This is a genomic window from Synechococcus sp. YX-04-1, from assembly GCF_030546365.1.
Classification (GTDB): domain Bacteria; phylum Cyanobacteriota; class Cyanobacteriia; order PCC-6307; family Cyanobiaceae; genus Parasynechococcus.
In genome coordinates this window covers 53,555-441,843 of sequence record NZ_JAUONZ010000002.1, presented here as the reverse complement: position 1 = coordinate 441,843, position 388,289 = coordinate 53,555, and the positions used below count along the sequence as shown (strand labels likewise).

At 59.6% G+C, this 388,289-nt stretch carries 486 protein-coding genes, 5 tRNA genes, 1 other RNA gene and 1 pseudogene (1 of these 493 cut by a window edge); 226 read left to right on the top strand and 267 right to left on the bottom strand.

Translation table 11 applies throughout. From position 1 onward, the window contains the following. Positions 1 to 81: 81 nt before the first annotated feature. Together Q3Y53_RS06020 and Q3Y53_RS06015 are read right to left on the bottom strand one after the other, a co-directional pair. Positions 82 to 249, bottom strand: a complete 168-nt coding sequence (locus Q3Y53_RS06020; RefSeq protein WP_226425528.1) for a hypothetical protein — start codon at positions 247 to 249, stop codon at positions 82 to 84. 242 nt (positions 250 to 491) lie between these two features. Further along, complete coding sequence (locus Q3Y53_RS06015; RefSeq protein ID WP_226425526.1) at positions 492 to 704, bottom strand: hypothetical protein; 213 nt, start codon at positions 702 to 704, stop codon at positions 492 to 494. A gap of 279 nt (positions 705 to 983) precedes the next feature. Here Q3Y53_RS06015 and Q3Y53_RS06010 point away from each other — a divergent pair, with 279 nt between their 5' ends. The 4 genes from Q3Y53_RS06010 (at position 984) to Q3Y53_RS05995 (ending at position 2,358) form a co-directional block, all read left to right on the top strand. Further along, on the top strand, positions 984 to 1,298 hold the full coding sequence (locus Q3Y53_RS06010) for a hypothetical protein (protein WP_303534048.1): 315 nt from the start codon (positions 984 to 986) through the stop codon (positions 1,296 to 1,298). 11 nt (positions 1,299 to 1,309) lie between these two features. Beyond that, positions 1,310 to 1,534 carry a hypothetical protein gene (locus tag Q3Y53_RS06005; RefSeq protein ID WP_226425525.1) on the top strand — a complete coding sequence of 75 codons (225 nt, stop codon included), beginning with the start codon at positions 1,310 to 1,312 and terminating at the stop codon, positions 1,532 to 1,534. A gap of 67 nt (positions 1,535 to 1,601) precedes the next feature. Beyond that, positions 1,602 to 2,225, top strand: a complete 624-nt coding sequence (gene lexA / locus Q3Y53_RS06000) for a transcriptional repressor LexA (protein ID WP_303533994.1) — start codon at positions 1,602 to 1,604, stop codon at positions 2,223 to 2,225. A gap of 60 nt (positions 2,226 to 2,285) precedes the next feature. Then, a tRNA-Ala gene (locus Q3Y53_RS05995) sits at positions 2,286 to 2,358 on the top strand. Between the two features lie 100 nt (positions 2,359 to 2,458). Here the strand turns inward: Q3Y53_RS05995 and Q3Y53_RS05990 are convergent. The 5 genes from Q3Y53_RS05990 to gloB form a co-directional block, all read right to left on the bottom strand. Then, entirely contained in the window at positions 2,459 to 2,701 is a 243-nt protein-coding gene (locus Q3Y53_RS05990) for a hypothetical protein (RefSeq protein WP_303533993.1), read from the bottom strand. A 167-nt stretch (positions 2,702 to 2,868) separates the two neighbouring features. Continuing rightward, positions 2,869 to 3,051 carry a hypothetical protein gene (locus Q3Y53_RS05985; RefSeq protein ID WP_226425521.1) on the bottom strand — a complete coding sequence of 61 codons (183 nt, stop codon included), beginning with the start codon at positions 3,049 to 3,051 and terminating at the stop codon, positions 2,869 to 2,871. A gap of 274 nt (positions 3,052 to 3,325) precedes the next feature. Then, positions 3,326 to 3,553 (bottom strand): DUF3136 domain-containing protein, encoded by a 228-nt coding sequence (locus Q3Y53_RS05980; RefSeq protein ID WP_226402716.1) that lies wholly within the window; start codon positions 3,551 to 3,553, stop codon positions 3,326 to 3,328. Positions 3,554 to 3,598: 45 nt separating this feature from the next. Beyond that, the gene (locus tag Q3Y53_RS05975) at positions 3,599 to 3,991 is read right to left on the bottom strand and encodes a RidA family protein (RefSeq protein ID WP_303534046.1); all 393 of its coding nucleotides are present in this window, start codon (positions 3,989 to 3,991) and stop codon (positions 3,599 to 3,601) included. Positions 3,992 to 4,055: 64 nt separating this feature from the next. Next, positions 4,056 to 4,805 carry a hydroxyacylglutathione hydrolase gene (gloB, locus tag Q3Y53_RS05970; RefSeq protein WP_303533989.1) on the bottom strand — a complete coding sequence of 250 codons (750 nt, stop codon included), beginning with the start codon at positions 4,803 to 4,805 and terminating at the stop codon, positions 4,056 to 4,058. A 40-nt stretch (positions 4,806 to 4,845) separates the two neighbouring features. Between gloB and hisG the strand changes: the two genes are divergently transcribed. Genes hisG through Q3Y53_RS05955 form a run of 3 tightly spaced genes read left to right on the top strand, consistent with a single transcriptional unit; the run spans position 4,846 to position 7,762 of the window. Then, entirely contained in the window at positions 4,846 to 5,496 is a 651-nt protein-coding gene (hisG, locus tag Q3Y53_RS05965) for an ATP phosphoribosyltransferase (protein WP_226425519.1), read from the top strand. After that, on the top strand, positions 5,496 to 7,262 hold the full coding sequence (locus Q3Y53_RS05960; protein WP_303533987.1) for an ABC transporter ATP-binding protein: 1,767 nt from the start codon (positions 5,496 to 5,498) through the stop codon (positions 7,260 to 7,262). Before hisG ends, Q3Y53_RS05960 begins: the two co-directional genes overlap by 1 nt. Further along, positions 7,259 to 7,762, top strand: coding sequence for a GNAT family N-acetyltransferase (locus Q3Y53_RS05955; RefSeq protein WP_226425517.1), 504 nt, complete (start codon positions 7,259 to 7,261; stop codon positions 7,760 to 7,762). The genes Q3Y53_RS05960 and Q3Y53_RS05955 overlap by 4 nt, the downstream gene beginning before the upstream one ends. A 9-nt stretch (positions 7,763 to 7,771) precedes the next feature. Here the strand turns inward: Q3Y53_RS05955 and Q3Y53_RS05950 are convergent, their stop codons facing one another. The 3 genes from Q3Y53_RS05950 to Q3Y53_RS05940 are packed head-to-tail and all read right to left on the bottom strand — an operon-like array spanning position 7,772 to position 10,219. After that, positions 7,772 to 8,461: a TIGR04283 family arsenosugar biosynthesis glycosyltransferase gene (locus Q3Y53_RS05950; protein WP_303533983.1), complete on the bottom strand. Its 690-nt coding sequence runs from the start codon at positions 8,459 to 8,461 to the stop codon at positions 7,772 to 7,774. Continuing rightward, positions 8,449 to 9,090: a TIGR04282 family arsenosugar biosynthesis glycosyltransferase gene (locus Q3Y53_RS05945; protein ID WP_303533982.1), complete on the bottom strand. Its 642-nt coding sequence runs from the start codon at positions 9,088 to 9,090 to the stop codon at positions 8,449 to 8,451. Before Q3Y53_RS05945 ends, Q3Y53_RS05950 begins: the two co-directional genes overlap by 13 nt. Position 9,091: 1 nt before the next feature. Next, positions 9,092 to 10,219 carry a trypsin-like peptidase domain-containing protein gene (locus Q3Y53_RS05940; protein ID WP_226425514.1) on the bottom strand — a complete coding sequence of 376 codons (1,128 nt, stop codon included), beginning with the start codon at positions 10,217 to 10,219 and terminating at the stop codon, positions 9,092 to 9,094. 83 nt (positions 10,220 to 10,302) lie between these two features. Between Q3Y53_RS05940 and dnaA the strand changes: the two genes are divergently transcribed. Then, positions 10,303 to 11,697, top strand: a complete 1,395-nt coding sequence (dnaA, locus tag Q3Y53_RS05935) for a chromosomal replication initiator protein DnaA (protein WP_303533973.1) — start codon at positions 10,303 to 10,305, stop codon at positions 11,695 to 11,697. On the opposite strand, the gene Q3Y53_RS05930 is transcribed toward dnaA, so the two are convergent. From Q3Y53_RS05930 to Q3Y53_RS05920, 3 genes are read right to left on the bottom strand one after another with little or no spacing between them, the layout of a single operon-like run. Further along, complete coding sequence (locus Q3Y53_RS05930; RefSeq protein ID WP_303533970.1) at positions 11,698 to 12,366, bottom strand: ParB-like protein; 669 nt, start codon at positions 12,364 to 12,366, stop codon at positions 11,698 to 11,700. Positions 12,367 to 12,389: 23 nt separating this feature from the next. Next, positions 12,390 to 13,622 carry a glutathione S-transferase family protein gene (locus Q3Y53_RS05925; protein ID WP_303533967.1) on the bottom strand — a complete coding sequence of 411 codons (1,233 nt, stop codon included), beginning with the start codon at positions 13,620 to 13,622 and terminating at the stop codon, positions 12,390 to 12,392. Further along, a complete protein-coding gene (locus tag Q3Y53_RS05920) occupies positions 13,597 to 13,842 on the bottom strand; it encodes a hypothetical protein (RefSeq protein WP_041434546.1) in 246 nt (81 codons plus the stop codon). Before Q3Y53_RS05920 ends, Q3Y53_RS05925 begins: the two co-directional genes overlap by 26 nt. Positions 13,843 to 13,957: 115 nt before the next feature. Here Q3Y53_RS05920 and gorA point away from each other — a divergent pair, with 115 nt between their 5' ends. After that, on the top strand, positions 13,958 to 15,316 hold the full coding sequence (gene gorA / locus Q3Y53_RS05915) for a glutathione-disulfide reductase (RefSeq protein ID WP_303533959.1): 1,359 nt from the start codon (positions 13,958 to 13,960) through the stop codon (positions 15,314 to 15,316). A gap of 16 nt (positions 15,317 to 15,332) precedes the next feature. On the opposite strand, the gene Q3Y53_RS05910 is transcribed toward gorA, so the two are convergent. The 7 genes from Q3Y53_RS05910 to Q3Y53_RS05880 form a co-directional block, all read right to left on the bottom strand. Continuing rightward, positions 15,333 to 16,838, bottom strand: a complete 1,506-nt coding sequence (locus Q3Y53_RS05910) for a GMC oxidoreductase (RefSeq protein WP_303533957.1) — start codon at positions 16,836 to 16,838, stop codon at positions 15,333 to 15,335. A gap of 4 nt (positions 16,839 to 16,842) precedes the next feature. Then, complete coding sequence (locus Q3Y53_RS05905; protein ID WP_303533954.1) at positions 16,843 to 17,439, bottom strand: heme-copper oxidase subunit III; 597 nt, start codon at positions 17,437 to 17,439, stop codon at positions 16,843 to 16,845. 4 nt (positions 17,440 to 17,443) lie between these two features. Further along, positions 17,444 to 19,132, bottom strand: a complete 1,689-nt coding sequence (locus Q3Y53_RS05900) for a cbb3-type cytochrome c oxidase subunit I (RefSeq protein WP_303533951.1) — start codon at positions 19,130 to 19,132, stop codon at positions 17,444 to 17,446. 3 nt (positions 19,133 to 19,135) lie between these two features. Beyond that, a complete protein-coding gene (locus Q3Y53_RS05895) occupies positions 19,136 to 20,071 on the bottom strand; it encodes a cytochrome c oxidase subunit II (protein ID WP_303533949.1) in 936 nt (311 codons plus the stop codon). Beyond that, positions 20,068 to 20,688, bottom strand: a complete 621-nt coding sequence (locus tag Q3Y53_RS05890; protein WP_303533947.1) for a DUF2231 domain-containing protein — start codon at positions 20,686 to 20,688, stop codon at positions 20,068 to 20,070. Before Q3Y53_RS05890 ends, Q3Y53_RS05895 begins: the two co-directional genes overlap by 4 nt. Then, entirely contained in the window at positions 20,685 to 21,185 is a 501-nt protein-coding gene (locus Q3Y53_RS05885) for a DUF2231 domain-containing protein (protein ID WP_303533945.1), read from the bottom strand. The genes Q3Y53_RS05890 and Q3Y53_RS05885 overlap by 4 nt, the downstream gene beginning before the upstream one ends. 110 nt (positions 21,186 to 21,295) lie before the next feature. Continuing rightward, positions 21,296 to 22,381, bottom strand: coding sequence for a calcium/sodium antiporter (locus Q3Y53_RS05880; RefSeq protein ID WP_303533942.1), 1,086 nt, complete (start codon positions 22,379 to 22,381; stop codon positions 21,296 to 21,298). Positions 22,382 to 22,461: 80 nt separating this feature from the next. Here Q3Y53_RS05880 and Q3Y53_RS05875 point away from each other — a divergent pair, with 80 nt between their 5' ends. The 3 genes from Q3Y53_RS05875 to Q3Y53_RS05865 are packed head-to-tail and all read left to right on the top strand — an operon-like array spanning position 22,462 to position 25,427. Continuing rightward, positions 22,462 to 24,111: a SulP family inorganic anion transporter gene (locus Q3Y53_RS05875; protein ID WP_226425497.1), complete on the top strand. Its 1,650-nt coding sequence runs from the start codon at positions 22,462 to 22,464 to the stop codon at positions 24,109 to 24,111. Further along, the gene (pyrC, locus tag Q3Y53_RS05870) at positions 24,104 to 25,150 is read left to right on the top strand and encodes a dihydroorotase (RefSeq protein ID WP_303533938.1); all 1,047 of its coding nucleotides are present in this window, start codon (positions 24,104 to 24,106) and stop codon (positions 25,148 to 25,150) included. Before Q3Y53_RS05875 ends, pyrC begins: the two co-directional genes overlap by 8 nt. Then, entirely contained in the window at positions 25,125 to 25,427 is a 303-nt protein-coding gene (locus Q3Y53_RS05865; RefSeq protein WP_025362365.1) for a thioredoxin family protein, read from the top strand. Before pyrC ends, Q3Y53_RS05865 begins: the two co-directional genes overlap by 26 nt. A gap of 7 nt (positions 25,428 to 25,434) precedes the next feature. Here Q3Y53_RS05865 and Q3Y53_RS05860 read toward each other — a convergent pair. After that, positions 25,435 to 25,523: transfer RNA gene (locus Q3Y53_RS05860), tRNA-Leu, on the bottom strand. Positions 25,524 to 25,562: 39 nt separating this feature from the next. Here Q3Y53_RS05860 and Q3Y53_RS05855 point away from each other — a divergent pair. Genes Q3Y53_RS05855 through trpA form a run of 3 tightly spaced genes read left to right on the top strand, consistent with a single transcriptional unit; the run spans position 25,563 to position 27,022 of the window. Continuing rightward, positions 25,563 to 25,814, top strand: coding sequence for an NAD(P)H-quinone oxidoreductase subunit L (locus tag Q3Y53_RS05855; protein ID WP_303533932.1), 252 nt, complete (start codon positions 25,563 to 25,565; stop codon positions 25,812 to 25,814). 1 nt (position 25,815) lies between these two features. Continuing rightward, positions 25,816 to 26,172, top strand: a complete 357-nt coding sequence (locus Q3Y53_RS05850; RefSeq protein WP_303533931.1) for a DUF3007 family protein — start codon at positions 25,816 to 25,818, stop codon at positions 26,170 to 26,172. Positions 26,173 to 26,206: 34 nt separating this feature from the next. After that, positions 26,207 to 27,022: a tryptophan synthase subunit alpha gene (gene trpA, locus Q3Y53_RS05845; RefSeq protein WP_226425691.1), complete on the top strand. Its 816-nt coding sequence runs from the start codon at positions 26,207 to 26,209 to the stop codon at positions 27,020 to 27,022. A gap of 72 nt (positions 27,023 to 27,094) precedes the next feature. On the opposite strand, the gene Q3Y53_RS05840 is transcribed toward trpA, so the two are convergent. Then, positions 27,095 to 27,466 carry an AbrB family transcriptional regulator gene (locus Q3Y53_RS05840; RefSeq protein WP_226425491.1) on the bottom strand — a complete coding sequence of 124 codons (372 nt, stop codon included), beginning with the start codon at positions 27,464 to 27,466 and terminating at the stop codon, positions 27,095 to 27,097. A gap of 98 nt (positions 27,467 to 27,564) precedes the next feature. Between Q3Y53_RS05840 and Q3Y53_RS05835 the strand changes: the two genes are divergently transcribed. Then, complete coding sequence (locus Q3Y53_RS05835) at positions 27,565 to 27,834, top strand: YciI family protein (RefSeq protein WP_226425489.1); 270 nt, start codon at positions 27,565 to 27,567, stop codon at positions 27,832 to 27,834. Here the strand turns inward: Q3Y53_RS05835 and Q3Y53_RS05830 are convergent. After that, positions 27,810 to 28,166: a c-type cytochrome gene (locus Q3Y53_RS05830; protein ID WP_226425487.1), complete on the bottom strand. Its 357-nt coding sequence runs from the start codon at positions 28,164 to 28,166 to the stop codon at positions 27,810 to 27,812. The genes Q3Y53_RS05835 and Q3Y53_RS05830 overlap by 25 nt on opposite strands. A 19-nt stretch (positions 28,167 to 28,185) precedes the next feature. Beyond that, positions 28,186 to 28,419, bottom strand: coding sequence for a DUF3136 domain-containing protein (locus Q3Y53_RS05825; protein WP_226425485.1), 234 nt, complete (start codon positions 28,417 to 28,419; stop codon positions 28,186 to 28,188). A 90-nt stretch (positions 28,420 to 28,509) separates the two neighbouring features. Here Q3Y53_RS05825 and Q3Y53_RS05820 point away from each other — a divergent pair, with 90 nt between their 5' ends. Beyond that, entirely contained in the window at positions 28,510 to 29,040 is a 531-nt protein-coding gene (locus Q3Y53_RS05820; protein ID WP_303533924.1) for a Nif11 domain/cupin domain-containing protein, read from the top strand. Positions 29,041 to 29,515: 475 nt separating this feature from the next. Here the strand turns inward: Q3Y53_RS05820 and Q3Y53_RS05815 are convergent, their stop codons facing one another. From Q3Y53_RS05815 to Q3Y53_RS05795, 5 genes are all read right to left on the bottom strand, one after another. Continuing rightward, positions 29,516 to 30,010: a phosphate-starvation-inducible PsiE family protein gene (locus Q3Y53_RS05815; RefSeq protein WP_226425483.1), complete on the bottom strand. Its 495-nt coding sequence runs from the start codon at positions 30,008 to 30,010 to the stop codon at positions 29,516 to 29,518. Positions 30,011 to 30,015: 5 nt separating this feature from the next. Next, a complete protein-coding gene (locus tag Q3Y53_RS05810) occupies positions 30,016 to 30,258 on the bottom strand; it encodes a hypothetical protein (RefSeq protein ID WP_226425482.1) in 243 nt (80 codons plus the stop codon). A 40-nt stretch (positions 30,259 to 30,298) separates the two neighbouring features. Further along, entirely contained in the window at positions 30,299 to 30,619 is a 321-nt protein-coding gene (locus Q3Y53_RS05805; RefSeq protein ID WP_226425481.1) for a hypothetical protein, read from the bottom strand. A gap of 24 nt (positions 30,620 to 30,643) precedes the next feature. After that, positions 30,644 to 31,009: a YkvA family protein gene (locus Q3Y53_RS05800; protein WP_226425480.1), complete on the bottom strand. Its 366-nt coding sequence runs from the start codon at positions 31,007 to 31,009 to the stop codon at positions 30,644 to 30,646. Between the two features lie 67 nt (positions 31,010 to 31,076). Beyond that, positions 31,077 to 32,003 carry a sigma-70 family RNA polymerase sigma factor gene (locus tag Q3Y53_RS05795; RefSeq protein ID WP_303533919.1) on the bottom strand — a complete coding sequence of 309 codons (927 nt, stop codon included), beginning with the start codon at positions 32,001 to 32,003 and terminating at the stop codon, positions 31,077 to 31,079. 180 nt (positions 32,004 to 32,183) lie between these two features. Here Q3Y53_RS05795 and Q3Y53_RS05790 point away from each other — a divergent pair, with 180 nt between their 5' ends. From Q3Y53_RS05790 to Q3Y53_RS05780, 3 genes are read left to right on the top strand one after another with little or no spacing between them, the layout of a single operon-like run. Beyond that, positions 32,184 to 32,675, top strand: a complete 492-nt coding sequence (locus Q3Y53_RS05790; protein ID WP_226425478.1) for a DUF2214 family protein — start codon at positions 32,184 to 32,186, stop codon at positions 32,673 to 32,675. Then, positions 32,675 to 33,340 carry a peptidase gene (locus Q3Y53_RS05785; protein WP_226425477.1) on the top strand — a complete coding sequence of 222 codons (666 nt, stop codon included), beginning with the start codon at positions 32,675 to 32,677 and terminating at the stop codon, positions 33,338 to 33,340. The genes Q3Y53_RS05790 and Q3Y53_RS05785 overlap by 1 nt, the downstream gene beginning before the upstream one ends. Positions 33,341 to 33,386: 46 nt before the next feature. Beyond that, positions 33,387 to 34,043 carry a L,D-transpeptidase gene (locus Q3Y53_RS05780; protein ID WP_303533913.1) on the top strand — a complete coding sequence of 219 codons (657 nt, stop codon included), beginning with the start codon at positions 33,387 to 33,389 and terminating at the stop codon, positions 34,041 to 34,043. Here Q3Y53_RS05780 and hisIE read toward each other — a convergent pair. After that, entirely contained in the window at positions 34,040 to 34,708 is a 669-nt protein-coding gene (hisIE, locus tag Q3Y53_RS05775; protein WP_303533910.1) for a bifunctional phosphoribosyl-AMP cyclohydrolase/phosphoribosyl-ATP diphosphatase HisIE, read from the bottom strand. The two genes, Q3Y53_RS05780 and hisIE, sit on opposite strands and share 4 nt — an antisense overlap. A 67-nt stretch (positions 34,709 to 34,775) precedes the next feature. Between hisIE and Q3Y53_RS05770 the strand changes: the two genes are divergently transcribed. After that, positions 34,776 to 35,252, top strand: coding sequence for a 6-carboxytetrahydropterin synthase (locus Q3Y53_RS05770; protein ID WP_226425471.1), 477 nt, complete (start codon positions 34,776 to 34,778; stop codon positions 35,250 to 35,252). On the opposite strand, the gene clpB is transcribed toward Q3Y53_RS05770, so the two are convergent. Beyond that, positions 35,238 to 37,826, bottom strand: coding sequence for an ATP-dependent chaperone ClpB (clpB, locus tag Q3Y53_RS05765; RefSeq protein ID WP_226425469.1), 2,589 nt, complete (start codon positions 37,824 to 37,826; stop codon positions 35,238 to 35,240). The two genes, Q3Y53_RS05770 and clpB, sit on opposite strands and share 15 nt — an antisense overlap. A gap of 143 nt (positions 37,827 to 37,969) precedes the next feature. Between clpB and Q3Y53_RS05760 the strand changes: the two genes are divergently transcribed. After that, complete coding sequence (locus Q3Y53_RS05760) at positions 37,970 to 38,167, top strand: hypothetical protein (RefSeq protein ID WP_226425467.1); 198 nt, start codon at positions 37,970 to 37,972, stop codon at positions 38,165 to 38,167. 12 nt (positions 38,168 to 38,179) lie between these two features. Here the strand turns inward: Q3Y53_RS05760 and Q3Y53_RS05755 are convergent, their stop codons facing one another. From Q3Y53_RS05755 to Q3Y53_RS05695, 13 genes are all read right to left on the bottom strand, one after another. Beyond that, positions 38,180 to 38,458: a hypothetical protein gene (locus Q3Y53_RS05755; protein WP_226425465.1), complete on the bottom strand. Its 279-nt coding sequence runs from the start codon at positions 38,456 to 38,458 to the stop codon at positions 38,180 to 38,182. Between the two features lie 19 nt (positions 38,459 to 38,477). After that, positions 38,478 to 38,873, bottom strand: a complete 396-nt coding sequence (locus tag Q3Y53_RS05750; RefSeq protein ID WP_226425463.1) for a hypothetical protein — start codon at positions 38,871 to 38,873, stop codon at positions 38,478 to 38,480. Then, complete coding sequence (locus Q3Y53_RS05745; RefSeq protein WP_303533901.1) at positions 38,873 to 39,130, bottom strand: Nif11-like leader peptide family natural product precursor; 258 nt, start codon at positions 39,128 to 39,130, stop codon at positions 38,873 to 38,875. The genes Q3Y53_RS05750 and Q3Y53_RS05745 overlap by 1 nt, the downstream gene beginning before the upstream one ends. Beyond that, positions 39,127 to 39,495 carry a c-type cytochrome gene (locus tag Q3Y53_RS05740; RefSeq protein ID WP_226425460.1) on the bottom strand — a complete coding sequence of 123 codons (369 nt, stop codon included), beginning with the start codon at positions 39,493 to 39,495 and terminating at the stop codon, positions 39,127 to 39,129. Before Q3Y53_RS05740 ends, Q3Y53_RS05745 begins: the two co-directional genes overlap by 4 nt. Before the next feature lie 131 nt (positions 39,496 to 39,626). Then, complete coding sequence (gene petE, locus Q3Y53_RS05735) at positions 39,627 to 39,986, bottom strand: plastocyanin (protein WP_226425458.1); 360 nt, start codon at positions 39,984 to 39,986, stop codon at positions 39,627 to 39,629. 7 nt (positions 39,987 to 39,993) lie between these two features. Further along, on the bottom strand, positions 39,994 to 41,013 hold the full coding sequence (locus Q3Y53_RS05730) for an NAD(P)-dependent oxidoreductase (protein WP_303533895.1): 1,020 nt from the start codon (positions 41,011 to 41,013) through the stop codon (positions 39,994 to 39,996). Continuing rightward, positions 41,010 to 42,068 (bottom strand): uroporphyrinogen decarboxylase, encoded by a 1,059-nt coding sequence (gene hemE / locus Q3Y53_RS05725; protein ID WP_226425454.1) that lies wholly within the window; start codon positions 42,066 to 42,068, stop codon positions 41,010 to 41,012. The genes Q3Y53_RS05730 and hemE overlap by 4 nt, the downstream gene beginning before the upstream one ends. Positions 42,069 to 42,149: 81 nt before the next feature. Beyond that, positions 42,150 to 44,447, bottom strand: coding sequence for a 1,4-alpha-glucan branching protein GlgB (gene glgB / locus Q3Y53_RS05720; protein WP_303533891.1), 2,298 nt, complete (start codon positions 44,445 to 44,447; stop codon positions 42,150 to 42,152). A 60-nt stretch (positions 44,448 to 44,507) separates the two neighbouring features. Further along, a complete protein-coding gene (locus Q3Y53_RS05715) occupies positions 44,508 to 45,218 on the bottom strand; it encodes a DUF3887 domain-containing protein (protein ID WP_303533888.1) in 711 nt (236 codons plus the stop codon). 11 nt (positions 45,219 to 45,229) lie between these two features. After that, entirely contained in the window at positions 45,230 to 46,834 is a 1,605-nt protein-coding gene (locus Q3Y53_RS05710; RefSeq protein ID WP_303533886.1) for a CocE/NonD family hydrolase, read from the bottom strand. After that, positions 46,824 to 47,105 (bottom strand): hypothetical protein, encoded by a 282-nt coding sequence (locus Q3Y53_RS05705; protein WP_303533884.1) that lies wholly within the window; start codon positions 47,103 to 47,105, stop codon positions 46,824 to 46,826. Before Q3Y53_RS05705 ends, Q3Y53_RS05710 begins: the two co-directional genes overlap by 11 nt. A gap of 46 nt (positions 47,106 to 47,151) precedes the next feature. Then, entirely contained in the window at positions 47,152 to 47,553 is a 402-nt protein-coding gene (locus tag Q3Y53_RS05700; RefSeq protein WP_226425444.1) for a DUF4332 domain-containing protein, read from the bottom strand. After that, positions 47,553 to 47,990: a Ycf51 family protein gene (locus Q3Y53_RS05695; RefSeq protein ID WP_226425442.1), complete on the bottom strand. Its 438-nt coding sequence runs from the start codon at positions 47,988 to 47,990 to the stop codon at positions 47,553 to 47,555. The genes Q3Y53_RS05700 and Q3Y53_RS05695 overlap by 1 nt, the downstream gene beginning before the upstream one ends. Positions 47,991 to 48,056: 66 nt before the next feature. Here Q3Y53_RS05695 and Q3Y53_RS05690 point away from each other — a divergent pair, with 66 nt between their 5' ends. Genes Q3Y53_RS05690 through Q3Y53_RS05670 form a run of 5 tightly spaced genes read left to right on the top strand, consistent with a single transcriptional unit; the run spans position 48,057 to position 55,688 of the window. Continuing rightward, positions 48,057 to 52,505 carry a translocation/assembly module TamB domain-containing protein gene (locus Q3Y53_RS05690; RefSeq protein ID WP_303533877.1) on the top strand — a complete coding sequence of 1,483 codons (4,449 nt, stop codon included), beginning with the start codon at positions 48,057 to 48,059 and terminating at the stop codon, positions 52,503 to 52,505. A gap of 3 nt (positions 52,506 to 52,508) precedes the next feature. Next, entirely contained in the window at positions 52,509 to 53,417 is a 909-nt protein-coding gene (locus tag Q3Y53_RS05685) for an ROK family protein (protein ID WP_303533874.1), read from the top strand. Between the two features lie 8 nt (positions 53,418 to 53,425). Continuing rightward, positions 53,426 to 54,733 (top strand): glutamate-5-semialdehyde dehydrogenase, encoded by a 1,308-nt coding sequence (locus tag Q3Y53_RS05680; RefSeq protein WP_303533871.1) that lies wholly within the window; start codon positions 53,426 to 53,428, stop codon positions 54,731 to 54,733. Next, positions 54,733 to 55,104, top strand: a complete 372-nt coding sequence (locus Q3Y53_RS05675) for a dihydroneopterin aldolase (RefSeq protein ID WP_303533868.1) — start codon at positions 54,733 to 54,735, stop codon at positions 55,102 to 55,104. Before Q3Y53_RS05680 ends, Q3Y53_RS05675 begins: the two co-directional genes overlap by 1 nt. Further along, complete coding sequence (locus Q3Y53_RS05670) at positions 55,101 to 55,688, top strand: triacylglycerol lipase (RefSeq protein WP_303533866.1); 588 nt, start codon at positions 55,101 to 55,103, stop codon at positions 55,686 to 55,688. Before Q3Y53_RS05675 ends, Q3Y53_RS05670 begins: the two co-directional genes overlap by 4 nt. 2 nt (positions 55,689 to 55,690) lie before the next feature. Here the strand turns inward: Q3Y53_RS05670 and Q3Y53_RS05665 are convergent, their stop codons facing one another. From Q3Y53_RS05665 to thrS, 6 genes are read right to left on the bottom strand one after another with little or no spacing between them, the layout of a single operon-like run. Next, complete coding sequence (locus Q3Y53_RS05665; protein WP_303533865.1) at positions 55,691 to 57,793, bottom strand: M3 family metallopeptidase; 2,103 nt, start codon at positions 57,791 to 57,793, stop codon at positions 55,691 to 55,693. Position 57,794: 1 nt separating this feature from the next. Beyond that, positions 57,795 to 59,330, bottom strand: coding sequence for an NAD(P)H-quinone oxidoreductase subunit 4 (locus Q3Y53_RS05660; RefSeq protein ID WP_303533861.1), 1,536 nt, complete (start codon positions 59,328 to 59,330; stop codon positions 57,795 to 57,797). Positions 59,331 to 59,387: 57 nt separating this feature from the next. Next, the gene (gene thrB / locus Q3Y53_RS05655; protein ID WP_226425426.1) at positions 59,388 to 60,335 is read right to left on the bottom strand and encodes a homoserine kinase; all 948 of its coding nucleotides are present in this window, start codon (positions 60,333 to 60,335) and stop codon (positions 59,388 to 59,390) included. A 14-nt stretch (positions 60,336 to 60,349) separates the two neighbouring features. Further along, positions 60,350 to 61,384, bottom strand: coding sequence for a glucokinase (glk, locus tag Q3Y53_RS05650; RefSeq protein WP_303533858.1), 1,035 nt, complete (start codon positions 61,382 to 61,384; stop codon positions 60,350 to 60,352). A gap of 35 nt (positions 61,385 to 61,419) precedes the next feature. Further along, positions 61,420 to 61,815 (bottom strand): DUF1824 family protein, encoded by a 396-nt coding sequence (locus Q3Y53_RS05645; protein ID WP_303533855.1) that lies wholly within the window; start codon positions 61,813 to 61,815, stop codon positions 61,420 to 61,422. Next, the gene (gene thrS / locus Q3Y53_RS05640; RefSeq protein ID WP_226425420.1) at positions 61,812 to 63,647 is read right to left on the bottom strand and encodes a threonine--tRNA ligase; all 1,836 of its coding nucleotides are present in this window, start codon (positions 63,645 to 63,647) and stop codon (positions 61,812 to 61,814) included. The genes Q3Y53_RS05645 and thrS overlap by 4 nt, the downstream gene beginning before the upstream one ends. A gap of 3 nt (positions 63,648 to 63,650) precedes the next feature. Between thrS and Q3Y53_RS05635 the strand changes: the two genes are divergently transcribed. Further along, positions 63,651 to 64,007 carry a DUF2605 family protein gene (locus tag Q3Y53_RS05635; RefSeq protein ID WP_226425418.1) on the top strand — a complete coding sequence of 119 codons (357 nt, stop codon included), beginning with the start codon at positions 63,651 to 63,653 and terminating at the stop codon, positions 64,005 to 64,007. Here Q3Y53_RS05635 and Q3Y53_RS05630 read toward each other — a convergent pair. The 5 genes from Q3Y53_RS05630 to Q3Y53_RS05610 all read right to left on the bottom strand — a co-directional run bounded on the left by Q3Y53_RS05630 (position 63,992) and on the right by Q3Y53_RS05610 (position 67,899). Beyond that, positions 63,992 to 64,585: a muramidase gene (locus tag Q3Y53_RS05630; RefSeq protein WP_368506435.1), complete on the bottom strand. Its 594-nt coding sequence runs from the start codon at positions 64,583 to 64,585 to the stop codon at positions 63,992 to 63,994. The genes Q3Y53_RS05635 and Q3Y53_RS05630 overlap by 16 nt on opposite strands. 315 nt (positions 64,586 to 64,900) lie before the next feature. After that, positions 64,901 to 65,914 carry a tryptophan--tRNA ligase gene (gene trpS, locus Q3Y53_RS05625; RefSeq protein WP_303533853.1) on the bottom strand — a complete coding sequence of 338 codons (1,014 nt, stop codon included), beginning with the start codon at positions 65,912 to 65,914 and terminating at the stop codon, positions 64,901 to 64,903. Between the two features lie 3 nt (positions 65,915 to 65,917). Beyond that, positions 65,918 to 66,460: a hypothetical protein gene (locus tag Q3Y53_RS05620; protein ID WP_303533851.1), complete on the bottom strand. Its 543-nt coding sequence runs from the start codon at positions 66,458 to 66,460 to the stop codon at positions 65,918 to 65,920. A gap of 16 nt (positions 66,461 to 66,476) precedes the next feature. Then, the gene (locus tag Q3Y53_RS05615) at positions 66,477 to 67,004 is read right to left on the bottom strand and encodes a hypothetical protein (RefSeq protein WP_303533848.1); all 528 of its coding nucleotides are present in this window, start codon (positions 67,002 to 67,004) and stop codon (positions 66,477 to 66,479) included. After that, a complete protein-coding gene (locus tag Q3Y53_RS05610; RefSeq protein ID WP_303534041.1) occupies positions 66,997 to 67,899 on the bottom strand; it encodes a cation diffusion facilitator family transporter in 903 nt (300 codons plus the stop codon). Before Q3Y53_RS05610 ends, Q3Y53_RS05615 begins: the two co-directional genes overlap by 8 nt. Positions 67,900 to 68,068: 169 nt before the next feature. On the opposite strand from Q3Y53_RS05610, the gene Q3Y53_RS05605 reads away from it, so the two are divergent. From Q3Y53_RS05605 to Q3Y53_RS05590, 4 genes are all read left to right on the top strand, one after another. Further along, positions 68,069 to 69,352, top strand: a complete 1,284-nt coding sequence (locus tag Q3Y53_RS05605) for a YcjF family protein (protein ID WP_303533845.1) — start codon at positions 68,069 to 68,071, stop codon at positions 69,350 to 69,352. Between the two features lie 141 nt (positions 69,353 to 69,493). Beyond that, positions 69,494 to 70,570 (top strand): photosystem II q(b) protein, encoded by a 1,077-nt coding sequence (psbA, locus tag Q3Y53_RS05600; protein ID WP_226425408.1) that lies wholly within the window; start codon positions 69,494 to 69,496, stop codon positions 70,568 to 70,570. Positions 70,571 to 70,746: 176 nt separating this feature from the next. Beyond that, complete coding sequence (locus Q3Y53_RS05595) at positions 70,747 to 70,890, top strand: hypothetical protein (RefSeq protein ID WP_226425397.1); 144 nt, start codon at positions 70,747 to 70,749, stop codon at positions 70,888 to 70,890. 130 nt (positions 70,891 to 71,020) lie between these two features. Continuing rightward, positions 71,021 to 71,218 (top strand): hypothetical protein, encoded by a 198-nt coding sequence (locus tag Q3Y53_RS05590; RefSeq protein ID WP_006851951.1) that lies wholly within the window; start codon positions 71,021 to 71,023, stop codon positions 71,216 to 71,218. 412 nt (positions 71,219 to 71,630) lie between these two features. On the opposite strand, the gene Q3Y53_RS05585 is transcribed toward Q3Y53_RS05590, so the two are convergent. The 8 genes from Q3Y53_RS05585 to Q3Y53_RS05550 all read right to left on the bottom strand — a co-directional run bounded on the left by Q3Y53_RS05585 (position 71,631) and on the right by Q3Y53_RS05550 (position 75,212). Further along, positions 71,631 to 72,125, bottom strand: coding sequence for a hemagglutinin (locus tag Q3Y53_RS05585; protein ID WP_226425688.1), 495 nt, complete (start codon positions 72,123 to 72,125; stop codon positions 71,631 to 71,633). A gap of 61 nt (positions 72,126 to 72,186) precedes the next feature. After that, positions 72,187 to 72,588: an OsmC family protein gene (locus Q3Y53_RS05580; protein WP_303533827.1), complete on the bottom strand. Its 402-nt coding sequence runs from the start codon at positions 72,586 to 72,588 to the stop codon at positions 72,187 to 72,189. Between the two features lie 17 nt (positions 72,589 to 72,605). Continuing rightward, positions 72,606 to 72,788, bottom strand: coding sequence for a hypothetical protein (locus Q3Y53_RS05575; RefSeq protein WP_226400277.1), 183 nt, complete (start codon positions 72,786 to 72,788; stop codon positions 72,606 to 72,608). A 67-nt stretch (positions 72,789 to 72,855) separates the two neighbouring features. After that, complete coding sequence (locus Q3Y53_RS05570) at positions 72,856 to 73,365, bottom strand: ATP-binding protein (protein ID WP_303533821.1); 510 nt, start codon at positions 73,363 to 73,365, stop codon at positions 72,856 to 72,858. A gap of 22 nt (positions 73,366 to 73,387) precedes the next feature. Continuing rightward, positions 73,388 to 73,834 (bottom strand): nuclear transport factor 2 family protein, encoded by a 447-nt coding sequence (locus Q3Y53_RS05565; protein ID WP_226425391.1) that lies wholly within the window; start codon positions 73,832 to 73,834, stop codon positions 73,388 to 73,390. Continuing rightward, entirely contained in the window at positions 73,834 to 74,733 is a 900-nt protein-coding gene (locus Q3Y53_RS05560; protein WP_303533814.1) for a DUF481 domain-containing protein, read from the bottom strand. The genes Q3Y53_RS05565 and Q3Y53_RS05560 overlap by 1 nt, the downstream gene beginning before the upstream one ends. A gap of 4 nt (positions 74,734 to 74,737) precedes the next feature. Further along, positions 74,738 to 74,863, bottom strand: a complete 126-nt coding sequence (locus tag Q3Y53_RS05555; RefSeq protein ID WP_255445744.1) for a hypothetical protein — start codon at positions 74,861 to 74,863, stop codon at positions 74,738 to 74,740. Between the two features lie 79 nt (positions 74,864 to 74,942). Continuing rightward, on the bottom strand, positions 74,943 to 75,212 hold the full coding sequence (locus Q3Y53_RS05550; RefSeq protein WP_115024260.1) for a hypothetical protein: 270 nt from the start codon (positions 75,210 to 75,212) through the stop codon (positions 74,943 to 74,945). Between the two features lie 97 nt (positions 75,213 to 75,309). Between Q3Y53_RS05550 and Q3Y53_RS05545 the strand changes: the two genes are divergently transcribed. Further along, a complete protein-coding gene (locus Q3Y53_RS05545; protein WP_303533807.1) occupies positions 75,310 to 75,540 on the top strand; it encodes a hypothetical protein in 231 nt (76 codons plus the stop codon). Here the strand turns inward: Q3Y53_RS05545 and Q3Y53_RS05540 are convergent. Beyond that, a complete protein-coding gene (locus tag Q3Y53_RS05540) occupies positions 75,517 to 76,266 on the bottom strand; it encodes a sulfite exporter TauE/SafE family protein (protein WP_303533804.1) in 750 nt (249 codons plus the stop codon). The genes Q3Y53_RS05545 and Q3Y53_RS05540 overlap by 24 nt on opposite strands. 17 nt (positions 76,267 to 76,283) lie before the next feature. After that, on the bottom strand, positions 76,284 to 76,781 hold the full coding sequence (locus Q3Y53_RS05535) for a hypothetical protein (RefSeq protein WP_303533801.1): 498 nt from the start codon (positions 76,779 to 76,781) through the stop codon (positions 76,284 to 76,286). Between the two features lie 77 nt (positions 76,782 to 76,858). Here Q3Y53_RS05535 and Q3Y53_RS05530 point away from each other — a divergent pair, with 77 nt between their 5' ends. Then, positions 76,859 to 77,029, top strand: a complete 171-nt coding sequence (locus tag Q3Y53_RS05530) for a hypothetical protein (protein WP_226425387.1) — start codon at positions 76,859 to 76,861, stop codon at positions 77,027 to 77,029. A gap of 148 nt (positions 77,030 to 77,177) precedes the next feature. Here the strand turns inward: Q3Y53_RS05530 and Q3Y53_RS05525 are convergent, their stop codons facing one another. Further along, on the bottom strand, positions 77,178 to 77,336 hold the full coding sequence (locus Q3Y53_RS05525) for a hypothetical protein (RefSeq protein WP_226400222.1): 159 nt from the start codon (positions 77,334 to 77,336) through the stop codon (positions 77,178 to 77,180). 188 nt (positions 77,337 to 77,524) lie between these two features. Between Q3Y53_RS05525 and Q3Y53_RS05520 the strand changes: the two genes are divergently transcribed. From Q3Y53_RS05520 to Q3Y53_RS05510, 3 genes are all read left to right on the top strand, one after another. Continuing rightward, on the top strand, positions 77,525 to 77,743 hold the full coding sequence (locus Q3Y53_RS05520; protein WP_226412441.1) for a CP12 domain-containing protein: 219 nt from the start codon (positions 77,525 to 77,527) through the stop codon (positions 77,741 to 77,743). Between the two features lie 79 nt (positions 77,744 to 77,822). Beyond that, the gene (locus Q3Y53_RS05515) at positions 77,823 to 78,338 is read left to right on the top strand and encodes a DoxX family protein (RefSeq protein ID WP_303533792.1); all 516 of its coding nucleotides are present in this window, start codon (positions 77,823 to 77,825) and stop codon (positions 78,336 to 78,338) included. Between the two features lie 108 nt (positions 78,339 to 78,446). Beyond that, a complete protein-coding gene (locus Q3Y53_RS05510) occupies positions 78,447 to 78,602 on the top strand; it encodes a hypothetical protein (RefSeq protein ID WP_226425383.1) in 156 nt (51 codons plus the stop codon). 212 nt (positions 78,603 to 78,814) lie between these two features. Here the strand turns inward: Q3Y53_RS05510 and Q3Y53_RS05505 are convergent, their stop codons facing one another. The 4 genes from Q3Y53_RS05505 to rpsU form a co-directional block, all read right to left on the bottom strand. Beyond that, a complete protein-coding gene (locus Q3Y53_RS05505) occupies positions 78,815 to 78,979 on the bottom strand; it encodes a hypothetical protein (RefSeq protein ID WP_303533790.1) in 165 nt (54 codons plus the stop codon). Between the two features lie 104 nt (positions 78,980 to 79,083). Next, the gene (locus Q3Y53_RS05500; RefSeq protein WP_303533788.1) at positions 79,084 to 79,767 is read right to left on the bottom strand and encodes a hypothetical protein; all 684 of its coding nucleotides are present in this window, start codon (positions 79,765 to 79,767) and stop codon (positions 79,084 to 79,086) included. A 3-nt stretch (positions 79,768 to 79,770) separates the two neighbouring features. After that, positions 79,771 to 80,010, bottom strand: coding sequence for a hypothetical protein (locus Q3Y53_RS05495; protein ID WP_226425380.1), 240 nt, complete (start codon positions 80,008 to 80,010; stop codon positions 79,771 to 79,773). A gap of 109 nt (positions 80,011 to 80,119) precedes the next feature. Continuing rightward, positions 80,120 to 80,296, bottom strand: a complete 177-nt coding sequence (gene rpsU, locus Q3Y53_RS05490; protein ID WP_009790002.1) for a 30S ribosomal protein S21 — start codon at positions 80,294 to 80,296, stop codon at positions 80,120 to 80,122. A 170-nt stretch (positions 80,297 to 80,466) separates the two neighbouring features. Between rpsU and Q3Y53_RS05485 the strand changes: the two genes are divergently transcribed. Then, positions 80,467 to 80,622, top strand: a complete 156-nt coding sequence (locus Q3Y53_RS05485) for a hypothetical protein (RefSeq protein ID WP_303533752.1) — start codon at positions 80,467 to 80,469, stop codon at positions 80,620 to 80,622. 12 nt (positions 80,623 to 80,634) lie between these two features. On the opposite strand, the gene Q3Y53_RS05480 is transcribed toward Q3Y53_RS05485, so the two are convergent. From Q3Y53_RS05480 to Q3Y53_RS05470, 3 genes are all read right to left on the bottom strand, one after another. Then, positions 80,635 to 80,952, bottom strand: coding sequence for a hypothetical protein (locus tag Q3Y53_RS05480; protein ID WP_303533751.1), 318 nt, complete (start codon positions 80,950 to 80,952; stop codon positions 80,635 to 80,637). A gap of 313 nt (positions 80,953 to 81,265) precedes the next feature. Continuing rightward, complete coding sequence (locus tag Q3Y53_RS05475; protein WP_303533748.1) at positions 81,266 to 81,763, bottom strand: early protein (E6); 498 nt, start codon at positions 81,761 to 81,763, stop codon at positions 81,266 to 81,268. A 3-nt stretch (positions 81,764 to 81,766) separates the two neighbouring features. Further along, positions 81,767 to 83,143 (bottom strand): DUF2130 domain-containing protein, encoded by a 1,377-nt coding sequence (locus Q3Y53_RS05470; protein WP_226425376.1) that lies wholly within the window; start codon positions 83,141 to 83,143, stop codon positions 81,767 to 81,769. Between the two features lie 87 nt (positions 83,144 to 83,230). Here Q3Y53_RS05470 and Q3Y53_RS05465 point away from each other — a divergent pair, with 87 nt between their 5' ends. Then, a complete protein-coding gene (locus tag Q3Y53_RS05465; RefSeq protein ID WP_226425375.1) occupies positions 83,231 to 83,371 on the top strand; it encodes a hypothetical protein in 141 nt (46 codons plus the stop codon). A gap of 7 nt (positions 83,372 to 83,378) precedes the next feature. Here Q3Y53_RS05465 and Q3Y53_RS05460 read toward each other — a convergent pair whose 3' ends face one another. The 4 genes from Q3Y53_RS05460 to Q3Y53_RS05445 form a co-directional block, all read right to left on the bottom strand. After that, on the bottom strand, positions 83,379 to 83,744 hold the full coding sequence (locus Q3Y53_RS05460) for a DUF1499 domain-containing protein (protein ID WP_255613780.1): 366 nt from the start codon (positions 83,742 to 83,744) through the stop codon (positions 83,379 to 83,381). A gap of 32 nt (positions 83,745 to 83,776) precedes the next feature. Next, positions 83,777 to 83,902, bottom strand: coding sequence for a hypothetical protein (locus Q3Y53_RS05455; RefSeq protein ID WP_255613767.1), 126 nt, complete (start codon positions 83,900 to 83,902; stop codon positions 83,777 to 83,779). A 255-nt stretch (positions 83,903 to 84,157) separates the two neighbouring features. Continuing rightward, complete coding sequence (locus tag Q3Y53_RS05450) at positions 84,158 to 84,316, bottom strand: hypothetical protein (protein ID WP_226425373.1); 159 nt, start codon at positions 84,314 to 84,316, stop codon at positions 84,158 to 84,160. A gap of 35 nt (positions 84,317 to 84,351) precedes the next feature. Further along, on the bottom strand, positions 84,352 to 84,525 hold the full coding sequence (locus Q3Y53_RS05445) for a hypothetical protein (RefSeq protein ID WP_226425372.1): 174 nt from the start codon (positions 84,523 to 84,525) through the stop codon (positions 84,352 to 84,354). Between the two features lie 227 nt (positions 84,526 to 84,752). Here Q3Y53_RS05445 and Q3Y53_RS05440 point away from each other — a divergent pair, with 227 nt between their 5' ends. Continuing rightward, complete coding sequence (locus Q3Y53_RS05440; RefSeq protein ID WP_303533738.1) at positions 84,753 to 84,914, top strand: hypothetical protein; 162 nt, start codon at positions 84,753 to 84,755, stop codon at positions 84,912 to 84,914. Between the two features lie 105 nt (positions 84,915 to 85,019). Here Q3Y53_RS05440 and Q3Y53_RS05435 read toward each other — a convergent pair whose 3' ends face one another. The 3 genes from Q3Y53_RS05435 to Q3Y53_RS05425 are packed head-to-tail and all read right to left on the bottom strand — an operon-like array spanning position 85,020 to position 87,029. Further along, complete coding sequence (locus Q3Y53_RS05435; RefSeq protein ID WP_255613766.1) at positions 85,020 to 85,142, bottom strand: hypothetical protein; 123 nt, start codon at positions 85,140 to 85,142, stop codon at positions 85,020 to 85,022. A 56-nt stretch (positions 85,143 to 85,198) separates the two neighbouring features. Further along, complete coding sequence (locus Q3Y53_RS05430) at positions 85,199 to 86,674, bottom strand: glycosyl hydrolase family 57 (RefSeq protein WP_303533736.1); 1,476 nt, start codon at positions 86,672 to 86,674, stop codon at positions 85,199 to 85,201. Between the two features lie 13 nt (positions 86,675 to 86,687). Further along, entirely contained in the window at positions 86,688 to 87,029 is a 342-nt protein-coding gene (locus Q3Y53_RS05425; RefSeq protein ID WP_303533734.1) for a hypothetical protein, read from the bottom strand. A 158-nt stretch (positions 87,030 to 87,187) separates the two neighbouring features. Here Q3Y53_RS05425 and Q3Y53_RS05420 point away from each other — a divergent pair, with 158 nt between their 5' ends. Together Q3Y53_RS05420 and Q3Y53_RS05415 are read left to right on the top strand one after the other, a co-directional pair. Next, positions 87,188 to 87,526, top strand: a complete 339-nt coding sequence (locus Q3Y53_RS05420) for a phenylpyruvate tautomerase MIF-related protein (protein ID WP_303533732.1) — start codon at positions 87,188 to 87,190, stop codon at positions 87,524 to 87,526. Positions 87,527 to 87,608: 82 nt separating this feature from the next. Then, positions 87,609 to 87,773 carry a hypothetical protein gene (locus Q3Y53_RS05415; protein ID WP_226425367.1) on the top strand — a complete coding sequence of 55 codons (165 nt, stop codon included), beginning with the start codon at positions 87,609 to 87,611 and terminating at the stop codon, positions 87,771 to 87,773. Positions 87,774 to 87,908: 135 nt separating this feature from the next. Here Q3Y53_RS05415 and Q3Y53_RS05410 read toward each other — a convergent pair whose 3' ends face one another. Both Q3Y53_RS05410 and Q3Y53_RS05405 read right to left on the bottom strand, forming a co-directional pair. Beyond that, positions 87,909 to 88,073 carry a hypothetical protein gene (locus Q3Y53_RS05410; protein WP_226425366.1) on the bottom strand — a complete coding sequence of 55 codons (165 nt, stop codon included), beginning with the start codon at positions 88,071 to 88,073 and terminating at the stop codon, positions 87,909 to 87,911. 305 nt (positions 88,074 to 88,378) lie between these two features. Further along, on the bottom strand, positions 88,379 to 88,534 hold the full coding sequence (locus Q3Y53_RS05405; RefSeq protein ID WP_226425365.1) for a hypothetical protein: 156 nt from the start codon (positions 88,532 to 88,534) through the stop codon (positions 88,379 to 88,381). A 128-nt stretch (positions 88,535 to 88,662) separates the two neighbouring features. On the opposite strand from Q3Y53_RS05405, the gene Q3Y53_RS05400 reads away from it, so the two are divergent. The 5 genes from Q3Y53_RS05400 (at position 88,663) to Q3Y53_RS05380 (ending at position 91,200) form a co-directional block, all read left to right on the top strand. After that, positions 88,663 to 88,962: a hypothetical protein gene (locus Q3Y53_RS05400; RefSeq protein ID WP_303533728.1), complete on the top strand. Its 300-nt coding sequence runs from the start codon at positions 88,663 to 88,665 to the stop codon at positions 88,960 to 88,962. 184 nt (positions 88,963 to 89,146) lie between these two features. After that, the gene (locus Q3Y53_RS05395; protein WP_303533726.1) at positions 89,147 to 89,356 is read left to right on the top strand and encodes a hypothetical protein; all 210 of its coding nucleotides are present in this window, start codon (positions 89,147 to 89,149) and stop codon (positions 89,354 to 89,356) included. Between the two features lie 108 nt (positions 89,357 to 89,464). Next, complete coding sequence (locus Q3Y53_RS05390) at positions 89,465 to 89,677, top strand: hypothetical protein (protein ID WP_226425363.1); 213 nt, start codon at positions 89,465 to 89,467, stop codon at positions 89,675 to 89,677. A 56-nt stretch (positions 89,678 to 89,733) separates the two neighbouring features. Further along, positions 89,734 to 90,399 (top strand): SDR family oxidoreductase, encoded by a 666-nt coding sequence (locus Q3Y53_RS05385; RefSeq protein ID WP_303533724.1) that lies wholly within the window; start codon positions 89,734 to 89,736, stop codon positions 90,397 to 90,399. Between the two features lie 15 nt (positions 90,400 to 90,414). Beyond that, positions 90,415 to 91,200 carry a J domain-containing protein gene (locus tag Q3Y53_RS05380; protein ID WP_303533722.1) on the top strand — a complete coding sequence of 262 codons (786 nt, stop codon included), beginning with the start codon at positions 90,415 to 90,417 and terminating at the stop codon, positions 91,198 to 91,200. 251 nt (positions 91,201 to 91,451) lie between these two features. Here the strand turns inward: Q3Y53_RS05380 and Q3Y53_RS13115 are convergent, their stop codons facing one another. Next, positions 91,452 to 91,556 (bottom strand): DUF4278 domain-containing protein, encoded by a 105-nt coding sequence (locus Q3Y53_RS13115; protein ID WP_226425360.1) that lies wholly within the window; start codon positions 91,554 to 91,556, stop codon positions 91,452 to 91,454. Between the two features lie 491 nt (positions 91,557 to 92,047). Here Q3Y53_RS13115 and Q3Y53_RS05375 point away from each other — a divergent pair, with 491 nt between their 5' ends. The 5 genes from Q3Y53_RS05375 (at position 92,048) to Q3Y53_RS05355 (ending at position 95,297) form a co-directional block, all read left to right on the top strand. Further along, positions 92,048 to 92,239, top strand: a complete 192-nt coding sequence (locus Q3Y53_RS05375) for a hypothetical protein (protein WP_226400170.1) — start codon at positions 92,048 to 92,050, stop codon at positions 92,237 to 92,239. A gap of 9 nt (positions 92,240 to 92,248) precedes the next feature. Then, positions 92,249 to 92,896, top strand: a complete 648-nt coding sequence (locus Q3Y53_RS05370; RefSeq protein WP_226425359.1) for a ParA family protein — start codon at positions 92,249 to 92,251, stop codon at positions 92,894 to 92,896. A 357-nt stretch (positions 92,897 to 93,253) separates the two neighbouring features. Then, complete coding sequence (locus Q3Y53_RS05365) at positions 93,254 to 93,406, top strand: hypothetical protein (protein WP_303533719.1); 153 nt, start codon at positions 93,254 to 93,256, stop codon at positions 93,404 to 93,406. Further along, positions 93,399 to 93,608, top strand: a complete 210-nt coding sequence (locus Q3Y53_RS05360; RefSeq protein ID WP_226425357.1) for a hypothetical protein — start codon at positions 93,399 to 93,401, stop codon at positions 93,606 to 93,608. Before Q3Y53_RS05365 ends, Q3Y53_RS05360 begins: the two co-directional genes overlap by 8 nt. 54 nt (positions 93,609 to 93,662) lie before the next feature. Continuing rightward, positions 93,663 to 95,297 carry an FAD-dependent oxidoreductase gene (locus Q3Y53_RS05355; protein ID WP_303533714.1) on the top strand — a complete coding sequence of 545 codons (1,635 nt, stop codon included), beginning with the start codon at positions 93,663 to 93,665 and terminating at the stop codon, positions 95,295 to 95,297. Positions 95,298 to 95,299: 2 nt separating this feature from the next. Here the strand turns inward: Q3Y53_RS05355 and Q3Y53_RS05350 are convergent, their stop codons facing one another. After that, positions 95,300 to 95,482: a hypothetical protein gene (locus Q3Y53_RS05350; RefSeq protein WP_303533711.1), complete on the bottom strand. Its 183-nt coding sequence runs from the start codon at positions 95,480 to 95,482 to the stop codon at positions 95,300 to 95,302. Between the two features lie 862 nt (positions 95,483 to 96,344). On the opposite strand from Q3Y53_RS05350, the gene Q3Y53_RS05345 reads away from it, so the two are divergent. Continuing rightward, positions 96,345 to 96,518 carry a hypothetical protein gene (locus tag Q3Y53_RS05345; RefSeq protein ID WP_303533708.1) on the top strand — a complete coding sequence of 58 codons (174 nt, stop codon included), beginning with the start codon at positions 96,345 to 96,347 and terminating at the stop codon, positions 96,516 to 96,518. Between the two features lie 234 nt (positions 96,519 to 96,752). Here the strand turns inward: Q3Y53_RS05345 and Q3Y53_RS05340 are convergent, their stop codons facing one another. The 3 genes from Q3Y53_RS05340 to Q3Y53_RS05330 are packed head-to-tail and all read right to left on the bottom strand — an operon-like array spanning position 96,753 to position 100,506. After that, positions 96,753 to 98,291, bottom strand: coding sequence for a metallophosphoesterase (locus tag Q3Y53_RS05340; protein ID WP_303533705.1), 1,539 nt, complete (start codon positions 98,289 to 98,291; stop codon positions 96,753 to 96,755). Beyond that, on the bottom strand, positions 98,288 to 99,595 hold the full coding sequence (locus tag Q3Y53_RS05335) for a YegS/Rv2252/BmrU family lipid kinase (protein ID WP_226425351.1): 1,308 nt from the start codon (positions 99,593 to 99,595) through the stop codon (positions 98,288 to 98,290). The genes Q3Y53_RS05340 and Q3Y53_RS05335 overlap by 4 nt, the downstream gene beginning before the upstream one ends. A gap of 59 nt (positions 99,596 to 99,654) precedes the next feature. Then, the gene (locus Q3Y53_RS05330; RefSeq protein WP_226425350.1) at positions 99,655 to 100,506 is read right to left on the bottom strand and encodes a phosphatase PAP2 family protein; all 852 of its coding nucleotides are present in this window, start codon (positions 100,504 to 100,506) and stop codon (positions 99,655 to 99,657) included. A gap of 294 nt (positions 100,507 to 100,800) precedes the next feature. On the opposite strand from Q3Y53_RS05330, the pseudogene Q3Y53_RS13110 reads away from it, so the two are divergent. Then, positions 100,801 to 101,193 (top strand): annotated as a pseudogene (locus tag Q3Y53_RS13110) (ATP-dependent zinc protease); the annotation flags it as partial. A gap of 57 nt (positions 101,194 to 101,250) precedes the next feature. After that, positions 101,251 to 102,201: a 30S ribosomal protein S6--L-glutamate ligase gene (gene rimK, locus Q3Y53_RS05325; RefSeq protein WP_226425684.1), complete on the top strand. Its 951-nt coding sequence runs from the start codon at positions 101,251 to 101,253 to the stop codon at positions 102,199 to 102,201. A 196-nt stretch (positions 102,202 to 102,397) separates the two neighbouring features. On the opposite strand, the gene Q3Y53_RS05320 is transcribed toward rimK, so the two are convergent. Genes Q3Y53_RS05320 through phnC form a run of 6 tightly spaced genes read right to left on the bottom strand, consistent with a single transcriptional unit; the run spans position 102,398 to position 107,332 of the window. Next, on the bottom strand, positions 102,398 to 103,000 hold the full coding sequence (locus Q3Y53_RS05320) for an HD domain-containing protein (protein WP_303533691.1): 603 nt from the start codon (positions 102,998 to 103,000) through the stop codon (positions 102,398 to 102,400). After that, positions 102,997 to 103,767: a phytanoyl-CoA dioxygenase family protein gene (locus tag Q3Y53_RS05315; RefSeq protein WP_303533688.1), complete on the bottom strand. Its 771-nt coding sequence runs from the start codon at positions 103,765 to 103,767 to the stop codon at positions 102,997 to 102,999. Before Q3Y53_RS05315 ends, Q3Y53_RS05320 begins: the two co-directional genes overlap by 4 nt. Continuing rightward, entirely contained in the window at positions 103,764 to 104,753 is a 990-nt protein-coding gene (locus Q3Y53_RS05310; RefSeq protein ID WP_303533685.1) for a phosphonate dehydrogenase, read from the bottom strand. Before Q3Y53_RS05310 ends, Q3Y53_RS05315 begins: the two co-directional genes overlap by 4 nt. An 8-nt stretch (positions 104,754 to 104,761) precedes the next feature. After that, positions 104,762 to 105,571 carry a phosphonate ABC transporter, permease protein PhnE gene (gene phnE / locus Q3Y53_RS05305; RefSeq protein ID WP_226425346.1) on the bottom strand — a complete coding sequence of 270 codons (810 nt, stop codon included), beginning with the start codon at positions 105,569 to 105,571 and terminating at the stop codon, positions 104,762 to 104,764. Positions 105,572 to 105,626: 55 nt separating this feature from the next. Further along, the gene (gene phnD / locus Q3Y53_RS05300; RefSeq protein ID WP_303533679.1) at positions 105,627 to 106,523 is read right to left on the bottom strand and encodes a phosphate/phosphite/phosphonate ABC transporter substrate-binding protein; all 897 of its coding nucleotides are present in this window, start codon (positions 106,521 to 106,523) and stop codon (positions 105,627 to 105,629) included. Positions 106,524 to 106,567: 44 nt separating this feature from the next. After that, positions 106,568 to 107,332, bottom strand: coding sequence for a phosphonate ABC transporter ATP-binding protein (phnC, locus tag Q3Y53_RS05295; RefSeq protein WP_226425344.1), 765 nt, complete (start codon positions 107,330 to 107,332; stop codon positions 106,568 to 106,570). Positions 107,333 to 108,337: 1,005 nt separating this feature from the next. Here phnC and Q3Y53_RS05290 point away from each other — a divergent pair. Further along, positions 108,338 to 108,634, top strand: coding sequence for a hypothetical protein (locus Q3Y53_RS05290; protein WP_303533676.1), 297 nt, complete (start codon positions 108,338 to 108,340; stop codon positions 108,632 to 108,634). A gap of 144 nt (positions 108,635 to 108,778) precedes the next feature. On the opposite strand, the gene Q3Y53_RS05285 is transcribed toward Q3Y53_RS05290, so the two are convergent. The 6 genes from Q3Y53_RS05285 to Q3Y53_RS05260 all read right to left on the bottom strand — a co-directional run bounded on the left by Q3Y53_RS05285 (position 108,779) and on the right by Q3Y53_RS05260 (position 111,687). Continuing rightward, the gene (locus Q3Y53_RS05285) at positions 108,779 to 109,099 is read right to left on the bottom strand and encodes a hypothetical protein (protein WP_226425342.1); all 321 of its coding nucleotides are present in this window, start codon (positions 109,097 to 109,099) and stop codon (positions 108,779 to 108,781) included. 49 nt (positions 109,100 to 109,148) lie between these two features. Then, entirely contained in the window at positions 109,149 to 109,892 is a 744-nt protein-coding gene (locus tag Q3Y53_RS05280; protein ID WP_303533671.1) for a fatty acid desaturase, read from the bottom strand. Next, positions 109,882 to 110,838 carry an orange carotenoid-binding protein gene (locus Q3Y53_RS05275; RefSeq protein WP_226425340.1) on the bottom strand — a complete coding sequence of 319 codons (957 nt, stop codon included), beginning with the start codon at positions 110,836 to 110,838 and terminating at the stop codon, positions 109,882 to 109,884. Before Q3Y53_RS05275 ends, Q3Y53_RS05280 begins: the two co-directional genes overlap by 11 nt. A 191-nt stretch (positions 110,839 to 111,029) precedes the next feature. Next, positions 111,030 to 111,185 (bottom strand): hypothetical protein, encoded by a 156-nt coding sequence (locus Q3Y53_RS05270; RefSeq protein WP_226425339.1) that lies wholly within the window; start codon positions 111,183 to 111,185, stop codon positions 111,030 to 111,032. A gap of 103 nt (positions 111,186 to 111,288) precedes the next feature. Continuing rightward, positions 111,289 to 111,480, bottom strand: coding sequence for a hypothetical protein (locus tag Q3Y53_RS05265; protein ID WP_226425338.1), 192 nt, complete (start codon positions 111,478 to 111,480; stop codon positions 111,289 to 111,291). A 27-nt stretch (positions 111,481 to 111,507) separates the two neighbouring features. After that, a complete protein-coding gene (locus tag Q3Y53_RS05260; protein ID WP_226425337.1) occupies positions 111,508 to 111,687 on the bottom strand; it encodes a hypothetical protein in 180 nt (59 codons plus the stop codon). A gap of 197 nt (positions 111,688 to 111,884) precedes the next feature. Here Q3Y53_RS05260 and Q3Y53_RS05255 point away from each other — a divergent pair, with 197 nt between their 5' ends. Continuing rightward, entirely contained in the window at positions 111,885 to 112,055 is a 171-nt protein-coding gene (locus Q3Y53_RS05255; RefSeq protein WP_226425336.1) for a hypothetical protein, read from the top strand. A 297-nt stretch (positions 112,056 to 112,352) separates the two neighbouring features. Here the strand turns inward: Q3Y53_RS05255 and Q3Y53_RS05250 are convergent, their stop codons facing one another. Further along, positions 112,353 to 112,580 (bottom strand): hypothetical protein, encoded by a 228-nt coding sequence (locus Q3Y53_RS05250; RefSeq protein ID WP_303533665.1) that lies wholly within the window; start codon positions 112,578 to 112,580, stop codon positions 112,353 to 112,355. Between the two features lie 198 nt (positions 112,581 to 112,778). Here Q3Y53_RS05250 and Q3Y53_RS05245 point away from each other — a divergent pair, with 198 nt between their 5' ends. From Q3Y53_RS05245 to Q3Y53_RS05210, 8 genes are all read left to right on the top strand, one after another. Further along, positions 112,779 to 112,964 carry a hypothetical protein gene (locus Q3Y53_RS05245; RefSeq protein ID WP_226425335.1) on the top strand — a complete coding sequence of 62 codons (186 nt, stop codon included), beginning with the start codon at positions 112,779 to 112,781 and terminating at the stop codon, positions 112,962 to 112,964. 25 nt (positions 112,965 to 112,989) lie between these two features. Continuing rightward, positions 112,990 to 113,700 (top strand): response regulator transcription factor, encoded by a 711-nt coding sequence (locus Q3Y53_RS05240; protein WP_226425334.1) that lies wholly within the window; start codon positions 112,990 to 112,992, stop codon positions 113,698 to 113,700. 106 nt (positions 113,701 to 113,806) lie between these two features. Continuing rightward, positions 113,807 to 114,040, top strand: a complete 234-nt coding sequence (locus Q3Y53_RS05235; RefSeq protein ID WP_303533659.1) for a hypothetical protein — start codon at positions 113,807 to 113,809, stop codon at positions 114,038 to 114,040. A gap of 174 nt (positions 114,041 to 114,214) precedes the next feature. Continuing rightward, positions 114,215 to 115,084, top strand: coding sequence for a phycobilisome rod-core linker polypeptide (locus Q3Y53_RS05230; protein WP_226425332.1), 870 nt, complete (start codon positions 114,215 to 114,217; stop codon positions 115,082 to 115,084). A 133-nt stretch (positions 115,085 to 115,217) separates the two neighbouring features. Beyond that, entirely contained in the window at positions 115,218 to 115,457 is a 240-nt protein-coding gene (locus Q3Y53_RS05225; RefSeq protein WP_303533654.1) for a hypothetical protein, read from the top strand. Positions 115,458 to 115,494: 37 nt separating this feature from the next. Next, positions 115,495 to 116,103 (top strand): hypothetical protein, encoded by a 609-nt coding sequence (locus Q3Y53_RS05220; RefSeq protein WP_303533651.1) that lies wholly within the window; start codon positions 115,495 to 115,497, stop codon positions 116,101 to 116,103. Between the two features lie 12 nt (positions 116,104 to 116,115). Continuing rightward, positions 116,116 to 116,340, top strand: a complete 225-nt coding sequence (locus tag Q3Y53_RS05215) for a hypothetical protein (RefSeq protein ID WP_226425329.1) — start codon at positions 116,116 to 116,118, stop codon at positions 116,338 to 116,340. A gap of 65 nt (positions 116,341 to 116,405) precedes the next feature. After that, complete coding sequence (locus tag Q3Y53_RS05210; protein WP_226425328.1) at positions 116,406 to 116,660, top strand: hypothetical protein; 255 nt, start codon at positions 116,406 to 116,408, stop codon at positions 116,658 to 116,660. Here the strand turns inward: Q3Y53_RS05210 and Q3Y53_RS05205 are convergent. Beyond that, positions 116,642 to 117,880, bottom strand: coding sequence for a cytochrome P450 (locus tag Q3Y53_RS05205; RefSeq protein WP_303533646.1), 1,239 nt, complete (start codon positions 117,878 to 117,880; stop codon positions 116,642 to 116,644). The genes Q3Y53_RS05210 and Q3Y53_RS05205 overlap by 19 nt on opposite strands. A gap of 82 nt (positions 117,881 to 117,962) precedes the next feature. Here Q3Y53_RS05205 and Q3Y53_RS05200 point away from each other — a divergent pair, with 82 nt between their 5' ends. Then, complete coding sequence (locus tag Q3Y53_RS05200; protein WP_303533644.1) at positions 117,963 to 118,220, top strand: hypothetical protein; 258 nt, start codon at positions 117,963 to 117,965, stop codon at positions 118,218 to 118,220. Positions 118,221 to 118,238: 18 nt separating this feature from the next. Here the strand turns inward: Q3Y53_RS05200 and Q3Y53_RS05195 are convergent, their stop codons facing one another. After that, complete coding sequence (locus Q3Y53_RS05195) at positions 118,239 to 118,694, bottom strand: lipocalin-like domain-containing protein (RefSeq protein WP_226425325.1); 456 nt, start codon at positions 118,692 to 118,694, stop codon at positions 118,239 to 118,241. Between the two features lie 410 nt (positions 118,695 to 119,104). Between Q3Y53_RS05195 and Q3Y53_RS05190 the strand changes: the two genes are divergently transcribed. From Q3Y53_RS05190 to Q3Y53_RS05170, 5 genes are all read left to right on the top strand, one after another. After that, entirely contained in the window at positions 119,105 to 119,470 is a 366-nt protein-coding gene (locus Q3Y53_RS05190) for an AbrB family transcriptional regulator (RefSeq protein ID WP_226425682.1), read from the top strand. A 31-nt stretch (positions 119,471 to 119,501) separates the two neighbouring features. Continuing rightward, positions 119,502 to 119,735 (top strand): hypothetical protein, encoded by a 234-nt coding sequence (locus Q3Y53_RS05185; protein ID WP_303533643.1) that lies wholly within the window; start codon positions 119,502 to 119,504, stop codon positions 119,733 to 119,735. A gap of 78 nt (positions 119,736 to 119,813) precedes the next feature. After that, a complete protein-coding gene (locus tag Q3Y53_RS05180) occupies positions 119,814 to 119,984 on the top strand; it encodes a hypothetical protein (RefSeq protein ID WP_303533641.1) in 171 nt (56 codons plus the stop codon). An 81-nt stretch (positions 119,985 to 120,065) separates the two neighbouring features. After that, the gene (locus Q3Y53_RS05175) at positions 120,066 to 120,248 is read left to right on the top strand and encodes a hypothetical protein (RefSeq protein WP_226425322.1); all 183 of its coding nucleotides are present in this window, start codon (positions 120,066 to 120,068) and stop codon (positions 120,246 to 120,248) included. A 22-nt stretch (positions 120,249 to 120,270) separates the two neighbouring features. Next, the gene (locus Q3Y53_RS05170) at positions 120,271 to 120,444 is read left to right on the top strand and encodes a hypothetical protein (protein ID WP_226425321.1); all 174 of its coding nucleotides are present in this window, start codon (positions 120,271 to 120,273) and stop codon (positions 120,442 to 120,444) included. Here Q3Y53_RS05170 and Q3Y53_RS05165 read toward each other — a convergent pair. Together Q3Y53_RS05165 and Q3Y53_RS05160 are read right to left on the bottom strand one after the other, a co-directional pair. Beyond that, positions 120,441 to 120,869 (bottom strand): tellurite resistance TerB family protein, encoded by a 429-nt coding sequence (locus tag Q3Y53_RS05165; protein WP_226425320.1) that lies wholly within the window; start codon positions 120,867 to 120,869, stop codon positions 120,441 to 120,443. The two genes, Q3Y53_RS05170 and Q3Y53_RS05165, sit on opposite strands and share 4 nt — an antisense overlap. Positions 120,870 to 120,979: 110 nt before the next feature. After that, positions 120,980 to 121,141 carry a hypothetical protein gene (locus tag Q3Y53_RS05160; protein WP_226425319.1) on the bottom strand — a complete coding sequence of 54 codons (162 nt, stop codon included), beginning with the start codon at positions 121,139 to 121,141 and terminating at the stop codon, positions 120,980 to 120,982. 106 nt (positions 121,142 to 121,247) lie between these two features. Between Q3Y53_RS05160 and Q3Y53_RS05155 the strand changes: the two genes are divergently transcribed. From Q3Y53_RS05155 to Q3Y53_RS05145, 3 genes are all read left to right on the top strand, one after another. After that, positions 121,248 to 121,400, top strand: coding sequence for a hypothetical protein (locus tag Q3Y53_RS05155; RefSeq protein WP_226399519.1), 153 nt, complete (start codon positions 121,248 to 121,250; stop codon positions 121,398 to 121,400). A gap of 83 nt (positions 121,401 to 121,483) precedes the next feature. Beyond that, positions 121,484 to 121,645, top strand: a complete 162-nt coding sequence (locus Q3Y53_RS05150; protein ID WP_303533637.1) for a hypothetical protein — start codon at positions 121,484 to 121,486, stop codon at positions 121,643 to 121,645. Between the two features lie 3 nt (positions 121,646 to 121,648). Continuing rightward, positions 121,649 to 121,825, top strand: coding sequence for a hypothetical protein (locus tag Q3Y53_RS05145; RefSeq protein ID WP_226425318.1), 177 nt, complete (start codon positions 121,649 to 121,651; stop codon positions 121,823 to 121,825). 8 nt (positions 121,826 to 121,833) lie between these two features. Here the strand turns inward: Q3Y53_RS05145 and Q3Y53_RS05140 are convergent, their stop codons facing one another. After that, positions 121,834 to 121,980, bottom strand: a complete 147-nt coding sequence (locus Q3Y53_RS05140; protein WP_186570036.1) for a hypothetical protein — start codon at positions 121,978 to 121,980, stop codon at positions 121,834 to 121,836. A 108-nt stretch (positions 121,981 to 122,088) separates the two neighbouring features. Between Q3Y53_RS05140 and Q3Y53_RS05135 the strand changes: the two genes are divergently transcribed. From Q3Y53_RS05135 to Q3Y53_RS05125, 3 genes are all read left to right on the top strand, one after another. Beyond that, on the top strand, positions 122,089 to 123,762 hold the full coding sequence (locus Q3Y53_RS05135) for a protein adenylyltransferase SelO family protein (protein ID WP_303533625.1): 1,674 nt from the start codon (positions 122,089 to 122,091) through the stop codon (positions 123,760 to 123,762). Further along, positions 123,759 to 124,295, top strand: a complete 537-nt coding sequence (locus Q3Y53_RS05130) for a DUF924 family protein (RefSeq protein WP_226423761.1) — start codon at positions 123,759 to 123,761, stop codon at positions 124,293 to 124,295. Before Q3Y53_RS05135 ends, Q3Y53_RS05130 begins: the two co-directional genes overlap by 4 nt. Before the next feature lie 156 nt (positions 124,296 to 124,451). Further along, positions 124,452 to 125,300: a hypothetical protein gene (locus tag Q3Y53_RS05125; RefSeq protein ID WP_226423762.1), complete on the top strand. Its 849-nt coding sequence runs from the start codon at positions 124,452 to 124,454 to the stop codon at positions 125,298 to 125,300. Between the two features lie 31 nt (positions 125,301 to 125,331). Here Q3Y53_RS05125 and Q3Y53_RS05120 read toward each other — a convergent pair whose 3' ends face one another. Then, entirely contained in the window at positions 125,332 to 125,502 is a 171-nt protein-coding gene (locus tag Q3Y53_RS05120) for a hypothetical protein (protein WP_226411684.1), read from the bottom strand. A 138-nt stretch (positions 125,503 to 125,640) separates the two neighbouring features. On the opposite strand from Q3Y53_RS05120, the gene Q3Y53_RS05115 reads away from it, so the two are divergent. Continuing rightward, positions 125,641 to 125,958: a DUF3303 domain-containing protein gene (locus Q3Y53_RS05115; protein ID WP_226424415.1), complete on the top strand. Its 318-nt coding sequence runs from the start codon at positions 125,641 to 125,643 to the stop codon at positions 125,956 to 125,958. Between the two features lie 31 nt (positions 125,959 to 125,989). Continuing rightward, a complete protein-coding gene (locus Q3Y53_RS05110; RefSeq protein ID WP_226423763.1) occupies positions 125,990 to 127,183 on the top strand; it encodes a glycosyltransferase family 2 protein in 1,194 nt (397 codons plus the stop codon). Here Q3Y53_RS05110 and Q3Y53_RS05105 read toward each other — a convergent pair. After that, positions 127,180 to 127,353: a hypothetical protein gene (locus Q3Y53_RS05105; protein WP_226423764.1), complete on the bottom strand. Its 174-nt coding sequence runs from the start codon at positions 127,351 to 127,353 to the stop codon at positions 127,180 to 127,182. The genes Q3Y53_RS05110 and Q3Y53_RS05105 overlap by 4 nt on opposite strands. Before the next feature lie 192 nt (positions 127,354 to 127,545). Here Q3Y53_RS05105 and Q3Y53_RS05100 point away from each other — a divergent pair, with 192 nt between their 5' ends. Then, positions 127,546 to 127,791 carry an RNA-binding protein gene (locus Q3Y53_RS05100; protein ID WP_186540459.1) on the top strand — a complete coding sequence of 82 codons (246 nt, stop codon included), beginning with the start codon at positions 127,546 to 127,548 and terminating at the stop codon, positions 127,789 to 127,791. Between the two features lie 67 nt (positions 127,792 to 127,858). Here Q3Y53_RS05100 and Q3Y53_RS05095 read toward each other — a convergent pair whose 3' ends face one another. Beyond that, positions 127,859 to 128,110: a hypothetical protein gene (locus tag Q3Y53_RS05095; protein WP_226423765.1), complete on the bottom strand. Its 252-nt coding sequence runs from the start codon at positions 128,108 to 128,110 to the stop codon at positions 127,859 to 127,861. A gap of 249 nt (positions 128,111 to 128,359) precedes the next feature. Here Q3Y53_RS05095 and Q3Y53_RS05090 point away from each other — a divergent pair, with 249 nt between their 5' ends. Next, on the top strand, positions 128,360 to 128,527 hold the full coding sequence (locus Q3Y53_RS05090; protein ID WP_303533610.1) for a hypothetical protein: 168 nt from the start codon (positions 128,360 to 128,362) through the stop codon (positions 128,525 to 128,527). A 1-nt stretch (position 128,528) separates the two neighbouring features. Here Q3Y53_RS05090 and sodC read toward each other — a convergent pair whose 3' ends face one another. Continuing rightward, on the bottom strand, positions 128,529 to 129,065 hold the full coding sequence (gene sodC / locus Q3Y53_RS05085; RefSeq protein ID WP_303533607.1) for a superoxide dismutase [Cu-Zn] SodC: 537 nt from the start codon (positions 129,063 to 129,065) through the stop codon (positions 128,529 to 128,531). Positions 129,066 to 129,150: 85 nt separating this feature from the next. Between sodC and Q3Y53_RS05080 the strand changes: the two genes are divergently transcribed. Continuing rightward, on the top strand, positions 129,151 to 129,387 hold the full coding sequence (locus tag Q3Y53_RS05080; protein ID WP_186495351.1) for a hypothetical protein: 237 nt from the start codon (positions 129,151 to 129,153) through the stop codon (positions 129,385 to 129,387). Positions 129,388 to 129,836: 449 nt separating this feature from the next. Next, positions 129,837 to 130,190: a hypothetical protein gene (locus Q3Y53_RS05075; RefSeq protein ID WP_226423767.1), complete on the top strand. Its 354-nt coding sequence runs from the start codon at positions 129,837 to 129,839 to the stop codon at positions 130,188 to 130,190. A gap of 15 nt (positions 130,191 to 130,205) precedes the next feature. On the opposite strand, the gene Q3Y53_RS05070 is transcribed toward Q3Y53_RS05075, so the two are convergent. Further along, positions 130,206 to 130,610: a YccF domain-containing protein gene (locus tag Q3Y53_RS05070; RefSeq protein WP_226423768.1), complete on the bottom strand. Its 405-nt coding sequence runs from the start codon at positions 130,608 to 130,610 to the stop codon at positions 130,206 to 130,208. 65 nt (positions 130,611 to 130,675) lie between these two features. Between Q3Y53_RS05070 and Q3Y53_RS05065 the strand changes: the two genes are divergently transcribed. Further along, on the top strand, positions 130,676 to 131,536 hold the full coding sequence (locus Q3Y53_RS05065) for an SDR family oxidoreductase (RefSeq protein WP_303533593.1): 861 nt from the start codon (positions 130,676 to 130,678) through the stop codon (positions 131,534 to 131,536). Between the two features lie 317 nt (positions 131,537 to 131,853). Continuing rightward, positions 131,854 to 132,147, top strand: coding sequence for a hypothetical protein (locus Q3Y53_RS05060; protein ID WP_226423771.1), 294 nt, complete (start codon positions 131,854 to 131,856; stop codon positions 132,145 to 132,147). Here Q3Y53_RS05060 and Q3Y53_RS05055 read toward each other — a convergent pair. Together Q3Y53_RS05055 and Q3Y53_RS05050 are read right to left on the bottom strand one after the other, a co-directional pair. Then, positions 132,132 to 132,353, bottom strand: a complete 222-nt coding sequence (locus tag Q3Y53_RS05055; RefSeq protein ID WP_226411700.1) for a hypothetical protein — start codon at positions 132,351 to 132,353, stop codon at positions 132,132 to 132,134. The two genes, Q3Y53_RS05060 and Q3Y53_RS05055, sit on opposite strands and share 16 nt — an antisense overlap. Positions 132,354 to 132,501: 148 nt before the next feature. Continuing rightward, positions 132,502 to 132,888: a DUF393 domain-containing protein gene (locus Q3Y53_RS05050; protein ID WP_226423772.1), complete on the bottom strand. Its 387-nt coding sequence runs from the start codon at positions 132,886 to 132,888 to the stop codon at positions 132,502 to 132,504. Between Q3Y53_RS05050 and Q3Y53_RS05045 the strand changes: the two genes are divergently transcribed. After that, positions 132,888 to 133,256, top strand: coding sequence for a hypothetical protein (locus Q3Y53_RS05045; RefSeq protein WP_226423773.1), 369 nt, complete (start codon positions 132,888 to 132,890; stop codon positions 133,254 to 133,256). The genes Q3Y53_RS05050 and Q3Y53_RS05045 overlap by 1 nt on opposite strands. A 12-nt stretch (positions 133,257 to 133,268) precedes the next feature. Here Q3Y53_RS05045 and Q3Y53_RS05040 read toward each other — a convergent pair whose 3' ends face one another. Both Q3Y53_RS05040 and Q3Y53_RS05035 read right to left on the bottom strand, forming a co-directional pair. Next, entirely contained in the window at positions 133,269 to 133,529 is a 261-nt protein-coding gene (locus Q3Y53_RS05040) for a hypothetical protein (protein WP_303533584.1), read from the bottom strand. Between the two features lie 215 nt (positions 133,530 to 133,744). Further along, entirely contained in the window at positions 133,745 to 133,996 is a 252-nt protein-coding gene (locus Q3Y53_RS05035) for a hypothetical protein (RefSeq protein ID WP_226423774.1), read from the bottom strand. 97 nt (positions 133,997 to 134,093) lie between these two features. On the opposite strand from Q3Y53_RS05035, the gene Q3Y53_RS05030 reads away from it, so the two are divergent. Together Q3Y53_RS05030 and Q3Y53_RS05025 are read left to right on the top strand one after the other, a co-directional pair. Further along, positions 134,094 to 134,285, top strand: coding sequence for a hypothetical protein (locus Q3Y53_RS05030; RefSeq protein ID WP_303533580.1), 192 nt, complete (start codon positions 134,094 to 134,096; stop codon positions 134,283 to 134,285). Positions 134,286 to 134,371: 86 nt separating this feature from the next. Then, positions 134,372 to 134,497 carry a hypothetical protein gene (locus Q3Y53_RS05025; RefSeq protein WP_255613428.1) on the top strand — a complete coding sequence of 42 codons (126 nt, stop codon included), beginning with the start codon at positions 134,372 to 134,374 and terminating at the stop codon, positions 134,495 to 134,497. A gap of 15 nt (positions 134,498 to 134,512) precedes the next feature. On the opposite strand, the gene Q3Y53_RS05020 is transcribed toward Q3Y53_RS05025, so the two are convergent. Together Q3Y53_RS05020 and Q3Y53_RS05015 are read right to left on the bottom strand one after the other, a co-directional pair. Then, positions 134,513 to 135,898 carry a serine hydrolase gene (locus tag Q3Y53_RS05020; RefSeq protein ID WP_226423775.1) on the bottom strand — a complete coding sequence of 462 codons (1,386 nt, stop codon included), beginning with the start codon at positions 135,896 to 135,898 and terminating at the stop codon, positions 134,513 to 134,515. 62 nt (positions 135,899 to 135,960) lie between these two features. Then, entirely contained in the window at positions 135,961 to 136,203 is a 243-nt protein-coding gene (locus Q3Y53_RS05015) for a DUF4278 domain-containing protein (protein ID WP_226423776.1), read from the bottom strand. 160 nt (positions 136,204 to 136,363) lie between these two features. Here Q3Y53_RS05015 and Q3Y53_RS05010 point away from each other — a divergent pair, with 160 nt between their 5' ends. Continuing rightward, the gene (locus tag Q3Y53_RS05010) at positions 136,364 to 136,963 is read left to right on the top strand and encodes a nucleoside kinase (protein ID WP_303533568.1); all 600 of its coding nucleotides are present in this window, start codon (positions 136,364 to 136,366) and stop codon (positions 136,961 to 136,963) included. A 127-nt stretch (positions 136,964 to 137,090) separates the two neighbouring features. On the opposite strand, the gene Q3Y53_RS05005 is transcribed toward Q3Y53_RS05010, so the two are convergent. Both Q3Y53_RS05005 and Q3Y53_RS05000 read right to left on the bottom strand, forming a co-directional pair. Next, positions 137,091 to 137,354 (bottom strand): hypothetical protein, encoded by a 264-nt coding sequence (locus tag Q3Y53_RS05005; protein ID WP_226423778.1) that lies wholly within the window; start codon positions 137,352 to 137,354, stop codon positions 137,091 to 137,093. A 180-nt stretch (positions 137,355 to 137,534) separates the two neighbouring features. Continuing rightward, positions 137,535 to 137,783 carry a DUF1651 domain-containing protein gene (locus Q3Y53_RS05000; RefSeq protein WP_226423779.1) on the bottom strand — a complete coding sequence of 83 codons (249 nt, stop codon included), beginning with the start codon at positions 137,781 to 137,783 and terminating at the stop codon, positions 137,535 to 137,537. Positions 137,784 to 138,189: 406 nt separating this feature from the next. On the opposite strand from Q3Y53_RS05000, the gene Q3Y53_RS04995 reads away from it, so the two are divergent. Next, the gene (locus tag Q3Y53_RS04995; protein ID WP_226423780.1) at positions 138,190 to 138,474 is read left to right on the top strand and encodes a 2Fe-2S iron-sulfur cluster-binding protein; all 285 of its coding nucleotides are present in this window, start codon (positions 138,190 to 138,192) and stop codon (positions 138,472 to 138,474) included. Here the strand turns inward: Q3Y53_RS04995 and nth are convergent, their stop codons facing one another. Next, complete coding sequence (gene nth, locus Q3Y53_RS04990; RefSeq protein WP_226423781.1) at positions 138,475 to 139,128, bottom strand: endonuclease III; 654 nt, start codon at positions 139,126 to 139,128, stop codon at positions 138,475 to 138,477. Between the two features lie 98 nt (positions 139,129 to 139,226). Here nth and Q3Y53_RS04985 point away from each other — a divergent pair, with 98 nt between their 5' ends. After that, positions 139,227 to 140,195, top strand: coding sequence for a metal ABC transporter substrate-binding protein (locus Q3Y53_RS04985; RefSeq protein ID WP_226423782.1), 969 nt, complete (start codon positions 139,227 to 139,229; stop codon positions 140,193 to 140,195). Continuing rightward, entirely contained in the window at positions 140,195 to 140,950 is a 756-nt protein-coding gene (locus Q3Y53_RS04980) for a metal ABC transporter ATP-binding protein (protein ID WP_226423783.1), read from the top strand. The genes Q3Y53_RS04985 and Q3Y53_RS04980 overlap by 1 nt, the downstream gene beginning before the upstream one ends. Here Q3Y53_RS04980 and Q3Y53_RS04975 read toward each other — a convergent pair whose 3' ends face one another. After that, complete coding sequence (locus tag Q3Y53_RS04975) at positions 140,951 to 142,315, bottom strand: 1-acyl-sn-glycerol-3-phosphate acyltransferase (RefSeq protein ID WP_226423784.1); 1,365 nt, start codon at positions 142,313 to 142,315, stop codon at positions 140,951 to 140,953. It abuts the gene before it with no gap. Positions 142,316 to 142,347: 32 nt separating this feature from the next. Here Q3Y53_RS04975 and Q3Y53_RS04970 point away from each other — a divergent pair, with 32 nt between their 5' ends. Continuing rightward, entirely contained in the window at positions 142,348 to 143,172 is an 825-nt protein-coding gene (locus Q3Y53_RS04970; protein ID WP_303533559.1) for a metal ABC transporter permease, read from the top strand. Positions 143,173 to 143,180: 8 nt separating this feature from the next. On the opposite strand, the gene Q3Y53_RS04965 is transcribed toward Q3Y53_RS04970, so the two are convergent. From Q3Y53_RS04965 to Q3Y53_RS04945, 5 genes are read right to left on the bottom strand one after another with little or no spacing between them, the layout of a single operon-like run. After that, complete coding sequence (locus Q3Y53_RS04965) at positions 143,181 to 143,336, bottom strand: hypothetical protein (protein WP_226423786.1); 156 nt, start codon at positions 143,334 to 143,336, stop codon at positions 143,181 to 143,183. A gap of 13 nt (positions 143,337 to 143,349) precedes the next feature. Further along, positions 143,350 to 143,550, bottom strand: coding sequence for a hypothetical protein (locus Q3Y53_RS04960; protein ID WP_011364449.1), 201 nt, complete (start codon positions 143,548 to 143,550; stop codon positions 143,350 to 143,352). 55 nt (positions 143,551 to 143,605) lie between these two features. Beyond that, the gene (locus Q3Y53_RS04955) at positions 143,606 to 144,394 is read right to left on the bottom strand and encodes an ABC transporter ATP-binding protein (RefSeq protein ID WP_303533551.1); all 789 of its coding nucleotides are present in this window, start codon (positions 144,392 to 144,394) and stop codon (positions 143,606 to 143,608) included. Next, on the bottom strand, positions 144,384 to 144,815 hold the full coding sequence (locus Q3Y53_RS04950) for an NUDIX hydrolase (RefSeq protein ID WP_226423788.1): 432 nt from the start codon (positions 144,813 to 144,815) through the stop codon (positions 144,384 to 144,386). The genes Q3Y53_RS04955 and Q3Y53_RS04950 overlap by 11 nt, the downstream gene beginning before the upstream one ends. Continuing rightward, positions 144,812 to 145,309 (bottom strand): hypothetical protein, encoded by a 498-nt coding sequence (locus Q3Y53_RS04945; RefSeq protein WP_303533547.1) that lies wholly within the window; start codon positions 145,307 to 145,309, stop codon positions 144,812 to 144,814. The genes Q3Y53_RS04950 and Q3Y53_RS04945 overlap by 4 nt, the downstream gene beginning before the upstream one ends. Positions 145,310 to 145,347: 38 nt before the next feature. On the opposite strand from Q3Y53_RS04945, the gene Q3Y53_RS04940 reads away from it, so the two are divergent. Next, on the top strand, positions 145,348 to 145,539 hold the full coding sequence (locus Q3Y53_RS04940) for a hypothetical protein (RefSeq protein ID WP_226399602.1): 192 nt from the start codon (positions 145,348 to 145,350) through the stop codon (positions 145,537 to 145,539). Here Q3Y53_RS04940 and Q3Y53_RS04935 read toward each other — a convergent pair. Continuing rightward, the gene (locus Q3Y53_RS04935) at positions 145,523 to 145,708 is read right to left on the bottom strand and encodes a hypothetical protein (RefSeq protein ID WP_226423790.1); all 186 of its coding nucleotides are present in this window, start codon (positions 145,706 to 145,708) and stop codon (positions 145,523 to 145,525) included. The genes Q3Y53_RS04940 and Q3Y53_RS04935 overlap by 17 nt on opposite strands. A 65-nt stretch (positions 145,709 to 145,773) precedes the next feature. Here Q3Y53_RS04935 and Q3Y53_RS04930 point away from each other — a divergent pair, with 65 nt between their 5' ends. From Q3Y53_RS04930 to Q3Y53_RS04905, 6 genes are all read left to right on the top strand, one after another. Then, complete coding sequence (locus Q3Y53_RS04930) at positions 145,774 to 146,268, top strand: hypothetical protein (protein WP_303533541.1); 495 nt, start codon at positions 145,774 to 145,776, stop codon at positions 146,266 to 146,268. Continuing rightward, positions 146,265 to 146,486 (top strand): chlorophyll a/b-binding protein, encoded by a 222-nt coding sequence (locus Q3Y53_RS04925; RefSeq protein ID WP_226423792.1) that lies wholly within the window; start codon positions 146,265 to 146,267, stop codon positions 146,484 to 146,486. Before Q3Y53_RS04930 ends, Q3Y53_RS04925 begins: the two co-directional genes overlap by 4 nt. Positions 146,487 to 146,489: 3 nt before the next feature. Next, positions 146,490 to 147,146, top strand: coding sequence for a methyltransferase domain-containing protein (locus Q3Y53_RS04920; protein ID WP_303533537.1), 657 nt, complete (start codon positions 146,490 to 146,492; stop codon positions 147,144 to 147,146). 78 nt (positions 147,147 to 147,224) lie between these two features. Then, positions 147,225 to 147,407, top strand: coding sequence for a hypothetical protein (locus Q3Y53_RS04915; RefSeq protein ID WP_226423794.1), 183 nt, complete (start codon positions 147,225 to 147,227; stop codon positions 147,405 to 147,407). After that, a complete protein-coding gene (locus tag Q3Y53_RS04910; protein WP_226423795.1) occupies positions 147,389 to 148,111 on the top strand; it encodes a triacylglycerol lipase in 723 nt (240 codons plus the stop codon). The genes Q3Y53_RS04915 and Q3Y53_RS04910 overlap by 19 nt, the downstream gene beginning before the upstream one ends. 18 nt (positions 148,112 to 148,129) lie before the next feature. Then, positions 148,130 to 148,474 (top strand): molecular chaperone DnaJ, encoded by a 345-nt coding sequence (locus Q3Y53_RS04905; protein WP_226423796.1) that lies wholly within the window; start codon positions 148,130 to 148,132, stop codon positions 148,472 to 148,474. A gap of 16 nt (positions 148,475 to 148,490) precedes the next feature. On the opposite strand, the gene Q3Y53_RS04900 is transcribed toward Q3Y53_RS04905, so the two are convergent. Continuing rightward, positions 148,491 to 148,613: a hypothetical protein gene (locus tag Q3Y53_RS04900; protein WP_006849913.1), complete on the bottom strand. Its 123-nt coding sequence runs from the start codon at positions 148,611 to 148,613 to the stop codon at positions 148,491 to 148,493. Between the two features lie 605 nt (positions 148,614 to 149,218). On the opposite strand from Q3Y53_RS04900, the gene Q3Y53_RS04895 reads away from it, so the two are divergent. Then, a complete protein-coding gene (locus Q3Y53_RS04895) occupies positions 149,219 to 149,368 on the top strand; it encodes a hypothetical protein (RefSeq protein WP_226423797.1) in 150 nt (49 codons plus the stop codon). 1 nt (position 149,369) lies between these two features. Here the strand turns inward: Q3Y53_RS04895 and Q3Y53_RS04890 are convergent, their stop codons facing one another. The 7 genes from Q3Y53_RS04890 to Q3Y53_RS04860 all read right to left on the bottom strand — a co-directional run bounded on the left by Q3Y53_RS04890 (position 149,370) and on the right by Q3Y53_RS04860 (position 156,108). Next, positions 149,370 to 149,624 (bottom strand): hypothetical protein, encoded by a 255-nt coding sequence (locus Q3Y53_RS04890; RefSeq protein WP_226423798.1) that lies wholly within the window; start codon positions 149,622 to 149,624, stop codon positions 149,370 to 149,372. Between the two features lie 18 nt (positions 149,625 to 149,642). Beyond that, complete coding sequence (locus Q3Y53_RS04885) at positions 149,643 to 149,963, bottom strand: hypothetical protein (protein ID WP_226423799.1); 321 nt, start codon at positions 149,961 to 149,963, stop codon at positions 149,643 to 149,645. 247 nt (positions 149,964 to 150,210) lie between these two features. Continuing rightward, the gene (locus Q3Y53_RS04880; protein WP_303533524.1) at positions 150,211 to 150,756 is read right to left on the bottom strand and encodes a DUF1543 domain-containing protein; all 546 of its coding nucleotides are present in this window, start codon (positions 150,754 to 150,756) and stop codon (positions 150,211 to 150,213) included. Next, entirely contained in the window at positions 150,753 to 151,151 is a 399-nt protein-coding gene (locus Q3Y53_RS04875) for a hypothetical protein (protein WP_303533521.1), read from the bottom strand. Before Q3Y53_RS04875 ends, Q3Y53_RS04880 begins: the two co-directional genes overlap by 4 nt. A gap of 24 nt (positions 151,152 to 151,175) precedes the next feature. Continuing rightward, entirely contained in the window at positions 151,176 to 151,376 is a 201-nt protein-coding gene (locus tag Q3Y53_RS04870; protein WP_303533518.1) for a hypothetical protein, read from the bottom strand. Positions 151,377 to 151,951: 575 nt separating this feature from the next. Further along, the gene (locus Q3Y53_RS04865) at positions 151,952 to 154,453 is read right to left on the bottom strand and encodes a ligase-associated DNA damage response DEXH box helicase (protein WP_303533515.1); all 2,502 of its coding nucleotides are present in this window, start codon (positions 154,451 to 154,453) and stop codon (positions 151,952 to 151,954) included. Further along, on the bottom strand, positions 154,453 to 156,108 hold the full coding sequence (locus Q3Y53_RS04860) for an ATP-dependent DNA ligase (RefSeq protein WP_303533512.1): 1,656 nt from the start codon (positions 156,106 to 156,108) through the stop codon (positions 154,453 to 154,455). The genes Q3Y53_RS04865 and Q3Y53_RS04860 overlap by 1 nt, the downstream gene beginning before the upstream one ends. A 119-nt stretch (positions 156,109 to 156,227) precedes the next feature. Between Q3Y53_RS04860 and Q3Y53_RS04855 the strand changes: the two genes are divergently transcribed. Continuing rightward, the gene (locus Q3Y53_RS04855) at positions 156,228 to 156,488 is read left to right on the top strand and encodes a hypothetical protein (protein WP_303533509.1); all 261 of its coding nucleotides are present in this window, start codon (positions 156,228 to 156,230) and stop codon (positions 156,486 to 156,488) included. Here the strand turns inward: Q3Y53_RS04855 and Q3Y53_RS04850 are convergent. After that, positions 156,485 to 157,471, bottom strand: coding sequence for a ligase-associated DNA damage response exonuclease (locus tag Q3Y53_RS04850; RefSeq protein ID WP_303533506.1), 987 nt, complete (start codon positions 157,469 to 157,471; stop codon positions 156,485 to 156,487). The genes Q3Y53_RS04855 and Q3Y53_RS04850 overlap by 4 nt on opposite strands. Before the next feature lie 67 nt (positions 157,472 to 157,538). Here Q3Y53_RS04850 and Q3Y53_RS04845 point away from each other — a divergent pair, with 67 nt between their 5' ends. Further along, on the top strand, positions 157,539 to 157,772 hold the full coding sequence (locus tag Q3Y53_RS04845; RefSeq protein WP_226423807.1) for a hypothetical protein: 234 nt from the start codon (positions 157,539 to 157,541) through the stop codon (positions 157,770 to 157,772). On the opposite strand, the gene Q3Y53_RS04840 is transcribed toward Q3Y53_RS04845, so the two are convergent. After that, positions 157,773 to 158,204, bottom strand: a complete 432-nt coding sequence (locus Q3Y53_RS04840; RefSeq protein ID WP_226423808.1) for a thioredoxin family protein — start codon at positions 158,202 to 158,204, stop codon at positions 157,773 to 157,775. A gap of 67 nt (positions 158,205 to 158,271) precedes the next feature. Next, positions 158,272 to 159,204: a quinolinate synthase NadA gene (gene nadA, locus Q3Y53_RS04835; RefSeq protein ID WP_303533502.1), complete on the bottom strand. Its 933-nt coding sequence runs from the start codon at positions 159,202 to 159,204 to the stop codon at positions 158,272 to 158,274. A 53-nt stretch (positions 159,205 to 159,257) separates the two neighbouring features. Here nadA and Q3Y53_RS04830 point away from each other — a divergent pair, with 53 nt between their 5' ends. From Q3Y53_RS04830 to Q3Y53_RS04820, 3 genes are all read left to right on the top strand, one after another. Then, positions 159,258 to 160,106 (top strand): TIGR04168 family protein, encoded by an 849-nt coding sequence (locus tag Q3Y53_RS04830; RefSeq protein WP_303534032.1) that lies wholly within the window; start codon positions 159,258 to 159,260, stop codon positions 160,104 to 160,106. Next, a complete protein-coding gene (locus tag Q3Y53_RS04825; RefSeq protein WP_303533500.1) occupies positions 160,100 to 161,185 on the top strand; it encodes a hypothetical protein in 1,086 nt (361 codons plus the stop codon). The genes Q3Y53_RS04830 and Q3Y53_RS04825 overlap by 7 nt, the downstream gene beginning before the upstream one ends. A gap of 203 nt (positions 161,186 to 161,388) precedes the next feature. Next, a complete protein-coding gene (locus Q3Y53_RS04820; RefSeq protein WP_303533497.1) occupies positions 161,389 to 162,108 on the top strand; it encodes a glycoside hydrolase family 104 protein in 720 nt (239 codons plus the stop codon). A gap of 25 nt (positions 162,109 to 162,133) precedes the next feature. Here Q3Y53_RS04820 and Q3Y53_RS04815 read toward each other — a convergent pair whose 3' ends face one another. Next, positions 162,134 to 162,943 (bottom strand): TPM domain-containing protein, encoded by an 810-nt coding sequence (locus Q3Y53_RS04815; protein WP_226423812.1) that lies wholly within the window; start codon positions 162,941 to 162,943, stop codon positions 162,134 to 162,136. A 64-nt stretch (positions 162,944 to 163,007) separates the two neighbouring features. Between Q3Y53_RS04815 and Q3Y53_RS04810 the strand changes: the two genes are divergently transcribed. Then, complete coding sequence (locus Q3Y53_RS04810; RefSeq protein WP_303533494.1) at positions 163,008 to 164,174, top strand: class I SAM-dependent methyltransferase; 1,167 nt, start codon at positions 163,008 to 163,010, stop codon at positions 164,172 to 164,174. Here Q3Y53_RS04810 and aroB read toward each other — a convergent pair. After that, positions 164,128 to 165,243, bottom strand: coding sequence for a 3-dehydroquinate synthase (aroB, locus tag Q3Y53_RS04805; protein ID WP_303533490.1), 1,116 nt, complete (start codon positions 165,241 to 165,243; stop codon positions 164,128 to 164,130). The two genes, Q3Y53_RS04810 and aroB, sit on opposite strands and share 47 nt — an antisense overlap. Positions 165,244 to 165,304: 61 nt before the next feature. Here aroB and Q3Y53_RS04800 point away from each other — a divergent pair, with 61 nt between their 5' ends. The 3 genes from Q3Y53_RS04800 to ssrS all read left to right on the top strand — a co-directional run bounded on the left by Q3Y53_RS04800 (position 165,305) and on the right by ssrS (position 167,580). After that, positions 165,305 to 166,177, top strand: a complete 873-nt coding sequence (locus Q3Y53_RS04800; RefSeq protein WP_303533487.1) for a carbohydrate ABC transporter permease — start codon at positions 165,305 to 165,307, stop codon at positions 166,175 to 166,177. 52 nt (positions 166,178 to 166,229) lie between these two features. Next, positions 166,230 to 167,390, top strand: coding sequence for a 5-(carboxyamino)imidazole ribonucleotide synthase (locus Q3Y53_RS04795; RefSeq protein WP_303533484.1), 1,161 nt, complete (start codon positions 166,230 to 166,232; stop codon positions 167,388 to 167,390). Between the two features lie 7 nt (positions 167,391 to 167,397). Beyond that, a non-coding RNA gene (gene ssrS / locus Q3Y53_RS04790) (6S RNA) lies at positions 167,398 to 167,580 on the top strand. Between the two features lie 329 nt (positions 167,581 to 167,909). On the opposite strand, the gene Q3Y53_RS04785 is transcribed toward ssrS, so the two are convergent. After that, the gene (locus Q3Y53_RS04785; RefSeq protein WP_303533481.1) at positions 167,910 to 168,122 is read right to left on the bottom strand and encodes a hypothetical protein; all 213 of its coding nucleotides are present in this window, start codon (positions 168,120 to 168,122) and stop codon (positions 167,910 to 167,912) included. Positions 168,123 to 168,250: 128 nt separating this feature from the next. Between Q3Y53_RS04785 and Q3Y53_RS04780 the strand changes: the two genes are divergently transcribed. Continuing rightward, positions 168,251 to 168,403 carry a hypothetical protein gene (locus Q3Y53_RS04780; protein WP_226423820.1) on the top strand — a complete coding sequence of 51 codons (153 nt, stop codon included), beginning with the start codon at positions 168,251 to 168,253 and terminating at the stop codon, positions 168,401 to 168,403. A gap of 77 nt (positions 168,404 to 168,480) precedes the next feature. Here Q3Y53_RS04780 and Q3Y53_RS04775 read toward each other — a convergent pair whose 3' ends face one another. Both Q3Y53_RS04775 and Q3Y53_RS04770 read right to left on the bottom strand, forming a co-directional pair. Continuing rightward, entirely contained in the window at positions 168,481 to 168,732 is a 252-nt protein-coding gene (locus Q3Y53_RS04775; protein WP_303533477.1) for a hypothetical protein, read from the bottom strand. A gap of 5 nt (positions 168,733 to 168,737) precedes the next feature. Then, a complete protein-coding gene (locus tag Q3Y53_RS04770; RefSeq protein ID WP_303534029.1) occupies positions 168,738 to 169,013 on the bottom strand; it encodes a DUF2103 domain-containing protein in 276 nt (91 codons plus the stop codon). A gap of 74 nt (positions 169,014 to 169,087) precedes the next feature. Between Q3Y53_RS04770 and Q3Y53_RS04765 the strand changes: the two genes are divergently transcribed. After that, entirely contained in the window at positions 169,088 to 169,315 is a 228-nt protein-coding gene (locus Q3Y53_RS04765; RefSeq protein WP_226423822.1) for a hypothetical protein, read from the top strand. A 1-nt stretch (position 169,316) separates the two neighbouring features. Here Q3Y53_RS04765 and clpS read toward each other — a convergent pair whose 3' ends face one another. Beyond that, the gene (gene clpS / locus Q3Y53_RS04760; RefSeq protein ID WP_226423823.1) at positions 169,317 to 169,613 is read right to left on the bottom strand and encodes an ATP-dependent Clp protease adapter ClpS; all 297 of its coding nucleotides are present in this window, start codon (positions 169,611 to 169,613) and stop codon (positions 169,317 to 169,319) included. 72 nt (positions 169,614 to 169,685) lie between these two features. Here clpS and petN point away from each other — a divergent pair, with 72 nt between their 5' ends. Beyond that, on the top strand, positions 169,686 to 169,787 hold the full coding sequence (gene petN / locus Q3Y53_RS04755; RefSeq protein WP_011364412.1) for a cytochrome b6-f complex subunit PetN: 102 nt from the start codon (positions 169,686 to 169,688) through the stop codon (positions 169,785 to 169,787). Positions 169,788 to 170,013: 226 nt separating this feature from the next. Further along, positions 170,014 to 171,255 carry a hypothetical protein gene (locus Q3Y53_RS04750; protein WP_303533471.1) on the top strand — a complete coding sequence of 414 codons (1,242 nt, stop codon included), beginning with the start codon at positions 170,014 to 170,016 and terminating at the stop codon, positions 171,253 to 171,255. Here Q3Y53_RS04750 and psb29 read toward each other — a convergent pair. After that, positions 171,237 to 171,884 carry a photosystem II biogenesis protein Psp29 gene (gene psb29, locus Q3Y53_RS04745; protein WP_226423825.1) on the bottom strand — a complete coding sequence of 216 codons (648 nt, stop codon included), beginning with the start codon at positions 171,882 to 171,884 and terminating at the stop codon, positions 171,237 to 171,239. The two genes, Q3Y53_RS04750 and psb29, sit on opposite strands and share 19 nt — an antisense overlap. An 81-nt stretch (positions 171,885 to 171,965) precedes the next feature. Between psb29 and clpP the strand changes: the two genes are divergently transcribed. Both clpP and Q3Y53_RS04735 read left to right on the top strand, forming a co-directional pair. Then, entirely contained in the window at positions 171,966 to 172,559 is a 594-nt protein-coding gene (clpP, locus tag Q3Y53_RS04740; protein ID WP_226399680.1) for an ATP-dependent Clp endopeptidase proteolytic subunit ClpP, read from the top strand. After that, positions 172,556 to 172,711, top strand: a complete 156-nt coding sequence (locus Q3Y53_RS04735) for a DUF2256 domain-containing protein (RefSeq protein ID WP_226423826.1) — start codon at positions 172,556 to 172,558, stop codon at positions 172,709 to 172,711. The genes clpP and Q3Y53_RS04735 overlap by 4 nt, the downstream gene beginning before the upstream one ends. Positions 172,712 to 172,763: 52 nt before the next feature. On the opposite strand, the gene ftsH (Q3Y53_RS04730) is transcribed toward Q3Y53_RS04735, so the two are convergent. From ftsH (Q3Y53_RS04730) to pyk, 3 genes are read right to left on the bottom strand one after another with little or no spacing between them, the layout of a single operon-like run. Beyond that, entirely contained in the window at positions 172,764 to 174,683 is a 1,920-nt protein-coding gene (gene ftsH / locus Q3Y53_RS04730; RefSeq protein ID WP_226423827.1) for an ATP-dependent zinc metalloprotease FtsH, read from the bottom strand. 58 nt (positions 174,684 to 174,741) lie between these two features. After that, positions 174,742 to 175,971, bottom strand: a complete 1,230-nt coding sequence (locus tag Q3Y53_RS04725; RefSeq protein ID WP_226423828.1) for an ABC transporter permease — start codon at positions 175,969 to 175,971, stop codon at positions 174,742 to 174,744. Between the two features lie 13 nt (positions 175,972 to 175,984). Further along, positions 175,985 to 177,436, bottom strand: a complete 1,452-nt coding sequence (gene pyk, locus Q3Y53_RS04720; protein WP_226423829.1) for a pyruvate kinase — start codon at positions 177,434 to 177,436, stop codon at positions 175,985 to 175,987. A gap of 56 nt (positions 177,437 to 177,492) precedes the next feature. Here pyk and Q3Y53_RS04715 point away from each other — a divergent pair, with 56 nt between their 5' ends. After that, positions 177,493 to 177,822 carry a nucleoside triphosphate pyrophosphohydrolase family protein gene (locus Q3Y53_RS04715; RefSeq protein ID WP_226423830.1) on the top strand — a complete coding sequence of 110 codons (330 nt, stop codon included), beginning with the start codon at positions 177,493 to 177,495 and terminating at the stop codon, positions 177,820 to 177,822. Positions 177,823 to 177,829: 7 nt separating this feature from the next. Beyond that, a complete protein-coding gene (locus Q3Y53_RS04710) occupies positions 177,830 to 178,303 on the top strand; it encodes a hypothetical protein (RefSeq protein ID WP_226423831.1) in 474 nt (157 codons plus the stop codon). Here Q3Y53_RS04710 and Q3Y53_RS04705 read toward each other — a convergent pair whose 3' ends face one another. From Q3Y53_RS04705 to ilvA, 3 genes are read right to left on the bottom strand one after another with little or no spacing between them, the layout of a single operon-like run. Continuing rightward, a complete protein-coding gene (locus Q3Y53_RS04705) occupies positions 178,304 to 178,600 on the bottom strand; it encodes a YggT family protein (protein WP_115022017.1) in 297 nt (98 codons plus the stop codon). A gap of 24 nt (positions 178,601 to 178,624) precedes the next feature. Continuing rightward, a complete protein-coding gene (gene scpB, locus Q3Y53_RS04700) occupies positions 178,625 to 179,122 on the bottom strand; it encodes an SMC-Scp complex subunit ScpB (RefSeq protein WP_226423832.1) in 498 nt (165 codons plus the stop codon). A 39-nt stretch (positions 179,123 to 179,161) separates the two neighbouring features. Further along, positions 179,162 to 180,691, bottom strand: a complete 1,530-nt coding sequence (ilvA, locus tag Q3Y53_RS04695; RefSeq protein ID WP_303533447.1) for a threonine ammonia-lyase, biosynthetic — start codon at positions 180,689 to 180,691, stop codon at positions 179,162 to 179,164. An 80-nt stretch (positions 180,692 to 180,771) separates the two neighbouring features. On the opposite strand from ilvA, the gene dxs reads away from it, so the two are divergent. Then, positions 180,772 to 182,703 (top strand): 1-deoxy-D-xylulose-5-phosphate synthase, encoded by a 1,932-nt coding sequence (gene dxs / locus Q3Y53_RS04690; protein WP_226423834.1) that lies wholly within the window; start codon positions 180,772 to 180,774, stop codon positions 182,701 to 182,703. A gap of 13 nt (positions 182,704 to 182,716) precedes the next feature. Continuing rightward, on the top strand, positions 182,717 to 183,904 hold the full coding sequence (locus tag Q3Y53_RS04685; protein ID WP_303533444.1) for an NAD(P)/FAD-dependent oxidoreductase: 1,188 nt from the start codon (positions 182,717 to 182,719) through the stop codon (positions 183,902 to 183,904). Positions 183,905 to 183,955: 51 nt separating this feature from the next. On the opposite strand, the gene psaK is transcribed toward Q3Y53_RS04685, so the two are convergent. The 3 genes from psaK to Q3Y53_RS04670 form a co-directional block, all read right to left on the bottom strand. Then, positions 183,956 to 184,213, bottom strand: a complete 258-nt coding sequence (gene psaK, locus Q3Y53_RS04680; RefSeq protein ID WP_226411830.1) for a photosystem I reaction center subunit PsaK — start codon at positions 184,211 to 184,213, stop codon at positions 183,956 to 183,958. A 68-nt stretch (positions 184,214 to 184,281) separates the two neighbouring features. Then, positions 184,282 to 184,569, bottom strand: coding sequence for a DUF3593 domain-containing protein (locus Q3Y53_RS04675; protein WP_226423836.1), 288 nt, complete (start codon positions 184,567 to 184,569; stop codon positions 184,282 to 184,284). After that, on the bottom strand, positions 184,566 to 184,859 hold the full coding sequence (locus Q3Y53_RS04670) for a DUF2499 domain-containing protein (RefSeq protein ID WP_303533436.1): 294 nt from the start codon (positions 184,857 to 184,859) through the stop codon (positions 184,566 to 184,568). Before Q3Y53_RS04670 ends, Q3Y53_RS04675 begins: the two co-directional genes overlap by 4 nt. 54 nt (positions 184,860 to 184,913) lie before the next feature. On the opposite strand from Q3Y53_RS04670, the gene csaB reads away from it, so the two are divergent. Further along, on the top strand, positions 184,914 to 185,981 hold the full coding sequence (gene csaB / locus Q3Y53_RS04665; RefSeq protein WP_303533433.1) for a polysaccharide pyruvyl transferase CsaB: 1,068 nt from the start codon (positions 184,914 to 184,916) through the stop codon (positions 185,979 to 185,981). On the opposite strand, the gene Q3Y53_RS04660 is transcribed toward csaB, so the two are convergent. The 12 genes from Q3Y53_RS04660 to Q3Y53_RS04605 form a co-directional block, all read right to left on the bottom strand. Then, positions 185,953 to 186,930, bottom strand: coding sequence for an ABC transporter ATP-binding protein (locus Q3Y53_RS04660; protein ID WP_303533431.1), 978 nt, complete (start codon positions 186,928 to 186,930; stop codon positions 185,953 to 185,955). The two genes, csaB and Q3Y53_RS04660, sit on opposite strands and share 29 nt — an antisense overlap. Then, positions 186,927 to 187,742, bottom strand: a complete 816-nt coding sequence (locus tag Q3Y53_RS04655; RefSeq protein WP_303533430.1) for a carbohydrate ABC transporter permease — start codon at positions 187,740 to 187,742, stop codon at positions 186,927 to 186,929. Before Q3Y53_RS04655 ends, Q3Y53_RS04660 begins: the two co-directional genes overlap by 4 nt. Positions 187,743 to 187,768: 26 nt before the next feature. After that, positions 187,769 to 188,635: a carbohydrate ABC transporter permease gene (locus tag Q3Y53_RS04650; RefSeq protein WP_303533429.1), complete on the bottom strand. Its 867-nt coding sequence runs from the start codon at positions 188,633 to 188,635 to the stop codon at positions 187,769 to 187,771. Further along, positions 188,632 to 189,897: an ABC transporter substrate-binding protein gene (locus tag Q3Y53_RS04645; protein WP_303533427.1), complete on the bottom strand. Its 1,266-nt coding sequence runs from the start codon at positions 189,895 to 189,897 to the stop codon at positions 188,632 to 188,634. Before Q3Y53_RS04645 ends, Q3Y53_RS04650 begins: the two co-directional genes overlap by 4 nt. Next, positions 189,894 to 191,384, bottom strand: coding sequence for a glucosylglycerol-phosphate synthase (gene ggpS, locus Q3Y53_RS04640; RefSeq protein ID WP_226423842.1), 1,491 nt, complete (start codon positions 191,382 to 191,384; stop codon positions 189,894 to 189,896). The genes Q3Y53_RS04645 and ggpS overlap by 4 nt, the downstream gene beginning before the upstream one ends. Before the next feature lie 52 nt (positions 191,385 to 191,436). Continuing rightward, positions 191,437 to 191,997 (bottom strand): peroxiredoxin, encoded by a 561-nt coding sequence (locus tag Q3Y53_RS04635; protein WP_303533421.1) that lies wholly within the window; start codon positions 191,995 to 191,997, stop codon positions 191,437 to 191,439. 12 nt (positions 191,998 to 192,009) lie between these two features. Beyond that, the gene (gene rpmB, locus Q3Y53_RS04630; RefSeq protein ID WP_226423844.1) at positions 192,010 to 192,246 is read right to left on the bottom strand and encodes a 50S ribosomal protein L28; all 237 of its coding nucleotides are present in this window, start codon (positions 192,244 to 192,246) and stop codon (positions 192,010 to 192,012) included. A gap of 79 nt (positions 192,247 to 192,325) precedes the next feature. Continuing rightward, complete coding sequence (gene htpG, locus Q3Y53_RS04625) at positions 192,326 to 194,230, bottom strand: molecular chaperone HtpG (protein WP_303533417.1); 1,905 nt, start codon at positions 194,228 to 194,230, stop codon at positions 192,326 to 192,328. 88 nt (positions 194,231 to 194,318) lie between these two features. After that, positions 194,319 to 194,543 (bottom strand): ferredoxin family protein, encoded by a 225-nt coding sequence (locus Q3Y53_RS04620; RefSeq protein WP_226423846.1) that lies wholly within the window; start codon positions 194,541 to 194,543, stop codon positions 194,319 to 194,321. Positions 194,544 to 194,568: 25 nt separating this feature from the next. Next, a complete protein-coding gene (locus Q3Y53_RS04615; protein WP_226423847.1) occupies positions 194,569 to 195,747 on the bottom strand; it encodes an ATP phosphoribosyltransferase regulatory subunit in 1,179 nt (392 codons plus the stop codon). 22 nt (positions 195,748 to 195,769) lie between these two features. Next, the gene (locus Q3Y53_RS04610; protein ID WP_303534027.1) at positions 195,770 to 196,657 is read right to left on the bottom strand and encodes an inositol monophosphatase family protein; all 888 of its coding nucleotides are present in this window, start codon (positions 196,655 to 196,657) and stop codon (positions 195,770 to 195,772) included. Positions 196,658 to 196,659: 2 nt separating this feature from the next. After that, complete coding sequence (locus Q3Y53_RS04605) at positions 196,660 to 197,028, bottom strand: 2Fe-2S iron-sulfur cluster-binding protein (protein WP_226423848.1); 369 nt, start codon at positions 197,026 to 197,028, stop codon at positions 196,660 to 196,662. Positions 197,029 to 197,081: 53 nt separating this feature from the next. Between Q3Y53_RS04605 and Q3Y53_RS04600 the strand changes: the two genes are divergently transcribed. Continuing rightward, positions 197,082 to 197,168: transfer RNA gene (locus tag Q3Y53_RS04600), tRNA-Ser, on the top strand. Between the two features lie 88 nt (positions 197,169 to 197,256). Here the strand turns inward: Q3Y53_RS04600 and pstB are convergent. The 3 genes from pstB to pstC are packed head-to-tail and all read right to left on the bottom strand — an operon-like array spanning position 197,257 to position 199,965. Next, a complete protein-coding gene (pstB, locus tag Q3Y53_RS04595) occupies positions 197,257 to 198,078 on the bottom strand; it encodes a phosphate ABC transporter ATP-binding protein PstB (RefSeq protein ID WP_226423849.1) in 822 nt (273 codons plus the stop codon). Positions 198,079 to 198,098: 20 nt separating this feature from the next. Continuing rightward, positions 198,099 to 199,016, bottom strand: a complete 918-nt coding sequence (pstA, locus tag Q3Y53_RS04590; protein WP_226423850.1) for a phosphate ABC transporter permease PstA — start codon at positions 199,014 to 199,016, stop codon at positions 198,099 to 198,101. A gap of 1 nt (position 199,017) precedes the next feature. Continuing rightward, the gene (gene pstC / locus Q3Y53_RS04585; RefSeq protein WP_303533410.1) at positions 199,018 to 199,965 is read right to left on the bottom strand and encodes a phosphate ABC transporter permease subunit PstC; all 948 of its coding nucleotides are present in this window, start codon (positions 199,963 to 199,965) and stop codon (positions 199,018 to 199,020) included. Positions 199,966 to 200,089: 124 nt separating this feature from the next. Here pstC and dnaK point away from each other — a divergent pair, with 124 nt between their 5' ends. The 4 genes from dnaK to murQ are packed head-to-tail and all read left to right on the top strand — an operon-like array spanning position 200,090 to position 204,403. Further along, on the top strand, positions 200,090 to 202,081 hold the full coding sequence (gene dnaK / locus Q3Y53_RS04580; protein WP_303533408.1) for a molecular chaperone DnaK: 1,992 nt from the start codon (positions 200,090 to 200,092) through the stop codon (positions 202,079 to 202,081). Continuing rightward, a complete protein-coding gene (locus tag Q3Y53_RS04575; RefSeq protein ID WP_226423853.1) occupies positions 202,065 to 202,961 on the top strand; it encodes a DnaJ domain-containing protein in 897 nt (298 codons plus the stop codon). Before dnaK ends, Q3Y53_RS04575 begins: the two co-directional genes overlap by 17 nt. 44 nt (positions 202,962 to 203,005) lie before the next feature. Beyond that, positions 203,006 to 203,449: a DUF3110 domain-containing protein gene (locus Q3Y53_RS04570; RefSeq protein ID WP_303533406.1), complete on the top strand. Its 444-nt coding sequence runs from the start codon at positions 203,006 to 203,008 to the stop codon at positions 203,447 to 203,449. 3 nt (positions 203,450 to 203,452) lie between these two features. Continuing rightward, positions 203,453 to 204,403, top strand: coding sequence for an N-acetylmuramic acid 6-phosphate etherase (gene murQ, locus Q3Y53_RS04565; protein ID WP_303533404.1), 951 nt, complete (start codon positions 203,453 to 203,455; stop codon positions 204,401 to 204,403). Here murQ and mtnP read toward each other — a convergent pair. Then, positions 204,385 to 205,293 (bottom strand): S-methyl-5'-thioadenosine phosphorylase, encoded by a 909-nt coding sequence (gene mtnP, locus Q3Y53_RS04560; RefSeq protein ID WP_226423856.1) that lies wholly within the window; start codon positions 205,291 to 205,293, stop codon positions 204,385 to 204,387. The two genes, murQ and mtnP, sit on opposite strands and share 19 nt — an antisense overlap. A 40-nt stretch (positions 205,294 to 205,333) precedes the next feature. On the opposite strand from mtnP, the gene Q3Y53_RS04555 reads away from it, so the two are divergent. Next, positions 205,334 to 205,777: a peptidylprolyl isomerase gene (locus tag Q3Y53_RS04555; RefSeq protein ID WP_226423857.1), complete on the top strand. Its 444-nt coding sequence runs from the start codon at positions 205,334 to 205,336 to the stop codon at positions 205,775 to 205,777. On the opposite strand, the gene ribBA is transcribed toward Q3Y53_RS04555, so the two are convergent. Beyond that, positions 205,778 to 207,373 carry a bifunctional 3,4-dihydroxy-2-butanone-4-phosphate synthase/GTP cyclohydrolase II gene (gene ribBA / locus Q3Y53_RS04550; protein ID WP_226424421.1) on the bottom strand — a complete coding sequence of 532 codons (1,596 nt, stop codon included), beginning with the start codon at positions 207,371 to 207,373 and terminating at the stop codon, positions 205,778 to 205,780. It lies immediately after the preceding gene. A 137-nt stretch (positions 207,374 to 207,510) separates the two neighbouring features. On the opposite strand from ribBA, the gene argC reads away from it, so the two are divergent. Further along, the gene (gene argC, locus Q3Y53_RS04545) at positions 207,511 to 208,584 is read left to right on the top strand and encodes an N-acetyl-gamma-glutamyl-phosphate reductase (protein ID WP_303534022.1); all 1,074 of its coding nucleotides are present in this window, start codon (positions 207,511 to 207,513) and stop codon (positions 208,582 to 208,584) included. On the opposite strand, the gene purN is transcribed toward argC, so the two are convergent. Then, a complete protein-coding gene (gene purN / locus Q3Y53_RS04540) occupies positions 208,575 to 209,135 on the bottom strand; it encodes a phosphoribosylglycinamide formyltransferase (RefSeq protein WP_303533399.1) in 561 nt (186 codons plus the stop codon). The genes argC and purN overlap by 10 nt on opposite strands. A 72-nt stretch (positions 209,136 to 209,207) precedes the next feature. Between purN and Q3Y53_RS04535 the strand changes: the two genes are divergently transcribed. From Q3Y53_RS04535 to Q3Y53_RS04520, 4 genes are read left to right on the top strand one after another with little or no spacing between them, the layout of a single operon-like run. Next, positions 209,208 to 209,558, top strand: coding sequence for a DUF1257 domain-containing protein (locus Q3Y53_RS04535; RefSeq protein WP_226423859.1), 351 nt, complete (start codon positions 209,208 to 209,210; stop codon positions 209,556 to 209,558). A gap of 1 nt (position 209,559) precedes the next feature. Then, positions 209,560 to 211,257 (top strand): M61 family metallopeptidase, encoded by a 1,698-nt coding sequence (locus Q3Y53_RS04530; protein ID WP_303533396.1) that lies wholly within the window; start codon positions 209,560 to 209,562, stop codon positions 211,255 to 211,257. Continuing rightward, positions 211,239 to 212,126: an N-acetylmuramoyl-L-alanine amidase gene (locus tag Q3Y53_RS04525; RefSeq protein WP_303533393.1), complete on the top strand. Its 888-nt coding sequence runs from the start codon at positions 211,239 to 211,241 to the stop codon at positions 212,124 to 212,126. The genes Q3Y53_RS04530 and Q3Y53_RS04525 overlap by 19 nt, the downstream gene beginning before the upstream one ends. Positions 212,127 to 212,163: 37 nt before the next feature. Then, complete coding sequence (locus tag Q3Y53_RS04520; protein WP_226423862.1) at positions 212,164 to 212,403, top strand: TIGR03643 family protein; 240 nt, start codon at positions 212,164 to 212,166, stop codon at positions 212,401 to 212,403. A 17-nt stretch (positions 212,404 to 212,420) separates the two neighbouring features. On the opposite strand, the gene Q3Y53_RS04515 is transcribed toward Q3Y53_RS04520, so the two are convergent. Both Q3Y53_RS04515 and Q3Y53_RS04510 read right to left on the bottom strand, forming a co-directional pair. After that, positions 212,421 to 212,720: a hypothetical protein gene (locus tag Q3Y53_RS04515; protein WP_303533390.1), complete on the bottom strand. Its 300-nt coding sequence runs from the start codon at positions 212,718 to 212,720 to the stop codon at positions 212,421 to 212,423. Positions 212,721 to 212,876: 156 nt separating this feature from the next. Next, the gene (locus Q3Y53_RS04510) at positions 212,877 to 213,647 is read right to left on the bottom strand and encodes a helicase DnaB (RefSeq protein ID WP_303533387.1); all 771 of its coding nucleotides are present in this window, start codon (positions 213,645 to 213,647) and stop codon (positions 212,877 to 212,879) included. 115 nt (positions 213,648 to 213,762) lie between these two features. Between Q3Y53_RS04510 and Q3Y53_RS04505 the strand changes: the two genes are divergently transcribed. Beyond that, positions 213,763 to 215,361 (top strand): glucose-6-phosphate isomerase, encoded by a 1,599-nt coding sequence (locus Q3Y53_RS04505; RefSeq protein ID WP_303533383.1) that lies wholly within the window; start codon positions 213,763 to 213,765, stop codon positions 215,359 to 215,361. A gap of 12 nt (positions 215,362 to 215,373) precedes the next feature. Here the strand turns inward: Q3Y53_RS04505 and leuS are convergent, their stop codons facing one another. Beyond that, the gene (gene leuS, locus Q3Y53_RS04500; RefSeq protein ID WP_303533380.1) at positions 215,374 to 217,983 is read right to left on the bottom strand and encodes a leucine--tRNA ligase; all 2,610 of its coding nucleotides are present in this window, start codon (positions 217,981 to 217,983) and stop codon (positions 215,374 to 215,376) included. Between the two features lie 46 nt (positions 217,984 to 218,029). Then, the gene (locus tag Q3Y53_RS04495; protein WP_303533377.1) at positions 218,030 to 218,251 is read right to left on the bottom strand and encodes a hypothetical protein; all 222 of its coding nucleotides are present in this window, start codon (positions 218,249 to 218,251) and stop codon (positions 218,030 to 218,032) included. 27 nt (positions 218,252 to 218,278) lie between these two features. Here Q3Y53_RS04495 and dapF point away from each other — a divergent pair, with 27 nt between their 5' ends. From dapF to dacB, 5 genes are all read left to right on the top strand, one after another. Then, complete coding sequence (gene dapF / locus Q3Y53_RS04490; protein ID WP_303533373.1) at positions 218,279 to 219,385, top strand: diaminopimelate epimerase; 1,107 nt, start codon at positions 218,279 to 218,281, stop codon at positions 219,383 to 219,385. After that, positions 219,372 to 220,544, top strand: a complete 1,173-nt coding sequence (locus tag Q3Y53_RS04485; RefSeq protein ID WP_303533370.1) for a cysteine desulfurase family protein — start codon at positions 219,372 to 219,374, stop codon at positions 220,542 to 220,544. The genes dapF and Q3Y53_RS04485 overlap by 14 nt, the downstream gene beginning before the upstream one ends. A gap of 12 nt (positions 220,545 to 220,556) precedes the next feature. Next, positions 220,557 to 221,273 carry a DUF1995 family protein gene (locus Q3Y53_RS04480; protein WP_303533367.1) on the top strand — a complete coding sequence of 239 codons (717 nt, stop codon included), beginning with the start codon at positions 220,557 to 220,559 and terminating at the stop codon, positions 221,271 to 221,273. Positions 221,274 to 221,338: 65 nt separating this feature from the next. After that, the gene (locus Q3Y53_RS04475) at positions 221,339 to 221,842 is read left to right on the top strand and encodes a DUF4330 domain-containing protein (protein ID WP_303533364.1); all 504 of its coding nucleotides are present in this window, start codon (positions 221,339 to 221,341) and stop codon (positions 221,840 to 221,842) included. Next, complete coding sequence (gene dacB, locus Q3Y53_RS04470; protein ID WP_303533361.1) at positions 221,839 to 223,146, top strand: D-alanyl-D-alanine carboxypeptidase/D-alanyl-D-alanine-endopeptidase; 1,308 nt, start codon at positions 221,839 to 221,841, stop codon at positions 223,144 to 223,146. The genes Q3Y53_RS04475 and dacB overlap by 4 nt, the downstream gene beginning before the upstream one ends. Here dacB and Q3Y53_RS04465 read toward each other — a convergent pair. Both Q3Y53_RS04465 and coaD read right to left on the bottom strand, forming a co-directional pair. After that, positions 223,091 to 224,110 carry a hypothetical protein gene (locus Q3Y53_RS04465; RefSeq protein WP_303533358.1) on the bottom strand — a complete coding sequence of 340 codons (1,020 nt, stop codon included), beginning with the start codon at positions 224,108 to 224,110 and terminating at the stop codon, positions 223,091 to 223,093. The genes dacB and Q3Y53_RS04465 overlap by 56 nt on opposite strands. A 1-nt stretch (position 224,111) precedes the next feature. After that, entirely contained in the window at positions 224,112 to 224,603 is a 492-nt protein-coding gene (gene coaD / locus Q3Y53_RS04460; protein WP_226423873.1) for a pantetheine-phosphate adenylyltransferase, read from the bottom strand. Between the two features lie 69 nt (positions 224,604 to 224,672). Between coaD and Q3Y53_RS04455 the strand changes: the two genes are divergently transcribed. From Q3Y53_RS04455 to Q3Y53_RS04425, 7 genes are read left to right on the top strand one after another with little or no spacing between them, the layout of a single operon-like run. Next, entirely contained in the window at positions 224,673 to 225,155 is a 483-nt protein-coding gene (locus Q3Y53_RS04455; protein WP_115009275.1) for a flavin reductase family protein, read from the top strand. Positions 225,156 to 225,164: 9 nt separating this feature from the next. Next, the gene (gene uvrC / locus Q3Y53_RS04450; RefSeq protein WP_226423874.1) at positions 225,165 to 227,150 is read left to right on the top strand and encodes an excinuclease ABC subunit UvrC; all 1,986 of its coding nucleotides are present in this window, start codon (positions 225,165 to 225,167) and stop codon (positions 227,148 to 227,150) included. Beyond that, the gene (locus tag Q3Y53_RS04445) at positions 227,147 to 227,434 is read left to right on the top strand and encodes a hypothetical protein (protein ID WP_186497814.1); all 288 of its coding nucleotides are present in this window, start codon (positions 227,147 to 227,149) and stop codon (positions 227,432 to 227,434) included. The genes uvrC and Q3Y53_RS04445 overlap by 4 nt, the downstream gene beginning before the upstream one ends. 2 nt (positions 227,435 to 227,436) lie before the next feature. Beyond that, on the top strand, positions 227,437 to 228,933 hold the full coding sequence (locus Q3Y53_RS04440) for a cryptochrome/photolyase family protein (RefSeq protein ID WP_303533347.1): 1,497 nt from the start codon (positions 227,437 to 227,439) through the stop codon (positions 228,931 to 228,933). Positions 228,934 to 228,968: 35 nt separating this feature from the next. Further along, complete coding sequence (gene hemJ / locus Q3Y53_RS04435) at positions 228,969 to 229,541, top strand: protoporphyrinogen oxidase HemJ (RefSeq protein ID WP_226423876.1); 573 nt, start codon at positions 228,969 to 228,971, stop codon at positions 229,539 to 229,541. Between the two features lie 13 nt (positions 229,542 to 229,554). Continuing rightward, the gene (locus tag Q3Y53_RS04430) at positions 229,555 to 230,202 is read left to right on the top strand and encodes a PHP domain-containing protein (protein ID WP_303533343.1); all 648 of its coding nucleotides are present in this window, start codon (positions 229,555 to 229,557) and stop codon (positions 230,200 to 230,202) included. A 27-nt stretch (positions 230,203 to 230,229) separates the two neighbouring features. Continuing rightward, complete coding sequence (locus Q3Y53_RS04425) at positions 230,230 to 230,784, top strand: hypothetical protein (RefSeq protein WP_226423878.1); 555 nt, start codon at positions 230,230 to 230,232, stop codon at positions 230,782 to 230,784. Here Q3Y53_RS04425 and cobN read toward each other — a convergent pair. Beyond that, complete coding sequence (cobN, locus tag Q3Y53_RS04420) at positions 230,774 to 234,502, bottom strand: cobaltochelatase subunit CobN (protein WP_303533339.1); 3,729 nt, start codon at positions 234,500 to 234,502, stop codon at positions 230,774 to 230,776. The genes Q3Y53_RS04425 and cobN overlap by 11 nt on opposite strands. A 66-nt stretch (positions 234,503 to 234,568) precedes the next feature. Here cobN and Q3Y53_RS04415 point away from each other — a divergent pair, with 66 nt between their 5' ends. The 3 genes from Q3Y53_RS04415 to Q3Y53_RS04405 all read left to right on the top strand — a co-directional run bounded on the left by Q3Y53_RS04415 (position 234,569) and on the right by Q3Y53_RS04405 (position 239,493). Then, complete coding sequence (locus Q3Y53_RS04415) at positions 234,569 to 235,483, top strand: branched-chain amino acid transaminase (protein WP_226423880.1); 915 nt, start codon at positions 234,569 to 234,571, stop codon at positions 235,481 to 235,483. Between the two features lie 63 nt (positions 235,484 to 235,546). After that, positions 235,547 to 239,173: a methionine synthase gene (gene metH, locus Q3Y53_RS04410; RefSeq protein ID WP_303533335.1), complete on the top strand. Its 3,627-nt coding sequence runs from the start codon at positions 235,547 to 235,549 to the stop codon at positions 239,171 to 239,173. A gap of 47 nt (positions 239,174 to 239,220) precedes the next feature. After that, positions 239,221 to 239,493, top strand: a complete 273-nt coding sequence (locus Q3Y53_RS04405) for a DUF4090 family protein (protein WP_303533332.1) — start codon at positions 239,221 to 239,223, stop codon at positions 239,491 to 239,493. A gap of 34 nt (positions 239,494 to 239,527) precedes the next feature. Here the strand turns inward: Q3Y53_RS04405 and Q3Y53_RS04400 are convergent, their stop codons facing one another. Beyond that, positions 239,528 to 239,758, bottom strand: a complete 231-nt coding sequence (locus Q3Y53_RS04400; RefSeq protein WP_226423883.1) for a hypothetical protein — start codon at positions 239,756 to 239,758, stop codon at positions 239,528 to 239,530. Between the two features lie 111 nt (positions 239,759 to 239,869). Here Q3Y53_RS04400 and Q3Y53_RS04395 point away from each other — a divergent pair, with 111 nt between their 5' ends. Then, positions 239,870 to 240,265, top strand: a complete 396-nt coding sequence (locus Q3Y53_RS04395; RefSeq protein WP_303533328.1) for a DUF2237 family protein — start codon at positions 239,870 to 239,872, stop codon at positions 240,263 to 240,265. Here Q3Y53_RS04395 and Q3Y53_RS04390 read toward each other — a convergent pair. Further along, the gene (locus Q3Y53_RS04390; protein ID WP_226423885.1) at positions 240,247 to 240,975 is read right to left on the bottom strand and encodes an SDR family NAD(P)-dependent oxidoreductase; all 729 of its coding nucleotides are present in this window, start codon (positions 240,973 to 240,975) and stop codon (positions 240,247 to 240,249) included. The genes Q3Y53_RS04395 and Q3Y53_RS04390 overlap by 19 nt on opposite strands. 76 nt (positions 240,976 to 241,051) lie before the next feature. Between Q3Y53_RS04390 and Q3Y53_RS04385 the strand changes: the two genes are divergently transcribed. From Q3Y53_RS04385 to Q3Y53_RS04375, 3 genes are all read left to right on the top strand, one after another. Continuing rightward, positions 241,052 to 241,930, top strand: coding sequence for a SpoIID/LytB domain-containing protein (locus Q3Y53_RS04385; RefSeq protein ID WP_303533323.1), 879 nt, complete (start codon positions 241,052 to 241,054; stop codon positions 241,928 to 241,930). Continuing rightward, a complete protein-coding gene (locus Q3Y53_RS04380) occupies positions 241,920 to 242,765 on the top strand; it encodes a DUF4922 domain-containing protein (RefSeq protein ID WP_303533319.1) in 846 nt (281 codons plus the stop codon). Before Q3Y53_RS04385 ends, Q3Y53_RS04380 begins: the two co-directional genes overlap by 11 nt. A 111-nt stretch (positions 242,766 to 242,876) precedes the next feature. Next, positions 242,877 to 243,512 (top strand): sigma-70 family RNA polymerase sigma factor, encoded by a 636-nt coding sequence (locus tag Q3Y53_RS04375; protein ID WP_303533317.1) that lies wholly within the window; start codon positions 242,877 to 242,879, stop codon positions 243,510 to 243,512. Here Q3Y53_RS04375 and Q3Y53_RS04370 read toward each other — a convergent pair. Beyond that, positions 243,497 to 243,682 carry a hypothetical protein gene (locus Q3Y53_RS04370; protein WP_226423889.1) on the bottom strand — a complete coding sequence of 62 codons (186 nt, stop codon included), beginning with the start codon at positions 243,680 to 243,682 and terminating at the stop codon, positions 243,497 to 243,499. The genes Q3Y53_RS04375 and Q3Y53_RS04370 overlap by 16 nt on opposite strands. Before the next feature lie 18 nt (positions 243,683 to 243,700). Between Q3Y53_RS04370 and Q3Y53_RS04365 the strand changes: the two genes are divergently transcribed. The 3 genes from Q3Y53_RS04365 (at position 243,701) to Q3Y53_RS04355 (ending at position 246,390) form a co-directional block, all read left to right on the top strand. Continuing rightward, entirely contained in the window at positions 243,701 to 243,841 is a 141-nt protein-coding gene (locus Q3Y53_RS04365) for a hypothetical protein (protein WP_303533313.1), read from the top strand. Beyond that, positions 243,838 to 245,364 (top strand): DUF3370 family protein, encoded by a 1,527-nt coding sequence (locus tag Q3Y53_RS04360; RefSeq protein WP_226423890.1) that lies wholly within the window; start codon positions 243,838 to 243,840, stop codon positions 245,362 to 245,364. Before Q3Y53_RS04365 ends, Q3Y53_RS04360 begins: the two co-directional genes overlap by 4 nt. A gap of 78 nt (positions 245,365 to 245,442) precedes the next feature. Further along, entirely contained in the window at positions 245,443 to 246,390 is a 948-nt protein-coding gene (locus Q3Y53_RS04355) for a molecular chaperone DnaJ (RefSeq protein WP_303533308.1), read from the top strand. 62 nt (positions 246,391 to 246,452) lie between these two features. Here Q3Y53_RS04355 and Q3Y53_RS04350 read toward each other — a convergent pair whose 3' ends face one another. Both Q3Y53_RS04350 and Q3Y53_RS04345 read right to left on the bottom strand, forming a co-directional pair. After that, the gene (locus Q3Y53_RS04350) at positions 246,453 to 246,986 is read right to left on the bottom strand and encodes a YqhA family protein (protein WP_303533307.1); all 534 of its coding nucleotides are present in this window, start codon (positions 246,984 to 246,986) and stop codon (positions 246,453 to 246,455) included. A gap of 547 nt (positions 246,987 to 247,533) precedes the next feature. Then, a complete protein-coding gene (locus Q3Y53_RS04345) occupies positions 247,534 to 248,028 on the bottom strand; it encodes an allophycocyanin subunit alpha-B (protein WP_226423893.1) in 495 nt (164 codons plus the stop codon). Positions 248,029 to 248,128: 100 nt separating this feature from the next. On the opposite strand from Q3Y53_RS04345, the gene rlmD reads away from it, so the two are divergent. Further along, positions 248,129 to 249,526 carry a 23S rRNA (uracil(1939)-C(5))-methyltransferase RlmD gene (gene rlmD, locus Q3Y53_RS04340; protein WP_303533304.1) on the top strand — a complete coding sequence of 466 codons (1,398 nt, stop codon included), beginning with the start codon at positions 248,129 to 248,131 and terminating at the stop codon, positions 249,524 to 249,526. Here rlmD and pheT read toward each other — a convergent pair. Beyond that, positions 249,516 to 251,939, bottom strand: a complete 2,424-nt coding sequence (pheT, locus tag Q3Y53_RS04335; RefSeq protein ID WP_303533301.1) for a phenylalanine--tRNA ligase subunit beta — start codon at positions 251,937 to 251,939, stop codon at positions 249,516 to 249,518. The two genes, rlmD and pheT, sit on opposite strands and share 11 nt — an antisense overlap. Before the next feature lie 126 nt (positions 251,940 to 252,065). Here pheT and rpmG point away from each other — a divergent pair, with 126 nt between their 5' ends. The 3 genes from rpmG to Q3Y53_RS04320 are packed head-to-tail and all read left to right on the top strand — an operon-like array spanning position 252,066 to position 254,561. After that, positions 252,066 to 252,260, top strand: coding sequence for a 50S ribosomal protein L33 (gene rpmG / locus Q3Y53_RS04330; protein WP_186572289.1), 195 nt, complete (start codon positions 252,066 to 252,068; stop codon positions 252,258 to 252,260). Positions 252,261 to 252,298: 38 nt separating this feature from the next. Next, complete coding sequence (rpsR, locus tag Q3Y53_RS04325) at positions 252,299 to 252,520, top strand: 30S ribosomal protein S18 (RefSeq protein ID WP_006041316.1); 222 nt, start codon at positions 252,299 to 252,301, stop codon at positions 252,518 to 252,520. Positions 252,521 to 252,530: 10 nt separating this feature from the next. Then, complete coding sequence (locus Q3Y53_RS04320) at positions 252,531 to 254,561, top strand: ribonuclease catalytic domain-containing protein (protein ID WP_303533225.1); 2,031 nt, start codon at positions 252,531 to 252,533, stop codon at positions 254,559 to 254,561. On the opposite strand, the gene Q3Y53_RS04315 is transcribed toward Q3Y53_RS04320, so the two are convergent. Further along, a complete protein-coding gene (locus Q3Y53_RS04315; protein ID WP_303533223.1) occupies positions 254,549 to 256,336 on the bottom strand; it encodes an FAD-dependent oxidoreductase in 1,788 nt (595 codons plus the stop codon). The two genes, Q3Y53_RS04320 and Q3Y53_RS04315, sit on opposite strands and share 13 nt — an antisense overlap. 86 nt (positions 256,337 to 256,422) lie before the next feature. On the opposite strand from Q3Y53_RS04315, the gene metG reads away from it, so the two are divergent. Together metG and lptC are read left to right on the top strand one after the other, a co-directional pair. Continuing rightward, on the top strand, positions 256,423 to 257,967 hold the full coding sequence (gene metG / locus Q3Y53_RS04310) for a methionine--tRNA ligase (protein WP_303533221.1): 1,545 nt from the start codon (positions 256,423 to 256,425) through the stop codon (positions 257,965 to 257,967). Further along, positions 257,954 to 259,120, top strand: coding sequence for an LPS export ABC transporter periplasmic protein LptC (gene lptC / locus Q3Y53_RS04305; RefSeq protein WP_303533218.1), 1,167 nt, complete (start codon positions 257,954 to 257,956; stop codon positions 259,118 to 259,120). The genes metG and lptC overlap by 14 nt, the downstream gene beginning before the upstream one ends. On the opposite strand, the gene Q3Y53_RS04300 is transcribed toward lptC, so the two are convergent. Beyond that, positions 259,065 to 259,715, bottom strand: coding sequence for a cofactor assembly of complex C subunit B (locus Q3Y53_RS04300; protein WP_303533216.1), 651 nt, complete (start codon positions 259,713 to 259,715; stop codon positions 259,065 to 259,067). The genes lptC and Q3Y53_RS04300 overlap by 56 nt on opposite strands. A gap of 62 nt (positions 259,716 to 259,777) precedes the next feature. Between Q3Y53_RS04300 and Q3Y53_RS04295 the strand changes: the two genes are divergently transcribed. The 6 genes from Q3Y53_RS04295 to Q3Y53_RS04270 all read left to right on the top strand — a co-directional run bounded on the left by Q3Y53_RS04295 (position 259,778) and on the right by Q3Y53_RS04270 (position 264,233). Further along, entirely contained in the window at positions 259,778 to 260,185 is a 408-nt protein-coding gene (locus Q3Y53_RS04295; RefSeq protein ID WP_303533215.1) for a tellurite resistance TerB family protein, read from the top strand. 33 nt (positions 260,186 to 260,218) lie between these two features. After that, a complete protein-coding gene (locus Q3Y53_RS04290) occupies positions 260,219 to 260,890 on the top strand; it encodes a photosystem II repair protein Psb32 (RefSeq protein WP_303533213.1) in 672 nt (223 codons plus the stop codon). A 13-nt stretch (positions 260,891 to 260,903) separates the two neighbouring features. After that, positions 260,904 to 262,052: a proton extrusion protein PcxA gene (gene pxcA / locus Q3Y53_RS04285; RefSeq protein ID WP_303533210.1), complete on the top strand. Its 1,149-nt coding sequence runs from the start codon at positions 260,904 to 260,906 to the stop codon at positions 262,050 to 262,052. Further along, on the top strand, positions 262,039 to 262,623 hold the full coding sequence (gene cobU, locus Q3Y53_RS04280; RefSeq protein WP_303533208.1) for a bifunctional adenosylcobinamide kinase/adenosylcobinamide-phosphate guanylyltransferase: 585 nt from the start codon (positions 262,039 to 262,041) through the stop codon (positions 262,621 to 262,623). The genes pxcA and cobU overlap by 14 nt, the downstream gene beginning before the upstream one ends. Next, positions 262,620 to 263,111, top strand: a complete 492-nt coding sequence (locus Q3Y53_RS04275) for a tRNA (cytidine(34)-2'-O)-methyltransferase (protein ID WP_303533207.1) — start codon at positions 262,620 to 262,622, stop codon at positions 263,109 to 263,111. Before cobU ends, Q3Y53_RS04275 begins: the two co-directional genes overlap by 4 nt. A gap of 72 nt (positions 263,112 to 263,183) precedes the next feature. Next, positions 263,184 to 264,233, top strand: coding sequence for a M23 family metallopeptidase (locus Q3Y53_RS04270; RefSeq protein ID WP_303533205.1), 1,050 nt, complete (start codon positions 263,184 to 263,186; stop codon positions 264,231 to 264,233). A gap of 62 nt (positions 264,234 to 264,295) precedes the next feature. On the opposite strand, the gene Q3Y53_RS04265 is transcribed toward Q3Y53_RS04270, so the two are convergent. Next, positions 264,296 to 264,369: transfer RNA gene (locus tag Q3Y53_RS04265), tRNA-Met, on the bottom strand. A 47-nt stretch (positions 264,370 to 264,416) separates the two neighbouring features. Beyond that, positions 264,417 to 264,725, bottom strand: a complete 309-nt coding sequence (locus tag Q3Y53_RS04260; RefSeq protein ID WP_303533202.1) for a hypothetical protein — start codon at positions 264,723 to 264,725, stop codon at positions 264,417 to 264,419. A 121-nt stretch (positions 264,726 to 264,846) separates the two neighbouring features. Between Q3Y53_RS04260 and Q3Y53_RS04255 the strand changes: the two genes are divergently transcribed. Beyond that, positions 264,847 to 265,449 carry a peroxiredoxin gene (locus tag Q3Y53_RS04255; protein ID WP_226399823.1) on the top strand — a complete coding sequence of 201 codons (603 nt, stop codon included), beginning with the start codon at positions 264,847 to 264,849 and terminating at the stop codon, positions 265,447 to 265,449. Positions 265,450 to 265,453: 4 nt separating this feature from the next. On the opposite strand, the gene Q3Y53_RS04250 is transcribed toward Q3Y53_RS04255, so the two are convergent. Both Q3Y53_RS04250 and ftsH (Q3Y53_RS04245) read right to left on the bottom strand, forming a co-directional pair. Then, positions 265,454 to 268,237: a UPF0182 family protein gene (locus Q3Y53_RS04250; protein WP_303533198.1), complete on the bottom strand. Its 2,784-nt coding sequence runs from the start codon at positions 268,235 to 268,237 to the stop codon at positions 265,454 to 265,456. Next, positions 268,234 to 270,033, bottom strand: a complete 1,800-nt coding sequence (gene ftsH / locus Q3Y53_RS04245) for an ATP-dependent zinc metalloprotease FtsH (protein WP_303533196.1) — start codon at positions 270,031 to 270,033, stop codon at positions 268,234 to 268,236. Before ftsH (Q3Y53_RS04245) ends, Q3Y53_RS04250 begins: the two co-directional genes overlap by 4 nt. A gap of 87 nt (positions 270,034 to 270,120) precedes the next feature. Between ftsH (Q3Y53_RS04245) and rpmF the strand changes: the two genes are divergently transcribed. Then, positions 270,121 to 270,297 (top strand): 50S ribosomal protein L32, encoded by a 177-nt coding sequence (gene rpmF / locus Q3Y53_RS04240; protein WP_226412070.1) that lies wholly within the window; start codon positions 270,121 to 270,123, stop codon positions 270,295 to 270,297. On the opposite strand, the gene Q3Y53_RS04235 is transcribed toward rpmF, so the two are convergent. Genes Q3Y53_RS04235 through Q3Y53_RS04225 form a run of 3 tightly spaced genes read right to left on the bottom strand, consistent with a single transcriptional unit; the run spans position 270,261 to position 272,315 of the window. Then, positions 270,261 to 271,238 carry a phosphoribulokinase gene (locus tag Q3Y53_RS04235; protein WP_303533192.1) on the bottom strand — a complete coding sequence of 326 codons (978 nt, stop codon included), beginning with the start codon at positions 271,236 to 271,238 and terminating at the stop codon, positions 270,261 to 270,263. The genes rpmF and Q3Y53_RS04235 overlap by 37 nt on opposite strands. Continuing rightward, complete coding sequence (locus tag Q3Y53_RS04230) at positions 271,228 to 271,539, bottom strand: DUF565 domain-containing protein (protein WP_226423910.1); 312 nt, start codon at positions 271,537 to 271,539, stop codon at positions 271,228 to 271,230. Before Q3Y53_RS04230 ends, Q3Y53_RS04235 begins: the two co-directional genes overlap by 11 nt. Next, a complete protein-coding gene (locus Q3Y53_RS04225) occupies positions 271,536 to 272,315 on the bottom strand; it encodes an HAD-IA family hydrolase (protein WP_303533188.1) in 780 nt (259 codons plus the stop codon). The genes Q3Y53_RS04230 and Q3Y53_RS04225 overlap by 4 nt, the downstream gene beginning before the upstream one ends. 74 nt (positions 272,316 to 272,389) lie before the next feature. Here Q3Y53_RS04225 and recJ point away from each other — a divergent pair, with 74 nt between their 5' ends. Then, positions 272,390 to 274,246, top strand: coding sequence for a single-stranded-DNA-specific exonuclease RecJ (gene recJ / locus Q3Y53_RS04220; RefSeq protein ID WP_303533186.1), 1,857 nt, complete (start codon positions 272,390 to 272,392; stop codon positions 274,244 to 274,246). A gap of 10 nt (positions 274,247 to 274,256) precedes the next feature. On the opposite strand, the gene Q3Y53_RS04215 is transcribed toward recJ, so the two are convergent. Beyond that, complete coding sequence (locus Q3Y53_RS04215) at positions 274,257 to 274,364, bottom strand: photosystem II reaction center protein Ycf12/Psb30 (protein ID WP_025362280.1); 108 nt, start codon at positions 274,362 to 274,364, stop codon at positions 274,257 to 274,259. Positions 274,365 to 274,472: 108 nt separating this feature from the next. On the opposite strand from Q3Y53_RS04215, the gene Q3Y53_RS04210 reads away from it, so the two are divergent. The 11 genes from Q3Y53_RS04210 (at position 274,473) to fmt (ending at position 284,443) form a co-directional block, all read left to right on the top strand. Continuing rightward, positions 274,473 to 274,847, top strand: coding sequence for a YkgJ family cysteine cluster protein (locus Q3Y53_RS04210; RefSeq protein ID WP_226423913.1), 375 nt, complete (start codon positions 274,473 to 274,475; stop codon positions 274,845 to 274,847). Then, the gene (locus tag Q3Y53_RS04205; protein WP_226423914.1) at positions 274,840 to 275,169 is read left to right on the top strand and encodes a TMEM165/GDT1 family protein; all 330 of its coding nucleotides are present in this window, start codon (positions 274,840 to 274,842) and stop codon (positions 275,167 to 275,169) included. The genes Q3Y53_RS04210 and Q3Y53_RS04205 overlap by 8 nt, the downstream gene beginning before the upstream one ends. A gap of 2 nt (positions 275,170 to 275,171) precedes the next feature. Beyond that, complete coding sequence (locus tag Q3Y53_RS04200) at positions 275,172 to 275,489, top strand: TMEM165/GDT1 family protein (protein ID WP_226399856.1); 318 nt, start codon at positions 275,172 to 275,174, stop codon at positions 275,487 to 275,489. A 100-nt stretch (positions 275,490 to 275,589) separates the two neighbouring features. Then, positions 275,590 to 277,911, top strand: coding sequence for an RNB domain-containing ribonuclease (locus tag Q3Y53_RS04195; RefSeq protein WP_303533179.1), 2,322 nt, complete (start codon positions 275,590 to 275,592; stop codon positions 277,909 to 277,911). Between the two features lie 3 nt (positions 277,912 to 277,914). Continuing rightward, positions 277,915 to 278,523 (top strand): flavin prenyltransferase UbiX, encoded by a 609-nt coding sequence (locus tag Q3Y53_RS04190; protein WP_226423916.1) that lies wholly within the window; start codon positions 277,915 to 277,917, stop codon positions 278,521 to 278,523. Beyond that, complete coding sequence (locus Q3Y53_RS04185; protein ID WP_303533176.1) at positions 278,520 to 278,993, top strand: hypothetical protein; 474 nt, start codon at positions 278,520 to 278,522, stop codon at positions 278,991 to 278,993. Before Q3Y53_RS04190 ends, Q3Y53_RS04185 begins: the two co-directional genes overlap by 4 nt. A 45-nt stretch (positions 278,994 to 279,038) precedes the next feature. Further along, positions 279,039 to 279,476 carry a DUF2996 domain-containing protein gene (locus Q3Y53_RS04180; RefSeq protein WP_303533174.1) on the top strand — a complete coding sequence of 146 codons (438 nt, stop codon included), beginning with the start codon at positions 279,039 to 279,041 and terminating at the stop codon, positions 279,474 to 279,476. A gap of 66 nt (positions 279,477 to 279,542) precedes the next feature. After that, positions 279,543 to 280,613: a magnesium-protoporphyrin IX monomethyl ester (oxidative) cyclase gene (acsF, locus tag Q3Y53_RS04175; RefSeq protein WP_226423919.1), complete on the top strand. Its 1,071-nt coding sequence runs from the start codon at positions 279,543 to 279,545 to the stop codon at positions 280,611 to 280,613. 67 nt (positions 280,614 to 280,680) lie between these two features. Beyond that, positions 280,681 to 282,054, top strand: coding sequence for a TldD/PmbA family protein (locus Q3Y53_RS04170; RefSeq protein ID WP_226423920.1), 1,374 nt, complete (start codon positions 280,681 to 280,683; stop codon positions 282,052 to 282,054). Then, positions 282,054 to 283,424, top strand: coding sequence for a TldD/PmbA family protein (locus tag Q3Y53_RS04165; RefSeq protein WP_303533169.1), 1,371 nt, complete (start codon positions 282,054 to 282,056; stop codon positions 283,422 to 283,424). The genes Q3Y53_RS04170 and Q3Y53_RS04165 overlap by 1 nt, the downstream gene beginning before the upstream one ends. 2 nt (positions 283,425 to 283,426) lie before the next feature. After that, positions 283,427 to 284,443, top strand: a complete 1,017-nt coding sequence (gene fmt / locus Q3Y53_RS04160) for a methionyl-tRNA formyltransferase (protein WP_226423922.1) — start codon at positions 283,427 to 283,429, stop codon at positions 284,441 to 284,443. Position 284,444: 1 nt separating this feature from the next. Here fmt and Q3Y53_RS04155 read toward each other — a convergent pair whose 3' ends face one another. Genes Q3Y53_RS04155 through Q3Y53_RS04145 form a run of 3 tightly spaced genes read right to left on the bottom strand, consistent with a single transcriptional unit; the run spans position 284,445 to position 286,163 of the window. Then, the gene (locus Q3Y53_RS04155; protein WP_303533165.1) at positions 284,445 to 285,095 is read right to left on the bottom strand and encodes a hypothetical protein; all 651 of its coding nucleotides are present in this window, start codon (positions 285,093 to 285,095) and stop codon (positions 284,445 to 284,447) included. Continuing rightward, positions 285,092 to 285,436 (bottom strand): DUF6464 family protein, encoded by a 345-nt coding sequence (locus tag Q3Y53_RS04150; protein WP_226423924.1) that lies wholly within the window; start codon positions 285,434 to 285,436, stop codon positions 285,092 to 285,094. The genes Q3Y53_RS04155 and Q3Y53_RS04150 overlap by 4 nt, the downstream gene beginning before the upstream one ends. Then, a complete protein-coding gene (locus Q3Y53_RS04145) occupies positions 285,426 to 286,163 on the bottom strand; it encodes a DUF475 domain-containing protein (RefSeq protein ID WP_303533161.1) in 738 nt (245 codons plus the stop codon). Before Q3Y53_RS04145 ends, Q3Y53_RS04150 begins: the two co-directional genes overlap by 11 nt. Positions 286,164 to 286,201: 38 nt before the next feature. Here Q3Y53_RS04145 and Q3Y53_RS04140 point away from each other — a divergent pair, with 38 nt between their 5' ends. Together Q3Y53_RS04140 and Q3Y53_RS04135 are read left to right on the top strand one after the other, a co-directional pair. Continuing rightward, entirely contained in the window at positions 286,202 to 286,954 is a 753-nt protein-coding gene (locus tag Q3Y53_RS04140) for a hypothetical protein (RefSeq protein ID WP_226423926.1), read from the top strand. A gap of 293 nt (positions 286,955 to 287,247) precedes the next feature. Continuing rightward, positions 287,248 to 287,457 carry a hypothetical protein gene (locus Q3Y53_RS04135; protein ID WP_226423927.1) on the top strand — a complete coding sequence of 70 codons (210 nt, stop codon included), beginning with the start codon at positions 287,248 to 287,250 and terminating at the stop codon, positions 287,455 to 287,457. A 225-nt stretch (positions 287,458 to 287,682) separates the two neighbouring features. On the opposite strand, the gene Q3Y53_RS04130 is transcribed toward Q3Y53_RS04135, so the two are convergent. The 5 genes from Q3Y53_RS04130 to Q3Y53_RS04110 all read right to left on the bottom strand — a co-directional run bounded on the left by Q3Y53_RS04130 (position 287,683) and on the right by Q3Y53_RS04110 (position 290,535). Then, positions 287,683 to 287,823: a hypothetical protein gene (locus Q3Y53_RS04130; RefSeq protein ID WP_303533157.1), complete on the bottom strand. Its 141-nt coding sequence runs from the start codon at positions 287,821 to 287,823 to the stop codon at positions 287,683 to 287,685. 765 nt (positions 287,824 to 288,588) lie between these two features. After that, a complete protein-coding gene (locus Q3Y53_RS04125) occupies positions 288,589 to 288,792 on the bottom strand; it encodes a hypothetical protein (protein ID WP_226423929.1) in 204 nt (67 codons plus the stop codon). A 179-nt stretch (positions 288,793 to 288,971) separates the two neighbouring features. Beyond that, a complete protein-coding gene (locus Q3Y53_RS04120; RefSeq protein ID WP_226423930.1) occupies positions 288,972 to 289,220 on the bottom strand; it encodes a DUF3104 domain-containing protein in 249 nt (82 codons plus the stop codon). A 580-nt stretch (positions 289,221 to 289,800) separates the two neighbouring features. Continuing rightward, positions 289,801 to 289,995 carry a hypothetical protein gene (locus tag Q3Y53_RS04115; protein WP_303533153.1) on the bottom strand — a complete coding sequence of 65 codons (195 nt, stop codon included), beginning with the start codon at positions 289,993 to 289,995 and terminating at the stop codon, positions 289,801 to 289,803. Between the two features lie 117 nt (positions 289,996 to 290,112). Then, a complete protein-coding gene (locus Q3Y53_RS04110; RefSeq protein ID WP_303533151.1) occupies positions 290,113 to 290,535 on the bottom strand; it encodes a hypothetical protein in 423 nt (140 codons plus the stop codon). A gap of 107 nt (positions 290,536 to 290,642) precedes the next feature. On the opposite strand from Q3Y53_RS04110, the gene Q3Y53_RS04105 reads away from it, so the two are divergent. After that, a complete protein-coding gene (locus Q3Y53_RS04105; protein ID WP_303533149.1) occupies positions 290,643 to 291,095 on the top strand; it encodes a hypothetical protein in 453 nt (150 codons plus the stop codon). A gap of 30 nt (positions 291,096 to 291,125) precedes the next feature. Here Q3Y53_RS04105 and Q3Y53_RS04100 read toward each other — a convergent pair whose 3' ends face one another. Continuing rightward, positions 291,126 to 291,296, bottom strand: a complete 171-nt coding sequence (locus tag Q3Y53_RS04100; protein WP_303533147.1) for a hypothetical protein — start codon at positions 291,294 to 291,296, stop codon at positions 291,126 to 291,128. Positions 291,297 to 291,300: 4 nt separating this feature from the next. Further along, on the bottom strand, positions 291,301 to 291,537 hold the full coding sequence (locus tag Q3Y53_RS04095) for a hypothetical protein (RefSeq protein ID WP_303533144.1): 237 nt from the start codon (positions 291,535 to 291,537) through the stop codon (positions 291,301 to 291,303). Between the two features lie 64 nt (positions 291,538 to 291,601). On the opposite strand from Q3Y53_RS04095, the gene mfd reads away from it, so the two are divergent. Next, on the top strand, positions 291,602 to 295,180 hold the full coding sequence (gene mfd, locus Q3Y53_RS04090) for a transcription-repair coupling factor (RefSeq protein ID WP_303533142.1): 3,579 nt from the start codon (positions 291,602 to 291,604) through the stop codon (positions 295,178 to 295,180). 79 nt (positions 295,181 to 295,259) lie between these two features. Continuing rightward, positions 295,260 to 295,427 carry a hypothetical protein gene (locus Q3Y53_RS04085; protein WP_188022244.1) on the top strand — a complete coding sequence of 56 codons (168 nt, stop codon included), beginning with the start codon at positions 295,260 to 295,262 and terminating at the stop codon, positions 295,425 to 295,427. 1 nt (position 295,428) lies between these two features. On the opposite strand, the gene Q3Y53_RS04080 is transcribed toward Q3Y53_RS04085, so the two are convergent. Genes Q3Y53_RS04080 through Q3Y53_RS04065 form a run of 4 tightly spaced genes read right to left on the bottom strand, consistent with a single transcriptional unit; the run spans position 295,429 to position 298,991 of the window. Further along, the gene (locus Q3Y53_RS04080; RefSeq protein WP_303533135.1) at positions 295,429 to 296,778 is read right to left on the bottom strand and encodes a S41 family peptidase; all 1,350 of its coding nucleotides are present in this window, start codon (positions 296,776 to 296,778) and stop codon (positions 295,429 to 295,431) included. Between the two features lie 34 nt (positions 296,779 to 296,812). Beyond that, on the bottom strand, positions 296,813 to 298,009 hold the full coding sequence (gene ispG / locus Q3Y53_RS04075) for a (E)-4-hydroxy-3-methylbut-2-enyl-diphosphate synthase (protein WP_226423938.1): 1,197 nt from the start codon (positions 298,007 to 298,009) through the stop codon (positions 296,813 to 296,815). A gap of 20 nt (positions 298,010 to 298,029) precedes the next feature. After that, entirely contained in the window at positions 298,030 to 298,593 is a 564-nt protein-coding gene (locus Q3Y53_RS04070; RefSeq protein ID WP_303533132.1) for a uracil-DNA glycosylase, read from the bottom strand. After that, complete coding sequence (locus Q3Y53_RS04065; RefSeq protein WP_303533131.1) at positions 298,590 to 298,991, bottom strand: VOC family protein; 402 nt, start codon at positions 298,989 to 298,991, stop codon at positions 298,590 to 298,592. The genes Q3Y53_RS04070 and Q3Y53_RS04065 overlap by 4 nt, the downstream gene beginning before the upstream one ends. An 86-nt stretch (positions 298,992 to 299,077) precedes the next feature. On the opposite strand from Q3Y53_RS04065, the gene Q3Y53_RS04060 reads away from it, so the two are divergent. The 6 genes from Q3Y53_RS04060 to Q3Y53_RS04035 are packed head-to-tail and all read left to right on the top strand — an operon-like array spanning position 299,078 to position 304,324. Further along, on the top strand, positions 299,078 to 300,256 hold the full coding sequence (locus Q3Y53_RS04060; RefSeq protein WP_303533128.1) for a pyridoxal phosphate-dependent aminotransferase: 1,179 nt from the start codon (positions 299,078 to 299,080) through the stop codon (positions 300,254 to 300,256). 27 nt (positions 300,257 to 300,283) lie between these two features. Then, on the top strand, positions 300,284 to 301,207 hold the full coding sequence (locus tag Q3Y53_RS04055; protein ID WP_303533125.1) for a putative selenate ABC transporter substrate-binding protein: 924 nt from the start codon (positions 300,284 to 300,286) through the stop codon (positions 301,205 to 301,207). After that, positions 301,204 to 301,908: an ATP-binding cassette domain-containing protein gene (locus Q3Y53_RS04050; RefSeq protein ID WP_303533122.1), complete on the top strand. Its 705-nt coding sequence runs from the start codon at positions 301,204 to 301,206 to the stop codon at positions 301,906 to 301,908. Before Q3Y53_RS04055 ends, Q3Y53_RS04050 begins: the two co-directional genes overlap by 4 nt. Continuing rightward, positions 301,887 to 303,419 carry an ABC transporter permease gene (locus Q3Y53_RS04045; RefSeq protein WP_303533120.1) on the top strand — a complete coding sequence of 511 codons (1,533 nt, stop codon included), beginning with the start codon at positions 301,887 to 301,889 and terminating at the stop codon, positions 303,417 to 303,419. The genes Q3Y53_RS04050 and Q3Y53_RS04045 overlap by 22 nt, the downstream gene beginning before the upstream one ends. Continuing rightward, positions 303,416 to 304,102 (top strand): GDSL-type esterase/lipase family protein, encoded by a 687-nt coding sequence (locus Q3Y53_RS04040; protein WP_303533117.1) that lies wholly within the window; start codon positions 303,416 to 303,418, stop codon positions 304,100 to 304,102. The genes Q3Y53_RS04045 and Q3Y53_RS04040 overlap by 4 nt, the downstream gene beginning before the upstream one ends. 54 nt (positions 304,103 to 304,156) lie before the next feature. Continuing rightward, complete coding sequence (locus tag Q3Y53_RS04035) at positions 304,157 to 304,324, top strand: hypothetical protein (protein WP_226423946.1); 168 nt, start codon at positions 304,157 to 304,159, stop codon at positions 304,322 to 304,324. Between the two features lie 3 nt (positions 304,325 to 304,327). Here Q3Y53_RS04035 and Q3Y53_RS04030 read toward each other — a convergent pair whose 3' ends face one another. After that, a complete protein-coding gene (locus Q3Y53_RS04030) occupies positions 304,328 to 304,492 on the bottom strand; it encodes a PCP reductase family protein (RefSeq protein WP_226424425.1) in 165 nt (54 codons plus the stop codon). Between the two features lie 113 nt (positions 304,493 to 304,605). Here Q3Y53_RS04030 and Q3Y53_RS04025 point away from each other — a divergent pair, with 113 nt between their 5' ends. Continuing rightward, the gene (locus tag Q3Y53_RS04025) at positions 304,606 to 305,331 is read left to right on the top strand and encodes a sigma-70 family RNA polymerase sigma factor (RefSeq protein WP_303533113.1); all 726 of its coding nucleotides are present in this window, start codon (positions 304,606 to 304,608) and stop codon (positions 305,329 to 305,331) included. On the opposite strand, the gene Q3Y53_RS04020 is transcribed toward Q3Y53_RS04025, so the two are convergent. After that, complete coding sequence (locus tag Q3Y53_RS04020; protein WP_303533111.1) at positions 305,332 to 306,051, bottom strand: TIGR00297 family protein; 720 nt, start codon at positions 306,049 to 306,051, stop codon at positions 305,332 to 305,334. It lies immediately after the preceding gene. Between the two features lie 86 nt (positions 306,052 to 306,137). On the opposite strand from Q3Y53_RS04020, the gene Q3Y53_RS04015 reads away from it, so the two are divergent. After that, a complete protein-coding gene (locus tag Q3Y53_RS04015; protein WP_303533108.1) occupies positions 306,138 to 306,569 on the top strand; it encodes a hypothetical protein in 432 nt (143 codons plus the stop codon). Between the two features lie 1,210 nt (positions 306,570 to 307,779). On the opposite strand, the gene Q3Y53_RS04010 is transcribed toward Q3Y53_RS04015, so the two are convergent. Together Q3Y53_RS04010 and Q3Y53_RS04005 are read right to left on the bottom strand one after the other, a co-directional pair. Further along, complete coding sequence (locus Q3Y53_RS04010) at positions 307,780 to 308,511, bottom strand: 16S rRNA (uracil(1498)-N(3))-methyltransferase (protein WP_303533107.1); 732 nt, start codon at positions 308,509 to 308,511, stop codon at positions 307,780 to 307,782. After that, a complete protein-coding gene (locus Q3Y53_RS04005) occupies positions 308,504 to 308,953 on the bottom strand; it encodes a DUF3531 family protein (protein ID WP_226423951.1) in 450 nt (149 codons plus the stop codon). The genes Q3Y53_RS04010 and Q3Y53_RS04005 overlap by 8 nt, the downstream gene beginning before the upstream one ends. A gap of 41 nt (positions 308,954 to 308,994) precedes the next feature. Here Q3Y53_RS04005 and Q3Y53_RS04000 point away from each other — a divergent pair, with 41 nt between their 5' ends. After that, positions 308,995 to 309,633 (top strand): ABC transporter ATP-binding protein, encoded by a 639-nt coding sequence (locus tag Q3Y53_RS04000; RefSeq protein ID WP_226423952.1) that lies wholly within the window; start codon positions 308,995 to 308,997, stop codon positions 309,631 to 309,633. A 14-nt stretch (positions 309,634 to 309,647) separates the two neighbouring features. Next, entirely contained in the window at positions 309,648 to 310,565 is a 918-nt protein-coding gene (gene hslO, locus Q3Y53_RS03995; protein ID WP_226423953.1) for an Hsp33 family molecular chaperone HslO, read from the top strand. A gap of 7 nt (positions 310,566 to 310,572) precedes the next feature. Here the strand turns inward: hslO and Q3Y53_RS03990 are convergent, their stop codons facing one another. From Q3Y53_RS03990 to Q3Y53_RS03975, 4 genes are all read right to left on the bottom strand, one after another. After that, the gene (locus Q3Y53_RS03990) at positions 310,573 to 311,268 is read right to left on the bottom strand and encodes a CPP1-like family protein (protein ID WP_226423954.1); all 696 of its coding nucleotides are present in this window, start codon (positions 311,266 to 311,268) and stop codon (positions 310,573 to 310,575) included. Between the two features lie 41 nt (positions 311,269 to 311,309). Continuing rightward, entirely contained in the window at positions 311,310 to 311,531 is a 222-nt protein-coding gene (locus Q3Y53_RS03985) for a hypothetical protein (RefSeq protein ID WP_226423955.1), read from the bottom strand. Positions 311,532 to 311,600: 69 nt separating this feature from the next. Beyond that, positions 311,601 to 313,247: a peptide chain release factor 3 gene (locus tag Q3Y53_RS03980; RefSeq protein ID WP_226423956.1), complete on the bottom strand. Its 1,647-nt coding sequence runs from the start codon at positions 313,245 to 313,247 to the stop codon at positions 311,601 to 311,603. A gap of 6 nt (positions 313,248 to 313,253) precedes the next feature. Beyond that, positions 313,254 to 313,931 carry a trans-aconitate 2-methyltransferase gene (locus Q3Y53_RS03975; protein ID WP_368506434.1) on the bottom strand — a complete coding sequence of 226 codons (678 nt, stop codon included), beginning with the start codon at positions 313,929 to 313,931 and terminating at the stop codon, positions 313,254 to 313,256. Positions 313,932 to 314,052: 121 nt separating this feature from the next. Between Q3Y53_RS03975 and nrdJ the strand changes: the two genes are divergently transcribed. Both nrdJ and Q3Y53_RS03965 read left to right on the top strand, forming a co-directional pair. Continuing rightward, on the top strand, positions 314,053 to 316,383 hold the full coding sequence (gene nrdJ, locus Q3Y53_RS03970; protein WP_303533095.1) for a ribonucleoside-triphosphate reductase, adenosylcobalamin-dependent: 2,331 nt from the start codon (positions 314,053 to 314,055) through the stop codon (positions 316,381 to 316,383). Between the two features lie 58 nt (positions 316,384 to 316,441). Beyond that, positions 316,442 to 316,528, top strand: a tRNA-Ser gene (locus Q3Y53_RS03965). 430 nt (positions 316,529 to 316,958) lie between these two features. On the opposite strand, the gene Q3Y53_RS03960 is transcribed toward Q3Y53_RS03965, so the two are convergent. After that, positions 316,959 to 317,354 (bottom strand): hypothetical protein, encoded by a 396-nt coding sequence (locus Q3Y53_RS03960; RefSeq protein WP_226423959.1) that lies wholly within the window; start codon positions 317,352 to 317,354, stop codon positions 316,959 to 316,961. Between the two features lie 367 nt (positions 317,355 to 317,721). Between Q3Y53_RS03960 and Q3Y53_RS03955 the strand changes: the two genes are divergently transcribed. Next, positions 317,722 to 317,958: a hypothetical protein gene (locus Q3Y53_RS03955; RefSeq protein ID WP_303533092.1), complete on the top strand. Its 237-nt coding sequence runs from the start codon at positions 317,722 to 317,724 to the stop codon at positions 317,956 to 317,958. 2 nt (positions 317,959 to 317,960) lie between these two features. Then, positions 317,961 to 318,377 carry a hypothetical protein gene (locus tag Q3Y53_RS03950; RefSeq protein ID WP_368506433.1) on the top strand — a complete coding sequence of 139 codons (417 nt, stop codon included), beginning with the start codon at positions 317,961 to 317,963 and terminating at the stop codon, positions 318,375 to 318,377. On the opposite strand, the gene Q3Y53_RS03945 is transcribed toward Q3Y53_RS03950, so the two are convergent. The 4 genes from Q3Y53_RS03945 to Q3Y53_RS03930 form a co-directional block, all read right to left on the bottom strand. After that, positions 318,361 to 318,828, bottom strand: a complete 468-nt coding sequence (locus Q3Y53_RS03945) for a diadenosine tetraphosphate hydrolase (protein ID WP_303533088.1) — start codon at positions 318,826 to 318,828, stop codon at positions 318,361 to 318,363. The genes Q3Y53_RS03950 and Q3Y53_RS03945 overlap by 17 nt on opposite strands. Then, positions 318,825 to 319,112 carry a hypothetical protein gene (locus tag Q3Y53_RS03940; protein ID WP_303534018.1) on the bottom strand — a complete coding sequence of 96 codons (288 nt, stop codon included), beginning with the start codon at positions 319,110 to 319,112 and terminating at the stop codon, positions 318,825 to 318,827. Before Q3Y53_RS03940 ends, Q3Y53_RS03945 begins: the two co-directional genes overlap by 4 nt. Before the next feature lie 69 nt (positions 319,113 to 319,181). Further along, a complete protein-coding gene (locus Q3Y53_RS03935) occupies positions 319,182 to 319,877 on the bottom strand; it encodes an SDR family NAD(P)-dependent oxidoreductase (protein WP_303533086.1) in 696 nt (231 codons plus the stop codon). Further along, positions 319,877 to 320,419: a TIGR00730 family Rossman fold protein gene (locus Q3Y53_RS03930; RefSeq protein ID WP_303533084.1), complete on the bottom strand. Its 543-nt coding sequence runs from the start codon at positions 320,417 to 320,419 to the stop codon at positions 319,877 to 319,879. The genes Q3Y53_RS03935 and Q3Y53_RS03930 overlap by 1 nt, the downstream gene beginning before the upstream one ends. A gap of 35 nt (positions 320,420 to 320,454) precedes the next feature. Here Q3Y53_RS03930 and Q3Y53_RS03925 point away from each other — a divergent pair, with 35 nt between their 5' ends. Both Q3Y53_RS03925 and Q3Y53_RS03920 read left to right on the top strand, forming a co-directional pair. Next, positions 320,455 to 321,318, top strand: coding sequence for an SdiA-regulated domain-containing protein (locus tag Q3Y53_RS03925; RefSeq protein WP_303533082.1), 864 nt, complete (start codon positions 320,455 to 320,457; stop codon positions 321,316 to 321,318). After that, positions 321,305 to 322,258 (top strand): SDR family NAD(P)-dependent oxidoreductase, encoded by a 954-nt coding sequence (locus Q3Y53_RS03920; RefSeq protein WP_303533080.1) that lies wholly within the window; start codon positions 321,305 to 321,307, stop codon positions 322,256 to 322,258. Before Q3Y53_RS03925 ends, Q3Y53_RS03920 begins: the two co-directional genes overlap by 14 nt. A 33-nt stretch (positions 322,259 to 322,291) precedes the next feature. Here the strand turns inward: Q3Y53_RS03920 and Q3Y53_RS03915 are convergent, their stop codons facing one another. Beyond that, a complete protein-coding gene (locus Q3Y53_RS03915) occupies positions 322,292 to 323,173 on the bottom strand; it encodes a DUF389 domain-containing protein (RefSeq protein ID WP_303533079.1) in 882 nt (293 codons plus the stop codon). Positions 323,174 to 323,189: 16 nt separating this feature from the next. Here Q3Y53_RS03915 and Q3Y53_RS03910 point away from each other — a divergent pair, with 16 nt between their 5' ends. Together Q3Y53_RS03910 and Q3Y53_RS03905 are read left to right on the top strand one after the other, a co-directional pair. After that, entirely contained in the window at positions 323,190 to 323,312 is a 123-nt protein-coding gene (locus Q3Y53_RS03910) for a hypothetical protein (RefSeq protein WP_303533065.1), read from the top strand. Positions 323,313 to 323,475: 163 nt separating this feature from the next. Further along, complete coding sequence (locus Q3Y53_RS03905; RefSeq protein ID WP_303533064.1) at positions 323,476 to 324,342, top strand: EamA family transporter; 867 nt, start codon at positions 323,476 to 323,478, stop codon at positions 324,340 to 324,342. Here the strand turns inward: Q3Y53_RS03905 and cobW are convergent. Both cobW and Q3Y53_RS03895 read right to left on the bottom strand, forming a co-directional pair. Beyond that, on the bottom strand, positions 324,279 to 325,409 hold the full coding sequence (cobW, locus tag Q3Y53_RS03900; RefSeq protein WP_303533062.1) for a cobalamin biosynthesis protein CobW: 1,131 nt from the start codon (positions 325,407 to 325,409) through the stop codon (positions 324,279 to 324,281). The two genes, Q3Y53_RS03905 and cobW, sit on opposite strands and share 64 nt — an antisense overlap. A 5-nt stretch (positions 325,410 to 325,414) precedes the next feature. Then, positions 325,415 to 325,924, bottom strand: a complete 510-nt coding sequence (locus Q3Y53_RS03895; protein WP_303533059.1) for a pentapeptide repeat-containing protein — start codon at positions 325,922 to 325,924, stop codon at positions 325,415 to 325,417. Between the two features lie 55 nt (positions 325,925 to 325,979). Here Q3Y53_RS03895 and Q3Y53_RS03890 point away from each other — a divergent pair, with 55 nt between their 5' ends. From Q3Y53_RS03890 to ilvD, 3 genes are read left to right on the top strand one after another with little or no spacing between them, the layout of a single operon-like run. Further along, the gene (locus Q3Y53_RS03890; RefSeq protein ID WP_303533056.1) at positions 325,980 to 326,585 is read left to right on the top strand and encodes a uracil phosphoribosyltransferase; all 606 of its coding nucleotides are present in this window, start codon (positions 325,980 to 325,982) and stop codon (positions 326,583 to 326,585) included. Between the two features lie 36 nt (positions 326,586 to 326,621). After that, a complete protein-coding gene (locus Q3Y53_RS03885; RefSeq protein ID WP_226423972.1) occupies positions 326,622 to 326,900 on the top strand; it encodes a hypothetical protein in 279 nt (92 codons plus the stop codon). A gap of 44 nt (positions 326,901 to 326,944) precedes the next feature. Next, positions 326,945 to 328,618: a dihydroxy-acid dehydratase gene (gene ilvD / locus Q3Y53_RS03880; protein WP_303533051.1), complete on the top strand. Its 1,674-nt coding sequence runs from the start codon at positions 326,945 to 326,947 to the stop codon at positions 328,616 to 328,618. 11 nt (positions 328,619 to 328,629) lie between these two features. On the opposite strand, the gene Q3Y53_RS03875 is transcribed toward ilvD, so the two are convergent. From Q3Y53_RS03875 to glpX, 7 genes are all read right to left on the bottom strand, one after another. Continuing rightward, positions 328,630 to 328,998 (bottom strand): hypothetical protein, encoded by a 369-nt coding sequence (locus Q3Y53_RS03875; RefSeq protein ID WP_226412185.1) that lies wholly within the window; start codon positions 328,996 to 328,998, stop codon positions 328,630 to 328,632. A 4-nt stretch (positions 328,999 to 329,002) separates the two neighbouring features. Further along, positions 329,003 to 329,563 (bottom strand): CIA30 family protein, encoded by a 561-nt coding sequence (locus Q3Y53_RS03870; protein ID WP_303533047.1) that lies wholly within the window; start codon positions 329,561 to 329,563, stop codon positions 329,003 to 329,005. Beyond that, positions 329,544 to 330,257 carry a 6-phosphogluconolactonase gene (gene pgl, locus Q3Y53_RS03865; protein WP_226423975.1) on the bottom strand — a complete coding sequence of 238 codons (714 nt, stop codon included), beginning with the start codon at positions 330,255 to 330,257 and terminating at the stop codon, positions 329,544 to 329,546. Before pgl ends, Q3Y53_RS03870 begins: the two co-directional genes overlap by 20 nt. Positions 330,258 to 330,268: 11 nt before the next feature. Then, a complete protein-coding gene (gndA, locus tag Q3Y53_RS03860) occupies positions 330,269 to 331,687 on the bottom strand; it encodes an NADP-dependent phosphogluconate dehydrogenase (RefSeq protein ID WP_226423976.1) in 1,419 nt (472 codons plus the stop codon). A gap of 136 nt (positions 331,688 to 331,823) precedes the next feature. Then, complete coding sequence (locus Q3Y53_RS03855; RefSeq protein WP_226423977.1) at positions 331,824 to 333,119, bottom strand: glucose-1-phosphate adenylyltransferase; 1,296 nt, start codon at positions 333,117 to 333,119, stop codon at positions 331,824 to 331,826. Positions 333,120 to 333,240: 121 nt separating this feature from the next. Next, complete coding sequence (locus Q3Y53_RS03850; RefSeq protein ID WP_303533043.1) at positions 333,241 to 334,539, bottom strand: glutamyl-tRNA reductase; 1,299 nt, start codon at positions 334,537 to 334,539, stop codon at positions 333,241 to 333,243. A gap of 31 nt (positions 334,540 to 334,570) precedes the next feature. Next, positions 334,571 to 335,575 carry a class II fructose-bisphosphatase gene (gene glpX, locus Q3Y53_RS03845; protein WP_226423979.1) on the bottom strand — a complete coding sequence of 335 codons (1,005 nt, stop codon included), beginning with the start codon at positions 335,573 to 335,575 and terminating at the stop codon, positions 334,571 to 334,573. Between the two features lie 150 nt (positions 335,576 to 335,725). Here glpX and rpe point away from each other — a divergent pair, with 150 nt between their 5' ends. Beyond that, positions 335,726 to 336,409, top strand: coding sequence for a ribulose-phosphate 3-epimerase (rpe, locus tag Q3Y53_RS03840; protein WP_226423980.1), 684 nt, complete (start codon positions 335,726 to 335,728; stop codon positions 336,407 to 336,409). A gap of 1,281 nt (positions 336,410 to 337,690) precedes the next feature. After that, complete coding sequence (locus Q3Y53_RS03835; RefSeq protein WP_226423981.1) at positions 337,691 to 338,254, top strand: glycine zipper 2TM domain-containing protein; 564 nt, start codon at positions 337,691 to 337,693, stop codon at positions 338,252 to 338,254. 30 nt (positions 338,255 to 338,284) lie between these two features. Here Q3Y53_RS03835 and ccsB read toward each other — a convergent pair whose 3' ends face one another. The 8 genes from ccsB to Q3Y53_RS03795 are packed head-to-tail and all read right to left on the bottom strand — an operon-like array spanning position 338,285 to position 347,113. Further along, entirely contained in the window at positions 338,285 to 339,199 is a 915-nt protein-coding gene (gene ccsB, locus Q3Y53_RS03830) for a c-type cytochrome biogenesis protein CcsB (RefSeq protein WP_226423982.1), read from the bottom strand. A gap of 38 nt (positions 339,200 to 339,237) precedes the next feature. Beyond that, positions 339,238 to 340,398: an LptF/LptG family permease gene (locus Q3Y53_RS03825; protein ID WP_303534015.1), complete on the bottom strand. Its 1,161-nt coding sequence runs from the start codon at positions 340,396 to 340,398 to the stop codon at positions 339,238 to 339,240. Beyond that, positions 340,398 to 341,126, bottom strand: a complete 729-nt coding sequence (gene lptB, locus Q3Y53_RS03820; protein WP_226423983.1) for an LPS export ABC transporter ATP-binding protein — start codon at positions 341,124 to 341,126, stop codon at positions 340,398 to 340,400. The genes Q3Y53_RS03825 and lptB overlap by 1 nt, the downstream gene beginning before the upstream one ends. Further along, positions 341,123 to 341,560, bottom strand: a complete 438-nt coding sequence (locus Q3Y53_RS03815) for an LptA/OstA family protein (RefSeq protein ID WP_303533034.1) — start codon at positions 341,558 to 341,560, stop codon at positions 341,123 to 341,125. Before Q3Y53_RS03815 ends, lptB begins: the two co-directional genes overlap by 4 nt. A gap of 50 nt (positions 341,561 to 341,610) precedes the next feature. Beyond that, on the bottom strand, positions 341,611 to 341,967 hold the full coding sequence (locus tag Q3Y53_RS03810; RefSeq protein ID WP_226423985.1) for a DUF309 domain-containing protein: 357 nt from the start codon (positions 341,965 to 341,967) through the stop codon (positions 341,611 to 341,613). Beyond that, a complete protein-coding gene (typA, locus tag Q3Y53_RS03805; protein WP_226423986.1) occupies positions 341,967 to 343,775 on the bottom strand; it encodes a translational GTPase TypA in 1,809 nt (602 codons plus the stop codon). Before typA ends, Q3Y53_RS03810 begins: the two co-directional genes overlap by 1 nt. 57 nt (positions 343,776 to 343,832) lie before the next feature. Continuing rightward, on the bottom strand, positions 343,833 to 346,364 hold the full coding sequence (locus Q3Y53_RS03800; RefSeq protein WP_303533030.1) for a U32 family peptidase: 2,532 nt from the start codon (positions 346,362 to 346,364) through the stop codon (positions 343,833 to 343,835). After that, a complete protein-coding gene (locus tag Q3Y53_RS03795; protein ID WP_303533027.1) occupies positions 346,361 to 347,113 on the bottom strand; it encodes a M15 family metallopeptidase in 753 nt (250 codons plus the stop codon). Before Q3Y53_RS03795 ends, Q3Y53_RS03800 begins: the two co-directional genes overlap by 4 nt. Positions 347,114 to 347,221: 108 nt before the next feature. Between Q3Y53_RS03795 and chlP the strand changes: the two genes are divergently transcribed. Further along, complete coding sequence (gene chlP, locus Q3Y53_RS03790; protein ID WP_303533024.1) at positions 347,222 to 348,604, top strand: geranylgeranyl reductase; 1,383 nt, start codon at positions 347,222 to 347,224, stop codon at positions 348,602 to 348,604. A 35-nt stretch (positions 348,605 to 348,639) separates the two neighbouring features. On the opposite strand, the gene Q3Y53_RS03785 is transcribed toward chlP, so the two are convergent. Further along, complete coding sequence (locus Q3Y53_RS03785; RefSeq protein ID WP_303533021.1) at positions 348,640 to 348,864, bottom strand: hypothetical protein; 225 nt, start codon at positions 348,862 to 348,864, stop codon at positions 348,640 to 348,642. Between the two features lie 50 nt (positions 348,865 to 348,914). Next, complete coding sequence (gene glyS / locus Q3Y53_RS03780; RefSeq protein ID WP_303533019.1) at positions 348,915 to 351,080, bottom strand: glycine--tRNA ligase subunit beta; 2,166 nt, start codon at positions 351,078 to 351,080, stop codon at positions 348,915 to 348,917. Between the two features lie 73 nt (positions 351,081 to 351,153). Here glyS and Q3Y53_RS03775 point away from each other — a divergent pair, with 73 nt between their 5' ends. Continuing rightward, positions 351,154 to 352,911, top strand: coding sequence for an NADPH-dependent assimilatory sulfite reductase hemoprotein subunit (locus Q3Y53_RS03775; protein ID WP_303533017.1), 1,758 nt, complete (start codon positions 351,154 to 351,156; stop codon positions 352,909 to 352,911). Here Q3Y53_RS03775 and Q3Y53_RS03770 read toward each other — a convergent pair. From Q3Y53_RS03770 to Q3Y53_RS03720, 11 genes are all read right to left on the bottom strand, one after another. Then, positions 352,875 to 353,576 carry a M15 family metallopeptidase gene (locus tag Q3Y53_RS03770; RefSeq protein WP_226423993.1) on the bottom strand — a complete coding sequence of 234 codons (702 nt, stop codon included), beginning with the start codon at positions 353,574 to 353,576 and terminating at the stop codon, positions 352,875 to 352,877. The genes Q3Y53_RS03775 and Q3Y53_RS03770 overlap by 37 nt on opposite strands. A 20-nt stretch (positions 353,577 to 353,596) precedes the next feature. Beyond that, positions 353,597 to 356,035, bottom strand: a complete 2,439-nt coding sequence (gene recG / locus Q3Y53_RS03765; protein ID WP_303534014.1) for an ATP-dependent DNA helicase RecG — start codon at positions 356,033 to 356,035, stop codon at positions 353,597 to 353,599. Between the two features lie 32 nt (positions 356,036 to 356,067). Continuing rightward, positions 356,068 to 357,189, bottom strand: a complete 1,122-nt coding sequence (locus Q3Y53_RS03760) for a hypothetical protein (protein ID WP_303533014.1) — start codon at positions 357,187 to 357,189, stop codon at positions 356,068 to 356,070. A gap of 5 nt (positions 357,190 to 357,194) precedes the next feature. Next, positions 357,195 to 357,857, bottom strand: coding sequence for a translation elongation factor Ts (gene tsf / locus Q3Y53_RS03755; RefSeq protein WP_303533011.1), 663 nt, complete (start codon positions 357,855 to 357,857; stop codon positions 357,195 to 357,197). Between the two features lie 84 nt (positions 357,858 to 357,941). After that, a complete protein-coding gene (gene rpsB / locus Q3Y53_RS03750) occupies positions 357,942 to 358,658 on the bottom strand; it encodes a 30S ribosomal protein S2 (protein ID WP_006850376.1) in 717 nt (238 codons plus the stop codon). A gap of 130 nt (positions 358,659 to 358,788) precedes the next feature. Beyond that, positions 358,789 to 359,721 (bottom strand): glycosyltransferase family 2 protein, encoded by a 933-nt coding sequence (locus tag Q3Y53_RS03745; RefSeq protein ID WP_303533003.1) that lies wholly within the window; start codon positions 359,719 to 359,721, stop codon positions 358,789 to 358,791. Positions 359,722 to 359,810: 89 nt separating this feature from the next. Then, entirely contained in the window at positions 359,811 to 359,966 is a 156-nt protein-coding gene (locus Q3Y53_RS03740; protein WP_006850288.1) for a hypothetical protein, read from the bottom strand. A 36-nt stretch (positions 359,967 to 360,002) separates the two neighbouring features. Beyond that, positions 360,003 to 360,680 carry a DevA family ABC transporter ATP-binding protein gene (locus Q3Y53_RS03735; protein WP_226423996.1) on the bottom strand — a complete coding sequence of 226 codons (678 nt, stop codon included), beginning with the start codon at positions 360,678 to 360,680 and terminating at the stop codon, positions 360,003 to 360,005. Beyond that, complete coding sequence (gene devC / locus Q3Y53_RS03730; RefSeq protein ID WP_303532960.1) at positions 360,680 to 361,849, bottom strand: ABC transporter permease DevC; 1,170 nt, start codon at positions 361,847 to 361,849, stop codon at positions 360,680 to 360,682. The genes Q3Y53_RS03735 and devC overlap by 1 nt, the downstream gene beginning before the upstream one ends. Beyond that, complete coding sequence (locus Q3Y53_RS03725; RefSeq protein ID WP_303532958.1) at positions 361,846 to 362,742, bottom strand: HlyD family efflux transporter periplasmic adaptor subunit; 897 nt, start codon at positions 362,740 to 362,742, stop codon at positions 361,846 to 361,848. Before Q3Y53_RS03725 ends, devC begins: the two co-directional genes overlap by 4 nt. Beyond that, the gene (locus tag Q3Y53_RS03720) at positions 362,742 to 363,485 is read right to left on the bottom strand and encodes a phycocyanobilin:ferredoxin oxidoreductase (protein WP_303532956.1); all 744 of its coding nucleotides are present in this window, start codon (positions 363,483 to 363,485) and stop codon (positions 362,742 to 362,744) included. The genes Q3Y53_RS03725 and Q3Y53_RS03720 overlap by 1 nt, the downstream gene beginning before the upstream one ends. An 18-nt stretch (positions 363,486 to 363,503) precedes the next feature. Between Q3Y53_RS03720 and Q3Y53_RS03715 the strand changes: the two genes are divergently transcribed. Together Q3Y53_RS03715 and Q3Y53_RS03710 are read left to right on the top strand one after the other, a co-directional pair. Further along, positions 363,504 to 364,787: a pitrilysin family protein gene (locus Q3Y53_RS03715; protein WP_303532953.1), complete on the top strand. Its 1,284-nt coding sequence runs from the start codon at positions 363,504 to 363,506 to the stop codon at positions 364,785 to 364,787. Then, positions 364,784 to 366,040, top strand: a complete 1,257-nt coding sequence (locus tag Q3Y53_RS03710; RefSeq protein ID WP_226424001.1) for a pitrilysin family protein — start codon at positions 364,784 to 364,786, stop codon at positions 366,038 to 366,040. The genes Q3Y53_RS03715 and Q3Y53_RS03710 overlap by 4 nt, the downstream gene beginning before the upstream one ends. Here the strand turns inward: Q3Y53_RS03710 and Q3Y53_RS03705 are convergent. Further along, the gene (locus Q3Y53_RS03705; RefSeq protein WP_226424002.1) at positions 366,037 to 366,264 is read right to left on the bottom strand and encodes an NAD(P)H dehydrogenase assembly family protein; all 228 of its coding nucleotides are present in this window, start codon (positions 366,262 to 366,264) and stop codon (positions 366,037 to 366,039) included. The two genes, Q3Y53_RS03710 and Q3Y53_RS03705, sit on opposite strands and share 4 nt — an antisense overlap. 56 nt (positions 366,265 to 366,320) lie before the next feature. On the opposite strand from Q3Y53_RS03705, the gene Q3Y53_RS03700 reads away from it, so the two are divergent. The 3 genes from Q3Y53_RS03700 to Q3Y53_RS03690 are packed head-to-tail and all read left to right on the top strand — an operon-like array spanning position 366,321 to position 368,987. Next, positions 366,321 to 366,890, top strand: coding sequence for a biotin transporter BioY (locus tag Q3Y53_RS03700; protein ID WP_303532948.1), 570 nt, complete (start codon positions 366,321 to 366,323; stop codon positions 366,888 to 366,890). Beyond that, positions 366,887 to 367,363 (top strand): signal peptidase II, encoded by a 477-nt coding sequence (gene lspA / locus Q3Y53_RS03695; protein ID WP_303532945.1) that lies wholly within the window; start codon positions 366,887 to 366,889, stop codon positions 367,361 to 367,363. The genes Q3Y53_RS03700 and lspA overlap by 4 nt, the downstream gene beginning before the upstream one ends. Before the next feature lie 34 nt (positions 367,364 to 367,397). After that, positions 367,398 to 368,987: a YcjF family protein gene (locus tag Q3Y53_RS03690; RefSeq protein WP_303532942.1), complete on the top strand. Its 1,590-nt coding sequence runs from the start codon at positions 367,398 to 367,400 to the stop codon at positions 368,985 to 368,987. A 121-nt stretch (positions 368,988 to 369,108) separates the two neighbouring features. Here Q3Y53_RS03690 and Q3Y53_RS03685 read toward each other — a convergent pair whose 3' ends face one another. Further along, positions 369,109 to 370,518 (bottom strand): aminotransferase class V-fold PLP-dependent enzyme, encoded by a 1,410-nt coding sequence (locus tag Q3Y53_RS03685; protein WP_226424006.1) that lies wholly within the window; start codon positions 370,516 to 370,518, stop codon positions 369,109 to 369,111. A gap of 100 nt (positions 370,519 to 370,618) precedes the next feature. On the opposite strand from Q3Y53_RS03685, the gene Q3Y53_RS03680 reads away from it, so the two are divergent. Continuing rightward, positions 370,619 to 371,062, top strand: a complete 444-nt coding sequence (locus tag Q3Y53_RS03680; RefSeq protein ID WP_303534012.1) for a nucleoside deaminase — start codon at positions 370,619 to 370,621, stop codon at positions 371,060 to 371,062. Here Q3Y53_RS03680 and Q3Y53_RS03675 read toward each other — a convergent pair. After that, complete coding sequence (locus Q3Y53_RS03675; protein ID WP_226424008.1) at positions 371,034 to 372,218, bottom strand: alanine--glyoxylate aminotransferase family protein; 1,185 nt, start codon at positions 372,216 to 372,218, stop codon at positions 371,034 to 371,036. The two genes, Q3Y53_RS03680 and Q3Y53_RS03675, sit on opposite strands and share 29 nt — an antisense overlap. Before the next feature lie 106 nt (positions 372,219 to 372,324). Further along, entirely contained in the window at positions 372,325 to 372,849 is a 525-nt protein-coding gene (locus tag Q3Y53_RS03670; protein ID WP_226424009.1) for an allophycocyanin subunit beta, read from the bottom strand. A gap of 206 nt (positions 372,850 to 373,055) precedes the next feature. Between Q3Y53_RS03670 and glnA the strand changes: the two genes are divergently transcribed. The 4 genes from glnA (at position 373,056) to Q3Y53_RS03650 (ending at position 376,641) form a co-directional block, all read left to right on the top strand. Then, complete coding sequence (gene glnA, locus Q3Y53_RS03665; protein ID WP_226424010.1) at positions 373,056 to 374,477, top strand: type I glutamate--ammonia ligase; 1,422 nt, start codon at positions 373,056 to 373,058, stop codon at positions 374,475 to 374,477. Positions 374,478 to 374,591: 114 nt separating this feature from the next. Continuing rightward, complete coding sequence (locus Q3Y53_RS03660) at positions 374,592 to 375,665, top strand: class I SAM-dependent methyltransferase (protein WP_226424011.1); 1,074 nt, start codon at positions 374,592 to 374,594, stop codon at positions 375,663 to 375,665. A gap of 74 nt (positions 375,666 to 375,739) precedes the next feature. Beyond that, positions 375,740 to 376,030: a copper-binding protein gene (locus Q3Y53_RS03655; RefSeq protein WP_226424012.1), complete on the top strand. Its 291-nt coding sequence runs from the start codon at positions 375,740 to 375,742 to the stop codon at positions 376,028 to 376,030. Positions 376,031 to 376,386: 356 nt separating this feature from the next. Next, positions 376,387 to 376,641 (top strand): DUF6439 family protein, encoded by a 255-nt coding sequence (locus Q3Y53_RS03650; RefSeq protein ID WP_303532936.1) that lies wholly within the window; start codon positions 376,387 to 376,389, stop codon positions 376,639 to 376,641. Here Q3Y53_RS03650 and Q3Y53_RS03645 read toward each other — a convergent pair. Continuing rightward, positions 376,601 to 377,038: an ATP-binding protein gene (locus Q3Y53_RS03645; RefSeq protein WP_303532934.1), complete on the bottom strand. Its 438-nt coding sequence runs from the start codon at positions 377,036 to 377,038 to the stop codon at positions 376,601 to 376,603. The genes Q3Y53_RS03650 and Q3Y53_RS03645 overlap by 41 nt on opposite strands. 53 nt (positions 377,039 to 377,091) lie before the next feature. Then, entirely contained in the window at positions 377,092 to 377,811 is a 720-nt protein-coding gene (locus Q3Y53_RS03640) for a GUN4 domain-containing protein (protein WP_226424429.1), read from the bottom strand. A gap of 39 nt (positions 377,812 to 377,850) precedes the next feature. Between Q3Y53_RS03640 and mnmH the strand changes: the two genes are divergently transcribed. The 4 genes from mnmH to Q3Y53_RS03620 are packed head-to-tail and all read left to right on the top strand — an operon-like array spanning position 377,851 to position 381,370. After that, positions 377,851 to 378,894 (top strand): tRNA 2-selenouridine(34) synthase MnmH, encoded by a 1,044-nt coding sequence (gene mnmH, locus Q3Y53_RS03635; RefSeq protein WP_303534006.1) that lies wholly within the window; start codon positions 377,851 to 377,853, stop codon positions 378,892 to 378,894. Between the two features lie 30 nt (positions 378,895 to 378,924). Beyond that, positions 378,925 to 379,308 carry a photosystem II reaction center protein Psb28 gene (gene psb28, locus Q3Y53_RS03630; protein ID WP_226424015.1) on the top strand — a complete coding sequence of 128 codons (384 nt, stop codon included), beginning with the start codon at positions 378,925 to 378,927 and terminating at the stop codon, positions 379,306 to 379,308. Then, entirely contained in the window at positions 379,305 to 380,384 is a 1,080-nt protein-coding gene (locus Q3Y53_RS03625) for an AI-2E family transporter (protein ID WP_226424016.1), read from the top strand. The genes psb28 and Q3Y53_RS03625 overlap by 4 nt, the downstream gene beginning before the upstream one ends. Continuing rightward, positions 380,381 to 381,370 (top strand): AI-2E family transporter, encoded by a 990-nt coding sequence (locus tag Q3Y53_RS03620; protein WP_226424017.1) that lies wholly within the window; start codon positions 380,381 to 380,383, stop codon positions 381,368 to 381,370. Before Q3Y53_RS03625 ends, Q3Y53_RS03620 begins: the two co-directional genes overlap by 4 nt. Before the next feature lie 148 nt (positions 381,371 to 381,518). Here the strand turns inward: Q3Y53_RS03620 and Q3Y53_RS03615 are convergent, their stop codons facing one another. Then, the gene (locus Q3Y53_RS03615) at positions 381,519 to 381,698 is read right to left on the bottom strand and encodes a hypothetical protein (RefSeq protein ID WP_226424018.1); all 180 of its coding nucleotides are present in this window, start codon (positions 381,696 to 381,698) and stop codon (positions 381,519 to 381,521) included. Positions 381,699 to 381,812: 114 nt separating this feature from the next. Here Q3Y53_RS03615 and Q3Y53_RS03610 point away from each other — a divergent pair, with 114 nt between their 5' ends. Next, positions 381,813 to 382,049: a hypothetical protein gene (locus Q3Y53_RS03610; RefSeq protein WP_303532924.1), complete on the top strand. Its 237-nt coding sequence runs from the start codon at positions 381,813 to 381,815 to the stop codon at positions 382,047 to 382,049. On the opposite strand, the gene Q3Y53_RS03605 is transcribed toward Q3Y53_RS03610, so the two are convergent. The 8 genes from Q3Y53_RS03605 to Q3Y53_RS03570 all read right to left on the bottom strand — a co-directional run. Then, positions 382,046 to 382,267 (bottom strand): hypothetical protein, encoded by a 222-nt coding sequence (locus Q3Y53_RS03605; RefSeq protein ID WP_226424019.1) that lies wholly within the window; start codon positions 382,265 to 382,267, stop codon positions 382,046 to 382,048. The two genes, Q3Y53_RS03610 and Q3Y53_RS03605, sit on opposite strands and share 4 nt — an antisense overlap. Continuing rightward, on the bottom strand, positions 382,260 to 383,249 hold the full coding sequence (secF, locus tag Q3Y53_RS03600) for a protein translocase subunit SecF (protein ID WP_226424020.1): 990 nt from the start codon (positions 383,247 to 383,249) through the stop codon (positions 382,260 to 382,262). Before secF ends, Q3Y53_RS03605 begins: the two co-directional genes overlap by 8 nt. Before the next feature lie 3 nt (positions 383,250 to 383,252). Then, positions 383,253 to 384,734 carry a protein translocase subunit SecD gene (secD, locus tag Q3Y53_RS03595; protein ID WP_303532919.1) on the bottom strand — a complete coding sequence of 494 codons (1,482 nt, stop codon included), beginning with the start codon at positions 384,732 to 384,734 and terminating at the stop codon, positions 383,253 to 383,255. 5 nt (positions 384,735 to 384,739) lie between these two features. Continuing rightward, complete coding sequence (locus tag Q3Y53_RS03590) at positions 384,740 to 385,723, bottom strand: pyruvate dehydrogenase complex E1 component subunit beta (RefSeq protein WP_226424022.1); 984 nt, start codon at positions 385,721 to 385,723, stop codon at positions 384,740 to 384,742. 182 nt (positions 385,724 to 385,905) lie between these two features. Further along, on the bottom strand, positions 385,906 to 386,223 hold the full coding sequence (locus Q3Y53_RS03585) for a DUF3082 domain-containing protein (RefSeq protein WP_303532916.1): 318 nt from the start codon (positions 386,221 to 386,223) through the stop codon (positions 385,906 to 385,908). Beyond that, entirely contained in the window at positions 386,220 to 387,143 is a 924-nt protein-coding gene (gene ispE, locus Q3Y53_RS03580; RefSeq protein ID WP_303532914.1) for a 4-(cytidine 5'-diphospho)-2-C-methyl-D-erythritol kinase, read from the bottom strand. The genes Q3Y53_RS03585 and ispE overlap by 4 nt, the downstream gene beginning before the upstream one ends. Positions 387,144 to 387,152: 9 nt before the next feature. After that, positions 387,153 to 387,977: a 16S rRNA (adenine(1518)-N(6)/adenine(1519)-N(6))-dimethyltransferase RsmA gene (gene rsmA, locus Q3Y53_RS03575; RefSeq protein ID WP_303532913.1), complete on the bottom strand. Its 825-nt coding sequence runs from the start codon at positions 387,975 to 387,977 to the stop codon at positions 387,153 to 387,155. A gap of 14 nt (positions 387,978 to 387,991) precedes the next feature. Next, positions 387,992 to 388,289: the 3' portion of a YraN family protein gene (locus Q3Y53_RS03570; RefSeq protein WP_303532911.1), read on the bottom strand. Its footprint extends 65 nt past the window's final position; only the last 298 of its 363 coding nucleotides appear in the window; its start codon lies off the right edge, out of view; the stop codon is at positions 387,992 to 387,994.

The window sequence follows — 388,289 nt, the reverse complement described above, 5'->3', positions numbered from 1 at the left end:
ACTGATTAGGTCGACTGCAATGCATAAACGAGCGAGCTAGGCCGTCTCTCCATCGGGAGGGGCGGCCTTCCTCTTTGGCGGCTAGCTGCCCTCAAGCGCTTGCTCCAAGTGATCGACATCGCGCTCAAGCTCATTGAGCCTCTGCTGCAGCTCCTGCTCACGAATGTGTTCCTCATGTTCGAGCTGCTGACGGCCTCCATTCATCATTTCTGTGTAGGTCAGCGCCCTGGGCTGCGACGGTTCAGTCATCAGTTCGGAGAGTCAGTTGGGCTGATTGGTTGGTGGGTCACACCGATGAGCTTTGCGTCCTTGCGACATGCTGTCGTCGCATCAAGCCCATACTGGCTCACGCCCTTGTTTGGCGAGTTGACGGGCAACCCTTTTCAACTCTCTTCACGGATGGCCTCGTCTCTCGTGCGCTGAACCCACTCCTCCACACCTGCATTGCAAGTGGATGCTCAGCCTGTGATGGGTTGGTTTTGGCAACGGTGTTAGCGGTCCCAGCGACGCCGTAGCTGCGGGATCACCAGAAAATCCATCACCGCGAAGCTAATTAGGCAGGGCAGAAACCCCTTCTCCACGAAGCCGCACACCAGTCGCCGCGGGTCCAACACACAGATCACCAACTGAGCAATCCAAAAGATCGCCGCCTTGACGGCAAACGAAGTGAGGGCAAAACGCCTTTCCGCTGCGGTGAGACGCATGACGGCCAGCAATCAACACAGCTGCCACACAATCGGCTGATTCACCTCAGAAGGCAATGCGCTCCATTGCAGTTGTTTGGGCACGAAAGACAGCGGGTTCCCTCTCCACGCGGGCTGAGGGTGCAAGGATTCTGAGGTCGACCTCAGTTGCTCTGCTTTGCTAATTGCCGAGATGCAGCAACCTGCAGAACCGCTGCCATACCAGGTAATGAGTCCTTCAAACCGCCTGCATGCGCAGCAGGCCTTGTTGGCAGTGTTGATGGGTGGTCTGTGACGGTGATGCGCCGTTGGTTGGTGCCGTTGATCGTCACCGCCCATGCGGTGGCAGCGTCGGCTGATCAGGCCACCGACAAAAAACAGCAGAGCACCATTGCCCGATGGACGGCTGAAAAAATCTGTGAGATGGGTGTGGATGCCTTTTATGGGTTGCCAGATCCTGAGCTCAAAACCATGTTTGAGCGCGACACCTCGATGCGTTACGAGGACGTCCCCACTGCACCGAATGATCAGGAAAAGTCCCGCATCACCGGACAGTTGATGGGATATCTGATGGCGGCCTGTCCGCAACAGCTTGAGACTTACAAAAACCGCTGAAGTGCATCGCCATGCGTAAGGAACGCTGCTGGGTTTGGTTCAAAGGTGGACTCTCTGAGGAGGGCCACTGGATGTCTGGCTGGGTGGCCAGCACAACCGAGGAGCCTGGGCTGCTGATTGAACATCCCGGTTACGTCTCCTGCCGGGTTCCGGAATGGCGTGTGGTGTTTAAGGAGCCCAAAGACCTGAACCTGGCACCAAGCATTCCCGACGCTGCGGTGTGGAAGCTGGTTTGAACTGAGCCCGAGCTTGCGGCGCAGGACAAGGAACGGTACAAATGTATTGCCCGAACCTTTTCTTGCGGTGACCCGTGCCCCCCAGGAGCCCCTCACCACTGCTCAGCAAGAGCTTTACGACTGGCTGGCGGACTACATCGGCAGCCATCGCCACAGCCCTTCCATCCGCCAGATGATGCAGGCGATGGGGCTGCGCTCTCCTGCGCCGATCCAGAGTCGGTTGCGCCATCTTCAGCAGAAGGGATGGATCACCTGGCAGGAAGGCCAGGCGCGCACCTTGCAGCTCTTGGGCGACATGGTCGGTGCCGCTGGGATTCCTGTGCTTGGCGCTGTTGCGGCGGGTGGCCTTGTGACGGCTTTTGATGATGTTCAGGAGCATCTCGACCTGGCACCGGTGCTGGAGACCCGTGGCCTGTTTGCCCTGACGGTGAACGGAGATTCGATGGTCGACTCCCACATCGCCGATGGTGATGTGGTGTTGATGGAGCCGGTTCAGGATCCCCAGCGGCTTCGCAACGGCACCGTGGTGAGTGCTCTGGTTGCCGGCAGCGGCACCACGCTCAAGCACTTTCATCGCCAGGGGGCGACGGTGGTTCTTGAAGCTGCCAACCCTGCCTATCAACCGATTGAGCTCCCCGCCGAACAGGTGGAGGTGCAGGGTCGCTTGGTTGCTGTCTGGAGGCAGGTCTAAGGCTCTCGCGGTGTAAGATCTATCCCGACGAAGGCGGTTCTGAAGCCACCACGTCGACATGGGGCCATAGCTCAGCTGGTAGAGCACCTGCATGGCATGCAGGGGGTCAGGAGTTCGAGTCTCCTTGGCTCCATTTCGTGATCAAGAGAGCTCTCGGTGTTCCGAGGGCTTTTTTGTTGCTTGACCCGGGCGGTGGAGACCTCATTCATGGCAGAAGCAAGTGGGCTGGGTGATCAAAAACCGCGGCCGTCACGCTCCCGCATTTCCAGGCGGAGTTGCTGGTAGCGAAGCAAGGCTCGCTCCTCATCCAATTGAGGAAATAACAAACGCGCCTCTTCCAGGCTTGGGGGCTCCAAGAGCCAGTCATCAGAGCGATCCGGGGCCACTTGCTCAGCATTGCGATCCCAACGCTGGCGACCTGGCGCAACCCAGCCAAACCAGCGACGAAAGCGATCGAACAGCTCAAGTGGGTGCATCAAAGCACCCTAAGGAGATCACGAATCCAAGCACTTGGATTCAGTTGCTGGAGTGACTCCCCCAAATCAGGGATGCGTGTGAGCTGGTTTGTAGCCGAGGGCAATTCTGTAACTGGGAGCCCTCCATTGGCATGCTCCCCTTGGACGATGTGTAAAACCAGCCCTGATCAGCTCGGGAAACCAGCCTGTTCAGAGCGATGAACTGACTCGTTCTGAGGCATCAAGCTTTCAGGCCGTTGTTGCCGTGGATCCTCCCCATTGCGCCAGGGGGTGAACAACAGGAAATTTCCTGCCACCAGCCCTGCCGTCACGATCACCGCAGCGAGTTGCTCCAGCTGTTCAACATCCATCCCTTTATTTTCACGCTTTCTCCGAGTAGGGGCGATGCCTCAACCGTGGGCTGGTTGGGATTCGGCTTTGCCTGCAGTTCTAGGACCAGGGCCGCCCCCAGGATCACTGTGATCACAGCCAGCCCCTGACTCAGCTTGAGCCTTCGTTGGGGTTTGCGAAAAATACAGCGGGTCATGCCAGGACCTTGTTTCTAAGCCTGGTTTAACGCTTCTTTTCAGTTCAAATTGAAGCGTTTGCCACGAGAAAGCTGGGAAAACGCTGAGATGACTGGTCTTAATCTTCTTTTGGATTCTCCAGATCGCGTCGGATCAGGGCCAGCAGGTAGGAGGGCGATTTGTAGCGGGTTGGCAGGCAGCGGTTCAGCGTTTCCAGGTGCCCCCAGCAGACGGTGCGCTCAATGTCCTGTGCAGTTTTTCCTTGCTGGAGGAGACGCCGCAGCGCCTTGCAATACATCGGATATCCCGCCTCTAGTTCACCGATGGTGAGTTTCGCCTGAGGCATAGGACCACTGAAACCAGTTCCAACCTATGCCCCCGAGGGTCAGGCTCAGCTGCCGAGCCAGGCGACGCAGTCGATTTCCACCCGTGCTCCCTTGGGGAGGGCCGCCACCTGCACGCAGGCGCGAGCTGGGCTGACCCCCTCACCAAACACCTCGGCATAGATGCCATTGACGGTTTGGAAATCGCCCAGGTCGGCCAAGAAGACCGTGGTGCGCACCACCTGAGCAGGGGTAGCGCCGGCTTCCTTCAACACAGCACAGAGGTTGTTCAGCACCTGATGTGTTTCCGCCGCCACATCACCGTTGCCCACCATCTCGCCGGTGGCTGGATCCAGTGGAATCTGCCCGGAGCAATAGAGCCACTCGCCGGCAAGCACCGCTTGGTTGTAAGGCCCAACCGGTGCAGGGGCGTCTTGAGTGGTGATGGCCTTGGCGCTCATGGGGTGCTTCTGAACAGCAGTCACCACGATCATCGCCGTTGGTGATCCCGTTCTTCGCCATCGCTCATGCCGGCCGCCACTGATCCTTGTCCTGGCGCAGCACGGCCAACTCCGCGGCTGAACTGGCCTGCATAAACAGGTTGGTGCGGCGTTCCACGCCGATGCTGCTGGGCAGGCTTAGGGCGCCTTTGGCGCGAAGGCTCTGCACCTCTTGGTAACGATCAGCCAAAACCGTGTCGTTGGGGCGTTGCTCAACGGCCCATTGCAGATTGGACTCGGTGTACTCGTGGGCACAACACACCTTCGTGGCCTCGGGAAGTTCGGCCAGCTTCTGTAGAGCCTGATGCATCTGTTCAGCGCTGCCTTCAAACAAGCGGCCGCAGCCCCCGCTGAACAGCGTGTCCCCGCAGAACAGCAAGGGTCCGATCTCGTCGCCCTCCGGGTTCGGGATGAAGAAAGCGATGTGGGCTCTGGTGTGGGCCGCTACATCCAGCACCTCCACCTCTTCCCCAAGAACAGTGATGTGGTCCCCATCCCGCACCGGCATGGTCTGGAACGGAATCCGCTCCCGGTCATCAGCTGAGGCAATCACCGAAGCTTGGGGCCAACGGTTCAGCAAGTCCGGTGTGCCGCCGATGTGGTCGGCATGGTGATGGGTCTGCAAAACGGCGGCCAGGTTCAACCGCCGTTCTTCAAGCCACGCCTGCACCGGCGGCGCAATGGCGGGGTCGATCACCACGGCCTCCGCGCCCCTCACCCAGATCCAGATCACGTTGTCCTGGAGCACCGGTAAGGCATGAAGTGAGGAATGCATCGTTAAAGTCCTGCCTGGTTAACCGGTCAGCGCTGGACCCATGATCACCGTCGCGTTGGCCAAAGGAGCGCTGCTCAAAGACTCGGTGGCCCGCTTTGCAGCCGCTGGTCTTGATTTCTCCGCTGTTCTGGACAAGGACAACCGTCAGCTGATGGTGCCCACCCCTTGCGGGCGCGCTAGGGCCCTGCTGGTTCGCAACGGAGATGTGCCCACCTATGTGGCCTATGGCCAAGCCCAGCTGGGGGTCGTGGGTTACGACGTGCTCAAGGAGCACCAGCTGCCCGTCGCGCAATTGGTGGACCTTGGCTTTGGCGGCTGCCGCATGGCTGTGGCGGTCCAAGAGAGCAGTGGTTACACCCGTGCCGCTGATCTGCCCCCCCATTGCCGGGTGGCCAGCAAATTCACCCACTGCGCTCGGGAATATTTTGATGCCCTCGACCTTCCCGTTGAGTTGGTGCACCTCAATGGCTCTGTGGAGCTGGGGCCAATCACGGGAATGTCGGAAGCGATTGTCGACCTGGTGGCCACCGGTCGAACCCTGCGGGACAACGGCTTGATTGCCATTGAAGACCTCTTCCAGTCCACGGCTCGATTGGTGGGGCATCCCCTGTCCATTCGCCTGGACAACGGTCCCCTGTCATCCATCGTCGAAGCGATTCGCGCAGCAACACCCGTCGGGAGCTTCAGCTGATGGGAGCTGTCGCGGACTGGCGCCGGGTTCGTCGTCTGGGCCGGTATCTCGTGCGGGATCGCCGGCGTCTTCTGGTCGCCCTGCTTCTGCTGCTTCCCTTGGCCTTTGCGGGAGCACTGCAGCCTGTCCTGCTTGGGCAGTCCGTCAGCGTCCTTCGCGGAGAGCCCAGTCTTCCCTGGTTGTCGGGATTGAGTCTGTCCGCAATCATCTGGCTCTATTTCGTCTCGGTGTTGCTGCGGCTCGGCCTGCAGGGCGTGCAGACCTTCAGCATCCAGGCCGTCGGTCAACGGCTCACCGCGCGCATCCGCGATGACCTTTTCGAACATTCACTGTCGCTGTCCCTTCGCTTTCACGACCGCATGCCGGTGGGCAAGTTGCTCACAAGGCTGACCAGCGATGTGGATGCCCTGGCTGAGGTGTTTGCCAGTGGCGCCGTCGGGGTGCTCAGTGATCTGGTGAGCCTGTTGGTTCTGGCCTCAACGATGCTGTTGATCGAGTGGAGGCTGGGGCTGCTGCTGTTGTTCACGCAGGTGCCCGTCACCTTGGCCGTGCTTTGGCTGCAGCGCCGTTACCGGAAGGCCAATTACCGCGTGCGTGAGGAGCTCTCCCAGCTCAATGCCGATTTCCAAGAGAACCTTCAGGGCCTCGAGGTGGTTCAGATGTATGGCCGTGAAACGGTCAACAGCGCCCGCTTCCTGAGCACAGGCAAGAACTACCGCAGCGCTGTGAACGGAACGATCTTTTACGACAGCAGCATTTCAGCCTTCTTGGAATGGGTGGCTCTGGCAGCCATTGCCCTCGTTCTGGCACTTGGTGGCTTGATGGTGACCAATAGTGCGATGGGCCTAGGCACCCTCACCACATTCATCCTTGCTTCTCAGCGTCTGTTCGACCCTCTGCGGCAGCTGGCGGAGCGTTTCACCCAGATTCAGGGTGGGCTGACGGCTGTTGAACGCATTGGCGAGTTGATGGAGCAGCCCCTCGAGATCGCCGAGGCCAAGGGCGCTCGCCCTCACCTGACGGGTGGTGGTGGCGAGGTGATCTTTGAGAACGTGAGCTTTGCCTACAGGCCGGATGATCCGATCCTCCGCAACCTTTCCTTCCGAATCGCCCCCGGTGAGCATGTGGCGCTGGTGGGCCCCACGGGCTCCGGCAAAAGCACGATTATTCGTTTGCTGTGCCGCCTTTATGAACCCCAGCAGGGGCGCATTCTTCTTGATGGAAGGGACATCCGCACGATCCCGATGGTGGATCTTCGTCGTGAGCTGGGCGTCGTGCTTCAGGACACGTTCCTGTTCAGCGGCAATGTGGCCGACAATCTGCGGCTCAATGCTTCCGTGAGCGATCGAGAGCTGGCTCAGGTCTGTGCTGAGCTTGGTCTAAACGACCTGTTGGCCAAGCTTCCCAACGGACTGGAGACAGAGCTGCGCGAGCGGGGCGGCAATCTCTCCTCAGGTGAGCGTCAATTGCTGGCGGTGGCTCGGGTGGCGATCCGCAATCCAACGGTGTTGGTGATGGATGAAGCCACCGCCTTCATGGACCCTTCAACGGAGGCGACTCTCCAGGCTGATCTCGATCGTCTTCTGCAAAAGCGCACAGCCATTGTTATCGCCCATCGCCTTGCCACGGTGGAAGCCTCGGATCGCATCCTTGTGCTGCGCCGGGGCGAGCTGATCGAGGAGGGCACTCATCGCGAGCTCAGGGCCCGAGGTGGGCTCTATGCCCAGCTCGCCGAGTTGCAGGAACGGGGGTTGGCGCGTCTGTGATCGCTCCTCTCCCCATCCCAGCTGAGTCGCTGTTGGAGCAGTACGGCCAGGGGGCGCGTCTCTGCACCTGCGCCAATGACCAGATCACCTTGGTGTTCAGCCAGGAGTACCCCTTCGATCTGGTGGAGCTCGAGCAGTTGCTGGAAGCGGTGGGCTGGAGTCGCCGGCCGATTCGCCGGGTGCGTAAAGCGCTCAGCCACAGCCTGCTCAAAGTGGGGCTTTGGCGGCACGACCCCCGGGTGCCCCGTCTGGTGGGTTTTGCGCGCTGCACTGGGGATGGTGTTTTTGAAGCCACCGTCTGGGACGTCGCCGTGCATCCCCTCTACCAGGGAAATGGTCTGGGCAAGCAAATGATGACCTACATCCTCGAGGCTCTCGATCAGATGGGAACCGAGCGGGTCAGCCTGTTCGCGGATCCGGGCGTTGTCAGCTTCTACCAGGGCCAGGGCTGGGATCTCGAGCCCCAGGACCATCGCTGTGCCTTCTGGTATGCCAACTGATCGGATCCTTCAGCGCCGGTAGATCCGCAACAGCTGCTCCGTTGATCGGCCCTGACGCCAGAGCCAGCGCAGCCGGGCATTGCGCCAGGCCTGCACCAGCACGCTCCGCTTCTGCCAACGCTCCCCGCTGGTGATCAAGGCACAGTTCAATGAGCGCAGGGGCGCGACCTTGCTCAGGCGTTCCACCAGGTCCAGGTCTTCCATCAGCGCCAGGGGCCGGTAGCCGCCGACGCGCTCATACAGGTGGCGCTGAATCAACAGGCCCTGATCGCCATAGGGACGCTGCAGCCAACGGCTGCGCAGGTTCACCATTCGCTCCAGCAGCCACAGCATCGGCCGCCTCTCCGCATCCACGTTGAAGTCGAAGTACCAGGCGCTCAGGTGAGCCTCCGGCGTGTTCAGAACCGTCCCCACCTTTTGATGCCAAGCCCCCGGGAGTCGGCTGTCGGCATGCAGCACCAGCACCCAGGCATGGGTGCTGTGGTCAGTGCCCCAGCGCAGCTGTGGCCCACGTCCGGCTTTCGGGCTGTCGAGCACGGTGGCACCGGCCAGCAGCGCCACCTCTCGGGTTTGATCCCTGCTCCCGCCGTCAGAGACGATCACCTCCAACTCCCCCGGCCATCGCCGCAGATCCGCCAGCAGCAGCGGCAGCCTGCTGGCTTCCTCCAGGGTTGGAATGACAACACTCAGCCCTGCCATGGCCTCAGATCGCTCCAGTGATCCAGATCATTCCGTTGGGGGACGAAGGCGCATGAGAGCTGTTGCCTGCGCACCTCCCTCAGCGTTGCTTCCAGCACGGTCGGGCCGCCCCAGGGAATGCCGATCAGCGGCCAATGCTGCGGGCAGCGGATCAGGGATGCGCCGATTCCCAGCAGCCAGTACCCCCCATCGGAGGCTGGTCCCATCACCAGATCATGCCGTTCCAAGTGGTCAACGGCCTGCTTCACGTCATCGGGATTGAGTTCGGGCAGATCCGTGCCGATCACAAGGCATGGCCTGCGATTGCGATGGCTGTGCATCAACTGCCGTCGCAATCGGGTGCCGAGTTGCCCCCTCCCTTGAAGCCGCACCTGCTTCAGCCCCAGCTGCTGCCCCCAGCGATCGGCCGCACGGGGCCCGAGCCCGCTCACCGCCAGCACAGGCTCGATCTCCATTGCGCCCGCGAGGCCGCGCACCACCGCAGCGGTGTGCTGCGTGAGCCGCCGCTGAATCCTTGTGGCGCGCTCGCTGCTGTTGGACAAGCCCAGCTCATTGTTGAGATCGCGGCTCAAGCGGCGTTTGCATCGGCCCGGTGATGGCCAGCGGGCCATCACGACGATCTGCACCATCTCAGTTATTGCGAGGCAGTTCCCGCGGGCGCACCTGCACGGTCAGCTCCTCTCCGTTGCGCTGGAGGGTGAGCTGCATTGGTTCCCCCACCTGGCCGCGGTCCACGGCGAGTTGCACTTCGGTGGGTGTTTGAACGGGGTTGTTCTCCACCTTGAGAATCAGATCGCACTGGCGGATGCCTGCAGCAGCGGCCGGCGTGCCCTTGACCACATCCTTGACCAAAACGCCATTCAGCTCGGGAACCGTGCAGGCGCTGTTGGTGGCATTGATTTCTCGCGCCAGCTGCGGCGTGAGGTTCATCAGCTGCACGCCGATGAAGGGATGGGAGGCCTGACCGGTGCTGACGATCTGTTGTGCGATCCGCTTGGCCAGGTTGATCGGAACCGCAAAACTCAAGCCGCCACCGGGCGCAGTACGGATTGCAGTGTTGATGCCGATCACCTGACCGGTGGCATTGATCAGGGGGCCGCCGCTGTTGCCGGGGTTCACCGCTGCATCAGTCTGGATGTAGGGAACCCGTTGGCCGTCACCGATCGCATTCAGGCGGCCGACGGCGCTGATGATGCCTGCGGTCACGGTGTTGTTCAGGCCGAAGGGGTTGCCGATGGCAATGGCCCATTCCCCCGGCTTGAGCTGGTCGGAATTACCCAGGGCCGCCACTGGCAGGTTGTCGGCCACTACTTTCACCACCGCCACGTCGGTGAGGGGGTCGGTGCCGAGAACCTTGCCCTTGAAACTGCGTCCGTCCGGAAGGGTCACCGCCACCTGATCCGCACCACGGACCACATGCTCATTGGTGAAGATCAGCCCGCTGGCGCGGGTGATGAAGCCGGAGCCTTGGCCCTGCTGTCGCTGGCTGGAGGGACCCATGCCGAAAATCCCTCCGAAGGGATTCGAGATCTCCTTCACCACATCGATGCGCACCACTGCCGGTCCGACACGATCCACCGCCTTCACGATCACGTTTTCTCCAGGCTGCAGCGGAGCACTGCGGGGCTGATCGTGCACCACCGGCGGCGCTGTCATCGGTGGCTTGGGCGTCAAGCCCAGCTGGTCTCTCACCAGGCTGCAACCGGAGAGTGCGCTTCCGGCCAGGGCGATGGCGAGCCAATGCTGGGCGTTGGGCATCACGACGAGATGTGTGCTGATGCATTTAAGACGGCCTGAGCGGATCGGCATGCGTAGATTCAGCGCTCGGGCGATGGGCGGTTTTGGCGCAGACGGGCGAAGAGCTCTGGATCAAGGTGCGGGATGGGTTGCAGGCCAAGCTGAGCAAGCCCACCTTCGAGACCTTCATTCGCCCCACGGGTTGCAGCGGCTTTGCCAATGGAGAGCTGAAGCTTCTGGCCCCGAATCCCTTCGCCAGCGTTCGTCTGCGTGAGCAGCTGCTGCCCACGATCGCCGAGATGGCTAGCAGCATCAGCGGTCAGCCCGTTCAGGTGACGGTTCTGGCAGAAACCGCCCTGCCGCCGCCGGACGCCACCGATGAGGCCTCAGCTGCTGATGCGGCTCCGCCGGCAGCGGCTCAGGAGTCGGCGTCGGCTCCGGGCCGGAACGGCTCCCCACGGCGCTACCTTCCCGGGCTCAATCCCCGATATGTGTTCGGCCGTTTCGTGGTCGGTCCCAACAGCCGGATGGCCCATGCGGCGGCTCTGGCTGTGGCCGAAGCACCGGGCCGGGAGTTCAACCCCCTGTTCATCTGCGGCGGTGTGGGCCTGGGAAAAACCCACCTGATGCAAGCCATCGGCCACTACCGGCTCGAAATCGATCCCGGGGCTCGGGTGGCCTACGTCTCCACCGAAACCTTCACCAATGATCTGATCCAGGCCATCCGCAAGGACGGGATGCAGGCCTTCCGCGATCGCTATCGCGCCGCTGATCTGATCCTGGTGGATGACATTCAATTCATCGAAGGCAAGGAGTACACCCAGGAGGAGTTCTTCCACACCTTCAATGCCCTGCACGAGGCAGGCCGTCAGGTGGTGATCGCCAGCGATCGTCCCCCTAGTCAGATTCCGCGGTTGCAGCAGCGTTTGATCTCCCGGTTCCAGATGGGACTGATCGCTGACATTCAGTCGCCTGACCTGGAGACACGCATGGCGATCCTTCAGAAGAAAGCGGAGCAGGAGCGCATGTCGCTGCCCCGTGATCTGATCCAGTACATCGCCGGCCGCTTCACCTCGAACATCCGCGAGTTGGAAGGTGCCCTGACCCGGGCTGTGGCCTTCGCCTCAATCACAGGGTTGCCGATGACCGTCGAATCGGTGGCGCCGATGCTCGACCCCACGGGGCAGGGGGTGGAGGTCACGCCGCAACAGGTGATCGACAAGGTGTCTGAAGTGTTTGATGTCACGGCTGAGGAGATGTGCAGCAGCACCCGACGCCGTGCCGTGAGCCAGGCCCGTCAGGTGGGGATGTACCTCATGCGCCAGGGCACCGACCTCAGCCTGCCGAGGATCGGCGACAACTTCGGCGGAAAGGACCACACCACGGTGATGTACGCGATCGAGCAGGTGGAGAAAAAACTGGCCTCCGATCCCCAGCTCGCCGGTCAGGTGCAGAAAGTGAAGGATCTGCTGCAGATTGATTCACGCAAGAAACGCTGATCAGCGGCAGGCTTTCTTATCGCCTTTCCAGCCCGGCATGTCATGTGCAGCTGCAGAGCACACCAGCTGGCGTGCTGCTGCGAGCGCTGGGTCCAGCCGCCTGGAGCTGAAGGGGGGTAGGGGGCGGCTGCGCAGCCAGGCACCCCAACGAAACTCGTGATATGGGATCAGGGGCTGAGGCTTGATCCACCCCTCCTGCTTTAACTTCCACACGAGGCTCCGGTAGGGATCGTCGTCCAGCCCCAGTAGGCTTTTGGGCAGCTGCTCGACCGGGTGGGGGCCGTTGCCTCGCCCGTCGTAGAGGTAGAGCCAGCCCTGGTTGTGCAGATAGGCCAGCACAGCGCTTCGGTCGGCGGTTGGGAGCTCCTGCACCACGTAGGCCCAGGTGGTGGCACCTGGATCAATGCCGATCAGCCCCCGCAGCCGGTGGTGCCGGTCCAGCATCCACATGGCGCCATCGGCAGACCGGATTAAAGGGACCGGTTTGCCGCGCAGGTAGTCGAGACGCTGCTGACGGCTGTCCTGGGCGAAATCCTTTTCGCGCGACCAGATCTCCGCCAGCCCAACACACCACTGGGTTGGCTGCAGCTGCGCCGCCGACACTTCAATCAGATCGGTCCCCCGATCGGGGGCTGGGATCGGTTGGTAGGCGGGCAGTCGCAGGGGCACGACTCAGCTTTAGCGCCCCCGCACTATGACCCAATTAAGAAGGGTCGGGGATCCTGATCAAAGCGATCCCGCACCGGCAGAGGCTTGGCTTGTTCAGGCCCATCCAGCTGGGCGGTGGCTTCGAGGGCCTGACGCAGCAGACGCGCTGCTGGGAGCGGCATGTCCCTTGGAACCGAAATGCGATCGCGCAGATAGCGGAGCCCGGCGGCACTCCCCGCTGGAGGGGGGCAGGGCGTGTTGCGGACCAACCGGGTTAGGGCACAGCGCAGGGGCTGATCAAAGGCTGCAGGACCCATGGGATTCACGTCCCGAAGCCGTTGTTGGTGACGCAGCACCCGGCTCAGGGCGATGACGGCTTGATTGGCTTGATGGTCCGCATCCCAGCAGGCTTCGTCCTCACCAAGGCCATCACCTCGGTCGATCCTTTCGGCCAAGCGTTGCGCGTCTGCTCCATCGTCCGACCAGCAGCCGCCCATCTGGGGAGGCAGGTCATGGGCATGGGTGTGGAAGTCGCTTTGGGTGCCGCGGTAGGTCTCCAGTTGTTCCAGGGCGCGGAACCAGCGGTCAATGGCTGGATGCTCAGCCCTCAGCCGGTATCCCTTGTAGTAAGCCAGCGAGGCATTCATCCGTTCCACGTAGGGAACAAAGATCAGATCCACGGTCTGCGGCTCCGGGCCCCGCAGCCACGGTCCTCCGTCCTGGTTCAGCTCCCGTTCGAAGCGCCGGGCGATGTCTTGAAACTGCTCTCGGGCCAGAACCTGTTGCCTCGGACTCAGCCGTGGTGAACACAGCCAGATGCACCAGGCCTGAAACAGCAGCCGTTCAAGGCGGCGCAGCTCCAGAGCTTCCGGCGCTGTCATCGCCATGCCGAGGGGGCCGAACCGCTGTTCGAGGGCCAACAGGATGTCGTCGCTTTCGGTGATCAGCCGCCCGTTGAGCTCCAGGGCCGGCAACATCCCCGAAGGCACTTTCTCCAGGAACCACGGCTCCTTAGGGCCGTAGCAGCGCATGGTGACTTTGCGGATCCGGTAGGGGATGCGCATGAACTCCAGCCAGAGCCAGATTTTTTGGCAGTAGGGGCACCAGGCGTGGTGGTCGCGGTACAGCGTGACCATCACGTTGGATTCAGGCTGTCCGAACAGGCGCAACGTGGCCTGGGCACTGGTCGGCCCTTCAATCCGATTCGGTTCCGGCGTCGCCAGGCTGGCCAGTTCCGACCAGCTCAGGGGTTCAGCTGATTCCGATGAAAGGGGCATGCAGGATCGGCGCAAGCGTGGCCCGTCCATAGGACTGCCAGTCGCCCAGTTCGTGCATCAGCGCCAGACAGTCCTGCTGGCGGCCCTGATCAGCCAACTGCTTCAGCCGTAGTTTCATGTCGTCGCTGGTGATCATCATCACGATCTCGCGGCGTTGCGATCGTTTGAGGCGCAGCTCAGGTTCAGGCGGCTGCCTGCGGCGCTTGGAAGAACGGTTCATGATTTAAGGACGCGGTTGAAATACGACCGACTCGTCTTGGGCCTTTATGACCCCCTTCCCCGGACCATAACGCCATCTTTACGATGACGCCCGTCGTCTCGAGCACCCTTCTGTTATGGGCGCTGATCTGGATCTGATTGTTCTTGGGGCGGGGTCCGGTGGGCTGGCCGCTGCGAAACGCGCGGCCCGTCATGGAGCCCGCGTCGCGATCGTGGAGGGAGATCGCGTCGGCGGCACCTGCGTGATCCGCGGCTGTGTTCCCAAGAAGCTTTTGGTGTACGGCGCCCAGGCCCGCCATCAACTGGCGGATGCCTCGGCCTACGGCCTTGAGATCGGTTCGGTGCGGTCGGATGTGCCTGATCTCCTGCGTCGGGTGCGCGCTGAAGTGGATCGGCTCAATGCGCTCCATCTCGGATTTCTGGAGAAGGCCGGCGTTCAGTTGATCTCCGGTTGGGGACGCTTCACGGCAGCAGATCGCATCGGCATTTCCGATCAACGCGGCGGGTCCGTTCAAAAGGAGCTTTCAGCCCCACGATTTCTGGTGGCAGTGGGTGGCCGTCCGGCCCGGCCGGAGATTCCAGGGGTTGAACACACCTGGGTCAGTGACGACATGTTTTTGCTGGAGGATGTCCCTCCCGCAGTGGTTGTGGTGGGCGCAGGCTTTATTGCCTGCGAATTCGCCTGCATCCTGCGGGGCCTTGGTGTGGCGGTCACCCAGGTGGTGCGTGGTCCTCGCTTGCTGCGCGGTTTTGATGCCGAGTTGGCCGATGCCGTGCTGGGTGGCATGCGTGAGCAGGGCATCGAGGTGCTGTTGGAGCAAACGCTGGTGGCCGTGGAGGGAGATCCCGGGGCGCTGACGGCGCAGCTGGGGAATGGTCAGACCTTGGATTGCGGGGGTGTGCTGATGGCCACTGGCCGTCGCCCCTGGCTTGCGGATCTGGGGCTGGACGCTGCTGGAGTTGCGGTGGACAACGGCCGCATCACGGTCGATGCCAACTCCTGCACCTCGGTTCCCCACATCCATGCCGTCGGCGATGTCACCGATCGGGTCAATCTCACGCCTGTGGCCATTGATGAAGGTCGTGCTTTCGCCGACAGCATCTTTGGCTCGCGTCAGCGGCAGGTGGACCACGATCTGGTGGCCAGTGCTGTGTTCAGCGATCCAGAGCTAGCGACCGTTGGTTTATCGGAAGAACAGGCCATCGAACGCCATGGTGTGGACGGCGTAGTTGTGCACCGCGCCCGCTTTCGTTCCATGGCGCGGGCGTTGCCCGCTTCCGGCCCCCGCTGTCTGCTCAAGTTGGTGGTGGAGAAGCAAACCGATCGGGTGCTGGGCTGCCACATGGTTGGTGAGCAAGCCGCGGAAATCATTCAGATGGCGGCGGTTGCCGTGGGGATGGGCGCCACAAAGGCTGATTTCGATCGCACGATGGCGCTGCATCCCTCCGTCTCCGAAGAGTTCGTCACGATGTAAGCAATCGCGTTTTCGGTCAGGCCAAATGGTCGGCAAGCCTGAGCGCCATGGCGATCACAGTGAGGCCTGGGCCAACGCTTGGGCAGCTGGGAAAAATGCTGCTGTCGGCGATGTAGAGGTTCTCGAGCTCATGGCATTTGCCCTGAGGGTCCACCACGGAACGGGCGGCGTCGTCCCCCATCCGGCAGGTGCCGCAGCCAAAGCCCACCACGCTGAGCGGGGCTTCACCACGGGCATGGGTGGGAGCCTTCAGCAACACCTTTGTGATTGGGTCGTTCTCCACCCCTTTGAGGGTGTCGATCCAGCGGTACACGAGCCGGTCGTGGGCTTCTCGGTTGTTGGGGATGTAGTTGATTCGGATCTGCTCGTTGTTGAGCCAAACCTTGTTGTGGGGATCCGGACGCACCTCACTCATGGCCCACCAGGCCACCGAGCGGGAGGCCAGGCGCTCCAAACCGAAGTCGGGGATCAGCTTGGTTACCAACGAAAGCACCGGTGGTGACTCGGCAAAAAGCGCGTCCTGCAGCACGCCACCGGCGGCCTGAATGTGCCCCAGGGGAAAACTGACGTTCTTGTCACCCCAGTAGTAGTCGTTGATTCCCAGTGAGCGCCCATAGCGGCCGCTGTTCCGTTCCGTGGCTAGCTGCAGGATTGAGGTGAGCTGCAGATTCATCAGGTTCCGGCCCACCTGATCCGATCCGTTGCTGATGCCCTTGGGATGGTGGGCATTGTTGGAGCGCATCAAGATCGCAGGGGTGTTGATCGCCCCCGCGGCAAGCACCACCACATCTGCGCTGAACAGCCAGGCATCGCCGCTCACCTCTGCTTCCACAGCCCGGATGGCTCGGCCACCGGGATTCACGTGCAAACGCAACACCTTTGCGTTGTCACGCACGCTGAGCCGTTTTGGATCACCAACCTGTAAACCAAACAACTGGGCATCACCGCTGGGATCGTCGGCGTCATCCGACCAACTGATCGGGATGTCGTAGGGCTGACAGCCCTGACGCTGCAGGGCGCCGCGCAGGGGTTCGAGGAAGGGTTCGATGGGCTTCGGTGGAGCCAGGAACTCTCCCTTGCGCTTGGGTTCGGTGGGATCAACCCCCGCCTTGCCATGCACCCGATACAGCTGTTCGGCCTGTTGGTAATAGGGCTCCAGCTCGGCGTAATCCAGGGGCCATGCAGGTGAGATGCCGTCCTGAAGGGCGACCTCCTCAAAATCTCTTTCGCGCATGCGTTCCAGCACTGCGCCCCAGATCTTGGTGTTGCCACCGCGGGCGTAGGTGGTTTGCGGGGCAAAGGGATCGCCGTCGGGGCCGAACCAGCGTTCGCTCTTGGGGTGGTAGCGATCCTTGCGGAACAGATCCACGTCGGCAACGTTCTGGTCTTCGAGGGCCATCGCCCCGCCGCGTTCCAGCACCAGCACGGTCTTGCCCTTGCGGCTCAGAGCTCCCGCCAGCGTTCCCCCTCCGGCGCCGCTGCCGATCACGATCACGTCGTAGTGGTTGTCGTCGATGATCACGGAATTACTGCCACACGTAGATCAGAAGGAAAAGAAGGATCCAGATCACATCAACGAAGTGCCAGAACAGGCTCACCGCAGCAACGCCCATCTCGCCTTTGTCGTAGTTCCCTGGGATAAACGAACGCGCCAACATCAGTCCCATCAGCAGGATGCCGGTGATCACGTGCAGGCCGTGAAAGCCGGTGAGCAGATAGAACATCCCGCCGAACACACCGCTGCTGAGGCTGAAGGTCAGTTCCGACCATTCGACGTATTGGCCATACACGAAATACGACCCCATCGCCATGGTGAGCAGCCACACCGCACGGAAGCCCCAGAGGTTGCCCTTGTGCAGATACCGCTCGGCGGCATAGGCCACGAAACTTGAGCTCACCAGCACAACGCTGTTGATCAGGGGCATGCGCACCTCCAGCCCCTCGACGCCATCCGGTAGCCATTGCGGGGCTGTGAGCTTGAGCACGGCGTAGCCGGCAAAGAAAGCCAGGAAAATGACGCTCTCGGAGCAGAGGAAGATCACGAAACCGGTCATGTTGTGACCGTCGTGCTTCACATGGCCCGGGGTGTGATTCATCTGCAGGTCGGGATTGACGCTGGTCATCGGCTCAGGCCTCCTGGGAACGACGCACGTAGAACTCCTCGTCCTCGACGAGGGGTTGCCCCAGGCCGTAGCCGTAGGGCTCGCTGATCACGGTGGGGATGTCGTCCTCGAAGTTTTCAGCCGGTGGCGGCGAGGGCAGCAGCCACTCCAGACCGATGGCCCGCCAGGGATTGGGGGGAGCCTGAGGCCCCCTGGCCCAGGAGCTCACCATGTTGAGAATGAAAGGGATCGAGGCGACGCCGAGCATGAAGGCGCCGATGCTTGCGATCACATTCCAGATGGCGAATTCCGGGTCATAGGAGGCGACCCGGCGCGGCATCCCCAGCAAGCCAGCCCAGTGCAAGGGCAACCAATTGAGGGTGGCGCCGATGAAGGTGAGTGCGAAGTGCACCTTGCCCAGACCCTCGTAATACATGCGGCCGGTGAATTTGGGGAACCAGTGGTAGATCCCGGCGAACACACCGAAGCCGATCGTGTTGAAGATCACGTAATGGAAGTGGGCCACCACGAAGTAGGTGTTCCCCACGTGCACGTCGATGGGAACGGTGGCCAGCATCACGCCGGTGATGCCGGCGAAGATGAAGTTGAACAGGCCCCCCAGGCAGAACAGCATCGGGGTGCTCAGGCGGAGATTGCCTTTCCACAGTGTTCCGAGCCAGGCAAACACTTTCACGCCGGTGGGGACGGCGATGAGCATCGTGGTGGCCATGAACAGATTGCGCATCCACATCGGTGTGCCCGAATAGAACATGTGGTGAACCCAGACGATCAGACTGAGGAAGGTGATGCCGAAGGAGGCGATCGCCACAAAGCGGTAGCCAAACAAGGGCTTGCGGGCATAGACCGGAAACAACTCGGAAAAGATGCCGAACACCGGCAACACCAGCACGTACACGGCGGGGTGGGAATAGAACCAGAAGAAGTGCTGAAACAGCACGGGATCACCGCCGCCTTCAGGCCGGAAAAAGCTGGTACCGAAGCTGAGGTCGAACAGCAGCATCACCGCACCACCGGTCAGAGCGGGCAGGCCCACGAGCTGGATGGTTTGTGCGGCCCAGGCGGTCCAGACGAAAATCGGCATCTTGAAAAATCCCATGCCAGGGGCCCGCATCCTGATGATCGTCGTCACGAAATTGACGGCGCCCATGATCGAGGAGATCCCTGAAAGAGCCACCGCCAGGATCCAGAGAAACTGGCCGTTGATGAAGTGGTTCAGCGGGTTCTGCAGGCTCATCGGTGGATAGGACCACCAACCCGATGACGCCGGACCCCCGGGGGCGAAGAAACTGCCCATCAACACGACGGCGAACACCGGCACCAACCAGAAGGCGGCCGCATTCAGCTTCGGGAAGGCCATGTCTGGCGCACCGATCATCGTGGGGATCAACAGGTTGTTGAAGCCATTGAGGATCGGAAACAGAAACAGGAACAGCATCACTGTTCCGTGCATCGTGTAGAGACCGTTGTAGACACTCGGATCCACCAGATCCGCTGGGGGCGTGATCAGTTCTCCGCGCACGATCATCGCTAGCAATCCACCCACCAGCAGGAAGAACAGTGAGGTGGCGATGTACTGAATGCCGATCACCTTGGCGTCAGTGTTGAAGCTGAAGAAGCGCTTCCAGTTGTCTGGTGCCCCAGGGACCGGGTGCGGAGCCTTGAGGATGCGTGGGTCGTAGTTGGTGGTGGTCATGGCTCAGGCGTCGTGCGGGATGGAGGGATCGCCGGGGTCGTTCACCATCGGGGCAGGAGCCGGTGGCACCGTGGCCCAGCCTTTGTCACCGCGGGCGATGCGGCGGTCGTAAAGCGTGCGGCCGGGGTCGAAGCCGGGTTGCAGGGCTTGCTTGGCCGAACGCTTCATCCAATCGGCGTACGCCTCCTCTGATTCGACGATTACGTTCGATTGATTCACCGACATGTAGGCGCCACTGAACATGGCGTCGCGCAGGCGGAAGCGTCCCTCTCGGGTGGGCGTGAGGCTGTAGGAGATCAGGCTGCCGGGAACGATGTCCTGCTTCAGCCGGAAGGCCGGCACATAGAAGCTGTGAATCACGTCCTCGGACTGCAGCTGAAGGTTGACCCTTTGATCGATGGGGAGGTGCAGTTCAGAACTGCGAACGCCACTGGGATATCTAAATTCCCAGCTCCATTGCCGCGCAATGACCTGGATTGGTCCCACCTGCGCCAAGGGATCGGCCGAGAGCAGTGCGCTGGTGTCGGAGCCGATGGCGTACTTCTGCTTCGGCCCCAGGGCGTTCAGGGTTTCATTCACCTTCATTGACGTGAAGGCGATGGCGAACACCAGCAGCAGTGGGATCACGGTCCAGATGATCTCCAATTTGGTGTTGCCCTCAATCGGTGCTCCGTCGCTTTCGTCGTATTTGCCCGCCCGGTTGAACAGAAGAACCCAGCCCATCACGCCGGTGCAGCCGAAGAAGATGAAGGAGCCGATGCCGGTTTCTAGGGCGAACAGATCGTCGACGTACGCTGCTGCGCTGGAGGCCTGCGGTGGAAACCAGCTGTAGGACCAGCTGGCAATCGCCTTGGCGATCACCAGGTTGATGGCTACGGAAATCGCAATGATCACGATCGCGGCAATGTTGGGGCCGTTTCTGGGTGTTGTTGTGGTCACGGCAGCACCTCATTTAGATCGGCACCAGCTGCCAGCAACTGGTCTGCGGTGATGTGGACCCCGAAGTCACTGGCCAACCAGGCCCCCAGGCTTCCGTGCAGCCCCATCACCAGCAGCATGCCGATGCCGCAGAGCAGATACAGCCAGCTCACTTGACGGCCCAGCTCCTTGCGCCAGATAAAGCGTTGATAACCACGCCAGATGGTCATGGCCACGATCACCAGCAGGATCGCGACGCCACCGATGGCATGCCAGATCATCGTGTCGATGGCGGTTTGGCCGAGGATGCTGCGAATGCCTGGCAACGGCACCGCCAGCAGCATTTCGTAGAACCCCGCGGCCACGGTGAAAAAGCTGATGCCGCTGCAGGCGACGAGGTTGTACCAGCCCACGTCATGGAAGCCGCTGCGGGTCACCGGTAGGGCTAGGTAGCGGAACACCCGTTTCTCCAGCGGGTAGAACGCACCGGCCACGTCGAAGGCGATGGCGATGGCAAACAGGCCGATGGTCAGGTGCACCAGGTTGGGGTGCAGCGGAATCGCGTAGGGAAGGTTGTTGGCGCCGAGGGAGTCGGCGATGTCGTTGATCGGCGATGCGATCGCGGCGAAACATGTCATGACACCACCCCCTGACGGATGGCTTCAACCACGGGGACCGTGTGCAGTCCGTAAACCCAGACCAGCTTGTCGCCGAGATATACCTGCGTGATCACGAGCCCCGCCAGCACGAGGTCAAAGACCAGAAAGCCCCTGGGCAAGTTTGCTGGATCTTTTTGCCGCGCCACGTAGCGCCAGCCCGTCAGCAGGGCCAGCACTCCAGCCAGCGACCAGCCGATGGTGCTGTGGAGATTAAGGATGTCCCGCGAAGCGCCGTAGGGATTGGCGAGACCGGCTTCCACCTGGCCGAAGATGATGGCCACGAAGATCGCGACGGTGGCCACGATCAGGTTCCAAAAGCTCACCTCGAACAGGTTCTTCTTGCCACTGATTAGACCAATGACGTCGAACACAACCGTGATCAGGGCCATGGCGATCACGAAGTGAACGACGATCGGATGGATGACGTCGAGCCAGGGAAGATTTTTGTCGTTCAGCTGTGGAAGCAGGTCGAGCATCGGCAAGCCGATCGACACCCACCAAGGATGACCTCGGTGGATCAGACGGTCATCACCGAATGTGGAAATACAACTCCATTCGTTTCATCACGGGCCGCACCCGGATGCAGCTAGGTCTTGGTGCGCCAGAACACCAAGGCCTGGGTCATGATCACGATCATCACGACTGGCAGCACAAAACAGAGCATCAACAGCCGGAACTCGTCCGACCAACTGGCGAGGGTTGTTCTGGGAAGAACGTTGTCAACGATGTAGAGGATGTACAACCCCAGTAACAGTCCACCTTCCAGTCGGCTGATCCGTCCTTGCGTCCAGAAGATCGGCATGCAGGCCAGGCTGGTGAGCAACATCACTGGAAGGTCGTCCTGAATCAATTCGGGGCTAACGTCCAGGCCACGGCCAGCGGCAGCCAAGGCTCCAGCGCCCAGCACCAGCAGCAGGTTCAACAGGCAGCTGCCCACCACGTTGCCAATGGCCAGATCGGTGCGCCCGCGCATGGCGGCCACCAGGGAAGTGATCAATTCCGGCATCGAGGTTCCGGCGGAAACGATCGTCAGACCGATCACCGCTTCACTGACCCCCAGATAGGTGGCGGCAGCAGTGGCACCGCTCACCAGCACCCTGGATCCGATGGTGAGGATGCCGATGCCTGCTAACAGCCGCACGATGGCCAGGGTCCAACCGCCGCTCGCCGCGTCCTCTTCGATATCGGGTTCAGCGCTGCCGCTGTCGTCCGGTTGTTCACGGGCGGTGCGGATCTCCCAGATGGTGTTGATCACGAGCCCCAGCAGCAACGCCAGGCCCGCTTGCCAGGTGACCCGTCCTGCGGAGGCCATGCCCCAGACCGCCGCCGAGATCGCAATCATCAGAGGCACATCGCGCCTCACAAGACGGCTTTCGACGCGCAAGGGCAGCACAAGGGCGCTGCTGCCCAGCACCACCATTACGTTGAAGATGTTGCTGCCCACCACATTGCTCACGGCGAGGGCGTCAGCCCCCTGCAGCACCGAACTCAAACTCACGAATAGTTCCGGTGCGCTGGTGCCCAGGGAAACCACCGTGAGGCCAATCACGAGCTGGGGGATGCCGAAGATCACCGCCATGGCGACGGAACCCTGAACGAACAGCTCTCCGCCACCGAACAGCAGTCCGATGCCAAGCAGCACTTGGATCGAGGCCTGGAGAAATTCAGGCATGGGCTAGATCAGGTGTACGGGGATTCTGCTTTGAAGGGAATCAACCTAAGGTCTCTCACCTGGGTAATAGATAAGAAACCTTGTTGAACCGGATCAGCACCAGCAACCTGCGGGGTGACGCCTTTGGTGGCGTGACCGCCGCGGTGATTGCTCTGCCGATGGCCCTGGCCTTCGGGGTTGCCGCAACGGGTGACCCTGCCCCTGGGCTTTGGGGGGCCGTGATCATCGGCTTGGTGGCGTCTCTTTTCGGCGGAACGCCCACCTTGATCTCCGAACCCACCGGCCCGATGACGGTGGTGTTCACCTCGGTGATCCTGAGCTTCACCGCCACCGCTCCGGACAAGGAAACGGCGATGGCCATGGCCTTCACCGTGGTCATCCTGGCGGGTCTGTTCCAAATCCTCTTCGGCGTCTTCCGTCTGGGTCGATACGTCACACAGATGCCTTATACGGTGATCTCCGGCTTCATGTCGGGGATTGGAGCGATCTTGGTGATTCTCCAGCTGCCCGCCTTCCTGGGGCAGACCGTATCGGGCGGGGTGATGGGAACCCTGTCCAACCTGCCGGGCTTGATTGCTGGTATTCAGCCGATGGAGCTGGCGCTGGCTTTGATCACCGTTGCGATCCTCTGGTTCACCCCAGCCAGCGTGAAGCGTTTCTGTCCGCCGCAGCTGCTGGCTCTGGTGTTGGGAACGGTTCTGTCGATGACTTTGTTCCACGACGCTGGCCTCAAGACCATTCCGCCGTTCAACGCTGAGCTTCCCAGCCTGCATGTGCCCACCTTTTCGGGTGGACAGCTGCGTTTGATGTTCGTGGATGCAGCTGTGCTGGGCATGCTCGGCTGCATCGATGCGCTGCTCACGTCTGTTGTGGCAGACAGCCTCACCCGCACTGAGCACAACTCAAACAAAGAATTGGTGGGCCAGGGACTGGCCAACATTGCTTCGGGGGTGTTTGGAGGACTGCCTGGAGCGGGAGCCACCATGGGCACCGTGGTCAATATTCAGGCCGGTGGACGATCGGCCCTGTCGGGCATTGTCCGGGCGGTGATTTTGATGGTGGTCGTCCTGGCCGCTGCCCCTCTCGCATCCACGATTCCCCTCGCTGTGCTGGCGGGCATCGCCCTGAAGGTGGGCATCGACATCATCGATTGGGATTTCCTCCAACGGGCCCACCATCTCTCGGTGAAAGCGGCCGTGATCACCTACGGCGTGATTGCGCTCACGGTGCTGGTGGATCTCATCACTGCAGTTGGCATCGGTGTTTTCGTGGCCAATGTGCTCACCATTGATCGGATGAGTGCATTGCAGTCCAGAAAAGTGAAAACGATCAGCACCGCCGATGACGATGTGGAGCTGACCGATGAAGAGCAGATGTTGCTGGATCAGGCCTCAGGCAAGGTTTTGTTGTTTCAGCTCGCCGGTCCGATGATCTTCGGCGTGGCCAAGGCCATCTCGCGCGAGCACAACGCCATCGGCAATTGCCAGGCGGTGGTCTTCGACCTCTCCGAGGTGTCACACCTGGGGGTCACCGCTGCGATCGCCCTCGAGAATGCCGTCAAGGAAGCGATTGAAGAAGGACGTCAAGTGTTCCTGGTAGGTGCAACGGGCAGCACGGAGAAGCGTCTTCAGAAGCTGAAGCTGTTGGAACGGCTCCCCCAAAGCCACATTAGTGGTGATCGCCTTGATGCCTTGCGCCTTGCCGTGAACGGTTTGCCGCTGAATGTCTGATCAGATCTCGATCATCGCTCCAGATGATTGGCACGTTCATCTCCGCGATGGAGAGATGCTGAACCAGGTTGTGGCCCTTACAGCCCGCCGTTTTCAGCGGGCCATCGTGATGCCCAACCTGCGTCCCCCGGTGACCACGGTCGCTTCTGCACGGGCTTACCGCGACCGCATTCAGGCGTCGTGTCCCGCTGATCTGGAGTTCACGCCCCTGATGACGGCGTATCTCACGGATTCGATTGCCCCTGCCGAGCTGGAGACGGGGTTTCGAGAGGGCGTGTTTGCCGCGGCCAAGCTTTATCCCGCCAACGCCACCACCAATTCCGCAGCAGGGGTGACGGATCTGCTGCAGATCGATCCTGTGCTGGAAACGATGGCCCGGATCGGCATGCCCTTGCTGATCCATGGTGAAGTCACGGATAGCGAGATCGACATCTTCGACCGTGAGGCGGTGTTCATCGAACGCCATCTGGCACCGCTGCGGGACCGCCACCCCGAGCTGAAGGTTGTGTTCGAGCACATCACCACCGAGCAAGCGGTGCAGTACGTCAGCTCAGCGGATCGTCATCTCGCCGCCACCATCACCCCCCACCATCTCCACATCAACCGCAACGCGATGTTTGCTGGCGGTTTGCGGAGTGATTTTTATTGCCTCCCCGTGGCCAAGCGGGAGTGTCACCGACAGGCCCTGCGCCGTGCGGCCACCAGCGGCGACCCACGCTTCTTTCTCGGCACCGACACGGCACCGCACGAGCGGGCATCCAAGGAAAGTGCCTGCGGATGCGCCGGCATCTTCAATGCACCCTTCGCTTTGGAGAGCTATGCCCAGGTTTTTGATGAGGAAGGCGCTCTGGCCAATCTCGAAACCTTCGCCAGTCTGAATGGGCCGGCCTTCTACAACCTTCCGGTCAACAGCCGTCAGATCACGTTGCAACGTCGTGACCATCTTGTGCCGGAACTTGTGAATGGGCTGGTTCCTTTCCATGCTGGAGAGATCTTGTCTTGGGCCGTCGCCGATGCATCTGATCAAGTTCAGCTCTGAAGATTGCGGCACCTGTCACCGCATGAGTCACTACGACGGCAAGGTGGCTGAGGAACTCGGCTGCAGCTTCATCTCTGTGATGCTGCAGGACACGGAGATGTATCGGAAATACCGGAAGATCCTTCTCAAGCAATACCCCAACAAGGAGGGGATGGGCTGGCCCACCTATCTGCTGGTAAACGATCCTGATGGAGATTTTTCGATCGAAGGAGAACTGAAGGGCGGCATGCCCAAGGGAGATTTCCGCACCAAGCTCGCCGAGTTGCTGCCGTCTTGATGGCGGGTGGTGGGGGCAGGGGGACTTGAACCCCCACAGGCCTTTCGGCCCAAGCGATTTTAAGTCGCGTGCGTCTACCGATTCCGCCATGCCCCCGCCCAGACATCTTAGATTTCCCCAAGCTGTCCCCAAGTCTTGGACCTATCGTCCCTGCTTTCTCAAGTCCCACAGGACACGTTGTTGGCTCTGTTGGCCTACATCGTTCTGGGCGGCCTGTATCTCGTTGTGATTCCACTCGCCCTCTACGCGTGGATGAACAAGCGTTGGCATCGCATGGGCAAGCTGGAGCGTCTGGGGATCTATGGAATGGTCTTCTTCTTTTTCCCGGGGATGATCCTGTTTGCCCCCTTCCTCAATTTCCGGCTGAGCGGGCAAGGAGACGTCTGAATTGACGCGTGGCAAGGTTCTTCTGATCGGACTTGCAGTCCTCCTGCTTGGAGGGCTTGGGCAGGTCGGCTTTCAGGCTGCAGGCTTTGAGGGGTTTTCGGCAGGGATTGCTGCTGAGGCCCTGCTTGTTGTGATTGTGGTGGTGTGGACAAGTTCCTACCTGTTTCGTGTGGTCACCGGCCAGATGACCTACATGGACCAGCGGCGTCGCTACCGCGAGGTCTACGACAAAGAGGAAGCTGAGGCGCTTCAAGCCCGTTTTGACGCTCTCCCCGAGGTGGAACAGCAGGAACTGCTGCGCAAGATTGGAGCGGATGCTTCGGTTCCCACTGACGGTGATGCCCCCGTCGACTCATAGGCTTCCGAAGTTTGTTCCTGGTCGGTTGACCGAGATGCCCAATCAGCAGTCCTCTTCCATCGCCCAGCGCTTTGAGCAGCTGAAGCAGGACGGTCGCCTCGCCTTGATGCCATTCCTGATGGCCGGCGATCCGGATCTCGCAGTCACCGCTGATGTGCTCCTCAGTCTGCAAAGCGCAGGGGCTGACATGGTGGAACTGGGAATGCCGTATAGCGACCCACTCGCTGACGGGCCGGTCATTCAGGCTGCTGCTTCCCGTGCCCTTGCTGCCGGAACCACCCCTACGGGTGTTCTGGACATGCTTCGGTCGTTGAAAGGGCAGCTGCAGATTCCCGTGATCCTGTTCACGTATTCCAATCCACTGCTCAATGTGGGGATGGAGGCGTTTTGCCAGTCTGCAGCGGAGGCTGGAGCGGCGGGTTTGGTGGTGCCTGATCTACCCCTCGAAGAGGCGGAGCGGTTGTCGACAATCGCAGAGCGTCATGGCTTGGATTTGGTGCTCTTGGTTGCACCTACCACCCCCCAAGATCGGATGGGTCGGATTGCGACATGCAGCCGAGGTTTCACTTACCTGGTGAGTGTCACCGGTGTCACCGGCGAGCGAGCTCAGATGGAAAGCAGGGTTGAAGGTTTGGTCCAGCAACTCAAACAAACCTCGCCGGTTCCTGTTGCTGTTGGTTTCGGGATCTCTGGTGCGGAGCAGGTACGTCAGGTTCGGGGCTGGGGTGCCGATGGAGCGATTGTGGGCAGCGCACTTGTGAAAAGGATGGCTGCAGCATCGCCAGGAGAGATTGCTCAGGAAGCTGGTCGTTTTTGCGCTGAGTTGCGTGCCGCCGCCGATCAGCCCTAGTGGCTGCCATCCGGGTCAAGCCATGAAAAAACCCCGGCTTTGGCCGGGGTTGCACTGCTTTCAAAGGTTCAATCACTCTTCGTCTTCGTCAGTGGCACCTACAGGTGTTAGACGGATTTGTTTGCGACCCAGTTTGATTTCAAATTCATCTCCAGGCTTCAGGTCGAGCAGCGCTGTATAGGCCTTGCCGATGAGCAGATTGCCGTTGCCTTGCACAGTGGCCACATAGCTGAGTTTGCGGCCGCCTTTGCCCACGCCGCCAACACCACCTACACCAAGGCTGACGCCTTTGGCCTCCAGCAGTGCTTCATAAAAAGCGGTGAAATTCAGACGTTCAGCACCATCCTTTTTGTTTGAGACATAGCCACAGGCACGAACAAGATCAGACTTGCTGACGTCACCCAGGTCTTTGACTTTATTGAGAAGGTCGCTCCCAGTGAGCATCGCTTTCGAGAGAAATCAACCTTTACAACATAGCCTTTGTTCAAGTCGTTATGCCATCATTTTTCACTGAAAAGTTCTTCGTTGTTTCATCCTTCGCTATGGCACGTTTCGTCTTGTGGGGCACTTACTGCACGGATGCTCTTGAGAAGCGTGCTCCTTATCGTGATGAGCACCTTGCTCGTCTTCAGGCTCTGAAAGAGCAGGGGACGCTGGTCACACTTGGTCCCACCGAAGGAAGTACCCACGTTTTCGGAATCTTCGAAGCAGACAACATCGACGTTGTTCGCAAGCTGGTTGAGGACGACATCTATTGGAAGCAGAGGATTTGGACGGCGCTCGAGGTTTATCCCTGGGTCCAAGCGTTCTGAGCCTGGATGAGAATCCATTCGGCCACGAGCTGGTCCCCATCAGTCCCAAGAACGTCGGCATAACCGCTCATCTGGCCTCGCCCTTCCCGGGCGATGGCTGCGATGGCCGTCGCCGTTGCAATCTCATCACGCTCGAGGGTCTTGAGCTTCAGGTTTTTCCCACGGCGAATGATGTTGCCCCCGTTGATGTGGCATCCAGCGCAATGCTGTTCGAACAACAGAGCGCCGGGGCTGGTGTCCGCCGCGGCTGCACGCGATGTTCCGCTCGATCCAAGGCTCAGCAGCAGAACTAGAAACGCACCAATGCAGCAGCGCAGGACTTGGCTCAGCACAAGGATGGTGTGGCTTTGATCAGTCTGCTTGAGCAGGTGATGCTTCCTTTTGGTACCGCTGGATCAGTTCGTCGGGAGAGCGGTAGTCCTTCGGAAGCGAGGTGTGCAACCTGTTGAGGTAATCCCAGCAGACCGTCCGGCGAATGGCGTTGAGGTCGCGTCCATCGGCAACAAGGCGACGAAGGGCCTGGCAGTAGGTCGAGAATCCAGCTTCCAGATCTCCGATGGTGAGTGCCTTGGTTGCAGACGGCATGAAACAGAAGGTCAGGATCTTCTGACTTTTGCGTCCATCTCTGATTTGGTCTGTTGTCAGGATCACTGTTGAAGCTGTGTGGTGGTCCCCATGGCGGAGCAGGATCTGATCCGTTTCCTCAACAAGATTTCCCAACTTCAGCTCCTTGCGGAGCGTGTGCAGAACGACTCCAGCAGCCGTGATCAGCTGGCGGCTTGTGCTGATCACAACCAGGTCGTTCAGTTGGCCCAATCCTGGGGCTTCAACATCGGTCGGCGCTGGGGTGAGCGTGACCACGCGCCGGGTGGAGAAGCCAACCTGCTGGCGACCCCGTGCCCTCCTCCCGGTGAAGAATCAACGCGGGTGTTGGCGTCTGCCGAGACGTGGAGATTGCTGCTGATTGCATCCAACGACTACCTGTCACCTCATGACGAATGGATGGACCAGTCCGATCACGAATGGGTGCTTGTGTTGCGGGGAAGCGCCTGTGTTGCCCTGCAGAACCCCGATCGAATTGTGGATCTCAGCCCTGGGGATCATCTTTTGATTCCGCCCCATCAACGCCACAGGGTTGAGCGCACGGATCCCGATCCTGGAACCCTCTGGCTTGCCTTGCACTGGGATGCCACTTCAGCCCGCTGAGGCACACCACTCCCACCATGGGTTGGACTTGCCCAAAAAGGCAATGAGCACGACAGCTGATTGCCGCCGGCTTCATCGCTGACGAGAGTGAGTGCATCGAGATCGGAGGAGCCCATGACGGCAGACACTCCACCTGAGCAAACCCCAGAAGCAGACTGACTTTCTGGCCCCTGCTCCAACAGTTTCCACCCATTCGTAAGCGATTCGTCTGGCGCGACAACGAAGAGCGTCCAGCCAGTCGACTCCCCTCAGCATCGTTCGTAGGTGCCCCGCAGGAGAGCCGCTTCACACCTGGACCCGATGGCCCCAGGGTGCCTTGAGCCAGACGCTTCGACCTTCCTGTCTCAGTTCCATTGCTGGAGAAGATTTTCCAAGGCATCAGACACTGAAGTTGAGGTCGATTGCTATGCGCAAACGAGCGAGTTAGGCCGTCTTTCCACCTGGAAGGGCGGCCTTCCTTTCGACTCGTCAAACCTCAGTCTGGGAAATCAAGCTTGGTGGCTGATCCTCCCCGTCCCAGTCGCTTACGGGAGGGAGTGGCATTGGCACGCTTCACCAACCAGTAAGCGGCTGAAAGTGAGACGACTGCGATGCCAAGGCCTACCAGAAGTTGGGGTTTGTTTTCAGCGCCCGAGGGCAACACGATCACCTTTCGAGCAACTGCCGTCAGCGCGGTGACCAGAACAAGTTCGATCTGCACCACGTGGCGCCTGAGGTAACTGGTGATGTTTTGCAGCACCTCCAGTGCGATCAAAACGGTGAGGAGATCGCCGAGGATCTTGATCAGGTCATCACCCAACCACGTTGCAGCTGACCCAGTCAGCAACTTGGAGCCCAAGGAAATCATCAGCTTGATGATGGCGGCGCTGATCACCACAGCCGTGATCAGGGTGAGCAGTCGGGCGACTTCACGCTCACCAGCATCAACGAAACCGAGGAAACTTCTCTTGGAACGAGTGGGTTCACTCACGGGGTTCAGTCGTTGAAGGGGTTGTAGTAAGGGCGAGCTTTGGTGTCGCTGGCCGGGTTGACCACCTTGGTGTCGCAGGTGACCGAGCCGTCTTCTGCCGTGACGCAATCGGCTTCAATTTTGCTGTCTTTTCCTGTGGTGCTGCCCGGTCCCCGCAGCCACCCCTCGGTTTGCGCAAAGGCCGAGGAACCGCTGAACACCGACATCATCAACAGAAAAGAGGCGCTGAGGAGTTGAGTGGGCGTCATCGCGGCGATGTCTGAGCCACCACTTTGCCCGTGTCGGCCCCTAATCGGTGCAGTCGTCTCGAATTTCCTGCAAAAGAAGATCAAGTTGGCCGAACGGATCGTCATCGGCTGTTGCGACACCGGCACTGTCGCTTGAGGGCTGGCCATGCCATTCGGCTTCAACGCTGCAAAGCCGATCAGCCAGTCCAGCCAGTCCACGCAGTTTGTGTTCTCGCTCCAGCACCTCAAGCAGAGCGGGCATTCGGGTCGACACAGCGCGCAAGTTTCGGCGCAGGTCGGCCTGTGTGCGCCCTTGCTGCTTCAACCAGTCCTTCAGCAGCAGAGTGAGATCCGCTTCAAATTCAGGGGTCCAGCCAGACATTGATCAGCGATTTAGTTCAGCGATTCAGTGCGCCAGGGGAAACCAGCGATCCAGTTTGCGTCGAGCCCGCATCCGGATTGCTGGAGTGACGTGATTGCTCCACAAACCAACCATGGCCGTAAGCGCCACCAGATCATCACTGAAACCGGCCACCGGCAGCAGGTCTGGAATCAGGTCGGCTGGCATCAGGAGGTAGCTCAGGGCAGCGAGCATCGTCAGCCGTGCGGCTGAGGGTGTCTCGGGGTCAAGCATCAACTCCAGGGCTTCCAGGGCTGGGGCGGCAAGACCTCTGCCGGCCCGTTGCAACAGGCGCCGCAGCAGGGTTTCGTCGATCACCTCCCGTTCAAGCACGTCGGCTTCAACGGTGGTACGCGCAGCATGGTCAGTCATGCAAGGGAACCGGTTGGACCCACTCTCCCCAGTTCCTTCGCAGGACGCCAGCGGGGCGGGCCGATGTTCAGGGTGTGGATTCCACGAGTCCGCTCTGAAGTCCCGTCTTGCGCAGTTTGCGCAGGGCCCGCTGCACCACCTGACGGCAATACTCCCGTGAACAGTTCATATGGCGAGCCACTTCAGCGAGAGTGCGCCATTCGTTGGTGCCATCCAGCCCAAAGCGCAGGGTTACGACGGTGTGTTCTTTCGGGGTGAGATTGGCTTTGGCCAGCAAGGACCAGACCGATGCGGTGCGTTCATCGATCTCGGCCCGTTCCATCGGCGGTAGCTCCTCGCTGGGCAGCACATCCACCAGCTCGGAGGGATCCGATTTTGATTTCACAACACCCTGCAGGCTCACGGTGACGCTGCGCAGTTCACAGGCCAGCAGATCTTCCACCTCAGCGATGGGGATCTCCATGAACTCCGCCAGTTGTTCACCGCTGGGGCTGAGGCCGTTTCGCTGCATCAAGCGTGCCTTGGCGGCCCGCAATTTGGTGAGCTTTTCGTTCACATTCACGGGAATGCGAATCGTGCGGCTTTGGGTGGAGAGCGCTCGGTTCAGGCCCTGCCGAATCCACCAGTAGGCATAGGTGGAGAAACGATGGCCGCGGGTGGGGTCGTATTTCTCGACGGCACGGGTCAGGCCCAGGGTTCCCTCCTGAATCAGATCGAGCAGATCCAGACCTTTGCCCTGATAACGCTTGGCTAGATTGACAACAAGACGAAGGTTGGACGTAATCATCTGATTTTTGGCCCGTTCGCCACGGCGAATCACACCTTTTTCTTCATCGCTGTACTCACAGGCTGGGCCACTGCCGCCAGCCAGATGACAGCGTTCTGTGATGGCGACCATCGCCTGAACCTTTCTCCCCATCATGAGTTCCTGCTCTGGAGTGAGCAGTTGATGGCGACCAATTTCGCCGAGAAAAGCACTCAGAGAACTCGTCATGATGGCGATACGGCTGAATTGAACCTAGAACCAAAGTGTTTTTTTCTGGTGGTCATAATAAAGACTCCCGAATTAATACTTTGTGCGCTATTTCACTCTTTCTTCTTGTTGATGAAGTGAATCTTTCATTGTTAATTCAATTGGGTGGCTAAGGTCGCCGCACCTTCCTCTGCTTCGCCCATGCCCCTGGCCGTCGCTCTCACGTCCGACATCGCCAAAAACGCTGGCGTTGCCTACGTTCACTACCTCAGTTTCATGCTCTGTTTTGGCGCCCTGGTGCTGGAGCGGAAGCTGATCAAAGCTGATCCCAATCGCCAGGAAGCCACGGCGATGGTGATCACCGACATCGTTTATGGCATCGCTGCCCTGGCTCTTCTCGTGAGTGGAATCCTGCGGGTGATCCACTTCGGCCAGGGAGCTGAGTTTTACACCCAGAATCCGTTGTTCTGGTGGAAGGTTGGCTTGTACCTCTCGGTAGGGGGTCTGTCGCTTTACCCCACGATCACCTACATCCTCTGGGCGATTCCGCTGCGCAAGGGTGAGCTGCCGAAGGTGAGCGAAGCTCTCGCGACCCGTCTGGCTTGGATCATCAACGTTGAATTGGTGGGCTTCGCCAGCATCCCCTTGATGGCGACCCTGATGGCCCGTGGTGTTGGTCTTCCCGCCTCCTGATGCAGCCCGAGCTCTGTCCTCCACAACAGCAGGTTCGAACGTTGCAGGTGGCTTTGGAACGCCAGGCTCCAGGCCTGCGGCCGGGCTATGCCTCGTCCATCGCCAGCACCTCTTTGGGCCCGCCGGTGTTGAAGCACTGGTGCATCTGGATTCAGCCCGCTTCTGCCACACCGGCCAACCGTTGGGACCAACGCTGGCTTGATCAGGTCTCCTCGGCGCTGACCACCTGGGGCGCACTGGTTCCTCTCACGCTGGTGACCAGTCCTGAACAGGCCAACGTCTTGATTCATCGGCAGCGTCCGGCCCGTCGCCAGGTGGCTGGGGTGTGGCGGGCCAGCAACGGACGCACACAACTTCAGGTTGTGGACGTGCAGCGGCAGGGCCGCCGAAGGCTTGAGCCCCGGGTGAAGGTGATGGTGTCACCAGGGCTTCGGGCTGATGCATTGCAGGCCACGGCCCTGCACGAACTGGGCCACGCCTTCGGGCTCTGGGGCCACAGTTCTGAGCCCACCGATGTCATGGCGATTAGCCAAGGTGAACGTCCGGTGTTGGTGCCATCGGAGCGGGATCGCCTCACGTTGGCCTGGGTGATGGAGCAGACCACCCGTTTCGGTTCGACGTTTCGAAGGCCCAACGAACCGGCCGAATCCGAATCACCTGAGTGACGTCACCATTCGGGCGCGGCATGCTGCCGGCAGTCGTGGTCGATCCATGAACCTGATTCGTTCTCTGGCGCTGGCCGGCCTGCTGGTGAGCCTGGTGGGCTGTCGTTCCAACAACAGCCTGCCCCAGCAGGACCCACAGGTTCGGGAACCGATTCGGATCCAGCTAGACGGCAGCAATCCAGCAGCTAGTGAAGGTGTGTTGGATCGTGCTGAGGGTCCGTTGCGTTTCACCGTTGGCCATGGTCGCCATGGCATCGGTTGTGAAGGCACCATCTTTGAAGAGGGTGTTACGCCGCTAGGTACGTTTCAGGTCAACGCGATCCTCAGCAACGACCGCTTCGAGATGGATCCCTCCCTGGTGGAGCAATCTGGAAAAACAGAGGAGGAGTTGCGCGAGAGCCTCTTCACCAACATGAACTCCATCGACTTCAAAGGTGATGGAGAAACCGGTGAATACGGCATCGGTTACATCAGCCTGGCTCCTGTGCCGGCCACAGATCAGCCCTTTCGCTTCAACACCTACGACGGTGTCTTCCGCTGGTACAGCTTCGCCATTCATGGCACCAATGATGAGTCCAGGATCGGCAAAGCGGTGACTGGCGGTTGCATCAACACCGGTCGACTCACCATGGGGGTGTTGTTGGACACCGTGGAGCTTGGCGATGAAGTGGTGATCAGCAGCGACAGCCCCTGCCTGCCTTAGTGCCGGCGCGGGGCACCCCGTCGCGCTGCCAGCACTTCCTGCACCTGTCGCCAGCTCACGCCGTGGTGGGCCAAGGCCACCTGCATGTGGAAGACGATGTCTGCAGCCTCCCCGGCGATCTCGGCGGCGTTGTCGTCTTTGCAGGCCATCACGAATTCAGCACTCTCCTCCCCGATTTTCTTGAGGATGCTGTTGTCTCCCCCCGCCAGCAGCTTGTTGGTGTAACTGTCTTCCTCCGGTTGCTCGCGTCTCCCCTCGATCACCCTGAACAATTCGGTGCAGGCATCCGTTGGCGGAGCTAAAGCCTCTGCTCCTCCTGCAGATCGAGCATCGCTGTTTTCGTAAAAACAGCTGCGGGAACCGGTGTGGCAGGCCACATCCCCTGCCTGCTCCACGGTCACCAGCAGCACGTCGGCATCACAGTCGTAGCGGATCTCCCGCATCGTCTGGATGTGGCCGCTGGTGCCCCCCTTGTGCCAAAGCTCCTGGCGTGAACGGCTCCAGTAATGCACCTCACCGCTGCGCAGGGTTGCTTCAATCGCGTCCCGGTTCATCCAGGCCACCATCAGCACAGCACCGTCCAGCCAGTCCTGGGCCACAGCTGGAATCAGCCCCGCTTCGTTAAAACGGAGTTGGTCAATGAAGGCGGGGCTGAGGGGCTGCATCAGGCCTCGGACATTCGGGCAACGCCTGAATCTTCCCGCAGCGTGCTCCATTCCGTGTTTTCACCCCTTGCTCGTTTCTCCGACCCCCTACAGCTGCACCAAAGCCTTCAGCGGCTATCCCTGCTGTCACCGGCAGTGGCGCCACCAAGGCCATTGCCGCTTCGTGCATGGGTACAGCCGCAGTTTCAACCTCTGGTTCGCCGCAACGGAGCTGGATGCCTGTGGTTTTGTTGTTGATTTCTCCAGCCTTCGCCCCTTCGAACAACGCTTGCGGCAGCAGTTCGACCACACCTTTCTGGTCAATGTCGACGATCCACTGCTGGCGGAATGGCAGCGGCTGCACGATCTCGAGGCCATTGATCTCCGTGTGATGGAAAACGTGGGCATGGAGGCCACGGCGGCCTTGATCTGGACCTGGGCCAACGAGCTGCTGCAGGAGCGGGATGGTGGTCGCACCTGTTGCTACGCCGTGGAGGCGAGGGAGAACAGCAGTAATGCGGCCACGTACAGCGCGGTTCCCTCTTGGTTTTCAGCGCAGGGCTAACGCGTCCGATTCCAGCTCCACGCTGATCGCTTGCCCCTCGCTGTAACGACCCGCCAGGATCGCCTTGGCAATGGGTGTCTCCAGTTCGCGTTGCACAGCCCGTTTGAGCGGTCGTGCCCCGTAGACGGGGTCATATCCGGCGTTGGCGAGCCAGTCGGCGGCCCCATCACTCAGGCTGAGCTCCAGCTTGCGCTCAGCCAGCCGTTGGCGCAGACGTTCCACCTGGAGGGTGACGATCTGGCGCAGTTCCTCCCGCCTGAGGCTGTGGAAAATGATCTGATCGTCGAGGCGATTGAGGAATTCCGGCCGGAAGTGGGCCCGGAGAGCTTCATTCACCCGGCTTTCCATCGCTCCATGCTGCTCGGGATCGCCGGCCAGCTCAAGGATCGACTGGCTGCCGATGTTGCTGGTGAGAATCAGCACGGTGTTGGTGAAGTCCACGGTGCGGCCCTGCCCATCGGTGACGCGACCGTCATCGAGGATCTGCAGCATCACGTTGAAGACATCCGGGTGGGCTTTCTCCACCTCGTCGAACAGGATCACGGCGTAGGGCCGACGGCGTACCGCTTCGGTGAGCTGGCCACCAGCCTCATATCCCACGTAGCCGGGAGGCGCACCGATCAAACGGCTCACGGTGTGCTTCTCCATGTACTCCGACATGTCGATGCGCACCATGGCGTCATCGCTGTCGAACAGCCGGTTGGCGAGCGCTTTGGAGAGTTCCGTCTTGCCGACACCGGTGGGGCCGAGAAACAGGAAGCTGGCGATGGGGCGGTTCGGATCGCTCAGACCAGCCCTGGACCGTTGAATTGCATCCGCGACGGCGGTAACGGCCTGGTGCTGGCCGATCACCCGCTGATGCAGGTCATCCTCTAGCTGCAGCAGCTTTTCCATTTCGCTCTGCACCAGCCGCGCCACAGGGATTCCGGTCCACTTGGCGATCACCTCGGCGATGTCGTCTTCACTCACCTCCTCCCGCAGCAAGCCTTTCTCGCCAGGCTCCTCTGAGGCGATTTGGGCTTCCTGCTCGAGCAACTGCTTCTGCAGCGAGGCCAGGGTGCCGTATTCCAGTTCCGCCGCTTTGTTGAGGTCGTAGCTGCGTTTGGCCTGTTCCACCTGCAGCTGCACCCGTTCGATCTCCTCTTTGAGCGACGACAGCTCATCGATTGCGCCTTTCTCCTGCTGCCATTGGGCATTCAGGGAACTTTGCTGTTCGCCCAGGTCCGCTAGCTCCCGTTCGATCCGTTGCAGCCGTTCTTGACTGGCACTGTCGGATTCACGGCCGAGGGAGAGCTTCTCCATCTCCAGCTGCAGAATCTTGCGATCGATTTCATCGATCTCCTCCGGTTTGGAGGTGATCTCCATCTTCAGGCGAGCGGCTGATTCATCCACCAGATCGATTGCCTTGTCGGGCAGAAAGCGGTCGGCGATGTAGCGGCTGCTCAAAACAGCCGCCGCCACCAGGGCACTGTCGGCGATGCGGACGCCGTGGTGCACCTCGTAACGCTCTTTCAGACCCCGCAGGATTGAAATCGTGTCTTCCACAGTGGGTTGATCCACCAGCACCTGCTGGAAGCGTCGCTCTAGAGCAGGGTCTTTTTCGATGTGCTGGCGGTGCTCGTCGAGGGTGGTTGCGCCAATGCAGCGCAGTTCCCCCCGGGCCAGCATCGGCTTGAGCAGATTGCTGGCATCCATCGCTCCACCGGTGGCTCCAGCGCCTACCACCGTGTGGATTTCATCGATGAACAGCACGATCTGGCCTTCCGAGGAGGTGACCTCTTTGAGCACAGCTTTGAGCCGCTCCTCGAACTCACCGCGGTATTTCGCACCGGCGATCAGGGCACCCATGTCGAGGGCGATCAGCTGACGGTTCTGCAAGGCCTGGGGCACATCGCCATTCACGATTCGCTGCGCAAGACCTTCAACAATGGCGGTCTTTCCGACTCCTGGTTCGCCGATCAGCACGGGGTTGTTTTTGGTGCGCCGGCTGAGGATTTGGATGGTGCGCCGGATCTCTTCGTCGCGACCGATCACAGGGTCCAGCTTGCCTTCACGGGCTGCTGCCGTCAGGTCCCGTCCGTACTTCTCAAGCGATTCATAGGTCCCTTCCGGGTTCTGATCGGTCACCGTCTGGTTGCCTCGCACAGCTGTAATGGCTTCTTTGAGTTTGCTGGTGTCAACGCCCGCCTGGCTGAGCAGTTGCCTGCCGCAGCGGTCATCGTCGGCCAAGGCCAGCAACAGATGTTCGATGGCGATGTAGCTGTCACTGAATCCATCGCGGGCTGTTTCGGCTCGATCCAGGCAGCTGTTGAGCGATCGTCCCAGAAAAACGGATTCCGGTGGAGAGCCAAGACTGGGCTGCTGCCTTAGATGGCTGTCGACGGCCGCCTGGAACGTGCCAACGTCGACCCCTGCTTTGCTGAGAATGCGTCCAGCCAGACCGTTCTGCTGCAACAGCGCAAGCAGCAGATGCTCCGTTTCAAGTTGCTGATGCTTGGCGCTCTGCGCCAGTTGCTGGGCGGCGACGATGGCGGCCCAGGCTTGTTCAGTGAACTGTTCCGCCGTGGGTTGCATCTCGGATGCGTTTCAAACTGGGTTCACCGTATGGGGCTTGTTCCGTCTTCAGTGGGGGCAAACCGAAGCCTTTGGATCGGTCCTCACGCCAGGGGGCGGCAAACCGGGGCGTCTTTTTAGAGTTTGCCGAACTTTTGATGCCAATGCCTGATCAGCCGCTGGTGGATTCCCTCGTGCAGCAGGGCTTGGCCCTCGCTGCAACGGCTGGCGGTGAGCTGGAACGCAGCTGTTGGATGGTGGTGCATGAGCACCACCACGGGGTGAAACCCACGGAGTACGACATCCGGGAAATCGACGAGGACCTCTATCTGGCTGTGTTGCAGGCGGCCAAGCAGGCCTAGTCCGCGGCTTAATCAGCCGTTGAGCAGTTCACGCAGAAGAGCACGGTGAGAGTTTTCGGCTTCGATGGTCTCCCGCATCTCTTTGGGAAGGCGGGCCTCCAGGATGTCCTGCTTTTTCATCTCAGTGGCGTAGCGGATGCTGAACTCGCTGAAGCGATTGAGATAAGGCGTGGCGGTCTCTGGGGTGAAGGCAATCACCTCCAGGGCATGTTTGAAGTGGAGATAGGAAACGGTCCATTCGACCAGTGCGTCAAAACTATGGAGGCCAAGCGGGTTGTCAGGGAGTGTCATCGCTGCATCGCCCATGGGTTCAACCAAAACCCTCGGCCTTGGCCTGGGCCGTCAGGCCTCTCAATTGGCCGTTGAGCAGGGCATCGCGTTCACGGTCTGCCCCCACATGGGGGGCGATCTCCACCCCAGCGGTCTTCATGGCCTGCATCGCTGCAGCTTCCTCTGCTGAGCCCGTGTCACTGCTGAGATAACGCTCCACGGCCGCAGCTCCTGGGGTGTCCGCGGCAAAGTAAACCGTTCCCGGACCACGCCGTTCGATCGTTTGTCGTCGCTGCCGCCGGCGCTGCTGCACGCTCGCCCAGAGCCGGCCTTGATTGGCGGTCATGAAGGCGTTCAGATCGGCGGCATCGGTGTCTTCTGCCAGGGCCATGCTGGTGCCGTCGATGAAATCACTTAGCAGGGTGACAACGGCCATCAGGACTGTGGTGATTGAGACGGTGGTGATTGAGAGGGTGTTGGTTGGAAAGAGTGCTGGATCCGGCTGGTTTCGAACCAGCGGGTGATGGCTGATTCCCGGGCGTCGTCGCAAAGATCCCGCTGGATCACATTGAACCCATGGCGGCGTGCCAGGGCTAACAGTTGATCGTCATTACTGCATTGGGCCGCCTCGCGCCGCAAGCCCTGGTGATGCTCCACAGCCCGCAGAAAATCTCGAAGAGCTTCACGACTCATCGCCTGGACCAGCCCAATTCGGCCCGTTGTTCGACATAGGTGGCCACCGCAATGATGTCCTCTTCACTCAGTTTGTCGGCATAGCTGGGCATGGCGTTTAGCCCATCCTCGATCTCATGCTCCAGGGCCTCCAGCGGGGAACTGGAGTAGGCCTCCACATGGTTGTTCAAGTCGCTGATTTTCAGTGTTCGGTTGGCGCGGATCACATTGCCGCCCCCCATGTGACAAGCCGCACAGTTGCTGTTGAAAATCTGCTCGCCTCGCTCCAAAGCAGCGCCGTCGACCGCCATTGCCGGCGCAGACAGCAGACCTGCCGCGCCAACGATCAACAGCAACGTCAGGATCAGACCTGATACGCGTGCCATCGCAACCCCTTCAATGCCCCAAGGTATCCATCGTTGCCAACAAAAAAAGAACCCTGAGCTGTGGTTGATACACAGCTCAGGGTTATGAGTTGAGTTTGAGGTTTCCGGTGATTTCGTGAGAAATCCTGGTATCACTCAACGATCACTTTGCCGACCATGCCAGCACCACGGTGGGGCTCGCAGTAGAAGTCGTAGGTGCCAGCGGTAGCGAAGGTTTCTTCCCAAGCTTCGCCGGGGTTGAAGGCGAGATCGGAATGGCTGTACTCATCGTGGCCCTCGAAAACAGCGTTGTGAGGAGCCAGTTTGTTGTTGACGAACTTGACGGTGTCGCCAGCCTTGATGTTCACAGTGGCGGGCTCAAAGGCGAGCATGCCGCCGTCGGTGCCGAGCTTCACTTCAACGGTGGCGGCTTGAGCACTGCCGACGTTGAGGCCGATCAGCATCAGGAATGCGCAGCAAGCAGCTGCAATGGTGCGGATCACGGAGCGCATGAAAGTGCTAGGTCGATGCAAAGACCTTACGCGCGGGTCTAGGGGTTCCGCGATTGGGTAGGCCGGAATCGCTAAGAACTGTTGCCAAGTCAGGGGCATGACTGCTGCCACCGAAACGTTCCGGCTGCGTCACCGGGTCGTGAATGAAGTGGCGTTGTCGAATGCTGAACCGGTCCCAGGCATTCACTTCGATTGGCAGAACGTGGATCAGCGTCTCGATCAGCCATGGCCAGAGAGGAATGCCAGGGGTTCGGGCCACACCACGCCATCGGCAGAGCGTTTTCACGGTGTCGTTCACCGAGATCGCTGGTTGCCCCATCACCACTCGGCGCAGGGCGCCTTGCCCGGGTTCACGGTTCGGTTCATGGGGGCGTGTGGCCAACAGACCACAGATGCGGGCGATGTCTTCGGCATGGATGAAGTGGAAGCTCGCATCCACCCGAAGCCAACGGGCCAGCCAGAGCCAACGGCTGGCTTCAGCCAAACCCTCGGTGAGGTAACTGGTGGGGAAGGGGCTGGTGCCGTCAACCCGTCCGCCGAATACCAAGGTGGGAAACACCGCGACGATTTTGCTGGCCAGGGGGTGCTGCTCAAGATCCCTGAGGCAGCGAGCCTTGGTTTGGATGTATTCCGTGCCGTAGGCCAGCGCTTCAGGCAGGGGGCGCAGGTGCCGATCGAGCACGCTGGCCGTTGAGAAATAAATGATCTGCTCCAGCTTGCTGGGATCCAGAAGAGCCAGCATCCGTTTCACCGCCACCACATTCACCTGCTCGGCCCGCTCGGGGTCACCCCAGGCAGTGGCGGTGTGAATTACCCGGTTCACCGATGCCAGCTCCTGGGCAAAACGGTCGGTGTCCCGCAGGTCCCCCACCAAAAGGCGGATACGAGGATGGTCTGCTGGAACAGCGGTGAGTTTGGCGGGGTCCCTCAGCCAGAGCAGCAGCTCCGCATCGGAGTGGTCCAGCAGCCATCGGGAGATGTACTGACCGACGCATCCACTGGCGCCGGTCACCAGGATGCGGGTCAAACGACAGCCCCGAGACGGTCCATCACGCTCTTGCCGGACCGGAAGAAGGCTTCACCGTTCTCTTCCGGAGTACCCGGAAGGATTCCGTGGCCGAGGTTGAGGATGTGCTTCCGGCCGCGGGCCTTGCGCACGCAGTCATCGATGCGGGCCTCAATCGCCTCCGGGGTGCCGAACAGAAGGCCGGGATCCACATTGCCCTGAACACCGATGTGCTCCGGCAGACGTGCCAGGGCTTCAGCCATGTCCACGGTCCAATCCAGAGAAATGATGTCAACACCAGTGTTGGCCATCCGCTCGATCACGCCGGCACTGCCGGAGATATAGAGGATGAAGGGGGTGTCGGGGTGCGTCTGCTTGACCAGATCCACCACCTTTTTCTGATAGGGCGCAGCGAAGGTGTCGTAGTCCGCCGGGCTTAGTTGACCAGCCCAGGAATCAAACATTTGCACCACCTGGGCGCCGGAATCAATCTGATAACGCAGGTAATTGGCGATCGACTCTGCAAAGTGGTCGAGCAGCTTGTGCAGGATCTCGGGTTCGCGGAAGGCCATGGCCTTGATCACCGCGTAGTTCTTGCTGCTCTTGCCCTCCACCACGTAGGCAGCCAGGGTCCAGGGGGCACCAACGAATCCGAGGACAGCTGCTTCGTTGCCAACGCTTTGTCGGAGACGACCCAGCACCTCACCCACAAAAGGCATTGATTCGGCTGGGTTCAGCGGGCGCAGAGCATCCACCTGGGCCATGCTCCGGATTGGATCGCCGATCTGGGGGCCTTTGCTCTCGATGATGTCGAATTCAATTCCCATCCCCGGCAGGGGCGTGAGGATGTCCGAGAACAGGATCACGCCATCGGGCTTGAAGGCGTGAAACGGCTGCATGGAGATCTCATAGGAGAGATCGGGGTTTTCGGAACGCTCACGGAAGCTGGGGTACTTGTCCCGTAGATCCCGGTAGATCTTCATGTAGCGACCGGCTTGGCGCATCATCCACACCGGAGGACGCTCCACCGATTCACCTCGCGCAGCACGCAGGAGCAGGGGTAAAGAGTCGCTCATCAAGCCCGGTCAGGTCAGCCGAAAACCTACCCGAATCCAGGCCTTGGCTAGAGCTTTACCCCCTCTTTGTCATCACGTTCGTCACACGATGTTGTCCGGAACGCTGCTGCTCAGGCTGCGTTTCGGGTCGTGCTTGAACACCATCAGGCTCAGCGGCGGCAGGCAGAGGTCCAGGGAGTTCTCGTAGCCGTGGATGCCCCACTCGTCTGTTGGTTTGCCGCCCATGTTGCCGAGGTTGCTTCCGCCGTACTTGGCTGCATCGGAGTTGAAGATCTCCTCGTAGAAGCCGGAGAGGGGAACGCCCACGCGGTAGTGGGAGTGGCTTTGGGGCGTGAAGTTCGCCACCACCACCAGCCAGGTGCCGCTGGCACTCTCCCGACGCATGAAGCTGATCACGGAGTGGCGGTTGTCGTTGCAATCGATCCACTGGAAGCCGAACTGATCGAAGTCGTCCCGCCAGAGGGCCGGTTCTGCCTTGTAGAGAACGTTGAGATCATCCACCAACCGCTGGATGCCCTTGTGGGGCTCGTAGTTGAGCAGATCCCACTCCAGATCCCCCCAAACATTCCATTCAGCGCGCTGGCCGAACTCCATCCCCATGAAGATCGTCTTCTTGCCGGGGTGCGTCCACATGTAGGCCAGCAACGCCCTGGTGTTGGCGTACTTCTGCCAGTCATCTCCCGGCATTTTGTGCAGGAGATGGCTTTTGCCGTGCACCACTTCATCGTGGCTCAGCGCAAGCATGAAGTTCTCGGTGTAGGTGTACCAGATCGAGAAGGTGATGTTGTTCTGGTGGAACTGGCGGAACCACGGGTCCAGCTCGAAGTAATCGAGCATGTCGTGCATCCAACCCATGTTCCATTTGAGGTTGAACCCGAGACCGCCGCTATCCGTGGGCTGCGTCACCATCGGCCAGGTTGTTGATTCCTCTGCGATGGAGAGGGCGCCTGGGAAGTGCTGGAACAGCACGTGGTTGGCCTGCTGAAGGAAACGCACAGCTTCGGTGTTCTCCCGACCGCCGTTCTCGTTGGGGAGCCATTCCCCATCGGGGCGCAGGTAGTCGCGGTAGAGCATCGAGGCCACGGCATCCACGCGGATGCCATCGATGTGGAACTGCTCGAACCAGAAGATGAGGTTGGCAACAAGGAAGTTACGAACCTCGTTACGGCTGTAATTGAAGATCAGCGTTCCCCATTCCTTGTGTTCCCCGATCCGGGGATCACTGTGTTCATAGAGGTGTTCGCCATCAAAGAAGGCCAAGCCATGGGCATCCTTCGGAAAATGGCCCGGAACCCAGTCGATGATCACACCGATGCCTTCGGCGTGGCAGCGATCCACAAACGCTCGGAATTCGTCAGGCGTTCCATAGCGGCTGGTGGGTGCATACCAACCCGTTACTTGATAGCCCCAGGAGCCATCGAAGGGGTGTTCGGTGATCGGCATCACCTCGATGTGGGTGAATCCCCTTTCCTTCACATAAGGAATCAGGCGATCGGCGAGCTCTGCGTAGGTGAGCAGCCGAGCGCCAGGCTTCATCTCCGCCGCGGGTACGGGCGGGCGAGGGGTGCCGTCGGGTTGTATCCAGGGCTCTTCTGCTGAGGCGTGAATCCAGCTGCCCAGGTGCATTTCATACACCGAGATCGGTTGATCGAGCGCGTTGCTGCTGTCGCGCTTCTGCATCCAGCCCTGATCGGACCACTGAAATCCGCCCAGACGAGCCACAACGGAGCTGTTGTCCGGGCGAACCTCGTGCTGGAAGCCGTAAGGATCAGCCTTTTGGTAGCAGTGGCCGTCTTGGGTACGGATTTCGTACTTGTAGAGATGTCCCTCCTCGAGTCCGGGAATGAACAGTTCCCAGATCCCCCCAACACGCTGCTGCATGGGGTGGTGACGTCCGTCCCAGGAGTTCAGATCTCCGATGACGGAGACGCTCAGAGCATTGGGAGCCCAAAGGCAGAACATCACACCAGTGATGCCTTCACGCTCGGTGAGGTGGGCACCCATCTTTTGCCAGATGTGGTGATGGTTGCCCTCAGCAAACAGGTGGCGATCCATTTCGCCCATCCATTCACCACGGAAGGCCCAGGGATCGTTCTGTTCGTGCACGATCCCGCCGCGTTCAACCCTGACCCTGTAGGTGCAGCCAGGATCTCTGTTGAGCTGTGCCTCGAACACCCAGGGGTGGTTCGGGGTGGTCATGGCGATCTCTTCGCCAGCCTGAAGAAGGGTGATCGTTTGGGCTTCCGGCATCCACATCCGCACGGTCCAACCCTGCTCTGAGGGTTGAGGACCAAGCACCGCAAACGGGTGGTCATGGCGACAATTCGCCAACCGTTCGCCGTCCTGCACCATCCAGTCGAGGACTGCGGCGACACCCATGGGAGATCTGAGAATTGGGCGCGATGTTAAGCCTGTTTTACGAAACAGATCCGTTGATGATCAGACGAAGTCTCGGGAAATGTCGACGTTGATGATCCGACCGCTTTCGTCAAAGATCACAAACAGGTTGGTTGTGGCCTTGCCGAAGGCAACTGCCACCAGCACGAGCTGCTGATCGCCGCCTTGATGGGCGATCACGGCGTCTTTGACCTTGCGGAACCCGCCTGACACCTGGCTGAGCTTGGTCCATTTGCGCTCCAGGTCGCCCGGGGCCAGCTCTTCCTGCAGCTGCAGGGACATCTTGGATCGCGCTGCAACCCAGCGTCCTGCCGCTAGGTCGCGGGTGAAGTCGAGGGCTGTTGTCTCGATCGGTTGGATCTGTTTGGTCCACTTCCAGGCGAGCAGCTTGCCGTCCTCATCCAGCACCATCAGCATCCCTTCATCACCGGATGCAGTGGTCACCACAGCGTCAACGGTTGTCGTGTTGTAGCCAGGGATCACGCTGACGACGCGGGTTGCATTAATGGCCACGCGTTGGTCCAGGCGTGCCTGGACGCTCTTCACATCAACACTGGCCTGAACCGGGGCGGCGAGAGCGTCATGCATGACGTCTCCTTGGCGGTTTTTGAGCGCCTCCAGCAGCAGTTCAGCCGCCGCTGTCGCTTGCGCAGGACTGAGTTCGGTTCTGGTGAGTTGCTCCGCTGCTGCGGGACTGATCAACCCCATGGGAGCTGACAGAGCGATGGCCAGCAGGGCAGCGGAGAGCTTCAAACCACAAACGATCAGTCGAGCTTCAGTCTGCCGGAATCAAAGGGGTTCAGCTGCAGGGTGGAGTCAGTAAGTTCCAGTGTCAGCGTCACCACACGATGCTCTGGGCTTGGTGCTCCGCAGGGCACGGCGTCGTGGCCAGGGTTGACGCCAATGGCGGGCCAAGCTGCTGCGGCAACGGAGATCCGCAGTCGATCGCCTTTGGCCAGGGTCGCGTGCAGCGGCTGGAGGGTCACGGTGCGTCTGGCCGGCTGCAACGCCTCCTCTCCTCGAACCCGCACGATTCCCGTGCTCAGTTGTTCAACGCTGTTGGCGTCCGCAGGCAGGCGCGACAGGCTGATACACAGATCAAATCCGGGCTGGTCCGCCTCGGCGTTCAGCAGCAGCAACGGTTGACCCGACAGAAGAAGCTCGTCAACCAGGGGTGCAGAGGTGAAAGTCGCGACGTCGCTGCGTTGATCGACGGCCATGCGGTCCGCGGGGCCAGGGGTTATCCCAAGGTGTCCACCGATGGCTGGGACCGGTCGCCAGGGGTCATGCACGATGACCACGCTTCCCTCTCCTTCCCCATCCGCCACGAGGGCACCCTCGCTCGGATCGATGCAGGCCAGTCCATGGCTCCTCAGACCCCATGACGCCGGCCCGCTGGTGCCGGGTGTGGGGATCGCGTCCCACTGATGCTGTGTGATGTTCCAGAGCTGGTGGTTGGGCTTCGGCTCCTGCAGGGGGCGCTTCTGCAGATGCTGTTGGAAAAACTGCAGCATCAGCTGTTGGGTTTCCGGCCACCACTCCAGGTGAGTGGCCGGCCCAATGTGAAGGGATGGCTGGCCGCCGGCGACCTGGCTGCGATGCCAGAGGTCCAAAAGACCCACCAAATGCGGATCCCACCATCCACCGATCAACAGCATCGGCCGTTGAAGCCAGCTCTCCGGGGGGCGATGAACCATCCACTGCTGATCGTTGTTGGGGTCGCTTTGTAACCAGCGCAAGGCCATGCCATCGGGGTCATGGCGTCGCAGCAGTGAAAGCCCGTCCCGCAGATAGTGGTTCTCCTCCAGGCTGCGGCGGATCTCCAGCCAAGCCGTTGCATCTCCGCGTCGCTGGGCCTGGAGGGCGGCGAGCTGGAGCCCCCAGCCAAGGCCCAGGTGCCACCAGTGGGCACCGCCCTCACAACTCCAGTGGCGTCGTTCGTCCAACCCGGTCATTGCTGGGGCGGTGCAATCCGGTGGTGGGGCTGACTCAGCGGCAGTGAGCTGGGTCAGTCCCTGATACGAAAACCCGTAGACCCCCAAGCGACCATTGCATTCCGGCAGCTGCCGCACCCAAGCGTGGGTAGCGCTGGTGTCGGCTGTTTCCTGACCAAACCCTCCGAAGCTGCCTTCCGACTCCCCTTGTCCCCGTACGTCTTGAACGACCACCAGGAATCCATGGGAGGCCCACCAGCTGGGGTGGGCGTAGGTGACGGTTGAGGCGATGCGGTTTCCGTAGGGCTGCCGCATCAGCAGGGCAGGCCAGGGACCTTCACGATTGGGATGCCAAAGCCGTGACTGCAGCACGACGCCATCGGACAGGGTGAGTGCCGCAGGGCGGCAGGCAATTCCGCTTGTCTCAGCGGACATCGTCGCAATGCATCCCCACCGTGTAGGTCATGAGAATTTCTGCATCCTGAAAACTCAGGTTCTCACTGGCAGCGACCTGGTTGATGTACGCCTTGGAGAACGGCGACCGGCCGTTGGCGTTCATCTGCCGGAACGTGCGGCACATTGCCTTCGCCTTTTCAGGATTGCGCTTGACGCTGTTGAGCAAATCCGAGTCAGCGGCAATCACGAGCAAAGGTGACCCGAGCAGGGCCAGTGCGACCAGAGCCGTGCGTAGGAGTTTCAAGCTCATACACGGTTCATACGCAGGATTGGATGCCAAGGCAGGGCTGCTGGGGTCAGTTCCCCAGTTGCCTGGCGCGTCGGATCCAATCGCCGGCCACCTGCAGATCCACCACGACAGGCCGTTTGGTTCCAAGGCTGCGCTCCAGCCGCCCGGTCTGGCGGACGAGACGTTCGGGGGTGCATGCCGCCAGAGCAGCGGGTGTGGCAATGCCCGCATGCATCAGCAGCGCGGCGTCCTGGGGAGGCAAATCCAAACTGCAGACCAAGTTGGCCATGCCCCTCAGCCGTTTCAGGTTTCGGGCCGAAGCCTGGCCACTGCGAGCGAGTTGGCTTAGCTGCACATCTGTTAAGTCACAGATGCTGGACCAGCGGTTGATGCCGGCCCGATCCAGTTCCTGTTTTTCCCTGCGAAACGACTGGGGGAGCTCCTTAATCGCGTCGTTGAAGTCCGGCATCAACGCAAGGTCTTGCTGACCTCGCCCAGGATGACGGGGCGTCCAAGCCCATCGCCCTCCGCCTGGATGCCCCGCAACCGCACCAGCACAGTGCTGCTGGACCGACCGGAGCCGCGCAGGTTGCCCTCCAATTGCTCCAGGGTGGCTTGAACTGTGGTTGGGGCCAGGTCGGCGGGAACCTGCGCCACTACGAGGTCGTTGCCGTTGTCGAACACGATCGGTGCACGTACCGCACCCTCCACCACTACTGGCGGTGTGTAGCTCACGCCGAACGCCCAGCAACTCACGGCCAGCAGCAGGGTGAAGCTGCTCACACCGACCAGCCGAAACCGAATGCCCCAATTGGTCAGGAAGGCAACGGCTGTCAGCGCTCCGAGCCCAAGTCCAGACCAACCAAGCCAAGGAGCGGCAGTAAGCAGCAGCTGATCGAAGGACATTGGGTCTGGTGGACTGAAAACAGTCTCCTTATATTGCGCGAGATTCCGGGGTGACCGCCGCGTCTGATGGGGAAAACGCGGCGCAGGACCTTGTTGGTTGCTGGAAGTTTCGTTCTGATCGGGGGTGGAGCCGCAGGCTTCATCGCCCTTGACCGTGCTGCGGAACGCGTCCTGAGCCGCGTGCGCCCTGGTTTGGAGCGCACGCTTTCGGGTCCTCTGGGCCACAAAGTGGACATTGGTCCCTACGAGGGACTTCGCCCCTTGGGCTTGGGGATCGCCATTGGGCCGAGTCGGATCTTGCCGTCGGCGGCGGATCGCTCAGAGCTGAGCCTGGCGGGGCTGGAGGTCAGCCTTGCTCCCCTGGCGAGTCTTCGGCGTCTGCAGCCGGTTCTGCAGATCACACTGCACAAGCTGCGCGGCCAGTTGCAGGCCAATGAGGCTGGTCGTTACTGGACCTTTGGTGAGCTGAGCGGCGACGGCGCCCTGCCGCGACTTGGAGTGCAGTACCGGTTGGCCGACCCCGCCAAGCTTCGTTTCGGTCCACAGCAGCAGACCCTTGAACTTCGCAGCCGGGGCGCGGTTCGGCTCGGGGAAGCCTTTTTCAGCACCGCATCGGAACTTCGCTGGGTCGGCGCTGAAGGGGCGCTGCGGCTGGACGGACAAGGCCATTGGGATCGCCCGAGCTTCAGGCTGCGAACTCGGATGGATCGACTCAACCTGAACCCGTTGGGAGCCGTCATCGCCCCCGCTCAGGATCTGGACGCCTCAGGGACGTTGGAGGGAGATGTTCAGATCGGCTGGGCCGATGGCTCTTTGAACTGCCGAGGTGGGCTCAGCCTCAATCGTCTCAAGCTTGCTTCGCTGAACAGCCATCGCCTCAGCGTCGCTTGCAAGGGCGATCGACTGACGCTGGAGCCCTCCACACTGCGTTTCGCAGCCTTTGAGGCTCGGGCCTCAGGCTCCGTTGCCTTGAACAAGAGTTTTGATCTCCGCGCTGACGTGCGCAGCACAGATCTCAGCCCCGCAAGCAAAGACCGTTTGAAGCTCAGGATCCAGGGCCCCTGGGAGGAGCCCCAGTGGAGTGCCGATGGACAGATCAAATTGCCTGAGGCCACGGGGCTCAACAAGGCCCTGACGCTGGAGGCTCAGGGGCGCATCCCCTGGTTGCAAGTGCAGCAACCGTCTGTTGCCGTGGACAGCCTCCGCCTCAGTGCCCCGGGACTGAACTTCGGGCTGGTCGGAACGATCGGATCCAAGCTGGATCTGCGCAGTTCAGAGTTGCAGATCGATCCCCGCTTCTGGTCTGCGGTGCCGACCTTGCAGGCTGGATTGGGCCAAGCCGCTCCGATCCTTGGAGCCGTCGACGTCAGTGGTGCGTTGGCCTCACCGGAGCTGAGCCTGAAGCTTGGCCAGGCGGCCAACCCTCTGCTGGACCAATGGTCGTTGCAGACCCGATGGTCCACGGAGGATTCCGCCCTCGTGCTGGATCGCTTCACCAGTCCGGTGTTGCGGGCCGAAGCGCGCCTGCCTTTGCAGCTGGCGCAGGGGCGGCTTCAAGTCGGTGAACTTCAGAGCGGCTTTGAACTCAAACCTCTCAACCTGAGCCGCTTCACCCCCTTGATTGGTACGCCGTTGGGGGGTCAGGTGGCGGCGCGGGGTCGCGTGAACGGTTTGCTGTCGGCACTGCAGCCCGATATCAGCCTGATGCTGGATCAACCCCGCGTCGGGGCATTGCAGGTTCCCGAGCGCTGGCAAGGCAGCCTCAACGGCGAACTCGGTCGCGGTGCTCGCCTGGCGATGGCGGCCCAGCATCCCGCTGTGCCTGGCACGCTCGTGGCTGAGCTCGATGCCGATGCTTGGCCCAAGACCGTGCGCTTGCGCCGGGGTGAGGGGCAGTTGCGCTTGGACGGACTGGCTCCGGCTGGGGATCAACGCCGCTACCGGTGGCGTGCAGCGGGCTTCAACATCGATGGTCTGCGTTTCATCCTTCCGCCGGTCACCCAGCCCAAAGCGGTGGCAGGTCAGCTCACGGGTGCCGGGAGTCTTGCCATGGCCCCCCTTGCGATCCGGGGGGCTGCCGCAATTGCTGACCCCTCGATGGCGGGGGTTGCCATGCAGAGCCTCGAGGTGGAGGGCTCCTTGAGCGATGGACGTTTTAAAGCCGATGCAGCGCTCACGCCCTTGCAGGGCAGCATCCGGCTGAAGGCCCGTGGCCATCTGGGTGGGCGGATGCACAGCTCAATCAAGGCCGAAGGCCTGGATGTGACCTGGCTGACGCTGCTGGCCCGTCAGTTGAGAGGGAGCGACCCCCATCCGGGTCTGGCCCCCGGGCGTGCTGAGGACCTCGGAACCCTGTTCATCAACACCTTCGGCGGCTCGCTTGATGGTCAGTTGCGAGCACTGGCGCAATCGCGCCGGGCTCTCGAGGCCTATGCCCTGACCAATCCCCGCAAGGGCCCAGATCTGGATCGCCTGGAAGGGCGGGTCAATCTGTCTGGAACGATCGAGGGGCCCAATTCAAAACGTCTGAAAGCCGATCTGATCGCCAAGGCGCATCTATGGATTGAGGGTGATGACCAGGCCAAAGCACTTCAGCTTGAACCGGTGGTTGCCACGCTTCGCGGCCCGCTGCTCGGAGGATCCGGTGACCTTTCCCTGCTGCAGGTTCCGATCTCGCTGCTGGCGTTGTTGGCTCCTGTACCGCCGCAGCTCCGCGGCAGCGTTGGCATCCGCGGCCGCTACGACCTCAGCGGAGCGGCGCCTCTGCTGGTTTCCGATCTGGTGTTCGATTCCGCCAGCCTGGCGGGCCAGCCCCTGCAGTTGGAGCAGCGATCACTCGTTGTTGATCGTGAGTTGATTCGACTGGATCTGTCCTTGAAGGGAGGCGAGAGCAAAGAAGCCGTCAATGTGTCTGGCACGGTTCCCTTTGATCCCGAAGCCGATCTGAATCTGAGGCTGGACAGCCATGGGGATGCCCTTGGCGTGTTGACGCTCCTCGCCGGGGATTCGTTCACCGTTAAGCAGGGGAGCACCAATCTGCGGCTGCTGCTGCGCGGGCCTTTGAACCAACCCCAAGCCAATGGCTTTGTGGTGGTTAGCAATGGAGATCTCAGCATCGGTGAACAGGAGCTGAGCCGGATCAATGCCTTGATCCTGTTCGATTTCGATCGCGTCTTGGTTCAACGACTGGAGGCCGAAGTGGGCCGCGGCGGATCGCTGCGCGGTTCAGGAACCCTTGGCTTGTTCACCCCCCAGAGCGGCGCTTCACCGCTCACCTTGCAACTCAGCAAGGGTCAGATTCTTCAGCCGATCGTGCAGTTCCAGGCCGATGGCGAACTGCAGGTTTCTGGTGCCTTGGTGCAACCCGTTCTCTCTGGAAATCTGGCCCTGTCGCGAGGAACGCTTCGGCCTCAGTCCGGATTCTTCGGACGGCTGCGGCAGCGCGGACTTCAAACCCTGGTTTCCACCGGTGTTGAGGGCCCCTCAAAGGAGGTACAGCCCGGTTCCGAATCGGTGATGCAACTCCTGGCGGAGAAGTGGGACTTCCAGGAACCTCTGGTCCTGATGGGCCCCAACCGATCCATCCAAGGTCCGGATCAGCTGCAACGGTTCATGCCGAGACTGCCGGCCATCCGCTTTAAAAATCTTCGACTGGCCCTGGGCCCTGATATCGAGGTGCTGATGCCCCCTTGGATCAGCTTCAAAGGGGGAGGCACCGTCACGTTGAACGGCCCCTTGGATCCCTCTCTGGAGGCGCGAGGCTTGATCCGGCTCAAGTCCGGCAGGATCTGGATCCCTCCCCTTGCTCCACTGCGTTTGGATCCGCAGGCGGCGAATGCAGCGGTGTTCACTCCCTCGCTGGGTCTGGTGCCCTACGTGGATATCGCCATGCAAGCCAGGGTCTCCGATACCGTCAGCGCGGGCACCAGCGATCAGATCACCAGTGCCAACCTATTTGCTTCCAATGGCACGGGCAGCGCTTATGCCGAGGGTGGTCAGCTCCGCTTGGTGAAGGTCATGGTCCAGGCCACGGGGCCGGCCAACCGTCTGGTTGACAAAGAAAATCTTGTTCTACGCAGCACACCGCCGATGAGCGAGCAGCAGCTGTTGGGTCTGATCGGTGGTAATTCCCTGGCCTCTTTGGGCGGAAACGGTGGTGCTGCTTTGGCCACGATGCTGAGTCAGTCGCTGCTCTCACCGGTGCTGGGCACCTTGACCGATGCCATGGGGCAGCGCCTCCAGGTGGCGATTTTCCCGACCTACGTCAACCCCGATGTGAAATCAGAGAAGGAGCGCACCTCCGGCCAGATTTCGCCAACACTCACAGTGGTAACGGAGTTCGGTGTGGCGTTGACCGACAAGTTCGACCTCTCTGTTCTGATGGCACCGAACACAACCGATGTCCCTCCGCAGGCCACGGTCTCCTATCGGCTGACGCCGACCACGTCTGTGTCTGCGGCCATGGATGCCAATGGCACCTGGCAGAGCCAGTTGCAGGTGTTCTTCCGGTTCTAAGGGATGCCTGACGCGCAGGTGATTGGGGTGGATCTCGGGGGCACGGCGATCAAGCTGGCTCGGATTCGTGCTGACGGCACGGTGCTAGCGGAGGCGCAAGTGCCCACGCCTCAGCCCGCAGTGCCTGGCGCCGTGACGATGGCCCTCTGTGAAGCCATTGAACAGATTGACCCGGAGCATGCGGCTGAGGCGGTCGGCATCGGACTCCCTGGTCCGATGGATGTGGCGGCCCGGGTGGCCCGGGTATGCATCAACCTGCCTGGCTGGGAGGACGTGCCGCTGGCGGATTGGCTGGAGTCCAGGCTCAATCGTCGGGTCACCCTTGCCAATGACGGCAACTGTGCGGTGGTCGGAGAGGCCTGGCTCGGTGCTGCCCGTGGTGTTGATGATGTGGTGCTGCTGACCCTCGGAACCGGTGTGGGGGGGGGAGTGCTTTTGAGAGGTGAGCTATTTACTGGCCACAACGGTGCTGCAGCGGAACCCGGTCTGATTGGGGTGCAGCCCGATGGTCCGGCCTGCAACAGCGGCAACCGTGGCTCACTGGAGCAGTTCGCCAGCATCACGGGGTTGCGGCGGTTGTGTGATCGCGATCCCCGCGAGCTCAGTGCAGAGGCTGATGCAGGTGATACGGCGGCTCTGGAGGTTTGGAGCCGTTACGGCGAGCGCCTCGGCTGTGGTGTTGCTTCGCTGGTGTACGTGTTCACACCGCAGTTGGTTCTGTTGGGTGGCGGACTGGCGGGTGCCGCCCGCCACTTTTTGCCATCGGTGCGTCGAGAGGTGGAGTCTCGGGTTCAGGCCGTCTCACGGGAGGGGTTGCGGATCGAGGCCGCCTGCCTCGGCAATGGTGCTGGATGCCTGGGGGCAGCGCGGCTCGCTCTGCAGCGGCTGAACGGGATGATGGCTCCAGATTGATTGCGTTGATGTCCAGCGTTCCAGAGCCCTCCGCCGCGCTGTTGCAGCGTGCCGCGGCTGTCCGCCGTGCTGCTGTTGATCTTGGGCAGACCGATGACGGCCAACGGGCCCTGGCGCTCCAGGCGATGGCGGACGCGCTGACCGACCGCGCATCAACCATCCTCGCGGCCAACCGTGAAGACCTCGAACGCTCTGCGGCCGATGGGCTGTCGCCGGCTCTGATGGCTCGGCTGAAGCTGGATGACACCAAGTTGGCCGCGGCGATTGATGGCGTTCGCAAGGTGGCCAGCCTCAGTGATCCGCTGGGCTGTCGTCAGTTGCACCGGGAGCTGGACCAGGGCTTGGTGCTGGAACGGGTCTCCGTGCCGCTTGGGGTGGTGGGTGTGATCTTTGAAGCCAGGCCTGATGCTGTGATGCAGATCGCCTCGCTGGCGATCCGTTCGGGCAACGGTGCTCTGTTGAAAGGGGGCAGTGAGGCCCGCTGCACCAATGAGGCTGTGATGGACGCCCTACAGGCAGGCCTGGCGGCCAGTCCGGTGTCTGCCGATGCCCTGGCGCTGCTTACAACACGACAGGAAAGCCTGGCGTTGTTGCGTCTCGATGGGCTCGTGGATCTGATCATCCCCAGGGGAAGCAACGAGCTGGTGCGCTTCATCCAGGACAACACCCGCATTCCTGTGCTGGGCCATGCCGATGGGGTGTGCCATCTCTACGTGGATGCTGCGGCCGACATCGATAAAGCCGTTCGGGTGGCGGTGGACAGCAAGAGCCAGTACCCCGCCGCCTGCAACGCCATCGAGACCTTGCTGGTGCACCGCTCCATTGCCCAGCCTTTCCTTACCGCTGCGCTGCCGGCATTCGCCGCTGCCGGGGTGCAGCTGCGGGGTGATGCCGCGAGCGTCGCCCTCGGCGTGGCAGAAGCTGCCACCGAGGAGGACTGGAGCACGGAGTATTTGGATCTGATCCTGGCGGTGAAGCTGGTGGACGATCTCGAGGCAGCCACCGATCACATCCGTTCCTATGGCTCACGTCACACCGAAGTGATCCTGACGGAGGATGCCCAGGCGGCTGATCGTTTTCTTGCGGCGGTGGATAGCGCCGGGGTTTATCACAACTGTTCCAGCCGCTTCGCCGATGGGTTCCGTTATGGATTCGGCGCTGAGGTGGGCATCAGCACCCAGACCCTGCCTCCCCGGGGACCCGTTGGCCTTGAGGGGCTGGTGACCTACCGCTATCGGTTGCGCGGCGAGGGGCACATCGCTGCCGACTATGCCAACGGCAGCCGCGTTTTCACCCATATCGATCGGCCGCTCTGATGGATTGCATCGGTCTGCGGGAGCTGCGGTTGTGGGCCCATGTCGGGGTGTTGGAACACGAACGCCGGGATGGCCAATGGTTCAACCTTGATTTCAGTGTTCAGCTTGATTTGAAGGCTGCTGCCGTGGCCGACGACCTGAGCCAGAGCCTCGACTACAGCGTGGCGATTCAGGCCCTGCAAGGGTTGTCCCAGCAGGTTCGTTGCCTAACGATCGAGCACTTCAGCGAGCAGATGTTGGATCGGCTGGAAACCCTCTACGGGCCCATGCCGATGTGGTTGCGGTTGACCAAATGTGCTGCACCGGTTCCGGGATTTAACGGTCGGGTGTTTGTGGAACGCTCGCGCCATGGCGGTAAATCAGCCCTGTGAACATCCCTTTGGTGTTGGTGCATGGTCTCTGGGACTCGCCCCGTCTCTTTCACCGATTGATTCAGGGGTTGGACCAGCCTGATCTACCGTTGCTGGCGCCACACCTGCCCCATGGTCTGGGTTGGGTTCCCCTGCGGCAGTTGGCCTCGCGGCTGGATGAGCACATTCAGCGGCGCTTCGGTGCAGAAACCAGGGTCGATCTTCTGGGTTTTTCGATGGGGGGCGTGATCGGCAGAATCTGGCTGCAGGAGCTGGGGGGGGCGCAGCGCACCCGGCGCTTCTTCAGCGTGGGAAGCCCGCAGCAGGGCACCTTGGCTGCTCAGATGATTCCCCGTCCGCTACTGGCCGGTGCGGCCGACATGAAAGTGGGCAGTCACCTGCTGCGGGACCTGAATCGCCAATCCGATGCCCTGGCTGGGGTCGACTGCTCCAGTTTCTTTTGCCGCTGGGATCTGATGGTCTGCCCCGGCTGGAGGGCTGTTCTGCCGCTGGGCCGGTGTGAGGAAATCCCCGTCTGGACCCATCAGCAGCTGATCAGCCACCCTGCCGCGATTCGACGGCTCAGCAGCAGCTTGCGCGCCTGAGCTCAGGCCGCGGCCACCAGGCCGGAATGGCGAATCAGTGCTTCGGTGCTGGCCGGACGGCCTCGGAAGGCTTCAAACACTTCTGCTGGGGAGCGACTGCCACCGAGGCTGAGCACGGTGTCGCGGAAGCGGGCTCCCGTTTCGCGAACCTGATCCTCCTGATCCAGACCCACCTCCTCAAAAGCGGAGAAGGCATCGGCACTGAGCACCTCAGCCCATTTGTAGGAGTAGTACCCAGCGGAGTAGCCCCCCGCGAAGATGTGGCCGAAGGCGCAGAGGAACTGATCCTCTGGGATGGGAGCCATCACCGTGGTGGTGGTGGCAATCTCACGGCGCAGTTCGTCTGGGGTAACGCCAAGTTCCGGGGTCCACTGGCTGTGGAGGCGAAGATCACTCAGAGCAAAGTGAACCTGCCGCAGGGTGGCCAGGCCTGCGTTGAAGGTGCGGCTGTTGCGCAGCTTGTTGAATTCCTCCTCGGGCAGGGGTTCACCGGTCTGCCAGTGGCGCGCCATGCCCATCAAGGTGGCGTGATCAAGGCACCAGTTCTCCATGAACTGGCTGGGGAGTTCCACGGCATCCCATTCCACGTTGCTGATGCCGGCTGCTTCCGGTTCCTCAACGGTGGTGAGCATGTGTTGGAGCCCATGGCCGAATTCATGGAAGAGGGTCTCCACTTCCTCGAAGCTCATCAGGCTGGGCGTTTCACCCACAGGTGGGGTCTGGTTGCAGACCAGGTAAGCCACCGGCAGCACGACAGATCCATCGGGTTTCTTGCTGAGGCCTAAGCATTCATCCATCCAAGCTCCACCGCGCTTGCTGGCGGGGCGGCTGAAGGGGTCGAGGTAAAAGCCGGCGATCGGTGTGCCATCGGAGCGCTTCACCCGGAAGAAGCGCACATCGTCGTTCCAGGTTGGTGCCTCGCCGTCGGCGGCGACGATCTCGACCTCGAACAGCCGTGAACACAGGCTGAACAGGCCTTCGAGCACCTGCGGCAGCGGGAACCAGGGGCGCAGCGCTTCTTGGTCCAGGTCATACCGGGATTGACGCAACTTCTCCGACCAGTAAGCGATATCCCAGGGAGCTAGCTCATCAGCTTCAGGGGCCTTGTGCTCCCTGGCGATGGCTTGGAGATCCCGCAACTCTTGCTCAGCTGCTGGGTATGCCGCAGCACGAAGTTCGTCCAGCAGTGCTTCCACGGCTGGAACATCGTCAGCCATCTTGGCGCTGAGGCTGAGGTCAGCCCAATGGGCATAGCCCAGGCGGGAAGCTTGTTCGCGCCTCAGGGTCAGGATCTCCTCGATCAGTGCCCGGTTATCGAGTTCTCCTTCACTGGCCCGCCCCACATGGGCGCGATAGGCCTTTTCTCTCAGGGATCGGTTGTTGGCATGGGTGAGGAAGGGCAGATAGCGGGGCATGTCCAGTCCCAGCAGCCAGGGGCCTGACTCCGCAGACGCATCAGCGTCCCCTGCTTCGCGCGCTGCTGCGGCCAACGCCTCCAAAGCCCGCTGCGGCAGGCCTTCCACGTCGCTGGTTTGGCTGAGCTTCAGGGTCCACTGCTGCGTGGCATCGAGCACGTGGTTGCCGAACTGGGTCGAGAGAGCGGCCAGGCGTTCACTGGTGCTGTTGAAGGCTTCCTTCTCGTCGCCACTGAGGCCAACACCGCGCTGCTGCATCGAGAGCAGCTCTGATTTCAGAATCCGCTCTTGGGTTGGATTGAGTGGTTCGGCGGGATCGCTTTGAAGGGCCATCAAGGCCCGATGAAGAATCTGGCTTTGGCCAAGGCGGTTGCTCAGGCGCACAACATCGGGTTGCTGGGCGGCATGGGCATCGCGCAGTTCAGCGGAATTGCAAACGCCATTGAGGTGTGACACCACACCCCAGCTCCAACGCAGCCGTTCGCCGATGGCCTGCAGCGGTTGCATCACCCCATCCCAGGACAGCTTCGATGGTCCTGCAAGGGCTTTATCCAGAGCCTGCTCCAGCGCGCTGAAGTCCTGATCCAGCTGTGCGAGCAGAACCGGGATGTCTGTACTGACGAGCTCTGGGGAAATGGCACGGAACTCGGGAAGCCCTTGGCCGCGCAGAAGGGGGGAAACAGTCGACATCTCAGCTGGCAATGAACTGCAGGGCAAGAGCGTTGGTGGAGGCCTCGTAAAGGTCCATGGCAATGCGGGGCCAGATGCCGATCACAAGGGTTGGCACCAGAAGGCTGAGGCCAATCACCAGTTCCCTGGGCCGCATGTCAGCAACGCTGGCCAGGGCAGGAATCCTGGGGCCGAAGAACACCCGGCGGCACATGGAGAGGAGATAGATCGGTGTGAGCACCAGACCGATGGCGGCCATCAGCACGGTGATCGAGCGGAACACCGAGGTGAAGGCTTCCTGGCTGGTGATGCCAAGGAACACGGTGATTTCACTGATGAAGCCACTCATGCCAGGCAGCGCCAGTGACGCCAGGGAGCTGGCCAGGAAGAAGGCAAAGGTGATCGGCAGGGCCTTGGCCAGTCCGCCCATGTTGGGGATCGAGAGGGTCTTGGTTCGCTCGTAGAACACACCCGTTACGAAGAACATTGCTGCAGCGATCAGACCATGGCTCACCATCTGGAGCATGGCTCCGCTGATTCCCAGGGCATCAACGGCACCGATACCGACCAGGACAAAGCCCATGTGGCTGACGGAACTGCAGGCGATCCTGCGTTTGACGTTGTCTTGGGCGAAGGCGTTGAGGGCGCCATAAACGATGTTCACGATCCCAAGGATCACCAGTGCCGGCGCCAAGGTGGCGTGCGCTTCCGGCAACATCTGCACGTTGAAGCGCAGCAGTGCGTAGCCGCCCATTTTCAGGAGTACCCCGGCCAGCAGCATCGATACCGGCGCGTTCGCCTCGCCGTGGGCATCGGGCAGCCAGGTGTGGAGCGGGAACATCGGCAGTTTCACGCCGAAGCCAATCAGGAAGCCCACGTAACACAACAAGCCAAAGCTGCCGCCGGGGGAGCGAGATGCAAGTTCGGTGAGGTTGAAGGTGAAGGTGTCACCAGAAAGAGCCAGCGCCAGGCCGCTGATCAGGATCAGCAAAGAGGCCAGGGCTGTGTAGAGGATGAATTTGGTCGCGGCGTACTGGCGGTTTTGTCCGCCCCAGATGGCGATCAGTAGGTAGACGGGAACAAGTTCCAGCTCCCATGCCAGGAAGAACAGCAGGAAATCCTGCGAGAGAAAGACCAGGCCCTGGGCCGAGGCCTGAACCAGCATCAGGGCGAAGTACAGCCGTGATTTGCGCTGCACCGACCAACTGGCAGCCACAGACAGAAAAGTGACCAGCCCGCTGAGCACCACAAGAGGTGCTGAAAGACCATCAACACCAAGGGACCATTCGAGGCCGAGTGCTGGGAGCCAGCTCACCCGCTCCACCAGCTGGAGCCCTTCAGTGCTGGGGTCGAAGCGGGTGGCCAACACCCCCATCATCAACAGGAGATCGACCAGCAGGACGACCAGGGTGATGATTTTCGGGGCGGGTGATGGATTTTCTTCGCTGCTCGGAACCAGTGGCAACACCAACGCTGCTGCCGCCGGCAACAGCACAATCAATGACAACCAGGGGAAGGGACTGCCCGAGACAGCAAGCTCTGCTAACCCAGCATCCATTCCATGTCCGCAATCTTTAACAAAGCTAACAGGGCTGAATGCCCTGTTTAGGTGGATCTACTCATCCTCGGCCGGTTGCCAGTGGCTGCCTGACGTCTGCAAATTCAGCACCGGTGCGCGGCTGGCGACTCCTGCCGCTTCCCAGGCTTTGACCATGGCGCGACTGACGGCTGGGCCCTTGTCTTCCTCACAAAGAGCCAGGACGCTTGGTCCGGCTCCGCTGATGGCGCAGCCCCAGGCTCCCGCGTCCATGGCCGCCTGTTTGACCTCGTCACCGCCTTTGATCAGCCGCCAGCGGTAAGGCTCGTGCAAACGATCGTGCATGCCGTCGGAGATCAGATCACCATTTCCGGTGCGCAGCCCCTGCAGCAGAAGCGTCAAGGCACCCAGGTTGACCACAGCATCGCCAACGGGAATGGCCTTGGGCATGGCCCGGCGGGCTTCGCTGGTGCTCAGGCGAATCGATGGAATCGCCACGACGGCCTTCACGCTTGGCGCCCATTCGCAACGCACCACGCGCCAGCGCTGAGAGGCGGCCTTTGCGGTCATGCAGAGGCCCCCCAGAAGGGAGGGAACAACATTGTCGGGGTGCCCTTCGATGTCGATGGCCAGCTCGAGCAGCTTCTCCTTGGAGAGGGGCTCACCGACGAGGGCATTGGCTCCCATTAATCCCGCCACGATGGCCGTGGCACTGCTGCCCAGCCCCCGTGCCGGCGGCACGGCAAGACGCACCCGTGCCTCAAGGGCAACGGGTTCCAGGCCAGCCGCTTTCCACACCCGTTGGGCCGCGCGGTAGACGAGGTTTTCTGGACCACCGCGGAGGTGGCTCCCCTCTGATCCCTCAATAATCAGCTCAAACCGTTCACCGCCCCCTTCGATCCGCCGCATCGCGAATCGGTTGTTCAGGTCGAGGGCTGCACCCAGGCAGTCAAATCCGGGGCCGAGATTGGCGGTGGTTGCCGGGACGTCCACGACCACTTTCTGACCGATGCGCGGCTGCGCCATCGCTGATCCTCTTCTCAGGCCAGTGTCCCACCTGACTCTGCCAGCATCCTGGCGCGACAGGCTGCACTGAACAGTCCGGCATCGGGATCAATCACCGCTGTGACCTGCATCCCTTCGATCAGTTCGCGGAAGCGTCCCTTATCGCGCATCGCGTTGAGAAAGCTGGCGGATTGCAGTCCCTTCAATTGTTTTGATGCTGTGCCACCACCAACCCAGAGGCCTCCTGTGCAGAGTTCTTGAAGGGCTAGATCGCCTGCCGCTGCGCCATAGGCCTCCAGCCAAAGCTGTAAAGCGCGTTGCATTAATGGATCACCCCCTTCAGCCGCGACGCTCACCTGAGCAGGAAGATCGTTGGAACTGTTGCGCCGCCACGCCTCAGCCACGCTGCGTAGGGGGTGCATGGCGGCATCGGGTTTCTGAAGCAGCCAGTGGGCCACATGCCCAAGGCCGGTTCCACTCACGATGCGTTCAATCGACAGCCGGCTGACGCTGAGGTCTTGTTTGAGCCAGCAGGCCAGCTCCCATTCCGCTTCATTGCGCGGGGCAAATTCGCGGTGCCCTCCTTCGCTCGCCAGGGCCACCAGTCCCTGCTCGCTCTGCAGTCCTCGTGCCATACCGAGACCGGTGCCGGCACCAAGAATTGCCAGAGGGCCCGCGTCTTGGTGGCCGTTCTGAAGGATTACCTGCTGGTTGCCGTCGAAATGGGGCAGCCCGTAAATCAGAACGCCGAAATCATTCACCAGCTCGAGGCGTTCAGTACCTGCTGCCCTCGCCAGGTCGGCCTCCCGTAACCGCCAGGGAAGATTCGTGATCCGGGCCTCCTTATGACGCACCGGGCCGGCAACGGCGATGCAGGCATGCGCTGGAGCCGGGAGATCAGCTGGGCGATTGTTGAGGAAGGCCTCGAGCATCGGCTCAAGGGATGGCCATTCTCCCGAGCGGAAGCGTTCTTGATGAAGCAGGCGCATCTGACCCGACTCACTCCCATAGAGAGCGAGCAGGGTCTTGGTGCCTCCCATGTCCCCCGCCAGGAGTGTGGTGGTGGCCATCCATGGCCTCAGCATCTCCTAACAGCGTGGTTCGCTCAGGAGAAGAAGTCCAGAGGAAGCGGTCCCCAGGTGGTGCTTGGCGTGGTGTCGTCGTCGCCGTGGCCACTGATCAGAATTCCCTCGCCGAGGCCGTGCTCGATCCGAATGCGGATCGTGCCTCCCTTCTGATTGGCTTTCAGAAAAACAGGGCCCGGCTCCTCGGGGCTGTCGACGAGCTGGAGGGGCTCCCACTGTTGGCTTTGCTCGAGGCTGCGCAGCGCTGTGAGGGCCTGCTCCATGGACGGGGCCATGACGCCGATGGTGAACCAGCTGACGTTGGCCATCGCCTGATCGAGTTCTCCGCGCAGTTCGTTTCTGTTCTGGGGAAGCAGGTCCGGTGCTCCGCGCAGATGCGCGAGATCGGCAAGCTTCTGCACGGGGGAGTCCGTCATCGGTTCAGCTCCAGGCCTGCGGCGCGCTGGCTGTTAGCCATTTGAGCAGCACTGAGCAGGTCGGCCACCGATGTGACCCCGATGTCACCGTCTCGTCGGCTGCGCAGGCTTACGGCGTTCTGCTCAGCTTCCTTGGCACCGATGACCGCCAACACGGGGATCTTCATCTGTTCGCCGGTGCGGATCAACTTGCCCAGACGGTCGCCGCTGCGGTCGATGGTGGCGCGCACACCAGCTTGGGTGAGCTGGTTCAGCAACTGTTCCGCGTAGGGCTGCACCTCGTCGGTGACGGGCAACAGGCGCACCTGTTCCGGAGCCAGCCAGAAGGGGTAATCGCCGGCGTAGTTCTCGGTCATGATCCCGAAGAATCGCTCCAGCGAACCGAAGATGGCGCGGTGGATCATGATCGGCCGCTGCTTGCTGCCGTCGGCGGCGATGTAGTCGAGCTCAAACCGTTCCGGCAGGTTGAAGTCCAACTGGATGGTGGAGCACTGCCACATCCGGCCAATGGCATCTTCGATCTTGAGATCAATTTTCGGGCCGTAGAAGGCGCCGCCGCCCTCATCGATTTTGTAGGCCCAACCCTTGCGCTCCAGGGCTTCAATCAGTCCCTTGGTGGCCAGGTCCCAGACGGCGTCATCGCCGATGGACTTCTCAGGGCGGGTGGAGAGGTTTATCTCGTAGTTGCTGAAATCGAAGGCGGAGAGGATCCGCTCGGTGAGATCGAGGATTTTCAGGATCTCGTCGCTGATCTGCTCGGGCAGGCAGAACACGTGGGCATCGTCCTGGGTGAAGCCCCGGACCCGCATCAGACCGTGCATCACACCGGGGCGCTCGTAGCGATACACCGTTCCAAGCTCCGCCCAGCGGATTGGCAGTTCCCGGTAGCTGCGCAGTTTGCTGGCGTAGGTGAGCACATGGAACGGGCAGTTCATCGGCTTGAGCTGGTACTCCCGCTCGTCCACCTCCATCGGGCCGAACATGCTCTCGGCGTAGAAGTCGAGGTGGCCTGAGGTCTTCCAGAGGCTGATGTCCGCCACGTGGGGGGTGTAGAGGAGCTCGTATCCGCCCTCGAAGTGGGCCTGCCGCCAGAACTCTTCGATCAGAAGACGCATGCGGGCACCGCGGGGGTGCCAGAACACCAGGCCAGCCCCGGCCTCGTCCTCGATGGAGAACAGGTCGAGATCTTTGCCGATCCGGCGATGGTCGCGGCGGAGAGCTTCTTCCTTGCGATGTTTGTGCTCCGCCAGCTGTTCTGAGGTTTCCCAGGCCGTGCCGTAGATGCGTTGCAGCTGCGCTTTGGTCTCATCACCACGCCAGTAGGCGCCTGCCACGCTTTCCAGCTCGAAGGCCTTGGCGTTGAGTTGGCCGGTGTGATCCACGTGGGGGCCAGCACAGAGGTCCCACCAGTCCTCGCCAAGGGTGTAGAGGGTGATCGGCTCCTGCAGTCCTTCAAGGATCTCGAGTTTGTAGGGCTCGTTCTGGGCCTTGATTTTTGCTTCGGCCTCGCTGCGGCTCACCTCGACCCGCTCCAGGGGCAGCTTCTTGTTGATGATCTTGATCATCCCTTTCTTGATGGCCTTCAGGTCGGCCTCGGTGAAGGGATCGGGATTGTCGAAGTCGTAATAGAAACCGGCTTCGGTCCAGGGGCCGATGGTGACGCGTGCCTTGGGGAACAACTGCTGCACAGCCATGGCCATCACATGGCTCATCGAGTGGCGAATCTTGAGCAGTTGATCGCTTTCGCTGGTCTTGGGCAGAACCACTGGTGCTGAAGGGGCTGGGGTGGTTGCTGCAGCGCTGCTCACCGGTTCAGGTTCGGGGCCCGCCATCCTATGGGCGAGACCCGAGGGCAACACGTGGGTGAGTCAATTAATCGCGATGCTGGCGCACTGTTGGATGAGTTGCTGGCATCCCTTCTCGATGACTTCGAGCACTGGTTTCAGCGCGGGGAGGAGCTTCTGCAGGCCTGTCCGGAGGAGGTGATGCCATCAGAGGAGCGTCAGCGCATGGAGGAGCGGCTGCAGGACGGCAAGAAGGCAATTGCTGCAACGCGCTCTCTTGTGGCTGCATCAACGCAGCCCATGGCGGTCTCGATGGAGGTGATGAACCCGTGGCATGGCTTGGTCACGGAGGTGTGGGCCTTGGCCGCGAAGTTGGGTTCGACCCGTTCGTCTCAGGCCCCCAGCTGATTGCGCAGCTGGCGCAGGTTGCTGCTGTAAAAGCTCGCCAGTTCCTGATGGCTCTTCACCGGTTGCCCGTAGGCGGAGCGGCCAGTCCAGGTGGGGAAGGATGCCCATTCGGGAGCCAACTTCGCCATGGCGTTCTTGGTCAGACCTTGCCGGTCAATTTCTTTGAGAGCACCCCGACGCTCAACAAGGTGCAGAGCGGCTTGGTCCTGGTGCCTTGGCTCGAAGCTGGTCAGCTTCAGCTCCTTGGCCACTCCTTTCCAGGTCTTCGGCAGGAATTGATAGGCCCCAGCTGCAGCGCTGGTGTAGCGCTTCACGATCACCCGCTCGGGATGACGCGAGAGGTCCTGAAACTGCCCTCCGCCATACGTGATTTGGTAACCCTTATCTTCACCGTCCTTCCAGGTCCCCTCGGCGAAGCGAATGGTGTTGAGCAGGGCGCGGCGCTCAGGCGTCAGCTCATAACGCCCACCTTCGTTGCCGGTGGCCAGATGGGCGCGGCTGCTGGTTTCGCCATGCGCGGCATGGTCTGAAGGCGTGTCTGTTTTCTGGGGTAGCTGTGTGGCTCCTGCGGACAGCACCAATCCTGCGGTCAGGGCAGCACCGACGACAGGTCGGTTCCAAGGCGTGACTGGGCTGAACGCAGAAAAAAGACGACGCACAAAGAGCAATCAGGTGGACGGTCACAGTGCTGGCCCACGAGGCCTGCGCGCGAGATCGGTGCTTGAGGGGTTGACGCGCAGTCTGCGCTGTGTATATGCAACTGAGAGAAGGATGAGAGTCTTGCGAGACTCGCTGCTGCGACTGAGGTTGTCTCCGTCAAGCCTTAGGGGGTGTCGCTCAAAACGAAATCGGCCGTATTGATAAGAGCAGTTAATGCTTTTCTTTGGCGGCGATCAGGCTGGTCGGGCGAAGCCCAAGGCGTCCCGAACCCGTTCGAGCGTGGCGTTGGCCACGGTTTCGGCTTTCTCGCGGCCTGTGCTGAGCACCTGATCGAGCTCCGTGGGGTCATCCATCAGCTCGCGGTAGCGGGCTTGGATAGGTTCCAGCGCGTTCACGGTGGCTTCCGCCAGCAGCGGCTTGAACTGTCCCCAACCCATCTCGGCGCACTCGTTGGCGGCCTGCTCACGCCCCTTACCGCTCAGGATCGCGTAAAGCCCTAAGAGGTTGTCGGTTTCTGGCCGATCGGGGTTGCCGAATTCGAGACCACGCTCTGGATCGGTTTTGGCGCGTTTGATCTTTTTGGTGATCAGCTCAGGAGGGTCCAGAAGGGTGATGCGACTCCCTTCGTTGGGGTCGCTCTTGCTCATCTTGCTGCGGCCATCCGTCAGGCTCATGACCCGTGCCCCTTCCTTGAGGATCATCGGTTTGGGCACTTTGAGCACCGGGGTGTCCTTGCCACCGAAGCGGGCATTAATGCGCTGTTGCGCGATGTCACGCGCCAGCTCCAGGTGCTGCTTCTGATCTTCGCCGACGGGCACTAGGTCAGCGTCGTAGAGAAGGATGTCGGCGGCCATCAGTACCGGATAGTCCAGCAGGCCCAGGGAGACGTTGTCCCCCTGCTTCACCGCTTTCTCCTTGAACTGAATCATCCGCTCAAGCCAGTTGAGTGGCGTGACGCAATTCAGCAACCAGCACAGTTCACTGTGGGCTGCCACCTGGCTCTGCACAAACACTGCGCAGCGCTTGGGGTCCATGCCACAGGCCAGGTAGAGCGCTGCTGTGGAACGGGTGTTCTCAGCCAGGCGGCTGGGGTCATGGGGAACGGTGATGGCGTGGAGATCCACAACACAAACAAAGGTGTCGTGGGTCTCCTGCAGGTCAACCCAATTGCGGATGGCACCCAGCCAATTGCCGAGGTGCAGTGCTCCGGTCGGTTGCACCCCGGAAAGAACCCTTGGCCGGCTCATCAATCAGACCTCGGTTGCTTCGGTTTTGGTGTCGTCGCTGGGGGCTACTTCTGACTCCACCACCGGCTCCACCACCGGTTCCACCTCTGGCTCGTCAACCGGTTCAGCCTGGACTTCCGGCTGGGGTTTGGAAGGTCGGGCGAAGGGGTTCGGGCGGGATCCGCGGCTGCCGCGCTCGTCGTCAAAACGGCGCCCGCGACCTCCACCATCGCGACCTCCACCATCGCGGCTACCACCATCACGCCGGCCACCCCGGGCAGGCTGATTGCGTTGCTGCTCGATCAGGGCGTCGAGTTGGCCTTCTTCCAGCATTTGGCCGAGGCTGCGGACTGCGAAACCCAGAACGGCAACGGTTGAGCGGAGATTGAAGGCCTCCTGCAGTGCCCTTGCCGAGCGCATTTCGTTGTCACTCAGGCGAATCCGGAAGCCTCCGCCTTCACGGCCGCCTTCACGGCCGCCGCCACGGTTGCCACGACTGCGCTGACCGTCTCGGCCGCCGTCTCCCTGTCCCGCCTGTTGTTGGGGATCGCTGTAGGAATCACTCATGGCCCATGGCCTGGAATCAGGCGCAAGTGTGACGCATCACCGGGGTGTTTTCGGTGATCCAGAGCAGCTGGTGGCATTCAACGCTGTTCTTCCGAGCCAGCACGAGCATCGGAACCGCTGTGATTCCCCGATCAATCCGTTCGCGATAGCTGCTCACCAGTTGTCGGTACCGCTCGGCTGTCCAACCGTGGATGGCAGTGTCACGACTGTTCCAGTAGTCCCGCAGCGCTCTCTGGCAGTCCTCGATGCCGAAGTCATGCCAGCAGTTTTGTTGGGCCATCAGTGGATCCATTCCCTGCTGCAGCAACCGCCGGTACTGCATCAGTTCTGGCGCCTCATCGCGTCCATCCGGAGGGAGCAAGCGGTGCAGCTCGGTCAGGGGAGTGCGAGATAGCCGCAGCCAGCATCGTTCCCGCAGCAACACCGGAAGTTGCCAAGACCAGCCTTCGGCACGGCGAACTTCATCGAGCACCTCAATCAGCCCCCGCTGCTGACGCACGGTCAGTCCAGCGAGCTCATGTGTTGCGGTGTCGACATCAGCCATGGGCGCCGGTGTAGGTGATCCCGTCCTCCACGTAGTCCTTGGGTTCCAGATGGATGGTGCACCGCACCGGCCCGAAGCTTTCGTCCAAGCGCTCTTCCACCTCCTCGGTGATCCTGTGCGCCTTGGTGAGGTCGTCTGCGTCGACAACCATATGCATTTCGATGAACACCTGCTGGCCCAGAACGCCCCGGCTGGCGATGTCGTGGCAGTTCATCACTCCGGCGGTGGCCATAGCTTCGGCATAGATGGCTTCAGGGGCAACCGCCATGTGGTCCACCAACCAGGGCAGGGTGCCGCGCAGCACCTGCCAGCACACACGGATCAGCAGGAGCGCCATCGGGATGGCCAGCGCGACGTCGAGCCAGCTCACCTGCAGCCAGACCGCCCCCGCCATGCCCACCAGCACCACCACGGTGGTCCAAACGTCGCTCGCCGCATGCTGGGCATCTGCTTTGAGCAGGTTGCTGTTCAGTCGCCGACCTTCTCGAAGCTCATATCCCGCCAGCAGGAGATTGAATCCCAGCACGAGCGTTAGCAGCACGAGCTCCTGGCTTGTCACACGGATGGGTGGCAGGCCCTCGAGGAGCCTCTCCCCTGAACGCAGCAGGATTTCGATTGCTGTGAAGAGGATGAACCCAGCGATACCGAGGGCTCCGACAGCCTCGTATTTACGGTGGCCATAGGGGTGATCCCGGTCGGGCCGTGGATCGGAAAGTTTGTTGGTGACCAGTCCCGTGAGGCTGGACAGCGCATCGGTGGCGCTGTGCATGCCGTCAGCGATCACCGCCAGGGAGCCACTCATGGCCCCCACCAGAAGCTTCAGCAGCGACATGGTGATGTTCAGGGCCAGGGCCACTATGAGAACCCTGCGCACCCCCCGGCGGTTGTCGACCATCGCTATGGGATGACTGTGTGTCACGGCTGACTCCGGCCTGTTCCCAACTTATGGAGAAGTCGTCCTTCTGGCCTGAAGTTCTGGTTTCAGGTGGTGGGTTGAGCTAAGAAGGGCCACTGCTACAGCAGCCTTACTGTTGAAACTCCCGGCTTCATTGCCAGACCTGGTGATGCCACCGTCGTCGCTGCTGCGGCCGCTGGCTCTGGCTGGGGCTGGTCTGCTTGCTGGACAGTGGCTGGTCAGTGATGTGATGCACATTCCCGGCGGGGGGCTGGGGCTGCTGGCCGCCGGTGGCGTTGTGATCTGGCTTGGGCGCAAGCCAAGCCAACCGCGTTTCACACCACCGGTATCGCTGAATGGATGGATGGCTCGATGCCAGGAAGTGTTGGATCAGTTCGCGGGTTTTGAGCAGCAACCCTCCGCGGATCTGGCCCGTCGCGCTGAACTCAAGTCAGTGCTGGACCGCAGCGGTCCTGTGCGCATGGCAATGGTCGCCTTGGGAGCTTCTCAGGGACCGAATGAAGCAGACCTCAGCAGCTCTCTGGCTGGCCCGGTGCCATTGACGCTGTCGCTCTGCCATCCCCTGACCACCGATGACGGCAGCCGTTGCTGGCCCCGCGGCCTGCTGGATCAAGATCTGATCCTGTTTAGCCTGAAGGCGCCACTGCTGGCCTCAGATCTGCTCTGGCTTCAGCAGGTGCCGGACGATCAGCCGGCTTGGCTGCTCGTGGCGACCGAAGTGCAGGACGCGTCGACCGATGCCATCGATTCAATTCGGGATGACCTTCCCGAGCGCTGGCGCGAGCGGATCCTGGTTCAGGAGCCTTCGATGAACCTGAGGGCTGCCCTGGCACCGCTGCGCAGTTCGCTGAAACAGGCTGCGATCGAGACGCGGCCGCGGCTGCTGGCGGAACTGCATCGCCGTTGGCAGCGTGACCTCGAATCGCTTCGACGTGAGCGCTTTCTGCAGATCCAGCAACGCACCCAGTGGGTGGTGGCTGGGTCTGTGATGGCATCCCCCATCGCCAGCCTTGATCTTCTTGCCGTCACTGTGGCCAACGGTTTGATGATCAAGGAGATGGGTGAGATCTGGGGGGCGTCGCTGCAGCCCGATGTGCTCAGGGAAGCGGCGGCACAGCTGGCTCGCGTGGCGCTCGCCCAGGGCGTGGTGGAGTGGACCGGTCAGACCTTGCTTGGACTGGCCAAGCTGGACGGGGGGAGTTGGCTGATCGCTGGTTCGATGCAGGCCCTCAGTGCGGCTTACCTCACCCGTGTGGTGGGCCGATCCATGGCGGATTGGCTGGCGATCAATGCCGGTGTTGATGAGCTCGATCTTGTGGCGTTGAAGCAGCAAGCGCCGTTGTTGGTGGCTCGGGCTGCTGAGGAGGAACGGATGAACTGGAACGGCTTCGTTCAGCAATCCCGTGACTGGCTGCTTCATGCAACTTCATGAATGCTTCGTAAAGCGCTTAATGAAGTTTTTTTGAGAGCTGATTCCGATTATTGAGTTGCCATGTAACGGAAGGTTCTCTCCATAAACTTGTTTCACCTGTCCCATTTTTTTGGGAGAGGTTTATCCGTCTTCTTTTCTTCCATGTCCACCGCAATTCGCAGCGGACGCCAGAGCAATTGGGGAGCCTTTTGTCAGTGGGTGACCGACACCAACAACCGCATCTATGTGGGTTGGTTCGGCGTGCTGATGATTCCCTGCCTCCTGGCGGCCACCATCTGCTTCACCATTGCTTTTATCGCCGCTCCCCCGGTTGATATCGATGGCATCCGCGAGCCTGTCGCTGGCTCCCTGATCTACGGCAACAACATCATCTCCGGTGCTGTTATTCCGTCTTCCAACGCCATCGGCCTGCACTTCTATCCCATCTGGGAAGCTGCTTCCCTTGATGAGTGGCTGTACAACGGCGGTCCTTATCAGTTGGTCTGCTTCCACTTCCTCATCGGCATTTCCGCCTACATGGGTCGCCAGTGGGAGCTCTCCTACCGCCTGGGCATGCGCCCCTGGATCTGCGTTGCCTACAGCGCTCCGCTGTCTGCAGCGATGGCTGTTTTCTTGGTTTACCCCTTCGGTCAGGGCTCCTTCTCTGATGGCATGCCCCTGGGCATCTCTGGCACCTTCAACTTCATGTTGGTGTTCCAGGCCGAGCACAACATCCTGATGCACCCCTTCCACATGCTGGGCGTCGCAGGTGTTTTCGGCGGCAGCTTGTTCTCCGCCATGCACGGCTCCCTGGTGACCTCCTCCCTGGTGCGTGAAACCACCGAGAGCGAGTCCCAGAACTACGGCTACAAGTTTGGCCAAGAGGAAGAGACCTACAACATCGTGGCTGCCCACGGTTACTTCGGTCGCCTGATCTTCCAATACGCCTCCTTCAACAACAGCCGTAGCCTTCACTTCTTCCTGGGCGCCTGGCCTGTTGTCGGCATTTGGTTCACGTCCATGGGCATCAGCACCATGGCCTTCAACCTGAACGGCTTCAACTTCAACCAGTCCATCCTGGATAGTCAGGGCCGCGTCCTGAACACCTGGGCTGATGTGCTGAACCGCGCCAACCTCGGCATGGAAGTGCAGCACGAGCGCAACGCTCACAACTTCCCCCTCGACCTGGCTGCTGTTGAGTCCACTCCTGTGGCTCTGCAGGCTCCTGCCATCGGTTGATCTGGAATCAACCTGTTCCTTCTGGAACAGCCAAAACGATTCAGATCAACTGAATCGGAAAGCCCCCTCCGAGGAGGGGGCTTTTTTTGTTGGTGTGTTGGCTGTGAAGGATGGGCGGCGAATCAGGCCCCTTCAGGACACCAGCCGATCTCTTTCTCTAGCCGTTGCATCCATTGGTGGCAGCGGTGCGTGAGGTGTGCTCCTTGGGGGAGGCGCTGTTGGTGGTGAGCGCAAGCTGGCTGGGTGACTCCTCCCTCAGTGAGGGTGTGCTGAAAGTGTTGGCAGGTCAGGCACACCATGAGCGACCGGCTGGGTCTTAGCTGCATCGAGCCCATCGGCGGCCAGGTGCTTGCCGGCGGAGCGTTAACGATGCCCATCTTTTGCTTTTAGTATTTATGTACTATACGCTTCCTTCTCTGTTGTCAGCGTGTTGTTGGGGAGAATGGGGAGATGAGTGAGCCCCGCCCCACCCTCCAGTTCGATCTGGACCTTGAAGCTGTTCGCCTGCTCCACCGCTCGGTGAGCTTTCACCTTGAGAAATGGCCGGGGGGGCCTGATCCCAGGGAGCAGGAGGCGCTGCAGTCGATGAAGACCTTGCTCACGGCAGCATTGCTCGAGTTCAGCCTCGATCAGGATGGTCAGCGCTGAAACCCGTCGCCTTCACTCCTCTTTACGGAAGCAGCGACAGCGACCGATTAGCGGCCTACAACGCACTTAGTCGGTTGAGAAGGCTATGGAGCAACAACAGGCTGGAACCTGGGATTCGGTTGAGGCATGCCTGGAGTGCATCACCACCTGTTCGATCGATGATGGCGAGTGCGTCACCACCTGCGTTCGGACGCATCTTGGTGATGAGGAAGAGCTGTGGTCCAGCAGTCTTTGCCTCTGAGTTGTTCTCTTGAGCCGTTGTCCTCGTGGGTTGGTTAATCGCCATTGCCATCGTCGTGGCGCTGTCCTGGCTGGGATGGCGTTGGAATCAGTTCGAGTGTGCTGAAGATCGTTCCGTCAGCGGCCGCTTGGTGAAGCGGATGCATCGTCATTCACGGCGACGTAAGCACCATCACTGAGCGTCGTGGTCTCTGCAGATGTGCCCATCTTTCCAGCTCCAAATCCATGGAATTGTTGCTTTTGCCTTAAGGAGATCCTCTCGTTCTTCAAGCCTTACTGGGATGAATTCTGTTCTGTAATCAAATCCCTGATCACGCATGGACTGGTTCAGAACCAGGCTTCCTTCGTCGCTGGAAACGGAGCGGTGATAGGTGCCGATAGGGATTTGGAGAGCACCCATCGCTCGGATTAAATGAATGATGTGATGTGGGTGATCCCAAGCCGGATTGAGCAACGTGAAGGTTCGAGAACCCTCAAGTACAAGGTTGTTGTCTACCTGATGTCGGTGCACGTAGTACTGCTCTGAACCGTTTTGGTCGGGGGGTGACGTCGCGGCGCCATGGTGTGCGACCACGTCAGTACCATTGCTTCCTGGAACCCCAGCATCAAAGAATGTCACCGATGGGGTTTCTCGGAAGACATGAATTGGTATGAAGTGAAGTCTCACCGTGCCTCCTCTTGTTCTTCTTCTTTCTGCTTTAAATCCGTTCTGCGAGAAAAGCTGATGATCAGCACCAGATCAAATCAATCGTCATGGATGACTCCAAATTGCGTTTCACCGGGCAGTCATTCGCAACACGCCTGAACAACTGAATTTGATCCTCCGATAAGCCTTGGGGCAGGGTGATCCACACCCGAAGTATTTCGATCTTGCGGGGCCCCGTTTGGGTCATGATCTTCTCGACAGATGCTTCTGCGCCGGTGACAGAACAGTTTCGGCGTTTGGCCGTGATTCCCATCACGGTCAAGATGCAAGTGCCCAGGGCGGTGGCCAATAAATCTGTTGGTGAAAAGCTTTCCCCCCGACCGTCATGATCGGGCGGAGCATCGGTGCTCAACGACACACCGGAGGGCCCATGTTCGGCTGAACAGTGCAGATCGCCGGTGTAGCGGCAGGACATGCGCGTCATCAGAGCCCTGCCATCAATCAGGCCACAGGCATGCGACAACCCAGCTGAATCGTGCCTTCATCGATCAACCGGCCGAGCCGTTGCGCAACAGCTTCCTCAGTTCGTGAGAATTGATCTTGTCGGGCGGTTACCCATGCCATCTCTCCGTTGGTGATCACGCCGGTGGACATGGCTTCGAGAAAGAGCTCGCCGAGCTTCATGACAAGGATGCGGTTGGAATCACGTTGATGGGACTCCATAGGGGGTGCATGACCTGCTCACCTTTCTTCATGGCGACCGATGATGGATGGCTTGGATCGCACGGCTGATCTCTTCGTTGAGGTGTGAGCCGGCGGGATTGAGGCGGATCAAGCTTGTGAATCCTTCGCTGAGTTCTGGCCTGTCAGGTGGGCTGCTCAGCCTGCAGTGCATTGCATGAATCACGGACTCTGGAACGGATCGTTGGCGGGACCGGTTCCAGACCAGGCACTGATCCAAGGGTGTTTGCAGCCACCAGCCGGTCCATTGAATGTGTCCAGCCCCCTGGCTTCGGTGCATCAACCGTTGGCGCCAGTTGAGTTGCGCATGGGTCGCATCCACAAGCACGTTGTCGCCATGGGCGACGGCGCTGTCGATGGCGCCATGAAGATGGGGCTCCAATTCAGACCAAGGGCCCTGCACCTTCGGGTCCCCCCATAACTGTTCCCTCAGAGCGTCATTGCTGATCACCCGTGCAGGGAGAAGCGGAGCGAGGATCGCGGTGAGGGTGGACTTTCCGCTGCCCGGTGGGCCGATCAACAGATGGCCCTGTGGCCGTGGTTCAGGCAACGAACCGTTTGTAGAGCCACCGCACCAGTCCACCAATCACGGGCACCGGAGCGAACGTTGGGCCGACAAAATCAAAATAATCACGGTGATCCCCGATCTTTCCATCCGGATTGAAGCTGAGTCGGGTTGCGCCGGGGTAGATGAATTCAATCCCTTTGATTTTGAGGCCCATGCGCCATTCAACAAAGGCTGTTTCACCATTCACCACCACTGATTCTGTTTCCAGGAAAACGTCATCACAGCGCTGCATCAGACCATCCTGGGCAAGGATGTAGGCGTCAATTCCCTGCCGTTCCTGGGTCGGATCGGTGAAATGCACGTCGTTGGCGTAGACCGCCTTCCATTGCGCAGCTGTGGGGCCGGGCTTGCCGTAAGGCTTGGTGAACAGGGCACGGATCTGTTCTGCATCCAGCGGGGGGTGAAGTATGGGTGTTGTCATCAGAAGTCGGCGCCCACCTGAGCGGTGATGGTGTTGTTCAACTCGGGTGTGTTCATGCTTTGGTAAATCGATTGCACCCGCAATGTTGTGAACAACTTGCTGTTCTCTGCGGGGTAGTAGCGCACCTCAGCGGTCAGGGTGTTGGCCGGTTGAACCTCATTCGCCCAGACCGTCGTGAACTGGTTTTGAAGCCCGAACTGGAGCGAAGGCCAGGGTTTCCAGCTGAGATCGGCCGTCAGCGTTGCGCCGCCATAGCTATTGCCGCAAAACGTGTCGCTGAAACAGGTGATGCCTCCCCCGCTCCACTGCAACGACGGACCAATGGAGACGATGAGTTCAGTTGTGTCTGACTTCAGTAGCGGGAATGCCACACCGATGTTCCCCAGAACGGTGTTCACCCCGGAATCATTGGTGCCGTTGTATTGGTAACTGCTCAGAGCAAACAGATCGAGGTTGGAACCGATGGATTTGTCGTAGCGGAGTTCCGCAGACCCTTTCTCCGTATCGATGGAGAGTGCCTCTCCTGCATCCTTCGACTTGCTTGCGTTGAAGCTGCCGCTCAATGACAGCTTCTGTTGTTCGTCCTTGTAGCGCGTTTTTCCGGTGAAGCTGACCGAAAGGGAGGTGTCGCCGTCCTTTTCATTGCCGATCACACCGGCGGACATCGAGCTGACCCAAAGGGGCTTAGTGGTGGCTGGTTTGAGTTGCTCTGCAGTGACTTCCAACCGTCCCAGCTGGGGATGGTTCAGCACCGTGGTTCCGTTGTTTGGATTTCGCTCAATCAATTCCCCGTGCAGGCTGTCGCCGTTGCGCAGGGTCAAGGTGATGGTCTCGGCCCAGCTCACGCTGGGAACCAGGCAAAGGCTCAGAAGTCCAGCCGTGGCGAGGGAACGGTGCATAGCGTCAGCTGAAAAAACCCTTGGACTGAAGCCACAGGCCGATGGCGAGCAGTGGCCCGAAGCCGGCGATCAACACGGTGATCTTCAGGCGCAGTGGCGACACCTGAGGTTTGGTCTCTCGAAGAGCCATGGCAAGGCACAAAGGCTAGTGAACTTAAACGCTGTGCTGCGCTGGTGCCTGTTCCCATGCCAACCAGTACGAGCTCCTCCTAGAGCTCGTACTCCTCTTCAAATTGCTGGATCAGCCCCTTGTAAAGCGCGAGCAGGCCTTCTGTCTCTTCGCAGAATCCGTCGGTGGTGTATTTGGCGATGAGATTCACCACGGCGCTTCGGATCTGCGTGAAGGCGCCGAGGTACTCAGCCTGGATGTCTTCATTCCGGATGTCGTTGATCAGCGCGCCCACTAGCTCAATCTTTCGCTTGGCAGCGGCCATTTCCGCTTCCATGTCCTTGTTGAGCTTGCGGCGTTTCTTCGGCATCCCCTCAATCGGATCAATCACCGACATTACGGGAGCCGACGGCCTTCCTCGTTCGAGCGGCTTCCCCTAGCGTCGGGTTCGCTCGACCCATGGCTTTGTGAATCGGACCTTTCGCGGTGTTGCTTACGTGTCCGTATGGGTGGTGATCTGGGGAACGGTGGCGTCCTTGATGGACTGGATGCTGCTGACGGGTGAGGTCTACGAAACGGCCAGCTCTGGACAGGCGGTGACGTTCATCGCCTATGGGGCCGCAACAGTGGTTTTGGCCACACGGTTCTCGGGGCGTTTTCTTGCAGACGCCGATTCAGAAACTGCGGATGAGGAGTGATCCGCCCATGAGCAGCGCCAAGATCTCAAAGGATCGTTTGACCACGCGGCTGCCTTTCACCAGGGAATAGTGGGCCCCCAGGAAGCCTCCGACCAACGATCCGAGAACCAGGGCAGGAAGCCAGTCCCAACGGATTTCTCCGCTCAGACCCAGCACCAGCGCACCGGTGCCATTCCATCCCAGGCCCACCAGCACCAGGGTGTGGGCGACGGCTCTGGAGTAACTCAGCCCGAACCAGCGCACCAGCCAAAGGGTGACGAACAACCCCGTGCCTGAGGTGAGTGAGCCGTTGAGAATGCCGATGATGAACAGCCCGCAGCTGCCAAGCCCGATGGTGCGGGCTGTCAGCGGGCGGGGCTGGTCTGTCGTTCCCAGATCCGGTTTCCGAGCCGAGTAAAGCCCAAGCCCCAGGGTCAGCAGCCCAAGGCTGGCGGTGGCCGCTTGATCGGGCAGCGCAAGAACCATGCTGGCCCCCACAAACACTCCTGGAAGACCGGCGGCCAATACCAGCGCCGAGCGTTTTAGGTCAAGGCTGCTGGCACGCCAATGACGCCCTGTAGCCCCCAGCCCCAGGGCAACGCTGGCCACTTTGTGGGTGGCCAGTGCCATGGCAAAGGGCAGGCCGAGAAGGATTAGTGCGGGCAGTTGAACCAGTCCCGCCCCACCTCCCGCCAGAGCTGAAAGGGCATTGGCGCCAATGGCGATGCCCAGCAGGGCGATTTGCATCAGCAGTTCGGACACACTCAATCTCGTGTCAGGAAGGCGATTGGCACCGAAAACGTGAGGATGCGATGGGGCTCCCCCGGAAGAATGGCGACGCAGGCCACTTCACGATCAGCGTGGGCTTCGCGGGATTGCACCACAAAGGCCGTCGCGTCCTCGATGCTCCACATCGGGGTATCACCGCAACGGCGTTCATCCCTGTAGGCCTGCCAGACCTCGCAGAACGCCTCTCCATCTTCACCACGTTTCATTTCCGTCAGCGCCTCTTCCAGGCCCACGTCTTCGAAACGTTCGAACAGGCGAACCATCAACGGGTGGGCAATGGTGGATGAGGCTTTCAACGTTGAGTTGATGGTGCCGATGGCGCTCACCATCAGCTTCGGTTTGGAGCGTCGTGCATCAATCACCCCCACTGGCAGGTTGAGGTCCCAGCTGGGGTGTCCGCTGACGGCACAGGCCAGATCAAACAACCCCAAACTGCATTGCTTGATCAGGCTCTGAATGGTTTCTCGATCCATGACTCAGTTCCGCGCGGCCCGATTCACCGTTTGCACTCCAGTGTTGCCAGGATGGCTGTCGGTTGGTGCCGGTTTGGATGTCCTTGGTTCAGATCTACCTTGATGCCGTCACCCACCAGGTGATCACGGATGAAGAGCTTGCCTACGTTGCCGGCAATCAGGATCAATTTGATCGAACCGAACTGAAACTCACTGCACGCCTCGCACATCTGATTGGCGCTGGCAATATCAGTGTCGGAACACGCTAATTATCCGAACAGAAAACGTTGAAGCCGATTGAGGAATTGCCGCATCGTTCTTCTGTCACGACTGAAGATCATTCGATCACGTGTCAGCATCGTGCGACTCACCCGATCTGTGACCCTGATAGACAGGAATTGAGGCGAAGTCAAGTTTTCAAGGCAGGGCAACAACTCCCGACCAGGTCTGGAGAACATCGGGTGCGCCCTGGGTCAGGGCGGCAACAGCACTGGCTGAGCCAATCCCGATTCCAACCACAACTCCTATGGCAAAGACGAGCAGTCCCGTGAGAACACTGCGTTCTGAAAATGGCATCCACTCAATGATCAGCCAACCTGACTTTCCTTCGGCCAACGTCAAATGGCCACTGCGGTGTCACAGGACGTGATAGGCGCCGGAGCGGATCTGTTGTGTGGTTTCGGCCATAAAGGTAGATCTACCGACTGATCGATCGGGCTTGTCTTCGCTAACAACCGAATGTCAGCCAGATGACAGTTTCAGTGATGAAAACGATTGACGAGCACATCCAGAAGGACCAAGAGGAGTTTCTCAAGGCCCTGTCTGAGCACAACGATGGCAAGGTGCGTCATCTCACAGAAGAGCTCCAGTGGCTGTTGGATCACAAGAAGGAATTTCCTGATGATCCCCATGACCCTTCCCCCCTTGAGCTGTTCTGCGAGCAGAACCCCGATGAGCCTGAGTGCCTGGTGTACGACGACTGAGTAGAAGTACCCATTCCTGGCTTTGGCGAGGCGCGGCATCGCGCCTCGCCACACAACTTATTTAAGTTGTGTGTAGTCGATGTGTTCTGCAGTGATTCGCGCCATCCTTTCCCGTCCCATTGCAGGCGACCTTGGTCTGCTTGTGCTTCGGGTGTTCACGGGGGCTCTGCTGATTCACCACGGCTACGAGAAGCTCGCCAATATCGAAAATTTTGCCGATGCATTCGTTCGTCCGTTGCATCTCCCCTTTCCGATCTTGCTCTCCTACGTCGCTGCCTTCTCGGAGGTGATCGGAAGCTGGTTGCTGATCACTGGATTGTTGACGCGGATGGGAGCGTTGGCAGTAGCGGGGACGATCTCCGTCGCCATCTATCACGCCATCGTTACCGCCGGCTTCAACATCTACCTGCTTGAGCTGCTTGGGCTTTATTTCGCGGCTGCTGTGGCTGTTCTCGCCTGTGGCCCTGGCGTCTTCTCCATCGATGAGCTCATTGCTCGCCGCCTCGAGCCCGACATGCAATTCTCTGCTGAGCAAGACACAGATTTCGCCAACGGCGAGGCTGCTGTTCTTGAAGAAGTCGTGGCCAGCCGCTGAACCTCAGCGTGATCATTTGCGAAAGCCCCGCAACTGCGGGGCTTTTTTCATGGTTGCCGACGGTGCGGGGTGAAGACGCGTCAGAATCGTCAAAGTTGGTTTAACGCGATGAAAGAGGTCAGCCTGCTCGAGATGATTGGCCGCTCATTGGCGAAGGTTGCCGCAGGCGCTGGTGTTGCAGCAGTGTTGATCTGGTTGACCTACGTGATGCTGGATTTTGGCCATATGCAGTCGGGCTTTACCCTGCCTCAATCCAGTTATTGAGCTGAGATGCAGTGGAATGATGCTGAATCACCATTCCTGCTCGTCGCTTCGCTACTGATTGCTGTTCAGGTTTGTTGGATTGGAGCTGCGCTGCGGCGCAACCAACGCAGGCGTCTGGGAGAACCTCTCAGCGCAATAGCGTTTCAACGTGAACTCCAGCGGATTTTTTCAAGAGCGAATGGGGCGTCCTGAGCCATGAAGCAACTTCCAGGTCAACGGAGCAGAACCCTGCCGCGATGGCTGAAGTCGGTCATGGCGGGGCTAATCACCGTCATGGCCACCATTTGGCTGCTGTCGTTGCTTCCCTTTCTGCTCCTCGCAGCGTTGGTGCTTTCAATCGCACTCATCCCTGTCACCCGTCGTCTGAGACGGGACATGGAAAAAGCTGGATACAACGTTGACGAACCCTGGAGATCTAATCAGCGCCGTGATCTCAATATCACTCCCTGGCACCGACAGCTTCGCAATATCTGGAGAGATTTCAGCTCTTAAATAAGTCGTTAGCCATCGAGCGGTATCGGCCAAGGGAACGTCCGCCGCGTCGAGTTCTTGTGGACAAACGTTGGCCAGGCAAAAGATGCAACGGAGCGAAATTCACCAATTGCGTTTCAGGACGGTCCTTCTGATCGGCCGCCAACAGCTCGGCGATCGCTTCTGCCGTCGTTTGCGGGGAAGCGATTTGCGAGACGGTTTTGATTGATTCAACCTGTTCTGCTCCCAAAGTGCTGCTGGCTGCAGCGGGGAAAGCATTTTGCTTGGCGGGCTTGGCTGCGCCGAGGGGCCACAGAAAAACGAAGCTCAGCAGAAGAGCAACGGTGGCCGTGAGGGTTCCGGTGAGTCCTAACGCCAGACCCTGAAAGTTCCACAGCAATCCCGAACCCGCCATTCCGAAGGTGCCCAGGGCGGCCAGCATCAGGCCGAGGATGGATGCCTGTGGTGCTTTGACCTTGAGTGGCTGGCTGACTTCAGGGACTTCAAAGGGTGCGAGTCGCGGTTCAGGCCGAAGCAGAACAAAACTGATTCCCAGCAGAACCAATGCCGTGACGGTGCTGCCGAGCCCCAGGGTGCGGCCCTGAAAATTCCAAAGCAAACCTCCGCCAGCAAGACCTGAAACCCCGAGGGTTGCCAGTGCAAGTCCGCTCAAGAAGGGCAAACGATTGCGCATGACTCAGTTGCTCCCGTTTTGCGTTGCGGCGTAAGCAACGGCTCCGCCAGCGATCACGGTGAGAAGGCCTGTGGTCAACAGAAAGCCAACCAACATGGCGAATCCAAGAACAGAACCCAGGAGGGACATCTTGATTCGCAGCAATTTCGACTTCATCAACATCACCAACAGCAAGACCACAGTGGTCTTCAAGCCAGCGATCTTTGCAGCACTGATGGGACAAAAAGGATTGATCAACACCATCGACTGCTCTAGGTCGTCTTAAGCGTTTCTGAAGTCTGGCGAAAACAAGGGCACACCGTGAGCAAAAAAAAACGGGCCCAGTGGCCCGTTTCTTGAATGAAGTGCTCGATCAGCGACGACGGTTGCGGGAACGCTGCTTCAGCTTGCGCTTGTATTTCTCAACGGGGGTCTCGTGGTGACGGATCCGACGCAGATCAGAAAAGATGCCGGCTTTGGCGACGGAGCGTTTGAAGCGCCGCAACGCGGATTCAATACCTTCGTTTTCGCCGACTGTGACCTGACTCATCCGTTCCCCGAAAGAGAGCAATAAACAACAACCTTACCAGCCGCCCTCTACCCGTACACCGCCGCCCGCCTGCTGTGGGCTGAGCGTCTTGCATGACGCTTGTTGAAGAGATCGTGGCGCATCCCAGCTTCTGCTTTGGGATGGGTCCATCACTCCGGTAGGCACCCGTCTTGACCCTCACGCACTGCCCCCTGTGCATTGGTCTGGCTGTTCTTTCGGCCGTTCGTTTCATGGCCCACTGCGTTATGGCCGTTCAGCTCGAACGCGGCACGGCAGGTGAGTCGACCCATCCCGCCATGCTCTTGGGAACTATGTTTGAGCTCTGAGGGAGTTCCGCGTCAGGGATCCTTCGGATCAACTAGCTGCAGAAAGGCCATGTCGGCGTTCTGCATGGCCTCCTCATCGTGATGAGCTTCAACGCTGTACAAGAGGTGAAGCAGCCGGCCGCGATCCATGCCACGCTCAACCACTTCTTTCCAGAGGCGTGAGCTCAGCTCCGCATCACGCCACTCGAGTTGGGCATCCACCAGCGCCCGCGTCATGGCGAAGTAGCTCTGACGGTCGTTGCGGAGCCTGTCTTCCGACAGGCTGTGTAGAACTGCTGGCTTGAGCAGATTGCGAATCGTTTGTGAGGCTGCCCTCAGTACCTTTGGCATCGTCGTTGTCCGACTCAGTTCAGTCTGATTCGGTCGTCTGGGCTGACAACGGAGTGAAATGCCTATGCCTGGATCCGAAATGAGTATTTGAACTCACTCCAATTGAACGGTATTGCTCATGACTTTTTGTAAAGTCAAATCCGTTAGGTTCAGTCATCTGATCTCAATACCGTGGAAATACTTGTGCTGGCGGCCGAATTTGTGCCCTTATCTGCTCTCGTGATGAATGCATTTTCCGGCGATTCGGAAGACGATTTCGATTTCCTCTAAATGGAAGCCAAGCTCCTGGCAATGTTGGCCTTTGGCGCCGCCGTCATGACCCTATGGGCTTGGTTGATGGCGAATTTGCCGCTGATGGAGTCTGACCAGAGCAAGCCTGGCAACCGCCGTTAATGCGGTATGGCGCTAAGTGTCCACGCAGACAAGTGGTGCCACGGAAAAAGAGTTTTTGTCCCAGCTCTCGTGCGTGGGCATCGGTAAGCGGTAGAGAAAGCCAGCGTTCAGGCACCTGACCTGTCAGCTTTGATCTCGCTTCGAGTGCCGCCTGTCGCCGTTGTTTTTCCTCACGATCGTTTTTGCGATACACCCCTTCAATTTGAAGTTCGCGAGCACAGGTTTCACAGGCATTCACGGTGGGCTTGCGGCGGGCAGTGTTCAGCGACAACTTGTCGCTGGGCACTTCTCGCTCGGCCCCACAGCTGCAGCGGCACCACCAAAAGGCGTTTCCTGCTTTGGTTCGCCGTTCGGATGAGCGCACCACGGTGAGTTTGCCGTAAACCTCGCCGATTCGGTTGCGTGGACTGGAGGGCATTGCTCAGGCGGATTTCTGATCAGCGGCGTTGTCCAAATCGGCGAACTTGGCAGCCATCGTTGGATTGCGTCTGGTCAACTTTTTAACGGTCACATCCTGTGCCTTGTCATTGGCGAGCCGCAGGTTTCGGTCAGCGCCCAACAGGGCGTCCTTGGTTTTTTGAAGGTGATCAATCGACTTATCGATTTCATCAATTGCCGTTTGAAAGCGTCTCGAAGCGAGGTCGTAGTTGCGTGAGAAGGATGTTTTGAAGGTTTCGAGGTCGTTCTCGAAGTTGGTTACATCAATGTTCTGGGCTTTCACCAGAGCAAGCTCTGCCTTGTATTCCAAGGATCTCAAAGCAGCATTGCGGAGCAATGTGATGAATGGAATAAAGAATTGTGGGCGAATGATATAGGTCTTCGGGAAGCGATGAGACATATCGACGATGCCTGAGTTGTAAAGCTCGTTTTCAGGCTCCAGGAGGGAGACGAGTACCGCATACTCGCAATTTTTTTCGTTTCTGTCTTTGTTCAGCTCTTTGAGAAAATCTTCATTCTTCTTCTTTGTGGCCGTTGTGTCGGCCTCATTTTTCATCTCAAACATGATTGAGATGATTTCGTTGTTGAGGTCGTCTTGGTCGCGAAAAATGTAATCACCCTTGCTTCCACTGCGCGCGTCGTTGTCTTTTTCGAAATAGGCTTTCGGAAAAGCAGCTGCACGAATCCTGTTGAATTCGGTTTCGCAGTGTTGTTCAAGGGTTTCTCCCACCATTTTGGTGGAGAGCCGCGCTTTCATGTCGCGCAAGCGTTCAATGGCCTGATCCCGGTCACTGAGCTGTGCTTCGTAGCGGTCCTTCAGTGATTGTGATTCCAGTTGATGCTTCAGTTCCGCTTCTTTTAAGCCGCTCTGTAGTGCATCCCGTTGTTTCTCTATGGAGCTCACCGCTTCATTCACGGCTAGCTGGCGCTGCATGGCCCCAGCCTGGAGCTGCGCTTGCAAATCCCTCACGTCATTGTCTTTTTGCAGTGTTATCGCCTGCATTTCTTTGGCGAATTTGGTTTCTGCTAGGCGCAGTTCTGTTGCCTGCTGCTCACGCATTTGCTGGAGTTCAGTGGCAATACGATCCCGCTGCTTCTCCGCTTTGTTGACGGCATCTTTAATTGCAAGTTCCTGATGCAGTGCACTTTGCTTGAGTTGGCCCTCAAGTGTTTGCATCTCCCTGTCTTTTTTGGCAATGGCCAACTCGATGGCATTGCGTTTGTCTTGTTCTGCCAGGGCTAGTCGCTTATTCAGTTGCTGCTCAAAATCTCGATCCCTCACCTGTTTGAGGATGTCGGCATACCCTGCTTCATCCACCTTGAAGGCTGTGTTGCAGTGAGGGCAGATGATGTCGTGCATGTCTGACGATTTGTGTTGAACGTTCGCGCTACGTGCTGGGATTTTATCCGGCTCTGGCTAATACGAGATCAGCCCACGCTTCATGCCATGCCCGATTGGATCGATCCACGCTCAATGCTCGATACGGTGATCATCTTGAGCATCGTGGCCCTGGCCGCCATCGGATTCGTGGTTGGCATCAAGGAAATGATCACCGATCTGAGCAAACTGCGTCGCGCCAAGGTTTAAGCAGGCTTCAGCCTTCCAGCCCGGACCGCAGCGCCGCCAGTCTTGCGGCGTTCACACCAAGATCCGAGTCGCCGAGGCGCGACTCGGACCGTGCCTGGATCTGGCTGTTGTCGCGATCAGCGAACAGTTCGAGGTCATCCACAAAGCCAAAGAAAGCGCTGCTGGCTTCGGCATGGAGGTACGTCTCGGTTTGATCCACGACAACCGTCCGCGGCGATTCCTGCACCAGTTCACTCAGCCTGTTGAGTTCAGCCATCGGGTTGGTGCTTTCCCACGTTTGGCTGGTGCAGTGAGCTGTTGTCGGGCAGTTGCGTAATGCCCCGTTGCTCACGCCAAGATCAGCAGGGACGGGCCCAACAAGATGGAACAGCATCAAGACGGGCGCCAGTAGGCCGGCAAGAAAGGTCACTGGTCTCTGCGGGAACGACCGCTCCAGTTGAGCATCCAAAGCCAGAGGCCGAACAGAGTCCCGACAGGTAGTGCGATCACCACCAGTTGGCTGATCACGAACTGCCGCACCTCAGCATCCACGGTTGCACTGTTGGCAGGTCATGCAGGCCCAATTCGCTGTTCGTTCGCCATCATGGAATGCATTGCTGGGCAACGATGACGAATCCGGGCTGGATTGTGCTCGCGTGGGTGGTGGTGGCGCTCGCTTCTGCCTTCAAGTTTTGGTCGATTACGCGCCCTTATCGAGACAAAACGACAATGCCCAGTGCGCAAACGGTTGATGAGGCCCGTCAGCACTTGGAACGTCGTTGGCGAAACGACAGCAAAGTGTGACGCTTATTTCTCGGCGATCACCCAGGCTGTTGCAGCCCTCTGGCGGATGTAGAGATCAGCAAGTTCCCGTGCCAGAGCTTTCAACGTATCGAGATCGTCCGTGTCGTCGATGGACCGTTTGATCGATTCAGCTTCGAATTGCTGAGGCAGGCTCAGATTCACAACTCATAAGCGAGTCGGCCAACTGTAACGAAGCGTTATTTCAGGTGTGGGCTGGCTGCTGCGCGTGAACGAGCGATCTCTTCTTGCCAAGCCAAAAGAAGATCTTTGCTGATCTTCTGCAGCTGTTTGACATCGGTGATTGCACTGATATCGCGACTGCGCTGTTCGATATCGAACTGTTGGCCAAGTGTCAGAGCGATGGGCTCCATGGTGACTTCGACAGGCTCGACTCAAGGTATTGGCTTGATTCTCTGATGTCGTAACAACGGGTACGTTTTGTCTACGATGTGAGCTGTCGCATACTTGGTTTTGACGAAAAATATTGCGTCTCGTTATTTATAGATTGATTTTGATCAAGCGCTGATCGTTAAATGTTGACATCCCAAACGATCTCAATCTGTACTTCCTAGATTTAACGGAAGATGCTTGTAAAACTTTGGACGGTTCCGGACAAAACCTCGAGCGCCGTTATCGCCTGGAGATTTGGAGGGAAACGGTTTATTGGATGCAAACGCGATGCAGCGACCTCGAAGATCTGGATCGTGAGCGCGATGCCGCCTCGATTTACACGGAGTTCCGTTTAAGAGGCGTGGCCTGATTCGAAATCAGTTTTGGGATTCAGCAACGGGGAGGGAAACGGCCACCAACAGAGCGATTCCGATTTCGGTGGCGGCAATCAGTAGTTCAGTAGCGATACCCATGCTCAGTTGCGATTTTCACCGATGGGTGGCATGTCGCTAGGTCGCATCAGGGCAAACACCACAGCAGCCGTCATGACGATGCCAATGCCCAGCGTGGCAATGATTGCAGTTGTGTAATCGCCCATCCCATCAGCCCGAACATGCTCACGTTACACGAATGTAACGCTCTGTAAAGCGCTTCTCAGTTTGAGTTCCCTGGCTGGGGGGGATTCGTGAAATCCGGCTGACTCAGCAGCTCCTTGCCGCGACGGTGGATTTCCTGGGCGTAGTCGGTCCAGGCACCTTGCCCCCAGTACCGAAAACAACTGGTTTCCAGCAGCAGCACATGCAGTAACGACTCCTGATATTCCTTGGTGCTGGTTGTTGTGGGGTCTGCGGCGACTGATGGATCGAACAGCGCATGGAACTGAGCACTGAGCTGATTCATCGGGCCCAGCACATTGGTGTAGCCCTCGACCCAGCTCAGGTTGTTGGTCCAGGACGCACCCTCCATGCTGAAGCTGGAATCGTCAGCACTCAGTCTGCTGATGGCCTCCTCAACGCCTTCTGTAGAGGCGTTGAGGCCAATTTGATTCCAAAGGCGGTGTTGCTGTACCGCCTGGATGGTGGGGAACTGATCGGGATTCACTCCGATGCGCTCTAGGGCTTCGATGTATTCACTGCCGTTGATGGCCACGGTGCCGTTGGGGTTGTCACGGATGTGGCGGTTGGCCTGCCGGAAGGCTTCAGGGAATTCATTCATCATCACCCCACCGTTTTCTCCATCGGCAATTTGGCTCACCAGTGATGGCACCTCGACGTCATCCAAGCGTTGCCGTTCGCAACCCAATGCCTCGTAATAAGGCTGCATCTGGCCTACAAGTTTGGTGTCAGATCCCTGGGTTTTGATCAGCGCAGTGATGCTGATCTCCTCGCCTTGGCTGTTCCTGGCAAGAAGCCGATTCGGCACAAAGCATTGGCTGCGCCGCAGTTGACTGCCGTCCATGCATTCAACGCTGTGCTCTTGAACCAGGAGCCACTGATACCCCGCTTCTTTGAGGGCTTTGACGAATTCGAACAGGGTGTCGGGATGGTTGGGTAGCGCCATCTCCGGTGGAGAGAAACCCTTGACCCGTTCCAGTGCAGCGCTGCCAAAACAGGCCACGAACTGTTGTTGCCAGGCGCTGATTTGCAGTTTCAGGTCTGGGATGGGTGTGGATGGAGCTACGGCATGGCTCCAGAAAGTTCCAAGCCACTCCACGTGCCTCTGCATCAAAGGATCACAGGCGAGGTAGTGGAGTGCATCGCCAATGTCGTGACGCCCCATCTGCTCGATCCCCCAGAGCAGATTGCCCGAGTAGTCGAGCATGATTCTTGGGCTGCAGCCCTCGTTGATCAGTTCAGGCAGCAGTTCAGCAAGACGCCGGTAGCAGTGGGCGAATGGTTCTGCGTTGTGGTTATCACCCTCATTGGGGTGATCCAGCATGTGTTGAAGATGGGAGATCAAGTTGTTGTTCACTCCCGCCGGCACCGTCGGTTGGTGCATGTGGAGAGCGCAGGCAAAGCCGGAACGCACTTGTTCAAGCTCGATCCCGCTGTTCGACCAGACCTGCCGTGGTTTGAGCATCACAGCGGCGACGTCCGCTTCTCGTCCGCTGATCGGTGGACAGCCTGTCATTGCACTCCGCTCGTTATGACCAGCCGGCGCGCGGTGTTTGGCGCAGCAAGCCTTCCCAATGATCACGCCAAGTGTGCTGATCGCCAATGCCGGCCAACAGTTCAACCTCAGCAGGTGCCTGACTCAAACAATTCCTCCAGCGGGTGATGTCTTCGGCTTGATCAAGCCAAGTGCTCAGCACGTCGTGGCGAATTGCCTCGCCATCCCATTGGTTCTGGTCGGCCATGTTTTGCGACCAGTGCATCAATTCATCCAGGCTGAGTGGCCTGAAGCCTTGGATTGCCAGGCCGGTAATCTGCTCGAGTTCATAGCGACGCAGAACGTCTCCGAGGCCAAAAAAGTGAAGAATGATCATTGAGCTGATCACTTTTGTGTGCAATTTATGAGCCTTTCTCTGTTCGAATTGTTCAGGTTGATGGTCTTTGCTTTTGGAAATATTTCAATTTGATCAACAGCTAGGTCTTGGCACTCATAGCTTGAGAGTGCCAAGCTTCTGCCAGCATTCTTGAGCCGATGCCTCTGATCAATGTGCGCACGTCGCTGCCAGCGTTGAAGGATGGATCAGCGTTATTGCAGGCCCTTTCGTCCGAGTTGGCCAACCAGACGGGCAAGCCGGAGGCCTACGTGATGACGCTCCTGGAGACAGGCGTGCCGATGACCTTCGCCGGCAGCCTCGAGCCCTGTGCCTATGTGGAGGTGAAGTCGATCGGTGCCCTGCGTCCGCCTGCGATGACAGCTGCGTTCTGTGAGCTGATTCAGGCACGCACCGGAATTCCTGCCAACCGGGTGTACATCGGTTTTGAGGATGTGCAGGCGAGCTGTTGGGGGTGGAACGGCACCACCTTTGGGTAACAACAGCTGCCAACAGCACGTAACAAGCCAAGTCACGCCCTCGATCATCTTGCTTAGCGTTTTCCCAGCACGGATGATTTCTGTGAGTGAATCCTTCGGTGGTCTGCCCAACAAGGAGTTGGGTTCTGGTGTGTCGCAGTGGTGGCGTGAGCGGGTCCAGCACCTGATTGATTGCGGTCGTGCTGAAGATGCCCGCTGCCTTTACCTGGAGTTCGGGGAAGACAGTGCAGGAACTCTGAATTTCTAAAAACGCCCAATAAAAAAGGAGGGTTCCCTAGGCCCTCCCGGAGTCGACGCATTACCCCTCACCGGGGTGCGCCAATTGTTACGTGCTGAACACTCAAGTGCTGTAAGTGTTGATACTTATTCCTGGCCTCAGCAATCAACTTAGGGATTGTTCCTGGCGCCGCAGGATTTCATAGGCCTGCCAAAGACCTTCAACGTCAGAGCACACCGCATGGCGACTGCAGACGCGGTAGCGGCCCTGGCCGATGGCATCAATGGTTGTGCCCTTGGACGTGGCGCAGATGCGACTGATGCTCTCCATGGGTATCGCTCAGTGGATCAAGGATCTACAGCCGCAAGGGGGCGGCTTGCACATTTGATTTGCAGTTCTAAATCTCTTTGGTGGGAGAAAAGATCCATGGCTAAAGGTTCACCGCCACAAAAAAACCGGGGCTGGCCCGGTTTTTGTTCAGATTTGCACCGGCGTTTCAAACGCTCAGGCTTTAGAAGGCTTGGTGGTGAGTGCAGCAGACATGGCGGAAGCCAGGAGCACGCATCCGGCGACGGCGAGGAAACCCATGGATCAAGGGGGAGGGAATTACAAAGGCATCATTCCCACAGCTGGCGTCAGCTTTTGTTGCTGTTGGCACGGAATTCGGAAGAGCCTTGCTTTTGGCCGTTCTCGGTCGTTTTCAGAGGCATCTCCTGGCGGTCGAGACATGATGAACACAGCAATTTCCCCTTGTTGCGCCAGTAAGCCGCCATCGAGCGTTCGATGCGCATGGAGCATCCCTCACAGCGAAATAACGGCATCGGCGGCTTCGCGAGGATGCTCTTCTAACGCAACGGTGCGGCTGAACAGGTGTTCTCTGTGACGATGGGTGCGCTTCTTCGCTCGCCCAAGCCTTGTGATGCAGGCCTTGCGTTTTTTGCTGCTCACCCTGATGGCGCCTGTGGCTTCTGCCTCAACGGCCTTTCAGCCCTTGGATCGGGTGGAGAGTTGGTTGATCGAGCGACGTTTGGACGAAAACCAGGATCCGATCTGCCGTGCGTCTGTGCCAGGACCTGGCACCTGGTTCTCGGCACGGGTTCATCTGGATGCGGATGATGTGATGGTGGTGCCTGCCGGGCTGCAGCGGCCGGACGAGACGAGGCTGGAAGCTGTGCGTGATGCGCTCCGTCGCTGTCGCGCCAGTCTTCTTTATCTGTAGTGGATAAAGCTTTGTGGCTTGGCCCGCTGCTGATCTGAAATCGGGCTATGAAATCAGGGTCGGCAGTTGCAAAATCGTCGACTCCTCACACCACCCGAGCCTCCGCAAATCGCGGGGGCTTTTTTTTGATTGATCCCGAACAGCACCTTTTGATTTTGTGCTCAGCAAATGGTTTGCGGTTGTGATGTTTTTAACTGCTTTATCTCTGATGTATTGCATCGAGAGGCTTGATACGGGAGGTCAGTGGATCCAGGAGATCTGCTTCAAAACGGAGTTCAAAGCCTTTGTGAACGCCCGCACCAAATCACGCGCCACTTTGAAGACCTATCGCGTGGTGCATGCCACCTGGAATCAGGTGGTCACCGTTGTGCAGGGGGCAGCTGAATCCCATTGATCAGCCTTGCTTCGGCCTTCTCGGGCCGTTGCGATCCCGAAGACTTCAAGGCACTTCCTGGGATGCGGAAAGTTCTGAGCCATAACCAGTGGCCCAGGCGTCTTGGACATGATCCTCACGCGGTATCTCAGCAGTGAAGGTTGGGTGGAGGAGTGTTCCCATGCCAATGCTTTTGATGCCTACATCGATGCACGGCGGTGCTGCGTGCTCCGAGGCTGTCCTTACCTTCTGGTGGATTCAGAGACCGGCAGCACGGTTTCGGTGCTCACGGTGAAGCAGTGTTTGCACCAGTACGGCATCGATGGAGATTTTTTGGCGTGATTCATTCGGTGGTGTGACGCAAGAGCCGGCAGGATGGCGGTTGCTGAAACCTCCCAATGGCGACGTTTCTGGTGACCGGCGCAAACCGTGGGATCGGCTTGGAATACTGCCGCCAGCTCAAGGCCCGAGGCGATGATGTGGTGGCGGTTTGCCGGCAAGCCAGTGATGAACTGGAGGGCCTGGGGGTGAGGGTGGAATCCGGCCTTGAGTTGAGCGATAGCCAAGCCATTGATGACTTGGAGCAGCGTCTGGATGGCTTGCCCCTCGATGGCGTCATCCTCAATGCCGGGATTTTGCAGTCGATGGGCCTAATGGATTTGGATCCCGATGGCATTCGTCGACAGTTTGAGGTGAATGCCCTTGCTCCTTTGCTGCTGGCCAGGGCTTTGGTGGATCAGATGCCCAGCGGAGCCAAGTTGGTGCTGATGACTAGCCGCATGGGGTCCATCGACGACAACAGCTCGGGAGGCTCCTATGGCTATCGGATGTCGAAGGTGGCCCTCAACATGGCTGGAAAATCGTTGGCGATTGATCTGGAACCGCGGGGCATCGCTGTGGCGATTTTGCATCCCGGATTGGTGCGCACCCGCATGATTCGTTTCAATCCCAGCGGGATTCCGCCCGAGCAGTCGGTGAAGGGGCTGTTGGCCCGGATTGATGGCTTGACGCTGGCCACCAGCGGCAGCTTCTGGCATGCCAATGGTGAGTTGTTGCCGTGGTGAGACGGGAGACATGCTTTGGGATTTGATCCGCGTCATTGGTCAGGCGGACGCCCTGAACAACGGGTCACCAGCAATGTTGAGGCGTTGCTGGCGGAGAACGACGCCTTACGCCGCGAGCTGTCGCGGCTTAACCGTGAGTTGGAGCGACTGCAACGTCAGCAACGCCAACGCATTCGTACGGAACCCAGATCCCATCGCCCTTGGAGCGAGCCATCGGCGCAAGCTCAACCGCGCATCAGCAGCCAACAGGTGCGGGTATGGGGGCAGGCCCTCGCCCAGCAGTCAGGATGGACGGCACTGCGTCAGAGCGGGTTGGAGGTCTTGGTTGATCAGCTCAACCGCAGTAGTTTCCCTGCCCACTTAACTCTTGATCAGCGACTGGACCGACTGGTTCCTGGCCTGGGAACAGATCTCATTGCAGCGGTGGGAGCCAAACCAAACAAGCAAACAACGGCAGTTTTGGCGGCGTTTGCGTTGTTTGGAGTTCGCGCCAGTGAATGGCTGGATGAGGATCCACGGCGGGTGGTGGAGCAGCTGCGTCAGCGCCAGGACCGATCAGGTTCCAGAAGGCAGGGTCGCCGCACCCGAACGGATCAACGTCAAACGGATCGTCAGGACGATGGCGATGCCCGTGATCCACGCCGTGCAGCTTTAAGGGTGTTGGGCTTGGACGCCAATGCGTCTCTGGCGGAGATCAAGCAGGCGCATCGAAAACTGGTGAAGCAGCATCATCCCGATCTCGGTGGTTCGGCGGAAGCTTTTCGACGCGTCAATGAGGCCTACCAGTCGTTGGTTCAATAACGCGTTGGTTCGATAGCGCAGCCCTGATCGTTTTGATGGGTGTTGTCCGATGATTTGAGGCAGTAATCAGGTCGCGTTGATGCCGGTCGAAGTTGGGGTGGTGCTGATTGGTGCTGGATTTGCCGTGGGTGTGTCCCTCGCCGTCGCGGTTTGGTTTGAACGTTGGAAGGCAAAGCAGCCAGATCCTGAAGGCGAATGAGCCATAAAAAAAAGCCCCGCCGAGGCGGGGCTTGAAAGAGGTTGTGCTGTTGTCAGCGGGATACTTTCTGACCGCGATAAACAAGAACAGGACGCTGGGCGTTGGATGCGGCAGCGTTGTTCTGGTTGTACTTCTGGCCGCGATAGGTCAGGGTCATGATGAGTTCCTCGAAGCAAGCTCAGGTCCCCGTTCCATGGCCTGAATCGAACTGCGCCTCGCCGAAGACGAGGTGAACGTGAATGCGTAGCAGTTGCTACAGATCCTTTATAGGAGTGCTGCAAGCCCACGTGTCGTTCGTGCTGTTACAGAACAAGAATTTTGTTCGGCTCAGGCCTTCAAAGGCTTCAAGCACGTTTGGGAGGTGTATGCACCGGACGCGGCTTGAGTTCTGGTGTTTTTTGAGTCATTACGGCTGAAGGAGAATTGAACCGATTCTGTCGCCGCTTGACTGGTGGAAATGATGGATCGGCTACCGATCTCGAGGCTCAAGCTCTGAACCTTCTGGCCCGGACTCAAAGCTTCCATTAATTCGTTGTTCTGCTGAACAGTTCGTCTGCGATTGGGTGATCTTTGATGCTTACTCAGTGTGAAGCTAATGGCGCCCATAGACGCCATCCGTACGGTGAGTGCAGATCAGTTTTGGCGGTCATGAACAGCGCTCAGAGCAAGGATGATTGGGTGAAGGCTCAGCAGCACAAGTTCCATAAACCTATTGATGTGGACACCTTGATGTGGGTGCGCAATCGCTTGATGCGTTTGGAAGTGGAGGCCCGTTGGGCCGACCGCATTTGTGTGTTTGAAGAGTTCTTCCCGAATGACGCGATCATTCCGCGCATTTAAACCTCCGCCATGTTTTTGACTGTCTTTGGCCAGAAGGGTGGTGTGGCAAAAACCTGCACCAGCATTCATTTGGCTTGTGTCTGGGCCCAGCAGGGTCTGTCGGTGTGTGTTGTTGATGCGGACCGCAATCGCTCAGCAACCGCTTATGCCGCCCGGGGGATGCTTCCGTTTGAGGTGGTGCCGGTGGAGGCTGCAGCGAAAGCCACCCGCCACGCCCAGGTGATCATCACCGACGGGCAGGCCAGCAGCCACGAGGATGAACTCAAAAATCTTTCGGCGGGAGCAGATCTTGTTTTGCTGCCAACCACGCCGCAGGCGAGATCAGTGGAGCTCACCGTTGAACTCTCTTCAATCCTCAGACAGATGGACACCATGCATGCCGCGTTGTTGGTGAAGGTGGACAGCCGAAAACAACGGGTTGCGCAGGAAGCACGCCAGATTTTGGAGGGTTTTGATGTGGATGTGATGCAGGCGGAAATCCCCTTGTTAGCGGCGTTTGAAAAAGCTGAGGTGGAGGGTGTATGCGTATCGAATGCTGTGGATGATCGTGGTCGTGCCGATCTGCGGCGCATGGGGGGCTGGGCGGCCTATCGCCAGGCAGCTGTTCAGATCCGTGATCGCTTGACGGCAGCAATGCCTGACGCGATTAGTGCTTGATCAAGAAACACCTCACTTCCGGCGTCGGTCGCCAATCAGACAGATCTTCTGCGCTTCATCCGTAATCCTGGTTACAGCTGATTGAAGGTTGATGGGACGCAGTTCTTGGTTGAAAAATCCCACCCGTTGTTCAGCAGCATCCACCTGGCAGCCCCAATCTCAATCTGCTCTTTCTGGCCAGGTCACGGCGAAGCCCTCCACCGCGGCTGTTCTGCTCAAGAAGCCAAGCGTCTCCAATAAAGCCGCATGATCGAAGCGGTTGTGATGCTTGCCATCGGTTTGTCGATGGCCGGCATGGTTCTTGGCAATCTGAACAACGACCAGTCCGTTTAAGTTCAAAAGCGGTTGCTGCTTTGGATGATGCCCTTGCTTGCCTTCATGCTCGGGCAGCTTGAGATCAGCAATCTCACAGCGGCCTTCCTCGTCCTGGTTGCGGTTGTCTTTGTGGGCAGCTTCGCTGTGGTGTCGTTGCAGACCGGTGAGCTGATCAAACCACCCAAAAATGACTGACACGTTTGAGTTGAATGGTCGGCAGATCGTTCTGAAAGCATCCAGTGACCGTGTCGTCGCTGAACGGGTGATGCGTCACATTCAACGGCGCATTGATGAAGACGACTGGCGGCCTTACCGCTCCCAAACTGATGCCTTGCGGGCATGGGCCCGTCTCGGTGGCATTCGGGTCCAAGTGCTTGAGGCTCTGAACTTGCTCTGATTGAGCACTAGAGCTTCATGATGCATTGATCATTCACGGAACTTTCAAAGGGTGATGCCTGAGCAACCCAAGGCCATGAACGCTGAGGCCTCCCATGTGGTGGTGATCGGCGCTGGCTGGGCCGGCTGGGGTGCAGCCAAAGCTCTCTGTGAAGCAGGCGTTTGCGTCACCCTGATCGATGGGATGTCGGATCCCACGGGGAGGACGGCGATGCGCACCGCCACTGGCAAACCCTTTGAAGCCGGCACCCGGGGCTTTTGGAGGGATTACCCCAACATCAATGCGCTGACAGATGAGCTTGGGCTCACTGATGTGTTCACTGAATTCACCACCAGCGCCTTCTGGTCCCCCGCCGGTCTGGAGGCCACTGCGCCGGTGTTCGGTGATGGGCTGCAGCTCCCCAGCCCCCTGGGGCAGGCCATGGCGACGATCAAGAATTTCAAGCGCCTGCCTGTTGCCGATCGCTTCAGCATTGCCGGCCTACTGGTGGCCATGCTTGATCTGAATCGAAACGAGGCGACATTCCGGCGTTACGACGCCATCGATGCGTTGACCCTGTTCCGCCAACTGGGAATCAGTGAGCGGATGATCGACGAGTTTTTGCGTCCGATTCTTCTGGTGGGGCTGTTCAAGCCACCGGAGGAATTATCGGCAGCCGTCACCATGGAACTGCTCTACTACTACGCCCTGGCGCATCAAGACTCCTTTGATGTGCGGTGGATGCGTTCCGGCAGCATCGCCGAGCAGTTGATCGCTCCCCTGGCTGAACGCTTGCTGGACTCTGGCCTGCTCACTGTCTTGGCAGGAACGTTGGCTACGCGCCTCAATCTTGATCACTCCAGTGAAGCGACCCAGTCGGTGGAGGTCCGCTCCCAAGCAACTGGACGCTCCAGCGTTATCGATGACGTTGATGCGGTTGTGCTGGCGGTAGGTGCCAAGGGCATGAATTCCCTGATGGCACAGTCGCCGGGCTGCAGGGATGTGCTGCCGGAGCTGGTGGCCGCTGGCAGCTTGGGCGCGATCGATGTGGTGTCGGTGCGGTTGTGGATGGATCGCTACGTAGCGGTCGCCGACCCCGCCAATGTCTTCTCGCGCTTTGGCGCCTTGCAGGGTGCTGGCGCCACTTTTTTCATGCTGGACCAGCTGCAGAACGCGGATCAAGATGCACTCTGGGGTGGTGGTGAGCCCCAGGGCTCCGTGGTGGCCAGCGACTTCTACAACGCCACGGCGATCGCAGCGCTGAGTGATCAAGAGATTGTCGAAACCCTGCTGGATGAGCTGTTGCCCGAGGCGGTGCCGGGCTTTCGGTTCGCCCAGGTGCTGGAGTTTGAAGTGCGGCGTTACCCGGGCTCTGTGTCGTTGTTCTCCCCCGGGAGTTTCAACCAACGGCCGCCGCTGAAAACAGCACTTCCGTCGGTGGTCTGCGCTGGCGATTGGGTGCGGATGGGCGAACGCGAGCATGGTGCCAAGGGGCTGTGCCAGGAACGGGCCTACGTCTGCGGTCTTGAGGCGGCCAATGCCCTGCTACGCAGTGGGCTGGTGAGGGGGGCGAATGCATCGCCCCGTCATGAGCATCCGGTGCGTCCGATCCGTCCCGAAGAGCCCCAGGTGCTTTTGGGCCGGGCCCTCAACAAGCTCGTGATGGATCCCTTGGAGGCTTTGGGACTCCGTTGGCCTTGGTTGGCCTGAGCTCAGAAATTAAGGTGGCCTGAGAGCCAGAGTTCCTGCCAAGACCCCGCGGCTGAGGCATTCAGCGCCATCAAGATCGTCACGCTGATGCCGCCCAGGGTTAGCCCCACCCCCATCATGATGAGGGCGGTCAGTCCTTCCGCTTCGGTGAGCGGTTGCTTTTCGAGAAAGCGACGCTTGGCCATGGCTGCTGATCCGATGCACCCGTTCTGCATCGGCCCAAGGGCACTTGGCAACTGGCCGTATCACTCATTCATGCAGAGCTGCGGGGGATGCCTCAGCGTTGCTTAGGTTGCTGGCCTGCGCTTGACGCTGCCCCGATGGGTTTCATCATGCAGCCATGACTGGTTTGATCTGTGGCATGACCGCCCTGTGGCTCCACGCCTGGTGGTGTTGCAGAACAACCAATTCGCCTGCAGTCAAACGCAGCTGGCCCTACCCACGGTCGTGGAAAAACAGCGCCGATTTGTATGAAAGGCCCTGTCGCCGCCACCGTCATCTCAGAGCGCGCACGCAACTCAGTGCACGCAGCCTCCGAATCGCTGGCAGCGCTCCAGCCTTAGTAGCGCAAGCTACAGAAAACGCGTAAGTTGGTCCGTCTGGATTTTTTCGTTGAACGGCAGCCAATCGGTCGAGGCCAAGAGTGAGAAGCGCCGTCAGCAGCTGATGGGACTTTCGTTTGTGTCTGCGGCGCTTGGCGTTCTGGCGTTGTTGGCGATCCGTCTCGGCACCTGTTGCTCCTGGTTCGGTTCGCACTGACCTTTTCGGTTTTGCAGCTAGTGGTCAATGGTGTCAGCTGCCCGGACAAGGCTGTATCAGCCACCAGATGTGGTGTCCAAAGCCCTTGATTGTGGATGTAGGGCCGATATGTTTCGCTTGTTCCCCATCACCTGGCTTCAGCCCGTGCGGCTGGAGCTTTTTTATTGCCTCATCGCAAGATGTTGTATCCATGCAAACCATATTCCGATTGTCTTAAGTGACATCGCTTGGTTGCAACGGCCACATCGATACCGCGTTCCTTAAGTTGTATCACCTCGTCCTCCCTTGATGTCTCCTTCCGAATTGTCGAGCATCAAATGGGAGCAAGATGGGGAAATGTCTGCGCAAGACACCTGGAATCTGGTGAAAAGGCTCACCAAGGTGGAAGAACAAGACAAGGCATCGAGCTTGTTGCATTTGTCGTCGAAACACAGCCACTCCAAGCGACCCAATCGTCGCTGAACTGGCCTTTTACCCCCATTGCAGGAATGGAGATGGTCTGAACACTCCCTCCATTGAGGGACAGTTTTGCGTTGATGGTGTTGGTGATTTGGCTTGCTTCGATCTCATGGCGTTTGTCGAAGAGGTGGTGAGATAGCAGTTTCAGTACGCTTGTTGTCTGCCAGGGATCGTCATTGCCTTGGTGCTCTTTTGCGTCGGGGGTGGTGCCTCTAAATGTTGGTTCTCCCCCTTGATTTATCGCCCCAGAGTGATTGGTCCAGGTTCTGCATCAACCCATCCTTTGCTGGTTCGGGATGAAACCAACGGTCTCAAGTTCATGGTGAGTGGCTTCCCTTCAGCAATGTCAACGCGCATGCCGCTGTAGGCATCTCCTTCAGCGCAGCCATTCCAGTTGCGTCCGATGAAGAGATTGTTGCTGGCGATCACGCTGCTGTTTCCTGCGTTGTCCTCTTCGATCAGCTCAGCCCCCTCACGCCGTTGCATGCGGAGCCCATAGCCGCTTCCTCCGCAGATCACCCAGTTGATCTCGCGATCAGCATGTCCGGTTTCATGGGTGCGCAGCACCTCCAAACAGTGGGCATGGCCACTGAGTACAAGATCCACAAGTGGCGAACTGAGGCTGTCCCCAAGAGATGACGCAACCTCGTCGAAGACATCCCTTAGGTGGTTGCGAACCGCCTGTGTATCGGCCTGATTCCATTTGGTTTTTTCTGTGACATAAGCGGGGTGATGCATCGTCAAGATGCGTCCGCGTGCATCGGGATCACGATGGGATGCGATCAGCCCTTCCTTGAGCCAGGTCAGTTGCTCGTGATCAACGGACGCACTGGGCCTGAAATGGCGTTGAAGATCGAAGCATTCCTCCTGCAGCGTTTCAAGTTCATCGAGGAGCGCATCGCGCTTCTCTTCACTGAGATTGCTGTTCGCCCAATCTCTGTAGAGAGTGGCCTGTTGTTGTTCAAGACTGCGAAGCTCTTGCCGACGCTTAACGCTATTTGTTGACGGGTTGGATGTTGTCAACAGTGTGTTCGAATCGATTGCAAACACGTCAACACCGGCATGCCGGAAGCGGTAGTAGCGGTTGGGTAGTCGAGTGTTGATCCCGGGTTGGTAGCGCAGGCATCGCTTCCCGTTCCACGAAACGTCGTAGTGCTTATCCAGGTGATCGCCGAGATGGGCTAAGGGGATGTCAGCGAGAACATCAAGGAAGGCGCGGGCATAGGTTTCACCCTGCCGTGAGCCGCGCCAACCAGCGTCGATGTCGTGCATCCATTGCAGATGCCGTCGCAATGGCAGGGTGAGACCTGCGAGCAATGCCACGGGAATTGAGAGGTCGTAGTAGTCGTGATTTCCCGGAACCGGAAGGAAGGGTTGATTGAAGACCAGTCCCTCGTGGCTGATGGTTTGCCATTTCTCACTGTGCTGGAGCCATTCCCTGTAGGGCTTCAGAAAGTTGTCGCGGTACTGATCAGCAGCCCCAACCAGATACACCACGTCTCCGGTGTGAAGCAGAAAGGCAGCGTCTGTTTTGTGGGGCAGAAGACGTTCGGCAATGCGACGGGGTGGGCTGTGGTGCCGATGACGACCCGTGCCACTGTCGCCAAGCACGAGGAAGTGAAAGGCATCGTGCGCAGCGGGGTTGCCATTGGCGTTGTTAATCACGAGTCGGGTTTGATCGATCCCGCGACGCATCAGTTCCGGATGCTGCCAGCGCACGCGCTTGCGCATCTGGCTGATCTTGCGTTGAAGGGAAGGATCGCTGGCGAAATTCAAAATTTCAGTGGGATGGGTGCCACCACTTGCAAGGCTTGAGGGTTCACGCTCACCGTGACCGTTTGTGCATCAAGCACTTCGCCATCAATCACCAGTTTCTGAACGTCATTCAACTTGATTTGAATCTGCTTGGTTCGAAAACAGGCAATGTTGCTGTGGTTGGCATTGCTGCTTTTAATGGCCGACCAGGCGAGGCTGGATAGCACCGAAAAACCACCAATGCGGTCTTTGGGGGTGGCCACAATCACTTCAAGAAGCCCATCATCGGGAATCACTTCCCCGAACCCCTGGGCCATCACGGAGGTGGCTGGTGCAGCATTGGCCACGGTGATGGCGCTCGTATCCAGCTGGTATTCGTTGCCATCGATTTGCATGGTGGCTTGGAATGGTTGTTGGTCCACCAGCTGCCTGGCACCAGAAAAGATGTAGGCCATGGGGCCAAGGATGTTTTTCAGTTCACGGCTGGCTTTATCCACCATCCCCGCTTCAAAGCCAAGGCCAGCGAGAAGGATCATGGGTCGGTCGTTGCAAACGGCGACATCGACACGTCGCAGATTGCCCAGAAGCAAATTGGTGCAGGCGGCCTTCACTCCTGTGGGGATACCCAGGGCAACGGAAAATGCGTTGGCTGTGCCGCGGGGAATAATGCCTAGTGGAATATCACTGCCCTGCAGGGCACTGGCAACAGCTCCAACGGTTCCGTCCCCTCCCGAGGCAATGATGATCGACTCGCCCTCTCCTTCTTTCTCGAATGCTTTGATCTCCTTGATCAATTCTTTGGCTTGGTCTGCAGGATCAAGGTCAGGCTGGGTTTTCCAAACCTGCAGCATGAACTGCGGTTCGAGATAGCTACGAATCTCTGCGAGTTCTACCTCAGGATCCCCTTGTCCGGCGATTGGATTGAAAATCAGATAACCCCGCCGACTCCGTTTCACGCCCTGCAACAGGGCGGATGCCGTGGCTGGATTCAGTGCGATCGGTAAGTCGCAGAGCAGGGCCGCTCGTACCAGTGGTTCGGCGAGCACATCCCTGCTCATTTGTTCAGGTGGAGCAGGGAAATGGATCAGGCCACTGATCTCTCCTTCGAGGACCTTGGCGGCCATGCTGATATCCCCACCGTCACGAATGGCACGACAGGGAATGATCGAAAGCCCACCTAATTCATGGCGCAGGGTGAGCTCCTCGATCACGTCTTCGGCGATGAGAAGAGAAAAACCCGAGAGCAGCTGGGTGTTATTGGTGATCCAGGTCCCCATGGCGGGGCAAACATCTGGATCGGCATTCAAGACAATGTTGGAGGGCATGGCTCAACCTTGGAGATGTTGTCTCTCTGTGTTGTTGTTGGTTGTCTCTTCGTGGTTGGTTAGGGCTGTAATGCCGCTTGCTCCCGCTTGCAGCTGATCGAGTTCGCACTGTTGTTGGCGGCTTGCTGCGCCTTCACTTCTTTGCGTGCTGCCCGCAGATCAGCACGGAACACGGGGTTGGCATGCAGTTGTGCCACCGTTGCTGCGCCAATGAGCTGCCCCGCTTGAACGTCGCTGTGCCAATGAACGTTGCAGATGTTTCGGCTCCTTCCGTAATCCATTCCCCGTTGGAGGATTTGATCCTGTTGGTTGGGGGCAATCTCACTGAGGATCAGAGCCCAGGCCCAGCCCACAGAGGTGTGACCGGATGGGTAGGAGCCGTCGGTTCGCAGAGCATTCTCATCATCAGGGGTGCAGATCGACTCCCCATTGCTCATGAACGGCCTTGATCGCTGGTAGTGGTTCTTGGCTTTGTAAGACGCCAATCCCGCATCGGTGAGTGATCGACGCAGGAGCGTGTAAAGCCTCGGTGTGCGTTCTTCTGAAATTTCGATGCCCAAACTGCAGGAAAAGATCGATGCGGCGGCAGGAAAGTTCAGATCGGCATCCGTTGCTGCTTGGCTCCAGCGTGCAGTGCCTTCATGTGAAAAATTGGCCTTGGCGATCTCTTCATCGAGTGCCTGTGCTGCTGATCCAGGTACCGGTGGAGGAGCAAGCAGTTTGAGGGAGTCGGGAAGCGTTTTCGGATCGAGGTAGCCCTGCAGGAGCCCGTGTTTCAACTCCTTCAGATCACTTGGTGATCCGACGTTGGATTCGCAGTAGGTGGGTTGTCCTGCTTCTGCCGGGAGACCTGTGATGCCTCCTAGTCCGAAAAGCGCCAACACCAAAAGACCCAGTTCAATCCGACGCATTAGGAGGCACCAGCCTGGCATCTTCAGAAATAGCTATTTCGTTTCATGAGAGCCATATAAACGACTGGATGCCGTTCGAATCGGCTCATCTCACCTCTTTTTGATGGTCATCGAGCTTTTTTCTGAGACGTTGGATAGTGAACCTGGGTGATTTCCCCATTTGAGGGAGGGCCAAGCCCGGAAAGTTCACCCATTTGGTGGATGGGGATGGATCCGTTGGTGCCAATCAGTTGGTTGAAACGGCTACAGGAGTTCTATGATTTCGCGCTCTCTCGATAAGGACCCACAGCGGCCTTGACCAACAAACTCATCGTCGGCAGTGAGGAGTGGTGCTCCCTGCCAGGGCTTGGATTGCCGGCGATTAAGGCACGCGTCGATTCCGGCGCGGCGACGTCGTCGTTGCATGCCTTCAACATTGTCCCCTTCCAGAGGGATGGTGAGCTGTGGATCAGTTTTGAGGTGCATCCGCTCCAGAACGACCGCAGTGTGGTGGTGCGCCATGAGGCGCCGGTGCTGGAGCAACGCGGCGTGCGCAACACCAGTGGCATCTCGGAAACCCGCTATGTGATTCGGGAAGAGTTGGTGCTCGGCGAGAAGCGTTGGCCGATTGAACTTACCCTCACCAACAGGGATGCGATGGGCTACCGGATGTTGCTCGGTCGCGAGGCAATGGTGGGGCGCGTGCTTGTGGATCCTGAGGGGAGCCATCAACTGGGTGACGTTGAACCGGCCCACCTGGAAGGGATGTATGCGGCCTTGCGCACCGAACGCACGGGCCTCCGCATTGCTCTGCTCGCCTCGGATCCAGAGCTTTACAGCAACCGTCGACTGCTGGAGGCGGGTGAGGAGCGCGGACACCGCATGGAATTCCTCAACGTCAAGCAGTGCTACATGCGGCTCGATCCGCAGAACCCCGAGATGCATTACCGGGGTGGCAATGTGCTCGAGCGCATCGATGCGGTGATCCCCCGCATTCGTCCGAGCGTCACCTTCTACGGATGTGCGATCACCCGTCAGTTTGAGGCGATGGGCATTCGTGTTCTCAATGCTGCTGAGCCGATCAAACGATCCCGCGACAAGCTTCTGGCGTCACAGCTGTTTGTGCGCCATGGGCTGAGCATGCCGGTTACCGGTTTTGCCAGTTCTCCGCTCGACACCAAGGATCTGATCAAGATGGTGGGCGGCGCACCGCTGATCCTCAAGCTTCTGGAGGGTGCCCAAGGGCGTGGCGTCGTTTTGGCGGAAACCCAGAAGGCTGCAGAGAGTGTGATCAATGCCATGAAGAGCCTGAACGCCAACTTGCTGGTTCAAGAATTCATCAAGGAGGCCGGTGGAAAGGACCTGCGTTGTTTCGTGATTGGCAACAAGGTGGTGTCGGCCATTGAGCGGACAGCTGCAGTGGGCGACTTTCGCTCCAACATTCACCAGGGTGGTTCAGCTCAAGCGGTGCGCATCCGGCCTGAGGAGCGCAAGCTGGCTGTGGCGGCGACACGGGCGCTCGGCCTTGACGTGGCCGGTGTAGACATCATCCGCTCGGAGCGTGGGCCCTTGCTTCTGGAGGTGAATTCCAGCCCTGGGCTCGAGGGAATTGAAACGGCGACGGGTAAGGATCTCGCCGGTCAAATGATTCAGGAAGTGGAGCGAAAACTGGGTTGGGTTCGTTCCTGTTCGACCCCCGCTCTGGTCGCTTCTTGATCTGGTGTGTTGCGCGGGAGCCTTGGTTTTCTGCCCTAACCGATGTTCACCTTTTACTTAAATGTTTCGATGCTGGCTCTGCTGGTGTTGCTGATTTGGCTTGCTTCGATCTCCTGGCGATTGTCGAAGCGACGTTGAGATCAACCAGGCGGTGCGGATTTGCATCGCGATGCTCTGATTACGTTCGGTTTCTGCTTCACACCAGATGGTCCAAGACCACCTGCCTGTAGGCATCCAAGTCGGGCACTTCAACCCCATCAACCTTGGCACGGTCGTCCCAGCGCCGTAGTGCCATGGCATCGTCCATCCCCTCTAAGGCCAACAGCCGCATTGCTTCAGAACGGCTCAGCTCTCCGCCTTGCACGGCAAAGCTGCGTTTCGACGCATCCGATAGTCCCGCGTAATACGTCTCATCCAGGGAGCACAGCAGCCGTTTGGCTGAGACATGCCGCTGTACGGGGGCAACGACCTGCGTGGGGAAGAAAACAGAGAGTGCTCGGGCTGCGACGGCCTCATGGGCACAGTCTTGATCGAGGAAATCCCCCCGCTCATCGTGTTCATCAATCATCAGATGGCCGATGTCATGAAGCAGTGATGCCACCACCATGTGGGGCTGGTGCGACTCCTGTTGGGCCAGATGCGCTGTCTGCAGAGCATGTTCCAGCTGCGTCACCGATGGGTCGTAGCTGGATTGCCCATGGGTGTGCAGATAGGCGAAGAGCAGGTCAACGCGTTCTTCGCGACTCCCCGCTTGCATGGATTTCATCCATTCCATGGCGTGGTCGGCCAGTGCAGTCATGAGACGTCCTCCCCGAGAAAATGGTTGATCAGGCTGACGCGCCCTTCAGCCAGCGCCTGCTTTTTGTGGTCGTAGTACTCCGATCTCAGATCGCCTTCGGAGCTGGCGTTGTAGGTGACGTACAGCGCGCGGCGTGAACGATCGGAGCGGTTTGTGCCGCTGCGGTGCGGTGCAAAGGAGTTGAAGAACACAGCGTCGCCAGCAGCCACAGGCATCGGCGTCCATTCGAGTTGGGATGCCTGCTCAATCGGTAGACATCCATCGGCATTCACGCCAATCACCCCGTTGTGATGGGCCCCCTTGGCGAATTCCAAGCAACCATTGCTGGTATCAGCTGAATCCAAGGCCAGCAGCATCGTGATGTGCAGGGAGCCATACGGATAGGCCGGTGCATCCTGATGGGGGGCATACCCGGCTGCACCGGGGTGCTTGTAGTTGATCTTTTCCTTGAACAGCACCGGTGGCTCGCCAAACAATGCTTCGAGCACGTCGTGCACCCGCCCTTGGGTCAGGAACTGATGCAGGGGAGGGTGATCCTTGGCGAAGTCTTCGGTTCGCGCTTTGACCCGACCACGGTCTGTGCTTTCGAAGTAGTGGCGCCCCAATGTCGATGCGTTGGAGATGTCGTCAACCCACGTCAGCAACTCCGCCATGGCGTCGCTTGCCACCAAGCCGGGCACATGGACGACGCCGTCTTGTTGATGACGCCCTTTGAATTCAAGGAGATCCTTCGGATCCCAGTGCGTTGTGGTTGTGGTGTTGCTCATCTGATCGGCATCAGGGTGGACTCAACAAGTGCCTTGAGATTGCGGGCTGCCGTCATGGCGATGTCTTCTCGGATCGATTGAACGGCTGACCCGATGTGCGGGGTGAGCACGGTGCGATCGCGCTGATCGAGCAAGCCCTGGGGGATGGAAGAGGGGTGGTCCTCTCGGGCCCAGTCCTCCATCTCAAAAACATCGGCTCCGTAGCCCCCCAGCTGGCCTGATTGCAGCGCCCGCACAACAGCCTGTTCATCCACCACCGAGCCACGGCATGGATTCACCAGCACTGCTCCTGGCTTGCACCGGGCCAACACATCCGCATTGATCAGATGCAGCGTGTCGTTCGTGAGCGGCATCATCAGCACCAGGTGATCACTGCGTTCGATCACGTCGTTGAACTCCAGATGCTGCAGCTCAAGACGTTGCTCGGATGGGCGATCAAGACGAACGGGATCGCTGTACAGCAGTGTTGCGCCAAAGCCCCGTATGCGCTCGGCGAATTCAATGCCGAGTTGCCCCATCCCCACGATGCCAACCGTGCTGTTGATCACTCCCTTGGAGTAGAAATTGGGTCGCCATCCAGGGAACTGGCCTGTGCGCACGAAGGCATCCCCTGCCGGAATGGATCGCGCCAGGCTGATCAGCATCGCAACGGTGAGTTCTGCCGTTGGTGCCGCCAACAAATTGGGGATGAATTGATAGCGAATGCCCCGGGCATCACAGGCGGAGAGATCGAAGTTGTCGAAACCACGCAGGGCGCCAGCAATCGAGCGCAAGCGCGGGCAGTGATCCAGAAAGTCGGCATCGACGCAATCCGGCATGAACATCAGCAGGCCGTCGGCGTCCGCTGCTGTTTCCAATAGAACGCGACGGCTCCAGGGCTCCCGGCTGCGATTGGCGGTGACCCGTGCGAATTCGGAGAGGAAGTCGATCACCTCCTCCTGCACATGGTTCGTGACCACCAGATGGGGCCGCTGTTGATGGCTCATCAGGGTCGTCATTGCACCATCCAATGCCGCAGGGCATTGCTCATCGAATCGAGCGCCGTAACCACTACGAGCACCACCAGCAGCAGGGCCGAAACCTGTTGGTATTCCATGATCCGCAGGGCACTGATGATTTCCAAACCGATGCCGCCGGCGCCCACGGCGCCCACCACCATCGAAGCCCGGAAGTTGTATTCCCAGCGGTAGAAGGTGACATCCGCCATCGCTGGAAACACCTGAGGAAGGATGCTGTGAACGATCACCTGCAGTTCAGACGCGCCCGATGAGCGGGCGGCTTCGATCGGCTCCTGATCGCAGAGTTCGATCGCCTCGGCGTAGAACTTGCCGAGCATGCCTACGGAGTGAAGGCCAAGCGCCAGTGTTCCGGGCAGTGCTCCGAAGCCAACAGCAGCCACAAGAATCATGCCGAGAATCAACTCGGGAACGGCTCGGGTCACGTTGAGTATTGCGGTGGCCATGACGTACAAGCCACGGCTCGGGCTGGTGTTTCTTGCTGCGAAGAAACAGAGCAACAGTGAGAAGAAAACAGCGATTGAGGTGCCCGCGATGCTCATGGCCATCGAGTCGATCAAGGGCTTGATCCAGAACTGCCACCGCCCGAAATCCGGTGGGAACATTTCAGGCAGCAAGTTCAAAATCGCCGGCACCCCGGTGGCGATTCGATTCGGATCAAACAGGCCCACAATGGCCAGGGAACCAACCACCGCCGTGAGAATCACCAGAACACGGAGGAATTGCTGCCGCCATCGCAGCTCATGGCGCCGAAGAATGGCGCGATAGGAATCAACGGAAGCGCTCATAACGGGAGATAAAAAATGTCCCGATGGTGTGAAACATCGGGACAGAGGAACGTGTTCAGTTGACGAACTTGCCGAGGTCGAGGCCCAGAAGATCACCCGCCTTGCGGATGCCGTCATAGTCCTGATCGGTGATCACGGCGAATCCATCGGCCTTGAAGGGCTTCAGGACGCTCTCGTCGTTCAGCTCAATGAAGGTGGTGCTGATGGTCTCCTTCAGTTCGGGCTTCAACGACGAGCGCATCGTCCAGGGGTACTGCGGGATCGGTGCTGATTTGGCGATCAACGTCACTTTCGTGTCGTCGATTTTGCCCTTCTCCTTCATCGACTCAAAAATCGGGCAGGCCATCCCACCGGCTTGAGCATTACCGTTCTGAACCGCCAAGGCCACAGCGTCATGGGCGCCGAGGAACACCCCCTCGTAGTCCTCACCCTTGGTGAGGCCATTCTCTTTGAGGGTCAGTTCCGGGAACATGCGACTGGAGGTTGAAGCTGGGTCTCCAAAGGCAAAGGTTTTGCCTTTGATCGCTTCAAAGTCGGTCACACCGGCTTCGGTGTTGCCGATCAGACACGAGTTGTAGGTCTTGGTGCCACCCTTGATCCGTGCGGCGAACGGTTCGATCTCGCTCTTGGTTTTGGCCAAGACGTACGACAGCGGTCCGAAATAGGCCAGGTCGAGGCGATCGTTGCGGGCCGCCTCGATCATGGAGGAGTAATCGGTGGTGACCACCAGTTCGATCTCCTTACCGAGTTTCTGATTGAGGAAATCCTTGAGCCCCTGATTGTCCTGAATCACCGTTGCGGCATTTTCATCCGGAAGCAGGGCAACAATCAGCTTGTCGGGATCACTGGTGTCGGCAGACTTACCAGTCGTTGTTTGGCTGGAGCAACCAACCAGAAAAATCGCAGCAGATGCAAAAGCAACGGCTGAAAAACGCGCAGCTTGGGACAACATGGGGATGAAATGAAGAGCAAGCCTGAATTCGAGACGGCGGACTTTTAGGTGACCGCTGCCTCGAGCTTGTGGCGATACAGGGCGTGAATCTCGCTCTCGTCCAGGGTCATGGAGTGCTGGTCGCAAATGATGCGGCCAGCCGCCATGCCAATGATTCGATCAGCAAACTGGCGTGCGAATTCCACCTGGTGAAGGCTCACCAGAACAGCAATTCGGTCGCGCTGGCAGATGTCTTTCAACAGCGAAAGAATCTGCACAGAACTTTCTGGATCCAGGCTGGCGATCGGTTCGTCCGCGAGAATGAGGCGAGGCTCTTGAACAAGCGCTCGAGCGATTCCGACGCGCTGCTGCTGGCCGCCGCTGAGGTCTTTGACGCGGGCCAGTGCTTTGTCGATCAAGCCGACCCGCTCGATGGCTGAGAGAGCTTTTTGGCGATCGCTCTCGGGAAGTGGAAGCAGTGAACGCAGGAAAGAGTGGTATCCCAATCGCCCCATCAGCACGTTGTCGAGCACGGATAGGCGGTCAATCAGCTGGTGCTGCTGGAACACCATTGCCGTGTCGCGACGGTGGGCGCGAAGCTGCCGGTTTTTGCTCGCGCTGATCTCTCCGTGGTGGCGTGATTGGATCCTTCCCGAGTGGGGTTCAACTAGTCCGTTCAGGGAGCGAAGCAGCGTTGATTTTCCGGCTCCGGAGGAGCCTAGAAGAACTACGAATTCTCCATCTTGGAGCGAAAAATTGATATCTCGAACAGCAAAATTATCTTCCCCGAATGATACTGATAACTGCTCGACTCTTAACAGGTTATTCATTTCAATGTTTTGCCAAGGCCTTGCTATTCAAATCTAACCCTCGCCTGGCGCTACTAATTAACAAATGGATAAGAATTGGTTGAGGTTTACTTATCGCCTTTCAATTTATAATTATCTTTGACCTGCTGTTATTGATTTCATAACTTTTCGCTTCTTCTTTCTCGTTGATTTGGTGTGGCGACAAAGTCGCCATTAGCTGCTCTTGTCAGAATTCCTTGATGGGTTGATGGGCATGTTCGCTGCGAGGAGAGCAAGCAGCGTGAGGCAAGTCGATTTGTAAGCCAACAGGGCCCGGCCGGAGCCAAAACACTCTCCTTCCAGGCCTGGTGTTCATGCATCACCCTGGTGTATTGGTGATAAGCCCTCGCATAACGAATTACATGTTCCGCTGGCACAAGAGCGCCACGAAGCAGTTCAGGAAGGCGCTTGGACTGAGCAAGTACCAGTTCCTTTGGCTCACGTTCGGTAATGGCCTACTGATCGGATACGTCCTGGCTTTTCTGGCTCGCCGTTAAGGGTTGATCAGAGGCAACCGGCACTACGCCGTTTTGTTGCAGGTGCAGGGCCAGCAACCCCGGGCCCCACACGATTCCTGCTGCGAACAGCCATGACCAGAAGGGGGATTTCGAGAGCAGGTCTTGCACAGGTGCTCACCTTGATCAATGCAATGTCTACGGCTTAAAGGTCAAGGCTTGATTGCAGGCTGATTAAGAAATCCGAATAGGCGTGAGTGCCCTGGAGCCTTGAGTTGCTACAGGTTAAGAATGGATTAAAGGGAGGTCGTTATGAATCCGCTAAAGCAATTTCTGAAGCTGCACAGCCTTGAGCTCCAGGCTCGAGCTTGCGTCGATCGCTCTTCTGCGCAGAAGCTGATCAGGAAAGCCGACAAGGCCAAGCAGAAGCTTGAAGGCAGCCGCTGTCGTTGAGCTCAGGTTCCTTAAGCAAAGATCCCCGCGACAACCGTTGGGATCGGGTTAAACTGTATCAGGCGATACACAAAGGTTGGTGCAGCTGTCTGATCAAGCGCGCAAGGAAATCCGGAGCATGGTTGATGCAACCTTGTCGGTGATCATGCGCGAGCATGATGTGGATGAATGTTTTGTAATCACTGAAATCAAGGATTACATCCAAAGCTCTGAATTGATTTACCAAAATAAAAAGGGTCTGAAAGTGATTCAATACGCCCCAAAGCAAGTGCTCAGCCGGGGCGGGTTTGGCTCAGTTGTGAAATCGATTCGTACGAAAGTGCATAAGATCACTTCGATCCGTCTCCCTCCGTGGCCGCCTGAGGACTCCAACTAGTAGAACAAGTCTTGATCTCTGCTTTCTTTCGTCTCGAAGAGCGTTTTTGTGCTCGTGTGGTGAGCCAAGGCTTTTCTCTTCAGCCTTGGTTTCTTGCGATCACCAGGGTGCTGGGCACTCAACGTGATTCCCCATTGCTGCTGATCAGAACATCGACATGGCTTTGATCTTGCTCAGCTTCAGTTGATTGAGGCCGTTCAGGTCGTCGTAATTGATCAGCTTCTGCTTGATCATGTCGGCCAAGGTGAAAAGGATATTGCTGAAATCGAATTCCATTCGTCCTTCGTATTGATAGCGCTCTGTGCTCAGATAGTCGTGGAACTGCCAGATTGATTCGGGTGTGTCCAGTTTGGTGCTCAGATCCTTGAGGTTGCCAATCAGGGTCAAGATGGATCGCTGCTTGCCTAGATCAAAAGCATGCCGGGCAACCGCTTCTTCTTCAGAGGTCCAATCGGTTGCAGACATTGAGGTGAGAGGGGGAGGGAGCGTAGGGAAACTGGTTCTGATTCAGAACTCAGAGGACCAATCGACCAGTGCGTAGTTCCGGCAGCAGGAACCAGGGAGCCTTGGGATGGTTGTGGTGCTCGAGATGGTAGCCAAAATGGTAACAAGCGAGCAGTGATACAAACGGATGAAGATTCAAGCTTTTGATTGAAACTTCGTGGCCTGTTTGTTTGTATTCTTTGCGATGGGGCAGGTAAGTGCCAACAAAGAAAAGTTGTGAGGTGCTGATCAGCAAAGGAAGCAGGAATATCACAGAAACTGTGATAAGTGGCTGGCTTTGATGGGGTTGCGCTGCCAACAGCAGAACCGTGAGAACGAGGATCAGTCGGCTGAGTTGTGCTGGGTTGAGATAGTTGCGCAGGAAGCGAACCAACCAAGCCAGCAGTGATCTGTTGTGGGTGGGGCAGAAGTCGGGATCGGCTTCTGATTCCGGCATCTGGTGATGCCGATGGTGGTTCCGTTTGCAGATGTCGTAATTGAGGCCGGCGTAGAGCCACAAACAAACCCGACCGATGCGTTGATTGATCAACCCATGCCCCGGCACCAGGCTGTCGTGCATGGCGTCGTGGGCCAGGATGAACAGGCCGGTGTGCAAAAAACTGCGGACCAGGACCCAGGTGGTGATTGCCAGGGGATGCCACTGATCGAGGTCAAACCGCAGGCCGATGACCAGCGTCACCAGCCAGGAGATTCCGATCAGTGCTCCCAGCTGGAGACCCCGTTGAGGGCTGCTCGTCAGGCTGTCACTTGGCACCAAGCTTGAGCAGTTCAGCGGGTGAGGCGAGCAGGTCGATGGCAACGAAATAGATTTTGTCGTTCTCATCGAGCAGGAAACGCCAGGCCACGTTCATGCCCACTTCGCGGCCGAACCACGGGGTCTGCACCTTGCCGGTGACCTTGATCTGGTTGAAGCCGCCTTCTGCCGGTTCGCCGAAGCCGCCTTGGGGCATCAACTTCAGGTTCTGGCAGTCGCGCTTGAAGAACTTCAGGATGGCTTCGCGGCCCACGATTGGACGTTGGAAGGGGGGCTGAAGTGCCCCATCGTTGAGGAAGAGATCGATCAGCTGATCAAAATCGTTTGCATTTAACAGCTGCATATAGCTGAGGATCGTCTGGTTCAGAACGCCGGGGATGAAAATCTCCTCGCGCTCTTCCACTGGGGTCGGGGCGACGATCGGCTCGGTCACGATCTTGTCGTCGTCGATGTTGGGATCGAATCCCATGTCGACAACGAAATTCCGCAGCAGGGTGATTTGCTGGCCCTGCTCCACCTTCTTCACCGCTTCCAGCACGGAGTTGGCGTTGGCGGAAAGCTTGTAGCCCTGGGGGATGGGGGCGACTTTGCCCTGACGCATGTATTCGCCCAGCTCGTACCAGAAGCAGAGCTTCACGTTTACTGACCAGTAGGCGTAGGTGCTGGAGATCGGGCTATTGATCTTGGAGGCCAAGTCGCACATGACCTTGGTCTGCTCGTCGAAGCTCATGGCCACGATCTGCTCGAGGATTGGGCGAGCCAGTTGCATCCGAGCAGCACCGGGGGCTGCCACGGTGATGGTCTGGCCCATCTCGAGGTAGGCGAACCAGATCAGGGCGAGCTGGTCTTCTGCTGACAAAAGCTTGAAGCGTGCCGTGATGGCCGGAACGGCATCAGCGGTGAGGGTGTCCGGGAAGATCTGGCGGGCTTTATCGAGCGTGAACATCCAGGACGGATCAAGGGGTTTACAGACTGTAACACTATGTTTCGTTATGTAAAAAGGTCCCTCTGTCCGGTTCCCTGCTCGTTAGTGAGCTCTTGCCCCTGCAGGGTTTTGTCCACGTGCCTCGCCCGCTGATGGTTCCGTTAGCGATGCGGGTCTTTTCTTTTCTTCTTTGGTCGGTTTGATGCGGCGGCCTACGTCTGTTGATGCAGTTTCTTGAGTTGATCCGCGAGCTGAAAGCGCAGCTGTCTCAGATTTTCAACATTGATCTCGTGTTCGCCAGCACTCCAGTGCTGTGGGTTGGCGACACGAATCTCCAGTTCACGCAGGCGGGAGCGATCGGATTGCATGGCGAACTCCACAGCCGGGCTAAGTCTGTTGCCGCTGTTGATGCTTCAACATGAGTTTTTTTGCTGGTTAGGGGAAAAACACTGTTTTCCTACCGAATAAACCTCAGATGGAACCCGATTCGAGCAGATGGTCCATCAAGGCTGCATAGAGCTGGGTCTTCATGTTCAACAGGCAGGCCTGTTCGTTGGCGTCACCGCCGGGCCAGTTGATGTAGGCCTCTGATACTGCCCGGTGCAGGACACGCAACGCATCTATCTCCACCGAAATGGTGGTGACCATTTGGTTGTCTTCCATCGTCGTTGTGAACGAAATGAGCTGACTTCAGAGGCCCTGGGATTGCTGGCGCACGATCCAGGCTGAGGCGGCTTGCTGTTGTTTCCAGGCCACTAACAGCTCTTTGGCAATGCTGCGCAGGGCTGCAAGATCATCTGAGCTGTCGATCTCGCGTGAGAATTTCTCGATTTCAAATTTCTGGCCCAGAGTCAACGCGATCGGTTCCATTGGCTTGTGGCTTGGTGAGCGGAACGTACCCGAGAATTTTTTTTGCTGCAAATCAATAACGTAGTAGTTGCAACCGATTTGAGGAAAGAATGCTCATCTCAATGCATTGCTTCCATTACAGAACATTTCTGAATGCCGCTGATCATTCGGATCGCAAAGGCTTATGGCCTTAGAAAGCATGTACAGGCCTGGAACTGATGCATTTCTCCTGGGAAAAACATCTGGAATTGTCCCGGAATGTAGCTGTTGCTTCAGACGAAAATCAGGGCATTGCTCTTGCGCTGATGGGTGTTGCTCTCACCATGCTGGCCACAGATCTTCTGACCCATGAGTTGAAGACTTCGGCCTTGCCGTCCTCCAGGGCTTGATTCAGAGGAAATCCATTTCATCTTCATTGGTGTCGTCTTCCTGGGATTGAATCCAAAGGGCTGAGAGCGGAAAAATGAAGCAGCCGGCAATAAGGAATTCCATGGGATTTAGAATGTGCTGAAGCCACGTTCGTGTGGATTCGAATCGATATCTGTATCAACGGCTGTCGTGTTTTTTGAATTTGGTTGTCGATCGATCCGTTTGATCCTGTTGAGTGTTTGTGCTTAATCAGCCCAGGGTCACCAAGGTGACACCTGCAACAAACAGCAGAACAGACAACACCAGCAAGCCACTGTTCATCGGTTGCTGGCTCGTTTGATTGATTCCATCCCCAGACGTGCCGCCTGGCGGCCAAGCCCGATCGCTGCTTTGGTGGTGCTTTTGATCAGATCCTTGGCGGTGCTGCGAACCCGGCGGGGGCTGCGTTGCATGGCATCGGGCCAGGATCCTTCCGGCCAGCGCGGCACACGGCGGGTGACTCGGTCACCAAGTTGAAGCAGGGATCGACGCAGCCGGCTGGCCACAGCTTTCAAGCAACAGCATCAATGTGCTGGCTCTAACTCAATGCTGTTGTGCCAAATGACACGAAGGTGGTTTGGGACTTTTTTTCGTTGCTCTAAATCCCTCAGTTGAGGGAAATGACCATCCGCATGCCTTCCCCAACTGAGGGATGTGGAATCCATTTCCTTGTTGCTGAATAAAAGAGCGCGTCGTGGGTTGTTATGTCTCCTCTGTACGACCTGATTCTTCAGCGCAAGGGCGAGCTGCAGACCGAAACGGTCCAAGTGACCGATGCCGCCCAGGCCTGGCGCCTGGGGCGTGAGCGCTATCCCCACTGCATCCGCGGTGTTGTCCGTCGAGATGCTGGGCGTGATGGCTCCACGGCTGAGCCATCCAAACGCCGCTAAAAGAAAGACATCCGAATTGCTTGGGATGGAGCTGCGGCTCGAGTCGCGCGCGCTGCATGAAGCCATCGAAGCGACGGCTGAGTTTTTCAAGACCCAGCGGGTGGTGGCCTGCTGCGGTGATCGGCTCACCCTCACCTGCCTCTGCTTGGCGGAGCCGATTCGCCGTGCCGTGGTGGGTGCCGCCACCACCGAAGAGGAGGGGTTTGAGCTGGTGCTGCGCCACAAGCCGAGCCTGTTGATCTGCACGTCGGATCTGGAGACCGGCTACGGCATGAACCTGCTGCGACGGGTCAAGGCGGAGCTGCCCACCTGCCAGCTGTTGATCGTGCTGGTGCGTGAAACCCAGGCCGTGGTGCAGGAGGCGATGCAGGCCTATGCCGATGCGGTGATCTTCAAATCAAGCCTGGGCACCGGCAAGGGCGATTTCATCCAGGCTCTCCACACCCTTTCCGAAGGCGGCGTCTATTTCCCTGAGGAGATTCGCAAGCTCGGTGCGGCCGAGGCTCCGAACCCGCACCTGCCGCCGTTGATTGAAGAGCTCACCGAGCGGGAATTGGAGGTGGTGGCAGGTGTGGCCCGCGGCCTCACCAACCAGGGCATCGGCAGCAGCCTCGGCATCTCGGTGGAAACGGTGAAGACCCACGTGGTCAACGCCAAAGACAAGTTGGGTGCCGCTGATCGCACCCAGCTGGCGGTGATGGCGTTGCTCTACGGCCTGATCGATCCCCTCGGCTGATGACCTGGGGGCCTTTTCGCTGATCGCCTGTTCGGTGATCACGGTCGTGATCTCGCTTCGTTCGCCAATGCTGAATCCATAGGGTCAACACCTTGATTTTTCTGTGATGACCGAGGAAACCACCAACCAGCAGTCCTGCGGCGGCAAGAAGCGGGCGATGCTCGCCTATGGCCTGGTTCAGATCTCCGCCACCGTGGTGTCGGCTGTGTCGTTGGCGGCCATCGCCGTTGGCCTTTGCGCCGTGAAGCAGGAGAGCCGCCTGTTCAACGGCTGCGTTGAAACCGTTGTGGCTGATGGCCGCTCCCAGGCTGAAGCCGTTCGCTTCTGCAACGGCGGTTGATTCCGCAAGAGTTCAGTTCAGACCTGGCTTTTCAGCCGTTTCAAGTTGTGACGATCGCGCTGCAGTCAGTGGCTTTGATTGCGCCATGTAACGCTCACTTTGAACTATTTATAAGTTCATCAGCGCGCATGAAGTCATCGCCATAACTTGAACTGAATTTCATTGGTCTTTCGGATGCCAGCTCTGAAGTACAAGCGGGATTTCACCCACGATCAACGGGTGTCCTTCGCCTTTGCGAACTCCGCGACTGCCACCAAGAGCGCCAGCTCCAACGCCGGCAAAGCTGCATCCAGCACCGCTGAATACAAGCAGAACCAATGCGCCTCGATGGGCATCGGCATGGGTCCTCGGATCCATGAGGTCTGCCCCTTCTCGGCGGTGAACCACTCCTATGCCTCCACCGGCAGTTCGGCCCTGGAAGCAGCCATCGCTTCGGCCTACAAGCAGGTGTTCGGCAACATCGGCATCTCCGATAGCCAGCGTCTGACCTCCTTGGAAGCCTTCCTCTGTGATGGCCGCATCAACGTGCAGGGCTTCATGGGCGGCCTGGTCAAGTCCGACCTCTACAAGCAGAAGTTCTTCCATGCCGTGTCGCCCATGCGCGGCATTGAGCTCACCACCAAGCACCTGCTTGGTCGTCCTCCTGTGAGTCAGCAGGAAATCAGCGCTGGCATCCAGTTGATTGCTGACCAGGGCTTCGATGCCTTCGTCGACAGCCTCACCCACTCCGAGGAATATCTCGAGACCTTCGGTACCGACACGGTTCCCTACCTGCGCGGCTTCAAGTCGGAAGCCCGGGCCGCCTGCTCCACCTTCGTGGGCATGGCTGACATCACCCCAGCCAACGCCAGTGCCGAGCACGTGATGTACACCGGCCCTCTGCTGGTGAAGCGTCTCACCAAAGACCTCAGCGGATTCTCTGCTGGCGGCGCTGCCTTCTCCGGCGATGGCAGCGGCTTCTCGTACACCAACGCCGTCAAGAACGCCCGTAACAGCGCCCACCGCCGCATGTATGGCGGCAAGTTCAACTACGGCAGCTATTGATTCTCTGCCTCAGGCAGCAACCAACGGATCAGTGAACGGCAGGAGGGGCAACCTTCCTGCTTTTTCATGAGTATTCCTACTCATTGAGAATGATCCCCATTCCCGTAGGGTCGGCAAACTGTTTGTTTTGGGTATGCATTACTTCGGGATGTTGGTGCACGAGAGCGGCAAAGTGACGCCGCTTTTTGTCACTGAGCTTCTTGAAGTTGCGGTCTCTAAGTTTTTCGAATGCTGTCTGAGAGCTGGATACAAGCCAATTGATGTTCATCTACGTCTGATTAAATCGGCGTCGCCAAAATTCCCTGCTGAGATTTGTCTGGATAAAAATCTGTTGGTGTCGGGCTACAACCTGCAGGTGGAGAACTACCAATAACCCATGACATCTTGGGGTTGATCTCGCCTGATGTTTCGTGGCCAGCCCCGCCGACGCCGACGCCAACCTCAAGCGGGCCCTCGAGCAGCTCAACGAGAACGAGGCGGCCGTTGCCGAGGCAATCAATGAAGCTCGCGCCGAGCACGCCCGCAGTGAACCGCCCCTCGCCGGATCGGCCCTGCTCGAGCGCATCGACCAGCTGACCGGCCAGCGCTCCCTCGACAGTCAGGACGCCGCGATCCTCTGTCACTGGCCCGATGCCGCCTCCATCGGTCAGGCCTGGTTCGAGCTCAAGCACCCCGGCAAGAGTGTTCCCAGTCCGATGTTGGTGCTCGATGCCTATCTCGTTGGCGCCCCGCCGTTCCTGAGCAAGGCCCAGCGGGATCAGGTGGGTGATTGGTACCGCAGCAAGGTGAGTGCCAATCCCGAATACACCGATGCCGTCACCGGAGCGGCCAAGGCCTTCGTGTTGATCGGTGATCTCAATGCCAGTGCCGCCGGCATGGCTTGGCAGACGATCATTCCCGACCTGCTCGAGCAGGGCCACGATCTGGAGTTCAACGTCACCAAGGAACAGGTGACGGCAGCGGCGGCTCGCTGGATTGTTGCGGTGGCCGACACCTTCACGCCACCATCGCTGGATTAACGCGAGCGATTGATGGGTCTGCAGCTGGTTTCCGCTGATTACCTCCACGACGACGGCATCACCTACCGGATTCGCCGCGACACTCTGAAGCAGGACTTCACGATTGAGGAGAAGCGTGATGGTGCCTGGGTGGATTGCGGTCTGGATCAGGCGGTGAAGGATGTGAACTTTGCGGAGTTCAAGCGGCTCGGCCTGCTGATCAAGAAGGTGATGGACGCTGATCAGTGGCTCGCTTGAGCGGCATCGATCCACGGCCACCGGCCACACGCGCCAGGATGTAACGAATCCGTTACAAACCTCTCATGACCGTCGGAGAAATCTTTTTGGAAAGCCTCTCAACAGGGGTGATCACCGAGCACGAGGTGAGCTGGTTGGCCTCGCACCAGACCAGCTTTGATCGGCCCGAGGAGGCGGCCGCCATCCGCCTGGGGCGCTTGATGGACCAAGGCGAGATCAACCTCGGCTGCCGCCTGCCGGAGCCGATGCTGCGTCACCAGGAGGTGCTGGTGGACTGGATCGAACCCCTGGGCCGTCGCCGTCACCGCGCTGCAGCCTGAACCAGCAGTCCATCTTTAGGAGTGGGGCTGGGGATCAGCTGCAGCGTCAGGTCTTGTTCCGGCTGCAGCTGCAGCTCCACCGCCTCCAGCAGTCCCACCGCCATCAGGCGAATCTCCAGTTCCGCCAGGGCCTTGCCCAGGCAGACCCGTTCGCCGCCGCCGAAGGGCAGCAGCGTTTGCTTGAACGACCCATCCAGGTGACGTTGCGGCCGGAATGTCTCCAGATCGTCGTCATCACCGATCGAGGTGGGGCTTAGCACCACTTGAATCACGCTACTTGCGGGAACGGCCACCCCAGCCAGCTCGATTGGCGCCAGGCTGCGCCGGAAGAATCCCCCCACCGGAGGCGTCAGCCGCATCACCTCCAGCACCGTTGCATCCAACCGTGGTGATGCCGGGTTGTCCGCTAATCCCTCACGCAACCAGCTCTCCACCTCCGGGTTGAGCAGCAGGGCCCGGAACAGGCAGCTCAAGGATGAGGCGGTGGTCTCGTAGCCGGCAAACAGCAACAGCAGCAGCTGTTCGGCCAGGTCGTCATCGTCCAGGGGAATGCCGGCTTCATCCAAGCCTCCGCTCAGCAGATCCAGCCCGCCCTGGTTGCCTCCCGCTTGAAGAACGCCTTTGATCCTGTTCAGCAGCCGTTGGCGTGCCGCCATCGCCTTGGCGAAGGGGGTGCCCGGAATCGCCAGCGGAATCGAGAACAGCGCCCGGGTCCAGATCTCAAAGTCGGCGAACAGGGCGTCACGGCTGACACCATCCAGTCCCAGCACCGTGCTGGCGATCACCGCAAAGGCGAAGCGCCGCATCCGCGCCGCCAGTGGCAGCGGTGTGTTTGTGCTGATCAACTCCTGGCAGAGCTCCTCCACCAACTGCTGAATCGAAGGGGTGTAGCGCACCAGCGCTGCGCTGGAGAACAGTTGCCCCACCACTCGCCGCCGTGCTTTGTGGCCGGGGCCTGTTCGGTTGGCCAGCGATTGGCTGCCCAGCAGTTGCCGCACACTCTCCGGCCACCAGCCCTCGAGGGAGTCGCTTTGCCCAAACAGATCGCCGATGGCCCGTTCGCCGCGGATGAACACCATCCGTTGGGCCAGCAGCTTGGTTTCGAACACATCGCCGTGGGCGTGGAAGCGCCGTTGGGCGAAATCCGCCTGGGTGAAGAAGGCCAGGGTTTCCCCTAGTCCGCTGACGGCGCCCGTGCTGGGGAGGGGGGTGGTTGCCATCACAGCTCGGCGTGAGCTGCCGTTCTAGGGCTGACAGTCCTTCAGGCGCTGGCTATCTCAAGTGGTGTGCTGCGCGTTCTCTGTGGAACTCAAGTCCCTGGTTGTGGTGCTGGTTGCTCATCTGATCAGCGCCGGTTTGTCGAAAACCGTTGCCGCCCAGAAGGCGCGCAACAGTAACCGCTGGGCTGTTGCGGGTTTTCTCTTTGGGCCGTTGGGTCTGATTGCTGCCGTGGGCATACCGGATCGTCATCAGATCGTTTATCTCCGCTATCTGGCCGAGCAGCAGGGCTACCAACCCCGCCATGCCTGTGGGGGCCAGAAGGGCGAGACCGACGCCTGAGCGTTCGCCGTAACAAGTTCAGCGGCAGCGCTGAAAGCGAACAATGCTGCGGGTGAGGCCTTTCTCGGGCCAATTGGGCATCACCCGCCAGGGTGTGTGCACCGTGAGCAGGTCGCCGTCGATCGCAAAAAAGCGGGTCTGTTCCGTGCCCACCCATTCCGGGTTCCATGCCCCATCCACCTGGGTGATCCAGCGGTCACCCTCGAGTCGGTAGATGCCGGTGTAGGCGATCATGCTGCTCAGCAGGGCAGATCGCTCCTCAGCGGTGCTGCCCGGTTGGCGACCTTCCGCCGAGAGCATGAAGGAGAGACGGCCCTCCGGCGTGAAGATCACATAGCCCGTGGGGTTCTCGCCCATCGGTGCGAAGGTTTTGCTGTTGGATTTTTCTTCAACGTCGTAGCTCAACAGTTGCCACGCGCCATGAACGGTGGTGGAGGGGATGGCTTGGGCGGGCTGAACCGAACTGACGCTCACAACTGAACCTGTTCCTGAGCGGCAACCTATCGATCGTGATCTGGCTTTGAAGCCTCAATCGAGGCATTCCTGCGTAATTGATGCCATTGAATGCCGATCCAGTAGCAACAACAACGAAAGCGATCAGCACATACTCCAAGTGGCGATGGTGCTCTGATGCAGAACCCGGGGATGGCTGAGGGGGTTTCGGCTTGAAATGCACCACCCGCTGTTGGCTTGTATTCACCAACCATCGGCGGCTCATCTCAACGCATTGTTTGGTGCCAACTGTTTGATGCTGAGGGCTGTGTCGAACCATCCACACATGCTGGATTTTTGATTTCACCGCCAATCAACTGAATTCAGTTTCTTTTCCCCTTGTGACCAGCACATTATTTGTTCTAATAGAGAGGTCACGACCTCAAAGACTCATGCTTACCGGAGCTGAATTGCTCAACCGTGTCAAGGAACTTGGCGATTGCGCCAAAACAGATCTGGCCAAAGGTTGTGGCTACGTCGTCAAAAAGAAAGACGGCTCTGAACAGGTGAAATTCACCGCGTTCTACGAGGCTTTGCTGGAAGCCAAGGGCCTGTCGTTCTCTACCGGCGGATCCGGTGTGGGCAAAGGTGGTCGCAAGCTTTCCTACAAAGCTGTGGTTCAGGGCAATGGCAATCTGTTGATCGGCAAGGCCTACACCGCCCTCTTGGAACTGCAGCCCGGTGATGAATATGAGATCAAGCTCGGACGCAAGCAGATCCGCCTGATTCCAGTTGGCGGCTCTGAAGAAGAGGATTGATCACCGGTTCAGCAGAAACATCACGTTCCCCGTGGTTCCCTTAGGTTCCACGGGGATTTTTTTTATGGCTCCGATGCCCTATCAACCCACCAAGGAGCATCTGGACCATCACATTCCAGACGCGTTCAAGAGCATCAACAGCCTGATGCGTCAGCTGAAGCATGACATCGGCATGGATGACCGCTACATCGCCCTGATGCTTGATGCTCTATCTCGGGAGTATTCCGCCAAGCAGCCGAGCCGTGATGGTTTCGGCTTTCGCTGAACGTCAAGCGGCTGGCTGAGCAACCCGTTGCCACCAAGCTGTTGCTATCAACCGGTGGAATGGCGTCTTCTTCCAACAATGAAACGACTGCTGCTCGTCCACAACCTGGTGCACGGTCAGAGCGTTGTGCATGAACTGGACGACAAGGATTTCGCCGTTGAGTTGGTGGAGGGTGATCCGGAGGAGATCGATGAGCAGGGCGAGATGGATGTTGAAAGTCGCTTTTTTATCCGCGTCGACAACGAATAACCTCCTGTTTGCAGCTCAGCACAGAGATGATTGGTAGGGCTGAATCAGCGCTATTGGGAAGGAATCCGTTGGTGGAAGGTGATGGCAACGCGTTACGTGCTTCGGACTGGGGAGGTCATCCACTCCAACCGCAACCCTGAGGAGCTCGACGTCTACTGCTACCGAACGGGCGCCAACGACCGCACCTGTCTGTTGCTCTCCGATCAAACCGAAGCAGATTTCCTGCTCCGCTACGGATCAGACGAGTTGAATGTGGCCTATTGACGCCGCTCGGATCGTGGCCTGAATGGGTCTGCATCAAGGCAACGCCATGGACGACGTCAGGCTGCAACAGTTGCTTCAAGAGGCAGAAGAGCACCTTCGTGCCCGAAGCTGCCGCCAGCGCTATGAGCGCGCCGTTGTTCGCCTGCCCGACAGCCGCCGGGGCATCTGGTTCGGTGATGACAAGCGTGCGGCCTAGGTCGCGCCGTTGACGAGGAGGGCTGGCTCCAGGGGGGCGTGCAGCAACTCAAAGACGGAATCGATGCGCTCAGCCTCCACTTGCGAAATCGAGAGCATCAAGGCCAGCAGGTCGAGCCGCCGCCGCTCCTCGGCGGAATAGGGCCCATCGGAGCGCATCAGTTCTGAGGCCATGGCGTAGGCCGTGAGCGCTTGATCGGTTGTGAGCACCTTGGCGGCCTCCAGCATCAGCGCCTTGGTCCCCCGCTCAAGCCGCATGGCCAGCACCGCATCCATCAGCAGCACTACCTCGTTCTCACTCATCCGGCAGTAGGGCTCGCGGTAGTCGAGGGCATGCCGGAACGCCCTGGCCCCAGCTCGGCTGAGGGTGTCGTCCCATGACACTGCGGTAAGGCCAACGGCTGCAAAAGCAGTGACGACATTCATCGGGAATGGCGCAAGTGTTGCCCAACTGTTGATGAATGGTCTGGGTCGCCGTTGTTAAAAGCGCAACAGCCCGTTGCAGATGAGTTGTTTGACCTAGTCGTCCCCTGGAGTTATTCCGGCAGTCGCTCCACGGCCACATGCATGAACCGCTTCACCATGGAGATTGGCCAGCCTTCCCGCTGCAGGCTTTCAGCGATCTGATCGATCTGAATACCGATCTCTTCAGCAACCAGCTCTTCAAGCAGCTGGTTTGAATGTTGCGTGGTGGTCATGGGTCGACAGCACTGCACCGGGCCTAACCCACCCAGGCTGTGTTTTGCCACATTAATTTCGTCGCGTCCGGTTGCAGGCTTGCGGCGCTGTTGCCAGCTTGAGGGGATGAAACAGGCTTCCTTGCTCCGGCGCATCGGCACCTACCTGCTCGGTTTGGTGGATGAGTACTGGGCCATGCGTCGTCCCTGGCAGTACGGCGCCAAGCAACCCCAATGCGGGCTGCAGTGCGATGGCGACCATTGCGAGCGCGTCGACTGAGTCAGCCCAGCGCAAAATGCGCGTTTACACGGGTTGCCGCTGCTTCATGCCCCCACAACAGTGAGGTGAGCACTGGAGATGAGATGGAGTTCAGAAGCCGCATTTTTGCCACCTCGCGCGGGTCCACCATCGACGCCATCGGCGAAGGCAAATATCTGGTCTGCAATCAGGCCTATTGCTTCATGGTGCATGGCCTCCGCCAGGCCCATGAGGCTGTGCAACGTCAGGAAAAGCCCGCGCTCTGAGCCATGGCGGAGTACCGGATTCACTGCAAGCACTGCGGCTATGAGGGGCAGGCCAACTCCCGTTGGATCCCCTTCGTGCAGGTGGAGAAGCGGGGGCAGGATTGCCCCCATTGCGGTCGCCCCACCCTGCTTGAGCCCTGGTGCACGTTGCGGGATGAGGCGTCGATGCCCGACTACTAGCCCGTCTACTAGAAGGTCTGCCAGCTGCTGGTGAGCCACTGGGGAGCCACGCTCCACCAGATGGCGGTTGCCACAAAAATCGCGGTAAGGCCGATCAGGCTGGTGATCAGCTCCTCCTGCCGGTTGTCCGAGCGAAGTTTCTTGGCTTTGCCCACGGTTCCTCTTGCATGCTTCCCTCGGTGTAGGGCCTCTGTTCAGCATTGGCCATCGGTCAAAACACCCGGCCGCAGCTCTGGCGATGATGGGTTCAGCGTCAAGGCCCGATGAGCACCGCCACGTTTGCTGAGTTCGCCGAACGGGCCGACTACTCCCTGTTGGAATCCCTCACGCCTGATCCGGAGGCGACAGCGGATGGGGAGGACCACCGTCCCCGCCAGGTGCTCTCCGGTCACTACGTGCCGGTGACGCCCACCCCGATCCCCGAGCCCCAATACCTAGCGCACAGTCGCAGCTTGTTCAGCGAGCTTGGCCTCAGCGACGACCTGGCCCAGGACGATCAGTTTCGCCGCATGTTCTCCGGTGACCTCGGTGTGGCCACCGGTCCGATGCGGCCCTGGGGATGGGCCACGGGCTATGCCCTCTCGATCTACGGCACCGAATACACCCAGCAGTGCCCTTTTGGAAATGGAAACGGCTATGGCGATGGCCGTGCCATGTCGGTGTTTGAGGGTTTGTTTGAAGGGCGCCGCTGGGAGATGCAGCTCAAAGGCGGTGGTCCGACGCCCTATTGCCGTGGTGCCGATGGCCGTGCGGTGCTCCGCTCCAGCGTTCGTGAATTTCTGGCCCAGGAGTTCATGCATGCCCTTGGTGTGCCCACCTCCCGTTCGTTGACGCTCTACGTCTCCCATGCCGAGACGGTGCGTCGCCCCTGGTATTCCGAAAACTCACGCTCGATGGACCCGGACGTGATGGTCGACAACCCGGCGGCTATCAGCACGCGGGTGGCGCCATCGTTTCTGCGGGTGGGTCAGCTGGAGTTATTCGCCCGCCGTGCCCGCAGTCAGGCCCATCCCCGGGCGCACCAGGAGCTGCACCTGATCGTGGCGCACTTGATCGAACGCAATTACCGCCAGGAGATCGATCCCGGCCTGCCGTTCAGCGACCAGGTTGTGCTGTTGGCGCGCTTGTTTCGTGATCGCCTCACGGCCCTGGTGGCCAACTGGATCCGGGTTGGCTACTGCCAGGGCAATTTCAACAGCGACAACTGCGCCGCCGGAGGCTTCACCCTCGACTACGGCCCGTTTGGGTTCTGCGAGCTGTTCGATCCGCGCTTTCAGCCCTGGACTGGCGGGGGCGCCCACTTCTGCTTCTTCAACCAGCCGGTGGCCGCGGAGGCCAACTACCGCATGTTCTGGAAATCTCTGTGCACGCTGATGGAGGGCCAGGCGGAGGCCCAGGCCCAACTGGACCAGTTGCTTGAGGGCTTCCCTGCCGCCATGCAGGAGGCCATGCAACGGATGTGGAGCAGCAAACTCGGCGTGTCCAGTGCCGACGACGACCTGGTGCGTGAGCTGTTGCAGCTCCTGGTTGATTCCAGCGCCGATTATTCAATGTTGTTCCGCCGCTTGTCGGATCTGCCTGAGCAGATCGATCCGTTGCGGGACTGTTTCTATCTGCCCCTTTCGGGGTCCCTCGAATCCCAGTGGCAGGACTGGTTGCGGCGCTGGCGCGCCCAGTGGCCCAGTGGCCTTGATCCGGCGCAGATCTCCGCTGGTATGCGGCGGGTTAATCCGGCGATCACCTGGCGCGAGTGGTTGATCGCTCCGGCCTACCAGCAGGCAGCCGAAGGCGACACCTCCTTGATGGCTGAACTGCAGCAGCTGTTCAGCACGCCCTATGACAACCCTTCCCCCGAATTGGCGGGCCGCTACGACCGCTTGAAACCGCGGGAGTTCTTCAGCGCTGGTGGGGTGTCCCACTACAGCTGTTCGTCTTGACCGCAGACGACGTTCTGGAGTTCTGGTTTCAGCAGTGCCGTCCCTGGCAGTGGTTTCGTCGCCGCGACAGCTTCGATGCGCTGGTGCGCGATCGTTTTGCTGCTCTTGTGGAGAGGGCTCTGGCCGGCGAGCTTGAGGCCTGGGCTCATACGCCATCGGGCGGCCTCGCCCTGGTGCTGCTGTTGGATCAATTCAGCCGTCAGATCTGGCGCGGGGAGGCCCAGGCTTTCGCCGGCGACCAGCAGGCCCAGGCCCTCAGCCAGGACGCCTTGCAACGGGGTTGGATTCAACAGGAACAGGAGCGAGCCAAACGTCAGTTCTGGCTAATGCCTCTCTTGCACAGCGAAGAGCAGGAGGTGTTGGTCCATGCCATCCCTCTGCTGGAGCAATTCGCGGACGTCGCTACCGCTGATGTCGCCCGCCGCCATCTCATCCAGCTGCAGCGCTTTGGTCGTTATCCCCATCGCAATGCTGCTCTTGGACGGGTGAGCTCACCGGAGGAAGCGTTGTTTGTGCAGCAAGCACAACGTTGATGGTTGATCAATCTCTCTGCTGAAGTTGATTGCTCAGAATCTTTGGGAATAGTTATTGCAATCGTAAGTGGATGAATTCATGGCATTCGATCACAATCTAGAGTTTAAGCCTGGATTAAAGGCGTGTTAATCTTGGGCTAGAAATGAGGTCAATACTTGCTTCTCGAGGTCAATCCCGCAGCGATTACGCATTTTTTGCGTTCCCGGGTGCTTGATGAGGCTGGAGTGCCCAGTGACGTTTCGGCCAGAACCTGTGGCAACAAGCGTTACTTCGGCATGGTGATCGCCGATCAGGCTTTAAAGCCAGGAAAGCGTCTGCAGCGATGCAAGCATGTTCGTGCAATGCGTCAACGATTTGTTGAGGGTCTGGACTGGCATCAGACCAAGTATTCAGTGCTTTTTGAGAAAAAATACAAGCAGGCCATGAAGGGAAAGAGTCAAAGAAAAGGAGGCTTCAAGACGTTTCTATCGGAAAAATTAGAGTGGTATGACTTGATTTATCAAGACATCGAGCGAAACGGCTATCGGCCGTCCGATTCGATTGAGAACAATGTGGAAGTGGCCTTGGCTGCGAATGGCGATCTCCTGCTTATCGATGGACGCCATCGTTTGATTTTGGCGCAGCTGCTGGGCTTGAAAAAGATTCCTGTAGTCGTGAACTTGGTGGCTGAAAGCGTCGCCAAATCCCTGCTCGATTGTTCGGATCATTCAACCGCTCGTCCCTGCAAAAAAAGCAAAAGAACTATTGCAGCGGAATGGATGTCTCGTCATCGCCTTCCTTTGGCCGTGGCGAAATTTCTGGGCCTCAAAAACAACGCTGGCCTCCTCGATCGTCTCCTTGAAGTGGGGGCAACGTTGTCAGGAGCTGATGCTGAAAGCTTGAAGCAGCAATTGCTTCATCAAACGGTTGATCAACGTTTCAATGCCTTGATCACCGTTGCAGGTGGTCGAAATGGAAAAGGGATACTGGTGAATGCACACCAGCGCAATCATTTTTCGCCTTAACGGCGAGTGATCAACGGGTTGTTCTTGCTGTTCAGCTCTGTTCGCCTTCATCCTTCATCAGGCGCAGCGCCGCATTCATCACGGCAGCTTTCACCTCCCGGCGCTCGAGTCCCTGGCGTTCGAAGTGACGGACGATGCGCGATAAATCCCACCAGACGGCCACTTCCACTTCATCCATCTCGTTGGCGATGTGGAGAGTCATGGCTGTGCTGGGTCCTATTTCAGCTGTAGCCCCTTGTCAGCTGCGCCTGAGGCTCCTGCGGAATGACTGCTGAATTCAGTTGCGATTCCGCCTGAATGGTCGTTCGTGGCTACGAAGCAAGTGGTTGCCTCCTTCACCATGCAGCACTACTTGATCGTTTGGACCTTCCCGACCGTTGAGGGGGCCTGGGAGTCGTGCCCTGGCTTTGCTGACTACATCAATGCGGGAGCACCTGGTGATGCGTTCGACGGCTTTGCTCTCAAATACCGCGTCTGTGAACCGATCAGCGGTAGTGGTGTTGCCATTGCCGTTGCCAGTGACATCGGCAAGGTGTGGGCGCATCTCGGCCCTTGGATCAAAGACTTCGGTATTCAGTTCGACGTCACCGCCGTGGTTTCGGACGCCGAATTTGCTGCGATGTGGCCGATGGTGGAAGCTGCAGCATCCGTCAACTGAGACGGCTAATCCCTAGAACCCTTACCCGGCTTTGACGCTTGCCTTGCTTGAGCCTCTGCTGTTTCTTGCTGCGGCTGGTTCGGCTTCAGCGGGATTGTTGATCCTGCAGTTGGGTCTGCAACGGGTGTTTGCTGTTGCACCGCGCTTGAAGCCGGCTCAGTCGGACGCTGCTCCGGACACCTCGCTGACCGTGGTGATCCCCGCCTTCAACGAGGCCCATAACATCGAAGCTTGTGTTGGCTGCGTGCTGGCCAGTGAGCCTCCCTGCCGGGATTGGTCGGTGCTGGTGGTGGATGACGATTCCACCGATTCAACGGTCGAGAACGCCATTCGCGCTGGCTCTGGAGCGTCTCACTTCCGCCTGATTCAGGCCGGTCCCAGGCCCGTCAACGAACGCTGGGTGGGCAAGAACTGGGCCTGCAGCAAGGCCGTTGAACAGGTCTCCAGCGATTGGCTGTTGTTCATCGATGCCGATGTTCGGCTCAAGCCCGATGCGCTGCAACGGGCCCTTGCCCAGGCCCTTGATGAGGATGCTGATCTGCTGAGCCTGGCGCCGCGGTTGAGCTGCGGATGCTTGGCGGAATGGATGGTGCAGCCGATCATGGCCAGCCTGCTGGGCCTCGGTTTTCCCATCCTTGAAACCAACGACCCGGCATCGCCGGTGGCGTTTGCAGCAGGACCTTTCATGTTGTTCAAGGCGTCCACCTACATGCAGATCGGTGGCCACCGGGCCCTGGCTGGCGAGGTGGTGGAAGATCTGGCCCTCGCTCGCGCCATCAAGGGCGGCGGCCATCGGCTTCGTTATCTGCTGGGGCTTGATGCGGTCGATCTGCGGATGTACAGCGACCTGGCGGCTCTCTGGGAGGGCTGGACCAAGAACTGGTTTCTGGGCTTGGACCGGGATCCCGTCAAAGCCCTCGGAGCCGCCTTGGTTGTGTTGTTGATGTTCACAGTGCCCTGGCTGTTGTTGCCGGCATCGCTCGTGCTGCTCTGGCTCCAGCCCCTGCTGGCGAATCTTTGGTGTTGGTTGATGGCCCTGGCGAGCTTGGCCATCCTTCAACAGCTGCTGCTGCGGCTGTGGACGCGCAGCAACTTTGATGTGCCCCTCAGCTATTGGTGGCTGATGGGAGCTGGTGGGTTGCTAGTGGGTGCGATTGGCCCTGTCTCGATTTGGCGCACCCGTACAGGACGCGGCTGGACCTGGAAAGGCCGGTCCCTGAATTAAGAGTGGTGCCCTTTTTTGCGGGCATCTTCAGCCCGCCGCCGTATCGCGGCATGCCGGAATGCTTTTTCCAGCTTCGTCAATTTGGGCTGCTTGTATTGCAGGGCAGCCTCGCCGCGTGCTTTGGCTGCGTTGATGAAATCGTCCGTCTTGGTCCCGCTGAGTCCACTCATCCCAATGCCTCAACTAGCTCAAGCCTGGTTCCGTTGAGGCTCAATTGGGCTCGAAGTAAAGACCTTCTATGGAATTCACCATTGAGCGGAATTGGTGTTCAGCCTCGATCAAACGGTTGAGCCACTCCCTCTGAAGCCTCTTGCCTGGGCCGCTTGTGTGCGAAGGTAAGAAGTCTTGATCAATTTCTTTTTTTGACGATCTTCATTGGAAATCTCTCCTGGGACGCTGAGCGGGAGGATCTCACGCATCTGTTCAGTCAGTACGGCGAGGTGAGCAAATGCTCCTTGCCCCTCGACCGGGAGACGGGCCGCAAGCGTGGTTTCGCTTTTGTGGATCTCAGCAACGAAGCCGATGAGCAGTCGGCGATCGACGACCTGCAGAACGTTGAGTGGATGGGCCGTGCCATCTCCGTTCGCAAGGCCGAACCCCGCCGCTGAGCTTCAAAACAAGCCCAAGGGTGATGGGCCAGTGATCGTTCACCGGCAGCAGAACCCCTGATTCACCTCACTGTCCAAAACCGCGGTCGGTTGTGGATGGTGGGGTTGTCTCGTGCTTTGCGTTGGCCTGTTGCTGTTGTGAGGCCTGGTTGAACCGACTGTCGAGCCAACGCGAAATCACATAGATCCCAATGAACATCGGGATATAAATCTGATAGGCACTTTGCTGTTCAATCTCGAGCTGATTGACGACGGTGACGGCTGCCGTGCTGAGCACGAGGTAGATCCCGACGCGCCGAAACAGGGGTGATTTGAACAACGTTTTGAGAGCCCAAGCCTTTCATCATGTTCACCTGCCGTTGACCTCCCTCAATGGGGGGATAGGCCAGACGCGCTTTGCCTACTGAATAGGAAGGCGCTGTAACGGTCTGATGCCACCCGCCTATGACCTGGTCCTTGAGTGTGGGGGCTTGGTTGTGGTGGAGACCATCGAGCCGTGGTTCGCAGGGACGAACAAGATCCCTGATCAATGCGGGCTTAGGCTTCTCTTAAGAGTTGGAGCGGTGCCGTGATCGGATTGATCGCCTCAGGTTTGTTCCTGGTGTTTCCCTCGATTCCTGGAGCGGATCTTTCCCTGTTCAAGCAGCTGAACAGGGAACTCGGTGCCCTTTGTCAGGAGCCTCCCGCACAGGCCATCAGGGTCTGTCGCCTCCACGCCCGGCTGGTAAACGGCTGAGTCACCTCTCGTCCGGCACCACACCACAGGCAACCCGTGCTCCACCTCCACCAAGGGGGGGCTCGTCCCTGTACGTGTCGCCTCCAGCGTGAACAATGAGAGCCTTGCCCTTCAGATCAGCTGTGCTGAGCCGTGGCGCCACCACGCTGGTGTTGGTCTTGCCATCGTTATCCACCACCAGCCTGCTGAGATCGCCCCGGTGACCGTTTCCGAAGGGGCCGAGGTGCTGGCCGGTTTCGTCCGGGTCCCAGTGTCCACCTGCAGCAAGGCCGGCAACTGGGGTGCCCTCGGCGGTTTTGCCCACCTCACAGCTTCCCGTGCTGTGGAGATGGAAGCCGTGTTCTCCAGGGCTCAGTCCCGCCAGATCGGGATAAATCACCAGGCCTTGGTCGGTGTCTTGCGCTGTGATGCTGCCAATCGACTCGCCAATGCCATTGGCATCAATGCGTTGCAGGGTGACCTCCAAGGCTTCGCACCAGCCCGGTGTGAGCGTGAGCAGGCCGATGAGCAGAACGAGCTGGACGAGCAGGCGACGCATCACAGAACAGCATGTTCTTGAATTGTCGCTTCCGGATGGTGCCTTCTGCGGTGAAGATGGTGCGTCGTTCGGCTGATGCTTGGTGATGCGATGGGAATACACCCAGTTGCGCTTCGTGCCCCGGGGTAAGTCGTGGACCGGGGAAATCGAGGAGCTCTGGCTGGATGATCGCCAGCTGATCTCCAGAAGCCATCCACAGCGCGACGTCAGCCTGGTGGGGTTGATGAATGAATTGGGTGAGCAGGGCTGGGAATTGGTGACTTACGCCCAACCCTTCACCGGTTACCACGGTGGTTGCTACACCTTCAAACGCCAGAAGTGAACAGGTGTTTTAGAGCGGGCTGGCGTTGATGTGCTGGGCCATGCCCATAAAACCGATCACGAGAAGAGCAACAGCAATCGTTGAGGCAAGGGATGCCAAGCTCATTTGTGTTTGATGACTCAAGCTTTTCATTCATCAACCTCATTTTTCAGATGAACGAGAATGCATTGCTCGTAGCAACTGCCATCATCGAGATTACAGAGTGTTAGGCATTCAAAATAGGCATTCACCTGTGATTCAGTGACGCAAGCTTGGGCTGCATTTGGTGATTCCAGAGTTGTATTTAGCATGTCATTCTCAATTCGCAGAGCGACACTATCCCGATTTTCTTTTTTGGGCAATGAAATTATTGCGGCGGGTAAATACCTAGATAATATTACCTAATACGGCTCGATTTTGATGTTCGGGCTTTCTTTGTTTGTTAATCCCTTGCTTCTTATGGTGTGCCGATGAGCAAGGGCAACCCCGCTGAACGGTTCGAGGACGAACTCGATCGTGCCAAGGCGCGTGGCCGTTGGCTCAGTGACGATGAGCAGGCTGAGCTTGATCGTGAAGCCGATGCGGTGGCCATTCAGGTTGAGGCCAAGCAACAGCGTGATCGCAAGCTGATGATCCTCACCGGGGTCTGCCTGTTGATTCCGCCGTTGTGGCCTGTGGCCCTTGGCCTGACACTGTTTCTTCTCTATCCAGACACCATGGCCAGGATCGGGCTGGCTGCTGCAATCACCTTTTTGGTGGGCGGATTGCTGTTGGCAGGCGTGCTCGGTTTGGCGATGGTTTGGCTGATTCAGCTGTTGTTCTGATCGGCTCTGCTCAGATCAGTTTCTTGATTTCACCACTGTCATGCCGACGGGGGCCAGGGCGATCAAAGCCAGCTTGATGTGCTGAATGCCAAAGGGAATGCCGATGATCGTGACAAAACAGGCCAGGGCGCTGCTGAGGTGACCCAAGGCCAGCCACCAGCCGGCCGCAAGGAACCAAATCACATTGCCGAGCGCACCCAGGGGGCCCGTCCCCAGATCGCCTCGTCCCCTGAGCTGACGACGACTCACGGCTTCGGAGCCGAAAGGCCAGAGCGAGAAACAGCCGATCACCCAACACGACCGCGCCCATGGCAGTCCAACGATGGTGATGGCGCAGATCAATGCTGCCAGCCACCAGGCCAGAGCCATGGGCAGTCCGCCGAGAACAACCCAGAGGAGGTTGAGGACCATCGAGAACATGTCTCCATTGTCACGGCAAGCGCAATGCTCGTTCGTTAAATTCTGTAAAAGGTGTTTGACCAAGCATGTTGGGCAATTACGGGATCGTTGGTTGTGGATATGTCGGATCTGCTGTTGCAGCCCATCTCAGGCGTCAAGGCCACGAAGTTGTTGGCACCACCACAAGCCCCGAGCGTCTGGCTGAGCTCTGCGATCTGGTCGACCACCCCCGCCTCTACAGCGCGGGCGACCCCATGGCCGATACCAGCTTCCTTGATCGGCTCGATGGCGTTTTGATTGCGATCGCCCCCACTACAGCCACCTTTGAAGAGGATCAATATGAGAAGGTCTACGGCCAGGCGGTGCCGGCTCTCGTTGATGCCCTGCGTCAACGCCAGGGGAGCAGGCCGCTGCATGTGACCTACCTGAGCAGTGCTGGGGTGTACGGCGATCAAGCCGGCGCGATCTGCAATGAGCTGACGCCTCCGGATTGTTCCAACAATGCCAATGCTCTTCTGGCCAGCGCCGAGACGTCTGTTCTTTCGTTGAACGAAGCCTCAACCCAGGCTTGTGTATTGCGGCTGGGTGGTATTTACGGTCCCGGTAAGGACATCCCGTCGTACATCCGCAGTGCTGCTGGACAGTCGGTTCGCAAAAACGGCAATCACATCAATGCCTGGGTTCATCTGCACGACATCATCCGCGGCGTTGATTTTGCTTTCGGCCGGAGCCTCCAAGGCATCTACAACCTTGTGGATGATCTTCAGTTCACCCGGCGTCAGCTCTCCAATGCCCTCTGTGATGACTTCGGATTGCCCCCTGTGATCTGGGACAACCACGATCGTCCCGGTGCCCGCATCTTCAATGCCCGTGTCAGCAATGCCCGGCTTCGTGAGATCGGTTTTCAGCCCAGTGTCAGCTCCATGCTCGAACCTGTGGCGGCCTGAGCTTCGCTGCATTAGCTAGCGGCCCCGCACGACGTCTGCGGCTGATTTGATTTTTCGATACGTATTGAGCGAATTTCTCTCATTTTTTGATGTTGATGTAAAGCAGGATTGCGCGATCCACGGTCAACTCACTGCGTTGATTAGACCCTCTGCATTCAACGCGGTGGCGCTGTGAAAGACGAATCCTTTTGCATCGAATTTGCGTCCTCCTTGGCACTGATGCTGTTGGAGCTCAATGCAGAACTGCTTGAGCTTGCAGACGAAGCTTCCAATCTGAAAGCAGAAGCTTCTGTAGTTGAACTTGAGCGTGCTTGCTGATGTTGGCTCGCATTCGTGGCGTCTTTGCTGAAGCTCAAACGGAAGGTTTGGATCAGCTGTATGCCGTCATCAATGCCGCGCGTGATCTTGCACCGGATTCAGATTTTCAAGCCTGCTACGACCTCGTGATGGCATCCGGTGGCCCTGAAGTTGAGACCTGGATCAACTTCACGGTGACCACTGCCACCCGCTTTGATCTTGATGATCAACCGGAGCCGGAACAGTTTCTTTCAGTTCTCGAGGAATGTTGTGATGCTCGTCGGGAGCTTCAGAGGGCTCAGCCCTCGGAATAGCGCAGTGCTTTGAGGCCCATCACCAGATGGGTGCGAAAACTTCCCAGCGCCATCACCTGTTTGGGTGACCGGGTGTCGCTCACTGCATCACCCTGCCCTTCAATCCAACGCAGCAACTCCTGGGTTTGGTCGGCCCATGCACTCAGTGCTGCTCGAAGCAGTTCGTCATCGCTGAGCTGCCCTTCAGGAACGGCGGATGTGTCCATCGCCGCTTTGAGTAAAGCGTTGAGTTGCTGATGACTCAGCGCGTCAGGAACAAAGGGATCGAGATCGATGCTTAAGAGAATCTTTAGGATTGTCTCGACGGTAGTTCAAAGCGAACTATTAATGCCACCCGTGTTTTGGCTCATTGCGTCAACCTGATGGAGCTTGATCCGGGTCAACGCTCAGGCCGCGTGTGGCGAGCGCCAGACGCCGGGCTGCCAACAGGGCGGGATAGGCGAGTGCTGAACGTTGGTTGTCTCCGAACAGCTTGGCCAGCACCCTCAACAGGGGATCACTGGGTTTCATGCGTCGGCTGAGTTCTGCAATGGCTTCACTGCCATGCCACTTCTGCTCCCCTTCGATCAAAATTGCGCCGTTGCTCAGAGGCAGTCCGAGGGCATTGAGCTCGCGACGGATCTTGTGATCGGTTCGCCCGTCAACAATGCGCAGGTTGGGAACGCCCGCCTTGAGCTCACTGCGTAGGGCGAAATCCCGACAGAATGGGCACCCGCCGTCGTAGATGAGGGTTAACAGCATTGCTGAATTCTGTCGCGAAGGGCTTGGGTCTGGCGTTGTTGTTGCTCTGTTGGTTGTTGGTGGCGCCCCAGCCGACATGGGCCGATTGGATCTGCGATGGGGATCGGCTCAGTGTTGAAATCACGCGAGGAGCCGTCGACCTAACCGGTCTGCCTGAGGGCATTCCCAACACGTTGGAGGGAACCCTGCCTGGAGATGGAATTCTGCTGCGTTGGCGCGATGTGGAGTTGCAACTTCCGCGCACCAACAATGCAGGTGAGCCCAGCTACACCGATGGCCGTTGGTGGTGGCGTGTTGTTGATGCTTCAGCGCCGGAATTCTGGGAACGCCGTGGCAGCGTGATTCACCATCAATGCGTACCGACCTGAGCCTGAGTCCTGTTACCGCCGTTTTGGGTTGCGGCGGTTGGCCTTGCGGGTTCCTCCGTAGCGATAACCAGCTTGTTCTCGAAAGTTCGGCCAGCAGGTTTCGCACACCAGAATCCAGTCGGCGAGTCGGGTGGTGCTGACCCGGAAATGGACGTTCCCCGGCTGTCTGCAGTGTTCGCAACAAAATCTTTTGTTTTTCCACAGTTCTTTAAACGATTCCTCTGGCGAATCGGTGGCCTGAGGCTTTCCCTGAGGATTCTTTGCTTCGCTCACGTCAGAGAGCGCTGCGTTTGGGCTTGATGCGTTATCAGAATCACAGATCCATTGGTTCCTTGAAATCAATCGCCAGCACAGCATTCTTGTCAATGAACTGGAGGATTCGCCTGGGACTGGTGAGCCTCTGAAGTTTGTTTTCCACGCCGATTGCCGAAACCGCTGTAGTCGTCAGGATCGCGTGCTTAACCCCTGTGGAAAAGCTGTGAATAACTCTACGAATCGACTGGTATCTGGGCGTTGATGGAGGCTTTTAGAGCGGCCATCTCGTGGGCAGTGAGGTGAGCTTCGACGGCTTCAGGCGTGTTGTTCAGATAGTGGATCCATGCCTCGTAGCACTGCTGTTGCGTGGCCATGGGGTTTTGCTCTTCGCCATCCCTTGCGCTGAGCAGAAGCTCTTCGATCCTGGCTAGCCGCGTCTCCATCCGGCTCAAGCGGCTGGCGATGGCGTCGTCCTGTTGCGTCATCTGCGGAGGGGCGGAAGGGCCTCTGATTGTTGCGGGGAGACCCAGGGTTGACGCTGTAGTACATGCGCACTAAAACAGATGTACTGCTCTAAAGCGCATGTCTGCGAGTTCCCCTTACGCCCCCTTCTGTGCTGACGAGTGGATGCGTCATTCCTTGATCCGTCCGCGCAAGGCGTTCCCGGCGAAGGCCTCAGCCGTGGCGAAGCCTCGTGCCAGGCCGCCCGCTGCAGCTCGAGTTTGTGATGCGGTGCAGGGAGAACTCTTCCTCTTTCCCGTTGTGATCTGCTGAGCCTTGGTCTCTACGACAAACGTTTGCAGAAATCGCTGTTTGCCCCCTGTTCTGCCAGGGTGAGCAGTGGTTTTTGTTGCCAGACCATGCTGTTATTCGCCTCCCAGACAGCTCAAGGCGGTCCGACTGTGATTCTTCCGGCCCTGCTCATCACCGGTCTTCTCGTCGCAGCATCCCAGGCTTTTGTTCCCAAGGGCGGCGATAAGAACTGAGTTTTGGCGTTCGCTTCATCGAAGGGCTGAGAGAACATCAGCCCCGAAAGCATTGGCATCAAAACCTGGCTTTTTGGGTGTCTGTCCCAGACGCACAATCACCGCGCGCTGGGATGGAGCCACCAGCAGCAATTGTCCCTGGTAGCCCTCCGCTGAGAAGCTGTCTTTGGGCAGATCAGGCCTCGATTTTCGCCGGCTGAGCCACCAGTGCGCTCCGTAGGCCTGCTTTGATCCCCGCGACGCCGTTCGAGCCTGCTGAACCCAGTTCGCGGGCAAAAGTTGTTTGCCGTTCCAGCTGCCATGATCCAGGTAAAGCTGGCCAAACCGGGCCCAATCGCGTCCGCTGGCCCAAGCCAGGGATGAGCCCACCAAAGTTCCACTGTTGTCGCTCTCGAGAACAGCAGTTGTCATCCCAAGAGGCCCGAACAACGCCTGTGAGGGAAAGCTCCAGTAGTGCTGATCGTCATCGATGGCGTGCCTCAGGATCCGGCTGAGGATGTTTGTGGTTCCGGATGAATAGTTCCACTTTTTCCCCGGTTTTTTGCTCAGTGATTTGCTGGCGGCGAACCCTGCCATGTCGGCTTCCTGGGTCAGCATCCGCACCAGATCCGAGTTCAGTGCTCCCGTCGATTCCTCGAAGGCCAGTCCGCTGTTCATTCGCAGCAGCTGATCCAGGCTGATCTTTTGGCGTGGATCCTGCGGATCACTCCATTCGGACACCTTCGGCGGCTTGTCTGGATCCAGAAGCCCTGTGTGGATGGCTCGTCCGATCAGGGCATGGGTGATGCTTTTGCTCATCGACCAGCCAATCAGTGGCATGTCGGGCGGAATGCTCTTGGCGTAGCGCTCGGCAATCACCCAGCCGTCCTGCACCACAACCACAGCTCGGGTTCGTTTTGGTAGGAGCGGATCGTTCTCCTGAAAGGCGCGATCGAGAGCCCTGTTCAGCGCTTGGTGATCGATTTCAGGTGGCTCTGGCTGGGCTGTGGCGATCAGGGGCCAGGGGTCTCCAATGGGCTTGGAATTCCCGGAGCCGGGCTTGTTTTGGCTGAGTGCTCGGGGCGTTGGTTGGCCGTTGATGCGCCATGTACAGCCCCGTTCACCGTTCTGCACGGCTTCAGCGCGAATCAGCCCGAACAGGGAGCTCGCTTTAACGCGACCAGCGCTTGGCTCGATCTGGGTGTGGATCATCCCCTGGCCGGCGGCCAGGTCCTCTTTCAGCATCTGGTCTGGATCCATCCCAGCCATCAGCACGCCGCTGCAGAGCTGTTTGGCAATGAAACTCGTCCCCGCCTTGGCGAAGGTGACCAGGTTTCGCAGCGGAGGTTCCAGGCCTGCTGTGATGCTGAAGGCCACTGCCGCAGTTGAGATCACCACAATGCGCCACTGCTGCTTTGTCACCCTCAACGGCCATGAAAAAAGCGGGGAATGTCCCCGCTTCAATCATGAATGGAAATTTGGCCTCAGTACACGTCGTAGCTGACGCCGCGGTAACGCAGTTCCCGCCCACCGCTTGGGTGCTGTTGTGGGTCGATCGCTTCGTAGGCAACGCCGCGATAGCGCAGCACTTTGGTCTTGGTTCCCACCGGGGTGTGCACCCGGTCGGTGTGGTCTTGGTGGCGGTAGGCCCGTGCCATCTGTGTTCTGGCCGTTTCGATGGCCTGATTGCGCACAGTCCGTGCCTTGATCAGTTGAAGGGTGTTCATCTTTCTCTTGCGCGGTGTCCACGCCCCCGTTGCCTGGCGTGGATCTGACTGCTGCCTGTTGAAGAGGCTCAACGTGATCACACCTTAGCTCTAATTTGTATCAACGGCTACTGTTTTTTCTGCTTCGCTTGGGTCTCGTTGGCAGCATGGGGCTTGATGAATGCGACGCTTGTCTGGGGCAGTCCCTCTGGTGTGCATCTGCGGGCCGTCTGCAGCTGGCAAGACAACCTTTGCGGCACATCTCGCCGAGCAACTGCGTGCCAGGGGACGACATCCACTGCTGATCGCCTGTGATGACTACTACCGCAGTGGTTGGCTCCCGAGCTCTCGCTATGGCTTCGACACGGTGGATGCCATTGACGCGGATCAGCTGCGGCTGCAGCTCAACGCTGTTCGCTACCGGCAGCTGGGCTCCCTGCGCAGCTACGACATGCGCAGCCGCAAGGTTGGCTCCAGGTCATTGAATCAGCCATACGACCTGGTTCTGGTGGAAGGATCCTATGGGCCGCAACATTTGCTGGAGGCTGTGCCGATCTCGCTAGTCGTGTACATCGAAACCCCTCTTCTGCAGAGGCTGGTCAGGCGTCTCTGGCGTGATGTACGCGAAAGGCAGCGGTCAGCTCTGTATGTGATTCGCCAGATGCTGGGTGAAATGCTGCCTGGTGAGCGACGCTTCATTCACCCTTTGAAGCAACGCGCAGACGTCATTGTTCAAGGCTATGACTACGATCTGGAGCCTGTTCTCAGCAGAATCGAATGATCGCGGGTGGGGGAGGCAGCCGTAAGCGTCTCTTCCACTGAAGCAAACAAGACCTCTGATGAATGTCATTGCCAAAGGCTGAGTTCGGCTCGCCTTCGCCAAAAGGGTTGATGACCAGGTGCGACTGTCAGACCCTGTTTCCTTCGTCGTCCCAATACTCGATCCTTCTCACTTCAAGGTCGTCTTGCTTCAGTTTGATTGCGATCTCCTTAGCCCTTGCTCTCAGGTACAACTCATCGGTCACCAGGCTTTGGTAAACGATCTCTTCCAGTGTTTCCGCTGGAGCTTCTGAGACGATCTGCTTCACGTCGTCCTTGCTCAGCTTCACATCAGTTCGGATGCTGACGGTCTGCTCGAAGTCGAACTCGATTTCGTTGATGACGGATTCCATGGGCTTCCTTCCAGACAAAAAGAAACCCCCGCCAAAGGCAGGGGTTCCAAAACGACTCGCAGGAGTGTGTCCTTGTTTCCACCCTGTGAGGCGTTTTTCCTCACATCACCAAGATGCCTACACGATGGGTGCGGTGGGATTGCTGATGGACAGCCTCGTGGTTGGCACCAGCGGTTCGTCTCACAGTTCAACCGCGTCGCCCCAGGCCGGGGACGCAAGGCGCTTCCATCCTTGGGTCTGTAATGACGCCCAGAGTTGTTCTGCTTCGGCCTTTCTCAAGTGTCGCCGTTCCTTCAGAAGAGGAGGGCCATCAGGCAGGCGACGGCCTCTGTCGATGAAAACCTTTGGCTCGTTGATCCATCCCTTCTGATCGCGATGGAATCGCCAGATCCAGCGGCCGTCACTGTCAATCAGCCAGCCCTCTCCCATGTCTATCCTGCAAGTACATCAGTACTAGCAATGGCGAGCATTGGCGGTCAAGTGGCCTCCTGCCTCAAGCTCAAGTCAAAAAAAAGAGCAGGCCCCTCAGCCCACCCTCTCCGTGACGCATGGAAAGCACCACTGCTTTCCCGTTGCACTGTCCATGACGCTGGCGCTTTGGCGGGTATCGATTCGCACGCTTTTAGGCATTACTGCTTAGTAAGAGCTGTTCTCATTCGAGTGATGATTCGGGTGGCGCGAGCATCACTGCCAACGCTTCGGGGAGTTGAACGAGCGCAGGTTCCCTCGCCTGCGCCTCCCCCCCCAAAAAAAATCAAGGGTGGACCTCTCAGGTCCAGCTGCCTTGGCACCGATGGTCTGATCCAGCTACCAACCCCTCAGGACCTTCTGAGTCATGGCCTCTTTCAACATCAACATCGAGGGTGGTGCCAGCTTTTCGTGCCCTGATGACGTCTATATCCTCGATGCAGCAGAGGAAGCCGGTGTCGATCTTCCTTATTCCTGCCGAGCCGGAGCCTGTTCCACCTGCGCCGGCCGCCTGGTGAGTGGCTCGGTGGATCAGACCGATCAGAGTTTTCTCGATGATGACCAGATGGGGCAGGGGTTTGCCCTCCTTTGTGTGAGCTATCCAACCTCTGATTGTGTGATCAAGGCCAACGCTGAAGAGCACTTGTCTTAATCAAGGCTTGTGGGTGATCACCGGACGCCGCCGTTTCGGATAAAGCTCACGGCACATGGGGCAGACCGTTCCGTCGCACCCCCGTGCTGTGCAGAACTCACGGCCCCAGAAGATGATCTGCAGGTGCAGCTTGTTCCAGTGCTCCTTGGGGAAGAGACGCTTGAGGTCTTGTTCCGTGCGCGCCACATTGCTGCCATCGCTCAATCCCCAGCGCTGGGCCAGCCGGTGGATGTGGGTGTCGACGGGGAAGGCGGGCACGCCGAAGGCCTGGGCCATCACCACGCTGGCTGTTTTGTGCCCCACGCCCGGTAAGGCTTCGAGCTCCTCAAAGCTCCGGGGAACATCGCCGTCGTAGGCCGTCACCAGAATCTGGGCAAGGCGGCGGACGTTTCTGGCCTTGGTTTTGGCCAGCCCGAGCTGCCGGATGAAAGCGAGGATCTGCTCCTCCTCGAGTGCTGCCATGGCGGCGGGTGTTGGCCCGGCGGCAAACAGCGCCGGAGTCACCTCATTCACCTTCTTGTCGGTGCATTGGGCACTCAACAGAACAGCGATCAGCAGGGTGAACGGATCACTGTGATCCAGGGGGATCGGTGTTTCCGGGTACTGCTCGTGGAGGCGCTGCAGGATTACCTCCACCCGCTCTGACCTGCGCACGGGCTTTCAGTGGGTGGAGTGATCTTGGCGCTTCGGCGATTGCATCGCTTCGTTGCAACGTTTCCCGGCCGTTGCCGAGACTGTTTTAGGAGCCATTGATGCGATCCTCGATCAAGACGATTCAGCCCGCATTGCCACTGTTGAACTGGAACCGTTCGGCGGCAGTGCTGTTTGTTGTGGTGGCTGTGCTGCTGGCCTCCTGCCGCAGTCGAGATCAGGACGTCACCACGGATTCCCGCCCGCAGGTGCTTACCACCTTCACGGTCTTGGCTGATCTAGCCAGCAATGTGGCGGGTGATCGGTTGCAGGTGGCTTCGATCGTCAAGCCCGGTGCCGAGATCCACGGTTACCAACCCACTCCCAGTGACATCGAGCGCGCCAGCAAAGCGGATCTGATTGTTGAGAACGGGTTGGGGCTGGAGTTGTGGGCCCAGCGATTCACCGCTGCAGCGGGGGATGTGCCCACCATCACCCTTTCGGAGGGGATGGACCCTCTCCTGATCACGGAGGATGCCTATTCCGGCAAGCCCAATCCCCATGCCTGGATGTCCCCCCAGCGCACGATGGTTTATGTGGACCATCTCGAGCGGGCTTTTACGCAACTCGATCCAGGCGGTGCCGCGGTTTATGCCGCCAATGCGTCGGCTTACAAAGCCAAGCTCCAGACCCTCGATGATGAGCTGCGCGCGGCGATTGCTGCACTGCCTGCCCAGCAACGGCTGCTGGTGAGTTGTGAGGGGGCCTTCACCTATCTGGCAACCGATTACGGGCTGGAGGAGGCCTATCTCTGGCCGGTGAATGCTGAAAGCGAGATCACACCCAAACGCATGGCACGGTTGATCGATACGGTGCGAGAGCGGCAGGTGCCAGCCATTTTTTGTGAAAGCACCGTGAGCGATAAAGCCCAACGGGAGGTGGCAGCGGCAGCTGGGGCCCGATTCGGCGGAACCTTTTACGTGGATTCCCTGTCGTCTCCGGATGGGCCCGCACCCACCCTGTTGGAACTGCAGCGGCACAATGTGGGTCTGATCCGCAAGGGCCTGGACTTTTCCGAGAGCAACCGCTGATGCGCATTCAGGCCGACCAGCTCTGTGTGGACTACAACGGCACCGTTGCCCTGTACGACGCCAGCCTGCACCTTCCAGCGGGTTGCATCTGCGGTTTGGTGGGCATGAATGGTGCCGGCAAATCGACGTTTTTTAAGGCCCTCACTGGGTTTGTTCGTCCCTCACGCGGCAGAATCAGGATTAACGGCAGCAGCGTGGCCGAAGCACAGCGTCATCAGGCTGTGGCCTACGTGCCCCAGAGCGACGGGGTGGATGCCCAGTTCCCTGTTTCGGTCAGAGATGTGGTGATGATGGGTCGCTACGGCGCGATGAATCCGTTGCGGATTCCCCGAAGCTCGGACCGTGTGGCTGTACGGGACGCGTTGACGCGCGTCGATCTGCTGGAGCTGGCCGATCGTCCCCTCAGCACCCTCTCGGGTGGTCAGCGCAAGCGCACGTTCCTGGCCCGGGCGATCGCCCAGCGTGCTGATGTGCTGCTGCTGGATGAACCCTTCAACGGGGTTGATGTGCGCACCGAGCAGCTGATGGCCCAGCTGTTTCTTCAGTTCCGCGATGAGGGCCGCACGATCCTGATCTCCACTCACGACCTGGGTCACGTCCGTGATTTTTGCGATCTGGTGGTTCTGATCAATAAGACCGTGCTCGCCTATGGGGAAACCTCGGAGGTGTTCACTCCCGAGAACCTGGCCATGACCTTCGGCGGCGTGCCGCCCGATCTGCTCACGGGCAACAGCTCCCCGGAGGAGACGTTCTGATTAGGACCTTCCAGCTTCAGTCGTTGTTGTTCGACAAGCGTCAGGCATCAGGGCAGCGAGAGCCTGCTCCAGGTCTTGCATGAACAGATGCATCGCCTCGCGTCGGTTACTGCGGTACTGGTTCAGTCGAGGCCGCACGGCCAAAGCACGTCCAAGACGCAGTTCCACCCGTTGTGGTCCAAGGCTGGGCTCACCCTTCCAGGGCTTGTCTTCGATCCAGCCGATCGCCTCCTCCACCAGCAGCAACATCTCAGCAAAGCGGTCAAAGTCGGGTTGATCGCTGATGTAGTGACCACTCACGCTGGTGAAATGCTCCACGAGTCGCATGCGGGTGAGTTGGAGGTCAGCTTCCCGTGCCTCCCAGTCCGCCAGGCTCCGCTCCAGGGGTGAGAGCTGATCAACACCTTCCCTGTAGATCCGATCCCAGGCGGCCTGCTCGATCCGACGGCAACGCTCTTGCAGATTGCCGACGGCACGCAAGGCGAAATGGGCTTCGGCTTTGGCAAGGCCATGCAGGCGATAGGCACCAATCCGTTCGCCGAAGGTCTGATCTGGATCGGGCTTCAGCCGCTCGAGCTGCTCAAGCGCTTTGAGCAGATTCATGCCGACCTGGATCAGCCGGTCCCGCCTGCTCGCCTCGGCATGCTCTGGGTCGGCGTCGTCGTTGGAAATGCCGAGATGGCGCTCCAGGGCAGTCAACCGCGCATCGAGGGCCTCCCAGTTGTGTTGTCTCCAGCTGTAGTGAATGCCAATCGGCAACACGTCCAGTGGTCGCACGTCGTTGGCTTTCTCCAGATCTTCAGCGGCCCAGAACGCAAGTTGGGCCACCCCCGGTTCCAATGGCGCCATCTCGCCGGAGAGGTTGTTGGTGGCTCCTTCCGGTGCCACCACCAGCGGGTAGCGCCCCCGGCTCAGAGCCCCACGGGCCTGGGCGAGGGCCGGCCGGTCCAATCGACCGCGATGGATGGCAATACCACCGCTGCGTTGCAGCAGCCAACCAATGACCTGGCCAGCCCAGATCGGAATGCCACGGTCGTAGAGAAACCGCAACTGGATGGGACGTGGCAACGGCAGCTTGAGCCGCCGTGCCGCCTGGGGAACACGGTTCCAGAACAGATCCGCCAGCACCACCGGATCGCGGGTGCTGGGGTGGCGAAAGGCGATTAGCAAATTGCAGCCGCCTGACTGCTGCGCTGCAAAGGCCTTCGCCAAGCCTTCTGCCGTATTGCCCTGGCTGATTTCGAGCCCCTGACTGCGGAAGAGCAGCGGAAGCAGGCGGCTGACCACGGCCTGAACCATCCGGTTGGGGCGGGTGGGTAGCCGGCGCAGCGCGGGACGAGCGTTCTGGGTGGAGGCGCGGGGCATCGAACCGGCTGCAGCGCGCCCATACTGAACCGATGGAGCTATTGCTGGAACCCCTCAGTCACGCCTTCATGGTCAAGGCGTTGTTGATCAGCGCCCTCGTCGGCGGTGTTTGCGGGCTGTTGTCCTGCTTCATGACGCTGAAGGGATGGGCGTTGATGGGTGACGCCGTCTCCCATGCCGTTCTACCTGGCGTAGTTGTCGCTTATGCGCTGGGCCTGCCCTTCTCCTTGGGGGCGTTCGTCTTCGGTGTCGGCTCCGTTGCCGCCATCGGCTTTGTGAAGCAGAAGTCGAGGGTGAAGGAAGACACCGTCATTGGGCTTGTCTTCACCGGCTTCTTCGCCCTGGGTCTGGTGCTCATCTCGAAGACGCGCAGCAACATTGATCTCACCCACATCTTGTTCGGCAATGTTCTGGGGATCTCAGCCGGGGACGTGCAACAGACCATGGTGATTTCTGTGCTGGTGCTGGTGGTGCTGCTGCTGTTTCGGCGGGACCTGATGCTTTTTTGCTTTGACCCCACCCACGCCCGATCGATCGGGATCAACACCGGACTGCTGCACTACATGCTGTTGGGGCTCCTCTCCCTGGCCGCCGTTGCCGGTCTGCAGACCGTAGGAATCATCCTGGTGGTGTCCATGCTTGTCACCCCCGGTGCCACGGCCTATCTGCTCACCGATCGGTTCGATCGGATGACGCTGCTGGCCGTCACAAGCAGCGTGCTCTCCAGTGTTCTGGGTGTGTTCATCAGCTACTGGACTGACAGCTCCACCGCTGGTTGCATCGTGCTGGCGCAAACCGCGCAATTCGTGCTCGCCTTCCTTTTTGCCCCTGGTCAGGGTGTACTGCGGCGTCTCTGATCGATGGATCAGCGTGCGTCGTCGTCCCAGTCATAGGTGTCGTTGAAGCGTTGAACGCCTGCTTCTCGGAAGTGAAAGTCCTTGGCGGAACGGCCCTGATCGGATTCCGCTTGCTTGGAACCTGCCTGGTCCCACGGTTCGCGGTAATCAAGATCGTCCCGCATGTCTTGGAGTGGCTCAGGAGGCTTCGCTGTCATCCCACTTGGCTTTGCCATCCAGCAGTTCGATCAGCTCCTGGAGCCTGCCCATCGTGACGCGCACATCCGCACCGTCGGGCAGAACACCATCGGCCACCACGTTGTAGTGGTCACGGCACTGGTTGCGCAGCTCCTGCAGGCGCTTTTTGGTGATGGTCTTTTTCTGTTCTGCCGTTGCCATGGCGATTGCAAAGTCTGGCCCTCATCCCTAGCAGAGCAGGGTGCTGCGTCTGGATTTATCCCGGGAGAACCTGGCGAAAGCCATGGGCCTCGACCACGCTGAGCGGAGTCTTGAATAACTCACTGAGCTCGGCGGGCCGCAGCATCTCCCGCGGACTCCCATCCCCAACAAGGCGTCCCTGCGCCAGAAACAGCACCCGTTCCATTTCCGGCAGGATAGTGTCCACGCGGTGGGTGACCTGCACCACGGTTGTCCCCGCTCGGATCAGGCCCCGGAGGATGTTTAGCAACTGATGGCAGGCCTGGAGATCAAGGGCTCGGCTCGGCTCATCAAGCACCAGTACCTCAGGTTCGTGCACCAGGGCGCGAGCGATCAACAGGCGGCGCCGCTGTCCGTCCGACAGCTCTCCATAGCAGCGCCCACGAATGCTGTGGAGTTGCAGTTGATCAAGCAGATCCTGCGCTTGCTCCCATTGCTCACCGCTTGGGTTCTGATCCCGGCCCAGCCGGGTGGCACCAAAAAAACTGCTCACCACCACCTCATCAACTGCTGTTTTGGGATGAAGCCGCTGTTCCAACTCGCTGGACACCACCCCCAGGCGGCTGCGCAGCGCCCAGAGGTTCACCGTCTCGCTGCCAAACAGCCGCAGGTGCGCGTCGTCCCGAACAATGGGATACAGGCTGCGGTCGATCAGTTTCACCAGGCTGCTTTTGCCTGCTCCGTTGGGCCCCAACACCGTTGTGGACTGCCGCAGTTTCAATTGCAGGTTGAGCTTGTGCAGCACTGGGCGCTCGCCCAACCATGCCTCCACATTGCGGAGATCGAGCCAGGTTTCAGCCGTCATGGCCCTCCTGCAGCAGCCGTTCGATCACGATCGACAGGCGGGGCGCGACGGGCCGCAGCTCCTGCTGCCGCTCGCTCCAAATCGACTCACGCACAAGGTCGCTGAGCGAGACCAACTTCATCTCCTGGCCCTCCTTCAACTGCAGCTTGCGCAAGGGAACGCTGAGGGCTCCACGGAACACATGGGCCACCCGGTTGCCGCTGTCGTCGCTGAACCAAGGCTCGAGCGGCACGCTGGGTGACCAATCGATCTCCTCCTGCAGTTCGCGGTGCACGGCTTCGCTGGCTGTTTCTCCCGGGTCGAGATGGCCGCCAAACAGCCCCCAATGGCCCGGATAAATGATCGTCTCGACATCGTCTCGCAGCTGGAGCAGCCATCGCCCCTCCCGCTGGAGCATGGCCAGGGCAACGGCGGGCTTCATGGCGCCTCCGGTTTGAGCCGCGACCACTGAGCCAGTCCACCGCCCCTGCCACGCGCCGTAAGCGTTCCCTGCTGCTCGTTCAGCTCGATCAGGGCAAAGAAAGGAAGCCGTTGGGGCTGTGGTGAAGGCAGGCTTCGCTGAAGCAGCAGCTGACTCGACCAGGACAGCTCCATCGACGTGAAGCTGAACATCAGCAGCGGTCTTGAACCCTTGAGTTGGGCATGACCACTGAACCTCAATCGGAACCCGGCCAGGGTCACCTGATTGGTGATGTCCAGGCCCTGGTCACAGGGGCTCAAAATCAGGCTGGCCTGCAGCCAACGCAGCAGTGTTGCCGTTCCGGGCGCCGGCGCATCACCGTTGCGATTCCAGGTTTGCTGCAACATCCAGCAGCCCGGCAAATGCTCGATCTGAATGCCGCTTCCCTCTCGGCGGCTCTGACGTTCACGCGCCAGAAGGGCAGCGGCAGGCGGACCAGATGCGGCTGAGATCATGGGGCTCTGCAACCTCCCTATCTTTTCGGAGTCGGCCCATGGAGCGCGACAAGCGCCGGACACCTCCCCTAACGGACCTGCTTCTACGGGGACTGCGCATTGGGGCCAGCACCATCGCCCTGGTTGAACTGCTGCGCAGCGATTGGATCGGAGGAGGCCTCGCCAGCCTGGCCTGGCTTGTCTTCGTTCAGGTGGAGCGTCGGCGAGCGCCGCTCAAGCCTCCGTCCTGAGGATCGAATCGATGCAGTTTGGATGCTGACGGATATAGGCGTTGAACTCCATGGCCAGCAGACGCGCTTCAAAGGCATCGGTGGCGTAGAAGCAGGATTCCAGCTTTTCTCCGTTGGAGGTCTTGTGGCGAACCGTGTAGGGAGTTCGTCCTTGAGCAATGCTGGCCATGGACCGTTGAAGCAGTCGTTTCAAGCTGGCACTCCTGCTAGGTGGAATTCCATAACCATTCGTTCATGTTTGCGTTTCAACGCTTCGTAAAGCTGTTTGAAGCAGCCGACAGTCCCCTTGACCCCTCTGCCCGCATCGTGATGCCCTTGGCCTCCTGTTCTCTGGCCTTCAAAGTTGCTCTGGCCTCATTGTTGTCCCTGAGCTCTCTGCCTGTTCAGGCGGAATGGCAGCCGATGCAGGAGCCGGCGGTTTGGCAATCGCGTCGCGGCGAGCTGCTGCCCGGCGACGGCTGGATCTTCATGGAGGCCCTCGACACCCCCGCGCTCAAGGCGGCTGAATACATCCGGGCCCCAAAAGCTGTTGACGGTGCCGTTGAGGTGGAGGCAGGCCTGTTAATCCAGCGCGCTGGCCAGGATCAGTGGCGCCAACGGGTTCTGCCGATGCGTGCCAACTGCTCCAAGGGGCAGCTTGAGCAACGCCGGGCCGATGGTTCCTGGACCGTCTACCCCGGACGCGATGGAACCGTGGTTAAGGTCCGCTGGATTTGCGCATTGCGATGAGTCGGCCTGCTTTTCGCTACGAAGAACCGGAACGCTTCGGCGAGTCGCTCACCACAGCACGTCCCTGGAACCGGTCTGCTCTGACCGAAGTGGAGCGTCTCAATGGCCGTGTAGCCATGCTCGGTTTCGCGGCTGCCGTGGTGCTTGAAAAGACCACAGGCTTGGGAATTGCGGGTCAGCTTGCTGCAGCCCTGCGCTGGTACCTGCAGCTGGGTTGATCGATGACGGTTGTTCCTGTTCTGAAGGACTCCCAACGCTTCAAGTTGGATGCCACGGATGACGCGATCTTCTACAGCGAGCCTCGTTTCGTTCACCACCTGGATGCGGGTTTTCGGGCTCGGCTGACCGCCCTCTACCGCGAGCGCATTCCGCCCTGTGCCCAGGTGCTGGATCTGATGAGCAGTTGGGTCAGCCATCTGCCGGAAGACGTCAGTTACGACAAGGTGATCGGCCATGGCCTCAATGCAGATGAGCTGAGCGCCAATCCCCGATTGGATCGGCACTGGGTTCAGAACCTCAACCGCGACCAAGCCCTCCCGGTTGAGGACGCTTCGATCGATGTCACCCTCATCGTGGCCGGTTGGCAGTACCTGCAACAGCCCGAGCTGATCGCCGCTGAGTTGTTGCGGATCACCCGGCCCCGGGGCCAGGTGATCGTGGCGTTTTCCAATCGAATGTTCTTCACCAAGGCTCCGCAGATCTGGACCGATGGTGATGACGGGGATCACCTGCGTTATGTCGCTGAGGTGTTGATGGCCCAGGGCTGGCCCCAGCCGGAGATTGTTGCCGAAGACACCCGCGCCGAGGGTGTGATGGGCTTGTTCGGTGGCAAGGGAGATCCTTTCTTTGCCGTTGTGGCGGAGAAACCTCTCCAGTGATTCCTCGTCTTTCCTTTGAATTCAAGGGATGGACGTTGGCCTCACTTGCGGCAGCGTGAGGCGAGAACCAGGATCTCCATGAGCTTTACCCTTCCGGGTCTTCTCCCCTGGCGCTTCAGGATCGTGTTGATCGGTCAGCAGGTTGTTCTCGAGGCTTCCTCTGAAGATCAACACCTGAGCATGGTTCTTGAGCCTGGCGGCAGTCGCATTCGGCGTGGCTACGACCTGATCAAGGCCCCGCAATGTGCGCTGATTCGGTGATCGGCACAGCTCGCCTCGCCCAGCCCGTCGTCATCTTCGGTGGCTTTCTGATCACGGAAGAGGCCTATCGCCCCCTCGCTGATTGGATTCATCAAGCCACCGGTGCTGCAGTTCGCATCGTGCCTGCGTCCAAATTGGATTGGCTGGCCACCAGCTGGGGCTTCGGTTGGGTCCGCCTGCTTGATCGCGTCGATACCGCTGTGCGCGAGCTTCAAAGCCAGTCGCCCACCGGGCGAGTCACCTTGATTGGTCACAGTTCCGGTGGGGTGATGTTGCGGCCTTATCTGGCCGATCAGGCCTTTCTGGGACGCCGTTTCAACGGCGCAGCCCGATGCAATCGCCTGATCACTCTCGGCAGTCCCCATCAGGCTCTGCGTGCCACACCGCTGCGGGCTCGCGTGGATCGTGAGTTTCCGGGTTGCCCTGAAGTCGATCGGGTGGATTACGTCGCGGTTGCGGGTCGGCTTGATCCTCAGGGAGCGAATGCATCAAGCTTCTCGAGGCGCAGCTCTGCCCGCAGCTATCGCCAGATCATGGGCGACCCGGATCTGGAGGGTGATGGCCTGGTGCCAATTTCATCAGCCCTGTTGCGGGATGCCCGTTGGATTGAGCTTGCCGATACGGCCCACGGGGGATTGTTCGGTCAAAGCTGGTACGGCTCCACCGATCGCATCGAGCGCTGGTGGTCGCTTTTGGGTGACTGAACCAGGCGATCAGTCATTGTGGCCTGCTTCGGCGATCAGCTTGTGCAGGAATCGAAAGGGTTTGGGGGTAAGGCCAGCTCGGCCAAACGCAAAACCAGCAAGAAGCGCAAGCCAGGCACGTCAAACCATCGCCGCGATCAATGTCCGATGGGGCGTGATCCTGGCCTGGAGGCGATTCAGGCCAGGCAATGCCTTGGCTTGCCGCTGACCGGTCGGCTGACCGTTGCCCAGGTGAAGCGGGTCCACAAACTTCTGGCTGTTCAACATCATCCGGACAAAGGGGGCGACCCTGAAGCGATGACGCGGTTCAACACAGCCCGCGATGTGCTGCTGGAGCCTGAGATGGAGATGCTTGCTGCCTGACGCCCTTTGAAGCGCGTCAGCTACCGCTGCTGCGACCCAGCACCAACCACGTGATCAGCATCAGACCACTGAGGCTGACCACGGTGTAAATCCAATCGGCGTATGGCGTCCAGAACAGTCCCGCAACGGGGGCTGTCATCGGTCCCAGACCAGCAGGAGCACCACAAACAACGCTCCGAACACAAGGAAGGGCGTGAGCAGCGTCAGCAGAGACTGTGTTTCGATCGTTCTGGTTGCAGCAGGCGGATCATCCGGCGGTCTGTTTTGATCTGTCAAATCTCCGTTATTGACTGAGATTGAGGCCAGAGCTCGCGGCCAATCAACCTTCACCGGGATCGAGCAGTGGGATGAACAACCGTCAGCGTCAACTCCTTATCGCTTTCTCGGCCTCGATGGGGCTTGGTTTGCTTGGCGGCTTGGCGTTCAACGTCACGTCTCAACTGATCCGGCCGGGCCTGGGTCCGGCATCACCAGAAGGGCCTGTACCTCAAGGTCCTGCGTTGCCTCAGCAGAACACAGGTTCATCCGATCCTGGCTGTTTCGTTCCTCCTGGAGGCGGCCCGCCTGTCACGAAGAACTTCCAGCCCTGTTGATTGCATTGTCGGTAAAGGTTTTTAGGCAAAGTCTTCAAAAGAAAAAATAAAGAAGTGCCATATTGATACCTAAAATTGTTTCGATTGTTCGCTCCTATACCGAAACCCAAGGCTTCCTGAGGTGATTGTCTGGATCTCTTCCAGTCCACGCATGAACAGCGATCAGCGTCTCAGCTATCTGCACTTGATGAACAAAGCTGCTGAATCTGAAGACAGGCAAAGCTATTTCTATTACCTCAAGCTGGCTGAACAAACACTGCAACGCCAGGATCCCGACGAGCTCTGGAAGCCTGCAGCTTGATTCAGCGAATTATGTTGGCCTTGAAAAAACCGAATCCAAGGCCAAAGGATGAGGATTGATCGCGATGCAGCGTGACTGAAACATCGAAATCGAGCAGATCTGACTGTTCGATGTCCTCACGCTTCAAGTTGTAAGCGTTGTCAGCTTCAAAGCGATCGAGGATTGCATCGCGATGGGTCTCCAGATAATCCACCACCTGCTTCAGCACATGGTCGCGCCAGGCTTCGGCTGCGTCTTTGCTGACTCGATCAGACATGGTGGATTGATCTGTTGTCTACAGATTGAACCCGAAACCGCCACTGACCCGGTTGCCGTGGTGATACGGGTGAACCGGAACCATCCATGGGGTCGGTAAACCCATGGGGCCGTACACCGGGGAATAACTGCGGTAGATCGGACGAACGTGGCGGCGACGGGTGTTCTCGATCGCATTTCTGTAGCCCCTCCTGTAGCCCTTGTCGTAGGCCTTTTGCTTCTTATGGGAGTGGCGATTGTGGTGGTGGTGATCGCGATGGGCTTCAGCTGCAGGACTCAGGCTGATTCCGGTGACCCCCACGAGAAGCATGGCGGTGCCGAGACGTTGAACAAGCGTCATGGTTGAGCGACGGACTGAAAAAAACGTATTGCGGCTCGACCTGCAAACCATTTCAGCTTTCCGGCCAAGTGTGACTGGATGCTGCTTTGGGCCGTGATTGCCTATTCGGTGTCTGTGCGTTGTTCCAGTACGAATCGCAACGCCCACAGTCCGGCATAGGAGCCCGTCAGAACGAGGAGGATCAGGATCAGCACGACACATCCTCAACGTGGGTGTTTGTTGTAGCTGACCTGTGTTTGTTCTGTGGTCAGATCGTCCAGTAGCCGTACCAATCGGGATGGGCTGGGGCGTCGTCGACTTGGGGATCCGCGATCAGTCTCAAATGCCATTGGCCGTTGCCGTGAATCGGCAGCAGATCATCGAGCGCGCTGTCCATTTCGACAGGGTGAAGGTCATCCTTGTGGACTTGCTCCTGTCCTTGCAGCCAACGCTGGCGTGCAAGTGCTTTTGCAGCGGCTGAAGATCGGGCCACGATCACCCCAAAGGCGTGCTGTTCCGCCATTGACGTGGGGTCATAGGCGCCAAGGTTGACGAACCACAGCTGCTGACCATCAGCACTGGCTCGATCCTGCGCTTGCTCAACAACCTCAACGCGATGGCCATCGACATGGTCGATGCAGCGATAGCTGTCGATGTGCAAGCCACGGCGAAGCCCGATCCATTCCTGCCGCAGGGCCGGCAGCGTGGTCTCAATGGTCTCCCCCACCACCCAGCGCACATCGTGCTGCTCGACATGGCAGCCCTTGCAACGCCCGCCCAGCACCACCAGGAACAGCTTCTTTGCGCTGCTCATCGCTGGGCCGTTGATGGGTCGTCGGTATGGGCGACGACGGCACGGCAGTGGGCGATGAACTCCTCGGCGTCCCTCTCTCCTTTGGCTTCTTTGGTCTGCAGGCTGAGAATCTCAAAGGTCGCGGTGCTGCTGCTGCTCACCGGGGAGACGGTCGGACTGCGGCTTCCATCATGGAGGCGGTTGTCCAACGGCAGTCCGTCGAAGGGATCCGTGCCGTCGCAACGCTGAAAGGCTGAGTGAATGGCATCGATGGCCTCCCTCACCTGGTACGTGGCTCCTCGTTTTCTGGCGCGCTTGGTGATCGTTACCGCAGTGCGGTTCAGCAGCCGTTTGTAGCTCTCGGCATCGATGTCCAGCCAGCTGGGGGGGCTCACCGACAACGGATTGCGTCCCATGCACCCCTCGGTGGCTCCAGGTGTTCAGACTTTTTCGAGCCAGGCCAGGAATAACCGGCGGATTTCCTCTGCGTTCGTGACCCGCTCGCTCAGGGATGCCGTCACGGCACCGGGGTGCTCGCGCTGCACGATTTGCTCAGCCTCATAGGCGTCCGCTGCCTCAACAGGCATGAAGCCGGCGTCAACGGACGCTGGAGAGCAATAAAAGATGGGGTAACGGCTCATCGAGGTGCTGCAACCTCCAACCGATAGCAACGAACAAGTGATCGAGGGAATGGTTGCCGAGGGCTCTAACCCTCATCTGTTGGGTTCAGGGTTTTTCCTTAAGTCCTGAGCCTCAACGGCCAACGATTCATACCTTTAGTCGTACTTGCTAAGGCACCTTGGCGTTTGATTCTGGAGATAAGACAGACCGATTCATTGCCGCAGCCAAGTCACGGGCGGAAGCTGCACTGAATGAGCCGGCACCAAAACTGACGGCCTTGGAAAGGGGCATGTTGGAGTCGCTGAGACAGGGCGGAAGGCCGGTACGTCACGGTTGATCTCAGCGCATCAGCAGCCAAACGGCCAAGGCACCACAACCAAACCCCTTGATGAACTGGGCCCAGGTGAGGCCGTAGGTATCGAGCGAAAGCGTTCTCATCATCAGATTCAGAACCTCCTTGTGTTTCCGAATCAAAGGCGAGCTGTTTGCCGTATTGAGCTGTGGAATCTGTTTGAGCTTGATCTCCCCGAGCTTGGCCAACGTTGCTAATCCCTTCCGCTGTTGAACCTTAAGGGCACTGCAGTGGAAAGCGATCTCAACCCTCTTTGCGGATGGCTTCCTCCTTCATCCGCTGAACCCGCTCCAAAACGGATTCATTGCTCATCCTGTTGTTGAGCCGCTCCACCAGCAGTGGAAAGGCCAGCGGGCTGGGCCGCGGGGTTTCAACGTGCAGCCATTCCTGGCTTGCAGCGCGCTCCAAGGCCGCCTCCAGGCGTGAGATCTCCAACTGGTCATCGAGCACCTCCTGCTGCGCTTGCAGCAGCAAGCGGTTGTTCGACTCATGGCGGCTGAACACATCGAACAGCAGCGATGCACTGATCTGAAGCTGACCGGTGCTTTTGCTCGATCCAGGGAATCCCCGATTCATCAGACCAGCGATCTGGGCGATGGCGCGGAAGCGTCGCCGTTGCAGCTCGGAAAGATTCAGTGCGTTCTTGAGATCCCGCTCCAGCTTTTGGCGATCGAGCAGCAGGTCGATGTGGTCCTCCAGCAACTCCGCAATGGGGTAGCTCTTCGGCGCCAACAGCTCAAAGCCGTAGTCGTTAACCGACACCGTGATCGTGCCCCGCTCCAGACGGGTGAGCCGCGACGCCCAGAGGAAGCCGATGCCCTCATGCACGAACCGTCCTTCAAAGGGGTAGGCATACAGATGTGTGCCTTCCCGGGTGCGACAGGTCTCAATCAGCAGCTGTCCCACCGTCGGCAACACCGAGATGTCCTGTTGCCGATCAAACAGGGGCTTCAGAGCCTGCAGTTCAGCGTTGTCGAGATCACCACGGCTGGCGCGGTCCACCTCAAGACGCAGGTGATGGGTCAGCAGATCGGAGAGGGCCATCTGTCCCCCAGCCCAGGCAGGCACCGTGCGCGTTTTCTTGGTGCTCACCTTCACGTAGGCGGTCATGTCGCGCAGCCGCACGAATTCCAGCTGGCGGCCTGAGAAGAAGAACACATCCTTCGGCTTCAGCTGGCTGATGAAGGTCTCCTCCACATGGCCGAGCACAGCACCACGCACAAAGCGCACGGTGATCGCTGGTGCGGCTGTGATCGTTCCAACGTTGAGACGGTGCAGCCGGGCGATGGCTTTTTCACGAACCCGGTAGCGCTGGCTTGTCTCCTCCCATTCGAGCTTGCGGTAGCGGGGATAGGCCCCGAGGCACTCTCCGCCCTGCTCCAGAAACAGCATGCACCAGTCCCAATCCTCCTGGCTCAGCTCGGCGTAGGCCGCACAGCTGCGCACGGCCTGCAAGGTCTGCTCCGGATGGAAGCCGGGGCCGCAGGCCAACCCCGTGAGGTGCTGCAGCAGCACATCCAGAGGGGCTTTCGGCGGCTTGCGTTGTTCCACCAGACCCTCCGCCAGTCCCCGACGCACAGCACTGAGCTCGAGCAGTTCGAGCGCATTGGTGGGCATGAACAGCACCTGGGATGTGCCGCCGGGCAAGTGCGCTGACCGCCCCGCCCGCTGCAGCAGCCGGGCCAGATTCTTCGGGCTTCCGATCTGCACCACCTGTTCCACGGGTTGGAAGTCCACCCCGAGGTCCAGGGAGCTGGTGCACACCACCCAACGAATGCCGCCGGCCTTCACGGAGGCTTCGATGGCTTCCCGCTCGCTGCGATCTATGGCGCTGTGGTGCAGGGCCAATCCCTCCTCCATTTCCGGGCAGGCGAAGCGCAGACACTGGTGCCAACGCTCCGACTGATTGCGGGTGTTGGTGAACAGCAAGGTGCTGATCCCGGGATTGAGGCGGGCCACCAGCTCCTCGTACATCCGCAACCCGAGGTGTCCGGCCCAGGGGAAGCCATCGATTGTCTCCGGAAGAATGCTCTGAATCTCCGTGCTCCGGGCAGGAGCGCCTCCGATCAACTGTGGTTCCCCTGCCGTTCCCAGGGCATGGCGCGCTGCCTGCTCGAGGTTGCCGATGGTGGCACTGATGGCCCAGGTCTGGAGCTGGGGGCGCAGCTGGCGCAACCAGCTCAGGCACAGCTCCGTCTGGCTGCCCCGTTTGCTGCCCATCAACTCGTGCCATTCATCGAGGATCACCGTTTCGAGTTGGCCAAACAGCTCTTCGGCCTTGGCGTTGCTGAGCAGCAGGGCGAGGGACTCCGGAGTCGTCACCAGAACCTGTGGTGGTGCCTTGAGCTGTTTGGTGCGTTCGCTGCTGCTGCTGTCGCCATTGCGGATGCCCACCCGAATCGGCCAGCCCATCGCCTCGATCGGTTCGCGGATCGCCAGCGACAAGTCGCGGCTGAGGGCCCGCAAGGGTGTGATGTAGAGCAGACGTATTCCCTTCAACGGCTGCTCCTCCGCCAACATCCGCGCGATCGGTCCCATCACGGCGGCGAAGGTTTTGCCAGACCCGGTGGGCACTTGGATCAATCCATTCCGTCCCGCCAGATAGGCGTTCCAGGTCTCCTGCTGAAACGGCAGCGGAGTCCAGTTTCTCTGCGCGAACCAGGCATGAATCGGGTTCAAGCGAGGGTCGTCGGTTGGTGGTTTGGCCTTGGCCTTCGCTTTTGACGTCTTTATTGAAGCTGCCATCAGCGGTTCTCGATCAATGCCATCGCGGTCTGGAGTGAATCAGCTTCATTGGCGGGTTTGTCGCGTCGCCAGCGCAGGATGCGCGGGAAACGCACGGCGATGCCGGATTTATGGCGTTTTGAGGGGTGGATGCCCTCAAAGCCGATTTCAAACACCAGCTCGGATTTCAGGGACCGTGCCGGCCCGAAGCGCTGCAGGGTGTTGCGCCGGATCCAGCGGTCAAGCTCGAGGATTTCGGCATCGTTGAGGCCGGAATAGGCCTTGGCAAAGGTCACCAACTGCGGCTCTTCAGCGTTGGTCCAGAGGCCGAAGGTGTAATCGGTGAACAGGTTGGCGCGACGCCCACTGCCGGCCTGGGCATAGAGGAGCACCGCATCCAGGGTCATCGGCTCCAGCTTGTGTTTCCACCAGTTGCCGCGTTTTCGGCCGCTCAGGTAGGGCGAATCCCCCTGTTTGAGCATCAGCCCTTCGGCGTTGTGTTCACGGGCCTGGTTGCGCTGTGTTTCCAGCTCCTTCCAGGAGTCGATCGACCAGAACGGGCTCTGCTTCAAGCGCCATGCCTCGGGATGCTCGATGCTGCCCAGCAGAGCAGCCAGCTGCTGCTGGCGCTGCCGCAATCCCTGCTGGCGGATGTCGACGCCCTGATGTTCCAGCAGGTCGTAGGCGATGAACCGCATTGGGCAGTCGCGTTTCAACGTTGCTCCAACGGTTTTTCGGCCCAGCCGTCGTTGCAGCTGGTCAAAGCCAAGCGGTGCGGCCGCGTCCTGTTGCCAGCAGATCAGCTCGCCATCAAGAACGCTGCCGGATGGCAAGGCCTTGGCCACCTCCACAAGCTCAGGGAAGCTCTCGTTGACCAGCTCTTCACCACGGCTCCAGAGGTAGACGCCGGCCCCGCGGTGAATCAGCTGACCGCGGATTCCATCCCATTTCCATTCCAGTTGCCAATCGCTCGCCGATGTCTCCAGCAGTCGTTCGGGTTCCAGGGGACTGGCGAGATAGAAGGGGTAGGGGGTGCCGCTGGAACGGTGTTCATCCGCCGTCGCGCAGGCGGTGAGTTGCCTGAAGCGCTCGGCGGAGGGCTCAAAGCCGCCCATCAGCCGTTGCACCACGAGGCTTTCCTCGAGATCAAACGCTTCGGCGATGGCCCGGCTGATCAGGCCCGTCGACACGCCGACGCGGAATCCCCCCGTAAGCAACTTGTTGACGATGAAGTGCTGGTCGAGCGGGGTTCGGTGCCAGAGCCAGATCACGGCATTGGCCTGATCCTCGTCGCTTCTGGTGCTGATGGCCGGCAGCAGGGTGTCCATCCACCAGCGCAGGGGCATGTCTCCTTCACCGCTGGGCAGATCCGGATCGCTTGCTTCAATGCGGTCTTGCACGGCGGGCCAGAGCAGGCTGATGGTTTCGGCTGAGTCGCCCACCTGGCCGTAGCAGTCGTCGATCAGCCAATCCGGAAGACCACCGCGGTCCCGCAGGATGTCGCGCAGTCGGCGACCGGTGATCAAGCGGCGTCGTCGTTTGCCCAACAGCAGCGTCAACGCCCAAGCCGCTTCCCCTGGATCGACCCCCTGAAAGTGATCCACCAGCGCCTGCACCTTGGCCTTGGTGCCTGTGACCTGATCCAGCTGATTGAACAGGTCCTGAAAGGCCCGCATGCGCGTTTGAACGGGATGGTTGAAATGCCACGCCATCCTGACAAGACATTTTGTGAGAGGTGCTGGAAATCAGGCTGAGACCTGTGTTGATGTGAGCGACAGCTTCCTGAATCAGCCGGATGGCACTCCTCTGGGACAACCTGGCGCAACAACTCAGCAGCGTGCGCGCTGCTGGCTCAGCCACGGCCGTCATGACCCCCGTGGCTGGCTCTGGAACGTCGGATGATCCATCCGATCGCCGTCGTCGTCTTCAGAAGGCGCTTGAGGCCGTTAAAGACAGCGGCAACGCCATGATGATCGAGTCGCTCACGGCCGCGATCGAAGGTCGCGAGGCGAATCTCAACCTCCCGGAGCTGCCGGACGGCATCGCCAAGTTTTAGTCCGCTTCCCCTCCGAACAGGGTCTCCAGCGGCTCCGCATCTACACCCTCCACCTCCCGCAGGTAACGGGCCAGAACGTCGCTTTGGCCATGGGTGACGTACACCTTGCGGGCGCCGCTGTCCCGAACGGTCTGGATCAGTCCAGGCCAGTCGGCATGATCACTGAGCACGAACCCCCGCTCATAGCCCCGCCGTCGCCGTGCTCCGCGGACGGCCATCCAGCCGGAGGCAAAGGCGGTTTGTGGTGATTTGAAGCGGCGCATCCAGCTGGAGCGATGGGCTGATGGTGGCGCCAAAATCAACCGGCCGTTGAGCGGATCCTTGCGAGGAAGTTCACTGACGGGGCGGCTAAGGGGCATGGGAATCCCCGCATCCCGGTAGTGACGGGTCACGGTTTCCACGGCGCCGTGCAACAGCACTTCTTCCTCCACGCCAATGGCCTTTAATTCGGCCAGCAACCGTTGGGCTTTGCCGAAGGCGTAGCAGAACAGCAGTGACGGCCTGCTGCGATCACGGCTCCACCAGGCATGGATGTCCTGGGCTACCTGCGCCCCGCTCTGCCAGCGATAGATCGGCATCCCGAAGGTGGCTTCGGTGATCAGCACATCGCAGCGCACCGGTTCAAAGGGTTCGCAGCTGGGGTCGTCATCCCGTTTGTAATCACCGCTGACCACCCACACCTCACCCTGCGATTCCAGGCGGATCTGCGCTGAACCAAGCACGTGCCCGGCGCTGTGAAACGACACCTTGCATTGCCCTAGCCAGTGTTCTTCTCCGTAGGCCACCGGGTGAAGCGTGATGTCCTCACCGAGTCTCTGGCGCAGTACCCCTTCACTGGAGGCCACAGCCCAGTACTCCCCGCATCCGGGTCGGGCGTGGTCGGCATGGGCGTGGGTGATCAGAGCCCGGGGAACTGGACGCCAAGGGTCGACCCAGGCCTTTGCGGCTCGGCAATACAACCCTTCGGGCGTGTGTTCGATCAAGCTCCGCTGCTGATCGCTGCAGACAGTCTGAAAGCCCCGTAACTTGAACGCGTTTGCCCCGCTTGCGATGAAGCTTCTCGCTGCTGCTCTGTTTGTTTCAGCTCTGGCTGTGCCCAGTTCCGCTTTGGCTCAGAAAAAGATTCCCAAGGCACAAGGCCATAACCAATGCCCCCTGGGTTATGTCAACACGCTTGGCACCACCTGCACGTCTCCCATCTATTACGAGATGAGGCCCACCAACGGTGAAGCCTGCCCCTCCGGCTGGATGAATGTTGGCGCTGGCTACTGCCGCAAGAAGTAATCAGTTCTTCTGTTTTGGCCTCAGGCCACTCCAGCGCTCGAGGGTGTTGATCGATTGAACACCCTCCAGCCGCGTTGAACCGGGTCGTGTCCATGTGGGGATGGAGCGAATGTTTTCACCCCTGCATTGGCTGAGCTGGTCGGGATATTTGTCGGGCAGACCGCATTCCACGTAGTTCAGTTTGCGTCCGGCCTGTTTGCCGAAGAGTTTCATCTGCTCTTTGCAGGCGGGGCACCAATGGGCCCCAAAAAACCTGGCATCCAGCGTATTGAGTTGGTCGGCCAACTTGATCGTTTGTGCTGTGGATTCCGTTGCAGGTTCAGGGATGGGTTGGTTCCAGGGTTGCGCAGCTGCTGTGGTGCACGTTGTCCCCGTCATCGCTGCCATCAAGATCAGAATCCTGATGCCCTTGGGCTGGGTCACAGGTGCCATGCATTGCGTGGGGTGAATTGTCGAAAAGTTATTCGCATCAGATCGCTTCCTCTGAGCCGTTGGCCCGTCACCGGCTCATTTCGAGCATGCGCTGCATGGGTTTCATGGCCTTCAGGCGCATCGATTCATCCATCTCGATCGCAGGCGTGAGGGTCTCCAGGCATGCCTTCAGTTTCTCCAGGGTGTTGAGCCGCATGTAGGGGCATGCATTGCAGCTGCATCCATCGATTCCTGGCACGTCGAACAAAGTTTTCTCAGGGACCCGTTGCTGCATCTGGTGCAGGATCCCTGGTTCCGTCAGAACGATGAAGCTGTTGCAGGAGCTCTGTTCGGCGTAATTCAACAGCTTGCTGGTGGATCCAATGAAATCCGCCAGGTCCAGCAGGTTCTGCTGGCATTCGGGGTGCGCGATGACTTCAGCCGAAGGATGTTCGTGCTTGAGAGCTAGCACCGCTTCTTCGCTGAAGGTCTCATGAACGATGCAGCGTCCCGGCCAGAGGGTCAGCTCGCGACCGCTCTGTTGTTGAACCCAGCGCCCCAGGTTTTGATCGGGGGCGAACAGAACGGGCTGATCGGCAGGCAGCTGGTTCACCAGATCAACGGCATTGCTGCTGGTGCAGATCAGATCGCTTTGCGCCTTCACCGCTGCTGTGCAGTTGATGTAACTCACCACGAAGTGGTCGGGGTGTTCTGCACGAAAGCGGGCGAACTCATCGGCGGGACAGTCGTCCGCCAGGGAGCACCCGGCCTCTAAATCCGGCAGCACCACTGTCTTTCCCGGGCTAAGAATCTTGGCGGTCTCTGCCATGAAGTGCACGCCGCAGAACACGATCACGTCTGCATCGGTGCTGGCGGCCTGGCGCGACAGCTCGAGGGAGTCACCTACAAAATCGGCGATGTCCTGAATCTCCGGTTCCTGGTAGTAGTGCGCCAGGATCACGGCATTGCGGTCCTTGCGAAGCCGGTTGATCGCCGCAACAAGGGCGGTGTCAGCGCTCATCAGGACCGGTTCGAGGCAGGATGACCACAGCCTAGGCATTCGCTCTGAAGCACCTGCGACTTGCCATTGCCGGTGATCTGCACGGCGCCTGGGGCGACGCTGATGAACAGCTGCTGCAGCATCTCAAGCCCGATGCTGTTCTTTTTGTAGGTGATCTCGCTGATGGGGATCTGCGGCTGACGCGACGGATCACGCGGCTTCCCTTTCCCGTAGCCGTGATCCTGGGGAACCACGACCGCGGACGGGATCGCAGTGGCGGCATCCTTGAGCAGCAACTGGCTGTGCTCGGCGATCTGCACTGCGCCTGGCGCTCGATCCAATGGCCCGAGCTCCCATTGACGGTTGTAGGTGCGCGTCCCTGCAGTGCAGGTGGAGGTTTTCACCTTTCAGAAGCGGTTGAGGCGGTGTACGGCCCGGTGTCGCTTGAAGCCTCAGCCGAGCGGATTGTGCAGGCCGCCTCTGATGTGCCCGCTGATCAGCCCTTGATCGTGATGGCCCACTGCGGACCCTCGGGGTTGGGATCCGATGCCGCCAGTCCCTGCGGGCGCGATTGGAAGACACCGGCGCTCGACTGGGGAGATCAGGATCTGGCCCTCGCCTTGGATCGCATGGCCAAGAACCGACCTGCTGATCTGGTGATCTTTGGCCACATGCACCATGCCCTCAAGCGCGGCTCCGGTTTCCGCCAGAACCTGCTGCGTCATCGCCATGGAACCGCGCTGATCAACGCCGCCTGTGTGCCGCGTGCAGGGGTTGATGGGCACGGGCGGACGCTGCTGCACCTTTCCTGGGCTGAATTCCAGGGCTCCCGTCTCGCTCTGCTCGCCCATCGCTGGTACACCCCCGATGCTGAGTTGATCCATCAGGAGCAGTTGCAGATGGATGCTCCGCTGCCGTGCTGATCTATTTCTGCAGCAGCAGCCATGGCTACGGCCATGCCGCCCGAGATGCGGCGGTGCTGCAGCGGCTGCGCCGCCTTCGTCCCGACTGGACCTTGGTGATGAGCTCGGGTCTGTCCTCCCCTGTGCTGAAGCTGCTGTTGGGGGATGCAGCAATTCAGCAACGTTCCTGTCAATGGGATGTGGGCATGGTGCAGGCCGATGCGCTCGGTGTGGATTGTGCCGCCACCCTCAGCGCCTTGGATCAGCTGGAGCAACGGCTGCCGCATCTGATCGAGGCTGAGGCCAACTGGCTGGCGTCGCAGGGGCAGCCGGTCTTGATCGTCGGGGACATTCCCCCGGCCGCGGCCGCCTTGGCCCAGCGCCTCGATGCACCTCTGGTTTGGATGAGCAATTTCGGATGGGATGACATCTATGGCCCGTTGGGGGCTGCCTTCCAGCGCTGGGCTGATGCTGCCGCTGAGGCCTATCGCAGCGGTGATCTGCTGCTGCGCTGTCCATTTGATCTGGCCATGAACTGGGGTTTGCCTGAACGGAGGCTCGGGTTGGTCTGCGCCAGCCCGCGGTCCATCCCAGCGGATCTTGAGGCTTCCCTGGATTCCCAGGACGCCCCCCTGGTGATGGTGGGTTTTGGAGGCCTTGGCCTGTCCATCTCTAGGAATCTGTTTCAGCTTTGGCCCAACCACCATTTCCTGCTTCCGGCCTCATCCGTTGCTTCGCATGCGCCTGAGTTGGCGTCGCTCGCCAACCTCACGCTTCTGCCGGATGGGCTGCGTCCCGTCGATGTGCTCGGCCGTTGCTCCCGTTTTCTGGGCAAGCCCGGTTTCAGCAGCTTCTGCGAGGCAATGGCCCAAGGGGTTGGGATGCATGTAGTGGAGCGCAGCGGATTTGCTGAAGCTTCGGCGTTGATGGGTGGTCTGCGTCGCCATGGCCAGCACCGATGCCTCAGCCGTCAGGACCTGGACACCGGGGCATGGCAGCTGGACCAGCCGTTGCTGGGGCCAAGCGACGCCGCTCTTTCTGCATCAGGGGCCTCAGAAGCCGCTCAAGCACTGGTGAATTGGTTGGCAGATCACTTTTAATTTCTGGTATTTAACAACACCTTTTTGAACTGATTTGTTTCCACGTTGACGTCTTAGCCGATTATTTGACTGGCATATATACCTATTGCTTTGAACCTTCTGTTCGAGAAGGTACGTCGGGCGGATTTTTTTCCGCTTGAGCATTTCATCCGCTTCTGATCTGCTCCTAGCCCTCTCGAGGGCATGTTCTTTGAACGCTATTTATGGCTATCTCTGCATTCATCGGTCGTCAGACGCTCTCAGCGGCCGTGATCGTCGGAGTGCTGCCTGTTCTCAGTTCCCCACTGCCCGCCCAGGCGAGCTTGTTGCCCCCTGCCTCGCGGGCGCAGTTGATTCATACCTCTGATATCCAGCCCAGTCGGGCAATTCCCTATGTGATCACGCCCGAACGTCGGGCGATGCTGAACACGATCCGCTTCGCTGAAGGCACCTGGAAAGGTGGCCTGGATGTGGGCTATCGGGTGATGTTCGGAGGTGGCTTGATGCCCTCCCTTGCCCGTCATCCCAACCGGGTGATCTACAGCTCCCGCTATGCCAGTGCAGCTGCCGGGGCCTACCAGTTCATGCCCTTCACCTGGAACCTGGTTCAGCGCAGCATCGGCGTGAGCGGGTTCGGGCCTGAGGCTCAGGACCAGGGTGCTTTGTTCCTGATTCAGCGGCGCAAAGCCCTGTCTCTGACCGACACCGGTGTCCTCAGCCCCGTTCTCGCAGCCATGCTGGCTCCCGAGTGGGCATCATTTCCCACCCTTGCCGGTCGCAGCTACTACGGCCAGCCCGTCAAGAAATACGCGCGACTTCGCTCGTTTTATGACGTGAATCTTGCTGAGTTGCGTCGACTGCGTGACGTGAAGCGACAGGCCTTGGTGGCGCCTCCGCCGGCGCTGTGCACCGGGTCACGCATCGAATGCGCCACCCGGCTCTGAAAAGCGTCGAGAACTTCTAAGTCCCTCAGCCTTCGGCGTCGTTCTGAAGCTTTTGCCCGACGGTGGCCTGGGCAATCAGATAAGCGGCGATTCCACCGGCCAGGAAGCCAACCCCATTGCGTAGAAGGGGCATCACCTCTGAGGTACGTGTCACCACGGGGGCGACTCCAAAGACGCCGAACAGCATCACCCACAGCGGTGAAAGCAGCAGCAACCAGGCCCAGGCGATGGTCTCGCCCTCCTTCCGGGGGTAGGCCGCAAAGCCAGCAATCAAGCCGCCAAAGATCGAGGTGGTCAGGGTCCACAGCCACTGTTCCTGGGGAAGACCAGGCACCACCTGACAGCCACCCCGGTCCAGACAGATCTCCACGGCATTGAGGGCATCCAGCACGGCTCCGTCTTCGCCGTGGTCCTTCACGTAGTACTGGTTGCCGTAGCGGGTCTGCAGCTCCACCCAGTAAGTGCGCGGCATCATCGCGAAGTAGGCATCACCAACGTTGAAGTTCAGCAGGTTCCCGCCGCGGGGGTCGGCCACCAGTAGCAGGCTGCTTTCATCCAGCCCCCAGAACTCGCGTATGGCCAGGCCTGGTGTGCGCTCGTACTGGGTTAACACCCGCATTTTCCAGCCGGTGCGTTCCTCCACATCTGCCAGGGATGCCTCCAGCTGGGCCCTCTGGGTGTCGCTGAACACCTTGGCGAGGTCGATCACCGGGGTGGGGTGATCCGGCAGCAGCTCCGGGTTGTCGTAGGCCGTAGCCGGGCTCACCAGAACACCCAGGCTGATCAGAGCCACGACGACGAGGCTCCACAGATGTCGGATGTGATGTGTTCCCATGGAACTGCTGCAGCGACCGGCATTCTCTCCAATGAAACCGATGGCTGCGTCCTGTCCTGACTGGTTGGCAACGCATCTGCATCAGGCAGGGGGTGCCATTCCGTTTTCCCGGTTCATGGATCTGGCTCTGAATGAGCCGGAGCACGGTTACTACGGCTCAGGCCGCGCACGCATCGGCGCCCAGGGTGATTTCGTCACATCTCCCTCCCTGGGCAGCGACTTTGCAGCCCTGCTGGCGCCCCAACTTCTGGCCTGGCTGGCTGCGATTCCCCAGACGGATCCTGATCAACGCCTGTCGATTGTGGAAATCGGCCCTGGCGAAGGTCATCTGGCCCGGGATCTCTCTGCTGTGTTGCGTGATGCGGCTCCAGAGCTGTTGGGCCAGATCGAGATGGTGTTGGTGGAAGCCAATCCCGGCATGCGGCGGCGGCAACAGGCCCTGCTGCAAGAGGTGGATGATCTGCCGCTGCGTTGGTGCTCTCTGGACGAGTTGCGCCGCGATCCGGTTCATGGGGTGGTGATCGCCCATGAGTTGCTGGATGCCCTACCGGTGGAGCGATTGATCTGGCGGGAGGGATCCCTCCAGCAGCAGTGGGTGGCGCTTGATCCAAATGGTGGCCTGCGCTCGACGCATCGGCCTTTTCCGGATCGGTTGCACCAGGAGATCAAGCGTGTGTGCAGCCAAGGCGGCATTCAGTTGCCGCCCCCCGATGCCGAAGAGGGGTGGACCACGGAGTGGAACAGTGCACTGCCCGACTGGTTTGCTGCTGCGGCGGCTGCCGTGGATGCGGGCGTGCTGCTGGTGATTGATTACGCCCTCGAGGCCCAGCGTTATTACACGGCCCGGCGCTCCGACGGCACCTTGATGGCTGTTTGTGCTCAGCAGGCGGGTCTGTCGCCCTTCGATCAGCCAGGCGAGCAGGACCTCACGGCACACCTCTGCATCGAAGTTGTGGATGAGGCGGCCCAGCGCAACGGCTGGCTGGTGGGTGATCAGGCCAAGCAGGGCGAAGCACTTCTCGCCTTGGGCCTTGCGCAGCGTCTTCATGGGCTGCAGCAACTCCCGGGCCAACACCTGGCGGAGGCCCTGCAACGCCGCGAAGCTCTGCTTCGGCTGGTGGATCCTGCGGGTTTGGGTGCGTTCCGCTGGCTCACCTATCGGCGCGGATTGCCTGAAGGCGGCTTCAGCCTTTCAGGCGCTCCAGGCAGCTCAGAATCTCGTCGCGACTGACGTCATCGCGAATCTCAACGGATCCGATGCCAGTGGGCATCACGAAGCGCAGGCGACCGTCGCGCACCTTTTTATCCCCCTGCAAGCTGTCGAGAACCGCATCGGCGGAGAGATCGGGCCAGGCGGTGGGGAGTCGGGCGCTTTCGATCAGCCGGCGTTGTCGCTCGGCATCGTCGCGACTCCAGCTTCCCCGCAGCACGGCGAGTTCGCCCACCGCCACCATGCCAATGGCGACTGCCTCACCATGCAGCCAGGTGCCATAACCGCAGAGGGTCTCCACCACATGGCCGAAGGTATGGCCGTAGTTGAGGATCGCCCTTAAGCCACCTTCCTTTTCATCGGCGGCCACCACCCGGGCCTTGGCCGCGGCGGATCGCTGCAGGATCGAGCTCAGGCGTTCCGCTCCAAGTCCAGCGGGGGTGCTTGGGTCGTCACAGGCCTCCAGTTCTTCGAACAGCGAGGTGTCGCCGAGGATTCCGTATTTGATCACTTCCGCCATGCCGGCTCGGAACTCGCGTTCGGGCAGTGTGTTGAGGGTGGAAGGATCGATCAGCACCAGGCGCGGCTGGTGAAAGGCGCCGATCAGGTTTTTACCGCGGGGATGGTTGACCCCGGTCTTGCCACCGATGGACGCATCCACCATGGCCAGAAGGGTTGTTGGAACCTGAACCACCTGGATGCCGCGCAGCCAGGTGGCTGCCGCAAAACCGGTCATGTCCCCCACTACGCCGCCGCCGAGGGCCACCATCAACGAGCTGCGTTCGAGCTTGGCGTTGTAGGCCGCATCGTGGATCTCAGCCACCGTAGCGGGCGTCTTTTGGTGTTCTCCGGCGTCAATCACCAACAGGTCAACGCTGAAACCTGCGGCCTTGAGGCTGTTCAGACAGGCGTCGCCATAGGGGCTGGCGACATCCGGATTGCTGACCACCAGCACACGCCGACCAGGCTGCACTCCGGCGTCCAGCATCTGCTGACCAAGCCTGGCCAGGCCGCCGGCTCCAATCACCACCTCGTAGGGATTGCGCTCCAGCGCAACGCGGATGTGATGCAACGGGGTGATTGTGGTCATGAAACCGTTGGAACCCACCTACTCTCGCAACAGTGTCGCTGGTCCTGTGCGCAAGAGATCAGTGCGCAACTCCCTTTCGGCCTGGGCGTTTCTGCTGCCGGCGGTGGTGTTGATCAGTTTGTCGGTGCTGGTGCCGGCCTTGATGGCCCTGGTGATGAGCTTCACCGCCACCGGGCTTGATGTCAGTGAGCCCTTGCGTTTTGTGGGTTTGGCCAACCTGGAGCGCTTGCTGTCCGATCCGATGGCGCGGCAGGTGTTGGTCACCACCTTCTTTTATCTGATCGGTGTGGTGCCGCCCATCGTTTTCGGGGCGCTGGCACTGGCGGTGTTGGTGAACCAGGGTTTGCCCGGTCGTTCCCTGCTGCGGGGCGCCTTTTACACCCCCGTCTTGGTGTCGATCGTTGTTGCAGCGATCGCCTTTCGTTGGCTGTACGCCGAGAACGGACTGATCAATGGATGGTTGAGCGCCCTGCTCGGCGATGCCTTCAGCCCGATTGGTTTTCTCACCACGCCGCAGCTGGCCCTTCCCGCCGTGATGTTGGTGACCCTCTGGAAAGGACTGGGGTATTACATGGTGATTTTCCTGGCGGGTCTGCAGGGCATTCCCAAGGAGCTCTACGAAGCAGCGGAGCTGGATGGCAGCGAGGGCTGGAGAAAGCATCTCGACATAACCCTGCCCTTGATGGGGCCCTACGTGACCTTGGTTGCTGTGGTTTCGTCGATCGCGGCAACCAAGGTGTTCGAGGAGGTGTTCCTGATGACCCAGGGAGGTCCTGCTGATGCCACGCGAACCATCGTTTATTACGTGTACGACCAGGCCTTTGCTGAGTTGGAGATCAGTTACGCCTGCACCTTGGGCCTAGCCCTGTTCCTGCTCGTGTTGCTGTTCACCATGATCCGGTTGGCCTTTGCCGGCGATCGGCCGCTGATCTGACGCTGTCATCGACCCTGCAAAGTGGCAAGCTGCGGAAGTCAGCTCGGACACGATGATCGGCGTTGTGGGAGGTGGTCAGCTGGCACGGATGCTTGTGCAGGCCGCCGCGGAACGCCAGGTTCCGATCGCCGTTCAAACCTCCAAGCCAGCGGATCCCGCCGCTGGCTTGGCCTCGCGTCTCGTCGCAGCGGATCCGACGGATGTGGCTGGGACCCGGGAGCTGGTGGTGGGCTGTGACGGCATCACCTTCGAGAACGAGTGGGTGAACATCGATGCCCTTCTGCCGCTGGAGCAGCAGGGGGTTCGTTTCCGGCCGTCTTTGGCTGCGCTCTCGCCCCTGGTCGACAAACTTTCTCAACGTCAGCTGTTGGATGACCTGGCGATCCCCAGTCCGCCTTGGTGTCCGCTGAGCCTGATTTCGCCCGCTCAACCGGCGCTTCCTCAGGGCTGGACCTTCCCCGTGATGGCCAAAGCCTCCCGCGGGGGATATGACGGCAAGGGCACGCTGGTGTTGCGCGACATCGATGCCCTGGCGCAGTTGTTGCGCGCCGTCCCAGCCGACGATTGGTTGCTGGAATCCTGGGTGGACTACGAGCTGGAGTTGGCTCTGGTGGTCAGCCGTGATCAGCGCGGCCGGATCCGTCATTTCCCCTTGGTGCAGACCCACCAGCACCAGCAGGTTTGTGACTGGGTTCTGGCACCGGCACCGGTGGATCCCTCGGTGGCGGCCTTGGCCTACAACGTTGCGGCATCGCTGATGACGAAGCTTGGCTATGTGGGGGTGTTGGCTCTGGAGTTTTTCTACGGGCCAGCCGGCCTGCAGGTGAATGAGGTTGCCCCACGCACTCACAACTCCGGTCATTTCTCGATCGAGGCCTGCACCAGCAGTCAGTTTGATCAGCAGCTCTGCATCGCAGCCGGGCTGCCTGTGCCTGATCCCGAGCTCAACAGCCGCGGTGCCTTGATGGTCAACCTGCTCGGTCTGGATCCGGAGCGCCATGCTCCTTTGGATCAGCGGCTTCAGGCTCTGGAGGCCATGCCGGGACTTCACCTGCACTGGTATGGCAAGTCACCGGAAACACCGGGGCGCAAGTTGGGGCATGTGACGCTTCTGCTCGAAGGCGACACGGTCTTGAAGCGGCGCGATGAGGCCGAGTCAGCGCTTGTCGCCATTCGCCGGATCTGGCCGCTCGAAAGCGAGAGTCAGGACTAGGCTTACGAGCGAACTGCTGTGTTGGTGACGGCCTTTTCTAGTGCTCTGATCTGACTCTCTTTCGACTTGGGGAGACTGTCGTGACGGTGACGTAGACCGGCCATGCAGCCGGAAACGAAGCCCCACTTTGTCGCCCCTTCTGGTTCTTCCAGGTCGACCACTGGGGCTCGCACGGCACGGTGGTTCACCCTCTTCAATTCATGGCTTGGTCGATGCCTGAATCTGACCCAAGCCATCAGCAAGCCAATTCGATTGAATGTTCCTCTGGATCAGTCCAAAGTTTGAACTCGAACTCCTCAGGTTCTTTTTTCAAAAAAATTGTTTTAGCTAGTTGTCCAGAAAAAATTCAACCTCGGTTAGTGGGCTAAGCCCCTCATCAACCAAGACTCAATCACAAAAAATATGAGAAAGAATGAACTGATGCCGATCACCAGAATCTTGCCGTTCATCCTGAAAATTTTCGCCTTGCCGAACTGTAGATTCGTTTTGCCCTAATTGGGGTGGATCGGCTTTGTGGGGCTAGTTCTCGGAGTGGTTGAACTCCTGGAGCGCGTATTGGGCGAGGCATTTGTCTTTATCAGTGTCGCTCAGCGCAATGGTGGTCACGCTTGGATGCCAGTTTCGGCGATTGATCAATTCGTTGAATTCGGTCAGAGCATCTTCGAGATCATCGAAGCTTCCCATGCTCTCTATTGTTTGTTGCCCTTGTTTGACGGTAATTTCCAGGGGCATCGTTCATTCGCTTGAGCGATCAAAGGCTACCCCTCAGCCGTTGTGTAGTCGATGATGCTTACTACTGTGTGAACAAAGCTTGTCAGTGCTTTGGTTGTCCTTAGCTTTGGATCGGTTGCTGTATCGCGATGCGTGATCCCCGCCTGGATGAGCTAATCCAAATGGAAACCTGGGATTGGTGGAAAGCCCAAGTTTTTTATTTGCGTGAAAAGAAAGATTATGCTGACGCAGAGGCGCTTTTTATGGAATTCAAGATTCCTCCATCTGATTCCAATTATTGATGTCGTTGTGCATTGATCAATGCGAATTGAGTTTAAGTGAAGTCATAGTTCGGGATCTTTTTGCATCGCTTTAATTTTCATCGTTCAATGTTAACTTCATTCATCTCCCCTTTTTTTGGGTAGTGGCAGGCGCACTGCTTGTTGATTGTTTTGGCAGCCCCGCTGTTGACGCTGTCTCCTTTCTGCCGGATGACGCTGAAGTCGCATGCCGGGCCATCCTTCCCCAATGTTTCCGCCGATCCGATTGGGCTGATCTCTGTGCCCGTGAACCCAGCGTTGCTGTTGGTCATCCTGAGGCCTGTCGTGATGCAGGATTCCAGCAACGCCAACCCCCTCAGGGGCGGTGATGCAGAACCGCCTGTTCCAGGTCAGGCCGACTCATCGATGTCACAACAAAGACCTCTTGAGCTGAAGTGCCTTTGCGAGCCACCAGCTTGAAACCCCCTTGGATCGGTGTGGACACCCGCAGCTGTAGTTCGGGACTGCGGCCACGCACCCGGGTGATCACGGCAGGGGTGATCGTCTGGATATCCGTCTCATGGGACAGGGCCTTCAGCCACGGGATTAAGCCGTCCACATAGGTGCTGTGGGTGATGACGACCCGGCCCAAAGCTGAACGAAAACCCGAGAACTGGTGAAAGTTAGCCACTTTGGCTATGCCAGAGAGAGCGCTCCGGGGCTGTGATGCTGAAATCAGTTGACACTCTCCGCCACGCGATCAGCGGACCGCTGGAGGATGCATGCGGCCCCCAGGCCCGCATGCTCACCGCTGAGGTGCACGGAACGGAGGTTCGGGGCCTGGCCTTGTGCCCTGGACGTGTGGTGCGTTTCGTGATGGACGAGCAGCTGCAGCGTCTGCAGGTGGCTGATCTGCTGCGACTCACCAAAGCAAGCCGTAAGCCTGCGGCCTGACTCAACAGCGTTCCAGAGGGGCCATTGTTAATCCTTCGGCCTGAAGCTGCTGGTGGTACAGCTCGGCCTGCTCCAGGGGGCCGCACCAGACTTCAGCGGAACCCTGCCCATCAATTCTGTTGGCGAGGTTCCAGGCATTGTCTTCGCTCATGCCAGGAATGATTTTGCGAAGGCAATCCACCACGTGCTGGAACGTGTTCACATCATCGTCAAGAACGATCACGCGAGCCTGGGGGTAACGCTGGGTTGTTTCCTGACGCTCCAGTACTGCTGATGAACCGGGGCTGGAGCTGGTCATGACAGTTGCCTCCGGACGGACGAAAAGATGCCGAACCCTAGGTAGGATCCCATCAGTCAAGCGGTCAAGCGCATGTTGTTCACTCTGGGTTGGGCGTCCTTGGCCGCCATGTTCAGTTTCTCCATCGCCATGGTGGTCTGGGGACGCAATGGTGACGGCACCCTGAACTTCTGATCGAATCTGTGCTTCAAGACGCACCACTTCTCAGCCAGACCCTGGCGGTCACGGCAGCAGTGCTTCTTGTCTTCGTCAGCGTTGCCGTGATTTATCTCTCAACGATCGAATGGAGGGACCGTCGACGCCGTCAGGGTTCAACCAAATCCTCCTCCTGATTGCGTCCATCCGACGCGAACTTGAAGAGCATCCCTGCACAGCCCTTCTTCTGGGGTTGTGCTTTTTTTTGCCCGCCCTGCTGCTCGGCACGTCCAGCCTGCTGACGCCTTCTCTGAATCGCCATGGAACAGCAGAGCTGTTTGAGCTCAGTCGGCGGGCTCGCTTGGTGCAGAGTTTTGAGGCTGATCCCTCTAGATCGGTCCCGAAGGTCTGGCAGAAGCGGCTTGGTCCTTCGGCAGCCCCTGATCGCTGGGCCCGTCATGGCCGCGGGCTCTGGTGGCTGATCTGGCTGGACGACGGGGAACCCCTTCTGGCTCTTCCGTCAGCATCGAACTCGTCTTCCCTGGATCTGCTGTTCGCTGATGCACTACACCGCAGCAGTTTTGATCAACTCCAATCGCTTCAGCCAAGGGAGCCTTCGGGCTTGGAGCAGAGCTGCTTGCAGCGGTTGACCAGCGGAACGGCCGTGTTGTGGCAACCGTCAGGCCTGGCCTCGATCAGCGGTTCTCTTTTCCCCGCCTTGGCAAGCGTGTCCCATGGCTGTTTGCGTGTTGCGCTGCAGGGCGATCGGCTGATGGCTGAAGGACCTGTGGCTTCAAGACCCTTCGCGTCTCTGCAGGCTGACCAGGCGAAAGGCCAAACCAATTCCGTTCGCTTTGATCCGTCGTCGGCCTATCTAGAGCTCAATAGCGTTGCTCTGCAGCCTTTGCTGGGATCCGTTTTCAACAATCCACTGATCGCAGAACAACTCGACAGCCGTTATGGACTTCCGCAGGAGTTGCGTGATGTTCTGCTCGCTGCGCCTGTCGTTTTGCGGGTGGACGTGCTCGAGGCTGGCCGCTTCCAGGCCTCTGTTCAAGCCAGGTTGATGCTGGCTGCTGATCAAACCGACTGGATCAAGCGAAGTCTTGATGCCGTTGCAACCGCCTTGTTGAAGCGCGGGTTTCAAATGGAGCAACGCCCCCTTTTGTCTTCGAATGGTCGACCATCAAACCGTGTCGCCAATGTTTGGCTCGATCCCCAGGGGCACCCTCAAGGTGGATGGTCGTTGAGCTCTGGAACGCAGGATCAGGTGGAGCTGCTGCTTGGCTTAGGGGACGTCCCGACCATCGGCCCCTCACCGTTGAAAAGGATGGGTCAACAGCAACTTCGCCTTCAAGGGAAACCGGATCAATTGGTTCGGCTGGGTTGGCTGGGACCGGGCTGGCCTCGGGTCATTGGTAACGCATCTCAACTGGAGCTTGAGATGACAGCACTGCCGAAGAATCAACAGCCCGGATGGCTTCGCTTTCAGCTGGAGGTGCCTTGAGCCTGCTCTGCCAAACGGCGCTCCTTCTTGCGCTTTTCAGCAGCGATCGTTTCGTTCAACAGTTCAACGGCCTGATCCATCCGTTCGCTGTTGGAGCTAAATAGCGTTAGATCCTTCTCGACGCGATCGCAGGGCAAACCGAGGCTTTCGGCGAGTTCCTTGCTTTGATTGAGAATGGCCTCAGTTTCCAAGCCGGTGGCATCCGCGGCAGTCGCCTTGAGAAGGCTCATCAGTCCGACGGCCATCAAACGTGAGTAGTGGCTGCCATCTTTGAGGCTGTGGGATGACAGCCAACTCTTCAGGCTCTCGAGATCCTTGCCTTTGGCTTGTTCAACCAGCGAAGCGTTGGTCTTACGCAGCTTTGCTGCGTCGAAGCCATTGCTGCTGCAGAGGGCATTGAACAGTGCGTCTGTCTGCGCTTCTGGCCGATAGCCCTTGGTGAAGGTGTTAAACACGCTGCACAGCCCGACGCTGAAGAGTTCGTTGGCTTCAAATCGACTTTGATGGCTCAGCAAATGCAGCTCCACCAGCAGCTCGTCAGCAAGGCGGCGGTACAGCGGCGCAATGACGTGGGGGAAGGCCTGATGAAACGCTCGTTTGCTGTCGGCGATGGTCTGACTTGCGGCCAACGTGCAGTCCCAGAATGAATGGCTGGAACCCTAGCGCCGCAGACATCGCCGTTAGGATTGCTCGACCCCGCTGATGCTCAGATGATCCCCATTGTGATTGAGGAGTCCGGCCGGGGAGAAAGGGCCTTTGACATTTATTCCCGGCTTCTGCGCGAGCGCATCATCTTCCTTGGTGAGGCTGTCACCAGTGACTCCGCCAACCGGATCGTGGCCCAGATGTTGTTCCTCGAAGCTGAGGATCCCGAGAAAGATATCTACCTGTACATCAACTCGCCCGGCGGTTCGGTCTACGACGGCCTCGGCATCTTCGACACGATGCAGCACATCAAACCGGATGTGCACACGGTGTGTGTTGGCCTGGCTGCGAGCATGGGTGCCTTCCTTCTTTGTGCCGGCACCAAGGGCAAGCGCAGCAGCCTGCAGCACTCCCGGATCATGATTCACCAGCCTTTGGGCGGTGCCCAGGGCCAAGCCAGTGACATCCGCATTCAGGCGGACGAAATTCTCTTCTTGAAGGATCGCCTCAACAAGGAGCTGGCTGATCGCACCGGGCAACCTCTGGATCGCATCCAACAGGACACTGACCGTGACTTCTTCATGTCACCCACCGAAGCAGTGAACTATGGGTTGATTGATTCGGTGATCGACAAGCGTCCCGTTCAGGCTGTCGCTTGAAGAAGGGGGGGGCTAAAAACATCCGTCCCAGCAAGATCTGTCCAGTCTGCGATCGCCCGTTTGAGTGGCGTAAAGCCTGGAGAAATTGCTGGGAGGAGGTTGTGTATTGCTCCGAACGTTGCCGTCGACGCAAGAACAAATCCAATTCATAACAAAGCCCCCGTCTGATTAAGACGGGGGCTTTTTTGGTTGCTGGGCCGAGGATCAGTCCAAGGTGACGACTGTGCGGTCTTTCTCAGGAACAGCGGTGAATTCAGCCACAACGGCCTTGAACTCATCACCATTCATGGTTTCTTTCTCGATCAGCAATTCCACCAGGCGGTCCATGGCTTCGCGGTTGGCGGCCACGATCTCCACAGTTTCGTCATAACAACGCTTCACCATGTTGCGCACTTGAATATCGATCTGTTGGGAGATCGATTCCGACACCTCACTGCGAGACATCAAGTCGCGGCCCAGGAACACTTCCTGGCTTCCGCCTTCGAGGGCAACAGGGCCGAGATCACTCATGCCGAGCCGGGTCACCATGTTTCGAGCCATCGAAGCAACTTGCTGGATGTCGCCACCGGCTCCGGTGGTGACTTCCTGATGACCGAACACCACATCCTCTGCGGCACGTCCACCCAGTGCTCCCATGATGCGCGCTTTGAGCTGGGCACGGGTGACCAGAGTTTGCTCTTCGTCAGGGGAGAACCAGGTGAGGCCTTGGGCCTGACCACGGGGAACCAAGGTGACCTTCTGAACAGGATCGTGGTCCTTGACCAGGGTTCCGATCAGGGCATGACCCACTTCGTGGTATGCGATCAGACGCTTGCTGCGACCGTCGGTGAGCGGACGGCCTTCCATGCCGGCGATGATGCGATCGACAGCGTCGTCGATCTCGCTCAGACCGATGGCGTCCTTGCGGCGACGGGCGGTGAGGATGGCTGCCTCGTTCATCAAGTTGGCCAGGTCAGCCCCGGTGAAGCCAGGGGTGCGGCGGGCGATGCTTTCGAGGGACAGCTCATCTTCGAGCTTCTTGTTGCGGCAGTGCACGTCGAGGATGGCGAGGCGGCCCTTGATATCAGGGGCGTCCACAGTGACCTGACGGTCGAAACGACCGGGACGCATCAGGGCTGAGTCCAGAACGTCGGGACGGTTGGTGGCGGCAATGATGATGATGCCGCTGTTGCCCTCGAAGCCATCCATCTCCGTCAGGAGCTGGTTCAGCGTCTGTTCGCGTTCGTCGTTACCGCCGCCGATGCCAGCACCGCGCTGGCGACCAACGGCATCAATTTCGTCGATGAAGATCAGACAAGGGCTGTTCTCTTTGGCCTTCTTGAACAGGTCGCGAACGCGGCTGGCACCCACGCCAACGAACATTTCGACGAACTCAGAACCAGAGAGCGAGAAGAAGGGAACTCCCGCTTCGCCTGCAATGGCCTTGGCAAGAAGGGTTTTACCGGTGCCGGGAGGGCCAACCAACAGAAGGCCGCGGGGAATCTGAGCACCCACGGAGGTAAAACGCTCGGGCTGCTTGAGGAAGGTGACCACTTCCTGAAGTTCCTGCTTGGCTTCGGTGACACCAGCCACGTCATCAAACATGACGCCTGTTTCTGCTTCCATCATGAAGCGGGCCTTGCTTTTGCCGAACTGCATGGCTTGGCCAGGGCCGCCAGGCATGTTGCTGTTGCGGCGGGCTAAGAAGATCAGGGCACCGATCAGCAGCAGCGGGAAGGCCAGATTGCCCAGAACCCCCAGGGCCGGAGGCGCTGTGCGGGGGGGATGAATATCGAAGCTGATGCCTTCAGTCTTCAGGGTGTTGATCAGCTCAGGGGCAAGACCGGGCAAATCGACGCGCAGGCGCTGGACGCGGTTGTCGAGATCGGGATCAACGGCTTCGATCACGGCGTTGCGGCCACCGTCGTAGATATCAACGGCTGTGACGCGGCCGGCTTCGACGTAGTCGAGGAAGCGGCCGTAGCTCATACGCGCCACGGCAGCATTGCGGGGAGCGACGGTGGTGCCATTGCTGTCTTGGCTGAGGCCATTGATGCCTCCGTTACTCACCACCTGCCAGCCAATCAGCAACACGACGCCGATTGGCAACAGCCAGAGGGCAAGAAGGCGCCAGCGCTGATTCATGAGCCGAAAAAATTCGTTAACTAGTGTAAAGGAGTTGGACTGATTTCTGAGACCCGAATCAAAGGCTTCTCAGGGCAACAATTGGATCGAGCTTGGCGGCTCGTCGGGCAGGTACGACACCGAAGAACAGTCCGATCGATCCTGAGAGCCCAACGGTGAACATCACTGTCGTGGCGCCGATCGCTGCCGGGAGTGGCGTGACCGCCGCCACGAGGCTCACGGTTCCAAGCCCCACCAGCGTGCCGATGGCGCCGCCCAGGCTGGCAAGCACCAGGGATTCCACCAGAAACTGCTGCAGCACATCAGTGCTGCGAGCCCCCAGGGCCTTGCGCAGACCGATCTCTTCGGTTCGTTCGCTGACGGACACCAGCATGATGTTCATGATCCCGATGCCGCCCACCAGCAGGGAGATCCCTCCGATGGCCCCGAGCATCAAGGTGAGTCCTCCGGTGATGGTGCTCACGATGGTGAGGGCATCCTTCTGGGACCGAACCACGAAATCGTCATCCCGGAGAATTCGGTGCCTCTGTCTCAGCAGGTTGTTGATCTGAAAGCTTGCTGCGTTGATGCTCTGTTCATCTCTGGCTTCAACACTGATGGAGTTGAGGCTGACGCCGTAAATCGGATCCCGACCGGTGATCCGGTTCACCATCGTTGTGATTGGGATGTAAATGTTTTCATCCTGGTTGCTGCCGAACACGGCCCCTTTGGGGGCCATCACACCGATCACCTCAAAGCTTTGATTGCCGATGCGCACCTGCTGGCCAATCGCTGAGCCAGTGGGGAACATCTTTTTGCGTAGATCAGAGCCGAGCACAGCAACAGCCCGTGCACCGGCTACTGCCTTGGCGCTGATGAAACGGCCCTTGGCCACTTCAAAGCTGCGCACCGGAAGGAACTCCGGTGTCACGCCGAAGACAGCACCAGTGGCACTGCGGGCTCCCGCCTGCACCACCTGATTGGTGTTGACCAGAGGCGCGACGCGTTTGACGCTGGGAACTTGAGCGGCGATTGCTTCGGCATCCTCCAGGACAAGCGTTTTGGGTCGGGTGACACCTTGGCGTCTGGTGTTTGTGTTGCCAGGGACCACAAACAGCACATTGGCACCGAGGTTGTTCAACTGCCCTTCAGCCAGCCCCTGGGCGCCACGACCAACCCCCACCAGGGTGATCACAGAGGCATTGCCGATCACGATGCCCACCATGGTGAGCAGGCTGCGCAGACGGTTGCTCCGCAGGGTGGACAGGGCCATCCGCACCGTTTCCGTTGCGGGCATCCGCCGGTTCATGGTTTGGCGTCGTTCAGATCAGTGTCGCTTCAGCTTCGTTGCTAACGATGCTCACCTTGACAAGATCCGTGGATCCGGAAACGCCCGAATGGGTGCCTGCGGACTGAACCACAAGATCTCCCTCCTTCAGCAGATCCAGTTCTCTGGCCTTGACCATGGCGGCGTGGAAGGTTTGCGTGGTGCGTTCGCCCTGGGGAATCACCAGAGGGGTCACACCCCACACCAGCTGAAGACGGCAGGCAACGGTGCGATCGGGGGTGACAGCAAGAATCGGTGCCGCAGGCCGAAACTTGCTGACGTTTCGAGCCGTGGCCCCACTTTTTGTGAGGGGAAGGATCGCGGAGGCGTTGAGCTGGCTGGCGATGGTGCTGACCGCACCGCTCAAGGCATTGGGAACGGTGCTGGGCAGGTGGCTGTCGATCGAGCGTTGGGGATAGTCCTTTTCAATCCTTCGAGCAATGGTGGCCATGGTCTGAACGGCTTCCACGGGGAAATCCCCCACCGCGGTCTCATTGGAAAGCATCACGGCGTCGGTGCCATCAAGGATGGCGTTGGCCACGTCGCTGACTTCGGCTCGGGTCGGCCGGGGGCTGGAGGCCATGGAATCCAGCATCTGGGTGGCCGTGATGATGGGGATGCCCAGGCTGTTGGCCTTGCTGATCAGTTCCTTCTGCAGAAGCGGAACTTCCTCAGCCGGCATCTCCACTCCGAGGTCACCGCGGGCCACCATCACACCGTCGCAGAGCGGAAGGATCGAATCGATCTGATCGATGGCCTCAAATTTTTCGATCTTCGCCACCACAGGGGTCTCATGGCCCTGCTCACGGATCAGTCCGCGAATCTCTTCCATGTCGGAGGGATTGCGCACGAAGCTGAGTGCCACCCAATCCACCCCCTGGCTGAGGCCAAAGGCCAAGTCGGTCTTGTCCTTGTCCGTTAGGGCACGAACGGAAAGCTGCACGTCCGGGAAGTTGACGCCCTTGTTGTTGGAAAGAACACCGCCCACGGTCACGGTGCAATGCAGGGTCTGCTGCGCCTTGTCGACGGTATCGACCCTCATCTCAACGCGGCCGTCGTCGAGCAGGATCCGGCTTCCGGCGGTGACTTCGTCGGCCAGCTTGTCGTAGGTCACGGTTGCGATCGTCTTGTCGCAGCTCACCGGCCGTGAGGTGAGCGTGAAGGGATCGCCATTGGCCAGGGTGATCGGGCCTTCCGCAAACCTCCCGAGTCGGATCTTCGGGCCCTGAAGGTCTTGGAGGATGCCGATGGTCTGACCCAATTCCTCAGACACCTGACGAATCGTGGCGATGCGTGCGGCGTGTTCGCTGTGGTCCCCGTGGGAAAAGTTCAGCCGGAACGTGGTGGCACCAGCCTTCACCAGCTCCTTGATCCGCTGCGGACTTTCCGTGGCAGGGCCGATGGTGGCCACGATCTTGGTCCGTCGGTTCAGGTCGAACTGGCCCATATCGCGGCTGAAAATCCTTGCGGAAACTACCATCCGGGCGTTTCCCTACCGGTCCCATGGAGATGAATTCCTATCAGGACGCCGCCCGAAAGACGGCTGCCTACCCGGATGTGGGCCGTAATCCCATCTATCCGACCCTTGGTTTGACCGGTGAAGCCGGCGAGGTGGCTGACAAGGTGAAAAAGGTGATTCGGGATCGTGAGGGTGTTTTTGATGCCGACACCCGCGAAGCAATCAAGTTGGAGCTGGGAGATGTGCTCTGGTACGTGGCTCAGCTGGCCAGCGAACTGGGTTATGACCTGGATGAGGTGGCTGAAGCCAACCTGCAGAAACTGTCGAGCCGGGCTGCCCGTGGGCGCATCGGCGGCAGTGGTGACCAACGTTGATCTCCTGATGCTCCGACGACTCCTTGCCTTGTTGTGCAGCCTGCCTCTGCTGCTTGGACTGGCACTCCCTTGCGATGCCGCTGAACTTCAACTCACTGAGGTTCGCCTGGATCCCTGCGGAGAGCTGGACGCTGGTAATCAACCCGAACTGAGCCGGCCGATGGGTGCCAGCTGTTATGTGCTGACGGGAGACGTTGAGAACCGCGGCAAAAACAGCGTCATCGATACCGATGTGTACGCACGAATTCTTGATGCCAGTGGTGAACCCGTTCTTCCAAACAGAACCCGGGTGGGATCGATCGGGGATGTGAACCCCGGTCACTCCCCATTCGCTCTGCGAATCTCAGTGCCTGCGGGAACACCTGGACCGTTTGTGATCAAAAATCCCCGTGCCCGTGGGTTCAATGCCCCTGTACGAACCCGCGTTGATGCTGATGAGGATGATTTGCTGCCGTTGGAACGCGGCATCAATCAGCAGTGATCACCAGGTGGAGCCCGACATGTAGAAGGCGCTGATCGACTGCCCCACCAGGCTCTGCAACAGATTCAGGGCCAGGAAGGCCAGGATGGCGGAGAGGTCAATGCCCCCAAGTGGTGGGATCAAACCCCTGAATGCGTTGAGGTAGGGGTCGGTGATCGCACTCACGCTGCTCAGCACCGGATTGCCCCAGTCCAGGTTCGGGAACCAGCTCAGCAGAACTCGAACGATCAGCACCAATGAGTAGATCTGCAGGGTCTGGGACAGCACCTGCAGCAGGGTGACGGGTAGAGATTCCATGACGGGGGCTGATCTGCTTCGACTTTATGCAGCTTCCGTCAGATCGGTTGCCCCGAGATCAGGAAGCACGGAGAAGGTGCGATGGAATTTTTCGGTGAGAGTGAGCCAGTAGGACCGCCCCTCGCTCTGTCGACGCCGTTCGATGAATTCCTGCGCCAGCAGTTCCTTGATGTGGTCGTAGGCCCCCGAGCCCCGCAGATCCACAAGATCCGATTGAAGAATTCGCTTCTTCAGGGCAATGGTGGCAAGGGTTCGCAAGGTTGCCGTGGAGAGATTCACCGGCAGCAGGTCTTTGACCAGATCGCCCATGCCCGGCCTGAGCTGCAGCCCGTAGCGACCGCTCTGTTCAACGATCTCAAGGGCACTGTCCCTCTGGGCGTAAGAGGCCGTCAGGGCCACGAGGGCTTCTTCCACGGACCGGCGGTCTGAATCGGCAAGCTCGGTCAGTTCGCCGACGCTGACGGGCCGGCCCTTGAGATAAAGAATCGCCTCGAGTCTGGTGGGCAGGGATGCAGACGTCATCACAAGCCCTCGAGAGCACTCAAGTTACCGCCTGAAAACTCAGAGGAACAGGCCATAGGCCGGGTTGTTCGTTTCATCCCAGTGGCGATATCCCAGGGCATCGAGGAAGTCGGTCCAGCCCTCGTTCTCCTGTTCCGGCACCAGCACCCCCACAACAATGCGCCCTACGTCGGCGCCGTGGTTTCTGTAGTGGAAGATGCTGATGCTCCAGCCGGGGTGCAGAGCATCCACGAAGCTCATCAAGGCACCCGGGCGTTCGGGGAATTCGAAGCGATACAGCAGCTCCTTGCATTCCCCGGCACAGGCCGTGCGCGCTGAGGACGGCAGACGGCCCCCCACCATGTGGCGCAGGTGGACCTTGGCAAATTCGTTCTCACTCAGATCGAGGCAGGGGAAACCCCCACGTTCCAGTTGGTTCAGCAGTGAGGCACGGTCGCTTTCATCTTTCACCTGCACACCGATGAAGATCTGCGCCGTGGCGCCATCGGTCATGCGGTAGCTGAATTCCGTAAGGCTGCGCTCCCGTAGCAGTTCGCAAAGCCGCCTCAGGCTGCCGGGTGATTCGGGAATTTCCACGGCCAACATTGCTTCTCGCTCTTCACCGAGCTCAGCCCGTTCGGCGATGAAGCGCAGTCGGTCGAAATTCATGTTGGCCCCGCAGGCCACCGCCACAAGATTGCTCCCCGCTAGGTGCCGATCGGCCACGTCCTGCTTGAGCCCGGCAACCGCCAGAGCACCGGCCGGCTCAAGGATTGAACGGGTGTCTTCAAAGACGTCCTTGATCGCGGCACAGATGGCATCGGTGTCGACCCGAACCATCCGATCGACGAACTGCTGAGCCAGCTCAAAGGTGTGTTGGCCCACCTTCCTGACCGCGACGCCATCGGCAAAAAGACCGACCTGTTCCAGTTCCACCCGCTTGCCTTGCTCGAGGGAGCGGCTCAGGGCATCGGCATCGACAGGCTCAACGCCGATCACCTCCGTTTCCGGCCAGAGCCGTTTGACGTAGGCGGCGATTCCTGCGATCAGGCCACCACCGCCCACAGCTACATAGATGGCGTTGGGTGGCTGCTCGGCCTGGCGCATGATCTCCATTCCGATGGTCCCCTGACCTGCGATCACCTCCGGATCGTCAAAGGGGTGGATGAAGGTGAGCCCCTCGGCCTTGCAGCGTCGCTGCGCTTCCGCGGAGCACTCGTCGTAGGTCTCGCCATGGAGGACCACGTCACCGCCAAGGGCCCGCACGGCGCGAACTTTCACCTCTGGGGTGGTGCTCGGCATCACGATCACGGCCCGACAGCCGAGCCGCTTGGCACTTAAGGCGACGCCCTGGGCATGGTTGCCGGCGCTGGAGGCAATCACACCGCGCTTCAGCTCGTCGGCACTGAGCTGGGCCATGCGGTTGTAAGCGCCGCGCAGCTTGAACGAGAACACCGGCTGGAGATCCTCACGCTTCAGCCAGACCGCGTTGTTCAGCCGGCGGCTCAGATTGGGGGCGTGATCCAAGGGGGTTTCCCTCGCCACGTCGTAGACGCGGGCGCGCAGGATCCGCTGCAGGTAATCGGTCATCCCACCATTCTTCCAAGGGTTCGATCCAGACAGGGGCCGGGTCGGTTCCCGTAGATTGCACGTATTGGAGTTGTCGGTGCATGCATCTCGGAGATCTGAAGCATCCGAATGAACTGCACGGACTCAGCCCGGCTCAGCTCGAGGATGTGGCTCGGCAGATTCGTGAGCGGCATCTGCAGGTGGTGTCCACCAGTGGTGGTCATCTGGGTCCTGGTTTGGGAGTTGTGGAGCTGACCCTGGCGCTATACCAGACGCTCGACCTCGACCATGACCGTGTGATCTGGGATGTCGGCCATCAGGCCTACCCCCACAAATTGATCACCGGCCGGTTCAACGAATTCGATTCCCTGCGCCAGCAGCACGGGGTCGCGGGTTATCTCAAGCGCTCGGAGAGCGACTTCGATCACTTCGGAGCTGGCCACGCCAGCACGTCCATCTCCGCGGCGCTGGGCATGGCCATGGCGCGGGACAACCGGGGTGAGTCGTTCAAATGCGTTGCCGTTATCGGTGATGGAGCCCTGACAGGCGGCATGGCTCTGGAGGCGATCAACCACGCCGGACACCTTCCCAACACGCCGTTTCTGGTGGTGCTGAACGACAACGACATGTCGATTTCCCCGCCGGTGGGTGCGCTGTCGAATGTGTTGAACCGTGCGCGGCTCAGCCCACCGATGCAGTTCCTCTCAGGGAGTGTCGAAGAAAGCGTTCGGCACCTGCCCTTCATGGGTGGTGAGATCCCTGCGGAACTCAACCGCCTCAAGGGGAGCATGCGTCGCCTCGCGGTTCCGAAGGTGGGTGCTGTCTTCGAGGAACTGGGTTTCACCTACATGGGGCCGATCGACGGCCATGACATCGGTGAAATGGTGCGCACCTTCCAGGCGGCCCACCGTGAGGGCGGCCCTGTGTTGGTGCATGTGGTCACCAAAAAGGGCAAGGGCTACCCCTACGCCGAGGCCGATCAGGTTGGCTATCACGCCCAATCGGCGTTTGATCTCGGCACCGGCAAGGCGATTCCGTCCTCGAAACCCAAGCCCCCCAGCTACAGCAAGGTGTTTGGCCAGACCCTGGTCAAGCTCTGTGAGCAGAACAGTCGGGTGATCGGCATCACCGCGGCCATGGCCACCGGTACCGGTCTTGATCTGCTTCAGAAGGCTGTTCCGGACCAGTACGTGGACGTTGGTATTGCTGAGCAACATGCCGTCACCTTGGCGGCTGGCATGGCCTGCGAGGGTTTGCGCCCTGTCGTCGCCATCTACAGCACCTTTTTGCAGCGCGCCTACGACCAGTTGATCCACGACGTTGGCATTCAGAAGCTGCCCGTCACCTTCGTGCTGGATCGTGCCGGCATCGTCGGTGCTGACGGCCCGACTCACCAGGGTCAATACGACATCAGCTACATGCGGGCCATTCCCAACTTCACGGTGATGGCGCCGAAGGATGAGGCTGAGCTGCAGCAGATGTTGGTGACCTGCCTGCATCACGACGGGCCCACGGCGCTGCGGATTCCCCGGGGCTCCGGTGAAGGCGTTCCGTTGATGGAAGAAGGTTGGGAATCGCTGCCGATCGGCCGCGGTGAACTGCTGCGGGAAGGCAACGATCTGATGATCGTGGCCTACGGCTCGATGGTGGCTCCTGCCCTAGCCACAGCAACGCTCTTGGAAGAAGCGGGGCTCTCCACCACTGTGATCAATGCTCGCTTCCTGCGGCCCCTGGATCAGGCGCTGATTCATCCCCTGGCGCGACGCATCCCCCGCGTGGTCACCATGGAAGAGGGGGCGCTCCCCGGTGGCTTTGGCGCAGCGGTTCTTGAGTCGTTGATTGATCAGGACATCAACGTGTCGATGCTGCGCATCGGTATCCCCGATCAGCTGGTCGATCACGCCACGCCGCAGCAGAGCAAGGAGGCCCTCGGCCTCACTCCTGCGCAGATGGCGGAACGCATCCTTGAGCGCTTCAGCAACACCTCTGGTGATCTGCCATCCACCGCTTCGATCAAGGCCCTCCAGGCCTAAGGCTGAGGAATCGGTGTCGGTTCTGATCGTTGGCGCGGGGCCGTCCGGTGCCCGTTTGGCGATTCAACTGGCGCGGGCGGGTGTTGAGGTCACCTTGGTGGATCGCTTGGCCGATCCCCATCGCCATGCCTATTCCAGTGGTGCTTTGCCATTGGACGCTGTTCGTCGGCTTGGTCTGCCGGATGAAGCCATTGCCGCCACCTGGCAGGGCTGGCAGCTGCACGATCCCTCGGGTCTCGTTCATCAGTGGTGGTCTGCCGGCGATCTGGGGGTGGTGCTCGACTTTGGTCGGCTTCGGTCCTGGCTCTGGGAGCAGGCGCGTCGCCATGGGGTGGAGTTGATTCAGGACTGCCGGGCTGCGCTGAGCTCGCTTTCGGCCGAAGGGGCCAGTGTCCGGTTGCAGACCCGCGATGGATGGACGTCATTACGCTCAGCTCGTTGGCTGATTGATGCCACGGGTGCACGCCGAGATCTTCTGCAGCAGGCCGGCCTCAGCCCCAATCCGGAGGATCCATTGCTGCAGGGCATCGGCGTTGAGTGGTTGCTCCAAGCCGACGACCGTCAGTCCGCTGCCTGGCGGGATCGGATCAGTTTCTTCCTGGGCACCGCCTGGATCCCCCACGGATACGGCTGGATCTTCCCGATGCAAGGGCAACGGCTGAAGGTGGGCGTCTGTCACCTTCCACCGGCGGATCGATCGACTCCCGGCAGCCTGGCTAGCCCCCTTCAGCGCTTGATTCAACGCTGTGGCTTGAGCGCCTGCCCGGTGCTGGATCGCCATGGCGGCTCCGTGTCCAGCAGCATCTCCCGCACCGAACCGTTAGCGGCCGGGGCGCTGCTGGCGGTGGGGGATGCGGCCAGTTCCGCCAACCTGCTTGGGGGAGAAGGGATCCGCCATGCCATGGACAGCGCTGATCAATTGGCCGATCTGTTGATCGCTGAAGGGATTCGGGGAGATTCCACGACGATGGCCCGTCGCTACCAACAGCAGCTCAAGGACCAGCGGAGTTGGCGCTGGTTGGTGTCGGGCCGGCTGGCGCGGCGCACCTGGTGGGGACTCGACAATCCAAGGGCGGATCGGCGTCTTCAACGTCTGATCCATGGGCTTTCTGTTTCAACAGAAGCCCCAGCTCTGTCTGAGTTGTTGTTCGACTACAACTTCGAGCGTTACGGCCTTCGTCTGCTGCCGTATCTGCTCTGAGCCAAGAGTTGTTTCAGGGAGGAGACTGGCTCCTCCCTCAAGTCATGTGCTTCAGAGCACGCCGCGGGCGGCCAGACCCTGGATGGCGCCGATGCCGATGATGTGGCCCAGGCTGGTGGTGCCGAGCAGGGCTGCGTGGCCCATTCCGCCGAAGAAGGAAGCGTTGGGGAGTCCAGCACCAACGTTGGGGTGCTTGATCGTGGCCTTGCCGACCATGATGGCAACCACATTGCAGAGGATCATCACCAAGGCGACCTTGGGAGACCAGGACACGGTGGCGGGAGCGATCGCGAAAAGGTGGGTCAGCATTCGAGCCAATGAGCGACACCTCATCTTCCGGTGATGGAGACGCCTTGCCTGACTCTCTTAAGAGTTGTTCACCCTTTTTTGGTGGTTGGTAACAACAGTCCGATCACCAAAACCGTATTGCTGAGGGTGAGAAAGGCTTCTGCCCCACCATGCAACCAGTCGATCTCCACCAGTTCGGCGGAGCAGCAGCGCAGGGCGGCAATGGCGGCACCAATCGTGACGGCCACAAACAGCAGGGTGAGCTGGAAGCCCCGTTCCGCCATCAGCGGAAGCGCCTCACTTTTCCGGAGCCAGTACAGAAACAGCAGATAGGGGATCAGCGAGGCCGCGAACAGCGGTGCGGGATCGAAGTTCATGGAGCGCTGACTCCGTCCACCACTCGGCGTCGTTGGAGCTGCCAAGCCGCAAAGGCCAGGGTGCAGTTGCCGATCACGGTGAACAGGGCCTGAAGGGTGACCAGGCCCCTCAACGCTTCGCTGTTGTCAAACAGATGCCAGGTGCAGGCGGCCATTGCACTGACGAGGGCCGGAAGCATGGCCCAGGCCATGCCCGGCAGCCCGCGCCGATGAATCAAGACGATCGCGACGCACCACTCGACCACGGAGGCGACGTGGATCCACCAGGTTCCGAGTGACAACGCGTGCATGCCCTGAATCCTAGGAATCGGTTGATAATGCCCGGAGTGAACAGGCTGCTGTCCGTGGTCCGCCCCACTGCGCCTGTATTGCTGCTTTGCGGCTACTACGGAGAGCACAACCTTGGCGACGACGCACTGCTTCAGGTGCTGGTGTCGTCACTTCCCCAGCCGCAGCAGCTGCTGATTACCGCCCGCGATCCGGCACCCGTTCTGGCTTTGGCTCCGTCGGCGCAGACGGTGAATCGTCGTTCCTTGCTGCTTTGTCTTCGTGCGGCCCTGAGGGCGGATGTGCTCGTACTTGGTGGCGGGAGCCTGCTGCAGGACAGCACCAGCTTCAGCAGCCTTGTTTATTACTTCCTGCTGATGGTGGTTGCCCGCCTCGGTGGCGCTGAGGTGGTTCTTTGGGGGCAGGGCCTTGGACCCTTGCAACGTCGGATCAGTCGGCTGTTGGTTCGCATGGTTTTGCCCTTCTGCAAAGCAGCGAGTTGGAGGGATCAGCGCTCCTTTGATTGGGCCCAGTGCTGGGCCCCAAAGCTGCCGATGGTCCTGGCCGCCGATCCGGTCTGGCAGATGCCGGCGCGCCCTTGGCTCGGTGGAGACGCCATCGTGATCAGCTGGCGTCCAACACCTTTGCTGGATCACTTGGGCTGGCGTCGCTTGACGGAAGCTCTGGATCTGCTTAGTGCCGACTTGGCGGCGCCGGTGATCTGGCTGGCGTTCCATCACACCCAGGACGCACCGCTGCTTCAGCACCTGAGTGATCAAGGTCTGCTGCCGGCGCGATTGAAAGCGCGCAGCTCAACCCTGGTGCCCCAGTCCTTGGAGGCTGTGTCCGACTTGGTGCAGCGGGCGCGCCTTGTGCTGCCGATGCGCTTGCATGCCCTGATCCTGGCCCGACTGGCCAACAGCCCCATGGCTGCCCTCAGCTACGACCCAAAGGTGGAGGCAGCAGCGGCTATGGCCAACGTGCCTTGCACGCCATTGCGGTCCCTTCCCTCTGTCGATGATCTGCTGAGCCTTTGGCGGGCAGAAGTGGATCGTCCAGCGGATCCTGATCAGACCGAAATCTTGCGTCGCCAGGCGTCTGCGCACAGCGAGCTTCTCAATCGGATGGCAGCCGAAGGCCGCTGACGGCATCAAAGTGGTGCTCGCAAGCGCTGGGCCAACTGACGCGTGGTTCAGCCTCAATTTCTGTTTCTCCGGGGCAGACCAGCCGCAGGTCGCCGCGATCGCAGCGCACCAGCAACATCTGGTTGGCTCCAAACCATTCACGGCTGAGGATCGTGCAGGGCGAGCCATCGGGATCGAGCCGCAGGTCGTCCGGTCGGATGCCCGTGATCACCCCGTCCTTGGCTGGCAGCAGGTTCATCTGCGGGCGGCCGATGAACTGGGCGACAAAGGTGCTGGCCGGTTGCAGGTACAGCTCACGGGGCGTTCCGATCTGTTCGATGCATCCCTCGCGCATCACAGCGATGCGATCTGCCAGCGCCATCGCCTCCTGTTGGTCATGGGTGACATAGACCACCGGCTGTTCACCGCCAATCATCAGACGGCGCAATTGAGGTCGTAGGTCCTCGCGCAACTGGGCATCCAGATTGCTCATCGGCTCATCGAGCAGGTAAACGAGGGGATCTCGCAACAGGGCGCGGGCCAGGGCGACGCGCTGGCGCTGTCCGCCCGATAGTTGTGAGGGCCGTTGCTGGGCCTGCCCGCTGAGCTGCAACACCTCCAGGACGCTGCGGATCCGTTCATCGCGGGCACCGGCGGTGCCGCCCCGCATTCGCAGCCCAAGTTCGAGGTTCTCCCACACATTCAGATGCGGGAACAGGGCATAGCTTTGAAACACCATCCCCACCCGGCGACGTTCAGCGGGCACGTCAACCATCTCCGCACCATTGATGCGAATCGACCCTTGATCGGGGTGATCGAGTCCGGCAATCAGACGTAAGGCCGTGCTTTTCCCACAGCCGCTGGCCCCAAGCAGAGCGACGCATTCGCCATTCGCCACATCGAGACAAAGCTCGTTGAGAACCTGACGCTCGCCGAAACGCTTGTTGATGGCCCGAAGTTGCAGTGTCATCCCTTGATGGCTCCGTTGGTGAGTCCACTGACGATCTGGCGCTGGAACACCAACACCAGGACCAAAAGAGGAATGGCACCAAGCACGGTGGCTGCCGCGTAGGTGCCGTAGGGGACCGAATAGGTCGATGATCCCGCAATTCGTGCCATCGCCACCGGCAATGTGAGCAGATCGCTGCGGCTCAGCCAGGTGAGGGCCACGGGATATTCGTTCCAGGCAAACAGGAAAACCAGGATTGCCGTGCTGGCGGAGGCCGGTGCAATCAAAGGGAGAAGCACCCAACGCAGCCGTTGCCACAACGACAGACCCTCCAGTTTTGCTGCGTCTTCGAGATCGTTGGGCAGGGCTTCAAACGCTGCCGTGAGCAGCAGCAGGGCCAGGGGCATCGACAGAGCGCTGTAGGGAATGGCGATGGCGATCAGGTTGTTGCCCAGCGCAAAGGTGCGGGCCAGTTCGAGCAGCGCTAGGAACAGAAGTACATATGGAAAAAGCGCGGCTGCCACCACGGCGGCCCGGAGGCTTCCCTTCCACCGATCCGGGAGTTTGGCCATGCCGTAGGCGGCTGGGATGGCGAGCATCAAGGTGAGCAGTGTGGTGAGGGAGGCCACAAAGCTGCTGTTGAACAGGTAACGCCAGAACGGTGGATCGGTGCTGAGCAGATCCCGGTAGTTGTTGAGCGTCCAACGGCTCCAGAAGCTCAGTTGGTCATTGACCAGGGCATCTGCTGTGGTGAAGGAACTCACCAGCTGCCACAGCATCGGACCCAGGGACCAAACCAGCAGCAGTGCAATCCAGAGGGAGCGTCGTGTCATTGATCCACGTGTCATCGATTCATCCGTCATCGGTCCAGGGGCCTCAGCAGACCGGAGCTCCTCAGCAGCAATGTGCCAGCCAGGATCAGCGCGGTGAGCAGCAGAAATCCTGCGAGCATCACCGTCGCGCTGTAGCCGAAATCAAGGAAGCGCATGCCGTTGAGGTAGGCATAAAGGGCGATGCTTTCGGTGCTGCCTGCGGGACCACCACCGGTAAGCACCTGCACCAGATCGAACACCCCGAAGGCCTGGGCCAAGCGGAACAGAAGGCTCAGCAGGATGTAGGGGAGCAACAGCGGCAAGGTGACCCGGCGAAGGGCCTGAAGGGGCGTTCCCCCTTCCAGACGAAAGGCGCTGTAGAGGTCCTCGGGAATGCTCTGGAGCCCCGCCAGAAGAATCAGCGTGATGAAGGGCGTTGTTTTCCAGACATCCGCAAACACGGTCACCAGCCAGGTGATCGATGGGGTGGACAACAGATCCAGGGAGTTGAGGCCAAAGCTTCGTGCCAGCACCTCGATCGGGCCATAGGGGGTGTTGAAGATCCAGCGCCAGCCCAGGGCCATCATCGTTGTGGGCAGTGCCCAGGGCAGCAGGGTCAGGGCACGAACGGCGCCTCTGCCACGCCAGCGCTGATGGAGCAGCAGCGCAATGGCCAGGGCCAACAGCAACTCCAAACCCACGGAGATCAGGGCGAATCGCGCGGTCTGTCCGGCATCCAGCCAGAAGCGCTGATCAGCCGCCAGTCGCAACCAGTTGGCCCCGCCATTGGCCACCGGTTCAAGGCCCGTGAGAACGGAATCAGCGTGGAAGCTCAGCCAGGCGTAGCGAAGCATCGGCCAGCCGAAGACCACCGCAATCAACAGCAGCGCCGGAGCAGCCAGGAGTATGGTCATGGCGTTGCTCCCGCAGCACGCAGCAGGGTCTGACTCCGTTGCTGACTGGTGGTCATGGCCTCATCGGCGGACCCGGCATCGGTGAATAAGCCATTGAGTTCCCGCTGCACCACATCACTCAGCTGGGCGTAAAGCGGGGTTGGCGGACGAACCACCGCATGGTTCAAGGCCATCAGCAGATCCGGCAGCACGGGGGAGGCCTTCAGCATCTCCGAGTCGTTGAACAGATCCGCCTGGATGGGGGTGTAGCCGTTGTTGAGAAAGCGCGCCCGCTGGGCGGCTTCGCTGGTGAGATAGCGAATCGCTTCCACCGCTGCCTCCTGGTGCTGCGATTGCCGCATCAGGCTCAGCCCCCAGCTGCCAAGGGTGGCTCCGGGACGTTCACCCGGTTGGGCCACCATCAGGCTGATGCCGACGTTGCCTTTCACCTTGCTGTCGTCCTTCTGCAGTTCAGCCCAGGCGTAAGGCCAGTTGCGCATCAGAGCGGCATCCCCGGCTTTGAAGGCCTGAAGCGACTCTGCTTCGGCGTAATTGGTCACGGCGTAAGGGCTGACGCCTTTGCGAATCAGATCGTTCAACCATGCCGCCGCGGCCGTCGCCGCAGGCGTATCGAGCTCCATGGTGTTGTTGGTGGTGTCCATCCAGTCACCGCCGAAGCCCTGCAGCACTTCAAGAAAGTCGCAGCTCAGACCTTCGTACTGACGCCCCTGCCAGACAAAACCGTTGGCAACGGCTTGGCTCTGCACCAGCTGTCCAGCAATGTCCACCAGCGCGTCGGGCGTTGTCGGTGGCTGATCCATCAGATCCGTGCGCCAGTAGAGCAGCCCCACATCGGCCACCAGGGGCCAGCGGTAGAGATGTCCGTCGTAGTCATTGCCGAGCCGTGCCCCTTGCACAAGCTGTTCTTGATCGCCCGGATCAAACCAGGGATCCAGCGGTTCCAGCCAACCGGCGGCGGCATATTTCGGCAGCCAGGTGACATCCATCAGCAGCGCGTCGAACGGCGCATCTCCAAGAAGAAGACTGCTGATTGCAAGATCTGAAATCGATTCCGTGTTCAACGGACCTCGAATCAATTTGAGATGAATCCGGCCGCGATGCTCGCGGTTGAAGGCCTTCACGAGATCAGCACTGGCGTCTGTGAAGGACGAGGGCATGAGGATGCTCACCTCCTCCGCTCGCAAAGAGGCTGATCCAACCAGAGCTCCCAGGGCCATCACCAGAGCCAAGGCGCCGCCTGCGAGCCAGCGGCGCATGTTCATTGCGGGGTCGAGGAGGACAGACCAGAGATCTGTTCATCCGCCCAGTCGCGAACCGTGTAGCTCTCCACGGCATCGGTCATGCGGCTCATTCGGTCGCGTTGTTCGTCTTCATCCATTTCCAGTGCCGATTCGATGGCCTCATCCATGCGGCGATTCGAATACGGGTTGGTGAGCACAGCGCCATCGAGCACAACCGAGGCTCCGGTGAATTCCGAGAGGACAAGAACGCCGCCACGGTTGCGTCGAGCAGCGGCATATTCCTTGGCTACAAGATTCAGGCCATCCCGCAGCGGTGTGATCCAGCAGACATCGGCATGGCAGAACCAGGCGATCATTTCGTCGTAGGGGATCCGGCGGGTGGAAAAGCGGATGGGGACCCAATCAATCTGGCTGAACCGGCCATTGATTCGGCCGGCCATTTCTTCGATCGAGCGTTGGGTGTCTTCGTAGATCTTCATCCCGCTGGCAGCGGCCACACAGGCCAGCATCAGCACCACCTGCCCATGCAGATCCTTGCGTCGTTCCAAGAGACGTTCAAAGGCAAGCAGCAACTCTTCGTTCCCCTTGGTGTAATCCACCCGACTGGCGGAGAGGATCAGCTTTCGGCCTTTTTTGGTGTCTTGAACGATCAATTCACCATGGCTTTCTACAGACGGGCTCCAGCACAACTCCTGGATCAGATCTGGTGAGGTGCCCACCGGAGAGCTGAGTAGCTGAACGGTGCGACCGTTGTGCTCAAGGTGACTGGTCACCGTGCCTTCCGAAAGGGCGGTGCCGACCTCAATGAATTTCTTATCCACCGGGACTTTGGGCCCACGTTTGGCGCCAACCAGGGTGATGGCGGCACGGGCAAAATTTTCTGTGTAGCGGGGAATGTGGAAGCCGACGACATCACAACAGAGCAGGCTTTCCAGAATCTGTTCTCGCCAGGGAAGGATGGCGAAAACATCATTTCCTGGAAACGGAGTGTGATGGAAAAAGGCAATTTTTAGGTCGGGACGTTCTGCTCGGATGTATCCCGGAGCCAACCAAAGGTTGTAGTCATGCACCCAAACTGTTGCGCCTTCAGCGGCTTCCGCACAAGCCGCCATGGCAAAGCACTTGTTGACTTCTTCAAAGATTTTCCAGTTAGCATTGTTGACATTGAAGTAAGTTGGGAATGTATGAAGAATCGGCCAGAAGCATTCCTTAGATGTGATGTGATAAAAACTGGAAATCTGTTCATCTTCCAGGGGGATTCTGCACAGAGTAAACGGCGAAGGGTTGTCCATCTCAAACCGTTCTGTGCCCTCATTCGACTGATCGTCGACGCGTCTCCAGGCAATCCAGGTTCCTTTTTCGCAGCTGCGAAAAAGATTGCGGAGTGTCGGAATAATTCCGTTAGGGCTTTTCTGATCGACCCATATTCTTTTCCCGTTCTTGTCTTTTGATTCGTCGAACGGCGTGCGGTGGTAGAGGATTACAAACGAACTCTGACCCACAACCATTTATTTGAACAACACTTCGTTCGTTCCACCATTCAGCAAAAGGCCTTTTTTGTCAAACGGTGGCTTTGTTCTGAAAAGACGTCAACGAATCCAGCACCTCCCGGGCGTGACCGTTGGGACGAACCGCCACCCACCGCTCACGCAAGACCCCTTCGGGATCGATCAGGAAGGTGTGGCGTAGCGAGTACGGCGCCATCCAGGACCCGTAGGCCTTGCTCACGGTTCCGTCGGGATCGGACAGCAGGGGGAAGCTCAACCCCTCGCTTTCACAGAAGGATTCATGGTCGTCAACGCTGTCAGCGCTGATGCCGATGACCTCGCCCCCGGCCTGAAGGAAGTCGGCGTGGAGGCTTTCGAAGCCCCTGGCTTCGATTGTGCATCCCCCTGTGAAATCCCTTGGATAGAAATAAACCGCCAGCCAACGGCCGCGGAGATCACGGCTGCTCCATTGCTTCCGATCGGGTTCGGACTGGCTGGATCCGGGCAGATCAAAATCGGGAACGGTCGTTCCCGTTTCCAAAACAACACCCCCGAGGGCCGAAGCCCGCGAGGGTGAAAGGGTCAGAGCTGTAAGGAAAAGGCCGGACTTGACTAGTAATTCCCGCCGATTCACCCGCTCAAGATCTCAGATCTTGGCCAGGTTAATGCCCAGAGACTTGGCGTAGGGGCCCAGGCCTTTCTTCTGGATGGTTTTCAGAGCGCGCGTGGTGACACGCAGCTTCACCCAGCGATTGCCTTCTGCCCACCAGAGCCGACGCTGCTGCAGGTTGGCCTGCTGCAGCTTCTTGGTGCGGATGTGGGAATGGCTCACGGCCATGCCGTTGTTGGCGCGAGTACCGGTGAGCTGACACACCCGTGACATGACGATGTCCTTCTACTGAGAGGTTGTTTGGAGCTGGGAAACCAGTTCCAAACAATCAACTTAGCAAAAGGTCTTCAGCTCAAAGTCCTCTCTGCATCAGGGCACCCATCAATTCAGCGCTGCGGGTCTGGAATCCGGCCAGCTCATTGGGCTCCAGCCCCCCCACGCCCAGCCGTGCCATGTCATAGAGATGGCACGCCACATCCTCGGCCAGGCTTGCGGTTGGAGACGTTTCCGCCGCTCCCACCAGCACGCCCCCGGCACGCAACTTGAGCATCCCCTCCACAAGGGGGTGACGACGGTTCACCAGCAGAACGTGATGCTCCGGAAGACCTGGCAGGCGTTGGTCCATCAAGGCGCCCATGTCGTTCAGCCGGCGCATTTGTTCCGGCAAAAGGATCATCGCCGGCGGTGCCCCTTCGGCTTTCAGTGCCTGCACCTGAACGGTCACCTTGTCGTTGGCCAGAGCTGCCTTGATCAGGTCTCGCAGTCGGTCGGACTCCGTGGTGCCGTCTTGATCGGCGAGTTCGGCGTCGTTGTCCTTCAGGCTCTCGTCCAGTTCAGAATCGACACGTTGGAAGGTGAGTTCCTCATGGCGATGCTCCAGCCACGGGATGAATTGGGTGTCGATCACCGTCTCCAGCTTCAGCACCTCCGCGCCTTGGGAGGTCCAGAGGTTGAGTGCTCCAGCCTGGGCAACGTCATCGGTGCTGTAGAGCACGCGCTTGTTCTGATCAGCGGCCAGTCGGCTGCGGTATCCCTCCAGGGTGGTGAAGGCACGGCCATCGCAGGCGATCGGGTCAGCGTCGTTCCCTTCCCCTGCAGCAGCGGTGGTGGCGAACAGGATCAATTCCGACACTTGCTCGGCGAACTTCTCGTCTTCCATGGCGCCGATCTTCACGAAGGGTGCAAGGGCATCCCAAGCCTCGGCGTAGCCCTTGGGATCCTCCTTTTTCAGGTTCCGCAGCCGGTCGGAAACTTTCTTGGCGACGAAGTTGCCAATGGAGCGAACGCGACGGTCGGTCTGGAGAGCACTGCGGCTCACGTTCAAGGGGATGTCGGGTGAATCGATCACCCCCCTCAGGGGCAACAGGTAGCGGGGAACGACTTCCTTGATCGAATCGCTGACGAACACCTGGTTGCAGTACAGCTTGATTTCCCCCTTCTCCCAGTCGGCACGACCGGTTTGCTTGGGGAAGAAAAGAATGCCCTGAAGGTTGTAGGGATAGTCGGTGTTGAGGTGAACCCAAAGCAGGGGGTCGCCCTGGAAGGGATACAGGTAGTGGTACAGATCGATGTAGTCCTGATCACTCAGATATCTGGCGCTTTTGCGCCAGGGGGCATCCATCTTGTTGATGGTTTCCCCTTCCAGCTGCACCGGTACTGCCATGAAGTCGCAGTAGGTGTTGATCAGGGTGCGGATCCGAGCCGGTTCGAGATATTCGAGCTCGTCCTCCATCAGATGAAGGATCACGTCTGTGCCGGGCTGCTCTTTCTTGGCGGCAGTGAGGCTGAAGTTCGGGGAACCATCACAGCTCCAGCGCACGGCTTCAGAGTCGGGCCGGGCTGAACGGGTCAGCAGCTCCACCCGCTCGGCCACCATGAAGCTGGAATAGAAGCCCAGGCCGAAGTGGCCAATGATGGCGTCGTTTTCCTGCTTGTACTTCTCCAGGAAATCCTCGGCACTGGAGAAGGCCACCTGATTGATGTAGCGCTTCACCTCATCGGCGGTCATGCCGATGCCGTTGTCGCTGATGGTGATGGTCTTGGCTTCCCGATCCACCGTGATCCGGATGGCGCCGTCGTCCCCTTCGTTGCAATCGCCAGCCATGGCGGCCATCCGCCGCTTGCTGATGGCGTCCACGCCATTGCTGACCAGTTCCCGCAGAAACACCTCATGGCCGGAGTAGACGGCCTTCTTGATGATCGGGAAAATATTTTCGGTGTGGATCTGAATCTGACCCTGTTCCTCCAGGACCGTCATTCCTTTGCTGCGAAAAACCAGACACTAGAGACAGGCTTCACCCTGGCTCAACGGCTGTTTCAGAGGGGTCTCCGTACCTTGTTCTGGCTCAGGGCGACTTCTGGAGGTCAGGACGCTCTTCGGCAACGATGGCACCTTCAACGGGACACACCTGCAGGCAAATGCCGCAATCGATGCAGGTGTCGAAATTGATCCAGTAGAAGTCGGTTCCCTTTTTGTTCTTTCCTTTGCCTTGGTCAATACAGGCCACTGGGCAGGCATCAACGCAGTCAGCGATGCCCTCGCAAACGTCAGTGACGATGGAATGAGCCATGGAGGTCCTGCTGAACAACGGGATCCTAAGGATCGAGCCAATCCAGCTCCAGATCACCCTGGGCCTTCGCCTGCTGTTCAGCCTCCTGCTTGGACGCCAATGCTTCAAGGGCCATCACTGCTGGTCGTCCCTGCTCATGCCAGCTGCGCTGGCGCTCCATGGCGGATTCCAGATTCGAGGCCGTTGAAAAAGCAACGAGAACATCGGACTGCTGTTGTTCGGCAGCATCCAAGTCCGAAATCAGTTCGCGGATCGGATCGATCGCCAGACTGAATCCAGCGCCAAAGGCCCGGTCACCCGTTGCGCCGCAACGGCGCACCAGATCGTCGTAGCGGCCGCCGCGGGCAATCACCACTGGTGAACTGCGGCCATCACAGACCAGTTGGAACACCAGGCCGGTGTACAGCTCGAAATGGGGTTGGAAGGTTGGGTCGAGCTGGATGGTCACGGCCTGCGCTTGAGCAGCCGAGGCGAGATGGACACAGAGGCGACGCAACTCGTCGAAAACCGGTTGTTCCCCGCAGATACTGGTGAGCTGCGCCAGCACCTGGTCGGGGGTGCCGCGGCATTCCATCAGGGAGAGCAGCCTGCTCTTCTCAGCGTCGGCGAGATCGAAGCTCTCGATGGCCAATCGGTCGAAATCGATCAGTGCCGTGCGGATCTGATCGCGCAGCGCGCCGCTGAACGGACGGAGCACCAGATCCATCAGGGCGGTGTGGCCCAGCAGCAGCCTCGGCTTCTGACTGGCCTGCAGCCCCAAGGTCTGAACGGAGGCCATCAACAGGCTGAGCAGTTCCATCTCCGCTTCACTGCCACTGACGCCGAACAGTTCAACGCCGCTCTGCAGGTTTTCTTCGATGCACTGTCCCCCCTCATCGGCGGAACGGGTGCGAAACACCGTCCCGGAGGCCCAGAGCCGCAGCGGTCTCTGGCGATCTGCAAATCGGGTGCAGGCGGCTCTGGCGATGGATGCAGTCATCTCAGGTCGCAGCCCGAGGGGGTCATCCGCCACCAGACGAACAATGTCTGAACTGTCGATGGCACCGCCGGCCATCAGGGTGGCCAGGCGTTCCACCCGGGGTGGCGAAACCTCGTTGTAGCCCCAGAGGCGGTAAACCGACGCCAGACGTTCCGTCAGCTGTCGGTTGGTCTCCACCTGACGTGGATTCAGATCCTTTGCGCCAGCTGCAGGTTGCAGCGCCATCTCACATCCTCACGGCCACGCCTCAGGATCCCATGGCCGTGACCTCGGGCGCACCGAAAGCGGCTCCAGGCAGTGGTTTCACTTGAGACAAACCATCGATGATCGCCGCATGCAGGCTGGCGCCAGCGGCAACGACCCGACCACTGGAGAGGTCGAAGGGTCGATGGCCATATCCGGTGACGGTTCCACCGGCCAGATCCACCAACGCCACTCCAGCTGCCAGATCCCAGGGCGATAGGCCCCGTTCCCAGTAGCCGTCCTGGCGGCCAGCAGCCACAAAGGCCAGATCCACCGCTGCAGCCCCGCCACGGCGCACGCCGTGGGTGCGATGGGTGAACCAGCAGAACTCGGCGTAGTTGTTATCGAGTCGGGTGTGCCGGTCGTAAGCGAAACCGGTCACGAGCAGGGAGTCCTCGAGCCGAGCGCAGCTGCTCACCTGTAGGCGGCTGTCGTTGCAGAACGCTCCGATCCCCGGTGCCCCCCAGTACAACTCTTTGAGAAAGGGCACAGCGATGGCCCCGAGAATCGGTCTCTGGCCCAGGGTGAGCCCGATCGAGGTGGCAAAGAAGGGATAGCCGTGGGCGAAGTTCGTTGTCCCATCGAGGGGGTCAACACACCACCTCAGGCCGTCCTGCTGTCCGGCTGCCCCGCTTTCCTCTGCCAGCACAGCAATCTCAGGGGTCTGCTCCGCCAGCAGCTTCAAGACGATGCCCTCGGCCGCAACGTCGGCATTGGTGACCAGGTCGCCGATGCGGCCTTTGCTTTCGATGGACGACAGGCGTCCGTAATGGCGCATCAGTTCTTGGCCGCCGGCATCGGCCGCTGAGCGGGCCACGGCGACAAGTCGCTCTAGTTCGCCTGGGGTGAGACCGCCATCGCGGGCGGCCTGGCTGCAGATCGATTCCTGCATGCTCATTCCTCCTCGAGGGGAATGCGAGCGGTGACGCGCCCTTTGCCGAAGTGGCGTCCGAACTGGAGCTCGTACACCTCATCCTCATCCTGGGTTTCAGCTTCCAGGGGGGCGACGGCGCGGGCCACGCAGAGAAGGCCGTAGCCCTGAGCCCTCAGCTCCTGTGACAGACCCATGGCTTCGCGCTGGTCGAGGCTGCCGCTCTGCACGCGAACGGCGCACTCAGTGCAGCATCCGTTCCTACACGAGAAGGGAAGCGGGTCGCCCTGCTCTTCGAAGCTGCGCAGGATGTAGTCCCCTTCAGGGACGTCGTGGGTGATGGTGCGACCCTCCTGGCGCCAATGAATCGTGATCCTGTGGCTGGGACGCATGAAGGTCAGCTGGCAGTGCCCTGCTACATTCTCACCTGCCCCATTTAGCCGGTGGAGAGCTGGCCGAGTGGTCGAAGGCGCAGCACTGGAAATGCTGTATAGGGGCAACTCTATCGAGGGTTCGAATCCCTCGCTCTCCGCTTCTCCGGTCCTTCAGGACCGGATTTTTTTTGCCCATTTGAGGTCTGTATGTCAACCACAGTCTTGGCCGGGGTGAATGACAGACGATCAGCCGAAACGACCAGCGACGTAGTCCTGGGTGGCCTGCTGTTGGGGGGCGTTGAAAATCTTGTCTGTGTCGTTGAATTCCACGAGGTAACCCACCTTTCCGGTTCCGCCTTCAACCGCCTCGGCGTTGTAGAAGGCGGTCATGTCGCTGACGCGAACGGCCTGCTGCATGTTGTGGGTCACGATCACGATGGTGAAGCTCTTCTTGAGCTCATGCATCGTCTCCTCGATCTTCAACGTTGAGATGGGATCGAGGGCTGAACAGGGCTCATCCATGAGGATGACCTCCGGCTGAATCGCAATCGTGCGGGCGATGCAGAGGCGCTGCTGCTGTCCGCCGGACAGCGAATACCCGCTCTCATTCAGCTTGTCTTTGCACTCATCCCAAACCGCCGCCTGGCGGAGGGAACGCTCAACAAGTTCATCCATGTCTCCCGTGTAGCCGTTGATGCGAGCACCGAAGGCGATGTTCTCGTAGATGCTCTTCGGGAATGGGTTGGGTTGTTGGAACACCATCCCAATTCGGCGGCGCACTTCCACGGGATCAATCCTGGGCCCATAAAGGTCAACGCCCCCAAACAGAATGCTTCCCTTCAGTGAGCAGCCTTCGATCAGATCATTCATCCGATTCAATGAACGAAGCACCGTTGACTTTCCACAGCCGGATGGTCCGATGAAGGCTGTCACCTTGCCTCGGGGAATCTCGCAATAGACGTTTTTGACAGCTTCGAAATTGCCGTAGCTGATCGTGACGTTCTGCAGGGCAAGGGCGATGTCTGTGTTGTAGGACTCGGTGGCTTGGGGCTGTTGAAGAGTCGTCATTGTTTTAAGTAAGAAGCGGTTTATTTGGCAGCAAATCGCGCCAGCCAGCGAGAGAAGAGGTTCAGGGCCAGGATCATCACCACGAGCACAAACGATGCGGCCCAAGCCAGCTCGTTGTGAAATTCGTAGGGCATGATCGCGAAGTTGTAGATCATCACCGAGAGGGTCGCGATTGGAGCGAAGATCCCTTCCGGCGTGAGCAGATCCGACCAGAACGGTGAGAACAGAGCGGTGAAGATCAAAGGAGCTGTTTCCCCTGCTGCTCGGGCGATGCCAAGCACAACCCCTGTGGCAATCGGGGTTATTGCTGCAGGGAGGGTGATTCGAACAACGGTGACAAACCGGGATGCCCCCACGCCGAGGGCACCACGCCGGAGATCGTCGGGCACCAGCTTCAGGCCTTCATCAGTGGTTTTGATCACTGTGGGAAGCATCAGCACCGCCAGTGCCATGCCTCCGGCCGCGGCGCTGTAAGCGTTCCCAAACAGAATTCGACTGGTGACGATCGTGCCGTAAATGAAAACGCCAGCAATGATCGATGGCACCCCGGCCAGCACATTGGTGCCGAAACGGATGAACTGAGCGAACCATCCCGAATGGGAGTATTCCGCCAGAAAAACGCCGCCACCGACGCCCACCGGAACGGCAATCAGTGCAGCGATGGCCGTCACCACCAGCGTTCCAACGATTGCATTGGCGATGCCACCGTCTTCGAGGCCTGGTGGAGGAGGGAGTTGCGTCAGCAGGGCCAGGCTGATCTTGCCCCCCCCCTGCACGAGCACGTAACCCAGCACCAGGATCAGGGGTAGGACAGCAATCGTGGCAAACAGGGCTGCCAGAAACGAGAGTGCCCTGCTGCTGATGTTTCTGCGTTGAAGGGGTTTGTAGCTGAGGTCAGATGCTGACTCGGCTTGGTTGTGGGTGAGTGTCTGTGTCATGTCAGTACTTCAGGCTCAAACGCTTCACGATCCACTGGGCAAAAATATTCACGCACAGGGTGAGAACAATCAGCACGAACGCTGCGTACATCAGTGATGACACCTGTGAGCCATCCGCCTCACCAAATTGATTGGCCAACATCGCCGCGATGGTGTTGCCGGGGGCCAGCAGCGACACGCTGAAGTTGTTGGAATTGCCGATGATCATCGTCACGGCCATGGTCTCGCCCATGGCGCGGCCCAAGGCCAACATCACACCACCAATGATTCCGGAAATCGCTGCCGGGAGAATCACATTGATGATGGCTCCCCAGCGGGTTGTGCCCACCCCATAGGCCGCCTGGCGGAGTTGCGGTGGAACCTGATTCAGGCAATCACGGGAAATCGCCGTGATGATCGGCAGGATCATCACCACCAGGATCAACACCGCAGGAATGGTGCCAGGACCCATCGGCGGAGTGCTGAACAGGGGGAACCAATTGAACAGCTGATAGAGAAGTTCAAGCCCAGGCCTGATGAACGGTTCCATCACAAAAATGGCCCAGAGGCCAAGCACCACCGATGGAATCGCCGCGAGCAGTTCCACCATCAGGCCGATCACGTCCCTGATCTGCTTGGGGATGATGTTTTCGGTGATGAAAATGGCTGTGCCAACCCCGAGGGGGACCGCGATTAACAACGCCAGCAGTGATGTGATCAAGGTGCCGTAGATCGCAGCCCCGGCCCCGTACTGATCGTCCACCGGATTCCAGTCCGAGGTGACCAGAAATTGCCAGCCATAGCGAGCCATGGAATCCAGGCTCCCCTGGAAAACCACAACAAAGATGGAGAAGAGAACGATCGCCACGACGGAAGCCATGGCGATGGCGAGGTTTTTGAAACTGTTGTCCACCAACTTTTCCGCAGGTGGACGGCTTCGGAGCAAGTAACGACTGTCCGGGTCGGACATGCAGCCAAGGGCGCGCCCATACAACGTATGACCCGAACCGCTGGAGGTCATTAAGAACGGCTTAAGCGGGGGACTGGAGCCGGTTTGGACCTGCCGTTAGCGTGGGGATCAAGTTTTCAGGGATATGGGGCGGATCGTCGGAATCGATCTGGGGACCACCAATTCGGTTGTCGCTGTGCTGGAGGCAGGTCGTCCCCACGTGATCGCCAATGCCGAGGGCGGACGAACCACCCCTTCCGTTGTCGGATACACCAAAGATCAGGAACTGCTGGTGGGGCAACTGGCCCGGCGCCAGCTGGTGCTCAGCCCCCGCAACACCTTTTCCAACCTGAAGCGGTTCGTTGGTCGTGACTGGGACGAACTGGAGGACAGCAGCTTGTCTGTGCCTTACACAGTGAGTGCCAATGACCAGGGACAGGTCCGGGTGCCCTGCCCGGTGACCGAGCGGGAGTACGCCCCTGAAGAACTGGTGGCCAGCATCATTCGCAAGCTTGTCGATGATGCGTCCACCTACCTGGGTGAACCGGTGGAAGCCGCGGTGGTCACCGTCCCCGCCTATTTCAATGATGCGCAGCGACAAGCCACTCGCGACGCCGGACGCTTGGCCGGGATTTCGGTGGAGCGCATCCTCAATGAGCCCACGGCGGCTGCCCTGGCCTATGGATTTGATCGCAGCGCCGTCAAGCGGGTGCTCGTCTTCGACCTGGGTGGAGGCACTTTTGATGTGTCATTGCTGCGCATTGCCAACGGGGTTTTTGACGTCAAGGCGACCAACGGCGACACCCAACTCGGCGGTAACGACTTCGATCAGCGCATCGTCAACTGGCTCGCCGATGCTTTTGAAGCAGAGCACAAGGTTGATCTGCGGCGCGATCGTCAGGCGTTGCAGCGGTTGACGGAAGCCGCTGAAAAAGCGAAGCAGGAACTCTCCGGCGTGCTCAGCACCCCAATTTCGCTGCCGTTTATTGCCACCGGCAGCGAGGGTCCGCTGCACATCGAAACCCGCTTGGATCGCGCCACCTTCGAAGGGCTCTGCCCCGATCTGCTGGATCGTCTGCTGAGTCCGGTTCAAGCGGCCCTGCGCGACTCCGGCTGGGCGGCCGACGACATCGATGACGTCGTGCTGGTGGGTGGCGCCACGCGGATGCCGATGGTGCAGCAATTGGTGCGCACCCTGGTGCCGATCGATCCCTGCCAATCGGTGAATCCCGATGAGGTGGTGGCGATCGGTGCTGCCGTTCAGGCGGGGATCCTCACGGGCGAACTCAGGGATCTGTTGCTGAACGACGTCACCCCGCTGTCGCTCGGACTGGAGACGATCGGTGGACTGATGAAGGTGCTGATCCCTCGCAACACCCCGATTCCGGTTCGCCAGTCCGATGTGTTCAGCACTTCGGAAGCCAATCAGTCGTCCGTGGAAATTCATGTCTGGCAAGGGGAGCGCCAGATGGCGACGGACAACAAATCCCTCGGTCGTTTCCGTCTCTCCGGCATACCACCGGCCCCGCGGGGGGTGCCCCAGGTGCAGGTGGCCTTTGATATCGATGCCAATGGCCTGCTGCAGGTCAGTGCCACCGACCGCACCACGGGCCGCAAGCAGTCTGTGTCGATCCAGGGCGGCTCGAACCTCAATGAGGAGGATGTGACCGCTCTGTTGGCGGAAGCCGAAGCCAGGGCTGATGAGGACAGGCGCAAACGCAACCAGATCGAGCGCCGCAACAGGGCTCAGACCTTGCTTGCCCAGGCGGAACGGCGGCTGCGGGATGCCTCACTCGAGCTGGGGCCCTATGGAGCTGAACGTCAGCAACGGGCCGTTGAAATGGCCATGCGTGACGTGCAGGATTGCCTCGCCAACGATGACCTTCAGGAGCTTGATCTCTGCGTGAGTGGTCTGGAGGAGGCGTTGTTCGGGTTGAACCGTCGTCTGTCGGCGGAACGTCAGGCCGATGGCAGTCCGCTTCAGGGCATTCGCAACACCCTGGGCTCGCTCAAAGATGAGCTGTTTGCTGATGACTGGGACGACGACCCCTGGGGTCCTCCCAGCCGTCCGGGTGAACGTGGCCGTGGTCTGAGCCGTCGTGACCCTGCACCTTGGGACGATGACATCTACCGCTGAGCCTGATTACTGGTCTCTGCTGGGGGTCGATTCCGACTGCACGGATCAGCAACTCAAACGGGCCTTTCGCCGGGAAGCACGCCGCTGGCATCCCGATCTCAACAGCAATGATCCCGTTGCTGAGGAGCGCTTCAAGTTGGTCAATGAGGCCTATGCGGTGCTCAGCGATCCCCGCCGGCGCCAGGCCTGGCAGCAGGGGGGTGGATCCAGGGCGGATGTCGCCGATCCTTTTGCCCAGGGCTTCCCTGATTTTGAGGACTATCTCGATGTGATCTTCGGCGGCGGATCAGGTCGATCGGCCGCTCAGGTTGAGGAAGAGCCCGATCCACCCTTCCGAAGTCCAGTGTCGGCACCGCCGCCACCGCCGCCGGTGCGTGCTGTGGAAGATCTCGAGTCAGTGGTTCATCTCACCCCGGATCAGGCGCTCCAGGGAACCATGGTGGAACTGACGCTCGATGACGGCACGATGATCGAGCTGAATACACCTCCCTTGGCAGGAGATGGCTGGCGTTTGCGGCTTGAAGGCGTTGCCCCCGGTGGCCGTGATCATTTCCTGCAGCTTCGCGTTGTGACCGACGACGGGCTGCGGATTGATGGTCTGCGGGTGCTCTACAAGCTGATGCTGTTCCCGCCGGATGCGGCCCTTGGCTGCGCTGTGGATGTGCCGACCCTGGATGGCCCTGTGACGCTGCAGGTTCCTCCAGGCTCATCCAGTGGACGTTTGCTGCGGCTGCGGGGGCGTGGGCTGCAGTTGGACGATGAGCGGGGGGACCAGCTGGTGGAGATCGTTGTGGTGATCCCCTCTGATCTGGGTGATGCGGAACGGGCCCTCTATCGACGTCTGCAGGAACTGGCGAGCGAATCCGAGCAGGGTGGTTGACGATGGGTGAGACTCCGGTCCGGTTGATCTGACAGTTGTTCCCGATGCGCGTCCACGTCCTGCTCTTTGATGCCGGTACGGATAGCGAAGGCATCCACTCGCTTGAAATCGCCGGACGAACCGTGGTTCTTCTGTTTGAGAACCCCGACGATGCCGAGCGTTATGCCGGTCTTCTGGAGGCCCAGGACTTTCCGGTTCCCACGGTGGAGGCCCTCGATCGAGAAGACGTTGATCTGTTCTGCCGTGAGGCCGGCTACGAGGCCCGGCTGATCGAGTCGGGCTTTGTGCCCAGCAATGACGAGGAGCGTCTGTTCATGGCGCCGCCCCAGAGCAACCGCGATGTGAGCAATTGGCAAGACGACGCTGGTTCTGACGACGCGATGGCTGGGCAGCAGGCCGTGGAGCCGGCGCGCCAGGGGCTTGAGACCGAACCGGAGTCGAATCCTGAACTGGATGAGCTGCGTCGGCGCCTGGAAGGGCTGCTCTGAGTCATGGCCGTGTTTGACCCCGATCTGCAGCCCTCCAGCGACCGCGGCCATCTGCTCACCGAGCAGAGCAACCAGCGCAGTTCACGCCTGGATCAACTCGACACACTGGCGCTGGTTGAGTTGTTTGCCGACGAGGATCGTCGCCCTCAGGAAGCAGTCGCCGCGGTGGCCCCAGCCCTGGCCCAGGCGGTTGATGCTGTTGCCGAGCGCCTCCGTGCCGGTGGCCGCCTCTTTTATCTCGGTGCTGGCACCTCCGGACGGCTTGGAGTGTTGGACGCCGCGGAATGCCCCCCCACCTTCTGCAGTGATCCCCAGCAGGTGCAAGGCGTTCTCGCAGGTGGCTCCGCAGCGCTGCTGCGCAGTTCTGAGGGGCTTGAGGACATTGAGGCCGCCGGTCGCGCTGATCTCGAGGAGCGAGGCTTCTGCTCCAAGGACTGCCTGGTGGGCATCGCTGCCGGTGGCACCACCCCCTATGTGCGCGGTGGACTGGCGTTCGCGACAAACATCGGCGCCCTTGCCATCGCTATGGCCTGCGTTCCGACGGAGCAGGCCCCTCTGCCCTGCGACATCGACATCCGCCTGCTCACAGGCCCTGAGTTGCTGACGGGATCCACAAGGATGAAGGCTGGAACCGCCACAAAACTGGCGTTGAACACCCTCTCCACCGCCGTGATGGTGAAGCTGGGCAAGGTCTATGGCAATCGGATGGTGGATGTGGCCGCCAGCAACAGCAAGCTGGTGGACCGCTCATTGCGGATTCTGCGTGATCTGGCTGGCGTGGAGCGGGAGCGGGGGCTGACACTTCTGGAGGACGCCGGCGGATCGGTGAAACTCGCCTTGCTGATGGCCGCTGCGGCGTTGTCGGTGGATCAGGCTGAAGCTCTGCTGCAGCAGCACGACCAACAGCTGCGTCCAGCCCTGGACGCCTGCGCCGCTCAGCTGGCGGAAGCCTGATTGAACGGTCCCCAGTAGGGGGTGGTGAACAGATCGAGGTTGGAGCGGGTCTGCGCTGGCACCTGATCCTTGGGCGTGATCAGGGCATCGGCGAGGGCTGTGTGGGCTGGCGAGGCGGGGGGCTCGTGCTTGAGCCGCTGCATCAATCCACTCAGGATCGGTTCGGTGGCCGAGGCATTGGCCTGGAGATTGCCGATCACCATCTCCACCGAGACGGCGTCGTGGTCCTCGTGCCAGCAATCGAAGTCGGTGACCATGCTCAAAGAGGCATAGGCCAGTTCTGCCTCTCGGGCCAGGCGGGCTTCGGTGTGATTGGTCATCCCGATCACCGAACAGCCCCAGGAGCGGTAGAGCTTGCTTTCGGCCCGGGTGGAGAAGGCGGGTCCCTCCATGCAGAGATAGGTGCCACCGCGGTGCAGCCGTCGACCCTCCGGCAACCCCTGCTCGGCGGCATCGGCCAGCAGGGCACTCAACTGGGGGCAGAAGGGGTCCGCAAGACTGACGTGGGCCACGCAGCCATTGCCGAAGAAACTGGCGGGTCGATCACGGGTGCGGTCAATGAACTGATCGGGCACGACCATGTCGCGCGGTTGTAGATCCCCCTGCAGCGATCCCACCGCCGAGAGGGATATCAGCCAGCGCACCCCCAGTGAACGCATGGCCCAGATGTTGGCTCGGTAGGGCACTTCACTGGGAAGCAGATGGTGATGGCGGCCGTGGCGGGCCAGGAAGACGGTTTCGACCCCCTCGAGCTCACCCAGTCGCAGTTGATCGGACGTTGCCCCGAAAGGGGTATCGACCGTGCATTCCTCCACTTGGCGCAAGCCGGGGATCGAATAGAGGCCACTGCCGCCGATCACACCAACGCGGGCTTGGGAGAGGTCGGGCATGGTCGGCGTCTCTTTACACTCCAATTTTGCTCGCGCCACCATGACCAAGGCCTTGATGGACACTGAAGTAGGCCTGATCGAGCTCGAGCTGTTCGAAGCCGATGCCCCGAACACCGTCGCCAACTTCGTGAAGCTGGCCAAGGAAGGCTTCTATGACGGTCTTTCCTTTCACCGCGTCATCCCCGGCTTCATGGCCCAGGGGGGATGCCCTAATAGCCGTGAAGGCGCCCGCGGCATGGCTGGTACCGGAGGCCCCGGCTATCAGATCGATTGCGAGATCAACCAGCAGAAGCACCAGGCCGGCACCCTGGCCATGGCCCACGCCGGTCGCAACACCGGTGGCTCGCAGTTCTACATCTGCCATGAGGGCCAGCCCCACCTCGATGGTGTGCACACCGTGTTCGGTCACACCGGCAACATGGATGTGGTGCTGAAGCTCGCCAACGGTTCCAAGATCAACAAAGTGACGATCCAGGAAGGCTGATCAGCTCCGGGTCCAGTGCAGCAGTGACGGGCCGTTTTCCAGCAGTCCGTCACTGCCCAAGTTGATCAACTCATTGAGTTGATACTCCACCCGTTCGAGGGTCTGGGGCGGGTGCAGGGCCATCCGTTCTGTAGGAACGCGCATCAGACCCACACGTTCGGTCGCTGCTAGGGCCGCCAGGTTTTTGAGAAGGGGGGCTGCATCAGCACCGTCGGGAATCAACTTCCAGACAAATTGCGGTCGATCCCAAAGCGCTAATAGGCGTGGTTCATGCAGGGCCTCGAGGCTGAAGCCCTGGCGTTGGGCGATGGCTTCCACTTCCTGGCGAATGGTGGGCCAGCTTTCCGGGCCCACATTCACCGCGAGGGCCAGCACCACGCAGGGACTCTCAGATTCGAACAGATGCCCGAGCTTCTCTCGCTTGGCTGCTAGATAGTCGGCGTTGTGGGCGCCGGGGTCCATCACCAGCGGCACCCGCTCCTCCACCTGCAGGCCATAGCCGCCGAGGCCGGCGATCTTGCGAGGGTTGTTGGTGAGCAGCCGCAGCCGGTGGATGCCGAGGTCGGAGAGGATCTGCGCGCCAACGCCGTAGTTGCGCAGATCAGCCGGGAAGCCGAGCCGCTCATTGGCTTCAACGGTGTCGAGCCCCGCTTCCTGGAGGCTGTAGGCCTTCAGTTTGTTGATCAGGCCGATGCCCCGACCTTCCTGGCGCAGGTAGACGACCACACCCTCGCCTGCCGCCTCGATCTGGCGCAGGGCCGCCTCCAGCTGGGGCCGGCAGTCGCAGCGCAGTGAGCCGAAGGCATCCCCAGTGAGGCATTCGGAATGCATGCGCACCAGCACGGGTTCCCGCAGGGCATTGGGCTCGCCCTTGATCAGGGCAACGTGTTCGGAGCCATCCAGTTCGTTGCGGTATCCCACCGCCTGAAAGCTGCCGAAGCGGCTGGGCAACTGGGCCTGAGCCATGCGGCGGACGAAGCGCTCGTTCTCCAGCCGGTAGCGGATCAGGTCAGCAATGCTGATTAGCTTCAACCCCCAGCGATCGGCGTAGCTGCGCAGCTCCGGCAAGCGAGCCATGGAGCCATTGCTGTTCTGGATTTCACAGATCACTCCGGAGGGGCTGAGGCCCGCCAGCTGAGCCAGATCCACGGCGGCTTCGGTGTGACCGGCCCGTTTGAGCACGCCGCCCGGTCGGGCGCGCAGGGGAAAGATGTGCCCGGGGCGGCGCAGTTCCGCTGGCCGTGTGGCTGGATTAAGGGCCACCTGAATCGTGGCAGCGCGGTCTTCGGCGGAGATGCCTGTGGTCACCCCATGCTCGATGCCGGCATCGATGCTCACGGTGAAGGCCGTTTCGTTGGCATCGGTGTTGCGGTCCACCATCAGCGGCAGATCCAGTTCGTCCAGCCGCTGCCCCTCCATGGCGAGACAGATCAGGCCCCGTGCCTCGGTGGCCATGAAGTTGATCGCTTCCGGGGTGGCGAACTGGGCCGCGCAGATCAGATCCCCCTCGTTCTCCCGTTGTTCGTCGTCCACCACGACAACGCACTCCCCATTACGGATCGCCGCAAGGGCGTCGCTGATGGCATCGAACGCGATGGGTTCGTTTGCTGGGTCGAGGGAACTGGGATTCAGGAGCCTGGTCGCCGGGAGATGACTTCATTATTGATCTCTGTACGATCGATCGTTGGCTGATTGGTTCAATGGCAGGCAAGACAAAGTCGGCGGTTGAAGCGATGGCAACGGTGAAGGGCGGACGGGTTGCTGTGATCGGCGCCTCCGGCTACGGCGGCCTGCAGACCATCCGTCTGCTTCAGGGCCACCCTGGACTTTCCGTCAGCTTTCTGGGTGGTGAACGCAGTGCTGGTCAACGCTGGAGCTCTGTCTGTTCCTTCCTGCCCCTGCCGGACGACCCAACGGTGGAATCGGCGGATCCGGATCGAATTGCGGCCTGCTCCGATTTCGCAGTACTGAGCCTCCCCAACGGCCTGGCTTGTCAGTTGGCACCACAACTGCTCGAGCGGGGTGTGCGGGTGGTGGATCTCTCCGCCGACTTCCGCTACCGCTCTCTGGAGCAGTGGCTGAAGGTTTACGCCAAGGAGGCTGGCTCCCTCAACCGTCAGGACGCTGAGCTCTGCAGCAGTGCCGTCTACGGCCTGCCGGAATGGAACGGCCCCGCCATCGCTGACGCGAAGCTTGTTGCAGCTCCCGGTTGCTTCCCCACCGCCAGCCTGCTGCCTCTGCTGCCGTTCCTTAAGCAGGGTCTGATCGAGGCGAGCGGCATCATCATTGATGCCAAGACAGGCACGTCCGGCGGGGGTCGGGTGCCGAAGGAGGCGATGCTGCTGGCGGAGGCCTCGGAATCCATCGCGCCCTACGGCGTTATCGGCCATCGCCACACCTCTGAGATCGAGCAGATGGCGATGGAGGTGGCTGGCCAGGAGGTGCGGCTTCAGTTCACGCCACACCTGGTGCCGATGGTGCGTGGTCTGCTCTCCACGGTTTATGCCCGCCTGCGCGACCCCGGACTCACCGCCGAGGATTGCACCACGGTTCTGGATGCGATCTACCGCCACCACCCCTGTGTTGAAGTGCTGCCGGTGGGCACCTACCCCGCCACCAAGTGGGCGCGCCACACGAACCGTGCCCTTCTGTCGGTTCAGGTGGACAACCGCACGGGCCAGCTGGTGTTGATGAGTGCCATCGACAACCTGATCAAGGGCCAGGCCGGGCAGGGCGTGCAGTGCCTCAACCTGATGGCGGGTCTCGCCCCGCAGACGGGGCTGCCTTTGCAGCCGTTCTATCCCTGACGCCAGGTTGGCTTCAGGCCAGCCAGGGCCCTAGGCAGGAGCAGATGTTCCTGCTCCTGAATGCGTTTGGCGAGCCTGGCGTGGTCATCTTCTTCGAGGACGGGAACGGCGGCCTGGGCCAAGATCGGTCCGGCATCCAGCTCCTCGGTGACGATGTGCACCGTGCAGCCGGTGATCTTCACCCCGGCCTTCAGGGCCTGCCCGATGGCGTCCAGGCCACGGAAGCTGGGCAGCAATGAGGGGTGGATGTTGATCAAACGTTCGGAATAGCCGCTAACCAACACATCGGTGACGATCCGCATCCACCCCGCCATCACCACCAGCTCCACCTGGTCGGCACGAAACAGGCGCACCAATTCGCCGTCCAGCTCGCGCCGGTCCTTGATCAGGCGATGGTCGAGCACCGATACGGGAATGCCGAGACGCTCCGCACGCTGCTGGGCACCACAGCCCGGATTGTTCACCACCAGCCGCTGGATCCGCGCGTTGAGGTTCCCCGCCTGAATCGCCTGGGCCAGGGCCTCGAAGTTGCTGCCGTTTCCGGATGCCATCACCCCCAGCTGCAGCGGGGCCTGGTCAGCTCGATTGTCGTGGCTAGGGTCAGTCAAAGCGGGGTTCGGTCTATGTCCCATCTCTCCATCCTGCCGACTGTCTTCACCGACCTCGAGCGTCTGGTTCAGGCCCTTTGTGATGAGGGCTTCACGGTGGAGCGAACGACCGAATTGCAGGGATTCGCGGACGACTCCCACGCCGTTGATGTGCTGGCGTTTCAGGGCTCTGCCATGCCCCTGGGCTGGACCCAGCGAGAGAACGGAACGATCGTGATGCATGGCGATATCCAGCGAATCAGCCGCCAGCCGGGACTTGAACAGCGCTTGCAGCGGGTGACCCGCCGCTACGCCCTGCTCCATGCCATCGACCAAGTGCACCTCGGTGACATGGGTTCGGCCGACCTGATTCTGCAGACCCACTGACGTGTTCGAACCGGTTCAGATCCGGCTCGATCTGAGCCATCCCCAAACCCAGACCATCGCTGTGTCCATCCAGTGGACACCGCAGACCCAACGCCAGATCTTCCAACTGCCGGTGTGGACGCCGGGGTCGTACACGGTGCGTGATCATGCCCAGCACCTCCATAGCCTGCAGTTGCATGCCAACGGTGAGGAGCTCCCGCTACGTCGGATGGCGCCGCACCAATGGCTCTGCGATCTGCCGGATCTCAGCCCGCTCACGCTCAACTATCAGCTTGAGGCCCGAGATCTGACCGTCCGCACCGGGTTGCTGGATCCCGATTTCGCCTCGCTCTGCCTTGCCGCTTTGGCGATGGAGATCGACGGCTGCCGCTGGTCGCCGCACCATGTTGCCGTCACGGCTCCGCAGCACTGGAGTGTGCATCTGCCGCTGGAGGCCAGTGCTCAGGGCTGGGTGGCTGCCGATTTCGATGCTCTCGTGGACAGCCCGCTGCATGCGGGGCCCTTTCAGGCGGAACCCTTCACAGTGGAGGGCAAGAACCATGAGCTGCTGCTCATCGGCACGCCGCCGATGGGTTGGCCGCCGAGCTTCATCAGCGACATCGAGAAGGTTTGCAGTGCAACCTGTCGCTTGCTGGGAACGCCACCTCCGGCGGGGGATCGCTACCAGCTGGTTCTGCAACTGCTCGATCAGGGCTATGGCGGCCTGGAACACGATCACAGTGCTGTGCTCCAGTTCAGTTGGGCGGCCCTTGCCAAGCCCAAGGGCTACCGGCAGCTGTTGCAGCTGATCGGCCATGAATACCTGCATCAGTGGAATGTGCGGCGGCTGCGTCCTGTTGAGCTGCGGCCCTACGACTACGGGCAGGCGGTGATCACCGAAGGCCTCTGGTTTGCCGAGGGAATCACCAGCTACTTCGACCTCAGCCTGCCCTTGCTAGCGGGGTGTTCGGATCGGCCGACCCTGCTCAAGGATTTGGGGGAGGAGCTGTCCAGCGTGCTGATGTCACCCGGCTGTTCGATCCAGTCGCTGGCGGCCAGTGCCCGTGAGGCGTGGATCAAGCTTTACAAGGCGACGCCAGCTTCGCGGGACAGCCAGATCAGCTACTACCGCCTTGGTGCTGCAGTGGCCTTCTGCCTGGATGTCCGCCTGCGGCAGCGCGGCCACTCCATGGCCGCGATCCTTCGGGAGTTGTGGCATGGACCCGGCCGTCAGGCCCGTGGCTACAGCCGTGATGACATCAAGGCCGCCCTGGCTCGATGGGATGCCGATCTTGCGGCGGATCTGGATCAATGGCTGGACCAGCCCGAGGCCCTTCCCCTCCTTGATTGCGTGGAGGCCCTGGGGCTGCGCATGGACCCTGTGCCGCTCAAGCATCCCGACCACGGACTCACCCTCAAGGATGCTGAGGGTGCCGCTTTGATTCAGAGGGTGCGCCGGGACAGTCCCGGCCAAGGGGCTGGGCTTGTGGTGGGTGATGAGCTGTTGGCGATTAATGGCTACCGGGTGCGTCGCAGCAGTGACCTTTCAGTTCTGCTTGAGAAGCAGGAGAGTGTGCGCGTCACCTATTCACGACGCAGCCTGCTCAAGGAGACCCAGCTTTCCCCTGGCACCGGTGTGGACCATTGGGTGTTGGATTGGGATCCTGGGTGCACAACGGAACAACGGCAGTTGCGGGATCGATGGTTCGAGATCGTTTAAACCGTTGCTGGAGCGGTGTCTGGAACCGCGTTGATAAGAACCGGTCGCTCGCGATCAGCGTTGCTGCAGCGGGGGCTTTGGCTCTGGGACTGACCGGCTGGGTGTTGATGGATCCAGGGGAGCTGTCCCCTGTGGTAATGGAACGCGGTCGCCAACGGGAAGACAATCCCTCCTCATCGTTGCCGTTGCCGCCGAAGTCGCGCTCCTGGCGGTCTCCACTGGCCCGCCAGTGCTCGGGTGTGGACACCACTTTGCGGTCGCGTTTGAACCAGCTCGAAGCCCGCTCGAGTTCCTGGCGGGCCTTCGTGAAGATCGATCCCACCAATTTTGGTGATCGCTATGACAAGGACGCCTACGGCCGTGTGATTGATGCCACGCCGCGGGTGGTGGTGCTGCACGAAACCGTCTATTCGCTTAGCTCCGCCTTGAACACCTTCATGACGCCGCACCCGCGGGATGAAGATCAGGTGAGCTATCACACGTTGGTGGGCCAGGACGGGCGCGTTGTTGATCTGGTGGACCCGTTAAGTCGTGCCTACGGCGCGGGTTACTCCGCCTTTCTGGGGGAGTGGGCGATCACCAACAAGAAGCTCAAGGGCTCCGTTAACAACTTTGCCTTGCACCTGAGCCTGGAAACCCCGCCGTCAGGGGCGAATGCCTATGGCTCTCATTCGGGCTACACCACCCAGCAATACGACGCGTTGGCCTTGGTGTTGTCCGGTTGGATCCGCTCCTTCAATCTGCCACCGGCGGCGATCACCACCCATCGCCATGTGGATCTGGGCGGAGAACGCGGTGATCCGCGCAGTTTTGACTGGTCGAAACTGCAGACGCGACTCGCGGCCCTCGGGGACCTCTGCGTAACCTGAGGCGTCGTTAGCGTTCAGCATCCTGTTCAGTGCGTCGTTGACAACGCTCCCCAGCGAAGATCTCGATCGGATCATTGAAATGGCATGGGAAGACCGCACTCCATTTGAGGCGATCGAATTTCAATTCGGACTCTCCGAGCCGCAGGTGATTGCTGTGATGAGGCAACAGATGAAAGCGTCGTCGTTCAAGCTCTGGCGCAAGCGGGTGAGCGGCCGCAAAACCAAGCATGCCGCCACCAGCCGCTCCGATCGGTTCCGGGCGAGCTGCCATAAGTGATTGCATCCTGCGGCGATTCAGCGAAGGACGCCGCGCAGGATTCCCTCCACAAGACCCACCGGAATCACGCCTGTTGGGACGTTGGCAGGCGAGCTGCGGAAACTTGGTCCTGAGATCAGACCTGCAGCCATCTGACCCATGGCTCCACCCAGAGGGCCGAGATCAGCTCTGGATTGGGGAGGAGCGGTGAAGGCCCTGACGCAGCCATAGAAATCCCTAGCGTCTTTGCACTGGTCAGCCACCTCGGCATCCACCTGAGCCAATGCTGCGGTTGTGAACAGCAGGCCAAACGCAAGCGGTATCAGGAGTTGTTTCATCGATCTTCTGAGTTGGATCGATGTAAAAACAGCTATGGAACATCAACATCCCCCTATTGGGGGATCTTTGGTGAGGCTTTTATCCCTCATCTGAGGGATGAGGAGATGAGCGATTGGATTGGCTTCCCCTAAAAGCCAACTCCTCTCCGTGGATTTTTAAACAGTGATGTCTGGATTCGGTTGATGACCGCCGTAAATCAACCCGTGCAGTTCAGGGTCCTGCATGTAGCCCAGCACCCGAGCCGGGTAATCCAGTTTTCCGTTGTGCAGGTAGGTGAGGGTGGCGATCGCCTTGGCATCGAGATACGAGCGACTTGCTTGCAGCATCAAGTTGTCCGGTAGGCCCAGGGCCAACTTCAGCCGTTGGAACTTCGCCGCCAGCAAGGTGATGTTCATCTCGGGGTCCAGCAATTGATTGCGGGCCCAGGTGATTTCTTCCGGCGTTGGTTTCTCGGAAAGTCGCTTCTGATGAATGAGCTCAGCAATGCCGAGCTGCGCGAGACCATGGGTCTTCACCAGGCCGGAGTGGGCGATGAAGGGGAGGCTCTCCCCTGGCTTGGAGTGCTGGATCTCGTCGAAGAGAACGGCCGTGATCAACATCGGATTCACCTGATGCGCCGTTGCTTCGCGCAGGATCACCGGTTTCAGCTTCCGCAGGCGATTCAAGGTTGATGAGCGCAGCGGTTTGAGCTGATCGACGCTGCTTGTGAACAGCTGGGCAAGCTGCGTCTGGGGGCCGTGCACCCCGAAGCGCCTTTGGAGCAGCTTCAGTTCTTCCGGTGTGAAGTCGGTCGGCTCGAGCCTGTCTTCCACCACCACAGGCAACTGATCCTCAACATCAGCCACCGGCTGTGACCACTGACCGACCAGGAAGAGGCTCGCTGCCATCGCCAGTAGCCCAGTGGTCAATCGCAGTAGCTCAGCCATGGGGGCTGGAAATGGGGTCAGCGGAATGTGACATGAAACTAGCCGGGGTGTCCTTTTGCGTGGGCATCCCGTCAGATTCTGGATACGTTCAGCAAGACCGCATCGTCCGCCAGGCATGAGCTTTCCGGATTTCAACGCTTCCGACGCTCATATTCAGTGGCAACGCTTCTGCGACCTCGGCTGGTATCACGATGATCTGGGCGTCTGGCTCGACATCAGCCGGATGCACGTGAACGCCGCAGACCTGCAGGCTCTGCAGCCTCGGATGGACAAGGCTTTCGCTGCAATGCAGGAGCTGGAAGCCGGTGCAATCGCCAACCCAGATGAGCAGCGCCAGGTGGGTCACTACTGGCTGCGCACCCCCGAACTCGCCCCCTCCTCAGAGCTGCAGCACCACATCTCCAGGGAAATCGATTTGATCGCGGCCTTCGGGCGCGATGTGATCAACGGAACGATCAAGGCGCCCAACGGTGAAACCTTCACCGATGTGCTCTGGATCGGCATCGGCGGCAGTGGTCTGGGCCCCGCCTTGATGATCAAGGCCCTGCAGAACCCAGGCGAGGGTCTTCCGTTTCATTTCTTCGACAACGTCGACCCCGACGGGATGAGCAACGTCCTGGCGGGATTGAAGGGTCGTCTTAACCGCACCCTGGTGGTGACGGTGAGCAAGTCGGGGGGCACCCCTGAACCCCACCTCGGATTGGAGCAGGCCCGCCATCGCCTCGAGGCCGCTGGTGGCCAGTGGGCCGCACAGGCCGTTGCCGTGACGATGCTCGACAGCAAGCTGGATCAGCAGGCCCAGGCGGAGGGGTGGCTCAAGCGCTTTGACATGTTCGATTGGGTGGGGGGACGCACCAGCATTACCAGTGCCGTTGGTCTGCTGCCCGGTGCCCTGATCGGTAGCGACATCCGCGACTTCCTCACCGGCGCATCTCAGATGGATGCCGCCACCCGCGCAGCGGATCTACGCCGCAATCCAGCGGCCCTGATGGCCGCGTCCTGGTATGTGGCCGGTGGGGGGCGAGGTCAGCGTGACATGGTTGTTCTGCCTTACCGCGATCGCCTGGAGGTGTTCAGCCGCTACCTCCAGCAGCTGGTCATGGAATCCCTGGGCAAGCGCCTGGATCGCAACGGTGAGGTCGTTCACCAGGGCATCGCTGTTTACGGCAACAAAGGCTCTACCGACCAGCACGCCTATGTGCAGCAACTGCGCGATGGTGTCGACAACTTCTTCGCCACGTTCATCGAGGTGCTCGAGGACGCGAGCGATATCCCCACGATTGACGGGGAATGCCCTGGCGACTTCCTCGATGGTTTCCTGCAGGGCACCCGCTCAGCCCTCACCGAGGGTGGGCGCCAGAGCATGACGATCAGCATGCGCCGCTTTGATTCACGCCGTCTCGGTGCCTTGATCGCTCTGTTCGAGCGCGCCGTCGGTCTCTATGGCGAACTTGTGAACATCAACGCTTACCACCAGCCCGGCGTTGAAGCCGGCAAGAAGGCGGCGGCGGCGATTCTTGGCCTGCAAGGCCGTGTGGAGGCGATCCTGGCCGACGGTGTGGCCCGTTCCGCCGATGAGATCCGCCTGGCCCTCGGGGATGGCACCGACGAATCCATTTTCTGGATCCTGCGTCACCTCACCGGCAACCAGCGTGGTTTCAGTGCCCAGGGCGACTGGAGCCAGCCCGCCTCGATGCGCTTCAGCAAAGGCTGATCCCGTCTGGGATCAGGGCACCAGGTTTACAAGTTTTCCGGGGACAACAATCACCCGCCGGGGGGTGGCGCCCTCTAACCACTTTTCGGCCACGTCACTGGCCAGGGCCAGCCGTTCCAGCTCCTCCTTGCCGGCGGAGGCCGGAACCTGCAGTTTGCCCCGCACCTTGCCCTTCACCTGGATCACCACTTCAACGCTGTCTTGCACCAAAGCCGTTGGATCCAGCACCGGCCAGCTTTCACGGTGCACGCTGCCGCTTCCCCCCAGACGGCTCCAGAACTCCTCTGCCAGATGCGGCGCGAAGGGAGCTAGCAGGCGAACCAGTCCCGAGAGAGCCTCCTGGAGTACAGGAGCACTCAGGGCATCGATGCCCGTGGAGCTGATGGCATTGGTGAGTTTCATCAACTCGGAGATCGCCGTGTTCAGCTGAATCTCGTCACTGAGATCCTCGCTGACGGCTTCGATGGCCAGGTGTAGCGCCCGGCGTACGCCGCTATCGGTATCGGTCAAATCGGCTGGCCGTTGCAGCGGCTCGAGTGAGTCGATGCGGCCAGCACCCGCCTCAACAAGGCGCCAGAGCCGTTGCAGGAAGCGGAACTGGCCTTCCACGTCGGCGTCATCCCATTCCAGATCCTTCTCCGGCGGTGCCTTGAACAGGATGAACATCCGGGCCGTGTCTGCGCCGTAGCGATCAATCACCGCCGCGGGGTCGACGCCGTTGTACTTCGATTTCGACATCTTCTCGAACAACACTTCGAGCTTGTCGCCGGTGTTGGGGTCGCGAGGATCCTCCGGATCTGCCACATCCGCTGGAGCGATGTACTTGCCGGTGGTCGCATTGCGGTAGGTGATGCCCTGCACCATGCCCTGGGTGAGGAGCCGTTCAAACGGTTCGTTGATGTCGATCAGACCGCGATCCTTCAGTGCCTTGGTGAAGAAGCGCGCATAGAGCAGATGCAGGATCGCGTGTTCAATGCCGCCCACGTATTGCTTCACCGGCAACCAGCGGTTTACCGCTTCCTTGCTGAAGGGTTTCTCGGTGTTGTGGGGATCTGCAAACCGCAGGAAATACCAGGAGGAACACATGAAGGTGTCCATGGTGTCGGTTTCCCGCTTGGCCGGCTTGCCACAGCAGGGGCAGGCCACATTGACCCAGTCGCTCTGTTGGCTCAGGGGCGAACCGCCCTTGCCGGAGAGATCAATGCCCCGAGGCAGTTCCACCGGCAGGTCTTCGCGCGGCACAGGTACAGCACCGCAGTCATCGCAGTGGATGATGGGAATCGGGCAGCCCCAGTAGCGCTGGCGCGAGATCAGCCAATCGCGCAGGCGATAGGTGACCTTGCTGCGGGCCCAACCCTGCTCGGCGCCATGGCCTGTGATGGCGCCCTTGGCCTCGGTGGAGGCGGTGCCATCGAAAGCACCTGAGTTGATCAGTGTTCCGGCATCCGTCCAGGCCTGGCCTGCAGCGATGGCTTCAGCAGCTCCCTCGGCGTCAATCACCTGCTGGATCGGTAGTCCATTCGACTGGGCAAAAGCAATGTCGCGCTGGTCGTGGGCCGGAACGCCCATCACGGCGCCGGTGCCGTACTCGGCCAGCACATAGTCGGCGATCCACACCGGCAGCACCGCTCCCGTCAGGGGGTTGATCACGTGACTGCCGATGGGCACCCCCCGTTTGGGCCGGTCATCACTGGTCCGTTCGATCGTGCTGAGTCGAGCCACCTCCTTGCGGAAGGCCTCCACCGTGTCTTTTTGTTCAGCGCTGGTGAGGCTGTCGACCAGCTCGTTTTCCGGTGCCAGCACCACATAGCTCGCTCCAGCGAGCGTGTCGGGACGGGTGGTGAACACGGTGATCGTCTGATCCTCTGCACCATCAACGGTGAAGCTGATTTCCGCGCCTTCGGAGCGGCCGATCCAGTTGGCCTGCATGGTGCGCACCCGTTCCGGCCAGCCCTTGAGGGCATCCAGGTCGTTAAGCAACGGTTCGGCGTAGTCGGTGATGCGCAGGAACCATTGGTTCAGCTGGCGTTGTTCCACCAGGGCGCCGGAACGCCAGGAGCGGCCGTCACCGTCCACCTGTTCATTGGCCAGCACGGTCTGGTCAATGGGATCCCAGTTGACGGTGGCGTTCTTGCGATAGGCCAGCCCCCCTTCAAGGAGTTCCAGGAAAAGCCACTGGGTCCAGCTGTAGTAGTCGCTGTGGCAGGTCGCCTGCTCGCGGCTCCAGTCGATCGACAAGCCAAGCCGATCCAGCTGCGCCCGCATCTGATCGATGTTGCGGTCGGTCCACTCGCCGGGATCAACATTGCGTTCGATCGCCGCGTTTTCCGCGGGGAGTCCGAAGGCATCCCAGCCCATCGGATGAAGAACGGCATGGCCCCGCATTCGTTGAACCCGGGCGATCACATCGGTGATCACGTAGTTGCGCACATGGCCCATGTGCAGGCTTCCCGAGGGGTACGGGAACATCGACAGAGCAAAGAAGCAAGGCTTCTCACTGCTTTCTTCGGTGCTGTCCACCCCATCCGCCTTCCAGCTCTCCTGCCAGCGCTGCTCGAGCGCAGCGGGGTCATAACGACCGCTCTGGGCACTGGCGTCGACGGCAGGGTTGGCAGCGTTCACGGAACCAGCGCTCGGCAAGGTTGCGATCGTGCCACATGCCTGGTGTTCAGCCGAGGGAGCGGATCACGCTGATCTGACGACGGTTGATCAACACGGGCCGGCTGCTGCCCGCACGTTCGATGGCCAGAAATTCAGGGTCCTGCCAGATCAGACGGCCCTCGATGGTCTCTTCTCCCACCACCGCAATGCTGAGGGGAAGCTGTTCACGGATCCAGCTCTGCAGCAACCGAACCCCCGGAAGGCTTGGATCGAGTGGAGATGTCTCCATAGGATTCGGGGGCGATACCGGCCACGCATGCTGCAGTTCAGCAAATATCAGGGACTTGGCAACGACTTCCTGATCGTTGAAGGCCGGCAGGGACAACTGCCCGATGCCATCAGTAATCCCGATCCCGCCTGGGTGAGGCGCATCTGTGATCGGCGCTTCGGCGTGGGCGGCGATGGCCTGATCCTGGCGCTGCCCCCTCAGGCGGAGGGGGAACTGCGGATGCGGATTCTCAATGCCGATGGCAGTGAGGCCGAAATGTGTGGCAACGGCATTCGCTGCCTGGCCCGCTACCTCGCCGACACCGACGGTGATGGCCCCGGCCGCCGTTGGGACATCGAAACCCTGGCGGGAATGATCCGGCCTGAACTGATGGCCGATGGCCAGTTGCGGGTGGACATGGGCCCGCCCTTCCTCACCTCCGAGGGCATCCCCACAACCCTGATGCCCGAAGAGGGTCTGCCGCAGGGGGTGTTGCTTCTGGAGGGCGAGCAGCTGAAGGTGGCGGCCGTTGGCATGGGCAATCCTCATGTGGTGGTGCCCGTCGACGACCTCGCCAGCATTCCCTTTGATGCCTGGGGTGCTGCTCTGGAAGTGCATCCGGCCTTCCCGGCCAAGACCAACGTTCATTTCCTCCAGGTGCACAGCCGTGAGCGGCTGGAGATCCGGGTCTGGGAACGGGGCGCAGGCCCGACCCTGGCCTGTGGCACCGGTGCCTGCGCCACCTTGGTGGCGGCGGTGTTGTTGGACCTCGCCGATGACTGCGCCGAGGTGCTTCTGCCCGGTGGTCCATTAATGATTGAGTGGCGCGATCGCACCGGTTCCGTGCTGATGACTGGACCCGCTGAAGCGGTGTTTGACGGGGTGCTGACACCCGATTTGGTGCCGGCAGGTTCCTTGACGGCGTCGATCAGCGAAGCCACTGCCGCTTCACCTGCGGAGACGGCCGCAGCCGACTTCGATTGCTCAAAGGATTGCGCTGACCAGTGTCAACGCCCCGACCGCTGTCTCCGCGATGAGGCGCAGCAAAAGGTGCAGGCCTTCCTCAGCAGCACCTCCCTCGACTCGATGCTCAATCTCGCCAGTGAGTCCCTGGAGCAGCGCACCAAGGCGCGGTTTGAGCGTGGAACGCCCTGAGCTCTATCTGGATGCTGCTGCCACGACACCGCCCCTGCCGACGGTGATCGCGGCGATGCAGCAGCTCCAGCAGACAGCCTGGGCGAACCCCAGCAGCCTCCATGGGGCAGGGTTGGCAGCTGCGGAAGCCCTCGAGCGGGCTCGCTGGCGCATTGCCGAGCGCTTTGCTGTCACTCCTGATCAGTTGATCGTCACTTCAGGGGCGACGGAATCCGTTCACCTCGCCCTGCTCGGCAGTGCCACCGGTCTTGTCCCTGGCCGGTTGGTGATCTCTGCGGTGGAGCATCCGGCGGTGGTCGCTGCGGCACACCAACTCGAAGCGTTGGGCTGGACCATCGCTGAATGGCCCGTTGATGGCCAGGGCGTTGTGCGGCTCGATCAGCTCGATCGGCTGTTGTCCGCTCCAACCCGGCTGGTCTCCCTGATCGCAGCCCAGGGCGAGGTGGGTGCGTTGCAACCAGTGAGCAAGATTGCAAGGGCCTGCCGCCAGCGCGGCATCGTGATCCACAGCGATGCCACGCAACTGGTGCCGCAGGGTTGCTTCTCTTTCGAGCGGCTTGGGGTTGATCTGCTGACCCTCTCGGCCCACAAGTTCCGTGGTCCCCGGGGTGTGGGTCTGCTGATTCGTGGCCCTGGTGTGGCGCTTTCGCCCCTCCAGGGCGGTGGCGGCCAGGAACACGGCCTGCGCTCCGGCACCGAACCCGTTGCTTTGGTCAGCGGCATGGCCGAAGCCCTGATGGCCCTCCCCAGCTTTGACCCCGTCAGCCAACCCGTCCCCCCCGGCTGCTCGCCGCAGATCCGTCGTCAACGGGATCAACTGCTCGAACGCTTACTCGATCTGCCCCAGCTTCAGCTCTGCGGCCCTCCACTCGATCAGCGTCTGCCTCATCACATCGCGCTGCTAGCAAACTCCGCCGATGGTCAGCCCCTACAAGGACGCGATCTCGTGCGACGGCTCGCAGCGGCGGGAGTGGCCTGCAGCAGTGGCAGTGCCTGCAGCAGTGGCAGCAGTGCTGACAGTGTTGTGCTCACGGCCATGGGAATTCCCGGGCCTGCACGCCAGTCGGGCCTGCGGCTGACCCTTGGCCCCTGGCTATCAGACCAGGATCTCGACGCCGTTCCCGGCCGTTTTGCATCCGTGCTGGAGGCATTTCCCTGACATGCTTTGGCGATGACTCAATCCGACGCTCCTTGTCTCGATCTACCCGCGGATCTGCTCGCGGCCGAGGAGGCCATGCTGCAAGCCTCCCTGGCGGCCGTTGGATCCGGCGACGGTCAACGCTGGGCCGCAAGCCTGCGCTTTGAGGGCCTTCGCCTGCTCCCGGTGGCGGTGCGTCTGGCCCGCGCGCTGATCGCCGCCGGTCAGCAGCTGTTGATGGTTTGGCCCGATGCCGGTGCTGCCGCCCTGGCCAGGCGTGATGCGGAAGACCTCAAGGAGGTGATCTTCGATTTCAATCAGCTCAAACGTGCGGAGAGCGACTCTCCCGATACCCGCCTGCTGCTTGCGGTGAACCCGTCCCCTGCCGATTACGAGGAGTTCCAGGCGTTGTGTGAGAACCACGCTGGAGTGGTTTTGATGCTGAATGGTCGTCTTGAAGATGCCGCCGTTGGCATCGGCAGCGTGGCCCGCGAGCGCCGTAAGGGTTTCGTGGCCAGCTGGCAGCAGGCCTATTGGCTTCAGCCCCTGGAGGGAGGAGCACTGATGCGCTGCTTCCCCGATGACTGGCGTATCTATCGCCAGGACCCTGATGGTTACAGACAACTTGAGGTACTTCCCGAACGTCCGGATCCGGATACCACAGCTGCGCTTCTGGCCGGTGAAGATCCTGACAGCATCAAGCAACAGCTTTCCGGTGTCGACCGCTTCCTTGATGGTCTGCGCAATTGAGCCGCGCCTGGCTTGATCCAGGCTCAGACTCTCTATAAGGTTCGAGCCCAGGCTCCGTATCGATAGTGCTCCCCAGGCTGCGATCCCTTTCACCCATCGATGCCGTGGCCGGAGTCGTTGCACTGGCAGCGCTGGCTGGGGTGATCTGGTCCCCCAAGCTCTCCAATGCGGTCGCCAAGGCCACGGGTGCCGTTAAGCCTGTGCAGGTCAGCGTTGATGTGCATCGCCTCTACAGCGCTGATCCTGAGCAGCTATTGAATTCAGCCCGGGAGGAAGCGGCCCTCAACATCGTGATCCGCAATCAACCGGCAGGTCGGGTGACCCTGGTGTCGGTGGTTGACCTCACCAACCCTCTGACGGCGGTGCAGCCCGATGGCTCGGTGGTGATCGCGGATGCCCCCAGCACAGACCTGCCCCGGCATGCCCGTTTTGTGATGGAGGCCCAAGCCGAGATCAAACCCTCCGGCGTTGTGATCGGTGGCACCAAGCTCAAGGTGGGAGTTCCCGTTGAGCTGGAAGGACGCCTTTACCGCTTGAACGGTGTTGTAAGCGGAGTCATGCCTCTGTGATTCGCTCTGCCCTGGTCACCCTGCTGGTGCTGGCGCCCCAGTTGCCCCTCAGGGCCGCGCCTCCACTGTTGGCACCACCTCCTGTGGTCCAGCGTCAGGGCCAGGCCATGCTCAGCGGCGGTGCGCTTTGCCCTGCTCTGCAGACGGCCTTGGCATCAGCAGTGGGGACGGAAGAGCGGCTGTGGAGCGTCAGCGTTCTCGATCAACGGGGACAGCTGCTGGCTGATCTGAACGGGGGGGTCCCCCGGATTCCTGCATCGAATCAGAAACTGGTCAGCACGGCCTTTGCCCTGGATCGCCTCGGTCCCGACTTCCGTTTGAAGACGCAGCTGTTGCGTCACCCCGATGGATCACTGGAGATCGTGGGGGAAGGCGATCCCGACCTCAGCATTGCCGAGATCCAGAAGTTCGCCATGGTGGCTCTCGGCCAGGGGGGCTCCCGCAGCACCACCAGCCTCGCCGCAACACCTGTTCAGCTGATGGTTCGGGAAGAACCGCGTCAGCGCTGGTGGCCCGCCGATTGGGATCCTGCAGATCGGTCCTACGCCTATGGCGCACCGATCACCCGTCTCGCCCTCACCAGCAATGCTCTGCACATGGCGGTGATGGATCCAGCGGCACGGCTGCAGCGCATCCTCAACTCCACAGTCCGCCAGCAGGGAGGTCAGATCCATCTGCAGATGGTTGATCAGCAGACCCGGGAAGCGACCCTTGCGCGGAGTAGGGGAGCGAGTGTGGTGTTGCACAGCGAGGATTCTGCGCCCATGCACGCCTTGCTCAGCTTGGCCAACACGGAGAGCCATAACTTCACCGCTGAGGTGCTGATGCGGGAGGCGGCCGATGTGTGGGATGTGAATCGTGCATCCATCGCCACCACCCGCTGGTTGCAAGCCCAGGGGGTCCCGATGACGGGACTTCGGCTGCGGGATGGCAGTGGACTTTCACGGGGCAACCGTCTCACCAGCCGTTCCTTGTCCGTGCTGCTTTGGCGCATGGCGCAACACCCCCTGGCGGCCTACTACCAGGCCTCGATGGCGATTGCTGGCCAGAGGGGAACGCTGCGCAACTATTTCCGCGGCAGCTCGCTTCAGGGTCGCTTCTGGGGCAAAACCGGCACCCTCAGTGGTGTTCGTTCGATCTCCGGCATTCTTGAGACCGCCGATGGACCGCGTTACGTGAGCATGATTGCTAACGGGTCCTACGCACCCAACTCCGTGATGGGCCAGATCCTGCTGGCCAGCCAGCGGATCAGCCGTTGCCCCGCATGGACCGCAGCCGGGACGCTGCCCGGTGGGCCCGACTGAACGGCACTGTTTTGGCGTCGTCGGCAGCGTTGGCGGAAGGGTTCGCTGAGCGGATCGTCTGAATTTTGGAGAGCTCCTGACGGCCGGCCATCACCACCTGGGCCATTTCCTTGAGGCGCACTTCCAGCTCACCCAGCGTCTGTTCGGCGTAACGGTTGGCGCCGTCCTGAACTCCGGCGGCCTCCTGGCGGCTGCGTTGGATCAGTGACTCGCATTGCTGTTGGGTCTGCTGGCGGAACTGCAGCGCATCGCTGTGAATCCGCTCGGCCTCGTCCCGGGCTTCCTTCTGAAGCCTCAAGGCTTCACGGCGAATCGTCTCCAGATCCTGCAGTGCATGCTGCCGGTTGGCTTCATGTTGCTCAGCGTGTTGGCGCTTGAGTTCCGCCGCGTTGGCCTCGATCTTTTGGATTTGCTGTTGGGCCTGTTGGCGGCTGGCTTCGAGTCGCTCAGCGTGTTGACGCTTCAGCTCAATCGCCTCCTGATCCAGTTGTTGGCGACGCTCCAGGCCTTCCTGCTCCAGCTGCTGGCGGCGTGAGGCGAACTGCTGCTCCAACTGGGCCAGCTTGCTTTGCATCTCCTGTTCCAACTTCGCCCCCTGCTCCCGCGTTTTCTGCAGGAGCTGCTCACACTGCTGGCGGGCCTGCTCACGCATCTCATTCACTTGCCGTTCCGCTTCCTGGCGAATAGCGGCGTTGTTCACCAGCTGCTCGCGCTGACGCTGGGCCTGCTCAACGATCTCTTCGGCGCTCCTGCGGGCGGTGTTGATGAACTCGTCACGGCGGTCCAGCAATTTGACCGCCCGCTCCAGCTCCTTGGGCAATTCCTCGCGGACGGCATCCAGTAGTTCAACGGCATCGGTTTCGTTGACCAGACGTCCGCCGGTGAAGGGCATCCGACTGCCCTCCAGCACAACTTCCTCCAACTGATCGAGTTGATCGAGAACGGAGAACCGGACGTCGTTCATCTCAGCTGGCGTGGAAAGCCGAATTAAAGAGCCTGTTGAGGTCCTTCGCCACCTCTGGAGGGACCATGTGGTCGATCGATCCGCCAAAGCGGGCCACTTCCTTCACCACGGAGCTGCTGAGAAAGCTGTGGCGTGCCGTGGTGGCCATGAACACCGTCTCCAGATCGTCCGCTAACGAGCGATTGGTGTGGGCGATCTGCAATTCGTATTCAAAGTCACTCATCGCTCGCAAGCCCCTCAGGATCAGGTCGGCGCGATGGGTGACGGCACAGTTCACCGTGAGGCCATCGAAACTGATCACCTCAACTCCGGAGAGATGGCGCGTCGCCGTGCGGATCTGTTCGATCCGTTCCTCGACACTGAATGCAGGCCGTTTGCTCGGATTGCTGAGCACCGCAACGACCACCTCGCCAAACAGGCTCACCGCCCGCTCGATCAGGTCCATATGACCGTTGGTGAGAGGGTCGAAACTGCCGGGGTAGAGCGCCCGCATCGGGAATCAGCGATGGGCGGATCCTATGCAGTGGATCGCTGTTTAGATTTCAACCAACGCATTCGTGCCATGAGCCTCGACGCTGACGCCAAGAAGGTCCTGCTTCGCAAGATCCCCCACGGTCTCTTCATCTGCGGCGTGCGCAACGGCGATGAGGTCAACGGTTTCACCGCCAGCTGGGTGACCCAGGGATCGTTCGAACCGCCGTTGGTGGTGATGGGCGTTCGGGCAGACAGCAGCAGCCACGCCATCATCGAGGCCACCGGCAAGTTTTCCCTCAATGTGCTGCGGGCCGATCAAAAGGACCTGGCGGCGGTGTTTTTCAAGCCCCAGAAGGCGCTCGGTGGTCGCTTTGAAGCGGCACCCTTCGAAGAAGGTGAGCTTGGCCTTCCCCTTCTCACCGATGCCGTCGGTGGTGTGGAGTGCGAGCTCGTGGGTTCGATCAAGCACGGTGACCACACCGTCTTTGTCGGCGAAGTCAAAACGGCGCGTCTGATTGCCGATGGCGAGGCCCTGAACCTGGCCAGCACCGGCTGGAATTACGGCGGCTGAGCTGGCCTGGTGGATGCCGCCTCCGGTGCACCGCTGCTGACGCAGCCCGAGCGTCTCGAACGCCGCCTCAAGGAGATCCCCGCTGAGCCGGGTTGCTATCTGATGCGAGACGGCGACGACCGGATCCTCTACGTCGGCAAGTCGAAGGCGTTGCGTAGTCGCGTGCGCAGCTATTTCCGCAGCCGCCACGATCTGTCACCACGGATCCGGCTGATGACGCGCCAAGTCTGTGAGATCGAGTTCATCGTCACCGACAGCGAGGCGGAGGCCCTCGTGCTCGAGTCGAACCTGATCAAGAACCATCAGCCGCACTTCAACGTGTTGCTGAAGGACGACAAGAAATATCCCTACCTCTGCATCACCTGGAGTGAGGCCTACCCACGGATTTTCATCACCCGTCGCCGCCGCTTCCGCAGTCCCCTGGATCGCTTTTACGGGCCCTATGTCGATGTCGGCCTGCTGCGCCGCACCCTGTTCCTGGTGAAGCGGGTGTTTCCGCTGCGCCAACGACCACGTCCGATGTATCCCGACCGGACCTGCCTCAACTACAGCATTGGCCGCTGTCCGGGGGTCTGCCAGGAAAAAATCAGCTCAGAGGACTATCACCGCACCCTGCGCAAGGTGGCGATGGTCTTTCAAGGCCGCAGTGATGAACTGCAGCAGCTGCTTCAGGAGCAGATGGAGCGGTACGCCGAGCGGATGGACTACGAGTCGGCGGCCCGGGTCCGGGATCAACTTCAGGGGCTGGATCAGCTCACCGCCGACCAGAAGATGAGCCTGCCGGATTCCTCCGTGAGTCGGGATGTGCTGGCCCTTGCCTTTGATGAAAGGTTGGCGGCCGTTCAGCTGTTTCAAATGCGCGCCGGGAAGTTGGTGGGACGTCTCGGCTACACCGCCGACGCCTCAGGCCTGGAACCTGGACTGATCCTGCAACGGGTGATTGAAGAGCACTACAGCCAGGTGGATTCCGTTGAGGTTCCCCCCGAGCTGTTGGTGCAGCACGCTCTGCCCCAGCAGAAACTGATGGAGGACTGGCTTTCGGAACAGCGGGAGCGTCGGGTGCAGATCCACTGCCCCCAGCGCCAGCAGAAGGCCGACCTGATTGAACTGGTTCAGCGCAATGCGGAGTTTGAGTTGCTCCGCGCCAAGCAAGGCCAGGAGAAGCAGTCGTTGGCCACGGAGGATCTGGCGCAACTGCTGGAGTTGCCGACCCCGCCCCGGCGAATCGAGGGGTACGACATCAGTCACATCCAGGGCAGCGATGCCGTGGCCTCCCAGGTGGTGTTCATCGACGGATTGCCCGCTAAGCAGCACTACCGCAAGTACAAGATCCGCAGCAGCAGCATCCGCGCTGGTCACAGCGACGACTTCATGGCGATGGCAGAGATCATGCGCCGCCGTTTTCGGCGCTGGGCTCGGGCCAAGGCGGAGGGGGTGGATGTGGGTGCCCTGCGTCACAAAGGCGGCAGCGCCTTGCAGACCGATGGCCTCAACGACTGGCCCGATGTGGTGATGATTGACGGCGGTAAAGGCCAGCTCTCAGCCGTGATGGAGGCCCTGCGGGAGCTGGATCTGCACGAGGATCTCAACGTCTGCTCCCTCGCCAAGCAGCGCGAAGAGGTGTTTCTCCCCGGCGAAAGCCAGCCGCTGGAGAGTGAACCGGATCAGCTCGGGGTTGTGCTCCTCCGCCGCTTGCGGGACGAAGCCCACCGTTTCGCCGTCAGCTTCCACCGCCAACAGCGTGGTGAGCGGATGAAGCGTTCACGCCTGTCGGACATCCCTGGGGTCGGTCCCAAGCGGGTTAAGGATCTATTGGCTCACTTCCATTCGATTGATGCCATCCAGCTGGCATCGCTTGAGACCCTGTCCAAGGCTCCTGGCGTCGGCCCGGCGCTGGCCCGCGACATCCACGATTTCTTCCACCCGTCGGAGGACGGCACCGACGCTGATGCCATGGCTGCTTTAGAAGGGCAGCCTCAGGAACTCTCCGCATGATCCGTCATCTGTGCATGGCTCTGGCTGGAGTGCTTCTGCTCGCCACTCCGGTCTGGGCGTCCCCCGGCCTGTGCACGGGGCCCGTGTGTGCCGATGGCATCACCCGCAGTGCCAAGAACCACTGGCAGTTGGTGCTGCGGCTCAACGATCAGCAGGGCCATCGAGAAAAAGTGGTGATGAATTGCCGGGCCGGCCAGCTGAGCCCCATGGCAGGACCCGTGGATCGCGCCTATGCCACCGCCCTGGGTCGTCGTGCCTGCCGCCTTGCTGGGGAGGACAGCTGACGGTGGATCTCAGTCTCGTTTTTCCCCATCAGCTGTTTGAGAACCATCCCGCGATCCAGCCGGGGCGAGCCGTGGCCCTGATCGAGGATCCGCTGCTGTTTGGTTCCGATCCCCGCTGGCCGATCCAGGTGCATCGGCAGCGCCTGCTTCTGCATCGGGCCTCGATGAATGCCTATGCAGAGATGCTTCAGGCCAAGGGCTTCTCTGTGCTGCGGATCCTGCAGGGCCAGGCGGCCAGCACCGCTGTGATCCTCGGCGGTCTGCTCGATCAGGGCTACCGCTCCTTTCATCTCGCGGATCCGGTGGACGATGTTCTGACCCAACGGATCTCCGCCTTCGCATCACGCCATGACTGCGGTCTGGAGGTCGTCCCCACCCCGATGCTGCTCACCCCAGAGGCCGTCATCCATGACCATTTTGGCTCCGGCAAGAAGCCCCTGATGGGTCGCTTCTACGAGATGCAGCGCAAGCGACTGGATCTGCTGATCGATCCGGATGGTGGCCCTGTCGGCGGCCGCTGGAGTTTCGATGCCGACAACCGCAAGAAGCTTCCCAAGGGAATCCTTGTCCCTGAGCTCCCCGCCGAACGTTCGAGCAGCTCGATCGCCATCGTCAACACCGCTCGGCAGCAGCTGATTGATGAGGGGGTGGCCGGCATCGGCAGCTGGGACGGCTTCCATTACCCCGTCACCCATGGCGATGCAGCCCGTTGGTTGGATCAATTCCTCGATCAGCGGCTACGCCAGTTCGGGGCATACGAAGATGCGATCAGCACCCAGCACCAGGTGATGTGGCACAGCGTGCTCACGCCAATGCTCAACATCGGTTTGCTCACGCCGCAGCAGGTGCTGGATCGAACGCTGGAACGGGCTGAGGCCGGTGATGTCCCCCTCAATTCATTGGAGGGATTTCTACGTCAGATCGTCGGGTGGCGAGAGTTCATGGCCGCGATGTACCGGCGCCATGGTGTCGAGATGCGTAACGGCAATTTTTGGGGCTTTGAAGACCGACCGATCCCTTCAGCTTTTTACACCGCTTCCACGGGACTGCCTCCGATTGATGACGCCATCCGCCATGCCCTAGAGACCGGTTATTGCCATCACATCGAACGTCTGATGCTCCTGGGCAACGTGATGCTCCTCTGCGGATTCCATCCAACCCGGATTTACTGCTGGTTTATGGAGCTGTTTGTGGATGCCTACGACTGGGTGATGGTGCCCAACGTCTATGGCATGAGTCAGTTTGCCGATGGTGGCATCTTCACCACCAAGCCTTATCTCTCCGGGTCGAACTACGTTCGCAAGATGTCGGACTACCGCAAAGGCGAGTGGTGTGACACCTGGGATGGCTTGTTCTGGAGTTTCATCCATTGCCATCAAGACTTCTTCCGGCGCCAATACCGCCTGGCGATGATGGCCCGGAATCTGGATCGCATGGCTTCCGATGTTCTGGCGGCCCATCAACGCCGGGCCAGCGATTTTCTTGACGCTCTCACCTGAACCCTGCGTAAGGTCGCTCCAGAGCAGTTGTGTTGATGACGTTTTCGCCTGAGGCCTACCTCTGGTTCAAGACCCTGCACATCGTTGGAGTTGTGGTGTGGTTTGCAGGCCTCTTCTACCTGGTGCGCCTGTTCATCTACCACGTTGAAACCGAGGAACTGGCGCCGGAATTGCAGCAGCCGTTCCGCGATCAATACACCTTGATGGAGAAACGTCTCGCCAACATCATCACCACGCCCGGTATGGCGGTGGCGGTGTCGATGGCCATCGGGTTGCTGCTGGCCCAGCCCTCCTGGCTTCAGCAGGGCTGGATGCACGCCAAGCTCGCCTTCGTGGCGGCTTTGCTGGCCTATCACGTGTTTTGTTACCGGCTGATGGGCCAACTCCACGCCGGCACCTGTGCCTGGTCGGGCAAGCAGCTCCGCGCCCTCAATGAGCTGCCCACGTTGCTGCTGGTGATCGTGGTGATGCTGGTGGTGTTCAAAACACAGTTCCCGACCAGCGCAGCGAGCTGGTTCATCGTCGCCCTGGTGGTGTTCATGGCGGCGTCGATTCAGTTCTATGCCCGTTGGCGCCGACTGCGGGCCGAAGCCTCCGCCAAAGCTTGAGATGAGGGCTGAGATGACCCATCCGCTCAAGGCTGTTCTCGACCAGGTGGGACCGTCGAGCTGCCCCACCACGCACAACTTTCACTGCCATACCGTCTGCAGCGACGGCAGCCTCGAACCGCTGGCTCTGATTCAGCAGGCCACCGAGCGGGGGCTCCAGCATCTTGCGGTGACGGATCACCACAGCAGCCAAGCCCATCAGGAAATCCAAGCCTGGCTGAAGCAGCAGCGCGGCAGCGGTGCGGTGCTCCCCACGGTCTGGAGCGGCATGGAAATCAGTGCACTGCTGAAGGGTTGCCTGGTTCATGTCCTCGCCCTTGGCTTCGAGCTGAACCACCCTGCGCTTCAGCCTTACAACCGTGGTGATGCCGTTGTCGGTGAACCGCTAAGGGCTGAGGCGGTGGTCAAGGCCATCCATGACGCCGGTGGATTGGCGGTGTTGGCCCATCCCGCCCGTTATCGCCTGGGTCATGACCTGTTGATCGATGAGGCGGCTCGTCTCGGTTTCGATGGCGGTGAAGCCTGGTACGACTACGACATGCAACCAACCTGGTCTGCCAGTCCGTTGATCTGCGAATCCATCGATCGACAGCTGAGCAACCTTGGCCTTTTGCGTACGTGTGGCACCGATACCCATGGAATTGACCTTTGCGGCCGCTAAGTTCATCCCATCTCAGTTCCGGTCGACATGGGCTTCTTGGATCGTCTGCTGAAAAAGGATTCCGCAGAGTCCGACTCCACGATTCAGCCGCGCAAGCCAGCGAAGGACAAGCCGGCCGAGTTCTTCCTCGATGCCGATTCCTCATCCTCACTGGGTGACGTGGACTACATGCGGGAGTCGAAGACGATTCGTCGCACCTTCCCCGGCACGGTCGACAGCCCCGGCACCAAGGAGCAGATCATGGAGGTGGCCGCTGAAACCGGGAAGCTTGAAAAGCGCAGCGAAGGCCTCGGTGGTGTTGTCAAAAAGGAAGAATCAATCAGCCTCAATGCGGGCATCCCTACACCGGTGAAGAAAACCTTCGCCGAGCAGGTGAGTACGGAGGAGATGAGCAAGCGCCTCAAGGGCACGGCCATCACCGGTGTGAATACACCCGCTCCCGCAGATGCTGCTCCCGTTGGACGCAAGGAAGAGCTCAAGGCACAGGAACAACCGGTGGCTAAGGCTGGTTCCGCTGCGCCTTCCTCGAAGCCTGGATCGATCGATCCCTTCCGTCAGATGGTTCGCGACCTCAACAAATAGGGCTTCCCCGTTCAATTTGGGCTTCGCTGCTGTTCACCAGCGTTTGCAGGTGCAGCAGCTGCTCATCAGTTGCTGAAGCCCAAAGGCCTCGATTCGAGGCCTCCAGAAGTCGTTCGGCCATGTCCCTCAGCACCCAGGGATTGCTTGCCTTTAGGAAGTCGAGAATCCGCGACTGACTCAGCCACTCATCACACAGCGCGCCATAGCACCAATCGGGAACGCGATCGGTGGCGGCGTCGTAGGCAAACAGGTAATCAAGGCTGGCCCCCATCTCGAAGGCCCCCTTGTAGCCGTGTCGCATCATTCCCTCGATCCAGCGGGGGTTGAGCATCCTGCTGCGCATCACCTTGTCCAGTTCCTTCTCGAGCCGATGCAGGCGAGGCCGCTCGGAGCGGGAATGGTCCCCGAACCAAAGCTGCGGACGGACTCCTGACACCTCCTCCACCGCGGCACTAAGGCCACCCTGGAACTGGTAGTAGTCGTCGGAATCAAGCAGATCGTGCTCGCGATTGTCCTGGTTGTGGAGCACCACCTGCACTCTGCCCAAGGCCCGCTCCAGGCCGGAACGATCGAGGCTGGGGGCGGCGCCACCGTCGTATGACCACTGGCTCCAGCTGAGGAAGGCTTGGCCCAGGTCTGCTCGGGATTCCCAGGCACCACTGTCGATCAGAGCCTGCAGACCGGCTCCATAGGCACCGGGGGCGGATCCATAGATGCGGCCCTGTGGTCCTCCTTGACGGGTGAGCTCGGCTAGGGGGTTGAGTTCATCCGGTTCATCGAGGGCCGCAATCATCGACTGGGCCTGATGCACCCAGCCCACCAATTGGGGAAATGCATCGCGAAACAGTCCGGAGATGCGCAGCACCACATCCACCCGTGGTCGCCCCAGCAAGCGGGCTGGAATCACCTCCAGGTCCACCAGCCTTCGGGTGGGACCGTCCCAGACCGGTCGAACACCAATCAGGGCCAGCAGCTGGGCGATGTCTTCTCCGCCATTGCGCATCGTGGCCGTTCCCCACACCGAAAGCGCCAAATGGCGCAGCGGCTCCCCCTGCTCCAGCAGATGCAGGTCCAATAGCTGTTCTGCTGAGCGTCGCCCCAGGTCCCAAGCGGCTTCCGTGGGCAAGCCCCGAAGATCGACGGAATAAAAGTTCCGGCCTGTGGGCAGCACATCGGGACGGCCACGACTCGGAGCTCCTGACGGTCCAGCAGCAATGCGCTGACCCTGAATGCCCCGAAGGAACGCCGCTTTTTCGGCTGCAGCACAACCGCTCAAGCGGGGCCAGAGGTCGTTGCGCAGGTTCAGCAGGCAGGGATCCTCCGGGTTCCAGGTCCGGAAGGGTTCCGCCAGCCCGTCGCACTGTTCCCCATGGACGACCTGACGGATCAACAGCTGAGCCTGCTGCTCAAGCCACGCACAACCATCCCCAACACGACGGCAGTCCGAGCCGCCCAGCACCCTCAGGTGGGTCTGGTCCGCCTCCGAGAGCTTGTCGCCTTCGTCCTGTTGCCAGGGGTCGAAGCCCAGACCTGCCTGCAGGGCCATGGCTTGCAGCAAGCCAGGCTGTCCCTGTCTGGGGGGACGGGCCAGGGCAACAAGCAGTTCATCGGCGGCTTTTGCCGATGGCGCAACACCGAACCGATGTAGGCCCGTGCGGATCTGCGATTCCTTCAGCTCGCAGAGATAGGTCTCCGCCTGATCGAGACAGCTCTCCAGCAGCTCCGGTTGTCGGCGAATGTCCTCTTCGCTGGGGATTCCTGGCCAGTTGAGGGACAGCAAGCTGGCATGCACCGACTGTTCCAGCACCTGGGCCCGCTGCCCCCCCAGCTGTCGTACCTCCACCAGTTCGTCGAGCAGTCCCTCCAACCGTTGCAGTGGTCCGTGCAACCCAGCACGACCCAAGGGCGGCGTGAGATGGTCCAGCACCACGGCGTGACCGCGACGCTTGGCCTGGGACCCTTCGCCTGGGTCATTGACGATGAAGGGGTAGAGATGTGGGATGGGGCCGAGGGCCAGCCCGGGGCCGCAGGCATCGCTTAACCCCACTGACTTGCCCGGCAGCCATTCCGCACTGCCGTGCTTGCCCACATGCAGCATCACCTGGGTTTGATGCACGCTGCGCAGCCAGAGGTATTGGGCCAGATACCGGTGCGGTGGCGGCAGATCCGGTGAGTGGAGATCGGCGATCTGGTCGGCGTCATAGCCACGATCCGGCTGGATCAGCACCACCACATGACCGAAGCGCAGGCCGTGAATGGCAAACCCCTGGTTTGGATCCAGATCGCAGGCGGTCTCTGGAGGTCCCCATCGAGATTCGATCAAGCATCGAGCCTGCTCCGGAACAGTTCCCCACCACTGCTGATAGGTGGTGAGGGGCAGATGATCCAGTGGTGGTCGGTGCTGTCCCTCTGGTGCATTGGTGCGACCGGACAACAGCTGTTGCATCAAGCCATCGCCGGTATCCGGCAAGGCCTCCGTGCCCAGGTCATGGCCTGCGTCCTCCAGCCATCGGAGCATCCGCGCCGTGCTGTCCGGTGTATCGAGGCCAACACCATTGGCTACACGGCCATCGCGCACGGGATAGTTGGCTAACACCATGGCGATGCGCCGCTCGGTGCATGGGGTCTGGCGCAACTCCACCCAGTGCAGGCAGTGCTCGACCAGCCATGCCAGCCCCCGTTGATCCGGCCGCAGACAAGGAATGGCCGTGGCCAGAGGTCCGCTCGTCTGCCGGTGCTCACGAAAACCGCAGGGCCGCGTGGTGATCCGAGCATCCAGCTCCGGCATCACCACTTGCAAGGACAGGTCCATCGGATTGAGCCCCTGGCTGCTCTCCAGCCACTGGGCACGGCTGCGGCTGCTGCTGAGCAGTTGCAACACCGGTCGATCCAGCCGATCCCAGAGGGGGCTGCCCAAGCCGGCCTGTTCGGCCTGCACTGAGGCAAAGGACGTGCCCGCGATCACGAGCTCAGCGTTTTGCTGTTCCAACAGGTCATGAACTCCGGCCTGTACTGCCGGGTCTCTCAAGCTGCTGACCCAGAGCAGGCAGGGTCGCAGTCCCTGTTGCCGAAGTGCGGCCGTGAGTTCATCCGCCAGGGCCAGATCTCCGGCCTGAAACTGAGCTCGATAGAGCAGCACGCCAACCGCGGCCCCCGGTTCATCGCGCCAATCCCAGGGCATCGGATCGGGGCAAGGCACCACCGCGACGCTGTCGGGTGATGGGGGGGTGCCCTCCAGCAGGGCCTCGAGGGCCTTCAAGCACTGCCCCATGTTGTCGATGCCGCCTTCCCGGAGCAGTGCCGACAGCTGATCCGCCAGTTCAGGGCTGCAGGATCCCAAACCATGTAGCTCGTTGCTCTGATCGGCGGTTCCGGCAAGGACGATCAGTTGCCGCTGCGTCGCTTCGCCGCACCAGCGCTGCAGTTGCTCCAGGCCATAGCTCCAGTGCCCACGGCTGCCAAGCAGGCGCACCACAATCAACCTCGCCGCTTGGGCGGTGGTGTTGAGGTAGTGGTCCAGCTGGGCTGGGTGGTCCAGGCAGCTCAGGGGCAATGCCCGGATCCGATCGTTCCAGGCCGGGTTGCTCGCCAGGCTCGCGTCGAGGCAGCTGATGTCCGTGCCAGCGCTGGTGAGGAACAGCACGTCCGCGACCGGCTGCTCGACGAGCACCACATCTTCCGGTGGGTCTAGACCCGGACAGGTGGCAAGGCGATGCATGACCTCATTCTCCGTGTTTGTGGTGACCGGTGGTGAGAAGATTCAGCGGTCGGATCCATCACGGTGATGCATCAGTTCCTGCCCTATGCCTGGTTCCAGGGCCAGTGCGTTCCCTTCGAGGAGGCCAGGATCTCCATTGCCACCCATGCGTTGCACTACGGCACCGGTGCCTTCGGCGGCATGCGTGCCATACCCGATCCCGAGAACAGCAACACCATGCTGTTGTTCCGCGCTGATCGTCATGCCCGACGTCTCAGCCAGAGCGCCAGGTTGCTGCTCACGGATCTCAGTGAGGAGACGATCCTCTCAGCCCTCACCGCGATGCTGCAGGCCAACAAGCCTGACCAGCCGATCTATCTGCGGCCCTTCGTTTACACCAGCGATCTGGGCATTGCCCCGCGCCTTCACAACATTGAGACCGATTTCCTGATTTACGGCCTTCCCTTGGGGGATTACTTGTCCCCGGAGGGGGTGAGCTGCCGAATCAGCAGTTGGACCCGCCAGGAGGACCGTTCCCTGCCGCTACGCGGCAAGATCTCTGGCGCCTACATCACCAGTTCGCTGGCCAAGACGGAAGCCGTTCAGAGCGGTTTCGACGAAGCACTGCTGTTAAACAGTCGCGGCAAGATCAGTGAAGCCAGTGGCATGAACCTTTTTCTGGTGCGTGATGGCCAGCTGATCACGCCTGGAGTTGATCAAGACATCCTCGAGGGCATCACCCGCGCCAGCGTGATTGAGCTGGCCAAAGCGATGGATATTCCTGTGATTGAACGTCCGGTCGACAAAACCGAATTGTTCATCGCCGATGAAGTATTCCTTTCCGGCACGGCCGCCAAGGTGACGCCGATCCGTCAGATCGAATCCACGGTGCTGAATGCCAAGCGCCCTGTGATGGATGCGCTGAAGGCCAAGCTCGTGGGGATCACCGAAGGGCGAGACCCCGCCTATGAGCACTGGGTGACTCGCATTCCGATCTCCTGAAGGAACAGCCTGAAGTTCGTCCTGAGCTTTTCTTAAGATCGGTGCTTCTCCTGGGGTGAATGGATGGTGGTGACGCAGGCAGATCGGCAAGCCACCACCTCTGCATTCCTCAAGTACCTGCATGGGCCGCAGCGCCCTGTGTTGGTGTTCGACGGCGCCACAGGCACCAGTCTTCAGGGTCTGGGGCTGACCGCTGATGATTTCGGTGGTCCTGAGCTGGAGGGCTGCAACGAGAACCTTGCGGTCACCAAACCGGATGCGGTTAAGGCTGTGCATCGCCAGTTCCTCGAGGTGGGCTGCGATGTCATCGAGACCGACACCTTCGGGGCTGCATCAATCGTCCTGGCGGAGTACGGCCTGGAGGACAAGGCCTTCGAGCTGAACAAGCGGGCAGCCGAGCTGGCACGGGAGATTGCTGATGAATTCAGCACCCCTGAGAAGCCACGCTTCGTGGCGGGGTCCATGGGACCCACCACCAAGCTGCCCACCCTCGGCCACATCGATTTCGACACCATGCGGGACTCGTTCCGCGAGCAGGCTGAGGGACTGATCGCCGGCAACGTCGACCTGTTCATCGTCGAAACCTGTCAGGACGTGCTGCAGATCAAGGCAGCTCTCCAGGGCATCGAAGAAGCCTTTGCCGCCACTGGTGAGCGGCGGGCCCTGATGGTGTCGGTGACGATGGAAACCACGGGCACCATGCTTGTTGGCACGGACATCGCTGCCGTGGTGTCGATCCTTGAGCCGTTCCCGATCGACATTCTTGGCCTGAACTGCGCCACCGGTCCGGAGCAGATGAAGGAGCACATTCGCTATCTCTCCGAGCATTCCCCCTTCACTGTCAGCTGCATTCCCAATGCAGGTCTGCCAGAAAACGTTGGCGGTGTGGCCCATTACCGCCTTACGCCGGTGGAGCTGAAGATGCAGCTGATGCACTTCGTTGAAGACCTCGGCGTGCAGGTGATCGGTGGTTGCTGCGGCACCACTCCCGCCCACATCGGCAGCCTGGCGGAACTGGCGCAGGAGCTCAAGCCTGCACAGCGCCCCTCCCGCTGGGATCTCGCCAGCGCGGAAGATGTGCGCCCTAGCCTCAATTACGAGCCCGCCGCGTCATCGATCTATGGCGTTACGCCTTACCACCAGGACAACTCTTTCCTGATCATTGGTGAGCGGCTCAATGCCAGCGGCAGCCGCAAGGTCCGCGAACTGTTGGCAGAGGAAGACTGGGACGGGCTGGTGTCGGTGGCCCGTGGCCAGGTGAAGGAAAACGCCCACGTGCTCGATGTCAACGTCGACTACGTCGGTCGCGATGGCGAACGGGATATGCACGACTTGGTGAGCCGTCTGGTCACCAACGTCAACCTGCCCCTGATGCTCGACTCCACCGAGTGGCAGAAGATGGAGGCGGGCCTGAAGGTGGCAGGGGGCAAGTGCATCCTCAACTCCACCAACTACGAAGACGGTGACGAGCGCTTCTTCAAGGTTTTGGAGCTTGCCCGCCGCTATGGCGCCGCTGTGGTGGTCGGCACGATCGACGAAGACGGTATGGCCAGAACGGCCGAGAAGAAGTTCGCCATCGCCCAGCGGGCCTATCGCGATGCCCTGGAGTTCGGGATACCGGCCCACGAGATCTTTTATGACCCCCTGGCACTTCCCATCTCCACTGGAATCGAGGAAGACCGTCTGAATGGTCGCGCCACCGTGGATGCCATCCGGATGATCCGGGACAACCTCCCTGGTGTGCACGTGGTGCTCGGGGTCAGCAATGTGAGTTTCGGCTTGTCACCGGCGGCCAGGATCACCCTCAATTCGGTCTTCCTCCACGATTGCTGTGAGGCCGGCATGGACTCGGCCATCGTCAGCCCCGCCAAGATTCTTCCGTTGATCAAGATCAGCGATGACCACCAGAAGGTGTGTCGGGATTTGATCAATGACAACCGCCGTTTCGAGGACGGCATCTGCGTCTACGACCCGCTGACTGAACTCACCAAGTTGTTCGAGGGAGTCAGCACCAAGGAAGCCCGTGCTTCAGGCCCCTCACTGGCCGATCTGCCGATTGAGGAGCGGCTCAAGCAGCACATCATTGATGGTGAGCGCATCGGCCTTGAGCCCTCCCTGGACGAGGCGCTGCAGACCTATCCCCCTCTGCAGATCATCAACACTTTCTTGCTCGATGGCATGAAGGTGGTGGGTGAATTGTTCGGCAGCGGCCAGATGCAGCTCCCCTTCGTGCTGCAAAGCGCCGAGACGATGAAATCCGCCGTGGCTCACCTCGAGCCGCACATGGAAAAAGGCGAGGGTCAGAGCACGAGCAAGGGCAAGTTCCTGATCGCCACGGTCAAGGGTGATGTCCACGACATCGGCAAGAACCTGGTGGACATCATCCTTACCAACAACGGCTTTGAGGTGATCAACCTCGGCATCAAGCAGAGCTGTGACGCGATCGTTGAGGCCCAGCGTGAGCATCAGGCCGATTGCATCGCCATGAGCGGTCTGCTGGTGAAATCCACGGCTTTCATGAAGGACAACCTCCAGGCCTTCAACGATGCGGGCATCGATGTTCCTGTGATCCTCGGCGGTGCGGCCCTGACGCCGCGCTTTGTGAATAAGGACTGCCGCGAGGTTTATGACGGCAAGGTGATCTACGGCCGTGATGCCTTCGCTGATTTGCGCTTCATGGATGCGTTGATGGACGCGAAGCGGAGCGACAACTGGAGCAACACCAAGGGCTTTCTGGTTGATGCCCCCCAAGGCGTCGGCCTGGATGAAGAGTCGACAACCTCCGAGACCGCTGAGGAGTCCTCCGCTTCTACAACGGATGCTCCAGCAGCGGATCTGCCGCCGGTGAGCTCAGATCGTTCTGACGCCGTCCCTTCTGAAACCGCACCAGTGCCTCCCTTCCTGGGTTCTGCTGTGATCACCGAGGTCGACATCGACATCGCTGAGGTCTTCCACTACCTGGACCGCAATGCTCTCTTCGCTGGCCAGTGGATGCTCCGCAAAACCAAGGAACAGAGCCGGGACGATTACGAGGCGATGCTCGCGGAGAAGGCAGAGCCCGTGCTGCAGGAGTGGATGCAGCGTTGTATCGACGAGTCACTGCTGACCCCCCGGGCGGTGTACGGCTACTTCCCTGCCGGACGCGATGGCAACAGCCTTCGGGTGTTCGATGTCGATGGCAAGCGGGAACTCGGACGTTTCGAACTTCCCCGTCAGCGGTCTGGCAACCGCTACTGCATTGCCGATTTCTTCAACGATCTGGACTCTGATGGACGCCCTACGGACGTTCTGCCGATGCAGGCCGTGACCATGGGGCAGAAGGCCTCCGTTGTGGCTCAGGAGTTGTTCAAGGGCGATCGCTACAGCGACTACCTCTATTTCCACGGCCTTGCGGTGCAGATGGCCGAAGCGATGGCTGAATGGGTGCACGCACGCATTCGCGCCGAACTTGGCTTCGCTGATCCTGATGGCATGGCACTGCGGGATGTGCTGGCACAGCGTTATCGCGGTAGTCGTTACTCCTTCGGCTACCCCGCCTGCCCCAACGTGGCTGATTCCAGGCAGCAGCTGGAATGGCTCGGCGCCGACCGTATCGGTCTCAGCATGGATGCGAGCGACCAGCTCGAACCGGAGCAAAGCACCACAGCACTGGTGGCTCTCCACTCCCAGGCGCGTTACTTCAGCGCCTAAGCCCTGAGGAGCGTCCCATAGCCTTAGGCGCCCTGTTTCTGCTCACCATGGCCATTGCCGGACCGGATGGAGTCGATGCCGCCATCAAAGCGGGTGTCGATCTCGATGGAAGTCCAATCCCTGAAGCGATGCTCGCTCTCTACAACCAGGTGATGGATCTGGAAAGTCAGCGCACTCGCAGCGGTGTTCTGAAATCGATGCGCAACCGGGTGGTCAAGACCGGAGCCAAGCATTTCGACCAGGAAACGCTCAATCAGAGGCTCCAGGAGGCCGGATGGGACGGTCTGAAGGACAAGGAGATCGCTTTCTTCTACGGATGATCTCCTGCTGACCGAGGCACAGCCTCTGCCGGGCTCATTCCTGGCAGAGCTTCTCCATAGTGTCGATCACCTCTTGCTGAAACGATTCCAGGGCATTGGACTCGCTCAGATCAAGGCCTTCGCCAGCAGCGTTCTGGGCTAGGTCCTGGAAATGAAAGGCTCCCTCTCCATTGGCCAGGAACTCGATCGCCGAGCTTTCGCCGCTCTCGCGAAACGCATCGCAGAGCGCCAGAAACGCGGCGTCTTCAGTGAACTCCCAATCCATCGAGTGGACATGACTGAATGACCTTTAACCCGCTCCCCCAGGGGTTCGTCAACCGTCTGAAGTCAAAATGTGCCAGTCCTTGGGCAGACTCCCCCTTAATTCAGCGCTCAGATGTCCAGCAATAGCCCCGAATTTCCGCCGGCCAGGAACGTTCTTGGCGACCCACTGCAAAGTTGCAGTTGCGAGCCGATGACGGGTTGGTACCGCAATGGTCTCTGCCAAACCGATCCATCCGATCTCGGCCAGCACAGCATCTGTTGCGTGATGACCGAGCAATTTCTCAATTACAGCAAGGCCCAGGGCAATGACCTGACCACTCCGATGCCCGCCTTTCAGTTCCCGGGCTTGCAACCGGGGGACCACTGGTGCGTCTGTGCGCCGCGCTGGAAGCAGGCCTACGAAGATGGCGTCGCGCCGTTGGTGCGCTTGGAAGCAACGGAAGACACGGCCCTGACCGTGGTCAGCCTTGAGCAGCTGAAACAGCACACTCACCAATCGATCGACTGACCGTCCCAGGCGAGAAAAGCCCCTGACTGTTCTGGGGTCTGTTGCAGCAATACCGCCACCAACTGCTGAGCGGCCCGTTCGGGTGAGAACAACTTGTCCGGTGCCACGAAGCTCTGGAACGGACGAGACAGGGCTGTGTCCGTCGTGCCGGGATGAAGCAGGCTCACGGTGGCCAACGGCCAGCGGCGGGCCCATTCAATGCTCAGACAGCGCAGCAGTTGGTTCTGAGCCGCCTTGGCCGCTCTGTAGCCGTACCAGCCCCCGGTGCGGTTGTCGCCGATGCTGCCCACGCGAGCGCTGAGGCTCGCAAAGTGAAAGGGTTGATCCCTTTGCAGCAGAGGTTCAATCGCTTTGGCCAGAAGGATCGGAGCCATGGCATTGATCCCGAATTGCTGCTCCAACTGGGAGCGTTCGACCTGTTGAAGACGTTTTTCCGGTTGAAGTTCAGGCCCATGCAGACGGCCGCTGCAGTTGAACACCAAACGAAGCGGCAGGCCCTCCGCACGCAAGCTCGTGTTCAATCGATCCAGATCGCTGTCGTTTTCGAGGTCAAGCTGCAGTGAGGATTCGGGCGGTCCATGACGTCCGGCCGTCAGCACCTTCAGATCAGGGCAGCACTGCTTTAGTTCCGCCGCCACTGCTGATCCGATCCCACCGGGGCCAACCACCAGGGCCAGGCCAATCCAGTCGGTCGAGGCTGCTTCGACCATGTGATCTTGCTGCGGAGTGGAGACCGTCTAGCGGAAATCAGGCATCATCGGCTGGAGGCTCTGTTGAGCAGTTCTGGTGCCGCTTCACCGTTACTTCTGGCCCCCTGCCGTGCTCGGAAGCCTGCTCATGGCCGCTTTGATCGGCTGGTTGGCTCGGCCACTCGCTCAGCGGCTTGAACAGCCACCCTCAAGTCTGCTTGAGCTGCTCGAGACCGATTCAACCGTTGGTTCGGGTGTTGTGCCCAGGGTGCCGCCGGTTGCTGATCACGTGCCTCTGGAGATCCGCGTCGGTTTGGTCAGCCAGAGTCCCATCACAGCCTTCCGGCCAGGCCCCAACGTGCTGTGTCGCAACCAGAACGGCTCTGTGATTCCTTCTCAACAGCTGGGGAAAAGGATTGCTTCATCCACCCCACAGGAGATTCACTGCTCAGGCGGGCCTGTTCAGATCAACCAGCACCACTATCGAGGCGATGTATCACTGGTCAAAGGCCAAGGTGATTGGCTCCCTGTGGTCTCCCTTGACCTGGAAACCTATGTGGCCTCAGTGGTTGGCGCCGAAATGCCGAGCCACTGGCATCAGGAAGCCCTGAAGGCACAAGCCGTTGCATCTCGCTCCTATGCGATGGCGCATCTCGCCAGACCCGCAACAACCGCTTATCACCTCGGGGACACAACCCGTTGGCAGGTGTTCGCAGGGGAGAAGAGCACCACACAGGCGAGTCATTCAGCCACTCGGGAGACTCGGGGAATGATCCTGAGTTACGGCGGTGGCATTGTGGAGAGCCTTTATGCGTCAAACGCGCAAGTCAGTGCTGAAGCCCATGGCCATCTCGGCGCCAGCATGAGTCAAACCGGGGCACAGCAACTGGCCCGCCAGGGACTTCCCTTCAATGCCATCCTCGGCAGGTACTACGCAGGAGCCTCGCTGGCACGGTTGACTTGGCATGACCAGTGAACTGCTTCGAAAAGCGAAGGAGGTCACGGTTGCAGCGAGTGCATCCGGAGCGCTGGTGCCGCTCGACACCACGTTGACCCACCTCATGGGGGATGGAGGAAGCCGCTTTGAGTTACGGCATCTCCTCAGCGCCACACCGAAGCACCTTCGAGCTTCTGGTCCAAAGCCGAATCCATTTCTCCCCTGGGATCAACGTCTGGAGGTTGATCGGATTGGTGATTCCCACGTCGTGATCCTGAACAAATATCCAGTTCAGACCTCCCACATGTTGCTCATCACCCAGGACTGGCAACCCCAGACCGGTTGGTTGTCCATGGAGGATTGGCGGTCCCTCGCCCGGATTGATGCGACGACGACGGGGCTTTGGTTTTTCAACAGTGGTCCTGATGCCGGTGCGAGTCAGCCGCACCGGCATCTGCAGTTGTTACCCCGTGCAGCAGGGGAGCGCATCTGTGCTCGGGACGATTGGTTTCGACGCTGTGCTCAGAACACAACCATGTCTGCTCAGGATCCTCTGTTGCGCAGTTCACGAGTCGCAGCGATCAGTTCAACCCTGACGGGTGAAACGCTTCAAGAGCTCTATCTCGCTCTTGCAGATGACCTTGGTCTCGGACACCCCACCACCGACGACTGCCCCCGGGGGGCCTACAACCTGCTGCTCTCAAGGCAGTGGATGGCCATCGTTCGCCGCAGAAGGGAGGGGATACGTGGTTTCAGCGTCAACGCTCTCGGCTTCGCCGGATCCTTGTTAAGTACCGATGCCTCCGATCGGCAATGGATTCAGCGTTCAGGACCGGAGGCCCTGCTTCAAGCCGTTGTTGACGCTGACGGGTGAATCAAAGCTCCGTGACAAAGACGTCACCAACGACGCATTAGTGCAGTGGTGCCACGGATGCCGTGGCTGGCTTGTCTCTGCCAAGGCTGTAGGTGCACTCATCACCATCCATTGGACAAGACCTGCCTCAAGCGTCGAAATTTTCAAATCCAGGACAACCTGCATCTGGTTCGACCCATTGCCCGTCATTACGCTCAGCAGACAGGCCTAGAAAATGACGATCTCCTTCAAGTGGGATATCTGGGACTGATCAAGGCCTGCAACCGCTACGACGCCCAGCGGGGGGCACCATTTCCCAGCTTCGCCAAGCCGCACATTCGAGGAGCCATTCTTCATTTTCTTCGTGACAGAGTCGGTTTGATTCGACTCCCAAGGGCCGTTGAAGAACGGGCCATGCGGATGATGCGCAGCTCCGGAGGCTCTGTTCTGAGCCCAGCCGATGCCCTGGTGGTTGACCATTACCGCAACAAGCAGAACTGGGTGGAATTCAACGACGATCTGCTCAATGACACGCTGGAAGGAATCGAGTTGCTTGAACGCTCAGAAGCCTGGAGCAGGGTGAAAAGGCTTTTCCACAAACTTGAGAAAGACGACCAATGCGCCCTACAGATGGTCGTCATCGATGGGATGAGTCTGAGGCAAACAGCTCAACAGCTCGGTATTTCAGCGATGACTGTTCAGCGTCGGGTTAAACGCGGCCTCAATAGCCTTTCGAGAGAGTTGAACGCTGCTCAGCTGGACGCCTGAGCGTCGCGATCCATTTGTTCTTGGAGCGTTTTGATGGCGGCATTGAGGGCCGACAGCTGCCGTTCTGCACCATCACGCCAGAACCGCAGCATCGACAACTTCCGTTCCTGATGCTGGCGGCGCAGGGCCGTGTGATCGGTGCTGGTGCTGCAGCAGAAAGGAGGAAGCATGTCAGCGGGTCGAATCCCATGAATCCTGACGGATTTCCACGTCTGGTGCGACTCTCCAATCACTTGGCTGTGGCAGAAGGTGGAACTACGGTGTGGGCTCACGACAGCCACACCGTGGTGTCGACGCCCTTGCGAACACCACAACAGCAAGCCGCATGAGTCTCAGGCGAGTCCCGGTATTGGTCTTGACCTGTGTCTCGCTTGCTGGTCTTGAGTTTGGATTGCAGTGCCGTGCTGACGCTTACGTCGCCTTGATGGCTGGTCAGCGCGCACGCCCCCTCAACGGAACGTTCAATAACGTCCCTGTGCTGCATTCCAATCAACCGGAGATCGTCACCGGACCTGGAATCCTGGTGAACACCGCTGCCGGTTCTGCTGTAGCAGCAGAGTCGAACCAGCCTCTTCGCAACGCCGCCTACACCTTCAATGGTGAGTTCGGCGTTCATATGCATCACAAGTACTACCCCCAAGACCAGGCAAAGCTCGGGGGACGACGATCCCGGGGCTTGATGACCTTGGCTCTGATCGCGACGAATCCAGGATCGACGCCGATCACGCTGGATTTCGACCGTGGTTCGGTCAAAAATAGTTTTGAAGCGCCGTATCACCCGAATCGCCTGATGGGGGTCAAACCCCTCGGGAAGCGCCCCTGGAACACCGGTCCTGGCGATGCTACCGCCGTTCAACTGCTTCGCGGAGAACTGGATCGCAAGTTGCCCGAACGCGTCGTGATCCCTGCAGGAGGACGTCGTGTTGTGGTGCGCACTGTTCTCCCCGCCCGTGGCATTGCCAACGGCCTGTTGAAGGGACGCAGCAGTGGTCCGTTCACGATGGCTGTTGTTGCTGCTGAGCAAACAGCTCAGGATTCAGATCTCTTTGCGGTTCTGCAATCAGGGCGTCTGGCCCCGGGGCGGATTTACTTGAATCGGATTCGAGAGATTCAGCTGGGTCGCGTTTTCTCACGGGTGGCCGGCGTTGCCCTTGGCGATGCTTACAAGGCAGAGATCAGCCATGACCTCGACCAGGGTCCACTGCATGTGCCCTTAACCAGCACGAAGCGGCATCACTTCGGCACCAGCGATGTTCAGGTCAATCCGTTGACCACACGGATGATCGATTCTGCTCTTAATAACGTTGGAACCTATGGGGTTCGCTACGACGTGACCCTCAATGTTTCGGGTACAGGGCCTCATCAACTCGTGCTCAGTCACCCGGTTGTTTCTGGCAAGAAGACCTTCACTGCCTTTCGTGGTTCGCTGCAGATTGCTCAGGATCGAACCCTTCAAGAAGTTCACGTTGGCATGCGCTCAGGCGAGAGTCTTGCCCTGGCTGATCTCAACCTGGCGCCTGGTACTCGCAAGGCGGTGAAGGTGAGTCTGGTTTACCCGGCCGATGCCACCCCAGGCCATCTCCTCAGTGTTGTTCCCGTTCAGCAGCTGGCCGTGCTTCATCGCCGCCAGCAACAGCAGCGAAACGCCCAGTTAAAAATTGCGGACACCAAATCAAGGAAGGTGGGACCGAAAACCGCTCCCCCACCTCCTGAGACAAAGCCCATTGTTGTGAATCCTGCTCCTGGGAAGCCAGCTCCTGTGATGCCTGCGGTGGTCCCCGTCACCACACCGCGTTACGGCGAGTTGATTCGATCTCAACAGCAATGGTTGCTGCAGCTTCAGGGCCGATAACCTTCCCGAAGGTGGATTGAACTTTTGAGCGGCGAGGACTCAAAACGTCAACGTATCTCCGTGGAGATGTCAGAGCCCATGGTCGCGTTGATTGACCAGCTCAAGGGTGAATACGGAGCACGTTCCCGTGGGCGCGTGCTCGAAATGTTGTTGCAGGATCTGATCGACCCTGGCGATTCAGCTTCGGATCCTGAGGTCACTCCCCTGAAGGACGATGCAGAACCAGCGTCCACGAGCAGGTCCGATGAGGTCACCAGTCTCGTTCTGATCTCAACTGGCAACCATCCGGAAGACATTGAAGAAACTCCAACCTCAGCGTCTGGGCTTTCCTCTGGGGGTGGTTCCTCGGGCATCGATCTGCCGGGGTTCGTCAGTAAGCGCACCAGTCAGCTCAAAGCGACCCTTCGCTCTTCTCAGCAACGGGAATCTCCGCAGACCGACCCCCTTGTCTCAACGGTGGATCCCGCTGAATTAAAGGAGGCCAGTGCTGCCGCTGAAGAGCACTGGAGGTCCCTGTATGGCCAAGCTCCGGGCCCAACAGTGATTGAAGCCGCCATGACCTGGTTGGCGCGTGATGTCTGGTCCAGCACCGATGCGAGTGATGGGCGTCCATTCACTTGGTCTGCCGCAAATGCAGCCGTTGAGACGCTGTGTGCCGGGTGGGACTCCAGTGATCCATCGCTCGGGCGGGTGATGGTGGTGGCAGGAGCTCTGGAGGATCCCTTTGCCACGTCCTCATTGGCGGAACGCATGCCGACCCTGATCCGTCGCTTCGTAAACCGTTTCCGTCGCAGCCGGCAGGTCACCTCCTTCGAAACCCTTGAATCAACGATGACGGTTCACGGGGCTCTGAAGCTCTTGGGCCTGTCAACGCAAGCAGGTACCTCGGTCACCCTGAGCTCCATTCGGGAGGCCTACAAACAAAGGGCCCTTGAAGAACATCCCGATGCGGGTGGTTCCACCGATGCGATGCGACGACTCAATGAGGCCTATCGGTTGCTGCGTGAGCTGTACCGGAACCGTTGACCAGGTATCGCGTTCTAGATGCACTATGAGACTTGGGATAAGTCTTGTTTGAGACGTGTGCCTTATGACTCATGGCTTGTTCCGTGGCTGCGAACAATCAACCAAGCACTCAGGGCCAGCATGACCACAGAGCCGCTCAGCGCCAGAAGATCGGTGGCGTTGTTCACTTCGAAGCCAATGGTCTTTTTGAACGCAGCGACAATCAGGCCGACAACAATCACATTGGACAGATTGTTTTTCAGGCTTTGCAGGCTGTTCACCGAGAGAATGTTGGTGTGCTGCTCCGCTCCACCCTCAAGGCGTGGATCAAGGTCTGAGATCACCAGTTCATAGATGCCGTAGCCAAAGATCAGCAGGGCAATGCCGATCACGAAGTAATCAACCCCACCCACCATCTGGGCAATTGTCTTTGCAGCAACGCTCTTGGTGCTGAAGGGCAGCCGCATGATCACGAGAAAGGCGTTGAAGACTTCAATCGCCCCAATCACAAAGCAACCAACGCTTCCGAGCAGGCTCAGCACCACCGGCACAATGCTGATCAAGCGGAATTTCCAGATCAGCCGCTCAAACCGTCGTTCAATCCATCGCGCGGCCATGGCTCATTCCGATCAATGCCTGGCCCATAGTCTGACCAACGCAATCGCAACTCTTGCCTGAGACACATGACGAGCCGCAATGCAAGTCTTGGCTGAGACAAGCGCTAATCATCAAGAATCCAAAAATGCCCTGTTTTGTTTGTTGCGTGCATATATTCCCAGGACGTTCTTCTTCACGTGAAAAAACCTTGCATGAAGGCGCTTGAAGCGGTCCACGGCCAGTCCAGGGGTCATCCGAGATCCCCAAAATGCAGTCTTCTTGGGAACTTTGAGGTCTGCGTACCTGCTGTAGACACAGGTACGCAATTTTTTCTTGGTCTTTTTGGTGCTTCGAAGGCCTGCATGGGGCTCAGTCTCTTGCCGACCGTATAGGAATTAGTGCGGGACTCAGAAGGCGTCTTGCCTTGTCACCCTGAGACTAAAGAGGTGCCTCGCAAGTCCTAGATGAGACTCGTATCTAGTCCTGTCGATAGTCTCAATCGAGAATAGTTGACAATAAAAAACCGGGCTCGAAGGCCCGGTTCTTTTGAGGACGTTGAGGTTTGAATCAGGTGGACGTTTGCATGCCCTGAATCAAGAAGTCGAAATAGGGAGACGTGAGCTTCACCTGCTGTTCCGAAAGCAGAGATAGGGATGCATCCTTCATGCACTTCATAGCTTCGACCATGCCAGGCATCGGAACACCGAGGCTGTTGTACATCTCGCGCGCTCCCACCAGCCCGATTTCCTGGATCATTTCGGTGCTGCCGGCAAGAACTCCGTAGGTGATGAGACGGAGATACCAGCTGTAGTCACGCAGGCACTGGGCCCGCTGCCGCTGACCGTAGGCATTGCCGCCAGGGGCGACGTACTCGGGTTTGCGACCAAACAGCTGCTTGGCGGATTCGTCGACGATCTTCTTTTCGTTCTCGGTCAGAACCTTGACCACAGAAACGCGCATGGCGCCTTGGTCGAGGAAATCCACCATGGTGCGGAGCTCTCCGCTGGTGGGATACCGCAGATCGTCATCGGCCTGGAGGATGAGATCCCGGACAACGCTCATGGAACTGGGCAGGCTTCGTGGAGTTTAGTGGTCTCGACCCGTTCACTAGACCCTTCACCGCCCGGGTGTTACGCCATTGCAATGGCAGGGAACCGAGAGCATGGACAAAGTCGACAGCCCGAACAGCAGTGAACCTCGGCCGGGGCTCACCATCGAGCTCGAGGCTGTTGACCTGGACCGCGACGGCAAGGGTCTGGCCCGTTGGAACAACTGGGTGATTGTTGTTCCCGATCTCTTGCCGGGGGAGCGCGCCACGGTTCAGCTGCAGCAACGCCAAAAGTCGCGCTGGTTGAGCCGACGGGTGGATCAGATCTCGTTTTCCGAAGATCGGCGCCGCCCACCCTGCATCCTTGCCGATGACTGCGGTGGTTGCACCCTGCAACGCCTGGATGACCCCGCCCAAACCCGTTGGAAAGCCCAGCAGATTCAACAGACCATGCAGCGAATCGGGGGCATTGATGTTGCTCCCGCGGCAACTCTTGTTGATGACGAACGCTGTTTTGGTTACCGCAATAGAGCCCTGATCCCGCTGAAGCGGGACCAGAACGGCCGGCTGAAAGCCGGCTACTTCCGACCGAAGACCCACAAGATCGTCAACCTGAACCACTGTCCGGTGCTCGATCCACGCCTGGACGCGTTGGTGGAACCACTCAAGCAAGATCTGGATGCAGGGGGGTGGCCGGCCGACCATGACCTGCTCGAAGCCCAGGGCCTGCGTCACCTCGGGCTTCGTCTGGCCAGCGCCACTGGCGATGTGCTGATCACCTTGATCAGCAGCCATGCCCAGCTTCGAGGCCTTGAGGACCTCGCGCAGAGCTGGGTGCAGCGTTGGCCCGCGGTGAAAGGGGTCTGTCTCAACCTTCAACCCACGGCCAACAACCTTGTTCTCGGTCGAACCACCCATTGCCTGGCAGGTGTTCCCACGGTCGAGGACAAGTTCTGCGGCATCAAGCTCTCCCTCAGCAGCACAACCTTTGTTCAGGTGAACACGCCGCAGGCGGAACGGATTGTTCAGCTGCTCAGCGACTGGCTTTCGCTTCAGTGCGCCGGCGGACGTGTGGTCGATGCCTATTGCGGCGTGGGGACCATTACCCTGCCCCTGGCCAAAGCCGGTTTTGTTGTTCAAGGTCTGGAATTGAACCCTGACTCGGTGGAGCAGGCCCGGCTGAATGCCATGCACAACGGCCTCTCCTCCCGCTGTGCATTTCATGCAGGCGATGTGGCAGACCTCCTCGCTGCTCAGCTGGAGGACTGTCAGGCACTCGTGCTGGATCCACCGCGCCGGGGTCTTGATCGTCGCGTGGTGGACAGCATCCTTGAGCACCCCCCTGGCGTGCTGGCCTACCTCAGCTGTGACCCTGCCACCCAGGCGCGGGATCTGAAAGCACTGCTCCGCCCATCAGGCCCCTACAAGCTGGAGATGCTCCAGCCCGTGGACTTCTTCCCCCAGACAACGCACCTTGAGTCGTTGGCGCTGCTGAAACGGATCAGCTCCTGAGTTCTGCCTGAAACTGCTTGCTCAAAGCGGCGCGCACCTTGTCGTGAACGGGCTGAATTTTGTCGTCGGTGAGGGTTTCATTCTTGCCGCGATAGCGCAGACGGAAGGCTTGGCTCACTTTGTTGTCGCCAAGCTGCTCGCCCTCAAAGCGATCCACCAGTTCCACCTGTTCCAGAAGAGGTTTACCCGCCTTGCGGATGGCTTGGATCAGATCGGCAGCTGCACTGGATCGGTCGACCACCACGGCAAGATCCCGCTCGCTGAAGGGAACTGTTGGGTAGGGCTTGAAGGACGGCGTCCAGCGGTTGCTGCGGGTGGCTGCATCCAGCAGTCGCACCAGATCGAGTTCAAACAGATAGGTGGCTTCAGGAAGATCAAGCTCCTCAGCCACGGCAGGGTGAAGTTGACCGAAACAGCCCAAGGGACGGCCTTCCAGTACCAGGGTGGCGGCCCGACCCGGATGCAGTCGTGCATCGTCGATCAGACGACGGTCTGACAGCTCCAGCTGCAGGGCCTCCATCACCCTGGTCAGAACGCCACGGGCCTGGAAATAGTCCGGTGCCTGTGGCTTGCCACTGGTTGCCCAGGTGGAGAGGCGTCGATCTCCGCAGATCACCCCACCCAGAACGGCGGTCTGGCTGACGGCTTCCGGGGAACCGCAGTAGGTGTTGCCGATCTCGAAGACAGAGCACCCCCGCTGGGATGCCTTCAGATTGCGAACACAAATCTGCAGGTGCTCTTCCCAGAGGTTGGTGCGCAGATGGCTTGTGTCGGCCAGCAAAGGATTGCTGATGGCGATGCGCTGTTCTTGCTCTGAACCAGGAACGAGTGACAGGGTCGTGACCTCTTGCAGCCCAGTGGCACAGAACAGCTGCCGCAGGCGCCGTTCTGCCTGCTGGCGCGGTGTGAGGGCACCGGGCTCCAACGGATCGGGCAGATGGGCCTCGAACCGATCGAAGCCCACAAGTCGGGCAACTTCCTCGATTAGATCAACTTCTCGCTGCAGGTCTTGCCGTCTTGAGGGCGGCGCAACCACCTGCCATCCCTGTTCATGGGCCGAGAGCTGGCAACCCAGGGCTGACAGGCAGTTTTCGATGCTGGAGTCATCCAGATCCTCCGGGCCATCAGCAGCATCGAGGGGTCCAAGCAGTTGATGCAGAGCACTGCGCCGCAACAGCACCGCTGCCGCTTCTGCGGGCCCGGTGCCGCCCACCCAACGGCCCTTCTCAGCACAGGAAAACTCCTGACTCAACAAGGCCGAGGCACGGGCCGAACATGGCAGGGTCATTTCAACAGGTAGCCCCTTTTCGAAGCGGCTGCTGGCATCGGTGCGCAAGCCCAGGGCCCGGGCGGACTGGCGAACCCGCGGCGCAGCAAACAGGGCGGATTCCAGCCAGATGTTCCGGGTTTTGGCGGTCACGCCACTCTCGAGACTCCCCAGCACACCTGCAATGGCCACAGGCCTGTCATGACAGGTGACGACCTGAACACGGCTGTCGAGGCTACGTTTCTGATCATCAAGGCCAACGAAGATTTCCCCGTCGCGAGCGGGACGGACAGCAAAGCTCTTCGCATCCACCGGTTGGCCGGTCAGTTGTTCCAGCGCATCGGCGTCAAAGGCGTGGAGGGGCTGCCCCTGCTCCAGCATCACCAGATTAGTGACGTCAACCACGGCATTCACGCTTTTCACACCACCGCGCTCGAGACGCTGCTGCAACCAGTTCGGTGAGGGCTTGGAGCCATCCACACCCTCGATCCTGGTGATCGAGTAGAAGCAGCCGTCCAGTTCTGTGTTCAGCGGAGTGGAGCTGGGATTCAGATCCAGCTCGGGAAGGCTCAGGCTGCCACCGGTCAGGGCTGCCACCTCGCGAGCGATACCCACCATTGAGAGGCCGTCGGGGCGATTGGCGGTGATGGCCAGCTCCAGAACGGTGTCGTCGAGTCCGAGCAGGGGTGCCACAGGCGCCCCGGTTGGTGGCAGCGATTCCTGAAGCTCATCAAGGATGGCGATGCCGTCTGATTGATCCGTGAGGCCCAGCTCGGTCAGGGAGCAGATCATTCCGTTGCTGGCGACACCCCGCAATTCGCCGGCTTTGATCGTCAAGCCAACGGCGGGGAGGGTGGCTCCGACCATTGCCACCGGAACATGGATGCCGGCACGAACGTTGCTTGCACCACAGACGATCTGAATTGGCTCCTGAGCTCCGACATCCACGCTGCAGACGCTCAGCTTGTCGGCATTGGGGTGTTTATCCCGCTCCAGCACGTGGCCGACCACCACGCCCTGGGCCCGGGCGCTGAGGTCATCAACGTCGTCCACCTCAAAGCCCGCCATCGACAGGCGCTCGGAGAGATCGTCCACGGACTCATTCACCTGGACCAGCTGTTTCAGCCAGGAGATGGATACCCGCATCGGATCTAAGCCAGACAGCGCGCGATCTTAGGAAGTCCCCCTGGATGAGCTGCTTAGGACCTGTCGGGTCAGGGGGTAAGCTCGATGTTTGTCAATTCGCTTCGCACCTGCGGCGCAACGTCCTTTATGGCCAAGAACAAGGGCGTCCGGATCGTGATCACTCTCGAGTGCACCGAATGCCGGTCCAATCCCGCCAAGCGTTCACCCGGCGTGTCTCGCTACACGACGGAAAAGAACCGCCGGAACACCACCGAACGGCTGGAGATCAAAAAGTTCTGTCCCCACTGCAACAAGGCCACGCTCCATAAGGAGATCAAGTGACCTTGCAGGTCCGTCTTTACTCCATCCGTTCCTGAGTCATGTCCAGCTCCTTCTTCAAGAAGCGTCTCTCGCCGATCAAACCCGGTGATCCCATCGATTACAAGGATGTGGATCTTCTCAAGAAGTTCATCACCGAACGCGGCAAAATTCTTCCCCGTCGCCTCACCGGCCTCACCGCCAAGCAGCAGCGCGATCTCACCAACGCCGTCAAGCGTGCCCGCATCGTTGCCCTTCTGCCGTTCGTGAACCCCGAAGGTTGATCCTCGGGCGTTGAACAATTCCATCCAACCCGGAGACACCGTCGCGGTTGTTCTCAAGGGTTCTCCTCTTCTCGGCCGTCTTCTGTCCATCAAGGGCAGCAAGGCGGTTCTTTCTTTTGGTGGTCAACGTCGTGACCAGGGCCTGCCCCTGCGCGATCTGATTGCCATTGATCCTGAGCATCTCTTCGATCAATGTGACCTGCCTGCCCCTGAGCAGGTGCAGGACAGCGCGCCATCAGCACGGGCCGTCGTCGAGGCCTGGCAGCTGCTGGAAATGGATCAACCTGGGGGCATGGCTCGACTGAGCCTTTGTGAGCTGGGCGAGTTGGTGTTGACCCCGTTCGATCTCGCCGGTCTGGCAGCGCTGTGGGCCTGGCTGCATGGAAGCCAACAGTTGTTCCGCTGGCGTCGAGACCGCTTGATCCAACCACTCCCCTGCGAGGAACGGGCCAGCCTTCGGCGCCAACGCCGTGCTGAGCGGCAGGTGCAACAGCATGAACAACGGCAGCTCGTGTTACTGCGGGCGGAGCGAGGCCTCAGCGACGATGAACGCCTCGAACTGGGCCAGGTTTGGGATGAGCGCTTCAGCCACTGGATTCAGTTGCTGAAAGACAATCCCGCGGCGGTGGGCTCCGACCTGGATCTCCAGCAGTGGTCGGCACCCTTATCGATCGGATCCGATGCAGCCGATCTGCGGCAATGGTTGATCGTGCGTGGGTTGCTCGATCCCAATGAGCCCATTGGTTTGAGAGGCAGCGTCTGGTCTCGTCGTTTTCCCACGGATCTGGTGGATGAAGCGAATCGCCTTGTTGCTCTGTCGAATGAAGAGCTGCCTGGGGATGAGCAACGCATCGACCTCACGCACCTGGCGACCTACAGCCTGGACGATGCAGGAACCCGCGAAATTGATGACGCTCTCTCCCTGGAGCGTCGTGACGGCGTTGATTGGATCTGGATCCACATCGCTGATCCCAGTCGGCTGATCGGCATTGACTCCCCCCTCGATCAGGAAGCCAAACGTCGGGCCACCAGTTTGTATTTGGCGGAGGGTGTGATGCCCATGCTCCCTCTTGAGCTGGCAGCCGGTCCACTCAGCCTGCGGTCCGGGCAGCGTTGTGCAGCCTTGAGTGTGGCCGTCCACCTTGATGATGATGGTGCTGTGGCGGAACAACGGATTGCGCGCAGCTGGATCCGACCGCGCTACGGCCTCACCTACACCGATGGTGATGAGCTGATCGAGTTGGCTCCCCCAGGCGATGAAGCCTTGTCGGATCTCTCGCGACTCTTGATTCAGCGCATGCGCTGGCGCCGCTCCAAAGGGGCCGTGATGTTCGACCGACCCGAGGGCCGCTTCCGCCGCAGCGATGGGACGTTGACGCTGCAGGTGATTGACCCGTCACCCTCCCGCCTGATGGTGAGTGAAGCGATGCTGCTGATGGGCGCTGTTGTGGCCAGCTTTGGGAAAGAGCACAACCTGCCACTGCCCTTCCGCAGTCAGCCTGCAGCGGAGCTGCCCTCCAGCGATGAACTCAATCGAATCCCCGAGGGACCAGCCCGTGATGCGGCGATTAAGCGCTGTTTGAGCCGTGGCGTGCAGGGAACGCGACCCATGCCCCATTTCAGCCTCGGGCTTGAGGCCTATGTGCAGGCGACATCACCGATTCGACGCTATGCCGATCTCGTGGCCCACCGCCAGATCATTGCCCAGCTTTCGGCGATTGCGCCGATGGATGAAGAGCATCTGGGTGAAGTGATCGACGATCTCGATGATCCATTGCGCCAATCCATTCAGATCAGCCGGGAGGATCAACGCCACTGGCAGCAGGTGTGGTTCGCTGAGCATCAGAACACCGTTTGGTCGGCCGAATTCCTGCGCTGGTTGCGGCCGCAGGATCGATTGGCCCTGGTTCATGTCAGCGACCTGGCCATGGATCTGGTCGGTTGTGTGACTGCAGCAGCCGCTGAGCCCGGCGACGCTCTTGAACTCAAGGTGGGTCGTGCTGACCCCGTACGCGGTGAGCTGCAGCTTCAGTTGGCCTGATCCAGAACCCCTGTGATCCGCACCCACGGACCCCATGGATTTTTTACGCCGCGCAGACTCACCCTTTGGCCGGCGTGATCCGAGGCGGAAAGCCAGCGGTGAATGGCGGGTTCCAGCGTGATCAGGGGCGAGACTCCTTCTGCGGTTTGCAATTGATAGCCCTCCTGAAGGTTGCCTGTGAGCACGCCACTGAGACCGACCTCATGAGGCTGGTTTGGCGCCTGGTTCACGCCGGGGGGAATGAGCGTGCTGGCCCGTGGGCCTGAAAGGCAGCCCTTCGCATCAAGGTGTTCAGGTCGAGCCAAGCCCTGCTCCTGAGCTGTAACCCAGTGCGGATGCCAAAGCGGCCAGTCCCAGATCGGGAGCACTGCCGCAGGGGCTTGGGGCTCGTGGATCAGTGCTGACTGAATGGCATCAACCGCCAGATCACCAACGTCACAGTCCTGGCGAACGGCCATGGCCGCTGCAAGCCCCGCCACCTGGCCCAGATTGAGGATCAAGGGCTGCAAACGCGTTGCCCCATTGGCCATATGGCTGACGCTGAATCCTTTCTCCGCCATCACAAGGTTGGGAAGTGATTCTGAGATCAAGGCATCGAAGGGGATGCAGAAGGGCGTACCGCTCCAACGCCCTCCCCAACGCACACTTTTCTGTGCGAGGGGCCAGTCCTCACCGGGGTAGTGATGGTCATTGGCGTAGGTGCCCACAGCGATGCTGGTGCAGCGTCCCTGGGCATCAACCGGTAGCGGTCCCCGCTGGGCTCCCTTGGACATCGGCAAGAGGTCGCGTTCCGTGACCGTTGATCGACCGATCAGCCGCCGACCCTCCCGCCAGTACGGCATCAACGCCAGGCTGGGCTCTTCCCCTGGAAAAGCGTTCCCTGCAGCGATCCAACCACCGCTGCATTCCGACAGCGCCGCGAGGAAATCCTTGCTGTGCCCCTGCATCTCTTGGGCCAGCTCTGCACGAACCTCGGCATCCGCACTGAGAGCTCGATCGAGACCTTGGTGCCAGTCGTTGCCCTCCAGGGGCCAATTCAGCATGACCAGGCCGCTGGGCAGACGGCCATAGGTGATGGTTTTCTCGAGGCCGAAGCTGGCGATGCTCCGATCAAACGGAATCCGCGGGATCGCATCGGCACGCTGCGGATCGAGTTCCCCATGCAACTGACCCATCACCACCCAGGTGGGTGACTGAATGGGTTGCTGTTGAAAGAAGGCTTCGCTCTCGAGCCGGCACTGATCGGGGGCACTGGGTTCATCCCAGATCTCCTTTGCTTCCCAACCCCAGCGGAAAGGAGCCGAGGACAGGGCAAGCAGATCACCCAAGTCACTGCCGTCAACAAACACATCGGCGGAGAAGGTCTCGACACCATTTGCGCTGCTGATCTCCACGGAACGGAGGCGGCCCTGCTGGCCGTGAACCTGCTCGAGCCTGCAGTGGGGACGCCACTCGAGCTTGGGCTCGGCCGCCACCCAGCGTTGCAGGATCCGTTCGGCCGTTTGCGGCCTGTATCCGAAACAGCTCACCCAGTTCTGGTCGAGCCCGCTCGGCTCCTCTAACTCCAGCTGCCGCAGAAATGCGCCCCAGATCCCGGTCTGCCAACAAGTCAGTTCATGGCCATCCGGGGCGCAGACCCCTGCCGAACTCACCATGCCCCCCAGCCAGGGCCCGGGGGTGAACAGTGTCGTGTCCGCTCCTGATCGTGCACTCTGCAGAGCAGCAGCGACGCCTCCGCAGCCACCACCCCAAACCACCACGTCGCGTTGGGTCATGGCGAGGGTGGTTTGGCGTGGAGCGCAATGGGCATGCTCGTTAGAGTCTGTCGTCGCTGCGGTGCAGCGGAGTTCGAACTTTTCTGATGCCCTACACCCTTACGACTCCGCTCTATTACGTCAACGATCGTCCCCATCTGGGCAGTACCTACACCACCCTCGCCTGTGACGCCCTGGCTCGCTTCGAGCGACTCCGGCTGGAGAAGGTGACCTTCGTGACAGGTGTTGATGAGCACGGTCAGAAGATTCAACGCACGGCAGAACGTCAGCAGCTGAGCCCGCAAGATCATTGCGATCGCGTCAGCAGCCGCTACCGCGATCTCTGGAATCAGTGGGGGATTTCCCACGATCGCTTCGTGCGCACCACCAACCCGCGCCACTTGGAGTTGGTGGAGCAGTTCTACGAACGGGTCAAGGCATCCGGCGACATCGTTGTTGGCAAGCAAACCGGCTGGTACTGCGTTGATTGCGAGGAATACAAGGACGATCCGGCCGAAGCCGAGTCGCCTTCCTGTTCGATCCACCGCAAGCCTCTGGAATGGCGCGATGAGGAGAACCTCTTCTTTCGGCTCTCCCGCTATCAATCCGCGATTGAGGAGTTGGTGGCTCGGGATGACTTCATCGCGCCTGCCAGCAGACGACAGGAAGTGCGCAATTTCGTCGGCCAAGGCTTGCGCGACTTCTCCATTTCACGGGTGAATGTGTCCTGGGGTCTTCCAGTACCCGACCATCCAGGTCACACCTTTTACGTCTGGTTTGATGCCCTGCTGGGATATCTCACAGCACTTCTTGATGACGGCGAAGCGGTGTCACTGGATCGGCTTGCCTCTTGCGGTTGGCCCGCCTCCGTGCACGTGATCGGCAAGGACATCCTTCGCTTTCATGCTGTCTTCTGGCCTGCCATGTGCATGTCTGCAGGACTGCCGGTGCCGCAAAAGGTGTTTGGCCATGGCTTCCTCACCCGGGAGGGCCAGAAGATGGGCAAATCCCTTGGCAATGTGTTGGACCCGGAATTGTTGCTGGAGCGATGCGGCACCGATGCCGTTCGTTGGTATCTCCTGCGCGACATCCAATTCGGAGACGACGGAGATTTTCAACAACAACGCTTTGTGGATCTCGTCAACAACGACCTCGCCAACACCATCGGCAACTTGCTCAACCGCACCTCGTCGATGGCCCGCAAATGGTTCGATGATGGCGTTCCCCCGGCAGGAGCAGCCTCAAGTGCTGACCATCCCCTGGCTATCAAGGCTGCGGAATCCGTCAGCACGGTGATTGAGGCGATGCCGCAGTTTGCGTTCAAGACAGCCGCCGAGTCGATTCTTCAGTTGGCAATTGCCGCGAACGGCCATCTCAATGACACAGCTCCCTGGAGTCGGATGAAGGAACCCGGTCAAGAGGCGAGCGTTGCCGAAGATTTGTTCGCAGTGCTGGAAACCACCCGGATTGTTGGCCTTCTGCTTGCCCCGCTGCTGCCCGACCTCAGCGAACGGATTCTTGCCCAGCTCGGGCAAAGCTTGGATCAAAACAACTGGTCGAATCAGCTGAATTGGGGCAGGCTGAGCGGCGGTTCTGCGCTGCCGAAGCCAACACCGGTGATGCAGCGGTTGGAACTGGATGAACCCCTCTAAACAAAGCATGCTGGGTCGGTTGTCGCGTAGTGGTTTGACGGCTGCCCTTGTGGCGAGTGCATTGCTGACCGCTTGCACGACACGTCGGCCAATCACGGTTGAACCCACGCCTTCCTTCGTGTTTCGATCGCTGGATTTGAGTCAACGGACCGACGACGGCAACCGTGACTGGGATCTCAGCAGCCCCGAGGCGCGTTACGACCTGAGCAGTCGAACCATCCGTGCACGACGTCCTGAGGGCGTTCTCTATCGCGACGATCAACCGCACTACCGGATCACTGCTGATCTCGCCACGGTGTTGAGGGATGGAGAGCTCGTCGTTCTTGAAGGATCGGTTCAGCTGCGGCAGTTGAACCAACGAGGGCTGACGATTGAGGGAGACAATCTGATTTGGACGCCATCGCAGTCGCGGATGGTGATCAATCAACGGCCAACGGCCAACGATGGCCAGACGCAAATTCGATCCCGCGAGCTGGCCTTCCAGCAGGACACCGAGGTGCTGGTGTTCAGCGGCCCGACCCAGCTGAACCGTGTTGATGAAACAAGTGCTGCTTCAACAGTGGTGCGCGGTGGCAGCGGAACCTGGAATCTGAAGAGCGGTTTGATGCAGGCGCCTGGTCCGGTGGAGGCCGTGCGCAGTGATGGCCGAACGCTCAACGCATCGGGCCTGGATGGCAATACCCGCAAGGGTTACCTCGACCTTCAACAACCGGTCATGCTTGTGCTCGAAGGCGAACGGGGTCGGATCACTGCCGGACGCACACGTTGGCTGTTTTCGGCGAAGCAACTTCTATCCGATCAACCCGTTCAGGCTGATTTGAAAAACAGCAAAGTGCAGGGCGGGGGATTCAAGCTTGATGAGAGCACTGGCACCGTGATCATTTCCAGGGACTGTCGCGTGGAGCAGAAGTCGGAAACGCTCACGGCTCGGAGGTGTGCATGGAACTGGCGCAGTGAACGGGTTGTGGCTGATGGTGATGTGGTTCTTCAGCGAACCAAGCCTGCGCAGATCACGCGGGCATCACGCATGGAAGCCAAGCTTTCTGATGATGGCGAGATCCGTTTCGGCCAATCCGGAGCGAGGGTTGAATCCAGGATCAAGCTGAGTCCGGCAGCACAGGAGAAACCTCGCCGGCCCCAAGTGTCGTTCTGAGCCTCTGGGTCCAGCCCTCAATCCATCGTTCATCCGAGCGGGTGAAACAACGCGGTGACCAGCCCCCCACGATTACGGCTCCTTCGTTGCCCATGGGGCAGACAACGATGGCAGGGAGTGACGGCAGCATCGCGTCGAATTCCGCCCGGCCCGGAAAGAGTGTTGTGTTCACCAGTGAGATGGTTTGGTCACGTTCAAGGGCCCGTTTGGTGATCGGCCCTGGCTGAAACGAGTCCTGACTGATCAGGCCTCGACGCAACACGACCTGTTGGCGCCACAGCACGAGCACTGATGCCGCTGGCGTTGCTGTCAGCAGCATGTGGCTGCCCCAGGCCAGCTCCTGTTGTTGGTCCTTACTGAACTGATCCGCCATCACCAGTCCCTGCTCTCCCTTCAACGGAACCTTCTCCGCTGATTTGGGATTGGCCCGTGTCCAGAGCACCGCCACCAACATCAACCCAACCGCTGCCATCCCCGCCAGAACCTCTGCTCTTTGCAGTTCGGGTGTCACCGTCTCCGCTAACCCAGCATTGGTCACGGTCAGACCCAGCAACAAGAGCGCACAGATCAGAACGGCTCGGGCGGGACCTGGCATCAAAGAAGGTTGCTGTCAGAACGCAATCATCCTGCTCAAATATGGGCATGTGCGTCTCTGCCATGACGACTCCCGAGGCTTTTGCCGCCATTGCCCTCGCCGCCGTTGCCTGTGATGGAAAGCTGGGGCGGGACGAAGCGCATGCCCTGCGCTGTCAGCTGGAGTACCGATCGCTCTACAGCGACAGCTCTGAAGCTGCGATGGGTGAATTGTTTGATCGCCTGCTGCTGCTGTTGCGGGAGCAGGGCGTTCAGGGCTTGATTGCGTCTGCCTTACCGCAGCTCAATCGACCACAGCAGCAGTCGGCCCTGGCTGTGGCCGCGCATCTGGTGCATGCAGACCGCAAGATCACAGCGGAGGAGACCGACCTCTTGGATCAGCTCACCCGTCAGATGACGTTGCCCGACAACGAAGCCTGCATGGTTGTTGAGGCAATTGCAGCCCTAAACCGCGACATGCTGGACAGCTAACGGCAGACTGAGGGAGTCATAACGCTTGAAGGGATGCCCCGTTCCGCCAGACGCCTGTTGGCCAGCCTGCTCAGTTTCGGGTTCTGTCTTCTCCTCTGGGCCCCTGCCACTCTGGCGATCTCACCTGCCGCGTTGGGTGGAAGCCTGCCGGATGCACTGGTGATCGACGATGCCGACGTGTTCAGCCGCGCCAGCCGTGGTGAATTGGAGGTGAAATTGCGTAGTTTTGATGATCAACGGGTGGACGCCCGCTTGATCACGCTGCGGCGTTTGGATTACGGCATCAACTTGAACAGCTTCGGTGAGGAACTTCTCGAGACGTGGAGCTCCCCCAGCGGTAATCCCCTGCTGTTGATGTTGATCGAAACCTCCAACAAGCGTTCCGCCGTGGTCGCAAATCAGGAGCTCGAAGCACAACTTCCTTCAAGCCTGCTGAAGAGCACCGCGCGGACAACGATGACGGTGCCCCTGCGGGAGGGCGATCGTTATCGCCAGGCATCTGTTGATGGCCTCACTCGACTTTCAACTGTCCTCTCGGGTGGGGAAGATCCTGGCCCTCCGAAGGAAATTGAACGGGTCACTCTGCCCACCAACATTCCCACCAAGGCGGAAACCGCTGAGAGCGATGCCACCAAATGGGTGATCATCTTGTTGGTGCTTGGAACCATCATTCCGATGGCCACCTGGTGGGTGTTCTCGCGCTGAAGACCTAACTGCGATGAGCCGCCGTAACTGGATCAACCTGTTCAGCAACAGCCAATCCATCGAACTCTCGAGTGATCTTGAGCGTGGCTACGAGGCGGCTCTTCTCATCCAAAGCTTGGAATTGGAGTACTACGGCGACCGGCAGATCCGGCCGGACCTCAAGCTCTCTGTGCCGCGCTCTGTTCAGGCCACGATTCTGCGTCGCTTCAAAACGGCGCTGGCCATTTGCCGTAATTCAGCAGCCAATCTCTCGGACCAACGGGGCCAACTGGATTCCCAGGAGCTGCGTCAACTCCAACTGATTGAATCCGTCGTGAGCCGCTATGGATCGCGACGATCCAGCAGTTCGCCGTCGATCAGCCGCTCACCGGATGCCCTGCCCCGTTCGCTTCTCGGTGTCTTCGACAGCATTCGACTTCAATTGGATCCTTCGACCGAGGACAACTTGGTTGCCGGCTATCGACGCCGAAGGGACAGCACGCTGATTTCATTGAGGGTCCTGCTGCTTCTCGTTCTGGTTCCCTTGCTGGTTCAACAGATTGCGGGGACCTATTTGATCTCCCCTGTGGTGAATCAGTTTTCACCTGAACTTCCTTTCTTGAGTTATCCCAAGCCTCAGTTGGAAGAGAAGGCAGCTGAAAAACTTCGGGTCTACAAGCAAGAGCTGGAATTCGATGCCTTCCTCAAAGGCGACCAGCCCCTGGCTGATGGCGCCCTGCGCGACAAGCTCACCGAAAAGGCAACGGAACTCAAGCAGGATGCCGATCAGGAAAGTCTCAAGGCAATTAAAAATGTCTTTGCAGATTTGGCCGGCCTAATCGCTTTCGCCGTGGTGTGTTTTATGAGCCGCGATGAACTGCGGGTTCTTCGAGGATTTCTGGATGAGGCTGTTTACGGGCTGAGTGATTCCGCCAAGGCCTTCGCCATTATCTTGTTCACTGACATCTTTGTTGGATACCACAGCCCGGAAGGTTGGTCGGTGCTGCTGGAAGGAATTGCCGACCATTTCGGCCTTCCCTCCAGCCAGAGTTTCGTCAATCTCTTCATCGCGACATTCCCAGTGGTGTTAGCGACGATCTTCAAATATTGGATTTTCAGGTATCTCAACCGTGTTTCTCCGTCTTCCGTCGCGACGCTGAAGGGGATGAATGGCGGTGGTTGATCCCACGTTCCATGTGGAGCCACCCATGGCAGGCCAGACCAGCCGCTTAATCCTGGTCAGCGGACCAGCCCGCAGTGGCAAGAGCCGTTGGGCTGAGCATCTTTTGCTTCATCACCCTGTTGTGACCTACATCGCCACCGCTGCCACCCGACCGGATGACCCTGATTGGCACAAGCGGCTGGAGGTCCACCGGCAGCGTCGACCCGACCACTGGAGCCTCGCTGAATGCGGAGCAGACCTGGTGAACGTCATCGACAACCTTGCTCCAGGCCAATCTGTTCTGATTGACGCGCTTGGAGGATTCGTTGCCCATCACCTCGACCTAAATGCATCGGAGTGGGAGCACCTCTGTGAACGGCTGATCGCCTCGATCAGGTCATCGCATTGCACTTTTGTTCTGGTGATCGAAGAGACAGGCTGGGGCGTTGTCCCCCCAACACGCATCGGTGGCTTGTTTCGGGATCGTCTTGGAAGCCTTGCCCAATCACTTGACCGTGTCGCCAACGCCGCCTGGTTGGTTCTCCAGGGTCGCGCTCTGGATCTTCATGGCCTAGGCCAGCTTGTGCCATGACTGAGTTTGCCCCCCTGCGTATTGCCCTGTACGAGCCCCAGATCCCACCGAACACCGGCAACATCGCCCGCACATCGGCAGCCTTCAGCATTCCACTGACCCTGATTGAACCTCTTGGATTCAAGGTTGATGATCGGAGCGTTCGCCGTGCCGGTCTTGATTACTGGCCCCACGTTCAGCTTTCAATCGCTTCGAACTTCCCCGAGTTTCAAGCTGAGCTCCAACCTGATCAGAGGTTGATCGGTTGCAGTCGTCGTGGTGGTTCATCGCTCTCGTCGTTTACCTTTCGACGAGGGGATGTTCTGCTGTTTGGCCGGGAAGACACGGGGCTGCCGGAACCGGTGCGCAAAGCCTGCGACAGCATCCTCACGATTCCAATGCCTGGAGCAGCTGATGACGCTGGCCAGGGGGGCGTACGCAGCCTCAACCTTTCCGTCGCTTGCGCATTGGTGACCTACGTCGCTGGAGAGCAGTTGCGGTTGTGGTGATCTCACCACTGCTCCAAACCCCCTTGCGCCGTGATGTTCGGCTCGTTACCTTCAACGCGTCTCAGGGTTTTCATGCGCGCATCGCTTGCTGTGGCAGCTGCAGTAACCCCTGTTGTGTCATTGGGTCTGTGGAGCTCCCTGCCCGGTATTGCCGATAACGCCACCTTTGAACTTGCCGAGCTGCCTCCCCTGCCAGCTCTCGAGCTTTCTGATTCCATCGCCGCCGGCAATAAAGCCAAAACGACTGCCTCCGTTTGGTTCAAGGTCGTTCGGGCCACGTCACTGAGGCGTTTCTCTGAGCTGTTCAACCTGGATCCTGAGGTTCTGGCCACGTTGAACAACGTGCCTTCCTCCCATGTTTTTGAAAAGGAGAGTTGGCTCTCTCTGCCTGGCTCTGCGCGGGCTGTTGCGGTGACGTTGTCGTCACTCAAACGGACCAGTGAGCGTCAGACGCTTCCAGTTGCTGCTCCGCCACCGGTCGGCACCCTTGCCAAAATCCAGAAGGGTGATTCTTTGGCTGCTTTCCTTAAGCGTCACGGTGTCACCCAGGAACAGCTCAAGACTTGGAATCCTGGGCTTGAAGTCAGTGGTTTGACTGTTGGCCGGGAGCTCCAGATCGCCCAGGCTTCCTCAGGGCAGTCACTTCTTGCTGTTCGTCCGCTTCGGAGTGGCGGTGCTGCTTGGCCAGAGCAAACTCTGCTGCCTATCGCCGACCAGCCCGACCACCTCAAACCCCCAATCGTTGGTTACCAGTGGCCAACCAAGGGTGTTTTTACCTCAGGTTATGGATGGCGTTGGGGTCGGATGCATAAAGGGATTGATATTGCCAACAACACCGGAACCCCTGTCCTTGCAGCGCGTGATGGGATCGTCTCCTTCTCAGGCTGGAGCGGTGCCTACGGTTATCTGGTCGAAATCGCCCACAGCGATGGTGAATCCACGCGTTACGCCCACAACAGCCGCCTTTTGGTCAAGAAAGGTCAGGTTGTACCCCGTGGTGCTCGAATTTCATTGATGGGAAGCACCGGACGAAGCACCGGACCTCACCTTCACTTTGAAATCCGTCGCGCCGGTGGCGCTGCTCTCAATCCCCTGGTCAAGCTTCCGGCACGAAAGGCCTGAATCAATCAAGCTCATATCCAAGCTCGTAACGAGCAGGTTGCTCGCCAGCTTGAATCAATGAATGTCAGAGGGGAGACTTGAACTCCCGACCTCAGGGTTATGAATCCTGTGCTCTAACCAGCTGAGCTACTCTGACGCAGGCCCTTCAGGCCAGTGCCCATCATACATCTCAGGGGTTCAGCCTCAGCGCATGTCGATGGCATTGAGGCGGTCGCGGAAGGATCTCGGCTGGTCATCCTTGATCAGAGGCTTCACTGTCTCAACAACGGGTGTCGGTGCAGGTAAAGGTGCTGGCTCGGCGACTCGTGAGGGCGACGACCGTCGGCTTGCTCCGCGATTCCCTCCCAAGCTTTTCAGCTGCCCTGTGCGCTGGTCTCGATCCAGAGGTTTCTTGCGCAGATCTCCTTTCAGCTGGTTCAGCAGACGGAAATGTCCAGTAGAGCTGAACTTGCGCAGCAGAGCTGGGTCCCAGCTGGTGAATCGATCAGTCATCGTCTGAGTTTATGGCGACGGAGGGCGGCATCCGTGATAGGTTGAAACATGAAACTGGAAGTCGATTCGACTACGTGTTAAGTCGATTGCGGCCTTCAGCTCACTCCTTCACCCCCCGATCATGACCGACACCGGTTGCTTGCGTGTGGGCCAGCAGGCCCCTGATTTCACAGCCACCGCAGTGGTGGACCAAGAGTTTAAGGAAGTCACCCTGTCCCAGTACCGGGGCAAGTACGTGGTGCTGTTCTTCTATCCGCTGGATTTCACCTTCGTTTGCCCGACTGAAATCACGGCCTTCAGCGACCGCTACGCCGATTTCTCCAGCAAGAACACCGAAGTCCTCGGCGTTTCCGTGGACAGCCAGTTCAGCCACCTGGCCTGGATTCAGACCCCTCGCAATCAGGGCGGCCTGGGCGATATCAACTATCCCCTCGTTGCCGATCTGAAGAAGGAAATTTCCACGGCGTACAACGTTTTGGATGATGCCGAGGGTGTTGCCCTGCGCGGCCTGTTCATCATCGACCCCGATGGTGTGATCATGCACGCCACCATCAACAACCTGCCTGTTGGCCGCAACGTGGATGAGACTCTTCGGGTTCTGCAGGCCTTCCAGTACGTGCAATCCAACCCCGACGAGGTTTGCCCTGCCAACTGGACTCCTGGTGAAAAGACCATGAAGCCTGATCCCAAGGGTTCCAAGGAGTACTTCTCCTCCATCGGCTGATTCTTCAATCAACCAAATTGGTATTTTCTTGAGCTCTGCCCGTCAAACGGGTAGAGCTTTTTTTCATGAGTTGATCCAAAGCGAGATTTAAGTCCTGGTCCATCGCAATCAACCGACCATCACTCACAACAATCCTGGCCAAAGAGGGCAGCCCCACCTTCCTGGTACGCAGATACACCGGTTCCACGTAAAGGAGTCCGGAGCCAACGGGAAGCACAAGAAGATTGCCTTGAACGAGTTCTAGATCGTCCTGATCCCAAAGGCCAAACTGCTCGCTCACATCTGGATCCTGATGAATAAGAGCCTGAACTTGTTCCGGGCCGAGAATGATTTTGTCTTTGGGAAAATCGATTAATTCCAATTCACCGTAGTGATCACCGTCGTTTCGAGCCACCAACCACGCTGTGAGATTTGGCCGGGCTAGGGGGGTAAGTGGTTGGAGTAAAAGAAATTCGGAATTGTCGTTGCCTTGAACCTGTGCCGTGATGTGATAGGGCTCGACATCAATTTTTTGTCCCCCATAGATCTCACTGGGAACCTGCCAAACATCATCGCCGTTGTAGAAAATTTGGGGATCGGTAACGTGATATCGCTTCAGCTGATTCACTTGAACATTGAAGAAATCCTCAGGAACTCTGCGGTGGTCACGAACGAGTTGCGGCATCGCCTGCATTGGTTCAAATAAATCTGGGAAGATGCGATCCCAGGTGCTCACAATCGGATCGTCGGGTTCTGAAATGAAGAACTGAATGCTGCCGTTGTAAGCATCGACAATAGCCTTCACTGAGTTTCTTAAGTACCGATCAGGATCATCTGGTGAGACCGCTGCGCTGTAAGCCAGGGTCGTGCTGTGGGTGTACCCCTCAACGACCCAATACTGATGTTGTTGGCGTTGATCCGATGTCGCTTTGGTCGTGTTGGAACTGTCCTGATCAGAATTGGGAATGGAGATCAGATAGGGCTCACCACGAAAATCAATGAAGGGTGCTATCGCTTTGACACGGCTGCGCACATCACGCCTGATAAGTAGTTTGGAATCAACGTTGATCGCGTTTGTGAACAGCAATCGAGGTTCACGTAGATAAACCGCTGCTGCGCATCGTTGAAGCCAAGATCTAATTGATACACCGCCTGATCCATGATAGTGCGTCATTACATTGATATCGCCTTCGGGGTAATCAAATTCTGCGATATCTGTTGGAGCGATGGCATAGGGCGAAGGAAGCATCCCGTAATAGAGCGCTGCATCGCCGACAGGGATTTGATCCTGAACGTCAGATCGTTCAATACCCAGTGCTGGATTTCCAGCAATTTTTGTTTCCGTGCCGAGACCTTTGATGAAATAAGAAGGGAGACCATCGTCCCTGCGTTCATTCACCGGACTAACGGTGAAGCCGTAGCCGTGGGTGAAGATGAAATGACTGTTCTGCCAGGTTTTAGAGCGACGCGGCAATGCGGATTGATCCAATTCGCGCGCCGAGACAATCACTTGCTGGGATGAATCGCTGTCTTGATTCAGCGGATAACGATCAACTGCTGCATTGGAAAAGCGGTAGTAGACCCTCAGCTGCTGCAATTGGCGGTTTGCTTCAAGCAAAGGACCGCTGTCCCAGAGGCGGACATTTTCGAGAGTGCTGGCGCCTTGCTCACGATCAGCAGCGCTGAACCTTGAGGGGTCATCGACTTGACTCTTGATTTGATCCAACTGGAAGCCCCATTGCGTGGCCTCAATGGCATTTTTCAGATAGCGCTCTTGCAAGGCAAATTCCCTTGGCCGCACCACGAGCCAGCGGGTCAGAGGTGTGGCGACCATTTCCAGCACCACGAGCGTCGCCAAGGTCAATGCAAGTCCCTGACGCAGTCGCCGCCGACAGGGCAACAGAACAGCTACCGCAATCAGCACCAGTAGGAGCGTGGCGACTGCACGCAACGGCAGGGTGAGGTGGGCCTGTAGCCATCCCGCCCCTGCCACAAGGCCGTGCTGAGTCCACAGGAGTTGATGCCTGGATAACCACACCAGACCCGCTGCTCCAAGCAGCAGAAGCGCTGACAGGGACCTGATCAGCTGAATCTGTCGCCGCGAAAAGATTGGACTGGCCCAGTCAGAGATTGCTTTGGAGCCAGCCACAAGACGCCAGAGCTCAAAGACGAGGGTGAATGCTGCGCCCAAGATCAACAGTTCCAGGGCCAGATGCAATCCGGCAAAGCGCCCCAACCCGAAGCTCAGATCGGCTGCGAGTAAGGGGTCTTTCGTGGATTCATTAGGAATCAAGAGGGCCAGCGACCAGATGCTCCAAGCGCGGCTCACGACAACAACCAGAGACCCTGCAACGATCCGTGCCAGCCATGGCCTCAACCGCGGCCAGGCCATCGCCAGGGCTATCGCTAACGCCTGAATGACTCCTCTAGCTGAGCCGATTCGAACATTTGGCCCAAGGTGTGGTCGCCACTCCCCCAGCTGAAACGGGTCATGGATGGCCAGCGCCAAGAGATCCAGCGTCAGCGAGGCAGTGACAAGCACCACAACAGCACTGATCAACAGAGCGAATCCGTAGGACCATCCGGTCAGGCAGATTCCCTGGGATGAGCTTGACGTCTGTTGTTTGAATTGCCTGGACCAGGCCCGGGCTGCCAATAGCGGCAGCATGGCCAACCCAGCGAAGAGAAGCTGAAGAAGCCAGCGCTTAAGAAGAACGTCAGTCCAGGCGAACTGATCGAACCAGAGCCACTCGATCTGCATCCGGGCTGCAACAACAACCAGCGGCAGCAGAAGGAGAAGGCGTCTCATGGGAGGCCAGCGATGTCGCGGAACCGATCACCGTTGATCGTTTCCTCGGCAATCAAAACGTCCACCAGTTGATCCATCAACTCACGGCGAGGCTCCAGTAGAGCGATGGCTTGCGCCAAAGCACTCTTGGCCAGCTGGCGGATTTGAGTATCGATGGCCTGACCTGTGGATTCGGCGTAACTCGGCCGTTGGTTGAACCAGTCGCGTCCCAGAAACACCTCCGTACCGGGGCCTTCAAGGGCCATGGGCCCGAGGTTGGAAAAGCCGAAGCGCGTCACCATCTCCCGTGCGAGTTGAGCCACCATCTGGAGATCACCACTAGCCCCTTGGGTGATCTCGAGCGATCCGAAAACCACCTGCTCTGCTGCCCGCCCACCGAGGGCGACAACAAGATCAGCCAGGCAAGACGAGCGGGTGATCAAACCGGAATCCAGCACTTCCTCATCGGGCATGAAGCGGGTGTAACCACCGGCTCCGCCACGGGGAAGAATCGTGACCTTGTCCACCGCGTTAGCCGCCGGCAGAAGACTGGCCACCAGGGCATGGCCCACTTCGTGGTAAGCGATGAGCCTTTTTTTGGCGCTGTCCTGCAAGGGGCGATTGCTGAGCCCCATGGTGATCCGCTCCAAGGCCCCCTCAAGCTGGAATTGACCGATCCGGAGCATGTTCTGGCGGGCCGTGAGGATCGCTGCTTCGTTCAGCAGATTGGCCAGATCAGCACCGGAAAAACCAGGGGTGCGGCTCGCCCAATCCGATAGCGAAACCGAGTCATCGAGGGGTCGTGTTCGCGCATGTACGGCGAGAATGGCCTCGCGACCTCGGCGATCAGGAAGACCAACATCAATTCGCCGGTCGAAGCGACCCGGACGCAACAGTGCGGCGTCCAGCACGTCGGCACGGTTTGTGGCCGCCAGCAGGATGACGCCCGAGTTCTCCTCAAAACCATCCATCTCCGTCAGGAGTTGGTTGAGGGTCTGTTCGCGTTCATCGTTGCCGCCGCCGATGCCAGCACCCCGCTGGCGACCAACTGCATCAATCTCATCGATGAAAACGATGCAGGGGGACTTTTCTTTGGCTTGGCGGAATAGATCGCGAACCCTGCTGGCGCCAACACCCACGAAAAGCTCAACAAACTCTGAGGCCGCGATTGAGAAGAACGGCACGCCCGCCTCCCCTGCAATCGCCTTGGCAAGAAGTGTTTTCCCAGTTCCAGGGGGGCCGACCAAGAGCACGCCCCGCGGGATCTTGGCGCCAAGACGAATAAAAGCCTCAGGCTGCTTAAGGAAGGTGACCACCTCCTCCAGTTCAAGCCGCGCATCGTTAATGCCGGCCACGTCTTCAAACCGAATCTGCAGGTCTTCCTGTGGCTTCAAGCGAGGTTGACTTCGCCCAAAACCCAGAGCCCGATTCGCCATCTGTGCTGACCGCTTCAGCAGGAGCGATAGGCCGACCAGCACCAGCAGAACCACCACCAGGGTCCCGGCCAGTTCGCGCCCTGCTTGTTCACGGCGGATATCAACAACTGTCAGAGGCGTGCCAGAGCTCTCTGCCGCCCGAAGGATTTGGTTGTCGTTGGCGAAAACGGGAACGGTGACCCGTCGCCCATCGTTGTATTGGACCCTGACTTCCCTGCTGCCCGGTACGAGATCCAACTGCTTGATCTCTTTTGCATCAATATCTTTGAGCAGGGTGGAGTAACTCACCGTGTCCTTCTTCGTCCAAAAACCCTGAATCGAAGAAGGTTGAACCTTCTGAGGGGCCGCGGAACCACTGGAGCCGTCCGAACCTGGTGCCACGTCATCCCTGCGCTTCACGGAGCCTAGCGATTTGACGCAAGGGGGTTCCAAACGAGACAATCTCGGTTTGGAAATACATCAGGCGCAATGGCCGTCCCGAAGAAGAAAACATCCAAGGCCAAGCGCAACCAGCGCAGCGCCACCTGGAAGGGCAAGGCAGCCGTTGCCGCCCAGCGCGCCATGTCCATCGGCAAGTCTGTGCTGAGTGGCCGCGCCCAGGGTTTTGTCTACCCGGTGAGTGAGTCCGAAGACGGCGAATCCTGAATCGAACCCTGGAGGTGGATTCGTTTCAGGTTTCGATCTGGATCCACCTCCACAACAACATCCGCTCGCATTGTTTGAAAACTGCTCGATGGCAGCGAGCAGAGAATCATGCGGATAAATCGATCCAGTTCGGAACTGGAAAGCGATGCTCCCCGTTCCGCCTGAAGGGTGGCTTCCTGTTGCCGTTTCCAACGCCATGGAGCGTTGAAGTCTGTCGCCCGCAGTTGCCAGAGTTGATCGAAACAACTCCAGGTGGCTTCGTAGAGAGCGAGAACTGGTTGCAGCTTCTGGCGCCATTCCAACTCCTCCGGCGTTAGGGGGAACTCGAGATGGGGCTCATCTGCCGTTGGGTCGGCGTTTGATCTGCATCCCACAAACCAACCCTCAAAAATCAGCAGGTCGGCATCGCAACGGCGCCAACCGCTGCGGTCTCCACGTCCTTGTCGTTTGGCTTTGTCAAAGCAGGGCATCAAGACGTGGTCACCCTGGCGCCATACCTGAAGACACTCCTGCAGGAGCTCCAGGTCATGGCTGCCAGGAAGTGCGCGGGGCACACCCCAAGGGTTGCCGCTTATGGCCGCATCAAGCCGTTCGGCCTCGAAATAAAAATCATCCAGCGACACCACCTGGATGGAGAGGCCAAGTTCCTTTGCCGCTGCTTCAATCCATTGCCCCAGAGTGGTCTTCCCGCATCCCGGCAAAGCACTGAGTCCGAGCAGACGGCGTTCTCCCAGCCATTGATCTCCCAGGCTCAGAAGAGGCAGGCCAACTGACCACAGCCAATCCGGTGCAGCTCTGGGATGCCAGTGATCGAGGGCGACCCGGTGACGCCCGGAGTTGCGCTGCTGTGCAGACCAACTTGCGACGTCGCCCAACTCAAGATGCTGAAGCAACCGTTGCTGATCGCTGCGGGGAATGATGCGTTGGCCTTCAGGATCCAACTTTGAACGCCTCCAGAACAACCGCGTAAACAAATCCAAGCCGCAGGTTGTCGAGCCAGGGAAGACGACGGCGCCCAAGAACCATCAATTCACAGGCGATAAGTGCATAAAACGCCGTATAGGTCCTCAGCTGAACAGCATCCAGGATGTAAACGGGGAGGTTGCTGCCAATGAAAAATCCAAGCAGGAGCAGCAGCAACGTGGCGCTACGGCGCCACCAGGGTCCAGACCAAGACTGACGAATCCCTGCACCCCAATTGTTCTGAAGCCCCGCCAGACGTGTGCGCTGGATTGAGCTCATCGATCCGGCACCGACAGCATGGTCTCCAGATACTTCAGCGTCACTGCCCCCTCCTGGCAAGAGGCACCGGAAAGGACGGTTGCTGGTTGTCCAGGGTCACCCAGGTGATCCAACACGGCTGTTGCCTCGTCAGCGGAATCACGCAAGGCTTCGGCATCCCAGGGGGAAGGGGTCAGCAGACAACGCAGACCTGCGGCTCTTGCTGCCGAGAGACCAGCGGCAGAATCTTCGACAGCGAGGCTGGCAGCACTGTTGGCCCCACTGCGTTTGAGAGCGAGAAGGTAGCCGTCCGGTGCTGGCTTGCCCGTAGCAACGTCATCCGATGTCACCACGCCATCGAAGCTGGGGATCTGTTTCTGGATTTGTTCCAGCAGTGCCATCACCGACGCCAATCCGCTGGAGGTGACGATCCACTGCTGCACGCCGGCGCGGCTCAGCTCATGCAAAAGCCTCTTCACACCGGGGCGGAGATGCACGTGTCCTTCGCGGACCCGTTCCAGGTAATGCAAGCGTTTGCGATCACGCACCTGGTCCAGTTGGTCCTGGGTGAGGGTCACCCCACAGGCTTCAGCGTGAAGCTTCACCCTGCGGAGTCCGCCTGGAATCGCCAGCAATCTGTTGTAGAGCGCTTCATCCCAAACGAAGGGTAGATCCAGCTCCTTAAAGGTCATGTTGAAAGCCGGTCGATGACCGTCCATTTCCGTGTCGGCCAAGGTGCCGTCCACATCCCAAAAGACCGCTGAAAGTCTGTTCACCTTGAGCAGCAGCAACGGCACAATGCTGGGACATCACCCCCTGTTGCGTTCCCTTGCCGGCTGTTCCGCTCCATTGGTCCTGGTCCCTTCCAGCCGTGGTCGAACCATCCCCATTGCGAGGGCTTGATTTGCCTCTGGCGCTGCGCTGTGTGCTGCGGCGCAGGGGATTCAGCTCCACATCCGAGGCCGAGAGATTTCTCTCCCCTGGTGATCTGCCACCCACCCGCGATCATTTCCCCGATCTCGAGCAGGCCTGTGCCCGTCTGGTGGCGGCCTGCCGATCCCGTGAGCGTGTCGCCATCTGTGGTGATTACGACGCCGATGGCATGACCAGCACAGCTCTGCTGTTGCGGGCGTTGGCCCCGCTGGGCGCTGAGCCGGAGCCAGCGATTCCGTCGCGGATGGAGGAGGGATATGGTCTCAATCCCGCCATGGTGCAGCGGCTCTACGACGATGGAGTGAGGCTTCTGGTCACCGTTGATAACGGAGTTGCCGCGAGGGAAGCCCTTGAACTGGCAGCGAGTTTGACCATGCAGGTGATCGTGACCGATCACCACACCATCCCGGCGGAGCGGCCGCCCATGACCGCACTCATTCACCCGGCCACCACGCCAGAGGACTCGCCCTACCGCGGACTGGCCGGCGTGGGCCTGGCCTATGTGCTGGCCCATGCCGTTGCCGAAGTGCTGAACAAACCAGAAGCGATCCGCGTTGCCCGTGATCTGTTTTGCATCGGCACGGTGGCCGATATGGCTCCTCTGGTGGGGGCAAACCGCAGTTGGTTGCTTGAGGGGCTGAACCACCTGCACCGCTCCGAGTGCAAAGGCTTGCAAGCACTTCAGCGTCTGGCCGGTCTTGGAGAACGCCCGCTGACGGCCGAGGACATCGGGTTTCAGCTTGCACCACGAATCAATGCTGTCGGTCGCCTCGGCGAACCGAGGCTCGTTGTGGACCTGCTTACGGCTGAGGATCCTGATTCAGCGATGGCCCTGGCACGCCGCTGTGATGATTACAACCGCCAGCGTCGGGATCTCTGCGATGCGATTGAAGCGGAGGCCGTGGCTCTGGTGGAAGCGGAGAGCGATGACAACCTTCCGTCTTTTCTGCTGCTGGCACAAAGCCACTGGCACCACGGAGTGATTGGCATTGTTGCTGCCCGTCTGATGGAGCGTTATCACCGTCCCACCGCTCTGCTAGCCGGTGATGGTGATGGAAGCCTGCGCGCTTCGGTGCGTGGGCCCAGTGGCTTCGCTGTGGATCGTGCCCTCTGCAGTTGCAGTGATCTGTTGACCCGCTTTGGAGGCCATCCCGCTGCAGGGGGGTTCACCGTGAAAGCGGAGCTTGTCCATGCCCTGCATGAGCGCCTCTGCGCCGAGGCCGATGGTTGGCTGATGACCCAGGCTCAGGGGCGTCCCGTGCAACCTGACGCTCTGCTGCAGTTGAAGGATGTGAACTGGGATCTGTGGCGCCACCTGCAATCCCTGGCCCCCTTCGGCATCGGTCATCCGAAACCGCTCTTCTGGACGCGAGGTGTGAGCGTTGAGGAGCGGCGGGACCTCAAGGGTGGACATCTGGCCCTGACGTTGCGCCAAGGGGACAGTGAGCGACGCGCTATCGCCTGGCGATGGGATCCATCGGCGCCCGTCCCTGAGTGCTGTGACGTGGCTTACAGCATTTCGATCAACCGCTGGCAGGGTGAGCAGCGTCTCCAGCTGGAACTCAAAGCCATCCGCGCCCATACGGAGGTGGTGTTGATCGACCGCGGGTCACGGCAGTACACCGCCCGCTGGACGGAAAGCTCAGGGCTGACGCTCACCAATGGTGATGGTGAAACGCTTCAGGCGAGCGTTGAACAAGAAAGATCCCTCACCAGTGACAACGACCTGACGAGGGATCAGCGGGTGATTCAGTTGATCGAGGAAGCCTGTCTGGGATTAGGGCTTCGCCCTTAAGGCGATGCGATCAGAGCGCACCGCGGCGGTAGAAGAGGATGAAGATGACAGCGGGACCTGCAATGGTGATCATCGCCAGGGCGGCAAAGTTGGCGATCAGGTGAATGTCAAAGCCCATGGCGATGCAGCGCTGTCCGAAATCGTTACGCCTCCCAGGCTACGGGGCTCTGTCCCGACAGCGACGGATTGGTTCTGATCTCTGTGATGGCTTGTCACAGCTTCAGTCATGAGCCGAACGACGCCGCAATGGACTTGTATCAAGCACTGCGGAGCCTGTTGCCGGCTCGCTCCGGAAGAACGGGCTGACGCCCTGGCGGCCTTGAGCGAAGAGCAACAACGCACCTATTTGGCCATGGTTGGTCCCGACGGCTGGTGCATTCACTACGACACGGGCAGTCAGCGATGCACGATTTATGAGGAGCGTCCTGACTTTTGTCGTGTGAGTGGCCTGGGCCGTCTGTTTGACGTTCCCGATGATCAGTTCGATGCCTTTGCCATCGCTTGTTGCCAACAGCAGATTCGCAGCAGCTATGGCGGTCGCAGTGGCGTGATGCGTAGGTTCAATCGCGCTCAGACCTCTGGAGGCTCTGTTGATGAGTGAGCAAACCAGCCCTGAGTCGCGCAGCTTTGCTGCAGTTCTGTTCAGCACCTTCACCACGGTTTTTATTGCTGAACTTGGCGACAAAACGCAGTTGGCAACGCTCTTGCTCTCGGCCCAGTCGGGCTCACCGGTTCTGGTGTTCATTGGTGCCGCTCTAGCGTTGATTGCCTCCAGCCTTGTGGGCGTTCTCGTGGGTCAATGGTTGGCCAAAACCCTTCCGCCTGAGCGTCTTGAACTGATGGCTGGAGTGCTGATGGTGGCGCTTGGCATCTGGCTGGGTCTCCAGGCTGCCCGCTCCCTTTGGCTCAATGTCGCGAGCTGACGATGGATTTTCCACTTCTGATTTCAACCTTCTTGACCGTGTTCCTGGCCGAACTCGGTGACAAGACCCAACTCGCCACCGTTGCCATCAGCGGCACGTCCAATCGCCCCCTGGCTGTGTTTCTGGGCTCATCATCCGCGTTGGTTCTTGCCAGTTTGCTCGGGGCCTTTGCTGGTGGATCCGTTGCGACGGTGATTCCCAGTGACTTACTTCAGCTGTTGGCCTCGCTGGGTTTCCTTGTGATCGGTGGTCGTTTGCTGGTTCCTCTGTTCCGTGAGACAGAACCCGCCGCGGACGGGGATCAAACTCCTGAGTCCTAGGGTGGGCTTTGGAGGGCTGACTCCGCATGGCCTGCTGAACAGCGTCGGCCGCCCCTTCCGTCTCTCCCGGCCCTGATGGTCGGTTTCTGCGCACGCCACGATGAAATTCACGGTTGCCGATCTGCTGGATCAGCTCTCGACAGAGCATCCATCCGAGCCAGACCAACTGGCCAAGATCCTCAAGCTCAGCAACAAAACGGATAAAGCATCACTTGAGTTGGCCGTTTCATCACTCGTGAAGATCGGTGTGATCGAACAGACGAGTGAGGGAGGTCTCACACGACCCCAACAGGGTGACCTGATTGATGCCCGCCTGCGTTGCAGCAGCAAAGGCTTCTGCTTCGCTATTCGCGATGACGGCGGCGAAGATATCTATATCCGCGACCATCAGCTCAACCACGCCTGGAATGGCGATCGTGTGCTGGTGCGGGTGACGAGGGATGGTGGACGCCGCCGCTCACCAGAAGGTGGCGTGCAATGCATCCTTGAAAGGGCCACTCAATCGCTCTTGGCTCAGGTGGAGCAGCAGAGCGAGCAGCTGCTGGCCGCCCCCTTGGACGACAGGGTGCTCGCTGGTATTGAACTTCCAGCAGAGGACTTAAAGCATCTCCCCGGCGATGAAGTCTCCAGCGTTGTCGAGGTGCGCATCGATCGCTACCCCTTGGCGCAGCATGCTGCGGCCGGTCATGTTGTGCGATCTCTCCCGCTCAACGGCGGACCTGCAGCAGATCGAGACCTATTACTAACCAAGGCTGGGCTTCAAGACCGTCCGGCTGCACCCCGAAGCTCTGGCAAAAACCCTGCGACCAAGGGCCGGGTTGATCTCACGGAGCAACCTTCGTTGCTTCTCAAGGGATGGACTCAGGAGGATGCGCCGGGGTTGCCTGCCGTGCATGTTGAGGCCATGGACGGTGGTTGTCGCCTCTGGGTCCATGTGCCCAGCGTGGGCGAGCGGATCGGGATAGGCAACAGCCTTGATGCCTGCCTGCGCGATCGCGGCGAAGCGCTTTGCCTCGGTCAAGTCTGGCAACCCCTGCTGACTCCGGCCCTCAACAAGGCCACCAGCTTCTCCGCTGGGTCCGAGGCTGACGCCATCAGCGTTCGGCTCGATATCTCAGCCAACGGTGAGGTGAGCAATTGGGAGTTCATGCTGAGCTCGGTGCGTCCCGTCGCCGACGTCTGCGCTGAGCAGTTGATCGCCCTTGCGGAACGCAAACCCAAGGCGCGCAGCATTCCTGCGGCGCTCAAACCGATCAAAGACCAGCTCGGTCAGTTGGAGACCCTGCGGTTCTGCAGCACCCTGCTGTTGGAGCATGAGCGCATCAACGGGGTTGTGCAACTCAATCTCTGCCCTCCACAGCTGGAGGCCCTTGGTGACCTGCGCAGCGCAGATCCATCTGGTTTGCGGCATCGCTGGGTTGATGCGTTCAACCCGTTGGACCCCCATGCGTTCCTTCAGCCTCTGTTGAGGGCTGCTGACCGTGCATGGACCGCCCAACGACTCGATCTGCAATTGCCTGGGATCACCATCGAGGCGGATGAACCTGATGGCAGCGTGCTGACCGATGTGGCGAAGACAGCCATTGCCTTGGATCTACCCCTTGAGCTGGATGACGACGGCAGCCCATCAGCTTCGGAACTGATTCAGGTGTTCAAAGACAGCAGTCAACGCCGGGTGCTTGAACAGCAGCTCAGTCACGCCCTGCCACAGCTTTGCCTTGTGGCATCGAAAGAAGCCACCCCGGCGTCAGCAGTTTCCGATGGGGAGGAGGCTGCTTTGAGCAGCCCCAAGACTTCTCTTACTCCATGGACTTGTGCCACCCAGCACTACGCCCATCTGGTGAATCAACAGGTGATCGTTGCGCTGCTGACCGAGGCCAAGGATCGTCCAACCGTGCGTCACAAGACGCGCCTGAAGCTTGGGCTTAAGGGTGCCGGTGCTGATCTCACATGGCCCCTGTTCACGGCATCCCAGGAAGAGAAACTGAACGGATTGGTGAACGAGCGCACCGTGCAGCGGCTCAACAGCCGTCGACGTCAGGTGTTGGAACTGGAAAAGGATCTGCTGTCGATGATCCAGGCTCGTTCAGCCCAGCCCCTGATCGGCCAACAGGTGGAAGGCCACATCAGTGGTGTTCAGAGCTATGGCTTCTTTGTTGAAGTTGGTGAGAGTCGTGTTGAGGGGCTGGTTCATGTGAGCTCCCTCAACGATGACTGGTACGAATACAGATCACGCCAGAATCGCTTGGTCGGGCGCAAGAACCGTCAGACCTATCAACTCGGCGACACCGTTCAGGTGCGCGTGATCAATGTGGATGTTCTGCGTAACCAGATCGACCTCGAGGTCATCAGTCAGGGTTCCAATGGCTCCAGTGAGCCTGAATCTTCGGAACCTTTGCCCGTGGCCCTCAGCGAGCGCTGAGTGATGCATCCCTATGTGCTTGCCGTCACCGGTGCATCGGCCCAACCACTGGCCGAGCGCGCCCTACAGCTGCTGTTGCAGAACGGGCGCGCGGTGCATCTCGTGCTCAGCCATGGTGCCCATGAGGTCTTCCGTGCGGAACAGGGCCTGTCCATTCCTGTGGATCCTGTCAAGCAACGCGAGTTCTGGAGAGACAGGCTTGCAGTGGAGAGCGGCGAACTCACCTGTCATCGCTGGAATGATCAAGCTGCCTGCATCGCGAGTGGGAGCTACAAAACCCGGGCGATGGTCATCGTTCCCTGCAGTATGGGTACCGTCGGGCGGATCCATGCCGGTATTGCAGCTGATCTGATCGAACGTTGTGCAGATGTGCATCTGAAGGAGCGCCGTCCTCTGGTGATTGCTCCGCGGGAGATGCCCTTCAACCTCATTCACCTCCGCAACCTCACCGGCCTGGCTGAGGCTGGAGCAACCATTGCCGCTCCCATCCCGGCGTGGTACACCCGGCCCGATTCGTTGCAGGAGATGGTGGACTTTTTGGTGGTGCGCTTGTTCGATGGTCTGGAGGAAGACCTCGCACCCCTGAAACGCTGGAACGGCCCCCTGGAATGAGCATGTTTCAGCGGCTGCTCCTGATTCCCTGCCTGGCGCCACTGCTGGCCTTGCTGGTTCTGTCCGCCACCAACGTCGGAGACAAGACCCGGATCCGTCTGCTGGTGTGGACAACACCTCCGCTCCCCGTTGGGGCGTGGACAGCAATGGCTGGCGTTGGTGGTGCGGCCGGAGCGGCTGTCGCAGCTTTTCTGGTATCGCCAGTGGAGCGTCCTCTGAGTCGCCAAAGGCGTTCCCCCGTTCAACCGGAGTTGGATGAGAGGGGCTACGCGGCCAACGCACCGACACCCAGATCGAGCGCAAACCCTGGCCCCGAACGAGATGTGAGAGAGCCGGCTCCAACGGTTTCTGTGGCCTACCGCGTGATTCAACGCCCTTCATCAGCCCCCCAGCAGCCAGAAGCTTCAGCCGTGGCCTCCGCCCCACAGGACTTGAGTGATTGGGGAGATGATCCGGAGTCGAACTGGTAAGCAACGCACCAAGCTGCTTACAGTTGCGCCAGCAATGCTTGATCGGTGAGCGAAACCCCAGTCGAGAAGCCGTCTTCAGGTCAAGACGCCCCCGCCAAAGCGGCGCCAAAAGCGAAGCCTCCCAAACCGGAGGACAAGCCCTTCCCTGAATTCATCGACACGCTGTTTCTGCCGGCCGTCGCCAAACAGCTGGCCGAACACGACATCAAAGCTGATCGGCTTGAGCGCGTGGACGGGCAGCGTCCTGTCGTCGGTGGTGAATGTCCGATGGTGGTTGGCGAATTGCCTGGGGGCCGCCGCTTCTGGGTCTGCTTCTCCAAGGCCGACATCAACAGCACCAAGGTGATTGCCCTTGCTGATCCCGGTAGTGAGCCAACGCTGCTGGAGAGCTTTCTGATCGATGAGAAGCGATTGTCCTTGCCCCTTCTTGTGTCCCGCCTGTTGCAACGGCTTAACGGCCAAAAGTGGCTGGGAGGTAACTAACCGACGGCGTTGGCCTCGGGGGTCGGGCTGACAGGCCTACATTGGCAGGATCGTGAACCGCAACTGATGGTCCCTCCCACCGCCGTGGCCGAAGGCAGCGCTGTAGCCATCAAGGATCCTGTCAAGGACACAATCCTGACCCCTCGCTTCTACACCACCGATTTCGAAGCGATGGCGGCAATGGACCTTCAGCCCAATGAGGCTGAACTGGAAGCCATCTGTGAAGAGTTCAGGAAGGATTACAACCGACACCATTTCGTTCGGAACGAAGAGTTTGAAGGCGCCGCTGACAAGCTCGATCCGGAAACACGCAAAGTGTTCATCGAATTCCTCGAGCAGAGCTGCACGTCGGAATTTTCAGGATTCCTTCTCTACAAGGAGCTGAGCCGCCGCATCAAAGCCAAAAATCCGCTTCTGGCGGAGTGCTTCGCTCACATGGCTCGTGACGAAGCTCGCCACGCCGGTTTCCTCAACAAGTCGATGGGCGACTTCGGGATGCAGTTGGATCTCGGCTTCCTGACGGCCAACAAGGACTACACCTTCTTTAAGCCGAAATTCATCTTTTACGCGACTTACCTGTCTGAAAAGATCGGCTATTGGCGTTACATCGCCATTTACCGTCACCTCGAAAAGAATCCCGACAGCAAGATCTTCCCGATCTTCAATTTCTTCGAGAACTGGTGTCAGGACGAAAACCGTCATGGCGATTTTTTCGATGCCTTAATGAAGGCTCAACCGGACACGGTTCGTGGACCGATCGCCAAGCTCTGGTGCCGCTTCTTCCTGCTGGCGGTTTTCGCCACAATGTATGTGCGTGACGTGGCTCGCAAGGACTTCTACGAGGCTCTCGGATTGGACGCTCGCACCTACGACAAGATGGTGATCGAGAAGACCAATGAAACCTCTGCGCGCGTTTTTCCTGTTGTTCTTGATGTGAACAACGACAAGTTCTGGACCCGCCTCGAACGCCTTGTAGCGAACAATGCCGCCCTCGAAAAAGCTGATGCCAGCGGTGCTATTGCTCCTGTGAAGCTGCTGCGGAAGCTGCCCTTCTGGATCCGTAATGGTGCCGAAATGGCCAAGCTTTTCCTGATGCCTGCGGTCGACAGCGAACGCTTCCAGCCTGCCGTGCGCTGAGGGACTACCTCAGCTCAACCGAGGAGATTTCTTGACCAACGCCTTTTCGAATCAGTGGCGAGGACTCATGGAGTCCTTGCTGCATCGCGGTAGTGCTGCAGGAGCCGACCTGGTGGAGGTGTTCCTCGAGCGCACCGATCACATCGGTTTGCTCGCTGAACAGGACCGGATCACCAGTGTCAATCCATCCTTCGCCCGTGGCGCTGGCCTAAGGGTGTTCCGTGATGGCCGGGATGGCTTCGTAAGCACCAACGACCTCAGCGAAGTAGGACTCCAGCGGGCCCTCGATCAGGCCCTCGCCATGCTCGGGCTCGAGGCTCAACAGCTCACTTCGTCGGCAACTTTTGAAGGATTGAAGCAGCTGACCGACCATGGTCTGACCAAAGCCGACTGGCTGGAACGCTGTCCATCCCTCGACCAGGCCAGCGAATGTCTGCTTCAGGGCACAACCCATCTCGATCGTCTCGGTCAGCACCTTCAGGTGCGCCGTGGCAGTTATGCCCGCGATTGGCAAGAAGTGCTGGTGGCTGCATCCGATGGCACCTTCGCCCGGGACATCCGCCTGCATCAATCGACCGGTCTTTCCGTTCTTGCCGCTGACGGAGATCACCGTTCAAGCATTGGCCGCCGCTACGGAAGTTCCGATCGTCCGGATGATCTTCGGGACTGGGATTCGGAGGCGAGTGCAGCTGAGGTCTGCAACAGCGCAGGAACAATGCTGCGTGCCGACTACGTGGATGCCGGACAGATGCCGGCCGTTCTTGCCAACCGCTTCGGTGGCGTGATTTTCCATGAGGCCTGTGGGCACCTACTCGAAACAACCCAGATCGAACGGGGCACCACTCCCTTCGCTGACCGCGTTGGTGAATTAATCGCTCACCCAGCTGTCACCGCTATCGATGAAGGGCTAAGTGGAGGATCCTTCGGTTCCCTCTCGATGGACGATGAAGGAATGGAACCGGAGCGCACTGTTCTGATCAAAGACGGTGTGCTTCAACGGTTCATCAGTGATCGGGCAGGTGAACTGCGCACGGGCCACAAACGCACCGGAAGCGGTCGTCGTCAGAGCCATGCCTTCGCCGCTGCGAGCCGGATGCGCAACACCTTCATCGATGCGGGCTCGCATACCCCCGAGCAGTTGATTGAATCCGTCGACCAAGGTCTGTATTGCAAGGCCATGGGTGGGGGAAGCGTCGGTCCGACAGGTCAGTTCAATTTCTCCGTTGAAGAGGGTTACCTGATCGAGAACGGCAAGCTCACCAAACCTGTGAAAGGGGCCACGTTGATCGGTGATGCCAAGGAGGTGATGCCTCGCATCTCGATGTGTGCCAATGATCTGGACCTGGCTGCCGGGTTCTGCGGTTCCGTCAGCGGGAGTGTGTTCGTCACCGTGGGCCAACCCCATATCAAGGTTGATTCGATCACGGTGGGGGGGCGTTGATGATGACCAGCAACAACAGCCTCAACGCCACAGATCTGAGGGATCGCCTACAGACCCTCGCCTCCCGCGAAGGCATTCGTCTCTGGGACCTTGGTGCCGCCTGCAGCGATGACTGCTCCGTTCAGGTGGATCGCGGTGAAGCCAAACAACTCAAGGCTTCGCAGCGGAGCTCAATCACCGTCCGGGTCTGGAACAACGATGGACTGGTGGGCATCACCAGCACCACTGACCTCTCGGATAACGGCTTAGAACAAGCTCTGGTCGGAGCACATGCGGCCAGCCGTTTTGGAAATCCCGAGGAAATTCCTCAATTCTCACCATTGGCGACAGCTCCACTCCCCGAGCTTGATCGACCGCTTCAACCACGCCAGGGAATCCTCCCCCTCCTGGACACCCTGCGGGCTGCGGAAGCAGACCTGCTAGGTCGCCACCCCGCTATCCAGACAGTTCCCTACAACGGACTGGCGGAATCCCTATCCCAGAGCCTCTATCTCAACAGTGAAGGAGCACTCCGCCAGATGGAGCGCACCCAAGCCAGCCTGTATCTCTACGCAAGAGCGGAAGAAACAGGTCGCAAGCCCCGTAGTGGAGGTGCTGTTCGTTTGGGTCTTGGCAGCAGCGAGCTGGATGTTCAAGGCTGCATCAGCGAAGCGATTGATCGCACCGTCAGCCATCTGAACTATCGACCGATCGAAACCGGGAGCTACCGGGTTTGTTTTACACCTGAGGCCTTTCTCTCCTTGCTCGGTGCCTTCAGCAGCATGTTCAATGCTCGTTCGGTCCTCGATGGTGTGAGCTTGAGCCAGCGGGATTCGATTGGATCCGATGTGGCGGTTCCCTTCTTCAATCTCCACGATGATGGTCTCCATCCCGGCCACATCAGTGCTGCAGCCTTTGATGGCGAGGGAACCCCGACCCGGCGGCTCTCCTTGATTGAGGACGGAACTTTGCGGAACTTCCTTCACTCGGAAGCCACGGCGCGGGCTTTCGGTGTTCAACCCACAGGCCATGCAGGCCTTGGAGCCAAGGTTTCGGTTGGTCCCGACTGGTTTGTGGTTGGTTCCAACCCTCAGGTGAGTAGCGGCAACACCCTCGATCACCGCACCGAGTCAGGCCCCTTCGTTCTGATTGAGGATCTGTCAGCTCTCCACGCCGGTGTGAAAGCCACCCAGGGCTCCTTCTCCTTGCCTTTCGATGGCTGGTTGGTGAACAACGGCGAACGGGTGTCCGTTGAAGCGGCAACGGTTGCTGGTGACATCCGCTCCGTTCTCAACGGGATCGTTCATTTGGAAGCTGATGCTGAAGTCACCCACCGTGGGGTTTCCCCTCATGTGTGGGTGGATGGACTCTCCATCACGGGCGAAGCCTGACGTTGAAGATTCTGTTCTGGGGGACACCGGTCTATGCCGTGCCGACCCTTGATGCATTGCATCAGGCGGGTCACACCATCGTTGGGGTGGTGACCCAGCCTGATCGCCGGCGTGGTCGCGGCAAACAATTGGTTCCATCACCGGTCAAGGCGAGGGCTGAAGAGCTGGGTCTTCCGGTTTTCACCCCTGAACGGATCAAACGGGATGACGCTTGCAAGGCTGAGCTTGATGCTCTCGGAGCCGATGTCTCAGTGGTGGTCGCCTTCGGTCAGATCCTTCCCAAGGATGTGTTGCAGCAACCGCCCCTGGGCTCCTGGAACGGCCACGGATCGCTACTGCCCCGTTGGCGAGGTGCGGGTCCAATTCAGTGGGCCCTGCTCGAAGGTGATCAGGAAACGGGTGTTGGAATCATGGCCATGGAAGAAGGCCTCGACACCGGACCTGTGCTGCTGGAGCAACGCATCCCGATCCAGCTGCTGGATTCATCCATCGCCTTAGCCGAACGGCTGAGTGCACTGACCGCAGACCTGATGGTGCAGGCCATGCCTTTGATTGAAGCGGCGGGCCCTGGCAGCGAAGGCGAGAGATTGGCAAGGCTCAACGTGCGCGTTCAGGCAGAGGAGTCGACCTATGCCCGCATGTTGGAGAAGCAGGATTTCCAATTGGATTGGTCAGCCTCTGCCCTCAGCATCCATCGCAAAGTGATGGGGCTTCATCCCGGAGCATTCACCCAATGGCATGGCAAACGTTTGAAGGTGTTGCGCACGGAGCCGTTGATCGAGCGCTTGCAGGATCAACTCAGCGCCGAGGTGCGCAACCTCGTGGGTCAATGGCCCACCGGCGGGCATCCCCCAGGGACGATCTTGGCGGTGATTGAGGATCTGGGACTTGTGGTGAGCAGTTCCGGCTGTCCTCTTCTGATTCGGGAGGCACAGCTGGAAGGGAAAGCACGCAGCACAGCACCCGTTCTGTTTCAGCAACTCAAGGCCACTCCAGGAGATCGCTTCGGCGAGGGTTGATTCAGGTTTCCGTGTACAACAAACGCGCTTGAGCCCAGACCCGATCAAGATCCTGTTCAGAGAGTTGTAGAGCTTCTGGGAACATCGTTGAAAGCCATTGTTGGCGTTTCAACAGGGTGTCGGCCTCAAAAAATGTTTGCTGCGATGCGAGCACTCTGAATTTGAGGAATTCAAGCAACCTTGCGCGTAGGCGAATCGTATCCACGAGTTTGATTCGTCCGCCTTGATCTCGAAGTTGAATGGTGCTGCCGGGTTCAATCCCACTTAAATGGGGTGCAAGCAACTCCAACATTGTTGGAGGCTGCCAATGACGTTCCTTGGTCTCGGGGTGGGGGTAGTAAATCCAGCCATTCACAAACTCAGTTTCACTTGCTTTGATCTCCACGGTCCAGAACGAAAATGTTTCAGGGGGATGGAGTTCGGTCCAATGCAGCTTCTCGAACAGGTGATCTGGATCTGAGAGAGAAACCTCGAGCGGCGCAAAATCAATATTCAGCGTGCCGAAATAACAGCCGGACAGGTCGAGACCGAATGCTTTGAATGCAGGTACTTGCATTCGAATTGTTCCATCCGGATATGGAGATTCGTTGCTTGTTCCGGAGGCGACTCCATGGCCAGCACAGAGACGCCCAGTGAGCCAATCAGCGCTCATGGATTAACGAGTTCACGATGGCTGCAGCTCTCGCAGGGGCCTTCCGGCCACACGGCACAGCGAAGCAAAGGGCTGCGAGCATTGAACCGACATTTCGGGTCGCCGATCACCCAGCCGTGTCTCCAGGGTGTTGCGTCCGCGGGTCGAGCCTGGGGTTTCACCATCAAAGCCACCGATGCCATCACATAGCGACCGTTACGCAGGGCATAACGGTGTCGACGTTGCATCACAAGGAAGGATTGCTCTTCGACAACAAGCCAGCGTCCTGGTTGGGGTGGATCCTCAAGATCAATGCGATGGATCAAACGATCACCGCTGATATGGCGAAGTTCAACAAGCATGGCTTTCGTCCTGATCGAGATCGTTGCTGCGGATTGACATTCCCCAGCCAAACAGCATCAGCACCACCAATAGGGTGAGCCAATCGGGTTGATTGATGCTGGGGAGAACAACGTGAACAATCAGGCGCAGCGCCACAAAGGCAACAGCGAGAAATCCAGCCGTTTCCAGACGTGGATAGAGATCAAGCCAGCGGATGAACAGGGCGGACGTGAAGCGCAGCGCCACGATGCCAATGAAGGCGCCTGCGCTGATCAACAAAATTTGATCACTGATGGCCACTGCTGCGGCAACGCTATCAATGGAGAAGGCAAGATCTGTGAAGGCCAGCAGCAGAACAGTGTTGAGAAAAGGGCGTGAAAGAGCGCTGGATTCACTGCCCCCGATGGACTCCGCGTCAACGCCTGATCGATTGTTGAAGTGATCCACGACCAGCCACACCAGATAAGCGGCAGCCAATAACTGCACCCACGCGTTTTGCAACACCCACTGGGCAACAACGATTAAGCCGATCCGCAAGACCAGTGCAATGCCAATACCCAGGTTGAGGGCAAGGCGTTCCTGCTCCGGTTGGCGGCTGCTGCGGGCGATGGCAGCGAGGGCCACGGCATTGTCGGCCGACAGGATCAGCTCCAGCAACACCAGAACTGGGAGCAGTGACACAACCTCTCTCCATTGATCGGCACCTTCGAAAAAATCCGAGAGTGAGGGAAGCGAAGTGATGTCCATCGCGGCAGCCTAGAAAGTGCAAGCGCTGTTCCATTGCGATGCAGATCCGGGCCGAGCTGTGTCACGTCGACACCCTGCGATGCATCGTGCGTGTTGAGGCCTGGCACGACGGTGCTTTGCTGGGCAGCGCCCTTGGTGAAGCCGCGACGGCGGAGGAAGCTGAGGAAAGGGCCTTGCAGCGCCTGAACACCAGGCTCGAGCCCACTGGGCGAACTCAACCCACACAGACTTCGGCTCGTTCCGAAGCCAAGGCGAAAGATGGGGACGCGAAGGCGGTTCCCGTCGAACGTCCAAGAAAGCTTGATCAGGCCGAGCCCGTTTCTGCCTCGTCCACTCCTGCCCCACAGGAGCTCCCCATCACAGCTTCTGACAATGCCCCCTCTGAAACTCCCACGGATCCTGATGATTGGAGTGATGAGCTGACCGCCATCGATATGGAAATCAGACGCATCGGTTGGTCTCGGGAGCAGGAGCAGGAGTACTTGACCCGGGCCTTCGGTCTTGGCAGCCGCCATAAGCTGACGCGCTATGCCGATTTGGTGGCCTATCTGCGTCAGCTGAAGTTGATCCAAGCCAACGACGATGCATCCACGGCACCGGCCCCTATCCGTCGTGGTGACCTGCTTCAGCAAGGAGATTCAATGTTGAAGCAGCTGGGCTGGAGCGCCGATCAAGCCCGGGCTTTTCTCCAACAACAACTTGGGTTGACCAGTCGTCAACAGCTGAGCGATGAACAGCTGCTGCAGTTCAACATGCTGCTGGAGGAGCAAGCTATGAAAACGGCGAGCTGACATTTTTAGCTGAGAAGGAAGTGCTGACAACACTTCTCAGTGTTTAGGAGAAGGTAGTTTGCGTGCAGTTATGGCCTTTTGCAGCTGCTTCAAAGCCTTCAAGATCATGAACACCAACGTTCAGGAAGCTGAGCAACGGAAGCAGTTGCAGGCGATCCGAGCGCATCTGGTCAACCTTGAGGACGGCGCCGACCAGGCAATCGACGTCTAGTACAAAGATTGACTTAAGGGTTCCTTGATACTCCAAGGCTTAACCAAGCAGAGCTAGGACAGGGGTCATTGGGTCTCATCTTGTGTCTAAGGTTTCAAGCTTTGACGAAGATGCTGCAGAAATTCCGCCTCTGAAATTCGAGACAGGGCTCGAGGGGAGGGAGGCAGAGCTCCTGAATCGATTTATCTGGGGGAGGATCATGGTCTTGCTTGAGAGCGGCAAAGAGCTCGAAGCAAACTCACTTCTTGAGGAGTTCGAACAGCCAACTCTTTGGGACGACCCTCTTCATTGATTGAGTGAAGGATGGCATCGGCTTCAGTCTTCTGAACTGCAATAACGCCGGCACAAATCAGGACTGAAAAACCAAATGATCAGCCGGTTAGTGAACCAGGCGAGCAAGACGCCCAGAGCTATCGAGACAAGCGATTCCACTACAGGTCTTCAGGAGACCATTAGAAAGAGCTGAATGCTGCCAATATGACGTGATGGTCAAAGGATGAAGAACAGCCCTCAACGGTCAGTCGCGTACTGGTTCGTCCTTGCCTTTGGGTGCTTCGACCTGAGGCCTTGCTGCTGACTTTGAAGCAAGAGAAGCCTCAAGACGCTGCAGTTGCGCTTCACGCAGTGCGGCAGAGATATCGAGAGTGCGGTCAGCCATCGATTGGCGTTTCCAAAAGCGGAGGAGCAGGGCCTAGCGCTGTCGAAAGGGGGCCTACTGATCTGAGAACGCACGAACCATAAGGAACTGAAGGCCGCAGGCCACGGAGTAGAAATACCTAGGGTCAGCAACCCCTGACTGCTCAAAGCCTGGGGGCGATGTGTGTAACGAGGTCAGCGCTGCCCCTCGCTAGAGCAGCGTTACTTGCTGCAACCCGAATCGTTAAGCCCTCCATGCATATGTGACAAGTCAAACCTTTTGTCTCGACTTACCCAGACGGGACTCAATTAGCGACCTATCTGTTGGTTCAGTAGGGATTCAGAGCATGAAAGGCACCAAGACCAAACTCACAATCGCTCCAGAGGGCTTCGAGTACTACAGGGTTTGCGACCGAGAAGGTATCTGCCAAGTAGTCAGAGGCATGTGGGCAGCACAGCACCTCACAGAGGACATACGTGAGCTGAGCGCCACCAAGACAAAGTATTCAGAGGATTGGGTTTAGAGCCCTGAATCCGAAGTCATGAGAGAAGAAGTTCCTGGGGCTGCAATAAGCAGCCCTTCCCAAATGAACTTGTTGTTGTACGTGCAGGGCTAATCGTTTTTCGTGCGCGTTAAGTCTTACAGCCACATTGAAGCCATCTCAGAGACCTTCAAGATCGTGCAAAGCAACGTGCTGGAAACAAGTAACGCAAGCAGTTGCATGCGATCCGAGGGCATCTGGACAGCCTTGAGGACGTGGCATCACAGGTGATCGACGCTTAGTTCCTAGGAGTGGCCTACATCGAGGACCAATGCTTGATCCATTCTCTTTTCCTCGGCATTGAGGAAATCGGCCCACATCCCTATGAGGAAGCTCAGCGTCCCTAAGGCGCGAAGCTGCTCTTTCGAGCCAGGGCGGGTGTATTTGAAGTCCATAAACATACGATCGGCGACTGATCGCTGTTCTTGACATCGAGCATCAATGGACATCGTCAAGCCTCTGCTGACACGAACATAGTCGAACTTCGTTACATTCCGTAATGAGCTCACATTTCAGGTCCTTATGTCCATCTCCAGCCAAGACCTGATCATCTTCTTCGCAAGCTTCGGCGTGGCTCTCGTAGCCCTGAACCTCTACAAGCTGTCTCAGCCTGCAAAAGGCTGAGGCCTCAAACCCTTGGAACGATGTGAGTTACGAGGTCAGCTTTGACCCAGCTGGTGACGTGGTTATTCACATAGGTCACCTGGAAGAACAAAGGGGTCTTTGTGCTTTTGGCGCTGCCCATAACGTGAATCACGTCAGCCATATGCCAGGACCCGTCCATGTTCTTGATGATCACGGACATTCCCGCTTTGACGTGGTTAAAGATCGGATCCGGCTTAGGAGCTGCAACAGCGCTCGAGTAACCAGCTGACATACCACTTAAACCAGGCGCCTGTATTAACGCTTGGGAGGAAGCCAAACCCCACTAAGAGGGAATCAAGGTTCCTTTAAGGACGGTCACTCAGTGATTGATGACACGTGTTCTGTCTCCTAAACAGGGATAAAAACGAAATGCCGGCTGCATGAGGGTCAAGCCGGTGGCGGAGTTGCGTCCGTTTTCGCTCGACGCGATGCGACTCCGTCCGGGCAGCGCACCTAGCGATACATAGAGCAGCCATAAGCATCACTCACCAAAAGCGCGCTTTTTTGCGTGCAGATTGTCGAGGTTCGTTCAAAACCAAGTCAGCCACGCAATCTTTTGCTGCTGAAGCCACAGACGATCAGCTTGGCCAAATAAGCACTAACACTCAGGAATGGTCCGAGTTAGTGGTCTACAACGGATTTGCGGCAGGGACTGATACGGCGTCCATGCCGATTGCAGCAGAGTGAATCGTCTAAACACTCTGCGCATCCTGGCCATTTCCCCCGCTTCTTTCCTGAAGGGGGAGATGGCTCCTATGGGGCGATAACGAGCTTCCGTCTGCCCTGCGTTCAGAGCTAGTTGAGCGCTGAACTCAACTGCGGAAGTTGAACTCCAGCTTGTTTTTGGGCTTTTGATATTTGATCACATTCATCACCTGAAGACCGGTATTTTCGGACTTCCTTTCTTCAGCGAGCGCTTTAAGGATCATTGAGCCGGAGGCTTGCCAGTCGTGATTCACTTCGATCAGCTCCTTGGCTCGTGAATAATATTCGGCAGCCTGAGCCAAATGATTAGACTTTTGATTCAAAGCTTTTGATGATATAGCCGTTGTGATGGACTTCAACTCGTCTCGGTGAACTATACAGCATGCTTTTGCAATTGAAAGGTTGCTTATGCGGGGTCTCTAGCGGCGCGCTCTTTTGTAGAGGGCTTGATTTACGAGCGGAAAGGCATAGGGCATTTGGTTGATTTCATTCTTGATGGCTGAAAAGCAGGTGGCGGAGCCGTCCGAATAGCCATCTTCGAGAATGCTTGCTTTGGCCTGTTGAAGGGTTAATCCATCCCGCATTCCCGCTTCAAGGTTGAATGCCGCCTCATAGCTTTGGCAGCCACCAGATTGCGCTTGCATGCTTTGACCAAACAGCAACAGCGTCAGACCAGTAAGGCCAGCAAAACCCTTCCTAAGCAACCTGACTGACGGCATGTAAGGTGATTGATTGGTCGACGGCTGCTTGATCTGAGCGAAGGTCTCACCCCTATTGCCCGCTCCCAGACATGTTGCCTTGAGATCATATTTGCCATAAGAGTTGCCTTCAAATCTCAACATTTTGAATCTTTAACTTTTCAAAGTTCCAAGTTGCTTGCGCGATATGTTTAGTCATGGGCGACCCTACACTTGTCATACGGCAGCTGATCAACGAACTTCGGGATGACATGTCCGAAGCAGGCCGTGAGCTGAGAAATCGGAACGCTTGGGATCTTCAATGTCCCGTCGTCATCATTGACGCCCGAACCGAACCCAACCGGGTTGTTCGAACGTCGGTGCGTGGCATTACCGGTGCCATAGCCACCAGCAACGTGATCGACGATCCCTTGATGCGCTCCTTTCTGGAGCGCTTCCGTGAGGTTGGTGCTGATCAAGCGCTGGACGAATTTCTGAGGGGTCCCGAGGCAGAACGCTTCGCGGAACTCTGGGACATTTACAACGACGAAGCCCAACAGCAGGGTTTAGCGGTCTGGTCCCACAGTGACGCCGCCAAATTTGTACTCAAGTCGAAAACCTGTTTTGGCGATGGTCAGTTGGCCTGTGTGGCCATCACTTCCGGCGGTCATCGCGATGCCCACGACGTTCTCACCTTTTCTGTGGATGCCTGCTGGTTGTCTTGAGATCCCGCTCGGTCTCAAACACACCAGAAATCAGGAACGAATCAGTTGCACAACAACCAAAAGAGCTGAAGCTGCCAGTGGCCAAAGCAACCAGGTCAACTGAGGAACGGTTAGCGCGAGAACCAGTCCGATCACAAAGAAAATCAGAAAACGGCCGAGGGTCATGAAGGCACCAATACCGACGTATTGAACCGAAAACACCGCTTTAGGCCAGTTTTTCGTGCCTCGATCTAGGAGCGGGTTCTGGGTTGAACAGGATGGGGATCGATGAGACCACGAGCACTCCGCCAACTGTGAGCAACACCAGCAGCGGGATGGGCCGGACCAGCGGCTGACGCTCTAACGGTGTCGCGCAACTGGAGCAGAGCGGAATCACGCCTTTGGTGGGATGCAACACCAAGGCCGGGCCGCAACAGCAGGACGGACAGCGATAGCGCGGCATCGACCAGTGAAACGCAGCTCCTGGCACCTTATTGCGAAGATCATGGATTGCCGAGGCCTGCTCCATGCCGCTCCGTTCCCTGGTGACCAAGTTGCAGGAAACTGCTCTCACCGGTGAGCTTGATGAGCGCTCAAGCCGCGCTGAACGTCTGTTGATGCGCGGAGCAGGTCGTTGCAGCCGCGCTCTTGTGGCCAGTGCGCTAAGTCAACGACGGGGTGCACCTCTGCTGGTGGTGGTGCCGACGCTTGAGGAAGCAGGCCGCTGGACAGCGCTACTGGAATTGATGGGGTGGAGCCAAGCCAGCCTGTATCCCACCAGCGAAGGCTCTCCCTATGAACCTTTTGATCCCACGAGCGAAATCACCTGGGGGCAACTTCAAGTTCTGAGTGACCTGCTTGGGGAGCCCGACGCGTCGTCCTGGGCGATCGTGGCCACGGAACGTTGCTTGCAGCCTCACCTTCCCCCTCCAGATGTTCTCAAAGAGAAGACGCGCACCTTGCGCAAAGGGGATGAGGTTGATCTGGAGAGTCTTGGTGAGACGCTGGCTCAGCTCGGTTACGAGCGGGTCACAACCATTGAGCAAGAGGGGAGCTGGAGCCGTCGCGGCGACATTGTCGACATCTTCCCGGTGAGCAGTGAGCTGCCCGTTCGGCTCGAATTTTTCGGGGAGGAACTCGACAAGCTGCGGGAATTCGATCCCGCCAGCCAACGCTCATTGGACCCCGTCGATGCCCTTCGACTCACACCAACAGGATTTGGCCCTCTGATTGCGGACCAGCTCAGGGAGACGATGCCGGATGGACTGGAGCAATTGCTCGGTGCTGAGGAGACAGAGCAACTTCTGAACGGTGGAACACCGGAAGGCATGCGCCGGCTGATGGGGCTCGCCTGGGAGCAACCCGCCTCGTTACTCGATTACCTCCCTGACACCACAACGGTGGTGATCGATGAACGACGTCACGGTATGGCCCACGGACAACAGTGGCTCAGCCATGTGGAGGACCACCACCGCGACATGGCCGCTGAGGCGGGCCTGGACGATGGCGAACGTGATCAGCTCTGGCCAGCGGTTCTGCACCGTGGGATTGAATCCGCCTACGGACTGACGAAGGTCTTCCATGGCTTTGACATGGCTGAACTGCTGGAAGTTGATCAGCACCCCAACAGCTTTGACCTCGCCAGCCGACCTGTTGCGGCTTACCCCAACCAATTCGGAAAGCTCGGGGAACTGATCAAGGGGTTTCAAACCGACCGCACGGCGGTTTGGTTGGTGTCTGCGCAACCCAGCCGAGCGGTTGCTCTGCTGGAGGAGCACGACTGCATCAGTCGGTTTATTCCAAATGCCGGAGACAGCAATGCCATTGCCCGTCTGATTGATCAGAACACCCCCGTTGCGTTGAAGGTGAGGGGCACAGCGGAACTTGAGGGTTTGCAGCTGCCGGCCTGGCGGATTGCGCTGGTCACCGACCGTGAATTCTTTGGCCAACAGAGCCTCAGTTCCAGTGGTTACGTGCGCCGTCGCCGCAAGGCAGCAAGCCGCACAGTTGATCCCAACAAGATGCGGCCGGGCGACTTCGTGGTTCATCGGAACCATGGCATCGGCCGCTTCAAAGCCATGGAAAAACTCGCGATGTCAGGCGACATCCGCGACTACCTCGTTGTGCAGTACGCCGACGGAATCCTTCGTGTCGCCGCCGATCAACTCGGCAGTCTGGGGCGTTACCGCGCCACGACTGAAACACCCCCGCAGCTCAACCGCATGGGTGGCACAGCCTGGAACAAGGCCAAAGAGAGGGCCAAGAAAGCGGTCCGCAAGGTTGCCCTTGATTTGGTGAAGCTGTACGCAGAGCGGCAACAGGCTGCCGGCTTTGCCTTCCCAACCGACGGACCCTGGCAGGTGGAATTGGAGGAGTCATTCCCCTATGAACCGACGCCGGATCAACTGAAGGCCACGGCCGACGTGAAACGGGACATGGAACGGCAGGAACCGATGGACCGACTGGTTTGCGGTGACGTTGGCTTCGGCAAGACCGAAGTTGCGATCCGCGCCATCTTCAAAGCCATCACCGCCGGAAAACAGGTGGCGATGCTGGCCCCTACGACGGTGTTGGCTCAGCAGCACTGGCGCACGCTGTCGGAACGATTCGCGCCCTATCCGATCAAGGTGGCTCTGCTGAATCGTTTCCGAACAGCATCGGAACGCAAAACCATTCTCGATGGTCTGAAGCAGGGAACCATCGACGCGGTGGTGGGAACCCACCAGTTGCTCAGCAAAGGAGCGTCGTTTCAAGAGCTTGGCCTGTTGGTGGTGGATGAAGAACAGCGCTTCGGTGTGAACCAGAAGGAAAAGATCAAAGTGCTGCGGAAGGATGTGGACGTTCTCACCCTGTCGGCAACGCCGATCCCCAGAACCCTTTACATGAGTCTTTCGGGCGTGAGGGAGATGAGCCTGATCACCACACCACCGCCGCTGCGCCGTCCGATCAAGACTCACCTCGCCTCTCTTGATCCGGAGGCGGTGCGCAGCGCCATTCGCCAGGAACTGGATCGTGGGGGCCAGGTGTTTTACGTGGTTCCTCGGGTCGAAGGAATCGAAGACGTGGCTTCGGGCCTACGGGAGATGCTGCCGGGCCTCAAACTGTTGGTGGCTCACGGTCAGATGGCCGAAGGTGAGCTGGAAAGCGCCATGGTGGCGTTCAATGCCGGCGAAGCCGACGTGATGCTCTGCACCACGATTGTTGAAAGCGGTCTGGACATCCCGCGCGTCAACACGATCCTGATTGAAGACGCCCACCGTTTTGGCCTTGCCCAGCTGTATCAACTGCGGGGACGGGTGGGCCGCAGTGGGATTCAGGCCCATGCCTGGTTGTTCTATCCCGGCAATGGATCGCTGAGCGACAGTGCGCGTCAGAGGCTTCGCGCCATTCAGGAGTTCGCCCAACTGGGCAGTGGTTATCAGCTCGCCATGCGGGATATGGAGATCCGCGGGGTCGGCAATCTGCTCGGCGTGCAGCAGAGCGGCCAGATGGAAACCATCGGCTTTGACCTCTACATGGAAATGCTGCAGGAATCTCTGGCTGAAATTCAGGGTCAAGACATCCCCAGTGTTGAAGACACGCAAGTTGACCTCCCCGTCACGGCCTTTGTGCCTGCTGACTGGATCACTGATCCCGATGAAAAAATCGCGGCCTATCGAGCTGCAGCCGACTGCCTGACGGCGGAAGCCCTTGTGGAGCTGGCTGCCGGTTGGGCCGATCGCTACGGAGCGCTGCCTGCTGCCGTGGTGTCACTTCTGCAGTTAATGGAGCTCAAACTTCTGGCGAAGCGGTGTGGCTTCTCGAGGATCAAACCGGAGAAGCCCAACGTGGTGTTCGAAACCCCCATGGAGGAGCCGGCGTTCCGTTTACTGCGCCAGGGGTTGCCCCAGCACCTGCATGGCCGTTTGGTGTATCAGGCCGGCAGCGGCATACAACACAAGGTGATGGCCCGAGGTCTCGGTGTTCTCCCCATGGAGAAGCAACTGGAACAGCTGATGGAATGGCTCCGTCTCATGGCAGCCCAGATTCCCGACGCCGATGGCAAAACCGAGTCACAGCGGCAGGCGGAGCTGCGGGTCAAGAACGCAGAGGTGCTTCAGGTCTGAGCTTTGAACCCAATTCTGAGAAAAACGTTACCAACCACGCAATTCTTCGTTACATTGGTCTGAACGAAATCCTTTGGACATGGGTGAATTCGTCGAGATCGGTGCTGGTGGCGTCTCTCTGGAACTGATCAGCGGCGTTTTCTGTGCCACAGCACTTGGTGTGTATGCCCTCTTCCAACCTGATGCCTCAGACGACGACGACTCCAACGGTGGTGGCGGCGGCGGATTGATGCAGCCGATCTCCTGACCTACTGCAGTGCGTAGCTGAGATTGGCCCGGCCCGGCTGATACGTGGTGCCCGTCTGAGTTCTGTTCAACTGTTTCAGCAGAGTCCCCTCAGCCGTCCTGTACTGGCTGTCTTTCTCTGTTCCAAGGTCTTCAACCGAGAAATTCTTGAGCTCCTTCTCCGACATCGCTGCGTTGATGTCCGGTTGGATCCCGTTCTTGTGAATATCAGTTCCCTTAGGGGTCAGATATTTGGCGATCGTGACCGTCAAACCGGATCCATCGGCAAGGCCGCGAACAGCCTGAACAAGACCCTTGCCAAAGGTCTTCTGACCGACGAGCTGTGCACGGGAATTGTCCTGGAGGGCCCCTGAAAGAATTTCGCTTGCACTGGCAGATCCTTGGTCAATCAGCACCACCATTGGTTTGTCGGTGATCGCATTGCCCGTGGCGCGCCTCACATCGCGGATTCCTTCACGGGTTCGGGTGCTGACAATGGTGCCTTCGTTGAGCCATTGGCGGGCGATGTCCACGCTGGCCTCGAGCAGGCCGCCTGGATTGCTGCGCAGATCCAGCACATAGCCCTCAGCAGCCTGCGATTCAAGATCCTTGATGGCCGCACGCATCTCACGCGTGGCGTTGGCATTGAATTGCTTGAGACGGATGTAGCCCACCTTGCGGCCGTTGGGCGCCGTGTTGAGCATGGCCTTCACGGCATGGATCTCAATCCGCGCCCGTTTCAACGGCACATTCAGCACCTGACCCTGGCGCCTGAGTCCCAACACCACATCGGTGCCCTCAGGGCCTCGGATCAACTTGACGGCGTCCTCGGTGGTCATGCCTTTGGTGGAGGCACCGTCAATGGAGACAATCACATCCTTGGGCTGAACGCCCGCACGGGATGCAGGGGTGCCCTCAATCGGGGAGACAACAATCAGCTCCTTCGTGTCTTTGTCGAGACTGAGCTGGATCCCCACGCCCATCAGCTCACCGGAGGTGTCGATCTGCATTTCCTTGAATTCCTTCGGATCAAGGAAACGCGTGTAGGGATCATCAAGGCTGGCCAGCATGCCGCGGATCGCCTCGTAGGACTCGGCGCTGCCCCCATAAGACTTGCTGAGCAGATTGCTCCGCAATTGGCGCCACGTTCTTTCGTCGTAGGAACCCGTCGAATCCAGGTAATCGCGATAAACGATCTGCCAGACCTGATCAATCACCTCCTTGGGGCTGTCGTGGATGGATCCGCCGGAGGCCGATGGCAGGGAGAGGCCCGGTGAACTGATGCCCATGGCGGTGACCACACCGCCGACACCAAGCATCAACAGCAACGGAGTCGATCGGACCAAAGAACGCAGGCGCTGACTCCGAACCATGGCCCTTCAGGACTGATTCTTCAGACTAACGAGATCAGGCGGGCTCCACCCAGCGACCGTCCTCTTTGATCAACTGGATCAGCGCTTCGACGCCTTCTGCCTCGGGCACCTTGCGGATTTCATCACGACCGCGATAGAGCGAAATCACGCCCGGGGTTTTTCCCACATAGCCGTAATCAGCATCGGCCATCTCGCCGGGACCATTGACGATGCATCCCATCACGGCGATGTCGAGGCCCGTGAGGTGGGACGTGGCGTTGCGCACCTTATGCAGCACCTCCTCGAGATTGAACAGGGTGCGACCGCAGCTGGGGCAAGCGACGTACTCCACCATGGTCTTGCGCAGACCCAGGGATTGAAGAATCGAGTAGCAGACAGGGATTTCCTTCTCGGGGGCCTCCGTCAGGGAGACCCGGAGGGTGTCTCCCAACCCATCGGCCAGCAGGGTGGCGATGCCGGCGGTGCTTTTGATCCGGCCGTAATCACCGTCACCGGCTTCGGTCACGCCCAGGTGCAGGGGGTAGTTGAAGCCTTCCTTGTCCATGGTGTCCGCCATCAGGCGGTAGGCGGCGAGCATCACCGGAGCCCGCGAGGCCTTCATCGAAATCACGATGTTGTGGAAATCGAGCTCATGGCAGATCCGCACAAATTCCATCGCTGATTCGACCATCCCCTCAGGGGTGTCGCCATAGGTGAACAGCATCCGCTCCGCCAGGGAGCCGTGGTTCACACCGATGCGAAGCGCTTTGTTCTGGTCCCTCAGCAGGGTCACCAGGGGCTCGAACGTTTCCCGGATGCGCTGGCCAATGGCGGCAAATTCTTCCGGGGTGAATTCCTGTCGATTCGGATCAGGCTTGTCGAAAATGAACAAACCGGGATTGATCCGAACCTTGTCGACGTGCTGGGCAACTTCCAGAGCGATCTTGATGCCGTTGTGGTGGACATCCGCCACAAGGGGAACGGTGCAGCCGCGCTGGCGAAGCTCCTGACGGATCTGTCCCATCGCCTTGGCATGAGCCATTGACGGAGTCGTCACCCGCACAATCTCACTGCCGGCTTCGGCCAGGCGGATGATGCCCGCCACAGCAGCCTCGATATCGAGGGTGTCCTCGTTGATCATCGACTGCACCACGATTGGGTGCTCACTGCCCATAGGCACATCACCGACCATCACGGTGCGGGTCACACGGCGGTGGATCTGGGTGTCGTAGCGCCGATCCAGGGCAGTCATGGGGCCGGTGGTGAAGCGCGTCAACGTTCGCACAGCCTGCGCCGAACTGCGTCGAGATCCTGTCGGGTCAGATCCAGGGGGGCGCCGGCTGCTTTGGAGGGATTACGCAACAGGTATGAGGGGTGAAAAATCGGCATCACCGCCCGTTCATTCCAGATCTGCCACTGACCACGAAGCTGGGTCATGCCCCCCTTGATTCCAAGGATGGCCTCCACAGCAGTGGCTCCCGTTAACACGATCACTTTTGGGTTGACAGCAGCCAGTTGCAGGTCAAGCCAGAAACGGCAGGCAGCCAACTCAGCTTTTTTCGGTCGTCGATTGTTCGGTGGGCGGCATTTGATTGCATTGCAGATGTAAAGGTCATGCTCTGGATCCAGATCCACGTCCCGCAGCAGCTGATCGAGGGCACGTCCTGAACGACCGACAAACGGGGCGCCCTGAGCATCTTCCTGAGCCCCTGGTGCTTCGCCAATCAGCATCAGATTCGCCATGGGATTGCCCCTGCTGATCACGACGGCCTGTCGAGTGCTGGCGAGGTCACAAGCTTTGCAGGAACTGCAGTCCTCCAGGTTGGTGCCGGTCATGCGATCGAAGCGACAGCGACCAGGGGAGCCAGAAGCAACAGGGGATTGCCCTCCGGGTCGTGGATCCAGGCCTCAGCACCAAAGGGCTCAAGCCGCGCCTCCTCCAGAATCGATCCACCACGCTGCAGGGCGTTGCTGAGCAGCCGTTGAAGTTCAGGCAGGGGCTCCTGCGATGGTGGGAGTTTCAAACAGGGCGCCAACGCTCGCCCCCGGGCAGGAAAAGAGCGCCGGCGTGAGGGCCTGTAGATCTCCAGCTCGGTGCCATTGCTGAATTGAACGATGCAGTGGTGCTCCGCTACCCCAGGATTCAACTTGGCTTGAAACAGCTCGCTGTAGAAGGTCGCAAGCCTGGCGCTGTCTTCTGCGGCCAAGACCCAGCTGATCTGTATCGCATTCATGGGCGCTGAGAAATCACGGTTGTCTGCGACACCATCTGCGGCAGGATGATGTCGTTTTAGACGCGCCGCGGGGAGGTGCGTTACCGATGCCGCGCCCGCCAGAACTTTCCGACCGGGCTGTCGCCCTGAAACCGTCACTGACGCTGGAGATCAGCGCCAAGGCCAAAGCTCTGCGCGACAGCGGCAAGGACATCTGCAGCCTCAGCGCCGGTGAGCCGGATTTTGCGACGCCTTCATTCATCGTTGAAGCAGCCCAGCGCGCCCTTGGATCTGGCTTCACCCGTTACGGCCCCGCCGCGGGGGACCCCGATCTTCGTGCTGCTCTGGCCCACAAACTGAGCATCGAAAACGGGATTCCAACCCAGCCCGATCAGGTGCTGGTGACCAACGGTGGCAAGCAAGCCATCTACAACCTGTTCCAGGTGCTGCTCAATCCCGGCGATGAAGTGCTGGTGCCGGCGCCTTTCTGGCTGAGCTATCCCGAGATGGCAGCCCTGGCCGGGGCGAGCACCAGGATCATTCCCACCAAAGCGGAGGAGGGCTTCCGCCTCGACCTCGATCTGTTGGAACAGCAGATCACCCCACGCAGCCGACTGCTTGTCATCAATTCACCTGGCAACCCCAGCGGTCAGGTGATGTCACACGCCGAACTGAAGGCACTGGCCGCACTGGTGGGCCGTCACCCCCAGCTCATGGTGATGAGCGATGAGATCTATGAATATCTTCTGGCCAATGGTCAGCAGCACTTCAGTTTTGCGGCCATCGCCGAAGAAATCCGCGAGCGCTGCTTCACGGTGAACGGCTTTGCCAAAGGCTGGGCGATGACCGGCTGGCGCCTCGGTTATCTGGCTGGAGATGCTGCCGTGATCAAGGCCGCCTCAGCCCTGCAGAGCCAGAGCACCAGCAATGTATGCAGCTTTGCTCAACGGGGAGCCCTGGCGGCGATTGAAGGACCTCGAGATTGCGTGCGCGAGATGGCGCTCAGCTACAACCGCCGCCGCGCTTTGCTCACCGAAGGCCTGCAAGCCCTGGAGGGCATCACCCTGACGCCCCCTCAGGGAGCCTTCTACGCCTTCCCCCGCCTGCCTGCCGGTGTCCCCGATTCAATGGAGTTCTGCCGGCAAGCCCTGGAACAGGAAGGTCTGGCGATGGTTCCGGGCCTTGCCTTCGGTGATGACCGCTGCATTCGACTCTCCTGTGCCGTAGCGGATGAGACGATCAACGATGGACTGAAGCGCCTGAAGCGACTGCTTGGTTCCTTCTGATCCAATCCGATCACATCCAATTGCTGAATGTCTGTACGAGAACGCAGGGCCGTGGTGGCCACCGGATTAATTGCCGGCCTCGCCCTCACGGCCAGTGTTGCCAGCTGCGGAGCACCCCAGAACGACTCCAAACAGGGCGTTCTGCAGATCGGTGCCATCCCCGACCAGAACCCTGAGAAACTGAATCGCCTCTACGGCACTCTCTCTGAGGAACTCAGCGAGAAGCTGGAAATTCCTGTGCGTTATGCGCCGGTGAGCAACTACGCGGCCGCGGTGAGTGCCTTCCGCACAGGCAGCCTTGATCTGGTCTGGTTCGGTGGACTCACCGGTGTGCAGGCCAGGCTGCAGACGCCTGGAGCCCGGGTGCTTGCACAACGGGACATCGATGCGGAATTCACCAGTGTGTTCATCGCCAATGGCGCCAGCGGCTTGCGCCCCTTCACTAGTGCCGACCAATTGGTTGAATTGAAGGGACGCCGGTTGGCCTTCGGTTCGGAGAGTTCCACCTCTGGCCGCCTGATGCCCCAGTTCTTCATGGGAGAAAACGGCGTGAAACCTGAGGATCTGGCGGGGGGCGGACCTGGCTTCAGCGGTAGCCACGACGCCACCATTGCTGTGGTGCAGAGCGGTGCCTATGAGGTGGGCGCCTTGAATGAGCAGGTCTGGCGAAGCAATGTGGCGGACGGCCGCGTGGATCCCGACAAGGTGTCGGTGATCTGGAGGACACCGCCCTACGTGGATTACCACTGGGTTGCGCGCCCCGGTCTGGATGAGCGCTTTGGCGATGGTTTCACCGACAAGCTCCAGACCGCGTTGCTGAACCTGTCGGCAGGCACAGAGAACGGCGCCACGATTCTTGAGTTGTTCGGTGCGGAACGCTTCATTCCCGCCAAAGACGAGGACTACGTGATGATCGAAACAGTGGGTCGCCAACTCGGAAAGATCCGTTGACGGCGCTGCTGGAGCTGCACCAGGCCTGCCTGGAGCAAAGGCTCCAACCGATCACCCTCACCCTTCGTGCGGACCAGCGTGTGGTTTTGCTCGGTGCCAGTGGCGCCGGCAAAACCACCCTGCTGAAGCTCTGCAACGGGGCCTTAAGACCCGATGCAGGATCCGTGCAGTGGTGTGGTCGCTCCCATCAGCAGCTGTCGCGCAGGCAACGGCGACAAATCGGCACGCTTTGGCAGGACCTGCGCCTGGTGGAGGAATTGAACGTCATCCAAAACATCAACAGCGGTGCCCTTGGACGCCATGGTCTGCTCTGGGCGATTCGAAACCTGCTCGGCCCTCTGGACCAGAACACCTGTCTTGCGCTGATGAACCAGGTGAAACTGGAGGCCGATTTGCTTGAACAGCCTGTACGAGAGCTGTCCGGAGGCCAGCGTCAACGGGTGGCTCTGGGCCGTTTGTTGCATCAGCAGCCAGAACTCGTGTTGGCGGACGAACCCCTCTCCGCCCTTGATCCCACACTCGCCGAGGACGTTCTCAACACGCTGCTTCTATCGCCGGGCTGTCTGATCAGCCTGCACCGACCGGATCTGATTCATCGGTTTGATCGGGTTCTGGGGCTGCGTGATGGTGCCCTGGTGATCGATTCGGCTCCGGACACCATTCATCGGGATCAGTTGGAATGGCTCTACGCATCCGCCTGACACCAGCTCTGCCGCTGATCCCATTGCTGCCGGGCTTGAGTCTGCTGGGCGTTCTTCTGGTGCTGTTGCGCGATGGGCACGGTGGAGGACTTGCTCTTTTGCAACAGTTCGCCGCTGGGGCCGTGCAGCCCTCCATCGATCCGATCGTGCTGGGCAGCTTGCTCAACGGGCTCCAGATCACCCTGGTGATCGCCGTGATGTCCTGGGGCATCAGCAGCCTTCTCGGCGTCGGTCTTGGACTGCTGAGCTCAAACACGTTCTGGGAAATCCTGGTAGGCGTGCGTTGGCCTGCAGTGGTCTTCCGCCGTTGTCTGGCCCCCCTGCGAGCTGTGCATGAACTGATCTGGGGCCTTTTGCTGCTGCAGGTCTTCGGACTGAATGGCTGGGTTGCGGTCTGCGCCATTGCCATTCCCTACACGGTTCTGATGGCGCGGGTCATTGCCGATCAGGTGGATTGCCACGTTTCACCGGCCATCCCCGTACTTAAAGGAGTCGGCGCCACTCCATGGGCCGTGATGCTCACCGGGCTTGTCCCTCCTCTGGCAGAGCCGATCAGTGACCACATCGGCCACCGCCTCGATTGCGCGCTTCGTTCAGCATTGATTCTGGGCGTTTTCGGCCTCGGAGGGATCGGGACAGACCTCAGCCTCAGCCTGCGCTCGCTTCAATTTCAGGAGATGTGGAGTGGCCTGTGGTTGCTTGCTATCGCGATGGTGGTGCTCGACCGATTGCTGCGCACGCTGCGCAGTTGGTCACGCGTGTTGATCCTTCCTGTGGCCATAGCCAGCCCATGGGTTGCCTTCGCCTGGGGAACACAACTTGATCTGCAGCTGGTCTGGCCTGTTGGTGCGTGGTCGACGGTTGTTGGGAACCTCATCGACGGATCCGAGGGGTTCAATGCTGCCCTTGAGATCTCCTGGCCAGGGGTGATTGGATCCACGGTGTGGATCACCCTGATCGCCGCCTGTATTGCCACCGGCCTACCACCGCTGCTGATGTTGATCTGGCCCAGCCAGGCCAGCCTCCACCTGCAGGGAGTGGTGTGGGGTGCGTTGCGGCTGATCCCGGCGCCTCTTACCGCGTTGCTGCTACTGATGCTGGCCAAACCGAGCCTGGCACTGGCGGGTCTGGCCCTAGGGCTTCACCACAGCGGTGTGATGGGTCGGGTGCTGATGGACGACATCCGCAGCACGGGATTGCGTTCTGCTCAGACCATGAAGTCCTGCGGGGCCTCCGCCCGGGTGAGCTGGCTTTACGGGCCCCTGGCGGATGTAAGTCGCGCTTACCTCACTTATGCGACCTACCGATTGGATGTGATCTTGCGCGACACCGCCATCATCGGAATGGTGGGGGGAGCCGGCCTGGGCTGGCAGCTGATGGAGGCACTCAGCTCTTTTCATTGGTGGTTGGTGCTCTGGATCGTGCTGATCTCCGCGGTGCTCACGCTGCTGGGTGAGACCCTGGGGGAACGACTTCAGGGGAGCTGGAACAGCCGGGCCATGGCCTTATGAGCGGAGCGAACGACATCCCCCGTCAGCTGATCGTGCTCGGGGACAGTGGCGTGCATGGTTGGGGTGACCGTGAAGCAGGTGGTTGGTGCCAACGACTCCGCCTGCGCTGGATGAATCTGCCCAGCGCTCCGGTGGTGTACCCCCTCGGCGTGCGCGGCGATGGCTTGGAACACGTGGCCGCCCGCTGGCGCAGGGAATGGTGCTGCCGCGGTGAACTGCGTCGTCAAACACCGGGTGGGCTTCTGCTCAGTGTTGGGCTGAATGACACCGCCAGAGTTGGCCGAATCGACGGCAGGCCCCAACTTGACATGGAAGCCTTTTCGTTCGGCCTGGGGCAACTTCTTAATGAGATGACCCAGGAGATGCAAGTGTTTGTGCTGGGCCTCACAGCGGTGGATGAACACGTGATGCCCTTTGCCGGCTGCCTCTGGTACGCCAACAGCCAGATCGCGGCAATGGAAGCCGTGATGGCTGAACAGTGCCGTGAGGCTGATGTGCCTTTTCTGTCCATGCATCAGGAGATGCAGGAGCAGTCCGACTGGTTGACCTGGATGGAACCCGATGGAATCCATCTCAATGCCGATGGCCACCGTTGGCTGGATCAGCGGTTGGATCAGTGGGCGCCTCTGCGGGACTGGGCCGGACTCGCTCCCCATAACACATCAACACCTATCAGCATGTAAACGAGCCCCCCAGAGGCGATTAATGTGTGGCTCTCCTGACATTGGTGATCAGACTTGGGACCTGACCGCTCTGTAGAACGTGCTGCCGGCCACCCTCCAGCCCAGCGCAAAACCACGCTCAAGTGGGACGAAAACGGTGAACTGACCGCCCTCGACATGGCCCGCATCATTGACCGCTTGACCCAGCCGGAACTACAGCGCTGCGATCTGGACCCCTCCTGAGGATCAGCTCGGCGCCATCGCCTGCTTCGCGGACTGGTAATAGCCAAGGTCGATGTCGGAACGACCTTCTGAATCCGCCATCGCCTCAACACGTTTACGCACAGCAGGCCGAACAAAGAACGGAACATCCTTTTTGAGTGCTGCCAGAGCCTCTGGTTGCCAGTCCATCAATCCAAAACCGTTGCACCCATGATCCGGCACCAAAGTGCCGAACTGCGGCACCTAAGGGCCAACCGGTCCGAGGCTGATCATTGAACCGTTGGATCAGTTGCACTGATCCCTTGATTTCTCAACGTCACCTGCGGCATGAGTCCCGTCGCGGGCTTCCGCCTTGCATTGCACGGCGCAATCAACAGGCTCTCAAGCACCTTGGCCTGGCCCACTGCGCGGCCCGTCGCCAACAGCAACGCGGACCTGAAGAGTTCGACGACCTGCTGCAGGAGTCCCGGGTTGGATTGATCCGTGGTCTTGAACGGTTTGATCGACAACGAGGCGTACAACCCAGCAGCTATCTGCTGTCGCGGGCCACCGGCCAAGTCCTCCACTACCGCCGCGATCGATCACGCACGATTCGGATTCCCTGGCGGTTGCGTGATCTTTACGCAGCAGGGGTGAAGATCCAGCGTGAGCGCGAACAGAACCGGCTACCGAGCCTCAGCGATCAGGAGCTTGCCACCGAACTCTCGGTTCGCCCGGAACGCTGGGCCGCCGCCGTGCAGAGCCATGGGGCCAGCCAGGTCGTCGACCTGTTTAGCAGCCCTGGAGAGCCAGCAAGCTCCTGTGCGGAGGATGAACATCTGGACTGGTTGAGGAGCGTGCTGCACCAGGTGGAGGGCAAGGCCGGCATGGTGCTGCAAGCCCACTTGATCGAAGGCCAGAGCCTCAGGGATCTGGCTCAGGGCCTGAATTGCAGCCGCTCATCCCTGCGCCTTCATCTCAATGAGGGGCTTGGACTCCTACGGCAATGGGCCCACCGCGATGGCTTGATGCCAATCCATACCAGCTGATCAAAGCGACATCAGCAGCATCGCCAAAACTGCGGCCAAGAGGGTCTGGAGAGCATTGACCAGCTCGTTGCTCAACCAGGCCACGCGGTCCTGCACCAGAGCGCCGAGCAGGCTCTCGCCGAGGGTGGCCACCAGACCAACCATCATCACCAGCCCAGCCACAGGCCATGAGGGAACCAGCTGCAGGGCCAGCATCACCAGGGTCATGGCGATACTGCCGGCGGCACTGGCCAGGGTTCCCTCAAGGCTGATGGCCCCCTCCGTGCCTGGTGGAACCACCCGAAGGCTGGTGATCAACACCGTGGTGCGACCGAAACGTTTGCCGATTTCACTTCCGAAGGTGTCGGCCAACTTGGCGGCGAAGCTCGCAGCAAAGCCAACCAACAACAGTTGATGGGGCTCGACACCGGCACCGATGAGCAGTGCCAGGAAGGCTCCAACAGCAGCGGAACCCCAGACATTTTCAGGGCCGCGCTGACCACCGCGGGCTTCGGCAAGGCCACGGGTTTGCTTGTTTTGAAAGCCGATCTTGGTGACCAGGCTTCCAAGGCAGAGGTAGGAGACCACAGCCAACCAGCCCGACCAACCCAAACACCCCCAAAGGATCGTGCCCAACGCAGCCGCATGGACCCAACCACTCCGGGTGAGCACGGTTGTCCGCTGCGCCAGGGCAATCAAAACCGTGTTCACCACCAGGGCCTGAATCCAGAGTGCGGACATCACACCGTGTTGCAGTGCTCTAAGCATCTCCTGCCTGCGGCCATTGCAGAGGGAGAATCGGGTGCGTTCGTTCTCTGGTCGACCGGATGGTGTTCAACAGCAACAAGGGCTTTTTCCTCACCCTGGATGACTCCGCCGCTCCTGCCACCCTCGAGCTGCCTCAACAAGAGACTCCTGCAACCGAAGAAGCGCCGGTCGAGGAGGCTGTCGTTACTTCAAGCGCCGTAGCAACACCCGTCGCACCCTCAGAACCTTCAGCTGTTTCAAAGCCTTCTGCCACTGAGGCCGTTGTGGAACCCAAAGCTGAATCCAGCTCTCAGCCCGCAGCCTCACTCACCACTGCAGAAGCCATCGCCGCTGACCTGGCTGCTGCAGAGGCAGCCCGCCCAGCCGTGACTTATTCCACCTTTGCACCCGGCAACCTGATGCCCGGTGGAGGACTGCGCCAGCGCAGCCGTCGGCCTGGAGCAGCGCTGAAATCCTTCAGGGGCATCGCTCAGGATCTGTTCAAGAGCTGATCAGTGATCTAAAAACCCCGTTAAAGACAAAGTTTTTGTGGTTAAAAATCGGGTCCAACTTGTTTTCAAAGGTTAGAAAATATCCTGAAATAGTCCAACGTTTGAGTCCAGTGCTCCAAACGTGGTCCAAATCGTGTCGCCGTTCTTCGACCAGACAAAAATTCTGGGAGGGAAGGTGAGCGTTTAGCGGCGAGAGGAAGGTAGAGCCCAGTCCTCAACATCATCTGAATCAAGATCAGGGCACTGCTCTTCTAGAAATTCAAAAAAGTCATCGCCTGGTCTCCATCCACTGTCGAGAAGGTCAATGACGAATTACCTGGGTGGGAGTCGCCAAATTTGTGAATGCTTTCGCTAGCTGTCTTGATCAGTGTTCTTCTGTTGTTCAGTCAGACGCCCTAACCACCACGCCGTCCTTCGCTTGCGGAAATCAAGGTGTGTTCTCGTCTGTGGGGAGCACGCACCGCAGCGTCCTTGGCTCTTGGGGTAAAGGTCAACACGGTCAGGAAAAGGCCGACTTGTGAAGAGTCAGGAACTCAGCGGCCTTGGAGTAATCGAACCCCAGCAATAGACGAAGGATTGACTCGAACCCTTCGTCTGTTTGAAAGGGCGAGGCGAGGCGAGTGGACACCCTCGTTCAAGCAGTCGCTTCTGTGGTGAGTAGCGGTTGAAAACGGGCACGAAAAAAGTGACTACCTGCGGAAGTCCCCTCGATAAACCATGGTTTTACCGCTTTGACTTGCACGCCTTTTTTAGGACTCCCCACACGAGTAACACCGCCAACACCAGTAGAGAAACGAGCATGTTCTGACAGTCCCTACTTATGCAAGAGCGCCTTCTCCAAGGTTTGGTGGGGACTTTGTTGGGTGCCAGTCAGTGCGTTCTTTTTGGACCGGGTTCAGATCATTGCGTTCTTTTCGTCCCAGAGTTTTGCTGTTTCAGAAACGCTCCGTCGCAACTGCTTGGCTCAGGCAACTGCTAACTGCTCCCTCTTTGCCCCCCCGGTACGCGATGGGTAGGAACAAACCAGCGCCTCGGACCTCCTCCCTGATGTAGCCCGTCAGACGTATCGGACTCAGGCAAGCGGCAATAGATTTGGTCAGTTTTGAGCCATCGCAGCTCAACTCAAGACTTGTGGTTCAAAAATGCGCCAAACCACAGGAAAGCCACAAAATCCAGCGACGTTGTTGTCTTTGAATTTCCACTGATCTGTTCAAAAGCTGATCAGGCCATCGCGCCAACGAACCAGTTCCACCGCGCCTGCCACTGCTGCTGTTGAACTGCGAAGGATGGTTGCCCCCATCCGCACAGGCCGGACCCCTGCATCGGCAAAGAGGCTCTGCTCTGCTGAGGTCCATCCCCCCTCAGGACCGATCACCAACCAAGTGGGCTGAAGAGGATCGCCCTGTTGGCGCAAACATTGACCCAAAGATGGAGCTGCGGTCTCGCGGGTGACCCCTGCAAGGCAAAGAGCATCCACCGCTCCGATCCATTCGGATAAACCGTTCAGCTCATGCAGCTGCGGCATCCACAAACGCTCGCACTGCTCCACCGCTTCACGAATGATCGTGGTCCACCGCTCCGGTCGATGGTCGGCCTGGGGAACACAGCGATCGCAGCGCAAGGGCTGAATCCGATCAATACCGAGCTCACAGGCCATTCGGACCACCTCATCCATCCCCCGCCGCATCAAGGCCACGGCTAAGCCCAACTGAGGTTGTGCCAAGGGCTCGATCAGTTGCGCTGTCATGTCGAGCGCAAGCAAATGCGGTTCCACCAAGGTTGCGAGCGTGAGGCGGCCGCAACCATCGGTCACATCCACTTGCTCGCCACAGCGCAAACGCAACACCCTCCGCAAATAGTGCTGCTCTTCGGTGTTGAGCAGAACCGATCCACCCTCCTCTAGGCGATCAGGCGCCAGGAGTAAACGTCGGCGTTCAGCCACCTGCAGGGAAAACGCTGTCCGGATGATCTTCGATCGGCCAATTTTCATTGACCCCACCAACGACCAGCTCCTCGAGCTGAACTACATCAGAGTCCAGTTGACGCAGGGCATTGATCAAGACATCGATGGCGACACCATCCGACGTACCGAGATCCACCCAGCAGCGTCCCCAGTCGTTCTGATATTCGAGCTGTCCCATGTTGTGCATCAGGGCAGGCATCGCCGACTCAGCCCCATCGTTTTCGTAGGCCATCCAACTGAGATCGGAGCCTGCATCGTGAACCTGCAGGTTTTCTGCATTGAAGCCGCCCAAACGCCCAATCACGTACCAGCTGTCAAACACCCCATCCACGTAATTTCGCTCCCCCTGGCTGGGGGGTTCCGAGAAACGGATCCATAACCAGCAATTGAAGGGATCGACTTCACGAAAACGAATGTCCATGGGGCCATCGCGACACCTTCATCATCGTTCAAGCTGATCACATGCTCGAGCTCTCAGGAATCACCTATGCACCTGCTACGGCTGGCGCCCCCATCCTCGATGGCGTCGGTTTTCAGATGCAAAAGGGACGGCCGCTGCTGATCGCTGGCGCCAGTGGATCCGGAAAGACATCGCTGCTCGAAATCATCAGCGGCTTGGCGTCAGCCACATCCGGCAGCATCCGCTGGAACGGCAGCGCGATGAAACGGCGGCAGCTGCGCTGGCTTTGCGGCTTCGTCTTCCAGTTTCCCGAGCGCCATTTCCTCGGTCTGAGCATGGCTCAGGAACTACGGCTGGGCCATCGCCGGCTTGGTCATGAGCGCGAACAGAGCGTGCTGGAACGCGTTGGCCTCAACAACATCGCCTCCACAACGGCACCAGAACGACTGAGCGGCGGGCAGCAACGGCGGCTTGCCCTAGCGGTGCAAATGCTCCGCGGCGCTGAAGTGCTCCTCCTGGATGAACCCACCGCAGGGTTGGATTGGTCGGTGCGACGAGACGTGCTGGATCTGCTCGCCGGCCTGGCTCGCGAACAGGTGTTGATCGTGGTCACCCATGAACCCGAGCTGTTCAAGGACTGGGACTGCCAAAGGCTGCGTTTGCAGGGCGGGCGGCTCGATCCGATGACTACATTGCCCTGAGCTTCCAAGGGGACATGGCCGACCGGATGGTTCGCGCAACCGCAGCTGCAGGTGGCATCCGGTTGGTGGCGGTATCGACAACCAACATCGTGCGTGAGGCACGAGAACGCCATGGGCTGTCGTTCATCACCAGCGTGATGCTCGGACGGGCCATGGCGGCTGGACTGATGCTCGCCAGTTCGATGAAGGTGCGCCACGGCCGCGTAAATCTTCGCCTCGGCTCCGATGGACCCATCAAGGGCTTGATGGTGGATGCCGGTCGCAACGGAACCGTTCGTGGCTACGTCGGCGAGCCGGCACTCGAACTCGATCCGATTCAGGATGAAGCCGGACACTTCAGCTTCAACTTCAAGGAAGCCGCTGGCACCGGTTACCTCCACGTGATGCGTGATGACGGCAAGGGTGAGCCCTTCAACAGCACCGTTGAGCTCGTCAGCGGAGGCATTGGTGAGGATGTTGCCTCCTATCTGCTCCACTCCGAACAAACCCCTTCAGCTGTGTTTGTGGGAGAGCAGGTGAGCAGTGCCGGCATCCATGCCAGCGGGGGCCTGCTGGTTCAAATCCTTCCCAAAGCAGCGGAAGAGCCAGCCCTGGTGGAGCTGATTGAACAGCGTTGCCGCGAGATCACTGGATTCAGTCAGCGGCTGGCTGCGAGTGGAGACCAGCTTGAAGATCTGCTTCAGGATGTCTTCCCCGACCTTGACCCCAAACCACTCGACGACGCCGAGGCCAGTCAGGAGCTTCGTTTTTTCTGTCCTTGCAGCCGTGAACGCAGCAAGGCGGCCCTGCTCCTGCTGGGCAGGGAGGAACTCACCGATATGCAAAACAAGGATGGTGGCGCGGAACTGACCTGCCACTTCTGCAACAACCGCTATGACGTGAGTGCTGCGGAGCTTCAGGAACTGATTGATGGCCTGCCGTCGGCTGCCTGACTAAATTTCAGGCCAGGAACAGAGCAGCCGCCCAGAGCAGCAGTGCAGCAGGCAGCGCTTGAATCTGCAGAGGACTGAGAGCCAGCTGCTCAAAAGCAGTGGGAGAGAGCGCCAGGTTCAGCAAAGAGCCCACCGCCAAGCCGATGCTGAGCACCAGCAGCGTCCAGCCCAGGGATGCCAGTGGTCGACGGCCACGGCGAATCTGGCTGAGGAACACACCGATGGTGGCCAAAGCCAGCACCAATTGAATGCTGCCGGCGGAAAGCAGCAGCAGAGCAACACCGACGATCCCCGCAATGATGCGTACGGAACGCCCCTGACCTTCCACCAGGGCCCAGTCCGGCTTGAGGCCGGAAAGAGACTGTGAGGGATCAGGCAGCTTGCTGCGGAGATTCGCCAACACATTGCCCATCGGAGCCTGTGCCGGCAACGAGGGCATTGATCCCGCCGTCGCCTCACGTTCCGATGCTGTCGCTGCAGCAGCACTCACCTGACCTTGTTGCCGGTCCCGAAGTCGAGCCATCAAGACGGCGTCGTAGGCCGCTTCAATCTTTGCCCGGGCCTGATCGTCACCGGAAACCTCGGACAGGCAGCGCGCCTTCGCCGCCTGAACCTGTTCAAACCCCGCATCACGGCTCAGGCCGAGGCGAGCAAATGGATCATCTGCGTTTGCATCGGGACCAGATTCACCCAGGGCTGCCATTGCGTCGATTGGGGTCGTTTGATGAGCGTATCGGGGCCTGTTCAGAAGAGGGGTGCACCGTGACGAAAACCCTCGCTTCGCTCAAGCCGGCTGCGACAGCTGAGGGCATCCACCCGGTTCATCCAGGAGCGACGTTTGATCAACGGCATCTGCGGAGGAAAGTGGTAGCCCTCGAGCATTTCCACTGATTCATCATCGCCACGAAAACACACGTATTCGGTGCCGCCGTCAGCGTTGTTCTTCAGCAGCCAGAACGTACTCACGAGAGTTGGACGCGCGGCATGATTCTGGCGAGAGAGCCGTGGAGGTGTGGATGAAGAGATCAGCCCTGTTCAAAGACTGATCGGCTCCACTCCGCTCACCACCGGGGCAACACTGCTGAGTTCAAGCTCGGGATGGTCCTCTCGAAGTTGATTGAGATTCCACTCGTTTTTGAACAGCAGCACAGGCCGATTCCAGGCATCACGCACGGTCTTGCAGTTGAAGATCCGCCCGACCTTCTCAAGGTCAGCCCAACCACCGCTGATCCAACGGGCAACCTGGAAACCCATGGGCTCAAGGCGGGTTTCAACGCCGTATTCGTTTTCCAGCCGGTGCTGCACCACCTCAAGTTGGAGTTGTCCGACGGCCGCCAGAATTGGGTCACGCTTGCTCTCATCGGTGTCGTAGAGGATCTGCACAGCCCCCTCTTCCCGCAGTTCATTCACCCCTTTGCGGAAATTCTTGAAGGCTGAAGGGTTGGGGTTGCGCAGCCAACTGAAAATCTCCGGGCTGAAGCAGGGAATGCCTTCGTATTCCACTTTCGAACCCACATAGAGGGTGTCGCCAATGGAAAACATGCCGGGATTGTTGAGACCAATCACATCCCCCGGATAGGCGTCTTCCACCACGGCTCGGTCCTGACCGAAGAGCTTTTGAGGACGTGAGAGGCGGATTGCTTTGCCGGTGCGGGCATGTTTCACCGTCATGTCTTTTTCGAAACGGCCGCTGCAGACACGGACGAAGGCCACCCGGTCGCGGTGCCTGGGGTCCATGTTGGCCTGAAGCTTGAACACGAAGCCGCTGAACCCCTCCCGCAACGGGTCCACCAGGCCTTCGCTGCTGGATCGGGCAATCGGCCGTTGCGCCATCTCAAGGAAGGCATCGAGGAACGGACGGACCCCGAAATTGGTCATCGCCGAGCCGAAGAACACCGGGGTGAGCTCGCCGGCATGGACCATCTCGATATCCAACTCGGCGCCTGCAGCTTCCAGGAATTCCATTTCTTCAACAGCAAGATCCAGGAGGTCCTCTTCCACCAACTCCCGCAGGGCAGGGTCATCCAGGGAGAGACGCTGCTCACTGGCCTGTTTGCCGCGTTCAGCACGGCTGAACAAAACCACTTCCTTTGTGCGCCGGTCGATCACGCCACGGAATTGCTCCCCACTACCGATGGGCCAGTTCACGGCCCAGGGGGTAAGGCCGAGTTCCGACTCGATTTCATCGAGCAGGGTCAGCGGTTCCCGCCCCGGGCGGTCCATCTTGTTGATGAAGGTGAAAATTGGGATCTCCCGCATGCGGCAAACCTCGAACAGCTTTCGGGTTTGCGGCTCAAGACCCTTAGCGGCGTCCTCCAGCATCACGGCGTTGTCAGCAGCCGCCAGCGTTCGATAGGTGTCTTCGGAAAAATCCTGGTGACCTGGCGTGTCCAGGAGATTGATCGTGGTGGCGCCGTAATCGAACTGCAGCACCGTTGAGGTGATCGAGATCCCCCGCTGCTTTTCAAGCTCCATCCAGTCGGATGTCACCTTGCGCTGCTCACCCCGCGCTTTCACAGCACCGGCCTGCTGAATCGCACCGCCGTAGAGCAGCAACTTCTCAGTAAGGGTTGTTTTTCCCGCGTCCGGGTGGGAAATGATCGCAAAGTTGCGACGGCGATCCACCGCCGAGGCCAAAACCTGGGCTAGATCACCATCAGTGGTCGCTTGACTGCCGCTCATCGGATTTCAGGACTTCACCAAGCCTGACACCACCAAGTAACGGTCGTCCTCCACCGACACTGTCAATTGGTTGAGGCCCAGCTTGTACAACTCCTCAGTCACTTCCTGAGGTTCAAAGGCCGCCGCCAACGAAGCAGCGAAGTCGTGCTGCAACACCTCTGGCGCAGATGGCAGATGCTTGCGCAGCAGCTGTTGAAGTCCAGCATCGGAGGACGGACGCCGCAGATCCCGATGCAACACGCGACAACCCGGTGCGGCCAAGGCTCGGCTGACCTTCCAGAGGAGATCGGGTTGGTGTAGGTGATGCAAAAGGCTGTTGCTAACGATCAGATCGGCCTGCCCGAGGAGTGGACCACGAAGCACCTCCTGAAGGGTCTGACAGAGGAATGACATCTCCAGCTGCTGCTGCTGCGCCCGCCCCCTAGCCAGAGCCAACATCGATTCGGCACCGTCAATACCGATAATCCGAGCTTGGGGGAAAAGTCCGGCCAGCCGAAGGGTGATGTTTCCTGGGCCACAGCCCAGATCCACCACCAGTGGATCCTGGGGCAAAGGTGATGTGGCAAAGAGGAGACGCTGTATCGCTTCGATGGTGGCTTGATCGCCGGAACTGAAGTCGGCAGCGGCATAGGCCTGCACCTGTGCATCGCCGTTCATCAACTCAGGCTCCAGCCGCCGCTGCATCATTCGCTGCCGATTTGGAACTCAGTTTGAACGGGACACTGTTGATGGTGGTAAAGAGACCTTGCTCCCCCCATCTGTGGCGTTAGGGTTTCGATACTTGTCCTTTGCCCACGCACCGCACGTGACCCTCACTCCAAATCGTGTGGAGACCTCTGCGGGATCTGTCGCCGTGTTCGGCGCCTTCCCCGCAACGGCTCCTGCTGCCAACCCAGTCTTCTATCGCACCTACAGCCGCAAAACCCCAAGCGGCCGTGAGAGCTGGAGTCAGGTGGGTGCGCGAAACCTGGAAGGTCTGCGTCAGCTGGGCAACCTCAACGACGCGGAAGTGGCCCTGCTGGCTCGCATGCAGGCCGAGAAAAAAGCTCTTCCCTCAGGCCGCTGGCTCTGGATCGGTGGCACACGCTGGATCGAGCAGCCGGAAAACTTCTCGGGCTCATACAACTGCACGTCCACCAACCTGGTGGATTGGCAGGCCTTCGGTCTGATGATGGACCTGGCGATGATGGGCTGTGGCACCGGCGCCATCATCGAGCCGCACCTGATCGACAGGCTTCCAGTGGTGCGCAACACCTTTGAAGTCCTCAGCGTCAGCGACATCGGCATCACTCCTGCATCTGAGCGACAGGACGACTGCACCCACAGCATTGACGGCAACAAGGTGAGCATCAAGGTGGGTGATACCCGCCGTGGCTGGGTTGACAGCTACCAGCTGATGCTCGAGCTGAGCAGCGATGCACGATTCAATGGCGGTCCAATCCAGATCGAAGTGGACCTCAGTGATGTGCGTCCTGTTGGGGAAACGCTGAAGGGTTTCGGCGGCATGGCAAACCCCGTCAAGCTCAAGGATCTCTACGGGCGCGTTGCTCGGCTTCTGAACAAAGCCCAGGGCCGTCGGCTCACTTCGGTGGAGTGCTGCCTGCTGATCGATGAAGCCGCCGTCACGATCGTGGCCGGAAACATCCGTCGCAGCGCCGGCATGCGCCAGTTCGCTGCAGACGACCAGGCCGCTGCGTCCTCCAAGGACAATCTCTGGCAGCAAGACGAGGAGGGCAACTGGAGGATCGATCCCGAGCGTGATGCTCTGCGGATGGCCAACCACACACGTGTGTATCACACCCGTCCCAGCAAGGACGTTGTGCACGCAGCGGTGACCAAGCAATTCCACTCCGGTGAAGGTGCGATCCAGTTCGCTCCCGAAGCGATCGCTCGCTCCAATGCCGATCTGCTCACCACCCCTGAACTGCGCACGGAGTTCATCGAGATCTACTGCGACCAGGGTCGCGAGGAAGCAGGTCGCTGGTTGTCCGACAACCATGGCCCCATCGGCGCCAACGAGCTGAAGCACCGCCTCAGCCGTTACGGCCTAAATCCCTGCGGCGAGATCCTGGGTGCTGACTTCCACTGCAACCTGGCCGAGGTGCACCTCAACCAGATCGACCCCAGTGACGAGGAGGGCCAGGCCGATGCTTTCCGTGCAGCTGGCCTGTCGGTTGCTTGTTTGCTCAACCACCGTTTCGAGGTTGAGCGGTACCGCCAGAGCCGCGAGTGGGATCCGATCGTTGGCGTCAGCTTCACCGGTCTATTCGACTTCTTTGTGCATGCCTTCGGAACGGATTGGCTGCGTTGGTGGGAAGCCGGCCGGCCTGATACCGAGGTAGGCCTGCACTTCAAGGAGCAGGAAGCCGCTTACCTGAGCCGGTGGAAGGAGATCGTCAATCAAACGGTCTGGGACTACTGCGACCGCCAGGGTCTGCGTCGCCCCAACCGCTGCACCACTGTCCAACCTGCAGGCACCAAGAGCCTTCTCACCGGCGCTGCACCTGGCTGGCATCCCCCCAAAGCCCAGCGCTTCATCCGCCGGATCACCTTCCGCAAGAACGATCCCGTAGCCATGGCCTGCATGGACTACGGCTACACCATCGTTCCCTCCCAGTCCGACAAGGATGAGGAAGGCCGTCTGCTGAATGACCCCTTCGATCCCCGCTGCACCGAATGGTTGGTGGAGATCCCCACCGAGGTGAGCTGGGCGAACCTGCCAGGTGCTGATGCCGTCGACATCAACGGCTTCAGTGCCATGGCGCAATTCGACTTCTACATGCAGGTGCAGCGGCATTACACCGCCCATAACACCTCCGCCACGATCGAATTCCGCGAGCACGAAATCGAACCGTTGGCTGATGCTCTGCATCAAGCCATGGAGAAGGGCGAGGGGTACATCTCAGCGGCACTTCTGGCCCGGTTCGATGCCAATGCCACTTTCCCCCGCCTGCCCTTCGAGCCGATCGATGCAGCCACCTACGAAGAGCTGCAATCCGCTGTGGTGAAGCGCCGCGTCAGCAGTGATTTCTTTGAAGCACTGCAGCGTTACGACCAGGGTGAGCTGACCGAAGCCGGCCCCGCTGGTTGTGATTCCGACAAGTGTCTGCTGCCTCTGGCCAAGCCGGAAAACTGAGCAGGGATCTCGTCCCGATACAGTTGTCGGGTGTCCCGCGGGGCACCTGACAACCTCTGGAGAGGTGGTCGAGTGGTTTATGGCTCTGGTCTTGAAAACCAGCGTGTCTTCACGGGCACCGTGGGTTCGAATCCCACCCTCTCCGTTTTGTACAACCCGATAAGACGATCACAGCGATCGATAGTCTTTCAATGAATCAGAGAATGTTGTGTGGCCGACGGTGATGCATCACCGGAGCGATTCGACCACGTCAACACCTTGACGGGTCCTTCCGTTCGCCTGAATACACAACCAGATTTCTTAAGAAAGAAATGGATTTGACCCCCGCCAAAGCAAGAGTCAAATACCAACGCGTCGGACATCGCTCTGTCCGGCTTCCAAGCCCGTCTAGCGACTTGGCGACATCACTATGGGACGAATCGACCTGATTTTTGAAGGGGTTGCACTGTCATTTGATGACATCCACAAATTGCGCTCGAGACTCGAAATGATTCTTGCCTAGGTGGCCTGGGCGGAACTCTGGAATCGAAGAACCATCCCTCAAAAGACGAGGTTATTGGCGCGACGAAACACGATCAACCCGCCTGGACGGGGTTATCAATGCTGCTGCCGTCGAAATCGAAGATAAAAGCCGATTCCTCAGTAACGAGTTCACGTATCTCCTGCCGGGGGATATAGAGCAGATCAGTCTCGCCAGCCGTACAGGCCTCTGCATGGCTGCAGTAATAACAGGCATAGCCATAGCAAGGTTTGCTGACCCTCGGGTCTTGCTCGATCCCGTGCTCAGCCATCAAGGAGCGCACAAGGCGGCAACAAAATCGTTGCTTCTGGATTTGCATCAAGGCGAAATCACGGAGCACATCTTGCATGCTTCGGTTTAACGAAGCGCAGTAGGCCTTCAGCAGGGTGTGCTCTGATTCAGACAACCTGACGTTGACCACCTTGTCAGCCTGAACAGAAGCAGTGCCCATCAAATTCAGAGCGAGCGTAGTGACATTTTATCCACATTGATGCGAAATCTGCATAGAAGGGGCTTCGCTTGGGAAGTTGAAAGTCGATACATCGAATCACCGAGCTAGCGGAATGGGGAGGCCCATGGAACAGCTGAATTGACGACACCAAGACACAACAATTGCTGCCAAATCAGCAAAGCCTGCCGCTCCAGAGATGTGGTCCATGACCGAGTGCACGTGCACCAGCCATTGAGATCGCGCAGCACGGCCAAGAAACACTGCCAAGCAACCTTGCAACAACCCATAAGACACCCACGAGATACTCTCTAGTTGCTTTTGGGTATCTCTCGGGTTACCTTTGAGATGCTCCGGCAGCAGACGGGTCATGATCAAAACCTCCACCCGCGAGACCCAGGTCAAGCTCACGGTCTCCGTTCCCCCGAGCCTTCATGTGCTGCTTCGCGGCTGGGCCCTGTGCGAAGGGCGTGAGCTCACCAGTGTTGTGCTCCAGTGCGTAGAGCTTTCGGTTCGCCAACTCAAGAGCAATGGCTCCATACCCAACGCAGCCATCCGCGCCTACGAGGCTGCCTGTGATGAACGTTTGGCCGTGGGAGGGTTGTGATCGTGCAACTTGATCGGATCGAACAAGCGCTCCAGGCACCGGTGATGGATGCCGTGATTGCCCTGAGTGAAAGGGTTCAAACCCTTGAGGACAATCCTCAAGGAAGGATCTACACCGCCTATCGGGCCATTGATCAGACCCTCTCCCTTGGATATTCCAGCAACATCGATGCAATCAGCGAACAGCTTCGCGAACGCGACTTCGTGGTGCTCGCGAGCCGTCGGGGTACACGTCGGGAGCAGAGGTTGCTGTTACTCACCCTCAAAGAAATCGGTATCGCCAGCAGCTACAGCGAAAACTGCTTCAATGCATCGCCGAACACGGTGAGCCATCTCAGGCACCTCGGCTGGCCCTTGGGCAATCTCAAGCGATTCGCCAACGGCACCAAGACGCGCAAGCGCTTCAACCCGGGGCGCTGATCAACGATCGGCAGCGTTGCACCATCGCTGCCACAGCTGCAGGATCGGCAGCGGCTCGATCTCCACGATCCATCGCACGGTACAAGTCGGCAATCGCCCAGGCCTTCGAGGCCGGTTCATTCAGATGGCGCGGGATGAGATGCAGATGAAGGTGCTGGGCCCCCTCACCAAAGGCAATCGCATACACGCGTTCGCATCCGGTGATCTGTTTCACGAACTTACTGGCATCGCAGACTGCGCGACCCCAATCAGAAGCCTCGACCGCCGTGAAATCCACAGGGCCGGAACAGTGCCTCAGTGAATCCAACAGAAGCCAACCAGGGAGAGGTGCTGGGTCGGGGTGATGGCGCAAGACCCAGAGTTCAGAACGCTGAATCTCATAACGCTCTTGCGCTGCGGGGTCGATATGCAGCTGACAGATGGCGCAGTTTTCCACGGGGATGATCTTCAACGACGAACGGCACCGCGGCCATTACCGATCAAACCGAAGTCGATGATCAGTCCGATCAACACCACCAACAGGCCACTGAACGACGACACACCTCCGAACGAAGCCGCAGCCCAGCAATAGCCGAGGGTTGTGGTGGGGAGAAACAGCAGGCCCAGGATGGGCAACACCGGATTGGGGACACTGGTGCCATTGAAGGGCTGCAGCACGAAGCTGCTGTTGATCAACCACATCAGCACCAAAACAAGGCGTGGGGCCAGTAGGCCAATCGCCGCCAGAAGACACATCGCAGGGCACGGACGCTGAGTCATCCATAGCGACGTCATCTGGAGGCGACATGGTCCTAATGAGAAAACTCATGTTTCGAGCGAGCAATTCATCGCTAACTCGAAAGGAACGGCAGCGTTCGGCATCAACAACAGGCTGCTGGAGAGTGACGCAAGGTCCTCGGGTTGCGTCATCTCAGCTGGCTCAACGGCCGTCACCGAGGAAGCCATCTCGGTATTGACCCAACTTGGGCAGATGCACGTCACCCGAATCCCCTTGTCCCAACCTTCATTGCGCATGCTCTGACAAAGCCCCATCAAGGCGAATTTGCTCACGGGGTAGCCCGCCATTCGACCTTTGACGCGTTTGCCACTCATCGACACCAGGACCTGGATTCGTCCATGGCCACTGGTCACAAGGAACGGCCAGGCAGCACGAGTCAGCCACCAGGGCCCCTTCACATTGATCGCCCAGAGTTCGTCGAGCTGCTGCTCTTCACCATCCGAAAACAGCAGCGGTGTGCGATGCAAAATTCCCGCGCAGTGAATCAGGGTGTCGATTGCACCCCAGTGACGAACTGTGCTGCCAACCCAGCTATCAGCACTGGCTGGATCGCTGGCGTCGTAGGCGTGATGCAACACCATCTCGACATCCAGATCTGTTCCCCTTAAAGCTTTTGGATCCCGCAGGCCAAGACTGAGGCGGTGACCATCATTGAGCAAACGCCTGGCAATGGAACGTCCAATGCCACGACTGGCTCCAGTGAGCAAAACAGTGCGTTGCATCAAGGCGCATTGAGGAGTCGATGAATGATCAATTCTGGCGTTGTTGCATCCAGGAGGAGCGCGCGATTGCGCTCCGAGAGAAAGCCCGTTGAAACGCTGTCATCCAGAAAGCACAGCAACGCATCGAAATAGCCATTCAGGTTGAGCATGCCGATGGGCTTGGCATGAAAACGCAGCTGAGCCCAGGTCAAGGCTTCAAACAACTCATCGAGGGTCCCGAGGCCTCCGGGCATGGCCACGACTGCATCGGCCAGGTCGAGCATTCGCGCTTTGCGCTCGTGCATCGATCCAACAACCTCGAGATGGGTCAAACCGGCATGCACAACCTCATCGTGCATTAACGCCCCGGGGATGACCCCGATCACGTCCCCGCCAGCGACCAAAGCGGCATCAGCAACAGCGCCCATCAAGCCAATCCGAGCTCCGCCATAAACCAGGGTCATGCCCTGGGAGGCGATCAGTGCACCTAGCTCAGTGGCAGCAAGCTTGAACAGGCTCGAGTCGCCGCTCGAGGAGCCGCAATACACAGCGATCCGATTCATGACGCCTCGCTGTGATCCATTCATCCTCACCTGCGATGGCTGATAAAAACGAGCCAAGCCCCGAGAATCACCAGGAACGGGTCCCGATGAAGATGACCTCGATGCGCCTTGAGCTGCTGAGCCGTCATCGGATTCGTGACCCAGGCCTCGGCCTAAATGAACCATCCGGACTGACGTTGAACAGGGATGGCTCGGCGCTGTACACCGTCAGTGATGACACCAAGGCGATTTTTCGTCTGGATGTCCAAGGCACGGTGTCAGTAAGCGACTCGTTTTTCATCGGTCTCGACAACTTGGAGGGCATTGCAATCCGTCGCGATGACAGCGAGCTGCTCGTTGTCCAGGAAGAGAGCAATTCTGTGGTGGTGGTGGATCTGAACAGCAGGAAGGAACGCTATCGACGCCCCCTCTCAGCGATGACCAACTTCGACACAATTGCGCACCACTTCCCAGACCCTCCAGACAACAACGGATTAGAGGGCATCACCGTGAACACCAGGAACAACCATGTGGTTGTGGTGAAAGAGTGCCAGCCCGGTCTGCTGATCGAGCTCGATTCCTCACTCACGACAATCCTCTCCACAAGAGTGCTGCAACCCAGCCAAGGGTTCATCCATCCCGAATTGGAGGCCGAGAAGCTGGATTTCTCGGGCCTGAGCTACGACAGCAGCAGCGACTCTTACTGGATCGTCAGCGACAAGGGGCGGTGCCTGTTCCAATACGACTGGACAGGCGACACTGTTCTCCAGCGCCTCGATCTCACCATCAGCTCGGGAGACAAGCCAAAACGGATCCGCAAACCGGAAGGTATTGCCTTCGATCCCGGGCGAAAAAGGATGTACGTGGTGAGCGATCGAGACGCGGATCTCTACGTGTTCGAACTCCATGACGACTGCTGAAAAGCGCCGCGTTCTGATCACCGGTGCCAGCAGCGGCATTGGCCTTGAAACGGCAAAAATGCTGGTATCCCGTGGCGATGCACTCACCGTTGTTTGTCGCAATGCGGAGAGGGCCGATGCAACCCGGGCGGCGTTGTCTGATTCCGTTCAAACCTGTATTGCCGATCTGGCAGACCTTGCATCCGTCGCCAGGGCGATCGAAGAACTTTGCTGTGACGGGACGCCATTCGATGTAGTGGTGCTGAATGCGGGGTTGCAATACGCCGGCCATGGCTCACCCCGTTGGAGTGCACAAGGCATTGAACTCACCTTTGCGGTGAACCACCTCGCCCATCAACTCCTGGTGGAAGGATTGAAGGAGTACACCCGAGCCATCGTGATCACCGCCTCGGAGGTGCACAACCCATGCAGCGGCGGGGGAAGGGTCGGCCTTCCTGCCGGGCTGGGAGCGATGGAGGGACTTCACCAGGGACCTGGTGCCCCGATGGTGGATGCAGAGAGTCGGTTCAATGCGGATAAGGCCTACAAAGACAGCAAGCTCTGCAATTTGCTGATGGCCCAGGAGATCCATCGGCAGCGTCCCGGTTTGCCTGTTGTGGCGTGGAGTCCAGGACTGGTCATTCCTCAGACATCGGGCGGTTTTTTCAGAAACAGTCGCCAAGCCAATCCCCTAGGGCAGGCCTTGTTTGGGTTTGTTGCCCGAGATGTTCTGAGACTGACGGAGAGCGTTGAGCGAGCTGGAGGACTGCTTGTGCAGCTCATCAATGAACAGCTTCATCAGCCAGGCTTCAGCTACTGGAGCAATGGCCTGTTGGGCCCCGGTCGGCACCAATTCAAACCAACAGAACCATCCGAGGAAGCGAATGACAGCGACAAAGCGACGATGCTCTGGACGTTGTCGAACGATTTGATCAACTCTGCTCTAACGCCATCAATCTGATGCTCAAATTGATCAAAAAAAGCAAGCCATGATTTAATTCACCTTCTGGCTATCAAACTTATAAACACGATTGGGAATCACGCTGATGTTCACATCAAGATCGTTTAAGCCAAAGTCTTTAGCTCGTCTCTGCATTTTCTGATAAAAGTCGTCCATCAGCGATTGATTTAGAAAATCTTCGGGTGCATTCAAAACAAGATCAAGCCTTGCTTTGTTATTGACGACTATCACATTGCTGTACATCAGACGAACCCTCGACCAAAATCTTGGGTTGCTTTGGGCGATAGCTACACGTTTCAATTGGCCTGCCTTAAAGCGACCAAACACGGCATCCATTTCCTGCCGGACGCTGAAGTCGTGCAAGGCCGATGACAGCGGAATGCTCAGCAAGCCGAGTAATCCAAGCCAAACCAAAAGATTGCGCCAACACCTGCGGATTGAACCGTAACGCTGCAGCAAAAACACCACAAGGCTGGTGACAGTGATGCCGATCAGGTTCGCCAGAAAGAGCAGAAACGATCCCTCCGCAATCTGATTGGTGAGGCCCGCCACTGTTCCTCGCCCAAACACAGCCACCATTTCCGAGCCAAGGGTGATGCCGATGCCGCTGACGCAAAGCGGAGGAACCAAGGCGACAGCAATCGCCACACCAGCGATTGAATTCGACAAGTGCTGGCGGGTCATCGAGAACGACCCGGCAACCGCTGCCGCAATGGCGATGCCGAGATCAATCAGATTCGGAGACGTGCGTCCGGTGATCTCCGACTGCACATGGCTGATGCCGAGCCCCCAACTGAGCAACGATGCGGTTCCAATCACCGCCAACACGCCAAAGCCAACAGTGACGGCAGAACGTCGGATCAATTTCCCGTCACTGACCGCCAAGCCAAAGGCCAAGCTGAGGATGGGATCCATCAATGGGGCGACGATCATGGCCCCGATCACTACCGCCGTGCTGTTGGAGATCAGCCCGAGCGTGGCGATCACCGCAGAACTGATCAGAAGAATGAAAAAACCAAGCGACGGCTTGGATGAGGCGATCCGCGCTTCATAAAGCTCAGTGCGCGGAACACGACTTTCAAGATGAACCGCCCAATGCCCCGAGAGGGTTTCCAGCAATTGCCCCAGCACCTTGCACGTCTCCAGACCTCACATTCCTGAATTGTGCACAGAGTTCTGAACAGCGCAGCAGACTGCACAACGATCACCACCAAAAAATGACGGGTGTACTGGCAGCCCTCGGAGCGGCCATGGCCTGGACGGGAGCCAGTGCACTTTGGCGGTCGCTATCGGGGCGGGTGACGGCGATCCGGCTCAATGCCATGAAAAACGGGCTGGCCAGCCTGCTGTTTCTGCCGGTTCTACTCACACTTCCGCAAGACACCGAAATGCAGGCCGTTCTGCTGCTGTTAATCAGCGGCTTGATCGGCATTGCGGTCGGCGACAGCTTTTATCTCGGGGCGCTGCGGCGACTCGGCACCCGACGAACCCTCACTGTGGAAGCCAGCGGACCGGTGCTGGCCAGCATCGCTGGGGTTCTGGTGATGGGAGACAGCTTGGGAGTGAAGAACGGTCTCGGCGCGCTTTTGGTTTCAAGCGCCGTAGTTCTCATTGCTTTGAAGGCGAAAAAGACAAACCAAAGAGACCAGGGGGTGATCGCTGCTGACCTCGGCCCAGGGCTGCTGTTGGCATTCACGGCCGTGATCTGTGGGCTAAGCGGAGCCTTTCTGGCTCGTCATGTGCTGATCAGCAGCGACCTAACCCCATTGCAGACGGCAGCCATCAGGCTGCTGGGCGGATGGCTTGGTCTACTCCCCTTCTTCAAAGGGATCTGGAGACAAACCAACCTGACGCGACGGGAGCAATGGAGGCTTGTGACCGCCACCGTGATCGGAACCAACGGGGGAATCTTGTTGCAACAAGTGGTGTTGCAGAGCATGCCCGTGGGAGAAGGGGTGACGCTGATGGCCACGGCGCCAGTGATGGCACTTTTTTTGGGCCGAATGGAAGGAGACCCAATTCAGCTGTCTGGCGTGGCTGCCGCGGGGCTCGCTTTGGCCGGTGTGGCCTGCACCAGCCTCTGAAGGCTGGATTCCACTGCCGAAGCGGCAGCCTTATTCAAGGCCAACACCACCAGATCAGCACCACAGCCCTGATCGGGTCGCCAGGCATGGCTGGGAGCTGCTTCAAACCAGCTGTTCAACCGCGGACCCACCATTTGGATCTGCAAGGGAAGCGTTTTGCTGGGCAACCAGACACGCCCCTTGAGTCGCACCACCTGGTGATCGCTGACAAGGTTGGGCAACAGATGCTCTAGGGCCTGGCGGTCCAACGCACCTTCGACACGAACATTGCTGCCGAGCATCTCGACATGGCTGTGGTCGTGATGGTCGTGATCGTGATGGTCGTGGTCGTGGTCGTGATCGTGATCGTGATCACGATCGTGGTGGGTGTGATGGGTGGGCTTGTGCTCCAGACCCAACACAACTGATGTCTCCACCTGTCCCTGAGACACCGGGAGCAGAGCGGTTCCCGGGCGGACTTTGTCCTTGATCCGCCCCTGCACCTCAGCCATCGCTGATGCATCCAGGCAATCAGCCCGGCTGATCAAGACCAGGTCAGCGGCCTGGAGTTGATCCTCAAACAAGTCGTCAATCGCTGTGAGGTGATCGAGGCTGGGATCCTCGGCACGTTGCCTCTCCAGCGCTTCAGCATCAGCCACTGGACTACCTGCAGCCAAGGCTTCACCATCCACCAGCGTCACCACACCATTCACATGCACACGGCTGCGGATGGCAGGCCAATCCAAGGCCTGGAGCAGAGGCCGTGGCAAGGCCAGACCGCTTGTCTCGACAACGATCCCATCCAACTGATCCGCCCGTTCCAGCAACGTCTCCATCGTCGGGAGGAAGTCGTCCTGCACCGTGCAGCAGAGGCAACCGTTATTCAGCTCGACCAGCCGGCCATCCACATCCTCCTCGGGACAGAAGCCACAGCTGCGAATCAGATCACCATCAAGCCCAACGCTGCCGAATTCGTTGACCATCACGGCCAATCGCTGGCCTCCGCGGGTGAGCAGATGGCGGAGGACCGTGGTCTTGCCGGCCCCAAGAAACCCGGTGATCACGGTCACCGGCAGACGCTTAGCCATGAGGATTAAGGGCGGCAGCCCAGGCTCTCACGGGTTGAGACGCCACTGATCGGGTTGGATCCATCCGCCCGAGCACAAAGGGCTCGCTGTTGCGGCAGATCGATCACGGCGTTGGTGAAATCAGCACCGTCGATCTGCGCGTCCGTGAAACGGCTCTGCATCATCATCGCGTTGGTGAAGTTGGCCCCCCGCAGATCTGCGCCCTCGAAGTGGCTGGCAAAGCCGACAACATCGGAGAGATCGGCATCTCGAAGATCGGCCCCCTGCAGTTGAGAGGTGTTGATCACGGCTCCGCGCAGGTCCGTGCCGCTGAGATTCACCTCACGCAAATCGGCCTTAAGGAACTCTTTTTCCTTGAGATCGAGACCGTGCATATCAGCGCTGATCTCCTGAACTGCGAATTGACCACGCAACTCGGGAGCGGTGATGGCCTGCACTGATTCAGCCCAGAAAACTGTGCTGATCGCCAGCGTGATCACCGCCAACAGCGAGGCCATACGTCGAAGGGCGCCCATGAGACCGGTAATTTGAGCAATCACGTTATGGCAACTGTCAGCGGAGCGAGTCGATATGGCCATGAGCTTGCGGGTGGTGGTCCCACCCCATCCCCTAATCGGTCATTGGCTGACGATGCTGCGGCACCGGGAAACCCCTGCTGCCCTCTACGCCACCGCCCTGCAGGAGCTGGGCCGTTGGCTCACCTACGAAGCCCTGCGGGACTGGCTGCCCCATCGACGGGACATGGTGCCCGGAATCGATGGAGACACCGAAGGCACCATCGTTGAGTCGTCGGTTCCGCTGATCGCCATTCCAGTGCTGCCAGCAGGCCTTGAGCTTTGGCAGGGAGGACGATCCGTCCTTCCCGATTCCTCCTTAAGCCTGGGGTCATGCCCAGAGGAAATCGAAGCCAATGCCGGGGTGATTCTGTTTGTTGACCAGATCAGCGATGGGCAAGCCACCCTCAAGCTTCTGCAAAAGCTCCAAGCCAAGGGTGTGGATGGACGCCGGCTGCGAGTGATCACTGCGTTGTGTGCCAGTCCTGGACTGAAGCTTTTGGGTGAAGCGATTCCAGACCTAACGCTGCATACCGCCTGCATCGACGAAAGCCTGGGGGAGAAAGGCGAGATTCGTCCGGGAATCGGTGACCCTGTGCGACGGCTGAACTTCAGATCTTGAGGGCGTGACTAACCTTCAGGCAGGTTGATCGCACCCATGGCCCAGCAGCACGACACGGGCTCAGGCACCCTGGCAACTCTGGTCACCGGAGCAATGCTCGGTGCTGCAGGCCTGGCCTGGTGGCTCCTCAATGAAGCTGACAGGCGTAGGCGTTACGGCGCGCAGACGTCGATGTTGCACGCACCGCGGATGCAGGACGGTTCTGAAGTGCTGGACAGTTCAGCCAACGGGCACCTCGAGGAACGGGTGGAAAAACTCAACGCGGAGATTGCCCGCGTTCGTGCCCAGCTCGAGGGACTCGGAAGCGAAGGATGAGCGCTCGGTAGGTTGGCTTGATTGCCACTGGTCCGCTCCGTTCCATGCTTCGCTCCGACGCCGTCACCAAGGGGATTCAGCGGTCTCCCAACCGCGCCATGTTGCGGGCCGTTGGCTTTGGAGACAGTGATTTCGGCAAGCCCATCCTGGGCATTGCCAACGGCTACAGCACCATCACCCCTTGCAATGTGGGGCTGAACGACCTGGCCAAACGGGCTGAGGAAGCTGCCCGGCAGGCCGGAGGCATGCCACAGATGTTCGGGACCATCACCGTGAGTGATGGAATTTCCATGGGCACCGAAGGGATGAAGTACTCCTTGGTGAGCCGTGAAGTGATTGCTGACGCGATAGAAACGGCCTGCAACGGCCAAAGCATGGATGGGGTGTTGGCAGTCGGTGGCTGCGACAAAAACATGCCTGGCGCCATGCTTGCCATGGCAAGGATGAACATTCCTTCGGTGTTCGTCTACGGCGGCACGATCAAGCCGGGCAAGCTGGGGGGCTGTGATCTCACGGTGGTGAGCGCTTTTGAAGCGGTCGGCCAACTGACCAGCGGCAAGATCGACGAAGAGCAGCTCACCGCAGTTGAAAAAAATGCCTGCCCTGGAGCTGGCAGTTGCGGCGGCATGTTCACCGCCAACACCATGAGCGCCGCCATCGAAACGATGGGTCTCAGCCTTCCCTACAGCTCCACGATGGCTGCGGAGGACGGGGAAAAGGCCGACAGTGCCGCTCGCTCCGCTGAGGTGCTGGTGGAGGCTGTGAAAGCCAACATTCGCCCCCTGGATCTGCTGACCAAGGAAGCCTTTGAGAACGCCATCAGCGTGATCATGGCGGTGGGTGGCTCGACCAATGCGGTGCTGCACCTGCTGGCCATCGCCCGCACGGCCGGCGTCGAACTGAGCATCGATGACTTCGAACGGATCCGTCAGCGGGTGCCTGTGATCTGTGACCTCAAGCCCAGTGGCCGCTACGTGACCGTTGATCTGCACAACGCCGGCGGCATTCCCCAGGTGATGAAGCTGCTGCTGAATGCCGGGTTGCTGCACGGCGACTGCCGAACGGTGGAGGGCAAGACCCTGAAGGACTTGCTGGCAGACGTGCCGTCGGCCCCCGCCGCCGGGCAGGACGTGATCCGCCCCTTGAGCAATCCCCTTTACGCCAAAGGCCACCTCGCCATCCTCAAGGGCAACCTCGCTAGCGAGGGCAGCGTGGCCAAGATCAGCGGTGTGAAGACCCCGGTGCTCACAGGGCCGGCCCGGGTGTTCGAAAGCGAGGAAGACTGCCTTGCCGCCATCCTCGACAAAAAGATCAAGGCCGGGGATGTGGTGGTGGTCCGCAACGAGGGTCCCGTTGGTGGACCGGGCATGCGGGAGATGCTGGCTCCCACATCAGCGATCGTGGGTCAAGGCCTGGGGGACAAGGTCGCCCTGATCACCGATGGCCGTTTCAGCGGTGGCACCTATGGCCTGGTGGTAGGTCACGTGGCACCTGAAGCTGCTGTTGGTGGAACGATCGGCCTGGTTCAAGAGGGCGACAGCATCACCGTCGATGCCGACCAGCTGCTGCTCCAGCTCAACGTGGATGAAGTGGAACTGGAGCGCCGGCGGGCGGGATGGAGCAAGCCGGAACCGCGCTATCGCCATGGAATTCTCGGCAAATACGCACGGCTTGTTTCCAGCTCAAGCCGCGGTGCAACAACCGACCACGCCGATTGAATTCGGCGCAGTCAAACAGCCGGTTGCACCAGGGCCCGTAAACGCCGACCCAATGCCTCTAGGGGGGCGGCATCCTGTGGTGCCGCGCAACGCTGACCGGATCCACCATCCATCCAGACCGGATGGCGCCCGTGCCAGAGCATCGGGCGTTCCGGTTGGTCCCACCAGCTGAGCATCAGATTGATCTCGTTACCGCTCCGGTAGATCTCCAGTTCAAGGTCCTGCTCGGAGCAACGCTGGCCTTCGCCATCGCGGCATTCAATCCGCACGTGCAGATCGTCGATTTGTTCGGGAGCTGAAGGATCGATCAAAACAACCGCATGGTTCCAGGGCTTGAGGCAAACGTCAGCCGCCTTGGCAATCAACACCAGAAGGTCCATGGGCTCAGGGCAAGGCGCGGATTGAGCGGATCAGCATCCGGATGGAGCCTGCGCGAAAACCCGGATTGAGATCCCCTGCATCACCAAATTTCGAGTGCAACACTTGAATGCGAGTGATACCACTGGGATCGAAGCGCAGCGGTAAGCCAACGGGTTTGGCCCTCACGGTGGGTCTGAGTTCTTCAAAAGACACCACCACAGGGGTCACGCCATTGGATTGAGTTGGAACATCCACCACCCAGCGGAGACCACCAGGAATCAGTTCGGTGAGTCCCATGGCACCATCCCCGCAACCGAGGGCAATCTTCAGTGTGCGTCCCTCGCCTTCAACATCAAGCCGAAGTGCCGAATAGGTCGACAGATCGAGCGCGGGCTGCAGGCGGGGGGAACGGCAGCTCACGAAACCACCACCGGTTTCCACCAGGTCCCCCTCCAGCACGAGGCCATCAGGGGTCACGCGACAACCGGCACGGGATCGGCCGCCCATGATCGTGTCGTTCAGGCTGGCCCAGTCAGCAAAGTCGCTGCCCTGGAAAAGAATCTGCTCAGAGGCCGGCGGCTGCATCCTGATCGGCAAGGACCAGCACATCACTAGCAGGTTGAACCAGCCGAGCGGGGGTCCGATCGGAGGATTCGGAGGGATCCACCAGTCGCCGGAGGGCCTCCTGTTTTCCGGCCCCACTGACGAGGAAGATCACCTGACGGGCGGCACTGAGCACAGGAGCCGTCAAGGTAATTCGATCTAACCCTTTGCCACGGCCGATGGTCGTCCAGCGATCCAGCACCGCTGGAGCCTCCGTACCAGGGAAAAGGGATGCGGTATGGCCGTCATCACCCAGGCCCAGCAGCATCACATCGAACACCGGTGGGGCTCCTGAACAAAGCTGAGAAATCTGTTCAGCAAACGCCAGGGCACTGGCCTCAGGACTTTCCAGTTCCACGGTGGGCACCGGGTGAAAGGCGGCCGAAGCTCCAGGCCCGGGGGAGAGCAGGGTGCGTCGCAACATGCCGGCGTTGCTCGAATCATCGTCGGCAGCAACCCAGCGCTCGTCGCCCAGGACGACGTCCACCCGATCCCAGGGCAACCGCTCCTGTCCGAGCAGGGAATAGGCCCTGGCCGGCGTGCTTCCACCCGAGAGAGCGATCTGGCAGCGGTCCCGTTGATCCAGTGCCAAGTCAATTTGGGCGGCAATTGTTTCGCAGGCCTGGCGGGCGAGGTCCTGGGGATCCTTGGCCCGCTCAATGCGGTAGTTGGTCATCACTCAACAGCTCAGCTGAGCCATTCGGTGTGGAAGGCGCCCTCCTTGTCGACCCTCTGGTACGTATGGGAGCCGAAGCAGTCGCGCATCGCCTGAACCAGGTTCTGGGGGAGACGACCGGAGCGGTAGCTGTTGATGTAGTCGAGGGTGCTGCTGAAGCAGGGAACGGGAATACCGGCCTCGGCGGCGCCGGCCACCACTTGAGCTAGCCCGGGCAGCCGTCTGTTGATCTGCTCAGCGAACCAGGGATCCACCATCAGGTTGGGCAGTTGGGGATCAGCATCGAAAGCATCCTGTATGCGCTTCAGCAGACGGGCCCGAATGATGCAACCACCCTTCCAAATCTGAGCGATCGATGGCATGTGGAGCTCATAATCGAGATCCTGGGAGGCGATGCGCAGCAGTTCCATGCCTTGGGCATAACTGGCGATGCAGCTCAGCACCGTGGCGTCCATCAACGGAGCCATGGCGTCATCAGGGGTCCCCAGATCAAAGTCCTTAACGGCAGGACCCTTGAGGATCGATTCCGCCGCCATGCGCTGAGGCTTCATCGAGCTCATCACCCGTGCATTGAGGGAGGCATAGATCGTTGGCACAGAAGCGCCCATCTGCAGCGCTGTCACCACGGTCCAGAGTCCCGTGCCCTTCTGGCCAGCCTGGTCGGTGATTTTCTCCACCAGATCAGTGCCATCGACGGGGTCCTTGGTGCGGAGACACACCTCAGTGATTTCCACCAGATACGACGACAACTCTTCTGTGGCGTTCCATTGACCGAGAACGTCGGCCATCTGCACACCGCTCATTCCTTTGACCCGCTTCATCAGGTCGTAGCCCTCGGCAAGGATCTGCTCGATCCCGTATTCGATCCCGTTGTGGACCGTTTTGACCAGGTGTCCTGACCCCCCGGGACCGATGTAAGTCACACAAGGTCCGTCTTCGACCTGCGCCGCCATCTTGTTCACGAGGCTCTCGATGGCCTCGTAGGAGGTCTTGGTTCCTCCGGGCATCATGCTTGGCCCCTCTAGGGCACCTTTGGCGCCTCCGGATACACCCATACCGATGAAGCCGAAACTCTTGCTCTCGAGTTGCTTCACCCGACGTTCGGTGTCGTGATAGTCGGAGTTGCCTCCATCAATCAGCAGATCGCCTTCTTCGAGATAAGGAGAGAGCTGATCAACGACGGCATCGACGGCAGGCCCCGCCTTCACCATCATCAAAATTCTGCGGGGTCGTTCCAGCTTGCAAACGAAATCTTCGAGGTCAGTGGCCCCCTGAATATTCTTGTCCTTGCCACGCCCCTGGAGGAAGTCTTCAGTTTTGGCGTAGGTGCGGTTGTAAACAACGCTGGAAAAACCGTTGCGCTCCGCATTAAGGACGAGGTTCTCGCCCATCACGCCAAGACCAATGAGGCCGAAGTGAGACTTGGACATGGCCTAATGGACCACTAACGATTGACCTCAGTGTGTTGATCTCGGCTGGTGCTGACTGCAAATCAACCAACAAATGTCAGGAATGAACCATCGGCTCAGGGAGACGGCGGCTCATTCCCGCGAGCGCTTCCAGCGCTCAGATCACCGTTCCATCAGCGATGGTGGCGTTTTTCTGAACCACCACGATTCCGTTACGGATGTAGAAGCCCTGATCGGAACGATCGGCCTCCTCCACGTTGTCCTTGTTGATGATCGAGACACCCGAACCGATGCGGGTGTTCTTATCGAGGATGGCGCGTTTCACCGTGGTCCCCTTGCCCACGCCAAGAGGAATACCTCCTCGCTCCTTCAAGACGGCACGTTCGTCGGGCGATTCAAAGAAGTCGGCTCCCATCACCAGCGTGTCTTGAAGGACGCAGTCACTTTCAATCCGGCTGCGGACACCGAGCACGCAGTGGTGAATGCTGCAGGACTTGAGAATGGATCCCTCGCCAATGATGGAATTGGTGACCTGAACGTCCACCAGCTTGCTGGGGGGCAAGTAACGGGGGCGGGTGTAGATGGGGAACTTCTCGTCGTAGAAGCTGAAGGGGGGCGTGGGTTGTTGGGTCAGCGCAAGGTTGGCTTCATAGAACGCACCGATGGTGCCGATGTCTTCCCAGTAGTCGTCGAACACATAGCTCTGAAGCTTGTCGCCCCTCGCGAGAGCCTCGGGAATGATTTCTTTGCCGAAATCCTTGTGGGCGGGATGCTTGTCGAGCAGATCAAAGAGGGTTTGACGGCTGAAGACATAAATGCCCATGGAAGCCAGATAAGGCCTTTCCTTGGCTGAATCAGCACTCAGACCGAAGCGAGAGGTGTCAACAGCCATCTCCAGCAGCGAATCACCCTTGGGCTTTTCACGGAACTCCTTGATCGTGCCGTTTTCGTCGGTCCGCATCAGTCCGAAAGCCTCGGCCTGCTTGGGATCAACGGGAAGGGCAGCAACGGTGAGATCGGCGCCTGAACGGCGATGGTGCTCAATGAAGAGGCTGTAATCCATCCGGTAGAGCTGGTCGCCGGAAAGGATCAGATATTCATCAACATCCCATTCCTGGAACAACCATTGGTACTTGCGTACAGCATCTGCAGTGCCTTCAAACCAGGTGGGACTGTCAGGGGTCTGCTGGGCTGCGAGCACCTCAACAAACCCTCCACCGAAGGAATTGCTGAGGTTGTAGGTCTGGCTCAGGTGGCGGTTGAGTGACGCACTGTTGAACTGCGTCATCACGTACATCTTGTTGATGTCGGAATTGATGCAGTTGCTAATCGGAATATCAATCAGTCGATATTTGCCTGCCAGAGGGACGGCCGGCTTGGCGCGCATTTTTGTGAGCGGATACAGGCGTGTGCCTGCTCCGCCGCCCAGAATGATGGCCAAAACCCGCTTCATGCCGCTGTCCCAAATCGGCGTTGCCGCAAGAACTTACCGGAGTTTTTGGCTTCTCAACCGTCTTTGGGAAGAATCAGTCGAGATTACTGGGATTCAGTTCGCGACTGAATCGCTCAAGAGCTCAAGATGCTTCCAAATCGAACAGTCTTTCGACAATTCGAAGGGCCTGTTGACGATCCTGACGGGTCTGGGGAGCCCGCAGCTGGGTCACGGGCGTGTGGAGGATTTTGTTGATGATCCCTTTGCTCAAGGCTTCGACCACCTTGCGTTCCCGGGCTGAGAAATCGGGACCCATTCGGCTGAGGGCTTTCTGGAGTTCCTCCGAGCGGATCGACTCCATCGAGGAGCGCAGCTGGTTGATGGTCGGCACAGCCTCGAGGCTGTCCCACCACTCGAGGAACTGCTGCGCTTCCTGCTGAAGCAACTGTTCAGCCTCCCGGGCCATGGCCTGACGGGCTTCCTGGTTACGGGCAACGACCTCTTGAAGGTCATCCACATCGTGAGATTCAACGCCGTCCACATCGGCAGCATCAGCAGCGATGTTGCGCGGCACCCCGATATCAATCAAGCGAAGTTTGCTGCGCCGGTTCAAAGGAGCCAGACGCGCGGCATCGATGATCGGATCATCAGCGGCGGTACTGGTGAACATCAGCGAGCAGGTGCTCAGATACTGATCCAGATCTGTGAGCGGCCGGCACTGAACAGGAAGATCGGGGAAATCGGAAGACAGCTGTTCGGCCCTTTCAACGGTGCGGTTCAACAGAACAACACCAGAGGCACCTTTGGCCTGAAGGTGCTGAAGCAACAGACGGCTCATGCGCCCGGCACCGACAACGGCGATCTGCTCGCTTTCCAGGGTGACCAGCTGATCAAGTCCCCGGGATTGACCAAGCTTGAGCTGGGCGAGCTCAACGGCCGCTGAGCTGATCGAAACGGCCCCTGTTCCGAGGTTGGTTTCGCTGCGTACACGCTTGCCCGTGGTGACGGCCTGCGTAAGCAAACGATTCAGGATCGGACCCAGGGATTTGTGCTCCTGGCCGAGCCGCATCATTTTTTTCACCTGGGAGAGGATTTGACCTTCCCCCAGCACAAGGCTGTCGAGACCTGCTGCAACCCGCATCAGATGGTCGACAGCGTCTTCGTGGTGATAACTGAACAGGTGAGGGGTCAGCTCCCCTGTCTCAAGGCCGGAGTGGCTGCTGAGGAAGTCGCTTACAGCAGACACCCCGAGGTCCGGATTGCGGACCAAGGTGTAAATCTCAAGGCGGTTGCAGGTGCTGAGGATCGATGCCTCGAGCACCTGCTCGTTGCCGCGGAGGGATTGAAGGGACGTCTCCATGGTCTGCTCAGGGATGCTGAGCCGTTCCCGGATCTCCACCGGTGCCGTGCGATGACTGAGGCCGACGACGGAGATATGCATGAAGACGTTCCTCTCAACCAGTGGGTGACGATCAGCTCAGAGCAATGCTCTGGGCGCCGTCTTTGATGTGCACGGTGTTGGTGAAGCGGCAGGTGTTGTCCAGATTGCTAATCACCAGGCTGCTAGTGCGGGTGCAGTCCTTTTCGAACTTAACGCCATTGAAGAGCAGACCATCAGTGATGCCGCTGCCAGCGAAACAAACATGCTCGCCGCAGGCCAGCTCCTCTGCTTCGTAGACCTTGTCGGGATCGCTGATGCCCATCTCAGAGAGACGCGCCAGGTTGCCCTCTTTGGTCATGTCAGCCCATTCGGAGGTCTGAGCAATCGCAGGGTCGTACACCAGTTGACCCTGGAAGTGACCACCGAGAGCACGCATGGCAGCGGCGGAAATCACACCTTCAGGGGCAGCACCAATGCCCATCAGGCAGTGGGTTCCGGTGCCAGCAAAACCGCAGGCAATGGCGGCCTGAACGTCGCCGTCGGAGATGGGCTGGATGCGAGCACCGGTGGCACGGATCTCAGCGATCAGATCCTTGTGACGCGCACGATCCATCACCACGATGTTCAGCTCGTCGACGGGGAGACCCAGGCACTCGCTGAGGATCTTGATGTTTTCAGTGGCCGATTTACGGATGTCCACCTTGCCCTTGGCAGCCGGAGGAGCAGCCAGCTTCTTCATGTAGAAGTCGGGGGCGTTGAACAGACCACCGCGATCGGAAGCGGCGAGAACAGCCATCGAGCCGCGCTGGTTGAAGGCGCAAAGGTTGGTGCCTTCGCAAGGGTCGACAGCGAAATCCACGCCAGGGCCAGTGCCGGTGCCGACCTCTTCTCCGATGTAGAGCATCGGGGCTTCATCACGTTCGCCTTCGCCAATCACGATGCGGCCCTGCATCTGGATCTGATTCATGCGCTTGCGCATGGCATCGACGGCCAATGCATCCGCTTCATCCTTCAGGCCTTTGCCGGAGAGCGAGGCGGAAGCGATGGCGGCCTGCTCGACGATCTCGAGAATTTCCTGAATGAGGGTCTGATCCACGGGACTCCGGATGAGGTGGGACGGGTTGGCGAGATCTCCTGGACGGGCAGTTGGCCGTCGCCGCAGTGGATCTCGACGTCTGAGCGCGGCTCACTGTATCAGTGGTTGCAGGAGTCCCTAAAATCTCCCGGCAAATCGCGCTCCTCATCCATGAGCACCAAGCCCCTGGTGATCTCGCCGTCGATCCTGTCGGCTGACTTCTCACGCCTCGGCGAAGAGGTGAAAGCCGTGGATGAAGCCGGTGCAGATTGGATCCATGTGGATGTGATGGACGGCCGCTTTGTTCCGAACATCACCATTGGACCGCTGATTGTTGAGGCGCTGCGTCCGGTGACCCAGAAGCCCCTGGACGTTCACCTGATGATTGTTGAGCCGGAGAAGTACGTCCCCGACTTCGCCAAAGCAGGCGCCGACATCATTTCTGTTCAGGTTGAAGCTTGCCCGCATCTGCATCGCAACCTGGCTCAGATCAAGGACCTGGGCAAAAAAGCAGGTGCAGTCCTGAATCCCTCAACTCCGATCGACACCCTCGAGTACTGCCTCGAGCTCTGCGACTTGGTGTTGATCATGAGCGTCAACCCCGGTTTTGGTGGCCAAAGTTTCATCGAAAGCCAGGTCCAGAAAATCCGCGACCTGCGCCGCATGTGCGACGAGAAGGGCCTCGATCCCTGGATCGAAGTGGATGGCGGCATCAAAGCTGGCAATGCCTGGAAGGTGATCGAAGCAGGTGCCAACGCGATTGTGTCCGGCTCCGGTGTGTTCAACCAACCCGATTACGCCGAAGCGATCAAAGGCATCCGCAACAGCAGCAGTAAGGAAGCTGTTCTTGCTTGATCAGCAGGCCATCAAATGAGCACCAAAGCCCGGCAGCCAATGCCGGGCTTTTTTGTGATCACTTCAAGAAAGAACCAAGCCCTTGAGCAGTTTCATCATCTTCAAAGATTTGATAGCCACACTGATGCGATCAAGGGTCCGATAATCGTGGGATGAATGATGACGTCAAACTGGTTACAGCATTCCTAGCCCTAAATGCTGGCGTGATTTCATTAGTTTTCGCAGGTTATCTCAAAGGCAGCATGAATATTGGCGCCGTCCTGCAACATTTAGTTCAATAGATTTATTTGCTTCGTGCTACATCAGGCTTCGTATCCCCCTGCCACTTGAGTTGAAATACGGATGACCAGCGCAGCCCCTCTGGACCAGACTGGAAATGTCGAAGTCGGAGGCGTCCTATGCGTGACGACAGTCCAACTGAGCAGGGTCTAGAAGCTGCCTGACTGGCCTGACTAGCCATACAGCCAGACGCTTCGTTCAGCTTCAAAGAACGCCAACAAGGAAGGTCATCCCGTTGCAGGGGTGGCCTTCCTTTTTGTCCGTTGGCCTGATGCACATCTTGAGAGGCCAACCACGCCCTGGATGGACATCACGCCAATCAGTGACGTTGATCACAGAACAAGATTGAAGAGCATGGAATTATTCCAGGACGCGATAGACCACAGGTCACGACGCGAGATTCACGCATAACTTGGAGAACAGCATGAGCAGACGAGGAATCCACCCACTTCTACGAGGTCTTGAACGGTCTCAACAGGTGACACCCTCAAGACCTGCCTCGCCGCTGTCTGGTCTGGAATCGGCACAACGAAAACGTTATCTGCGTTCGGAAGCTGAAGACGCCGAAGCGTTCCAACAACGAGTCAGACATCGCTCATCTCAGTGAGACCTTGTTGGCCCGCAGGTGCTGATTTGATTTGTCCTGGGGCTCAAAGAGGTTTGAGTTCACATCCCAGGGGTAATGGCGTGGGGGGAGAGTCCATGTGGACCTCGATCCCCCCTCAGTGATGGGGAGAGTCCGTTAGGCCTCGATCCCCTTGTGGCGGCCGCTTTCGCTGCCAGACCCACATCTCCACCATGCAGGACATCCACAGCTACAGGCATGCAGCTCAACAATCTCTTCCACTGTTGGTGTTCTGGTTTTACAGACTGAACCGGCGTGCGCCATCCCTGAAATGGGGGATCTGGGCCAAAGAATTAATCCCTCATCTGGGGGATTGAATCGAAGACAAAAAACTCATTACGATGAATACATCAAAAAAGCAATAAGTTCATGCACAGATGCATCCTGTCACAGATTCAACTGAAGTTGTCAGAGTCTTTCTCGTTCAGGAATGCAGAATGAATCAACAAAGCAACTCCTCCGTCATGAAGAATATTTTTTCCGGACTTATTACTGGAGTCGTGATGACGACGGTCGTGAATCAACCAGCCCTAGCCAACAACACATACTCCAGGACAAAGACTTGCTATCAGAATCAATACGTTGAGACTTACCATCCCGGAACCCGGGACAAGCCTGGGTACGTCAGCAGTCGAGAGGAAAGGGTCGAACGCCCTTGTCCCAAGACCCTGCATTTCCATGGGCGCAAAAGCCATAAGCACCAGCAGGGGCACCGCGCCCATAACCATCCAGATCATTCACCAACAACGTCAAGCGGAAAAACCGTCGTCGTGGACCATTCTGCTGTGGACAACAATTCCTGTTTGGAAGGAAGCCTCGCTGGCGGTGTTCTTGGGGGAGCCTTGGGAGGCGCACTCGCCAAAAAGGACAACTGGATCTGGTCGATTCCCGCTGGGGCCGTTGGCGGTGCCCTGGTCGGATGTCAGATCGATGGTGGTTGAGCCCTTGATCGAGTGCACGCAGGCAGCTTGTCAGAAAAACCAGCCGTAACTGTGCAAGCCAATGCCCAGCAGATTCACGCCGATGTAGCAAACAGCGATCACAACAAGACCCACCACCGCAACAAGAGCTGGGCGTCGACCCTGCCAACCGCGGCTGAGGCGGGTGTGCAGATAAGCGGCGTAGACCAGCCAGCAGATCAAGGCCCAGGTTTCCTTGGGATCCCAGCTCCAGTAGCTGCCCCAGGCTTCATTCGCCCAAACAGCACCACTGACGATGCCCACCGTGAGCATCAAAAAGCCAACTGTGATGGTGCGGTAGCTGAGGCTGTCGAGTTGTTCATTTGTGCTCAACTGCACCGATTGCAGCTGAACAGAACCACCGTTGGCGATCGAGGCAGCCTGACGAAATCCACCACTGCCAATGGAACTGCTGCGAAGTTCCAGAGCCTGGTCACGATCCGTGACCAACACCGCCAAGGAGAGCAGCGATCCCACCAGCAAGGCGGCATAGCTCACCATGATCACGCTCACGTGCATGACCAACCAGCTGGAGCGCAGGGCAGGAACAAGGGGCGCCGCCGATTGCAATTGATCCGGCAAAGCAAAGCTGGCAAAGGCAATGCAACCAAGACCCATGGGTGTGGCTGCTGCTGCCACGATTGGAGAAGGCCAGGCCCGTTCCACCAACAACTGGGTGAGGGTGCAGGCCCAGGCCAGAAAACACAGGGATTCGTAGAGGTTGCTGATCGGGAAGTGGCCGGATTGCCACCAACGCAGAATCAGCTGTGTCGTGAACAGCAGGTTGGCAACAGCCACCAACAAGCGAACCAAGCCTGCACGGGACTGACTGGACACCGCCCAGAAGGCCAAGGGCATGGCCAGCAACAGCAACACGAAACCAGCAAATCCAAGACTGGTGACCAGCTCAAAAGGCGTGTTCAGCACACCATTCCCCGAAGACACGCCGATTCTGCCTCGGCCAATCAGCGACTGGCCTGTTTCAGCAAAAGACCACCAGCGCCTAGAAACAACATCACAGGCAGCCAAGCCGCCAGGATCGGCGGCAGGGTGCCCTTGACTCCCAGGGAACTGAAGCTGAAACCAATCACGTAATAGACAGCGATGATCCCGAGGGTGAGCACAAACGAGAAGCTTCTGCTGCTTCTGTAACTGGGCTGAGCGCCGAGGGTGGCTCCAAACAAGCCAAACACCAGACAGGCCATCGGAACCGTGAACTTCTCCTGGATCCGCACACGGATTTTGCGGGCTTCCTTGATGCTGCCGGCCTCTTCATACAGCCTCTGGGCTTGCAAAGCTTCGGCAACTGTCATGTTGACGGCATCCTTTTCAATCCCTGCCAGGCGCACCGGACCGGAACCGAGGGGATAGACGTAACGATCGAAATCGGCCTTGGTTGAGCTGCCGTTGGCGGCCAACGTCAAAATCTGGCCATCCAGAAAGTCCCAACTGGCCTGGCCCTCATTCCAGATGGCCCGATCTGCACGCAACATTTGGGTGAAACCGGATCGGGTGAAATCAAGAACAGTCACGTCCACCATTTCACCGTTCTGAAACTTCCTCGAATAGAAGAGTTGATTCAGCCCCTTGCCGTCCTCTTCACCGTCGGAATCAAAGCGGGTCCCGAAACGGGGGTAAATGATGTCGCGTCCTGTCTCACTGGCAAGAGAACGCCCCAGTGACTTCTTGAGGGTGACCTCTGCATAGCGTTGGCTGCGGGGCACCACCACGTCGTTGAGGACGAAGGTGAACAGCGTCATCACCATGGACAGAGCCAGGGCCGCGCTAATCATCCGCACTGTGCTGATCCCGAGGCTTCGCAGAGCGGTGAGTTCACTGTTCGCTGACAGGCGGGTGAACACGAACAGCGATGCCATCAGCGTTCCGATTGGCACTGAGAAGGCCAACCAACGCGGAATGCTGAACAGCAGAACCTGAACTGCAATCGTGATCGGCAGGTTCTTGTCGACCATCTGCCGCACCAGTTCAAACATCACGCCGCCCGTGAGCAGCAGCAGGGTGAACAGGGCAATGAAGAACAGCAGCGGACCCAGAAGCTCCTTGAGCAACCAGCGATCCAGGAGATCCAGCCGCATCCAGGTGGCGCGTTTGAGACGATCCAAAATCACAGTTGGAATCCCTCCCCGAGGTAATAACGACGCACCTGTGGATCAGCCGCCACCTCCTCGGAATGTCCTGCAGCCAAAACCGCACCATCGTTGAGGATGTAAGCCCGATCAGTTGTGGCCAGGGTTTCTCGCACGTTGTGATCAGTGATCAGGATCCCCATACCCCGGGACCGCAACTCCTCGATCAGCAGCTGAAGATCCGCTACCGCAAGCGGGTCGACGCCGGCGAAGGGTTCATCCAAAAGCAGATATGTCGGACCGTTGGCACCCGAAGCCAGCGCCCGGGCCACCTCACATCGGCGACGTTCACCCCCGGAGAGTTGGAAGCCACGTCGATTGATGAACGCGGTGAGGTGAAAGTCCTCAATCAACTGCTGGCGCCGATCCCGACGCTGCTCGGGACTGAGATCGGTCTGTTCAAGGGCAACATCAAGGTTTTCACGCACCGTGAGATTGCGAAAAACACTGGCTTCCTGGGGCAAATAACCCACCCCAAGCCGTGCCCGTTCGGGCATTGGCAGACTGGTGACACGCTCACCGTTCAAGGTCACCTCGCCCTGATCAGGGCACAGCAGACCGATCACCAGATTGAAGGTGGTGGTTTTACCGGCTCCATTAGGACCCAGCAGGCCGACCACCTCGCCTGGGGAAAGTTTCAGATTCAAACCCTTGACCAACTGGCGGCCCCCAAGGGTGATGGAGACATTCGACAGTTCCAGGGTCATGGGGTTACCGGGTTTGCCGCAGGAGCAGGATCCAGAGCGGGTTGGCTAGGAGTGAGAGACCACTGACTGAACACCTGCTGGCCCGGAACGGGGCTGGCAATTGCGCGGCCTTCCTCCAGCAAATAGGTGAAGCGATCGGCGCGGAGCTGATTGCCATCGGCCTGGATCACATCCACATCACCACTCAGCACAATCCGGTCTTCCTCCGTGAAGTACTGGGCCTGTCGGCTGGTGGCCACCAAACCACGACCGGCATGCACCAAGCGAACATTGCCGGTGGCAGTGATCACACCCGTGCTGTTGTCGGCCGATTGCAGATCGGACTCAATCGTGATGACGCCTGCATCAGCAGTTTGCTGAGCCTGGACCGCATCCAGAGGGCACATGACGGCCAGAAGGGGCAGAGCTAAAAAAAGGCCCCCGAAACGGAGCATCGCTTTACCTGCCACGCAATTTGCTCGAATTCGTTGAGATTACCGGCGCTTCAGCGCATGTACTCAAGAACAGGGACAGTGCATGACTCGGGATCCCCATCCTGCTGAAGGGCTTCAAGCCGTTGTTGCGTCGCTTGGCAGAGAGCATCAAGGTTGAGGCCTAGATCAGGAGTCCCGGGACGTTTCAGACGTCCAAGGGCTTCGCCGAAAAGGATCGTGGCACCACGACGGTTGCCCCGTTGCAGATGCAGCTGGGCAACCGCCACTTGAAGGATTCCCTGCAGGCTGCGCCGCTCCGGATCAGCCGTTTCATGCCAGAGCTCTTCAAACAGATCGTGGGCGGCGTACCACTCACCGGCGTTGAAAAGCTCCAGGCCCTGCTGAAAGCGGGGATCCGCCTGGGGCATCAGCGCTTGGACTTGGCCGGCTTCTTGCCAGGAAGTTTGCGCAAACGAATCGACTCGGGGGTGACTTCGAGCATCTCGTCTGGACCGATGTATTCCAAAGCCCGCTCAAGGGTCATCTGAATCGGTGCTTGCAGCGTATCCAATTCCTCAGCACCCGCGGAACGCATGTTGGTGAGCTGCTTGGTCTTGCAAACGTTGATCTCCAGATCCTGGGGCCGGTTGTATTCCCCGATGATCATGCCCTTGTAGACCTTGGTGCCCGGGCTGATGAAGAACTGGCCACGGTCCTCGGCATTCTTCAGTGCATAGAAGGTGGCCGTTCCTTCTTCGAAGGCGATCAGCACACCGTTCCGGCGTGTGTCGAAGTCACCCATCATCGGCCGGTATTCATAGAAGGAGTGGCTCATGATTCCTTCGCCGCGGGTGGCTCGGATGAACTCACCCCGGAAACCGATCAGACCGCGGGAGGGAACGATGAACTCCAACTGGGTGCGTCCATCAGCACTGGTTTCCATGTTCTGCATCTCACCCTTGCGGGTGCCCAGTTTTTCGATGCAGCTGCCAACCGCTGGCTCAGGGACATCCATCACCAGGGTTTCAACCGGCTCGCAGGGCGTGCCATCAATGGTGCGGTAGATCACCTGAGGCTGGGAAACCTGGAACTCATAGCCCTCACGGCGCATCGTCTCGATCAGGATGCCGAGGTGCAGCTCACCGCGACCACTCACAGCAAAGCGGTCTGGTGAATCAGTGTCTTCGACACGCAGAGCCACGTTGGTGAGCAATTCTCGCTGCAGGCGGTCACGAACCTGACGGCTGGTGACGAATTTGCCTTCCTTACCTGCAAACGGGGAGTCGTTGACGACGAAGGTCATCTGCAGGGTGGGCTCATCCACCTTGATCAACGGCAGAGCGGTCGGCTCATCGGGGCAGGCGATGGTTTCGCCAATGTTGACGTCGTCAAAGCCAGCCACGGCCACCAGGTCACCGGCGGAAGCCTCTTCGATCTCGACGCGCTGGAGACCCTCAAAGCCCAGCAGCTTGCTGATGCGGCCCTTCTTGACGCTGCCGTCGTCCTTGATCAGCGCTGCGTTCTGACCCTGTTTGATTTTTCCGTTGTGAACGCGGCCAATGATGATCCGACCAAGGAAGTCGGAATAGTCAAGGGTGGTGATTTGCAGCTGGAGGGGCTTCTCCGGATCACCAACCGGGGGCGGAACGTGGCGCAGGATGGCGTCGAACAGCGGACGCATGTTGTCGCTATCTGTCTTCATGTCGGGCTTGGCGAAGCCTCCAAGACCGCTGCCGAACAAGTAAGGGAAATCGCACTGATCGTCGTCAGCGCCGAGTTCGATGAACAGATCGAGCACCTTGTCGACGGCGGTCTCGGGATCCACCCGGGCACGGTCGATCTTGTTGACGAACACGATCGGACGCAGGCCCTGCTCGAGGGCCTTCTTCAGCACAAAGCGGGTCTGGGGCATCGGCCCCTCATTGGCGTCCACGATCAGCAGGCAACCGTCGACCATGCCCAACACCCGCTCCACTTCACCACCGAAATCGGCGTGACCAGGCGTATCAACGATGTTGATCCGGGTGTCCTTGTAGGTGACTGCCGTGTTCTTCGACAGGATCGTGATGCCGCGCTCACGCTCCAGGTCGTTGGAGTCCATCACACAGGTGGGGACTGCTTCGTTGTCGCGGAAAATTCCTGACTGCGCCAACAGCGAATCGACCAAAGTCGTCTTGCCGTGGTCAACGTGGGCGATGATCGCGATGTTGCGGATCGCCTTGTTGTTGGCGCTCATGCGGGCTGACCGTACGTATTTGTGAAGAACGCCAAAGGCGCAGTGCGACAGGTTATCTCAACGTGAGAATCGACTGGTGCGCTCCGGACCCTTGCTGCGCAGGCTGCCGCGGGTGACGCCGAGCTGGTGGTGGATCTGCTCCTGGGACCAGACGTCCTGGGTGGCCATCCGACCCGCCAGAGCCTCGGCGTAAAGGCTGACGCGCCGACGCGTCGCAGCGGAATCTTCATCGAGAAGTTCAAGCCGAATGGTGCGCACGCCCGCCCTCAGCAGCGACGGAAGCGCCTCAACGCCCGATTGCGCCGTTCCATTGAAGAGGGTGTTGCGACAGCCCAGATCAGCACGCAGGGGATGTTCAACCCCGCTGCGATCCCGAAGGGTGACGTGGTGCTTCTCACAGGGACGACCGCAATCGGTGTGGTCCTTGCCGTCCGAGAGGAACGCACAGAACAAGCAATGCTCCATGTGGAACAACGGCATGTGCTGATGCAGGGTGACCTCCAGAAGCGCTGGATTAACGGCGGCGGCCAGATCCAGAAGTTGCTGAAGGTTCAGGTCGTAACTGGCCGTGAGTCGCTGCAGCTTCCAGTGGTCGCGATACCAGTGGAAACTCAGGGGGTTGGCGGTGTTGAGGGAAAAGTCGCCGATGCAGGGGGCCAGCGGCGTTAGCACCTCCAGCTGATCGGCATTTCTCACGAGGAAGCCGTCGGGACGGGCGCGAATCAGAGGTTCAAGGCTCCAGCGTTCATCGGGCCGTGTGATCCGTGCCCCGGCCAACCAAACACCTTCCGGCCAGCAGCCTCGACCGATCGCCACCGCTTCCCGCAGCTCCCGGGGCTGCTCGAGATCCGCCACCACCGAGCGAATCGGCAGGCCCGTGCCGGCGAGATCCACCAAGGCCTGCAACTGATCCAGGCTGCGCACCAGCACCACCAAGCCTGGCTTGGTCTCGCTGGGGGAAGCCTCAGCTGGGGGGCACATCTGGGCCAGCAGCTCTGTTGGGTCTGCCGTTTTGGAGGGTGCAGGGCCAGGGACTGAATCGGTGCTGTCATCCAGCGAGGCCTCCAACCGCTCCAGCAGGGCCCTGCGCATGCGGTTGAGTTCCGCCATAGGCAGAAAAAGATCGCCCTGCAGCTGGACCTCCAGATGCTGAAGCGACCAGCCGGTTCCCCCCAGGCGTCCCAATTGCTGCTCAAGCCGTTCCCGATCCAGGGGACGCTGCGAAGCGCTCTGCAGCGGAATGGTGCTGTTGACCTGCAGATCCACCCCCTGGGGTGCCAGCAGGTGCAACTCAAGCGGTGCATCCAGCCGACCGGACACCCGCAACGCCAGATTCCGAGAACGCGCCTCCACCCTGCGGCGGGCAGCACGCTGCCAACGGGACTGCCAATCGGGGTCACTGGTGAGCCAGACCGAAGCGCCAGGTCTCAAGCCAGAGCCATCCACACGCTCGGGCCCAAGGCGCAGCTTCCAGCGTTCGTCTCCCATCCGCTCACACACCATGATCCGACCACCGATCTCCCGAGGCGGCTGCAGGGGGTCAGACGACAGCTGTTCCAGCACAAGGCCCTGACCGGCTTGCAGCTGTTCCCTGCTACGCAGATGCAACCAACCACCCCGTTCCACCCGCAGCAACTGCCCCAGCAGCGGGCCCCGCTTCTTGCTCCAGCGGCCATGCACCAGACGGCGATGGTTCACCCCTTCCAGCCAACCGGTGGACAGACCTCGGGAAAATGCCAGCTCAAGCTGGCGTTGCACCTGCGGTGCCGAAGCGGGGATCTGATCCAGTCGCTGCCGATAGGCGTCGGTGACGGCTGCCACGTAGGCAGCGTCCTTTAGGCGACCTTCGATCTTGAGGCTGGCCACGCCGATGCGCTGCAATTCCGGCAGCAACTCCCAGGCCGCCAGATCCTGGGGCGAGAGGAGGTAGCGCTGGTCTTCCAGGGAGTGGGGTTGACCATCCACCACCATTTCGTAGGGCAGGCGACAGGCCTGGGCACATTCACCTCGATTGGCACTGCGCTGCCCGAGGGATTCACTGGTCAGGCATTGACCGGAATAGGCGACGCAAAGGGCACCGTGCACGAACACCTCCAAGGGCATCGAAAGGTGCCGCTGGACCAGTTGTCTCTGCAGGCGCTCAAGATCACGCAGGGCCAGCTCCCGGGCCAGCACCACCCGTTGACAACCGAGCGCAGCCGCCTGGGCAATCCCCGCTGCACTGGTGATCGACATCTGGGTTGAGCCGTGCACACAGAGGTGGGGAACCAGCCGCTGGGCCAAGCGACAGAGCCCCACGTCCTGGACAATCACCGCATCCACCCCCGCCCGGTCTGCGGCGATCAACAATTGAGCCGCTGCCTGCAATTCATCGCTAAACACCAACACGTTGAAGGTGAGGAAACCCTTCACCCCCCGCTGATGCAGCCACTGCATCACCTCAGGCAGGTCATCCAGTCGAAAATTCTCAGCCCGCTGACGAGCGTTGAAGGCATCAACGCCGAAATACACCGCATCGGCACCGGAGGCGGCAGCCGCCTTCATCGCAGCCCAGTCGCCGGCGGGAGATAGCAGTTCGGGGACATTCAAGGGTCGCGCCTGGAGAACCGACTGGCCGGCTCAAACAAACGCAATGCATCCGCATTGCCCTGGTAACGCCAATGCCAGGGTTCGTACATCACGCCCTGTTTGTTGCCCTTAGGAAAAGACAACACAAAGTGATATCGGGCCGCGTGATCCTGAAGCCAGCGAAATGCTTCGGTGTCTTGAAAGCTCTGGGAGAGGTTGGTCTCAGGAAAACGGCCATCGCCTAGATCAACGGCATAACCAGTGCTGTGCTCGGAGTACCCCGGTGGAGCCGACACCTGGGCACGCTCTTCTGCGGTCTGGTTCCGTTCGGAGGCCACATCAAAAAAGATAGATTCCTGGAGGGCCAGAGAGCGGAATCCACTGAGCAGACGCATATCGACCCCGTCAGCTGAGGCTGAACGCATCATCGTGTCGAGGGCGGCGGCGGCCTCCACATTCAGCTCAATCCCCGGTTCAAAGACGATGAGTTGATCGGCATCCGCCTCTCCATAGGGGAAGTGACCGAGGAGACGGCCATCGGCGTCGGGACGTTCACGAAAACCTGAAATCTCAAGGGTCTGCGTTGGCTGACGACGGGATAGCAAGGTTGGAAGCAGCATCACTGCAGCCAGGCTTCCAGCACAGACAAGAACAAGACCAAACAGCAGACCAGCTGCGCCATTTCCCTTGCGTTGACGCGGCTGTCGTGTTCGACGGGCGACCGGAATATCCTCCCGCTCGGTGCGTCGCGCAGAGGAGGCCCGAACCAAGGCGCTGATGCGTGTTGTTTCGATCGTAAAGGCAGCAGCCAGATCAACCCACAATGGTTGATGTGACAGTGATAGCTTCACAAAACAATCCAGCGGAGACGGGCTGAGATGTTGCGAGTTGCGGTGATCGGCGGTGGCCCCAGTGGCTCCTGTGCTGCCGAAATTCTGGCCAAGGCAGGTATCGAGACTTGGTTGTTCGAGCGCAAACTCGACAATGCCAAACCCTGTGGTGGGGCGATTCCGCTCTGCATGGTCGAGGAGTTCGACCTCCCCGACGAAATCATCGACCGCAAGGTCCGCAACATGAAGATGATTTCCCCCTCCAACAGAGAGGTGGACATCAAGCTGGATCCCCTCGGCTACGACGAAAACGCCTACATCGGCATGTGCCGTCGTGAGGTTTTCGATGCCTTCTTGCGCAACAGGGCCGCCGATCTGGGCACCACCCTGATCAATGGCCTGGTGCAGAAGATTGACACAGGCACAGACCGTCAGGGCCCGTACACCATCCATTACGCGGACTACAGCGGTGGTGGCCCCACCGGTGAGCCGAAGACCCTGGCCGTGGACCTAATCATCGGTGCCGATGGCGCCAACTCCCGGGTGGCGAAAGCCATGGACGCCGGTGATTACAACGTGGCCATCGCCTTCCAGGAAAGGATCAAGCTTCCTGCTGAAGAGATGACCTATTACGAGGATCTGGCTGAGATGTACGTCGGAACGGACGTCTCACCTGACTTCTATGCCTGGGTGTTCCCCAAATACGACCACGTGGCCGTGGGAACGGGAACCATGCAGCAGAACCAGAGCCTGATCAAGGGTCTGCAGAGAGGCATCCGCGAGCGGGCCAACAAGCGTCTGTTCCAGGGTGAAGTGATCAAGGTGGAAGCGCATCCGATTCCTGAGCACCCCCGTCCGCGACGGGTCGTGGGCCGCATGGCGCTTGTGGGCGATGCAGCGGGCTATGTCACCAAGAGCTCCGGTGAAGGCATTTATTTCGCTGCCAAGAGCGGCCGGATGTGTGCGGAAGCGATCGTTGAAATCTCCAACAACGGTGCTTCCATCCCCACCGAAAAACAGATCAAGTCGACCTACCTCAAGCGCTGGGACCGTAAATACGGTGCCACCTATGTCGTGCTCGACATCCTGCAGCGAATCTTCTACCGCAACGACGCTGCCCGCGAAGCGTTCGTGGAGATGTGCGATGACAAGGACGTGCAGAAGCTGACCTTCGACAGCTACCTGTACAAGCGGGTGGTGATGATGAACCCCTGGCAGCAGATCAAGCTCACCCTCCGCACCCTGGGCAGCCTGATCCGGGGCGAGGCCCTGGCTCCATCCGATTACAACCCTGTTCCGTCGGCTGTTGGTCGTTCAGACGGCGATTTCCTTGCGGAGGAAGCGGCCCAACAGATCAAGGCTCAGGCCGGTGAATCCAAGGGGTCCAACTCCACAGGTTCCGAGTCGAAGGAAAAGGCCGGCGTCTCCTGAGGGAGTCCGGCCCACAAAATCGCTGAAGCTGCTGGTTAGTTGCGCGACTCGATCGCTTTGCCAGCTGCATTCTTAATCTGCTCAATCCCTTGCTCAAGGTTCTTGGCGGGGGATGTTTCTTTCTTGGTCGTCGACCAGACGTTGATGGCGTAAACGGCGGCGGCAGCAAGGATCACCGCCGCAATCACGGTTTCAAGACCTTGGCCACCTTGGCGGATCACCACAGGCTGCTGGGTGGTGTTTGTCTCTTGATCAGGCATTGCAGCTGAATGGACTGGCCCCTGCTGAGCCGAGAGGCCAGCACTGCCATTTATTTGGATTGAATCGATTCAAACTCAGCCAACACCGATGCCTGATTGCGCAGAACGGCCAACAGGTTGAGTCGATTGAGCCTCAGCGCGGAATCGTCGACCATCACCATCACGCTGGTGTCACCATCAAAGAAGGCCTGGAGAGCCGGAGTTGCTGCGACAAGCGCATCGGCGAGGGATTGATACGACCGCTGCTGAGCCAGTGGCTGCAGCTGCTCCAGAGCGGCGAACAGATCCTTCTCACTGGCTGACTCGAAGCGCTCGGGCTGAACCACATCGCCGGCCACAAGCTGATCCCGTGTCAGATCACCTTTTTCAGCAAGCTTGGCTGCCCGTTGCACCACCGCCTGGACGGCATCCAGCTGACCGCTGTCCCGAAGGTCACGCAACAGCTGAATCCGCTGTTTCACATCCAGGGGATCACTGAGCAGACGCTGGCTGGAGACGGCATCACCAGCAACAGCCTGCACCAGATCGGGAGCAAAGCCGTCGTCTTCCAGTTGAGACACGATCCGCTGCCGCATCAGCTGACAGAGGTCGTTGTGCAATTGGCTGGAATCCACCCCAAAGGCAGGGAAAAGGGAAGCCCACTCCGCCACGGCGTTGTTGAGGAACGCCATGAGGTCAAGGCGCCAAGCCATACCCCAGAGAATCTGCACAACGCCATTGCCGGCCCGCCGCAGGGCATAGGGGTCGGAGGATCCTGTCGGCCGCTCTCCCTTGGCAAAGATGCTGAGCAGCAGCTCAAGCCGTTCCGCCAAGGCCACAACAGCTCCCGCGAGGGTTGCGGGCAGGGCATCACCGGCGCCCCGGGGCAGATAGTGCTCCACCACAGCGAGAGCGACATCGCGAGGTTCTCCCTCCTCCAGGAGGTATTTGCCCCCCATCAGGCCCTGAAGTTCAGGGAACTCGCCCACCATCTGGCTGACCAGATCGTTCTTGCAGAAATGAGCGGCACGCTGGGCCGCATCCGCCACGCTCTGATCAAGACCGAGTTGCTTCAACAGCAGCCCCGTCAGCCGCTCGATCCGCTCGGAGCGGTCCAGAAGACTGCCCAGCCCTTCAGCGAAGGTGACGCGATCAAGGGCTTCACGCCGAGATGCGCTGGATTGACGTCGGTCAACGTCCAGAAAAAATTCGGCATCCGCCAGGCGCGCTCCAAGCACGCGTTCATTGCCACGAACGATTAGTGAAGACGCCGGGGCCAGGCCATTGCCCACCAACAGGAACTGGGGCCGAAGCACAGCCTCAGCGGTGAGACGGAGCGGGTCAGCCTCCAGGCCAGGCACCTGGAGTGGCACATAACGCTGGTGAGCCTGCATCACCGTGCTGATCACCTCCGGAGGAAGCTGAAGGAACCGTTCAGCAATGGTCCCCTCGAGAATCCTGGGATCTTCAACCAGGTCCACCAGTTCCTCGAAAAGAGACTCCGGACAGTCGGGTGTTCCATTGGCGGCCTGAGCCGACTGATCAAGGCTGGTGCGAATCCGTTTGGCCCGCTCCGCACGATCGACAACAACGCCGGCGGCGGCGAGGGTTTCACCAAACACCTCCGCTGATGCGATGGACAGTGGCTCGTCACCATGGAGACGGTGGGCACGGCTCAAACGATCGCTGCGGACCTCGGGGTCAGCGCCGTCGAGCACCACAGGGATCACCTCTGACCCCTTGAGCGCTAGCAGCCAGCGAATGGGGCGGCTGAAGCGCTGGGCTCCGGTGCCCCAGCGCATGAACCGCCGGCCCTGGAGAGCATCAATCCATTGGGGAATCAGCCCCTGGAGCAGTTCAACACTGGCTTGACCGGGGGTGAGCACGGTTGCGAAGACGCAAGGCCCCTTCGGAGTTTCACGCTGCTCAAGGGCTGAGGGATCAACACCGCAACGCTTGGCGAAACCGATCGCCGCAGGCCCTGGGATGCCGTCCTTGAAGGCCTGAGCCACAGGAGGGCCCTTGCGGTCTTCCTGAAGATCGGGCTGGCGGTCCTCCAGCTCAGCGACGGAGACCACCAGACGCCGGGGGGTGCCGAACACCAACACCGCTCCATGGGCCAGCCTTGCCTCACGCAGATCACGACTGACCCGCTGCTGCAGCTGATCAAGCGCTTGCCTGACGAAATCGGCAGGAAGCTCCTCGGTGCCGATTTCCAGAAGAAAGGTTGCCGTCACGCCAAGGTCAGAGCCGAAAGCGACTGTATTGGAAGCCGTTTCGCTACGTTCAAATCAAGAAAACCTTTTCGGGGTGGGGGAAGGCTCCTTGGCAGTGGCGGAATCAGGAACTCAATCGCTGTCCAAGGCGGAGCAGCGCAAGCTGGATAGCGACCATCTGCGCGACCCGTTGTTGAGCGAGCTCAGCAACGACGACGTTCGCTTCACGGAAGATGCTGTTCAACTGCTGAAGTTTCACGGCAGCTACCAACAGCACCACCGCGAACTGCGCAAGACAGACAAGGTCCGCAGTTGGCAAATGATGCTGCGGCTGCGCAGTCCGGGCGGACGCATCCCCGCCAGGCTGTTCCTCGCCCTCGATGACCTGTCCAACCGCCTTGGGGATGGCACCCTGCGAGCCACCACCCGTCAGGCCTTCCAGATGCACGGCATCGCCAAGGCCGATCTGAAAGAGGTGATCGGCACCATCGTTCGCAACATGGGCTCGACCCTGGCGGCCTGCGGCGATATCAACCGCAACGTGATGGCACCCCCAGCTCCTTTTGAGAAAGGCGGCTATCCCGTGGCACGGCGCCTCGCCGATGAAATTGCCGATCTGCTCAGCCCCGAGGCGGCCGAGGGGGCCTATCTCGACCTCTGGGTGGATGGTGACCTGAGTTATCGCTTCAAGCCCAGCCGAGCCGTTCAGAAGACCAGAAAGCGCCAAAGCGAAGGCGGCGTTTTTTCCGGCAGCACTGAAGAACCTCTCTACGGGGATACCTACCTGCCCCGGAAGTTCAAGGTGGCCGTCACCGTGCCAGGGGATAACTCCGTTGACCTGCTGACCCAGGACATCGGCCTGGTCGCCTTCACCGACCCCTCCGGCGAACTGCGGGGCTGCAACGTCTACGTGGGCGGTGGCATGGGTCGCACCCACAACAAGGAGGAAACCTTCGCTCGCACAGCGGATCCCTTGGGTTACGTCGATGCAGCCGACGTTCTGGATGTGGTTCAGGCGATCCTGGCTCTGCAACGGGACCACGGGGATCGGGAGGTTCGCAAGCACGCCCGCATGAAGTACCTGCTGCATGACAAGGGCATCCAATGGTTCCGCGACACCCTGTGTGCGACCTATTTCAAGGGAAGCCTCAAGGGGCTGCGCAATGAGCCGAAGGCCAAGCTGTTGGACTACCTCGGCTGGCATCGACAAAAGGCTGGGATGTGGTTTGTGGGACTGCCCCTGCTCTGCGGTCGTCTGAACGGAGAGCTCAAGGCAGGGCTCAGGCAGCTCGTGGAGACTTACCAGCTGGAGATTCGTCTCACCGCCAATCAAGACCTACTGCTATGCAACATCGGCACCTCCCAGCGCGCCAGCATTCGAACCCAGCTGGAAGCCCTTGGGTTTGAGGTGCCTGAAGCTCCAGCCCCCCTGGCCAGACATGCCATCGCCTGCCCGGCCTTGCCCACCTGCGGCCTGGCGATCACCGAATCGGAGCGCATCCTTCCGGATGTACTGGATCGCCTTGATGCCCAGCTGCGGCGGCTCGAGATTGAGAAGTCTCTTCTGGTGCGCATGACCGGTTGCCCCAACGGCTGCGCTCGCCCTTACATGGCTGAGCTGGGATTGGTGGGCAACGGGGTCAACCAGTACCAGCTGTGGCTGGGCGGCACCCCGAACCTCCAGCGTCTTGCGCGCCCGTATATGGAGAAACTCCCCCTGGACGATCTGGAAAAAACCCTTGAGCCGCTCCTCCTCAGCTGGAAAGCTGCGGGCGGACGACGCAGCTTCGGGGACCACATCGAGAAGCTGGGCGATCAGGAAGTGAGCGCGCTGTTGACGGCCTCGGCGTAGACCGCCACAGCTGCATCCTTTCGCCAGGCCCAGAGCTGATCGCCGAACGAGTAGTGCCACCACTCGTTTGGATGCTGAACAAAGCCGGCTGATCCCATCACTTCAGCAAGCAACTGCCGGCGTTGATGCCAGCGCCGAGCTTCGGAATCCTCCCGACCGGCGTAGTGCTGCGGTTCAGACACCGCACCAATGGCATCAATCTCTCCACCCATGGCCAGCGGCGTTCCATCGCTACTGCTGAGGGTGAGGTCGACAGCAGCACCGGTGCTGTGGGGTGGCGGTGTGGCGGGATCCCGACTGGGAGCGGCCCAGAACCGCCCCACATCGGCCAAAACCTGATCGAAGGCGTCCCCCGAGCGCACCTCCACACCGCGATCACGGCAGAGTTCAGCAATGCTGTGGTCCACCATGAAGGCCTGCACGGCGATCGGCCGCCACGCATCAAAAATGCTGAGTCGCAGGCTGGGGTCGTGCTCGATCAACCGCTGCTGAGCGTCTAGCAGGCGCTGAACGACCCCCAAACGCAATTGGAAAGGATTTCCCGACGCCCCATAGGGTGCCCCGAGCGTCATGTACGGATGGGGTTCCATCCGCAACAAATCGGGAGGCAGCAGTTGCAAGGGCTCTCCGCAATCTTCGATCGGAATTGGGCTCCAGGGGCGCATCGAAACTGCAATGGGATGGGTCAGTTCAAAGGGGTGCCGCCGCTGAGGCGACGCTGCTGTGCATCGAGGGTCTCGCGCAGCAACGGGTGCTGCTCGAGCTCGGGATCATGCTTTAACAGCCCCTGGGCAGCTGTTCGTGCGTCCTCCAGAACGGAACCATCATCAGCAAGGCTGGCAAGGGCCAGATCAGGCAGGCCCGACTGACGGGTCCCCAGAACCTGTCCAGGCCCGCGCAAGCGCAAATCCATCTCGGCGATCTCGAAGCCATCGGTGGAGCGCACCAGCACATCCAGACGCTGGCGGGCCAGAGGGTTGGAGCTGCCATTGATTAACAGGCAATGGGAGGCAGCAGCACCACGGCCGACGCGCCCCCGCAACTGATGCAGCTGCGCCAGGCCAAAGCGTTCGGCATGGTCGATCACCATCACGCTGGCTTCAGGCACATCCACCCCCACTTCCACCACCGTGGTTGAAACCAGCACCTGGGTCTTGCCCGCAGCGAAATCGGTCAGCACCGCCTGCTTGTCGGCACTGGAGAGACGTCCATGCAGCAGACCAACTGCCAGATCAGGAAAAACCTCCGAGGCCAATTCAGCGTGAACCTCAACGGCTGAGCGAAGCTCGAGCTTTTCCGACTCGTCCACTAGAGGCAGAACGACATAGGCCCGCTGGCCCAGCTGCACCTCCTCACGGATCAATTCATAGGCCTTCTCCCGCTTTCCAGCCGTGAGCATGCGAGTGCGAATCGGTGTTCGCCCTGGAGGCAATTCATCGATCTGGCTGACATCCAGATCCCCATGGATCGAGAGCGCCAGGGTCCGTGGGATCGGTGTTGCCGTCATGGTGAGCAGATGAGGCTGCAAGCCCTTGTTGAGCAGGCGATCTCGTTGATGCACACCGAAACGGTGCTGTTCATCCACCACCACCAGCCCCAGGCGGTTGAACACAACCGGATCCTCGAGCAGAGCATGGGTGCCCACCAGCACCTTCAGGGAACCATTGGCTAGGTCATCCAGCAGCTCCCGGCGGCGGGGCCGTGGCGTGGATCCCGTCAGCAACGCGACGCTGACATGGAGCTGCGGCAACCACTGGCAGAGGTTGCGGTAGTGCTGCTCGGCCAACACCTCCGTGGGGGCCATCAGGGCCCCCTGCCAGCCCGAAGCAATGGTGCTGAGCAACGCTGCAATGGCAACCACCGTCTTTCCAGAGCCGACATCCCCCTGCACCAGACGGGCCATGGGTTCGGTGCGCGCCAGATCAGCTTCGATCTCCTGAAACACGCGTTTCTGGGCTGCGGTGAAGTGGAAGGGCAGCAGAGCCATGAACTCCCCCACAAGCCCATTGGAACTGGACTGAAGATCCAGGTCCGGTCCCTTCCGGGAGCGCAGCGCCTGGCGTCGGCGCAACAGGCCGAGCTGCAGGAGCAGAAACTCATCGAACACCAACCGGCGGCGTCCCTGATCGAGGCTCTCGCGATCCTTGGGCGCATGCAGGGCCTGCAGGGCATCCGCCAGCGTCGGCAGATGGAATTGCCGCTGCAGCGCGGCGGGGAGAGGATCAGACCAGGATGCCGCGAGGGGCAAGACCTGATCGATCAGGCTGCGGAAACGATCAGCTCCGACCCCTTCGGTGAGGGGATACACCGGGAGAAGTCGCCCGATGCTGGGGGATTTGACCGGAGACGAGGGGCTGTCCAGCACCTCGATCAATGGATCCTGAAAGGTGATGCCGTAGGGGCCGTCTTTCACCAGACCACTAACGGCCACGGTGGCACCAACGGGGTAGAGGCGCTGCTGGCCTTTGAGGTAGGCCGGAGAACTGAAGCGTTTGCCCGCCAGGAAACGGCTTACCTTCAGGCGACCCGTCGGATCCTGCAGCTGGAGCTCGATGATGGCGAGGTTGGTGTTCCTCGGGCTGACAAATCCGTTGCAACGACGAATCGTGGCAACGATCGTGGCTGTTTCCCCCGACACCAGCGCCTCAATGCGGCGCATCGCGGAGTAATCGACATGATCGCGGGGGTAATAGCGGAGTAGGTCACTCACCAGAAGTAGGCCGATCGAGGCCAGCCGAGCAGCGAATTTCGGCCCCACACCACGGATCTGGGTGATGGGACTGTCGAGCTGCAGCGGGGAGGAGGTCCGCTTCTGGGTAGACGCCTCCACCTTGAGGCGTGGCGGTGCCATGGGAGCCGAGGGTTCCAAGCGATGGCGCAGCTCATGCAGCCACTGACGGGCATCGGTGACCAAGCGACGGCGGGCAGGATCAGCGAGGTCCGGATAATCGGCAAAGCCTGAGCTGAGCTTGGACATTCGCTCATTGACACCCTGGGGGAATGGCACTGCCGGTGGGGCGGCGAGCTGCTGCTGCAGGAAGTCGTGAAACCGCTGCTGGCGACCCTGCAGATTCTGAAAACCACGGTCAGCCTCCAACCCCAGCGAGCGCTGAATGGGAAGCATCCATGCCAGGAGCAGCGACAGCTGCTCGCCGGTCAGTCCCCGCTCAGCTGCTGCGTTGAATCGGATGGGGTCTGCCAATGGGTCCGGGCCTCACGATCCAGGGAGCGACGCTGCCAATGACGTTGCTGCCGCACCATTGTGAGCAGAGCATGGTGGTGAGCGCGCAATCGTTTGCGGCACTGACGCAGACGTGGGCTGTCGAACTCCAGATCGTTGCTGCGTAAGAGCACACAGAGCACATCCATGCCCTGGTCGATCTCACCGACGGCCAGAGGGAGGCGCAGGCGAAGCACGTTCGTAGCGGTTGGCTGCGTTTCGACTTGTCCCTTCAAGACAGCATCAAGAAGGCTGATGGGCAGGAGGGTCTGGGCCAGCCCTGACCGCAGCATCTGCACATTCACAGCGTGGGACAAGTTGCGAAGGCGTCGCTCAAGCGCCTGATCCATGGCGTGGATCCAGTGCAACAGCGCATCCGGCTCACTGGGGAGAAAGTGGTCGTTGCCTTCAACCGATTGATCCAGATCAATACCGGGCTCAAGGGGCTGTTGAGCCTGCTGCATGGCATCACCGGCCAGCTCGAACAGTGAGCGGAGCACATCCAGATCTCCGGACGATTTGGCTTCCTCTGGTTCAGGGACCGGTTCCGTGACGGGATCCTGAGCAGCGCTGTCCTGGGGGGACTCAAGCGGTGAAGCCAAGCTCAACCGAATGGAACCACTGGGCTCCTCCCGTGGCAGACCAGGTGCCGGGCTTTCGAGCTCAGGTGCACTGTCCTGGGTCTGGCGACTGAGCTTCTGCAGCATGCTTCGGCTGGCATGGGCCTGCTGACGCCGTTGCTCATCTTGCATCTGCCGCACCAGCTGCATCAACTGCTCCACCGTGAGCAAAACGCTGCAGCGGTCAATCAGGTCGGTAACCGACGCATGGAAATTCTGACGGGTCGACTCGGGCAGCCGACTGAAACGGGAGGGATCAACCTCACCAAGAAGATTGAACAGGGCCTGACGGGTGGCTCCTTCCAGCAGCTCCCGCAGCACTTGAAGATAGAGAGCCTGCTCCCTGTAGAGGGCAATGGCCCTCAGCCGGCACAACCGTTGTAGGCGTGCCAGCTGTTCTGACGGGTCGTAAGCAGGCTTGACGTCCGGTTCGGACAAGGGAATCAGCCGGCGTTCTGCATGGACGCCACTTCAGCAGCGAAATCGTTGTCTTCCACCTCGATGCCCTCACCCAGGGTGTAACGGGTGAAACGACGAACTTTCACGTTCTCGCCGATCTTGCCGGCGGTTTGCTTCACCAGGTCTGCAACGGTGATGGAGCTGTCCTTGATGAAGGGCTGCTCCATCAGGGCGAGTTCCTTGAGGCGCTTGCCAATGCGACCTTCAACGATCTTTGCCTTCATCTGCTCAGGCTTGCCCTCGAGATCGTCACGGCCCATCTCAATCGCCTTTTCCCGCTCACGGATCTCGTCGGGAATCTCGTCGGTGGTGACGTACTCGACGTTGGGGCATGCCGCCACCTGCATCGAGACATCACGAAGTAGCGACTGGAACATGTCGCCCCGTGCCACGAAGTCGGTTTCGCAGTTCACCTCAACCAGCACACCCACGCGGGCACCGGTGTGGATGTAACTGCCGATGGCGCCCTCGGCGGCGGTGCGACCAGATTTCTTTTCAGCGCTGGCGATGCCTTTCTGACGGAGCCACTCAACGGCCTTGTCGGCATCGCCTTCTGTGGCGGCCAGGGCCTTTTTGCAATCCATCATCCCTGCGCCGGTCTTGTCGCGCAGTTCTTTGACAAGCTTGGCGGATACGGCAGCAGCCATCGGTCGGAGCAGTGAGAAGGGAAATTAAATCGCCGCCGATTCCCTGTTTGGAATCAGCGGCGTGAACTTAGCGGTCAGAGGAGATCAGCCTTCGCTGTCACCACCACGCTGATCGTTGGAGCCATGGCGGCCCTCATTGATCGCATCAGCCAAACGACCAAGGATCAGCTGCACAGAACGAACGGCGTCGTCGTTGCAGGGAATCGGCACCTCACAGAGGTCCGGATCGCAGTTGGTGTCCAGCATGGAGACCAGGGGGATGTCGAGCTTGCGGGCTTCGAGCACGGCATTCGACTCACGACGCTGGTCCACCAAGACCACCACATCAGGTAGGCGACGCATGTTCTTGAGGCCACCCAGATACTTTTGGAGACGCTCGAGTTCACGACGCAGCACCGCACCCTCTTTCTTGGGGCGCATGGCGATAGCGCCACTGGACTCCATCCGCTCCAGATCCTTGAGACGGTCGATCCGGGCCTTCATGGTGGTCCAGTTGGTGAGCATGCCGCCCAACCAGCGCTGGTTCACATAGGAGGCTCCACAGCGGGCGGCTTCAAGCGCCACCACTTCAGAGGCCTGCTTCTTGGTACCGACGAAGAGAAAGCGCTTGCCGCTGCGGGCAGCAGAACGAGTCCACTTGTAGGCGTTGTTCATGCAGACGGCGGTCTGCACAAGGTCGATGATGTGAACGCCGTTGCGCGCGCAGTAGATGTAGCGCGACATCTTGGGGTTCCAACGACGGGTCTGGTGCCCAAAGTGGGCACCAGCCTCCATCATCTCGGCGAGGGTTACGACAGCCATGGATTGAGGGTTTCGGGTTCGCCTCCACCTGCCAGGGACCTGAACAACCAACAAGAGCTGGTCTCACGGTGCACCCGAAACGGGCAGGTGTGCGGAGTGAAAGGACTTATAGAAGGTATCAAAACGTTGATCAGCGAAGTCCCGCCGCTTTGGCTTCACGGAACAGGGCGCGCACACCAATGCGATTGAGGGGCAAACGAAGCAGCTCCATCGCTGTTCCCGGATAGCCACGCCGGATCAGCCAGCGGAGCAGCGGGCGAAGGCTGGAGGGATTGATCAGCCCGCCGAGGTTGAGCACTTCCCAAAGGATGCGATGGAACCAGGTGAACTGGATGATCAGACGCACCCGCCTGGTTGGATGTTTGCGGTAGAAGACAAGCCCCATACGGGCCCGTTCTCCCTCCACATCCACAAGGCGGGGGATCTGATCGAGGGTTAGGGCGGGGTGCCAGTGGTAACCGACCGCGTCGGGACACTTCACCAACTCCACCCCCATTCGCCGCAGGCGCTCACCCAGTTCCAGGTCCTCCCAGCCGTATAGGCGAAAACCAGTGTCGAAAAGGCCTGAACGCTCCAATACCTCCCGATCAATGGCCACATTCCCGGTGGCGAAATAAGCCCAGGACAAGTCACGTAATTTGTGGCGTTCCGTGCAAGGTGCTTCGAAGTTGGCGGTGTTGATGACAGCGCCATAGGTGAAGCAGAGCCGATCACCACGCCGGTGCCAGCACTGCTGCAACGCCCGTGCATGGGTGGCCAGAAAGGTCTCTGTGACCACCAGGTCGCTGTCGATGAAAACGATCACATCACCACGGGCGTGATCCACGCCGCGGTTCCGACCCTCCGCAGGACCACCATGCGCCTGCTCAATCAGGCGCACATGGGGAAAACGAATGGCTTGCTCCCTCAGCCACGACGGCGTTCCATCGCTGGAACCGTCGTCGACCACAACAACCTCGTAGTCCTGAAGAGCTCCAGCAAGCTGCTGATCTTCCAGTGCCGAGAGGCATTTCTCGAGGATCGGGCGTCGGTTGTAGGTCGGAATAACGACGCTGACGAACATCGCGACGGCCGATGCAGAAGGGAACCCAGCCTACGAACAACAAAAAAGGGGCCCGAAGGCCCCTTTTTATGGATGATTTGATCCGCTGATCAGTCGGCGGCACCACCGTTGTTGGCGGTTCCGGTCACACCATTACCAGCGCCTTCACCGCGGCCATCGTTCCGCATCTTGCGCTTCTTGAACTTGCGCGCGTAGGCGCGGTTCCGCTCCTGCTTTTCTTTCTTCAGGTTTCTGCGCTTGGCCATGCGGAACTGCGGGCTCTGATATCAACATTCATCCTACTAAACAGCATTCATTAAACGCCCATCCTCCATTTGAAGCAGGCGATCGGCGACATCAACGATGCGCGGGTCATGGGTCACCATCAGCACCGCGCAGGATTGTTCACGGGCCAGTCGGCGAAGCAACTCCACCACCTCCCGACCCGTGCGGCTATCTAATGCAGCGGTGGGTTCGTCAGCAAGGAGCAGCCGAGGGTTTGCGGCAAGGGCACGGGCAATAGCGACCCGTTGCTTCTGTCCACCGGATAAGTCGTGAGGAACTTTGCCCATGTGGTCCTCCAGACCGACGGCACGGAGCCACTGACGGGCTTCATCCCGACGAGCCCTGTAACTGAGATCAGGCAGAAGATCGGCTCCCATCTGCACGTTCTGTTCTGCAGTGAGGCAGCGCAGGAGGTTGTGGCCCTGAAAAATCATGCCAATGCGCCTGCGCACCTGCTGGCGGCACCGACGGCCGGCCCCATGAAGTGATTGACCAAGCACCGACACCTGGCCCTGCTGAACCGTCCGTAAGGCGCCGATCAAGGTGAGCAGAGTTGTCTTGCCACAGCCGGAGGGACCGGTCAGCAAAACCACTTCGCCCGGCTCAATGTTGAAACTGATGTTCTGAAGAACCTCGCGGCGCATTCCCCCTTGGCCAAAGGCATGAGAGAGGTTGTCGACAACTACAGCTGCCATCAGAAGATCTCCGCAGGGTCTGCATCGATGAGACGACGCATGGCCAGGAAAGACGACAACATGCACATCACCAAGATCATCACCAGCACGGTCAACGCCCGGGAAAGATCCATGCCGACGGGCAGCTTGGTGGCGTCACGAACGAACCAATACAGCCCCTGACCGGCCAGGTAGGCGGGGACGTACCCCATCGCCGCCAGATAGAAGCCCTCACGGACCACCACCCCCAACAGATGACTGAGGCGATAGCCCATCGCCATCAAGGTGGCGTACTCCGGCAGGTGATCACTCACATCGGTGTAAAGCACCTGGTACACGATCACGCAGCCCACCACGAAGCCCATGGCAGCGCCGAGGGTGAAAATGAAACCGATCGAGGTGCTGCTTTTCCAGTAGTTCTGCTCGAAATCGATGAAGCCCTGCTTGGTCAGCACCAAAACATCCTTGGGCAGTCGCTGGCCTAGTCGGGACACCACCTGCTCAGGATCCGCTCCTGGCTTCAACCGCACCAAACCCACTTCGATCGCCCCAGGCGGCTTCTGGGGCATCAGATCGAGGAACGTCTCAGTGCTCGTGAGCAGATTGCCGTCGGCACCGAAGCTGGTGCCCAGACTCACCAGACCGGCGACACGGACTCGGTTGCCAGCGATCTCAGTTTCGACCACCCGGCCATCGCGATACCAATCGGCAATGGGGCCGAATTCGGGGCGTGACAGCTGATCAAACAGGATCCGCCCTTTCTGTTTGAGAGCATCAGTTTTTTCAGCCAGGGATGGGTCGACAAAGAACGGGTCGTCGGGATTGAAGCCCAACGCCAGGATCGACCGGTTGCGACGCGTTTCAGGGTTCCGCCAGAGCATCAGCCCCCAGTGCACCGGGGTCACCCCGTCGACATCGGAATCGGCCAAGGTCTGAACCAGCCGCCGCCTTGGAAAGGCTTCCATGCTCACGGAGCTGGCGGAGCGGGGACTGATCAGAACGACATCGGCATCGAACAGCCGGTGCGCCGTGACGCTGGCATCGAACAGACCATCACGGAATCCGAGCTGCATGAACATCAGAATTCCCGCAAAGCTGATGCCGGCAAGTGCCACCAGCAAGCGAACGGGCTGGCGCGTCAGCAACAACCAGGAGAGAGGAATCCGACGCCCCCGCCAGAACCGGTTCATGGATCGAAGCGGGCGATCACCTTCAAACCAGCCAGACGGCTGACCTTGGCGGAATCTTCAGGGTTAAGCACCACATCAACCACCACAACACGGGCATCCGCATCGCCGGTGGGATCGGTGGAAAGAACAGACCGTTGTTCCACCTGCGGGCTGATGCGCAGAACGCGACCGGCAAGTTCACCGCGGAAACCACCGTTCTCGCTAATAAGGCGCACGGACTGATCGAGGCGGATCAGGGAGATATCGGATTCATAGACCTCGATGCTGGCCTGCATCGCCTGGTTGGCCCCCACATCCATTACCCCATCCGCACCAGGGCGCTCGCCTGCACGGGCATGCAGCTTGAGCACAACACCATCAAGGGGCGAGATCAGCTGGCTCAGCACGAGGTCGGCCTGGAGCCCTTTGCGCTCCGCCCGGGCCTGATCCCGCTTTCCCTGAAGGCGCACCAGCTCTTCACGCTTGTTGTCCACCAGAGTCAATTCAGCTGCACCCCAATCAGCGGCTTTGCTGAAGCGCTCCACTTCGATGGTCTGAAGACGAATCTCCTGGTCGAGGCTGCGCAGCTGCGCATCGATACGCTCCAGATCAGCGAGGAGGCCATCCCGGTGATCGAAAGACGCCAACACCTGGCCCCGCTTGATCAGATCGCCCTCATTCACATTGAGGGCTGACACCCGGGGTGTCCCCGCCATACCCGCATTGGGAGCGGCCAGATTGCGGATGTCCCCGGCAGGCTCCAGCTGCCCCAGGGCAGCAACCGCTTCCGGACGAACCGTGGGTGCAGGCGCCGGTTCAACCGGTTTGGGTTCGGGAGTCGGCCTCAGCAACCAACCGCCAATGACGGCAATGACCAAACTTCCAGCCAGAACAGACCAGCGCTTGGGGGTCATCAGAGTTCCGGTGGGTTGTCGAACAGAAGCATGTCGATGTAGCGATCGGCCCAGGCGGAATCGAAGGCCTTCTCGAGCACGCGGCGGGTCTTGTCGTTGCGTTTCTGCTGAAGGCAATAGTTCAACTGACCCTCGTACCGGCGGACTGTAGTGAGAGCCGATGAAGGTTCGGGAGTCGCTTCCATCACGCTGGTGGCCATCACCTGCAGGTAGTGGCTCACCAACTCCAAGAAGGCCTCTTCCTCGTCAGCACCATCGGGGCGGATGAAGCACACCTTGTTCGAGAAGATGACCGATCCCCAGGCCGGAAGGTCCCGAACCTGACGGAACGCAGGCCAGGGCTTGGCCTCCAGCCGCTGAATCAACTGCTCCGGCAGGGCATCGGAGGTGGGGGAAAGATCGACGATCGCGGCGGAAACGCCAGCGGGGCCCGTCACGATGTCGGCCCCGAAAATCGGCAGGTCGTAATGGGGATCGGGGAACCAGACGCTGTGGAGGATTTGCAGTCCGTTGCCGAGTCGCGCGACCTCCAAATGAAGTTTGCGAAGTCCGATGCAACGAAAAAGCTCGTTGCCGATCGATAGGCCTTCACCATCGAGTTGCCCCTGGATGAAGCGCAGATCCTCATCGCAGGGAAGGATCTCCAAGCCAGGCAATCCCGCCCAGGCACTACGGATCGCCGCCGCCAAGGCATGCACGAGGGGATGCTGTCCTGGCGGTGGCGCCAGCGGCTTGGGCTGCATCGAAGGGGCAGGGACAGAATGGAACTTTGCCACGCAGTTCTGAACCTTCCGTTCTCCGGTCCCCCACTGGACCATTGGACCCTCCCCAACGGAGTGGGCTGCGTGACGGCCGACATGCCGGATGCACCCCTGACCTGTCTCGATCTCTGGTGCCGTGCCGGCAGTGCCAGTGAACAGCCAGGGGAGGAGGGCATGGCCCATTTCCTGGAGCACATGGTGTTCAAGGGAAGTGAGCGGCTGCCCGCAGGGGCGTTCGACGAGGCCATCGAAGCTCTGGGGGGCAGCAGCAATGCCGCAACAGGTTTTGATGACGTTCACTTCCACGTGCTGACACCGCCGGATCGAGCCCGCGAAGCGTTGGATCTGTTGCTCGAACTGGTGTTACTGCCAAGCCTCGAGCGAGACGGGTTCAACACGGAACGGGGGGTGGTGCTTGAGGAGATCGCCCAATACGCCGATCAACCCAATGAGCAGGTGTTGCAACTGCTGTTGAGCAAGGGCTGTAACCAGCACCCCTACGGCCGACCCATCCTGGGTACCCCCCGCAGCCTGGAGGCCATGACGCCCGAAGCCATGCGGGCGTTTCACCAGCGGCAGTACCGAGGTTCCAACTGCTGCCTAGCGATGGCCGGGCCTGCATCAACTGAGCTGCGCAGTGCCGTGGGGTCCTCGGCTCTGGCTGGCCTCCTGGATGCCTCTGATCCTTCATCACCGTCATCCCCCCTGAGCGTGCGTCCTGGACACGAGAGCGTTGTTGTGGACCGGCTTGAATCAGCTCGACTGCTGATGCTCTGGGAAGCACCCCAGGCCCAGGATCAGGGCGGAGTGATGGCGGCTGATCTCGCCACAACCCTGCTGGGGGAGGGACGACGCAGTCGTCTCGTGAACCGCTTGAGGGAGGAATTGCAGATCGTTGAAAGCGTGTCGATGGACCTCTCGGTTCTGGAGCAGGGAAGCCTGATCACGCTTGAGGTGATCTGCCCGGACGAGCATCTGGAGGCTGTGGAAGAGGAGGTGAACCGGCAGTTACGTGCCATGGCAGATGAGCTCGTCAGTGATCAGGAACTGAAACGGGGCCAGCAGCTGGTGAGCAATGGACTTCGCTACGCCTTGGAATCGACGGGCCAGGTGTCTGGACTCAGCGCCAGCCAAACACTCTGGGACCGTCAGCAGGATCTGCTCCACCCCCTGGCCTTCCTGCCGCCATGGACGGCAGAGCGGCTTCGCTCAGACCTCTTTCCCAGGCTGCAACCCGAACAGGCGTTTGTCCTGACCGCCCAAGCCAAGACGGAGAACGGATGAGCAACCCAGAACTGCTGATCGAACCGGTCTCCACCCCGGGGATTCTGGCCGCAAAACTGCTGCTTCCTTATGGCAGCGCCGACGATCCTGCCGAAACACGGGGAGCCCATGACCTACTGGCATCCCTGCTCAGTCGCGGCTGCGGCCAACACAACCACGTGGAACTGGCGGACCTTGTTGAGGGATGCGGAGCAGGTCTGCGCTGTGATGCCCAGGAGGACGCGCTTGTGCTGAGCCTGCGCTGCACGGTGGAAGACGCAGGGCAGCTTCTGCCCTTGTTGGCACAGATGGTTCGTTCCCCCCAGCTTGAGCCTGGCCAGGTGGCTCTTGAACGTTCACTCACGATTCAGGCCTTGCAACGGCAGCGGGAGGACCCCTTCCATTGCGCCACGACCGGATGGAGGCAGCTCACCTATGGCAACGGGGGCTACGGCCACGACCCCATGGGCATCGCTGAGGAGTTGGTTGATCTGGATCGCAAAGCACTTCTTCCCCTGGCGGAACGGCTGGCTGGGGCATCGAGCGTTCTCGCCCTGGCGGGCAGCGTCCCGCTCCAAATAATCGACAAGATTCGCTCGCTTGAGGACTTTCGCGACTGGCCACAGCGGAACAGCAAAGATCCTTCAGGCCGCCGCCCCTACGCCGAAGCGGTTGGGACCGAAACGATCCAGCTCGAACCAATGGACACCGAACAGGTGGTTCTGATGCTTGGGCAGGCGACGCTGGGACATGGCCACCCGGATGAACTGGCGCTGCGTTTGTTGCAGTGCCATCTGGGGGTGGGCATGTCGAGTCTGCTGTTCCAGCGTCTACGGGAAGACCATGGCGTGGCCTACGACGTGGCAGCTCACTTCCCTGCCCTGACGGGGCCGGCGCCGTTTGTGCTGATGGCCTCCAGCGTGGAGGAGCGCTCAGAGCTCGCTCTGGAGTTGCTGCTGAACATCTGGGATGAGCTGAGTGAGCAGCCCCTCAGTGAGGCCGCACTGGAGCTCGCACGGGCCAAATACATCGGTCAGCTTGCCCAGGGGCTGCAGACCTGCTCCCAACGGGCGGAGCGACGCGTTCAGCTGAAGGCTCAGGGGTTGCCCGACGATCATGACCAGCGCTGTGTTGAGGCTCTCGCGGGGCTGACACCGACGGATGTTCGCCGGGCAGCCAAACGTTGGCTGAGCGAGCCACGACTCAGCCTGTGCGGAACCTCCGGCGCACTGGAGCAGCTCGCCCGGCGCTGGCGGCGCCGGGCAGCTGCTTAGTCCGCCTCAGCGGCATCCACCGCATCCAACCGGTCGAGGGGGATCAGGAACGTTCCCCGGCGAAAACGCACGGCAACCGTGTCAATGGGATGAAGCGCAACCACCTCGCCCACCTCACCGACCGCGACCAGATCAGGCGGTCGCAGCATCGGCATCGGATCCGCCGACTTGAGGTATGCAAGCTGCTGCGACAGGCGCAGGCGATCACCAATCGATACCTTCATCTGGACTGGGCAGGATCTGCATTGTCGAGCAGGATGGGCCGAGTTGAGCGACTGATGTGAGGGCTCTCGCCTCCTGGTGTGGTGCCCTGGCGGGTCTGCTGGCCATCCTCGCCGGTGGCCTTGTTCCGGCCGCGTTGTTCCTGCCTGCCCCCAATCCAATCATTCTCCCCCTGCCCGTCACATGGCAGGTACCAGCGCTGCTGCTCTGCGCCATGGTCAGTGGACCGCGTGCCGGCGTGATGGCCGCTGTTGGCTATCTGTCCCTGGGGTTGTTCAGTCTGCCGGTGTTCCATGGCGGTGGCGGGTTGAGCTACGTGCTTGAACCGGGTTTCGGCTATCTGGCGGGCTTCGTTCCCGCGGCTTGGCTCACCGGTCGGCTGGCGCAGCAGGACGGCATGGATGACCTGCCAAGACAGTCGCTCTGCGCCCTTGCGGGACTGCTCGTTCTCCAGATCTGCGGGGTGCTGAATCTCGCCTTCGGGGCGCTGTTGGGGCGATGGTCCCTTGGCTTCCCCGAGCTGCTGATGCAGTTTTCGATCGGTCCGCTACCGGCTCAAATGCTGCTCTGCATCGGTGCAGGATTCCTCTCGGTTGTGCTGCGCCGGTTGTTAATTATCGAGCCATGAAGAGAGCACTTCCGCGTCGCTCAACCCTGCTGATTGCCCTGGTCATCGTGATGATGGATCAGCTGAGCAAGGCTGCGGCCTCCTGCGCTTTGCAAGGGGGCCAATCCCTACCAGTGCTGCCACACCTGCTCTCCCTGCAATTGGTGCACAACACCGGCGCAGCCTTCAGTGTTCTTCAGAACTCCACTGCCCTGCTTGGGCTGCTCAGCTTTGGTGTTGGCATTGGGCTGATCTTGTGGATCTGGCGTGAACGGGTGCTGCCGTTCTGGCAAGCCCTTGCCGCTGCGGCGCTTCTGGGCGGAACCCTGGGCAATGGTCTTGATCGTTGGCGTTTGGGGCACGTGGTGGATTTTCTGGCGCTCCAACCGATCGATTTCCCGATCTTCAACGGAGCAGATGTCGCCATCAATCTCGCTGTGCTCTGCTTTGCCATCGACCTCATCACACGCCGGGGTGACAGCAGCCGTGGCTGACCCAAACTTGCCCTGAGGCTGGTGTGACGCAGGCATGAAACGCCAAACCCGGTTGCTGATCGGTCTCGCCGTTGCCTTTGTGGCTCTCGTGCTGATCGGCGTTGCTGTTCAGACCATCCGCAGCCTGCTGTGGGATCTGAGTTACTTCCTGCCTCCCTGGTTGCTCACGCCGGTGCTGCTGCTGGGGTTCGTGCTGGTGGCCACCGTGGCGGTGCAGGTGGGTTGGCCGATGTGGAAACGCCTTAAAACACGCCCAGACCAACGCCAAAGTCAACCCACCGCCGCTCCAAAGAACCGCCGGGATGCCGCAACCACCAGCCTGGGCCATGTGGATCGTCTAATCGAACGCATCCAGGACGACATCAGCCGCCGCAGCCTTCAGAACGAACGCGATCGGGTCGCTGAGGAGCTGAAGCGAGGCGATCTGGTGGTTGTGGTCTTCGGCACCGGATCGAGTGGCAAGACATCGCTGATCCGTGCCCTACTCAATGAAATGGTCGGCGATGTGGGTGCGCCCATGGGCGTGACCAAAACAAGCCGTGCCTACCGCCTGCGTTTGAAAGGTTTGGAGCGTGGTCTTCAGCTCGTGGACACCCCAGGAATCCTGGAAGCTGGAGAAGAAGGCCTCAGCCGAGAGGAAACAGCCCGTCGTCGGGCGGTTCGCGCCGACCTGTTGATTGTGGTGGTGGATGGAGACCTCAGAGCCTCGGAATACGCCGTCGTGAGCTCTCTCGCCAGTCTCGGCAAGCGCCTGCTCCTGGTGCTGAACAAGCGGGATTTACGCGGTGTTGAGGAGGAAAGGAGGCTCCTGCAAGTGCTTCGTTCCCGTTGCCAGGGACAGCTCAACGCTGCGGATGTGGTGGCCTGCAGTGCATCTCCTCAATCGATTCCTCAACCAGGACGTCGCCCGCTGCAGCCGCTGCCTGACGTCAGCGATCTGCTGCAGCGCCTCGCCGTCGTGCTGCACGCCGAGGGGGAGGAATTAATTGCCGACAACATCCTTTTGCAATGCCGATCCCTCGACAGCCGTGGGCGCGACCTGTTGAACGACCAGCGGTCTCGGGAAGCCAAACGCTGCATCGACCGCTACAGCTGGATGGGAGCGGGGATCGTCGCCGCCAACCCGCTGCCTGGGATGGATCTGTTGAGCACAGCAGCAGTGAATGCCCAGATGATCCTGGAGATGGCCAAGATTTACGGGGTCGAGATGTCCCGTGATCGCGCCAAGGATCTGGCCCTGTCCCTCGGACAGACTCTGGGCAAGTTAGGCATCGTCAAAGGTGCCATGAGCTTGCTGGGCACCAGCCTGAGCCTGAGTTTGCCCACCTTGGTTCTGGGTCAGGTGCTCCAAGGGGTGGTGACCGCATGGCTAACCCGAATCGCAGGAAGCAGTTTCATGCGCTATTTCGAGCAGGACCAAGACTGGGGTGACGGCGGCATGCAGACCGTTGTTCAACAGGCTTTTGAGCTCAACCGACGGGAACTCTCACTGCAGCGCTTTCTGGCCAGTGCGATGCGGCAAGTGGTTGAACCGCTTCAGACGGCGGCGGCGGGACGGCTTCCCCCCCGGCCAGGGCCTCAGCAGGAGGGGGAAGCATCGGACCCCGGGCATCCAGAACCGTGATCAGGAGCAGATAGAGCACACCAATCGCCACGGAGATCGCCCCGGTGATGATGGCAACCCAGCGTGAACCCTGCTGCTGTTCCGACATGGGAGCCTTACAAACGATGGCGATTGTGAACGATCAGGCTGGAGCCAGGGATCCATTCAGTCGTCCCGACAAGTCGCTGAGGTGCTGAGCCGTGGTGTGGGGGTTACCAAAAACCGCCTTGAGACAGAAACGGTCGCCGTAGAAGGGTCGCGACAGCATGTAGCCGTGAGACAGCAGCATTTGTCGGGTAGCTTCACTCCAACGGCCGGCTGCATCAACGCCCCCCTCCTTGGCATGGAATGCCAGCAGGTGAAGATCACCGGCCAACAAGGTGAACTTCTCTGGATCCAACTGGGCGGCAAAGGCGGTCCGCCGTTGCAAAGCTCCGCCGAGCGTCGCTTCGATGCCCGCCTCGCCCAACTGACGCAGGCCCAGCCAAAGCTTGAGGATCTCCGCAGGTCGGGTGCCCTGCAAGCCGATCTCCCCTCCATGATCCATCCCCTTGGGCGCCTCCATGTAGGGCAAACCCGTTGAAAAGGCCTGACGGAGATGGGTTCGGTCCCGCAGCAAGAGCAGGGATGACGCCTTGGTGATGCCCAGCAATTTCTGGGGGTTGAGCGTGATCGAATCCGCCAGTTCCATGCCGTCCATCAGAGAGGCATGGCTGGAACTCAGCGCGAACACACCGCCGATGGCAGCATCAACATGCAACCAGACCTCAGCATCACGGCAGAGGGTTGCCACATCCAACAGAGGATCAATGGCTCCGCGCACTGTGGTGCCGGCCGTGGCCACGACCGCCAAGCAAGGACGCCCCTCGGCTTGCAGGGATCTCAAACGCTCAGCCAAAGCCTCGAGGCAAAGGCCACCATCGGCAGCCACGGGAAGCGTCTGGAGCGCATCATCCGCCAGCCCCATCACCCTTGCGGCCTTGTTGATCGAGACGTGTGCATCTTGGCTGCACAGCAGCACAGGATCCCGATGTCTGGCCCCCAACGCCGCCCGTGCCGCCACCAGCGCCATGAGATTGCTCAGGGTTCCGCCGCTGGCCAGAACCCCTCCAGACCCCGTGGGCAAGCCAATCCTGTGGCAGAACCAGCGGCAGAGGTCATGTTCAAGGCCTGTCAGACCAGGCGAAAGCTCCTCGGCCAGGAGGTTGTTGTTGAGACCTGCACAGACCAATTCCGCCGCAATTGACGCGGTGAGCGGGGGTGGATCGAGATGGGCCAGAGCACCGGGATGGGACGGCTGATACGCCCCATCCATCACCTGCTGAAGGTCACTGAGCAGCGATTCAACGCTAGCCCCCTCAACACCTGGGGCCACATCAGGCAAGGGACGCATGACGGGGACCGGGCTGGATCGATCAGCGGAGCCGATCCAACGGCAGAGCAGATCTGAACTGCGATGCAGGAAGTCCCTCAGCACCGGATCTGAAGCCGAGGGGATGGCGAACGGAGCAAGCCGATCCGGGGGGTGCTGAGACTCGGAACAGGCTTGCAACGGAGACCCGTGAACTGCAGTGATCTTCGCGTCTCGTGGGAAGGTGCTCAAAGGACAACGTGGGACAGCGGTGGATCAGCGGGATGAGTTCGCTCGCTGGATGGACGTTCTGCTCCAGCGCGCCGAGGAGGCTGGAGTGGAGGGAGAAGTGCCGGTGGCCGCTGTGATCCTCGATGGAGAGGGACGAGCCATCGGCCATGGACGCAACCGGCGCCAGAGCCACAGGGATCCCCTCGGGCACGCCGAACTAATGGCCTTGCAACAGGCAGCGATCGTTCAGGACGACTGGAGATTCAACAACTGCACCCTGATCGTCACCCTCGAGCCCTGCCCCATGTGTGCAGGGGCCTTGGTGCAGGCCCGCATGGGAACTGTGGTTTTTGCGGCAACAGACCCCAAGCGCGGTGGCCTGGGGGGAAGCCTTGACCTCTCTACCCATGCCAGTGCTCATCACCACATGAGGGTGATTCAGGGCGTGCGCGAACCTGAGGCGAGGGGGCAGCTGGAACGCTGGTTCAGGCAGCGGCGGCGACAGAACCGCTGAAGCGAGGCAGCTCTGTCTCAAACAGGTTGAGCAGACGGTTCACGTTTTCAGGGTTGGAGTTGTACCCCATAAGACCAATGCGCCAGATTTTTCCGGCCAGGCTGCCGAGTCCGCCACCCACCTCGATGCCGTGGTTGTTGAGCAGGTGTTGGCTAAAGGCCTTGCCATCCACACCTTCAGGAATGCGAACCGTGGTGAGGGTGGGCAATCGGCGGTCGGCTGGGACATGCATCGAAAGGCCGAGGCTTTCCAGACCACTCCAGAGCATCTCCGCATTGCTGCGATGGCGTGCCCAGGCCTGATCGAGACCTTCTTCTGCCAAAAGACGCAGAGCCTCACGCATGCCGAAGTTCATGTTGACCGGCGCAGTGTGGTGATAAACGCGGTCACTTCCCCAGTACTGATTCAGCAGGGAGACATCCAGGTACCAGTTGGGAACCTTGCCCTGACGAGCTGTCATCTTGGCCTCAGCACGGGGACCCATGGTGAAGGGGCCGAGTCCGGGAGGGCAGCTCAGGCCCTTCTGGCTGCAGCTGTAGGCAAGATCAACCTTCCACTCGTCGATGTAAAGCGGTACACCCCCCAGGGAGGTGACGGTGTCGAGCAGCAGCAGGCAATCGTGCTTCCGGCAGAGGTCGCCAATGCCCTCCATTGGTTGGCAGACACCCGTTGAGGTTTCGGCATGAACCATCGCCAGGATGGCAGGCTTGTGCTCGATCAGCGCCGCTTCCAGCTCATCGAGGGAGAACCACTCACCCCAGGGCTTCTCAATGGTTTTCACCTCAGCGCGGTAGCGGCCGGCCATGTCAGCCAGTCGCAGGCCGAAGTATCCCTTGACCGCCACGAGAACGGTGTCTCCCGGTTCGACGGTGTTGGCCAGGGTTGCCTCCATGGCAGCACTGCCGGTGCCGCTCATCGGAAGTGTGAGGCGGTTGTCGGTCTGCCAGGCGTAACGCAGCAGCTCTTGGACCTCACCCATCAGCTCCACGTAGAGAGGATCAAGGTGACCAATCGGCGTTCTCGACAGAGCCTTCAGAACCGTTGGGTGGGCATTTGAGGGGCCGGGTCCAAGCAGAAGGCGGTCGGGTGTGCCGATCGGTGCAAAGGCTTTGCGGTGACGATCGTCAACAGGAAGGAGTGAGTTCGTCGTCGCCAAAGCCCTGATCGTTGGTTCGTGATGGTGAGCCTACGCAGTCACGCCCCTTGGGAGGGTGAGGAAAGCGCAATTGCAATCTGTTCGAATCTTGCTTGAACCTGTGGGCTCAGCGCTGGCGCACGTTCGTTTCACCAAGGCCCTTGGCCAGGTGATCAAACGGCTGAAGGACGGTGGAGAGCTGATCGGATGCAGCACCGTTGGCCAGAAGCATCTCGGAAACAACTTCTCCCAACAAAACGATGCTGCGGACTGTTGGGCCGGTGGGTACGCCGAGACTCTTATAGGTGTCGTCGAGTCCGTTCAGAACACGCTCATTGAGGATCGTGGAGTCACCAGCCACCAGGGCGTAGCTGGCGTAACGAAGGAAATAGTCCATGTCCCGCAGGCAGGCGGCGAGCCGGCGGGTGGTGTAAGCGTTGCCGCCAGGCAGAAGCAGGTCGGGTTCATCCCGGAACAAGCGCTGACTGGCTTCACGCACAATCTCGGCAGCAGAGCCGTTGATCAGCTCAACGGCCTGAATCCGCAGCGTGGATTCATCTAGGTACGCATTGATGCTGTCGATCGCTGGACGATCGAAATAACGACCCAACTGGTCGTAGCGACCGATCAGACCGCTGATTGCATCGCGCATGTCCCTGAATCTCCAGAGGATCCCCAGCGGAAGCTAACACCGTTGAGGCGGTCAGATCCTTTGGCAGGCCTGCATTTCAGCCAAGTTGACAGAAACGGTTACGCAGTCGCCCTCTAGCGGTTAAAACGTACCCCTTGATACAAAATGGTGACTTGTGGCTCTATACGGTCACATCACTGCACAATTCAGTCGAACAGTCCTTTCTTATGTCGAAATCCCCCCAGGACGTCCTGCGCCAGATCAAGGACGAAGGCATCGAACTGATCGACCTCAAATTCACCGATCTGCACGGCAAATGGCAGCACCTCACGGTCTGCACCGATCTGCTGGAGGAAGAGTCCTTCACTGAGGGCCTGGCATTTGACGGCTCATCCATTCGCGGATGGAAAGGCATCCAGGCCTCCGACATGGCCATGGTGCCGGACCCCAATACCGCCTGGGTGGACCCCTTCTACCGGCATAAGACCCTGAGCATGATCTGCTCGATTCAGGAGCCACGCACCGGCCAGCCCTATGAGCGCTGCCCCCGCGCCCTAGCCCAGCGAGCTCTGAACCACCTGGCCAGTACCGGGCTGGCCGACATGGCTTTCTTCGGCCCTGAGCCGGAGTTCTTCCTCTTCGACGACGTCCGCTACAACTCGGCCGAAGGTGGTTCCTTCTACAGCGTTGACACCATCGAGGCGGGCTGGAACACCGGACGCATCGAGGAAGGCGGCAACCTCGCTTACAAGATCCAGGAGAAAGAGGGCTACTTCCCTGTCGCTCCCAACGACACCGCACAGGACATCCGCTCCGAAATGCTCCTGCTGATGGGTCAGCTGGGCATCCCCACCGAGAAGCACCACCACGAGGTGGCTGGCGCGGGCCAGCACGAACTCGGCATGAAATTTGCTGAGCTGATCGAGGCCGCCGACAACGTCATGACGTACAAGTATGTCGTTCGCAACGTGGCCAAGAAGTACGGCAAGACGGCCACCTTCATGCCCAAGCCGGTGTTCAACGACAATGGCTCCGGCATGCACGTGCACCAGAGCCTTTGGAAGGGCGGTCAGCCCCTGTTCTTCGGTGAAGGCACCTACGCCAACCTCTCGCAGACGGCCCGCTGGTACATCGGCGGCATCCTCAAGCATGCTCCCGCCTTCCTGGCCTTCACCAACCCCACCACCAACAGCTACAAGCGTCTGGTGCCCGGGTTTGAAGCACCGGTCAACCTCGTCTACTCCGAAGGCAACCGCTCTGCCGCCGTGCGGATCCCGCTCACCGGCCCGAGCCCGAAAGCCAAGCGCCTCGAGTTCCGTTCGGGTGATGCCCTTGCCAACCCCTATCTCGCCTTCAGCGCCATGCTGATGGCCGGTCTGGACGGCATCAAGAACCAGATTGATCCCGGCGATGGCGAAGACCGCGACCTGTTCGAACTGGCAGCTGAAGAGCTGTCCAAGATCGCCACAGTTCCTGCGTCACTCAACGGCGCTCTCGAAGCGTTGAATGCCGATCGCGCCTTCCTCACCGCTGGCGGCGTGTTCAGCGACGACTTCATCGACAACTGGATCGACCTGAAGTACGAGGAGGTTCAGCAGCTTCGCCAGCGGCCGCACCCCCACGAATTCACCATGTACTACGACGCCTGATCAGTGCCCATACATCCCACGACCCGCCTCCCTGGAGGCGGGTTTTTTTGTGGACTGCTAAGCACGCGATTGCGCGTCACATTCGCTGGAATAGCGCTGTTGTCTGGATCCGCGATGGCATCAACGCCCCTGAGCAAGCTTGCGTACCAAACGCTTCAGCAAGGCAAAAGCATCGCGGGCCTGGCCCACAAAGAGCTGAGCACAAAGCTGATGGAGCTGCTGGCTCCCGATGCCGTTCCCAAGACGGAACCCGTGTCCGCAGAAGTTCTTGGAGAGCTTCGCCTGGACATGGGCAAGCTCCAGGAACAGGATTGGCAGGATGCCGAACAGGGGATTTACCCCGAGCAGTTGTTGTTCGATGCCCCCTGGCTCGACTGGGTCAGCCGCTACCCGCAGGTTTGGATGGATCTTCCCTCCACCTGGGATCGACGTCGTGAGCGCAACGTGCGCGATCTGCCCAAGGAGACCGACAAAGAGCTTTACCCCGAGTACTACCTCCAGAATTTTCATCATCAAACCGACGGGTATCTGAGTGACCACTCGGCCGGTCTCTACGACCTGCAGGTGGAAATCCTCTTCAATGGCACCGCCGATGCCATGCGACGGCGGGTCTTGGCTCCGCTGAAACGGGGCTTGAAGCACTTCGCAGACCGTGCACCCGGCTCCCTGAAGATTCTCGATGTGGCCACCGGCACGGGCCGGACATTGCACCAAATCCGGGCTGCTGTGCCCCACGCACAGCTCATCGGAACCGATCTCTCCGAGTCGTACCTGCGTCAAGCCAACCGCTGGCTGAATGACGGCGATGCATCGCTGGTTCAGCTGATCCGTGCCAACGGAGAATCCTTGCCATTGGCGGGAGGATCGGTTCAAGCCGTTACCAGTGTGTTTCTGTTGCACGAACTGCCGGCGGAAGCACGCCAGAACGTCCTGAACGAGGCCTGGCGTGTACTCGAGCCTGGTGGAGTGTTCGTGCTGGCCGACTCTGTTCAGATGGCTGACTCACCCAAGTTCGCTGCAGTGATGGAAAACTTCCGGCGTGTCTTCCATGAGCCCTACTACCGCGATTACATCGGCGATGACATCGACGCCCGCCTCTCAGCTGCAGGGTTCGAAGGCATCACCGCGGAAACCCACTTCATGACGCGGGTCTGGTCAGCGCGCAAACCCATCGCAGAGGCCAGCTGAGGGGATTCCCTGACAGCGTCCCTTGCACGAACGGCTGCGAGCCATAGGGTGTGCTCGATTCTGAAGGGAACTTCATGACAAATCCCTTCCGGCTGCGTTGGCTTCAGGGCTGGACGTTTCAGGTGGTGCTGATGGAAGGCCATGTGCAGGTGGAAGCCCACGGTTTCGGCATCTGCCTACGCACGGCTGTGATGCCAGGGGAAAGTCCTCAGGCAGCGGCCGATCGTTTGGTCTTATCTGAAGATCGACGCAGGCGGGCTCTGCACAATGCCTGGCTTCGTGGTCAGGACATGGCGCAGCCCACTGAAGTGTCAACGACGAAGGAGGTTGCCCCCTCCTCCAATTCGCTGGTGGTGGTTGGCTAGGCCCATCGCCAACAGGTGACCTGTTCTCCTGATCTATTCAGAGCCGAGCAAGAAACCAAGCCAAAGCAAACCCTGCTCCACCAAAACGCATTGCCCTCCAGAAGCGCTCCCCCGAAGACGGTGAGAGGGGCCATCCCACAGGTGGCTGGCTAATCAGGTTGGAGCCAAGTTTGCCTCGTTGCACCCAACGCCGCGCAGCAACACCCGACCGGGCATGGGCCTGACATTGGCCTTGCAATAGAAGGCGGGAGGCACGGTGGAGCCAACGCAATGCACTGCTGGGACGTTTGCCTTTGCGCTGTTCCACGCCGTTGCACCCACATCACCCGAAACTAGATCGATCTTCTGATCCAGGGATGACTTCACCCGACGCCCCATGGCCCGACTCCGCCAAAGCCAAGGCGGAAGAGCTGCATCAGTTGCTCCGCATCGGCGATCGCGACTGGCATCAGCTGAAGAGCAACCGACAGCGGCGTGGAGCCGAGTTGCTGGCGGCTGCGATGGTGCAACTGCTCCGCCAAGGGAACAGCTCCGACGTGGAGAAGCTGACCCAACAGGCGCTCGGATGGTTCAAAGGAGAGTTGAAGGATCCGGGCTGTCCGCGTCACTGACGGGCCGGCGGCAGGCCAGCTGCAGGCGATTCCCGCGCCGGCTCCAGCGGACATCATCAAAACATTGGTGGATCAAAAACAATCCACGGCCGCTGGCAGCATCAAGCGCGGTCGGCAGAGTTGCGGTACGGGACTGCTGTGGAAGGCCACAACCCTCATCTTGAACCTGCCAGACCATCCAATTGGGCGTGAGGATGCGGCGAACGCGCAGCTTCTTGGCAGGGTTCTCAGCGTTGCCATGGCGAACGGCATTGACCAGGGCTTCATGCAATCCCAGTTCAATCCGCTGACTGGTGAGAACACAACCAACTGGCTCAGTGAGCAGCTCCAGCAAAGGGGCCAACTGCAGGGTCGACGGCAAGTTGAACTCAGCCCAGCGAAACCTCTTGGACGGCACAGTTGGGCATGTAGACGTCAGTTATTCGAACTTACCGTTGATGGGAAGTCCCGTCAGAATCTCCGGGCCACAAGTGCCGGATGATTCAACAGGGAATCCATCAGGCGAACGCCACGAAGCTGATTGATCAACGGCATATGCCCCTCTGGGGCCTCGATCGACCAGGTGAAGGCACTTGGATAACGCGTCCAGACGCCATCGCATTTCCAGCCGATCCGGGGCCAAAGGCGTTCGTAACGCCCATCGAGGGCTGACAACAACTGGGACTGGGCTGTGAAGCCAAAGCGACCTTGGGAATACACCGTCCAGAGTCGATCGAGACTGACCAGATCAACGCCGGACATCGGCGCTACTTCTGAGAAATAGACGTAGCCCCGTTTCACGGCGGCATCACCGGCTAATTCGCGTAGGCACTGACTGGTAATGCGATCTGCCTCCTCAAAGTTCTGATGGAGCAGCTCCTGCTGCAGCGGCCCATAATCCAGGCCAGCCCCTGAATCTGTGGTCAACCAGCCTCGATCGGACGACGGGATCAGAGCGGAAACAGCATCGGGCTGGTGGCGTTGCAACACCTGCAAAATCCAACCTGCAGCCCAGTCATCACCTGCGGGGTCGAAACCAGAGAGCAGTTCTGGTCCAACAGCAGCCAGCTCCTCAACACGGGTTTCGATCTGCTTGATCAGAGGACGTCGCTGGCGAGGTGTTCCCTTCGCGAAACGATCCAGCAGCTGGTCAACGCTGAGTTTTGTGGCGGGTGTTGAACCGGAGAGCATGAGTCGCAACCGGCCCCAACTGGCTCGGTGTGGCCCACTATGTCAGGCATGGGCGAGACATGTTCAATCGAAATCCTGCAGCTGCGCGAGCTGAAGGGACCTTTGGTGGACGTGCGCAGCCCCAGCGAATTTGCGAAAGGCCACTGGCCTGGGGCCATCAACGTGCCTCTCTTCGACGATGAGGAACGCGCCGCAGTCGGCACTGCCTACAAGCAGCAGGGACGGACACCAGCGATTCACCTGGGGCTTGAACTCACAGGCCCCAAGCTCAGCAGCTTGGCCCGTCAACTGGAAGGCCTTCGTCACCAGGGGGATCCACGGATCTACTGCTGGCGGGGCGGAATGCGCTCGGCCAGTGTGGCCTGGCTTGCCCGGCAGATCGATCTCAAGCCGAGGCTCCTTCAAGGGGGATACAAGAGTTATCGGCGCTGGGCTCAGAGCCGATTTGAACAGACCTGGCCCCTTCGCGTGATGGGCGGACGCACGGGAACAGGGAAAACCGATCTGCTGTTGGCGATGGCGGCGCGCGGTGCAGCCGTCGTTGATTTGGAAGGGCTTGCCAACCACCGCGGAAGCAGTTTCGGCGGCCTGGGCCTGCCGGATCAACCCAGCACCGAGCACTACGAGAACCAATTGGCTGAGGCTCTGGATCAACACCTCCACCGTGGGGCCACGGCGATCTGGTTGGAAGCTGAAAGCATCCAGGTGGGCCGCTGCCGCATTCCCAAACCTCTGTTCGATCAGATGCAACAGGCCCCTGTGCTGGAGATTCAGCGCGACCTAAGAGAACGGGTGAGCCAATTGGTGCAGGTGTACGGCCACCAGGGGAGAGCCGCTCTGGCTGAGGCAACCGAACGGATCAGTCGACGCCTTGGCCCCCAGCGCACCAAGGAAGCCCTCGAAGCGATTGCCAGGGAAGACTGGGCCAGCGCCTGCCGCGCCACGCTCGACTACTACGACCGCTGTTACGACCATGAGTTAGCGCGAACGCCCAGACGCGAGGCGATCGATCTCTCGGGGCTCAGCGCTGATGAAGCCGCCGAGAAGTTGATCAACCGGGGGTTCATTGAAATCCCCGATTAAGATCGCCTCCAGCGATGGTTCGAGAACGACGTGAGCAAAGCAGCGATTCAGTTCTTTCGGGGAGTCAACGAGCCGGTGGTGCCAGACATCCGTCTGACCCGCAGCCGTGACGGCCGTACAGGTCAAGCCACTTTCCGTTTCGAACAGCCCGCTGCGATTGCTCCCGAAACCATGGGTGACATCACCGGAATGTGGATGGTGGATGAAGAAGGCGAAATGGTCACCCGCGAAGTGAATGGCAAATTCGTAAACGGCACCGCCAGTGCCCTTGAAGCCGTTTATTCATGGAAATCCGAAGAGGACTTCGAACGGTTCATGCGCTTCGCCCAGCGCTACGCCGATGCCAATGGCTTGGGTTATTCACAAAGCCAGGATTCCGATCAGACTGACGGGGCCGACGATCAACAAGCTTGAGACTGCCCCAGTGGCTGTCATTGACAGCCTTCATTGCAGCCATCGTTCTGCTGTGGTCGCTGCGTGATCTGCTGCTGCTGATTTTTGCAGCAGTGGTTCTAGCCATGGCGTTGTGCACGCTGGTGGGCATCCTTCGAGAGCGGCAGCCGATGCAGAGGCCCCTGGCCGTGCTGCTCTGCATCGTTGGGCTGTTGTTGGTGGCGGCAGGTGCGGCAGGCGTTGTTGTCCCTCCTTTCCTCGAGGAATTTGCACTGTTGTTGCAGAAGCTGCCGGAAGCGGGGCAGACCCTGGTTCGACTAGGCCTCGGTTGGATCGACAGCATCAGTGCGTCCATTTATGGCGTCGATGCATTCCCCGATCTCAACGAACTGGGCCTGAACGGTCCACGCCAGCTCGTGCCCGACGGTTCATCACTCGCCGCTGGCGTGGGCAATGGATTGCTGGGTCTGCTCGGTTTAGCGGGCAACCTCGGCAACGGTGTTCTGCGTCTGTTGTTCGTGGTGGCGGTGGCCCTGATGATCAGCATTCAGCCCCAGGCCTATCGGAGTGTTGGGCTTCAGTTGATTCCCTCCTTCTACCGACGCCGGGGGCGCCGCATCCTGGATCAATGCGGTGCTGCGTTGAGCAGCTGGATGGTGGGTGTGCTGATCAGCTCCCTAGCCGTGTTTGTGCTGTGCAGCATTGCGTTAACACTTTTGGGAGTGAAGCTCGTTCTGGCCAATGCACTCCTTGCAGGCCTTTTGAACGTGATTCCCAATCTGGGACCCACGATGAGCACAATCTTTCCGATGGCGGTAGCCCTGTTGGATGCCCCCTGGAAAGCAGCTGCGGTGCTGGGTGCCTACGTGGTGATCCAGAACATCGAGAGTTATGTGATCACACCATCGGTGATGCACCACCAGGTGAAGCTGCTCCCAGGGTTGACCCTGGCAGCGCAATTTCTGTTCACGTTGCTGTTCGGACCTCTCGGCCTGTTGATGGCGCTGCCGCTGGCGGTGGTGCTGCAGGTGATCATCCGTGAGGTGCTGATCCACGATGTGCTGGACCGCTGGAAACGTCTGGAGCCGGCACGATGACAGCCGGCACGTTTCTCGTCGCCCTCACCCTTGTGGTGCTTGTGCTGCTGCTCTGGCACCTGCGCTGGGTGCTCCTTGTGCTATTCGGCGCCGTGGTTGTAGCCGTCGCCCTTGATGTGCTGATTGTTCAGCTTCAGAAGCGATCCCCACTGGAGCGCCCCCAGGCCCTGGCTGTCGTGCTGGGGATTTTGATCTTGGCCGGGGGACTGCTTGGGCAACTGCTGGTTCCGGAGCTGATCAGCCAGTTCCAACAACTGGGTCGGGATCTACCGCAGTTGGTCAGCAAGGTGTCCGACCTGCTGAGCAATGAGCCACGCCTGGCGCAACTGAATGACGCTTTGGGTGAGGGCCTCAATCTGAAAGGGCTTCAGCCGTTGCTGGGTTTCGCAGGAGGTGCAGCGAACTCGCTGATTCAACTGTTCTTGATGGTTCTGCTCGCGATCCTGCTGGCCTTGGATCCCAACGCCCATCGGCGCATGGTGGTGGCTATGACGCCCCGACCGGCACGTCAGCAGATGGAACATCTGCTCGATGAATGCCGTCAAGCGTTGGGGGGGTGGCTCAGTGGCATGACCCTTTCCGCCACCACAGTGTTTCTGCTTACTTGGGGCGGCCTGTTGCTGCTGAAAGCCCCCCTGGCCCTGTTGAGTGCCCTGGTCTGTGGCCTGCTCACATTCGTGCCGACCATCGGCCCTACCGCTGCAACGCTACTGCCCGCGGGATTGGCCCTGCTGCAGTCGCCGCAATTGATGGTGTCGGTGCTGGTGTTCCGCCTGGTGCTGCAGAACCTGGAGGCTTTTCTGCTCACACCGCTGTTGCTTCGCAAAACCGTGAATCTGCTGCCCACCGTGGCCTTAACAGCTCAGCTCAGCCTTGGTGCCCTGTTGGGACTTCCTGGTGTTCTGCTAGCCCTTCCCCTGGTGGTGGTGCTTCAGGTGCTGATGCAGCGCGTGGTGGTGCAGCAGATCATGGATCGCTGGGCGTGAGCCGAGAAACCAATCGTGTATCGAGCTGAACACTTGGTAACAAGGGTCACACCTGAGACCAGCCCTGACTAAGTATTTTTACTGAGTCGTGAGAACGACTCGTCGAGCATTGGGGCTCTTGGGAGAGGGTCCCATTTTTTTGTCTTCTTCAGAGCAGCTGACGTTTCTTTTTCTCGCTCGAATCGCGCTCTCGCTCAACCGCTTGCCAGTAAGCCGCGGAGACCGCAACCTCCTGCCCCCGTTCAATTCGGCTCAACCGCGCCTTCAGCGCTTCCACCTCGGCACGCAAGCCAAACACCACCTCACTAAGACCAGGATTCAACTCCATGGAACCTGAGCAACCAATCGAGTCGTAGCTCAGGCTTGAAAAGCAATGACGTTCACCGCGATACCGAAGAAGCCATCTTGACGCCCTTCAATCCAATAGTGTGTCCAAGAGGTCTTGAGACGAACCGGATTGGACGTCATCTTCAATTTCTCCCGTTATGAGGAACTGAGGCAGGCCGTGATGCAGCTGGTTCGCGAGAATCTTGACCCTGAGTTGCTGCACGAGGAAGCCCACGATCTGTTCGAATCGTGGTGGGCCTCAACCCACAGCCAGGGGCAGTGGAATGCCGACGTGAAACAACGCACCTGGGATTCGATCTGGCGTGAATTTGGCAACAGCCCCAAGCGCTAACCGAAGCGACGCCACAAAGAACCGGAACCCAGCAAGACCAGCACAGCAAGCTGATGATGCCGAATGGCATAACCAAGCCCTGTCATGGTGAACTGATCACTGAGCAGCAGGACTTCGGTGCGCAGATCACCGAGAGCCAGCAGGATCAACAGAATCGGGAACCAACGGGCCGGAACAGCACGGCGTCTGCGCTCTGAACCGGCGCTGGGATTAGTCACGGGCGCTGTCCCAGAGCGTGAGCAGCGACGGTGCCAGGGCGATACTCGACCAGGAACCAACAACAACCCCGAGGGCAAGGGCGATAGCAAACCAATACAGCGTTGCCCCCCCGAAAAACACGAGAGCCAAGAGGGGCAGCAAGGTGGTTCCGCTGGTGTAGAGGGTGCGGGTCAATGTGGCAGAAACCGCTTGATCCACTTGCAATGAGAGGGGCAAGTCGGCGGCGTCCTTGCTGCGTTCGCGGATGCGATCGAAGACCACCACCGTGTCGTTGACCGAATAACCAGCAATCGTCAGCAGTGAAACCGCAAACAAGCTGTCCACCTCCAGCTGAAGCACAACCCCGAGCCAGGCGAAGACACCACACACGATCGCTACGTCATGGGCCAGCGCCACAAGGGCAAGGAAGGCGTAGCGGCGGTCGTAGCGGAAGCTGATGTAGGCCGCAATACCGCTGAAGGCCACCAGCAGAGAAATCAGGCTGCTGCGAAGCAGTTGCTTGCCCAGGCTCGGCCCGATGGTGTCGACCGATTGACCACCGGAGAGGAACGGCCCTGCGACGGGTTCAACGGCCGCAATGACCGCTTGGCCCTGGGCAGCCGACAACGTTGGCAGGCGCAACAACAACGACTGCCCCCCATCCAGAAGCTGAACCCGGGGTGCGCCCAGATTGGGGAGAGGTTGGCCCTCCTCTTGAGGCAGGTCCAGGTTGCGGATCACATCCGAGACCGCAATCGCCTTGAGCTCAGCGCATGCGTCATCACAACGACGCTCCAGTTGGATCTGCGTGCCGCCGGTGAAATCCAAGCCCGGACGGAGGGGAGCACGAATCCCAGGATCCAACCAGCTGAGCAACAAGCCCAACAGACTGATCAAAACCACCAGACCAGAAATCAGCCACACCTTGCGGCGCATGCTGCTGAGGGACCAGCGCAGGCTGAGGACCGTGCCCGCTTGTGCCGATGACGATGCTTCAGTCATGGTTCAGGCGGTGGGGGAAGGAAGTTGCCCAGTGGGCAGGAAATTGCTGGCACGACGCAGACCGGCGTAGCCCATCAGGAAACGAAGCAGAGTGCGGGTGCACGTCAGAGCTGTGAACAAACTCAGCAGAACACCGATGCCCAGGGTCGCTGCAAAGCCCTTGACCAGGCCGGTGCCAAGGAAGAAGAGAGCTGCGCAGCTGATCAACGTGGTCAAGTGACCATCAACGATCGATGAGAAGGCCTCGGAGAAGCCTGTATCGATCGACCGGATCAAGGTGTTGCCCCGCCGCAATTCGTCTTTGATGCGCTCAAAAATCAGCACATTGGCATCCACGGCCATGCCGATCGAGAGGATGAAACCAGCGATTCCCGGCAAGGTGAGGGTGACCGGGATCAAGGCGTACACCGCCAGGTTGAACAGGGCATAGAGGCTGAGGGCCATCACGGCCACCGCCCCAGGCAGGCGATAGGCCACCACCATGAACACAGCCACCAAAGCCAGACCCGAGAGGGCTGCCACCAGGCTGCGGCGGATGTTCTCTGCTCCGAGCGTGGGCCCGATGGTGCGGACCTCGATCACCTCAACGGGCAATGGCAGGGAGCCACCCCGGAGCTTCACCTCGAGCTCACGGGCCGTTTCCGCGCTGAAATTGCCGCTGATGGTGGCTGCTCCACCTGAGATTCCAGCGCTTTTGAACTGGGGGCCAACGCTGGCGGCGCTGATCAACTGATCATCCAATGTGATGGCAAGCAACCGATCGGTACCGGCAATCGATTTGGTGAGATCAGCGAAAGCCTCAGCACCCTCACCATCGAAATTGAGTGTCACCTCCCAACTGTTCGGGTTGTTCTGTAGCGGTTGTCGGCCTGCTGTCACCAGCTGCTTGCCCGTCAGCGCTGCCGGCTCGAGCATCGTGAGCAGATCGGAATCAACCTTCTTCAGAAGCTCGCGGAGCTGCTCCTCCTCTGAGCTGGCCTGCCCATCAAGACCCAGAGTCTCCCGGGTTGACTTCAGCTGATCCAGATCCAGAGGCTCCGGTGTTTCACCGCGGCGGATCTGATCCTCACGCAACCTGAGGATCGCTTCCACCTGAGAGCGGAGCTGCCTCAGACCACGGAAGTCAGCTTCGGTATCGGGCTTTTGGGAACGAAATTCCAGCAGAGCCGTATCACCAAGAACCCTCGCGGCGGCGGTGGGATCCTGTTCGCCGGGGAGCTGCAACACCAGCTGCGACTCACCAACCGTCTGCAGGGTGGACTCGGCCACACCAAGGCCGTTGACCCGACGATCGAGAACGGCTTTCACTGCTTCCATCTCTTCGGAGCCGACCCGAGTGATTTCCCCGGCTGGCTTCACTTCAACGGTGAGCTGACTGCCGCCCCGTAGATCGAGGCCCAGTTCCAGCGGCGTACGAACCAAAAACATCCCGGCAGCGATCGCCAGGGCAAGAACAAGGGCAAACCAACCCTGATAACGCGCCATCAATTTCAGATGCCTTTGTTGACCAATGCCTGCGCCGCCTCAACGATCTGATGCGGCTGAATGATCGTGAGATTCTCCAGGGAACCGTTGTAGGGGGTGGGAATGTCCTGACTGGAGAGACGCACAGGTCGAGCATCCAGGTCGTCGAAACACTGCTCGGTGATCAGCGCAATCAACTCGGCCCCGATGCCGCCGGTCTTCATGCATTCCTCCACCACGATCACCTTGTTGGTCTTCCGGATGGAGCGACCAATCGTCTCCATGTCGAAGGGCTTGAGGCTGATGAGATCGATCAGTTCAACGCTCACCCCCTCAGCCTCCAGTTGCTCAACGGCCTTGAGGCAGTGATGACGCATCCGGGAGTAGGTGAGGATCGTCACATCAGTGCCTTCCTGCACCAGATCAGCCTGATCGAGGGCACAGGTGTAGTCGCCTTCGGGGAGCTCCTCACTGAGGTTGTAGAGCAACACGTGCTCGAAGAAGAGCACAGGATTGTTGTCGCGAATCGCGGCCTTCATCAGGCCTTTGGCATTGGTGGGGGTGCTGCAAGCCACGATCTTGATGCCGGGGACAGCATGGAAGTAGGCCTCAAGCCGTTGGCTGTGCTCTGCGCCAAGCTGACGACCCACACCACCAGGGCCGCGCACCACGGTGGGAATGGTGAAGTTGCCGCCGCTGGTGTAGCGGAGCATCCCCATGTTGTTAGAGATCTGGTTGAAGGCCAGGAGCAGGAAGCCCATGTTCATGCCCTCGACAATCGGCCGGAGGCCGGTCATTGCGGCACCAACCGCCATTCCGGTGAAGCCGTTCTCAGCAATTGGAGTGTCGAGCACCCTGAGATCGCCGTATTTCTCTGCCAGATCCTTGGTGACCTTGTAACTGCCGCCGTAATGGCCGACGTCCTCCCCCATCACACAGACGTGGGGGTCTCTCCCCATCTCCTCGTCGATGGCTTCCCGGAGGGCGTTGAAGAGAAGTGTTCCTGCCACGGCGTCACAGTGATCCCGGCCAATCCGGGTGGTGAGGCCAAGCTATCTCAGTCAGCGCAGGGTCAACCGCCAGCCGCGAAGGTGAACAACAACAAAACGGAGAGCAGCATGGCCGGAGACAGCAGCAACGCCAGCTGGCCGAGGTCGTGGGGCGTCATCCAAACCCTGGCAATGATCGGACGCTAGGCAGGGTTCTGATCGCGAGCCGTAAAGAGACTGCGAAGAAACACCAGGGTCAAACCAAGGGCCACAAACCCTGAGCTGAAGGTGGCCAAGAAGGACAAGCCCACCAGCAGGGTCTTGAGGGTGACGGCGATGTTTTGGGCAATCGGCGAGCTGTAATGCGGGGGGTGAGCAGCGAAATACACCACCATCCGCCGACTCAGGCCCAGGGCCAGCCAGGCCAAAAGCCCAGCCGTTAGCGCTCCGGAGAGAAAGCTCAGCGGACCTTTACGCGGATCCCTTGGTTCGGGGCTCTGTGGTGTGGGGGCGTCAGTCATGCCTCGATCCTCACGCCATCGCTGCGGAGGGCGCAAGACCAAGCCTTCAAGCCGCTGCGCTCCAGCTGGGGGGTGAGCTGATCCTGGGCCTGGCGGCATGACGCCAGATCGGAGAACAGCGCGAAACAACTGGGTCCAGAACCGCTCATTGCCACTGCCAGGCTGTGCGGAACGCTCTTCAACAAATCGAGCGCCGAACGCACCGCAGCTGTTTCAGGAGCGACCACCTCCTGCAGGTCATTGCGCAAGGGAGGTGGCAGATCGCTGCGCAAAGGGTGGAGCCAATCGATGCTGCGCAAGGCTTGCCGGCGTTGTTCAAAAGCCGCCTCATCAGCGAGGTATTGGGATTGATTGAGCTCACGGCAACGCTTGTAGGCCCAGGGCGTTGAGACGCTCACCGTGGGGTCTTTGACCAAAAGCACCGCCAGGGGTTGGGGCGTTGGCGACACGGCTTCCAGTTGTTCACCTCGCCCGAAACAAAGCTGACATCCTCCGGCCACACAGAAGGGCATGTCTGAACCGAGCTCAGCGGCCATTCGCTCCAGCGCCGCTGGGCTATGGCCCAACCCCCACAGGGCATTCAGTCCCACCAATGCTGCGGCGCCGTCGCTGGAGCCACCAGCCAGGCCAGCTCCGATGGGGATGCGCTTCTCCAGATGAATCGACGCCCCCAGTTCACTGAAACCAGAACGGTCCCTGAGCAGTTGGGCCGCCTTGATGATCAGGTTGTCGTCGCCGACACTGAGGGTGGTGTCATCGCAAGTGAGGCTTAGTTGAGCATCGGCGGTGTTCTCAAAGCTCAGGCGATCCGCCAAGTCGATGCTCTGCATCACCATGGCCAGCTCGTGGAAACCGTCCGACCGCAGCCCCAGAACCTCAAGGTGCAGATTGACTTTGGCCGGGGCCGTCACCGTGATCATGGTGGTTGTTCAGTCGCCCCGATTCAAACCCCTGGCCAGGGCGACCCAGGTGTCGGGCGCGAGTTCCTGAGGGCGTTGCTGCAGGCTGAAACCTGAAGAGGCCGCCAGATCTTTTAAGCGCTGTGGCTCAGCCACGCCCGCCAGGGTGTTGCGCAACATCTTGCGCCGCGCCAAAAACGCCTGCTTCAGCAGCGATTCCACCCGGACGGCCAAAGCTGGCTCCACCCGCTCCGAGGCCGGCAAGGGATCCAGGCAGATCACTTCTGATTGCACCTTTGGTGGAGGCTGGAAACAGCGCGGCGGCACCGGACAAACCGAACTGCACCGGGCCAGCAACTGCATGCGCACGCTCAGAGCGCTGAAACTGCTGTGGCCGGGCCGGGCACGAATCCGTTCCGCCACTTCCTTCTGCACAAGCAACACCAGCCGTTGGTAGGGCGGATCCACCGGCCGATCCAATCGGCCCACCAACCGCTCCAGCAGCGGGCCAGTGATGTTGTAAGGGATGTTGGCCACCACCTTGTCGGCGATGCGGCCATCGCACAATTCAAGTGGAGCTTCGAGAACATCCCCTTGATGGAGGCTGAACTCAGGCTGAGCCTCAAAACGCTCCTGAAGACCGTCCACCAGATCGCGGTCGAGCTCAATCGCATGCACCGCCTTCACCCCCTCGGCCAGCAGACGCTCCGTTAACGCCCCCCGACCGGGACCCACCTCAAGCACCCGATCGGAGGACTGCAGATCAGCAGCCTCGATAATTCGTTGCAGTACTGAGTCGTCCCGCAACCAGTGCTGACCGAAACGCTTGCGGGCGTGATGTCCGGAGAAACCCATGGGTCAACTGTGCATCAGCACAGCCGTTCCACATCAATCCAGCGAATCGTTCGGCGGGATTTCATCAAGGGAACAAGGGCCAGCTTGACCCGGAGCAGCTGCTCCGCTGACGCCGGATGCACAGCTCTCCAACTACTGATCGCACGAGCCATGCGGCGCCGTTTGGCGGGGTGAAAGGCATCAAGGCCATGGCGGTCCCGACAACCAGTGCGACGGCCTTTCACCTCCACCACCAACAGCTGGTGCTGCCGCTCCAGCACCAGATCGAGCTCGCCCCAGCGGCAGTGCCAGTTGCGGTCCAGCAACCGCCAT

What these genes read in the sequence shown, in the direction of transcription:
- Q3Y53_RS06020 (WP_226425528.1), bottom strand. Translation starts at nt 249, where the DNA reads ATGACTGAACCGTCGCAGCCCAGGGCGCTGACCTACACAGAAATGATG.
- Q3Y53_RS06015 (WP_226425526.1), bottom strand. Translation starts at nt 704, where the DNA reads ATGCGTCTCACCGCAGCGGAAAGGCGTTTTGCCCTCACTTCGTTTGCC.
- Q3Y53_RS06010 (WP_303534048.1), top strand. Translation starts at nt 984, where the DNA reads ATGCGCCGTTGGTTGGTGCCGTTGATCGTCACCGCCCATGCGGTGGCA.
- Q3Y53_RS06005 (WP_226425525.1), top strand. Translation starts at nt 1,310, where the DNA reads ATGCGTAAGGAACGCTGCTGGGTTTGGTTCAAAGGTGGACTCTCTGAG.
- Q3Y53_RS05990 (WP_303533993.1), bottom strand. Translation starts at nt 2,701, where the DNA reads ATGCACCCACTTGAGCTGTTCGATCGCTTTCGTCGCTGGTTTGGCTGG.
- Q3Y53_RS05985 (WP_226425521.1), bottom strand. Translation starts at nt 3,051, where the DNA reads ATGGATGTTGAACAGCTGGAGCAACTCGCTGCGGTGATCGTGACGGCA.
- Q3Y53_RS05980 (WP_226402716.1), bottom strand. Translation starts at nt 3,553, where the DNA reads ATGCCTCAGGCGAAACTCACCATCGGTGAACTAGAGGCGGGATATCCG.
- Q3Y53_RS05975 (WP_303534046.1), bottom strand. Translation starts at nt 3,991, where the DNA reads ATGAGCGCCAAGGCCATCACCACTCAAGACGCCCCTGCACCGGTTGGG.
- gloB (WP_303533989.1), bottom strand. Translation starts at nt 4,805, where the DNA reads ATGCATTCCTCACTTCATGCCTTACCGGTGCTCCAGGACAACGTGATC.
- hisG (WP_226425519.1), top strand. Translation starts at nt 4,846, where the DNA reads ATGATCACCGTCGCGTTGGCCAAAGGAGCGCTGCTCAAAGACTCGGTG.
- Q3Y53_RS05960 (WP_303533987.1), top strand. Translation starts at nt 5,496, where the DNA reads ATGGGAGCTGTCGCGGACTGGCGCCGGGTTCGTCGTCTGGGCCGGTAT.
- Q3Y53_RS05950 (WP_303533983.1), bottom strand. Translation starts at nt 8,461, where the DNA reads ATGGCAGGGCTGAGTGTTGTCATTCCAACCCTGGAGGAAGCCAGCAGG.
- Q3Y53_RS05945 (WP_303533982.1), bottom strand. Translation starts at nt 9,090, where the DNA reads ATGGTGCAGATCGTCGTGATGGCCCGCTGGCCATCACCGGGCCGATGC.
- Q3Y53_RS05940 (WP_226425514.1), bottom strand. Translation starts at nt 10,219, where the DNA reads ATGCCCAACGCCCAGCATTGGCTCGCCATCGCCCTGGCCGGAAGCGCA.
- Q3Y53_RS05925 (WP_303533967.1), bottom strand. Translation starts at nt 13,622, where the DNA reads ATGCCCCTTTCATCGGAATCAGCTGAACCCCTGAGCTGGTCGGAACTG.
- Q3Y53_RS05920 (WP_041434546.1), bottom strand. Translation starts at nt 13,842, where the DNA reads ATGAACCGTTCTTCCAAGCGCCGCAGGCAGCCGCCTGAACCTGAGCTG.
- gorA (WP_303533959.1), top strand. Translation starts at nt 13,958, where the DNA reads ATGGGCGCTGATCTGGATCTGATTGTTCTTGGGGCGGGGTCCGGTGGG.
- Q3Y53_RS05905 (WP_303533954.1), bottom strand. Translation starts at nt 17,439, where the DNA reads ATGACCAGCGTCAATCCCGACCTGCAGATGAATCACACCCCGGGCCAT.
- Q3Y53_RS05900 (WP_303533951.1), bottom strand. Translation starts at nt 19,132, where the DNA reads ATGACCACCACCAACTACGACCCACGCATCCTCAAGGCTCCGCACCCG.
- Q3Y53_RS05890 (WP_303533947.1), bottom strand. Translation starts at nt 20,688, where the DNA reads ATGACATGTTTCGCCGCGATCGCATCGCCGATCAACGACATCGCCGAC.
- Q3Y53_RS05885 (WP_303533945.1), bottom strand. Translation starts at nt 21,185, where the DNA reads ATGCTCGACCTGCTTCCACAGCTGAACGACAAAAATCTTCCCTGGCTC.
- Q3Y53_RS05880 (WP_303533942.1), bottom strand. Translation starts at nt 22,381, where the DNA reads ATGCCTGAATTTCTCCAGGCCTCGATCCAAGTGCTGCTTGGCATCGGA.
- pyrC (WP_303533938.1), top strand. Translation starts at nt 24,104, where the DNA reads ATGTCTGATCAGATCTCGATCATCGCTCCAGATGATTGGCACGTTCAT.
- Q3Y53_RS05865 (WP_025362365.1), top strand. Translation starts at nt 25,125, where the DNA reads ATGCATCTGATCAAGTTCAGCTCTGAAGATTGCGGCACCTGTCACCGC.
- trpA (WP_226425691.1), top strand. Translation starts at nt 26,207, where the DNA reads ATGCCCAATCAGCAGTCCTCTTCCATCGCCCAGCGCTTTGAGCAGCTG.
- Q3Y53_RS05840 (WP_226425491.1), bottom strand. Translation starts at nt 27,466, where the DNA reads ATGCTCACTGGGAGCGACCTTCTCAATAAAGTCAAAGACCTGGGTGAC.
- Q3Y53_RS05835 (WP_226425489.1), top strand. Translation starts at nt 27,565, where the DNA reads ATGGCACGTTTCGTCTTGTGGGGCACTTACTGCACGGATGCTCTTGAG.
- Q3Y53_RS05825 (WP_226425485.1), bottom strand. Translation starts at nt 28,419, where the DNA reads ATGCCGTCTGCAACCAAGGCACTCACCATCGGAGATCTGGAAGCTGGA.
- Q3Y53_RS05820 (WP_303533924.1), top strand. Translation starts at nt 28,510, where the DNA reads ATGGCGGAGCAGGATCTGATCCGTTTCCTCAACAAGATTTCCCAACTT.
- Q3Y53_RS05810 (WP_226425482.1), bottom strand. Translation starts at nt 30,258, where the DNA reads ATGACGCCCACTCAACTCCTCAGCGCCTCTTTTCTGTTGATGATGTCG.
- Q3Y53_RS05805 (WP_226425481.1), bottom strand. Translation starts at nt 30,619, where the DNA reads ATGTCTGGCTGGACCCCTGAATTTGAAGCGGATCTCACTCTGCTGCTG.
- Q3Y53_RS05800 (WP_226425480.1), bottom strand. Translation starts at nt 31,009, where the DNA reads ATGACTGACCATGCTGCGCGTACCACCGTTGAAGCCGACGTGCTTGAA.
- Q3Y53_RS05795 (WP_303533919.1), bottom strand. Translation starts at nt 32,003, where the DNA reads ATGACGAGTTCTCTGAGTGCTTTTCTCGGCGAAATTGGTCGCCATCAA.
- Q3Y53_RS05790 (WP_226425478.1), top strand. Translation starts at nt 32,184, where the DNA reads ATGCCCCTGGCCGTCGCTCTCACGTCCGACATCGCCAAAAACGCTGGC.
- Q3Y53_RS05785 (WP_226425477.1), top strand. Translation starts at nt 32,675, where the DNA reads ATGCAGCCCGAGCTCTGTCCTCCACAACAGCAGGTTCGAACGTTGCAG.
- Q3Y53_RS05780 (WP_303533913.1), top strand. Translation starts at nt 33,387, where the DNA reads ATGAACCTGATTCGTTCTCTGGCGCTGGCCGGCCTGCTGGTGAGCCTG.
- hisIE (WP_303533910.1), bottom strand. Translation starts at nt 34,708, where the DNA reads ATGCAGCCCCTCAGCCCCGCCTTCATTGACCAACTCCGTTTTAACGAA.
- clpB (WP_226425469.1), bottom strand. Translation starts at nt 37,826, where the DNA reads ATGCAACCCACGGCGGAACAGTTCACTGAACAAGCCTGGGCCGCCATC.
- Q3Y53_RS05760 (WP_226425467.1), top strand. Translation starts at nt 37,970, where the DNA reads ATGCCTGATCAGCCGCTGGTGGATTCCCTCGTGCAGCAGGGCTTGGCC.
- Q3Y53_RS05755 (WP_226425465.1), bottom strand. Translation starts at nt 38,458, where the DNA reads ATGACACTCCCTGACAACCCGCTTGGCCTCCATAGTTTTGACGCACTG.
- Q3Y53_RS05750 (WP_226425463.1), bottom strand. Translation starts at nt 38,873, where the DNA reads ATGGCCGTTGTCACCCTGCTAAGTGATTTCATCGACGGCACCAGCATG.
- Q3Y53_RS05745 (WP_303533901.1), bottom strand. Translation starts at nt 39,130, where the DNA reads ATGAGTCGTGAAGCTCTTCGAGATTTTCTGCGGGCTGTGGAGCATCAC.
- Q3Y53_RS05740 (WP_226425460.1), bottom strand. Translation starts at nt 39,495, where the DNA reads ATGGCACGCGTATCAGGTCTGATCCTGACGTTGCTGTTGATCGTTGGC.
- petE (WP_226425458.1), bottom strand. Translation starts at nt 39,986, where the DNA reads ATGCGCTCCGTGATCCGCACCATTGCAGCTGCTTGCTGCGCATTCCTG.
- hemE (WP_226425454.1), bottom strand. Translation starts at nt 42,068, where the DNA reads ATGAGCGACTCTTTACCCCTGCTCCTGCGTGCTGCGCGAGGTGAATCG.
- glgB (WP_303533891.1), bottom strand. Translation starts at nt 44,447, where the DNA reads ATGGGTGTCGCCGCAGTCCTCGACTGGATGGTGCAGGACGGCGAACGG.
- Q3Y53_RS05710 (WP_303533886.1), bottom strand. Translation starts at nt 46,834, where the DNA reads ATGTCCGCTGAGACAAGCGGAATTGCCTGCCGCCCTGCGGCACTCACC.
- Q3Y53_RS05705 (WP_303533884.1), bottom strand. Translation starts at nt 47,105, where the DNA reads ATGAGCTTGAAACTCCTACGCACGGCTCTGGTCGCACTGGCCCTGCTC.
- Q3Y53_RS05700 (WP_226425444.1), bottom strand. Translation starts at nt 47,553, where the DNA reads ATGCCGGACTTCAACGACGCGATTAAGGAGCTCCCCCAGTCGTTTCGC.
- Q3Y53_RS05695 (WP_226425442.1), bottom strand. Translation starts at nt 47,990, where the DNA reads ATGTCCTTCGATCAGCTGCTGCTTACTGCCGCTCCTTGGCTTGGTTGG.
- Q3Y53_RS05690 (WP_303533877.1), top strand. Translation starts at nt 48,057, where the DNA reads ATGGGGAAAACGCGGCGCAGGACCTTGTTGGTTGCTGGAAGTTTCGTT.
- Q3Y53_RS05685 (WP_303533874.1), top strand. Translation starts at nt 52,509, where the DNA reads ATGCCTGACGCGCAGGTGATTGGGGTGGATCTCGGGGGCACGGCGATC.
- Q3Y53_RS05680 (WP_303533871.1), top strand. Translation starts at nt 53,426, where the DNA reads ATGTCCAGCGTTCCAGAGCCCTCCGCCGCGCTGTTGCAGCGTGCCGCG.
- Q3Y53_RS05675 (WP_303533868.1), top strand. Translation starts at nt 54,733, where the DNA reads ATGGATTGCATCGGTCTGCGGGAGCTGCGGTTGTGGGCCCATGTCGGG.
- Q3Y53_RS05665 (WP_303533865.1), bottom strand. Translation starts at nt 57,793, where the DNA reads ATGTCGACTGTTTCCCCCCTTCTGCGCGGCCAAGGGCTTCCCGAGTTC.
- Q3Y53_RS05660 (WP_303533861.1), bottom strand. Translation starts at nt 59,330, where the DNA reads ATGGATGCTGGGTTAGCAGAGCTTGCTGTCTCGGGCAGTCCCTTCCCC.
- thrB (WP_226425426.1), bottom strand. Translation starts at nt 60,335, where the DNA reads ATGGCGCAGCCGCGCATCGGTCAGAAAGTGGTCGTGGACGTCCCGGCA.
- glk (WP_303533858.1), bottom strand. Translation starts at nt 61,384, where the DNA reads ATGGCCACCACCACACTCCTGGCGGGGGACATGGGAGGCACCAAGACC.
- Q3Y53_RS05645 (WP_303533855.1), bottom strand. Translation starts at nt 61,815, where the DNA reads ATGACGGACTCCCCCGTGCAGAAGCTTGCCGATCTCGCGCATCTGCGC.
- thrS (WP_226425420.1), bottom strand. Translation starts at nt 63,647, where the DNA reads ATGGCGGGCCCCGAACCTGAACCGGTGAGCAGCGCTGCAGCAACCACC.
- Q3Y53_RS05635 (WP_226425418.1), top strand. Translation starts at nt 63,651, where the DNA reads ATGGGCGAGACCCGAGGGCAACACGTGGGTGAGTCAATTAATCGCGAT.
- trpS (WP_303533853.1), bottom strand. Translation starts at nt 65,914, where the DNA reads ATGAGCCGGCCAAGGGTTCTTTCCGGGGTGCAACCGACCGGAGCACTG.
- Q3Y53_RS05620 (WP_303533851.1), bottom strand. Translation starts at nt 66,460, where the DNA reads ATGAGTGATTCCTACAGCGATCCCCAACAACAGGCGGGACAGGGAGAC.
- Q3Y53_RS05615 (WP_303533848.1), bottom strand. Translation starts at nt 67,004, where the DNA reads ATGGCTGATGTCGACACCGCAACACATGAGCTCGCTGGACTGACCGTG.
- Q3Y53_RS05610 (WP_303534041.1), bottom strand. Translation starts at nt 67,899, where the DNA reads ATGGTCGACAACCGCCGGGGGGTGCGCAGGGTTCTCATAGTGGCCCTG.
- Q3Y53_RS05605 (WP_303533845.1), top strand. Translation starts at nt 68,069, where the DNA reads ATGCCACCGTCGTCGCTGCTGCGGCCGCTGGCTCTGGCTGGGGCTGGT.
- psbA (WP_226425408.1), top strand. Translation starts at nt 69,494, where the DNA reads ATGTCCACCGCAATTCGCAGCGGACGCCAGAGCAATTGGGGAGCCTTT.
- Q3Y53_RS05590 (WP_006851951.1), top strand. Translation starts at nt 71,021, where the DNA reads ATGAGTGAGCCCCGCCCCACCCTCCAGTTCGATCTGGACCTTGAAGCT.
- Q3Y53_RS05580 (WP_303533827.1), bottom strand. Translation starts at nt 72,588, where the DNA reads ATGACGCGCATGTCCTGCCGCTACACCGGCGATCTGCACTGTTCAGCC.
- Q3Y53_RS05575 (WP_226400277.1), bottom strand. Translation starts at nt 72,788, where the DNA reads ATGAAGCTCGGCGAGCTCTTTCTCGAAGCCATGTCCACCGGCGTGATC.
- Q3Y53_RS05565 (WP_226425391.1), bottom strand. Translation starts at nt 73,834, where the DNA reads ATGACAACACCCATACTTCACCCCCCGCTGGATGCAGAACAGATCCGT.
- Q3Y53_RS05560 (WP_303533814.1), bottom strand. Translation starts at nt 74,733, where the DNA reads ATGCACCGTTCCCTCGCCACGGCTGGACTTCTGAGCCTTTGCCTGGTT.
- Q3Y53_RS05555 (WP_255445744.1), bottom strand. Translation starts at nt 74,863, where the DNA reads ATGGCTCTTCGAGAGACCAAACCTCAGGTGTCGCCACTGCGCCTGAAG.
- Q3Y53_RS05550 (WP_115024260.1), bottom strand. Translation starts at nt 75,212, where the DNA reads ATGCCGAAGAAACGCCGCAAGCTCAACAAGGACATGGAAGCGGAAATG.
- Q3Y53_RS05540 (WP_303533804.1), bottom strand. Translation starts at nt 76,266, where the DNA reads ATGCAAATCGCCCTGCTGGGCATCGCCATTGGCGCCAATGCCCTTTCA.
- Q3Y53_RS05535 (WP_303533801.1), bottom strand. Translation starts at nt 76,781, where the DNA reads ATGGATCGAGAAACCATTCAGAGCCTGATCAAGCAATGCAGTTTGGGG.
- Q3Y53_RS05530 (WP_226425387.1), top strand. Translation starts at nt 76,859, where the DNA reads ATGTCCTTGGTTCAGATCTACCTTGATGCCGTCACCCACCAGGTGATC.
- Q3Y53_RS05525 (WP_226400222.1), bottom strand. Translation starts at nt 77,336, where the DNA reads ATGCCATTTTCAGAACGCAGTGTTCTCACGGGACTGCTCGTCTTTGCC.
- Q3Y53_RS05520 (WP_226412441.1), top strand. Translation starts at nt 77,525, where the DNA reads ATGAAAACGATTGACGAGCACATCCAGAAGGACCAAGAGGAGTTTCTC.
- Q3Y53_RS05515 (WP_303533792.1), top strand. Translation starts at nt 77,823, where the DNA reads ATGTGTTCTGCAGTGATTCGCGCCATCCTTTCCCGTCCCATTGCAGGC.
- Q3Y53_RS05510 (WP_226425383.1), top strand. Translation starts at nt 78,447, where the DNA reads ATGAAAGAGGTCAGCCTGCTCGAGATGATTGGCCGCTCATTGGCGAAG.
- Q3Y53_RS05505 (WP_303533790.1), bottom strand. Translation starts at nt 78,979, where the DNA reads ATGTCCCGTCTCAGACGACGGGTGACAGGGATGAGTGCGATTGAAAGC.
- Q3Y53_RS05500 (WP_303533788.1), bottom strand. Translation starts at nt 79,767, where the DNA reads ATGCGCAATCGTTTGCCCTTCTTGAGCGGACTTGCACTGGCAACCCTC.
- Q3Y53_RS05495 (WP_226425380.1), bottom strand. Translation starts at nt 80,010, where the DNA reads ATGGTGTTGATCAATCCTTTTTGTCCCATCAGTGCTGCAAAGATCGCT.
- rpsU (WP_009790002.1), bottom strand. Translation starts at nt 80,296, where the DNA reads ATGAGTCAGGTCACAGTCGGCGAAAACGAAGGTATTGAATCCGCGTTG.
- Q3Y53_RS05480 (WP_303533751.1), bottom strand. Translation starts at nt 80,952, where the DNA reads ATGCCAAAGGTACTGAGGGCAGCCTCACAAACGATTCGCAATCTGCTC.
- Q3Y53_RS05475 (WP_303533748.1), bottom strand. Translation starts at nt 81,763, where the DNA reads ATGCCCTCCAGTCCACGCAACCGAATCGGCGAGGTTTACGGCAAACTC.
- Q3Y53_RS05470 (WP_226425376.1), bottom strand. Translation starts at nt 83,143, where the DNA reads ATGCACGACATCATCTGCCCTCACTGCAACACAGCCTTCAAGGTGGAT.
- Q3Y53_RS05465 (WP_226425375.1), top strand. Translation starts at nt 83,231, where the DNA reads ATGCCCGATTGGATCGATCCACGCTCAATGCTCGATACGGTGATCATC.
- Q3Y53_RS05460 (WP_255613780.1), bottom strand. Translation starts at nt 83,744, where the DNA reads ATGCTGTTCCATCTTGTTGGGCCCGTCCCTGCTGATCTTGGCGTGAGC.
- Q3Y53_RS05445 (WP_226425372.1), bottom strand. Translation starts at nt 84,525, where the DNA reads ATGGAGCCCATCGCTCTGACACTTGGCCAACAGTTCGATATCGAACAG.
- Q3Y53_RS05435 (WP_255613766.1), bottom strand. Translation starts at nt 85,142, where the DNA reads ATGGGCGATTACACAACTGCAATCATTGCCACGCTGGGCATTGGCATC.
- Q3Y53_RS05430 (WP_303533736.1), bottom strand. Translation starts at nt 86,674, where the DNA reads ATGACAGGCTGTCCACCGATCAGCGGACGAGAAGCGGACGTCGCCGCT.
- Q3Y53_RS05425 (WP_303533734.1), bottom strand. Translation starts at nt 87,029, where the DNA reads ATGATCATTCTTCACTTTTTTGGCCTCGGAGACGTTCTGCGTCGCTAT.
- Q3Y53_RS05420 (WP_303533732.1), top strand. Translation starts at nt 87,188, where the DNA reads ATGCCTCTGATCAATGTGCGCACGTCGCTGCCAGCGTTGAAGGATGGA.
- Q3Y53_RS05410 (WP_226425366.1), bottom strand. Translation starts at nt 88,073, where the DNA reads ATGGAGAGCATCAGTCGCATCTGCGCCACGTCCAAGGGCACAACCATT.
- Q3Y53_RS05405 (WP_226425365.1), bottom strand. Translation starts at nt 88,534, where the DNA reads ATGCGCATCGAACGCTCGATGGCGGCTTACTGGCGCAACAAGGGGAAA.
- Q3Y53_RS05400 (WP_303533728.1), top strand. Translation starts at nt 88,663, where the DNA reads ATGCAGGCCTTGCGTTTTTTGCTGCTCACCCTGATGGCGCCTGTGGCT.
- Q3Y53_RS05395 (WP_303533726.1), top strand. Translation starts at nt 89,147, where the DNA reads ATGTTTTTAACTGCTTTATCTCTGATGTATTGCATCGAGAGGCTTGAT.
- Q3Y53_RS05390 (WP_226425363.1), top strand. Translation starts at nt 89,465, where the DNA reads ATGATCCTCACGCGGTATCTCAGCAGTGAAGGTTGGGTGGAGGAGTGT.
- Q3Y53_RS05385 (WP_303533724.1), top strand. Translation starts at nt 89,734, where the DNA reads ATGGCGACGTTTCTGGTGACCGGCGCAAACCGTGGGATCGGCTTGGAA.
- Q3Y53_RS13115 (WP_226425360.1), bottom strand. Translation starts at nt 91,556, where the DNA reads ATGACCCTGACCTATCGCGGCCAGAAGTACAACCAGAACAACGCTGCC.
- Q3Y53_RS05375 (WP_226400170.1), top strand. Translation starts at nt 92,048, where the DNA reads ATGAACAGCGCTCAGAGCAAGGATGATTGGGTGAAGGCTCAGCAGCAC.
- Q3Y53_RS05370 (WP_226425359.1), top strand. Translation starts at nt 92,249, where the DNA reads ATGTTTTTGACTGTCTTTGGCCAGAAGGGTGGTGTGGCAAAAACCTGC.
- Q3Y53_RS05365 (WP_303533719.1), top strand. Translation starts at nt 93,254, where the DNA reads ATGATGCCCTTGCTTGCCTTCATGCTCGGGCAGCTTGAGATCAGCAAT.
- Q3Y53_RS05360 (WP_226425357.1), top strand. Translation starts at nt 93,399, where the DNA reads ATGACTGACACGTTTGAGTTGAATGGTCGGCAGATCGTTCTGAAAGCA.
- Q3Y53_RS05355 (WP_303533714.1), top strand. Translation starts at nt 93,663, where the DNA reads ATGCCTGAGCAACCCAAGGCCATGAACGCTGAGGCCTCCCATGTGGTG.
- Q3Y53_RS05350 (WP_303533711.1), bottom strand. Translation starts at nt 95,482, where the DNA reads ATGGCCAAGCGTCGCTTTCTCGAAAAGCAACCGCTCACCGAAGCGGAA.
- Q3Y53_RS05345 (WP_303533708.1), top strand. Translation starts at nt 96,345, where the DNA reads ATGTCTCCTTCCGAATTGTCGAGCATCAAATGGGAGCAAGATGGGGAA.
- Q3Y53_RS05335 (WP_226425351.1), bottom strand. Translation starts at nt 99,595, where the DNA reads ATGCCCTCCAACATTGTCTTGAATGCCGATCCAGATGTTTGCCCCGCC.
- Q3Y53_RS05330 (WP_226425350.1), bottom strand. Translation starts at nt 100,506, where the DNA reads ATGCGTCGGATTGAACTGGGTCTTTTGGTGTTGGCGCTTTTCGGACTA.
- rimK (WP_226425684.1), top strand. Translation starts at nt 101,251, where the DNA reads ATGTATGCGGCCTTGCGCACCGAACGCACGGGCCTCCGCATTGCTCTG.
- Q3Y53_RS05320 (WP_303533691.1), bottom strand. Translation starts at nt 103,000, where the DNA reads ATGACTGCACTGGCCGACCACGCCATGGAATGGATGAAATCCATGCAA.
- Q3Y53_RS05315 (WP_303533688.1), bottom strand. Translation starts at nt 103,767, where the DNA reads ATGAGCAACACCACAACCACAACGCACTGGGATCCGAAGGATCTCCTT.
- Q3Y53_RS05310 (WP_303533685.1), bottom strand. Translation starts at nt 104,753, where the DNA reads ATGAGCCATCAACAGCGGCCCCATCTGGTGGTCACGAACCATGTGCAG.
- phnE (WP_226425346.1), bottom strand. Translation starts at nt 105,571, where the DNA reads ATGAGCGCTTCCGTTGATTCCTATCGCGCCATTCTTCGGCGCCATGAG.
- phnD (WP_303533679.1), bottom strand. Translation starts at nt 106,523, where the DNA reads ATGTTGTCCCAAGCTGCGCGTTTTTCAGCCGTTGCTTTTGCATCTGCT.
- phnC (WP_226425344.1), bottom strand. Translation starts at nt 107,332, where the DNA reads ATGAATAACCTGTTAAGAGTCGAGCAGTTATCAGTATCATTCGGGGAA.
- Q3Y53_RS05285 (WP_226425342.1), bottom strand. Translation starts at nt 109,099, where the DNA reads ATGTCTGCAACCGATTGGACCTCTGAAGAAGAAGCGGTTGCCCGGCAT.
- Q3Y53_RS05275 (WP_226425340.1), bottom strand. Translation starts at nt 110,838, where the DNA reads ATGTTCACGCTCGATAAAGCCCGCCAGATCTTCCCGGACACCCTCACC.
- Q3Y53_RS05270 (WP_226425339.1), bottom strand. Translation starts at nt 111,185, where the DNA reads ATGCAATCCGATCGCTCCCGCCTGCGTGAACTGGAGATTCGTGTCGCC.
- Q3Y53_RS05265 (WP_226425338.1), bottom strand. Translation starts at nt 111,480, where the DNA reads ATGGAAGACAACCAAATGGTCACCACCATTTCGGTGGAGATAGATGCG.
- Q3Y53_RS05260 (WP_226425337.1), bottom strand. Translation starts at nt 111,687, where the DNA reads ATGGAACCGATCGCGTTGACTCTGGGCCAGAAATTTGAAATCGAGAAA.
- Q3Y53_RS05255 (WP_226425336.1), top strand. Translation starts at nt 111,885, where the DNA reads ATGCATTTCTCCTGGGAAAAACATCTGGAATTGTCCCGGAATGTAGCT.
- Q3Y53_RS05245 (WP_226425335.1), top strand. Translation starts at nt 112,779, where the DNA reads ATGTCTCCTCTGTACGACCTGATTCTTCAGCGCAAGGGCGAGCTGCAG.
- Q3Y53_RS05240 (WP_226425334.1), top strand. Translation starts at nt 112,990, where the DNA reads ATGGAGCTGCGGCTCGAGTCGCGCGCGCTGCATGAAGCCATCGAAGCG.
- Q3Y53_RS05235 (WP_303533659.1), top strand. Translation starts at nt 113,807, where the DNA reads ATGACCGAGGAAACCACCAACCAGCAGTCCTGCGGCGGCAAGAAGCGG.
- Q3Y53_RS05230 (WP_226425332.1), top strand. Translation starts at nt 114,215, where the DNA reads ATGCCAGCTCTGAAGTACAAGCGGGATTTCACCCACGATCAACGGGTG.
- Q3Y53_RS05225 (WP_303533654.1), top strand. Translation starts at nt 115,218, where the DNA reads ATGCATTACTTCGGGATGTTGGTGCACGAGAGCGGCAAAGTGACGCCG.
- Q3Y53_RS05215 (WP_226425329.1), top strand. Translation starts at nt 116,116, where the DNA reads ATGGGTCTGCAGCTGGTTTCCGCTGATTACCTCCACGACGACGGCATC.
- Q3Y53_RS05210 (WP_226425328.1), top strand. Translation starts at nt 116,406, where the DNA reads ATGACCGTCGGAGAAATCTTTTTGGAAAGCCTCTCAACAGGGGTGATC.
- Q3Y53_RS05205 (WP_303533646.1), bottom strand. Translation starts at nt 117,880, where the DNA reads ATGGCAACCACCCCCCTCCCCAGCACGGGCGCCGTCAGCGGACTAGGG.
- Q3Y53_RS05190 (WP_226425682.1), top strand. Translation starts at nt 119,105, where the DNA reads ATGCTTACCGGAGCTGAATTGCTCAACCGTGTCAAGGAACTTGGCGAT.
- Q3Y53_RS05180 (WP_303533641.1), top strand. Translation starts at nt 119,814, where the DNA reads ATGAAACGACTGCTGCTCGTCCACAACCTGGTGCACGGTCAGAGCGTT.
- Q3Y53_RS05175 (WP_226425322.1), top strand. Translation starts at nt 120,066, where the DNA reads ATGGCAACGCGTTACGTGCTTCGGACTGGGGAGGTCATCCACTCCAAC.
- Q3Y53_RS05170 (WP_226425321.1), top strand. Translation starts at nt 120,271, where the DNA reads ATGGGTCTGCATCAAGGCAACGCCATGGACGACGTCAGGCTGCAACAG.
- Q3Y53_RS05165 (WP_226425320.1), bottom strand. Translation starts at nt 120,869, where the DNA reads ATGAATGTCGTCACTGCTTTTGCAGCCGTTGGCCTTACCGCAGTGTCA.
- Q3Y53_RS05160 (WP_226425319.1), bottom strand. Translation starts at nt 121,141, where the DNA reads ATGACCACCACGCAACATTCAAACCAGCTGCTTGAAGAGCTGGTTGCT.
- Q3Y53_RS05155 (WP_226399519.1), top strand. Translation starts at nt 121,248, where the DNA reads ATGAAACAGGCTTCCTTGCTCCGGCGCATCGGCACCTACCTGCTCGGT.
- Q3Y53_RS05150 (WP_303533637.1), top strand. Translation starts at nt 121,484, where the DNA reads ATGGAGTTCAGAAGCCGCATTTTTGCCACCTCGCGCGGGTCCACCATC.
- Q3Y53_RS05145 (WP_226425318.1), top strand. Translation starts at nt 121,649, where the DNA reads ATGGCGGAGTACCGGATTCACTGCAAGCACTGCGGCTATGAGGGGCAG.
- Q3Y53_RS05135 (WP_303533625.1), top strand. Translation starts at nt 122,089, where the DNA reads ATGAGCACCGCCACGTTTGCTGAGTTCGCCGAACGGGCCGACTACTCC.
- Q3Y53_RS05120 (WP_226411684.1), bottom strand. Translation starts at nt 125,502, where the DNA reads ATGACTCTCCACATCGCCAACGAGATGGATGAAGTGGAAGTGGCCGTC.
- Q3Y53_RS05115 (WP_226424415.1), top strand. Translation starts at nt 125,641, where the DNA reads ATGCAGCACTACTTGATCGTTTGGACCTTCCCGACCGTTGAGGGGGCC.
- Q3Y53_RS05105 (WP_226423764.1), bottom strand. Translation starts at nt 127,353, where the DNA reads ATGAGTGGACTCAGCGGGACCAAGACGGACGATTTCATCAACGCAGCC.
- sodC (WP_303533607.1), bottom strand. Translation starts at nt 129,065, where the DNA reads ATGCGTCGCCTGCTCGTCCAGCTCGTTCTGCTCATCGGCCTGCTCACG.
- Q3Y53_RS05080 (WP_186495351.1), top strand. Translation starts at nt 129,151, where the DNA reads ATGCGATGGGAATACACCCAGTTGCGCTTCGTGCCCCGGGGTAAGTCG.
- Q3Y53_RS05075 (WP_226423767.1), top strand. Translation starts at nt 129,837, where the DNA reads ATGAGCAAGGGCAACCCCGCTGAACGGTTCGAGGACGAACTCGATCGT.
- Q3Y53_RS05070 (WP_226423768.1), bottom strand. Translation starts at nt 130,610, where the DNA reads ATGTTCTCGATGGTCCTCAACCTCCTCTGGGTTGTTCTCGGCGGACTG.
- Q3Y53_RS05065 (WP_303533593.1), top strand. Translation starts at nt 130,676, where the DNA reads ATGTTGGGCAATTACGGGATCGTTGGTTGTGGATATGTCGGATCTGCT.
- Q3Y53_RS05060 (WP_226423771.1), top strand. Translation starts at nt 131,854, where the DNA reads ATGTTGGCTCGCATTCGTGGCGTCTTTGCTGAAGCTCAAACGGAAGGT.
- Q3Y53_RS05055 (WP_226411700.1), bottom strand. Translation starts at nt 132,353, where the DNA reads ATGGACACATCCGCCGTTCCTGAAGGGCAGCTCAGCGATGACGAACTG.
- Q3Y53_RS05050 (WP_226423772.1), bottom strand. Translation starts at nt 132,888, where the DNA reads ATGCTGTTAACCCTCATCTACGACGGCGGGTGCCCATTCTGTCGGGAT.
- Q3Y53_RS05035 (WP_226423774.1), bottom strand. Translation starts at nt 133,996, where the DNA reads ATGACGCAACAGGACGACGCCATCGCCAGCCGCTTGAGCCGGATGGAG.
- Q3Y53_RS05030 (WP_303533580.1), top strand. Translation starts at nt 134,094, where the DNA reads ATGTCTGCGAGTTCCCCTTACGCCCCCTTCTGTGCTGACGAGTGGATG.
- Q3Y53_RS05025 (WP_255613428.1), top strand. Translation starts at nt 134,372, where the DNA reads ATGCTGTTATTCGCCTCCCAGACAGCTCAAGGCGGTCCGACTGTGATT.
- Q3Y53_RS05015 (WP_226423776.1), bottom strand. Translation starts at nt 136,203, where the DNA reads ATGAACACCCTTCAACTGATCAAGGCACGGACTGTGCGCAATCAGGCC.
- Q3Y53_RS05010 (WP_303533568.1), top strand. Translation starts at nt 136,364, where the DNA reads ATGCGACGCTTGTCTGGGGCAGTCCCTCTGGTGTGCATCTGCGGGCCG.
- Q3Y53_RS05005 (WP_226423778.1), bottom strand. Translation starts at nt 137,354, where the DNA reads ATGGAATCCGTCATCAACGAAATCGAGTTCGACTTCGAGCAGACCGTC.
- Q3Y53_RS05000 (WP_226423779.1), bottom strand. Translation starts at nt 137,783, where the DNA reads ATGGGAGAGGGCTGGCTGATTGACAGTGACGGCCGCTGGATCTGGCGA.
- Q3Y53_RS04995 (WP_226423780.1), top strand. Translation starts at nt 138,190, where the DNA reads ATGGCCTCTTTCAACATCAACATCGAGGGTGGTGCCAGCTTTTCGTGC.
- Q3Y53_RS04985 (WP_226423782.1), top strand. Translation starts at nt 139,227, where the DNA reads ATGCGATCCTCGATCAAGACGATTCAGCCCGCATTGCCACTGTTGAAC.
- Q3Y53_RS04980 (WP_226423783.1), top strand. Translation starts at nt 140,195, where the DNA reads ATGCGCATTCAGGCCGACCAGCTCTGTGTGGACTACAACGGCACCGTT.
- Q3Y53_RS04975 (WP_226423784.1), bottom strand. Translation starts at nt 142,315, where the DNA reads ATGCCCCGCGCCTCCACCCAGAACGCTCGTCCCGCGCTGCGCCGGCTA.
- Q3Y53_RS04970 (WP_303533559.1), top strand. Translation starts at nt 142,348, where the DNA reads ATGGAGCTATTGCTGGAACCCCTCAGTCACGCCTTCATGGTCAAGGCG.
- Q3Y53_RS04965 (WP_226423786.1), bottom strand. Translation starts at nt 143,336, where the DNA reads ATGCGGGACGATCTTGATTACCGCGAACCGTGGGACCAGGCAGGTTCC.
- Q3Y53_RS04960 (WP_011364449.1), bottom strand. Translation starts at nt 143,550, where the DNA reads ATGGCAACGGCAGAACAGAAAAAGACCATCACCAAAAAGCGCCTGCAG.
- Q3Y53_RS04955 (WP_303533551.1), bottom strand. Translation starts at nt 144,394, where the DNA reads ATGACGGCTGAAACCTGGCTCGATCTCCGCAATGTGGAGGCATGGTTG.
- Q3Y53_RS04950 (WP_226423788.1), bottom strand. Translation starts at nt 144,815, where the DNA reads ATGAAGCCCGCCGTTGCCCTGGCCATGCTCCAGCGGGAGGGGCGATGG.
- Q3Y53_RS04945 (WP_303533547.1), bottom strand. Translation starts at nt 145,309, where the DNA reads ATGATCTCAGCCGCATCTGGTCCGCCTGCCGCTGCCCTTCTGGCGCGT.
- Q3Y53_RS04940 (WP_226399602.1), top strand. Translation starts at nt 145,348, where the DNA reads ATGGAGCGCGACAAGCGCCGGACACCTCCCCTAACGGACCTGCTTCTA.
- Q3Y53_RS04935 (WP_226423790.1), bottom strand. Translation starts at nt 145,708, where the DNA reads ATGGCCAGCATTGCTCAAGGACGAACTCCCTACACGGTTCGCCACAAG.
- Q3Y53_RS04930 (WP_303533541.1), top strand. Translation starts at nt 145,774, where the DNA reads ATGTTTGCGTTTCAACGCTTCGTAAAGCTGTTTGAAGCAGCCGACAGT.
- Q3Y53_RS04925 (WP_226423792.1), top strand. Translation starts at nt 146,265, where the DNA reads ATGAGTCGGCCTGCTTTTCGCTACGAAGAACCGGAACGCTTCGGCGAG.
- Q3Y53_RS04920 (WP_303533537.1), top strand. Translation starts at nt 146,490, where the DNA reads ATGACGGTTGTTCCTGTTCTGAAGGACTCCCAACGCTTCAAGTTGGAT.
- Q3Y53_RS04915 (WP_226423794.1), top strand. Translation starts at nt 147,225, where the DNA reads ATGAGCTTTACCCTTCCGGGTCTTCTCCCCTGGCGCTTCAGGATCGTG.
- Q3Y53_RS04910 (WP_226423795.1), top strand. Translation starts at nt 147,389, where the DNA reads ATGTGCGCTGATTCGGTGATCGGCACAGCTCGCCTCGCCCAGCCCGTC.
- Q3Y53_RS04900 (WP_006849913.1), bottom strand. Translation starts at nt 148,613, where the DNA reads ATGACAGCCCCCGTTGCGGGACTGTTCTGGACGCCATACGCCGATTGG.
- Q3Y53_RS04895 (WP_226423797.1), top strand. Translation starts at nt 149,219, where the DNA reads ATGAACAGCGATCAGCGTCTCAGCTATCTGCACTTGATGAACAAAGCT.
- Q3Y53_RS04890 (WP_226423798.1), bottom strand. Translation starts at nt 149,624, where the DNA reads ATGTCTGATCGAGTCAGCAAAGACGCAGCCGAAGCCTGGCGCGACCAT.
- Q3Y53_RS04885 (WP_226423799.1), bottom strand. Translation starts at nt 149,963, where the DNA reads ATGACGCTTGTTCAACGTCTCGGCACCGCCATGCTTCTCGTGGGGGTC.
- Q3Y53_RS04880 (WP_303533524.1), bottom strand. Translation starts at nt 150,756, where the DNA reads ATGAGCAGCGCAAAGAAGCTGTTCCTGGTGGTGCTGGGCGGGCGTTGC.
- Q3Y53_RS04875 (WP_303533521.1), bottom strand. Translation starts at nt 151,151, where the DNA reads ATGGGACGCAATCCGTTGTCGGTGAGCCCCCCCAGCTGGCTGGACATC.
- Q3Y53_RS04870 (WP_303533518.1), bottom strand. Translation starts at nt 151,376, where the DNA reads ATGAGCCGTTACCCCATCTTTTATTGCTCTCCAGCGTCCGTTGACGCC.
- Q3Y53_RS04865 (WP_303533515.1), bottom strand. Translation starts at nt 154,453, where the DNA reads ATGGCAGCTTCAATAAAGACGTCAAAAGCGAAGGCCAAGGCCAAACCA.
- Q3Y53_RS04860 (WP_303533512.1), bottom strand. Translation starts at nt 156,108, where the DNA reads ATGCGGGCCTTTCAGGACCTGTTCAATCAGCTGGATCAGGTCACAGGC.
- Q3Y53_RS04855 (WP_303533509.1), top strand. Translation starts at nt 156,228, where the DNA reads ATGGCACTCCTCTGGGACAACCTGGCGCAACAACTCAGCAGCGTGCGC.
- Q3Y53_RS04845 (WP_226423807.1), top strand. Translation starts at nt 157,539, where the DNA reads ATGAAGCTTCTCGCTGCTGCTCTGTTTGTTTCAGCTCTGGCTGTGCCC.
- Q3Y53_RS04840 (WP_226423808.1), bottom strand. Translation starts at nt 158,204, where the DNA reads ATGGCACCTGTGACCCAGCCCAAGGGCATCAGGATTCTGATCTTGATG.
- nadA (WP_303533502.1), bottom strand. Translation starts at nt 159,204, where the DNA reads ATGAGCGCTGACACCGCCCTTGTTGCGGCGATCAACCGGCTTCGCAAG.
- Q3Y53_RS04820 (WP_303533497.1), top strand. Translation starts at nt 161,389, where the DNA reads ATGGCTATCTCTGCATTCATCGGTCGTCAGACGCTCTCAGCGGCCGTG.
- Q3Y53_RS04815 (WP_226423812.1), bottom strand. Translation starts at nt 162,943, where the DNA reads ATGGGAACACATCACATCCGACATCTGTGGAGCCTCGTCGTCGTGGCT.
- aroB (WP_303533490.1), bottom strand. Translation starts at nt 165,243, where the DNA reads ATGACCACAATCACCCCGTTGCATCACATCCGCGTTGCGCTGGAGCGC.
- Q3Y53_RS04795 (WP_303533484.1), top strand. Translation starts at nt 166,230, where the DNA reads ATGATCGGCGTTGTGGGAGGTGGTCAGCTGGCACGGATGCTTGTGCAG.
- Q3Y53_RS04785 (WP_303533481.1), bottom strand. Translation starts at nt 168,122, where the DNA reads ATGCCCCTGGAAATTACCGTCAAACAAGGGCAACAAACAATAGAGAGC.
- Q3Y53_RS04780 (WP_226423820.1), top strand. Translation starts at nt 168,251, where the DNA reads ATGCGTGATCCCCGCCTGGATGAGCTAATCCAAATGGAAACCTGGGAT.
- Q3Y53_RS04765 (WP_226423822.1), top strand. Translation starts at nt 169,088, where the DNA reads ATGCTGAAATCAGTTGACACTCTCCGCCACGCGATCAGCGGACCGCTG.
- clpS (WP_226423823.1), bottom strand. Translation starts at nt 169,613, where the DNA reads ATGACCAGCTCCAGCCCCGGTTCATCAGCAGTACTGGAGCGTCAGGAA.
- petN (WP_011364412.1), top strand. Translation starts at nt 169,686, where the DNA reads ATGTTGTTCACTCTGGGTTGGGCGTCCTTGGCCGCCATGTTCAGTTTC.
- clpP (WP_226399680.1), top strand. Translation starts at nt 171,966, where the DNA reads ATGATCCCCATTGTGATTGAGGAGTCCGGCCGGGGAGAAAGGGCCTTT.
- ftsH (WP_226423827.1), bottom strand. Translation starts at nt 174,683, where the DNA reads ATGAATCAGCGCTGGCGCCTTCTTGCCCTCTGGCTGTTGCCAATCGGC.
- Q3Y53_RS04725 (WP_226423828.1), bottom strand. Translation starts at nt 175,971, where the DNA reads ATGAACCGGCGGATGCCCGCAACGGAAACGGTGCGGATGGCCCTGTCC.
- pyk (WP_226423829.1), bottom strand. Translation starts at nt 177,436, where the DNA reads ATGGGCCAGTTCGACCTGAACCGACGGACCAAGATCGTGGCCACCATC.
- Q3Y53_RS04715 (WP_226423830.1), top strand. Translation starts at nt 177,493, where the DNA reads ATGGAGATGAATTCCTATCAGGACGCCGCCCGAAAGACGGCTGCCTAC.
- Q3Y53_RS04710 (WP_226423831.1), top strand. Translation starts at nt 177,830, where the DNA reads ATGCTCCGACGACTCCTTGCCTTGTTGTGCAGCCTGCCTCTGCTGCTT.
- Q3Y53_RS04705 (WP_115022017.1), bottom strand. Translation starts at nt 178,600, where the DNA reads ATGGAATCTCTACCCGTCACCCTGCTGCAGGTGCTGTCCCAGACCCTG.
- scpB (WP_226423832.1), bottom strand. Translation starts at nt 179,122, where the DNA reads ATGACGTCTGCATCCCTGCCCACCAGACTCGAGGCGATTCTTTATCTC.
- ilvA (WP_303533447.1), bottom strand. Translation starts at nt 180,691, where the DNA reads ATGACCGATTACCTGCAGCGGATCCTGCGCGCCCGCGTCTACGACGTG.
- dxs (WP_226423834.1), top strand. Translation starts at nt 180,772, where the DNA reads ATGCATCTCGGAGATCTGAAGCATCCGAATGAACTGCACGGACTCAGC.
- psaK (WP_226411830.1), bottom strand. Translation starts at nt 184,213, where the DNA reads ATGCTGACCCACCTTTTCGCGATCGCTCCCGCCACCGTGTCCTGGTCT.
- Q3Y53_RS04675 (WP_226423836.1), bottom strand. Translation starts at nt 184,569, where the DNA reads ATGAACTTCGATCCCGCACCGCTGTTCGCGGCCTCGCTGATCCCCTAT.
- Q3Y53_RS04670 (WP_303533436.1), bottom strand. Translation starts at nt 184,859, where the DNA reads ATGCACGCGTTGTCACTCGGAACCTGGTGGATCCACGTCGCCTCCGTG.
- Q3Y53_RS04660 (WP_303533431.1), bottom strand. Translation starts at nt 186,930, where the DNA reads ATGACACTGCAACTTCGGGCCATCAACAAGCGTTTCGGCGAGCGTCAG.
- Q3Y53_RS04655 (WP_303533430.1), bottom strand. Translation starts at nt 187,742, where the DNA reads ATGACACGACGCTCCCTCTGGATTGCACTGCTGCTGGTTTGGTCCCTG.
- Q3Y53_RS04650 (WP_303533429.1), bottom strand. Translation starts at nt 188,635, where the DNA reads ATGACCATACTCCTGGCTGCTCCGGCGCTGCTGTTGATTGCGGTGGTC.
- Q3Y53_RS04645 (WP_303533427.1), bottom strand. Translation starts at nt 189,897, where the DNA reads ATGAACATGCGCCGCTGGCTCGCAGGCGGCGCCTTGGCTCTGGTGATG.
- ggpS (WP_226423842.1), bottom strand. Translation starts at nt 191,384, where the DNA reads ATGGTTGTGGGTCAGAGTTCGTTTGTAATCCTCTACCACCGCACGCCG.
- rpmB (WP_226423844.1), bottom strand. Translation starts at nt 192,246, where the DNA reads ATGTCACGGGTGTGTCAGCTCACCGGTACTCGCGCCAACAACGGCATG.
- htpG (WP_303533417.1), bottom strand. Translation starts at nt 194,230, where the DNA reads ATGACGGTCCTGGAGGAACAGGGTCAGATTCAGATCCACACCGAAAAT.
- Q3Y53_RS04620 (WP_226423846.1), bottom strand. Translation starts at nt 194,543, where the DNA reads ATGGCTCATTCCATCGTCACTGACGTTTGCGAGGGCATCGCTGACTGC.
- Q3Y53_RS04615 (WP_226423847.1), bottom strand. Translation starts at nt 195,747, where the DNA reads ATGGCGCTGCAACCTGCAGCTGGCGCAAAGGATCTGAATCCACGTCAG.
- Q3Y53_RS04610 (WP_303534027.1), bottom strand. Translation starts at nt 196,657, where the DNA reads ATGCAGGAATCGATCTGCAGCCAGGCCGCCCGCGATGGCGGTCTCACC.
- Q3Y53_RS04605 (WP_226423848.1), bottom strand. Translation starts at nt 197,028, where the DNA reads ATGCGTCCCAGCCACAGGATCACGATTCATTGGCGCCAGGAGGGTCGC.
- pstB (WP_226423849.1), bottom strand. Translation starts at nt 198,078, where the DNA reads ATGACGACTCTTCAACAGCCCCAAGCCACCGAGTCCTACAACACAGAC.
- pstA (WP_226423850.1), bottom strand. Translation starts at nt 199,016, where the DNA reads ATGACACAGACACTCACCCACAACCAAGCCGAGTCAGCATCTGACCTC.
- pstC (WP_303533410.1), bottom strand. Translation starts at nt 199,965, where the DNA reads ATGTCCGACCCGGACAGTCGTTACTTGCTCCGAAGCCGTCCACCTGCG.
- dnaK (WP_303533408.1), top strand. Translation starts at nt 200,090, where the DNA reads ATGGGGCGGATCGTCGGAATCGATCTGGGGACCACCAATTCGGTTGTC.
- Q3Y53_RS04575 (WP_226423853.1), top strand. Translation starts at nt 202,065, where the DNA reads ATGACATCTACCGCTGAGCCTGATTACTGGTCTCTGCTGGGGGTCGAT.
- Q3Y53_RS04570 (WP_303533406.1), top strand. Translation starts at nt 203,006, where the DNA reads ATGCGCGTCCACGTCCTGCTCTTTGATGCCGGTACGGATAGCGAAGGC.
- murQ (WP_303533404.1), top strand. Translation starts at nt 203,453, where the DNA reads ATGGCCGTGTTTGACCCCGATCTGCAGCCCTCCAGCGACCGCGGCCAT.
- mtnP (WP_226423856.1), bottom strand. Translation starts at nt 205,293, where the DNA reads ATGCCCGACCTCTCCCAAGCCCGCGTTGGTGTGATCGGCGGCAGTGGC.
- Q3Y53_RS04555 (WP_226423857.1), top strand. Translation starts at nt 205,334, where the DNA reads ATGACCAAGGCCTTGATGGACACTGAAGTAGGCCTGATCGAGCTCGAG.
- argC (WP_303534022.1), top strand. Translation starts at nt 207,511, where the DNA reads ATGGCAACGGTGAAGGGCGGACGGGTTGCTGTGATCGGCGCCTCCGGC.
- purN (WP_303533399.1), bottom strand. Translation starts at nt 209,135, where the DNA reads ATGGCATCCGGAAACGGCAGCAACTTCGAGGCCCTGGCCCAGGCGATT.
- Q3Y53_RS04535 (WP_226423859.1), top strand. Translation starts at nt 209,208, where the DNA reads ATGTCCCATCTCTCCATCCTGCCGACTGTCTTCACCGACCTCGAGCGT.
- Q3Y53_RS04525 (WP_303533393.1), top strand. Translation starts at nt 211,239, where the DNA reads ATGGTTCGAGATCGTTTAAACCGTTGCTGGAGCGGTGTCTGGAACCGC.
- Q3Y53_RS04515 (WP_303533390.1), bottom strand. Translation starts at nt 212,720, where the DNA reads ATGAAACAACTCCTGATACCGCTTGCGTTTGGCCTGCTGTTCACAACC.
- Q3Y53_RS04510 (WP_303533387.1), bottom strand. Translation starts at nt 213,647, where the DNA reads ATGGCTGAGCTACTGCGATTGACCACTGGGCTACTGGCGATGGCAGCG.
- Q3Y53_RS04505 (WP_303533383.1), top strand. Translation starts at nt 213,763, where the DNA reads ATGAGCTTTCCGGATTTCAACGCTTCCGACGCTCATATTCAGTGGCAA.
- Q3Y53_RS04495 (WP_303533377.1), bottom strand. Translation starts at nt 218,251, where the DNA reads ATGGAGACATCTCCACTCGATCCAAGCCTTCCGGGGGTTCGGTTGCTG.
- dapF (WP_303533373.1), top strand. Translation starts at nt 218,279, where the DNA reads ATGCTGCAGTTCAGCAAATATCAGGGACTTGGCAACGACTTCCTGATC.
- Q3Y53_RS04480 (WP_303533367.1), top strand. Translation starts at nt 220,557, where the DNA reads ATGACTCAATCCGACGCTCCTTGTCTCGATCTACCCGCGGATCTGCTC.
- Q3Y53_RS04465 (WP_303533358.1), bottom strand. Translation starts at nt 224,110, where the DNA reads ATGAACGACGTCCGGTTCTCCGTTCTCGATCAACTCGATCAGTTGGAG.
- coaD (WP_226423873.1), bottom strand. Translation starts at nt 224,603, where the DNA reads ATGCGGGCGCTCTACCCCGGCAGTTTCGACCCTCTCACCAACGGTCAT.
- Q3Y53_RS04455 (WP_115009275.1), top strand. Translation starts at nt 224,673, where the DNA reads ATGAGCCTCGACGCTGACGCCAAGAAGGTCCTGCTTCGCAAGATCCCC.
- Q3Y53_RS04445 (WP_186497814.1), top strand. Translation starts at nt 227,147, where the DNA reads ATGATCCGTCATCTGTGCATGGCTCTGGCTGGAGTGCTTCTGCTCGCC.
- hemJ (WP_226423876.1), top strand. Translation starts at nt 228,969, where the DNA reads ATGACGTTTTCGCCTGAGGCCTACCTCTGGTTCAAGACCCTGCACATC.
- Q3Y53_RS04430 (WP_303533343.1), top strand. Translation starts at nt 229,555, where the DNA reads ATGACCCATCCGCTCAAGGCTGTTCTCGACCAGGTGGGACCGTCGAGC.
- Q3Y53_RS04425 (WP_226423878.1), top strand. Translation starts at nt 230,230, where the DNA reads ATGGGCTTCTTGGATCGTCTGCTGAAAAAGGATTCCGCAGAGTCCGAC.
- cobN (WP_303533339.1), bottom strand. Translation starts at nt 234,502, where the DNA reads ATGCATCGCCTTGCCACCTGTCCGGGTCTAGACCCACCGGAAGATGTG.
- Q3Y53_RS04415 (WP_226423880.1), top strand. Translation starts at nt 234,569, where the DNA reads ATGCATCAGTTCCTGCCCTATGCCTGGTTCCAGGGCCAGTGCGTTCCC.
- metH (WP_303533335.1), top strand. Translation starts at nt 235,547, where the DNA reads ATGGTGGTGACGCAGGCAGATCGGCAAGCCACCACCTCTGCATTCCTC.
- Q3Y53_RS04405 (WP_303533332.1), top strand. Translation starts at nt 239,221, where the DNA reads ATGGCCATTGCCGGACCGGATGGAGTCGATGCCGCCATCAAAGCGGGT.
- Q3Y53_RS04400 (WP_226423883.1), bottom strand. Translation starts at nt 239,758, where the DNA reads ATGGATTGGGAGTTCACTGAAGACGCCGCGTTTCTGGCGCTCTGCGAT.
- Q3Y53_RS04395 (WP_303533328.1), top strand. Translation starts at nt 239,870, where the DNA reads ATGTCCAGCAATAGCCCCGAATTTCCGCCGGCCAGGAACGTTCTTGGC.
- Q3Y53_RS04390 (WP_226423885.1), bottom strand. Translation starts at nt 240,975, where the DNA reads ATGGTCGAAGCAGCCTCGACCGACTGGATTGGCCTGGCCCTGGTGGTT.
- Q3Y53_RS04380 (WP_303533319.1), top strand. Translation starts at nt 241,920, where the DNA reads ATGACCAGTGAACTGCTTCGAAAAGCGAAGGAGGTCACGGTTGCAGCG.
- Q3Y53_RS04370 (WP_226423889.1), bottom strand. Translation starts at nt 243,682, where the DNA reads ATGCTTCCTCCTTTCTGCTGCAGCACCAGCACCGATCACACGGCCCTG.
- Q3Y53_RS04365 (WP_303533313.1), top strand. Translation starts at nt 243,701, where the DNA reads ATGAATCCTGACGGATTTCCACGTCTGGTGCGACTCTCCAATCACTTG.
- Q3Y53_RS04360 (WP_226423890.1), top strand. Translation starts at nt 243,838, where the DNA reads ATGAGTCTCAGGCGAGTCCCGGTATTGGTCTTGACCTGTGTCTCGCTT.
- Q3Y53_RS04355 (WP_303533308.1), top strand. Translation starts at nt 245,443, where the DNA reads ATGGTCGCGTTGATTGACCAGCTCAAGGGTGAATACGGAGCACGTTCC.
- Q3Y53_RS04350 (WP_303533307.1), bottom strand. Translation starts at nt 246,986, where the DNA reads ATGGCCGCGCGATGGATTGAACGACGGTTTGAGCGGCTGATCTGGAAA.
- Q3Y53_RS04345 (WP_226423893.1), bottom strand. Translation starts at nt 248,028, where the DNA reads ATGAGCGTTGTCCGGGATCTCATCCTCCAGGCCGATGACGATCTGCGG.
- rlmD (WP_303533304.1), top strand. Translation starts at nt 248,129, where the DNA reads ATGGACAAAGTCGACAGCCCGAACAGCAGTGAACCTCGGCCGGGGCTC.
- pheT (WP_303533301.1), bottom strand. Translation starts at nt 251,939, where the DNA reads ATGCGGGTATCCATCTCCTGGCTGAAACAGCTGGTCCAGGTGAATGAG.
- rpmG (WP_186572289.1), top strand. Translation starts at nt 252,066, where the DNA reads ATGGCCAAGAACAAGGGCGTCCGGATCGTGATCACTCTCGAGTGCACC.
- rpsR (WP_006041316.1), top strand. Translation starts at nt 252,299, where the DNA reads ATGTCCAGCTCCTTCTTCAAGAAGCGTCTCTCGCCGATCAAACCCGGT.
- Q3Y53_RS04315 (WP_303533223.1), bottom strand. Translation starts at nt 256,336, where the DNA reads ATGACCCAACGCGACGTGGTGGTTTGGGGTGGTGGCTGCGGAGGCGTC.
- metG (WP_303533221.1), top strand. Translation starts at nt 256,423, where the DNA reads ATGCCCTACACCCTTACGACTCCGCTCTATTACGTCAACGATCGTCCC.
- lptC (WP_303533218.1), top strand. Translation starts at nt 257,954, where the DNA reads ATGAACCCCTCTAAACAAAGCATGCTGGGTCGGTTGTCGCGTAGTGGT.
- Q3Y53_RS04300 (WP_303533216.1), bottom strand. Translation starts at nt 259,715, where the DNA reads ATGCCAGGTCCCGCCCGAGCCGTTCTGATCTGTGCGCTCTTGTTGCTG.
- Q3Y53_RS04295 (WP_303533215.1), top strand. Translation starts at nt 259,778, where the DNA reads ATGACGACTCCCGAGGCTTTTGCCGCCATTGCCCTCGCCGCCGTTGCC.
- Q3Y53_RS04290 (WP_303533213.1), top strand. Translation starts at nt 260,219, where the DNA reads ATGCCCCGTTCCGCCAGACGCCTGTTGGCCAGCCTGCTCAGTTTCGGG.
- pxcA (WP_303533210.1), top strand. Translation starts at nt 260,904, where the DNA reads ATGAGCCGCCGTAACTGGATCAACCTGTTCAGCAACAGCCAATCCATC.
- cobU (WP_303533208.1), top strand. Translation starts at nt 262,039, where the DNA reads ATGGCGGTGGTTGATCCCACGTTCCATGTGGAGCCACCCATGGCAGGC.
- Q3Y53_RS04275 (WP_303533207.1), top strand. Translation starts at nt 262,620, where the DNA reads ATGACTGAGTTTGCCCCCCTGCGTATTGCCCTGTACGAGCCCCAGATC.
- Q3Y53_RS04270 (WP_303533205.1), top strand. Translation starts at nt 263,184, where the DNA reads ATGCGCGCATCGCTTGCTGTGGCAGCTGCAGTAACCCCTGTTGTGTCA.
- Q3Y53_RS04260 (WP_303533202.1), bottom strand. Translation starts at nt 264,725, where the DNA reads ATGACTGATCGATTCACCAGCTGGGACCCAGCTCTGCTGCGCAAGTTC.
- Q3Y53_RS04255 (WP_226399823.1), top strand. Translation starts at nt 264,847, where the DNA reads ATGACCGACACCGGTTGCTTGCGTGTGGGCCAGCAGGCCCCTGATTTC.
- Q3Y53_RS04250 (WP_303533198.1), bottom strand. Translation starts at nt 268,237, where the DNA reads ATGAGACGCCTTCTCCTTCTGCTGCCGCTGGTTGTTGTTGCAGCCCGG.
- rpmF (WP_226412070.1), top strand. Translation starts at nt 270,121, where the DNA reads ATGGCCGTCCCGAAGAAGAAAACATCCAAGGCCAAGCGCAACCAGCGC.
- Q3Y53_RS04230 (WP_226423910.1), bottom strand. Translation starts at nt 271,539, where the DNA reads ATGAGCTCAATCCAGCGCACACGTCTGGCGGGGCTTCAGAACAATTGG.
- Q3Y53_RS04215 (WP_025362280.1), bottom strand. Translation starts at nt 274,364, where the DNA reads ATGGGCTTTGACATTCACCTGATCGCCAACTTTGCCGCCCTGGCGATG.
- Q3Y53_RS04210 (WP_226423913.1), top strand. Translation starts at nt 274,473, where the DNA reads ATGAGCCGAACGACGCCGCAATGGACTTGTATCAAGCACTGCGGAGCC.
- Q3Y53_RS04205 (WP_226423914.1), top strand. Translation starts at nt 274,840, where the DNA reads ATGAGTGAGCAAACCAGCCCTGAGTCGCGCAGCTTTGCTGCAGTTCTG.
- Q3Y53_RS04200 (WP_226399856.1), top strand. Translation starts at nt 275,172, where the DNA reads ATGGATTTTCCACTTCTGATTTCAACCTTCTTGACCGTGTTCCTGGCC.
- Q3Y53_RS04195 (WP_303533179.1), top strand. Translation starts at nt 275,590, where the DNA reads ATGAAATTCACGGTTGCCGATCTGCTGGATCAGCTCTCGACAGAGCAT.
- Q3Y53_RS04190 (WP_226423916.1), top strand. Translation starts at nt 277,915, where the DNA reads ATGCATCCCTATGTGCTTGCCGTCACCGGTGCATCGGCCCAACCACTG.
- Q3Y53_RS04185 (WP_303533176.1), top strand. Translation starts at nt 278,520, where the DNA reads ATGAGCATGTTTCAGCGGCTGCTCCTGATTCCCTGCCTGGCGCCACTG.
- acsF (WP_226423919.1), top strand. Translation starts at nt 279,543, where the DNA reads ATGGTCCCTCCCACCGCCGTGGCCGAAGGCAGCGCTGTAGCCATCAAG.
- Q3Y53_RS04170 (WP_226423920.1), top strand. Translation starts at nt 280,681, where the DNA reads ATGGAGTCCTTGCTGCATCGCGGTAGTGCTGCAGGAGCCGACCTGGTG.
- Q3Y53_RS04165 (WP_303533169.1), top strand. Translation starts at nt 282,054, where the DNA reads ATGATGACCAGCAACAACAGCCTCAACGCCACAGATCTGAGGGATCGC.
- Q3Y53_RS04155 (WP_303533165.1), bottom strand. Translation starts at nt 285,095, where the DNA reads ATGAGCGCTGATTGGCTCACTGGGCGTCTCTGTGCTGGCCATGGAGTC.
- Q3Y53_RS04150 (WP_226423924.1), bottom strand. Translation starts at nt 285,436, where the DNA reads ATGCTTGTTGAACTTCGCCATATCAGCGGTGATCGTTTGATCCATCGC.
- Q3Y53_RS04145 (WP_303533161.1), bottom strand. Translation starts at nt 286,163, where the DNA reads ATGGACATCACTTCGCTTCCCTCACTCTCGGATTTTTTCGAAGGTGCC.
- Q3Y53_RS04140 (WP_226423926.1), top strand. Translation starts at nt 286,202, where the DNA reads ATGCAGATCCGGGCCGAGCTGTGTCACGTCGACACCCTGCGATGCATC.
- Q3Y53_RS04130 (WP_303533157.1), bottom strand. Translation starts at nt 287,823, where the DNA reads ATGGCTGACCGCACTCTCGATATCTCTGCCGCACTGCGTGAAGCGCAA.
- Q3Y53_RS04125 (WP_226423929.1), bottom strand. Translation starts at nt 288,792, where the DNA reads ATGTCCATTGATGCTCGATGTCAAGAACAGCGATCAGTCGCCGATCGT.
- Q3Y53_RS04120 (WP_226423930.1), bottom strand. Translation starts at nt 289,220, where the DNA reads ATGTCAGCTGGTTACTCGAGCGCTGTTGCAGCTCCTAAGCCGGATCCG.
- Q3Y53_RS04110 (WP_303533151.1), bottom strand. Translation starts at nt 290,535, where the DNA reads ATGTTGAGATTTGAAGGCAACTCTTATGGCAAATATGATCTCAAGGCA.
- Q3Y53_RS04105 (WP_303533149.1), top strand. Translation starts at nt 290,643, where the DNA reads ATGTCCGAAGCAGGCCGTGAGCTGAGAAATCGGAACGCTTGGGATCTT.
- Q3Y53_RS04095 (WP_303533144.1), bottom strand. Translation starts at nt 291,537, where the DNA reads ATGCCGCGCTATCGCTGTCCGTCCTGCTGTTGCGGCCCGGCCTTGGTG.
- mfd (WP_303533142.1), top strand. Translation starts at nt 291,602, where the DNA reads ATGCCGCTCCGTTCCCTGGTGACCAAGTTGCAGGAAACTGCTCTCACC.
- Q3Y53_RS04085 (WP_188022244.1), top strand. Translation starts at nt 295,260, where the DNA reads ATGGGTGAATTCGTCGAGATCGGTGCTGGTGGCGTCTCTCTGGAACTG.
- Q3Y53_RS04080 (WP_303533135.1), bottom strand. Translation starts at nt 296,778, where the DNA reads ATGGTTCGGAGTCAGCGCCTGCGTTCTTTGGTCCGATCGACTCCGTTG.
- ispG (WP_226423938.1), bottom strand. Translation starts at nt 298,009, where the DNA reads ATGACTGCCCTGGATCGGCGCTACGACACCCAGATCCACCGCCGTGTG.
- Q3Y53_RS04070 (WP_303533132.1), bottom strand. Translation starts at nt 298,593, where the DNA reads ATGACCGGCACCAACCTGGAGGACTGCAGTTCCTGCAAAGCTTGTGAC.
- Q3Y53_RS04065 (WP_303533131.1), bottom strand. Translation starts at nt 298,991, where the DNA reads ATGAATGCGATACAGATCAGCTGGGTCTTGGCCGCAGAAGACAGCGCC.
- Q3Y53_RS04060 (WP_303533128.1), top strand. Translation starts at nt 299,078, where the DNA reads ATGCCGCGCCCGCCAGAACTTTCCGACCGGGCTGTCGCCCTGAAACCG.
- Q3Y53_RS04055 (WP_303533125.1), top strand. Translation starts at nt 300,284, where the DNA reads ATGTCTGTACGAGAACGCAGGGCCGTGGTGGCCACCGGATTAATTGCC.
- Q3Y53_RS04045 (WP_303533120.1), top strand. Translation starts at nt 301,887, where the DNA reads ATGGCTCTACGCATCCGCCTGACACCAGCTCTGCCGCTGATCCCATTG.
- Q3Y53_RS04040 (WP_303533117.1), top strand. Translation starts at nt 303,416, where the DNA reads ATGAGCGGAGCGAACGACATCCCCCGTCAGCTGATCGTGCTCGGGGAC.
- Q3Y53_RS04030 (WP_226424425.1), bottom strand. Translation starts at nt 304,492, where the DNA reads ATGGACTGGCAACCAGAGGCTCTGGCAGCACTCAAAAAGGATGTTCCG.
- Q3Y53_RS04020 (WP_303533111.1), bottom strand. Translation starts at nt 306,051, where the DNA reads ATGTCCGCACTCTGGATTCAGGCCCTGGTGGTGAACACGGTTTTGATT.
- Q3Y53_RS04015 (WP_303533108.1), top strand. Translation starts at nt 306,138, where the DNA reads ATGGTGTTCAACAGCAACAAGGGCTTTTTCCTCACCCTGGATGACTCC.
- Q3Y53_RS04005 (WP_226423951.1), bottom strand. Translation starts at nt 308,953, where the DNA reads ATGGACATTCGTTTTCGTGAAGTCGATCCCTTCAATTGCTGGTTATGG.
- Q3Y53_RS04000 (WP_226423952.1), top strand. Translation starts at nt 308,995, where the DNA reads ATGCTCGAGCTCTCAGGAATCACCTATGCACCTGCTACGGCTGGCGCC.
- hslO (WP_226423953.1), top strand. Translation starts at nt 309,648, where the DNA reads ATGGCCGACCGGATGGTTCGCGCAACCGCAGCTGCAGGTGGCATCCGG.
- Q3Y53_RS03990 (WP_226423954.1), bottom strand. Translation starts at nt 311,268, where the DNA reads ATGGCAGCCCTGGGTGAATCTGGTCCCGATGCAAACGCAGATGATCCA.
- Q3Y53_RS03980 (WP_226423956.1), bottom strand. Translation starts at nt 313,247, where the DNA reads ATGAGCGGCAGTCAAGCGACCACTGATGGTGATCTAGCCCAGGTTTTG.
- Q3Y53_RS03975 (WP_368506434.1), bottom strand. Translation starts at nt 313,931, where the DNA reads ATGCAGCGGCGGCTGGAGCCTGAGTTGATGAACGGCGATGCACAGGTG.
- Q3Y53_RS03960 (WP_226423959.1), bottom strand. Translation starts at nt 317,354, where the DNA reads ATGGGCACTGCTTCTGTTCAGGCTGACAAGGTGGTCAACGTCAGGTTG.
- Q3Y53_RS03955 (WP_303533092.1), top strand. Translation starts at nt 317,722, where the DNA reads ATGATCAAAACCTCCACCCGCGAGACCCAGGTCAAGCTCACGGTCTCC.
- Q3Y53_RS03940 (WP_303534018.1), bottom strand. Translation starts at nt 319,112, where the DNA reads ATGTGTCTTCTGGCGGCGATTGGCCTACTGGCCCCACGCCTTGTTTTG.
- Q3Y53_RS03935 (WP_303533086.1), bottom strand. Translation starts at nt 319,877, where the DNA reads ATGCAACGCACTGTTTTGCTCACTGGAGCCAGTCGTGGCATTGGACGT.
- Q3Y53_RS03930 (WP_303533084.1), bottom strand. Translation starts at nt 320,419, where the DNA reads ATGAATCGGATCGCTGTGTATTGCGGCTCCTCGAGCGGCGACTCGAGC.
- Q3Y53_RS03925 (WP_303533082.1), top strand. Translation starts at nt 320,455, where the DNA reads ATGGCTGATAAAAACGAGCCAAGCCCCGAGAATCACCAGGAACGGGTC.
- Q3Y53_RS03920 (WP_303533080.1), top strand. Translation starts at nt 321,305, where the DNA reads ATGACGACTGCTGAAAAGCGCCGCGTTCTGATCACCGGTGCCAGCAGC.
- Q3Y53_RS03915 (WP_303533079.1), bottom strand. Translation starts at nt 323,173, where the DNA reads ATGGATCCCATCCTCAGCTTGGCCTTTGGCTTGGCGGTCAGTGACGGG.
- Q3Y53_RS03910 (WP_303533065.1), top strand. Translation starts at nt 323,190, where the DNA reads ATGGCCCCGATCACTACCGCCGTGCTGTTGGAGATCAGCCCGAGCGTG.
- Q3Y53_RS03905 (WP_303533064.1), top strand. Translation starts at nt 323,476, where the DNA reads ATGACGGGTGTACTGGCAGCCCTCGGAGCGGCCATGGCCTGGACGGGA.
- cobW (WP_303533062.1), bottom strand. Translation starts at nt 325,409, where the DNA reads ATGGCTAAGCGTCTGCCGGTGACCGTGATCACCGGGTTTCTTGGGGCC.
- Q3Y53_RS03895 (WP_303533059.1), bottom strand. Translation starts at nt 325,924, where the DNA reads ATGGGCGCCCTTCGACGTATGGCCTCGCTGTTGGCGGTGATCACGCTG.
- Q3Y53_RS03890 (WP_303533056.1), top strand. Translation starts at nt 325,980, where the DNA reads ATGGCCATGAGCTTGCGGGTGGTGGTCCCACCCCATCCCCTAATCGGT.
- Q3Y53_RS03885 (WP_226423972.1), top strand. Translation starts at nt 326,622, where the DNA reads ATGGCCCAGCAGCACGACACGGGCTCAGGCACCCTGGCAACTCTGGTC.
- ilvD (WP_303533051.1), top strand. Translation starts at nt 326,945, where the DNA reads ATGCTTCGCTCCGACGCCGTCACCAAGGGGATTCAGCGGTCTCCCAAC.
- Q3Y53_RS03875 (WP_226412185.1), bottom strand. Translation starts at nt 328,998, where the DNA reads ATGGACCTTCTGGTGTTGATTGCCAAGGCGGCTGACGTTTGCCTCAAG.
- Q3Y53_RS03870 (WP_303533047.1), bottom strand. Translation starts at nt 329,563, where the DNA reads ATGCAGCCGCCGGCCTCTGAGCAGATTCTTTTCCAGGGCAGCGACTTT.
- pgl (WP_226423975.1), bottom strand. Translation starts at nt 330,257, where the DNA reads ATGACCAACTACCGCATTGAGCGGGCCAAGGATCCCCAGGACCTCGCC.
- gndA (WP_226423976.1), bottom strand. Translation starts at nt 331,687, where the DNA reads ATGTCCAAGTCTCACTTCGGCCTCATTGGTCTTGGCGTGATGGGCGAG.
- Q3Y53_RS03855 (WP_226423977.1), bottom strand. Translation starts at nt 333,119, where the DNA reads ATGAAGCGGGTTTTGGCCATCATTCTGGGCGGCGGAGCAGGCACACGC.
- Q3Y53_RS03850 (WP_303533043.1), bottom strand. Translation starts at nt 334,539, where the DNA reads ATGCATATCTCCGTCGTCGGCCTCAGTCATCGCACGGCACCGGTGGAG.
- rpe (WP_226423980.1), top strand. Translation starts at nt 335,726, where the DNA reads ATGAGCACCAAGCCCCTGGTGATCTCGCCGTCGATCCTGTCGGCTGAC.
- Q3Y53_RS03835 (WP_226423981.1), top strand. Translation starts at nt 337,691, where the DNA reads ATGCATCCTGTCACAGATTCAACTGAAGTTGTCAGAGTCTTTCTCGTT.
- lptB (WP_226423983.1), bottom strand. Translation starts at nt 341,126, where the DNA reads ATGACCCTGGAACTGTCGAATGTCTCCATCACCCTTGGGGGCCGCCAG.
- Q3Y53_RS03815 (WP_303533034.1), bottom strand. Translation starts at nt 341,560, where the DNA reads ATGCTCCGTTTCGGGGGCCTTTTTTTAGCTCTGCCCCTTCTGGCCGTC.
- Q3Y53_RS03810 (WP_226423985.1), bottom strand. Translation starts at nt 341,967, where the DNA reads ATGCCCCAGGCGGATCCCCGCTTTCAGCAGGGCCTGGAGCTTTTCAAC.
- typA (WP_226423986.1), bottom strand. Translation starts at nt 343,775, where the DNA reads ATGAGCGCCAACAACAAGGCGATCCGCAACATCGCGATCATCGCCCAC.
- chlP (WP_303533024.1), top strand. Translation starts at nt 347,222, where the DNA reads ATGTTGCGAGTTGCGGTGATCGGCGGTGGCCCCAGTGGCTCCTGTGCT.
- Q3Y53_RS03785 (WP_303533021.1), bottom strand. Translation starts at nt 348,864, where the DNA reads ATGCCTGATCAAGAGACAAACACCACCCAGCAGCCTGTGGTGATCCGC.
- Q3Y53_RS03770 (WP_226423993.1), bottom strand. Translation starts at nt 353,576, where the DNA reads ATGCGCCCCTGGAGCCCAATTCCGATCGAAGATTGCGGAGAGCCCTTG.
- recG (WP_303534014.1), bottom strand. Translation starts at nt 356,035, where the DNA reads ATGCTTCCCATTCAGCGCTCGCTGGGGTTGGAGGCTGACCGTGGTTTT.
- tsf (WP_303533011.1), bottom strand. Translation starts at nt 357,857, where the DNA reads ATGGCTGCTGCCGTATCCGCCAAGCTTGTCAAAGAACTGCGCGACAAG.
- rpsB (WP_006850376.1), bottom strand. Translation starts at nt 358,658, where the DNA reads ATGGCTGTCGTAACCCTCGCCGAGATGATGGAGGCTGGTGCCCACTTT.
- Q3Y53_RS03745 (WP_303533003.1), bottom strand. Translation starts at nt 359,721, where the DNA reads ATGTTCGTCAGCGTCGTTATTCCGACCTACAACCGACGCCCGATCCTC.
- Q3Y53_RS03740 (WP_006850288.1), bottom strand. Translation starts at nt 359,966, where the DNA reads ATGGCCAAGCGCAGAAACCTGAAGAAAGAAAAGCAGGAGCGGAACCGC.
- Q3Y53_RS03735 (WP_226423996.1), bottom strand. Translation starts at nt 360,680, where the DNA reads ATGGCAGCTGTAGTTGTCGACAACCTCTCTCATGCCTTTGGCCAAGGG.
- devC (WP_303532960.1), bottom strand. Translation starts at nt 361,849, where the DNA reads ATGAACCGGTTCTGGCGGGGGCGTCGGATTCCTCTCTCCTGGTTGTTG.
- Q3Y53_RS03725 (WP_303532958.1), bottom strand. Translation starts at nt 362,742, where the DNA reads ATGACCCCCAAGCGCTGGTCTGTTCTGGCTGGAAGTTTGGTCATTGCC.
- Q3Y53_RS03720 (WP_303532956.1), bottom strand. Translation starts at nt 363,485, where the DNA reads ATGCAGCCCAAGCCGCTGGCGCCACCGCCAGGACAGCATCCCCTCGTG.
- Q3Y53_RS03715 (WP_303532953.1), top strand. Translation starts at nt 363,504, where the DNA reads ATGGAACTTTGCCACGCAGTTCTGAACCTTCCGTTCTCCGGTCCCCCA.
- Q3Y53_RS03710 (WP_226424001.1), top strand. Translation starts at nt 364,784, where the DNA reads ATGAGCAACCCAGAACTGCTGATCGAACCGGTCTCCACCCCGGGGATT.
- Q3Y53_RS03705 (WP_226424002.1), bottom strand. Translation starts at nt 366,264, where the DNA reads ATGAAGGTATCGATTGGTGATCGCCTGCGCCTGTCGCAGCAGCTTGCA.
- lspA (WP_303532945.1), top strand. Translation starts at nt 366,887, where the DNA reads ATGAAGAGAGCACTTCCGCGTCGCTCAACCCTGCTGATTGCCCTGGTC.
- Q3Y53_RS03690 (WP_303532942.1), top strand. Translation starts at nt 367,398, where the DNA reads ATGAAACGCCAAACCCGGTTGCTGATCGGTCTCGCCGTTGCCTTTGTG.
- Q3Y53_RS03680 (WP_303534012.1), top strand. Translation starts at nt 370,619, where the DNA reads ATGGACGTTCTGCTCCAGCGCGCCGAGGAGGCTGGAGTGGAGGGAGAA.
- Q3Y53_RS03670 (WP_226424009.1), bottom strand. Translation starts at nt 372,849, where the DNA reads ATGCGCGATGCAATCAGCGGTCTGATCGGTCGCTACGACCAGTTGGGT.
- glnA (WP_226424010.1), top strand. Translation starts at nt 373,056, where the DNA reads ATGTCGAAATCCCCCCAGGACGTCCTGCGCCAGATCAAGGACGAAGGC.
- Q3Y53_RS03660 (WP_226424011.1), top strand. Translation starts at nt 374,592, where the DNA reads ATGGCATCAACGCCCCTGAGCAAGCTTGCGTACCAAACGCTTCAGCAA.
- Q3Y53_RS03655 (WP_226424012.1), top strand. Translation starts at nt 375,740, where the DNA reads ATGACAAATCCCTTCCGGCTGCGTTGGCTTCAGGGCTGGACGTTTCAG.
- Q3Y53_RS03650 (WP_303532936.1), top strand. Translation starts at nt 376,387, where the DNA reads ATGACTTCACCCGACGCCCCATGGCCCGACTCCGCCAAAGCCAAGGCG.
- Q3Y53_RS03640 (WP_226424429.1), bottom strand. Translation starts at nt 377,811, where the DNA reads ATGCTCTCCGGTTCAACACCCGCCACAAAACTCAGCGTTGACCAGCTG.
- mnmH (WP_303534006.1), top strand. Translation starts at nt 377,851, where the DNA reads ATGTCAGGCATGGGCGAGACATGTTCAATCGAAATCCTGCAGCTGCGC.
- Q3Y53_RS03620 (WP_226424017.1), top strand. Translation starts at nt 380,381, where the DNA reads ATGACAGCCGGCACGTTTCTCGTCGCCCTCACCCTTGTGGTGCTTGTG.
- Q3Y53_RS03615 (WP_226424018.1), bottom strand. Translation starts at nt 381,698, where the DNA reads ATGGAGTTGAATCCTGGTCTTAGTGAGGTGGTGTTTGGCTTGCGTGCC.
- secF (WP_226424020.1), bottom strand. Translation starts at nt 383,249, where the DNA reads ATGACTGAAGCATCGTCATCGGCACAAGCGGGCACGGTCCTCAGCCTG.
- secD (WP_303532919.1), bottom strand. Translation starts at nt 384,734, where the DNA reads ATGGCGCGTTATCAGGGTTGGTTTGCCCTTGTTCTTGCCCTGGCGATC.
- Q3Y53_RS03585 (WP_303532916.1), bottom strand. Translation starts at nt 386,223, where the DNA reads ATGACTGACGCCCCCACACCACAGAGCCCCGAACCAAGGGATCCGCGT.
- ispE (WP_303532914.1), bottom strand. Translation starts at nt 387,143, where the DNA reads ATGATCACGGTGACGGCCCCGGCCAAAGTCAATCTGCACCTTGAGGTT.
- rsmA (WP_303532913.1), bottom strand. Translation starts at nt 387,977, where the DNA reads ATGGGTTTCTCCGGACATCACGCCCGCAAGCGTTTCGGTCAGCACTGG.